411 protein-coding genes, 10 tRNA genes and 3 rRNA genes (2 of these 424 only partly in view) are annotated in these 461,373 nt (G+C 37.8%); 149 read left to right on the top strand and 275 right to left on the bottom strand.

The annotated features are described in order from the left end of the window. From H9I37_RS06510 to coaD, 5 genes are all read right to left on the bottom strand, one after another. On the bottom strand, nucleotides 1–821 hold the start of the coding sequence (locus H9I37_RS06510; RefSeq protein ID WP_187381643.1) for a CHASE2 domain-containing protein. It extends 2,086 nt beyond the left edge of the window; 821 of the gene's 2,907 nt are visible here — the first part of the coding sequence; the start codon lies at nucleotides 819–821; its stop codon lies beyond the left edge, outside the window. A gap of 20 nt (nucleotides 822–841) precedes the next feature. Next, the gene (gene rnc, locus H9I37_RS06515) at nucleotides 842–1,546 is read right to left on the bottom strand and encodes a ribonuclease III (RefSeq protein ID WP_187382541.1); all 705 of its coding nucleotides are present in this window, start codon (nucleotides 1,544–1,546) and stop codon (nucleotides 842–844) included. A gap of 66 nt (nucleotides 1,547–1,612) precedes the next feature. Further along, on the bottom strand, nucleotides 1,613–1,852 hold the full coding sequence (acpP, locus tag H9I37_RS06520) for an acyl carrier protein (RefSeq protein WP_187381644.1): 240 nt from the start codon (nucleotides 1,850–1,852) through the stop codon (nucleotides 1,613–1,615). 16 nt (nucleotides 1,853–1,868) lie between these two features. Further along, nucleotides 1,869–2,057, bottom strand: a complete 189-nt coding sequence (rpmF, locus tag H9I37_RS06525; RefSeq protein ID WP_187381645.1) for a 50S ribosomal protein L32 — start codon at nucleotides 2,055–2,057, stop codon at nucleotides 1,869–1,871. A gap of 146 nt (nucleotides 2,058–2,203) precedes the next feature. Then, nucleotides 2,204–2,683 (bottom strand): pantetheine-phosphate adenylyltransferase, encoded by a 480-nt coding sequence (gene coaD, locus H9I37_RS06530; RefSeq protein ID WP_187381646.1) that lies wholly within the window; start codon nucleotides 2,681–2,683, stop codon nucleotides 2,204–2,206. Between the two features lie 54 nt (nucleotides 2,684–2,737). Between coaD and H9I37_RS06535 the strand changes: the two genes are divergently transcribed. The 11 genes from H9I37_RS06535 to H9I37_RS06585 all read left to right on the top strand — a co-directional run bounded on the left by H9I37_RS06535 (nucleotide 2,738) and on the right by H9I37_RS06585 (nucleotide 13,020). Beyond that, nucleotides 2,738–3,358, top strand: a complete 621-nt coding sequence (locus H9I37_RS06535; protein WP_187381647.1) for a hypothetical protein — start codon at nucleotides 2,738–2,740, stop codon at nucleotides 3,356–3,358. Between the two features lie 69 nt (nucleotides 3,359–3,427). Next, nucleotides 3,428–4,213 carry a HEAT repeat domain-containing protein gene (locus H9I37_RS06540; protein WP_187381648.1) on the top strand — a complete coding sequence of 262 codons (786 nt, stop codon included), beginning with the start codon at nucleotides 3,428–3,430 and terminating at the stop codon, nucleotides 4,211–4,213. Between the two features lie 79 nt (nucleotides 4,214–4,292). Beyond that, on the top strand, nucleotides 4,293–4,883 hold the full coding sequence (locus H9I37_RS06545) for a Maf family protein (protein ID WP_187381649.1): 591 nt from the start codon (nucleotides 4,293–4,295) through the stop codon (nucleotides 4,881–4,883). A 131-nt stretch (nucleotides 4,884–5,014) separates the two neighbouring features. After that, nucleotides 5,015–5,881: a 30S ribosomal protein S2 gene (gene rpsB, locus H9I37_RS06550; protein WP_187381650.1), complete on the top strand. Its 867-nt coding sequence runs from the start codon at nucleotides 5,015–5,017 to the stop codon at nucleotides 5,879–5,881. A 2-nt stretch (nucleotides 5,882–5,883) separates the two neighbouring features. Then, nucleotides 5,884–6,717 carry a translation elongation factor Ts gene (tsf, locus tag H9I37_RS06555; RefSeq protein WP_187381651.1) on the top strand — a complete coding sequence of 278 codons (834 nt, stop codon included), beginning with the start codon at nucleotides 5,884–5,886 and terminating at the stop codon, nucleotides 6,715–6,717. Between the two features lie 72 nt (nucleotides 6,718–6,789). Further along, on the top strand, nucleotides 6,790–7,332 hold the full coding sequence (gene frr / locus H9I37_RS06560; protein ID WP_187381652.1) for a ribosome recycling factor: 543 nt from the start codon (nucleotides 6,790–6,792) through the stop codon (nucleotides 7,330–7,332). Between the two features lie 6 nt (nucleotides 7,333–7,338). Then, on the top strand, nucleotides 7,339–8,043 hold the full coding sequence (gene uppS / locus H9I37_RS06565) for a polyprenyl diphosphate synthase (protein WP_187381653.1): 705 nt from the start codon (nucleotides 7,339–7,341) through the stop codon (nucleotides 8,041–8,043). Nucleotides 8,044–8,070: 27 nt separating this feature from the next. Next, a complete protein-coding gene (locus H9I37_RS06570) occupies nucleotides 8,071–8,907 on the top strand; it encodes a phosphatidate cytidylyltransferase (protein WP_187381654.1) in 837 nt (278 codons plus the stop codon). An 8-nt stretch (nucleotides 8,908–8,915) separates the two neighbouring features. Continuing rightward, entirely contained in the window at nucleotides 8,916–10,004 is a 1,089-nt protein-coding gene (dxr, locus tag H9I37_RS06575) for a 1-deoxy-D-xylulose-5-phosphate reductoisomerase (protein WP_187381655.1), read from the top strand. Next, nucleotides 10,001–11,113, top strand: a complete 1,113-nt coding sequence (locus H9I37_RS06580; protein WP_187381656.1) for a M50 family metallopeptidase — start codon at nucleotides 10,001–10,003, stop codon at nucleotides 11,111–11,113. The genes dxr and H9I37_RS06580 overlap by 4 nt, the downstream gene beginning before the upstream one ends. After that, nucleotides 11,113–13,020: a WD40 repeat domain-containing protein gene (locus H9I37_RS06585; protein ID WP_187381657.1), complete on the top strand. Its 1,908-nt coding sequence runs from the start codon at nucleotides 11,113–11,115 to the stop codon at nucleotides 13,018–13,020. The genes H9I37_RS06580 and H9I37_RS06585 overlap by 1 nt, the downstream gene beginning before the upstream one ends. 20 nt (nucleotides 13,021–13,040) lie before the next feature. On the opposite strand, the gene H9I37_RS06590 is transcribed toward H9I37_RS06585, so the two are convergent. Then, nucleotides 13,041–14,531, bottom strand: coding sequence for a glycogen synthase (locus tag H9I37_RS06590; RefSeq protein WP_187381658.1), 1,491 nt, complete (start codon nucleotides 14,529–14,531; stop codon nucleotides 13,041–13,043). A 122-nt stretch (nucleotides 14,532–14,653) separates the two neighbouring features. After that, nucleotides 14,654–15,844 (bottom strand): pyridoxal phosphate-dependent aminotransferase, encoded by a 1,191-nt coding sequence (locus tag H9I37_RS06595; protein WP_187381659.1) that lies wholly within the window; start codon nucleotides 15,842–15,844, stop codon nucleotides 14,654–14,656. A gap of 147 nt (nucleotides 15,845–15,991) precedes the next feature. On the opposite strand from H9I37_RS06595, the gene H9I37_RS06600 reads away from it, so the two are divergent. Genes H9I37_RS06600 through H9I37_RS06625 form a run of 6 tightly spaced genes read left to right on the top strand, consistent with a single transcriptional unit; the run spans nucleotide 15,992 to nucleotide 22,989 of the window. Further along, on the top strand, nucleotides 15,992–16,717 hold the full coding sequence (locus tag H9I37_RS06600) for a DUF6675 family protein (RefSeq protein ID WP_187381660.1): 726 nt from the start codon (nucleotides 15,992–15,994) through the stop codon (nucleotides 16,715–16,717). 31 nt (nucleotides 16,718–16,748) lie between these two features. After that, the gene (gene rfbD / locus H9I37_RS06605; protein ID WP_187381661.1) at nucleotides 16,749–17,699 is read left to right on the top strand and encodes a dTDP-4-dehydrorhamnose reductase; all 951 of its coding nucleotides are present in this window, start codon (nucleotides 16,749–16,751) and stop codon (nucleotides 17,697–17,699) included. 55 nt (nucleotides 17,700–17,754) lie between these two features. After that, nucleotides 17,755–19,461, top strand: a complete 1,707-nt coding sequence (locus H9I37_RS06610; protein WP_187381662.1) for a capsule assembly Wzi family protein — start codon at nucleotides 17,755–17,757, stop codon at nucleotides 19,459–19,461. A gap of 23 nt (nucleotides 19,462–19,484) precedes the next feature. After that, nucleotides 19,485–20,936, top strand: a complete 1,452-nt coding sequence (locus H9I37_RS06615; protein ID WP_187381663.1) for a flippase — start codon at nucleotides 19,485–19,487, stop codon at nucleotides 20,934–20,936. 11 nt (nucleotides 20,937–20,947) lie between these two features. Continuing rightward, nucleotides 20,948–22,072, top strand: a complete 1,125-nt coding sequence (locus tag H9I37_RS06620; protein WP_187381664.1) for a rhamnan synthesis F family protein — start codon at nucleotides 20,948–20,950, stop codon at nucleotides 22,070–22,072. A gap of 17 nt (nucleotides 22,073–22,089) precedes the next feature. Continuing rightward, entirely contained in the window at nucleotides 22,090–22,989 is a 900-nt protein-coding gene (locus H9I37_RS06625) for a glycosyltransferase family 92 protein (RefSeq protein WP_187381665.1), read from the top strand. Here the strand turns inward: H9I37_RS06625 and H9I37_RS06630 are convergent. Further along, nucleotides 22,980–23,861: a glycosyltransferase gene (locus tag H9I37_RS06630; protein WP_187381666.1), complete on the bottom strand. Its 882-nt coding sequence runs from the start codon at nucleotides 23,859–23,861 to the stop codon at nucleotides 22,980–22,982. The genes H9I37_RS06625 and H9I37_RS06630 overlap by 10 nt on opposite strands. A 181-nt stretch (nucleotides 23,862–24,042) precedes the next feature. Here H9I37_RS06630 and H9I37_RS06635 point away from each other — a divergent pair, with 181 nt between their 5' ends. From H9I37_RS06635 to H9I37_RS06665, 7 genes are all read left to right on the top strand, one after another. Further along, a complete protein-coding gene (locus H9I37_RS06635; RefSeq protein ID WP_187381667.1) occupies nucleotides 24,043–24,183 on the top strand; it encodes a glycosyltransferase in 141 nt (46 codons plus the stop codon). Between the two features lie 119 nt (nucleotides 24,184–24,302). Then, the gene (locus H9I37_RS06640; RefSeq protein ID WP_187381668.1) at nucleotides 24,303–24,920 is read left to right on the top strand and encodes a glycosyltransferase family protein; all 618 of its coding nucleotides are present in this window, start codon (nucleotides 24,303–24,305) and stop codon (nucleotides 24,918–24,920) included. Nucleotides 24,921–24,925: 5 nt separating this feature from the next. Beyond that, nucleotides 24,926–25,738, top strand: coding sequence for a LicD family protein (locus tag H9I37_RS06645; RefSeq protein ID WP_187381669.1), 813 nt, complete (start codon nucleotides 24,926–24,928; stop codon nucleotides 25,736–25,738). Between the two features lie 4 nt (nucleotides 25,739–25,742). Continuing rightward, nucleotides 25,743–26,729 (top strand): glycosyltransferase family 8 protein, encoded by a 987-nt coding sequence (locus H9I37_RS06650; RefSeq protein ID WP_187381670.1) that lies wholly within the window; start codon nucleotides 25,743–25,745, stop codon nucleotides 26,727–26,729. Next, nucleotides 26,726–27,778, top strand: coding sequence for a glycosyltransferase family 4 protein (locus H9I37_RS06655; RefSeq protein ID WP_187381671.1), 1,053 nt, complete (start codon nucleotides 26,726–26,728; stop codon nucleotides 27,776–27,778). Before H9I37_RS06650 ends, H9I37_RS06655 begins: the two co-directional genes overlap by 4 nt. A gap of 93 nt (nucleotides 27,779–27,871) precedes the next feature. Continuing rightward, nucleotides 27,872–28,915 carry a glycosyltransferase family 4 protein gene (locus H9I37_RS06660; protein WP_187381672.1) on the top strand — a complete coding sequence of 348 codons (1,044 nt, stop codon included), beginning with the start codon at nucleotides 27,872–27,874 and terminating at the stop codon, nucleotides 28,913–28,915. Next, the gene (locus tag H9I37_RS06665; RefSeq protein ID WP_187381673.1) at nucleotides 28,912–30,006 is read left to right on the top strand and encodes a glycosyltransferase; all 1,095 of its coding nucleotides are present in this window, start codon (nucleotides 28,912–28,914) and stop codon (nucleotides 30,004–30,006) included. Before H9I37_RS06660 ends, H9I37_RS06665 begins: the two co-directional genes overlap by 4 nt. Here H9I37_RS06665 and H9I37_RS06670 read toward each other — a convergent pair. Then, on the bottom strand, nucleotides 30,003–31,910 hold the full coding sequence (locus tag H9I37_RS06670; protein WP_187381674.1) for a hypothetical protein: 1,908 nt from the start codon (nucleotides 31,908–31,910) through the stop codon (nucleotides 30,003–30,005). The two genes, H9I37_RS06665 and H9I37_RS06670, sit on opposite strands and share 4 nt — an antisense overlap. A gap of 23 nt (nucleotides 31,911–31,933) precedes the next feature. Next, nucleotides 31,934–33,619: a hypothetical protein gene (locus H9I37_RS06675; protein ID WP_187381675.1), complete on the bottom strand. Its 1,686-nt coding sequence runs from the start codon at nucleotides 33,617–33,619 to the stop codon at nucleotides 31,934–31,936. A gap of 93 nt (nucleotides 33,620–33,712) precedes the next feature. On the opposite strand from H9I37_RS06675, the gene wbaP reads away from it, so the two are divergent. Beyond that, on the top strand, nucleotides 33,713–35,176 hold the full coding sequence (gene wbaP / locus H9I37_RS06680; protein ID WP_187381676.1) for an undecaprenyl-phosphate galactose phosphotransferase WbaP: 1,464 nt from the start codon (nucleotides 33,713–33,715) through the stop codon (nucleotides 35,174–35,176). Between the two features lie 2 nt (nucleotides 35,177–35,178). Next, nucleotides 35,179–36,792 carry a hypothetical protein gene (locus H9I37_RS06685; protein ID WP_187381677.1) on the top strand — a complete coding sequence of 538 codons (1,614 nt, stop codon included), beginning with the start codon at nucleotides 35,179–35,181 and terminating at the stop codon, nucleotides 36,790–36,792. 7 nt (nucleotides 36,793–36,799) lie between these two features. Here H9I37_RS06685 and H9I37_RS06690 read toward each other — a convergent pair whose 3' ends face one another. The 32 genes from H9I37_RS06690 to lepB (H9I37_RS06845) all read right to left on the bottom strand — a co-directional run bounded on the left by H9I37_RS06690 (nucleotide 36,800) and on the right by lepB (H9I37_RS06845) (nucleotide 66,936). Beyond that, nucleotides 36,800–37,894 carry a tetratricopeptide repeat protein gene (locus tag H9I37_RS06690; protein ID WP_187381678.1) on the bottom strand — a complete coding sequence of 365 codons (1,095 nt, stop codon included), beginning with the start codon at nucleotides 37,892–37,894 and terminating at the stop codon, nucleotides 36,800–36,802. A gap of 25 nt (nucleotides 37,895–37,919) precedes the next feature. Next, nucleotides 37,920–39,005 carry a flavodoxin-dependent (E)-4-hydroxy-3-methylbut-2-enyl-diphosphate synthase gene (gene ispG / locus H9I37_RS06695; protein WP_187381679.1) on the bottom strand — a complete coding sequence of 362 codons (1,086 nt, stop codon included), beginning with the start codon at nucleotides 39,003–39,005 and terminating at the stop codon, nucleotides 37,920–37,922. 218 nt (nucleotides 39,006–39,223) lie between these two features. Then, nucleotides 39,224–39,652 (bottom strand): V-type ATP synthase subunit K, encoded by a 429-nt coding sequence (locus H9I37_RS06700; protein ID WP_187381680.1) that lies wholly within the window; start codon nucleotides 39,650–39,652, stop codon nucleotides 39,224–39,226. 65 nt (nucleotides 39,653–39,717) lie between these two features. After that, on the bottom strand, nucleotides 39,718–41,655 hold the full coding sequence (locus H9I37_RS06705; RefSeq protein ID WP_187381681.1) for a V-type ATP synthase subunit I: 1,938 nt from the start codon (nucleotides 41,653–41,655) through the stop codon (nucleotides 39,718–39,720). Then, entirely contained in the window at nucleotides 41,652–42,275 is a 624-nt protein-coding gene (locus H9I37_RS06710) for a V-type ATP synthase subunit D (RefSeq protein WP_187381682.1), read from the bottom strand. Before H9I37_RS06710 ends, H9I37_RS06705 begins: the two co-directional genes overlap by 4 nt. Before the next feature lie 60 nt (nucleotides 42,276–42,335). Further along, nucleotides 42,336–43,628 carry a V-type ATP synthase subunit B gene (locus H9I37_RS06715; protein WP_187382542.1) on the bottom strand — a complete coding sequence of 431 codons (1,293 nt, stop codon included), beginning with the start codon at nucleotides 43,626–43,628 and terminating at the stop codon, nucleotides 42,336–42,338. Continuing rightward, nucleotides 43,628–45,397, bottom strand: a complete 1,770-nt coding sequence (locus H9I37_RS06720; protein ID WP_187381683.1) for a V-type ATP synthase subunit A — start codon at nucleotides 45,395–45,397, stop codon at nucleotides 43,628–43,630. Before H9I37_RS06720 ends, H9I37_RS06715 begins: the two co-directional genes overlap by 1 nt. Next, on the bottom strand, nucleotides 45,397–45,939 hold the full coding sequence (locus tag H9I37_RS06725; RefSeq protein WP_187381684.1) for a DUF2764 family protein: 543 nt from the start codon (nucleotides 45,937–45,939) through the stop codon (nucleotides 45,397–45,399). The genes H9I37_RS06720 and H9I37_RS06725 overlap by 1 nt, the downstream gene beginning before the upstream one ends. After that, on the bottom strand, nucleotides 45,939–46,559 hold the full coding sequence (locus H9I37_RS06730) for a V-type ATP synthase subunit E (RefSeq protein WP_187381685.1): 621 nt from the start codon (nucleotides 46,557–46,559) through the stop codon (nucleotides 45,939–45,941). Before H9I37_RS06730 ends, H9I37_RS06725 begins: the two co-directional genes overlap by 1 nt. 103 nt (nucleotides 46,560–46,662) lie before the next feature. Then, nucleotides 46,663–47,730 carry an aldose epimerase family protein gene (locus H9I37_RS06735; RefSeq protein ID WP_187381686.1) on the bottom strand — a complete coding sequence of 356 codons (1,068 nt, stop codon included), beginning with the start codon at nucleotides 47,728–47,730 and terminating at the stop codon, nucleotides 46,663–46,665. 40 nt (nucleotides 47,731–47,770) lie between these two features. Beyond that, nucleotides 47,771–48,475 carry a hypothetical protein gene (locus H9I37_RS06740; RefSeq protein ID WP_187381687.1) on the bottom strand — a complete coding sequence of 235 codons (705 nt, stop codon included), beginning with the start codon at nucleotides 48,473–48,475 and terminating at the stop codon, nucleotides 47,771–47,773. A 3-nt stretch (nucleotides 48,476–48,478) separates the two neighbouring features. Beyond that, the gene (locus tag H9I37_RS06745; protein ID WP_187381688.1) at nucleotides 48,479–48,814 is read right to left on the bottom strand and encodes a hypothetical protein; all 336 of its coding nucleotides are present in this window, start codon (nucleotides 48,812–48,814) and stop codon (nucleotides 48,479–48,481) included. Then, nucleotides 48,795–50,762, bottom strand: coding sequence for a FapA family protein (locus tag H9I37_RS06750; protein ID WP_187381689.1), 1,968 nt, complete (start codon nucleotides 50,760–50,762; stop codon nucleotides 48,795–48,797). The genes H9I37_RS06745 and H9I37_RS06750 overlap by 20 nt, the downstream gene beginning before the upstream one ends. Nucleotides 50,763–50,780: 18 nt before the next feature. Next, complete coding sequence (gene whiG / locus H9I37_RS06755; protein WP_187381690.1) at nucleotides 50,781–51,563, bottom strand: RNA polymerase sigma factor WhiG; 783 nt, start codon at nucleotides 51,561–51,563, stop codon at nucleotides 50,781–50,783. 16 nt (nucleotides 51,564–51,579) lie between these two features. After that, nucleotides 51,580–51,975, bottom strand: coding sequence for a hypothetical protein (locus tag H9I37_RS06760; protein ID WP_187381691.1), 396 nt, complete (start codon nucleotides 51,973–51,975; stop codon nucleotides 51,580–51,582). Next, complete coding sequence (locus H9I37_RS06765; RefSeq protein WP_187381692.1) at nucleotides 51,969–52,118, bottom strand: hypothetical protein; 150 nt, start codon at nucleotides 52,116–52,118, stop codon at nucleotides 51,969–51,971. Before H9I37_RS06765 ends, H9I37_RS06760 begins: the two co-directional genes overlap by 7 nt. Nucleotides 52,119–52,401: 283 nt before the next feature. Further along, complete coding sequence (locus tag H9I37_RS06770; protein WP_187381693.1) at nucleotides 52,402–53,298, bottom strand: MinD/ParA family protein; 897 nt, start codon at nucleotides 53,296–53,298, stop codon at nucleotides 52,402–52,404. 2 nt (nucleotides 53,299–53,300) lie between these two features. Then, the gene (locus tag H9I37_RS06775) at nucleotides 53,301–54,530 is read right to left on the bottom strand and encodes a flagellar biosynthesis protein FlhF (protein WP_187381694.1); all 1,230 of its coding nucleotides are present in this window, start codon (nucleotides 54,528–54,530) and stop codon (nucleotides 53,301–53,303) included. Nucleotides 54,531–54,567: 37 nt separating this feature from the next. After that, complete coding sequence (locus H9I37_RS06780) at nucleotides 54,568–56,700, bottom strand: flagellar biosynthesis protein FlhA (RefSeq protein WP_187381695.1); 2,133 nt, start codon at nucleotides 56,698–56,700, stop codon at nucleotides 54,568–54,570. Nucleotides 56,701–56,718: 18 nt separating this feature from the next. After that, nucleotides 56,719–57,792 carry a flagellar biosynthesis protein FlhB gene (gene flhB, locus H9I37_RS06785; RefSeq protein ID WP_187381696.1) on the bottom strand — a complete coding sequence of 358 codons (1,074 nt, stop codon included), beginning with the start codon at nucleotides 57,790–57,792 and terminating at the stop codon, nucleotides 56,719–56,721. Continuing rightward, on the bottom strand, nucleotides 57,792–58,598 hold the full coding sequence (gene fliR / locus H9I37_RS06790) for a flagellar biosynthetic protein FliR (protein WP_187381697.1): 807 nt from the start codon (nucleotides 58,596–58,598) through the stop codon (nucleotides 57,792–57,794). Before fliR ends, flhB begins: the two co-directional genes overlap by 1 nt. Before the next feature lie 22 nt (nucleotides 58,599–58,620). After that, on the bottom strand, nucleotides 58,621–58,890 hold the full coding sequence (fliQ, locus tag H9I37_RS06795) for a flagellar biosynthesis protein FliQ (RefSeq protein ID WP_187381698.1): 270 nt from the start codon (nucleotides 58,888–58,890) through the stop codon (nucleotides 58,621–58,623). 10 nt (nucleotides 58,891–58,900) lie between these two features. Then, a complete protein-coding gene (gene fliP, locus H9I37_RS06800; RefSeq protein ID WP_187381699.1) occupies nucleotides 58,901–59,725 on the bottom strand; it encodes a flagellar type III secretion system pore protein FliP in 825 nt (274 codons plus the stop codon). 13 nt (nucleotides 59,726–59,738) lie between these two features. Next, nucleotides 59,739–60,383 (bottom strand): FliO/MopB family protein, encoded by a 645-nt coding sequence (locus tag H9I37_RS06805; RefSeq protein ID WP_187381700.1) that lies wholly within the window; start codon nucleotides 60,381–60,383, stop codon nucleotides 59,739–59,741. A 26-nt stretch (nucleotides 60,384–60,409) separates the two neighbouring features. After that, nucleotides 60,410–61,564, bottom strand: coding sequence for a flagellar motor switch protein FliN (fliN, locus tag H9I37_RS06810; RefSeq protein ID WP_187381701.1), 1,155 nt, complete (start codon nucleotides 61,562–61,564; stop codon nucleotides 60,410–60,412). Next, complete coding sequence (gene fliM / locus H9I37_RS06815) at nucleotides 61,557–62,594, bottom strand: flagellar motor switch protein FliM (protein ID WP_187381702.1); 1,038 nt, start codon at nucleotides 62,592–62,594, stop codon at nucleotides 61,557–61,559. The genes fliN and fliM overlap by 8 nt, the downstream gene beginning before the upstream one ends. 16 nt (nucleotides 62,595–62,610) lie before the next feature. Further along, complete coding sequence (locus tag H9I37_RS06820; RefSeq protein WP_187381703.1) at nucleotides 62,611–63,165, bottom strand: flagellar basal body-associated FliL family protein; 555 nt, start codon at nucleotides 63,163–63,165, stop codon at nucleotides 62,611–62,613. Between the two features lie 39 nt (nucleotides 63,166–63,204). Then, a complete protein-coding gene (gene motB, locus H9I37_RS06825; RefSeq protein WP_187381704.1) occupies nucleotides 63,205–63,936 on the bottom strand; it encodes a flagellar motor protein MotB in 732 nt (243 codons plus the stop codon). Between the two features lie 26 nt (nucleotides 63,937–63,962). Beyond that, entirely contained in the window at nucleotides 63,963–64,745 is a 783-nt protein-coding gene (locus H9I37_RS06830) for a motility protein A (protein WP_187381705.1), read from the bottom strand. Further along, on the bottom strand, nucleotides 64,745–64,945 hold the full coding sequence (locus H9I37_RS06835; protein WP_187381706.1) for a flagellar FlbD family protein: 201 nt from the start codon (nucleotides 64,943–64,945) through the stop codon (nucleotides 64,745–64,747). Before H9I37_RS06835 ends, H9I37_RS06830 begins: the two co-directional genes overlap by 1 nt. A gap of 93 nt (nucleotides 64,946–65,038) precedes the next feature. Next, nucleotides 65,039–66,229, bottom strand: a complete 1,191-nt coding sequence (hemW, locus tag H9I37_RS06840; protein WP_187381707.1) for a radical SAM family heme chaperone HemW — start codon at nucleotides 66,227–66,229, stop codon at nucleotides 65,039–65,041. Between the two features lie 8 nt (nucleotides 66,230–66,237). Continuing rightward, on the bottom strand, nucleotides 66,238–66,936 hold the full coding sequence (gene lepB / locus H9I37_RS06845; RefSeq protein ID WP_187381708.1) for a signal peptidase I: 699 nt from the start codon (nucleotides 66,934–66,936) through the stop codon (nucleotides 66,238–66,240). A 94-nt stretch (nucleotides 66,937–67,030) separates the two neighbouring features. Here lepB (H9I37_RS06845) and smpB point away from each other — a divergent pair, with 94 nt between their 5' ends. After that, nucleotides 67,031–67,492 carry an SsrA-binding protein SmpB gene (gene smpB / locus H9I37_RS06850; protein WP_187381709.1) on the top strand — a complete coding sequence of 154 codons (462 nt, stop codon included), beginning with the start codon at nucleotides 67,031–67,033 and terminating at the stop codon, nucleotides 67,490–67,492. Between the two features lie 24 nt (nucleotides 67,493–67,516). Beyond that, on the top strand, nucleotides 67,517–68,413 hold the full coding sequence (locus tag H9I37_RS06855; RefSeq protein ID WP_486389518.1) for a TP0183 family DNA metabolism protein: 897 nt from the start codon (nucleotides 67,517–67,519) through the stop codon (nucleotides 68,411–68,413). On the opposite strand, the gene H9I37_RS06860 is transcribed toward H9I37_RS06855, so the two are convergent. After that, a complete protein-coding gene (locus H9I37_RS06860) occupies nucleotides 68,410–68,907 on the bottom strand; it encodes a septum formation initiator family protein (protein ID WP_187381711.1) in 498 nt (165 codons plus the stop codon). The genes H9I37_RS06855 and H9I37_RS06860 overlap by 4 nt on opposite strands. Before the next feature lie 166 nt (nucleotides 68,908–69,073). Between H9I37_RS06860 and H9I37_RS06865 the strand changes: the two genes are divergently transcribed. Genes H9I37_RS06865 through H9I37_RS06885 form a run of 5 tightly spaced genes read left to right on the top strand, consistent with a single transcriptional unit; the run spans nucleotide 69,074 to nucleotide 76,690 of the window. After that, nucleotides 69,074–71,566 carry a midas domain-containing protein gene (locus H9I37_RS06865; protein ID WP_187381712.1) on the top strand — a complete coding sequence of 831 codons (2,493 nt, stop codon included), beginning with the start codon at nucleotides 69,074–69,076 and terminating at the stop codon, nucleotides 71,564–71,566. Continuing rightward, nucleotides 71,566–72,360 (top strand): hypothetical protein, encoded by a 795-nt coding sequence (locus tag H9I37_RS06870; protein ID WP_187381713.1) that lies wholly within the window; start codon nucleotides 71,566–71,568, stop codon nucleotides 72,358–72,360. Before H9I37_RS06865 ends, H9I37_RS06870 begins: the two co-directional genes overlap by 1 nt. A 2-nt stretch (nucleotides 72,361–72,362) precedes the next feature. Then, nucleotides 72,363–73,847 (top strand): 6-hydroxymethylpterin diphosphokinase MptE-like protein, encoded by a 1,485-nt coding sequence (locus H9I37_RS06875; protein WP_187381714.1) that lies wholly within the window; start codon nucleotides 72,363–72,365, stop codon nucleotides 73,845–73,847. Next, nucleotides 73,834–75,318 carry a 6-hydroxymethylpterin diphosphokinase MptE-like protein gene (locus H9I37_RS06880; RefSeq protein ID WP_187381715.1) on the top strand — a complete coding sequence of 495 codons (1,485 nt, stop codon included), beginning with the start codon at nucleotides 73,834–73,836 and terminating at the stop codon, nucleotides 75,316–75,318. Before H9I37_RS06875 ends, H9I37_RS06880 begins: the two co-directional genes overlap by 14 nt. Before the next feature lie 4 nt (nucleotides 75,319–75,322). Further along, the gene (locus H9I37_RS06885) at nucleotides 75,323–76,690 is read left to right on the top strand and encodes a GGDEF domain-containing protein (RefSeq protein ID WP_187381716.1); all 1,368 of its coding nucleotides are present in this window, start codon (nucleotides 75,323–75,325) and stop codon (nucleotides 76,688–76,690) included. On the opposite strand, the gene H9I37_RS06890 is transcribed toward H9I37_RS06885, so the two are convergent. The 5 genes from H9I37_RS06890 to H9I37_RS06910 form a co-directional block, all read right to left on the bottom strand. Beyond that, nucleotides 76,687–77,298 carry a tetratricopeptide repeat protein gene (locus tag H9I37_RS06890; protein ID WP_187381717.1) on the bottom strand — a complete coding sequence of 204 codons (612 nt, stop codon included), beginning with the start codon at nucleotides 77,296–77,298 and terminating at the stop codon, nucleotides 76,687–76,689. The two genes, H9I37_RS06885 and H9I37_RS06890, sit on opposite strands and share 4 nt — an antisense overlap. Then, nucleotides 77,285–78,319 (bottom strand): uracil phosphoribosyltransferase, encoded by a 1,035-nt coding sequence (locus H9I37_RS06895; protein WP_187381718.1) that lies wholly within the window; start codon nucleotides 78,317–78,319, stop codon nucleotides 77,285–77,287. The genes H9I37_RS06890 and H9I37_RS06895 overlap by 14 nt, the downstream gene beginning before the upstream one ends. A gap of 24 nt (nucleotides 78,320–78,343) precedes the next feature. Beyond that, the gene (locus H9I37_RS06900) at nucleotides 78,344–79,237 is read right to left on the bottom strand and encodes a hypothetical protein (protein WP_187381719.1); all 894 of its coding nucleotides are present in this window, start codon (nucleotides 79,235–79,237) and stop codon (nucleotides 78,344–78,346) included. Next, nucleotides 79,224–82,442: an isoleucine--tRNA ligase gene (gene ileS, locus H9I37_RS06905; RefSeq protein WP_187381720.1), complete on the bottom strand. Its 3,219-nt coding sequence runs from the start codon at nucleotides 82,440–82,442 to the stop codon at nucleotides 79,224–79,226. The genes H9I37_RS06900 and ileS overlap by 14 nt, the downstream gene beginning before the upstream one ends. A 141-nt stretch (nucleotides 82,443–82,583) precedes the next feature. Next, nucleotides 82,584–83,303, bottom strand: a complete 720-nt coding sequence (locus H9I37_RS06910) for a tetratricopeptide repeat protein (protein WP_187381721.1) — start codon at nucleotides 83,301–83,303, stop codon at nucleotides 82,584–82,586. 297 nt (nucleotides 83,304–83,600) lie between these two features. Between H9I37_RS06910 and H9I37_RS06915 the strand changes: the two genes are divergently transcribed. From H9I37_RS06915 to H9I37_RS06930, 4 genes are read left to right on the top strand one after another with little or no spacing between them, the layout of a single operon-like run. After that, entirely contained in the window at nucleotides 83,601–84,635 is a 1,035-nt protein-coding gene (locus H9I37_RS06915) for a glycosyltransferase family 8 protein (protein WP_187381722.1), read from the top strand. After that, complete coding sequence (locus H9I37_RS06920) at nucleotides 84,632–85,510, top strand: lysophospholipid acyltransferase family protein (RefSeq protein WP_187381723.1); 879 nt, start codon at nucleotides 84,632–84,634, stop codon at nucleotides 85,508–85,510. The genes H9I37_RS06915 and H9I37_RS06920 overlap by 4 nt, the downstream gene beginning before the upstream one ends. A gap of 29 nt (nucleotides 85,511–85,539) precedes the next feature. After that, nucleotides 85,540–86,319 (top strand): lysophospholipid acyltransferase family protein, encoded by a 780-nt coding sequence (locus tag H9I37_RS06925; protein ID WP_187381724.1) that lies wholly within the window; start codon nucleotides 85,540–85,542, stop codon nucleotides 86,317–86,319. Continuing rightward, entirely contained in the window at nucleotides 86,316–87,161 is an 846-nt protein-coding gene (locus tag H9I37_RS06930) for a glycosyltransferase (RefSeq protein ID WP_187381725.1), read from the top strand. Before H9I37_RS06925 ends, H9I37_RS06930 begins: the two co-directional genes overlap by 4 nt. Here the strand turns inward: H9I37_RS06930 and H9I37_RS06935 are convergent. The 6 genes from H9I37_RS06935 to H9I37_RS06960 form a co-directional block, all read right to left on the bottom strand. Then, a complete protein-coding gene (locus tag H9I37_RS06935; protein ID WP_187381726.1) occupies nucleotides 87,158–88,054 on the bottom strand; it encodes a hypothetical protein in 897 nt (298 codons plus the stop codon). The two genes, H9I37_RS06930 and H9I37_RS06935, sit on opposite strands and share 4 nt — an antisense overlap. A gap of 45 nt (nucleotides 88,055–88,099) precedes the next feature. Beyond that, entirely contained in the window at nucleotides 88,100–88,717 is a 618-nt protein-coding gene (locus H9I37_RS06940; protein WP_187381727.1) for a hypothetical protein, read from the bottom strand. Further along, entirely contained in the window at nucleotides 88,714–90,630 is a 1,917-nt protein-coding gene (gene ligA / locus H9I37_RS06945; RefSeq protein WP_187381728.1) for an NAD-dependent DNA ligase LigA, read from the bottom strand. The genes H9I37_RS06940 and ligA overlap by 4 nt, the downstream gene beginning before the upstream one ends. A gap of 67 nt (nucleotides 90,631–90,697) precedes the next feature. Further along, a complete protein-coding gene (gene trmB, locus H9I37_RS06950; RefSeq protein WP_187381729.1) occupies nucleotides 90,698–91,462 on the bottom strand; it encodes a tRNA (guanosine(46)-N7)-methyltransferase TrmB in 765 nt (254 codons plus the stop codon). 21 nt (nucleotides 91,463–91,483) lie between these two features. Continuing rightward, nucleotides 91,484–92,185, bottom strand: a complete 702-nt coding sequence (locus H9I37_RS06955; protein WP_187381730.1) for a hypothetical protein — start codon at nucleotides 92,183–92,185, stop codon at nucleotides 91,484–91,486. A gap of 4 nt (nucleotides 92,186–92,189) precedes the next feature. Continuing rightward, nucleotides 92,190–93,356, bottom strand: coding sequence for a DUF8084 family protein (locus H9I37_RS06960; protein WP_370586916.1), 1,167 nt, complete (start codon nucleotides 93,354–93,356; stop codon nucleotides 92,190–92,192). 88 nt (nucleotides 93,357–93,444) lie between these two features. Between H9I37_RS06960 and H9I37_RS06965 the strand changes: the two genes are divergently transcribed. From H9I37_RS06965 to priA, 5 genes are read left to right on the top strand one after another with little or no spacing between them, the layout of a single operon-like run. Further along, nucleotides 93,445–95,376 (top strand): hypothetical protein, encoded by a 1,932-nt coding sequence (locus H9I37_RS06965; RefSeq protein ID WP_187381731.1) that lies wholly within the window; start codon nucleotides 93,445–93,447, stop codon nucleotides 95,374–95,376. Next, complete coding sequence (dinB, locus tag H9I37_RS06970) at nucleotides 95,376–101,033, top strand: DNA polymerase IV (protein WP_187381732.1); 5,658 nt, start codon at nucleotides 95,376–95,378, stop codon at nucleotides 101,031–101,033. The genes H9I37_RS06965 and dinB overlap by 1 nt, the downstream gene beginning before the upstream one ends. 43 nt (nucleotides 101,034–101,076) lie before the next feature. Next, complete coding sequence (thiI, locus tag H9I37_RS06975) at nucleotides 101,077–102,252, top strand: tRNA uracil 4-sulfurtransferase ThiI (protein WP_187381733.1); 1,176 nt, start codon at nucleotides 101,077–101,079, stop codon at nucleotides 102,250–102,252. A gap of 15 nt (nucleotides 102,253–102,267) precedes the next feature. Further along, complete coding sequence (locus H9I37_RS06980) at nucleotides 102,268–102,993, top strand: uracil-DNA glycosylase (protein ID WP_187381734.1); 726 nt, start codon at nucleotides 102,268–102,270, stop codon at nucleotides 102,991–102,993. A gap of 53 nt (nucleotides 102,994–103,046) precedes the next feature. Further along, nucleotides 103,047–105,044, top strand: a complete 1,998-nt coding sequence (gene priA, locus H9I37_RS06985) for a replication restart helicase PriA (RefSeq protein ID WP_187381735.1) — start codon at nucleotides 103,047–103,049, stop codon at nucleotides 105,042–105,044. A gap of 10 nt (nucleotides 105,045–105,054) precedes the next feature. Here priA and trpS read toward each other — a convergent pair whose 3' ends face one another. Then, entirely contained in the window at nucleotides 105,055–106,155 is a 1,101-nt protein-coding gene (gene trpS / locus H9I37_RS06990; protein WP_187382544.1) for a tryptophan--tRNA ligase, read from the bottom strand. A 196-nt stretch (nucleotides 106,156–106,351) separates the two neighbouring features. On the opposite strand from trpS, the gene H9I37_RS06995 reads away from it, so the two are divergent. After that, on the top strand, nucleotides 106,352–106,852 hold the full coding sequence (locus H9I37_RS06995; protein ID WP_187381736.1) for a 3-isopropylmalate dehydratase small subunit: 501 nt from the start codon (nucleotides 106,352–106,354) through the stop codon (nucleotides 106,850–106,852). 95 nt (nucleotides 106,853–106,947) lie between these two features. On the opposite strand, the gene H9I37_RS07000 is transcribed toward H9I37_RS06995, so the two are convergent. From H9I37_RS07000 to rsxC, 7 genes are all read right to left on the bottom strand, one after another. Continuing rightward, a complete protein-coding gene (locus H9I37_RS07000; RefSeq protein WP_187381737.1) occupies nucleotides 106,948–108,375 on the bottom strand; it encodes an NCS2 family permease in 1,428 nt (475 codons plus the stop codon). A 67-nt stretch (nucleotides 108,376–108,442) separates the two neighbouring features. After that, nucleotides 108,443–109,240 carry an RnfABCDGE type electron transport complex subunit B gene (locus H9I37_RS07005; RefSeq protein ID WP_187381738.1) on the bottom strand — a complete coding sequence of 266 codons (798 nt, stop codon included), beginning with the start codon at nucleotides 109,238–109,240 and terminating at the stop codon, nucleotides 108,443–108,445. Between the two features lie 8 nt (nucleotides 109,241–109,248). Then, entirely contained in the window at nucleotides 109,249–109,827 is a 579-nt protein-coding gene (locus tag H9I37_RS07010) for an electron transport complex protein RnfA (protein WP_187382545.1), read from the bottom strand. A gap of 21 nt (nucleotides 109,828–109,848) precedes the next feature. Then, the gene (rsxE, locus tag H9I37_RS07015; protein WP_187381739.1) at nucleotides 109,849–110,469 is read right to left on the bottom strand and encodes an electron transport complex subunit RsxE; all 621 of its coding nucleotides are present in this window, start codon (nucleotides 110,467–110,469) and stop codon (nucleotides 109,849–109,851) included. Then, nucleotides 110,462–111,067 carry an RnfABCDGE type electron transport complex subunit G gene (locus H9I37_RS07020; protein WP_187381740.1) on the bottom strand — a complete coding sequence of 202 codons (606 nt, stop codon included), beginning with the start codon at nucleotides 111,065–111,067 and terminating at the stop codon, nucleotides 110,462–110,464. Before H9I37_RS07020 ends, rsxE begins: the two co-directional genes overlap by 8 nt. Further along, the gene (locus H9I37_RS07025; RefSeq protein WP_187381741.1) at nucleotides 111,064–112,044 is read right to left on the bottom strand and encodes an RnfABCDGE type electron transport complex subunit D; all 981 of its coding nucleotides are present in this window, start codon (nucleotides 112,042–112,044) and stop codon (nucleotides 111,064–111,066) included. Before H9I37_RS07025 ends, H9I37_RS07020 begins: the two co-directional genes overlap by 4 nt. Next, complete coding sequence (gene rsxC / locus H9I37_RS07030) at nucleotides 112,044–113,423, bottom strand: electron transport complex subunit RsxC (protein WP_187381742.1); 1,380 nt, start codon at nucleotides 113,421–113,423, stop codon at nucleotides 112,044–112,046. Before rsxC ends, H9I37_RS07025 begins: the two co-directional genes overlap by 1 nt. A gap of 95 nt (nucleotides 113,424–113,518) precedes the next feature. Here rsxC and H9I37_RS07035 point away from each other — a divergent pair, with 95 nt between their 5' ends. Next, nucleotides 113,519–114,529 (top strand): FAD:protein FMN transferase, encoded by a 1,011-nt coding sequence (locus tag H9I37_RS07035; protein ID WP_187381743.1) that lies wholly within the window; start codon nucleotides 113,519–113,521, stop codon nucleotides 114,527–114,529. A 418-nt stretch (nucleotides 114,530–114,947) separates the two neighbouring features. On the opposite strand, the gene H9I37_RS11515 is transcribed toward H9I37_RS07035, so the two are convergent. From H9I37_RS11515 to H9I37_RS07050, 3 genes are all read right to left on the bottom strand, one after another. After that, nucleotides 114,948–115,130, bottom strand: coding sequence for a type II toxin-antitoxin system RelE/ParE family toxin (locus H9I37_RS11515; RefSeq protein WP_255422514.1), 183 nt, complete (start codon nucleotides 115,128–115,130; stop codon nucleotides 114,948–114,950). Next, entirely contained in the window at nucleotides 115,130–115,393 is a 264-nt protein-coding gene (locus tag H9I37_RS07045; protein ID WP_187381744.1) for a type II toxin-antitoxin system Phd/YefM family antitoxin, read from the bottom strand. The genes H9I37_RS11515 and H9I37_RS07045 overlap by 1 nt, the downstream gene beginning before the upstream one ends. 782 nt (nucleotides 115,394–116,175) lie before the next feature. Beyond that, nucleotides 116,176–116,313 carry a hypothetical protein gene (locus H9I37_RS07050; RefSeq protein WP_187381745.1) on the bottom strand — a complete coding sequence of 46 codons (138 nt, stop codon included), beginning with the start codon at nucleotides 116,311–116,313 and terminating at the stop codon, nucleotides 116,176–116,178. A 262-nt stretch (nucleotides 116,314–116,575) separates the two neighbouring features. Here H9I37_RS07050 and H9I37_RS07055 point away from each other — a divergent pair, with 262 nt between their 5' ends. Next, nucleotides 116,576–116,812, top strand: a complete 237-nt coding sequence (locus H9I37_RS07055) for a DUF7675 family protein (RefSeq protein ID WP_187381746.1) — start codon at nucleotides 116,576–116,578, stop codon at nucleotides 116,810–116,812. Between the two features lie 434 nt (nucleotides 116,813–117,246). After that, entirely contained in the window at nucleotides 117,247–117,651 is a 405-nt protein-coding gene (locus H9I37_RS07060; protein WP_187381747.1) for a hypothetical protein, read from the top strand. Between the two features lie 44 nt (nucleotides 117,652–117,695). On the opposite strand, the gene H9I37_RS07065 is transcribed toward H9I37_RS07060, so the two are convergent. The 5 genes from H9I37_RS07065 to H9I37_RS07085 all read right to left on the bottom strand — a co-directional run bounded on the left by H9I37_RS07065 (nucleotide 117,696) and on the right by H9I37_RS07085 (nucleotide 123,629). Beyond that, nucleotides 117,696–118,205, bottom strand: coding sequence for a hypothetical protein (locus H9I37_RS07065; protein WP_187381748.1), 510 nt, complete (start codon nucleotides 118,203–118,205; stop codon nucleotides 117,696–117,698). Between the two features lie 40 nt (nucleotides 118,206–118,245). After that, a complete protein-coding gene (locus H9I37_RS07070) occupies nucleotides 118,246–121,590 on the bottom strand; it encodes a CHAT domain-containing protein (protein ID WP_187381749.1) in 3,345 nt (1,114 codons plus the stop codon). 16 nt (nucleotides 121,591–121,606) lie between these two features. Further along, nucleotides 121,607–122,308, bottom strand: coding sequence for a RipA family octameric membrane protein (locus H9I37_RS07075; RefSeq protein WP_187381750.1), 702 nt, complete (start codon nucleotides 122,306–122,308; stop codon nucleotides 121,607–121,609). A 76-nt stretch (nucleotides 122,309–122,384) separates the two neighbouring features. Continuing rightward, nucleotides 122,385–123,083 carry a hypothetical protein gene (locus H9I37_RS07080; protein WP_187381751.1) on the bottom strand — a complete coding sequence of 233 codons (699 nt, stop codon included), beginning with the start codon at nucleotides 123,081–123,083 and terminating at the stop codon, nucleotides 122,385–122,387. Nucleotides 123,084–123,140: 57 nt separating this feature from the next. Further along, nucleotides 123,141–123,629, bottom strand: a complete 489-nt coding sequence (locus H9I37_RS07085; RefSeq protein ID WP_187381752.1) for a hypothetical protein — start codon at nucleotides 123,627–123,629, stop codon at nucleotides 123,141–123,143. 374 nt (nucleotides 123,630–124,003) lie between these two features. Between H9I37_RS07085 and H9I37_RS07090 the strand changes: the two genes are divergently transcribed. Together H9I37_RS07090 and H9I37_RS07095 are read left to right on the top strand one after the other, a co-directional pair. Next, a complete protein-coding gene (locus tag H9I37_RS07090) occupies nucleotides 124,004–125,146 on the top strand; it encodes a ribonuclease III domain-containing protein (RefSeq protein ID WP_187381753.1) in 1,143 nt (380 codons plus the stop codon). Nucleotides 125,147–125,167: 21 nt separating this feature from the next. Further along, on the top strand, nucleotides 125,168–125,905 hold the full coding sequence (locus tag H9I37_RS07095) for an NYN domain-containing protein (protein WP_187381754.1): 738 nt from the start codon (nucleotides 125,168–125,170) through the stop codon (nucleotides 125,903–125,905). A gap of 82 nt (nucleotides 125,906–125,987) precedes the next feature. Here the strand turns inward: H9I37_RS07095 and H9I37_RS07100 are convergent, their stop codons facing one another. The 36 genes from H9I37_RS07100 to H9I37_RS07265 all read right to left on the bottom strand — a co-directional run bounded on the left by H9I37_RS07100 (nucleotide 125,988) and on the right by H9I37_RS07265 (nucleotide 154,848). After that, nucleotides 125,988–126,278 carry a hypothetical protein gene (locus H9I37_RS07100; protein WP_187381755.1) on the bottom strand — a complete coding sequence of 97 codons (291 nt, stop codon included), beginning with the start codon at nucleotides 126,276–126,278 and terminating at the stop codon, nucleotides 125,988–125,990. Further along, complete coding sequence (locus H9I37_RS07105) at nucleotides 126,275–127,711, bottom strand: DNA primase family protein (protein WP_187381756.1); 1,437 nt, start codon at nucleotides 127,709–127,711, stop codon at nucleotides 126,275–126,277. Before H9I37_RS07105 ends, H9I37_RS07100 begins: the two co-directional genes overlap by 4 nt. Then, entirely contained in the window at nucleotides 127,704–128,045 is a 342-nt protein-coding gene (locus H9I37_RS07110; protein ID WP_187381757.1) for a hypothetical protein, read from the bottom strand. The genes H9I37_RS07105 and H9I37_RS07110 overlap by 8 nt, the downstream gene beginning before the upstream one ends. Before the next feature lie 86 nt (nucleotides 128,046–128,131). Next, a complete protein-coding gene (locus H9I37_RS07115; RefSeq protein ID WP_187381758.1) occupies nucleotides 128,132–128,338 on the bottom strand; it encodes a hypothetical protein in 207 nt (68 codons plus the stop codon). Then, a complete protein-coding gene (locus tag H9I37_RS07120; protein ID WP_187381759.1) occupies nucleotides 128,335–129,633 on the bottom strand; it encodes a hypothetical protein in 1,299 nt (432 codons plus the stop codon). The genes H9I37_RS07115 and H9I37_RS07120 overlap by 4 nt, the downstream gene beginning before the upstream one ends. 1 nt (nucleotide 129,634) lies before the next feature. Beyond that, nucleotides 129,635–130,189 carry a hypothetical protein gene (locus H9I37_RS07125; protein WP_187381760.1) on the bottom strand — a complete coding sequence of 185 codons (555 nt, stop codon included), beginning with the start codon at nucleotides 130,187–130,189 and terminating at the stop codon, nucleotides 129,635–129,637. Nucleotides 130,190–130,280: 91 nt separating this feature from the next. Then, complete coding sequence (locus H9I37_RS07130; protein ID WP_187381761.1) at nucleotides 130,281–130,709, bottom strand: hypothetical protein; 429 nt, start codon at nucleotides 130,707–130,709, stop codon at nucleotides 130,281–130,283. A 122-nt stretch (nucleotides 130,710–130,831) separates the two neighbouring features. Continuing rightward, the gene (locus H9I37_RS07135) at nucleotides 130,832–131,041 is read right to left on the bottom strand and encodes a hypothetical protein (protein ID WP_187381762.1); all 210 of its coding nucleotides are present in this window, start codon (nucleotides 131,039–131,041) and stop codon (nucleotides 130,832–130,834) included. Next, a complete protein-coding gene (locus H9I37_RS07140) occupies nucleotides 131,038–131,613 on the bottom strand; it encodes a peptidoglycan endopeptidase (RefSeq protein WP_187381763.1) in 576 nt (191 codons plus the stop codon). Before H9I37_RS07140 ends, H9I37_RS07135 begins: the two co-directional genes overlap by 4 nt. Continuing rightward, nucleotides 131,613–131,930: a hypothetical protein gene (locus H9I37_RS07145; protein ID WP_187381764.1), complete on the bottom strand. Its 318-nt coding sequence runs from the start codon at nucleotides 131,928–131,930 to the stop codon at nucleotides 131,613–131,615. Before H9I37_RS07145 ends, H9I37_RS07140 begins: the two co-directional genes overlap by 1 nt. Before the next feature lie 96 nt (nucleotides 131,931–132,026). After that, nucleotides 132,027–133,529 (bottom strand): hypothetical protein, encoded by a 1,503-nt coding sequence (locus H9I37_RS07150; RefSeq protein WP_187381765.1) that lies wholly within the window; start codon nucleotides 133,527–133,529, stop codon nucleotides 132,027–132,029. Between the two features lie 66 nt (nucleotides 133,530–133,595). Further along, nucleotides 133,596–134,690: a hypothetical protein gene (locus tag H9I37_RS07155; RefSeq protein WP_222864186.1), complete on the bottom strand. Its 1,095-nt coding sequence runs from the start codon at nucleotides 134,688–134,690 to the stop codon at nucleotides 133,596–133,598. Nucleotides 134,691–134,876: 186 nt separating this feature from the next. After that, complete coding sequence (locus H9I37_RS07160) at nucleotides 134,877–135,356, bottom strand: hypothetical protein (protein ID WP_187381766.1); 480 nt, start codon at nucleotides 135,354–135,356, stop codon at nucleotides 134,877–134,879. Between the two features lie 3 nt (nucleotides 135,357–135,359). Then, nucleotides 135,360–137,837, bottom strand: a complete 2,478-nt coding sequence (locus tag H9I37_RS07165) for a UvrD-helicase domain-containing protein (RefSeq protein WP_187381767.1) — start codon at nucleotides 137,835–137,837, stop codon at nucleotides 135,360–135,362. A 173-nt stretch (nucleotides 137,838–138,010) separates the two neighbouring features. After that, entirely contained in the window at nucleotides 138,011–138,172 is a 162-nt protein-coding gene (locus H9I37_RS07170; RefSeq protein WP_187381768.1) for a hypothetical protein, read from the bottom strand. Nucleotides 138,173–138,184: 12 nt separating this feature from the next. After that, complete coding sequence (locus tag H9I37_RS07175; protein ID WP_187381769.1) at nucleotides 138,185–138,853, bottom strand: hypothetical protein; 669 nt, start codon at nucleotides 138,851–138,853, stop codon at nucleotides 138,185–138,187. Between the two features lie 361 nt (nucleotides 138,854–139,214). Further along, on the bottom strand, nucleotides 139,215–140,042 hold the full coding sequence (locus tag H9I37_RS07180) for a hypothetical protein (protein WP_187381770.1): 828 nt from the start codon (nucleotides 140,040–140,042) through the stop codon (nucleotides 139,215–139,217). Beyond that, entirely contained in the window at nucleotides 140,035–140,505 is a 471-nt protein-coding gene (locus H9I37_RS07185; protein WP_187381771.1) for a hypothetical protein, read from the bottom strand. The genes H9I37_RS07180 and H9I37_RS07185 overlap by 8 nt, the downstream gene beginning before the upstream one ends. Nucleotides 140,506–140,517: 12 nt before the next feature. After that, nucleotides 140,518–141,483, bottom strand: a complete 966-nt coding sequence (locus H9I37_RS07190) for a DNA cytosine methyltransferase (RefSeq protein WP_187381772.1) — start codon at nucleotides 141,481–141,483, stop codon at nucleotides 140,518–140,520. After that, nucleotides 141,471–142,877: a protein NO VEIN domain-containing protein gene (locus H9I37_RS07195; protein WP_187381773.1), complete on the bottom strand. Its 1,407-nt coding sequence runs from the start codon at nucleotides 142,875–142,877 to the stop codon at nucleotides 141,471–141,473. The genes H9I37_RS07190 and H9I37_RS07195 overlap by 13 nt, the downstream gene beginning before the upstream one ends. Before the next feature lie 7 nt (nucleotides 142,878–142,884). Beyond that, nucleotides 142,885–143,913, bottom strand: a complete 1,029-nt coding sequence (locus H9I37_RS07200) for a DNA cytosine methyltransferase (protein WP_187381774.1) — start codon at nucleotides 143,911–143,913, stop codon at nucleotides 142,885–142,887. A 199-nt stretch (nucleotides 143,914–144,112) separates the two neighbouring features. After that, nucleotides 144,113–144,286, bottom strand: coding sequence for a hypothetical protein (locus H9I37_RS07205; protein ID WP_187381775.1), 174 nt, complete (start codon nucleotides 144,284–144,286; stop codon nucleotides 144,113–144,115). Nucleotides 144,287–144,411: 125 nt separating this feature from the next. After that, on the bottom strand, nucleotides 144,412–144,825 hold the full coding sequence (locus H9I37_RS07210) for a hypothetical protein (RefSeq protein WP_187381776.1): 414 nt from the start codon (nucleotides 144,823–144,825) through the stop codon (nucleotides 144,412–144,414). After that, complete coding sequence (locus H9I37_RS07215; protein ID WP_222864187.1) at nucleotides 144,822–145,316, bottom strand: hypothetical protein; 495 nt, start codon at nucleotides 145,314–145,316, stop codon at nucleotides 144,822–144,824. Before H9I37_RS07215 ends, H9I37_RS07210 begins: the two co-directional genes overlap by 4 nt. Before the next feature lie 223 nt (nucleotides 145,317–145,539). Then, the gene (locus H9I37_RS11520; RefSeq protein WP_255422515.1) at nucleotides 145,540–145,764 is read right to left on the bottom strand and encodes a hypothetical protein; all 225 of its coding nucleotides are present in this window, start codon (nucleotides 145,762–145,764) and stop codon (nucleotides 145,540–145,542) included. Beyond that, the gene (locus H9I37_RS07220; protein ID WP_255422516.1) at nucleotides 145,764–146,465 is read right to left on the bottom strand and encodes a hypothetical protein; all 702 of its coding nucleotides are present in this window, start codon (nucleotides 146,463–146,465) and stop codon (nucleotides 145,764–145,766) included. The genes H9I37_RS11520 and H9I37_RS07220 overlap by 1 nt, the downstream gene beginning before the upstream one ends. Before the next feature lie 74 nt (nucleotides 146,466–146,539). Further along, nucleotides 146,540–146,968 carry an HK97 family phage prohead protease gene (locus H9I37_RS07225; protein WP_255422517.1) on the bottom strand — a complete coding sequence of 143 codons (429 nt, stop codon included), beginning with the start codon at nucleotides 146,966–146,968 and terminating at the stop codon, nucleotides 146,540–146,542. Beyond that, on the bottom strand, nucleotides 146,953–147,171 hold the full coding sequence (locus tag H9I37_RS11525) for a hypothetical protein (protein WP_255422518.1): 219 nt from the start codon (nucleotides 147,169–147,171) through the stop codon (nucleotides 146,953–146,955). The genes H9I37_RS07225 and H9I37_RS11525 overlap by 16 nt, the downstream gene beginning before the upstream one ends. Then, nucleotides 147,155–147,841: a helix-turn-helix transcriptional regulator gene (locus H9I37_RS07230; RefSeq protein ID WP_222864188.1), complete on the bottom strand. Its 687-nt coding sequence runs from the start codon at nucleotides 147,839–147,841 to the stop codon at nucleotides 147,155–147,157. Before H9I37_RS07230 ends, H9I37_RS11525 begins: the two co-directional genes overlap by 17 nt. Continuing rightward, nucleotides 147,810–148,955 (bottom strand): phage portal protein, encoded by a 1,146-nt coding sequence (locus H9I37_RS07235; protein WP_187381779.1) that lies wholly within the window; start codon nucleotides 148,953–148,955, stop codon nucleotides 147,810–147,812. The genes H9I37_RS07230 and H9I37_RS07235 overlap by 32 nt, the downstream gene beginning before the upstream one ends. Nucleotides 148,956–149,047: 92 nt before the next feature. Continuing rightward, entirely contained in the window at nucleotides 149,048–150,259 is a 1,212-nt protein-coding gene (locus H9I37_RS07240) for a phage terminase large subunit (protein WP_187381780.1), read from the bottom strand. Continuing rightward, a complete protein-coding gene (locus H9I37_RS07245; RefSeq protein WP_187381781.1) occupies nucleotides 150,259–150,798 on the bottom strand; it encodes a 5-formyltetrahydrofolate cyclo-ligase family protein in 540 nt (179 codons plus the stop codon). Before H9I37_RS07245 ends, H9I37_RS07240 begins: the two co-directional genes overlap by 1 nt. Nucleotides 150,799–151,085: 287 nt before the next feature. Continuing rightward, nucleotides 151,086–151,280 (bottom strand): helix-turn-helix domain-containing protein, encoded by a 195-nt coding sequence (locus tag H9I37_RS07250; protein ID WP_187381782.1) that lies wholly within the window; start codon nucleotides 151,278–151,280, stop codon nucleotides 151,086–151,088. Between the two features lie 162 nt (nucleotides 151,281–151,442). Then, on the bottom strand, nucleotides 151,443–152,954 hold the full coding sequence (locus H9I37_RS11640) for a tyrosine-type recombinase/integrase (protein WP_187381783.1): 1,512 nt from the start codon (nucleotides 152,952–152,954) through the stop codon (nucleotides 151,443–151,445). A gap of 248 nt (nucleotides 152,955–153,202) precedes the next feature. After that, nucleotides 153,203–153,275: transfer RNA gene (locus H9I37_RS07260), tRNA-Gly, on the bottom strand. Nucleotides 153,276–153,399: 124 nt separating this feature from the next. Then, on the bottom strand, nucleotides 153,400–154,848 hold the full coding sequence (locus H9I37_RS07265; protein ID WP_187382547.1) for a monomeric [FeFe] hydrogenase: 1,449 nt from the start codon (nucleotides 154,846–154,848) through the stop codon (nucleotides 153,400–153,402). Between the two features lie 94 nt (nucleotides 154,849–154,942). Between H9I37_RS07265 and H9I37_RS07270 the strand changes: the two genes are divergently transcribed. From H9I37_RS07270 to H9I37_RS07285, 4 genes are all read left to right on the top strand, one after another. Continuing rightward, a complete protein-coding gene (locus H9I37_RS07270; protein WP_187381784.1) occupies nucleotides 154,943–155,896 on the top strand; it encodes an AAA family ATPase in 954 nt (317 codons plus the stop codon). Between the two features lie 170 nt (nucleotides 155,897–156,066). After that, entirely contained in the window at nucleotides 156,067–157,008 is a 942-nt protein-coding gene (locus H9I37_RS07275) for a DUF58 domain-containing protein (RefSeq protein ID WP_187381785.1), read from the top strand. Then, entirely contained in the window at nucleotides 156,998–158,446 is a 1,449-nt protein-coding gene (locus H9I37_RS07280; protein WP_187381786.1) for a hypothetical protein, read from the top strand. Before H9I37_RS07275 ends, H9I37_RS07280 begins: the two co-directional genes overlap by 11 nt. Beyond that, the gene (locus H9I37_RS07285; protein ID WP_187381787.1) at nucleotides 158,443–159,759 is read left to right on the top strand and encodes an ATP-grasp domain-containing protein; all 1,317 of its coding nucleotides are present in this window, start codon (nucleotides 158,443–158,445) and stop codon (nucleotides 159,757–159,759) included. The genes H9I37_RS07280 and H9I37_RS07285 overlap by 4 nt, the downstream gene beginning before the upstream one ends. Here H9I37_RS07285 and H9I37_RS07290 read toward each other — a convergent pair. The 13 genes from H9I37_RS07290 to H9I37_RS07350 all read right to left on the bottom strand — a co-directional run bounded on the left by H9I37_RS07290 (nucleotide 159,713) and on the right by H9I37_RS07350 (nucleotide 173,651). Then, nucleotides 159,713–160,552 (bottom strand): DUF5718 family protein, encoded by an 840-nt coding sequence (locus tag H9I37_RS07290; RefSeq protein ID WP_187381788.1) that lies wholly within the window; start codon nucleotides 160,550–160,552, stop codon nucleotides 159,713–159,715. The genes H9I37_RS07285 and H9I37_RS07290 overlap by 47 nt on opposite strands. 18 nt (nucleotides 160,553–160,570) lie before the next feature. After that, a complete protein-coding gene (locus tag H9I37_RS07295) occupies nucleotides 160,571–161,863 on the bottom strand; it encodes a lipid II:glycine glycyltransferase FemX (RefSeq protein ID WP_187381789.1) in 1,293 nt (430 codons plus the stop codon). 66 nt (nucleotides 161,864–161,929) lie between these two features. Then, nucleotides 161,930–164,245: a methionine--tRNA ligase gene (gene metG, locus H9I37_RS07300; protein WP_187381790.1), complete on the bottom strand. Its 2,316-nt coding sequence runs from the start codon at nucleotides 164,243–164,245 to the stop codon at nucleotides 161,930–161,932. 82 nt (nucleotides 164,246–164,327) lie between these two features. Then, a complete protein-coding gene (truA, locus tag H9I37_RS07305; protein ID WP_187381791.1) occupies nucleotides 164,328–165,122 on the bottom strand; it encodes a tRNA pseudouridine(38-40) synthase TruA in 795 nt (264 codons plus the stop codon). Next, nucleotides 165,122–166,000 carry a DUF2225 domain-containing protein gene (locus tag H9I37_RS07310; RefSeq protein WP_187381792.1) on the bottom strand — a complete coding sequence of 293 codons (879 nt, stop codon included), beginning with the start codon at nucleotides 165,998–166,000 and terminating at the stop codon, nucleotides 165,122–165,124. Before H9I37_RS07310 ends, truA begins: the two co-directional genes overlap by 1 nt. After that, entirely contained in the window at nucleotides 165,997–166,374 is a 378-nt protein-coding gene (locus H9I37_RS07315) for a holo-ACP synthase (protein WP_187381793.1), read from the bottom strand. The genes H9I37_RS07310 and H9I37_RS07315 overlap by 4 nt, the downstream gene beginning before the upstream one ends. Nucleotides 166,375–166,380: 6 nt before the next feature. Beyond that, a complete protein-coding gene (locus H9I37_RS07320; RefSeq protein ID WP_187381794.1) occupies nucleotides 166,381–167,385 on the bottom strand; it encodes a CdaR family protein in 1,005 nt (334 codons plus the stop codon). Next, entirely contained in the window at nucleotides 167,360–168,178 is an 819-nt protein-coding gene (cdaA, locus tag H9I37_RS07325) for a diadenylate cyclase CdaA (protein WP_187381795.1), read from the bottom strand. Before cdaA ends, H9I37_RS07320 begins: the two co-directional genes overlap by 26 nt. Before the next feature lie 21 nt (nucleotides 168,179–168,199). Then, complete coding sequence (folP, locus tag H9I37_RS07330; RefSeq protein WP_187381796.1) at nucleotides 168,200–169,003, bottom strand: dihydropteroate synthase; 804 nt, start codon at nucleotides 169,001–169,003, stop codon at nucleotides 168,200–168,202. Then, complete coding sequence (gene dxs, locus H9I37_RS07335; RefSeq protein WP_486389522.1) at nucleotides 168,985–170,919, bottom strand: 1-deoxy-D-xylulose-5-phosphate synthase; 1,935 nt, start codon at nucleotides 170,917–170,919, stop codon at nucleotides 168,985–168,987. The genes folP and dxs overlap by 19 nt, the downstream gene beginning before the upstream one ends. A 216-nt stretch (nucleotides 170,920–171,135) precedes the next feature. After that, on the bottom strand, nucleotides 171,136–172,155 hold the full coding sequence (gene miaA / locus H9I37_RS07340; RefSeq protein ID WP_222864190.1) for a tRNA (adenosine(37)-N6)-dimethylallyltransferase MiaA: 1,020 nt from the start codon (nucleotides 172,153–172,155) through the stop codon (nucleotides 171,136–171,138). After that, nucleotides 172,139–172,336: a DNA-directed RNA polymerase subunit omega gene (locus H9I37_RS07345; protein WP_187381797.1), complete on the bottom strand. Its 198-nt coding sequence runs from the start codon at nucleotides 172,334–172,336 to the stop codon at nucleotides 172,139–172,141. The genes miaA (H9I37_RS07340) and H9I37_RS07345 overlap by 17 nt, the downstream gene beginning before the upstream one ends. Before the next feature lie 124 nt (nucleotides 172,337–172,460). Beyond that, on the bottom strand, nucleotides 172,461–173,651 hold the full coding sequence (locus tag H9I37_RS07350) for a serine hydrolase domain-containing protein (RefSeq protein WP_187381798.1): 1,191 nt from the start codon (nucleotides 173,649–173,651) through the stop codon (nucleotides 172,461–172,463). 65 nt (nucleotides 173,652–173,716) lie between these two features. Here H9I37_RS07350 and H9I37_RS07355 point away from each other — a divergent pair, with 65 nt between their 5' ends. The 10 genes from H9I37_RS07355 (at nucleotide 173,717) to H9I37_RS07400 (ending at nucleotide 190,186) form a co-directional block, all read left to right on the top strand. After that, nucleotides 173,717–176,749 (top strand): PD-(D/E)XK nuclease family protein, encoded by a 3,033-nt coding sequence (locus tag H9I37_RS07355; RefSeq protein ID WP_187381799.1) that lies wholly within the window; start codon nucleotides 173,717–173,719, stop codon nucleotides 176,747–176,749. Further along, nucleotides 176,746–180,222: a UvrD-helicase domain-containing protein gene (locus H9I37_RS07360; protein ID WP_187381800.1), complete on the top strand. Its 3,477-nt coding sequence runs from the start codon at nucleotides 176,746–176,748 to the stop codon at nucleotides 180,220–180,222. Before H9I37_RS07355 ends, H9I37_RS07360 begins: the two co-directional genes overlap by 4 nt. Before the next feature lie 64 nt (nucleotides 180,223–180,286). After that, nucleotides 180,287–181,885, top strand: coding sequence for a xylulokinase (locus H9I37_RS07365; protein ID WP_187381801.1), 1,599 nt, complete (start codon nucleotides 180,287–180,289; stop codon nucleotides 181,883–181,885). A gap of 124 nt (nucleotides 181,886–182,009) precedes the next feature. After that, nucleotides 182,010–182,738 (top strand): L-ribulose-5-phosphate 4-epimerase AraD, encoded by a 729-nt coding sequence (gene araD / locus H9I37_RS07370; protein WP_187381802.1) that lies wholly within the window; start codon nucleotides 182,010–182,012, stop codon nucleotides 182,736–182,738. A gap of 135 nt (nucleotides 182,739–182,873) precedes the next feature. After that, nucleotides 182,874–183,725 (top strand): NgoPII family restriction endonuclease, encoded by an 852-nt coding sequence (locus tag H9I37_RS07375; RefSeq protein WP_187381803.1) that lies wholly within the window; start codon nucleotides 182,874–182,876, stop codon nucleotides 183,723–183,725. 1 nt (nucleotide 183,726) lies between these two features. Next, nucleotides 183,727–184,770: a DNA cytosine methyltransferase gene (locus H9I37_RS07380; RefSeq protein WP_187381804.1), complete on the top strand. Its 1,044-nt coding sequence runs from the start codon at nucleotides 183,727–183,729 to the stop codon at nucleotides 184,768–184,770. 33 nt (nucleotides 184,771–184,803) lie between these two features. After that, nucleotides 184,804–185,580 (top strand): DNA repair protein RecO, encoded by a 777-nt coding sequence (recO, locus tag H9I37_RS07385; RefSeq protein ID WP_187381805.1) that lies wholly within the window; start codon nucleotides 184,804–184,806, stop codon nucleotides 185,578–185,580. Then, the gene (locus tag H9I37_RS07390; RefSeq protein ID WP_187381806.1) at nucleotides 185,577–186,929 is read left to right on the top strand and encodes a thymidine phosphorylase; all 1,353 of its coding nucleotides are present in this window, start codon (nucleotides 185,577–185,579) and stop codon (nucleotides 186,927–186,929) included. The genes recO and H9I37_RS07390 overlap by 4 nt, the downstream gene beginning before the upstream one ends. Before the next feature lie 46 nt (nucleotides 186,930–186,975). Continuing rightward, entirely contained in the window at nucleotides 186,976–189,132 is a 2,157-nt protein-coding gene (gene recJ / locus H9I37_RS07395; protein ID WP_187381807.1) for a single-stranded-DNA-specific exonuclease RecJ, read from the top strand. 70 nt (nucleotides 189,133–189,202) lie between these two features. Next, nucleotides 189,203–190,186 carry a M23 family metallopeptidase gene (locus H9I37_RS07400; RefSeq protein WP_187381808.1) on the top strand — a complete coding sequence of 328 codons (984 nt, stop codon included), beginning with the start codon at nucleotides 189,203–189,205 and terminating at the stop codon, nucleotides 190,184–190,186. On the opposite strand, the gene H9I37_RS07405 is transcribed toward H9I37_RS07400, so the two are convergent. The 3 genes from H9I37_RS07405 to H9I37_RS07415 are packed head-to-tail and all read right to left on the bottom strand — an operon-like array spanning nucleotide 190,165 to nucleotide 194,126. Continuing rightward, entirely contained in the window at nucleotides 190,165–192,243 is a 2,079-nt protein-coding gene (locus H9I37_RS07405) for a hypothetical protein (RefSeq protein ID WP_222864191.1), read from the bottom strand. The genes H9I37_RS07400 and H9I37_RS07405 overlap by 22 nt on opposite strands. Continuing rightward, nucleotides 192,243–192,923: a tetratricopeptide repeat protein gene (locus H9I37_RS07410; protein WP_187381809.1), complete on the bottom strand. Its 681-nt coding sequence runs from the start codon at nucleotides 192,921–192,923 to the stop codon at nucleotides 192,243–192,245. Before H9I37_RS07410 ends, H9I37_RS07405 begins: the two co-directional genes overlap by 1 nt. A 24-nt stretch (nucleotides 192,924–192,947) precedes the next feature. Next, nucleotides 192,948–194,126, bottom strand: coding sequence for a galactokinase (locus tag H9I37_RS07415; protein WP_187381810.1), 1,179 nt, complete (start codon nucleotides 194,124–194,126; stop codon nucleotides 192,948–192,950). A 74-nt stretch (nucleotides 194,127–194,200) separates the two neighbouring features. Here H9I37_RS07415 and lnt point away from each other — a divergent pair, with 74 nt between their 5' ends. From lnt to H9I37_RS07440, 5 genes are all read left to right on the top strand, one after another. Continuing rightward, a complete protein-coding gene (lnt, locus tag H9I37_RS07420) occupies nucleotides 194,201–196,012 on the top strand; it encodes an apolipoprotein N-acyltransferase (RefSeq protein ID WP_187381811.1) in 1,812 nt (603 codons plus the stop codon). Between the two features lie 126 nt (nucleotides 196,013–196,138). Next, a complete protein-coding gene (nrdR, locus tag H9I37_RS07425; RefSeq protein ID WP_187381812.1) occupies nucleotides 196,139–196,612 on the top strand; it encodes a transcriptional regulator NrdR in 474 nt (157 codons plus the stop codon). Then, nucleotides 196,605–198,722, top strand: coding sequence for a ribonucleoside triphosphate reductase (locus tag H9I37_RS07430; RefSeq protein ID WP_187381813.1), 2,118 nt, complete (start codon nucleotides 196,605–196,607; stop codon nucleotides 198,720–198,722). Before nrdR ends, H9I37_RS07430 begins: the two co-directional genes overlap by 8 nt. 136 nt (nucleotides 198,723–198,858) lie before the next feature. Next, nucleotides 198,859–199,395 (top strand): anaerobic ribonucleoside-triphosphate reductase, encoded by a 537-nt coding sequence (gene nrdD / locus H9I37_RS07435; RefSeq protein ID WP_187381814.1) that lies wholly within the window; start codon nucleotides 198,859–198,861, stop codon nucleotides 199,393–199,395. A gap of 1 nt (nucleotide 199,396) precedes the next feature. Further along, complete coding sequence (locus tag H9I37_RS07440) at nucleotides 199,397–200,146, top strand: radical SAM protein (RefSeq protein WP_187381815.1); 750 nt, start codon at nucleotides 199,397–199,399, stop codon at nucleotides 200,144–200,146. A gap of 18 nt (nucleotides 200,147–200,164) precedes the next feature. Here the strand turns inward: H9I37_RS07440 and H9I37_RS07445 are convergent, their stop codons facing one another. Then, nucleotides 200,165–201,151, bottom strand: a complete 987-nt coding sequence (locus H9I37_RS07445; protein ID WP_187381816.1) for a DHH family phosphoesterase — start codon at nucleotides 201,149–201,151, stop codon at nucleotides 200,165–200,167. Between the two features lie 71 nt (nucleotides 201,152–201,222). After that, entirely contained in the window at nucleotides 201,223–201,654 is a 432-nt protein-coding gene (locus tag H9I37_RS07450; RefSeq protein WP_187381817.1) for a hypothetical protein, read from the bottom strand. A gap of 134 nt (nucleotides 201,655–201,788) precedes the next feature. Between H9I37_RS07450 and H9I37_RS07455 the strand changes: the two genes are divergently transcribed. Beyond that, nucleotides 201,789–202,631: a hypothetical protein gene (locus tag H9I37_RS07455; protein ID WP_187381818.1), complete on the top strand. Its 843-nt coding sequence runs from the start codon at nucleotides 201,789–201,791 to the stop codon at nucleotides 202,629–202,631. A gap of 342 nt (nucleotides 202,632–202,973) precedes the next feature. On the opposite strand, the gene H9I37_RS07460 is transcribed toward H9I37_RS07455, so the two are convergent. Further along, a tRNA-Met gene (locus H9I37_RS07460) sits at nucleotides 202,974–203,046 on the bottom strand. Between the two features lie 106 nt (nucleotides 203,047–203,152). Between H9I37_RS07460 and H9I37_RS07465 the strand changes: the two genes are divergently transcribed. The 11 genes from H9I37_RS07465 to tsaB all read left to right on the top strand — a co-directional run bounded on the left by H9I37_RS07465 (nucleotide 203,153) and on the right by tsaB (nucleotide 212,739). Continuing rightward, complete coding sequence (locus tag H9I37_RS07465) at nucleotides 203,153–204,067, top strand: hypothetical protein (protein WP_187381819.1); 915 nt, start codon at nucleotides 203,153–203,155, stop codon at nucleotides 204,065–204,067. A gap of 35 nt (nucleotides 204,068–204,102) precedes the next feature. Beyond that, a complete protein-coding gene (locus H9I37_RS07470) occupies nucleotides 204,103–204,756 on the top strand; it encodes a non-canonical purine NTP pyrophosphatase (protein ID WP_187381820.1) in 654 nt (217 codons plus the stop codon). A gap of 211 nt (nucleotides 204,757–204,967) precedes the next feature. After that, nucleotides 204,968–205,828 carry a flagellin N-terminal helical domain-containing protein gene (locus tag H9I37_RS07475; RefSeq protein WP_187381821.1) on the top strand — a complete coding sequence of 287 codons (861 nt, stop codon included), beginning with the start codon at nucleotides 204,968–204,970 and terminating at the stop codon, nucleotides 205,826–205,828. A 350-nt stretch (nucleotides 205,829–206,178) separates the two neighbouring features. Beyond that, complete coding sequence (locus H9I37_RS07480; protein ID WP_187381822.1) at nucleotides 206,179–207,027, top strand: flagellin N-terminal helical domain-containing protein; 849 nt, start codon at nucleotides 206,179–206,181, stop codon at nucleotides 207,025–207,027. 114 nt (nucleotides 207,028–207,141) lie between these two features. Continuing rightward, nucleotides 207,142–207,531: a flagellar protein FlaG gene (locus H9I37_RS07485; RefSeq protein WP_187381823.1), complete on the top strand. Its 390-nt coding sequence runs from the start codon at nucleotides 207,142–207,144 to the stop codon at nucleotides 207,529–207,531. An 8-nt stretch (nucleotides 207,532–207,539) separates the two neighbouring features. After that, on the top strand, nucleotides 207,540–209,639 hold the full coding sequence (gene fliD, locus H9I37_RS07490; protein WP_187381824.1) for a flagellar filament capping protein FliD: 2,100 nt from the start codon (nucleotides 207,540–207,542) through the stop codon (nucleotides 209,637–209,639). 36 nt (nucleotides 209,640–209,675) lie between these two features. Next, nucleotides 209,676–210,269 carry a hypothetical protein gene (locus H9I37_RS07495; protein ID WP_187381825.1) on the top strand — a complete coding sequence of 198 codons (594 nt, stop codon included), beginning with the start codon at nucleotides 209,676–209,678 and terminating at the stop codon, nucleotides 210,267–210,269. A gap of 3 nt (nucleotides 210,270–210,272) precedes the next feature. Continuing rightward, nucleotides 210,273–211,376, top strand: coding sequence for a PilZ domain-containing protein (locus H9I37_RS07500; protein ID WP_187381826.1), 1,104 nt, complete (start codon nucleotides 210,273–210,275; stop codon nucleotides 211,374–211,376). Nucleotides 211,377–211,391: 15 nt separating this feature from the next. After that, nucleotides 211,392–211,655 (top strand): hypothetical protein, encoded by a 264-nt coding sequence (locus tag H9I37_RS07505; RefSeq protein ID WP_187381827.1) that lies wholly within the window; start codon nucleotides 211,392–211,394, stop codon nucleotides 211,653–211,655. Beyond that, a complete protein-coding gene (gene tsaE, locus H9I37_RS07510; RefSeq protein ID WP_187382551.1) occupies nucleotides 211,652–212,080 on the top strand; it encodes a tRNA (adenosine(37)-N6)-threonylcarbamoyltransferase complex ATPase subunit type 1 TsaE in 429 nt (142 codons plus the stop codon). Before H9I37_RS07505 ends, tsaE begins: the two co-directional genes overlap by 4 nt. Continuing rightward, nucleotides 212,077–212,739: a tRNA (adenosine(37)-N6)-threonylcarbamoyltransferase complex dimerization subunit type 1 TsaB gene (gene tsaB, locus H9I37_RS07515; protein WP_187381828.1), complete on the top strand. Its 663-nt coding sequence runs from the start codon at nucleotides 212,077–212,079 to the stop codon at nucleotides 212,737–212,739. Before tsaE ends, tsaB begins: the two co-directional genes overlap by 4 nt. Here tsaB and csrA read toward each other — a convergent pair. The 8 genes from csrA to H9I37_RS07555 form a co-directional block, all read right to left on the bottom strand. Further along, the gene (csrA, locus tag H9I37_RS07520; RefSeq protein ID WP_187381829.1) at nucleotides 212,729–212,974 is read right to left on the bottom strand and encodes a carbon storage regulator CsrA; all 246 of its coding nucleotides are present in this window, start codon (nucleotides 212,972–212,974) and stop codon (nucleotides 212,729–212,731) included. The two genes, tsaB and csrA, sit on opposite strands and share 11 nt — an antisense overlap. Next, the gene (locus tag H9I37_RS07525) at nucleotides 212,974–213,417 is read right to left on the bottom strand and encodes a flagellar assembly protein FliW (protein WP_187381830.1); all 444 of its coding nucleotides are present in this window, start codon (nucleotides 213,415–213,417) and stop codon (nucleotides 212,974–212,976) included. The genes csrA and H9I37_RS07525 overlap by 1 nt, the downstream gene beginning before the upstream one ends. Before the next feature lie 21 nt (nucleotides 213,418–213,438). After that, entirely contained in the window at nucleotides 213,439–214,683 is a 1,245-nt protein-coding gene (locus H9I37_RS07530; RefSeq protein WP_187381831.1) for a flagellar hook-associated protein 3, read from the bottom strand. A 10-nt stretch (nucleotides 214,684–214,693) separates the two neighbouring features. Next, on the bottom strand, nucleotides 214,694–216,568 hold the full coding sequence (flgK, locus tag H9I37_RS07535) for a flagellar hook-associated protein FlgK (RefSeq protein WP_187381832.1): 1,875 nt from the start codon (nucleotides 216,566–216,568) through the stop codon (nucleotides 214,694–214,696). A gap of 2 nt (nucleotides 216,569–216,570) precedes the next feature. After that, complete coding sequence (locus H9I37_RS07540; RefSeq protein WP_187381833.1) at nucleotides 216,571–217,008, bottom strand: hypothetical protein; 438 nt, start codon at nucleotides 217,006–217,008, stop codon at nucleotides 216,571–216,573. A gap of 155 nt (nucleotides 217,009–217,163) precedes the next feature. Continuing rightward, a tRNA-Arg gene (locus H9I37_RS07545) sits at nucleotides 217,164–217,239 on the bottom strand. 49 nt (nucleotides 217,240–217,288) lie between these two features. After that, nucleotides 217,289–217,360, bottom strand: a tRNA-His gene (locus tag H9I37_RS07550). A 45-nt stretch (nucleotides 217,361–217,405) separates the two neighbouring features. Further along, nucleotides 217,406–217,478: transfer RNA gene (locus H9I37_RS07555), tRNA-Lys, on the bottom strand. 221 nt (nucleotides 217,479–217,699) lie between these two features. On the opposite strand from H9I37_RS07555, the gene H9I37_RS07560 reads away from it, so the two are divergent. Beyond that, complete coding sequence (locus H9I37_RS07560; protein ID WP_187381834.1) at nucleotides 217,700–218,422, top strand: ABC transporter ATP-binding protein; 723 nt, start codon at nucleotides 217,700–217,702, stop codon at nucleotides 218,420–218,422. On the opposite strand, the gene H9I37_RS07565 is transcribed toward H9I37_RS07560, so the two are convergent. The 15 genes from H9I37_RS07565 to H9I37_RS07635 all read right to left on the bottom strand — a co-directional run bounded on the left by H9I37_RS07565 (nucleotide 218,419) and on the right by H9I37_RS07635 (nucleotide 236,345). Then, nucleotides 218,419–219,681 carry a hypothetical protein gene (locus tag H9I37_RS07565; RefSeq protein WP_187381835.1) on the bottom strand — a complete coding sequence of 421 codons (1,263 nt, stop codon included), beginning with the start codon at nucleotides 219,679–219,681 and terminating at the stop codon, nucleotides 218,419–218,421. The genes H9I37_RS07560 and H9I37_RS07565 overlap by 4 nt on opposite strands. 3 nt (nucleotides 219,682–219,684) lie before the next feature. Beyond that, complete coding sequence (locus H9I37_RS07570; RefSeq protein ID WP_187381836.1) at nucleotides 219,685–220,473, bottom strand: outer membrane lipoprotein-sorting protein; 789 nt, start codon at nucleotides 220,471–220,473, stop codon at nucleotides 219,685–219,687. 39 nt (nucleotides 220,474–220,512) lie between these two features. Then, a complete protein-coding gene (locus H9I37_RS07575; protein WP_187381837.1) occupies nucleotides 220,513–221,787 on the bottom strand; it encodes an ABC transporter permease in 1,275 nt (424 codons plus the stop codon). After that, complete coding sequence (locus H9I37_RS07580; protein WP_187381838.1) at nucleotides 221,784–223,316, bottom strand: ABC transporter permease; 1,533 nt, start codon at nucleotides 223,314–223,316, stop codon at nucleotides 221,784–221,786. The genes H9I37_RS07575 and H9I37_RS07580 overlap by 4 nt, the downstream gene beginning before the upstream one ends. Continuing rightward, nucleotides 223,231–224,115, bottom strand: coding sequence for a GumC domain-containing protein (locus tag H9I37_RS07585; protein ID WP_187381839.1), 885 nt, complete (start codon nucleotides 224,113–224,115; stop codon nucleotides 223,231–223,233). Before H9I37_RS07585 ends, H9I37_RS07580 begins: the two co-directional genes overlap by 86 nt. Nucleotides 224,116–224,177: 62 nt before the next feature. Next, nucleotides 224,178–224,834 carry a DUF6675 family protein gene (locus H9I37_RS07590; RefSeq protein ID WP_187381840.1) on the bottom strand — a complete coding sequence of 219 codons (657 nt, stop codon included), beginning with the start codon at nucleotides 224,832–224,834 and terminating at the stop codon, nucleotides 224,178–224,180. A gap of 4 nt (nucleotides 224,835–224,838) precedes the next feature. Continuing rightward, nucleotides 224,839–225,903 carry an MraY family glycosyltransferase gene (locus H9I37_RS07595; protein ID WP_187381841.1) on the bottom strand — a complete coding sequence of 355 codons (1,065 nt, stop codon included), beginning with the start codon at nucleotides 225,901–225,903 and terminating at the stop codon, nucleotides 224,839–224,841. A gap of 9 nt (nucleotides 225,904–225,912) precedes the next feature. Further along, on the bottom strand, nucleotides 225,913–226,941 hold the full coding sequence (locus H9I37_RS07600) for a mannose-1-phosphate guanylyltransferase/mannose-6-phosphate isomerase (protein ID WP_187381842.1): 1,029 nt from the start codon (nucleotides 226,939–226,941) through the stop codon (nucleotides 225,913–225,915). 69 nt (nucleotides 226,942–227,010) lie between these two features. Further along, on the bottom strand, nucleotides 227,011–228,519 hold the full coding sequence (gene malQ, locus H9I37_RS07605) for a 4-alpha-glucanotransferase (protein WP_187381843.1): 1,509 nt from the start codon (nucleotides 228,517–228,519) through the stop codon (nucleotides 227,011–227,013). Between the two features lie 12 nt (nucleotides 228,520–228,531). Then, nucleotides 228,532–229,536: a LacI family DNA-binding transcriptional regulator gene (locus tag H9I37_RS07610; protein ID WP_187381844.1), complete on the bottom strand. Its 1,005-nt coding sequence runs from the start codon at nucleotides 229,534–229,536 to the stop codon at nucleotides 228,532–228,534. Between the two features lie 70 nt (nucleotides 229,537–229,606). Beyond that, entirely contained in the window at nucleotides 229,607–230,452 is an 846-nt protein-coding gene (locus tag H9I37_RS07615) for a carbohydrate ABC transporter permease (RefSeq protein ID WP_222864192.1), read from the bottom strand. Continuing rightward, entirely contained in the window at nucleotides 230,452–231,318 is an 867-nt protein-coding gene (locus tag H9I37_RS07620) for a carbohydrate ABC transporter permease (protein WP_187381845.1), read from the bottom strand. Before H9I37_RS07620 ends, H9I37_RS07615 begins: the two co-directional genes overlap by 1 nt. Nucleotides 231,319–231,411: 93 nt before the next feature. Beyond that, a complete protein-coding gene (locus H9I37_RS07625; protein WP_187381846.1) occupies nucleotides 231,412–232,737 on the bottom strand; it encodes an ABC transporter substrate-binding protein in 1,326 nt (441 codons plus the stop codon). A 236-nt stretch (nucleotides 232,738–232,973) separates the two neighbouring features. After that, entirely contained in the window at nucleotides 232,974–234,626 is a 1,653-nt protein-coding gene (locus H9I37_RS07630; protein ID WP_187381847.1) for an ABC-F family ATP-binding cassette domain-containing protein, read from the bottom strand. A 21-nt stretch (nucleotides 234,627–234,647) separates the two neighbouring features. Continuing rightward, nucleotides 234,648–236,345 (bottom strand): DEAD/DEAH box helicase, encoded by a 1,698-nt coding sequence (locus tag H9I37_RS07635; RefSeq protein ID WP_187381848.1) that lies wholly within the window; start codon nucleotides 236,343–236,345, stop codon nucleotides 234,648–234,650. A 316-nt stretch (nucleotides 236,346–236,661) separates the two neighbouring features. Here H9I37_RS07635 and H9I37_RS07640 point away from each other — a divergent pair, with 316 nt between their 5' ends. Further along, entirely contained in the window at nucleotides 236,662–237,801 is a 1,140-nt protein-coding gene (locus tag H9I37_RS07640) for a class I SAM-dependent methyltransferase (protein ID WP_187381849.1), read from the top strand. Nucleotides 237,802–237,901: 100 nt separating this feature from the next. Here H9I37_RS07640 and rpmE read toward each other — a convergent pair whose 3' ends face one another. From rpmE to rbr, 4 genes are all read right to left on the bottom strand, one after another. Beyond that, nucleotides 237,902–238,114, bottom strand: a complete 213-nt coding sequence (gene rpmE, locus H9I37_RS07645; RefSeq protein WP_187381850.1) for a 50S ribosomal protein L31 — start codon at nucleotides 238,112–238,114, stop codon at nucleotides 237,902–237,904. A 230-nt stretch (nucleotides 238,115–238,344) separates the two neighbouring features. Continuing rightward, a tRNA-Phe gene (locus H9I37_RS07650) sits at nucleotides 238,345–238,417 on the bottom strand. Nucleotides 238,418–238,611: 194 nt separating this feature from the next. Further along, nucleotides 238,612–239,220: an HAD family hydrolase gene (locus tag H9I37_RS07655; protein ID WP_255422561.1), complete on the bottom strand. Its 609-nt coding sequence runs from the start codon at nucleotides 239,218–239,220 to the stop codon at nucleotides 238,612–238,614. A gap of 81 nt (nucleotides 239,221–239,301) precedes the next feature. Continuing rightward, complete coding sequence (rbr, locus tag H9I37_RS07660; protein ID WP_370586899.1) at nucleotides 239,302–239,862, bottom strand: rubrerythrin; 561 nt, start codon at nucleotides 239,860–239,862, stop codon at nucleotides 239,302–239,304. Between the two features lie 218 nt (nucleotides 239,863–240,080). Here rbr and H9I37_RS07665 point away from each other — a divergent pair, with 218 nt between their 5' ends. Next, complete coding sequence (locus tag H9I37_RS07665) at nucleotides 240,081–240,989, top strand: ankyrin repeat domain-containing protein (protein ID WP_187381852.1); 909 nt, start codon at nucleotides 240,081–240,083, stop codon at nucleotides 240,987–240,989. 138 nt (nucleotides 240,990–241,127) lie between these two features. Here the strand turns inward: H9I37_RS07665 and flgE are convergent, their stop codons facing one another. The 6 genes from flgE to H9I37_RS07695 form a co-directional block, all read right to left on the bottom strand. Continuing rightward, nucleotides 241,128–242,519, bottom strand: coding sequence for a flagellar hook protein FlgE (gene flgE / locus H9I37_RS07670; RefSeq protein ID WP_187381853.1), 1,392 nt, complete (start codon nucleotides 242,517–242,519; stop codon nucleotides 241,128–241,130). A 26-nt stretch (nucleotides 242,520–242,545) separates the two neighbouring features. Continuing rightward, the gene (gene flgD, locus H9I37_RS07675; RefSeq protein ID WP_370586900.1) at nucleotides 242,546–242,992 is read right to left on the bottom strand and encodes a flagellar hook assembly protein FlgD; all 447 of its coding nucleotides are present in this window, start codon (nucleotides 242,990–242,992) and stop codon (nucleotides 242,546–242,548) included. A 74-nt stretch (nucleotides 242,993–243,066) separates the two neighbouring features. Beyond that, complete coding sequence (locus tag H9I37_RS07680; RefSeq protein ID WP_187381855.1) at nucleotides 243,067–244,464, bottom strand: flagellar hook-length control protein FliK; 1,398 nt, start codon at nucleotides 244,462–244,464, stop codon at nucleotides 243,067–243,069. 45 nt (nucleotides 244,465–244,509) lie between these two features. Further along, nucleotides 244,510–245,139 carry a periplasmic-type flagellar collar protein FlbB gene (locus H9I37_RS07685; RefSeq protein ID WP_187381856.1) on the bottom strand — a complete coding sequence of 210 codons (630 nt, stop codon included), beginning with the start codon at nucleotides 245,137–245,139 and terminating at the stop codon, nucleotides 244,510–244,512. Between the two features lie 84 nt (nucleotides 245,140–245,223). Continuing rightward, nucleotides 245,224–246,513 carry a hexokinase family protein gene (locus H9I37_RS07690; RefSeq protein ID WP_187381857.1) on the bottom strand — a complete coding sequence of 430 codons (1,290 nt, stop codon included), beginning with the start codon at nucleotides 246,511–246,513 and terminating at the stop codon, nucleotides 245,224–245,226. A gap of 87 nt (nucleotides 246,514–246,600) precedes the next feature. After that, nucleotides 246,601–248,604 carry an ATP-dependent helicase gene (locus H9I37_RS07695; protein WP_187381858.1) on the bottom strand — a complete coding sequence of 668 codons (2,004 nt, stop codon included), beginning with the start codon at nucleotides 248,602–248,604 and terminating at the stop codon, nucleotides 246,601–246,603. A gap of 104 nt (nucleotides 248,605–248,708) precedes the next feature. Between H9I37_RS07695 and H9I37_RS07700 the strand changes: the two genes are divergently transcribed. The 10 genes from H9I37_RS07700 to H9I37_RS07745 all read left to right on the top strand — a co-directional run bounded on the left by H9I37_RS07700 (nucleotide 248,709) and on the right by H9I37_RS07745 (nucleotide 255,763). Beyond that, nucleotides 248,709–249,008, top strand: a complete 300-nt coding sequence (locus H9I37_RS07700) for a hypothetical protein (protein ID WP_187381859.1) — start codon at nucleotides 248,709–248,711, stop codon at nucleotides 249,006–249,008. 14 nt (nucleotides 249,009–249,022) lie between these two features. Next, entirely contained in the window at nucleotides 249,023–249,634 is a 612-nt protein-coding gene (locus tag H9I37_RS07705) for a hypothetical protein (RefSeq protein WP_187381860.1), read from the top strand. Between the two features lie 85 nt (nucleotides 249,635–249,719). After that, nucleotides 249,720–249,799: transfer RNA gene (locus tag H9I37_RS07710), tRNA-Leu, on the top strand. A gap of 21 nt (nucleotides 249,800–249,820) precedes the next feature. Next, a tRNA-Gly gene (locus H9I37_RS07715) sits at nucleotides 249,821–249,892 on the top strand. 34 nt (nucleotides 249,893–249,926) lie between these two features. After that, nucleotides 249,927–249,998 (top strand) — tRNA-Gly (locus tag H9I37_RS07720). An 84-nt stretch (nucleotides 249,999–250,082) separates the two neighbouring features. Beyond that, nucleotides 250,083–251,435, top strand: a complete 1,353-nt coding sequence (gene tig, locus H9I37_RS07725; protein ID WP_486389519.1) for a trigger factor — start codon at nucleotides 250,083–250,085, stop codon at nucleotides 251,433–251,435. 205 nt (nucleotides 251,436–251,640) lie between these two features. Then, on the top strand, nucleotides 251,641–252,240 hold the full coding sequence (locus tag H9I37_RS07730) for an ATP-dependent Clp protease proteolytic subunit (RefSeq protein WP_187381862.1): 600 nt from the start codon (nucleotides 251,641–251,643) through the stop codon (nucleotides 252,238–252,240). Between the two features lie 11 nt (nucleotides 252,241–252,251). Continuing rightward, a complete protein-coding gene (clpX, locus tag H9I37_RS07735; protein WP_187381864.1) occupies nucleotides 252,252–253,514 on the top strand; it encodes an ATP-dependent Clp protease ATP-binding subunit ClpX in 1,263 nt (420 codons plus the stop codon). Nucleotides 253,515–253,564: 50 nt separating this feature from the next. After that, nucleotides 253,565–254,647, top strand: a complete 1,083-nt coding sequence (locus H9I37_RS07740; protein ID WP_255422519.1) for a DEAD/DEAH box helicase — start codon at nucleotides 253,565–253,567, stop codon at nucleotides 254,645–254,647. A gap of 3 nt (nucleotides 254,648–254,650) precedes the next feature. Further along, the gene (locus H9I37_RS07745; RefSeq protein WP_187381868.1) at nucleotides 254,651–255,763 is read left to right on the top strand and encodes a glycosyltransferase family 4 protein; all 1,113 of its coding nucleotides are present in this window, start codon (nucleotides 254,651–254,653) and stop codon (nucleotides 255,761–255,763) included. Here the strand turns inward: H9I37_RS07745 and H9I37_RS07750 are convergent. Then, complete coding sequence (locus tag H9I37_RS07750) at nucleotides 255,732–256,610, bottom strand: helix-turn-helix domain-containing protein (protein ID WP_187381869.1); 879 nt, start codon at nucleotides 256,608–256,610, stop codon at nucleotides 255,732–255,734. The genes H9I37_RS07745 and H9I37_RS07750 overlap by 32 nt on opposite strands. 120 nt (nucleotides 256,611–256,730) lie before the next feature. On the opposite strand from H9I37_RS07750, the gene H9I37_RS07755 reads away from it, so the two are divergent. From H9I37_RS07755 to H9I37_RS07805, 11 genes are all read left to right on the top strand, one after another. Next, complete coding sequence (locus tag H9I37_RS07755; RefSeq protein ID WP_187381871.1) at nucleotides 256,731–258,557, top strand: glycoside hydrolase family 13 protein; 1,827 nt, start codon at nucleotides 256,731–256,733, stop codon at nucleotides 258,555–258,557. A gap of 123 nt (nucleotides 258,558–258,680) precedes the next feature. After that, nucleotides 258,681–259,868, top strand: a complete 1,188-nt coding sequence (locus tag H9I37_RS07760) for a sugar ABC transporter substrate-binding protein (RefSeq protein ID WP_187381873.1) — start codon at nucleotides 258,681–258,683, stop codon at nucleotides 259,866–259,868. Nucleotides 259,869–259,942: 74 nt separating this feature from the next. After that, nucleotides 259,943–261,286: a carbohydrate ABC transporter permease gene (locus tag H9I37_RS07765; RefSeq protein WP_370586901.1), complete on the top strand. Its 1,344-nt coding sequence runs from the start codon at nucleotides 259,943–259,945 to the stop codon at nucleotides 261,284–261,286. Then, on the top strand, nucleotides 261,286–262,134 hold the full coding sequence (locus tag H9I37_RS07770; protein WP_187381875.1) for a sugar ABC transporter permease: 849 nt from the start codon (nucleotides 261,286–261,288) through the stop codon (nucleotides 262,132–262,134). The genes H9I37_RS07765 and H9I37_RS07770 overlap by 1 nt, the downstream gene beginning before the upstream one ends. After that, a complete protein-coding gene (locus H9I37_RS07775) occupies nucleotides 262,121–263,725 on the top strand; it encodes an alpha-amylase family glycosyl hydrolase (protein ID WP_187381877.1) in 1,605 nt (534 codons plus the stop codon). The genes H9I37_RS07770 and H9I37_RS07775 overlap by 14 nt, the downstream gene beginning before the upstream one ends. A gap of 65 nt (nucleotides 263,726–263,790) precedes the next feature. Continuing rightward, a complete protein-coding gene (locus H9I37_RS07780; protein ID WP_187381878.1) occupies nucleotides 263,791–266,676 on the top strand; it encodes a chromosome segregation SMC family protein in 2,886 nt (961 codons plus the stop codon). A gap of 2 nt (nucleotides 266,677–266,678) precedes the next feature. Then, the gene (locus H9I37_RS07785; protein WP_187381880.1) at nucleotides 266,679–267,092 is read left to right on the top strand and encodes a hypothetical protein; all 414 of its coding nucleotides are present in this window, start codon (nucleotides 266,679–266,681) and stop codon (nucleotides 267,090–267,092) included. Next, a complete protein-coding gene (locus H9I37_RS07790; protein ID WP_187381882.1) occupies nucleotides 267,089–268,654 on the top strand; it encodes an outer membrane protein assembly factor BamD in 1,566 nt (521 codons plus the stop codon). Before H9I37_RS07785 ends, H9I37_RS07790 begins: the two co-directional genes overlap by 4 nt. Then, on the top strand, nucleotides 268,654–269,370 hold the full coding sequence (locus tag H9I37_RS07795) for an SIMPL domain-containing protein (RefSeq protein ID WP_187381884.1): 717 nt from the start codon (nucleotides 268,654–268,656) through the stop codon (nucleotides 269,368–269,370). Before H9I37_RS07790 ends, H9I37_RS07795 begins: the two co-directional genes overlap by 1 nt. A 22-nt stretch (nucleotides 269,371–269,392) precedes the next feature. Beyond that, the gene (gene serS / locus H9I37_RS07800; protein ID WP_187381886.1) at nucleotides 269,393–270,673 is read left to right on the top strand and encodes a serine--tRNA ligase; all 1,281 of its coding nucleotides are present in this window, start codon (nucleotides 269,393–269,395) and stop codon (nucleotides 270,671–270,673) included. Nucleotides 270,674–270,686: 13 nt separating this feature from the next. Beyond that, nucleotides 270,687–271,742 carry an AI-2E family transporter gene (locus H9I37_RS07805; protein ID WP_187381887.1) on the top strand — a complete coding sequence of 352 codons (1,056 nt, stop codon included), beginning with the start codon at nucleotides 270,687–270,689 and terminating at the stop codon, nucleotides 271,740–271,742. Between the two features lie 4 nt (nucleotides 271,743–271,746). On the opposite strand, the gene H9I37_RS07810 is transcribed toward H9I37_RS07805, so the two are convergent. From H9I37_RS07810 to hisS, 8 genes are all read right to left on the bottom strand, one after another. Continuing rightward, nucleotides 271,747–272,682 (bottom strand): hypothetical protein, encoded by a 936-nt coding sequence (locus H9I37_RS07810; protein ID WP_255422520.1) that lies wholly within the window; start codon nucleotides 272,680–272,682, stop codon nucleotides 271,747–271,749. Then, the gene (locus H9I37_RS07815; RefSeq protein ID WP_187381889.1) at nucleotides 272,663–273,397 is read right to left on the bottom strand and encodes a hypothetical protein; all 735 of its coding nucleotides are present in this window, start codon (nucleotides 273,395–273,397) and stop codon (nucleotides 272,663–272,665) included. Before H9I37_RS07815 ends, H9I37_RS07810 begins: the two co-directional genes overlap by 20 nt. A 148-nt stretch (nucleotides 273,398–273,545) precedes the next feature. Continuing rightward, the gene (truB, locus tag H9I37_RS07820; protein WP_187381891.1) at nucleotides 273,546–274,550 is read right to left on the bottom strand and encodes a tRNA pseudouridine(55) synthase TruB; all 1,005 of its coding nucleotides are present in this window, start codon (nucleotides 274,548–274,550) and stop codon (nucleotides 273,546–273,548) included. 78 nt (nucleotides 274,551–274,628) lie between these two features. After that, nucleotides 274,629–274,991: a 30S ribosome-binding factor RbfA gene (gene rbfA / locus H9I37_RS07825; protein WP_187381892.1), complete on the bottom strand. Its 363-nt coding sequence runs from the start codon at nucleotides 274,989–274,991 to the stop codon at nucleotides 274,629–274,631. Beyond that, nucleotides 274,991–277,690, bottom strand: coding sequence for a translation initiation factor IF-2 (gene infB / locus H9I37_RS07830; protein ID WP_187381894.1), 2,700 nt, complete (start codon nucleotides 277,688–277,690; stop codon nucleotides 274,991–274,993). Before infB ends, rbfA begins: the two co-directional genes overlap by 1 nt. 20 nt (nucleotides 277,691–277,710) lie before the next feature. After that, nucleotides 277,711–279,171, bottom strand: a complete 1,461-nt coding sequence (gene nusA, locus H9I37_RS07835) for a transcription termination factor NusA (RefSeq protein WP_187381896.1) — start codon at nucleotides 279,169–279,171, stop codon at nucleotides 277,711–277,713. A 23-nt stretch (nucleotides 279,172–279,194) separates the two neighbouring features. Further along, entirely contained in the window at nucleotides 279,195–279,659 is a 465-nt protein-coding gene (locus H9I37_RS07840) for an LSm family protein (RefSeq protein WP_187381897.1), read from the bottom strand. A gap of 153 nt (nucleotides 279,660–279,812) precedes the next feature. Then, on the bottom strand, nucleotides 279,813–281,057 hold the full coding sequence (gene hisS, locus H9I37_RS07845) for a histidine--tRNA ligase (RefSeq protein WP_187381899.1): 1,245 nt from the start codon (nucleotides 281,055–281,057) through the stop codon (nucleotides 279,813–279,815). A 140-nt stretch (nucleotides 281,058–281,197) separates the two neighbouring features. Here hisS and H9I37_RS07850 point away from each other — a divergent pair, with 140 nt between their 5' ends. Continuing rightward, nucleotides 281,198–281,986: a type III pantothenate kinase gene (locus H9I37_RS07850; protein WP_187381901.1), complete on the top strand. Its 789-nt coding sequence runs from the start codon at nucleotides 281,198–281,200 to the stop codon at nucleotides 281,984–281,986. A 13-nt stretch (nucleotides 281,987–281,999) separates the two neighbouring features. Here H9I37_RS07850 and H9I37_RS07855 read toward each other — a convergent pair whose 3' ends face one another. From H9I37_RS07855 to H9I37_RS07875, 5 genes are read right to left on the bottom strand one after another with little or no spacing between them, the layout of a single operon-like run. Continuing rightward, a complete protein-coding gene (locus H9I37_RS07855) occupies nucleotides 282,000–283,088 on the bottom strand; it encodes an N-acetylneuraminate synthase family protein (RefSeq protein WP_187381903.1) in 1,089 nt (362 codons plus the stop codon). 41 nt (nucleotides 283,089–283,129) lie between these two features. Then, complete coding sequence (locus H9I37_RS07860) at nucleotides 283,130–283,498, bottom strand: hypothetical protein (protein WP_187381905.1); 369 nt, start codon at nucleotides 283,496–283,498, stop codon at nucleotides 283,130–283,132. Continuing rightward, a complete protein-coding gene (locus H9I37_RS07865; protein ID WP_187381906.1) occupies nucleotides 283,495–283,896 on the bottom strand; it encodes a (deoxy)nucleoside triphosphate pyrophosphohydrolase in 402 nt (133 codons plus the stop codon). The genes H9I37_RS07860 and H9I37_RS07865 overlap by 4 nt, the downstream gene beginning before the upstream one ends. A 21-nt stretch (nucleotides 283,897–283,917) precedes the next feature. After that, entirely contained in the window at nucleotides 283,918–284,463 is a 546-nt protein-coding gene (locus H9I37_RS07870; RefSeq protein ID WP_187381908.1) for a hypothetical protein, read from the bottom strand. Nucleotides 284,464–284,475: 12 nt separating this feature from the next. Further along, on the bottom strand, nucleotides 284,476–285,693 hold the full coding sequence (locus H9I37_RS07875; RefSeq protein ID WP_187381910.1) for an LIC_12708 family protein: 1,218 nt from the start codon (nucleotides 285,691–285,693) through the stop codon (nucleotides 284,476–284,478). A gap of 419 nt (nucleotides 285,694–286,112) precedes the next feature. Here H9I37_RS07875 and secA point away from each other — a divergent pair, with 419 nt between their 5' ends. Continuing rightward, nucleotides 286,113–288,935, top strand: a complete 2,823-nt coding sequence (gene secA, locus H9I37_RS07880) for a preprotein translocase subunit SecA (RefSeq protein ID WP_187381911.1) — start codon at nucleotides 286,113–286,115, stop codon at nucleotides 288,933–288,935. A 102-nt stretch (nucleotides 288,936–289,037) separates the two neighbouring features. On the opposite strand, the gene lepB (H9I37_RS07885) is transcribed toward secA, so the two are convergent. Further along, entirely contained in the window at nucleotides 289,038–290,834 is a 1,797-nt protein-coding gene (lepB, locus tag H9I37_RS07885) for a signal peptidase I (protein WP_187381913.1), read from the bottom strand. After that, nucleotides 290,803–291,600 carry a TatD family hydrolase gene (locus tag H9I37_RS07890; RefSeq protein ID WP_187381915.1) on the bottom strand — a complete coding sequence of 266 codons (798 nt, stop codon included), beginning with the start codon at nucleotides 291,598–291,600 and terminating at the stop codon, nucleotides 290,803–290,805. The genes lepB (H9I37_RS07885) and H9I37_RS07890 overlap by 32 nt, the downstream gene beginning before the upstream one ends. Before the next feature lie 90 nt (nucleotides 291,601–291,690). On the opposite strand from H9I37_RS07890, the gene H9I37_RS07895 reads away from it, so the two are divergent. Next, nucleotides 291,691–291,909, top strand: coding sequence for a hypothetical protein (locus H9I37_RS07895; protein ID WP_187381917.1), 219 nt, complete (start codon nucleotides 291,691–291,693; stop codon nucleotides 291,907–291,909). Nucleotides 291,910–291,984: 75 nt separating this feature from the next. Here the strand turns inward: H9I37_RS07895 and miaA (H9I37_RS07900) are convergent, their stop codons facing one another. Together miaA (H9I37_RS07900) and H9I37_RS07905 are read right to left on the bottom strand one after the other, a co-directional pair. Next, nucleotides 291,985–292,935: a tRNA (adenosine(37)-N6)-dimethylallyltransferase MiaA gene (gene miaA, locus H9I37_RS07900; protein WP_187381919.1), complete on the bottom strand. Its 951-nt coding sequence runs from the start codon at nucleotides 292,933–292,935 to the stop codon at nucleotides 291,985–291,987. Continuing rightward, the gene (locus H9I37_RS07905) at nucleotides 292,925–294,214 is read right to left on the bottom strand and encodes a class I SAM-dependent rRNA methyltransferase (RefSeq protein ID WP_187381920.1); all 1,290 of its coding nucleotides are present in this window, start codon (nucleotides 294,212–294,214) and stop codon (nucleotides 292,925–292,927) included. The genes miaA (H9I37_RS07900) and H9I37_RS07905 overlap by 11 nt, the downstream gene beginning before the upstream one ends. 55 nt (nucleotides 294,215–294,269) lie before the next feature. Here H9I37_RS07905 and H9I37_RS07910 point away from each other — a divergent pair, with 55 nt between their 5' ends. Further along, nucleotides 294,270–294,908 carry an HAD family hydrolase gene (locus H9I37_RS07910; RefSeq protein ID WP_187381922.1) on the top strand — a complete coding sequence of 213 codons (639 nt, stop codon included), beginning with the start codon at nucleotides 294,270–294,272 and terminating at the stop codon, nucleotides 294,906–294,908. 17 nt (nucleotides 294,909–294,925) lie between these two features. On the opposite strand, the gene H9I37_RS07915 is transcribed toward H9I37_RS07910, so the two are convergent. After that, on the bottom strand, nucleotides 294,926–295,963 hold the full coding sequence (locus H9I37_RS07915) for a hypothetical protein (RefSeq protein WP_187381924.1): 1,038 nt from the start codon (nucleotides 295,961–295,963) through the stop codon (nucleotides 294,926–294,928). A gap of 192 nt (nucleotides 295,964–296,155) precedes the next feature. Here H9I37_RS07915 and H9I37_RS07920 point away from each other — a divergent pair, with 192 nt between their 5' ends. Continuing rightward, nucleotides 296,156–297,415 (top strand): cation:proton antiporter, encoded by a 1,260-nt coding sequence (locus tag H9I37_RS07920; RefSeq protein WP_187381925.1) that lies wholly within the window; start codon nucleotides 296,156–296,158, stop codon nucleotides 297,413–297,415. Nucleotides 297,416–297,482: 67 nt separating this feature from the next. On the opposite strand, the gene H9I37_RS07925 is transcribed toward H9I37_RS07920, so the two are convergent. The 4 genes from H9I37_RS07925 to H9I37_RS07940 all read right to left on the bottom strand — a co-directional run bounded on the left by H9I37_RS07925 (nucleotide 297,483) and on the right by H9I37_RS07940 (nucleotide 300,057). Continuing rightward, nucleotides 297,483–298,637 carry an FprA family A-type flavoprotein gene (locus H9I37_RS07925; RefSeq protein ID WP_222864193.1) on the bottom strand — a complete coding sequence of 385 codons (1,155 nt, stop codon included), beginning with the start codon at nucleotides 298,635–298,637 and terminating at the stop codon, nucleotides 297,483–297,485. Between the two features lie 218 nt (nucleotides 298,638–298,855). Beyond that, the gene (gene mntR / locus H9I37_RS07930; protein ID WP_370586902.1) at nucleotides 298,856–299,275 is read right to left on the bottom strand and encodes a manganese-binding transcriptional regulator MntR; all 420 of its coding nucleotides are present in this window, start codon (nucleotides 299,273–299,275) and stop codon (nucleotides 298,856–298,858) included. 346 nt (nucleotides 299,276–299,621) lie between these two features. Beyond that, nucleotides 299,622–299,894 carry an SDR family oxidoreductase gene (locus H9I37_RS07935; protein ID WP_187381927.1) on the bottom strand — a complete coding sequence of 91 codons (273 nt, stop codon included), beginning with the start codon at nucleotides 299,892–299,894 and terminating at the stop codon, nucleotides 299,622–299,624. Next, nucleotides 299,878–300,057, bottom strand: coding sequence for a hypothetical protein (locus H9I37_RS07940; protein WP_187381929.1), 180 nt, complete (start codon nucleotides 300,055–300,057; stop codon nucleotides 299,878–299,880). Before H9I37_RS07940 ends, H9I37_RS07935 begins: the two co-directional genes overlap by 17 nt. 175 nt (nucleotides 300,058–300,232) lie before the next feature. On the opposite strand from H9I37_RS07940, the gene H9I37_RS07945 reads away from it, so the two are divergent. From H9I37_RS07945 to H9I37_RS07960, 4 genes are all read left to right on the top strand, one after another. Further along, a complete protein-coding gene (locus H9I37_RS07945; RefSeq protein ID WP_187381930.1) occupies nucleotides 300,233–301,180 on the top strand; it encodes a metal ABC transporter substrate-binding protein in 948 nt (315 codons plus the stop codon). A 13-nt stretch (nucleotides 301,181–301,193) separates the two neighbouring features. Continuing rightward, nucleotides 301,194–302,084 carry a manganese/iron ABC transporter ATP-binding protein gene (locus H9I37_RS07950; protein ID WP_187381932.1) on the top strand — a complete coding sequence of 297 codons (891 nt, stop codon included), beginning with the start codon at nucleotides 301,194–301,196 and terminating at the stop codon, nucleotides 302,082–302,084. Between the two features lie 29 nt (nucleotides 302,085–302,113). After that, complete coding sequence (locus H9I37_RS07955) at nucleotides 302,114–302,989, top strand: metal ABC transporter permease (protein WP_187381934.1); 876 nt, start codon at nucleotides 302,114–302,116, stop codon at nucleotides 302,987–302,989. 344 nt (nucleotides 302,990–303,333) lie between these two features. Further along, nucleotides 303,334–304,209 (top strand): metal ABC transporter permease, encoded by an 876-nt coding sequence (locus H9I37_RS07960; RefSeq protein WP_187381936.1) that lies wholly within the window; start codon nucleotides 303,334–303,336, stop codon nucleotides 304,207–304,209. A gap of 424 nt (nucleotides 304,210–304,633) precedes the next feature. Here H9I37_RS07960 and H9I37_RS07965 read toward each other — a convergent pair whose 3' ends face one another. From H9I37_RS07965 to H9I37_RS07990, 6 genes are all read right to left on the bottom strand, one after another. Further along, the gene (locus H9I37_RS07965) at nucleotides 304,634–305,437 is read right to left on the bottom strand and encodes a formylglycine-generating enzyme family protein (RefSeq protein WP_187381938.1); all 804 of its coding nucleotides are present in this window, start codon (nucleotides 305,435–305,437) and stop codon (nucleotides 304,634–304,636) included. A 559-nt stretch (nucleotides 305,438–305,996) separates the two neighbouring features. Next, nucleotides 305,997–306,332, bottom strand: a complete 336-nt coding sequence (locus H9I37_RS07970; protein WP_187381940.1) for a type II toxin-antitoxin system RelE family toxin — start codon at nucleotides 306,330–306,332, stop codon at nucleotides 305,997–305,999. Then, the gene (locus H9I37_RS07975) at nucleotides 306,332–306,604 is read right to left on the bottom strand and encodes a type II toxin-antitoxin system Phd/YefM family antitoxin (protein ID WP_187381941.1); all 273 of its coding nucleotides are present in this window, start codon (nucleotides 306,602–306,604) and stop codon (nucleotides 306,332–306,334) included. The genes H9I37_RS07970 and H9I37_RS07975 overlap by 1 nt, the downstream gene beginning before the upstream one ends. Before the next feature lie 400 nt (nucleotides 306,605–307,004). After that, a 5S ribosomal RNA gene (gene rrf / locus H9I37_RS07980) occupies nucleotides 307,005–307,115 on the bottom strand. A gap of 91 nt (nucleotides 307,116–307,206) precedes the next feature. Then, nucleotides 307,207–310,128, bottom strand: a 23S ribosomal RNA gene (locus H9I37_RS07985). Nucleotides 310,129–310,404: 276 nt separating this feature from the next. Continuing rightward, nucleotides 310,405–311,950 (bottom strand): 16S ribosomal RNA (locus H9I37_RS07990). Together the 16S, 23S and 5S rRNA genes form the textbook arrangement of a ribosomal RNA operon. A 534-nt stretch (nucleotides 311,951–312,484) precedes the next feature. On the opposite strand from H9I37_RS07990, the gene H9I37_RS07995 reads away from it, so the two are divergent. Further along, the gene (locus H9I37_RS07995; protein WP_187381943.1) at nucleotides 312,485–313,072 is read left to right on the top strand and encodes a DJ-1 family glyoxalase III; all 588 of its coding nucleotides are present in this window, start codon (nucleotides 312,485–312,487) and stop codon (nucleotides 313,070–313,072) included. An 8-nt stretch (nucleotides 313,073–313,080) separates the two neighbouring features. Here the strand turns inward: H9I37_RS07995 and H9I37_RS08000 are convergent, their stop codons facing one another. From H9I37_RS08000 to H9I37_RS08010, 3 genes are read right to left on the bottom strand one after another with little or no spacing between them, the layout of a single operon-like run. Further along, nucleotides 313,081–313,398 (bottom strand): hypothetical protein, encoded by a 318-nt coding sequence (locus H9I37_RS08000; protein ID WP_187381945.1) that lies wholly within the window; start codon nucleotides 313,396–313,398, stop codon nucleotides 313,081–313,083. 46 nt (nucleotides 313,399–313,444) lie between these two features. Beyond that, nucleotides 313,445–318,163, bottom strand: coding sequence for a SpoIIE family protein phosphatase (locus H9I37_RS08005; protein ID WP_187381947.1), 4,719 nt, complete (start codon nucleotides 318,161–318,163; stop codon nucleotides 313,445–313,447). Nucleotides 318,164–318,168: 5 nt separating this feature from the next. Beyond that, the gene (locus H9I37_RS08010) at nucleotides 318,169–321,261 is read right to left on the bottom strand and encodes a hypothetical protein (RefSeq protein ID WP_187381948.1); all 3,093 of its coding nucleotides are present in this window, start codon (nucleotides 321,259–321,261) and stop codon (nucleotides 318,169–318,171) included. Between the two features lie 54 nt (nucleotides 321,262–321,315). On the opposite strand from H9I37_RS08010, the gene H9I37_RS08015 reads away from it, so the two are divergent. Beyond that, nucleotides 321,316–322,680, top strand: a complete 1,365-nt coding sequence (locus H9I37_RS08015) for a UPF0164 family protein (protein ID WP_255422521.1) — start codon at nucleotides 321,316–321,318, stop codon at nucleotides 322,678–322,680. Nucleotides 322,681–322,697: 17 nt separating this feature from the next. Here H9I37_RS08015 and H9I37_RS08020 read toward each other — a convergent pair whose 3' ends face one another. Together H9I37_RS08020 and H9I37_RS08025 are read right to left on the bottom strand one after the other, a co-directional pair. After that, entirely contained in the window at nucleotides 322,698–324,290 is a 1,593-nt protein-coding gene (locus H9I37_RS08020; protein ID WP_187381950.1) for a 1,4-alpha-glucan branching protein domain-containing protein, read from the bottom strand. 25 nt (nucleotides 324,291–324,315) lie between these two features. Next, the gene (locus H9I37_RS08025; protein ID WP_187381952.1) at nucleotides 324,316–324,981 is read right to left on the bottom strand and encodes a DUF4912 domain-containing protein; all 666 of its coding nucleotides are present in this window, start codon (nucleotides 324,979–324,981) and stop codon (nucleotides 324,316–324,318) included. A 389-nt stretch (nucleotides 324,982–325,370) separates the two neighbouring features. Here H9I37_RS08025 and H9I37_RS08030 point away from each other — a divergent pair, with 389 nt between their 5' ends. Next, complete coding sequence (locus H9I37_RS08030) at nucleotides 325,371–326,765, top strand: HD-GYP domain-containing protein (RefSeq protein WP_187381953.1); 1,395 nt, start codon at nucleotides 325,371–325,373, stop codon at nucleotides 326,763–326,765. A 118-nt stretch (nucleotides 326,766–326,883) separates the two neighbouring features. Here H9I37_RS08030 and H9I37_RS08035 read toward each other — a convergent pair whose 3' ends face one another. The 3 genes from H9I37_RS08035 to H9I37_RS08045 form a co-directional block, all read right to left on the bottom strand. Next, entirely contained in the window at nucleotides 326,884–327,645 is a 762-nt protein-coding gene (locus H9I37_RS08035) for an aldo/keto reductase (protein ID WP_187381955.1), read from the bottom strand. 14 nt (nucleotides 327,646–327,659) lie between these two features. Continuing rightward, the gene (locus tag H9I37_RS08040) at nucleotides 327,660–329,135 is read right to left on the bottom strand and encodes a glycine--tRNA ligase (protein ID WP_187381957.1); all 1,476 of its coding nucleotides are present in this window, start codon (nucleotides 329,133–329,135) and stop codon (nucleotides 327,660–327,662) included. 186 nt (nucleotides 329,136–329,321) lie between these two features. Further along, a complete protein-coding gene (locus H9I37_RS08045) occupies nucleotides 329,322–330,293 on the bottom strand; it encodes a tRNA-dihydrouridine synthase family protein (RefSeq protein ID WP_187381959.1) in 972 nt (323 codons plus the stop codon). An 81-nt stretch (nucleotides 330,294–330,374) separates the two neighbouring features. Between H9I37_RS08045 and H9I37_RS08050 the strand changes: the two genes are divergently transcribed. Both H9I37_RS08050 and sppA read left to right on the top strand, forming a co-directional pair. After that, the gene (locus H9I37_RS08050; protein ID WP_187381961.1) at nucleotides 330,375–331,115 is read left to right on the top strand and encodes a DUF975 family protein; all 741 of its coding nucleotides are present in this window, start codon (nucleotides 330,375–330,377) and stop codon (nucleotides 331,113–331,115) included. Continuing rightward, nucleotides 331,099–332,142 carry a signal peptide peptidase SppA gene (sppA, locus tag H9I37_RS08055; RefSeq protein ID WP_187381962.1) on the top strand — a complete coding sequence of 348 codons (1,044 nt, stop codon included), beginning with the start codon at nucleotides 331,099–331,101 and terminating at the stop codon, nucleotides 332,140–332,142. Before H9I37_RS08050 ends, sppA begins: the two co-directional genes overlap by 17 nt. Here the strand turns inward: sppA and H9I37_RS08060 are convergent. The 5 genes from H9I37_RS08060 to H9I37_RS08080 all read right to left on the bottom strand — a co-directional run bounded on the left by H9I37_RS08060 (nucleotide 332,136) and on the right by H9I37_RS08080 (nucleotide 343,683). After that, nucleotides 332,136–333,140 (bottom strand): methyltransferase domain-containing protein, encoded by a 1,005-nt coding sequence (locus H9I37_RS08060; RefSeq protein ID WP_187381964.1) that lies wholly within the window; start codon nucleotides 333,138–333,140, stop codon nucleotides 332,136–332,138. The genes sppA and H9I37_RS08060 overlap by 7 nt on opposite strands. Nucleotides 333,141–333,261: 121 nt before the next feature. Next, nucleotides 333,262–337,593 (bottom strand): right-handed parallel beta-helix repeat-containing protein, encoded by a 4,332-nt coding sequence (locus tag H9I37_RS08065; protein ID WP_187381966.1) that lies wholly within the window; start codon nucleotides 337,591–337,593, stop codon nucleotides 333,262–333,264. An 88-nt stretch (nucleotides 337,594–337,681) separates the two neighbouring features. After that, a complete protein-coding gene (locus H9I37_RS08070; protein ID WP_187381967.1) occupies nucleotides 337,682–338,905 on the bottom strand; it encodes a hypothetical protein in 1,224 nt (407 codons plus the stop codon). Next, on the bottom strand, nucleotides 338,895–341,813 hold the full coding sequence (locus tag H9I37_RS08075) for a FecR domain-containing protein (RefSeq protein ID WP_187381969.1): 2,919 nt from the start codon (nucleotides 341,811–341,813) through the stop codon (nucleotides 338,895–338,897). Before H9I37_RS08075 ends, H9I37_RS08070 begins: the two co-directional genes overlap by 11 nt. Next, a complete protein-coding gene (locus H9I37_RS08080) occupies nucleotides 341,779–343,683 on the bottom strand; it encodes an adenylate/guanylate cyclase domain-containing protein (RefSeq protein WP_187381971.1) in 1,905 nt (634 codons plus the stop codon). The genes H9I37_RS08075 and H9I37_RS08080 overlap by 35 nt, the downstream gene beginning before the upstream one ends. A 273-nt stretch (nucleotides 343,684–343,956) precedes the next feature. Between H9I37_RS08080 and infC the strand changes: the two genes are divergently transcribed. Genes infC through H9I37_RS08110 form a run of 6 tightly spaced genes read left to right on the top strand, consistent with a single transcriptional unit; the run spans nucleotide 343,957 to nucleotide 346,309 of the window. Next, complete coding sequence (gene infC, locus H9I37_RS08085) at nucleotides 343,957–344,496, top strand: translation initiation factor IF-3 (protein WP_187381972.1); 540 nt, start codon at nucleotides 343,957–343,959, stop codon at nucleotides 344,494–344,496. A 12-nt stretch (nucleotides 344,497–344,508) separates the two neighbouring features. Then, nucleotides 344,509–344,709, top strand: a complete 201-nt coding sequence (gene rpmI / locus H9I37_RS08090; protein WP_187381974.1) for a 50S ribosomal protein L35 — start codon at nucleotides 344,509–344,511, stop codon at nucleotides 344,707–344,709. Between the two features lie 12 nt (nucleotides 344,710–344,721). After that, nucleotides 344,722–345,081 (top strand): 50S ribosomal protein L20, encoded by a 360-nt coding sequence (gene rplT / locus H9I37_RS08095; protein WP_187381975.1) that lies wholly within the window; start codon nucleotides 344,722–344,724, stop codon nucleotides 345,079–345,081. 12 nt (nucleotides 345,082–345,093) lie between these two features. Then, on the top strand, nucleotides 345,094–345,531 hold the full coding sequence (locus H9I37_RS08100; protein WP_187381977.1) for a cell division protein ZapB: 438 nt from the start codon (nucleotides 345,094–345,096) through the stop codon (nucleotides 345,529–345,531). Next, entirely contained in the window at nucleotides 345,531–345,842 is a 312-nt protein-coding gene (gene zapA / locus H9I37_RS08105) for a cell division protein ZapA (protein WP_187381979.1), read from the top strand. The genes H9I37_RS08100 and zapA overlap by 1 nt, the downstream gene beginning before the upstream one ends. Continuing rightward, complete coding sequence (locus tag H9I37_RS08110; RefSeq protein WP_187381981.1) at nucleotides 345,839–346,309, top strand: DUF188 domain-containing protein; 471 nt, start codon at nucleotides 345,839–345,841, stop codon at nucleotides 346,307–346,309. Before zapA ends, H9I37_RS08110 begins: the two co-directional genes overlap by 4 nt. On the opposite strand, the gene H9I37_RS08115 is transcribed toward H9I37_RS08110, so the two are convergent. Genes H9I37_RS08115 through H9I37_RS08125 form a run of 3 tightly spaced genes read right to left on the bottom strand, consistent with a single transcriptional unit; the run spans nucleotide 346,271 to nucleotide 349,676 of the window. After that, entirely contained in the window at nucleotides 346,271–347,563 is a 1,293-nt protein-coding gene (locus H9I37_RS08115; protein WP_255422522.1) for an HD family phosphohydrolase, read from the bottom strand. The genes H9I37_RS08110 and H9I37_RS08115 overlap by 39 nt on opposite strands. A gap of 14 nt (nucleotides 347,564–347,577) precedes the next feature. Further along, a complete protein-coding gene (locus tag H9I37_RS08120) occupies nucleotides 347,578–348,432 on the bottom strand; it encodes an RsmB/NOP family class I SAM-dependent RNA methyltransferase (protein WP_187381982.1) in 855 nt (284 codons plus the stop codon). Then, nucleotides 348,429–349,676 (bottom strand): glycoside hydrolase family 3 protein, encoded by a 1,248-nt coding sequence (locus tag H9I37_RS08125; protein ID WP_187381984.1) that lies wholly within the window; start codon nucleotides 349,674–349,676, stop codon nucleotides 348,429–348,431. Before H9I37_RS08125 ends, H9I37_RS08120 begins: the two co-directional genes overlap by 4 nt. 93 nt (nucleotides 349,677–349,769) lie before the next feature. Here H9I37_RS08125 and H9I37_RS08130 point away from each other — a divergent pair, with 93 nt between their 5' ends. Both H9I37_RS08130 and H9I37_RS08135 read left to right on the top strand, forming a co-directional pair. After that, a complete protein-coding gene (locus tag H9I37_RS08130; protein WP_187381986.1) occupies nucleotides 349,770–350,633 on the top strand; it encodes an SDR family NAD(P)-dependent oxidoreductase in 864 nt (287 codons plus the stop codon). Between the two features lie 24 nt (nucleotides 350,634–350,657). Then, nucleotides 350,658–352,100 (top strand): nicotinate phosphoribosyltransferase, encoded by a 1,443-nt coding sequence (locus H9I37_RS08135; protein WP_187381988.1) that lies wholly within the window; start codon nucleotides 350,658–350,660, stop codon nucleotides 352,098–352,100. Nucleotides 352,101–352,165: 65 nt separating this feature from the next. Here H9I37_RS08135 and H9I37_RS08140 read toward each other — a convergent pair whose 3' ends face one another. The 3 genes from H9I37_RS08140 to H9I37_RS08150 all read right to left on the bottom strand — a co-directional run bounded on the left by H9I37_RS08140 (nucleotide 352,166) and on the right by H9I37_RS08150 (nucleotide 354,814). Next, nucleotides 352,166–352,885 carry a tRNA 2-thiocytidine biosynthesis TtcA family protein gene (locus tag H9I37_RS08140; RefSeq protein WP_187381990.1) on the bottom strand — a complete coding sequence of 240 codons (720 nt, stop codon included), beginning with the start codon at nucleotides 352,883–352,885 and terminating at the stop codon, nucleotides 352,166–352,168. 124 nt (nucleotides 352,886–353,009) lie between these two features. Continuing rightward, a complete protein-coding gene (locus H9I37_RS08145) occupies nucleotides 353,010–354,056 on the bottom strand; it encodes a GGGtGRT protein (RefSeq protein ID WP_187381991.1) in 1,047 nt (348 codons plus the stop codon). Between the two features lie 56 nt (nucleotides 354,057–354,112). Further along, nucleotides 354,113–354,814, bottom strand: coding sequence for an iron-sulfur cluster assembly scaffold protein (locus H9I37_RS08150; protein ID WP_187381993.1), 702 nt, complete (start codon nucleotides 354,812–354,814; stop codon nucleotides 354,113–354,115). Between the two features lie 322 nt (nucleotides 354,815–355,136). Here H9I37_RS08150 and H9I37_RS08155 point away from each other — a divergent pair, with 322 nt between their 5' ends. After that, the gene (locus H9I37_RS08155) at nucleotides 355,137–355,733 is read left to right on the top strand and encodes a DUF975 family protein (RefSeq protein ID WP_187381995.1); all 597 of its coding nucleotides are present in this window, start codon (nucleotides 355,137–355,139) and stop codon (nucleotides 355,731–355,733) included. A gap of 104 nt (nucleotides 355,734–355,837) precedes the next feature. On the opposite strand, the gene H9I37_RS08160 is transcribed toward H9I37_RS08155, so the two are convergent. From H9I37_RS08160 to H9I37_RS08190, 7 genes are all read right to left on the bottom strand, one after another. Beyond that, nucleotides 355,838–357,103, bottom strand: a complete 1,266-nt coding sequence (locus H9I37_RS08160) for an argininosuccinate synthase (protein WP_187381997.1) — start codon at nucleotides 357,101–357,103, stop codon at nucleotides 355,838–355,840. 123 nt (nucleotides 357,104–357,226) lie between these two features. Beyond that, entirely contained in the window at nucleotides 357,227–358,162 is a 936-nt protein-coding gene (locus H9I37_RS08165) for a phosphatase PAP2 family protein (RefSeq protein ID WP_187381999.1), read from the bottom strand. 2 nt (nucleotides 358,163–358,164) lie between these two features. After that, nucleotides 358,165–359,103, bottom strand: a complete 939-nt coding sequence (locus tag H9I37_RS08170; RefSeq protein ID WP_222864194.1) for an ABC transporter permease — start codon at nucleotides 359,101–359,103, stop codon at nucleotides 358,165–358,167. Continuing rightward, on the bottom strand, nucleotides 359,103–360,230 hold the full coding sequence (locus tag H9I37_RS08175) for an ABC transporter permease (protein WP_187382000.1): 1,128 nt from the start codon (nucleotides 360,228–360,230) through the stop codon (nucleotides 359,103–359,105). Before H9I37_RS08175 ends, H9I37_RS08170 begins: the two co-directional genes overlap by 1 nt. Continuing rightward, nucleotides 360,220–361,761 (bottom strand): ABC transporter ATP-binding protein, encoded by a 1,542-nt coding sequence (locus H9I37_RS08180; protein WP_187382002.1) that lies wholly within the window; start codon nucleotides 361,759–361,761, stop codon nucleotides 360,220–360,222. Before H9I37_RS08180 ends, H9I37_RS08175 begins: the two co-directional genes overlap by 11 nt. Before the next feature lie 159 nt (nucleotides 361,762–361,920). After that, nucleotides 361,921–363,069 (bottom strand): BMP family lipoprotein, encoded by a 1,149-nt coding sequence (locus H9I37_RS08185; RefSeq protein ID WP_187382004.1) that lies wholly within the window; start codon nucleotides 363,067–363,069, stop codon nucleotides 361,921–361,923. Nucleotides 363,070–363,134: 65 nt separating this feature from the next. Continuing rightward, nucleotides 363,135–365,366: a hydratase gene (locus tag H9I37_RS08190; protein ID WP_187382006.1), complete on the bottom strand. Its 2,232-nt coding sequence runs from the start codon at nucleotides 365,364–365,366 to the stop codon at nucleotides 363,135–363,137. A gap of 526 nt (nucleotides 365,367–365,892) precedes the next feature. Between H9I37_RS08190 and H9I37_RS08195 the strand changes: the two genes are divergently transcribed. Both H9I37_RS08195 and H9I37_RS08200 read left to right on the top strand, forming a co-directional pair. Then, nucleotides 365,893–367,092, top strand: coding sequence for an NADP-dependent isocitrate dehydrogenase (locus H9I37_RS08195; RefSeq protein WP_187382008.1), 1,200 nt, complete (start codon nucleotides 365,893–365,895; stop codon nucleotides 367,090–367,092). Nucleotides 367,093–367,157: 65 nt separating this feature from the next. Then, nucleotides 367,158–369,536 (top strand): hypothetical protein, encoded by a 2,379-nt coding sequence (locus tag H9I37_RS08200; protein WP_187382010.1) that lies wholly within the window; start codon nucleotides 367,158–367,160, stop codon nucleotides 369,534–369,536. A gap of 23 nt (nucleotides 369,537–369,559) precedes the next feature. Here the strand turns inward: H9I37_RS08200 and H9I37_RS08205 are convergent, their stop codons facing one another. Further along, a complete protein-coding gene (locus tag H9I37_RS08205) occupies nucleotides 369,560–370,405 on the bottom strand; it encodes a phosphoribosylaminoimidazolesuccinocarboxamide synthase (RefSeq protein WP_187382011.1) in 846 nt (281 codons plus the stop codon). Between the two features lie 102 nt (nucleotides 370,406–370,507). Next, nucleotides 370,508–371,362, bottom strand: a complete 855-nt coding sequence (gene murI / locus H9I37_RS08210) for a glutamate racemase (protein WP_187382013.1) — start codon at nucleotides 371,360–371,362, stop codon at nucleotides 370,508–370,510. A 232-nt stretch (nucleotides 371,363–371,594) separates the two neighbouring features. On the opposite strand from murI, the gene H9I37_RS08215 reads away from it, so the two are divergent. Together H9I37_RS08215 and H9I37_RS08220 are read left to right on the top strand one after the other, a co-directional pair. Beyond that, nucleotides 371,595–372,266 (top strand): pentapeptide repeat-containing protein, encoded by a 672-nt coding sequence (locus H9I37_RS08215; protein ID WP_187382015.1) that lies wholly within the window; start codon nucleotides 371,595–371,597, stop codon nucleotides 372,264–372,266. After that, the gene (locus H9I37_RS08220; RefSeq protein WP_187382016.1) at nucleotides 372,263–372,844 is read left to right on the top strand and encodes an MBL fold metallo-hydrolase; all 582 of its coding nucleotides are present in this window, start codon (nucleotides 372,263–372,265) and stop codon (nucleotides 372,842–372,844) included. Before H9I37_RS08215 ends, H9I37_RS08220 begins: the two co-directional genes overlap by 4 nt. On the opposite strand, the gene H9I37_RS08225 is transcribed toward H9I37_RS08220, so the two are convergent. The 6 genes from H9I37_RS08225 to H9I37_RS08250 all read right to left on the bottom strand — a co-directional run bounded on the left by H9I37_RS08225 (nucleotide 372,831) and on the right by H9I37_RS08250 (nucleotide 378,625). Beyond that, nucleotides 372,831–373,640, bottom strand: coding sequence for a type I phosphomannose isomerase catalytic subunit (locus tag H9I37_RS08225; RefSeq protein WP_187382018.1), 810 nt, complete (start codon nucleotides 373,638–373,640; stop codon nucleotides 372,831–372,833). The two genes, H9I37_RS08220 and H9I37_RS08225, sit on opposite strands and share 14 nt — an antisense overlap. Further along, entirely contained in the window at nucleotides 373,640–374,548 is a 909-nt protein-coding gene (locus H9I37_RS08230) for a nucleotidyltransferase family protein (protein WP_187382019.1), read from the bottom strand. Before H9I37_RS08230 ends, H9I37_RS08225 begins: the two co-directional genes overlap by 1 nt. A gap of 36 nt (nucleotides 374,549–374,584) precedes the next feature. Further along, nucleotides 374,585–375,289 (bottom strand): purine-nucleoside phosphorylase, encoded by a 705-nt coding sequence (gene deoD / locus H9I37_RS08235; RefSeq protein WP_187382021.1) that lies wholly within the window; start codon nucleotides 375,287–375,289, stop codon nucleotides 374,585–374,587. Between the two features lie 62 nt (nucleotides 375,290–375,351). Then, a complete protein-coding gene (locus H9I37_RS08240; RefSeq protein ID WP_255422524.1) occupies nucleotides 375,352–375,936 on the bottom strand; it encodes a chromate transporter in 585 nt (194 codons plus the stop codon). A gap of 16 nt (nucleotides 375,937–375,952) precedes the next feature. Beyond that, the gene (locus H9I37_RS08245; RefSeq protein ID WP_187382023.1) at nucleotides 375,953–376,522 is read right to left on the bottom strand and encodes a chromate transporter; all 570 of its coding nucleotides are present in this window, start codon (nucleotides 376,520–376,522) and stop codon (nucleotides 375,953–375,955) included. A 24-nt stretch (nucleotides 376,523–376,546) separates the two neighbouring features. Beyond that, nucleotides 376,547–378,625: a substrate-binding domain-containing protein gene (locus tag H9I37_RS08250; protein WP_187382025.1), complete on the bottom strand. Its 2,079-nt coding sequence runs from the start codon at nucleotides 378,623–378,625 to the stop codon at nucleotides 376,547–376,549. Between the two features lie 47 nt (nucleotides 378,626–378,672). Here H9I37_RS08250 and H9I37_RS08255 point away from each other — a divergent pair, with 47 nt between their 5' ends. After that, complete coding sequence (locus H9I37_RS08255; RefSeq protein ID WP_187382027.1) at nucleotides 378,673–379,323, top strand: response regulator transcription factor; 651 nt, start codon at nucleotides 378,673–378,675, stop codon at nucleotides 379,321–379,323. Nucleotides 379,324–379,339: 16 nt separating this feature from the next. Here the strand turns inward: H9I37_RS08255 and malQ (H9I37_RS08260) are convergent, their stop codons facing one another. The 5 genes from malQ (H9I37_RS08260) to H9I37_RS08280 form a co-directional block, all read right to left on the bottom strand. After that, entirely contained in the window at nucleotides 379,340–380,920 is a 1,581-nt protein-coding gene (malQ, locus tag H9I37_RS08260) for a 4-alpha-glucanotransferase (RefSeq protein WP_187382029.1), read from the bottom strand. A gap of 212 nt (nucleotides 380,921–381,132) precedes the next feature. Beyond that, nucleotides 381,133–381,567 carry a response regulator gene (locus H9I37_RS08265; protein ID WP_187382031.1) on the bottom strand — a complete coding sequence of 145 codons (435 nt, stop codon included), beginning with the start codon at nucleotides 381,565–381,567 and terminating at the stop codon, nucleotides 381,133–381,135. Nucleotides 381,568–381,587: 20 nt separating this feature from the next. Beyond that, nucleotides 381,588–382,070, bottom strand: coding sequence for a chemotaxis protein CheX (locus H9I37_RS08270; protein WP_187382033.1), 483 nt, complete (start codon nucleotides 382,068–382,070; stop codon nucleotides 381,588–381,590). An 18-nt stretch (nucleotides 382,071–382,088) separates the two neighbouring features. Continuing rightward, nucleotides 382,089–383,525: a CheR family methyltransferase gene (locus tag H9I37_RS08275; RefSeq protein WP_187382035.1), complete on the bottom strand. Its 1,437-nt coding sequence runs from the start codon at nucleotides 383,523–383,525 to the stop codon at nucleotides 382,089–382,091. Between the two features lie 8 nt (nucleotides 383,526–383,533). After that, nucleotides 383,534–385,984: a chemotaxis protein CheA gene (locus tag H9I37_RS08280; protein WP_187382037.1), complete on the bottom strand. Its 2,451-nt coding sequence runs from the start codon at nucleotides 385,982–385,984 to the stop codon at nucleotides 383,534–383,536. Between the two features lie 446 nt (nucleotides 385,985–386,430). On the opposite strand from H9I37_RS08280, the gene H9I37_RS08285 reads away from it, so the two are divergent. The 3 genes from H9I37_RS08285 (at nucleotide 386,431) to H9I37_RS08295 (ending at nucleotide 388,651) form a co-directional block, all read left to right on the top strand. Continuing rightward, nucleotides 386,431–386,601 carry a DUF362 domain-containing protein gene (locus tag H9I37_RS08285; protein ID WP_187382039.1) on the top strand — a complete coding sequence of 57 codons (171 nt, stop codon included), beginning with the start codon at nucleotides 386,431–386,433 and terminating at the stop codon, nucleotides 386,599–386,601. A 64-nt stretch (nucleotides 386,602–386,665) separates the two neighbouring features. Beyond that, nucleotides 386,666–387,640, top strand: coding sequence for a M23 family metallopeptidase (locus tag H9I37_RS08290; protein WP_187382041.1), 975 nt, complete (start codon nucleotides 386,666–386,668; stop codon nucleotides 387,638–387,640). A 12-nt stretch (nucleotides 387,641–387,652) separates the two neighbouring features. Further along, nucleotides 387,653–388,651 carry a hypothetical protein gene (locus tag H9I37_RS08295; protein WP_187382043.1) on the top strand — a complete coding sequence of 333 codons (999 nt, stop codon included), beginning with the start codon at nucleotides 387,653–387,655 and terminating at the stop codon, nucleotides 388,649–388,651. 225 nt (nucleotides 388,652–388,876) lie between these two features. On the opposite strand, the gene hslU is transcribed toward H9I37_RS08295, so the two are convergent. The 19 genes from hslU to mraZ form a co-directional block, all read right to left on the bottom strand. Further along, the gene (gene hslU, locus H9I37_RS08300; RefSeq protein WP_187382045.1) at nucleotides 388,877–390,436 is read right to left on the bottom strand and encodes an ATP-dependent protease ATPase subunit HslU; all 1,560 of its coding nucleotides are present in this window, start codon (nucleotides 390,434–390,436) and stop codon (nucleotides 388,877–388,879) included. 36 nt (nucleotides 390,437–390,472) lie between these two features. Next, nucleotides 390,473–391,012, bottom strand: coding sequence for an ATP-dependent protease subunit HslV (gene hslV, locus H9I37_RS08305; protein WP_187382047.1), 540 nt, complete (start codon nucleotides 391,010–391,012; stop codon nucleotides 390,473–390,475). Between the two features lie 135 nt (nucleotides 391,013–391,147). Further along, the gene (locus H9I37_RS08310; protein ID WP_187382049.1) at nucleotides 391,148–392,047 is read right to left on the bottom strand and encodes a tyrosine-type recombinase/integrase; all 900 of its coding nucleotides are present in this window, start codon (nucleotides 392,045–392,047) and stop codon (nucleotides 391,148–391,150) included. A 59-nt stretch (nucleotides 392,048–392,106) separates the two neighbouring features. Beyond that, a complete protein-coding gene (locus H9I37_RS08315; RefSeq protein WP_187382051.1) occupies nucleotides 392,107–392,469 on the bottom strand; it encodes a DUF1667 domain-containing protein in 363 nt (120 codons plus the stop codon). Beyond that, nucleotides 392,469–393,749, bottom strand: coding sequence for an NAD(P)/FAD-dependent oxidoreductase (locus H9I37_RS08320; RefSeq protein WP_187382053.1), 1,281 nt, complete (start codon nucleotides 393,747–393,749; stop codon nucleotides 392,469–392,471). Before H9I37_RS08320 ends, H9I37_RS08315 begins: the two co-directional genes overlap by 1 nt. Nucleotides 393,750–393,760: 11 nt before the next feature. After that, nucleotides 393,761–395,224, bottom strand: a complete 1,464-nt coding sequence (locus H9I37_RS08325) for an NAD(P)/FAD-dependent oxidoreductase (RefSeq protein ID WP_222864195.1) — start codon at nucleotides 395,222–395,224, stop codon at nucleotides 393,761–393,763. Beyond that, the gene (gene glpK, locus H9I37_RS08330; protein WP_187382055.1) at nucleotides 395,221–396,720 is read right to left on the bottom strand and encodes a glycerol kinase GlpK; all 1,500 of its coding nucleotides are present in this window, start codon (nucleotides 396,718–396,720) and stop codon (nucleotides 395,221–395,223) included. Before glpK ends, H9I37_RS08325 begins: the two co-directional genes overlap by 4 nt. Nucleotides 396,721–396,819: 99 nt before the next feature. Next, the gene (gene topA / locus H9I37_RS08335; protein WP_187382057.1) at nucleotides 396,820–398,967 is read right to left on the bottom strand and encodes a type I DNA topoisomerase; all 2,148 of its coding nucleotides are present in this window, start codon (nucleotides 398,965–398,967) and stop codon (nucleotides 396,820–396,822) included. Beyond that, nucleotides 398,968–400,056, bottom strand: a complete 1,089-nt coding sequence (dprA, locus tag H9I37_RS08340) for a DNA-processing protein DprA (RefSeq protein WP_187382059.1) — start codon at nucleotides 400,054–400,056, stop codon at nucleotides 398,968–398,970. It abuts the gene before it with no gap. After that, nucleotides 400,037–400,765, bottom strand: coding sequence for a tetratricopeptide repeat protein (locus H9I37_RS08345; protein WP_187382060.1), 729 nt, complete (start codon nucleotides 400,763–400,765; stop codon nucleotides 400,037–400,039). Before H9I37_RS08345 ends, dprA begins: the two co-directional genes overlap by 20 nt. 164 nt (nucleotides 400,766–400,929) lie before the next feature. Then, the gene (locus tag H9I37_RS08350; protein ID WP_187382063.1) at nucleotides 400,930–401,808 is read right to left on the bottom strand and encodes a tyrosine recombinase; all 879 of its coding nucleotides are present in this window, start codon (nucleotides 401,806–401,808) and stop codon (nucleotides 400,930–400,932) included. 38 nt (nucleotides 401,809–401,846) lie between these two features. Further along, on the bottom strand, nucleotides 401,847–403,220 hold the full coding sequence (ftsZ, locus tag H9I37_RS08355) for a cell division protein FtsZ (RefSeq protein WP_187382065.1): 1,374 nt from the start codon (nucleotides 403,218–403,220) through the stop codon (nucleotides 401,847–401,849). A 48-nt stretch (nucleotides 403,221–403,268) separates the two neighbouring features. Continuing rightward, nucleotides 403,269–404,543 (bottom strand): cell division protein FtsA, encoded by a 1,275-nt coding sequence (ftsA, locus tag H9I37_RS08360; RefSeq protein WP_187382067.1) that lies wholly within the window; start codon nucleotides 404,541–404,543, stop codon nucleotides 403,269–403,271. Nucleotides 404,544–404,548: 5 nt separating this feature from the next. Then, nucleotides 404,549–405,400: a cell division protein FtsQ/DivIB gene (locus H9I37_RS08365; protein WP_255422525.1), complete on the bottom strand. Its 852-nt coding sequence runs from the start codon at nucleotides 405,398–405,400 to the stop codon at nucleotides 404,549–404,551. 53 nt (nucleotides 405,401–405,453) lie between these two features. Next, nucleotides 405,454–406,641, bottom strand: a complete 1,188-nt coding sequence (locus H9I37_RS08370; RefSeq protein WP_187382069.1) for an FtsW/RodA/SpoVE family cell cycle protein — start codon at nucleotides 406,639–406,641, stop codon at nucleotides 405,454–405,456. A gap of 1 nt (nucleotide 406,642) precedes the next feature. Further along, nucleotides 406,643–408,103: a UDP-N-acetylmuramoyl-tripeptide--D-alanyl-D-alanine ligase gene (locus H9I37_RS08375; RefSeq protein WP_187382071.1), complete on the bottom strand. Its 1,461-nt coding sequence runs from the start codon at nucleotides 408,101–408,103 to the stop codon at nucleotides 406,643–406,645. 1 nt (nucleotide 408,104) lies between these two features. Further along, nucleotides 408,105–408,410: a cell division protein FtsL gene (gene ftsL / locus H9I37_RS08380; RefSeq protein WP_187382073.1), complete on the bottom strand. Its 306-nt coding sequence runs from the start codon at nucleotides 408,408–408,410 to the stop codon at nucleotides 408,105–408,107. Continuing rightward, nucleotides 408,410–409,396, bottom strand: a complete 987-nt coding sequence (rsmH, locus tag H9I37_RS08385) for a 16S rRNA (cytosine(1402)-N(4))-methyltransferase RsmH (RefSeq protein WP_187382075.1) — start codon at nucleotides 409,394–409,396, stop codon at nucleotides 408,410–408,412. The genes ftsL and rsmH overlap by 1 nt, the downstream gene beginning before the upstream one ends. Before the next feature lie 24 nt (nucleotides 409,397–409,420). After that, nucleotides 409,421–409,870: a division/cell wall cluster transcriptional repressor MraZ gene (gene mraZ, locus H9I37_RS08390; protein WP_187382077.1), complete on the bottom strand. Its 450-nt coding sequence runs from the start codon at nucleotides 409,868–409,870 to the stop codon at nucleotides 409,421–409,423. Between the two features lie 156 nt (nucleotides 409,871–410,026). On the opposite strand from mraZ, the gene H9I37_RS08395 reads away from it, so the two are divergent. Beyond that, nucleotides 410,027–410,686 carry a DUF8091 domain-containing protein gene (locus H9I37_RS08395; RefSeq protein ID WP_187382079.1) on the top strand — a complete coding sequence of 220 codons (660 nt, stop codon included), beginning with the start codon at nucleotides 410,027–410,029 and terminating at the stop codon, nucleotides 410,684–410,686. Between the two features lie 122 nt (nucleotides 410,687–410,808). On the opposite strand, the gene H9I37_RS08400 is transcribed toward H9I37_RS08395, so the two are convergent. Beyond that, nucleotides 410,809–411,531: a flagellar filament outer layer protein FlaA gene (locus H9I37_RS08400; protein WP_187382081.1), complete on the bottom strand. Its 723-nt coding sequence runs from the start codon at nucleotides 411,529–411,531 to the stop codon at nucleotides 410,809–410,811. Further along, entirely contained in the window at nucleotides 411,528–412,289 is a 762-nt protein-coding gene (locus tag H9I37_RS08405) for a flagellar filament outer layer protein FlaA (RefSeq protein WP_187382082.1), read from the bottom strand. Before H9I37_RS08405 ends, H9I37_RS08400 begins: the two co-directional genes overlap by 4 nt. A 246-nt stretch (nucleotides 412,290–412,535) precedes the next feature. Between H9I37_RS08405 and H9I37_RS08410 the strand changes: the two genes are divergently transcribed. After that, the gene (locus tag H9I37_RS08410; RefSeq protein ID WP_187382564.1) at nucleotides 412,536–413,534 is read left to right on the top strand and encodes a class II fructose-bisphosphate aldolase; all 999 of its coding nucleotides are present in this window, start codon (nucleotides 412,536–412,538) and stop codon (nucleotides 413,532–413,534) included. Between the two features lie 123 nt (nucleotides 413,535–413,657). Here the strand turns inward: H9I37_RS08410 and H9I37_RS08415 are convergent, their stop codons facing one another. Continuing rightward, nucleotides 413,658–414,326: a hypothetical protein gene (locus H9I37_RS08415; protein ID WP_187382084.1), complete on the bottom strand. Its 669-nt coding sequence runs from the start codon at nucleotides 414,324–414,326 to the stop codon at nucleotides 413,658–413,660. A gap of 157 nt (nucleotides 414,327–414,483) precedes the next feature. Here H9I37_RS08415 and argF point away from each other — a divergent pair, with 157 nt between their 5' ends. From argF to H9I37_RS08440, 5 genes are all read left to right on the top strand, one after another. Continuing rightward, a complete protein-coding gene (gene argF, locus H9I37_RS08420) occupies nucleotides 414,484–415,476 on the top strand; it encodes an ornithine carbamoyltransferase (RefSeq protein ID WP_187382086.1) in 993 nt (330 codons plus the stop codon). A gap of 34 nt (nucleotides 415,477–415,510) precedes the next feature. Then, nucleotides 415,511–415,780 (top strand): ACT domain-containing protein, encoded by a 270-nt coding sequence (locus tag H9I37_RS08425; protein WP_187382088.1) that lies wholly within the window; start codon nucleotides 415,511–415,513, stop codon nucleotides 415,778–415,780. A 107-nt stretch (nucleotides 415,781–415,887) separates the two neighbouring features. Continuing rightward, complete coding sequence (locus H9I37_RS08430; protein ID WP_187382090.1) at nucleotides 415,888–417,099, top strand: hypothetical protein; 1,212 nt, start codon at nucleotides 415,888–415,890, stop codon at nucleotides 417,097–417,099. A 108-nt stretch (nucleotides 417,100–417,207) separates the two neighbouring features. Beyond that, nucleotides 417,208–418,512, top strand: a complete 1,305-nt coding sequence (locus tag H9I37_RS08435) for an OFA family MFS transporter (RefSeq protein WP_187382092.1) — start codon at nucleotides 417,208–417,210, stop codon at nucleotides 418,510–418,512. A gap of 98 nt (nucleotides 418,513–418,610) precedes the next feature. Beyond that, nucleotides 418,611–418,886 carry a hypothetical protein gene (locus H9I37_RS08440; RefSeq protein ID WP_187382094.1) on the top strand — a complete coding sequence of 92 codons (276 nt, stop codon included), beginning with the start codon at nucleotides 418,611–418,613 and terminating at the stop codon, nucleotides 418,884–418,886. A 16-nt stretch (nucleotides 418,887–418,902) separates the two neighbouring features. On the opposite strand, the gene H9I37_RS08445 is transcribed toward H9I37_RS08440, so the two are convergent. From H9I37_RS08445 to H9I37_RS08465, 5 genes are read right to left on the bottom strand one after another with little or no spacing between them, the layout of a single operon-like run. Next, nucleotides 418,903–421,086 (bottom strand): polysaccharide deacetylase family protein, encoded by a 2,184-nt coding sequence (locus H9I37_RS08445; RefSeq protein WP_187382096.1) that lies wholly within the window; start codon nucleotides 421,084–421,086, stop codon nucleotides 418,903–418,905. Next, nucleotides 421,083–421,322: a hypothetical protein gene (locus tag H9I37_RS08450; protein ID WP_187382098.1), complete on the bottom strand. Its 240-nt coding sequence runs from the start codon at nucleotides 421,320–421,322 to the stop codon at nucleotides 421,083–421,085. Before H9I37_RS08450 ends, H9I37_RS08445 begins: the two co-directional genes overlap by 4 nt. 7 nt (nucleotides 421,323–421,329) lie before the next feature. Further along, nucleotides 421,330–422,553, bottom strand: a complete 1,224-nt coding sequence (locus H9I37_RS08455) for a peptidoglycan DD-metalloendopeptidase family protein (RefSeq protein ID WP_187382100.1) — start codon at nucleotides 422,551–422,553, stop codon at nucleotides 421,330–421,332. Nucleotides 422,554–422,585: 32 nt separating this feature from the next. After that, entirely contained in the window at nucleotides 422,586–424,199 is a 1,614-nt protein-coding gene (locus tag H9I37_RS08460; protein WP_187382102.1) for a motility associated factor glycosyltransferase family protein, read from the bottom strand. Next, nucleotides 424,180–426,087: a penicillin-binding protein gene (locus tag H9I37_RS08465; protein ID WP_370586903.1), complete on the bottom strand. Its 1,908-nt coding sequence runs from the start codon at nucleotides 426,085–426,087 to the stop codon at nucleotides 424,180–424,182. Before H9I37_RS08465 ends, H9I37_RS08460 begins: the two co-directional genes overlap by 20 nt. 77 nt (nucleotides 426,088–426,164) lie before the next feature. Between H9I37_RS08465 and H9I37_RS08470 the strand changes: the two genes are divergently transcribed. Further along, nucleotides 426,165–427,034, top strand: a complete 870-nt coding sequence (locus H9I37_RS08470; protein WP_187382104.1) for a deoxyribonuclease IV — start codon at nucleotides 426,165–426,167, stop codon at nucleotides 427,032–427,034. A 111-nt stretch (nucleotides 427,035–427,145) separates the two neighbouring features. On the opposite strand, the gene fabZ is transcribed toward H9I37_RS08470, so the two are convergent. From fabZ to H9I37_RS08485, 3 genes are read right to left on the bottom strand one after another with little or no spacing between them, the layout of a single operon-like run. Further along, nucleotides 427,146–427,577 (bottom strand): 3-hydroxyacyl-ACP dehydratase FabZ, encoded by a 432-nt coding sequence (fabZ, locus tag H9I37_RS08475; RefSeq protein ID WP_187382106.1) that lies wholly within the window; start codon nucleotides 427,575–427,577, stop codon nucleotides 427,146–427,148. Between the two features lie 2 nt (nucleotides 427,578–427,579). After that, nucleotides 427,580–428,836: a beta-ketoacyl-ACP synthase II gene (fabF, locus tag H9I37_RS08480; RefSeq protein WP_187382108.1), complete on the bottom strand. Its 1,257-nt coding sequence runs from the start codon at nucleotides 428,834–428,836 to the stop codon at nucleotides 427,580–427,582. 41 nt (nucleotides 428,837–428,877) lie between these two features. Beyond that, nucleotides 428,878–429,831, bottom strand: a complete 954-nt coding sequence (locus tag H9I37_RS08485; protein ID WP_187382110.1) for an ACP S-malonyltransferase — start codon at nucleotides 429,829–429,831, stop codon at nucleotides 428,878–428,880. Nucleotides 429,832–430,034: 203 nt separating this feature from the next. On the opposite strand from H9I37_RS08485, the gene sufC reads away from it, so the two are divergent. The 7 genes from sufC (at nucleotide 430,035) to H9I37_RS08520 (ending at nucleotide 436,399) form a co-directional block, all read left to right on the top strand. Further along, nucleotides 430,035–430,772, top strand: a complete 738-nt coding sequence (sufC, locus tag H9I37_RS08490) for a Fe-S cluster assembly ATPase SufC (RefSeq protein ID WP_187382113.1) — start codon at nucleotides 430,035–430,037, stop codon at nucleotides 430,770–430,772. Between the two features lie 48 nt (nucleotides 430,773–430,820). Then, complete coding sequence (gene sufB, locus H9I37_RS08495) at nucleotides 430,821–432,236, top strand: Fe-S cluster assembly protein SufB (protein WP_187382115.1); 1,416 nt, start codon at nucleotides 430,821–430,823, stop codon at nucleotides 432,234–432,236. 10 nt (nucleotides 432,237–432,246) lie between these two features. Beyond that, nucleotides 432,247–433,407, top strand: coding sequence for a SufB/SufD family protein (locus H9I37_RS08500; protein ID WP_187382117.1), 1,161 nt, complete (start codon nucleotides 432,247–432,249; stop codon nucleotides 433,405–433,407). Between the two features lie 35 nt (nucleotides 433,408–433,442). Beyond that, nucleotides 433,443–434,690: an aminotransferase class V-fold PLP-dependent enzyme gene (locus tag H9I37_RS08505; RefSeq protein WP_187382118.1), complete on the top strand. Its 1,248-nt coding sequence runs from the start codon at nucleotides 433,443–433,445 to the stop codon at nucleotides 434,688–434,690. A gap of 213 nt (nucleotides 434,691–434,903) precedes the next feature. After that, nucleotides 434,904–435,338, top strand: a complete 435-nt coding sequence (sufU, locus tag H9I37_RS08510) for a Fe-S cluster assembly sulfur transfer protein SufU (RefSeq protein WP_370586904.1) — start codon at nucleotides 434,904–434,906, stop codon at nucleotides 435,336–435,338. A 25-nt stretch (nucleotides 435,339–435,363) separates the two neighbouring features. Continuing rightward, nucleotides 435,364–435,437, top strand: a tRNA-Arg gene (locus tag H9I37_RS08515). Nucleotides 435,438–435,616: 179 nt separating this feature from the next. After that, the gene (locus H9I37_RS08520) at nucleotides 435,617–436,399 is read left to right on the top strand and encodes a hypothetical protein (RefSeq protein WP_187382120.1); all 783 of its coding nucleotides are present in this window, start codon (nucleotides 435,617–435,619) and stop codon (nucleotides 436,397–436,399) included. On the opposite strand, the gene H9I37_RS11650 is transcribed toward H9I37_RS08520, so the two are convergent. The 19 genes from H9I37_RS11650 to H9I37_RS08610 all read right to left on the bottom strand — a co-directional run. Further along, nucleotides 436,286–436,633 (bottom strand): DDE-type integrase/transposase/recombinase, encoded by a 348-nt coding sequence (locus tag H9I37_RS11650; RefSeq protein WP_370586905.1) that lies wholly within the window; start codon nucleotides 436,631–436,633, stop codon nucleotides 436,286–436,288. The two genes, H9I37_RS08520 and H9I37_RS11650, sit on opposite strands and share 114 nt — an antisense overlap. 35 nt (nucleotides 436,634–436,668) lie before the next feature. Next, a complete protein-coding gene (locus H9I37_RS11655) occupies nucleotides 436,669–436,857 on the bottom strand; it encodes a helix-turn-helix domain-containing protein (protein ID WP_187382567.1) in 189 nt (62 codons plus the stop codon). Beyond that, complete coding sequence (locus H9I37_RS08530; RefSeq protein ID WP_187380488.1) at nucleotides 436,815–437,156, bottom strand: hypothetical protein; 342 nt, start codon at nucleotides 437,154–437,156, stop codon at nucleotides 436,815–436,817. The genes H9I37_RS11655 and H9I37_RS08530 overlap by 43 nt, the downstream gene beginning before the upstream one ends. A 151-nt stretch (nucleotides 437,157–437,307) precedes the next feature. Then, the gene (locus H9I37_RS08535) at nucleotides 437,308–437,823 is read right to left on the bottom strand and encodes an NADase-type glycan-binding domain-containing protein (protein WP_187382122.1); all 516 of its coding nucleotides are present in this window, start codon (nucleotides 437,821–437,823) and stop codon (nucleotides 437,308–437,310) included. Nucleotides 437,824–437,982: 159 nt separating this feature from the next. Next, complete coding sequence (locus H9I37_RS08540; RefSeq protein ID WP_187382124.1) at nucleotides 437,983–438,405, bottom strand: hypothetical protein; 423 nt, start codon at nucleotides 438,403–438,405, stop codon at nucleotides 437,983–437,985. Continuing rightward, entirely contained in the window at nucleotides 438,402–438,908 is a 507-nt protein-coding gene (locus H9I37_RS08545; protein ID WP_187382126.1) for a hypothetical protein, read from the bottom strand. The genes H9I37_RS08540 and H9I37_RS08545 overlap by 4 nt, the downstream gene beginning before the upstream one ends. Then, nucleotides 438,905–440,008, bottom strand: coding sequence for an NADase-type glycan-binding domain-containing protein (locus H9I37_RS08550; protein ID WP_187382128.1), 1,104 nt, complete (start codon nucleotides 440,006–440,008; stop codon nucleotides 438,905–438,907). Before H9I37_RS08550 ends, H9I37_RS08545 begins: the two co-directional genes overlap by 4 nt. Further along, entirely contained in the window at nucleotides 440,005–441,639 is a 1,635-nt protein-coding gene (locus H9I37_RS08555; protein ID WP_187382130.1) for a hypothetical protein, read from the bottom strand. Before H9I37_RS08555 ends, H9I37_RS08550 begins: the two co-directional genes overlap by 4 nt. Nucleotides 441,640–441,660: 21 nt before the next feature. Next, the gene (locus H9I37_RS08560; protein WP_187382131.1) at nucleotides 441,661–442,185 is read right to left on the bottom strand and encodes an SH3 domain-containing protein; all 525 of its coding nucleotides are present in this window, start codon (nucleotides 442,183–442,185) and stop codon (nucleotides 441,661–441,663) included. An 11-nt stretch (nucleotides 442,186–442,196) separates the two neighbouring features. Further along, a complete protein-coding gene (locus H9I37_RS08565; RefSeq protein ID WP_187382133.1) occupies nucleotides 442,197–442,358 on the bottom strand; it encodes a hypothetical protein in 162 nt (53 codons plus the stop codon). A 2-nt stretch (nucleotides 442,359–442,360) separates the two neighbouring features. Then, nucleotides 442,361–444,871, bottom strand: coding sequence for a M23 family metallopeptidase (locus H9I37_RS08570; protein ID WP_187382135.1), 2,511 nt, complete (start codon nucleotides 444,869–444,871; stop codon nucleotides 442,361–442,363). A gap of 224 nt (nucleotides 444,872–445,095) precedes the next feature. Further along, complete coding sequence (locus H9I37_RS08575) at nucleotides 445,096–445,806, bottom strand: SH3 domain-containing protein (protein WP_187382137.1); 711 nt, start codon at nucleotides 445,804–445,806, stop codon at nucleotides 445,096–445,098. Between the two features lie 3 nt (nucleotides 445,807–445,809). Then, nucleotides 445,810–447,837: a hypothetical protein gene (locus H9I37_RS08580; protein ID WP_187382139.1), complete on the bottom strand. Its 2,028-nt coding sequence runs from the start codon at nucleotides 447,835–447,837 to the stop codon at nucleotides 445,810–445,812. A gap of 160 nt (nucleotides 447,838–447,997) precedes the next feature. Further along, nucleotides 447,998–448,513, bottom strand: coding sequence for an NADase-type glycan-binding domain-containing protein (locus H9I37_RS08585; protein WP_187382122.1), 516 nt, complete (start codon nucleotides 448,511–448,513; stop codon nucleotides 447,998–448,000). Nucleotides 448,514–448,672: 159 nt separating this feature from the next. Further along, on the bottom strand, nucleotides 448,673–449,095 hold the full coding sequence (locus H9I37_RS08590) for a hypothetical protein (protein ID WP_187382124.1): 423 nt from the start codon (nucleotides 449,093–449,095) through the stop codon (nucleotides 448,673–448,675). Next, nucleotides 449,092–457,926 (bottom strand): rhoptry family protein, encoded by an 8,835-nt coding sequence (locus H9I37_RS08595; RefSeq protein ID WP_187382141.1) that lies wholly within the window; start codon nucleotides 457,924–457,926, stop codon nucleotides 449,092–449,094. The genes H9I37_RS08590 and H9I37_RS08595 overlap by 4 nt, the downstream gene beginning before the upstream one ends. 353 nt (nucleotides 457,927–458,279) lie before the next feature. Then, nucleotides 458,280–459,326, bottom strand: coding sequence for an efflux RND transporter permease subunit (locus H9I37_RS08600; protein ID WP_187382143.1), 1,047 nt, complete (start codon nucleotides 459,324–459,326; stop codon nucleotides 458,280–458,282). Nucleotides 459,327–459,580: 254 nt separating this feature from the next. Next, nucleotides 459,581–461,143 (bottom strand): efflux RND transporter permease subunit, encoded by a 1,563-nt coding sequence (locus H9I37_RS08605; RefSeq protein WP_255422526.1) that lies wholly within the window; start codon nucleotides 461,141–461,143, stop codon nucleotides 459,581–459,583. Nucleotides 461,144–461,171: 28 nt separating this feature from the next. Beyond that, nucleotides 461,172–461,373: the 3' end of an efflux RND transporter permease subunit gene (locus H9I37_RS08610; protein WP_187382148.1), read on the bottom strand. Its footprint extends 2,747 nt past the window's final position; only the last 202 of its 2,949 coding nucleotides appear in the window; the start codon falls outside the window, past its right edge; it ends in the stop codon at nucleotides 461,172–461,174.

The raw sequence follows: 461,373 nt of genomic DNA on the forward strand, positions 1-461,373 counted from the left end.
CCGTCGGCATCTACTACAGAGTTTGTAAAATTTGAGCTGAATGCTCTTGTCATCAGTTTGTGGAGAGCCGGAGAAAATCCCGGTGCCTCTTCAGCCTCGCTTGCTGTGCTCTGATTCCCATATTTAATCAGATTTTTCTTGTCTGTTACGGAAGTTAAAAGCATACGTTTTTTTACGTAGTCAATGTCTTCCTGTGAAATCTGATACATTAAATCAGTGTGATTTACAGTCAGATACGCTTTGCCAAAAAATTGAAGAGCTTGTGCAAAATATTCATCATAATCACGTGCAATATTGTTTGAAATATAATCATTTAAATTTTTGAAAGTGGGAGTTATATATCCGTTTATTATTTCATCTTTTTGAGCGCGCAATTCAGATTTTGAATACACCCCTGATGTCGAAGCCTGAGAATACTGTCCTATCAATTTATTGACAGTATCTTCTGTATTTTCTATGCTGTTATAAATTTTTTCTTTAGCAGTCGGGTTGATTCCATCTTTTGAAGGAGAAATATATTCAATATCGAAAATCGCTGAATCGGCATTAAATTCTTTCATTCTCAAAAGAACATCACCGATAACATCACGCGTCCATGGCCACTCTCCTAATGCAACAATCGACTGATCATCTATTTCCATCAAAACGATTCTGTCATCAATTTCAGGAGCTTTCCTCTTTTTCAACATAGAATCGTAAAAACGATAGTCAAGCTTTTGAAAGAAATTAAAAAAACACATTAAGAAGAAAAGAATTAGGACAAATAATTTAATTAAAAAACTTACTAAAACATTTTTATTTTTTTTTATTTTATTTTTCATACCAAAATTATAACATTATACTATATAGAAGTAAAATCATATTTTTGTAGTGCGATTTGAGCGGCAAGCTGTTCCGCTTCTTTCTTTGTCTTTCCTTTTGCGGGACCAAAAGTTTTATCTCCGAGTTGAACCGAAACTTCGAAAGTCTGGTCATGGTCGGGACCTGTTTTTGAAATCAATTGATAGCGAGGTGTCTGCTTTGAATATTTTTGAAATCTTTCCTGAAGCTGGGTTTTAAAATCTTTTAGCCCATTAGAGACAGTTTTTTCAACTTCCGGAATTATAAACGAAAGCACATATTTTTCCGCAGCTTTATAGCCTTGGTCAAGATAATATGCGCCGATTATCGCTTCCATGCAGTCTGCAAGAATCGCAGGCTTCGTCTGCCCTCCACTCATCTGTTCCCCGTGACCCATCAGCAAAAGACTGTTTATATGCAAGCTCAGAGCAATTGGAGCTAGAGTTTTTTCTGATACAACTTGAGATTTTATTTTTGCAAGGTCGCCTTCCGGATTTTCAAGCGATTTATAAAGATACGATGCAGTCACCATTCCTAAGACGGAATCTCCTAAAAATTCGAGCCGTTCGTTGTTTTTTGCAGATTTTATTTCGTTTGTAAGGGAGCGATGATGAAAAGCTTGTTCAAGAAGTTCAATATTTTTAAACTTAATACCTACTGATTTGCAGAATTTGAGGAGTTTTGATTTTCGTTCGGCAGATATCATATCTTTTTTCAAAAAAAAAGCACAAGATTTAACTTGTGCTTTTTAATTTATTCTCTAAAAACTGACTTATTTGCTCTGTTCAGCTTTGATAAAGTCATAAGCATCACGAACTGTTTCAAATTCATTAGCTTTTTCATCAGGAATGCTTACTCCCAATTCTTCTTCGATAGCATATACCAATTCGTATGTATCGAGACTATCAGCTCCGAGATCATTTCTGAAAGAAGAATCAAGTGTAATTTTTCCTTCATCAATTTCCAATTTGTCAGCAATAAGCTTCTGGATTTTTTCAAACAATTCGTCCATCTTTTACTCCTAAGAATTAGCCTTTAGTTTCAGGTGTAATAACCTGGCGTCCACGGTAAAAACCGCATTTTGGACAAACATGATGAGACTGTACTAAGTTACCACAGTTGTTGCATTCAACAAGCTGCGGCGCTGTAAGTTTCATATTGATTGTCTGACGTCTTTTTGTAACGGCTTTTGATGTTTTACTTCTTGGTACTGCCATATATATAACCTCACTTAAATGTATCAAATATAACTGAAACTAAATATACAACAGTTCCAACCTGAATGTCAATCTATTATAACAAATTTTGTATCTTTGTCAAACAAAAATGTAAAATTTGTCATTTAAATATATTTTTTATTTAATCATTTTGAATATTTTTCCATCAGCGCCTTTTCTACTAACGGCGGAACCATCCTTGAAATATCACCGCCAAACTTAGCTAGCTCTTTTATCGATGATGACTTCACAATTGCAAATTTTTCTTTTGACTGGAGCAATACAGTTTCAATCTCAGGATTTAAATTCTGATTCATCAAGGCAAGCTCAAACTCGTATGCAAAATCATTAGACGACCTCACACCCCTTACAAGAACTTTTGCATTATTTTGCTTTGCATAATTCACTATAAGACCTGTATATGCGTGAACCGAAACGTTTTTTATTGAAGAAACGAGTTCTTTTAGCATTGAAACCCTTTCTTCTTGTGTAAACATATATTTTTTATCGGGATTGACAGAGACCACAACATCAACTTTTTCAAAAAGTTTTGCAGCACGGCTTATTATATCTAAATGTCCATTTGTAGGAGGATCAAATGACCCTGCAAAAACTGCTTTAATCATAACAAGAATTTATCTTATTTGACGAAAACGGGCAATAGATGTAAACTTCAATCTATGGAAAAATTCAAATTTGCAATAGCTGCTATTATTTTGGGAATTAGTTTGATTTCATGCGGGACGACACCTGCAAATGAAAAAAAATCAAAGACAGAAGCGCCGAACATCAAAACAACTGCGGAGCAAAAAAAATCGCAAAATTTTGACGATGAAGTTGAGCTTGTCAACGATGAAGTTGGAACTGATGATGAAGAGTACAAACGTTCTACAAAAGAGCTTTCTATGCAGGACACTGTAACAAAGAAAGAATTCAACGAAGACAAAACTGAAGTTTTAAGAATTATCGGCAAACTCCAAAAAATCATGGATGAAGAGAATGTTGAAGAATGGTTAAAATATATCGACCCTGCATCAAAAAGATATTATACAAATCCTGCAAACATCAGAGCGGCACAAAAAAAATTGCCTAACAAAGCAATTATCTTGAATGGAATTGGAGACTATTTTAAGTACGTTTTTATTCCTTCAAGAAAACGAAGCGAAGTAAAAGAAATCCGCTATATTTCTAAAACAAATATAAAAGCTGTAGATGTAAAAGAAAACGGAGGAATTATCGTTTATTATTACTTTGTCAAAATAAATAATAAATGGCTTGTTCAAATCCCTACTCTTAATTAGTTTTACATTGATTTTTTGAACCCGATATTTTATAATAGATTGAATTGTTGTATACAACGGAGGAACCTTATGTATATTTCTAAAAAAGTTTTGATTTCAACTTTTCTGATTTTATCATCAGTTTTTGTATTTGCTCAGGAACAAAAAGTTCAGAGTAAAAAAAATAGTGACAAAGAGGAAGAAACATCTGTAGAAAGCGAATATTTAACTGATGTTGATGGAGACATCATTATGACACTCGCAGAATCAGATGACTATGATAATAAACTCGTAGCTTTACAATATTTGCAAAGTGCTCTTGACGAAGGCAATACTTCCGATTCTGTTATTCAGGCGCTTGATAGGCTCGCAGGTGAAGGTATCACTTCGCAATCGAGAACAAAGGGAAGAGTTACAAACAATTTTCCTGAAATAAGACGTCAAGCTTGTTTATTGATGGCAAAAGTCCCTACTGAGCATACAAAGAACACTTTGATTTCAATTGCTGTCGCTGACAATGAACCGATGGTAATCGCTGCTGCTGTAAAATCTCTCGGACAGATTGGAATAAACAACAATGATGAAACTGTTGAAGCGATTGCTTTTGCTAACAGACGCAATCAAGTTTTAAATCCGACAAGTTCACTTGCCCTTGAAGTTTTGAATGCTTTTGAGGCACTTGCAAATTCAACAGAGAACAGAAAAACAATGATAGATTCGATTTCAAGAATTTCTGTTGATTACCATTATGTTACGCCTGTTCGCCAGAAAGCATACAAACTTTTGAAATCTATTTCATCAAATGGAAACGGCGATAAGAAAAAGAAATCTGAAAAAAAATCAAAATCTTCCGACTCTTCTGTCGTTGAAGAATAGATTAGATTCAAAATTATAATATTGTTTGATTCCCGTGAGTTAATCACGGGATTTTTTATGTAAATAATGGAAATATATTATGGAACCGATAATCCTCGCTTCTTCTTCACCTAGAAGGCAAGACATATTAAAAATGCTGAAAATCCCATTCAGGGTAATTATTCCAAACATAGACGAAACATTATCTACGGTAAAGGAGCCTGAACTCATACCAGAGGTTTTTGCGCGTGAAAAAATTTCTGCTGTGATACATTCTCTCCCCTCAGGTCAGGAGATTCCATGGATTTTGGGCGCAGACACTGTGATTGTCTTTGAAGGAAAAATTTTCGGAAAACCGCAATCTCATCAGCAGGCTATAGAGTATCTAAGTCAATTGCAAGGTAAAAAACATACTGTTGTAACTGCAATTGTTTTGTATAATGGCAGGGTTCGCGAAATTTCAAGCAGAATCTGTAAAACTGATATAACTTTTTCACCTATGTCTCAACAGGAAATAGAATGGTATGCAGAGACAGGAGAATGGCATGGAGCTGCCGGCGGATATCGTATTCAAAGTCTCGCATCGTGTTTTGTAAGCAAAATAGAAGGTTCATATTCTGGAGCAGTAGGATTGCCTGTTTTTGAACTTTATGATATATTGAAAGAACAAGGTTATTCTATTTTAGAATAGCTTTGAAAATCGGTTAAACAAAATCTGTGATTCTGCTTAACCGTAATCCTCCGGCCCGTATGGGTACGAGAAATAGAGTTTGGTGGTATATTCTATACGATTAAAAGAATTTACCCGTGAAGGAGTTACTCATGGCAGTAGTAACAATGAAAAACCTTTTGGAATCCGGAGTTCACTTCGGACATCAGGTAAGACGTTGGGATCCACGTATGAAGAAGTATATCTTCGCAGAACGCAATGGAATCCACATTATCGATTTGCAGAAAACAATTGCTGCAATCAAAGACGGCTATGATGAAGTACGCAGAGTTACTGCATCAGGCAAATCAGTTCTATTTGTAGGAACTAAAAAACAGGCACAGCAAGCTGTACAAAAAGAAGCTGAGCGCTGTGGAATGTATTACGTAAACAACCGCTGGCTTGGTGGTATGCTTACAAACTTCTCTACAATCAAAAAATCACTTCAACGCCTAAAAAAAATCGAAAAGATGGAAATTGACGGCACTTTTGAAAATCTTACAAAAAAAGAAGTAGCAGCTTTACTTAAAGAAAAAAGCAAGCTCGAAAAAAACCTTGGCGGTATAAAAGAAATGAAAGAGCTGCCGGGTGTTCTCTTTGTTATCGATACGCACAAAGAACAGCTCGCAGTTGCTGAAGCTCGCAGAATGGGTATTCCTATCATCGCCGTCGTTGATACAAACTGTAACCCAGAAGGAATCGACTTCCCTATTCCGGGCAACGATGACGCTATCCGCGCAATTTCACTGTTTACTTCAATTATCGCTAACGCTGTAATTGAATCTGACAATGAAGCAGGTCTCAAGATTCTCGAAAACTTGAACGATGAAGAAGAAGTTACAACGGATGCAGCAGTTAAGAATGAAGACGAAGAAATAGTAGACTATTCTAACTACCAGCCGACAGAAGTAAAAGAAGAAGATGTAGAAGCTGATGAAAAAGACAGCCTCGTCGATGAAGATAGGATTTATAAGGATTAATTATGGCAATTACAGCAGCTGACGTAAAGGCACTCAGAGAAAAAACAGGTGCCGGCATGATGGAATGCAAAAAAGCCCTTACAGAATGTAACGGTGACAGTGCAGAAGCAGAAAAATATCTTAAAGAAAAAGGACTTGCAGCAGTAGCAAAACGTTCAGAACGAGCAACAACAGAAGGTCGCTTGTTCATCCGTCAGGACGGAAACAAAATTTACGTTGTTGAACTGACATGCGAAACTGACTTTGTCGCTAAAAACGCAGATTTCATTGCACTTGGTGAAAAGATGCTCGATGTAATAATTGCAAAAGGTTACACATCAGTTTCTGACGAACTAAAAGCAATGATGGAAGACCTTGCAGTAAAAATTCGAGAGAACATGGCTGTTTCTAAAGTAGAAGTTATTGAAATCCCTGAGAATTCAGTTGGTTCATTCTACATTCACTCAGATAAAAAGACAGGTGCAGTTGTGGTGATTTCAGGTTCAACTTCTGATGCAGTAAAAACATTTGCGTATGATTGTTGTCTTCACATTGCAGCATTTACCCCGTCTTACATATCTAAAAAAGATGTTCCACAGTCTTACATTGATGAACAAAAAGAAATCTTCAAAGCACAGATGGATCAGGACGAAAAGATGGCTTCAAAACCTGAAAACGTGAAAGAAGGCATTTTGATTGGTAAAATCAACAAGCACCTTGCTGAAATCTGTTTTGAAGACCAGATGTTTGTAAAAGATGACAAAAAAACAGTTATTGCAAAGATTGCAGAAGTTGGAAAAGAAAACGGTGCAACTCTGAAATTTATAACTGCAAAACTTTTTGTGCTTGGGAAATAATTAAATACTGAAGCTGTCCGAAAATTTGTTTTTTGGACAGCTTTCTTAATTTATACAAATCAGGAGACCAATATGGCAGAAACTAACGAAGTACGCATGGAAAAAACAATCGCTTCATTAAAAGATTCATTCAATACAATCAGAACCGGACGTGCCAATGCTGCAATTTTTGATAAGGTACGTGTAGATTACTATGGCACAAAATCGCCTCTCAATCAGGTTGCTTCAATTGCAATTCCCGAAGCACGTTCTGTCATCATTACTCCGTTCGATAAATCTCTTATAGGTGAAATTGAAAAAGCTATTCAAGTTGCAGATCTTGGATTTAACCCGTCAAACGATGGAAAAGTAATCCGTATCGCAATTCCTCCTCTTACAGCAGATCGTCGTAAAGAACTAGTAAAACAGGCTAAGACAATTGCAGAAAACAGCCGAACAGCAATCCGCAACATCCGCCGAGACGGCAACGACGACCTTAAAAAACAGGAAAAATCTGGAGAGCTTACGGAAGATGGACTTAAGGCTGAAACTGATAAACTTCAAAAATTGACAGATAAATATATCGATGAGATCAACAAAATTTACGATGCAAAAGAAAAGGAAATATTAAACTGATTTTCTATGTCTATCGATAAACAAAATCTTCCGCTGCATGTCGCAATTACAATGGACGGCAACGGAAGATGGGCTCAAGCAAAGAATCTACCGCGAACTTCTGGTCACAACGAAGGTCTTCATGTTGCAAAACGAATTGTAAAAGCTTCATCAGACCTTGGTATAAAATTTTTGACTCTGTATGTTTTTTCTACAGAAAACTGGAAACGTGCCCAGCAGGAAGTCGGATTTCTCATGAATCTTATTCACTCACATCTGTGCGGTGAACTAAACTTTTACAAAAAAAATAAAATTAAAATCAACCATATCGGTGATTTTAAAGGGTTGCCGGAATCTGTTCAAAAAGATATAGCAAAAGCGATAGAGGATACTAAGGATTTTACAGGAATGACTGTAAACCTCGCAATAAACTACGGCGGCAGAAATGAGATTGTACGCGGAATAAAAAAAATCGTCGACAACAATATAAAATCGGAAAATATAGATGAAAAACTTGTCTCTCAGTATATGGATATGCCAGAGTCTCCAGATGTTGATCTTTTAATTCGCACCGGCGGAGAGAAACGATTGAGCAATTATCTGTTATGGCACATACCGTACGCTGAGCAAGTTTATACAGATACTTTGTGGCCTGATTATTCAAATGAAGAATTTTATTCAAATATAGAAATTTTCCAACACAGAAACAGACGGTTTGGTGCTGAAAAATAAACGATGAAATTCAAAAGGAATTGGTTTATGTCAAAAACATTGAAAAGATTATTAACATTTTTTATCGGTGTACCGTTGGTGCTCTCACTTGTATATGTTAATTTTATGTACCATCTGCCGTTGCAAATTGTCATTGGAATTTTTGCAGTTTTAGGTGCAAGTGAATTCCACGACATGCTTTCACAAAAATATAAATTGTTTTCAAAAGAAATAGTTTTGATTCTTGTTGCATTGCTTCCTTTTTCTTCATACATATTTACTTTGGCAGGTCTTTCTTTTGATGTTACACAATGGTTTTTTGTTTTTGAAATCATTTTTTTGATGGCTTTTGAATGTTTTTCTCAAAAATCGTTTGAACAATCATCTTCTAAAATCGCATTTTCACTTTTGATAGTTTTTTATACAGGATTTTTGCTTACATTCCTTTCGAGAATGGCATTGTTAGAAAATTCAAGATATGTGATTTCACTGTTCTTAGTTTATGTATTTATGTGTGATTCTTTTGCATGGTTTTTCGGTATTTTATTTGGTAAAGGAACGCGCGGAGTTGTCGCTGCAAGCCCGAACAAAAGCGTTGTAGGATTCGCAGGTGGAATCGTATGTGCTACAGGCTGTGGGTTATTGTTTAAAGTTTTTTTCCCATCAATCTTTGATGTACCGTATCTGAATCTCATCATTCTAGGAATTTTTACTTCTTTGGCTGGCATTTCTGGCGACCTTGTTGAATCTGTCTTCAAACGTTCGTGTGAAGTAAAAGACAGTGGAAATTTGATTCCGGGTCGCGGTGGAGTGCTCGATTCAATCGACTCGATTTTAGTTGCAGGACCGATTTTCTATATCGGTTATAATTTTTTGATAAAATAAACAGGATTATGAAAAAAGTTTTAGTTCTCGGCTGTACTGGTTCAATTGGAACAAATGCACTAAAAATAGCAGACAACATGCCTGAAGATTTTTCAGTATGTGGGCTTCAGGCTAATTTAAATGAAAAAAAACTCGCAGAATTGAGCAAAAAATACAATTGCCCTTCTCTGCTTACTTCAAAAGACAGCTCTCAAGCGGCATTCCAAAAACTTATAGAGCAGTCAAAACCTGACATAGTCGTAAATGGAATTGCAGGAAGCGCAGGCCTTCTTCCATCTAAAGTCACACTCCAAAATGGAATAGACCTTGCGTTGGCAAATAAAGAGACAATCGTCATGGCAGGTCTACTTATAAAAGAATTAGCGCAATCTAAAAATGCAAAAATTCTTCCTGTAGATTCAGAGCATTCTGCAATTTTTAATCTTGTTGAAAAGATTGGAAAAAAGAATATATCTAAAATAATAATCACGGCGAGCGGCGGCCCATTTAGAAATTACACAAAGCAGCAGCTTGAAAACGTCACACTTGAGCAGGCTCTAAATCACCCTACTTGGAAAATGGGTCCTAAGATTACTGTCGATTCATCTACGTTGGCAAATAAAGGGCTTGAAGTTATAGAAGCCGCCTTTTTGTTTGATGTAAACGCAGATCAAATTGAAGTCGTAGTTCATCCTCAAAGCTTGGTTCATTCTTTAGTCAGAGCGAACGACGGAATGCTTTATGCTCAGATTTCCGACCCTGATATGAAACATCCGATTTTCAGTGCGCTTACTTGGCCTGAAAATAAAAAAACATACCTGCCGCCTTTTGACCTTTTTGATAAGGAAATGACTTTTTTTAAGGCAAGGACAGATGATTTTCCTTTGCTTGATTATGCCTTTGAATGTGTAAAACTTAAAAACTGTTATCCTGTCGCTTTTAATGCGGCAAATGAAGTTGCAGTTCACGCATTTTTAGACGGAAAGATCAAATATACGAAGATTGCAAAAATTGTCAGAAGCGTGCTTGATAAAGACTGGAATATAAGGCTTGATTCTTTTGAGACTGTTTTTGAATTAGATAAAAAAGCGCGCAAAATTGCCACGGAGTTGATATGAAATGGATATTTGGCATAATTGGCTTGTGTTTTTTGATTTTATTTCATGAGCTGGGACATTTTCTTGCCGCAAAATTGTTTGGCGTAAAAGTTGAAACTTTTTCGATAGGTATGGGGCCAATTCTTCTTCATAAAAAAATCAGAGGGACAGATTACAGAATTTCTCTTTTTCCGATTGGCGGATATTGCGGAATGAAAGGTGAAAAAGATTTTCAAAAAGCGATAGAAGAAAAATTGCCATTCATTGACGGAGAGGCAGACTCTTTATATGGCGTTCATTCGATTAAGCGTGCTCTTATCGGTTTTGCAGGTCCTTTTTTTAACTTTTTTCTCGCATTTATCGCATACACCTTAATTGTAGGAATCGGATACACTTACTATACATATTCAAACAAGATAAAAATTACAGATGAAATTTCATGCAAAGTTGCAAAAAATGCGGGATTGATAACTGGCGACAAAATCATAAAAGTAAACGGGAAAAACACTGATGATTTTTCACACATAATCGAAAACATCGGTTCAAGACCTGATGAAGATATTGTAGTGACAGTTGACCGCGATGGACAGATTTTAGACTTTAAAATGCACACCCAAATCAATAAATCAGATGGGACAGGAAAGATTGGAGTTGTGGCAGATTCTTCTGAAGTTCTTGAAAAAAGTACCCCAAAATATGGATTTTTCGGAACTATCGGACATGGATTTTTAGATACATTAAATGCAGTGAAACTCACAATAAAAAGTATCGGGATTTTATTCAAAGGAGTCGATTTAAACAATGCAGTCAGCGGACCTGCTCGTGTGACAGACTTGCTCGGCTCTACAATTCAAGAAAGTTTTGCTTCAGGAAAAAAAGAAGGTTTTATCAGCATTTTGTATCTATTTTCAATGATAAGTATTTCTCTTTTTATCATGAATCTTTTGCCGATTCCTGTTTTAGACGGAAGTTTAATTCTTTTAGCGTTGATTGAATTTGTCACTCATAAAAAAATAAATCCTAAAATTCAATATTACATACAATTTGTAGGCCTCGCTGTCATCATTTTGTTATTTTTTATAGGATTGAAAGGCGATATCACATATTTTATAAACAGAGGTAAAAATTGATGAAAAAAATAATTTCTTTTGGAATTATCACAGCTTTATTTTTTTGTATTTATGCTCAGTCTCACATGTCTACACAATCGCATCAGCAGCAAGTAAATAAAATACTGCCAGTGACTGTTCGAAACAATGACGGTTCTTTTTACAGCGCCTCTGATGACGGTTTTGTAATAAAATGGTCGTTCGATAATCAAGGGGAACATTATCAGTTTTCCGATGTTGCAATAAAAATGTTGGCTGTTTCGCCTGATGGAAATGACATTGCGCTATATGAAACTGATGGCGGCTCTATCAATAAAGTGACAGTTTGGGATTTTAATACTTTTAACCGCAAATATCAAAAAAAGTTTTCAGATTCGATCACTTCACTTTCGTATTCCTCAAAAGGGACTTATCTGATTGTCGGAACAGCAACTGTAGATGGTGCTGTTTTTATCCGCACGAACGGCTGGAAAGTTGTAGATAAAATCAAGGGAAACACAGGGATTGTCAGTTATGTGACTACAAGTGAATCTGAAAAAAGTTGTGTTTTTTATTCTCCGTCTGGAACACTTTCGTTTTACAACATGCAAACTGGAATGCTAAAACAAAAACTCGGTATCGTAAACGGACTGAATCAAACTGTGATGTTTAATCAAAACAAATTGTTTGCAGGCGTAAAAGACAACTCGATTTATGTGACAGCAGCCGGAAAAACAATCTCTAAAATTTCAGCACAAAATCCTATAATTTTATCATCTTCTGCCGACTATAATCTTTATTATCTTGAAAACGATGGAAGAAGCAATTACGAAATTAAAATGCTTGAAAACTTGGACGAAGGTAAAGTTTCTAATCCTCGCACAGTAAAGACGATGAAAGGACCTAGAGGAAGTTCTGTCATCACGACTGCCTGTAAAGATGCCGTAAACGTGTATCTCGGCGGACGAGACGGCGCAATCTATAAAACAGAAGTTGAACCATCTTTTATATCTGAAACGTTAAATCCTATAACTGAAAATACATATTCAAAGATTTACGGAATGGCTCCTTCCGAAACTGATTTTTACTTTTTGACAGCATCTTCAATTTACCAGTCTTCGTATGATACTGGTGTTATAAACAAACTGTATACGACAAACGGTCAAAACAGAATTACAAAATATAAAGATGGAAATGTGATTCTATGGTCTAAATCAGATAAAATGCCGGTTATTCAACTTGACCTTGATAAAAAAACTTCAAAAACACTGTATACGCCTAAGAATAATGTTGAACAACTTCGTATTTGCACAGTTGACGGAGACGATTTTATTGTTGAAGTTGAAAGCAATGGTTCTGTCTATATGTATGACTTTCAGACAGAGTATATCAAAGAAGTTTATACAGGAACCGGAATTCAAGATGCAGTTTATATGAACGACAGACAAGTCTACGTTGCAAAATCAGCTTCGACAAATCCAAAGTCGCCGTTGCTGAGCGTAAATCCAGAAACGCTCGAAACAGTTCCTGTAAACATAAAAGGGAACGTTATCTATGCGTTGAGTGCAGACGAAAAAACAATTTACGGAATCAATGTAATTCAAGATGATTCTTCGTTGAACACTTATGTATTTTCTTATGAAACTTCAACAAAAAGGATTGTAAATATCCTTAAATTTCCAAATGAAGATTCTGAAGCGTTTACATATTTAAACGGAACTAACTTATTTACAAACATCGGACGAAATAAAGTCTACTGCTACAATTTGAATTCAAAGAAAAGATTTGCTTATAATCGCTCGGCTTCGATTCCGCAGAGCATCGTTCAAAACGGAAACAGAGTTGTCATTTTGAACAACAATGGAAGTATCTCATGGTGCGGACCAAACGACCAGAAACTGCTCGCCGATTGGTATCTTACAAAAGACGAGCAGTGGTATGAGTTCTAAATGCAAACTCGTGCATTTTTTTATTTCCAGTCAGCTGTATTTATACCGCAGCCTCGCCACAGTGCGTCGCTGTAAACAAGTACATAGTTTTTAGCGCTTTGCTCCCAGCTGAAGTTTTTTTGCATGCCTCGTTTTTGCATTTTTTCAATGTGTGCCTTTTTGTTGTAGTACGCATGGACAGCCCAACCGACAGTGTCATAAATCGCACCCGGAGTCAGGTTATCGAACAAAAATCCTGTTCCGTCTCCTGTTGATTCATTGTATTGCTCAATTGTATCTGCGAGCCCTCCTGTTCTGCGAGCTATCGGCAATGTTCCATACAGCATAGAATACATCTGATTTAGACCGCAAGGTTCGTAACGAGACGGCATCAAAAAGAAATCAGAACCGGCCTCAATGAGGTGACTAAGTCCTTCATCATAACCGATATACGCACGAAGATTAGGCAGATTTGATTGAAGTGTGTTTATTTCGTCTTCACACCATTTTTCACCGCTTCCAAGCACTGCAAATTGAATGTTCATATTTTTGCACATCGCATAGATGCTTCCGTAATTAGGTGCAAAAATTTCTGCAATACCTTTTTGGTCTGCAAGCCTTGTTATTATTCCGATTACAGGAACATCTTTATTTTCGGAAAGTCCCATTCTCTTTTGCAAAGCCTTTTTACAAAGAGCTTTGTTTGCGATGTTTTTATAATCAAAATTAGCAGGCAGAAGCTTATCTGTTTTTGGATTCCATACATCGAGGTCGCAACCGTTCAAAACTCCACGTACAACATTTGAACGAACTCTGAGCAATCCGTCAAGTCCAAATCCGCCTTCAACTGACTGGATTTCGTTTGCATAAGTCGGAGATACTGTTGTAATCATATCTGCTGACGAAATACCTGCTTGCAGCAAGTTGATAGAACCGTCTCTTTCAAAACCAGCTCCGTAATAAAGATCCCAACCGATTCCGAGAGCCGGATATGAATCTTTTGGATACCAGCCTTGATAACCTAAATTGTGGATTGTGAGGATAGATGCAGTGTGGGCAAAATATCCGTTTCGGCAAACGTGTTTTAACAGAACAGGAACAAGAGAACAAAACCAGTCGTGAGCATGCATTATATCTGGATACCAGCCAAGCATTCGGCATATTTGAAAAGCTCCGTGACACAACAATGCAGAGCGATAAGGATTGTCGTGAAAATCAGGTTCGGCTTTTGTGCCGTAAATACCATCTCGCCCGAACGCTCCTTCGTGGTCTATGAAGTAAACCGGAACTTTTGAATTTGGCAAAGTAGAGCTGTAAACTTTTACCCATGTTTCAACCTGCCCTGCTGCAACAGCGAGAGGCTCTTCAATAGCGCTGAGCTTGCTCCTGTCAATTTTATAATAACGAGGCATCACAACCCTTACATCATGCCCTTGTTTTTCTAGAGTTATCGCAAGTGCAGACACAGCGTCTGCAAGTCCGCCTGTTTTTGCAAACGGTACAATCTCTGAAGTCACCATTAAAATTTTCATTCTTACATCTCCTATTAAACACCGCGTTAGCGGCAGCGCATGGAGGCGCTGAATCAAAGTTTACACAGCGCAAACGCGCGAAGTAAACTTTCGTGATAAAAATTACAAGGAAGTAATTTTTATCACACTCCGTCTACAGCTTTTTTGAATGCCTGTTTACTGTTTAAAATTGTTGCTTCACTACAGCAATAAGCAAGACGAATCCAACCTTTTCCTGCAAAACCGATTCCCGGTGCACAAAGTATATTGTATTTTTTTAAATGATTTACGAACGCCATATCATCGTCGTTGAATTTTTGCGGAACTTTTACCCAAAGATAAAAAGCGCCATCAGGTTTGTTGTAACGAAGCCCTGCATAGTCCATCACTTCGCATATCTTTTCGCATCTTTTTTCGTAAGTCGAATAATCGCATTCTGCATCCCAAGATTTTGTTATAACTTTTTGAAAAAATGCAGGTGCGTTTACGAAGCCGAGTGTTCGTGTACAAAAAATTGCAGCGGCTATAAAATCTTTTGCTTCGGGGCATTCGGGGTTTACGCAGATATAACCGATTCGCTCTCCTGGAAGACTCAAGTTTTTTGCAAAGCTTGTCACGACAATCGAATATTTATATTTGTCAAAAACAGAAGCGACTTTTTTTCCGCCGTAAGTGATGGCACGGTAAGGTTCGTCACATATAAGATACGGATATCGCCCTGTTCTATCTCCGTGTTCCTGAAGCACTTCAACAAGCTGGCTTATTTCATAATCGGAATAGATACGACCTGTCGGATTGTTCGGAGAATTTATAAGAACGGCGGCAGTGTTGTCATTTATGAGGCTGTCGATAGCTTCGGCGTCTATTCCAAAATCATTTGAAGTTCGCACCCGCACAATTTCGCCGCCTGCATTGTGTATGTAATGATCATATTCTGCAAAGTATGGGCAAGGAACTATCACATCTTCACCTTCGTTTAAAAGCGCTTTAAAAGTGACGTTCAAAGCACCGGCAGCTCCTACAGACATAACGACGTTTGAAAAATCTACAGGAACTCCCTGTTCTTTCGAAGTTTTATCAGCCATTGCTTTGCGAGCTTCGATATAACCTGCATTTGGCATATACCCATGGCACAGATGAGTCTCTTCTTCACAAACCTTTTTTATCGCTTCTATCACTTTTGAAGGAGGGTCGATGTCAGGATTTCCGATGCTAAAATCAAAAACTTTATCTTCACCGTACTTTGCCTTAAGAGCAGAACCTTCTTCGAACATCTTGCGGATTACTCCGGCAGACGGGCTTTCCACTAATGCTTTAATTTTTTTAGCTATCATGATGGTGATTATAACATAAACTTCGGCCGGTTGCAAAAATAAATCACCGTCTCAAAGAAACAGATTGTATTATTATTTAAGGCTCAGCAGTCAGAAAATCTTTGTTTTGTTGAATATAACATCGATTTGCAATATAATCGTATGACAATGAAAAAACGATTGTTGTTGATTTTTCTTGAAGTCTGTTTAATTTCTCTTTCATGTTTTTCAAATCCTTTTAATGAAAAACTCTCAAAAGACGAAAAAAATCAGTTGGAAGCAGGTGAAATCGTAATTAAAAATATAAATTTTGAAAAAAATATATGCTTGAATAAAAATCTTTCGCCTGTTGCAGACTCTCTTTTATCGGAGATTCATAACTTAAATCCCAAATACCTTGCAGAAGTAATTCAGTATAAGCGATATAAAGGAAACGAAGATTTGCCTCAACGTCTTGAGGCGCTTTTAAACAATGTGGCCGATTATGCAGGAATTCCGTATTATTCAGTGCGAGCGGAAGCGTGGTATAACCTTTACGATTCTGCAACAATCACAGAAAAATACACGTCAGATGATAAAACTGTTATCAAAGCTGATATGCAAATGGAACCTTTCGGGACTGTCAATGAACACATCGAGATGACAAAATCTGAAGAAACAATTCTTTACATTGCGAAAAACACAAACAAACTCCGTTATCTTGATAAATTCGACTGTATCTGGCCGGAAAGAATGCGAATATGCATTTTGCTATTTAGAGATGGAGACAATTGGGTACTTTATGGAATCGGCGGCGTAAATGCTCCACGAATTCCATTTTTTACAGAGAGAATTCAAACATCTTTTATAAACAGAATCAGGGCTTTTTGTACGTTTATATTTAAGAAATTTTAATTGCCTTAAAAATTCTAGGGAGGAATTGAAAATGATTTGGTTAATTGGCTGTAAAGGAATGCTTGGTTCAGAAATTGCACGCCAGCTTGAAGAAAATAAATTACCATGGATCGGGACTGACAGAGAAGTTGATATAACAAATCCGCAGGCATTAGAGGCTTTTTCCAAGTCGGTTGAAACTGATTCATATTTTCCGTCAAATCTTTCATATAAAGAGAGAAAAATAAAATGGATTATAAACTGCTCCGCTTACACAAATGTCGATAAAGCCGAAGAAGATACAGAGCTTGCTTCAAAACTAAACGAAGACGGTCCTAGAAATATAGCGCGTGAAGCACGCAAAATCGGAGCTCGACTGATTCACATTTCAACAGATTATGTCTTCAACGGGGAAGGAAACAAGCCATATACAGAAGAGATGGAAAAAGACCCTCTCGGAGTTTATGGAAAAACAAAGGCGGCCGGTGAAGATGCTATCTGCAAAGAGATGAATCAATATTACATAATAAGGACAGCATGGCTATATGGCTTTGACGGTCGCAATTTTGTCTACACGATGACTAAGGCAATGAACAGCCGGGAATCTGTCAAAGTTGTAAACGACCAATTCGGGACTCCCACTTGTGCCGTAGATTTGGCAAACGTAATACTGAAACTCATTTTAAAATCAGATAACGCAAAATCTTTTTTTGGAAAAGACAGCGCTCCGTCTTACGGTATCTATCATTTTACTGATTCGGGACAGACAAGCTGGTTTGAATTTGCCACAGAAATCTATAAATTTGGACGCAAGACAGGACGCATAACAAATGTCTGTCAGGTAAACCCATGCACAACGCAAGAATTCGGCGCAAAAGTCGCTCGCCCGTCATATTCTGTCTTGAGCAAAGAAAAAATAATCAAAGCGATGAAGATAAAAATCCCAAGCTGGCAGCAAAGCCTTGAAAAATTTATGAAAAACGAAAGGTTTAATCCGCTATAAAAAAAGTCAGCAGTAAAAACGCCTTTATTACATGGATATAAAAAGGAATTTATAAATGAAAAAAATATCTTTTTTTACAAGTTTATTTGTCATTTCGGCATTGTGTTTCTCGCAAGAAGCGCTAAAGTCAGTCGAAGAAGAATATTACGATTTTCTTTCGCTTCAGGGAATCGTTGAGCGCCCTACACTCGGCTACAGAACTTTGAGCGACAGCCGATGGCAATTTTTACCTGTTGAAAAGATTACGGAAAATGAAGACGGAACATTTTCAAAAACTGTAATTCCCGGAAATCAAACAGACAAAAATTTTTGGAAAAACAACAATCTCGGCACAACACACATACTTTGGGAAAGCGAGTCGCAGGGAATAAACTGGTTTTCCAGCGGATTTTACCACGGAATAAAAGCTAAAGTTTTCGGACCCGAATGGTTTAATTCTTATAACACGGCAGCTCCTTATGGTCAAAACGACGGCGCATTATGGCAAGGAGTTGGGTATAACAGCTCTTTGACAGGCGGAATTCGAGTCGAGGCGTTTGGATTTGAAGGAACTTTTAAACCTGTTGTTACGTTTAGTCAGAATAAAGAATTTGAATTGATGCCATCTGCGTATGACAATAAGTACGCATATATTTGGGGATACGGCGGAAATAAAGGTATAGATCTCCCACAACGGTTTGGGGATAAATCATACTTTCAGTTTGACTGGGGCGATTCCGAAGTCAGATATACTTACCACAATTTTACTGTAGGGTTTGGAACTCAGTCTCCATGGCTCGGACCTGCATGGCTTAATCCTATGCTTGGAAGCAATAATGCGGGTACATATCCGAAACTTGACTTTGGCTTTAGGAAGACTGATATAATTGTTCCAAAACTCAGGTGGAATCTCGGCAAGTTTGAAACTAGAATCTGGATTGGGCAGCTTACAGAAAGCGATTATTTTGACAATGACGGCAAACTAGACAAAAACTTACTCAACGGGTTTAACTTTTCCTACTCACCTTCATTTATCAAAGGATTGACTGCCGGAATCACAAAAGTGTGTCTTACGCGCTGGGGAAACAACTTTTGGAGATACATTAATCCGTTTTACAGTTCAAATGACATAACAGGAATTGGAGAAGATCAAAAAGCTTCGGTTTATGTTGATTGGGTTTTCCAAGAGGCGGGATTTGAGTTTTTTGCGGAAATCGGAGTTGATGATTATACCCCTAACGGAATTAAAGGAATACTAAATTATCCTTATGACACGATGATTTATACGTTAGGGTTAAAAAAAGTATTTAATCATAAAAGCTCCCCGATAATCGCAAGCGAGTTGATTTTTGAATGGAATGCTATTGAAAAAAACATACACCGCGCATCAGGGATTTCATACTATTCATATTATTTTCATGCGCAAATAGGTCAAGGCTACACAAACAGAGGGCAGTTGTTGGGATGCGGTTTAGGTTCCACAAACAGTCAGTATGTTTCATATAAGATGTATTTTAAAAATTGTTCAGTGAGCTTGTTCTTGCATCATTACAATGTCGACAATGATTATGCATATCTTTTATGGAACAACAAAGGGTTATACTCTTATAAAGCAAATTTGGCATTTGGAATCAGCGGTGAATATTTTATCAAGCCGAATTTTTATGTAGCATATAAATTTGTTGATGACTTTATCCTTAATCCTCATTACAAAAATACCCTTGAGACATCAGAAAAACTAAACAATTTACATATAGAAATTAGTCTAAAATATTTATTTTAATTTTGTATAAGGTGTGTTTTTTTATGGGAATAAAATCTGTCAAAGTTAATGCAGTATTGAATTTTGTTCGTTCTATAATGTCTTTAATATTTCCTCTCATCAGTTTCCCATACGCATCTAAAATTTTGCACCCTGAAGGAATTGGAAAAGTAAATTTTGCTAATCAAACAGTATCTTTATTTTCTGTGATTGCAGGATTAGGGATTTATACATACGCTGTTCGAGAAGCTTCAAAAATTCGTGAAAACAAAGAAAAGCTCAATCAGTTTTGTTCCGAAGTGTTCACTTTAAACCTTCTTTCAACTCTTTTTGCATATTTAATTTTTTTTAGCGTTATATTTACAGTTCCTAAATACACTGAATATATTCCGTTGCTTTTAATCTCGTCTATAACAATGATTTTTTCGGTTTTAGGACTTGAATGGTTTTATAGCGCACAAGAAGATTTTTTATATATAACAATAAGGTCAATACTTTTCCAAATAATCGGTTTAATCTTGTTATTTGTTTTAGTAAGAGATGAAAATGATTTTTTACAGTATTGTTTTATAACTGTAATAACATATGTAGGTTCAAATTTTCTAAATTTCATTCATTCAAGAAAATTCATAAAAATCAGGATTGTGAATCCTAAAAAAATATTAAAACATTTTAAGCCGGTTTTTATTTTTTTTGGAATCGTCGTTGCCTCAAGCATTTACAATGTTTTAGACACAAACATGCTTGGTCTTTTTTCCAATGATACACAAGTTGGACTTTACACTGCCGGTACAAAAGTGATTCGCATAGCGATTTCTGCTTTGGCATCTGTCAGTGTTGTGATTGTACCTCGCCTTTCGTATATGTCTGAAAATTCGTCTAAATCGGAATTCGGTGAAATGTTTAAAAAATCTATAAACGTGATAGAATTTTTGTGTATCCCAGCCACTTTCGGTATTTTCATATTGAGCGAACCGATCATCTATATTTTATGCGGAATAGAATTTTTTGATTCAATCAATGTGAGCAGGATTATTTCACCGATTTTATTTTTTATCCTTACAGGAGGTGCTATCGGTGACCAAATTTTTATCCCTCTTCGCAAAGATAAATTGAACCTTTACCCTGTGATTGCGGGTGCTTTTATAAATATCATATTAAATTTTATCCTTATTCCTAAATTTGGAGCGGTAGGAGCTGCAATCGGAACAGTTTTTGCAGAATCAACTGTAAACATCATTAAATTGATTTTTGCGCGACCGTTTATAAAAGAATATCGTTGTTTTTCAGAAGAATGGAAATATATTTTATCTTCACTTATAATGGTCATATCTATTTACTTATTTTTTGTTGTTGTAAAAAATCAATTTATTCGTTTAATAGGCGGATTATTTATAGGTATTTTTGTATATTTTGCGATATGCTTTCTTTTAAAAACTAAAATTTTACTTTTATTAAATGATAGAATAATAAAACACACAAAGAATAAAAGATAAGGAGATGTTTTTTGTTTTTTATAAATATACTCAAAAAGAACGTAAAAAACTATTTACAAAATAAAAAACTCAAAAAATTGATTGCTATAATAAAAAAAAGCTCTTATTTTGATGAAGCCTTTTATAGAAAAACTTATAACATTCCAAAGAATGTCGATTGTGCAGAACATTATCTTACAAAAGGCTACTTATGCGGCTATAATCTCTCTCCTGAGTTTGATTCCATTAAATATGAAAATTATTATAAATTATTTTTTAAAAATAATGGAAATCCGCTGATTCGCTTTGAGCAGGATCATAAAAGCATTGAAGACAAACATGATATATCATTCCCAAGCAATTGCATAGAAATCGAAAGAAAATTTGCTTTGCAAAAACCAAAGCACAAGCGAGTTGCAATTTTTGCGAGTTTTTCAAATGACGGCAAAATCCACGATGATGTTATTTTTTATCTAAAAGGATTAAAAGAGATTGTCGATAACATTATTTTAATCGGCGACAACCCTGTTTTTGAAGACGAAATATCAAAAATACGAGATTTGGTTTATTTTTGTAAATTTATAAAACACAACGAATACGATTTTGGGTCATATAAAATCGGATATCGATTTTTAAAAGAAAACAATTTATTAAAAGATGTCGATGAACTGCTGTTTTGCAATGATTCTTGTATCGGACCGATTTTTCCTTTTTCGGAAGTGATAGAGCAAGCAAAGCCAATAAAGTGTGATTTTTGGGGATTGACTTCATCAACTACTATCTGTTTTCACATACAATCTTATTTTTTCGTATTGCGCAATTCAGTCATCAAATCAAATGTGATGGACAGCTTTTTTTCTTACGTAAAACCACAAGAGTCTCCCGAAAATATTATTTTTTATTACGAGATGAAGCTGACTCAATTTTTGGAATTCCACAATTTTGATGGATTTGCCGTTTATAAAAGATACGGCATACAAAATCTGCATGAAGATTATGAACTGATTTCTAACCCTTTGGAATTTATGCTCAATTATAGAATGCCTTTGGTCAAGAAAAAAGTTTTAGACAAAGATAGTGAATATGGAAAATCTGCAAAGTATATCAAAAAAACAAAAGATTATATAAAATCAATTCAGCCCAAGTTGATATATTAAATTATTATAGGAGTTCTATGAAAACACTTTATGAATCATTTATAGATTTTAGGTTCTTTCTTGAAAAAGTTTACTCATTTTTCTTTAGAAATGATAAAGAAAAAGATACTTACGAATACAACATTTCTTATGTATTGATATTTAAAAATGAAGTTGACTACATAAGAGAATGGATTGAATATCACAGATTGATTTCTGGACAAAATACTCATTTTTATCTTTATGATAATAAAAGTACAGATAATCCAAAATTTATTCTTCAAAAATATATTGACGATGGCATTGTAACGTATAAATATGTCAACGCAGAAACTTACCCACAAGTTCAAATTTATACAGATGCAATACTAAGATACAGATTTAAAACAAGATATATGGTTTTTATAGATGCCGATGAATTTATTGTACCTACAGATTCATCTTCAACACTTCAAGATATCATCGATAAACAATTCTCAAAAAAAAATGTTGGTGGAATATGTATAAATTGGCTTTGTTTCGGCTCTTCAGGAAGAATCTCAAAACCTGAAGGTTTAGTGATCGAATCGTACTTACAACGTTCGAAATTTGAATATGATGCAAATAAACATATAAAGACAATCGCAAATCCAAGAAAAGTTATGTGGTTTTCTTGTGCGCATAATCCAAAATATTACAAAAATAATCACAACATCAATGATGAAGATGAATTTGTGGATGATTTTTATAATTTAAACAGAACTTATAAGCTGTTGAGTCTACATCATTACGCATCAAAATCTTTAGAAGAATCTGAAAAAAGAGTTCAAAAAGGATTTGGGAAAAAATGGTATGGAAATAAAACAAATTCTAAGCATTCTCCTCACGATTTTAATGATGTCTTTGATGATTCGATCTTAAGATATGCGGAGGAAGTAAAAAAGAGGCTTCAGTTGTAATCTTTTAGGCTTTTTTTTGCATTTTTGTATATCTTCCAGTGATTTATGCATTTTATGCTGAAAATACACTCTTGAATTATCAGTTTCCGCAGATTTTTTTTATATTCAAAAAGTTTTGAGTAATTCGGGTAATATTTTTGTATAAATAAATTATTTCGCATTATATAAAACAATCTGAAATCCGAATGGTTGTTGATTTTGTAAAAAAAAGTTTTTTTATCATCGCCTAAACTGTGTTTAAAAACAATATTATCATTTATTATGATTAAATATCCGGCATCTCTGAGACGATAGCAAAATTCATGGTCTACTTCATCGATGAATAACCACTCGTTGAATTTTCCAACATTTTTCCATGCAGTTAAATTAATTATATTTGCGCTCGTAAGCACTCTTTCACACTGATGAATCGGCGAGAGTTTATTTTTAATTTTTAATGCTTTTTTTATAATTTGTTTTATTTTTTGCTTAATTATCTCAACTTTTGCTGTAGGTTTTAAGTTTGCATTTGCTGCAAAACTGACTATCTTATTGTTTTCGTTAAATGCGGATTCGACGTAATTCAGATAATTCGTCAAATTGACAGAATCCCATGAAGAATCCTGATCCATCGTCATTATCCAGTCAAAATTGTCATCGAGCGCTTTTTCGCACCCCTGATTCAATGCAGCAGCAATTCCTTTATTTTTCATATTTGGAATATAAATCGCATTATCGATTTTTTTTGCTAGAAAAGCGTTATCTGATTGTGAGTTGTCAATTATATAGACTGATTTAAAAAATTTTGAATATGTGAGTATATTTTTTATACATTCTGCTTCACCTACAGATTCAATTGGGTTATACCATATCACAGTACAAGCTATCTTCATTTTATTTATCACTCCAATTCTCACACACTATTAATTATCAATTTTGATATATTCTTTGAGAACGCTTTTTTACATAAAAACTATAACTATCATAACGATTTTGATGATGGTTTGAAAGTATAAGTTCAGCCTAATAAAATTACTGGAATAAAAAAAATATATATGCTAAAATTTTAATGAAATGATTTCTATAGCGATGACAACATTCAATGGAGAAAAATATCTTCGCAGTCAATTAGATTCAATATTAAATCAAACACATACCGATTTTGAACTTATAATTTGCGACGATTGTTCTACAGACTCAACAGTTTACATATAAACGAATATAAAGCTAAGATTCAAGAATAAAATTGTTTATAAATGAAACTAATCTTGGATTTAAATTTTGAAAAGCGATTTCTTTATGTAAAGGGGAATATATTGCTTGGATCAAGATGATTGCTGGACAAAAATCACCTTCAGCTTTTAGTTGAAAATATTAAAGATAGCTATTTAATATGCGGAAACAATCTTATAGTAAACGATGATGGTAAATCTACCGGAATTGATTTTTTTAATAGCAATAAATTTTCGCCTAAGATTTTTAAAACGAATAAAGATATATTAAAAAGAATTTTATTATGCGGAAATTGTTTTCAAGGTGCTTCAATGATGATGACAAAAGAATTTGCAGAGCGATTGTTACCTTTCCCAGAAAACATAGAATATCATGATTTATGGATGTCTTCATTAGCTTCTGCACAGAACAAGTTTTCTTATACGACAGAGATTGTAACTTTGTATCGGCAGCATTCTTTACAAGTAACTAGAAAAAGTATAAAAGCGGAACAGTTTTATATTTCGAGATTGGAATTGATTTCAAACTTAAAGAAAAATAATATTTATAAAGAAAACGCCAAAGAAATAGAAAATATAGAAAAATTTTTATTAAATCAAAACAATTTATCAGGTCGAGTAAAAAATACAGTTTACTTTTTTGAAAATTATAAGTACATTCACCCGTTAAAATATAAACATATATTCCATTATTTAAAATATTTATTAAAAGGACTATAGATAAAGTGAAAAAACTAAATAGCGATGAAATCAAAAAAATAGAAAATAATATCCTCTCCGTCTATGCCGATTTTTGTGAAAAAAATAATTTAAAATATTATCTCGCATACGGAACATTGCTTGGAGCTGCAAGACACAAAGGTTTTATTCCTTGGGACGATGATATAGACGTCATCATGCAGCGTCAAGATTATGATAAAATGCAACAGATATTAAAAGAAAAAGGCAACCACATCTCTCAAAATATTGTGTTAAAAACTCCTTACGATAAAGATTATGCATACCAGTACTGTAAAATCATAGATACGAATACTGTCGTGTATGAAAAGAATATAAAAAATAAGTTTAAGACATCTCTTTGGATCGACATATTTGTGTACGACAAAATTCCGGAAGATAAAAAAAATCAGAAAGCTTTCCAAAATAAATTGTACAAAATGAGAAAATATTACTTTTATTCAATAGAAAAAAAATACCAAGGTCACAGCGTTCCGGGCTTAATTAAATACAATCTAATTAAATTTTTTGTCACTCCAATATATTCTATAATCAATCAAAAAGTACGCATCGCAAAGCTCGCCGATAAATACGCAAACTCAGATTCAAACACATGGTTTTGTTCTTTGTTTTCAGAACCGAACACAAAATTTATCATGTCAAATGAATTTGAACAAACAAAAATACAATTTGAAGGCAAGGAATATACTACATTTAAAAACTATGATAAAGTTTTAAGAGACTATTATGGTGACTACATGCAGTTACCTGATGAAGATAAACGAATTTCACACGATATGGATGCGTATCTAAAAGAGTAAAAAGATGATCAATATAGCGATTTGTATAGACAATAGATTTGTGATGCAGGCGGGAGTTTTTATGACTTCTGTCTGCGTATCGAACACATGTAACGACATCACTTTTTATGTTGTAAGCGACTCTCTGTCAGATGATGACAAAGTAAAATTGACAGACACAGTTATAAAATACAACAAAAACATTGAGTTTGTGTCTCTCGATTTAAATAAACTAAAAGATTTCCCCGTTAGAAAAGGCGATCATATTTCTCTTGCTACATATTATAGACTCCTCTTGCCTGTTATCCTCCCTGAATCTGTAGATAAAGTGCTTTATGCAGACTGCGACATGCTCGTCGTAGATAATTTAAAAGATTTTTACGACACTGACATATCAAATTACTCAGTCGCTATGACCGCAGATATGTTTTATGATGATGACAAAATCACAACACGGCTTCTCTACGATGTAAAATATCATTACTTTAATGCCGGCATGCTCCTTATAAACCTCAAATGGTGGCGTAAAAATGATATTGCAAAAAAAGCAATTGCGTTTGTAGTAGAACATAAAGAATTATGTCTCGCGCACGATCAAGATGCGTTGAACGCTGTGCTTCATGGAACTATTTTACGAGCTCCATCAAGATATAACATTCAGCTTGATTTTTTGCGAAAAAATCCATCAAATATGATTATAAAAGATGACGATGTGTTAAAAGAATCTCTAAACTCCCCTCGTTCACCGTGTATAATTCACTTTACAGGTCCTTCAAAACCATGGCACACGCACAGTTTTAATCCGTATGATCCTCTTTGGGATTATTTTCAAGAACGGACGCAATGGAAGACTCTTCAAAAATCTGAAGAATACGTCGGATACATGAAGTTTAAAAAATACACAAAACTGATTCTTGGAAAACTTCACATAATGCCGGCGCTTATCACACGATATATAAGTGTTGATAGAGAAATATTGGAAATTAAAAATAAATTTAAGGGAATACAATGATAATTGTAAACGGCGCTTTTTTATGCAGAAATCTCACGGGAATTGAGAGATTTGCCTTTGAAATATGCAAAAATCTTGACAGCATTATTCCTAAAGATAAGATTGGAATCTACATTCCTGCAAATGCGAAAATCAAGCCAAAATATAAAAATATAAAATGTTTGTATTCAAAAAAAGAATGCAAAAGATTTCCATATTGGGATCATGTTATTTTTAGAAATTTTGTAAAAAAAAATCGTTTTATTCCTCTAAGTTTTTCAAATGTTGCTCCACTTTTTTGTCCAGGCATAGTTTTTATTCACGATATTTATGCAAAACTTTATCCTAAAGACTTTAGCTCTTTTAAAGATAAATTGATAAAAATTTATATGTGTATGATGTATTTTTATGCCGTAAAGTGTGCAAAACTTTTGCTTACCGTAAGCGAGTTCAGCAAGAAGCAGATTGCAAAAGCATATAAAATTCCTGAAGAAAAAATTTTTGTCATACCAAACGGATGGGAGCATTTTTCTGAAGTTGAAGAAGATTTTTCAATTTTTGAAAAGTTTCCTTTGTTGAAAGCAAGAGATTTTTATTTTACGCTTGGAAGCCTTTCAAAGCGTAAAAATCTTAAATGGATTGCAGATTATGCTGAAAAAAATCCGAAAGAGCTTTTTGCAATTTCAGGAAAAGCGATATCCGGTCTTGTACCACCTGAATTAAAAAAACTTCAAACATTGAAAAATGTCATACTTTTAGGATATGTCAGCGACGGGAATGTAAAAGCCCTCATGAAAAAATGCAAAGCGTTCATCTTCCCAAGTTATTACGAAGGATTTGGAATCCCTCCTCTCGAAGCTCTTTCTGTAGGGGCAAAGGCTGTTGTTTCAAATGCAGCATCTTTACCGGAAATCTATCAGGACTGTGCTTACTATATTTCGCCTGACAATACAGATGTAAACCTCGAAGAGCTTATTTCAAAAAATGTTGAAAATCCTTCAAAAATTTTAGAAAAGTACACTTATAAAAATGCGGCGCATCGGCTTTATCAGCTCTTGGAATTCGAGTGATTGTGCTTCCTACCGCGTTACATAAACTTGCCGTACGTAATAAAAACTATTATGATTTATTATAAAAACTTTAACAGGATATAAAATAATTTTATGAAACTTTTCATCGATTGCAGAATGATTAAAAGCGGAGGAATCGGTTCTTATCTGAAATCCCTTCTCCCGTTTTTTGTTGAAAATTATCAATGTACGTTACTCGGAGACGCAGACTTATTAAAAGAATACTTAAATTTTAAGTCTGTGAAAATAATCGACTGCAATATAAAAAGTTTTTCACTGAAAGAATTATTTTTTTTCCCAAAAGCGATTTTGGCTGAAATAAATAAATGCGATATCTATTACACTCCATACTGCAACATTCCGTGCAGGATAAAAATTCCAATCTATTCGACGATTCACGATGTAGTTTTTCTTGATGTGAAAGAACTTGCTGGAAAAATCGGGACAATTATCAGAAAGTGGTTTTATCAGCGTGCGATAAACAGATCAAAAGCCGTTTTTACAGTCTCTAATTTTTCTAAAGAGAGAATTGAACATCACTTAAAAACTTTGAACACTCCTGTCATCGTCACTTACAATGCAGTCCCACAATGGTTTTGTAAAAATGATAGCAAAATAGTTGCAAAATCTGATATGATTTTGTTTACAGGAAATATAAAAAAACACAAAGGGCTTGATATTCTCTTACATGCATTTCAAAAAGCATTATCAAAAGGATTAAATGCAAAACTTTTTATTGTCGGGAATGCAGAAAATTTTCGCACTGAAGACTCTTCTATCTTTGAAAAAATCAACGCAATGCCAAAAGATTCGGTTGAATTTACTGGCAGAATATCTGATGAAAAATTAAATCAATATTATTCCAAAGCAAAATTGCTTGTTCAACCGTCTTTATATGAAGGGTTTGGAATGCCTCCGATGGAAGCATTGAGTCTTGGGACAAATGTCGTACTGTCCGATATCCCCGTCTTCAAAGAAATCTATAAAGATTTTCCCGTAACTTATTTTAAGGCTGGCAATTCCGATGATTTATGTAAAAAAATCATAGAAAGCTTTAATAAGCCTTCTCCAAAAATAAAAAACAATCGATACTCTTTTGAAAAAACGTTTGAAATTATAAAAGGAGCTCTAAAATGAAAGTTGCAATTGTACATTACTGGCTCGTAACGATGCGCGGTGGTGAAAAAGTCCTTGAAGAACTCTGTAAAATTTATCCTGAAGCTGATATTTACACGAATGTCTATAACGAAAAAAATATTTCAGAGACGATAAAAAAACATAAAATATATACGACAAAAGTCAATAAATACCCTTTTGCAAAAAAATTATATCAAAAATATATGCCTTTTATGCCGAACGCTCTTATGGAGTTGGATTTAACTTCTTATGATTTAATTATTTCAAGTGAATCCGGCCCTGCAAAAGGAGTCTGCCCTAACCCAAACGCATTTCATCTGTGTTATTGCCATACCCCTATGCGTTATCTATGGGATATGTATCATCAATATTTTTCAAAATCAAACGCAATCGTAAAGTTTTTTATGAAAAAGATGATTCCGAGTTTGCGGCAGTGGGATGTTATGTCGAGCAATTTGGTAGATCATTTTGTTGCAAACTCTTCATTTGTCGCTTCCCGAATAAAGCGCTATTATAATCGAGAATCAGATGTCGTTTTTCCGCCTTGCAACATAAACAAATACATAAATAATCCTCGCAATCCAAAAGATTTTTACCTTTTTTTTGGACAACTAGTAGGATATAAACGTGCAGACATTGCGATTGAAGCCTGCATCAAAGCCGGACGAAAAATCGTAGTGATTGGAGATGGAAAATCAAAAGACGCTAGAAGATATGTCCGTTCAGGTCTCGTCGTTTTTACAGGACGAGTGAGCGATGAAAAAGTTGCCGAATTTTTAAGTCAGGCAAAAGCTCTTTTATTTCCGGGTATAGAAGACTTTGGAATTATTCCTGTAGAAGCAAACTCTGCCGGATGTCCTGTAATTGCATATCGTAAAGGCGGCGCAATAGATTCTATCAAAGAAAACGTCACCGGTTTATTTTTTGATGAACAGACAACAGACTCCTTAGTAGAATGTATTAAAAAATTCGAAGACAATGCAAAGCAGTTTTCAGATAGAGAATCATATACAAAACACGTCCGGCAGTTTGCTCCTGAAGAATTTATCTTCAAAATGAAAAAACTGCTCGATGAAAGAAAACGTATTTAGAATGAAAACTTTGCACCAATTGTAAGCACAGAGCCAAAAATCAACGGATATTCTTCCGTATTTACAGTTGAATATGGCGTATTAAAATTTGCGCCTTTCGACGCTCGTCCGCTTTTATCATAAGAATTATAATCGATCATTGTATAATAACTGACAATAAATCCTAGATTGCCGTACAGTTCAACAGGAACTTTTGATTTTGACAGATTTAACTTACCGCCAAAAGACAGCACGTGAATCCAGTTATAAGCGCCGTCGTGTAAAAAATATTTTTTCAAACTGTCGCGATTATACGGAGTCATCTCGGAATATAAAGAGCTTCCGGGAACTTGTTGAGAACCATAATCAGCTCCGTGTCGGATAAATTGATACGAAGCATTGAAATCAAAAATGCTGACAGGAGTCCAATCAAACTTAAGTAAAAATTCATCTGAATTCGGCGGAAGATAATATCCAAGACATTCGCCATTGTTTGTATAGTTTTCACTTATGTAATAAGGATACCACGGCGTGTAGTTGATCGCATGATGTGTATAACAATATGGCTCAATTTTTGTGTAACGGAATGAAATAGTCGCAAGAGCAAGTTTGGGAACAACATATTTTACGCCTGCTTGATAAGCAAACATGTCTCTTGAATCTGTGAACGGGTTATTATTTAAACCATTAATTTCGTCAATAAAGCAAGAAGTCCAAACTTCACCGATATTCGGTAATCTCAATTTTAGGTCTGCAAATAACGAGAGATTGTCACAGTCCCCTATATGGTTTTGATATTCAAGATAACTTGTAAGCGGAAAAATATACCCGATTTCAAAACGCTTCGGCCAGACTACAGTACCTCCGAAATCAGCATGAACATGTTTTGTATCTATTTCAATCATGTTTACAGAAAAAGCATTCTGCCACATCTGCGTGTCGTCATATTTTGAAGGATTTGATTTTGGTAAATAATTCTTGTTGATATAGTCCTGATTCGGATATTCAAGAATTCCTGTAACGCTTGTATATTTTATAAAAGAAAAAGGATTTGCTTGAAAGTCTACAGAGAAAAAAGGCTGTGCTTTTGAATTTAACACAAGAGAACTCCCCTCGTTCATTCCCGCAATCTCTCGTCTAAAGCGACCGCCTCCAACAATAATTTTTTCATCAAGAAATGACGTTCTCATCTCAGATTCAACACCGCCGCTTAAACCTGTTTTAAATGCCCAGCCTTCAAGACCTGATGCACTCATGTTTTCAAGATAGTACATCTGACCGTTCCATCTTTTAGAATATGAATACGGCAGATAAGCTGTGTTTAAATATTTTTTTATTGTTCTCTCTTGGCTTCCACTGCTTCCTGTATCATACCATGCGTAACCGCATAAATAATCATCTGAAAGATGAACCAAAGGCATCCTTGTCAAATCTGCGACAGCCTTAATCATGTAAGAAAAATTGTCTCCAATATCGCCTCTAAACCGAATCTGAAAAAGGTTGTCGAATCCCCACTGTAAGTAAGATTTTTTATTGTAAAGTCCACCTGAAGCTATTGTCTCATTAGATGAATCATATAAAAACAACACGTGAACTTTGCTGTCTTTTGAATTTTGAAATCTAAAATTGACAACGCTGTTTTTTTTGCCATCGTCAAGCATATTTTTGTTTTTATAATCATTTAAAAGCTGAATAAACTCTTGTGAAAAATCAACGCCGCTTTCAAGAATTTCATCGACTGCCTTAAGAATCATTTTTTTTGGATACGGTTTATTACCGGAAAGCGATAAAATCACACCTTTCAACTTTGCATAATCTAGGATGTTATATATTTCATTACCTAATTCTTCGGAAACATAATTTTGAGTAAATGCCGAGAAGAACATTGTCAGCAAAGTCAAAGTAGTTAAAATTATTTTTTTCATGGTTTTTCCCTTATTTCCCTTATTTAAAACAAATTGCATTCGACAGCTGCTGAAAGTTCAATTCCATGCTGAAAATTGCCTGGCAAGTTGTTGCAATTAAAAATAAAAGAATACACTGTCTGAGCCATAACACTTATATGTTTATTAAAAATGTATTTTCCTTTTAATGCGATCGTATTTGTGTATTCAATATCGCCTGTCATCCACATATTGCGGCTTTCTTTGACAGCGTTTTTTCTTTCTTCTTCGTTTTTTGCTTCGTTGTATTTAACCCATGGATAATAATGATATCTTCCATCGGCTTTACTTTTTTGGCTGAATAAGTATTGTGCAGAGTTTCTTCCGTGTAATGCGAGAAGATATGAGATTCCAGCTTCCCATTTTGCATGATTTTGATATTCGGCGCTGAGTTGGGCTGCAAATGTATCAGGACCGAGAGGAGAACCTATCCAAGTGTAAATTGGTCCACCGCGATGCATATCGTATCTTTCTTTGAGCAAAGACCAGTCGGGGCTCTGTTTTACGTATAGATACGGAGATGTATATAGTCCTTCAAAACCTATGCTCAAGTAGTTATCAAATAGTGGAATGTTGTATTTTATACCGATTTGCCCACCTAAACTGTCCGGCATGCAAAGAGCTTTGTCAGAACGATTTCCACCCGGATCGAGCATTTCATTTTGCGCATACATTCCATAAATTGTTAAATTTGATATAGGAGTATATTCAAAATTCATGCAAAAATATGCACAGAATTTCCCTTCACCGTAATGTTCATAATCGCCTTTAGGCATTTTGTTTCCATACTGCGTCCAAGAGCCGAAAGAATGCATCGCCATAAGCGGATTCAAATATCGCAGTTCAAAAGAATCGTTCAAAAGAGAGCCTTCAATAACTCCAATATAAAAGTTTTTGAAAGGTCTGACTCTCAGCTCGTGCAGATATAAATACTTATCGACATCGACTTGCGCCACATCGATAGAATATTTTACATAATCGGAATACAGATCAAGCTTAAAATATACGTCAGTTTCAAAAGTATCGTTGTATACGATGCTTCCTAATTTTGATTTTCCGATTTTAAGACCTTCTTTTCCGATAATAAAATTAAATCCCCAATTTTTAAAACTGTGCGCTATGCTTGAATATACAAACCGCGGTTGCATAAATTCAATCTCGCTGATTCCAAAAGGAATATTTGTAAGATTATTTTTTTCCTGCTGAGCATAATAATTTTTGCCTACGAAATAATCTGATTGAATTGTAACCCAGTTTGAAAACCCGATGATTGCAGGGAACGTAATTGCATTGTCGTTAAAAAAGTAATTGAAAGTCCAGTTTATTTGTGGATTTGATTTAAAGTAGAGTTCAGGAGAAGCAATTGCGTTGACAAAAAAGATTAAATCGCTGTTTTTCACAAAGTTTTTTTTGTTTTCTTCTTCAAAAAAAGATGTGCATTTGTCATAAAGGACTTTCCCTGAATCAGACAGATTTTCGTATTCGATTTTATCTAGGTAATATTTCATCTCAAAAATTGTCATAGGCTGTACATCTAAAAATTGTGTTAGCCCTGCTTCTGAAGAAATCGTATTTAAAGCATCATAAACCCAATGTCTGCTTTTTATCACTTGTGTGTTGTTTTGAGCTGAAAAAAACGAGTACGAAAATAAAAATAAAATTGAAATTGAAAGAAAAAATCTTTTCCGCATTTAAAAAAAATAACATTTTTTCCCATTTTTTACAATTGCAAAACTAAACATTCGCAGTTGTAAAAAAAATAATCTCATAGTAGAATTATGAAGATGTCGCTCGACGAGTTTACAAAATATTTACGAAAAAATTTTCCTCACAGAAGTTCTTTCATTTCGGGTTTTTCTTTATTTTTGGTTGACACTTTAATTCTCAGTTTGTGTTTTGTAATCGGTTTTTTTATAGCGAACCTCATTTCTCCTTCTCCTCTAAATTTCAAATCAGTAATAAACTATTTTATTTTTGTTCCGTTTATCTTGATTTTATATGGAGTTACAGGGCTTTATCCTGGAATTATGATTCCTCCAACTGAAGAAGTTCAAAAATTTACCGCATGCAATTTTTTCGGATTCACTGCAATTTTAATTGCACTTATTTTTTCTGATTATGTAGATATTGAAGAAGTAAAGAAATTTATTATTCGCGACAGCTATAACAGAGCCATAGCACTCGCATTTTTCTTTTCATTTTTCATCTCGATATTTCTCATGCCGGGAGTTCGCCAATTTTCAAAGATTCTATTCTCTCGTTACAAATGGTGGGGAGTTCCCTCGATCATCTACTGTACAGGAAACAGCGCTGATGAAGTTATAGACAGAATGATTGCGCACAAATCTTTAGGTTATCATCCCGCAGCAATAATTGATTCATCTGCAACAAAAAATGGAGAATACAAAGGGATTCCTGTTTTTCCGCCTTCTGATGATATCTTAAAGAGGATAAAGGCATATAACATAAAAACAGCAGTTATATGCAGCTATAAGGGAGAAATCAGAGAAATCATGTACTCTTACAGATATACGATTTCAGTTGCTCTCAATCAAAGCACATTTACGTCAACACAGCAGATAAAAGATATTGCAGGAATCATCGGTTTCTCTTCAATCCACAATTTGACTTTTAAATTTAATCTTTTAATCAAACGGCTTATGGATATCTGCATTATTGTCTTTTTCAGTCCAATATGGATTCCGGTTTTCATTATTCTTGCAATTATAACTAAACTCACTTCAAAAGGTCCTGTTTTCTACTGCCACAAACGAGTTGGAAAAAACGGAAAAAGCATCAGCTGTCTGAAATTCCGTTCAATGTGCATAAACTCGCAGGAAATACTCAAAGAGATTCTTGAAACAGATCCTGTCCGTCGTGCTGAATGGGAAAAAGACAGAAAATTTACAGATGATCCGCGCATAACAAAATGGGGCAAATTTTTAAGAAAGACAAGCCTTGATGAACTTCCACAGCTTTTGAATATCATTGCCGGACAGATGAGCCTTACAGGACCTCGTCCTGTGACTGAACCTGAACTTGTAAAATATGGCAGTTATAAAGATTATGTGCTTTCAGTTACGCCGGGACTGTCGGGGATGTGGCAGATTTCAGGACGGTCAGACACAAGTTACGAAGAGAGAATTGCGCTTGATTCTTACTATATCCAAAACTGGTCAATCTGGCTTGATATTTGGATTTTAATAAAAACTGTTTATGTAGTTCTGCTTGGCAAAGGTGCATACTGATAATGAAAAAAGTAATTTTTTGTCTGTGCCTGATTTTTAATTTTTTCTTTGCCTTTTCACAGCAGCCGGAAACTTCAGATTCATCATATCCGATAAATGAAACAGGATATAAAATTTCAGCTACAGAATACTCAATCACTGAATCAGGTTTTAAATTTCTTGGAAAAACTGGCAAAGCAGCACTTTTTAGAAATTATCCACTCGATAAAAAAAGAATCTTTAAAAACGAAGACGAGTTGTCTCAATATCTCGAAAAATATAAAAAAGAATTAATCAACTCAAGGCATTTTCAAAGCGTCGATATCTCATACGAATCAGTTATCGGTTCAAATAAATCAGCTTCACCTTCGGATAATTATGATAAAAACATTACAGATATAATTGTAAAAATAGCGTTGCATGATTCTCTCCATCTTCTTGCAATACCTTATGGAAAATATAACTCAAATTCAGGGCTTTCGTTTAAAATAAAAGTCAAAGATACTAACTTTTTGGGTACGATGAATCCGTTGAATGCTGAAATCGCTTTAAAGCACTCATCAAAAGGGCTTGAACCTGTTGCAGGGTTTTCTTATGATTTTCCATTTACAATCGGCAAAATTTCTGCTGCGTGGCTGAACAATTACGAAATTTCATATACGATTGGAAATAAAACTCCTGAATGGAATCTAAAAACAGGGGTAAAATTTCTTTTTCCTTACGAAAATATTTCTTTTGTATGCGAAGCGTATCAGTATTTTTTTAAAAATTACGATTATCAAAAATTTAATGATGATACATATTTTAAAGAAGAAGCAATTTTTTCGATGCCGATAATTCTCGCAAAATTTGAAAACCTTTCAAAACTGTATTATATACCGTATATTTCATTTGATTACAATTGGGATTTTGACGGAATTTCAAAAGGAAATTCGGATCTTTCAAGCCCTGCCGTCACAATCGGACAGAAAATATATTCCGCAAAAGTAAACTGGAATGATAATTTTCGAACTGGTTATGATATTGTTTTTAAAAACTCGTATACATACAACTTTCAAAGAAATGATTTTTCGCCTTATATCTCTTTAGAAGCAAAATTTTATGCGAATACACAGCTGTTCGATACTCCTGTCTTAAACATATATGGTTTTTCTCTTGATTTTTATGCATTTCATTATTTTTACAATTCGGGAAACACATACAGTTACGGTGAAAAAATCGGTCCACGTTTGCGAGGAATTCTTGACGAACAAAATGATATAAACTACGGAAACCTCACAGACCCAATGGCTCCAAAATATTCAACTTCTACAGCAGTCGTTGTAAATTTTGATTTTCCATTCCATCTTTTTACGACCGATTTTAAATATCAGCTCATCAACTTCAGCTGTCAGCTCTCTCCTTTTTTTGATGCTGCTTTGATTTATAACAGAGAGACAAGCGAAATGCTTTCTATAAAAGAAGGCTTATATGCAGCAGGGCTCGAAGTTCTTGTCTATCCGCTTAAATGGTCAAGTTACACAATTCGTGCAAGTATAGGTTTTGATATAAAAAAGATTTTAAAATCAGATGAAGATAAGTTATCAGCGCTTTTTCACAATAACGAAGTGTTCATCGGAATTGGACTTTTCTATTGATTTTGATTTAGTCTATTTGTGACATAATCAAAACTGCGTTTTTCTGCCAGTATTCATCAGGCATATACTGTACAAGAACTTTTAAAAGATTTCTCGAAAACTTTTTATATCCGGCTTTCTCTGCGTAGAGTGCAAAAATATTAAAACTTTGCCAGACTCCGTATTTATTGCCCCATTCAATTATGTCATTGTAAAATGATACTTCTTGAAAAAATGTTTCGAGGTCTTTGTAAGAATATTCTGAATTGCGAAACTGAAGGATTTCAATTGTCTTTGTCAGGCTTGTGATAACGCTCAACGAAGCAAAATCAATCGCTTTATCGAGGGCACCTTCATCATAGTAATATTTTGCAAGCTGATTGTAAGCGTCAATCGAATTGTAAGAATCAGCTCTGTAAAGATTAAAAAACTTTGCCATCGAATCGTCTTTTTCCGATTCCAAGACAAATCGCATCGCACTTTTCAAGGCTCTATCTTTAAAATTTTTATCTTCTGTCAAAATATTTAAAAGGCGGATTTCCATTTTTTCTTTATCATTTTTCAATCTGCTTATATCGGCGAGCATGTACAAAATTTCATATTTTTCGTCAGGAATATCAAGTACGGCAGAATTTTCAAGCGCCAGATTGTAATATTGTTCGGCAAAAGTGTATTCGCCTTCCAATTTGTAAATGTCCCCGATTATTTTGTGCGCTTCGGGGTAAACTTTTGACGCATTCATATAATCAAGAAGATTTTGCAAAGAGTTGTTAAAATAATCATTTCCTTTCTTTTTGAGATAGCTGTTTATAATGCTGATTGTCTCTTTTTCTTTGCGGCTTTCAAGAATTTTCAAAATTGATGATATGCTGTCTCCTGCCATTTGAACTTTTTTAGAAGAAAGGGATTTTTTCAACACATCGATCTGCTTTTCAATCTGCTGACTCCTGTATAAAATCGCGTTTTCTGAATATTTCAACGCTTTTCCATAGTCCTGTTCGTCAAACGCCTCAACAGCTTTGCGATACTCTTTTACGCTCTGGTCAACAGACTCTGTGCTGACCGCAAAAAAATTAAAACTCAATAAAAAAAACGTAAAAACAAAACTTGTGATTTTTCTCATATTATAAACATCCAAAATCTGATCGCTAAAAAGATTTTAATTCTTCTTCGAATACTTTATCGGCATCTTTTTCATCAATCGTTCGCACTATTTTGCCTTTTTTAAAAATAATTGCTTTACCGTTTCCGCCGGCAATTCCAATGTCGGCATGTTTACCTTCTCCAGGCCCGTTGACAACACAACCCATCACGGCAACTGAAATATCTTTATTCATGCACAAAAGTTTGTTTTGCCATCTGTTGATAAAACTGTGGACATCAAAACCAATTCGGCCGCAGCGCGGACAGCTAATAATTTTTACACCGCCTTTTCTTTTGCCACATTCTTTTAAAATGTTCAAACCAGCGATAACTTCATTTTCTGGGCTTGAAGAAAGGCTTACCCGAATCGTATCACCGATTCCTTGATTTAAAAGAGTCTGAAATGCCATCGTCGATTTTACGATTCCGCCGATAAGAGGACCTGCTTCTGTAACTCCAAGATGAAGCGGATTGTTGTATTTTTCAGCATAAAATTCGTTGCATTCAACAGTTTCAGTGACATCGCTAGATTTCATGCTGACGACATATTGATTAAAATTCAGCTTGTCAAACACTTCAGCTTCTCGTACAGCAGTTTCGCAAAGTCCTTGTGAGCGGCTCATATTCCCAAGCGCAATCTGTTCCTGTAAATCTTTGGGGAGGCTTCCTGAATTGATTCCAATCCGAATGGCAACTCCGTTTTCGCGGCAAGCCTCAACTACCTTTTTTGTATTTTCGAAAGAACCTATATTGCCGGGATTGATTCTAATTGCAGCAACGTTTCCTTTTAGGCATTCAATGGCAAGCCTATAGTCAAAATGGATATCTGCGACAAGCGGCATCGAAGTTCTTTCTGCAATGATGGAAAGAGATTTTGCACTTTCAATATCGGGAACGGCAAAACGGATTATATCACAGCCTAAAAGTTGCAAATCATTTATCTGTTTTAGTGTACTATCTAGTTTTTGTGTATCGGAAGAGATATCGTTGATCGGCTCTTTCCACATAGTCTGTAGAGAGATTGGAGAATCACCACCTATAGAAATTCGATTTGTAATCCCCTTGCCGCCTAAAAAAATCTTTATTGACATATATTGATAATATCACATGATTGAAAGATAAATCAATTGTACAAAAAAAATGGGGCTGTCTCAAAAGTCGATTACTTTCTCGACAGCCTGTCGAGTTTAAAATTAAGTCTTTATATTATAATGACTTAATTTTAAACGTCGCACATAAAATCAAGGAAGCTGTCCAAAAACTGAAGTTTTTGGACAGCCCCTTCGTGTTTTCATTTACGTGATTGTGACTATGCTATCATAGAGAATACCATAGCGAACAATGCTACAGATTCACAAAGACCAACGACCATGATGTACTGGGCAAAACCTTTTCCTGTGTCTCCAAGGGCATCAGAACCGGCAGCTCCGGCTTTTCCCTGTGCAATAGCAGAGAAACACATTGCAAGACCTGAAGCTAAACCAAGTCCAAGAGCCATACCCGGATTTTCGGCACCAAGAGTTTTCAATTTAATATTCATCAAAAGAAAACCGTAAATTGTCTGAGTCAGAGGAGCACCTGCAAATACAGTCAAAATGAAAGGAGCTGGTTTGTTATTAACATAGCAGCGTTTCCAAGCCCCGATTGCACCTTGACCGGCAATCCCAATACCAATTGCTGAACCTATTGCAGCAATACCCATACAAATAGCAGCTCCGAGCATACCAAAAAAATCCATATTTTACTCCTTGTAAACACCCACTTTTTGGGTGTACTTATTTCTTTATATTTTAAGTCTACGACTTATTTTTCACTAAACGGCTGGTATTTTTTCCCAGACCAAGATACACCTAAGTGCTGTGAGAATTCCAAAGTGTTCAAACGGACACCGTGTACAATTACAGACAAAAGGTTCAAAACCATGTTTAATCCATGACCAAATACAAGCAGGATGATTGCCAGTGCAAACATTGCGAGGTGTCCCAAAATCGGGCCTGCCAAAGTATTTACTGTGCTTGAAATCGCCGCACCTGCCAAACCTACGGCCCACAATCTGATGTAAGAAACGATATCAGAGAATACGTTTACTACTCCAAGCAAAACTGAAATGATGTTCTTCAAACTCGCAAGAATTGATTGAACCAAGCTTCCTTCATAATTTGAAAAAACAAAACTCAATGTAAATCCTACAGCGATTAACGAAATTGCAATCTTGCCAACCGGGACGTTTTCTATCGGTTCAGTCATCAAAAATACATCAGAATTGACGACCATTGAAAGAACAATCCAGAGCATACCGATAAGCTGCATAAGTGCACCGATATCTCCAAAAGCTTTTACCACGTGCTTTTCTGAAATATTTCGCTTTGTAGCCTTTACGTGGGCAATTGAAAGTTGGAGCAACGCAAGAGCAAAGCAGAAAATCTGCAAATTCTGATCTTTTGTCAATCCAACTCCTTCTTTTGTCACCCAGAAAGGAATCCACAGAGAATCTTCGTAAGCGCTTGAGACTAATGGTATCGAAAGATTTGTCAGCCATGAAGGTAACATTTTTGCAGGAATTCCAAACCATGTACAAGTGACAATGCCCCATATTACAGTTGCAATACCAAGCAAGAGCACTAGACCGAGCAAAGGGGATACAGGCTTTTTTGCCGCTTTATTTTTTAACATCAAAATAAAAGAGACAACTGTAACTAAAAGACCGTACCCGCCGTCACCGAAAATCATTCCAAAGAAAATCGTGAAGAATAACAAAAACCAGCCTGAAATATCAAATTCGTTGTATCCGGGAACAGTGCCGAGAAAATCGGTAAGAGGATAAACAAGGCTTACAAGTCTGTTGTTTTTAAGTTTTGTCGGAACTTCAGCATCATCTCTTTCAGCATCTTCCATTGCCAAAGCCCAGTGATTCTTTTTACATTCATTTTTGAAATTTTCGATATCGGCTTTTGGAACAAATCCGCCAAGCCAAGCGAGGTCGCTTTCTGTCCCTGCAGATTCGTGGCTGATTCCCGAATTAACATTCTCAAATTCAATATCCGATTGAAGCGCCTGTCTGAACTTCAAAATCGCATCGATATACTTTGCGTTTTCAGCATAGAAAGATTCAATTTTTTCAATTTCTGCTTTGTTGTTTTTTATATCTTCTTCCAAATCTGTTGTTGTCAGACGTGGCAAAGGAACTTCAAAAGCTTCTGGCAATAAATTTTCAGGACGCTCTTCTCCACCGTTTATAATGAGAAAACGAACTGTTTTCTTGTCATTATTTACAAGGATTGTGTGAATATTCGCATCAATCTGATGGTATTTATCAGTTGGAATTTCATACATTTTAAGCTGAATGCCTTTTTCTTTAAGGTATTTTATATCTTCAAGATTTACAGTACCCCATTTTGAAAAGCGGTCAAGTTCTGTTGTGTTTGCAGAAATTTCATCAAGAAGCTGCTTTTTTCTATCAGCTTTTGCAACAATTTCAGAGCATAGAGAAATAACTTTTTCATCGGATAAAGAAAGTTTTTGAGCTTTCGTATCTTTTGATTTTTTAGATTTATTGAATTCTCCTAAAATCGCTTCAGAAACATTTGTGTTGTTTGTATATTCTTTGAATGCTGAAAGTTTTTCGCTTGCACCCTCAATTTTTTCAAGATGAACTACACCGACTTTGCGCAATGCTTTTAGTGCATCCTCTTTTTCCTTGTTGAGAAGTACAATAGAGACTTTCATCATGTCTTCAATCATTGATCAGCCTCCTGTGCTTCATCGCTTTTAGCTTGCAATTTCTTTTTAGAGATTTTGCTTCTAACTACCGCAGCAACCTGTTCATCGCCGAGATAAACAGTGATTTTCTTTATATTCGCTTTTGTCTCAGGAATCTTTACTTTTTCGAACAAGTTTACACGCTGTGTAGTTGTTCTAAGTTCTTTAGCGAGCAGGCGAACTTGTTCATCAAGAACATCTGCTTCCAGATCTAAAGACAACGCTTTTTCCATTCGGTCTGCCGCCATATCGATCCAAAGAGGAGTTTCAAACAAATCGTAGTCTCCTCTTCCGAAATCGGCACCTTCATAAATCGGAATATTTACGCCGGCAATATTTCCGATGCTTTTTTTTATGTTTTTTACGGTGACCATGTCGGGTTTAAATGCTTCCCTTTCCCCAAATACTGCAATCCACTGGTCAAACTCTTTTTCAAGTTTAACTCTGGCTGCACGTACTTCTCTGGCTTTAGCGTCTATTGTGCGGATCTCTGTCTGAAGCTGCTGCTTTTTGAGCATAAGAGTCGGAAGGTATCGTTGAAACATTTTCAACGCATCTTTTTGTACCTTAAGCTCATTTTTTGTCAGCTTTATTTTTGCCATTTAAACATCCTTTTATATCCGCGAGTCTAAAAAACTCGTTACGATAAAATCAAAATGATTTTATTTTGGCCAATACTGTTCTATAAGAGAAGATTTTAATCCGGTTTCTTCCGAATCAAAACATTCTGCAAGAATTTTCCATCCTAGATCAAGAGCATCTTCGAGGGAGATATTCTTTGACAGATCCATCATATTGTTTTCGAATTTTTTACCGTAATTCAAAAGTTTTTCATCCCATCTGCTCATATTGAAACCCATTGATTTTTTTTCAAGGGTATCTTTATAAGAAGAATAAAGTCGAATCATACCGTCCATCAAAGCGCGGTGGTCAGGGCGTGTAGAACCGTTTACATTCTGCTTTAGACGAGACAAAGAACCGAACGGCTCAATACGTCCACCTTTAAGATAATACTGCCCTTCTGTGATGTAGCCTGTGTTGTCTGGGACTGGGTGTGTTACGTCATCACCAGGCATTGTCGTAACGGCGAGAATTGTTACAGAACCTGCGTCAGCAAAGTCTACTGCTTTTTCATAACGAGCGGCGAGCTGAGAATACAAGTCTCCAGGATATCCTCGGTTTGAAGGAACTTGTTCCTGCGTGATAGCGATTTCTTTCATAGAGTCGGCATAGTTTGTCATATCTGTGAGGAGCACAAGAACATCTTTTCCTTTAAGGGCAAACTGCTCAGCGACCGCAAGAGAAAGGTCTGGAATCTTTTGACATTCTACAGTTGGATCTGCGGCTGTATGCATAAACATTACAGTTTTTGAAAGAGCACCTCCATTCTCAAGTGTTTTCTTGAAATAAAGGTAATCGTCATATTTAAGTCCCATGCCGCCAAGAACGATTACGTCAACCTCTGCCTGCATAGCAATTCGAGCTAAAAGCTGGTTGTAAGGTTCTCCTGAGATAGAGAATATCGGAAGTTTTTGAGATACGACAAGAGTATTGAACATATCGATCATTGGAATACCTGTACGGATCATTCGGCGTGCCATGATACGTTTTGTAGGGTTTACAGAAGGTCCACCGATTGTTACAAGAGAATCTGCAAGAGCAGGTCCCTTGTCGCGAGGATGAGCAGACCCGTTGAAAATACGTCCAAGCAAATCATCAGAAAAAGAAACTTCCATCTGATGTCCAAGAAATTTAATGTGGTCACCGGTAGAAATACCGCGTCCTCCGGCAAAAACCTGCAAACTGACTACATCGCCGTCGATTTTGTTTACTTCGGCAAGAGATTTTCCAAAACGAGTCTCTATTTCGGCGAGTTCTCCGTATGCAACATTATCAGCTTTTACTGTAATTACACTACCAACGATGGATTCAATTTTACTGTATACTTTGTTCATCATTCACCATCCTTGAGCATTGCTGCAACTTCATCACGAATCTTGCCTTTTGCCGATTCATAATGAGTTTCAACTGCTTTTTCATTTTCTTTAAATTTATCAGACTTCCATTTAGAATAGTTCCAGTCTATAAATTTCTGACGCAACTGGTTGAAGAAGTTACGTGCTGTATCTTTATCAGAAAGTTCAAAATCGGAACCTAAAACTGTAAGAACTTTTGCAAAAGTATATTTTTGGCGTTCTACGCTAACTGCCGCATCTATCTCATCGAATGAGTTTTGCTGCATGTAAACTGCATCAAGAAATTCGCTCTTGAGATATACGATGTAATCTTGAGTTGTCGTACCGTCTTCTCCGATAACTTTCATCATCTGGTTGACTTCAACGCCGGAAAGGAATATATTGCGCGCATAAGAAACCCAGTTTTCAGGAAGCACTGATTTATATTTTGACCACGAGATGATTGGGTCGATTGCAGGATATTTACGTGCATCAGAGCGTTCCCGCGAAAGTCCGTGGAAAGCGCCGACAACTTTAAGCGTTGCTTGAGTTACTGGTTCTTCAAAGTTACCGCCGGCAGGAGATACTGTACCACCGATTGTTACAGAGCCTGTAGAACCGTCACGGAGTTTTACGATGCCGGCACGTTCATAGAACGCTGCGATATAAGATTCTAGGTAAGCAGGGAACGCTTCTTCTCCAGGTATCTCTTCAAGACGTCCTGACATTTCACGCAGAGCCTGCGCCCAGCGAGAAGTTGAGTCGGCAAGCAGCAATACATGCAACCCCATCTGACGATAATATTCAGCCAATGTAACTGACGTATAAACAGACGCTTCACGGGAGGCAACAGGCATAGATGATGTATTACAAATTATGATTGTACGTTCCATCAAGCTGCGTCCTGTTCTCGGGTCTTTAAGCTCAGGGAACTCTTTGATTGTCTCAACAACTTCACCGGCACGTTCACCGCAAGCCGCTATAATTACGATATCAACATCGGCATTTCGCGATGTTGTATGCTGAAGCACTGTTTTTCCGGCACCAAATGGACCTGGGATACAATATGTACCACCTTTGCAAACAGGATAGAATGTATCTATCAGACGAACTTGAGTTACCATCGGGTCAGTTGGAGCAAGCCTCTCTGCATAGCAGTCGACTGCACGTTTTACAGGCCATTTAAATGACATTTTTAGTTCATGTTCTTTGCCTTTTTCATCTGTCACAACTGCAACTGTATCTTTGATTGTATAGCTGCCTTCTTTTGACACTGATTTTACTGTATACATTCCAAGCAGATCAAAAGGAACTAAAATTTTATGTGTAAATGGACCTTCAGGTACGTGACCGATTGAATCTCCGCGGAGAACTTTATCTCCTTGTTTTACAGTTGGAGTCCATTCCCATTTTTTTTCTGATGAAAGAGGTTCTATATAAACGCCTCGTTCAAGGAAAAATCCAGCCTTCTCAGCGACGAGAGGAAGTGGGTTTTGTAAACCGTCAAATGTCTGACCGAGTAGTCCGGGGCCTAATTCTGCACAAAGAAGGTCACCTATTAATTCAACAGTATCACCGGTTTTAATTCCCTGTGTCATTTCGAAAATCTGCATCTGAGCTTTATTTCCGCGAATACGGATCACTTCACCTCTGAGCTTTTTTCCGTCTACGTTAACGTAGCCTACTTCATTCATAGAAACGCTGCCGTCAAATTCGATAGTGACCATGTTTCCGTTGATGCCGACTACTTTTGCTTTTGTATCCGTCATTATTTATCTCCATCCAAAATTGTATCGTAAATCTTATGATAAGATGTCTTTCCGTTTTCAACTTCAAACTTGCGCATACGCTCAATCAGCATAAGTCTTAAGCCATAAGCATATACCGAGTCAATGGAAAAAGCGTCCAAAGGGCGCAAATCATCAAGCAAGTTTAATCTATAATCGTAAAGAAACTGTTCCGCACTCAAAGGACTGTTCATTCCAACAGCGGTTCTTGCTGCTGAAATAATATCTGCTGTGCAACCCGAAGGCAACGGCAAACTGTCTTTTTTTAATTTTTGTGCACGAATTTGCGCAAGTGCAAATCGTAAGTTTCTTTCTTTTTCGTACCAAGTATCTAAAAAAGCAGAACCTGTAGCAACTCTTTTCCTAGGAGGAACGAGTGAGAGTGAATTAATAATAGCTTTTTCGCTGTCAGAAACAAAGCGGCACGCCAATTCACAAAAAGATTGTGTGTTCAAAGGCAATGCGGTTTTTCCTTCTGAAGATGAGATATTCGGTAACTGTGAAACCAAATAATAATAAGCCACTATTGAACGTCCTTTGCAGCGTTTTTGAGAAGTGCTGCAACTTTTGGGTTGAGATATGCGGCAAACATTTCTGCAAGGCTCTCCGCTGAATAATCATAGAAAGCCGCCCCATTTTTAACGCCGATTCTAAATCCTGCCGACAAAGTCTTATCAGGTTTAATTTCAAGACCTTTAGAAATCTCTGCTTTAAGAGATGCTGTGAGTGATTTTTCAAGCTCTTTAAGATCTTTTTCATTTAACAATACTGAAAGTTCGGAAGCATCTGCATTTTTTGACCATGCTTTTACTGTCTCGGGAACAAGTTTTTCAAGAACGGTTTTTGATTCAGCAGCTGTCGTTTCACTCAAAATTAAGCTATCAAGTTCTTTTATCAAAGAATCTTTAAATGAAAGAAGCATATTTCTTCCAGCCTGTGTAATGGCTTCTTCGCTGGCTTTCTCCATTCTTTCTGTTTCTGCTTTAGATTTTTTGACGATTTCAGAAGATTTTTCCTGAGCAGCGGCAATTATCGATTCAGCTTTTTTATTTGCCGATTCAATAATTTCAGCAGCTTTAGCTTCTGCAGCAGTGACACCATCTTTTTTGATCTTATCGATCAATTCCTGTAACTGTACATCCATTACTTTTTACCTCACAATTCATTTCGTTAACTTTTTTACAAATTATTTAATCATATATATAAAGAGCTTTTACACCTATTTATATTTTATATGTTATACAGATTTAATTTTTTATTGTAAAGGAATAAACTGTCTTTGCTTTCATTTTTTGTCCCGGTTTCAAAATACATATCGGAAATGTTTTTTGATTTGGGGAATCTGGGAAACATTGAGTTTCAAGACAAAAACCATCGTATTTATCATATATTCTGCCATTTTTACCGACAACGCCTTTGATGTAATTTCCTGAATAAAACTGACAGCCTTCCATGTTTGTAAAAACAGACATTTCGTGACCTGATTTTTCTTCTTTTACAACTGCAAAATGAACTAAATCCGAATCGTCGAGAGGAAGCCCACATTGTTCATTTTCAGGATTATACATCTCTGTGACATAGCAGTGGTCGTAGCCGACCCCAACATCTTTTATCTGCTTTCCGATTTTCTTTTCTTTAGTAAAGTCAAACGGAGTGCCTTCTACGTCGAGAAAATTTCCGGTCGGAATCAATTTTGAATTGACTTCAATATATTTAGTCGAATTCATCTGAAGAGAGTGCTGGCAAATGCTTCCTTTTCCGGCAAGGTTGAAATATGCATGGTTTGTGATATTTATAGGGGTAGCTTTGTCAGTCTCGGCGTTATATATACATGAAAAATTGTTGTTTTTATCAAGGAGATAAGTAACGGAAAGTTCTACATTTCCGGGAAAGCCCTGTTCTCCATCCGGCGACAACCTTGTAAATTTAACGCCGCAAGATTTTTCATCATCTATGATTTTTGCTTTCCACATCATTTTGTCGTATCCGTCAAAACCTCCATGAAGAGTATTTTGACCGTCATTTTTGTCGAGGTTATATTTTTCCCCATCCAAAGAAAACTCCGCTTTAGCGATGCGGTTTGCAAATCGTCCTACGATTGAACCGAAAAAGAAATGAGAATTTATGTATCCGTCCAATGTTGAATATCCGAGCAAAACGTCTGTTTTTGACCCATCTTTATTTTTAAGGATTATACTTGTGAGGATACAGCCATAATCAGTGCAGGAAAATGACATATCATCATTTTTTACAGTATAAAGGTTTACTTTAGTTCCATCAGACAGCATACCGAACTTCTGCTTTGTAACTTTCATTATATCTACCTCTCTAAATGCTAAAATCCAATAAAAAGCACTATTGTAACATGTCTATTATAAACTGAACTTCTGAAATTGAACAAGATAGTTCTGATGCAATATCTTCAATCTGCATGCCGGAATTAAAAAGTTTTTCAATTTTAGTGTTGAGAAAAGAAGGCGATTTTTGTTTATCTATCATTTTTTCATCGTATACTTTTGTGATGATAAGAGGCACTTCTTTATATGCGGCGCCATCTTTTGTAACTTTTGTCTCATCTTTTAAAACAGACGTTTCTTCCTGTTCAAAAAGCGATTGCTGTCCGTTTTCATCGATTTTTTTTGTCACAGAAAATGAATCATCAGGATTGATATAAGATTTGGAAAAAGATTGCTTTATCTGTCCGACAGGTTTTATGCCACCGAGCTTATCATTTTCAACATAGACAACCCTGTTGCTTTTTTTTGCGCCGAATTTTTCGGCTTCGGCAATCATCTCTCTAAGCCTTTGAGTCGCTTCGTGAAATTCTTTCATTTTTTTGTTTGCTTCGTTCATAAATTCTGAAGTGCGCCTTGTAGCTTCATTGATTAATTCAAGGTCGCGTTTTGTATTGTTGTTTACATCTATGATGATTTGATTCATCTTGTTTTTTGTTGTATCGATGATTGAATCTGTAGAAAACAATTTTTTGAAACGTACGAGAATTATCAGCATCAAAACAATGCTTATACATGAAAGAATTATCGCAATTACAGAAAGCATATTTTATCCTGTTATATCTATGACTGTGCCTAAGTTTGAATTGTCGCTTTTTAGTGGTCTATTTATAAAATCATCTGTTTGTTCTTGATTTTCCGGCTTTTTTCTTTTTTGTTGTTCAGTAAAATCGGTGGAATTTGAACCGTTTTGATTTATGGAATTTGCTTTAGCTTTTTCGTTTGAAGTTTCTTGAACTTTTTTATTTTCTTCAAGTTTTCGCTGAATATTGCTTTGCTGATGCATAGCTTCTGTAAGCTGAGTTTGCTGTGACGCAGATAACGTTTTTGCAACATTCTCTAGCTGCGAGTACATTGTCTGGAGGTCAATTGGTGATATAGCCATCTGTCTGCTCCTCAGTTAATGAAGGTGGCTCATAAGGACCACGTTTACTGAAACTCTTGTCATAGTAGAAAGTAACATTTTTAGTGTCGAGTTTAACTTCGTCTAAAACATCTCGAACATAAACTTTTACGCCGGCGTAAACATCGCCTTCAACTTTCACCTTGCCAACCGCTTTAAGTTCTCTAAGATGTGCTTGTATTGCATTTATTTCTTTTGTCATTTCTTCGAGGTCTGTACTTATGTGTTCGCAGTGCTCTTTCAATGATTTGAGTTTTTCTTCTTTTTCCTGAGGCAGTTTGCGGCGTACCTTTTTTTGTTGTTCAAGCGTCTGAATATCCAAGTCGCAGTTTTCATACTCTTTTGTCGCTTTTGCCTGCATATTCTGAAGTTCTTCAAGCCGCTTTTTTGCTCGTGGGTCAATTCCAACTTCGAGGATTGTCTCTGTACCGCCACCCGGAGAACCTAACTTGCGTGCACATATTTCCTCCGTAGCAAGAAGATGCCCACCTATGATTTGAGCTTTTTTACCGCGCAAAATGATATTTTTCATAGCCGTTACATTAGAGTTTACGATTGAATCATATACAATTACGTTTTCTTCAACTTCTACTGTTGTGTCGTTTATAAACTTTGCCCAAAGCGATTTGCCGGCTTTTATGTAGCCTTCACCTTTTCCAAATATGCCCTGACGGACAATCACGTTTCCTGTTGCCTCAAGGCGAGATTTATCTACAATGCCGTTGACTTCGATATTTGTTGCTTCAATCTTGTATCCTTCTTCGACATTTCCTTTTATTACAACTGTTCCGACAAATTTTATATCGCCAGTCTTAACGTTTACTGCATCAAGATATTTTACAGGGTCGACTGAAACTTTGCCGTTTACAAGCATGACTTCGCCGTCAATCTCGGCTTTGATTGTCAAACCGTCACGGTCAAGCCGCACATTATGACCGAGCTGAATCTGAATGTCTTTTCCATTTTTTGCTTCAAGATAGCGCCCGAACAAAGTCTTTCCGCCTTTACCGCGTTCAGCAGGTATTTTTTGAGCAAGAGGCTGGTCGGCTATAACGTTTTGAATCTGATTGAGTTCCTTATAGTTTATCTGACCGGTATCAGATATTTTTGCCTTGAGTTTCTTCGGATCAATTTCAAAGTTGTATGAAATATATGCGTCGCGTCCATCAACAGGCATTATAGCTTCGCAAACTTCATAAGGAGTATTGTAAACAGGATTATCGACAAATTCATTGACTTTTTCTTCATTGATGCACTGCTCTACAACGCCTTGAGAAATGATTACGCGTTTTATCATATCGAAAGATGCTTCCGAACCGCTCATAGCAGGTGGAGATACAATTATAGAGCCTTTGAGCTCGTCTTTTGAAACTTCGATTCCGATTACAACATCGCCAGCTGGAACGTGTTTATATGCGCCAATCTGCAAATAAGTATTGTCTGTTCCTTGCTTTACATATTTTTTAATTAAATCTTCATCAAAATCAAGAGTGTCAGGGCGTTTTACTTCAGCTATAACATCTTTTAGCTCTATCGGAAGTCCATTTCCAAGCGGAAGAATAACCTTAAGCATGATATCGGCTTTAAAATGTCTGATATAGAACATTCCATCGCGGTTAGTAACTTGCTTAACAGCAGTTTCGCTTTCTTCATCAAACAACCCTTCAGAAGCAAGTTTTGCAGTTCTCTTAACTGTTTTCGGATCTTGATAAACCACGATTTTCCAAGGTTTTTTGCCTATTCCAAAAAATCCGTCACTTCCCTTTTCTATAACTTCATAATGCAAATTTACAACTTTTGTATCTAGCTGGACAACTGCATCGGCGAGAGCTTCATCAATCGTGTCTGCATTGACTTCAACAGAATGCAGATTCTTGTCAACATCGAGTAAGTTTTTCATGTCTTCGCGAACTTTATCAAGATTTACCATGTTCAGTCCGTTTTATCATCAAATAATACCTTTTCGCAGGTTTGTAAGTTTTGCACGAAGCCTTAAGTTCGCTTTTGTATGCAATTGAGAAATACGCGATTCACTCACTTTAAGAACTTCACCAATTTCTTTAAAAGTCAAATCTTCATGATAGTAAAGTACAATCACTAATTTTTCTTTTTCCGGCAATTCACTGATAGCTTGTGCAATAACTTTACGAATCTCTTCACGTTCTGCAATTACATCAGGATTAAGGCTCGATGGAGACTCGATGTTGTTCCCGATCGACATATTGTCGTTATCATCACCCGCATACCAGACATCATTTAAAGAAAGAACGCTTGTTCCTGAAATTTTCATAATAGTTCTGTGATATTCATCTTCACTCATATTCAAAGAACTAGCGATTTCGCTATCTGTTGCAGTTCTGCCAAGCCTTGATTCTAGTGTCACGATTGCATCTTCAATCTCTCTCGATTTTTGACGAACAGAACGTGGAACCCAGTCGATCTGCCTCAACTCATCAAAAATTGCACCGCGGATACGAGTGACCGCATAAGTTTTAAATTTTACGTTTTTTGCTGTATCGTATTTATTTATGGCGTCAAGAAGTCCAAACTGTCCGTAGCCGACAAGGTCGTCAAATTCGACAGATGCCGGCAAACCGACTGCGACTTTTCCCGCTACATATTTCACAAGAGGCATGTATTGTCTGATAAATTTATCTCTCAGGGCAGGAGATTTTGTTTTTTTAAATTCTTCCCAAAGCTCATCTTCTTCTTTTTCATCATTAATTGGCATTTATTTAACCCTCTTATTATGAATTTTCATCTGCTAATATTGAACTTATCGCTTTTGCCATAAGTTCAGCATCTTTTACTTCCGGCTGTGCTTTAGAAGACGAACTTGATGAAAAATCAGACTTACCGATTATTTCGGAATTGCCTTCAAAACTTGATGGTTCACCTTCATTGCTTTCTGTAAATGCAAAATTTTCCATATCGGGAAGTGTATCCAAACCTATTCCTTCTCCGGAGCTTGCAACATTGACATTAGCGTCCGGTTCTGTTCCCGCTTCTTTTGGCGAAACAGCCTCTGTCCCTGAAACATTTTCTATATTTTCTTTTGCTCTCAAAGGAACAAATCCTGAATCACCACTTTCTGCTGATTTTTTTACACCAGTTGCATTGCCGATGTCAGAGTCATTTAGCATCTGGTGATTTTCGCCCACAACAAAGTGATTTTGACTTTCACTTCGCTCAAGCTCTTCATCTTCAATCGTGATATCAACGACATTCCCGGTTTTTGGAGAATCGGAAGCGGTTGACGTCGAAGTTGAATAATCAGAGGATTCACCAGAAGAATCCTCGCTTAAAAATTTTTTGAAAACAAAGTTTATCGCAAATCCAAGCAGCGCAAAACAAACGGCAAAAAAAAGCTTTAAGTAAGATTGATAAAAAGGAAGAATGTGAAGTTAGACCGAATACGAAGGACAAAATAAATCCGCATGATGCAAATATAATAATATTTTTGATACTTCGCATTTTTCCTCCCAATTTAAAAAATCGAATATATTATACTACAATATGTGAAAAATAACAGTTTAATTTAAATTTTTAATGAAACTATACATCACTGATTATTTTCCCTTTCTGCTTAAGAATTTTTTTAAGAAACTTGAAACTCCTTCATTGTATTCGGGCTCGTTTTTTTCAATTCTTCCGACGATATGTTTTAAATAAACTGACGGTTTTGAAGTTGGATTTACAATAATGAACGGTTTTTGCCTTATTACGGAAGCCATGACAAACGGATCTTCTGGAATGCAGCCGAGATATTCGATTTTATAGCCAAGGAACTGTCCGACAATTGTGATTATGCGCTCTGCAATTCGTTTACCTTCATCAGGCGAATGGACTCTGTTGACAATCAGTTTGATCGTAACTGTTCTGTCGACAATTTCTGTCGTGATGATTTTAATAATACCGTAAGCATCTGTGATCGCAGTCGGTTCTGGAGTCGTAATTACAAAGACTTCATCAGCGGCAGCAACAAACTGAAGAACGTTATTTGCAATACCTGCGCCTGTATCTATTATGATGATATCTGCATTTCCAAGCGTTGCAAACTGATTTGCAAAATATTCGAGTTCTTCAACACTCAAGTTTGCAATTTTTGAAAAACCGTTTGCTCCGGCGATGAATTTGATTCCAAATTCTGTGTCCATAATGATTTCTTTCATCGTCTTTTTTTTGTTGATTACGTGCATCAGGTTGTAATCGGGAACAATATTCAGAAGAACATTTACGTTTGCCATTCCGAGGTCGCCGTCGATCAAAATTACTTTTTTGCCAAGTTGAGCGTATGCAATAGCCATATTTACGGCTGTATTTGTTTTTCCAACACCACCTTTTCCACTTGTGATTGCGATTATTCGTGTATTATGTTCTTGTTTTTTTAAAGTTTTAGTCGAATCTTTATCTCCAGCTGGCTTGTCGCCAAACAATTCACTTAATCCTTCTGCCTGCTCTTCCATACTTATTCTCCAAATTTATCTTCTATGTGTATTCTATCTACCTTAAAGTTTTCAAGGCGAATTAAAAAATCAACTACATTTGATTTTTTTATATCTCGGGACGCAACTTGTCCGTGAGCAATATACGAGATTGATTTGTGCTTATCGTTTAAAACGCTTATTACGTTTCCAAACTGTCCGGATTCATCACATTTTGTAATTATAACAGATTTATAACCGAATGGTTCATAGTTCTGCATTATGTTTTGCAAATCTCGGTATTTTGTCGAAGCTGTGAAAGCAAGATAAATGTCAGGATTCATGCCCGGTACATCGAGCAAGAGTTTCATCTGAGCAATATGTGTAGCATCATTAGGGCTAAAACCGCTTGTATCTATAAAAATTGCATCTACGTTATTTTTATATTGGTCATAGAGCGTTTTTAAGTCTTCAGAGCGCTCAGCTTTGTACACAGGTGCACACATTCGTTCGCACCACCTTTCAAGCTGTTCCATAGCGCCAACGCGCATTGTATCTGTAGTTATAAAACAAATCTCAGGGCGTTTTCCGTCGTTATCAACAGCAAATTTTTTTACAAACTGAGCGGCAAGTTTTACAAGGGTTGTCGTTTTTCCGACTCCTGTAGGTCCTACAATGATAAAAACATGAGGAGGACGGTATACATATTCGTTTGCAATAGAGATAGTCTCTCCAATCCAGTCGACAACGCGCCTTTCAACAAGGTCAAAGTTTTCTAGGTCTTCGAGAGAAAACTCATTTCGTATTTTTTCTTCAATCATTTGGATGAATGAAAAAGAAAACTCATTTTGCTCAAGAAGTTCATCAATTTTTTTTATTGTTTGATGTTTATCGCTTGAGCCCAACGAAATATTTTTAAGTTGTTTGCTCAGCTCTTCTTTTAATTGAGCAATATTGTTGTTCATCTGATTCATCTGAGAGTTGATCAGCACTGAACTTTGATTTTGCAAAATTGCTGCCCGATTTTTTTCAAGAGTTTGTTTCTCTGCTTCTTCATCATACCGAAAATCAGAATTAAATGACTTTTGGTGATTTACGACATACGTTACAATGATGACCGGTTTGTGCTGCAAAAATAAAAATCCACATCGCTTTTCAGTAACATTTTTATCTGTTATTCTGTAACCGTTTTTGCCGTATCTTTTAAAGAGTTTTGTCCTAATCTCTTCAATTGATTCTCCATATTCTTTTAATTCTATGTCATCATAAGCCATAACGTCTTATTCCTCTTTGCCGCTTTTATAAACATTTTTACTGATCATCTGTAATTTCAGCAATCACTTCAACAGAAATATTATTTCCCGCTGCATATAGTTCCATATCCGATAGAACAACGACTCCCGGCTGTTCTCGTTCAATAGAGGCTCTTACAAGTTGCCTAACTTGACTTACACAAAGTATGATAGGCATATATCCCATCTGATTTATCTTGCTGAGAGAGCTGCTGACTGCGTTAATCCATCTGCGGCGATCTACAGGATCAAGAGCAACATAAGGTTTTGAACCGTCTGGCGGATTATACGCGTGTTCAAGAATCATCTCTGAAAGTTCTTCGGAAAGGCGCATAACACGGAGTTTTTTATCGTTTGGATCTGCATACTGCATACATATTTGCAAACCTAGAGCTTCACGAACTTTTGCAGTAAGTTCCCAGATATTGTGTGTTACGCCTGAATAATTTGCCATCGTCTCAAGAATTTTTACATAATTTCTGATTGAAACTTTTTCTTCCAAAAGATTTTTCAAAACTTGCTCGATTGTACCGTAAGATATTTTTGCAGTGTTCAACACTTCATCGACTAGCACAGAATTTCGCTGTTTTACAGTATCAAGGATAACCGAAACAGACTGACGATCGAGCAATTCGGCAGCGTGAGAACGGATGATTTCTGTAATATGAGTTGAGATGATTGTTGGCGGATCGACAACAATATAACCTGCGCTTTCAGCTTCGCTTCTGCGGCTTTCCGGTAACCAAATTGCATCCATGCCGAATGCAGGATCTTTTGTACGCTCTCCATCAAGCTGTTCAGTGACAGAGCCCGTATCCATACACATAAGATATCCTATGCGAACAGTTGCGTGCCCCGCTTCAATTCCTTCGATTTTGAAACTATAGTCGTTCGGTTCAAGGGTCATATTGTCCTGAATTCTGATTTTTGGAATATCAAGACCTATATCGTGACGTGCCTCTGTCCTAATCCTATAAATTCGTTCAAGAAGTTCTGCCCCTTTTTGTTTGTCTACAAGAGGAATCAGACCATATCCAATCTCGAGGGAAAGAGGATCTAGCATGACAATTCTCTCTGAATCGTTTGCTCCTGAGCCCTGAGCGCCGCTATTTTTCTGAGATGCTTCTCTTTCTGCCAACACTTGCTTCTGCTTGTCGCGAGTCATTTTATATCCGATAAATATCAGCAATCCGCCGACTGGAACCAAAAGAAATTGAGTGTTGCTTCTGAGAATAAATCCCGCAACTATTAAAACTGCACCGACAATTTCATAAAGGTGACCATCTGCTGTAAATTCGCTTTTCAGTTGTTTATCAAATGTTTCATCACCTTTCGTACCGGTTACAAGCAAACCTGTAGCAAAAGAAATAATCAATGAAGGAAGTTGAGATGTAAGGCCGTCTCCAATCGTGAGCGATGAATATGTAGACATCGCTTCGCTGATTCCCATCGATTTGTTTCCAAAAAAACTTGCAAGGGCAGTTCCCATCAAAATTCCACCGATAAGGTTTACAACAGTGATCACGATACCAGCTTTTACATTTCCGCTTACAAATTTTGAAGAACCGTCCATGTTTGAATAAAAATCTATATCTTTGCGGACGGCAATTTTCAGCTGTTCTGCCTGCGCTTCATCTATTGCGCCGGTGTTGAGTCTGTTGTCTATATCAAACAGTTTTTGGTTCATAGAGTCCAAACTGAATCGCGCAGCTACTTCCGATACACGTCCGGCCCCTTTTGTAACTACTAAAACCTGAACTACAATCAAAATAATAAAGATGATAAAGCCTACAAGCAGATTGTTTCCTGCAACAATGCTCGCAAAAGCCTGAACCATGTTGCTCTGACCTTGAAGAGTTCCGTTTACTATTTTTCCGGTCAAAATAAGCCTTGTCGAAGAAATATTGATTGCAAGGCTGAACAAAGTTTGAAGCAAGATAACGCGTGGAAACGTCTGAAAATCAGACGGACGCGGCAACTGAACAACTACCAGCAAAATGATTATAGAAAATGCAAGATTAAGAATCATGCTTAAGTCTACTAAAAATTTTGGAATCGGGATAAACAAAAGAAATACAGCAAGCACTACTGCAACCGGTACAATATTACTCTGTAAAAATTTTATAACTTTTCCACGACTTTCGTTTGCCATAAGTCCCCACCCAGCAATCTACGAATTTTGTTTTTTGAATTTATCTAATTGAGAATAAATTACAGCTATAGTTTTATAATATATTTGAGGTATTATATCACCAACTTCAACGTTTGTATATAAATCTCGTGCGACAGGTCTATTTTCTACAATTGGAATATCATTTTCCCGTGCAATTCTCTTTATTGTCTGAGCAAGATTATCTTCACCTTTTGCATTGACTACAGGCGGAGCATCTGCAATAGTCGGATCGTACTTTAAGGCGACAGCAAAATGTGTCGGGTTTGCGATTACAACATCTGATTCTGCAACAGCCTTTGGAATATTTTGCTGCAAAAGTGCTCTTTGCATCTGCTGAAGTTTGCTTTTTACCTCAGGGTCTCCTTCCATCTCTTTGTATTCTTCTTTCTGTTCCTGTTTTGTCATCTTCATTTCCTGCATAAAATCATGACGCTGGACAAAATAATCAGGGATAGAGATTGCAAGGAATATAATTGCGACTGTAATCATGATTTGGGCAGCCATCTTCGCAACTTTTCCAATAGCCATACCGATGTCACCGTTGTCGATTATATCGATTAGGACAAATATATCTTTGCGAATGCAGATGTACGCTACAAAAACTATTATTGCAACTTTTCCAAAAGACTTCGCAATATTAAACAAACCTTTTGCAGAAAAAATAGTTTTCTTGAGATATTCTCCGATATGAGGAATTATTTTGTTAAATTTTGGCTCAATCGGCTTTAAGCTGAAAATAAAGCCTTTTGTTTGAATGATATTTCCAGCAATTGCAGAAACAGCGCTGACTAGCCCGACAGGTAAAACACATTTTATAATGATTTCAAAAAAAATAGATATAAATGCAGGATTTTTGATTTCCGTAGTGCTGCATTGTGAAAAATAAAATCTGAAACTTGTTACGACTTCGCCCAAAATCCATTTTGACAGAAAAATTAAAGTGACAACGCATAAAAGCAAAATTAAGGCGCTGCTGACTTCCTGACTTTTTGCGACACGCCCCTCTTTTCTCGCTTTTTCAAGTTTATATTCTGACGGTTCCTCTGTTCTTCCTTCATCTTCGGCAGCCATTATTTAATTCCTCCCGAAATCTCTCGAAACAATTGTTCCAACTCGGAAAAGCCTTTATTAAAAGACCTGATAAAAAAGTCTATCAAACTCGGCATGAATATCGCAATCATAAAAAATGCGACTAAAATCATGACCGGAAAACCTTCCGACAAAAGATTCATCTGAGGTGCAGCTTTAGTCAAAAGTCCTGTGCACACCGTGATTAAAAACAAAGTTCCAATGACAGGAAGCGCAATCACAAGCGCATCTGCAAAAAGGCTCGACAGTCCTTTTACCATAAAACGTGCAATATGTTCGTTTGCAGTCGCAATGCTCAGTGCATTCAATGAAGAAAAACTCGTCACCAATCCTTTAAAAAACAATCTTTGGAACCAGTGCGTCTGCATAAAAACGAGCATCGCTACTAAGTTAAAAAACTGTCCCATCAAAGGGTTTTCAACTTGAGAAAGCGTATCATAAGAGCTTGCAGCCGAAAGCCCCATCTGAAATGCAACAAACTGACCGGCTGTACTGAAAGCTGCAAAGATGATAGAAATAAAAAAACCAATCAAAATGCCGATTAAAACTTCGCCGGCTAGAACAAGAACGTACTGCAGAGAAAAAACGCCGTCTTGATTTATAAATTGAGAATAAGAAGTCAATTCTATTCTTCCAAGTATAAAAAAAGCCATATAGCCTGCAAAAGCAACTTTTGCGATTCGAGAAGCTGAACGCATTGAAAACATAGGAAGCGTAAAAACCAAAGCCATGCATCTTGCAAGAATGAGAAGATAAAAAGGTGCATTTATCAAAATATTATCAAGCATCTATTACCTTTCCAATTTTCAGTTACTTTGCAAAATCAGGAATTCTTTTGAACAATTCAATTGTGTATTCACCGAGAGATGAAAACATCGTTCCTCCAAGCAAAGCAAGCACGATTAAAATTACAATCAATTTCGGCAAGAATGTCAGAGTCTGCTCCTGAATAGAAGTCGTAGCCTGAAAAATAGCAACAACCAAACCGACTATCAAAGCTAAGAGAAGAACCGGGAGCACAGCAGATATAACTTGAACAATTGCGCCTTGCATTAAGCTTGAAATTATACCTTTTGTCATTTTTTACCACCTATTTTATTACAGAAACAAACAATTGCTGAGTCAAAAGACCCCATCCGTCTACAAGCACAAATAAAACAAGCTTAAACGGCATAGAAATCTGGACAGGAGGAAGCATCATCATCCCCATAGACATCAAAATGCTCGCGACGACCATATCTATTATGATAAACGGAATGTACAATATGACACCGATTTTAAATGCAACTGTAAGTTCATGAAGGATATAAGCTGGAACGAGTATGTATGTTTTTACATCTGCAAGAGTATTAGGTTTGTCGAGCTTTGCCATGTTCATAAACATTTTTATATAACTCGTATCATCTGCCATCTGAGAATACATAAACATTCTAAGAGGAGATTCGGCTTCCTGATATGCTTGTTCAATTGTGATTTCATTGTTTGAAAGAGGTTTATACGCGTTGTCGTAAATTTTTGTAAAAGTCGGCCACATCGCAAAAAGAGTCATAAAAAAAGCGATGCCATTTAAAACGGAAGTCGGAGGCACTTGCTGCAACGAAAGCGCTCGTTTTATAAAATCCAACACGATTGAAAAGCGCAAAAAACACGTTACGAGAATTAAAATGCTTGGCGCAAGAGTTAATACTGTAAGAAGGAGCAAAAGCCTTATGCTGAATGCTGTCTGAGCCCCTGTCGTGGGATTTGTAACTTCTACAGAGATGTTTGGGACTAAAGGAGCACGTAAATTAGGGTTTACCTGCATCGTTCCTTGTGAAGAGCCATTTGGAAAATTGTTGTTTTGCGCAGAAAGTCCTTCAGAAAAGATAAAAAAAATGCTCAATATCAATAAAACTTTTCTCAATTTTCTTTTCATGTCATGTCCCTCATCAGATATTGTTTTCCGAAGAATTATCGATGCCTTCCCTTTGTGTCTTTGATAGAACATCTTCAACTTTTTTTTCAGAATCGCTGAATATGTTTTTTTGCTTATTTCCTTTGATAAGGAACATATCGAGGACTTCAGAAAAAGAAGTCGCTTTTTTGATGTTAGTTTTTTTGTCCGCAGTAAGATTCATTGCTTTTATCAATTCATCGTCATCAATTTCTCCGAGCATAGTAATGCTATCCTCTGTGACACCGATTAAATATGCTTTATCAATTAAAGTGATCACTTCTATAGTTTTTCCCGGAGCGATGTTGATATATGCTGCGCGGCGTAAATATTCATCATCAGTCTTTACGACGTTAGTTTTTTTCTTTACAAACCACAAAACGCCATATATAAGAGCGACGACTATTATCAATGCGACGATCATCCTCACAAAAGTAAGCACTGTTGAAGGTCTTTTGTTTTGAGTTGTCAAATTGTTGGAATCAGTCCCGGCTGCATCATCAAAATTCAATGAAATTTGAGATTCGGTCACAGACTGATTGTCCTGAGTTTTTTCAGATTGATTATTTTGCGAATAAATACAGAAAACTGAGGCAAAGAATAAAATCGTTGCCACAATTATTTTTTTTGATTTTCCCAATTTTTCCCACCCATTAAAAATCGGTTTTATTTTAAATCACTTACACGTTCCATCGGAGAAAGAATTTCTGTTACACGAACACCGAAGTTTTCATCGATAACAACAACTTCTCCTTTGGCAATCGGTTTATGATTTACAAGAATATCTACCGGTTCACCGGCAAGTTTATCAAGCTCAATGATTGTTCCTTCGCCCATCCCAAGAATATCTTTTATAGATTTCTTTGTACGACCGAGTTCTACAGTCATCTCCATCAGTACGTCCATGATCAAACTGATGTTACCTTGTTCGCCTGCATTCAAGCCTGCCTGTAGATTAGGAAACTGTAGCTGTTGAATATTCGGAACGTTCATTCCCATGTTCGGCATCTGCATCTGAGCCATTCCGCCCATATTAGGCATTTGCATTTGAGCCATACCACCCATCTGCTGCATGCCTGCCATGTTCATTCCCATATTTTGTGCTGGGTTTGAGGCTTGCGTTGCAGCCATTCCGTTCAAATCAATTGGGTTCAACGCTTCAGCTTCAGAAGCTCCTCCGCCTAGTGCCTTTGTAATGCCTTCAGCAGCGTCTCCGCCGATACATTCCCACAATGTATAAGCGTTTCCATCAAGAGTCAATGGATAGCTTGCAAGTACAAAATCACCTTGAGGCAGCATGATCATCGCTTTTGATTCGTTTAGAGTCTCCGGCGTTGCATAAGCGAGACCAGGCACCTTTCCTTTGCTCTCAATTTCCGTTATTTCAGAGCTGATATGCGTAGCAACGAATTCAGAAACGACAGACAAAACCATATCATCAACTTCTGTCGCTTCTTCAGAGCTCACAAGCTGGAAAATTTTTAATGCAAACTCAGGAGCCATAAGATACAAGTGTGCACCTTTGATTCCTTCGTTGTAATCTGCAACAACCCCGATTACGACTTCAGGCAATTTTGACAAAACTCTGTCTCGGTTTGTTTCTTCCACAACCGGAGATTCACATACAAAGTTTGAACTTGTAGTCTTATTGATATTTTCTTCAAGTTTTGGACGCAAATCATTTGCTAAGTTCTGAAGCGTTGTGATATCAAAATGATATGTCGGACCGTTTCCAACATGTCCTGATGAATTTAATCCGTCTATTGCAACACCTGAAAGCAAAGCATCGATTTCATCCTGTGAGATTGCACCATCACTCATACGTTTCGTCTCCTTCAACAGAAAGCTCTTCAAAATCGTCGGAATCAACGTTTTCTACTTTTCCTGTAATCTGTACTGCCATTTTTTTCCCGACAACACCCGGCTGGCAATAAAACTTTTTTTTGTTTCCAACACTTAGAGAAATCGGGTCTCCTATTTTTATATCTGAAAGACGTACTACATCGCCGACGCGTAATGAAAGTACATCCCTGATTGACAAATTAACTGTTCCGATTTCAGCGACCACGTCCATATCGACACTTGTGAGCTGCTGTTTGATTGTTCCCAAATATTGCGTAGTCGAACTTTTACGAACAGACGAAAACCAGAACTGTGATGAAAGTTTTGAAATGATAGGTTCAAGGACAAGATAAGGAATACAGAAGTTCATCATACCTTCTTCATCGCCGACTTTTGTTTCAAGCGTTACAAGCACGACCATTTCCGTAGGAGGTACAATCTGCGCAAATTGAGGATTTGTTTCAATCTGGGCAAATCGCGGTCTTAAATCGATTACGCTTGTCCAAGCTTCACGGATATTAGCTAGGATTCTGACAATGACAGTCTCCATTACTTCCTGCTCAATATCTGTAAGGTCACGGTTTTTATTTCCTGTTGTCGCCCCTCGTCCACCAAACAGGCGGTCAATCATACAAAAGGTGATTGCAGGGTCAATTTCCAAAACTGCGTTTCCTTTGAGCGGATCCATATTGATTACAGCCAAAGTTGTCGGAGTTGGGATTGAACGAATAAATTCTTCATACGTCAGCTGATCTACAGAGGCAACGTGGACATGAACAAGAGAACGAAGCTGCGCAGACAGTGACGTTGTCGTCGAACGCGCAAAAGTTTCGTGCATACTTGAGATGGTACGCAATTGCTCCTTAGAAAATTTATCAGGACGCTTAAAATCGTAGATTTTAATTTTTCGAGCACTGTTGACCGGTTTAAAATCATCAGCTTCCGATTCACCCGAACTGATAGCTGTGAGTAACTGGTCAATTTCGTCCTGCGAAAGAACTTCGTTCATGCTTTCTCACTCCAACCTAATTTTGCTCAATTACATCTTTCTGCTGGAATACAACATCACGGATACGAGAACTGCTCAAAATCTTGTCGTTTATGCCATTTTTGATTTCGTTTTCCAAAGCATCTTCGTTATTTGTATTGCGAAGCTCAGCTGCTGTTTTTCCACTGAAATATCGGCGCAAGAATGCTTTTAATTCTACAGTTCTCTGTGTGATTTCCGTAGACGTTGTCTTATCATCTTTTTTATAAGCGAGAGCTACATCAACCCTGACAGTTGCAGGGGGATCGTCACTTGTCGTAGTCTGTATAACACCAAGCGATGTATACCAGTCATAAATTTCTCGTTGACCTGAAACATATTCTTCAGATGCAGGGATTGCCGTTATTTGAGTAGAATTTTTGCTTGTAATTTTTACAGTCACTATTACAACTACAACAATTACAATAATTGCAGCAAGTCCTATAATTATCCATTTTAAAAGACCGGAAAAAAGTCCGCCTAATCCACCTTTTTTTGACGGTGCAGCACTAGCTCCGCCATCTTCAAGATTGATGTCATCATCGTCTGCCATTTCCCCTCCAGCAAATCAACAATAATAAATATTGTAACATTAAAAGTGTCCTTCGTCTAGAATTATAATATCCACACGCCTGTTATACGCCCTACCTTCAGGCGTATCGTTTGAAAACTTTGGTCTGGTGTCTGCATAACCGGCAACAGAAAAAACATTTTCCTTTACTCCATAATCGGCAAGATAATGAAGAACATTAACAGCTCTTGCAGCAGAAAGTTCCCAATTGCTAGGAAATTTTGACGATTCAGGTACAGGAATATTGTCTGTGTGCCCTTCTATACGGAATCTGCGCCCTTTTAATTCATCTGATTTAAAAAAATCTGCAAGTCTAAGCAAAGTTTCTCGAGTATCGTTTATGTTCAAATCAGCCTTTCCTTCATCAAAAAAATTATCAGAAAGAAGAGTGATTATAAGTCCGCGTTCATCACTTGTAATTGTAATTCTATTAGATTTTACATCGGGGGCAAAAAGGCTTACTGCTTTTTTCCTTGCAAGCCCTAGAGACCTTCCTTTTTCCATAGACGGAAGGGAGTTTATATTGTTGCCTAAATCAGAAAGTTGACCCGCAGACAACGACATGCCGCCGGAAGTAGTCTCTGTTTCTGTCATCTGCAAACTTTGAGTGATTGTCGCCATTTGAGTAACATCTACCTCAGAAGGATTGTACAGCATTACAAAGAAGCACAACATAAGGGTGATCATGTCACCGTATGTACCTTGCCAGGCCGTTGATGGTTTTTCAGGGGTTTTAGTAGTTTTTTTTCCCATTTTTTATTTAAACCTTAAATATAAAATTAATCTTTCAAAACATCAGCTTCAATTGCTTTTCTTGTAACAGGATCAAGATAAGTAAGAAGTTTTTGAGCCATAATTCGAGGGTTTTCTCCGGCTTGAATAGCAAGTACACCTTCTATGATCATTTCCTTTGTGCGCATTTCCATACTGTTGTGTGCAAGTAGTTTTGTAGAAAAAGGAGCGATTAACCAGTTTGCCATCATGGAACCGTACAGGGTTGTAATCAAAGCAACAGCCATGTTAGGACCAAGAGATGATTTATCTTCAAGGTTGCGAAGCATACCGATAAGACCTACTACAGTACCCATCATACCAAAACCGGGAGCAAATCCAGACCATGTATTTATGATACCGATCCATTCCATGTGACGAGCTTCAACTTGGTTCATTTCATTTTCCATTATTGAACGAATTATATTGCCGTCAGTTCCATCTACAACAAGGCGAAGACCCATTTTCATAAACGGATCTTCAAGGTCATCAAGTCCATCTTCCAAAGCAAGAATACCTTCTCGACGAGCTTTTTCAGAAAGAGCTTGCATATTTATTACAATATTTTTTTCACCGAAATCAGGAATTTTAAATGCACGCCCCATAACCTTGAACATTCCAAGAACTTTTTTTAACGGGCATGCAATGAACATAGCAAAGTATGAACCGCCAATTGTCATCGCCACAGAAGGAATATCGATAATCCCCCCCAAAGAACCACCAGAAGTGATAACTGAGATGCTAATCATGGCAGCACCACCCACAATACCAATAATCGAAGCTATATCCATTATAAGACCTCTTGTCGATCAACACCGATATTTTTTCGGTATTCAATAATTTTTTTTATTAAATCTTCTGGGGAATTTTTGACAATGATTTTACGACCCGACAACATCGTTAATGTTAAATCGGGAGTAGTTTCCATACTTTCAATCATGTGCGGGTTCACCCAATATTTTTTCCCATCTAACCGCATTACATCAATCATAGGATTTCCGATTTTTTAAAATTTTACACTATAATTATAATCGTATTTTTTTATATTTCAATTACATTTTTTAATAAGTAGTGCATTTTTTTATCATATTTCTTCAAGAAATGAATTTAAAAACAAAATTCCTTCAGAATTAAGGCGATAAACAACATCTTGATCAATGTTTAGCACATCGCATAAACCTTTTTTTTGCCATTTTTTTGCAGCACAGACAAAACTTTTCGGAAGATTTTGCCCAAAAATCTTTTTAAATTGAACTGATGATATCCCTGAAAGTTTTCTCATCCCCATCATAAAAAACTCAAAAATCGACGTCCGGATATCAATTGTTTCTACAGTCTCAAACTCCCGTTCTATATCATCTGTTTTGATAAAAGCATTTTCAGAAAAATTATTCCAAACATCTATATATTTTTTAAGATTTTTCGTGTTTGTCCATCGGACACCGCATCCATCTTCATTGTAAAAAGTACCTGTTGCCCCGCTTCCACATCCTATATAGCTTTGATGATTCCAATATTTCATGTTGTGTCTGCATTCAAAACCTTGTTTTGCAAAATTTGAAACTTCATATTGCTCATACCTTTTTTTTTCAAGGATTTTGCGCGAGTAAAGCCAAAGTTCATCTGAAAAATCAAAATCGTAATCAATTTTGCCTTCATCTAATGCACTACAAAACGGAGTATTTTTTTCAAAAGTAAGGGAATACATAGAGATGTGGTCAGGTGTATAATCGCACACAGTTTGAATCGTTTTTGTAAAAGTTTCAACAGTTTCAAATGGAAGCCCGCATATTAAATCGATTGAGATATTTTTTTTCCAGTTGTCTTTCAAAACGTTTAATGCATTTAAATTTGCGTTTGTGTCTGCCCTGCGAAAAACGTACTCAAGTGATTTTTCATTCATCGTTTGAATGCCACAAGAAATTCTGTTGATTCCGACTTTCGAGTATAAATCTAGCAAGTTTACATTTATATCGTCCGGATTTGTTTCTATAGTTACTTCGCTATCTGAAAGCGCCAAAGATTTATCTCTAAAAACTGAAAAAATTCTTATAAGTTGATTTTCTTTTAGCAAACTGGGAGTTCCGCCACCGATGTAGAGAGTATCAATGGAAGAAACATCGTATTTTTTTATGCGGTATTTTATTTCACTGCAAAGAGCGTCTACAAAATTGTCAGGGACGAGCGTTTTACCGCACCGAACACTGTAAAAATCGCAGTAACTGCATTTAGAAATACAATACGGAATATGAATATAAAAAGACGCTTTTTCCAATCTATTTTTTAATAAACCCTAAACTTATTAAATGGGAAATAGCACAGCAGTGCACGTGCAGCGATATCACTTTTCTTTACCATTCCCCACAAACGAGAATCGTCTGATGATTTTCTATTATCCGCTAACACAAAATATTCATCATCTGCCAATGTAACTTCTCCAAACGCTCCTTTTACTCCGATGTCGCTTTCCCAGTCTGAAGTTGCTGTAAAAAACGTCACATTATACGCTTTCTTTGTCGTCTCAAATTCTGTCAAAAAATGTTTTTCACCGGCAGGCTTAATATACAAAACATAGTCGCGCATATATATCGTATCTCCGGGAATTGCAACGATTCGCCGTAAATGAGATTTTGTTGACGGTTTTAAAGCGCTTTCATCTGGATTTATTTGTTGTCCTGTAAACAACTTCACAATTTTTATACAAAGGATGTGAAATTTACCGAATTTCAGATTGTTTCTTGGTTTCATCAAAACGACATCACCGCGATTCATAGATTTCATCGCAGGAGAAACCATAATAAAAGAATTAGAAGGAACGTCTGGAATCATTGAAACTGATTTTTGATTTACTGGATAGAAAAAAAATGAAAGGATAACGTTTATAAATATACAAAGAAAAATAAAAAACAATATCCACGAGCTGATTTTTCTCTGATTTTCTTTTTTTAATTGGTATGAAAACTGAACTAATTTCTGACTCACTTTTATTTTCCTGTATTTTCATAAAATATCATAAAGATTGCTTACTTTCAACTTATCTTGTAATCAATTAATGTATAGTTTATAATAATCGAGTATGTCGGACAGAAAAGTCATAGCAGAAAACAGAAAAGCCGGATTTGACTACTTTATTGAAGAGCGTTACGAATGCGGAATTGCTCTTGAAGGAACAGAAGTAAAATCCGTAAAAAACGGGAATATCTCGTTTCCCGATTCATTCGCCGAGATAATCAACGGAGAAGTCTGGGTAAAAAACTTTCACATTTCAGAATATTCTTTTTCTTCTGTTTTTAATCACAACCCTGACAGACCGAAAAAATTGCTTTTGCACAGAGAAGAGATAAAAAAATTGACACGAAAAGTCGAAGAAAAAGGCTACACTTTAATTCCGCTCAATTTTTATCTAAAAGATGGACTTGTAAAAATGACTCTAGGCGTTTGCAAAGGTAAAAAACAATTTGATAAAAAAGCTGCAATAAAAGACCGCGATGTTCAGCGCGAAATACAGCGAGAATTCTCGAATAGATTGCGAGGATGATTTTTATATAAGGTTTGGGTTTAGTTGAAAATAAATGTAAAATATTTTAAGACAGCTCTATTTTCACTTATATTTTTTTTGGGAAACTCTTTATTTGCTCAAACTTTTTATATCGACTATTACGGGATTGTCTCTGAAGATCTCGATTCAAATATGTCAAAAATGACAAGCGATCTGTACTTCACTCAACTTTCAGAAATCAACAATTTTTCAGTTTCCGATAAAAGAACCGCTTCAGTCCAATCTTCGCCACCTGATTTTTCATCTTTATCAAAAAGTGCCCTTTCATTTTATACAACAATAAAAAAAGATGCCAATTCTGAAAAATGGAATGCAATTTTTCATGTTATTGACAAAGCAAAAAATGAAGAACATTCACAAAACAAACAATATGATTCTTTTTATAAAATACTGATGGAACCAAAAAACACTCTTCAGGAAACTATAAGACTGTTAATCGAAAATAAAAGTGAAATAAAAACAGCATCGGCAAATGAAAATACAAAAGAAAAAAATCAGCCGGACAAAGACTTTTCAATAAAAATAAAAATTGACTCAACAGAAAACTTATCAGGAACGTGGAATTCAATAGACAGCAATATAAATAAAATTGTAATTTTGAGAGGCGGTCGCGGTTTTGTGATTTTCAAAAATGGAGCCTCAATGAATATCTCTGTGGAATTGAGCAACACAAACAACCAGAAAATAATCATCACACAAAAAGGTCGTTCAAACGCTTCTTTTTATCCAGAGCTTCCGCGCAATGTCGCTCTTGCAGCCGCAGTTTCCGCTCCTCCGATAACATGGACGCTCAACGTAATAGATTCGAACACTCTTATCGGAAATAAAAATTCGCTCGGTCCTGATGGGGATTCTTACAAAGAAACTTCGACAGATGACAAATGGATAAAGATAAATTAAATCTGCTGTAGATCGTAGATAGGGATTCCTGTCACTATCGGCTTTTTATTTTTAGAAGTTGTTATGTTTCCGCAATTGATGTCATAGAGAATAAAAATTACAAGTATACCAAAGAAAAAAAATATACCGATTATTTTGCAAGTTTTTTCAGAAATATATTCAGCTTCCTGATGGCGCAGCACAGTTCCAATGTCATATAACGTTGTCTGTGCAGGTTTTAATCCTTTCACTTTTACGAGTTTTTCGCCGTCGCTGACGTAATCAAGTTTACGAGCGTAAGCCGCAATCACAGCTTTGTCGTTTTGGAGAGCAGTCAATTCAAGTGCAAGTTCGCTATTTATATTTTGAATTTCAGAACAACGTATACTGATAAGTCTTTTCTGTTCTTCCATTTTTGAATAACAGCGAAAGCTGTTTTGCCCAAATAAAACAGAAAATAATACGTAAACTAAAACACTAAAAAATATAACAAACAAATATTTAGCGCGTTTCATAATATAAATTGATTATCGGCAACGATTTCTATTTTCTGAAAGAAAAAGTTATGTTATAATACGTATACTTTCTATTTAACAACACAGATAAGAATTTTATCTAAATTTTTAGAATATTTATTCCGATAATTTAAATGAATATTTTTATCTCAATGAGAGGAATTTTATGGGTAAATCTGACGATAATACAAATGAACTTGAAAGTTACGGTGTCTGGGTAAAAAACTCAACTGAAAATGACAAAATTTTTGACAACGAAGAAAATAAAACAGATGATTTGACTTTAGATGACGGAACTTTAGATTTACCGGACTTTGATGATTCTGACTTTTCGGATATGTTTAAAGATGATTCACAATTTTCGACAGAGACTAAAATAGATATTTTTGATACTGGCAGCACAACTCTCAGCACTGATGAACTTACAAATATAACAGAAAATGAAGATGTATCAGTTGAACAAGTTGAGACACCGCTAAAAGAACATGATGAAAAAATAGACGACAGCGATGTAGACGTAACCGATACAATTTCAGATTCATCTGAAGTTGAGTTAGATGATTTTGATACATATTTGGAAGACACCAACTCTTCTGATGAGCCGGTAGCAGAAGAAGCAGACGAAGAAGAAAACAAAGAAGAAGAAAGCGGGCACAAAACAGACTCGTTTGATTTAGACGAAGTCACAGAAACTACAGACTCAATTGACACTGCAGCAGAAGATACAGAAGAAGACAATGCAGAAGAAGACAATGCAGAAGAAGAGATTTCTCTTGACGACTTTATGGATGGAGGTTTTTCTGATGAATCTGTTGCCTCAGGAAACAATGGATATGAAGCTGGAAATGAGCCTGTCTCAACAGAGAGTGAAACCGAAGAACTTTCTCTTGACGACTTTATGGACGACGATTCATTTTCATCTGCACCTGATTCTCCTAAAGAAGACAATACAATTGAAGACGAACCTCCTCTTGATATGGACATATCGTTTGATGATTCGGAAGATGAAATAAAAACAGAAGACAGTATCATAGACGATGACTCTTATGAAAATATGGATACTGCCGATGACATCGAAAGCACAGAAAGTTCTGAACCCCAAGAAAGCTCTGCGACAGAAACAGAAGTTCCTTTTGATGATTTTGCAAACGAAACAGTAAATATGGAATCAGATGATGGTTCGACAGAAGAAATCGACCTTTCTGACTTCGGTATCGATGCAAATGCAGAAGAAATTCCGATTACACAAGATGTTGAAGCTTCTAAAGCAAAAGATAAAATTATCGATTATGACCTTTCTGTAGGAGATGAAGACACAGCTTCCGCCCCTGTTGTAAATGAAGTTAAACAAACAGACGAGCAGCCTTCAAAAACTGCTGAATCTGAAAAAACGACAAAAGTCGATAATTCGCTCCTTGAACAAATTGTTTCAGAACTTTCAAGCTTAAAAAATGAAATGAATGTTTTGAAGAAAAACATCGAAGACATAAAATCGGAAGAGCACGCATCAAAACAAGAATTTTCTGAAAAAGAAAACGATGACACATCTGAAGAAAAAAATGAAGGCGGTTTTTTCAGTTCCGATGATGAAGACGACACAATTGCGTTGTCAGGCGATGAATTGAACAATATTTTCAATACTGCGGATTTTGGTCCGGTTGAAGATGTCTCTACAGGAAAAACACCGAATGTTGAAGATAGCAATGAGGAGCCTCTCGCTGCAGAACCAGTCGGCGAAGATTCGGAAATTGACGATGACATTAAAGATCTCAACACAATTGATGAGCCTGTAATTGATGCAACAACAATTTCCGAAGACGAAAAATTCATTGACCAGACATCCGACGCAAATACAGAAATTGAAGATGCTCCTGTCTTTGATTCTGACGATTCCGATACACAAAATGATATAGATTTCAAATTTTCAGATGAAAATCTTGAAGAACCGGAAATCGATGAAACGACAGTAGAAAGCAACATAGAAGATTTTGAAGAAGACGCCGAAGATTTACCGAGTGAAATTTCAATTCAAAAAGATGATGACATGTTTGTCGAATCTAATTCTTCTGATTTTATGGATTCCGTAAAAGATAGTACAGAAACTTTTAATCAGGAAGAACAGACAGAGATAGTTGATACTGAAGACATTCCAGAGGCTCTTCCTGAAGATGCAGTTGAAGAAAATGCCGAAAGAACTGAAGAAAACGGCATTGATGACAGCGATAAAAAAGATGACGAAAACAGTTCGGATGACGACATCCCTACTGTAGACAAACTGCTCTCTTCCGACTCGGAGAAACGACCAAGTGAAGAGACTGTAACTGTTGACGAAGAACAAGCAGAACCTGTCATTGAAGAGACTTCGGTCGATATCCCTGAGAGCGACGATACGGAAGATGACTTTTTAGAAGTTGATAATCTTGATAACAACCTTACAGACAGCAATATCAATTTTCTTTCTGCAGAAAGAGCTTCAGATGAAAACGATTCATCTGAAGCAAAAGCCGACAATTCTGACCTTAAGCAGGATATAAAATCAGTTCTTCTTTACATGGATCAGTTGCTCGAAAATCTCCCTGAAGAAAAGATTATTGAATTTGCTAAATCAGATGAATTTGTAACTTACAAAAAATTGTTCAATGAATTAGGTTTGAACTAATGGGGTTGCTCACAAAGGCCAGTCTTCTTGAATTAGAAGACGGTCTTTCTTTTTTTGAACTGATTAGTAAACATTCTCTTAAAATCTGTGCCGTTTTTGACAAAGTTTGTGATAAATATTTTATATCTGACAGCATTGGTTTTGACTTCGATTCTATAATCTCTTCATTTTCAACTGTTGATTTTTGGAACGGCATCTGCCCAAAAACAGAAATGATATATAGTTTTTCTGCTGATGAAAATTCAATCTCCCCTTTTTTGCAATTTTTTTCTTTTGAAATCAAAGATGACATAACATCTGTTTCAGTCTATAAAAACAAATGCGACGACAAGATAATCGTCTGCTGCAACAAAAAACTCGATGATAAAATTATTTCCGACTTTCAGCAAACTTTAAAAAATAGTTCAAAAAATATTTTGCTTCCCCAAAAAAATCAACCAAATCATTCTTTTTTTATGTTTAAAATACACTTAAGCGAAGCTGTAAATAATTTTATAAATCAAAAATTTTCAAGCCATGACGATATCAAAACTCTAGCAAAGAAAGCGCTTGAAAATGAAATAAAAAACAGATTGAGTTGCTTTTTTGAAAAACCCGGAATCTCAGTCGAAAATAATAAAAACATTCTTGCAGTTTTTTCATTGCAGTCAGATTTTCCGTCAACCTTACTGATATCACACATTGTTGAAAACTACAAAGACGTATCAGCTACTTTGGCAAAATCATTAAAAATTGATTTTATCGGTAAAACAGATTCTTTTGATGAAGTTTCAGCTTTTCTAAAGGTGGAATAATTTTGGAAGTTTTATTTCAAAATGCAAAAAACGGCGAGAAGACAGCTTCAGTAAACGGACTGTTTATAAATTCATCATACAATCCATCAAAAGAAGCAGAGCGCTTTATAGAGCAGCTGCAAATATCTTGGATTCCGCTTATTTTTTTTATACTTGAACCAGGGATTCCATATATTTTGTCTTTTTTAAAAGAGAAATTTCCTTCTTCAAAGTTTTGTGTAATTCACTTTTCCAGCGATTTTAGCGATTACGATTTTCAATATGACTTTGTTCTCAACGCATTCGAATTTGATTTTGAAAAAAAACTTGTAAACTCATTCAGCGAAGAGCTGCTGCTCAGTTCATTTTTTTTAAACTGGGTTCCTTCTTCAAAAATATATTCAAAAATATGTGAAGAAACAAATATAATAATAAAAAAAACACTCGAACGCTCTAAAACTCTATTGATAACGCGCCAGTATTTTGAAAAAAAATGGCTCATAAACGCATGCAATTTTATCAGATATATAAAAAAACCGCTTTTTTTAAATTCAAAAATCGACAAAAACATATTGATAATTTCGTCTGGACCAAGCCTTTTTGATTCGATTGAATTGATAAAAAAATACCGTCAGATTTTTTACATCATCTGTCTTTCTTCTGCAATAACAGTTTGCCTTCACAACGATATTATTCCTGATTTGTGCCTTTCTACAGACGGAGGATATTGGGCTGGCGAACACCTGAAAAAATTAAACAAAAAAAATATTCCATTAGCACTGCCTTCAGAATCATTTTGCAAAAAGAATATACTGACCGGCAATAAAATTTTGCCGCTTGATTACGGAGATGGGCTTTCTTCAAAGCTGTTAGAAGATTCCGGCATTAAATTTGCAAAAGCCGAACGGAATGGGACAGTCAGCGGAACAGCACTTTGCTTTGCATTAGCAAACAGCGATAAAGATATCTTTTTTTGCGGACTCGATATGTCAAACCAAAAAGGGAGGCAACACTGCTATCCGAATGAAATCGAAGATAATAATTGTTTAACAGATAATTTTTTAATGTCTTTTGAACTGCGTTCTGTTCAAAGTGAATATTCAAAAGGAAGCCTAGACATATATAAATCGTGGTTTGAAAACTTTGATTTAAAAGGACGAAATGTATATCGAATCATCGAAGAAAAATATAAAAAAAACAGTCTTGGGCAGGTAAAAGACATAAACCGCTCCCAGTTTGAATATGCAGCAAAAGACATTTATTCAAAAAAAATAACGTCGGAAAATAAAGAAGTTTTGACGCATCAGAGCGCCGAAAAAGACTTCCCAAAAATAATAAAAAAAATCAATTTAATTTTTGATTCAAAAGAAACGATAAAACAGCTTTTTCCTCTCGACTACACTGTACTTCTTCATCAGCCTGATTCTGTAGAACTCAAGACGAAAATTGAAAAAGAAACAGCACAATTATCTGCGAAAATACGGAAAATATTCGATGAGTATATATAAATCTATAGAAACTGCAAAAAATGGAACTCAAATACCTGTTTTTCAAAGCGGAAAAACAATGGAATCAAGATATAATCCTGAAAGGGACGCAGAAAATATCTGCAAATCTCTAAACAAAAATTATAATTTTTTCTTGGTTACTGGAATCGGGAGCGGTATTTTAATAAAAAAACTTTCAGAATCATACCCGAATGCAAAAATCATCTGTTTTGAAATTTCAGAAGATGATGTATTTTTTCTAAAACAGCTTCCGGTTATAAAAAAATTATCCGAGAATAAAAATATTTTTTTTGAAAATCTTGCGTCTCTGCCACAGGCTATTCTTGACAATTATCTTCCGGCAAAATATGGAGAATTGAAAATAATAGAACAGAAAAACTGGCTTCAAGAAAATGCTACTTTTATTCCGCAAATTCAAAAAACAATAAACTGTGCAATCGGTCTCGTTTCGGCAGATTATTCTGTGCAGTCTCATTTTGGAAAAATATGGCAGACAAACATAATCAACAATTTAAAACTGATGTCAAAAATGTCGGAAGATGAAATAGCTAAAGTAAACAGTTTTTCTATCGATGAGAAAAAAACTGCTGCCATAGTCGCTGCAGGACCTTCTTTAGATAAAACAATTGCACAATTGAAAGATAACAATGAGCTTTTTATCATTTCCACAGATACTGCATATCAGACTTTGATTAAAAATGATATTCGCCCTGATGTAGTTATTTCTATTGACGGTCAGAGCGTTTCCTATAACCATTTTTGCACCTCAATCATTTCTTCTAAAACGATATTTGCATTTGACTTGTGCAGTAATTTTTCTGCCGCAAAATACATTTTTAATAAACACGGAAAAGTTTCATTTTTTATAAGCGGACACCCTTTGAGCTCTTTTGCTAATATCTTTTGCGGATCACAATTTCCATTCTTATTTTCTGGTTCGGGAACTGTGACTATTTCCGCAATAGATTTTGCCGTGAAATCAGGATTTAAGAATATAAAAATTTATGGAGCAGACTTCGCTTATTCAAAAGGTAAATCGTACGCAAAAGGAACGTATCTTGAAAAGCTAAACGATTTTTCGTCCGACAAAATAAAAACAAATGAATTCTATTACAGCAAGTTGATGTACAGGACAAAACTTGTGCAAAAAGACGGCATGACATCGACAGATATATTAAACGCTTACAAAACGTCGATGGAAAAATATCTTCTTGAGAGGAACATTTTATTTGAATTGAAGAACAACGTGTATAATCTGAAAAACAGTTTCTGTAAAAAAAATGATTGCGTTAAAAGTTTTAAGTTTAATTACAGCGACTTTATAGAACTGATAAAAAAAACTGCGCCAGAACAGCTAGAAACTCCACTGCTTCCTTACATCGCATGGCTAAGAAAAGGAATTGACAACAACGATTTTGCTGCATGGAAATTCTTAAATCTTGCATACTCTTCTATTGTCAGCTATAATTAAACACATGAAAAATCGATTTATCATTATTTACAGTGTGTTCGCTTCATTAATTTTTGTCTTTTCCATCTGTTTTTTCGGATATAATCTTTACAGCGAATATTCATTCAATCAAAACAGAGCTGAAAAAAAATATAAATACTTGGTTACAACTGTTGATAGAGCGTTTTCAAATCAAGAACAGACATCGGAACAGGCTTTGATTTCAATAAAAAAAATGATTGGAGATGGAGCTGATTTTTCATATATTGAGATTAGAGAAGATAATAATTCGATTCTCCTCTACCCGACCGGAACAAAAAAAAAAGAAACTGAATCAAAACTGACAAAACCTTTTCAGTCATTGATTAAAATCAACGATACATATTACAAAATCGCTGCAAATATCTATCTTATAAAACCATCATCTGTTTATTATTACGCGAGAACGTCGTTCCTCATCGTTTTAATCATCACAGTTATCACAATCATAATGATTGTTTACATCGGCATGACCGAATCAAAATCGGAATTTGAGAATGAAGAGGAAAAAAATGATCAGCTATCTGAAGAAAATAAATATGCGGATTCAGATGAAGATTATTTAAAAGATGATGAAAATGCAACTATCGATTTGAATGATGAACAGTCAATTTCAGATAAAAACGACGATATGCAAACAGAAGCGACAAGTGAAACTGCAATAGAAACGACAAAAGAGATAGATTGTTTAGAACAAAAACAGGAAGTTGACGAATCGCTTACAAAAACAGAAGATGTTCCGCAATTAAGCTCCGAAAAAACTCAGCAACAATCAGAAGAATATCAACAGCTCGATGAATCTCAACAAAAAGCGGAACTGCCATATGCAGAGGTTGAGCCGCTTGAAATTAAAGAAAACAATTCTCCTTCCGGTTTATTTGATCCTGAAACAGGAATCGGATGGGAATTGTATTTGATGACACGCCTCGATAACGAGATAGACAGGGCTATAGCATCTGAAATCGACCTATCTATCTTTGTTATAAAAATCTCTGGGGAAAATCACTCTACAGAAAAGTTTAAAAATGTTTGTAATTATCTTTCGATTCAGTTTCAGTTCAAAGATTTGATTTTTGAATACAAAGATGACTGTATTGTGTGCATAAAACTGAGCACAGATATAGAAGAGGCCTTGATTTTTGCAGATAAAATTTACGAAGATATTTCTGACATGATTGAAAAAGATAGATGCAACATCGGGATTTCGTCTCGTTCAATCAGGATTGTATCTGGTGAAAGGATTTTGCTTGAAGCAACACAAGCGCTTGAACATTCTTTAAGAGAAAAAGACTCTCCTGTAATTGCATTTAAAGTCGATTCTGAAAAATACAGGAAGTTTCTTGAACAAAATTAAGAAACAGGAGCCTGATTTTCAGTCTTCACTTCACCTTTTAGCTTCTTATAAGATTCCTCAAATCTTTCAATATTCTTGCTGTCTGCAAAATCTGTCTTGAGAGTTTCCATCAGTGAAATATAAAGCTCTTCATTTTTTTTAAAGTTTTTTTCATCAGCAAGAATAACCGCTATATAATTTTCAAGAAACTGCGAATTTTCCGGTTGTTCTTCTACAAGGAGCTTGTAAGATTCTTTTGCATTTTTATAATTGCCCTGCATTGAATAAATATATGCAATGCTTGCTTTTATTGAGGCATTTTTTGGGTCTCGTTTGAGCATTATCTTATACATAGGCAATGCGTCGTCCCATTTAGAAAGATATGAATAACATTTTGCAAGCTTATAAAAAGCTGTCCAATAAAGTTTTTTATTACGCATAGCTTTTTCATAATAATTAGATGCGTTGGAATAATCTTCAAGTTTAAAATAAGTGTCGCCTATGTTTATATATTCCGCATAGATGTTTTGAACTTTTGCATACTCCTGTCCAGGAACAGGAGTTGGGATACTCGCGCATGAAAAAAATACTGCAATTACGAGGACGGTTAATATATTAACCAAGTACAATCTTTTCAATTTCATAGAGCTGAGATTTGTATAAACCTGAAATATTGTGTCCGTAGTCTGCAATCAGCTGAATCATATTTCTTGGAGCATCTTGTGTGTCGCATCCGTTTAGACGATCTCCAGCATCTCCAAGTCCCGGCATTATGTACGCTTTTTCGTTCATCACAGGGTCCATCCAAAGTGTGTAGCAAGTACAGTTTTCAAGCGCTCTAGTTACGCGTATGCTTCCTTTCAAAGTTGAAATTGTATTAAAAAATGAAATAGATTTTGGTTTTACGCCCTGACTTTGAAGATATTTTACTACAGTGACGAGAGAGCCGCCTGTAGCGTTCATCGGGTCGGCAAAAATCAAATCTTTTCCGTCGAGTTGCTCGAGATTAAAAAACGACTTGTTCAAATCCATGATATATTCCATATTTGACTCATTTTTAGTATCGTTGCGTGAAATCTTGAACAAGGCAAATGGAGTTTGGTATTTGTGCGATGAATATGCCTGAATCTCCTTTGACATTATCATGCTCGGTAAAAGCGCTCCACGAAGCATAACGCACATCACGGAATTTTCAATTTTGTGGTCTATATCGGGAATTTTGTGGACAGCGTAGTTCTGAACAGGAAAACGAACTGGAGTTTTTACGAACATGTATCCTTTTTTGTCGCTGTGTTGATCAATATATGCCATTTTAAAAAGCATTTCGTATGCACGTTGACTGTAATACATAAATTCTTGATGATCTGTATTTTCATCTCGGAGTTTTGAAATCACTCGTGAACATTCTGCGTGAGCACTTTCTTCTGTTACAAAAGAAAATACTTTGATGTTTGGATGTTTTGCACAGATATTCTGCATTTCATGCCCGAGCTTGTCGTAGCCTTCAATAACCTTTTTTTTGTCGAGCGGCTCAAAGTATTTCATAGTTTCTTTGAACATAGCGTCAAGTTTGTGAAGATCTGCGCTGTCTTCCGCAGTCAAATAACCATCTAAGTCTTCAGCTTTAAGAATGATTTTGTTATCTGTCATATAATTCCCCTTTATATAATGATCTTATAATACAAGAACTTTGTAAAGTTGATTTTTATCTATTCTGATTCCGTTGATTTTTAAGACGTTGTTTCCAATAATCTCTTCCTGTGAATCAGTAAGACCGAAAGCAAGGATCAAGAGCCCTCTGCCGACTTTTAAAAACTTTTCATTTTTAAAATTAAATTCCAAGCTTAAAAGATATTGTGAATCAAAATTCGGGTCTGTAACAAAAAAACCTTTCACATCAAACAATTTTAGGTCGAGATTTGTACCCGTTAAAATCGTCAAAAAAGATTGAGGCTTGTTCGCAAAAAATCTTATTTCGTCTTCCGCAGATTTAAGATAATCGATCAGCTGCTCGTCCAATTCAGAATATATTTGATTTTCAGTATCTTCAGGCATTTTACAAAGCATATCGTAGCGGTCAATCATGTAATTTACATTCCTTCCAAGACACACAATTTTTGATTCTGGAAATGATATTGAAATCTTACTTTTGTAAACCGGATAAACAGACTGCGATTGCTCAGGAGCGTATTTTGAAACTTCCCAGCCGTTTTTTTCATTTAAGACTTTTGGAATATAATTAAGCGGAATCGAAGCATCTATAGCTGCTTGAAATTCCAAAACATTTCTCGAACGATTGATTCCGATATATGCTTTATCAATTCTTTGAGCGATTGCCTTTGCTTGTGATTCGGGAATTTTATCGATATTATTCTCGATAATTCTTTCAATCAAGTCTGAATCGGCTTTTTTTGGAATCGCAATATAAAATGCACTTCGATCATCGAGCAATTCAATTGCATCTACTTTTCTTCCTTGAGGAAGCGTTTTACAGCTTGTCGCACTCGCCACAATAACAAAAATAAGAGCGACGAGTATTATAAATAAATTAGATTTATGCTTTAGCAATTACAAAACTCCATTTTTTATCATCAGCTTCTACTTCTGTCGCATCGGACAAAGAGGAAGCCCATTTGATTGAACAAGCCAAAGTCTCATTAGAAATAAAACTTTCGAACATCATGTATGCCGACTTGAGGTCAGCATCTCCAGAAAGCTCAATCTTGATTCTGTCTGTAACGTTGTATCCATTTTCCTTACGCTTGTTCTGAATACCGCGAATCAAGTCGCGAATATAGCCTTCTTTTTTTAATTCATCTGTGACTTTAGTTTCGAGCCCGACTGTCAAAGTTCCATCGTTTATAACTTTCAAATCATCTTTTTCAAAACGTTCGACGATAACTTTTTCTGTATCTAAGTCAACTTTTGTTCCATCAACGTCGATCGAAAGAGGTTTTCCGTCGAGGATTGCAGCAATCTGATCGTTTGTCAAAGTCTGAATGACGGCGGCAGTCGCTTTCATTTTTTGCCCGAGCTCTTTCCCAAGAACTTTAAAATTTGCTTTTGCTTTGTATTCTACAAGTTCATCTTCACGGTCGTGGAATTCAACTTTTTTGACGTTCAACTCTTCACTGATTGTGTCCTGCATTTCAGCAAGAACTGCTTTTTCTTCAGGGTTACGAGTGACCAATGCGACAGAAGCGAGCGGCTGACGATTTTTTAAATTGAACTGATTGCGCAAACTGTGCCCCATTGAAACAGCTTTTTGTACAGTTGCCATCTTAAATTCAAGCCCTTCATTTTTCCAATTTTTATTCGAAGTCGGATAATCGCAAAGGTGAACAGATTCTTTGTCTTCAGGATTTTTTAGATTTTGGTACATCTCTTCAGTTATAAATGGAACAAATGGCGCCGAGACTTCTGAAAGAGTTTTCAAAGCTATATACAGTGATTCATAAGCTTCTGCTTTGTCGCTGTCATTTTCCGATTTCCAAAAACGACGGCGGCTTCTGCGGATATACCAGTTGTTGAGTTGATCTATAAACTTAACAATCGGGTCAATCGCTGCGGATAAATCATAATCGTCGAGCGCTTTTGTAACATCTTCGACTAAAGTTTGCGTAATAGATAAAAGCCATGCGTCAAGCGGATTTGAAGGCAAGTTGCTGTCGAACATGTGTCCGGTAGGCTTTGCGTTGTCGATATTAGCATAAGTTACAAAGAATGAATAAGAGTTCCACCATGGAATTATGATAGATTTTAAAACATCGCGAACACCGTCATCTGAATAACGAAGGTCATCTGCTTTTACTACAGCTGAGTGAATCAAAAACAGTCGTAGTGCATCTGCGCCGAATTTTTCGATTGCCTCAACAGGATCTGTGTAATTTCTCAAAGATTTAGACATCTTGCGACCGTCTGATGCAAGGACAAGTCCGTTTACAATACAGTTTTGGAAAGCAGGTTTGTCAAACAACAATGCTGCCAAAACTGTCAGCGTGTAAAACCAACCTCGAGTCTGGTCGAGACCTTCGGAGATAAAGTCCGCAGGAAAATGTGATTCAAAATATTCTTTATTTTCAAAAGGATAATGTTGTTGCGCGTAAGGCATGCTTCCCGATTCGAACCAGCAGTCAAAAACTTCAGGTATACGATGCATTGTGCCGCCACATTTTTTGCACTGAATTGTGATTTTATCTACGAACTGCTTGTGTAAATCATCAGGATACGTTCCGGACAAATCTGCAAGTTCCTGTCTGCTTCCTACACAAAGTACATTTTTACATTTAGGGTTGTCACATTTCCAAATCGGTATCGGATTACCCCAGTAACGATTGCGGCTAACAGCCCAGTCGCGGGAATTTGCAAGCCATTTTCCAAAGCGACCATCTTTTATATGTGAAGGTTGCCATTTAATCTTAGAGTTTGCACGCAAAAGTTCGTCGTGATGTTCTCCAACTTTTATAAACCACGAAGAGATTCCGCGGTAAATCAACGGTGAACCGCACCTCCAGCAATGTGGATAAGAGTGCATGTGCTGTTCTTTTTTTATCAATTTATTTTCTTTTTTAAGTCGATCCATTATGTCTTTATCACAATCTTTTACAAAGCGTCCTTCATAATCGGGAACTTCTTTCGTAAATTTACATTCTGCGTCAATCGGTTCAACTTCAGGAATTCCGGAACCTGTAAAAACTATGTGGTCGTCTTCACCGAAAGCAGGGGCAATGTGGACGATGCCGGTACCGTCTTCTGTAGAAACGTAGTCTGCATTTAATACACGGAAAGCTCCTTCGGTACATTTTTGTTTTGAATCACGCTCGCAAGTTGCAGCATCAGCATATTTTGCAAAATAAGGGAACAAAGGCTCATAACGAGCTCCAATAAAATCTTTACCTTTGTGACGGTAGATTATCTCGTAAGCCTCAGGGTCTTTGTAATAAGCCGAAAGACGAGCTTCTGCAAAAATATAATATTCGCCGGATTCCTTATCGCGGATTTTGACGTAATCGAGCTCAGGTCCCATACAAAGCCCCAAATTTGAAGGAAGCGTCCAAGGTGTTGTCGTCCATGCGATAAAATAAGTTTTACCGTTTGCCATATCAGGATCGTTTACACCAGCTGGAGCTTTAGTTATTTTAAATCTGACTGTAACAGTCATATCGTTTACATCTTTGTAACCTTGAGCAAGCTCGTGTGTAGAAAGGACTGTTGAGCAACGTGGGCAATACGGAAGAATATATTTTCCTTCATAGATAAGTTTTTTATCCCACAAAGCTTTTGCAATCCACCAGATTGATTCCATGTATTGTGGACTCATCGTTTTATAATCATTGTCAAAATCAACCCAACGCCCCATCCTTGTGATCGTTTTACGCCATTCAGCTGTATAACGAAGTACAGATGCCTTGCAAGCGTCGTTGAATTTATCTACGCCAAGCTCTTCAATCTCGTGCTTTGAGTTTATTCCAAGCTCTTTTTCAATTAGGTTTTCAACAGGAAGTCCATGGCAGTCCCAACCGAACCGGCGTTCGACTTTTTTGCCTTTCATTGTCTGATATCGTGGGATGATGTCTTTTATAGTAGATGGAATAAAATGCCCAAAGTGCGGAAGTCCGGTTGCAAACGGAGGTCCATCAAAAAATACAAAATCCTCTGCACCTTCACGTTGGCTGATAGACTTTTTGAAAATATCATTATCTTGCCAAAATTTTAATACACTTTCTTCCTGTTTTGAAAAATTAACTTTCGGATCAACCGGTTTAAAACTCATGCTTGCGTCCTTGTCATCATACTTAATATTTTGAATTATATGTAATTTACTGATAGTATCATTTTTTTTTTGTTTATTCTATAATCGTGCAAAAAGTTGAATGCGTAAAAATGAAACAGATTTTTCAAAAAATCGGATTTTCTAATAAGATTTTTCTACTCTGTTTTCATCTTTTGCCTTTTTTTTGCTGTAAGAAAAAAGAGAATATCCTTTATTGTTGTATTCTTGTATTTCATTCAAATATACACTTTTTGGAAACAACGCTTTTGCAGAGTCAAGATAATTTTGAGCATCTGATTTATCTTTATTTTCATATAAAAACTGCGATAAAAATATCAAAGCGTAAAATTTCTCAGCATTGTTTTTTGCAGCATTCAAACCTTTTTCAAAATAATGCAATGCTTTTTTTCCGCTTCCACCTGCAATCCCCGGAGCCCAAAAATACCACTGCCCGATATGTGTGAGACAGTAAGAATTTTCTGCGTCTAATTTCAAGCATTCTTCGTAAAACTCTTTTACCTTTGTCCCATATTTTATTGCACCGCTGACAGGACTGTAAGACATATAGCACGAAATCGTATCAGCTGTGATAACATAAAGCCATTCATTTACATTGCCATTGTTTTCTGAAATAAATTTGAAATTTTCATCCATTTGGGAAAGCAGAGCGTTTTGGAGATATTTGTCATTTTCTTTGTTTTCCCAAATATAATTGTATTTTTCCAAAAGATAAAATGAATCGATTATCAGCTTTTCCTGTTCGGAAAAATCGGTGTAAGCATTTTGAATGCGATATTTTTCAAGTTCTTCAGCTGCAAAGCTTTTGTCCTTGAACTGCGTCAATTCCACACGAAAATTCATAAAAGAATCTATATAGCTTTCAGCTTTTTCAGAGATGTTTTTGTTACAAAATAGATTAAAATTCAAAATAAAAATAAATAAACTTGATAAAAAAAAAGACTTAAAAAAACGAAAGTTGCTCATAGTGCGCTATTTTCGCATATTATAATTTTTTTTTCTATTATTTTAGATATAATTTTTTGATTTGCCAATGATTTTATTCTGTGCATTCCGAGTTGACTAAAGATTAGACTGCATTCCTACAGCATAGACATGCATATTGATTATTTTTATTTATTTAATTAATATAAAAAAAGCGTGAATAAAAAATTTTATAAACAAAAAATACCAGTCTGTTTTGCGACAGATGACAATTACACTCCATTTATTACAGTCGCTATTGCATCTCTGCTCGATAATTCCGATAAAGAAAATTTTTACAGAATTATTATTCTTACGACTGATTTAAGTCAAGAAAGTATAGCAAGTATTACAAAACTTCAAACTGAAAACTCTTCAATTGAATTTATTTCACTTTCAAATGAGCTTGGAAAAATTAAAACAATGTTTCATCTTCGTGATTATTATTCAATGGCAACTTATTTCAGATTTTTTATTCCAAACCTTTTTCCACAGTATGAAAAAGTCCTCTATCTTGACTGCGATATTGTTGTACTTTCCGATATCACAGAACTCTACAACACTGACATCAAAAAATATCTTGTTGCAGCAGCTCCTGAAGAAGTTATGACAACTTATGATGTCTTTGGGACTTACGTTGAAAAAGCACTTGATATCGACAGAAAAAAATATTTTAACGCCGGCATTCTTTTGCTGAATTGCAAAAAATTTAGAAAGGAAAAGATTGCCGAAAAATTTGTAGATTTACTCAACAGATATAGATTCCGTGTAACACAAGACGAAGATTATCTCAACGTTTTATGTAAAGACCGCGTAAAAATTGTTTCGCTCGGCTGGAATAAAACTGCATACAAAGCTGATGATTTTGATGATAAAGACATTAAAATTGTGCATTACAAAATAAACTGGCGACCATGGAAATACAAAAACGTTCTCTATGAAGAATATTTTTGGAAATATGCAAAAATGACTGATTATTATGACAGATTAATCAACATGAGGGATTCCAGAACTGCCGAAGATGAAAAGCAAGATCAAATTTTGATGGAAAATCTTTCAAAAATGGCGGAAGAAGATTCTGCTGACCCTAAAAATTACAAAAATACACAAGGAAAAACTGGATTTGTCTCTAATATTTTTGAAAAAATTAAAAAAATCAAAAGGATAAAAAAACTTATCAAAATAAAAGCGTATAAAATTAAACGAAGATGAACAAAAACGTAAATAATGTTGTTGAAAAAGACAAAGGAAGACTTGCCATCATCTCCCGTATTGAAGAATACGAAAAAAAAGGCTGGTTTTCAAAAGATGTAGAAGATGATCCTCCTACAATTTCTCTGACAGAGGATAAAGTCGATTATCTAAATGAAAATTTGATAAACAGATTGCTCGCAAAAGTTATAACTACTTATGCGTATCATTTTATTAAAAAGCTGCTAAAAACTAAGCAGATGATTATCAAGGAAGTTCGAGGAATTGAAAACTACGAAAAAATTGCCGATAAAGGAGCAGTTTTAACTTGCAATCATTTCAATCCGTTTGATAATTTTGCAATCCACATCACGCTAAAAAAATACTTAAAAAAACACCATGGAGAACTTTACAAAGTAATCCGCGAAGGTAATTTTACAAATTTTAAAGGGCTTTACGGGCTTTTCTTCAGGCACTGCTATACTTTGCCGTTGAGCAGCAATTTCAGCTGTATGAAAAAATTCATGGCTTCTGTAGACACGCTCCTTAAACGCGGTGAAAAAATCTTAGTTTATGCTGAACAGGGAATGTGGTGGAATTACAAAAAACCTCGCCCATTGACAAGCGGTGCGTTTAATTTTGCAGTAAGAAACGATGTGCCGATTTTACCTTGCTTTATCACGATGGAAGATTCAAATATAATAGGTGGAGACGGATTTCCTATCCAAGAATATACAATTCACTTTCTGAAGCCAATCTACCCAGACAATACGAAATCTTATAAAGAAAACGTCGCAGAGATGAATGAGAAAAATTACCAGATGTGGAAAGAAGTTTACGAAAAAACTTATGGGATCCCTCTCAAGTATTCTTGCGACGAGAATGAATCTAAATAATCCGAGTGAAAAAAAAGCTTTAAAAGCGTATGGGAAAACAGCAGATTATCTATTATTCAGATGAACTCAACGACGAATTTTCAAAAATAAAAATTACGCCAAAACAAATTGACGGAAATTGGGATTACGGCGGTGATTTAAAATGGTCAATCTTGAGTTTTTTCTGGTATAAAATGGTTTTTCGTCCAATCGCTCAGTTTATTTTTAAGTTTATACTTCACCATAAAATCGTAAACAGACAAGTGCTTAAGCCTTTTAAGCACAAAGCATATTTTATGTATGCAAATCACACAAATACTGCGTGCGATCCTTTTATTCCATCAATGGTGATGTTTCCATCTCACCCTTTTGTCATAATTCATCCAAATAACGTTTCCATGCCAGTTTTAGGACATATAATCCCATACCTTGGCGGTCTTCCATTGCCCGACAATCTTGAAGCTACAAAAAACTTTATCGACATAATCAAACTGCGCATTTCACAAAATCATCCTATTATGATTTATCCTGAAGCGCACATCTGGCCATATTACACAAAAATAAGACCTTTTTTAGATTTGTCTTTTAGATATCCTGTTCAGTACGATGCCCCGGTCTTTTGCTTTACTAACACTTATCAAAAACAAAAAATGTCTAAAAAGCCACACATTGTGACTTATGTCGACGGACCATTTTACGCTGATAAAACACTTTCTTCAAAAGAACAAAAAACTGATTTACGCAACAGAGTTTACGATGTAATGACAGAAAGAGCAAAAAACAATAATGTTGAAATTATAAAATATATCAAAGTTGAGAGGAAAAAATGATAAATTTACTTTTTGCCGGCAATTGCAAAGTTTTTGATGGGATTCTTTCATGTGCCATCTCTATTTTTAAAAGAACATCGACAAAAGAACCGTTTAATTTCTATATTTTAACGATGGACGTTCACCATATCCGTGAAGATTATACTCCGATTACAAACGAGCAGATTGAATTTTTAGAAAAAGTAGCAAAAACATACAATCCAGAAAATAAAGTTAAAAAAATCGATGTGACCGATTTATATGATAAAGAATTTGCAAACAGTCCGAACGAACAGTGTTATTGCTCTCCGTACACACTGCTCCGCCTTTTTGCCGATTTAATTCCTGAAATTCCTGAAAAGATTCTATATCTTGATGCAGACCTTTTGTTTGCGAGAGACATCACACTTTTATACAGTATCGATATCTCTGATTACGAATATGCGGCAGCCCCTGACCATTATGGGAAAATAATTTTGTTTTGGCAGAAAAAATTTATAAATGCAGGCGTAATTTTATTCAATATCGCAAAATGCAAAAAGACTGGACTATTTTCAAAATCACGCGGACTCATAAAAACGCGGAAGCTAACGTTTGCAGATGAAAGTGCAATAATCAGAAGCACGACGATGCAGAAAAAAATCTCGCAGCGTTTTAATGACCAGAAATTTTTATATAAAGGCACTGTCATCAGACATTTTTCAAAGCGACTTTTTTATACGCCTTATCCACATACTGAAAATATTAAGCAGTGGAATTACGCAAAGATGCTCGCAAAGTTCAAATACACTTGTTTTGAAGACATCATAACAGAATTTATTTATTACAGAGAATCTTTGGCGCGTGGAAAAAATCCGTTTTAATTTTTTGAATTTCGGCTGTTTACAATTTGAATCAACTCTTCGACTGTCGACTTATCTGCAAGTTTTACTAAATACGGTTCTTTATCTGTGATTAAAACAGAGCGGTCTTGATTAAAAATGTAGTTTTCATTAATAAAAACAGCCGGCTTTAAAACATTTCGAACTTTTTTGCTTTTTCCGGATACAGATGAATAAATTTTGTCACCTGATTTTATATGGCGGTCAACATAAAATGTTTTATCATCATAAGTTACTCCAACTTTTTCAGATGAATAATCCATATCTGTAAGCCAGTATCTTATATCAAAGATTTGAGAATCAATTGTAGAACTATTTGAGGAATCGCTTTGCCCTTCGGAAATAATATAAAGACAACAGATGTCGTTTTTTACGTTTTGTTCAGAAGCTAAAAAACCTTTTGAAAAAGAATTGCCACGGTAATAATTTTTGTCTGATGAATCTTGAATATAAAAATTTAAATACATTTTACCGTCTATCACAGCAACCGGAACATAATTTTTCTGATATTTTGAATAGTCAAGTTCAATCTCCCAGCAATCAGGCTGAAAATTTTCTTCATCTTTTGAAGGCGATTTTTTTAATTGAAAAATTTTATAGTGAACATGTTCAGGTGTTTTGTGCGTTGCGGAATTTCTTTTTCTTTCATATTGTTGGCTGTAAGATTCCGGTTCAGCAGCCCTGTCGATATACAAACCGTAAAACGCTTTCAAAAAAATCACAATTTCGTCTTCTTCAAAAAAAACAAAACGGTCTTTTCCTTCCCAAACACCGGACAATTCGGAAGGAAATACACTTTGCTCAGAAAACAGTCTTATATTGAAAAAAATAAGAATAAAAATTGCAAAGAAAATATTTTTAAAAATCAGTCGCATATAATATTTATCGTCATTTTGAGTTTTTTTTATATACACAACGGCTTATAATTCCGAAATTACAAACTCACCGTTCGATTTGCAACTTATTGAATAATACTTGTCCGGTTTGCAGCCTGACAAATCGACTGTGTAATTTGTCGTAAGACCGAAATTTATTGAAGGATATTTTTGAAGGGCAAAAACTGCGAGTCTGTATAATTTGCGTCTCTCGCCGAAAGTCGAATCATAACCTAAAAGCATGCACTGTCCATAATCATTGTAATACTTTTCAAGATAAGTACCTTTCCGCCGCTCTGCCCGCTCTTCTATTATTCTGTTTTTCCCGTAGATTCTGTATGGAAAAACATAAAACTTGCTGTTTATTTTTAACTGCGAAAATTCAACTGCAAGATAAGAGCCTCTCCACGAACGCTCAATTTCTGCAATCTCATTTCCTTTTGAATCTATGATTGCGAATTTCCCGCTGACGGTGTTGTTGTTTTCCATAGAAGAAGAACCGTATATGTTGATTCTCAAAAATTCCTGAGGAATATTCTCCGGCATAGTTGCAGAACTGTTTACACATAAAAGATACGCACAACAAGTATAAACTATGTAAGATAAAATAAAAACAATGAAAAGAGAAATCAATAAACTGACAAATGGATTTTTCTGCTTCATTTTGACATATTTATAAGTTCAAGGAATTGTTTTTCATCGATAACCGGAATTCCAAACTTTGCTGCTTTGATATTTTTCGAAGACCCGCTTGAAGTGTCGTTTGTAACAAGATAGCTCAAATCTTTAGTGACAGAAGATTTTATTGCTCCGCCTTCTTTTTTTACAAGCTGTTCAGCATCAGAACGTTTCATTGTAACAAGTTCGCCGGTAAAGCAAAAAGATTTTCCTAAGAGCTTCCCTTCACTTTCCGATTCAAGTATTATAGTGCCGTCTGAAACTAATTTTTTCATCTCGTCTGAATTTTCTGCAAGCCCTTCCACGATTATGCGCGCCATTATTTCACCAAACCCGTAAACGCGTGAAATCTCCTCTTGAGTTGCGTTCAACAATTTCGAAAGCGTATTAAAACCTGCGGCTACGAGTTTTTCGGCAGAAGTTTCCCCAACTCCTTCAATATCAAATGCACCGACAAAAACAGACAGTTTCATTTTTCTGTGAGACTGTATAGAATTGTATACTTTTTGTGCTCCTAAAGATTTTTTATCAGCTTCCATGCTCTCTTCATTCAAAAAATATGGAACTAAATCTTCAACCGTAAGTGAATAAATATCTGAAACGCACTTTAGACGTTTGTCGTTGAATAAAGAAGTTATCAAAGTTTCACCAAGGTCTCGTATATCGACAACCTGTTGATATTTTAAAAGCTGATGAAGGATGCGTTTTGGACATTGTTTGTTAGGACAGAAAAGTCTGCTTCCTTCATCTATGAGGCTAGAACCGCACGTCTCACAGTGATGAGGGAATTCAATATCCGATGTTTGAATATTTTTTTCTTCAACGACACTCTCGATTTTTGGAATTATTTCGCCGCGTTTTACGACAAGAACATGGCTTCCAATTTTTACACCGAGTTTACGCATAGTATCGGGATTTGAAAGGCTTGCTCTCTGAACTTTAGTCCCATTTAATTCAACTTCATCAAAGATTGCGACCGGTGTATAAGTTCCACCGCTTCGACTCCATTCAACTTGGCGCAAAGTAGAGACAGCTTCTTCAAGGCTGAATTTAAAAGCAATCTGACGGTCAGGTCTGTCGCGGCTTGCATCTTCAAGATTGATATTGCGTTCCTTTATAACAAGTCCATCTATATCGTATTCAATTGAAGTTTTTCGTTCTTCCATCACCTTTGCGCGATAAGCGATCACTCGCTCCTGTGAACGGCAAATCACAAGTTTTACTGCATTGAAACCGCAATCCATGAGCCATTTTATTTTTTCTTCTTCATTTGTAAAAAAGATTTTATCATCGGTTGAAAGTGCGTCATAAACAATCAGCTTTAGATACTCGCTACCTTGCCCATCTTTTCGTTTCATGATGCCGTTTGCAGCGTTCCGGCAGTTTGCCTTGTCCGGAAAATATTTTTTGTGAACTTCATGAGTCATGATGACTTCACCACGAATACCGCCTGTAAATGGGACAAGTTTTCCATCACGATAAACTGCGTGATTTACACCTGACATTTTTTTTGCATTCGCAGTTATGTCGTCTCCAATTGTCCCGTCGCCGCGAGTTACAGCGCAAACTAAATAGCCGTTCTGATACTGAAGCTCAAGAGAAGCTCCGTCTAGTTTATACTCAACAAGATATTGATCGTAATTATGTTTTTGTGCCCAAGCGATAAACTGTTCGGGATTCGCTGCCTTTTCCTGACTACCCATCGGCATTATATGTTTTACTTTTGGAAAATTGCCGGAATCTGCACCGACACGGTGGAGGATCTCGTTTTGAGGATCAAGTTCTTTCAGTTCATCCCACAGTTTATCAAATTCTGCATCAGAGATTTCTCCTTCGCCGTCGTAGTATGATTTTTGATATCTTGTGATCAATGATTTTAATTCTTCAACACGTGTCATTTTTTTATTAGGATAGACTGATTCACATTATTTTGTGTTTATCAGCCGATTCCCTGCCATCTATAAATTATTCCTTTTCAAAAAGTATTTCAGTGATTTTGCGGTCTGCCGCCAACCCTTTTCTCTCAAATTTTGTTTGCACTCTCCACGGCTGAGGTTCTGCAAAACCTTGATATTTGTTTTTCAGATGCGGAGTTGCATTCAACTCATTCAATGCAAATTCTGCATATTCTATTATATCTGTTACAAAATACAGATATCCGCCGGGAGCCAACTTTTGAGCAAAAATGTCAGTATGTGGGCGTTTCAAAAGTCTGCGTTTATGGTGACGTTTTTTTTGCCATGGATCTGGGAAAAATATGTGAAACCCGTTGACTGAGTTACAACCTATCATCACTTGTAAAACTTCGAGAGCATCGTGTTCTATGATATAAAGATTTTTTAATTCTCTTTTTTTTATTTCGGAAAGAACGCGACCTACTCCAGGGGTGTGAACTTCGATCCCAAGATAGTTTATATTTGGATTTGCCTGTGCGATAGCGACTGTTGCGTCTCCCATACCAAACCCGATTTCGATCACAATAGGATTTGTGTTTCCAAAAACATCTATAAAATTAAGTTTTTTATGTTCAAAAGGGATACACCATTGTGGTGAAAGTTCATTGTATGCTTTTTCTTGTGCTGTAGTCATGCGACCTGCACGCAACACATAAGTTTTGATTTCCCTTTTATATTCTATTGGGATTTCGCTATCTAAATTACTCGAGGGAACTGATTCTGGCGGATTGTCAGAGTCAGTTGTCTTTTCAATGTTTGTATCTATGTTCATCATTTTTCCTTGCTATATTCAATCTCAATCATCTGCAGGCTTAATTTCAGGCATAACTTTTATTTCCGGCATTATAAAAATAACATTGCTGTTTTTAGAGTTCCAAACATCTTTATAATAATCAGCGTCGACATAAGCATTTTTGATGCTGTTATCAGTTTGAAATTCCTCAGTTTTTTCACCGAAATATATCATCAGCTTTTCTTTATTGTATATGGCTATCTTTAGAATTCCGCCATTTTCTTTCATAATTTTTTCAATTTCAGTTGCTTTTATATCATAAAAACTTGTGTCATATTCAACTTCTATTGACGAAGAAACGTATTTTTCATCTGCATTGTAATAGGTGACTTCATATTTTCCAGTTGGAATAACTTCATTTTCCGGAGCTTTTAGGTTTGTATTTCCTGCCCATTGGGAGCCGCCATCAGATTCTAAAACCATTTCAATATTGTCAAAATCCCAGATAAAACCTGTCTCGAGAGATTTTATTTTAATGCGGGAAAAACGCCTGACATCGGATTTTGATTCCATAAAAATTGCAAGCCGAACATCGGGGGGGATATTTTCATTTTTGTAATCAAAGATGACAGAATAATCCGATTGCTCAAGTTCTGGAGCAACATTTGAGCAGCTTAAAAGAAAAAATTGAATAATGAGCAACGATACTGGTAGAAAAAATGATGCATGTATAAAAAACTTGATTTTTTTTATAAAACAATTCATAAAATCAGAAATTGAAATTCAAATTGATGACAGTTAAATCGCTTGCGGAGAATTGATTTACAAGAGATTCAAATTTTACGTTTACTTTTTTGCAGGCATCATCAAGATAAGAAAGATAGTATACACCAAGGTCTGTACCTTCCTGACCTTCCGGCAATTCACGATAAAAGTCAATCAATGATTTTTTATTTGTATTTGAAGATTTAGCCGATTCGATATTTTCCTTTACTTCTTGGAATTCATCGTCTTTGTTGTAAAGCGTTATCGAAAGTCGTCCCTGTTTACCGATAGAAGATGAACCTCCTCCGAGTTTCCATGAGACAAAAACAAGCTCGTGTTTTCGCTGCAACTCCTGAACAATCTTTGCACGAACTTCAGGATCAAAAATCAGAGAATCTATATCATCAATCCCGTGATACATGTTTCTCGCTTCTTTTCTGATATTTGTATTTTCATTGTTCAATGCGAGTTCCATGACCATTACGGATATATATTCGGCAACTTTTGATTTATCCATGTAAGAGCTTAAAAGATTACGAATCGCAACATGCATCTCTGCTGCACCTTCATTTTTTGCAAACAGAGTGATGATGTACCAGTTCATAAGACCAAGTCGATTCATAAACTTCTCTGACATAAGGATATAGATATTTTTTTCTTCTGATGAATAGTCTTTGTTTGTCATTATAGATTTCCAGATCGGGTCAAGAATCTGACGCCTTGTGTTTTGAATTATAGATTCTTTATTCATCAAGATTGTCCGAAGCTGACGCTCAGACATTTTTGTACGTTCATCGATGAGATGCGACGGATTAGCCCTGTTATGCTTTCGGACACAATTGCATTGAATCAATGCAGAATAGACATCGCGGTCAAATTGTTTGTAGAGCAACGAATAAACTATTACTTTAGAGAGATCCATAACTTCCTGCCGCGAAGAAACAAATTCGGACATGGAAATTTCAATTTTAGAAATGTAATCCAAAAGAATCATGTTCTGAATAGATTGCGGAGAAAATTTCTCCATAGATATTCCATATTCTTCTACATTATCTGCTAAGCGGAAACGTAAGAGTTTTTTGTTATGACTTATAAAATTGGATGCGCCGTCTTCTGTCAGTATGACTTTTAGAGGAAGCTCTAACATGAATTTTTTATCAGATCCCATAATTCCCACAAACAAAACTTTATCTAATTCATTTACGATTATACACGATAGGACTTGCATTGTAAACTATAAAAAATATAAACTGTCGATTATGGAAATCAAAAAGTTTTTATCGTTTATAATACTATTGATTTTGCTACTCTTCTCTCCTATTTATGCAGAAGGAATTGACCTCTGTAATTCCGTTTTTTCATATCTTCAAAAAGAAAATTTTAATCCGATAAAACAAAATCTTCTTTCAACAGGAGAGAATACTTTTCCATTCAACGTCGTTGTAAACATAGATTCAGAAGAAAAAGCATCGAAAAATCTTATCCTCGTATTTTTTCAGGAAGATGTTTTGGGCAATGAGAATGTTATTTCCGATTCAATCACAAAAATAAAAGATTCAAAATATCAGTTTAATATAAGCATTCTTTTTGCATACGGCGAAAAACAGATTTTTTCAAAACAAGGCATGATTTTTGGAACGCAAGTTTACCTTGACTCAATAAACACGAATGAAGATTTCTCTGCAATCATCATCGATTTGATGAACGAAGAAAATTCGGTGATAACAAAGAGCGATAAAATCACTTCACCTTCATGGCTTATTCAAAACTCGTACAATATATACACAGAACAAAACATCGACAATAAAATTCCAACGGTAGTTTTGAGCCAGCTTTCAAGTTTTAATTTTTTTGAGGATAAATGTCTTTCACGATTTTTTGACAAAGAGATTCCTGCAATTAAATTAAATCTTAAAGACAGCAAAGAAAATAAAGAGATTGCTTTGAATGTTGTTTCACAATCTGTAGAAAAATATTCACAAACGCCAGATAGAGTTTGGGATTTCCACTTTGTCATGATAAGGCTTTTCAGGCGATATTTTAAATTATCAGAGATAAACCTCCTCAGGATTATAATCGTAATTATTTTCTTTTGGGTATGTTTCATTTTTTTATTTTTTTTCGTAAACAGACATCTTCAAAAACGTGCGTGGAATACAATCAAAAATATCTGGTATCTTGTACCGGGAACTTTTTTTATAAGTATTTTTTCTTTCATTTTAGGAAAAGTTTTATATCAATTTTTCTTTTATAGCTCATCAGATATCGGGAAAATATTTACGTTGCTTTCTGTACAATTGGTAACAGTTTTTTTCTTTATCTCCGCTTTTTACGCTTTGATTTTACTGTTGAATTACAAATATGAAGAAAAGTCTATTGATTATCTGCTCGTATTCAGCTGTTTTATAAATCAGTCGTTGTTTATACTTTTTGATATTTCGCTCTGCCCGATTTTTATTGTTATATGTTTTTTTTCTATTCTTGCAATTACATTAAAGGATAACTTTATCCACATAGTTATCTTTGCTTTAATGATGTTGCCGTTCTATCCTTATATAAGCACTTTGTTCTCTGACTGCGATATTTCTCTGCTTTCCAGATATGTATTCAGCAGCAAAACTACGTTTATAATTCTTCCTCTTGTTTTTTATCCTTCAATGCTTATATATTTTAGAATTTTAACTTCCCTGAAAATCTATTTTAACAATACAAGAAAAACAGTGATATCTGTTTCCGTATTTTTTGTGATTTTTACAATATTTACTGTTTCTTTTTTGATTGTTCAGGCAAACACGTTCAGCGCAAAGCTAAAACCTCCTGTTCAAATCGCAATGAAAAATGATGCGAAAGATTTTATAATTCTTTCATACAGCGACAAACAGATTTTTGACGATACAATCAGAACTATTTTTATAAATCTAAAAGACGATGTTGAAATGTGTGAAGTTCAGATTAAGACAGACAGGAACAACCCGATTCTCTATACAGACAATGATTACACAATCGCTTCAAACGGCTTTGTTGCATTTACAATACCGAACAATCCTCCCAAAAACATGTCATTCAGCTACGGAACAACTAAGACACCATCTATAATTACAGTTTCTGTCATATACAAGTCTGGTGATTCTGAAAATCGAGAACAGAATTACAATCTCCAAAGCAAATCTATCACGACCGGAGCTTTTTGATGGCAGAAGTTGAGCATTGGTATTTGCATGTCGACCTCGACGCTTTTTTTGCTTCTGTTGAACAACTTGATCATCCGGAATATAGAGGTAAACCGCTGATTGTTGGCGGCAAACCGGAAGACAGGCGGAGTGTTGTTTCAACGGCGTCTTACGAGGCGAGAAAATACGGTGTTCATTCTGCGATGCCGACTTTTCAGGCTTACAAACTGTGTCCAAACGGGATATTTGTCCGTGTCAGGATGGAGCGCTATTCAGAGATGTCTTACAAAATCATGAATATCTTCCGCGATTATTCTCCTGATGTAAAACAGATATCTATAGATGAAGCTTTTATAGATTTGACAGGTACTGAAAAATTGTTCGGACCACCGGAGAAAACCGCAATCGACATAAAAACACGTGTAAAAAATGAGACAGGGCTGACAGTCTCCGTAGGTCTTGCGACAACAAAATATCTTGCAAAAATTGCATCAGGATTTTCGAAACCTGATGGATTTTATCACATTAAACGCGGAGATGAAAAAGCTTTTATTCTCAATCTTCCTCTGAACAAAGTTTGGGGGCTTGGGAAAAAATCTATTGAATTGATTCATTCAAAGGGAATGAGGACGACTCGTGATATATACGAAAAAGATTACACAATACTTGAGTTTTTATTCGGGAAAAATATGGCAACATTTTTGTACAATGTTGTGCGTGGGACTGAAACTTCATCTTTTGACAGGGAAACGAAAAATCACTCTATAAGTTCCGAAACTACTTTTCCTTACGACCTTACAGATGTCTATTTAATCGAGACGGAACTCCTTGAACTCTCACAAAGTGTTTTTTTCAGGCTGATGAAGCATGAATCGTACTCGCCAACAGCTTTTGTAAAAATACGCTATGACGATTTTTCGACATGCTCGATTCAAGAAACTTCTGACAGAAACATAATGACGCTCGATTCTTATTTTGAAATCGTAAAACGGCTGTTTGAAAAAAAATACCAGATTGGACGAGGAATCAGACTTCTTGGCGTCGGATTTGAAAACGTCGTAAAAGATTCAAAACCTGAGCAGCAGGAACTTTTTCCAAACAATGACGAAAAAAAACATAAAGTTGAACAGGCAATCTTAAACCTTTCAAAAAAGCATCCTGAAATCAAAATCAGAAAAGCAAGGACTTTTAAATGCTTCTTTTTGTGTTTTTTGATTGGAATATCAGGCGGATTGAAGAACAATTTACAGTCTGAAGATTTTAAGGCTGAAAAAAAAGTTCAGGAAAATGGAGCCGGTGCTGCACTTCCCGACACTTTTTATACTCCGCAAACTTTTAAAGAAGCACCCGACTCTCTTTTTAATTGGGCAATCGATGATAAAAATAACGTAGATTTTTTAGTGCACGGACATTGGAAAGGCGCATTTTTATACAGCATTGATTCTTCTTTCGGAGCCGGCACAAATTTTGTTATAGCTCCTTCATCCGCAGTTTTTAGACAAGATGTAGAACTCTACACATGGGCGATGTTGAACAATCGCTGGTATTTCGAATCGGATTTTGCAGATGAATTTACAAAAAATACGATTGCGATGGGATATATCGGAAACGGTCTTGTAAAGTCGTTTAGAGTTTCAAACAGAGGAATTACAATGCCTTCAGGTTATTCTTCCGAAATGTTCGGATATTCATTAAAAGGTGGAAATAATCAATCTCCGGGGATTTCTTTGAATATCGGCGGAACGGAAAACAGTTGGAAAGCAGATTTTTTAATCAGATACGATATGACATCGACTAAAAGCGCAACATTTTATGGGATGAACAGCGTTTCAGATACAAAGCTCTCGCCTGCTGATTTTTTGTATGGAAATGAATTTTATTTTCCAAAAGAGTCGGAACAAGCCGTTTTTGACATACTCGATGTCTATGTAGAAAATAAATCAGGGACGTACTCCGACAATTACGGTAAAAAATACAAAAAACTATCTTCCGGAGAATACGCTGTTTTAGCAAAAAAACAAAGGCTTTTTATCTCTGAAAGAGCCGGCGGCGGAAAAAGCAAAGGAAAGATTCCTCAGATTTTGCTGACTTTCAAAAATGACGCAAATGTCTCAAAAATTATTTCCGATTCGGGAAGCTATTCAGATAATTCAAGTTTTTTAGGAAAGATTCAAAAAGCGTTTGACAGCTCCGGGAAAAATTACAGATTAGATGATTTTTCGTGTACGCAATCGTGCCAAATTGAAGGAAAGACAGCGCTTGTGATTCAAAGTTCAAAAGGATTTTGCCCGTACATTTTTTCAAGTTCTTACGATTGCGGACTAAAATCTGAGGGAGACATCTTTGTAATTTCTTCAAAAAACGAAAAAAAGCTTAATAATTTTTCAGCAAGCGTCGGAGACGAATCATATACATCGATTTTTGAAGATTTATTTAATGAAAAGCACATGTATGCAAAAATTGTAAATGACGAATCTTTGGAGAGTCATCCTTTTGTAAGATATGCGCCGGAGATATATTTAAATCTGGCGGAAAGCTCTGACATAAAAATCGTCGTGCGAAAATATCAGCCTGTAAAAAATATTCAAATTGCCACTTCCGCAGTTCCAAATTCGGTTTCTGTTTACATAAACGGAACGCTTGTGGCAGGTTGTTCATTCAATCAAGAAACAGGCGTTGTAGAGCTGCCAGTCTCAGTTTCTGCAACAGATAAAATCTATATAACGTGGCAGGAAGATTCCTCAGATTTTTCAAGAGGAGCTTTGGCAACAGGGCTTGGGTTTAAGACATTTTTTACACCTTCTGTTTTGTTTGATGCTTCTTTTACTGCCAGATGGCCAATTTCTATAAACACAAAATATTCTTTACAAAATGACATGCATAAAGGTTTTGCGGCTTTTTCTTTTGGAATATCTTTTGAAAAAAAAGGAATTGCAGGGGAACTAAAAATTTCTGAAAAATCTTCCGTTTCTGTAAATCAAGAAAATACGACAAAAGGACTTATTGTAAATGCTCAAAAACAAAATGTTCCTCAAAAATATTATCCAAAAGGTTATAATTCATCTCAATCGCTCAGCTTTTCGTTAAAAAATTCAGGCGAAGAATCTTTTTTAGATATCAAGCTTCAAAACGGAGAGCTTTTGAAAAACAGTTCGGAAGTGGAAATCGAAATTACACCAAAAATTGAGTTCGGGACTGCGGTGGGAAAACTGAAAGTTTTTCTGATTGTTGGTGTCGATGCTGCTGACGAAAGTTTTACAGTTTCTGAAAAGCTGCCAAAATGGGAATTGTCAAGGTTAGGATTAAATCTCACAGAAAACAAACCTCAGACGCTCAAAATTACGCTTTCAGATAAAGAGCGCTCACTTTTGACAGGTGTTTATGATGCGCGCCTTATTGTGAAAACAGATGATGATTTTGACAGCACAATAGATAAAGCTGACGGAACAATTTCTTTTGTTTCCTATAAGCCGATTGTCCAAAACATTTTTACAGAGCACGACGAAAATATAAACGTAAGAGCAATTTCGAGATTATCCGAATTACAAATAAAAAAAACAATTGAAAAAAACTGTTCTACCCAAATAAACTGGAACATGGCAAGCTCTGTAAATAAAGAAGATTTAAGTCAAACAAAAATCAAAACAATTTCTTATTTTGAACAGCAAGATTTTTCATCGTATAAAACTGTCGAATTTAATTTTGCTTTAGAAGAGGCTTCTCCAGCGCTGACTTTTATACTTGATAATTATTCAGATGATTTTGAAGACAATTCTGAATATGCGCTTAAAGTTGAATTAAAATCGACAAAAAATCTCATAAAAAAAGACGGAGCGCTTACATATCATACGCTTCAAGTCAATCTAGATGACAGTGATGTTTTTGTTGACGGAACAAAACTCACTAAAGATGAATTTTCTCTAAAAATCAATCGCGATAAAGTTCCGTCTCGCCAGATAATTTTGATAGACACATTCTCTGACGGAAATTTGATTAAAAACGGCTCATTTTATATCGATAACCTTTTGTTCACAAATTCTAAAGTTTATTTTTTGGGGCAAAATTACGCATCTCTTGAATACAAAAAAGATGGAACTTTTGTAAAAACCGGCGATTTTGAAATTTTTAAAGACGCATATTTTGATGTAAACTCATATCAGACAGCAGGGACATTAAAACATGAGGAATTTCAGCTCAACTCAAATGTAAAATGTGGCATAACTGTGACCGGAATAAAAATTTCAGCAGATGCTTCTTTTAACAAGGCTGAACTTTCAAACGCAGGATATTACATCAAATCTGAAAACGAACGTTTTCGTTTTATGAAAGCCGGAGAGAGTTTTCGTTATCTGAAAAAAGAAAGTTTTTACAGCAAAAATGATGAAGTGAGTTTTGATTTTTCAAAATTGTCAATTCTCATTCCGTTAAAAATAGATTTTAAGTCGATTGCAGAAGATAACTCCATTACAAAAAAACAAAATACAGAAGGAATCATATCGTTAGATTTTAAAAATGATAGTCTTGGAATAAATTTTTTGTCAAAATTAAACGTCAATCAAAAGATAAAAAATGATAAGATTTTTGATTCTTTTTTAAAACTCAGCGGACTTCAGTTTTCTGCGGGTGAAAATACTGCAAATCATCGCGTGGTTGATTTTTCAACAACGATTTCTGGAGACTTCCCTTTTGCCCGGTTCAAACCTGTTTTGGAATACGGTTTAAATGGAACTTATAACTTTGCAAAAGAGGCTGCAATCAAAGATAATTCAAAGATTTATCTGAAATTGCCATTTTTGTTTGACTCTCAAAGTTTTGAATTTTCTATTCTAAGAAATGCCGGTGGAAAAACGGAAGTCAATCCCGGCGGTTCATATATTTTTGACGGAAATTGCGTTTTAAAAAAGCAAATTGAAAGAAAGGCGCTTTACGATTCTATTCCTTTTTTCGAACTATTTGATTTATCGTTGAAAGATAGAGTCTTTGCAGATTATTCAACAAAATATCAGTTTTTATATAAACGAAAAATATTCAATTCGTATGCAGACATTTTTGTTCCATCATCCGCATCGCTTTCTGTAATTAGAGATGTCAAAAATATTTCATCTTCATCAAGCACATATCAGTTTAAAATCGTGCTCTCAAATACATCTGTAAACAATTTCGGTTTGGACAGCATAAACAAAACATTTAAATGGTTTAAGCAGGATGAGTTGTTTTCGAGCATAACCGGAATTATAAAAATCCCGGAAGATAAAATTGAAAACACAACTTATCAGATAACAGTGTATTCGCAGCTTTTTTTGATGATTACAGATAAATCGAATCTTCTTTCTTCTTTTGATGCCGCTTTTGAAACAGATGGAAACTTTTCGAGTCACGCAACTTTAGTTTATAAAAGACCATCAAAATCGAATATAATATCTGCAATCGCAGCTTTATTTACAACGCAAGAACAGCAGAAAAATTTTAAAATCACCAGAAATGAAACGATGAATCTTGAAGCAAAAACTGTGTCATCACGCTTTAGCGGAAAACTTTCATATCTACATTCAACAGACTTGAGTTTTTTGGAATACTTTACAGTTTCGATTGGAATTGGAGGGAGTTACAATTATATTCAGGGGAAAGCACATCGGATTGGATTAGATTTTTCTATTGGGGCAAAAGCCGAGTTTTAATTGTTAATTGTAACATCTTGTTTTTTTATATATAATATAAAATATGACTTATTTAGCAAAAATCGGAGAACTCACTCTTAAAGGGTCAAATATCAAGGAATTTGAAAATCTTTTAAAACACAATGCTGCAAAATACATTGAAGGGCTTGGATGCAATATAACTTTGCGTGCCGGACGTCTTTACATCGACTGCGATGAGTCTGCTGCACAGAGAGTTGAGTTTATGCTCTCTCATCTGATTGGTATTACGGGATGGGCAAAAGCTGCTGTGTGCGAAAAAACTATTGAAGATATAAACCGCACTGTATTTGAAATCGCTAAAAAAGAAGCTGAACGCGGCTGCAAAACTTTTAAAATCGATGCACGTCGTTCAGATAAAAATTTTCCGCTCAATTCTTATCAGATTTGCTGTGAAGCGGCTGGAGATGTTGAAGCTATTATGAAAGTCGATGTTCACAAACCTGACACAATTTTGTATGTTGAAGTTCGTGAACGCGTATTTGTTTTTGCCGACTCAAATATCGGTTGCAGAGGGCTTCCTGTCGGGTCAAGCGGAAAAGGACTTTTGCTGCTCTCTGGCGGTCTTGATTCACCTGTCGCAGGTTACAGAATGCTCCGCCGCGGAATGAAGATTGAATGCTGCTATTTTCATTCTTATCCTTATACTTCAGAAGAAGCAAAACAAAAAGTAGTCGATTTGGCTCAAAAACTCGCATATTACGGAATTACGACATATCTAAACGTAATCCCGTTCACAGAAGTTCAGATGAGGATTAAAGAAAGAGCTCCAGACAGCTGGTCAACTTTGATGCTGCGAGTCTGCATGATGAAGCTTGCAAATCGTCTTGCGCGCAGATGCAACGCAAAATGCATAATCACTGGTGAAAGCGTCGGGCAGGTTGCAAGTCAGACGATTGAAAACATGACAGTTACAGAACATTTTGCAGAATTTCCCCTTCTCCGTCCGCTGTGCGGCATGGATAAAGAAGAGATAATAAGGGATTCATATTTTATCGGCACTTATGATATATCAATTTTACCATACGAAGACTGCTGTGTGCTTTTCAGCCCGCGCCATCCTGTTTTGCGTGCGACATCTGAAGAGGCAGAAAAAATATACAGCTCTCTCGAAGTTGAGCAATTGATAGATAAAGCTTACAAAGAACGCGAAATAATCAAACTCAGCGTATACTGCGCGCCAACAAAAAAAACTGTGTAGAATCGGGAAGACGCTATGAACGCTCAAGAAAAAAAGTTGATTTACAGTCTTCTCAAAACAGCAGATGCATTTTTATGTGGGTATACACGCAAAGAATTTCAAAATGAGATGATTTTTGAAGAAGACAAAATAAAAAATACTATCTGTGACAAAATTTTCTCTCCTACTGATGACACGACTTTAAGAGAACTTTCTGCAAAAATCATGAGATGCACACGATGCGGTCTAGCGCGTACACGAAACAACGTCGTACCCGGAGAAGGTGTACCAAATCCTGACGTCATTGTCATAGGAGAAGCTCCCGGATATGATGAAGATATGCAAGGACGTCCGTTTGTAGGAAAAGCAGGAATGCTTTTGGATAAAATGCTCGATGCAATTCAACTTGACAGAAAAACTAACTGTTTTATTGCAAATATCGTAAAATGCCGTCCTCCTGAAAACAGAAACCCTTTCCCGGATGAACAGTCTGTCTGTTTTTCTTTTCTTGAGGCTCAAATAAGCATACTGAAACCAAAAATGATCTTGTGCATGGGCAAGGTTGCAATTGAAAAACTGATCGAGCAAAAAATCTCAGTTACAGCTTCTCACGGACAGTTTTTTGATTATAAAGGAATCCCTGTCATGGTAACATATCACCCGAGTGCTTTGCTCAGAAATCAGGAGTTAAAAAGACCTGCATGGGAAGATTTAAAGAAATTCAAATCGAAATTAAGTGAAATGAAAGCAAATTCTGTGTAAAGTGAGATGAGTTTGGCGAATGAAAAAATATATCAAATATTAAAACAGTCGACATGAAATATTTAGAGATAATCCTTAACCTCCCAATCAATCAAGGGTTTACATATTCTTATGTTCCTCCTGAAAATGAAAAACCGGAATTTGTGCCGGAAATCGGCAAACGTGCAGAAATAATGTTCGGCAACAAAAGGACGGAAGGTTTTATCATAAACATTTTAGATAAGATTCCTAAAAATTGTCCTGTCGATGAATCAAAAATAAGACCGATAAAACGTGTTATAGATAAGGAACCTCTTTTCGGAACCGAATTGATAGAGATGGCAAAATGGATAAGCCATTATTATCTTTGTGCTTTCGGAGAAGCTATTTTTTCAATGCTCCCGAGTGGACGAAGAGAATCAAATGCAGGAGGATTTTCATTTGAAGATGAAATCACCTCCTCAACAAAAAACAATCTTTCAGACGAACAACAAAAAGCTGTCGATGATATTTTGAGTTCGCCTACATCATCTTCTTTGTTCCACTACATCTACGGAGGGACAGGAACTGGGAAAACAGAGGTTTTTCTTTCTCTTGCAGAAAAAATGCTCCAAAAAGGAAAAGGGATAATATATCTTGTGCCTGAAATCGGGCTGACAGGTCAAGTTATAAAAGTTGTTTCAGAAAGATTTGGAAACACGGCCGCAATCATTCATTCGGGGCTAACCCCTTCTCAAAGACTTTGTGAATGGCACAGAATTATGCACAAAGAAGCACGTGTTATAATCGGCACTCGTTCAGCGATTTTTGCGCCTGTTCCTGAGCTCGGACTTATAATAATAGATGAAGAACACGACGGCTCATATAAATCAGGGAACAACCCGCGATATCATGCACGCCAAGTTGCAATGCACAGATGTTCATCTCTCAAAATAAAACTTGTGATGGGAAGTGCGACTCCTTCTGTTGAAGCGTGGTATGGAATACAAAAAGGGACAATTTTACGCCACACACTTTCAAAACGGCTCGCAGGCGGAGAGCTGCCAAAAATTTCATGCATCGATTTGAATATTTATCAAAACGGCGGCTGTATTTCAAAGCCTCTTGAGCAGCAGATAAAAAAAACTCTCGACGAAAAACATCAAGTTATTTTATTTTTAAATCGCAGAGGTTTTACACATTTTTTTAGGTGCAATACTTGTGGCTATGAAATCGTCTGCAAAAACTGTTCAGTTCCTATGACGTATCACAAAAATGAAAACAAACTCAAATGTCATTACTGCGGATGGTCAATTCATCCTCCTTCTAGCTGCCCAAAATGCGGCTCAATTGATATCGGGACGAGCGGTTTCGGGACGGAATTTATAGAAGCGGAAACACGTTCAAAATTTCCAAATGCAAAAATTATCCGCATAGATACAGATACAGTAAAAAATAAAAAAGAACTTCTTGCATATTTAGATGATTTTAGAGATGGAAAATACGATATAATGCTTGGAACGCAGATGGTCGCAAAAGGGTTAAATTTTCCAAATCTTCAGCTTGTCGGCGTTATCATGGCGGATGCCGGACTTCACATGCCTGACTTTCGCGCAGGAGAGAGGACATTTTCGTTGATCACACAAGTTGCCGGACGAGCGGGACGTTATTTTCCTGACGGGAAAGTGATTGTCCAAACTTACAGCCCAACTCGTGAACCTGTTTTATACGCATGCACAAACAGAATCAGCGATTTTTACGATTACGAAATAAATCAGCGCGATATCTTAGACTTTCCACCTTTTACAAGGCTTTTGAGAATTGTTTTTAGAAGCTATAACAAAACAGCCGCAGAAGATACAGCGTATGATGCAGTTAAAATATTAAAGCAGAACGCACCAAAAGGAATGGAACTGATTGGACCTGCTCAATGTCCGATTGAAAAAATCAATTCGTCGTGGCGGTATCAGATTTTACTAAAAGGAACGTCAATTGTACCGTTGCAATCAGCCGCAAGAAAATTATTATTCGATTACAGACACGACAATAAAGTCTACATAGAATACGATGTTGACCCAGTCAGCCTGCTTTAGAAAATCAATATCATATGACCATATTCATTCGTTCGCGGACTTCTTCAAGAGTCTTTTGAGCGATCTCTCTTGCCTTTGCGGCGCCGTCTGTAAGAACTTTTCTTATATATTCAGGTTCTTTTTCAAGTTGAGCACGTTTTGTGCGAAGAGGACGGAGATTTTCATTCAACGCTTCAGTCAAAGTATTTTTGAGCATTCCCCCTCCACCGTCGCCGATTCTCTCTGCAATTTTTTCAGGAGATTCTCCGGTGCAAAGGGAAATCAAAGTCAAAAGATTTGCAACTTCCGGCCTGTTTACAGGATCATAAGTTATAAAACGTTCCTGATCGGTTTTTGCTTTTTTAATCACTTTTGCGGTTTCATCTTCTGTGGCGCAGAGCATGATTGTGTTATTTCGCGATTTAGACATTTTCTGAGAACCGTCAAGCCCCATAATCATAGGAGTTTTAGATAGCAAAACTTCAGGCAGCGGAAACACAGACTCTTTTCCGACGTCAGTGCAGAATTTTTTGTTAAAACGGTTTGCAATTGTGCGAGTCATTTCAATATGAGGAAGCTGGTCTTTACCTGCCGGAACAACATTACCTTTGCAAAAAAGAATATCTACAGCTTGATGAACAGGATACGTATACATTCCCGCATTGACATTTGTGAGCCCTGCCGACAGAATCTCTTCTTTTACAGTTGGGTTTCGGCTCAATTCCGCATTTGAAACCAATGTCAAAAAAGGAATCATAAGCTGGTTTGCTTCAGGCACATAACTGTGCGGATATATGATTACATCCTGTTTTTCAACGTCAATTCCGGCAGCAAGATAATCTATTACAAGTTGTTTTGTATTTTGACTGATTTTGTCAAATGCATCGTGGTCTGTCAGAACTTGATAATCTGCAATCAAAATCATAGTTGGAACGCCTAGTTTTGCAAGTCTTACACGATTTTGCAGTGAGCCAAAATAATGACCGATATGTAGACGACCTGTAGGACGGTCTCCTGTGAGAACTCTATATTTTTTAGGATTTTTGATCAAATCCTCTTCAAGTTTTTTGCTGCGTTCGATTGCGGCTTCATAACTTTTATTTATATCTGTGTACTGAATTTCGTCGCTCATAACTGTTCCTGTCATAAAAAGATGTTTCTTCAAATGATAACAGAAAAAGCCTCCAGTTACAACAATTTTTTGTTTTCCTGATTTTTTGTGCGACAAGATATTTTGAATATAACTTCAAGGTATTTTTATGTACACTTTTGAAGTAAAAGATGATATAATTTTCAATATCACTACAATTTAGGGAGTAATAATAAAAATGAAAACATTTGGCGGCTCTGTGCTGTTTCTGGATCGCTCAGATATAAACACTGACGAAATTATTGAAGCAAAATATTTGGAGGAACTTCCAAAACAGGAACTGGAAACTTACCTTTTTCAGAATCTTAAAATTGAAGGTTTTAACCCGGCAACTGATGTTGCAGGAGTAAAAGTTATAATCACACGTGAAAACTTTGGCTGCGGTTCTGAAAGAAAAAATGCTCCATGGGCGTTAGAAGTGAACGGCATCAATACAGTTGTTGCTCCCACTTTTGCTAAATCATTCAGACAAAATATGTTTGAAAATGGACTTATGGCAATTGAAATCGATAAAAAATCTATTGCAGATATGTTTCGCACATTTGCAGATAAAGAGACAGAATGTAAAATAGTATTAAATGACGACGGAACTGCAAAAGTAAAACTGATTGCAGGCTCTCTTTCTAAAAGCTATCAGTTCAATGTCGATGAAGCGGAAAAAGCTTTGTTCAATAAATAGAAATTAAATAAATTTTTCAAGCAGATTAAATAATAAAAAAAAGCGGTTCAAAGTTTTCTGAACCGCTTTTCTTATTTTCACCTATTTTATAAAACCTAAGCGACTAAAAAGAATTTTACCAAGAAAATCACAGAAAGAATAAATGTAAGGATAGATACATCTTTTGCTTTTCCTGTAAACAGTTTGATTACAGTATATGTGATCAAAGCAAGCCCAATTCCGTGTCCGATAGAACCTGAAACAGGCATTGCAAGAAGCATGATGAACACAGGTGCTGTCTGTGTAATATCATTAAAATCAATGTTTTTCAAACCGCTCAGCATTAAAATACCGACGTAAATTAACGCAGAAGAAGTTGCAGCAGCCGGAATGATTGCCGCGATTGGTGCAATAAACATACAAAGAAGGAAGATAATTCCCGTAGTCAAAGCAGTAAGACCTGTACGTCCACCAGCTTCAACACCAGATGCAGATTCAACGAATGTAGTCACTGTTGAAGTTCCTGTACATGCACCGGCAACTGTACCAACAGCGTCGGCAAATAAAGCTTCTTTCATGTTTGGCATGTTGCCATCTTTATCAAGCATATTAGCTTTTGAAGCAGTTCCGACCAAAGTTCCAATTGTATCAAACATATCTATGATACAGAAAGTAACAATCAAAGTGATGATTGTAAACCAACCGATCTGAGCTGCGCCTTTGAAGTTGATTTTGAACAATGTGTTTTCAGCCATGTCTTTAAACTGCGGAACCCAAGATGCGCTAGAAAGGCTTGCAAACGGATTTGTGTGGAAAAAAACAATCTCACCGACCCAGTAGATGATAGACGCAACGAGCATTCCAATAATTACACTTCCTTTTATTTTATAACGAGAAAGGATGATGATTGTGAACAAGCCCACAAACATTGTTATCACTGTCAAAACCATCATACTGTAGCCGGAACCCATTGAAATTTTTGCAAATCCGGCAGTCAAAGCTCCAAAGAAATCTCTCAAAACAAAGAACGGACCGCCTTTATCAGAATATATTCCGCAATTAGAACCAAGCCCGATATTCATAAGCATAAGACCAATTGCAGGTCCAATTCCAAGTCGAACGCCAAGTGGTATTGCATTTACAATTTTATCGCGGATATTCAAAACAGAAAGAAGAACAAAAATAATACCTTCAATAAGGATTATCACAAGACCAGTCTGAAATGATTCTGTATATGAAAGACCTGTAATCGACACAATCTGTGCTGTAACAAAGGCAAAAAAGCTATTTAAACCCATGCCAGGAGCCATTGCAAAAGGTTTGTTAGCAAGAAATGCCATTACAAACATACCGATTGCCGAAGCGATACATGTGGCAAGGAAAATACCGTTCCATAACCCCTTGCCACCATTCTGGCTAAAACCTGTAAGAAGATTTGGGTTTAAGGCAATGATATAAGCCATTGTCATAAAAGTTGTAAGACCGGCAACAATCTCTGTTTTTACAGTAGTCCCGTTCTCCTTAAGTTTGAAAAACTTTTCCATAAAATTTTCCTCCTTTTTTATGGATAACAATATTTAACATACCTATCTAATCAATTTACAGACTCAATTAGAGAAGTACTAAAACCTTGTCAACACAAGCTTTTACACATTCTCCGCAGCTTGTGCATTTTGAGTAGTCAATAATCGGAATACCGCTTGAAAGATCGATTGCATTTTCTGGACATTTTCGGACGCACATGCCGCACTTAAAACATCCGGCAGAACAATCTTTACGGATCTGAGGTTTGTTGTCTGAATAACATGAACAACGCGCAATTGCACCTTTAGTATCGGCGTCAATAAGCCTGAAAAGATTTTTTGGACACGCCTTTGCGCATTTTCCACATCCTGTACATTTAGATTTATCTACGACAGGAATACCGTCTTCACTCATGTGCAGCGCATCGAATGGGCAAACTTTTACACAGTCGGCAAGCCCAATACATCCAAAGGCACATTTTTTTGTACCATTCATGACAAGGTTCGCACCTTTACATGTCTGAAGTCCATGGTACTCACCTTTAGACAAAGCGCACTCTTTTGTGCCGTGGCAGGCAAGAAAAATGATTTTAGGTTTTACTTCCACACCGGCAGTTCCAAGTATTTTTGCGACTTTTTCTGCACATGAAGCACCGCCGGCAACACATCCACTTGCAGGAACATCACCTTTAACTACGGCGCGGGCAAAAGCGTCGCAACCTGCAAGCCCGCAGCCTCCGCAGTTAGCTCCCGACAAAACTTCACGAACTCTGTCAACTTTCGGGTCCGTATCTACGTGGAAAATCTTTTTAAAAAGACCGAGCAAGACTCCGAGAACAAAAGCGATTACGACTGCACAAATAATTGTATAAATTATTGTATTCATTTTGCTACCTATTTTATCAATCCCTTGAAGCCGAGAAATGCCAAGCTCAAAAGCGAGGCTGCAATAAATAAGACAGGAGTTCCTTTAAAACTCTGTGGAATCTTTGCGATTTTAATGCGGCTGCGGACACCGCTCATGATTACCATACTGATTAAAAATCCGAATGCTGAGCCAAATGCGTAAACAAGACTCTGCCCGTAATTGTAATTTTTATTTATACAATTGATAGTCACTCCGAGCACAGCACAGTTAGTCGTAATCAAAGCGAGATAAACGCCCATCGCACTGTACAGTCCCGGAACCATTTTTTTAAGGAAAAATTCGACGAGCTGCACTAAAGACGCAATCACTAAAATAAATAATAAGGTTTGAAGAAATTGAAGCCCAAGCGGAACCATAACAAAATAATAGATAGGCCACGTAACGGCTGTTGCAAGAATGATTACGAATGTCGTCGCAAGCCCCATTCCTGTCGCTTTTTCCGAATCGTTTGTCATTCCAATAAACGGACAGATTGCCAAATACTGAATGAATACGACGTTATCTATGATAGCAGATTTTATGAAAATCTTGAGTGTCTCGATCAATATGTCCATCAATCTGCCTCCTTATCTATTTTTTTTTGTTTTACGCGCGTTGTAAAATTGAACAGCAGCGCCAATCACACCGAAAACCAAAAAGCCGCCCGGAGCGCTGTTGAATAATCCGATTCTGTAAGATTCAGGGATAACTTCAATTTTAAGCGATGTGCCGGCGAGCAAAGTCCCCGCGCCCAAAAGTTCACGGAACAAAGAAATCGATACCATAACGATAGTGTAGCCTATTCCCATTCCAAGTGCATCTAAAATTGAATCTCCTATGCTGTTTTTAGACGCAAATGCTTCTACACGTCCCATGATGATACAGTTTACAACAATCAGCGGTAAAAAAACGCCAAGCGCATTGTAAAGAGAAGCTACATATGCCTGCAAAACAAGCTGAACAATTGTAGTAAAAGCCGCAATTATGATGATAAAAACAGGAAGACGAATCGCGGATGGAATAAGTTTTTTAAAAATACTGATGACAATTTCACTCATCATCAAAACGAACGTCATGCTGACTCCCATTCCAAGTCCGTTAAAAATGCTTGTTGTGACACCTAAAGAAGAGCAAAGTCCGATATTCAGAACAAGAAGAGGATTCTCCACAAGGAAACCTTTTGTAAAGATTTTAAATTTGTTACTCATAGTCGTGCTCCTTCATGTACTTTATCAAAGATTGAGTTCCTTCAGAAACCATATCTCCAAGCCCCTTGCTCGTGATTGTAGCGCCTGAAATTGCATCAAAATTCGAGCCATCTTTAAATCCATTTATTGCAGATTTTCCTGTGAACTGACCGTAAAAAGTTTTACCGCTTGGAAGTTTGAATGTCGAATCATTTGCTTTTAGACCAAAACCCGGAGAATCTGAAAGTTCAAGAACTTGCATTCCCGTGATTGTTCCGTTTGTGTCGATGCCGACTATTATTTTTCCCTTATCATAAGTTGGACCTGAAACTTGGGCAACACCGCCGATCACTTTTCCGTCTTTTTTGGCAAGATAAAAATCGCTTATTGTAATCGCATTTGTAGAAGCAGGTTCAAAATCGGAGATTTGTGCAAAACTGTCCGCACTTTCAAAAACTTGACGCATAGCTTCATTTGCTTTATCAATCTGATTCTGAGCGATTTTTGGAGCGGTAAAATTATTCACAACAGCAAGGACTGCGCACGAAACGACAGCATAACAGACCAGAATAAGCCCAAGTCTGAGCATTTCTCCTATGCCTGAATTTTTAAGGCTCATCTTGTTCCTCCTTTTTTTACAACTTTACCGTAACCGTATTTGCGCACTGTAAGGTTATTTAAAAATGGGGCAATTGAATTCATAATCAGAATGCTGAACATAACTCCTTCAGGATAGCCGCCGAATTTACGGATAAGAAAAGTTATTAAGCCGCATCCTGCTCCAAAGACAAGCCTGCCTGTTTTTGTAAGAGGCGTTGTTGCGTAGTCTGTCACCATAAAGCATGCCCCAAACGCAATTCCTCCTGTTAGAAGATTTTTTAATATTTCATCAAATGCAGAAATAATGCCGTTTGAAATTCCTGCAAAAAAAGCGCACACGATGACAGTAAAAACCATTCCAAAAGGTGCACGCCAGTCAATTATCCTGCACACCAAGAGAAAACAAAACGAAATGCAGATAAGCAAAACAGATGTCTCTCCGATACAGCCGGCTTTGTTTCCAAGAAAATATTGTAAATAATCTATTGAATCGACTGCACCAGATTTTAAACCGCTCAAAACTGTTGCTGATGAAATTGCATCTACAGCGCTAGCTGTGTGAGGGGCAAGCCATTTTGCTCCCATTGCAGAAGGAAAACTTATAAACATAACAGCGCGCCCGGTGAGAGCCGGATTAAATACGTTAGAACCGATTCCCCCAAAAACACCTTTCGCAAAAATCATAGCTACAGCGGAGCCGATAATCACTGTCCAAAAAGGAACTGATGGTGGGCAGACCAAAGCAAGCATAATCCCTGTTACGCATGCAGAGAGATTTCTTATTAAAATTTTTTGATGTGTTGCTCTTTGAAAAAGATATTCAAATAAAACACAGCTAACAACGCTGACAAAAATCGTAACCGCAGCACGCCAGCCAAAAAACACAATTCCTGCGACGCACTCTGGCAAAAGAGCAATAATAACGGCTGCCATTATGTATTGAGTTTTTAATTTAAAAGAAAAATGAGGACTAGAGGAAAGATGTAAATCGCCCATTATTTTGCCTCCTTCGATGATTCTTTTGCAGCTTTTGCAGCTTTCAGCCGTTCTTCCGCCATCTGCTGACGCACAACACCCTTGGCAAGTCGAACACGCTGGACAATATTTATATGTGCAGGGCAGACAAATGCACAGCATCCACATTCGATGCAGTCCATAAGCCCAAATCTTTTTGCTTTTTCATAATTTCCCAATTTAAGTTCCCGAATGATAAGCGCCGGTGCAAATCGCATAGCACATGTTGAAATACAGCGCCCACACGAAATACACTGCTCTTCTTCACCGACATAAGTTTCTTTTTCAGTCAGGAATGTAACACCGCTAGTTCCTTTTACGATTGGAAACGACATTGTAGACATCGCAAATCCCATCATAGGACCGCCGGAAATTATCTTTGCAATTTCGCCCTCTTTTAATGAGAAAAATTCAGGAGTAAGGTCGCTGACAAGAGTGCCGATCGGAACACGAAGGTTGCACGGCTTTACAACAGCATTTCCGGATATTGTAAGAGACCGGTCTATCAACGGCTTACCTTCCCTAAATGCTTCACTGATTGCGCAAACAGTCCCAACATTGCTGATTACACAACCGATATCGGCAGGGAGTTTTCCGCTTGGAATTTCACGATCAACAGCAGCTTTTACGATAAACTTTTCAGAACCTTGCGGATATTTTGTCTTTACAAGACAGACAGAAAGCCTATCCTGAAGTTTTCTATCCGATATTTCTTTTTCGAGAATCTGTTTGATATAGAGTTTATTGTCTTCAAGCACAACGATTCCTTTTGCAGTTTCATCTACAATTTGAAGAATTATCGCAAGACCATCTATCAGCTTTGAATGATTTTCCTGCATTGTGCGTTCATCGCAAGTTAAATAAGGTTCACATTCGGCAGCATTTACAAGGACATATTCGATTTTTTTATCATGTGGCGGATTCAGCTTTACATGAGCCGGAAAAGATGCGCCTCCCATGCCTACAATACCTGCATCGCGAATGCGCTTTATAGCCTCTTCTTTTGTACATTTAAAAGGGTCGAGGACAGGCATATATTCTGTTCTGCCATCATCATCTGATTCTATAATTATGCACAAAACCTCTGAGTTTCCCGTAACAACGCAATTTTGAATTTTCTTTACTTTTCCAGAGACTGAAGAATGAACAGGACAATTCATCAACTTGTCGCCATCAGCGATAATCTGACCACGTGCAACAAGATCCCCTATATTTACAAGCGGAGAATTTGGAGCGCCGCCCATAGTGACTGGGATCGTGACAGTTTTAGTCGACGGAAATGCGGAAACAATAGGACAAGAGTTGCTCATTTCTTTGTATTCTTTTGGATGAATGCCACCCTTAAAAGTACGAATTTTCATAAAAGGCATTATACATTTTTATATTGACATTGTAAATTAAAGATATGCAACGATATATTGTTAATATAAAGTTGATTTTGATATAATCGGTTTATATGAAAAAGACACTTTTTATAACTTTGAATATTTTGTTTTTTATGATGACTTCGTGTACAAAAAAATCGGAAACGTATTTTGAATCTATGAACACTTTTATGAAAGTTCAGGCATACGGAGAGAAAGCAAAAGAGGCAAATGCCGCTGCACAAAAATATATCGGAGAGCTTGAAAAACTCATTTCCGTCACTAAACCGGAAAGCGAAATCTATAAATTAAATAATTCAAAAACTTTTCCGGTAAAAATAAAAGTAGAAGCTCTCGATTTGATTAAAACGGCGCTTGATATGGCTGAAAAATCAGACGGAGCGTTCAACCCTTGCCTTTACCCAGTCTCTTCTGCATGGGGTTTTACAAAAAAGCAATACAGAATTCCGCCTGCACAAGAGATAGCTGAAAAACTTTTATTGTGCGATTGGAAAAAAGTCAGGATAGAAGCCTCAGATGTCTACATGGAACCCGGAATGGCTTTCGACCTCGGCGGAATTGGAAAAGGCTTTGCCGGTGATGAAGCCGCAAAAAAAATGCGGGAATTTGGAATAAAATCAGCGCTGCTTGATCTTGGCGGCAACATTCAGCTGATTGGCAAAAAACCGGATGGCAGCGACTGGACTATTGGAATAAAAAATCCATTTGACAAAAATTCATCTGTTGGAACATTAAAAGCAAACGATGTCGCAATTATAACTAGTGCCGGATATGAAAGATACTTTGAAGGTCCTGACGGACACAAATACATACATATTTTTGATGGGACAACAGGTTGTCCGGTTGAAAACGATTTAGTTTCAACGACAGCGATTGCAAAAAGCGGAACATACTGTGACGGGCTCTCAACTACACTTTATGTTTTGGGACTTGAAAAATCAATAGCATTCTGGAAAAGGAATCCTAATTTTGATTTTATAATTATAACAAAAGATAGACAGATTTATATAACGAAGAAAATTGCAAAAAAATTTACAATGAACGGAGATCTGAATGGTTTTGCAGTCTCGGTTGTGAAATAAAACTGCATAAAAAAAAGCTCGTCTGAGTGACGAGCTTTATAACAGCGGATGAAGGGAGTCGAACCCTCGTCATCAGCTTGGAAGTTTTAACGTATATTTTCAACGTCACTTAAAGACAATCAAAAATCTTGATAAGATATTTGTATTATATGATAAAATAAGGACTTATGCAACCGAATGTTTTTGAATATCGTTTAATATCGTATCGCTTTTATCAAATCAAATCCCAAATTCAAACATAATTTAAATCCCAAATCCTATCAGCCCTGAGGGCTGAGAAACAGAAAAAGGCATTATTTGCTAAAGAATTAGTTCTTCGTTACGTCTTGCTGGCTGAATTCGTCGAATTTCCATTACGTTATCAATCACAACATACCAGACAGTATAATTTCCAACATTTATTCTTCGGTATGGATGTTCACGTTTTTTGCCAGATTGCAAAGGATTCCGGACCATCTTCAAGACGCTGCATAATTGCCTGTTCAATTTTATCCAAAGTATTTTCAGCTGCAATCGGGTTTTTATATTCATTCAAAATAAAATTAATTGCATCAGCTAAATCCTGCTTCGCGATAGGAAGGTAGCGTAAAGTATAGTCCATTATCTTGCCCTTATCTGATTACGGATTGAAGAAAATACTTCCTCGTGAGTATAACGAGTCGGATCTGTTTTAGCCTGCATATCAGCTTCATCGAGCTTTGATTCAATGTTATCAGTAAGACGGTCATACAAATCAAGACTCATAACAACCATTGAGCCATAACCGTTTTTTGTAAGAAATACCGGAGCCTGTCGTTCAGCAACTAGAGTTTCGATTTCAGAGAATTTATTTCTTAAGTCAGATACAGGTCTTATTTGTGTCATAAAAGCACCTCACTTATCAGTTGGTTTTATTATCATAATTATATCATTATTTTATCATATCAGACAAGAACTAAATTTAATAAAAATTTAAAAGGCCTTCTTAAAAACCGTTCGCTCCAACCGTACTTCGTACCGTTTCCGCTCACTACATTTCTCCTAGTTCTACAAGTGCCATCTTCCAAAAAGGTAGCAAACAGACACTCCACGCATCTGCTTCACTTCGTTACGCAGTAGCGTTCCGCTTTGTGTCCTGCCTGTTTCCGCATGTGGGCCAATCATCGGGAAAGATACATTTCTCTTCATCCGCAAAAATTGAAGCTCCAGTAAACATTGGTCGTGGCGGATTGTATGGGTCATCCTTTTGCAAAAGCCGCCAAACGTATCCGAGTTCTACAAGTTGGTCCGTAACTGAAAAATGCATCGGGTGGGTGTCGCAACTTAAAACTGCGGTCAGTTCAGGCCCACGGCAGGGGGGAAGGGGGCAAACCTTTTGCTCAACATTGCAGTTGTCCCGCAGTTTTAAGATGCTCAGTCGGTTCTACAGTGGCGGCTTTTCGGGAACTTCTTTCGTATGGGAGAATTGCTTCAGTCGCACAGGCACCGCTAGTGCCTGCGCTCCATCAGCAAGGCGGCAACGTCCGTGTTGCCGCCTCTTACAGTGATACATTTATTCTCCACTCAGTAAACGTTTCTACAAGTGTTGCTCTGGTCGCGCGTCCGTGCGCTCCCACCGCTCAACGGGCCGATGAATCTTCCAGCTCCAGAAGCAGACTTGCCAAAAGTTATGGACGCTTCGCGCCCTTGAGTTTGAAGCAAGACTGCTTCTTCCGAGTTTCATCTTCCAAAATAAAAATCTCTCTTCCAGGTCCGCCTGCGGCGGACAACGTGATGATCTTCCACCCAAAAGCTTCATCTTCCATCTCCGCTCAGACATGCCTACAATCGAAGATCCGTTAAGAAAAATGCACCGCATTTTTTAGGCTCATCGAAAGAACGGCTCGAAACGATTTATCGTTTCGCTCAAAAGTTTGCGCCTGCTTCGCATACGCTTGAGTTTGAAAATGTGTAAGACCTGTGTTCAATCGGGAAGCGTTAAAAAAATTGCGAAAACAATTTTTAGCTTATCCGACTATCTTCGCTCCGTGTCTACCGATTTTCAGAAAACCGATGTATAATAAAACCATGAGTGATGAATACGAAGAAGGTATCAACGAATACAAGAACGGCCACGATTTTTACAAGAACTCAAAAGACGAGAAAATCTGGAAGGTCGAAAATCCAGGACAGGAAGGTCCATATCTTTTCAGCTTCGACCAGGAAACAATCTTCAACTTCTGGACCGATTACCCTGATAAGCTGACTCCTGAACAAATCGAAATTTTCAAAAAAGAAAATCCAACCATGGCCGCATTAAAATAAAAACTGCGGGGGGGGAGCGCGCACAGCGGTCTAAAATCTTTTCAAAAAAATTAATCTGCTGTCGTTTACTGTAAAGAGCACATATGCAGAGCATATGTGATTTTAAGATATATTACATATTACGTATAAAATTTATTTTAATTTCTTATGAAAACGCGCTCTAAGAGAACTTATATAAATATAAGCAATTCAACATAATTCAACGACATTGTACAAACACTAAAAGCACAAGAATCAAAGAGCGCATTGAAATTCAATTCAATTAAAACACGCTCTTTAGAGCACATATTCTGCTTTCTATCAGAACTCCTGTTCCGGCACCGCTTTACTCTCAGTGCGGATAAAAGGCGCCAGCCGCTCTTGGGGGCACGGGGGAAAAGAATAATGAAACATTTATAAAGGTATGTTATAATAAGAATTAGTGGAGTTTTAATATGAAAAAATTATTTAGTCTAATTATAGTTTTATTTTGTGTTCAGTTTTTAGTAACTGCACAGGAAGAACCAACATGTTTTAAAATAATAGAAAAAGAATCAAATACAATTTTTATTGGATTATCAAATAAGAAAGTCTGGACTGATCAAGAAGTCAGAAATATTTATGCTCAATATAAATTAGATAATATGGATGAAAAATCACGCATATGGGATAACAGTTTTACAGCCGAAGAGCTTGAGAAAGTATCTCAGACATTCCGTGATTCTTACGACTATTCTATTGCTTATGGCAGCTATATAGAAGATTGGCATGATTATGGTATTCTTGCTACCTTCTATCTTGGCAAAGATGAAAATGGAAAATATTTATTTAAGATTTTTGAAATAGGAACTGTTTTATAACTTCTTTTAGTCCTATAATGAAAATATAGGACTAAAAAACATTTCTAGTTTTTATTTAAATAATTTTTAAGAACGTAATCTCTGCCTTTTGCATTGTATCGTTCTGCAATTTCAAAAAATAATTTCAAATCTGAACAATCGTATTCAAGTCTTATAAATTGACTGCCTTGTTTAGTTGTCGAAACAGAATAGTCTAAATTTTTACAACATGGCGCAATATCACAAATATCTTTTATGTCAGCCAGATAAATCAAATTCATACTATAAGTCAGGAACGATTTTGTTGAATCTACTGCATCTGAATATTCACTTGGACTTGAAAACCATTTTGACCAGATGTAATAAACAGTTGGTAATGTTGAATCAAATGTCTGAACTTGAGTATTTTTGTTTTTATTATCAGACATTGTTATAAGCAATCTGCATCGGTTTCCATCACTATATTCTGTAATTTCAAATGTCTGTCCATAAACGCCACCATTGTAAATTTTCTTGGTAGTAGTAGTTTGTGCATACAATCCATTAATTGTTATTAAGAATAAAATTGTCAACATAACAATAATTTTATTTTTCATAAAAGTTCCTCCAAATATTTTATTCATAAAGAACAAATGCAGCCCAATAATATGGGTGGTTATAATCATCACTATTACGGAATTCATTTTTTACTTTACGATATGCCTCAGAGTACGACATTCCGCTTTTTACTTTTTTATACATTCTAGTCATGAATTCAGCTGTTGCTGCATCATCTACACTCCAAAGAGTTACTCCGACATTTTTAGAACCAGCTACCATAAATGCACGAGAAAGACCAACCATTCCTTCTCCTTTTTTTACTTCACCAAGACCTGTTTGGCAAGCAGAAAGACAAACCATTTGTGCATTAAGATTTAATGAAGATGCTTCTCCGATAGTTAAATAACCATCATCAGTCGAATCACTAATTTTTCCTGATACCTCAGAGAAAAGGACACTGGACATTTCACTTAAATCAGAATCATAATATCCATGACAAGCGAAATGTAAAATCGAATAATTTGCGAGACTTCCATTTTTTGACATTGATTTAAGATTTGCTTCACTTGCTATTTTCTGTGTTTCAACTTTAGCTTTTGTAAATGTACTTTTTTGAAGGGTTTCAATCTCAACAATTGTTCCTGGTAAATCACGCCAGTTTAATTTTTTCTGTTCATAGTATTTTGCAGATCCTTCATTTTTTATGAGTTCCTGTAAAGCTTCCGCAGAAAGTTTTGTTTGACTTTCTACAGTCGCAAAACTTCTATCAAAACCACGCTTCCCAGTTCCTCGTAATGTTTGGTTATGCTCCTCCTCTGATAATGATTTGTCATACCACGCTCCACCAAACAATAAAGTATCTTTATTAGATGTTTTTATTGAATCAGCAATCATACTGACAGAAATTGATGGAGATATCCCTATAGAGTATTTTTTTCCAAATTCTGGAGAGTCAGAATTTTCTCTAAGAATATCAAAAGGTAAAAATGATAAATTTCCGTCTGTTACGATTAATATATCTTTACAGCCTTTTAAATGTGGTAAAACAGGATTTATAAGTTTTTCATATAATTCGTTTCTTTGTTTTTCAAAAGTTACTTCTGATTTTATTGGTCTGTGTGTAATTGCATCCCTTAAGATATTAATTGTAGTATTATAATCGTATTTCGGATCAAGACAAACTGTAGTAATATTTTTATTTGTAGCAATTATACAATATGCAAAACTTTCATTATTTTCTGTTTCTGGTTCATAAAGAACATATTCAATTATTGCCCTGTTTTTTCCACACCATTTTTTTATCTCATTTGCTTTTGGAGGCTGTGGATTTCTTAATTGGGCATAAGCCGGTATTCTTTTACTAATTTTTTCATCAAGTTTAGAAAGTGATTTCTCTGATGTTGATAGATTTTTTTCCGCTTCAATTAATTTCTTAGAATCTCTTTCGTTTTTTGATATATTATTTTGTTTTTCAATCTCATTTCTTGAAATATCTATTTGTTGTATTAATTTTTTAATTTCATCACGTTCAGATTCTGAAACACCATCAAGATTAATAGCTCTCTCAAGACCAATTTGATCAAGGAAGCCTCTACTTCTAAGCATTTCAGAATATTCTAATGCTTTTTCTGGATTATTATTTCTTGTTTCAAAATCAACACCAAAATAATAAATATATAATGAATCTTTTAGTAATTGTGATTTTATAGAAGTCATATCTAATCTTGCACGTTCAATTGTATCAATTGCTAAAGCGATAGTTTCCCTAATGAAATCAATATTTGTATCAAATCCATCTGTACGTGAATTTTTTAAAATCGTAGTAAGTACAGAAATAATTTGATTGTAATTTGTACTAACTTTATATCCTTCATAGCAATTTCTAAAATTTTCAATTGCTTTTTTATAGTCATTAATAATGGCATAATGACATCCAAGCATATAATATTCTGTAGATGCTTTTGCGGATTTTTCTCCGCATTGGTTTATATAAACATTTAGAGCTGCTTTATATAAAGCTTCAGCATCTTCGTACTCTTGATAAATTTCATATATACCTGCAATTCTATCATATGCATCTGCAACATCTGTAGTTTCAACTCCGTATATGTCAATTAAAGTATTCATGCATTTACGAAAATACTCTAGAGCTAATAAATAATCACCTTTATTCTCGCAAGCATCGCCCATTCCTAGGTAACATCTTGCAACATCAGAATGTTTTTCTCCATAAAACTTTGTAAATATATCAGCAGCCTGAGTATACATTTTAAAAGCTGAATCATAATCACCTTGTGAAATATAAAGTCTTCCCAAAGCTTTATTTGTGGTAGCAATTCTTGGATGTACATTACCAAAGAGTTTTATGAATATAGAATTTGCTGCTTCATAATTAGCAATTGCCCGAGAATAGTCACCCATTCCTTGATATACTTGTCCAATATTTGAATATGCTACACCGGTGTTTTCAGTATTACCATATAGTTTTAAATTAATATCTAGAGCTTTTTTCCAATTATCAAGAGCTTTTGGATAATCTGATTTTGCATAATACAAGCAACCAAGTTGATTATATAAAATTGCATAATATGATGAATAAAAATTTGCATTAAGTTCAGTTAATATTTTATCAGCATATTCAAATAAATCTAATGCATCATCGAACATTTGGTAGTCTGAATAAATTGAAGCAAGATTTATTATTGTATTTGCGACATCATAATCAAATTCACCAGATATTTTTTTTCTGATTTCTAATGATTTTGAATAATTATAAAAAGCATCTTCATATTTTCCTGCATAATAATTTTCTACACCGATATTAAAATAACATGCTGCTGTTTTTAAGTTATCCTCTGAATATGTTTTCTTATAAATATTCAAAGCTTTATTGTAATAATTTATTGCTGTTAAATGGTCTCCTTTTGCGCCATATACCATTCCTATATCGCTATAACAAGTTGCAACTTCTTTATAGTTTTCGCCAAAGAGTGAAATTATAATATCAAGAGATTTATTATAATAATTTAATGCATTTTCAAAATCAGAGTAATCATAATAAATATTTCCAATAAAAATTAAAGTATTTGCTTCGCTTTCTTTATCACCATTTGTAGAACTGTAAAATTTTAAAGCTTTATTAAGCCATGTTAAAGCTTGTTGATAATCAACTTTATTGTAATATGTTAATCCTGTAAAAAAATAAACATCGTTAGTATAAATATGGTTTTTACCATATACTTTTTCATAAATAGGAATTGCTTTAAGATAATAATTTAGAGCATTGTTATAATCCTGATTGTTAAAATATTCATTTCCTTTTGAATAAAGCGAATAAGCTTCATCAGATGTTTGTGTAAAAGTAGAAAAATTGAAAATTAAAAGAATTATAAGGCCAGTAAATAGTTTCTTTAATTTCATTTTTAATTCCTTAATTTTATAAAAGTTGAATCATATTTAATTCGTCATCTTCATTTTCAGATAATTCAATATCAGAATTTCCATTAGAAAAGAAAATTAGAAATAATGTGAATATACAAATAACAGCAATAGGTAATAAAACTAAAATAGGTTTTTCTTGTTTACCTAAAATAAGCCATAAAATAGTACCTACACACCCACCAAAAGAACAAATCAAAATGGTAAAACTTGCCCACATATTTATTTTCGTAACAGAAAAATCAAATTCTTTTGTCGGATTTAATCTACTTCCAGTTTTTTTGGGATTTAAATAGACATCGTATAATGGTCCTATTTCAGTTTTTTCAAGTAACGAAACATGTACTTCCCAATTCTTTTGCCAAAACTTTGAACCTTTATTAACCATATGCCATGCAACAGAAAAGAAAAAGCCTAATCCTGATAAAATTGAAATTACAGGAGCAAAAAAAGAATAGTTATTATTTTCAACATATTTACATAAAATTGCAAATAAAGCAGTGTATATAATTGTTATGAATGCCCAAAAGAATCCTGTTCGTCTCCAATATAAATCAATTTCGAATTTTCTGATTTCTTGAGCTTCTTTTAATGCTGTAAAACGAGATCTTTCATTTTGATTGTTTAGATTTTCAGGAAACAATTCTAAATATTTTTCATTTTGTGTAATACTTTTAGCTTTTCTTTTTTGTTTACTCATAATTTGTAATTCCTAGTAAAAAATAATAAAGCCTTGTAATTAAATTACAAGGCTAATTCGTCAGATTTTGATTTTATTAGTTTGTATAAAGTTCAAAATAAGACATATATCTAGAGTTGTTTTTTACAACTATATGGAAGTTACCATCCCATCTAGGAACGAAACTACACCATGCACTTGTGCTATATGAAGTATCTTTATCTATAAGATTCCAATTTGAATCATAAATATACAAATCAAGGTCACAACCATCTAAAGAATAAACATCAACTTCTGCATATCGACCTGCAACAAAGCCTACGTTGTAATATGAAACTTTACTGTTTCCATATACATAAGAATAATCATATTTTGGTCCACCAAATGCACCGCGTGTAGCAGATGATTTTACAAGTTTTTCAACAGTTTTTGCATATGCAAGTAAAGTTTTATCTTTGCCGGCTAATTTTTTTCCATCTTCTAAAAGTTGTTCTGCAGTATACTGTTTCTTTTCAGAAGCGCTTTCCTTATAACCAGATTCATCCTGAGAAGCTTTTGTTGTCATTTCTTGAGTTGGAATTTGCGCTAAGATTTCAGCTGCACAAAGTAATGATGAAGCTGATCCATTTTTGTAACCGTAATCTGCTAACTGGAAGGCTGTCTGTATAGAAGCCATTTCTTCTGATACAGGTGTTTTAAGTTCTTCTTTTGCTTCAATTTCTGGCTGATTTGCGGCCTGTGCAAATACAGATGTTGCAATTAAAGCACTTGCGAAAATAACCATTAGTTTTTTCATTTTTTCTTTTATTCTCCTTGGATTTATTTTATAAAAAGATTTATAAAAATCAATTTATTACTTAATTAATGGAATAATGTTTGTCCAATAATTATCTTTGCTTTTATCATAATTATTTATAACAACATAAGGTGCTGCTGGGTTACGAGTGATTAAAGCAACGCTAACATCGCATCCACGCTGTTTCATTAATGCCTTTACAGATGAAGCTAAATCATTATTTGGGTTCACGGTTCTCATGTGATCAAAATCTATTACATAGCCCATTGATTCAATCCAGGTAGGTACATATTTATCAATTATTGAATTACCATAACCATCGTGGTATGTGTAAGTATCATAAAGCCAATAATGAATTTTACCATGTCCTTCAATATAAGCCCATCCATCCTGTTCTTTGTAAGATTCTGCTACATTATAAAACCATTTTCCATTAAGTGTTACACCAGAATCCCAATGCCATCCTCCACTTTCTATTGGAGGTTCTTCAGCAAAAAGAATAATTGAAATAAATATAAGAGGAAGAAAAAGTAATTTTTTTTTCATAACCTCACTCCTAGTTGTAAAATCATTTTTCAGTTTCTGTCTAATTTTTTTTAATATTTTGTTATTAACAATTATAAACCTTTTTAGCTTTAAAATACAGTAAATTACTAATTTTTTATATTGTGCTTTTCTTCTATTGACAACAGCCTTTATTCAAGCTATCTTGAATTAAAGGCACTTCATTTGACACAGTGATTTAGAATTAACCTAAATGAATTGCTTCCCTTTTCGAGGGGAATCAGTCCAACTTATTTTAGTTTTAATGAATCTGTATTGAAAGTTCGTGTTTGATTTACCTTAAATATTTTACATTATTTATTTAACATCAATTATGAACACTCGAAGTGTCTTCAAAAATCTATTTGGAGGCATTCATGAATTTTAGTGAACAACAATCAATTATCAATTCTCAAAGAGAAATCGAAGAAAAAATCGGTTACAGTTTCGGGACAAACCGTCGTTTATTAGTACAGGCCTTTACAAGAAAATCTTTTGCCGAAGAAAATGAAGGAATCGAGGATAACGAAGTTCTTGAATTTTACGGAGATCAGCTTGTAAACACCATTATGACAAAATGGATGTTTGACTCATTCAGCCAATACTCTGGCAGTTTTCAAAATGATTATTATTATTCTAAAAAAAATGAAGCTGAACTTTCTGAAATACGTGCCAGTTATATTAATAAATCTGCGTTGGCGCATTGTATAAGAATTCTTCAGCTAGAGTATTTTCTTCTGCTTGGCAAAGGTGATATAAAAAAAGAAATCTGGAATAATGATAAAGTTCTTTGCGATTTATTCGAAGCAATCATTGGTGCTATTGCTGTGCATTCAGCCACCCGTACATCAAATGGCTATAAATGGAATTATGATATTATAGAAAAGTCCTGTAAGAAAATGTGGGATATGTTAGATATCAAAGAAGACTATGTTGAAGAACTTGAATGTTTATGTGAAGAAATGGATATAGACTATCCAAAATATATTCCTCAACCAGTTTATCTTACCCCATCAGGACAAGAGTATCGTTGTAAAATTGAACTTTATAATGATGACGGAAATTGTTTTAAAAGTTTAGAAGCTTCCGGAAATTCAAAAGTAGTTGCACAATTAAATGCAGCACAAGCTGCAATAAACTATCTTGTAGGAAGTCAAATTAAAACTGAGCTTCAAAATGCAACTCCCGAAAATGCACTTGAATTATTAAATGTTCTTTTTTTAAGAAAACAAATTGCGAAACCAGAATTTAATTTTCCTTCTTGTAAAAATGAAGATGGTAATCAGGTCTGGACTTGTGAATGTTATATTACAACATTTGAAAATCTTCCAGGCTATAAAGAACATGGTATCGATACTGGTTATACAAAACAGGAAGCAAAACAAAATGCCGCCTATGATTTAATTTGCTGGTACTTAGATAAACCAAATGAAAATCGTATATGGATTTGTCCGGTATGTGGTGCTGAAAATTCATATGATACAAGAATATGTACAACTTGTTACGAAGGCGAAAACTAAAAAAAATATAAGGATAAAAATATGGAAAATGAATTAGGAAAAATTGCATTATTAATTGATGCAGATAATTTTAAACAAATAAATAAAATAAAACCTGCCATTCTTGAAATTTCTAAGTATGGCAAAATTTCATTAAAACGTGCTTATGCTAATTGGACAAAAGATCAGTTCAGTAATTGGGGCGAGGTACTTCGTAATTTTGCAATTAAGCCTATTCATCAAATTGATTATGTATCTGGAAAAAATGCAACAGATATGGCACTTACAATAGACGCAATGGATTTTCTATATAACTCAGATTACGATGTTTTTGTAATTGTTTCAGGTGACAGTGATTTTACTCCACTTGCAATTAAATTAAAGGAATCCGGTAAAACCGTAATTGGAATTAGTGCAAAAGGTAATACTTCAGAAGCGTTTGTCTCATCTTGTGATAATTTTATTTATACAGAAAATCTTGAAAATGAAACACAAGAAACTTCAACCCCAGAAGATGATAAAGAAGTCACGAAGAAAGATAAAAATCTTGAATTACAGGATTTAATCAAAAAAGCTTATGACAGTAAGAATGATGAAGAATATGTAAATGTTTCTATTGCCGGTTCTTATATAAAACGTGTAAAACCAGATTTTGATATTAGGAATTATGGTGTAAAAAAACTTACTGACTATTTGAAAAAATATCCTAAGCTTTATGATGTCAAAAATAGAAAATCTGGTAATAAATTAATATTTACTTATAAAATTAAAGAATCCTAATTTAGCAAGTAAAAAAAGCTTCCAAACTCTCTCCGATTTGCCAGGGGGTAAGATCTTCGCTATCGGGGAGAGCCTTTTGCAGTTACTTATATTTTTTTGTCACACGTTTAATATAAGGCTTATCGCTCAAGTTAGGTTTTGGCTTAGATAAATAATTTTGCCGATTTCTTTCTCGAATCGGTAAATTATGTTCTCTTTCTTTTTTGCTTTCATATATCCTTCTAATAAATCTCCCACAGTTAGGACATTTATAAAAGCCGTCCTTTTTATCTTTCAAGAAGTTTTGAAATATATCCTGCTTCTTACAAAATCCACAATGTAATAAACAATCTTTTAATTCACCTGGTAATAAAGAATAATTTCTACCTTTCATTTTACAATACCTCGCCATTCCACTTTCACACTCAGCCCCAGCCAAAACCGCTGTCCGTTAGTGCTCAACCTCTTAAAGCCTTTCTCGCTCATCCGTAAGCCCAGCCACTTTTGCGACATAACCCGCTCATTGTTTTTATTGCACCACTTGATATAAGTCTCATACAAAATCTTAGTATGAAGCCGCCAGCTCAAAGATCCGTCAATTTCAAGACAGTCATTTACAAAAGTTCCTACCGCATCCATATCCATTCTATATTCCTCATTAGCCTTGCTAACCGCATCCGCATCTCCAAGACCTTCTTTTTTCCACATCGCATATCCCTGGATAAGCCAGTTCAAAATTCCGGCATTTTCTGCAATCAGCTTTTCAGTAAGATTTTTATCCCTCTGTTCCGGCGGAATCGTTACATCAAAAGGAATCATTTTAATACGTCGCCAGATACCGTTATCAGCTCCGCGGATTTTCGGCTTATGGTTAGTCGCCATAAAAATCTTAAAGGTCGGCTTAAAAGAAAAATACTCTCCGTACAAAAAGCGCGCCGTCAAAGAATCTTCTCCCGTAACACTTTTAATCAGGCTTTCACTCATCGGGATTCCCTGTTCAATCTCGCTGGTAGTAACAAGCCTTGAACCCTTAAGACGTGCCAGGTCGTTACTCTGTTCCTTATTCTTTTTGATAAAGGTTTCAATACCAGTGCTGCAGCCGTAGTCACCAAAAAGCTCAAGCAGCACATTTAAAAAGGTTGATTTACCATTAGCACCAGTTCCAAACAAAATAAAAAGACACTGTTCGCTGACATCACCGCTCAAAGCATAGCCGCAGGCTTTTTGAATAAAACGAATCAGTTGCATATCCTTAGCAAAAATCTGCATCAAAAAAGTTTTCCAAGTCGGACAGTCCGCCGCCTTGTCATAAATAAAATTGCTCTTCTTTGTAATAAGATGCTTGATGTTCGGCTCTTTAGCTTTTCCGGTTTTAAGATTCAGCGTCAGCCCCTCAACATTAAAAAGATAGTTATCCGTATCAAACTCTTTTTCAATTGTCTTGATTTCCGGCCGCATTTTCAAAAGCCCCACAATTGCCTGTATCTTTCTGAAGCTTTCACTTTTAATAAGATGCTTTTCAAAATCTTGCTTCAAAATCGGGTCTGGAATATAACGCTGAATTCTGTACATCTGGTGAATGAAGATCGGAATACGTTCCTGCACAAAGCCTCGGTAATCAATCTCCCAGTTGGTCCCATTCCACACAAGAAACTTATCCCAGGTAATACAGTAGCGGATTTTATCCTGATAAGCCCGAAGAAAATAAAGCGTATTCGTCAAATCCGTAAACTGCATTTCACCGCTTACGTATTTGTTAGCCTTCATCTCAAGTCCAATCTGTTCGAGGACAGCTCTTTCATTTTTAGAAAATTCAGTTTCATTCATTGATATATCCGTTCGCTTTCAAAAGCCTGTAAAACAAAATCAGCTTATACTGCAGCTGCTCATATCCATCTATCAAATTATTTGAAGTAATAGTCTTAAGAATTTCTGTAAGCTTTTCTTGAATCAAAATCAGTGCCCTGGGATTATCCGCAAAACGCTCAAAGTCCCACCAGGCCACAAACTTATCAGCTTCCTCATTCTGCTTCACATCAGGAAAACACTTAAACTTTTTATAAATCGTAACATCATCCCGAATCGAAACAAAAAAATCTTTTGCATCTGCCCTTATATCAAAAGGAACATAATTTTGAGGAACCTGAAAACGCCGCTTCATTTTGCCCCCGGTTCGTGTACAAATATTTCTCGAGATCTTCCGCAGGCTGTCCTGTCATCATCAAAAACAACCTCTGGCCAGAAGGTTCACCAGCCACTTTTATCAATATCATTTTCATCCACCACGTCATAAAAGATGATTCCTTTTTCCTCATCCTTCACAACTGCGGGAAAGCTCACTACATTTCCATCAGGCTTTCGCGCCCAGATCAAAACAGTTTCATAACCAGAAAGGTCGCATTTAGTATCAATAAGAATTCTTAATTTTGATTTCGCTCTGAAAATCCATTTCATATACGACACTCCAATTCAATTTCATATGCAATCGGACAGAACAAAGTCACCACATTATTTGCTTCTCTGATTTTTCCTCTGAGCCAATCCCATAAGCTCATAACAGTTTCAACCGCTCTAAAAAATAATCGTGAAGCAAAAGGTAAAGCCGCCAGCTGTACTTCATCAATATTATTTCGGAAGACAACTTGTTTTCTTATAACCTCAGTCTCTATTTCAGGTTCAAGCTCCAAAAGTCTTTTCCAGGTCAAAGTTTTACCAATCGAATCTGCAGAAACTAAAACATCATTACTATTTCTAAAAAGCAGTCTCTGATAATCTTTCAAAGCTATAGGCTCAAAGGCATCATTAAACTGACGTGTCATAGAATGATTTCTACTAAAAAGAGTAGTCATACTTTTTCTTTCAGACAAAAGCCTAGTAAAATACATCCGCTTTGCAAAACTGTCAGAAATTCCAATTCCATGGTTTCCGGCATTTCTTATATGCAGCTGATGTTTTTCTGCAGTTCCAGTTATAGCTTTAATTTCACTAAGAAGCTTTTTCAAAACTGATTTTCTGTTTACTGCAGAACTCACATTTATGACAGCCTGTTCGTTTATAGCGTAATTAAAATTATCTGGCGTAACATCATGAAAAGTTATATAGAAGCTCGGGTAATCGTTTATCTGTCGCCTGCTTACATAACAGTCTTCAAGATATCCTCCGGTTAAAACATCATAAACATCATCATCTTCAAACTCTGAATAATCCCACAGAATGTCGTAAGGTGTTACTGGTATTCCGCTACTAACTGAATTATCCCAGACAAAAACAGGAATTGGAGAATAAATACCAAAGTAAAGTGGATTTTCATATGTTTGCCAATTTTCTGTATATCTTCCCCAGATATATTCATCAAAATGAAGCGTTACATGAATCCATCCCGAATCGCGGCCAACCAGAGAAATCTTGTTGTAATCATAATTAATCATTCCCCACCATTTACCAACTGGTCCATAGCGTGGATCATCGTTGCTGGATGCAATAAAAGGCAAGATGTAAAAATATTCAGGGTCATAACAATAATTCCAGAAATCCGAAGTAGTCGGTTTTCGATAGTAATAATAAAACTCTATCGCAAGTTCTCCGTCATCCCTCTGGTCATAGGGTGGAAAAAACTCATAAACAAAAATGTAGTCTTCTTCATAAAACTCTACATCCGCAGTTTTTCCGCCAAGACCTTGTTTCCAGATATAATTGCTTTTAAGATAATTAGTTCCTATATGCTGATTACCCGCTATGGTGGTTCCCATATTAAGCTCCGCTTACAGTAATCTGCCAGTCAATCTGAAGGCTGTCTGCAGAAGGCACGTTTACACTTGGAGTAATTTGAGCATAAGCCAGGCACTTTGCTGCAGAAGTATTTCCGTTCATCAAAGCAACTTCGTTAATTCCGTTTGCGTTCAAGTCCCCTGCAGCAAAGCTTGTACAGTAAAGAACAACATTCTGTCCGGAAGAACCAAAAGCAGCTTGAGTTTTTGGATAAGTAGAATCAAGTTTTTTGAAAGAGCCTGTCGGAGTGTTTACACCGGTATTGTTCTTTGGTGTACTTCCGGTCCAGCCGGTTCCAACACGCATATAACCGTTTGTAGCATCCACTTTATCCTGAGTCGGATTACTAATCAAAAGATCCGCAATCATTCCGTCACCCTGATTAGTGATAGTGTTGTGATGACGGAAAATCATCGGTCGTTCTTTAAGCTTAAAAAGATTACGCCAAAATCCATTCTTAAAATACTTTACATGACCGTTACAGTCTCTAACCATAACAGTAACCAAGCCTCTAACTTTTCCTTTACTTGAAATCATTTACATACTCCCTGCCTACAATCGAAGAGCCGTTAAAAAAAATGCACCGCATTTTTTAGGCTCATCGAAAGAACGGCTCGAAATAACTGTGTTATTTCGTAATCAAACCGAACACCAGAGACGTAACAATCACGCCGCCAGTACCACCAATCAAAGCTCCATAAAAAAACTGATTCTGTTTTTTCTGAACTTCCGCCTTCAATTTTTTATTTTCAATCTCAAGATTTATCTTCGCCGCTTCCAGCTGGTCAGCCCTCTCTTTTTCAAAAGCCAGCTCACCACCAACTTCCAGTAAAGCAGCCTTAACTGACTCCTGAGCCGTTCTTTCAATTTCCTCTTCTGCAATTTCCATAACTTCCTCAATCGTCAGTTCTGCAGCAACGTCTTCTGAATCTTTCTTTTCCGTCGCTGATTGTGTCGCAGACTGAGCCATAAGATTCTGCAAGAGTCCGAGCATCAGCACGCTCAATACGAGCAACCGCTTCCTCCCGTTTTGTTGCAGCACGTTTATTAATCTCATCAATATCTTCCTTCCCGGTGGTTGAGTAGTCCGAAGGACGTATCGAAACCACCTGTTTTTCTCTCACAAAGAGAACTGCAAATATCGCCGCAAACACAGCCCCTAGCCAAATGAATATCTTTTTAATCACTTCCAAGGCTTTCTTCACTCGTTACCTTCCTTTGACACTTAAACTTCTGAATCTCTCTTCCCGCAATTACAGTAAGAGCCACCGTCAGCCATTCAGCGCCCCCAAGTACACCACAGCGAAGAAGCACAGTCGCAACAATAAAAATCACAAACTTCACGCTAAGAAGCTTTTCAACAAGTCTAGTAAATCTAAATCCAATCATCCGCATGCTCCGTCAATTGCATTACGAATCTGCTCAAACTGGTAATCAGCTCCAAACAAATCCACATTGTCATCACTTGCTTTCTGCAAAGCTTCCCGGTCCAGCCCGCGCACAATGATTCTGTAATCATTGGCGTTGTACCAGGGCTTCATATCGCTCAAGCTTCTAAGCTCTGAATAAGGCTCCACACAGTTAAGCACAACATCCCGGCCACAAAGACCGGCTACATGGCAAATCTCATTTTCCTTGTACAGTCTTGATCCAAGCTTTCTGTCATAAAGCGTCATAAAGAAAGCCGCCTGAATATCATCCTTGTCCGGATTCTTCTTCGTAAAATATTTCTTAAACAAAGCATCCGCCGTAACACGAATAGCGCAGCCGGTTGCAAGCAGCAAAGCAAGACAAACCGAGCCCGAACAGTCTGAGCTGATCAGATTTTCCTTTCCGCTTTCATAACGCAAAAATTGCATCCGTCCAAGAAAATATCTGTAGCGTTCAGCTTCTGTCAGTCCTTCAACAATTTCCTTTTCAGCTTCAAGCATCAGTCTCATTCTTAAATTTTGATTATCCATCACATCCCCCGAACAACCAGCGTTATTACTGTAACCGCCACATTAAAGCAGCTTATAACACAGGCAATAATCGCCGTAGTTCTTCCAGCTTTACCGCTGTCATTTTTAATATGTTCTTCAAGTCGTCTTGCCGTCGCACAAACATTCGGATTAAACTGGCAGTCCGTAGACCTAGAATCCAGAGAATCAATCTTTATTTCCACAGTTCTTTTGGACTCTTTCATTTCAGATCTGAATCCGCTCAACTCAACCTTTAGCCCGTTGATAGAATCAATCAGACTTTTTGTTTCACTTTCATTTAATTCTTCTTTTCCCACATGTCCTCCTGTGTAAGGCCGCCGGTCAGAGCGGTCGGTGTTCAATAGCAAAGCGTTAAAAAAAATTGCGAGCCAGCAATTTTTTAGCTTTATCACTTACACTCGTGTCACCCATATCTCAGAAGAGAAAGCCTCTTCCTTCTTGTATCTAAAAGTCAGCTCTTCAATTCTCACTTTTCTAAAGCCGTTCTGCGCATTAAGCCTTATATCCATAAAAGCCCCAACGCGGGCATGGATAAGCGGAACAAAGGTTGTAAGGTAATAAGCCCCTTTACAGTTCACACATTCAGACAAGAAATCTTTTGCACGTCTCTGGCAGAAAGGCTCTCCCTCAAATAAATCATCAGACAAAAACTTTGAAGTAATGTTTTTTACAATCTGCCCGTGACTGGCAATCTCGTTATCATCCTTAACAAATACGCTGTAGTTAGTTTCAGAAATAATTGCACGTCCAGTAATCGAAGCCTTACGAAGTCCAATAAGTTTTCCGTCACGGCCCAGCTGCACAATCGCTCTGTCTTTATAAGTCGTAGTGTCGTACTGAATCACAACAGGCTTGTCCTCACCGGTAACTTCCATTGCCTCTAAGAAGTCCTGCTCACTGTCTATCGAATCCGCATAAACAACGTTGCGAGTTTTTCCTTCATCATTCTTTGCAGTGTAAATAGCCTGGTAATCGTTATCAGAAATAATCTTCCGGCTGCCATCCGTAAAAGGATAATAAGGTTTCATATCCTCGTCATACCAAACAGGCGCATCAGAATAAGTCCAGAGCTCCTGGCGTTCCATCTGAACATAGCGTGTATACTTTAAGCGAACATTATTTGCATATTTATCTCTGTTATTAAAAAAGCGGTAATGAGTAATCTCACATTCATTAAGACTAAAGCAGCTTTCATCGCTGTACTCATTCTGTAAGTCATAAGGGCTTTCAATAAAGCTCAAGGTCAAATCCTTACCACATTCCACAACAGCGTTATAAGCCTTAGCCAGGGAACAAAGCTCCTTCCAGGCAGAACCTGCAACAACAACATAAGGAATATCAAAGCCAAGAGTTCCGCAGTTAATTTCATTAGCACCAATTCCACCGTGGGCCGCAATAATATGAACCAAAGAATTTTCCGGATGCAGTCTGTCACAAACTACCGAGTGCACAACCACCTGGGCATCGGTCCAGTTTCTCTGAAGCTTTGTATCATCAAGCTTTTTAGAAAGGTCAATAAGCTTTACTCTGCAGGTTTTATTTGAATAGCCGGTCTCCTGAATCTGAAAGCCGTCATCATCCACAAACATATGAAAGCGAAAGAAGGTATTAGTCCGCTCGCCAAAGCAATACCAGATCTGAACACCAAGCCCTGGTGTAAGCTCTTCATTATTTTCTAAATTAAAAGAATTATGAGAGTTATCAAGTAAAAGCTCACCAAGATTTACAATTCCGCCGTCCTCGCTTTTGTAAGAAGTCATCACACATTCAAGAATGTCAGAATCCCGGATGTAAACATCACCGCCGGCAAACTCAAAAACTATGCGGACAAAGGGACGTTCTTGTGTATTTCTGATTGCGTTCTCAACCTCAGGCGGAACTGCATAAAACTTCATACACAGAGTGTAACCCCAAAGTGCGTTTGCAAAGTGCCAATTAGTGATTGCATTTTGACAACGCTCTTAAAGCACAATCTGCAGCATTTCTTTTTCGTTTCTTACATTAAAAACAAGAGGCCCGGTAATTCTAAAGCTTTGGTTACAAAGCACAGTATCAGCGCAGTTGATATCAACCATTTCACCCTCAGGTTCAAGGTCATATAAATCAAGACTCACGCCATCTCTCAGGTCCAGCACCAGACTAAGCTTTTCTATTTTTGATTTGTAAGGATAATGCTCATCACTAAGCGGAAAGTAAAGCTTAATTTTATAAGAAGAAGTTTCAGCGTATTCGCCGGTAAGCTCAAAGCGGTACACCAGAGGAAGAGTTTTTAAGTCAGCAGTAACCGTGTGCCCGTCAAAAAAATATGTCCGCCGTCTTTCCCACAAAATAGAAGGAGTTACCACCGGCCAGCTTTCAGTCCAGGCATCGTCTCCGCTCAAATCAAAACGCAGCTTAAAAGCCTCGCCGTTATCTCCGCGAAGCTCAAAGCCTTTAATCAAAACGTTTTTGTAGATGACTTTTTTAAAGCCCCGGTCAGCATATAAATCAAAGGAGCTTTCATTATAAAAAAGCAGAAGGAACAAAGCCTTTGTGCACAGGTATTCAAGCCGTGTAACAAAACACCCCTGAATCAACTTTCCTGTCTCAATGCGCTTAAGCCTGTTCCTTCTTCCTATGCAAGATGGCAGCGTATAGCCTTTAGACGTTAATCTTACAGTTTCCTCGCTGTATGGTAATGGAATAAATTCATTGTCTTTTAATACCGTCAGTGTGCACTTTCTGCCTTGTATCTTCATACAAAAAGTGTAGCACCAGACTACAATTGCAAAGTGCCAATTTATGATGGCATTTTGCAAACGGTTATGATAGTGATGATTTATTTTCAATTTTAATCTTTTTTTTCTTTCTTCTTTTTCTTTTTCAGTTTCTGCTTTCATATTTTGTGATCCAACTAAAAAGAAAGGTTTCCAATTATCAGGATGTTTTCTTTCCTTCCATAATTCATTTAATTCATCACGGGTTGCAAAAAGTTCAGTTAGATAAAATACGGCATAATAATTGTTGTAATTAGGATTATTTGTATATCCTTTTTCATCTGTATCGATTTGTTCCATACATTCCACTAATTTTTCTTTGCTATCAGCAAATTTTAATTCAATTAAGGAATTACATTGTGGTACAAATATATCAGGTATATATGACTTAAATTTTTTTATATATTGCCCTTTTGGATTTTTTTGAATTGTAGGAAAAGTAATTCTAATTATTTTAACTAATGGATCGTAAAAATTTTTTTCTTTTTAAATTATTTCATCTTTTAAGGCAAATTCAGCATTTCTTAAAATACGCTCTAAAATCTCTATTTCTTTATTTTTAGAATTTTCATTCTTCGGAATATAAAAATCATACATAGAGTAAAAAAAAGTTCTTATATCACTAATAAGAGCAGGGACATCAATATCATACTCGTCTATATATTCAGTATCTCTTATTTTATCATGAGAAAACATTTTCTCTTTGAAATCATTATTGAATGTGTTTAATAAACCTTCTAATTTTTCCGAATCTAAAAAATATAAAATTTTATAAAATAAATTCTTAAATCTCCAATCAAGATTAAAATCAATATCCTGAAAATAAAGATTTTTACTTATTACATCATCATAGTCTTCTGGGTTTCCATATATTTCATAATATTTTTCATCATTCATTAATTGGTCATTTTGAATTTTTTCAATTTCTTTAAGGATTAGCTCATAGTTTGTTTGTTTGTCATTCATTTTTTATTCCTTATATCCCATTATTTTATAATAATCTGTTTTCCATATTTTCTTATTACAACCTTTGTTGTCACTTGTATAATTTGTACAAGCCAAGAAATAGTTATTTGATTTACCAGATTTTGCAATTAAATATCCGTCACAATCAGGACACTTCATAATTGCCAATTTTCCAGCATCAAGTTTATTTGTCATAAAATCACAGATTTCCGGTTCATTAGTACAAATCCAAAGATGAAGTCCATAAGCCTCTTTATACTTATGTTGTAGTGGATATCCACAAATCGGACATGATTTCTTGAATTTATTCTGATCAGAAACTTCTTCGTTCCATTCACCTTTTAGGACAACATTCTTATAATCATTTTTAATTTCAAGTAAAAATTCAGAAGGGTTCTGTTCCGGAGCAATAAAATAAACTCTGTTTTTTGTTCTTGTCATTGCAACATAAAACAGACGTCTTTCTTCCGCAGCATCAATTGTATTATCACGCTTAATTACATAATTCAAAACTGGATCATCTTCGATTTTTGAAGGGAAACCGTAAGTTTCATTTTTACCATTTATAACGATAACATTATCATATCCAAGACCTTTAGATGCATGAGCTGTCATAAAGATAATATTCAACTTTGGGTATTTTAGGCATTTTACTTTACTACTATCTTTGTATTCAAAAAGTCCTGAACGTTCCAGATTCTTACCATCAAAGCCGAATCGGCCTAGTAACAAAATAGAAGAAGATTTCTTTTCAGCTTGTTTGTCATATTCTAGTATTTGTTCAATAGCTATTTCAACTGCTTTCGCCTGATTGTATATTGCTCCACTTCTTGCAGAAGAACCCTTTTCTTTTAGTTTAGAATCATAAGTATAAATAATAACAGGATCAGTTATTGTTTTTGGGGATTTCAAAGACTTTCGAATCTGAGATGAATTCTTCTGAATAAAGTTACCGGCAATATCAATTACTTCCTGTGAGTTACGATAAGTTTTTGTAATCGAAAGTAATTCTGCATATCCCATTATTTCAGAGAACTTTGTAAATAATGTTATATCAGAACCACTAAAAGCATAAATAGATTGCCAATCATCACCTACAGCAATAATTTTTGCATTTGAATTAGTATGTAATGCTTCAACCAAATTGAATCGCTGTCTAGAAATATCCTGATATTCATCAACAATAATATATTTAAATTTAATCTGACTTCTTACAGCTTCTGATTCTTTTAATAAAATTGCAGATTTATTAATCATGTCAGAAAAATCAATAGCATTGTGTTTATTCAAATAACGTTCATATTCAAGATAACATTCTTTACATATACGAAGAAATAGTTTAGTTCTTACGTTGTTTGCAGATAACTGCCATTCATCAAATTGTTGAACTGTATATCCATTAGTCTTAAAATTCCCAATGAATCTATCAACAAGATTTATAAGCTTTCTGACATATCGGCTACCATCCTGGTCAGAAATCTTTTTCATAACTTCTTTATTATCTTTTGGAGTTAATATAAAGCCATCATCTTCAAGCTTTTCTCTTAAATGTTCTGTTAGTTCTCGTCCATCATTATATTTTGAACAAGTACAAATTAAGGTGGTCCCATGCTGCTTATGAAGAGCAACTTTATCTTTCATAGCTTTCTGATATTTCTCTAATTCTTCTTTTGAATATCTGTTACTATAGCCATCTTGAGTTACACCAAAGTGTTCAATATATGCTTCTTTATCACCCTGCTTAATAATAAAATCAGGTGTGTAAGGCTTTATAGAACCTTCAATACTAAATTTATATTTTGGTTCATATTCATATTCAATATTATTCAGATACAAAAAGTTTGCAATTTGAACTTCTTCATTTGAACGTAATTGTTCATTTTGAATTGTTACATATTTTTTATCACCAGATGGAATAATTTTCTTTTCATATTCCCCAAGTTCACTTCGTAAAGTTGTAAATGAAGATGATGCTATCTTATTAAACAAGATGGCTTTATCAACTATTTCGTCAGCAGGTGCATCACAATAAGAAGCAAAAAAAGTTACAAGATCATCTACAAGCTTTTCATTTGTAAGTACAGATTCATTAAAGTAATCTTCAAGAATAAAATATAATTTTTCATTCTGAACTATATTTAGTTTTTCATCATTCTGTTTATGAAGAATTGCATTTCCAGATGCATGAAATGTTGTTATAGGACAATCAATATGAAGTTGATTTTTGATCTTGTCACGTAATTCTTCTACAGCTTTATTTGTAAATGAAACTACTAAAATCTCTTCTGGCTTTATATTCAGCTTTTCAACAAGACACTTTACTTTAGCAGCAACTGTTGTTGTCTTTCCTGCACCTGCACCAGCAATTACAAGACAGTAATCTTCATCAGTAAGAACTACTTTTCTCTGGTCATCATCAAGTTTAATAACTGGATCAATTTCTTTAAGAATATTATCAAGATATTCTTTTTCAGAAACCATTTTATTATTAATGAAATCTTGATTATGTTGATTTACTAAATCACTGATTGCAGAGACATCATTAATGGTTTTCTGAACCTTTGCCGGATTTAATTTATTTTGTTTACAATAGTTATCTAAGAGTCTGTCTGTTGAAAGTTGTTTTAAATAATCAATATCTTTTGAATATTGTGCTAAATTATAGAACTTCTTGGAATATATGAATCTGAATCTAATAAGTCTTTTATGAAAGATTCCAATTTGATAGCAAAACTTGTATTTTCAAGTCCATTTGTTTGAGTCTCATCATTTGCTACCAAATAAATTCCTGAAGAAAGCCATTGTCTATTACTCAATTATATCATTTTCTATTGATTTTTTGTAGATTTACATTTTAATTTTTTCTGTACTATCGAAGGTCTTAGCTTTTCAATTAATTCTTTTTTGACATGCTCAGCTTTTTTATAAATAATATCTTCAATAAGATCTTCTTTACTACCATTAAAATTACGAGGAACATGGAAATATGTCTTTATATCTTCCATTGAAATATCAGAAAAATCTGTTTGATTGTCCTGAATGTAGGTTCTAATACGTTTTCTGACTTTTAAACTCTGTTTTGCCGAAGTTAAAATTTTTTTTGTGGGAAATGTTAATAATGAAACAACAAGAGTTGTATATAAAGCTGTTACAGCATTTTCAACTAACCACTCAATTAAATTAAAATCTCCTCCTTTTCCACCTGTATATGGTAATTCTTCTTGGAGTTTTTCCATTTTTAATATTAATCTTTTTTCTTTTTTATATTTAAACGGTAAATGGTTAATTAAATATTCTCTATCAAAAGAATATGTTTGATAGACCTCATCCATACTTATTCCAAGGTTCTTTATAGACAGAGAGTTCAGAATAGTTTTTATTTGCTTTGATATGTATATGTAAAAACCGTTACTAATATCTTCACAACAATATACCTCGTTGTATGAAAAATAAAATGGACATTTTGTTGGTTCTGTATATTCTATATTTAAAATCAAAATTCTGAAATTTATAATTATTTCGTTTTAAAAGCCTATTAAGTAAGAGTCCATAAAAATTAGACAAATCATCGCGTTTCCATTCATCTTCGTTATTAAAATCCCAAGACAATCCAATACCATCAAAAATTATATTTTGTATTGGTATTTCAATAGAGAAGTTTTTCTTACAATTCTTACATGTTATCAGGTTGTTCTGTATCATACCATTTGTTCCTTCGCTTCAGGTTTTATTCATTTTTTATTTCAAAGTAAGTAATTGTTTTATCAAATAAAGCATCATCAAAACTCGTTAAACTAAAACACTAATTTGATCTTTCTCATAAAAATTATAATCAATATCCATTTTGTTTATATCTTTTTACTTTTCTTCGAGAGTTTTTGCCACACCATTTACAATAGTCTCATGAACAAAAACAATTTGCCCTTTTTTATTCTTATAAAAATCACTGCTTAATCGTTTGAAATATCCACGACGGAAGTGTGGAATAACAACACCGGCTGCAGCTTTTTCAGTAACATCAACAACTTTTTCTGATGTATTTAAATAATGATTGTTTTCAGTTTTTACATCATGAGGAGCACCATCTACAAGACAATCAGGAAAACAGTAAATGTATGAAAGCAGATTAATAGCAAGCTTTGTAATCTCATTCATTTCTTGGTCTGTATAGACGATAGATTTTTTATCTTCAATTTCATTACTTGAAATATGGTATTGCTCCATTCCATGATTTACGAAAATACGTAGTTCGTTTGAAATGTCATAAAGAGAATAAGCAAAAACATAGCCCTGTGACTTTTTAGGAATGTGAAGACAGATTCCAAAGTTTATTCCAGTTGTGAGATTTTCAAGTTTGTCATCATTGTTAAGAACTACACTACAGCCATTGTCTTTAATGTAAGTTTTTATTCCTTCCAGGTCTCTTATTTCTGCAGCCTTAAAGAAGTCCATAAGGTTTTCATCTTTTAAGTAAATATGAGTGAGCTCATGATTCAGATCCCGTAAGAAAAGCTGGCAGCAGGTAGCGTCATCCATTGAAGATACAAAATTTGAAATAAACCACTGTCGGAACATTTCAGGTGTTTCAGAATTAGGCTTTCCGTCCGGAGAATTTTCTCTACAGAACTTTCTGTAAGCATCATAAAAGAGACCAAATGTTTTGTCGTACTGTATATGTTTACTCATTTTTCTTAATTATTTCTTTTTCAATTAATTCGATAAGAGAGTTAAGGCAATTTGCATAATCTTGCAGATATGAACTATCAGCTTTTTCATCAAGATTCGGAATGATTATATTTATATAAGCTAATTTTGCTATATCATATAATTCATGCATTTTTGAAATAATTTTTTTAGGACAATATAAAGCTGCTCTTGTCTCAAAACATAACAATAATGATTTTTTTTCTAACCATTTATTTGAAAGCTCTATATAAAAATCTTGTTCAGATTTTCCCTTGATTGAAGTTGTAGTATCAATAGAAATCTTAGATAATAATTCATCATAAAATTCATTTTTACGAATTTCAAAATCTTTTTTTTCTTGCTTAAAATTCATTAATTGAACAACGATAGTAGTTATTACAGAAATAAAACTACCAATCATTATACCTATAATATTTTCAAAAAAAGAAGAATTAAAATCCATAATCTATTCCGTTCATACTGTTAAAAAATTCTTTACAGTATTAGCAACATACCAAATCATTACTGGAGGTATGGCATTCCCCAAAGCTCTATATTGTGCTGATTCACTACCAACTAATTCAAATTTCTCAGGAAAAGATTGTATTCTTGCAACCTCTCTAGGAGTGAATCTTCTGTATCTATTTTCAAACATTAAAACAGGATCTGTGCTATTAAGAGAAACTTTTGCCAGATGTGCACCTACAGTATTGCATGGTTTTTCAATATCCTGTGCACGGCCTTTATTCATTTTTTCTCTTTTTTTCATCATACCTTCTACAGCTCTATCGGAAAAATAATATTTTTCATCAACAGTATTTTCGATTACTTTCTTTAGAGGTTCAAACAAATCCTCATCAGTAATTACCTGATTTGGAAATATAAAATCAATTTTTAAATCTTTTCTAAAGCCAACAATAATTACACGTTCTCTTTTCTGCGGTACTCCATAATTGGCTGAATTTAAAACCACATGTTTTACATCATAACCACTATTTTTGAACTCTTCCATAATAAGAGGAAATGCGCTTTTCTGATTGGCTGTTAGAAGACCTTTTACATTCTCTGCAATAAAACATTTTGGTTGTTTATCTTTTAGTATTCTACACATTTCAAAGAAAAGCTTACCACGGTCATCTTTTACACCAAGCCTTTTCGGATTTTGTGCAATAATTGAAAATGACTGACATGGAAAACCACCAGTCAAAATATCAAAATCAGGAAGTTCATTGGAGTTAATTTGTCTTATATCACGGTTATCCGGTTTAATACCAAAGTTCTCTTCAAAGATTCTGCAAGCATTATCATCAATATCATTTGCATAAACAATTTCCATGTTATTAGATGCATAATGCTTTCCGAGAAAATCAAAATTTCCGAGTAGTCCAACATCTGTACCACCGCAACCACAAAAAAGTGAAGCAACTTTTAATTTTTCCATATCATTAACTCCGTTTTTTCAGCAACTTCTTCTTTGAAACTAATCTCAGCTCCATCTGTAATTCTCATTTCAAGTTTATCCTGTTTATATAACTGAACTGGATTTTGTAGTATATAAATTACTTTTTGACTTCGGTTAATCATCAGACGATATACGAAATATCTGTCATTTAATGTTTGAGCGGAATCCCATTCATTTCTAGTAAGATGGAATCCGAAGAATTTCAAAGGCTTGTTACTAATGGTAGTCTTAACTTCAATGTAACGTTTTCGCTGATCTTCTTCTACACTTTGAATGTCATAACCAACTGCGAGTGCAGTAGGTATTTTCTTGATAAGATGAATCAAATCTTCTCTGCCAAGGTTTACAAGTCTTACTTTTTCATGACCGATTACAAGGTTCTCACCAAGGTCGCCAATATCTTTTGTTGAACCAACACCTTCAAGAATTTCTTTAATCTTATCATCAACTGCAGTCTTATAAAGATCTTCTTCCTCATCAGATTCTTCAGTAAAGTATGAAGTAAGATCCGTCTTAAAGAGTTCTGCATGAAGTTCTTTATTTACGTATGTAAACCAGTCAGTTTCAATTTCAGCTAAATCTGGTATATTAACTGGCTTTCCATAAAATCTATCATAACCATCAAAATAATTGATATCGTTGATGAAAACCATAATAGATTCCAGTTCTGTATGGTTCAAATAGAAATATCCATGACGTTCATCCAAAAGATTTGCATGTACCATGTAATCAAGAATATCTCCGGCGTATCTTGTAATATCTCCGCCATGTTCATATTCAACTTTATTCTTTCTGTTTGTAAGTATTAAATCAGCAACTTCGTTTACATCGCGATAATCGCGAGTAACTCTTAAATCATTAAAAATACAATGTGTAGCTTCTTCCTTTGTAATTCCGAGAGGCTTTCCATTTTTCAGTTCTGCTTCATAAAGCATTTTAAGAATATAATGAGCTGGCTTAAATTTTATTCCTGCATCGATAAATTCTTTGATTCTGTCAGATTTAAGATGTCCACCTGGATATTGAAACTTAAACAGATAAAACTTAAAGAACTGTACTAAATCTTGTTCCTTATCAAGGAAATAGGCTATTTCTCCAGTTTCAGTTTTTTGAGTATTTCTATCTTCAATGTAGAATCCAAATAATGCTGCAATTTCTGTACGCCAGTTATTAATTGTTTTTTCAGTTTTACCTGCATTTTCAGGATAGAGCTGAATCATAGTATTTAATTTATCTTTGTATTCATTAAGCGGTAATACTTTGAGTGTTGAACAACAATGAGCCATATAGAAAAGTACATTTTCGACATCATCTTTAAAACGAGGTCTTACGTGATGAATCCTAAAATAATATTCTACTGGTACTTTATACATTAAGACTCTACTTAATTGTTTTTGCTATTGCTTCAGCCATTAAAGGAGGTACTGCATTTCCAACCTGCTTATACTGGCTTGTTTTTGTTCCAAGAAAAATAAAATCATCTGGGAATGATTGTATTCTAGCACTTTCTCTAACAGTAGGAATACGGTTCCATTTATAATGGAAATGGTGTCTATGCCCTGTATCTATTGTAAAGCTTGGCTTTTGACTATTCAAACGTGTCCAAGCAATATGAACTTTTCTTGTCTGCTGTAATTCTTGTGGCAAGTTTTTATAATTTCCACCATCTGGAACTAAAGCGATAATTTCTTTAGTTCTTTCACTATGTTCTGTAATCTGATGATTATAAACTTTATTGGAATTACAACGCATTAATTTTTGATAATCACAATTTGGAGCTACAGGATAAGATGTTCCATCTTCTAATGAGTTTTCTGGCAAATCAGAAAGAGCTTCTGAAGATGTAATCAATTTTTCGACTGTCCTTTCAGGGAATTTAAATTCATACCCATTCTTAAAACCTACGAATACAGCACGTTTTCTATTTTGTGGTGTTCCATAATTGCTTGCAGTCAAAACTTGATAAACAACTTTATAACCTAAATCAGAGAAATCCTTAACAATTGAATCTCTAACAATTCCGCCACCAATAGAAAGTATGTTAGGAACATTTTCCATCATAAATGCTTTTGGTTTGTAGTATTCAACAAAACGAACAAAGTTTTTATAAAGCTTATTTCGAACATCATCTACAATGCGTTTTCCAGCAACAGAGAAGCCCTGACAAGGTGGACCACCTATAATTAAATCAACAGATTTTCCATTTAATTCTTTTTCAATCTCGCTTGGTTCAAGAGTAGATAAGTCGGCACAAATACCTTTTGAATTTTTATGATTATAGTTAAATGTTGTAATTGCATCTTGCCAAGCATCAATTCCAACGAGTACATTAATACCAGCTTTTTCAAAACCTAGAGATAATCCGCCACATCCGCAGAATAGGTCTATGCAATTAAGCACATTTTCCACTTTATTTTCCCCACCACTTGAGTGATATTTTTAAGATATTATATCACTGCTACAGTGCCAAATAACGACACTATATTTTTCATTTTTTGAATTCTTTAATAACTTATCAATTATACATCAAAAAAGTGAAAAAATCATCATTTTTTTTCATTATGTAGAAAATTAAAAATCTCCAGTCCAAATGTAAGTATCATAATTATTAAGCCAGAACAGTAACTCTTTCTTTAATTGCTTTCATCTGTTTTTCGGTAAGATTAAACAATTCTTTTACACGTGACTCTGCCATTTCTCCGCTTTCAAGAATCTTTGCAGCCATTTCAAGTCTTTTTTCGAGTCTTTCTTCTTTAGCCATTTGTTCCATAATTCTGCACATATGCTTAACCCCCTTTTCGTTTTCTGTCCATTCTTACCATAACCTATAATAGCTTTAATTATCCCATCTCGCAAGTTATCTACATTGTGAGCCCCTGATTTTAAAGGGACATTTAAAAGGACATTTTACCATTCCACATGCACCAGCAGTTCAAACTTCCTCTGCGTCAGCTTTGGCACTTCAAAGTTCAGCCAGTATTCAAAGTCATCTTCATGCAGCATCTGGCAGATTATCTGCTGGTAACAGATAGTCTTTTCATATGCTGGAATATCATCCTTTTCATAGAAAAACTCAAAGTTGAACTTATAGTTTATGGTATCTATGATTCTGTGTTTTTTACCTTGTTCTTTTTCAATAAAGGTTAAGGCGAAATAAGGAAACTTTTCTATACCAGGATTCATACACTGGTTAGTAAACTGTTTTAATTCAAACTTAAATAAGTCTGAGTTTTCCTTATTCCACTGAGTAATATATTCCGGAAGCTTATTTAAAAGCAGCTCTTCAAGTCTTTCATACATTGTCAAAAAGTCTCTCATCACCAGGTCTTCCTTCTGTAAATATCAAGTGTATTTTGTATGTCTTTTGGGATTTCAAAAGAACAGTCGTCTTCCTGATTCTGCTGCTTTATAAACTCTTTCTTCTTAAGCAAAAAGAGCTTTATTATTGCTTCCTTCAAATCTGCCGGCATTGTAGCTTGTAAAAAGCCTGCATTGTAATTTAAGAATAAGACGTGGCCTTCAAGCTTTGTGTCCAGCAAAAATATTGTCCTGCCGTCTATTACACAATGGGGCACTCTCAGCTTGGTGTTCATATCAATTATGTTCACCATTTCTGTTATGTTGTCTTGATTTGTATACACCTTGCAGTCTCTCACGGTCTGAAGCTCATTATAATTATGATCTTCCAGCGGATAGCCAAGTATTTTTTCTATGTAGAAAATAGTAGACGTATATAAGAGCTCATCTATTTCAAGCTCTGTATCTTTTAATTCAAGGATTTTCTGGAGTTCTTCAAAAGGGAAAGGATTCATATCTACTCCTGGAAAAGCGAGGCTCACGAAAGTATAACCTTCGTTCAGTCAAATACAATGTGTGTAAGGCCGCTGGTGGCCGGTGTTAAATCGGAAAGCGTAAAAAAATTGCGAAAGCAATTTTTAGCTTGTCCGCCTTGATTACTTTAGCAAGTAAAAAAAGCTTCCAAACTCTCTCCGATTTTACCAAGTCTTTTGCCTGAACCTCGCTTTTTGTTATAACTTATTCTTCTGTAGTTTTAAGAAGAACCATATTCTTCTTAGGTCTAGTAACAAGGAAGCCGTCACGCTTACGGAAGCGCATAAAGAGCTCGCCGTATTCCAGGCCTTCGGTTGTTTCATCAAAGCGCTTGATTTCGATTCCCTTGCGGTTACCGTGGATGATTCTTTTTGGATTCATAAAGATGGCAATTACCTTGTCGGCTTCTAGGTCGGCAAGCTGCGGCATCAGTCTTGATTCCACAATGTCATAACCATCAATGCGTGTACGAGTAGGCATGTTTGATTTTTTGTAGCATCGATTTTCTGGCCGTATGAAGTAAGCCACTTCAATTCAATTCCGCCACGGTCACGCTCTGGGATAAAGATTGAAGGTCCGTTCATTGGGCGATGGGTTACGAGATTCATCATTACAGACTGCTTTGCAGCTTCCTGCATGATTGTCTCTTCGTAAATCGGATTGATAAGATACTGGTCATTATTTGCCAGGTTTCCGATTGGCTCCCCGAGAACGGCTTTCTGTGGTACAAAGCCCTTTCCGGTTTCCCAGGTAAAGTCTTTTGGATTGTTCCACTTCTCTGCCCTGATGTTTGGACGGAATTTCAACTGGCCCAAAGTTTCGTGGTCTTTGTTCCATGCGGCAACAAGACCTTTACCAACGTTGTAGCAAACGTCGCGGTAAGTCAAAGGCTTCATTTCTGAATCAGTCTTTTTAAGAAGGTTACGAAGCTCCTTAACTGATTCTCTGATTCCTTCAAGCTCTGTTGTAGAGGCAGTCTGCTGACTGTCTGCCATTTTCAAAATTCCGTCAATGAGATCTTCTGTCTCATTAAAGTATTTTGAAATCTGTTCCGGTGTTGCAGCTTCAGTTGGCACCAAGCTTTTCATATTGCTAAGTTTCTGCTGCAAAGATACAATTACTTCGTTCAAGGTATCCTCCAAGTTGGTCTTGAATACAGGGCTGCTTCCATGTTCCAATTGCAAGCAGTCCTGCTTTATTTCATTTATGCACGAGCTTTCAAGCCCGAACAAACCTTTTCAAAAAACGAAAGCTCTTCCTCCTGAATTACTTCCGTAATCTCAAGTCTCTTCTGCGGTACGTGAAGGGCAAAGGGATTTGCCGGCACACTGCAGATAGAAAATTCCAAAAGCTCCTGCTTTCTGTAAATCAAATCACAGTCGCGGTCCTTGGCTTCCAGAAACTCAAGCTCATCAACTCTAAAGCCCACCGAGCCGCAGCGTAACACTCCGGCCTTTACACGCTCTCCAATGCTCCAGCCAAATTCATCAAAATCCTTTGCATTAAAAAGAATGTCGCCTTCAAGCGTTTTGTAAGCTGTCACATTCTGGACAATTCCAATAGGCGGAATCGAATAGTCGTGACTCCAGAGCACCACAGGATTAGAAAGATAGTTTTTTAATCCCAGCCGCATGGATCAACTTTCTCAAAGTCGCGGTCCGTATCAAAGGTACTCATTACCCAGTGAAAAGAATCCTTCTGCACATCCACAGCCTTGAATACTTCTACCTGGGCACTAACTTTTCCAGAGCTCGTATTCTCTTTAAGGAACTTCAAGAAAAAATTTCTGTCTTTTCCAAAGTCCTTATTTTCAACGCCGTCAATCTTGACTACCATTCCAGCCTCCCATATTTCTATCAAGCATCTGTCTGTAAACCTCTGCATAATCTGCAGGATTTTGATAACCAATCTTTAATCTCAGGTAGTGGATGTAAGAGCAGACCGAGCTGTCAGTAACGTTCATCTCGTAGGCAATTTCTTTAACAGTCTTTCCCTTGGCAAGAGCAACCGCAACATCAAACTCAGTGTCAGTTAGCTCGCCGACAGCCCGGGTTAGATGCAGACCGTTTTTAATGTCATCAAGAACAGTCTGAGGGTAAGCAGAGTTTCCGCTGAAGATTTTCTGCAGAGCAGGCAGCAGAGTATCGCTTGTTTCTGCATTACAGATAAAGCCCGAAGCTCCAAGCTTATGAACTCTAAGCCCAAAGAAATCCGAGCAGCTTTCTCCAGTCTCAAAAAAGACAAAACGCAGCTTGTCATTTATTCCCTTAAGACTGGTCATCTTTTCCTGAATACAAAGGTCTAAGAAAAACTTTTCAACCAGAATCACACAGTCACTGTCAGAGCCAAGATGATACTTAAAGTCATCATCCTTCAAGACATCAAAGGTCTGCACCTGCGGAAGCTTCTGCTTTAAGAATTCTTTTACAGTTCCCTTAACCACATAATTAGAAGTAGCAAAAAACAATTTCATATTAGTTTTTGTCCCCACAATTTTTATTGTCATCAGAATCAAAAGCCGAAATTGTATTGGGCTTCCACCAGCTGTCGCCCCAGGGCTTTTCCTTTTGTCCCCGTGCTCTCAAAACATCATTAATTGTTTTAAGTCCGGCATTGATTTCTGCAATATCCCGGTTGCTCTGGGCATCCTCAGATTCCTGCAGTTCCGGGATATTGTTAAGGTTGAATTCCCCGGTCTGTAAAAGATTGAACCGGCGAAAGAACTGAACTTCCAGAATCTGCTCAAAGTTCTTGAGCAGTGGAATAAGCGTAAAGTTCCAGAACGCCCGATGCTGGGAATCTGTATCGGTGCCGCTCAATGAACTTTTGGAATCCTGAATATTGGCAACTCTAGGCGGGATGCCGAATTTCGCAAGAAGTGTATACAGGTTCCACTTCTTCATATCGTAAAGCTTCAGAACGTCGGGGCTGAACGTAAGAGGCTGGTATTCTGTACCTTTACCCAGTACAGCCACACGATTTTTCATGCCGTGGCCGTATTTTGAGTCCCATGTACGAGCAAGTAATTCTGCTTCTGTCTCTATGAGAATCTGGTCTGTTTTTAAAAGCCCCTTAGGAACCCCACCTTCTTTTAAAAGTCCTGAATTCTGCTTGGCGGCGAGCAAATCTTGTTCGACTTCAAGACCCAAGCTTACCAGCGGACTTACTCCGCGGTATTCATTCCACGGATTCCAGTCCTTAAAGTGAATTATTTCATCAGGAAGAATTATGAGAGGCTTGCCTGTAGCTCCATCTGTATAAACCCACTTGGTAATCTTTCCGCCTTCAACAACGTGCTGCATATTCCGCGGATTTAAGATGTAAATCTCCGAAGGAATGCCGCAGCAGTAGTCCTCGCCGAACCACCAGAAAGCCTCTCCGTTGAGGCTCCACCAGGCGCAGGTTTGCTTCCAAATATCAAACCTGCATATGCTTTTATTCGGGTACATAAAGAGCTTAGCCAGTTTTGAATCACTTTCTGTCTTGCCGTTTTTCTTAATTTCAAATTCAGCACGCGCTACGTTACGAGTCAAAATATCAATACATGCCGATACCCAGGCGTGCTGTAAATAAGGATCCGTGCAGGTCTTTTTATCTCTCACCGAAAAGTCATCTGCCACAGTTTCATTATTTATCTCAGAAAAGCTTCGTAACTTTTTTTTCTTGCTGGTTCCTCTTTTTAAAAAGTCCCATATAAATTATCGGTATTACCTCAACCTAAAACGACCCCGGATGTCGCTGCGCTGAAAATCGCATAATGCATAGCGTCCATGTAGTGGTCATTAACTTTTACAATCTGATTATTCTCATCACGCGAATAATCCCATATTTCACCAAGAACACCGGTGCAGTCTTTACAAACAAAAAACTGTCCGCGTTCAATCTTTGCAATTATGTAATCAATCCCTGCATCCACAGAGTTATTAGCTTTCACACCTCCAGGCACTTCCTGAATTCTTTCACCCCCGGCCGGGTCACAGTAGGTAACAAAGCAGTCATCATACCAGTTCTTAGCCTGCTGCTGCTCAACAGAAGTTTTAGTCGTAATATTAAAGCCGCCAAAATCAGCGACAACATAAACAGTCTCTCCAACCCAGCCAACCTTAACCGCCGCAATATGAAGCACAAAATCCTGACCGCCTATAAAGCGGTCAAACTCTTCCGGCAGCTGGTCCCGAGTCAGGATCATTGACTCTTCAAACTTTTCATAAACAGAGCCCTCAGGCTTTACCCAAAGACCATCACGGAATCGGGCCCGCTGTTTTTCCGGCATGTTATCCAGAATGTCGCTGATGTAATCTTCATCAAGGTTTTCAGCGTTATCCATCGGGTTTAAAACTTCCGAAGCATAAAGCTCCGGCTTGTTTAATTTCTCATCAGTCCTCGGTTCAATCTTTCGAATGAACACCTTGTAAGCCCAGTGCATAGGGCTGCACGGGTTACAGTCATAAAAAAACTTATTCTTACAGCCTTCAACCTTCATCGCCAGTCGCGAATAGGCAGTAGTAATTGCAGAATAAGAAATCTGGCTCACTTCGTTAAAGTAAATAGTCACATACTCGTGTCCAAGAATGCGGTCTACCTGTTCCTTATCCCCAAGTCCGCCAATCCAAATCTCAGAGCCGTTCCAAAGCGTTATAAGTCCGTCGTGTACATTAGCCTTGTAGTTGGAAGCTCCAATTGTCTTATTAAGCCAGGGAAGAAAAGTCTCATGCAAAACAGAGCTTCTTGCATCCTTTGCACGAAAGCGGCAGATTAAATGTCTGCTTCCCGGGTAACGGCAGGCACGAAAAATAATGGCCATAACAAGCACCGTAGTTTTTCCCGAACGCGAACCGCCAAAAAGCAGAACATGCTTCGCAGAAGAACTAAGCAGCTTCAAGGCCTTTTTCTGAACAGCCGTCGGCTTAAACAGCTCTCTCATTACAAATCCTTAAAAGAATCTGCAAAAGTAATAGCCAGTTCCCCCTGAACAGGCTTTGAGCTTTCCTTGTCCGCTCCGGTAATGAACGAATCAAGCTTTGCAGAACGTTCAAGCAAATCCATAGCACCGTCTGCATCAAGCTTTTCCGGGTCCAGAGTCTTAAGTCTTTTTCCAACAAGCTCGTCAAACCCGTTCAGCATTTCCATCTGGCGTCTTTTGCGTTCAACACGTTCCGCCAGTAATTCTCTTTCAGTCTCCTTTTCAATATAGGCATCATATTCTGCAGCACGCTCATTCCAGTGATAGAGCCTTGCATAACGAGCCCAGGAGCCGTACTTCTTCGGCTCAATTCCGTGCATCTCCATACAGGCCTTAATGCTACGCTTATAGCCCATGGCACGAAAAAGACAGAAAGCCTTAAAAGCCTTGGGAGACTCATCGATTAATTTTTTCTCCCAGGACTTTTCTGGCTCTGCCACTTTTGAATTAAGTTCACTGTTTAAGTTTGCGGATGTCGAAACAGTGTCCTTATCTCCCACCTGAACACCTCCTTTTGCCTGAATGGTGGTAAAGCTAAAAATTGCTGTCGCAATTTTCTTAACGCTTTGCTATTTATCACCGCCCGCCAGCGGGCTTACTCATTATTTCCTAACGACGTAGCGGTTCACGCTTCGTCTTGTAATATGCTCGCAAAAGCTTTTTTCAAGCTTCACAGGGCATCCGTCATTCAACGTTATCCTGACGATAATCTCGCCATACTTTTCTTCCGCGGCAATACGCCTGCAGTAGTCATTCGATTCTTCAAGAATCTTAGAAAGAGGTACATTCATGCTTCCACCTCACAAACCTGATTTCCAAGCCAGGAAAATAAATCCGACTTTCTGAAAATCAAACGACGCCCAAGCTTCACATGCGGAATCTTTTTCTCCCTGCAGAGCTTGTACATAAAAGTCCGGCTAAAGCCCAGATACTCACAAGCCTGCTTAAACGAAAGTAAATCCAAGTTTTTTTCTTCTGCCATTTCTTTCACTCCTTTTTTTGAGATGAATAAAAACAAAAAAAGCCACAGCAGAACTTAATCTGCTATGGCTCTATCTTAAATCTAAACCCCGTTTGCAAAGTGCCAATTAGTGCTTACATTTTGCCCACGCTATAAAACAATCCGTTTGCATTTTGAAAACAACTAGGCCGTAAGATACTTTTCCCAGGCACTCGAAATAACTGTACGCATATTTTCAAACTTCTCCTGAGTCTCATGATCAGAGTAGTGGTCCGTCATAGTAAAGGATTTATGGCCCATAATCTGCATTACAAGCTCTTTATCAGCCTTCTGCTTCAACATCGTACAGCAGAAGTGACGCAGACTGTGTAATACAATGTTTCTCTCCTTACGAACCAACTCGCTGACTCCAATCTCTTCCAGGGCTTTATAAAAACAGTCGCCGTAATAGCCCGGAGTAATCGGCATTTTATGATTCTTTACAGACCAGAAGACATAACTCAAATCGCCATACTCAGGATTCCGTCTAGCCTGGTTCATAAGCTGTAAGGCAATAGAATGCTCAATCGGTAAATCCCGAACCTCTTTGTTTTTCGTAGTCTTCAAGCCGTCCATCTCGCTAAAGCTGTGGCGAACATGAAGCATATCTCCAACAACATCAATATCGCAGACACGAATCCCGCTGATTTCACCGGCACGTAAGCCGTAGAATGCCGCAACCTTAAAGGCAAGCTTTGCAGTATTGTTTTCCAAGTTCAGAGCAAGCAGCCTTCGAATCTCAGTCTCAGTCGGAATATCGCGCTCATCCGCATCCACCTTAAAGCGCTCAACACTTGCAACCGGATTCACAGTAATTTTCTGCTGCTTAGCAAGCCAGTTCAAACAGCGGTTTACACAGTTTATATTTTTATTAATCGTCTCACTTGCAAGCTCTTTTACGTCATGAAGATAAAACAAAAAGTCATCCAGCTCCGGAACCGTCAAATCCTCGATGCACATATCATCGCCAAAATAAGGCCTCCAGTAATTACGTACAAAAGCCTTCATGCAAAAGGCATACTTTTTCGAAAGCGAATGTCCGCGGTCCAGCTGCCTTTTAATAAACACAGAAGTATCATAATCCCAAAAGCTCTCAAGGTTAGCACAGAGAAGATGCTTGCCGTCAGGAGTCAAACCAATGCTTGACACAAAACTTGCGCAATCTTTAAGAGCCGGTTTTTCGTTCTTCACAAGCTTCATTTTTCCGTCAGCGGACTTTTTAATCACAATAACTTTTTTTGGCTTAGGACTTTCAGAAGGAGTAGGAGCCGAAGCCTGCACAGGAGAAGAAACAGGAGCAAGAGCCTCAACCACAGGTTTTCCAAGCTCCAAAGTCTTTTGAGAAAGGACAGGAGAATCAAAACCAAACTTCTCAGAAAGCATAGCAACAACAGTCTTTGCGTCACTTTCAGAAAGCCGGTCTACAAAGCTTTTCAAGGAAGTCGGAACAAGAATAGAATCGTCGGATTTTAATTTACGGGAATTAGCGTGGGCAGCAGGCTTACCGTTCTTAAGCCATTCGTTTGCAATAACCGCAGCTTCAAGCTTGTCTTTCGTGCCCGTACTCTTTCCGTAATCGCGGATACCAGTTACAGGGTCAATAAAATAGGCCTTGTAATAACCAGAGCTAGTCTTACCAAGATAAAACTGACGCACAAAAACCTCCTGTGGCCTCGAATATCCACAAGCCGGCATTTTTTCTCAAATTGGTTTATCAAATCCGTTATCAATTTTTTTATCAAATTCAATCCCAAATTCACCAAAAATGCCGTTACGTTCATGCGCCTAGCCCAGCAAGGTAGGACACATTCAAATACAAATTATGTTTTCCTTACGCGCTAAATCCTTATAACATAAGCATTTAGGCATAAAAAAAAGCTCGTCTGAGTGACGAGCTTTATAACAGCGGATGAAGGGAGTCGAACCCTCGTCATCAGCTTGGAAGGCTGAGATAATAAGCCGTTATATGACATCCGCAAGTTATAAATAAATATATATTTTTTGATAAAAACAGTCAATATTTTTTGAAATTTTTATCGCGCTGAATACGGTTTTATCGGATTTCTTTATCAGATATTGCGTAATCGATGTTTTAATTTTTTTATTCTTTTACGTATTTATCTAGCTGCATATTTGCGATATTTATTTTAGATATTACGCAAGGCCCTGCGATACACCCACCGCAGCAAGACATGACTTCAACAAGGTTTCCGTCGTTTTCGCCGGCTTTGACTCTGCCAGCCTCTATGTCGCCGTAATGCCTAAGCTTGTTCATTCCAGCAATATCAAGTCCGTTGATTACATCTTGTTTTATAATAGAATCGTCTGCCAAGCGCAGGCGAACTGCATCTGCAACGCCGCCTGTTCTCGCAAAATTGCGGGCGCTCGATGTCGGTTTTTCAGTTTTTTCAACTGATGTGAGTTTTGTCAAATCTATATCTTTTGCAGAAAAAAATGCTGTAAGTTCTTCAGCCGTTATGACATAGTCAACATTTTCATCGTCAAAACCTTCCCGCCTTTTTGCAAGGCATGGTCCGATGAAGACAGTTATACAGTCGGGATATTTTTTCTTTGCCAATTCTGCAGCGTAATGCATAGGGCTTCTTGTCTCTGAAACGCAGGGATCCAAATCTGGTACATGGATGTGGACGGCACGAACATACGCTGAGCAACAAGACGTTGTCATGAGTTTTTCTCCGCGTTTCATTCGTTCCGCAAATTCCTTGGCTTCTTTGTCTGCTGTGATATCGGCGCCCACGGCAACTTCCATTATATTTGAAAAACCAGCCATCAAAAATCCTGCCTCAAGAAGTCCGGAGCTTACACGGAATTGCGACGCTATAGAAGGTGCATACAAAGCGACAACATTCTCTCCGTTCATGATGTGTTTGATAACATCTACAAGCTGGCTTTTATCCATCATAGCTCCGAACGGGCATTCTTGCATGCACTTTCCGCAGTAGATGCATTTATGAAAATCTATAACTTCATGACCGTCTTCACCTTTTGAAATTGCACCGACAGGGCACGCCGCCTCGCAAGGAACTGTAATCCTTATGATTGCGTGATAAGGGCAGTTTTGTTCACACAAACCGCAATGAGTGCATTTATCTGCATCTATATGGGCGTGATGAACAATGTGAATTGCCTTTTTAGGACAGTTGACCATACAAGGGCGTGCAAAACATCCTTGGCATGCATTTGTCACCATAAAGTTTTGTTTAACACAACCGTTGCACGCTTCATGCAAAACTGTGATCATTGGCCATGTAGGTTTTTCGCGTTTTAAGGCTTCTGATGCATATTCGTCAAGGTCGTTCAAATCGTTGTAATTTTCAACAGAAATACCCATTTTAGCAAGAATCCTCATCCGCAAAAGTTCACGGTCATGAGGGATACAACAACCGATTGGAGTCGATCTTGCAGGTCTCATCAAAGTCGGAATCTTATTGATTTCACGGCTGTCGAGTTTTCCTTCAAGCTGTAATTTTGCAAGCCTTACTAATAATTCACGTTTTACATTGTTTGCGTTGTTATTGATATTCATAATTTAAATATATCAGATATCATTTAAATATTTAACTATCAGTTTATAAGAAAATTTTTATTAAATCATAATAAATTCATGATATAATCATGGTGTTATGACTAAAATTCAAGAGACTTCAAAAAAAATTAGAGATGAAGTGTGCAAAGTTTTTAAAGGTGATGATGACACCGTACATAAAATCCTTGCATGTTTTTTTTCCGGCGGTCACGTACTTCTTGAGGATGTTCCTGGAACAGGAAAGACTGTCCTTGCAAAAGCGATTGCAAAAGCTTCAGGGCTTTCGTTTTCTCGCATTCAGTGCACGCCTGATTTAATGCCTTCTGATATAACAGGGAGTTCCGTATGGATTCCTTCTGAAAATAAATTTGAATTTCGGGCAGGTCCAGTTCAGTCATCTGTTCTTCTCGTAGATGAATTAAACCGCGCAACTCCGCGAACACAATCAGCCCTGCTCGAATGCATGGCCGAAGGTCAGATAAGCGTTGACGGAGAAAAACACGTTCTGCCTAAACCGTTTTTTGTAATCTGCACAGAAAATCCTGTTGAATCCGAAGGGACTTTTCCACTTCCTGAAGCTCAAAAAGATCGCTTTATGATGTGCGTTTCTATGGGATATCCGACAGAAGCAGACGAAGCAGAGATAATCACAGCACAAAAATGTCTTACTCATCCTGTTGAAAATATCAACGCAGTCGTATCAAAAGACGACATTATTTCATGCATGGAAGAAGCTGTAGATATCCACGTAGATGAAGCAGTTCTAAAATATTTAATCGATTTAACTCGTGAAACACGGAAAGATTCAAGGATTGCAGCAGGTGTTAGCCCGCGAGGTTCTGTAGCTCTTTACAAAGCGTGTCAGGCATACGCCGCAATCAAAGGCAGAGGATTTGTCACTCCTGAAGACATAAAGCACCTTGCAAAATATGTGTTCCGCAAGCGCCTTATTTTGACAACTGATTCGATTTTAAAGAGTTTCAGCGTAGACAATATGATATCTGAATTGATTGAACGCGTGCCGCTGCCTGATTTCAAAGCACATATATAAAACTTCAATTGAGAATGAGATTGATGAAAAACAGTTTGAAAACTTCATCGATAGTTTACATCACCGCAGCCTTATGTTTCCTAGCATTCCTTTTTTGTCCATTCAGAATTTTACAATTTATTCTGCTTTCAATTTTAGGAATATTGCTGCTATCTTTTTTTTACGCGCTGATGTTGTATAAAAAAATTAAAATCGAAAGAAACGTCTCGGAAGTAAAACTTTCATGCGGTGAAACTGCCGAAATCACTTTTACGATTAAAAATTTTTCAAGGTTGACGGCGCATCTGTGTTATTTTTTTGATGAAATACCATACGTTTATGTTTTTGAAGATGCCAATCAAATAATTACAAGTTTGAAAGGCAGAGAATTAAAATACGTAACTTATAAGATAAAAGCACGAGAAAGAGGCATATATCACGCAGGGCCTGTGAAAGTCAAAACTGGAGATCCTCTAGGATTGTTTCAAATCGATATGGAAGTTCCTGCCGACTTAAAAATTGTTGTACGTCCGGCGCGCATTAAACTTACAACAGAGACTCAGCCTGGTTTTCCGCAGGGAAATCTAAAAATCAACAATCCCGTTTACGAAGATGTCACAATGCGCCGCTCGATTCGCGAATACAAAAACGGCGATGAACAAAAACGAATCAATTGGCGTGCAAGCGCAAAGTTTGGCACACTTTTTACAAATCAGTTTGAAAACTCCTACAACTCACCTTTTTTTATCTTTCTAAATATTGCAAAAGAAGATTACGAACTTCATTCTAGAAATTACAACATCGAAAAAGCTATTGAAATTGCAGCGAGCATAGCGGAAAAAGCAATTTTCTACAGACAAAGATGTGGGTTTTCCGCATTTGCAGAAGGTTATCCGTTTTTGCGACCGACTCCCAACAGTGCACTGACAATTCTTGACATTTTGTCTGTGATAAAACCAATAGACGGAAAATGCGGATACGATCCATACATGAAATTTAAAAATCAGCTTCCGGCAGGAACACTTTTTTTTGAAATCGGACCAAAAGAAGTTGAAGAATATTTTCTAAAGCTTGCAGCAGACAAACATATAAATACAAAAAATATCGGGGCATTGAAGAAAAATGGAAAATAGATTTACACATTTTGTTGAAAGTTTTTTGAATTTTTCTATTGCGACTTCTTTTATTATGTCAATTTTAATTGCGATTTTAATGCAGACGCAAAATGACAATGAATGCTCCAAAATATTGATTGACTGGTTCACTTTTTTGATAACTTTTGTTTCTGGTTTGCTTTATACCGTTGTCCTAGCGATTTTTTCAGATGAAAAAACTAAAATCGGATCTCACATACGCTTCATGTTTATTTACCTTATTTTCATCTGCCTTTTATGCTTTTTGATTGGAAAGCACAATCTTTTGTATATTTTAATTCCGACCGCAATCGCCCACTACATCTTGGAAGCAGTGATGAATGAAGTGTATGTATATCACAGAGAGTTTACAGATTCATTTGATGGGAAAACCGGAAAAGACTTAAAAACTCATCTTTATCACAACAATATCCCTGCAATCGATTTTGCTGCAAAACTGAAATCGATTCAGCTGTTTGAATCTGTAATCGCTGTTTTGATGTTGATATTGATTATTGCATTAAAAAATATCAACAACAGTTTACTGCCCTCTTTTGCTTTTTGTGCATTGTTTTTTTATTTTTGCATTTTCTGTACATTTTATCTTTTCGGATATTACAAAAATCAGTCATATTACGCTTTTCTTGGATTTGATAAAATAATTGAAGATAAGAAAAAAAATTTTAAAGCAATCATGTTGATTTTTTTTATTTCTGTCGGATTCGGTTTTGTTGCTTCTTCAAATAAAGCTTTAATAAAAGTCGAATTTCATGAACCAGTTTTTGAATTAAGGCAAGAGCAGCATGTTGAGATGAAAAAACCGAATTTTATTCAATTTGATTTTGAATCGCTTCCGATTCCTGATACGACAAAAAATCACAAAGATTATTCGTGGCTTTTTTCAATAATTTTTCAAATTATAAAATGGACTGTAATCGGAGTTTTAGTTATTCTTTTAATCGTATTTATGTTTAAGCCGTTTTTCAGCGATGAATGGAAAAAATATTGGGCGGAAAACAAATTGTTTGATTTTATAAAAAAAACAGTTTTAAAAATAAAAGATTTTTTTCATTATCTGTTCAAAAAAAACTCTGATAAAAAACAGTGCATAAAAGTAGATGAAAAAAGATTTCAGAAAGAAATCAAAGATTTTATAAAAAAGACAGCCCGCTCAAAGGAAAAAACAACAGAGCTCGACAGGCTGACAAAATTGTTTATAAAACTTATCGAATACGGAGCTTCAAACGGAATTGAATACAAAAAAAATCTTGCTCCGGCAGAATATACAGCACTTTTTAACAATTGCGATGCTGATATTGCCGGAAGCGTTTTTGAAAAAGCATTGTATGACAAAAATCTTTTAACAAACGATGAAGAAAAATTATTCCGTCAGTGTGTCAAAAAAACGATTGCAACAAAAATACAGGAAACTAAATGAAAATCATTTTTTACAGCACAAATTCAAACCAGTCAGATTCCTCTCTTTTTAAAATTGACGTTTTACAAAAAAATGATGATTTTTTTTTGCAATTCAAACAAAAGTATCATAAGCATGATTTTATATGCGTTACCCAAGAACCAAAAATGTTTATGCCTGAAACATTGTCTGTCATTGTCCCCAAATCTTGCGATTATAAAGAGTTTGCAAAGCGCATAATCGACTTAAAACCTGATATCGCAATCGCAATGACTTTTTGGGTAAATCCTTATGACTGGCTCACGATAAATGATGCCCTTGTCGGAGAATTGTTGGCTTCTGCAGAAATTAAAACTTTTTGTCACTGCGTTGAAACAGGCTTGATTTGTTTTGACAAATACAGAACGCGCCATGCTCTTGAAAAAGTTGCAATCGATATTCCTCGCGGCATTTTTGTAGATCACGATATGTATTTTTGCGCCGGAAGCCACAAGGAAGTTGTTCACAATGTTTATAGGGAAAGCGTATTTTCGCAGATGAAAAAATTGCGCCTTCCAATCGTCATAAAAGATACATCAGGGCTCAGCTCATACGGGATGACAGTCGTAAACACTTACGGTGAATTTGCAAATTATCTTAATTCAAAGCGGAACAATTCAAACAGAATTGCAGAAGAATTTATCAAGGGACAGCAATTCGGCGTTGAAATTTACGGAATTCCAGGAAATTATACTGTTATGCCGATGTTTTTATTCAGTGTAAATCAATATGGAATAACGAGTCCAAAGCAAAGCGTAAAATTCGGTCCATTTTGCGTGCCGAAAAAGCTCAAAGAAATGCTTCTAAAAATCGCCACCACTCTTGACTTTTCAGGCTGCGCCCAGATTGACCTTGTTTTCGGCGAAGATGGAAAATGGTATGTGATAGAGATAAATCCACGTCTGAGCGGGATGAGTTACACATATTCGGTTTTGCTCAATAAATCAATTTTTGAAATGCTTTATCTAAGCTGCGTAGAAAATGAAAAAATCGATTTTACAAAATCAAAATGGTTTTCAGAAGATGGAAAACTGCCAAAAATCATCAATTTAAAACTTCCCTTAATCGAAACAAACGCAATGCAAAAAATCATAAAAATTAAAGGTATAAAATTTTTGAATCAGACGAACGATTTAGCTGCGAAACAAGAGAGGGAAAAAGGTTTTTGTGAATGCATTATATCCGGCAAAGATAACGAAGAATTGCTGGAAACAGTACAAAAACTCCGCATTATTTTTCCGGAAGATTCTATAGTACAACTTGCTGAATCAATGCTGAAACACGCTCGTCATTGATTTTTCCCGATTTTACGAGAGAAATTATCCGCTCTTGTGTATATTCATCTTCGGGATACAAGATAATTGCCGCAACATCCCCGTTTTGAAGAAAGTTATTTTTTCCCCACTGCGTATAGCGAGTTGCCCCGATTGAAACCATAATTTTTTTTGGATGTTCGCAATCTAAAAGATATTTATGAATTTCTTCCGCAGGACCTTCGTCTTTCTGATTGTTGAATTTATCAAGCATCCATTCAGTGAGCTTATCGTATATATAGCTATAGTCGCGGACTGCACTGTCTTCACCGTAAATATGGACATCGTTGTTTCGTATTAAAAAACTTGAGATTCTATATTTGTTCAAAACTCCTTGAGAAGTAAAATTGTCGAGAGGAATCAATCTTTCTGCGAACCCTTTTGAAGCTTCACCCCAATTTTTTTTTACACTGATTTTAGGAGCATTTTCCCTGCGGATTGAACAGTCATTTGAAGCTCCGAACAGAGTCGGCGTGAGCTCGATAAGTTTGTTATTTTCCCATCTCGCATCGAAAATCAGAGCACATTCCGGCTCTATCTGGACTTTTTTCTCTCCTTTAGGAAAAATTATCTTTGTAGTATGAAATGGAAAAATGCTCAAAAAAGACGGTGCAGTTTTTGAGTTTGGAATGTAAGTCGGAAAAATCGCTTTCGGTGCATTTTGCTCTGATTTTATATTTACAAAGTCGGAAGCCTCTCCCGCCTGTTCAAGATGTCCTGTAAAATTTCCCGCAATGCCGAAAGATGGAATTGTTTTTGTGTAAAGTATATTCATTTTTCCTCACAGATTGTGCTATCTGCCTTTCAATTTTTTTATAATTTTTTTAAACCAGAACGCACGCAGATTTTCCATCAAACTGTAAAAAATGTAATAAATTTTTAAAGAAACGTCCCAACTTCCTGTGCGGTGAATATTTTTCCCACCAAAATTTGCTTTGAACATATAAAGCCCATGCATCGGATGATTTTCATCTTTTCCTTCCGGCGGGATTCCGTACATGTCGTAGTATTTTGAACCGTATGCTTTTGCATCTTTTATAGCTGTCCACTGCAAAAAGTGGTTTGGCATCAAGTTTCGTTTTGAGTTGCTGCTTGCTCCATAAAGGTAAACAGCTTCATCGTGGCTGAACAAAGTCATAATGCCGGCAATTGCATCGCCGTCGTGCTCTGCGATATATAAGCTGATTAAAGGGACGTCTTTTCCGCTGTTAATCCGTTCCGCAGAAAATTTAATCAAATCAAGATAATAAGATTTTGCATGGCAGGAATTTCCATCTCGTGCGTTTGTTTCCTTAGTCAACTGATAAAATTTATCAATTTTCTGAGTGATTTCAGGATCATCGCCGAAATAACGCTTAATCAAAACTCCTTTTTTTTCACTCAGACGAATGTTGTAACGCCATTTTGAGTGCATTCGAGAGAAAATTTCTTCTTCAGTGCAACACAAATCTACAAGAGTTGAATCGGGCGGCTGAATATCGACTTTGCTTTTTTTTAGGTGCAGTCTGTCTGCAAAGGCGACCATTTTTATTCCATAATTAAAAAAATCACGGTCGTCAGGCTCTCTAAAAGATACATCAGGGTCAAAACGAATCACAATTGTGTTTTTTGGAAGAAGAGGTTTTAGAGAATATGCAATCTCTGTCAAAAAATGCGCAAACTCAATAGACTGAGTTTCGGGTGTCACGATATTTTCGCTGATTACAGAAATGTCTTCCGTTTCAGAATCTTTTTCTTCAAATGTTTTGTCTATTATTTCTTCCGGGGTGCATTCGTACAAAAGCTTTGGAAAAAGCGGAATATACGCTATCGAAAACATTCCTCGTGCAAAATTTCTATTTAATACGGCGACTTCATATCTTTTTTTGGTGCAAAGTTTGCCCGAATTTGCCGATTTTTTTTCGTTGCACTCGCAGTTTTGATTTTCGTCTTCTGCAAAAATATCAGGCAAATATGCAGATATTTCAAAACGTCTGTATGACCAACCGTGACGTGATTTAAAATCACACCAGAAAGGTGTCTGCAAAAACGAGCCGTCGTTCTGATGTTTTGTATCGTCAATCAGTTTTGCTTCAATGTTAAACATTTGCACATATTAGCATATATATTTTTTTTAGTCTTTACCTATGACAGCTGATGACAGCTGCAAAAATTATCCTATTTCAGAGTTTAACGCTTTTGATGTTGTGATTGCTTTTCCATCTGCGACAAGTTTCTTACCTGCAATCTCTACAAAACCGTTGACTGCATTGATTGAGACAGCAAAAAACTGCTCTGCATTGATTTCCGCCTTTTTTGTTTCTTGGTTTGTCCCTTCAATTACAACTTTTGTTCCCGGTTTTGCCCAACTTGCGTCAAGAACTTCAACACAATCTTTTCCTTCGGAATCTTTATAGTCACCAGCGAGAAGCATTCCTCGACTTTCAACTCCACGCATAGTTCTAGGAGCGAGATTTGAAACGATTATGACATGCTTTCCGAGAAGTTCAGATTCTTTGAGATACATTCGAAGACCAGACTGAATTGTACGTGGAATTCCACTGCCGTCGTCGAGAGTTTCTATGTAGAGTTTTTCAGCTTCAGGATTCGGTTTTACATCCACGATTTTTGCGACTGTCAGCTCTATCGCAGAATTGAAAAACGCTTCCTGCTGTTCGACAGGCAATACTACTGGTTTGCTTTTATCAGTTTTTTTCTCTTTCTTTTCGGTTTTAGAGTTATCGTTTCCGCGTTCATTTTGCTTACCGCTAAACTTTTCGCGGAATGAAAGCATAGTTTTTTGATCCATCGGCTTAAAGTAGATTTCAGTTGCGCCGACTTTTTCAAGCCCTTCCATCACGCCGATGTCTGCCCAATTGTAGCCAGGTTTTGAATCAGTTCCAACTTTAGTTTCTGCAATTGTTTTTCCAAAATACGACATTATTTTTTGCGTATATTGCGGCATGTAAGGGTTCATCATGATCATCAAATCTTTTATAACATAACACAAATTGTAGATAAGAGATTCTGCGAGCTCAGGATTTTCTGTGCGCGCTTTCCAAGGCTCTGTAGCTTGAAATTTTTTGTTGCATATATCGGCAATCTCAAACATCGTGTGGAATGCATCTTTCAAATCTGCCCATTCAAGATAATCAGTCGCTTTTTTTTCAAGCTCCAAAATTTTTGACCAAAGTTTTTTATCAACAGGAGCATTAGGAATAATTCCGTCGTAATATTTGTTTACAAAAAGAAGAGTTCGGTTTACAAGGTTTCCAAGATTGCCTATCAATTCCGAATTGAGTTTTTCCATAAAGTCTTTCCATGTAAACTGAAAATCTTGTTTTTCCGGTCTGTTATAGAAAATATAAAAACGCCATGCATCGGAAGGGATGCCGGTTTCAATGGCGTCTGTTCCGAAAACTCCTATTCCACGACTTTTAGAAAATTTTCCGCTTTCATAATTTAAATATTCTGTTGAAGACATGTGGTGAAGTTTTGTCCAGTTGTGAGGAGAGCCGAGCAGCGTTGACGGGAAAATCACTGTATGAAATGGAATATTGTCTTTTCCGATAAATTGAAAAAGCTCAACTTTTCCTTTTTGTTTTGCCTGCTCTGATTCTGAAGGCAGCCACCACGATTTCCAATCGTAAGACTGTTTCCCTTCTTTTGAAAGTTCATCAGCAAGCTGCTTTGTAATAGAGATGTACCCGATTGGGGCATTAAACCAAACATAAAAAACTTTATCTTCATAGCCAGATTTTGGAACAGGAATACCCCATTTTAAGTCTCGTGTAATTGCGCGTTCGTTTAGACCGTCTCGAATCCAAGCTTTTGTTATGTTGATAGCGTTGTCAGACCAGCGCCCCTCTTTTGAAGCATCGACCATCCACGAGTCAAGTTTTTTACTCAATGATGGAAGGTCTATATATAGATGTTTTGTCTCTTTTACGATTGGGGTTGAACCACACGTATGGCATTTTGGATCTTTTAATTCGATTGGGTCAAGCAACGAACCGCAGTTATCGCACTGGTCTCCGCGAGCCCCTGAACTTCCGCATTTCGGGCAAATTCCATCGACATAGCGGTCTGCAAGAAACATGTTGCAGTGTGGGCAAAAAAGCTGCTTGTTGACGTGCTCTTTTATCAATCCTGCATCATCTAGATCTTTAAACAAAGACTGAGTGATTTCAGTACACTGTTTGTTAGAAGTTCGACCGAATTTATCAAAATTGATGTGAAACCAGTCATAGATTTTGATGTGCTCTGCATAATAATAATCGCATAGTTCTCTGGGAGTTTTGTTTTCTTCAATCGCTTTAGTTTCTGTAGCAGTTCCGTATTCATCTGTTCCGCAGATATAAAGAGTGTCGTAGCCTCGGTTTCGGCAAAAACGCGCAAAAACATCACCTGAAAGCATCTGGATCAAATTTCCCAGATGCGGAATATTATTTACATAAGGTAATGCGGAGGTAATCAGTCGTCTGTTCATTTATTTTCCCCAAAAAATATTTTGTATGATAATCGAGATATTTTAACGTTTTTTTTGGGGTTATACAATGTTGCGCAAAAAATCAGACATGCTTTCTAACGCCATCAAACTTAACTTTATATAAAAACAAACCTGTTGGAGGCGCTGTGACTCCTGCCTTTGTACGATCTTTTGCAGCAAGGAGTTTTTCCATCGTATCATCTTTTGCACAAGTTTTATCAAGTGTTATCAATGTTCCTGTCAGCGTCCTTACCATTTTCCACAAAAATGCATTTGCTTCAATCTGAAAAACTAGAATATCATTTCCCCATATATCTTTTTGAATAAAAAAAGCCGCATCGTCTATGTAGCGAAAAGTTGAAACAGAATCATCTCCTTTTGCCGCAAACGATGAGCAGTCTAATTCTCCCCTCAAGCATTTGCAGTATCTGTTTAATCTTTCCACATTCGGCTCGTAATTTTTTACAAACCAGCTATATCTTAAATTATTTGCAGAAACAGAGCATCCGAACGATATAAAATATCTGTAAACACGGCTTGTAGCAGATTTCCTTGCGCTAAAATCTTGCGGAACTTCTTTTGAATCGATAATCCTTACGTCTTTTGGTAAAAATCCGTTTATTGCGCGCAGATAATTTTCTGCGGGGATTGTATCAATCGGAGTATAAAAATTTGCTGCCTGACCTAGTGCATGAACCCCGCTGTCTGTGCGTCCTGAACCGTAAAGCTGAATCTTTTGTTTGTGGATTTTTTCCAATGCAGTTTCGACTTCGCTCTGAACAGTCCGTTCTGCCTGCCCACCTAAAACATCATCTTGACGCTGCCAGCCGCAAAAATCAGTTCCATCATAAGAGATTGTCAATAAAATATTACGCATCAGAAGTTATCATCATTTACAAGCTTAGACAGATTATCGTACAAATCGCGTGCGTGTTCCAAAAGCGGTCCCGGTTTATTTTTTGATGATTTACCAAGTCCAAAAATGCGGGCGATTGCAGTTTTTGACTCTGAAAGCTTTTTTAACCTAAGCTGAATATCGTTTGTCTGCCCATACTTGTATTCAAGAAGCCCACACAAATATATAACGCCGTCCCAACCGTAATTTTTATCTATATCCGGTCCCATATTTGGAAGAGTTGAGCTTTTTTCCAGACGTTTTTCTTCATTTATGACTGCCTGTTGATAAAAAAACAGCGCTTTGCTGTAAAACATCTTCGAAACTATATCGTAGTTGTGCCCAGAGCATCGTTCATTTATGTCTTGTGTAAGCCATGCAAGCCTAAGTGAGAGGATTGCTTTTTTCATCGTCGGAAGAGCATAAGCACCCATATCATCATACGTCATCAATGCCAAATAATACATCGCCGTACCATCGTATAATGTCCTTTCGTGTTTAAGATTGAAATAAGGAAAAATCTCTTCACATGCACATTTTCGTTTATCAGAATGTTCGTATAGTTTATCGCCATCTTCAGGAGCTATTTTTTCTGTAAAATCGTTCCAAAAAAATGCGGAATAGCAATTAGGGCAAACGCCAATTTCATAAATAAGAGGATAGACGCGGCCATATTTTGCTGACGGTTCAAAAATACGATGAAGCTCTTCTGTAAGACCACCGGCAATCATGCGTCCGTTACCGCTTCGCATTATCTCACGTTCAAAATGTTTTTGGCAGATTGGACAACTGCATTTTTCTTTTGACCAGTAAGATATTGGAAGTTTTTTCTTTTCGACATTTTTAGATTGTCCCATCATTCCCCCTTTTCTATTACAACAAATGCAAGTGCATATTCTTTTTCGTGACTGAGAGAAACGTGAACTCTACATTCCCCGCACCTTTCTTTCAACAGATTTATAGCAGATTTTTGAAAATTCAAAAAAGGCTTTCCGTTTTCGTCTTTCGTTATGTATACATCCTTTAGCTCAAAACCTGAAAGTCCCGTTCCAAGAGCTTTTGAAAAAGCTTCTTTAGCTGCAAACCTCACAGCGAGATGTTGACACATTGCAAAAATATTTTTCCCTTTTGAAACTTCCCTTTCATTAAAGAATCTGTCAATCATCTGCGGATTTTTTACCCATTTTTCAAAACGCTTGACTTCTGCAATATCACTTCCAATTCCGTAAATCATCAGATGCTAACTCTCCTGCTGTTCTTTAGTACTGAGTTCCGATGTATCAGACTGGCGCTCATTTTCAGCTTTTTTGACAACTTTTACGCTTATATAGTCATGCGACTTGTTTTTGATTTCAATATCAGATGGAATATTATATTTTAAATGAATCTCGTAAGTTCCCGGCTCTTTTATATCTGAAAAATTTGCTTGAACCGAATTTTTCAGAAGAATAAACTTTTCAAGCTCAATCATTTTTCCAAAAAGCGTAAAACTGACTTTTGGAACTTGACCGTCAACCATTAAGCCATCAGGGATATTGAGCAACTCAACTGAAACGTCTTCAAACGTATGCTCGTCCTGTACTTGGCTGATTGAAACTTCAGCTTTATAAGGACCGGAATCTCCAATTGAAACAAACTTTGAAGGATTTTGAAATCCTACTTCGGTAGAAAAATTTGTTTCTGCATTTGAGACATTTATCCGTTGCGTATAAATTTCGTTCAAAGAATTGACAATTGATTCCGGACCTGTGATGAGAGCAGTTGAAGGCGTCATCAAAACACTGTCTACCTGATAGCCGTGTGCGGCAGCCCCTACGATTGACGGTGCAATGTTTACATACTTCGATTCAACTTTTTCAACATCGAGTTCTATATTTTCCTGACGAAGTTTTATTTCTAGGATATCGAACTGCAATAATTTTTCCGAAATCTCAATTTTTACAGGAACGGTATATGTTCCTTTTTTCACTATATTGTTTAAATTTATAGTTGCGGTGATATCGTTTTTCTGAATGCTCATTATTTCATTTTCACCGGCTTTTACAACTACAGATACAGATGATGGAACATCGCCGACAGGCATCACAATTCCTTCATTTTGGATTTTTAGAGGAACTACAAAAATCTTTTTTTCTACAAGAGATGCCTGATGGAAAATGTAAATAAAAATCGCTATCACTAGGCAGATGACTTTTGCTGGCCATTCATTGCGGAGTTTGTCAATTATTCGTGTTTTCATGCTCATCGACAGTATCCTCCAGAGTTTTTTCTGCTGATGTTATTTCAAGCAAATTTTCTAAAACTTTACGAACTTCAGAAACGGAAAGGTCATAGTTCAGTTTTGAGTCATACGCAAGGCTGAGCGCCCCTGTCTCTTCTGATACAACTAAAACGACTGCATCGGAAACTTCTGAAAGACCAAGCGCCGCCCGGTGACGTGTACCAAAAGTCTTTTTAATGGAATAGTTATCGCTTGTCGGTAAAAAACATCCGGCAGCGATCAACTTTCCTCCCTGAATAAAGCATGCCCCGTCGTGTAGCGATGTGTCTTTACCAAAAATCGTCATCAAAAGGCTTGAAGACAAATCTGCATTTAATATTGTTCCTGTCTGGATGATGTTTTCAAGCTGGGTGTGGCGCGTAAAAACAGCAAGCATGCCTCGTCGTTGTTTAGAAAGCATTTCGGCAGCTATCAAAACGGCATCTACATAAGTATGCTTTGAACGGCTTCCAAAAGCAAACCATCCATTCTGCCCTATCCTGATGAATAATTTACGAATTTCCGGCTGAAAAATAAGGGCAAACGCAATCACAAGACCAGGAGCGATGATATTCAAGAGCCAAAGCAACGTCCTTAAATCAAGAATAACTGCAATTCCATAAGCAACACCAACGATGACAAACGCTTTAAGCATCTGGACACCGTTTGTCTTTGAAATAAAATCGTATGCCTTAAACAAAATAAAAGTCAAAACTGCAATATCAAGGACAGGTCTGACAAAGTCATATAGATAAAGAATCCTATCGAAACCTAACATACCAACTATTGTATTATAAAATTAAAGATATTTCATCACTTTTAACGTATCAATTGCTTCAGAAACATCGTGAACGCGGATTATTTTTGCACCTTTTTGGACCGAAATCATATCTGCAGCCAACGTTCCTGCAAGCCTTTTATCGGCTGTCTTTCCTGTCATCTCTCCGATGCAGCGTTTTCTGGAAAGCGCCATTAAAATCGTATATCGTCCATCACAGATTTTGTCTGTATTTTTTATGAGAGCTATAGATTCTTGGTTTGTTTTATAAAAACCGATTCCCGGATCTACTATGATTTTTTCTTTTGAAATTCCGTGAGATATACAATATTCGGCACGTTGATTTAAAAAGTTATTTACAGTTTTCACCCCACCGGGACCGTTGTGCATTAAAACAACAGTGACACCGCTTTTTGCAACAAACTCTACACATTCGTCATTTACTGAGCAGTCTTGCCCACATGTTTTCCCTGACAATGACATAACATCATTCCAGATATCTGCTCCTTCTGAAAAAGCAGCAGCAAAAACTTCCAGTTTTGTAGTATCGACTGATATTGGGATATCTGACTGTTTCCTTATCTCACGAATAATCGGGATTATCCTTTTTATCTCTTCATCGGCAGAGATAGGAGTAAACCCTGGTCTCGTTGATTCGCCGCCAATATCTATGATATCAGCTTCTTGGTTAATAAGGTCAAATGCACGTTCTACGCCGCCGCGGCTTTGTTCAAAAAAAGAATCCGGCGTTGCGTTCACAATTCCCATAACAAGGGCAGCTCTGTCTGTCTTTACTGTTTTTTTTCCTAACTCAATCTGGAACATTCTTTAATCGCCTTTTGTATATATTCATGAGAAAGCCCCGTCATTTCAAGAACTTCTTCACGACTTCCATGATTAAAAAATTTGTCATCAAAACCAAGAACTTTCGTGTTTGTCATTCCGTTTTTAGCGAGCAATCCTTTTAAATGCTCTCCTATGCCACCGATTTTTACTCCATCTTCAACAAAAACAACACCATCATATTTTTTTGCAATTTCAATAAAATATGTTTCGTCAAAAGGCTTTATAAATCGGAGCATGTATATATCAGCATAACCACCATCGAGCATCACAGCGCGCACAGCTTTTTGAACTTCTGAATACATGCCGCCTGTTGCGACAACAAGTATTTTTGATTTCCGACCTTCAAGTTCGGCATCACTTATATTTTCGATTACAAATTCGCTGCAAGGAATGAAAATCCCTCGTCCAAGTTCAATAGGCTGACTAAACTGAGGGATTTCTGTAGGGCATGAAAGTTTTGGATAGCGGATGATAACGGAAGAACCGTCATTTATTGCCCAATCAAGGCACAGCTTCATATCTTCGGCGCTGCTGACAGTCAGAAACTGAATTTCAGGTACAGGTCTAAAAAGCGCAATATCGTAAATACCTTGATGTGTAACGCCATCTCCCGGAACTGCACCTGCACGGTCAAGCATAAAAACTGCATGGAGCTTTTGAAGAGCGATATCGTGGATAATTTGGTCAACCGCACGCTGCATAAAAGTAGAATAAATGCAAACAACAGGGATTTTTCCGCCTTTAGAAAGCCCTGCAGCAAAGGTGACTGCATGCTCTTCTGCAATTCCAACATCAAAAAATCTATCCGGAAATTTGTGTGAAAATTGATAAAGCCCCGTCCCTTTTGCCATCGCAGCTGTGACTGTCACAATCTCTTTGTTCATTAAACCTTGCTGACAAATCAGATTGCTGAAATTTTCTGTAAAACTTGTAGTGTCAAATTTTTCTACAGCTCCGTCGCTTATCTGAAAAGGCCCGATTCCGTGAAATAATTCGGGATTGTTTTCTGCGGGACTATATCCTTTTCCTTTTTTTGTGACTATATGGACGACGACAGGTCTGTGAAGTTTTACAACTTGTCTAAAAACCTTTTCGAGTTCTGCCGCATTATGACCATCGAGAGGTCCAACGTATTCAAATCCCAAATCTACAAAAACATTATTTGTCAGAAAAAGACCTTTGATTGCTCTCTTAAACCGAAATATGATTTTTTCAAACGCACGTCCGATATATGGAATTTTATCTATCAGCTTGTCAGCTTTATATCTGAAAGTCTGATATCCTGCTGTCATTGTAAGGCGGCTTAAATAACGAGAAACAGAGCCGGTATTGTGGTCTATAGACATTTGATTATCGTTCAAAACTATTATCAAATTTTTAGAAAGTTGACCTGCATGTTCAAGACCTTCGAAAGCCATTCCGCCTGTCAAAGCACCGTCTCCGATAACCGCAATCACTTTGCCCTTATCTCCGTTTAATTCACGTGCTGTCAAAAGCCCGAGAGCTGATGAAATTGATGTCGATGAATGCCCGTTTATAAAAAAATCGTGGACACTTTCATCTTTATTTGTAAAACCAGAAAGTCCGTTTTTTTGACGAAGTGTAAAAAAGTCTGAATAACGCCCCGTAAGAAGTTTATGAGTATAGCATTGATGACTGACATCCCAGATAATCGCATCTTTAGGACTGTTGAAAACTCTGTGAAGAGCGATTGTCAGTTCAACAACACCAAGATTGCTCGCAAGGTGACCACCGTTTTTTCCGACTACCTCTATGATAGTTTTTCGGATTTCGGCAGCAAGTTGTTTTATATCTTTATGAGAAAGTTTTTTTAGATCATCCGGGGAATGAATTTTGCTAAGTAAAATAATTTTTCTCCTAGCACTGTCGGTTATATTTTATTTAAAATTCAGACAAAGCCGACAATGATATTTCAGTTTAAAAAAAAGACCGCACAAAACTTTTGTTTGCACGGTCTGTTGACACATAGTTTTGGCATAAAAACTATTTGTTCTTATGTCGATTACGTCTAAGAATCTTCTTTCGCTTATGTGTCGCCATCTTCTGGCGCTTTCTTTTCTTTCCACAAGGCATGAGGTGGCACTCCTACTTTATAAAGTCTTTGTATTATCGCAAAATTTATTTTTAAAGTCAATAGTCAGCATATTGATTTTGTCATAGTCAATTTCCGCTTCTCCGGAACTAGAATTTCTAAATTCTACGGAAATGCTGCCGGGAATATGGCGGATGTAAGTATATTGTTTTTTTGCGTACTTGCAGCTGTGATGCTTTATGCTCTCTTTTATTTTTTCAATTGATTCAAAATCACATGCGGCAGGGATATCTCCATTTTCAAACCATTCGCTGTAACCAATTGCTTTCATTCCAGGAGAGTCTTTTTTATATCCTTTTGCAACAAGTGAACGAACTTCTTTTTCAAGCCCCTGTTCAAACATAACATCTACTCGTTTTTTGATTCTTTGGTACAAAACATCACGGTTTGGCTCAATCACTAAAAATAAAAAATTGTATTTATCGCGAAGTTTTTGTTCGCGTTTGTAACTTGTCCTGTTCTTTCCTGAAAGATAATATACTTCGAGCGCTCGACAAATTCTGTAAGCGTCTTTTACGTGAATCTGAGCAGCACTTTCAGGGTCAATAGTTTTTAATTCGTCATAAAGCTTTTGATTTCCTTCTTTTTCAATTCTGTCTTTGAGCTTTTTACGAAGGATTTCATCGCTTACTGGGGTTTGTGCAACGCCGTACAAAAAGTTACGAATATAAAATCCAGTTCCGCCGCAAACTACAGGAATTTTCCCACGTCTGTAGATATCTACGCAAAGTTTATCCGCATCATCTACAAAAAGAGAAACATTGTATTGCATGTCTGGAGATAAAATATCTATAAGATGATGAGGAATTTCACGGCAAAAATCGGCATCAGGTTTTGCGGTTCCGATATTCATGTCTTTGTAAACAGCCTGAGAATCAGCACTGATGATTTCTGCATTTAAAATAAAATGACTGCCTGATTTAGAAAACAATTCTTTAGTCAAGGCAGTCTTTCCGGACGCAGTCGGCGCAAAAATCACAATAACCGGAATTTTCACATCGTTAGTCTTTTTGTTCAATGCGATAAGTTACTTTTTTTGTAAAAAGTTGTCTTGCAGCGATACAGACAACTTTATCGTGGTTTGCAGCAATTTCAGGATCTTGAACTTTAGCCATCTGATATGCGCGAATGCTTGCCGCAACTGTAATTTCATAAATATTATCGTTGAATTCAACTAATTGTTCCAAAGGAAATACCATATAATATACCTCTACCTTAATTGCTTCATCTTAACGACAAGGATAAATAGTGTCAATTATCATGTTCTGTCCGGTACATTCTGCCATTCCACACTCAATCTGCAATCGTCGACTCGGCTTACAATCAGAGTGAAGTGTAAACTATATCTTTTACCTTGCGTGCAGTTGCAGTAAGTCCGCTATCAGGTCTCTGCATTGTCAAAACAAGGCAAAGTTTATTTTTAAGGTCGATTGATACAAAAGCGCCAAGCCATCCGTCCCAACCGAATTCGCCGAATTCTGTGATTGTCTTACATTTTCCGGGTTCAAAGGCGATGCGCATAAAATTGCAGTAAGTGTATCCGCTCAAATGTTCCATCTTTTGATTAAATTTTTGCTGGATGTCATCTCTAAGCCTTGCAGACGCAATATACTCAACAGTCTGTTTTTTAAGAATCCTGCGTCCGTTAAATTCGCCGCCATCAGCGAGCATGCAGGCAAACTTCATATAGTCGTCGATTGTGGAACAGAGTCCGGCACCGCCGCTTTCAAATGAAGGTTTATGATCCATCCTATATTGAATGCCCAAATTGCATGAAGAAAAATGTTCAAGCGTCTTTGCCCAATATGCTTTTGCGAGACGATGTTGTTTTTCATTAGGAACGTAAAACGATGTATCATTCATTCCAAGCGGTTCAAAAATTCGCTTTTGCAGAAATTTGCTCAACTTCATTCCGCTGATTTTTTCTATCACAGCTCCCATGATATCTGCAGAAAATCCATAATTAAAATTTGTACCTGGCTCAAAACTGACTGGAATCTTTGAGAGGCGACTGGCAACTTGCTGAGTTGTTATTTTGAATAAGCCTTCGCTATCTTTGTTTAATTCTGCAATCAAATCCGATGTGAGGTGTTCCCCGAGCGTGCAATCTTTATTCCAAGCCCCATAAGTATAACCGCTAGTCATATTCATCAAATCCTGAATCAAGATGTTGCGGCATGCCATGCGAGCTTTTCCGTCACGCCCTTTGTCTGTACAAACATGAAGATTTTCAAATTCAGGAAGATAATATGAAAGTTCTTCTCCAAGGTCTAATTTACCTTCTTCAAGCAAGCTCAAAGCAGCGACGCTTACAATAGGTTTTGTCATCGAATAAAGGCGGACAATTGTATCTCTTGCGTATTTTTTACCGTTTTCGATATCTGCCATACCTGATTCAAAGTACCCTTGCTCAAATCCATCTTTGTAGACAAGAGCGTTTACTCCTGCAAGGCGCTTTTCTCTTACAGAATTATCTAGAACATTCTGTATATTTTTCAAGTTGTTGTAATTCATATAACTGATTATAAACTCTTATCTTCGATTTTGCCATTTGATGTTTTCTGATATATATTAATTGTATGAAAAGTGTTTCTTTACCTTCGAATCAAATTGGACAAATCATCTCTAAAAATATATCTGATTTGGACACGGTTTTTGTTTTTCCAACCGACACTGTCCTAAACAGCTGGATTGACTGGGCACTCACAAACATAGAAAAAACAGGAGTTGAAGCGATTTCGCTGGAGCAGTTTATTGCATGGGATAATTTTAAGAGCATCTATTTGAAAGCAGAACGAAATAATTTTACGGCAATTCCGTCTATTTTGCGAAAGATGTTTGCGTATGACATTATCGCGCGCAATGCAGAAAAACCGCAAAACGAACGCCTTCGGTCAGTTATAAACAGTGAAGATAAATATGCTGAAAATGCGGACTCTTTTGCCGGTTGGCTCTGCAAAAATCTTCCGGCACTGGACTTTTGGAATAAAAGGCTTATATCAAATAAAATTGATTACGGTGAACTTGATTTTGAAGATAAAGATTATCTGTATATCTACGAAGAGTATAAAAAGTTTTTACATGACAACAACATGTTCGAACCTTCTTGGATTGAAGATGTTAAGCTCTCAGACAAATCTAAAAAGTTTTTATTGTTTTACCCGGAACTTTTGGAAGATATTCAAGATTATAAAGATATTTTCAGCGACTGCGATAACATAACTTTGTACACTTTGCCGAAAGATATTCCTTCTCCGCTTTCTTACGAATATCCGGACTCAAGAAAAGAACTGCGCCACACAATTCTTCGTATAATAGACATAGCGCAGTCTGGAAAAGCCGACTGGTCTGAAATTGCGCTCAACATTCCTGATTTAGAAACTTACCGTCCATATATCGAGCGAGAATTTTCTATTTATGAAGTTCCTTATGTTATAAAAGCAGGTTCTCCGCTTACAAAAAACTGTGCCGGACGCATTTTCAGAGAAATATACAATTGCTTTTCGGAAAATTTCACATTCGACAGTGTGAGGACACTTTTGCTAGACCATTGCGTCCCGTGGAAAGAAGAATATCAGTCGCTTAGAGAAAACTTGATCCGTGAAGGAAAAAACATGCGGTGTATATGTTCTCCTGAGGAAAAAGATATCTGGCATGTCGCTTTCGGTTCAAAGATAGCAAGGCTCGAAATCGCATTAAAAAATGAAAATGATAATCAACTAAAAAATCAGTTACAGACCGAAATTGAATATTATAAAAACATGCAGAATTTTTACGGGCACATAAAAGCTTCCGTAGAGAGTTTTTTTGATTCAAAGGCAAACACATTTGAAAATATTCTTCGCGCATGGATGAGTTTTAAAACTCAATTTCTAAAATCTGACGAGGAGTTTTCAGATGAATCAAACAACATATTGAGCCGGTGCATAAAAGAACTTGAAGAAATCATTGAAATTGAAAAAAAATATAACGCCTGCAATCTAAAAATTTCTTCTCCGTTTAATTTTTATCTTGAGCTTCTTGATGAAAAAACTTATACACCTCAAACAAAAAAAACAGGTGTGAACATTTTTAAATATAAACTTACAGCCGCCGCTTATTTTAAGTATCAGTTTGTGATAGATGCTTCTCAAAAAAATCTTGAAGTTCCATACAAACGCCTTACATTTCTAAATTCTACAAAACGAAAAAAACTAAAGCTGACAGACGATGATAAAATTTTATCGGCAGACGAATCATTTATAAAACTATACGCAAAAGACACACAAACTTGTGACAGAAATTTTGTTCACTTTTCATCAGCGACTGAAACTTTTTCAGGATTCTCTATTCCACACAGCGCGCTCTCATCTGTAAATCTCAGCAAAACAGATATTTCAAAGATAAAAGATTTGGCAAACCTCGACGAAAACGATTATGTTTTAGAAGAATACGACATTATTTCATCTGATAAAGAACGAAAAATAAAACTTACAGAAGGTCAAAAAAGAAGTTTTCAAAGCTGGATAGATGCCCAAAAAGATTCAGACACTGAGACGGAGACGGCACAAACTGCCAGTTATGCAGATATCGAAAAATGTTCTGAAAAACTCAAACAGCTTATAAAACTAAGACACGACAAAGACACAGGACTTTTGAGGGTTTCTGCACGCGGCGACCTTGAGCAATTTTTCCCTTGTCCACGACATTGGCTTTTCAAGTCTGTTTTAAAATTGCGTGAAGATACTTTAGACACAAACCTTATGCAAAATTATGATATCGGAAATCTCAATCACACGATTATGGAAATGTTCATGAAAAAATATGAAAAAAAACAACTTCCTTTTTTTTGTGAAAGCGATTCAAAATTCTATGAAATTCCGACAGTTGAAGATTCCAACACCATAAACGCCCAGCCAGTTGACTGCACGACCGAAATCAAAAATCTTATTTATCACGAGATCACCCCGAAAGCTATAAAAGCAAAATCAGATTTTAGAGACAGCCCTCTCGCAATCATAACGCTTGAATCGCAAAAAGACAGCATAAGTTCTGTTATAGAAAATTTTCTTTGTAAACTTCTTTTGCCAACTCCAAAAGGCATTGGAAACTGCACCGTAAAAGCTGTCGAAGATTCCTTTTATGCAAATAAAAATGATTTTATATATTACGGAAAAATCGACTGCGTTCTTCAGTCACCTGAAAAAAAGTTTGTGATAATTGACTACAAAAATACAGCTGCTTCAATACCTACAAAAAAAAGTCTTTTACCCGATGAAAATGGAATACTAAATGATTTTCAGATGCCGCTGTATTATCAATTGATAACCGATGATAACAAAAACGAAGTCGAAGCGTGTATTTTTTATGCAATAAAAACAGGAGATTCTCGTGCAATGGAATCATATCCGACAGAAACGCTAGACCAATACGCACAGACATTTGTCAAAAAAGTAAAAACCGAAGATTTAATTCCTCTTCATTCGGGTATTTTACAGGACAGGCTAAACGTAAAACCTTATGAAAACTGCATAAAATGTTCATACAACACAATCTGCCGGACAACTTTTACAACCGGCAAAAAAGACATAAAGAAAAGCACCGGAAATATCGACTCGGGAGATGTAAAATGAATGATGATTTTTTAAACTTACTTGACCGAAAACTCGACGATAACCAGATTGCAGCGCTCCGCACAACTAAAAATGCTGTGATTGCAGCCGGAGCAGGTTCCGGAAAAACTCAAGTGCTTGCATCAAGGTTTGCGTGGCTTATAATCACAGGACAGGCAAAAGCAGACCAGATTTTGACTCTTACGTTTACAAATAAAGCCGCTGCCGAAATGTACCAAAGGATTTATCACACTATTAAAAAATTTGCAGAACACGAAGTGTGTGAAATTCTTTCGGAACATCAAAAAAAACTCGCTCAGGACGCACTCAAAGATTTTTCATCAGCACATATTCAAACTCTTGACTCGTACTGCACATCAATAGTCCGTCAATGCGCAAATCGTTATGGAATAAAACCGGATTTTTCAATCGGAACAGGAGATGGACAGCGAAGCGTAAAAAACAGCGCTTTTAAATTCATCCTTCAAAATCTCAGCAACAAAGCGGTGGTGACTTTTGCTTCACCCGGAAAAATTCAAGATTTTGCAGAAAACACTTTTGCATCTATCATACTTGATTTTACAAGCCTTGCGACAGAGCCGTGCTATTTTGTAAGAAAGTTTGAAGTTCAAAAACAAGAGATTGTCGAAGCATGGAACAAAATCATAAAAGGAAAGGAAAACGGCTCAATTTATTCATTTATTGACACGATAAAAGAAAATCTTGCGGCTTCAGATAAAAAAAATGATGAGGCAAAAGCCTTGTATGTAAAATCAATTGAAAAAATAATTGAAGAAGCAGAAGAGATTGTCTGCGATAAAGACATCACAAAAGATGACATTGAATCTTCATCATTAGAAAAAAGATTAGATTTTCTCAAAACATTGTTTGACGATATTTTGTCAGCGACTAAGATGACTGGAAAAATAATCGATGTAAGCACAGTCGTCACAAAGCTAAAAAATGAGATTCCGACTTACAAATCAATAATCTCATTTGTAAATCAGTACGATGCGCTCTTGGCATTCAACAAACTTCTCGACGATTTTCTTGAGCAAACAAACAGAGCAAAAAGGATTTCGGGAAATCTTTCATTTAAAGACGTAACAGACCTCGCACTAAAAATTCTGCTTGAAAACGAAGATATACGCAATCAGGAAAAGTCTGCATACAAAAAAATAATGATAGATGAATTCCAAGACAACAACGGAAAAAACAGAGACCTCCTTTATGTTCTTGCATTAAAAAACGGCGAATTTGAGCAAAACGGAAAATGCATAATAGATGTTCCCGAAAATACGACTCTTCACGACTTATTAAAAGACAGCCGCGAAGAAGAAAAATTATTTTTCGTTGGTGATGAAAAGCAGTCGATATATAAATTCCGCGGAGCAGATGTCTCTGTATTCAACGAACTTACAAAAGACGATGAAAATGAAATTGTTTCAATGACATACAATTACCGCTCCGACGCTGTGCTCGTAAAATCATTCAACACGATTTTTAAAAATGGAAATTTCATATTTGAAAACTATGCAGAGACACATTCTAAAATTGATTACGAAGCTTATTACGAAAAAAACGCCGCAAAAAATGGAAAATCTCTTCCTGAGATAACTGCCCAAAATGTCCCTGTTCACACATGTATTTTTGATTCTGATACGGAAACAGACGTCGCTTCAAAAGATCAAATCGCATATTTTATAGCAAAAAAAATCGCTGAAATTGCAGGAGAAAAGAAAAACTGGAGCGATTTTGCAATCCTCGATAAGTCTCGCACAGATCGTGCAATAATCACAAAATACCTCGACATGTTTAAAATTCCATACGAAGTCGACATGTTCAAAAATATTTTTTCTGACGGAGTTGTAAATGATTTTTACAATTTTATGAGAATCTGCGTCTATCCGTCCGATATGAAATCGTTTGCATCATATTTTTGTTCACCTTTTTGTGGACTTACAGAGAATTCTGCACAGACAATTCTTTCTTACATGAATGACCTTGATTTTGATATCACAGATTTTGAAAAACTTAAACTTCTTGAAAAAGAACTTTCCAAATCGGAATTTATAAAACTTGAGTCTGCCATAAACTTTTACAAAGAGAACAAACCGCTCGCCCTTCAGCAAAAAATCACTACGACGGTTTCTTATCTCTGGAACGAAAAAGGTTATAAATATGAGACTATGCTAAGCGAAAAACATAGATTATGTGCGGGGCATTTTGATTTTCTTTTTGAGCTTTCACGACAGGCAGATGAAAACGGGAAAAACATTTCATGGTTTATTGACCAGCTTGACAACTTAAAAAACACTTTTGGTTCAGATGATTCGGATTTGGATGCAGGCGACATTTCTTACCCTTACGAACACGAGCAGGCAGTTCATCTGATGACGATTCACAAAAGCAAAGGGCTTGAATTTGATCACGTATTCGTTTATGGATGCGTCAACGTTAAGCTGAAAAAAGAAAATTCCGATTGTTTTTTTGATGAAAAAGCCGGCGTTTCTATAAAACCTGAAAACGGAAATGGAAACTGGTTTTTTATCAGGCAAAAAGATTTAGCAGTAAAAAAAGAGATTGCGGAGTTTCGCAGATTGATTTACGTCGCAATCACACGTGCAAAAAAAGATATCTATATTGTCGGAAGCTCAAAACTAGATGTTAAATCAAAAGCAAAATGCAAGCTCATTGAAGATTTAATTCTTGGATATTATCAGCCTGATAAAGAATACGATTTTAATCATGAAGCCGGCTTTGACTTTTATAAAATCCCTCCTGTTGAATACAAAACCCTTGTGCACACAAGAGAAAAATCGACAGATGAACTGAGAAAATCGATAATCGCAACAAAAAAAGACAAATATGCGTCATCCGATACAATTAAATACGTCTCAAACAATATTGCACGAAAAACCCCGAGTTCACTTGAACCGGAATTTGTAGAAAGCAAGATGGCAGACGCAGATTCAGGCGAAAAATACGATTCGGCTTCAGATGTGTTAAAAAAATCTGTCTTTACAGCAGCTGATTTTGGTACACTTGCCCACTCATATCTGGAGATGCAGGCAAAGGGAATAAAAGCAGAAGACTATGAACCCGACTCAAAACTTTTAAAAAATCTTTCAGAATCGCAAGTCGAAAAAGCAAAAGCTGACTGCATAAGATTTTGTCATGAATTTGAGCAATGCGAGCTCGGGCTTAAGGTTGAAAATGCAAAAAAGAAAAAATTGTTTATCCGTGCGGAATGGGCTTTTAGAATGTTTTACAAAGATGCAATTTTTACAGGCTCAATCGACTTGATTTTTGAAAACGACGACAATTCTTATACTATTGTCGACTACAAATCAGACAATCAGATAGATGAATCAAAATATGAAGAACAACAAAAAGCATATCGCTACGCAGCATCAAAAATCTTAAAAACAGATGAGGCAAAAATAAGTAATTATCTGTATTTCCTCAAACATAAGAAAATTGTAAAATTATAAAAAGGCGACTATAATATTTTGAATATGTTTTAGTAAAATGATTTGAAAATCTAAGGGAAATGCCATGGAAAATAAGAGTTTAATTGAAAGTGGAAATGCTGTATTGGGAATTGAGTTCGGTTCAACACGTATCAAGGCTGTACTTATCAATGAAAAATATGAACCGATTGCAAACGGCTCTTACACGTGGGAAAACACTCTCGAAAACGGAATCTGGACTTACCCGCTCTCTCAGATTGAACAAGGTTTGCAGTCTTGTTACGCAGCTCTTAAAGCCGACGTTCAAAAAAAATTTGGCATAAAACTTACAAAATTCCGCTGCGGAGGAATAAGTGCCATGATGCACGGGTATCTGGCATTTGATGAACATGAAAACCTTCTTGTTCCTTTCAGAACATGGCGAAACACAATCACAGGCGAAGCGTCAAAAAAGCTTTCAGATTTATTTAATTTTCCTGTTCCCGAGCGATGGTCGATTTCACATTTTTATCAGGCAATTTTGAACAAAGAAAATCACGTTTCTAAAATCGCAAACATTTATACGCTTTCTGCATATATTCATTATAAGTTGACCGGAGAAAAAGTCATAGGAGCGGGAGATGCAAGCGGTATGTTCCCAATTCTCTGCAAAGACGGAAAAGCCGTTTACAATCCCGAAATGACAGCAAAATACGAAATGATTCCTGAAGTAAAATCATTTGGTTTTAAAATTGAAAAAATATTTCCTAAAGTGCTGATATCAGGAGAAAAGGCAGGAACGCTTACAAAAAACGGTGCAAAATTTCTAGATCCGACTGGGGAGCTTACAGACGGAATTCCATTTTGTCCGCCAGAAGGAGATGCGGGGACAGGGATGGTCGCTACTAACAGCGTTGCAGATGGCACCGGAAATATTTCTGCCGGAACTTCAATATTCAGCATGATAGTTTTGGAAAAACCACTAAAAAATGTTTATCCCGGCATCATAGATATTGTTACAACGCCAGATGGAAAACACGTTGCAATGGTTCACGCAAACAACTGTACAGGCGAACACAACTACTGGATAAATCTTTTTAAAGAAGCTGCAGATACGCTTGGAATCGGAGACGGAGTTGGAACAGGAGAATATTTTGATAAACTGATTATGAAATCTCTGGATGCTGACAAAGATTGCGGCGGACTGCTCGCATATAACTATTTGAGCGGAGAATCTATCACAAATTTTAATTCAGGGCGTCCGCTTTTTGTGCGTTCGGAAAATGCTAAGTTTACAATTGCAAACTTTATGAGAGTTCAGATGTTTACATCTTTGGGGGCATTGAGGGTAGGTATGAACATCCTCTATGATACCGAAAAAGTGACAGTAAAAAGCATGACAGGAACAGGCGGTTATTTTAAGACTGAAGCCGGACTCAAGTACATGGCTGCGGCAATGAAAACAAACGTCAGCGCTATGGAAACTGCAGGCGAAGGAGGTCCGTGGGGAATTGCGCTTCTTGCATCATTTTGCCCGGGTTGCAATGGCAAAAACCTTACCGACTTCCTTGAAAAAGATGTATTTTCTTCATGCAAAAAAACTACATCAGTTCCCGAAAAAGATTTGGAAGAATCATTCAATATTTTCTTTGAGCGCTACATGAAAGGTCTTGAAATAGAAAGAGCAGCAATTGAAAATCTATAATTTAAATTTATAAGCGATGTGGAACGCTGTTAAAAACAATGCCATTTTGGTCGTTGAAACAGCGCTTCCGATACTGTGTCCGGCACTGCGGCTGAGAGATTTTTGTGAGAAAGGAGAAAAACAGATGACATACGAAACATTGCGTTTAGAGGCTTACGAAGCAAATATGAAAATTCAAGAAAATCATCTTGCACTTTACACATGGGGAAACGTTTCTGCATTTGATAAGCAAAAAGGAGTTTTTGCAATCAAGCCATCCGGAGTGCCTTATCCGGAACTTACACCAGAATCAATTGTCATAATCGACTTAAACGGCAAAAAAGTCGACGGAAGCATGAACCCATCTTCAGATACTCCGACTCATGCGGTTTTGTACCGGGAATTTGCTGTAAAACAAGGTGCTGATATCGGAGGAATAATACACACTCACTCAACTTGTGCCGTAAGCTGGGCGCAGGCTGTAAAATCGGTTCCTCTTTTTGGAACAACACACGCTGACCATATTCAAAAAGCGATTCCATGCACACCATACCTTTCAAAAGAGGCTGTTGAACGCGATTATGAAAAGGAAACAGGACTTCTAATTGTAAAACACTTTGAGGAGCTTAAGTTGAATCCAAATGAAATCAACATGGTTTTGTGCGGCGGTCACGGACCTTTTGCATGGGGGAAAACTGCAGAAAAAGCTGTTTACAACGGAACAGTTCTCGAAGAAATCTGTAAGATGGCGATAAACACGCTTTCAATAAATCCAAACGCTACTCCACTCCCCGACTACATCGTAAATAAACATTACATGCGTAAACACGGCCCGAACGCATATTACGGTCAGAAAAAATCAGGCTCACGCTGATTTCATAGATTACGCAGAGCTTACTTATTGATATTGATAGACAATCGGTTATAATGAAAAATGTTCAGCAGAGAGAATTGCTTTTTTCAGAAAAATTATATTATAGATTATTAAAAAAGTAATTGAGGGGTTTGTATGAATAATATTATTTCAGCAATTATAAATTTGGTAGAAAACCCTAAAATAGAATTAATTAGAAAAGGCAGCAGCCATAATCGTGCAAATAATATGGGCGAAGCCTTGGAAGAGTACATTAAAGACTTATTTGCAAATACAGTAGATATAGAAGATGAACAGGTAAGAAATGCTGCAATTTCAACAACCTTCTCTTACTTGGGTAATCAAAATAATCCGCCCGACAGTATGCTTCATGGTGGAGATGCTATTGAGGTAAAGAAAATCGAAAGTAAAAACTCTGCCTTGGCTTTAAATAGTAGTTATCCAAAAGCAAAACTATTTGCCGTTAGTCCGATGATAAAAAAAGAGTGTCGAGAATGCGAAAATTGGACTGTAAAAGATATGATTTATGCAGTTGGAGTAGTAAATGACAACAATCTTGAATCTTTGGCGTTTGTTTACGGGGAAGATTATTGCGCCAACAAAGAAACTTATGAAAATGTAAAAAATACAATAAAAACAGGTGTGGAAGCTATTCCCAATGTAGAATTTGCTGAAAGTAAAGAATTAGGGCATGTAAATCGCGTAGACCCTCTTGGAATCACATACTTAAGAATCCGTGGTATGTGGGGAATTGAAAATCCATTCACTGTATTTAAATATGTATATTCTAGGAATCCCCAAAATAAATTCAATTTCATGTGTATAATAAACACAGATAAATTCAATTCTTTTGAGAACACTCCAGATTTATATGCTCTAATGAAGGAAAATAAAAAGTTTGAAATTCAAGATATTCATATAAAAAATCCAAATAATCCTGCTCAACTTAAAGAAGCTAAACTCATCACTTTTGAAATCGAGGCATAGTATGAAAGTAATTAGTCTTTTTAGTGGTTGCGGTGGTCTTGATTTAGGTTTTGAAAAAGCTGGTTTTGAAATTCCGATTGCAAATGAATTTGATGAAACTATTTGGGAAACTTTTAGAGCAAACCATCCCAAAACAAAACTGATAGAAGGCGACATAAGAAATATAAAAGAATCGGATTTTCCTGATGAAATTGATGGAATTATCGGAGGACCGCCTTGTCAGTCTTGGTCAGAAGCCGGTGCTTTGCGTGGAATAAATGATGCCCGTGGAAAATTATTTTATGAATACATACGAATTCTCAAAGATAAAAAGCCTAAATTTTTTCTAGCGGAAAATGTAAGTGGAATGCTTGCAAACAGGCACGCAGAAGCTGTACAGAATATTTTGAAAATGTTCAAAGAATGTGGTTACAATGTTTCGCTTACTTTGGTAAATGCAAAAGATTATGGCGTTGCTCAGGAAAGAAAAAGGGTTTTCTACATTGGTTTTCGGGACGATCTAAATATCAATTTTACTTTCCCGAGAGGCTCGACAGAAAAAGATGAAAATAAAATTACTCTAAAAGATATAATTTGGGATCTAAAAGATACAGCTGTGCCGACTTTAGCTCGCAATAAGCATAATCCCGAAGCAGTAAATAATAATGAATATTTTACAGGTACCTACTCACCTATTTTTATGAGTCGTAACCGTGTAAAACAATGGAACGAACAAGCCTTTACTGTACAAGCTTCCGGTCGTCAATGCCAACTTCATCCACAAGCACCAAAAATGGAAAAAGTAGGCTTAAATAAATGTCAATTTGTTCTGGGAAAAGAAAACTTGTATCGGAGAATGACTGTAAGAGAAGTCGCTAGAATTCAAGGTTTCCCGGATAGTTTTAAATTTGTTTACACGGATACAGATAATGCATATAAGATGATAGGGAATGCTGTTCCCGTAAATTTGGCTTATGAAATTGCTTGTGGGATAAAACTCGCTTTAGAGAATCAAATGCAAGATTTTTCGGTAACAGCAGATAAACAAAGTTTGTTTGCGGTATAAGCCACTTTTCCCAATTATCCACGTGATTCGCTTATGACTCGATCAAATCAAACGCCTGCATTGATACTTTCTCTAAGACCGCTTGGTGAAAACAATACTTCGGTAACGTTTATTACTCCGAATGACGGGGTGCGCTATGCAACGCTTTACGGCGGTCCTAAAAGCAAATTGCGCTCTCTTGTAGCACAGTGGAACAGCGGAATAATTTGGCTTTACAACACGCCTGAAAAAAATCAGACAAAGATAACAGACTTCGAGGTTCAAAACTATCACGACTCGTTTGGCAAAAATATTTTTAAAATGTATGCGGCATCTTTAGCTTCAGAGCTTGCGATAAAGACACGCTGCGCAGGCAGTAACGAACAGTGTTTTAAGATTTTAAACGGATTTTTAGATGGAATGGAACTCTGCAACGAAGAGCAAAGCCGAATGGGGTTGCTCAGGTTTTTATGGAGATACCTTGAACTGCTTGGAATCCAGCCTCCAATTCACGCATGCAGCGAGTGCGGCAAAACTTTTCTCGATTCTAAATTTGCACCATATTCGGTTTCATATTATAATAGTATGGAAAACAGTTTTATATGTCATGATTGCAGTTCAATTGCTGCTGAAAATCCGGCTGTAATTCCAATAAGCACCGAAGCTGTAAAATACCTCTCTGCGGTTACAGTACTTACTCCTTCAGAGTCTAGACGGCTACCGCTTGATAAAACTTGTTATGAACAGATAAAACAAATCGTATTTTTTTTAATCGAGAACAGCATCGATCAAAAGCTGAATTCTATTGAAACCGGGATGGGAATACTATGAGAGCCACAGATATAATCATCAAAAAACGAGGGACTTTTGTTACAGACAAAGATGGAAATCGTAAACTAGTCGGGGCACAGCCGAATACAAAAGAAGAAATCAAATTTATGATAAAAGGCTGCACAGACGGCTCAATCCCAGATTATCAGATTTCGGCATGGCTCATGGCGATTTTCTTCAACGGAATGACTTTTGAAGAGACAGGATATTTAACAGACGAAATGCTTCATTCAGGCGACGTCCTGAACTTTCATGAAAACGGAGCTAACAAAGACATCATTTATGTAGACAAACATTCAACTGGCGGTGTTGGAGATAAAATATCTCTTCCACTTGCTGCAATCGTCGCCGCGTGCAGACTTCACGATCCGATGATGAGCGGTCGGGCGCTCGGTCACACGGGAGGAACTTTAGATAAACTCGACTCAATCGAGGGTTTTAGAACGGCTTTGCCATCAGAAACATTTATCAAGATGGTAAACGAGATCGGTTACTCGATGATTGGACAGACCGAAAAAATTGCTCCGGCAGATAAAAAATTATATGCGCTTCGTGACGTCACCGGCACTGTTGAATCAGTTCCTCTGATCACTGCGAGCATCCTTTCAAAAAAAATTGCAGAAGGTTCAGACGGACTTGTCTTCGACGTAAAATATGGAAACGGTGCTTTTATGAAATCTACATCGGACGCCGAAATTCTTGCATCATTTCTTGTCAACACTTCTAAAGCGATGGGCAAAAAAGCTTCAGCGTTGATAACAAACATGAACACACCTCTTGGAAATAAAATCGGCAATTTTTTAGAGATTGAAGAAACAATAGAATGCCTAGAAGGAAAAGGCCCTGAAGATGTGATGACTTTGACTTATGCTCTTGGTGCTGAAATGCTTGTCATGGCAGGACTTGCCCCAGATACAGACAAAGCGGTTGCGATGTGCAAAGATGCAGTGCAATCAGGAAATGCACTAAAAAAATTCCTTGAAAACACAGCCGCTCAAGGTGGGGACACAAAAAAACTCTTAGATGAAGTTGGAAAACGCCGCTCACAATTTAAGACAGAACTCTACGCATCAAAAGATGGATACATCTCAATTGAAGCGTTCAAATGCGGAATGGCTGGAGTAATACTTGGAGTTGGCAGAAGCAAAACAACAGATCCTGTTTGTGCCGATGCCGGAATTATTCTAAATGCCCGGACAGGTGACTTTGTTCACTCGGGTGACTTGATTATGGAAATATTTGGAAAAAATACAGAATGTCTTGAACCTGCAAAACAGCTGCTGGAATCAGCTGTAACATACACAGACTCAAAACCTGAAAGTAATCCACTGATTTTCAAAAAAATTTAAATATCACAAGACAAAAACTTCATTGTGATGAAAAACGGACAAACACTTGAACGACAAAAAATGGATTAAAAAAGCTGTTTCAAAGCAACAAATTGATTTTCTTTGCAGCAGATTCAACATATCACAATTGCTGGCGTCTATCTTAGTTCGCCGCAACAAAACTGAAGGAAATCAGATTCTTTATTATCTGGAAAATGATTTAAGATTTCAGCACAGCCCATTCTGCTTCAGTTCTATGGAAGATGCAGTTGAGCGTATTCTTCAGGCAAAAGAAGAAGGCGAAAAAGTTCTGATTTTTGGTGACAGCGACGTCGATGGAGTTACGAGCACAGCTATACTCTACGATTATCTTTCAAAACTCGGAATTGACGTACAGTGGCGGCTTCCTTCTGCAGATGATGCGTACGGTCTTTCATTAGAAGCTGTAGACGATTTTGCAAAACAGGAAGGAACTCTCATAATCACTGTAGACTGCGGTATATCCAACTATATAGAGATAAACCATGCAAACGAACTCGGAATTGATGTGATTGTGACAGATCATCACAATCCGCCGGAACAACTGCCGTCTGCGATAGTCATCGTAGATCCTAAAACACAAGATTCAGGCTACCCTTTCCACGATATATCAGGCGCTGCGGTCGCATACAAATTAGTTTCCGCACTCCGTTTTGCTCAAACAGATTTTTACAATGCCGAAATATGCCTTTTAGAAGTCTCCGCTAATGAAAAAGAAAAATGCTTTGATGTAGACTGCATAAAAATTCGCAATCTTGTAAAAATCAAAGAACTTCATGAAAAGATTTTTTTAGGACAGACTTCTATTTACGACTTAAAACTTCCATATTTTTTGCAAGGTCAGCTGATTTACGTCTGGGATTCAAAAAAAACAATTTCGCTCCTTAAAGATATTTTTGGAAATGGAATTGAGTTCAATCTGTACGACCTTCGCGCAGAAGTTTCAAATGTGATTCCTTCACTTAAAAACAAGACAACAAAACAGCTTAAAAACCTTTCACAGATTGCAAAATACATTGCTGAAAGCAATTCTATCATCGAAAGCCTGTATAATCTTTACGTCACTTACTGCAAAAAAATCGTTTCTTCAAAAAACACAGATCAGTTGTCAGATGAAAAAAAAGATCTACAGCTTGTCGCTCTTGCTGCCCTTGCAGACATTATGCCTATGCAAGATGAAAACAGAATATTTGTTAGAAACGGCATCGAATCTATAAAAAAAGACCGTCCACGTCCGGGTCTTGCGGAACTTTTTAATGCCTTAAACATAATGCCTCCTCACATCACTTCGACAGACCTTTCATGGTCGGTGATTCCCGCTTTAAATGCGGCTGGGCGTCTTGGGCAGTCTGATTTAGCTCTAAAACTTTTGATATCTAAAGATGCAAAAGAGCGCGAAAACCTTGCCGCTACAATATGCAATCTAAATGAACAACGGAAAAATCTCGTAGCACAATCATTTTTCAAAATTCATGATTCGGCAAGAGAGAGCTTGAAATCTTACAGCAACAAATTGTGCGTTTCTGTAGACGATTCAATAAATAAAGGAGTGACCGGAATTGTAGCTGCACGGCTTATGGGTGAGTTTGGAGTTCCTTCCATCGTAATCACTTATTCGAATGACAACGACGTTTGCACGGGCTCAATGCGCAGTTGCCGCGGCCTTATTGCGACAAAATTTCTAGACAGCCTTGGTGATTTTTTTATAAATCACGGAGGTCACGATTTTGCGGCAGGGTTCAGCTTGCACAAAGACAAACTCGATTTATTCATGAAGAAATCGCAGGAACAGATACGCGCAATCATGCTTGAAGAAGAACAGGCAAACATCGAAGTCGATGCGGAAATCCCTCCGTCATTCCTTAACCCTGAAGTCTTTGACCTTATAGATATTTTTGAACCTTACGGTTCTGAAAATCGTGAACTTCTCCTTATAACAAAAGGAATTTTAGTAAGCGACGCAATGACAGTAGGAAAAAGAGAACCGCAGCATCTCAAATTGATGTTCGATACCGGAAAGTTTAAAATTCCTGCAATGTATTGGGGACAGGGCGAAAGACTCAGAAAAGATATATCAGTTGAAAAAAAATATGATATCATTTACAACATAAGTCGAAATTATTTTAACGGGATTGTGACAAATCAGATAATTATAAAAGACTTGACTGTATCGGAATCTAATTAACTTCCCTGTAAAAAAAATAAAAATTTAGCAGGGAATGTCGGGGAACGTACAAAAGTTTTTCGGAGTAAAAATGAAAAAAATTATATTTGTAACATTATGTATTTTTAAGTTCTGCCTTTTGTTTGCAGCAAATGCAAAATATCAATCGGAAGAATTCAACTTAAATGTCAATTATAACGACCAACTTGTTCCAGGTGACGCTGTTTTTGTCAGGATGGCGATTTCAACACCAAAATCACACAAAAGGTCAAAGTCAGATAACGAGCACAAGGCGAGCCTTCAACTTTTGAATGAAAAAAAAATCGTTGAACAGGCACCGTTTTATCAAATCGGAAAAACAAAAAAAGCTAATTATATAGAAATGTTGTGCGGAATCCCGCTTTCATGGTGGCTTAAAGATGACAACTACAGCTTAAAAATCACATTTCAGACTGTAGGAAAAGAAATAAAAGAATTTACACTGCCGGTGACATTTACTTTAAGACAGTTTCCAGAAGAGGTCATCTATCTTGATGCAAAGAATTCTGCAATTAAGACAAACTCATCTCCCGAACGCGCTGCTCAAATTGAAAAGTTAAACGCAATTCTTTTTACTACGATGCCGCAAGATATTTATTCTCTAAAAGCGTTCAAGGAACCTGGAGAAAACTTAAGATACACCGCAAATGCGGGCGATAGGAGAACATATTCTTACTCAAACGGGAAATCGTCTACAAGCATTCACTACGGGAATGACTACGGAATGCCTGTTGGAACTACAGTAAGGTCATGTGCCGAAGGGCGCATTGTTATGGCAGAAAACAGAATTTCAACAGGCTGGAGTATAGTCATCGAACATCTTCCAGGCCTTTACAGTCTTTACTACCATTTGAACGAAGTGAATGTAAAAGAAGGAGAAATGGTAAATCAGGGAGAAGCAATCGGAAAATCCGGGGCGACAGGGCTTGCCACAGGTCCTCATCTCCACTGGGAAGTTCGTTTGAATGGACAGGCAATAAGACCAGAATTTTTCTTAAATGATTTTACTTTCGATTATTTAAGCGGAGCAAAATAACCGGTTTCATCTCTACCGCTTCTGTTTAATAGATATACTTCAGACTCAAGCGGCAAATAATTTGTGCCAAAATTAGTCTGCAATGCTGATTTATAAGAAAGTTGATAGATTCCCTGAGGAAGTTCAATTATATCTTTTACTACATCTCCCAAACCTTGCGGTCTGAAAATGTAATATTCGTCTCCAAAAGTATTTTCAACAACATAAGAGAGTTCCTGATTAATTGCGCCTTGTGTCAATTTCACAACAGAAAATGCAATTGAATTGTTGCACATGTATGCTGTCAGCTCTGAAAGATTATATTTATCAAAAGTCAACGTGTTGTCTCCGCCTGAAGTGATCATGACGATTGCACGCTTTTTTGACGCATTTATCAAATCATTTGAGGCAAGACGGATCGCCAAGTCGGCAGAAACCTTTTTAGATTCAGGAGATTTTAGCGCTGAAATTTTAAAATCGCCGATATTATCGGGTTTACCAGAATATTCTGTAACCGGAACAGAGCTAGCTGAAACAACACGCAATACACCGCGGTTTTTCATTGAAGACGCAATTTCTTTAACTGCCGATTGAATTTCTTCTGTAAACAACGAAGATTCTGAAGAACGGTCAATTACAATTGTTATATCGGCTTCCGTATTGTTAGAAGCAGCTCCAAGCATCTTCATGTTGTTTACAGGACGATGATTTTCAGTCAAGAAAAAGTTTTCTTCCTGAAGCCCTACGACCGGCTGACGATGTCTGTTTTCTACACGAAGTTCAACAGTGACCTCAGGAAATTTAGAAGCATCTATCTGTTCAATCTGAACAAACAGACCGCCTACAAGTTCCTGCATTTTTGACATAACGTATACTTCATTAGAGGTAAAATCAGATACAATTACATTTCCGTTTACATCTCCGCTTGCAGAAGTAACTCGTGAAGGAGCATTTCCTGTGCGAACATATTCAAATAAAGCACCTGTCTCTGTATCTACAGAAACAACCTTGTTTGAATCACAAATGATGAGGCTTCCGTTCCAAAATCTAATTGCCTCCGGTTTTTTGAAAGTCTTGGGTTCTACTAAAGAGCGTATATAGTTTCCGGCTCTGTCAAACTGATATATTGAACCAGTATGATCGTCTGCCACAAAAACATCATCGTTGACTACTGCAATTCCTGTTGGTCCTTTTAAACCTTCAAAATCACCTTGCCGCCCACCAAAAAAGAAAATCGGTTCGCCATTTTTATCAAAAACGTCAACGCGGCGGTTTCCATAATCAGTTACATAAATTCTCTCGAGATAGTCTTGTGCAAGATATAGAGGTCCGACCATCTGACCGTTCCCCCTACCTTTTGAGCCAATATATTTTTCATATTGTCCTTTTTCATTTAGCAAAGAAAGTCTGTCACCTGCATTTTCGCTTACAAGGAGTTTCCCGTCGTGAAGTCTTATGATATCGCTTGGTCTATCAAAACCGTTTATCGGCCCCGTAATCCTATCTATGACTTTTCCGTTCTGATTTATCAGCAACAGTTGATTCGTATTGTAAGATGCAATCCACATCGTGCCATCATAATTCGGTTGAACAGAAACAGGTCCACTGAAAATCAAATTGCCTTTAAATTCGCCGGAAAAAGAGCCTGCTTCAGACAGTCGCATCAGTTTATCTTTTGAATCACCAGTGACACGTCTTTCCCTTACAATTTCAATTTTGTTTTCAAGCAGGATTCCACCGTATCCGTTACTGCTGACAGTTTTCCAATAAGATAAAGCGGAACCTTCGAGACCGGCTCTATAATATGATTTTCCTAGCCATTCTAAAATTAAATTATCATTCGGAAGATATGCAAGCGCTTTTTCAAACTGCATTATAGATTCGCTGAAAGCACCTTTGTAATAAGCCTGAACACCTCGTCTGAATTCTTCAGATGCTAAACCTTCGTTTCCATTGCGGATTCTGTCTTCCGGAACTCTCATTCCGGCATCGGCTGTCGTCTGCTGAGCAAAAGAAAAAATTACAGAAAAAACAACGGCAAGAACAGATGTTATGCATTTTTTTATATTTTTTTTCATCAGTGTTTTGCCTCAAGCATTACGGTTTTTATATGGTTTGCGATTTCGATGCTGTCTGTATCAATTTGTTCAGCCTGCTGAAGATACTGCAACGCATCATTGTACAATCCGAGTTTGTAATAAACCCAACCTAGAGAATCAAGGCATGCTGCCGATTTTGGTGCAACTTTTACAGCCTGTTTGCAAAGTGAAAGAGCTCGTGTCAAATCTTTTTCTTCACAAGCGAGGACATAACCAAGCCCATTCAAAGACGAAATATTGTCAGGATCTGTTTTAAGGGACTTTTCGTAATAGCTCAGGCACTTATCAGTGTCTTTTTGCTCCCATGCAACAAAAGCGATCGCAGCATAGACAGACGCAGTCATATAACCTGTTTCAAGAAGTTTATTCAACTCAAAGTCCGCAAGTCGTTTTCGCCCCGAAATTGCATAGATAACTGCCAACAGAAAACGGCACTGCAAAACTCTTTCAAGCTGCGCCCCAGATGTGACGACTTGTTCTAAAAACATAAGCGCATCATCATATTTTTCAAGTTTTGCATAACAAAGTCCAAGATAATAAGCGATTTCAACTTTATCAGCTTCAGAGTCAGATGGGAGACTTAAAAAAAAAGCCAAGGAATTTGCATAATCTTTCATTGAATACATTCTGATTCCCGGCTCTAAAATGTTGTTTTGCATTGTCATATTATACTCTTTATTTTATTAGCGGACAATACTAACTCCATCTGATGATTCAACTTGATAAACAGCAGGATGAAAACCAAAGATTTTTTCAAATTCAGATATTTTAGAATTAAAATTGTCGACATCACTTTCGCGTACAATCGCATAGAGGCATCGTCCAAAACCTTTTCCTGTAATCCTTCCGCAAGTGACAGGATTTCGAATAAAGTCAAGGTTTGGTTCAAGCTCATTTACACGCTTTAAAATCCAATCGATTTCAGGGCAGGAGATGTTGAACATATCCCGCATTGTTTCATGGCTGTGGTTTACAGAACGCGCAAACTTAAAAAAATCTCCTTTTTCTATGCCTTCTCTAGCTTCAAGGACATCGTGGTGCTCATATAAAACAGAAAGAAGTTTTCGGCGAACACCTTCGCTTACAACTGCGAGTTCTTCATTTATGTCTGTAACATCATCGATGTACTGCCAGCCACCGTATATATTCGACTTATGTTCACGGAGGTCACCGAGCAAAAGCGCATATTGCGGTTCGTGTAAAGATTCTTCGTCCCAAATGTTGATTCTTGGAACTTTCGTATCTACAAGAAAAACTTTTTTGTCTTCAAAGTTAAAAGGAATGTAATCCCATTTATTTTTAGAAAAATCTGTTATGATTAAACTGCCTTTTCTGGAAAAAAGAGCAGCAAAGTTATCAGAAATAAAATTGTTGACTTTGAGAAAACGTCTGTTGCCGCGTTCAATGACTTGAAGAAGTTCCATATCGGAACAGTTAAGATTGTAAAGATTTTTTATTGCAACAGCTGAAGCGGCTTTTATAGCAGTTGTTATACCAAAGCCGGCAGAAGGCAGTATTTCGCTGTAAACAGTGATGTTCATTCCGCCAATCGTAAAACCGCCTGATGTAAAACCGTAAGCGACAGCTTTTAATGCATTAGCCCATTTATCTTCTTTTTTTAATTTTAAAGATGTCAAACTTGATTTTTTTCTTTCATTAACTTGCTGAAAATAAAACTTTAATGATGAATCGTCACGTTTAGTAATTGCTATATATACAGGAAGATTGATTGCCATTGACATTGTCTTGTCCTTAAAGAAACAAGAATGCTCCCCGATAAGATGGAACCTTCCAGGCGCTTTAACTACAATTTCAGGCTTTTCTCCATATTCCAATTCATGCATATCATTTACTGCTTTCAATTGGATCCCCCCATTTTTCCCTTTTTTTACCTTGAACTTTTTCAAAGATAGTATATATTTTAAATAATAAACTAATGAACACGATTTTACAAGTTTTTTTTTATTCCATTTTCTCGAGCATAATTCTCTCCGCTGCAATTCCAAATGAAATCTCTTTATTTGGAAACCCGATATTGACGCTGATCGCCTTTGTTCCGCTGTATCTGGCATATACAAAAATTAAAACATATAGGCACGCATTTTTTCTTTTTTTCGTGCAGACTTTAATAACCCATCTTATTTCAAGTTTCTGGCTCGGATATTTCAAGGACTTTGCGATTTTTACGTTGGGGGCATCAGCGATTGGAACAGCATGCATCGGAGGCTTTACAGGATTTTTTTTATATCTGCCTTATTCAACTTCAAAATCGCATGATAAACTAAACAACAATTCATTTTATCAAAAAATCTTTGAAACTCCTGCTTTTAAGATAATTTATTTTAGTGCTGTCTATGTAGCATACGAATGGGTTAAATCTTCAGGATTTTTGGGATATCCATGGGGAACAGTTTCATCGGCACTTTTCAGATGGCATGTGATAACACAGCTCGCATCGATAACAGGAACTTACGGCATCACTTTTATTGTCGTAATGTTTAATGCAATTGCAGCTGAATATTTTATTTCATATTTTGAAAACGCAACTGCCTGCTACAAAAAAGGTATTCATATTACAGCAAAGCTTTATCTTGTTTTAATCGCATGCGTAATCGTTCACGGAGTATTTCAATATTATCTTCCGCGCCATCCTGTAAAAACGCTGAACACTGTTTTAGTACAGCAAAACAGCGACCCGTGGAAAACCCCGACAGACAACGAATCAATACGAGTTTCGGAAAAACTTTCAAATAACGGAATTGAAGAATTCGAACGGCAGAACAAAAAAGCAGAGCTTGTCGTGTGGAGCGAAGGCGTTTTAAAACATTCCTTTCCATCAGCATCATTTCATTACACAATAGCGCCGAGTGAAAGCCCTCTTAGAAATTTTATAGCCGATAAAGATGTCCCATTTTTGATTGGCGGTGTTTTCGCCCGCAAAAATGATCCCGAAAAAACAGGACTTCCTGAAACACAGTATTTTAATGCCGCAATCATGTTTGACAAAGACGGAGAATACCGCGGAACTTACAATAAAAATCACCTTGTACCGTTTGCAGAAGCACTGCCATTTATTGAGATTCCCGCAGTTCATGATTTTTTGAAAAAAACAATCGGCATTTCGGCAGGCTGGGCTCCTGGAGATCAGTACGTTTTCTTTGACGTTCCATGTTCGACAACAAAATATTACATGCTTCCTGCTGTAAAAAATATAGACTTAAACAAAAAAATCGAAGAACAGCAAATTGAAGAGATTGATAGACCGACTGTAAAAATCACTGCTCCTATTTGTTTTGACGATGCATTTACTGACATAATGAGGCCGCTTTTTTTAAATGGGGCAGAACTTTTTGTAAATATCACAGACGATTCATGGTCACTGATGAAGTCAAGTGAAATACAGCATTTTGTCGTTGCATCTTACCGCGCAATTGAATACCGCACAACTTTAGTCAGATGTGCAAATGCAGGCTATTCGGTTGTAGTCACTCCTGATGGAAAAGTTATAGACGATCTTCCTCTTTTTGAAGAAGTCTCAGGGACTTTTACAGTTCCTATTTATAAAAGGGTCATGACAACTTACGCAAGATTTGGAAACTGGTTTGCATATCTATGTGTCATTATTGTTCTTTTTCATGCCTTATACACATATCTTACATTTTCCGAATACGATTACATTAAATCGGAAAGAAAGTCAGGCAAAAAGTCAAAAAAACATCGTAAAAAAAATCAAAAAAAAGAGCACTAAAGATGTTTTAAAATAAATTCCGTTTTTTTTGAAAATTCCCTTGTTGAAACTATATTTAGTGGTATAGTATTTATCATACGTTATTAAACGCTAGAAAAAAGATAAAAAAAGGCGGAAAGTAAAAAAATGCGTTGTCCATATTGCGGCAAATTAGACGACAAAGTTCTGGAATCAAGGACGATGGTAAACGGAGAGAGTATCAGACGTCGTCGTGAATGCCTTTCGTGCGGTTATCGTTTTACAAGCTATGAAAGAATAGATGAGAAACCGTTCATGGTCATAAAACGCGACGGTCGCCGTCAGCCTTTTGACAGAATTAAACTCGAGAAGGGGATCGAACGTGCTCTCGAAAAACGCCCAGTCTCTACAAGTATGGTCGAACAGATTTCAAACGATATCGAAGACCTTGCAATAAAAAATGGTCGTGAAACTCGCGAAATTTCAACGACAGAACTCGGTGAACTTGTACTCGAAAAACTTTACGCTATCGACAAAGTCGCTTACATCCGTTTTGCATCGGTTTATCGCCATTTTGAAAATCTTGATGAATTTATTACAGAAGTAAAAAATATTGAACAGAGGGGAAAAAACAATGAGTGATCAGTCTATTTTTCCGGAATGGAGAAGTTTTCTGGGGAACAGTTCGGATTCGGAAACAAAAGGTTTTATAAAATCTGTTGTAAAAAGATCCGGAGAGATTGCAGACTATGACCGACTTAAAATTGAATCAGCAATTTGCAAAGCAATCGAGGCAGTAGAACATCAAAAAGATCCTGACAGAGCTAGCGCCTTAACAGATAAAGTTGAAGAAAAACTTCGCCTTCAGCTTGCCGGAAGCAGAGCGCATTCAATTCCTGCAATCGAAGAGATTCAGGATATAGTTGAAACAGTTCTCATCGAAGAAAAACAAGTAGCTGTTGCAAAAGCATACATCCTTTACCGCGCACGACACGAAGCTGTCCGAGATGCAAAAAATCTGATGATCGATATAAACAAAACTATGGACGGATATCTTGGTCAAAGCGACTGGCGTGTGAATGAAAATGCAAACGTAAATTTTTCACTCGGTGGGCTTATTCTTCATAACTCCGGCACTATCACTGCAAATTATTGGCTAAACAATATTTACTCAAAAGAAGTTGCTGAAGCACACAAAACAGCTGCTTTCCACATTCATGACCTTTCTATGTTCAGCGGCTACTGTGCAGGCTGGTCTCTTCGTCAGCTTATTGTAGAAGGACTCGGCGGAGTCCCTGATAAGATAACTTCAACGCCGGCTGCGCATCTTTCTACGCTTGTAAACCAAATTGTAAACTTTTTAGGAATAATGCAAAACGAATGGGCCGGAGCACAAGCATTCTCTTCATTTGATACATATTTGGCTCCTTTTATCCGTGCAGATAACCTGACAGAAAAACAAGTCAGACAGTGCATTCAAAGCTATATTTACGGTGTCAACACTCCAAGCAGATGGGGTTCTCAAGCACCATTTACAAATATCACTCTTGACTGGATTTGCCCCGACGATTTGAAAAATAAAAAAGCAATTGTAGGCGGCAAAGAACAGTCTTACACATACGGAGATTGTCAAAAAGAGATGGACATTTTAAACAAAGTGTTTATAGAGCTGATGATTGAAGGAGATGCAGAAGGGCGCGGATTTGCCTACCCTATTCCAACATACAACATCACGCGTGACTTTGACTGGACATCTGACAATGCAAAACTTCTTTTTACGATGACGGCTCAGTACGGAACACCGAACTTCCAGAATTTTGTGAACTCCGATTTGAATCCGAACGATGTGCGTTCGATGTGCTGCCGCCTCCAGTTGGACAAACGTGAACTTCGCCGCAGAGGCGGCGGACTGTTCGGTGCAGACGAATTTACAGGCTCTCTAGGCGTAGTTACGATAAACATGCCCCAAATTGGATATCTCGCTAAAAACGAAACGGAATTTTACCGCAGGCTAGATTATCTTATGGATTTGGCAAAAGAAAGCCTTTGTACAAAACGAAAAGTTATTCAAAAACTGTATGACGGTGGATTGTTCCCATATACGCGCAGATATCTAAAGACTCTTGTAAATCACTTCAACACGATAGGTCTGTGCGGCATGAACGAATGTTGTCTTAATTTTCTCGGTTCTGAAATCTCAACGCCAAAAGGTAAAGCTTTTGCAGAAAAAGTCCTTCAGCACATGCGTGAAAGGATGCAGGACTATCAGGAGCAGACAGGAGACCTTTTCAATCTTGAAGCAACCCCTGCAGAATCTACATCATATCGTCTTGCACGCCACGACAAACAGCAGTTCCCTGATATAATCACAAGCGGAAAAGAAGAGCCGTTTTACACAAACTCTTCTCAACTTCCTGTTGATTACACCGCAGATGTTTTTGAGGCGCTCGACCATCAGGAATCGCTACAGACTAAATACACAGGCGGAACGATGTTTCATGTATACATGGGTGAATCTCTCAAAGACTGGAAAAGCTGTGCAGAGCTTGTAAAAACTATTTCCGACAAGTACAGAATTCCTTTTTTCACAATTTCGCCGACATATTCAATTTGCCAGATTCACGGGTACATTGCGGGACAGCAGTTTGAATGTCCAAAATGTAAAATTGAAAAAGAAAAGGCGTTGAAAGAAAAACTCAAAGTTCTTGAAGCCGAAAAAGAAAAAATTCTTGCGGAACAAGCAAAAATGTAATCAACGGAAAAACATCTCAATGTCATTAAAGATTTTGATGTCCGTTGCCGAAAATTCTAGTGTCATTCAGATTGACAATACAGTGCGTCTACTCTATATTTAGTGTAGGTATAAAAAAAAGGGAGGAAGTAAAAATATGGAAAAGAGAACTCTTGCGCAAGTTGAACAGGAAATCGCAGAGACAAAAGCTGCATTGAACGATGTGCACGGCACAGAGACAGAAGTTTACGCTCGCATCGTCGGATATTACCGTGCTGTAAAACATTGGAACAACGGTAAAAAAGATGAGTTTTACCAGAGAAAAATGTTTACGCTTGAAGATAGCAAAGCATATGATATCACAGAAGCAGACAAAGAATGTGCATGCAGCGCGCCTAAAAAATTGTCTAAACCGGGAAAAATACTTTCCGATATGGAAAACGTATCATACGAAATGTACACTCGAAAAACATGCCCTAATTGCCCTCAAGTAAAAGATTTTATGTCCCACGTTGATTTAAAAGGTCGCGATATAGACGTAGATACAAAAGAAGGGCTTTCAGAAGCTGCAAAAAAAGGTATTTTTGCTTCTCCAACTGTAATTTTTTACAATAAAGACGGGGTTGAAACAGCTCGTTGTCACAATGTCGAAGAACTTGAATTAGTATTCAACAAAGTAGCTGCAATCGCATAAGATGGCACAACTTTCATTAAACGAACCTGCTGGAGTTCTGGTAAAAACAACTTGCGTTGATTATCCGGGACGAGTAGCAGGTTCTTTTTTTCTACGTGGATGTAACCTTCTCTGTCCTTACTGCTATAACAGAGGCTTAGTTTTAAACGAAGAACCTCCGGAACAATTAAATACTGTTCAAGAGCTGTTTGATCACCTAAAAAAAAGACAAGGAATTCTTTCAGGGGTCGTAATAAGCGGCGGAGAACCACTAATAAATCATTACACACCGCTGATAATAAAAGAAGCAAAGCTGCTCGGCTATAAAGTAAAACTCGACACAAACGGAACTTTTCCCGATAAACTGCGCACATTTCTTGACGACAAAGAACTCCGTCCTGACTTTATAGCGCTCGACATAAAGACAAGCCCAAAAAGATACGCAACCACAATGTGCCCAAAATTTTCAAGTTATTATGGAAATGAAAATTATTTTGAAAAAGTATTGGAACAGTCTGCCGCTTTAGTTGCAAAACTTCCATCAGACTGTAGAGAATGGCGTACTGTTTTAGTCCCTTTTCTTGTCACTAAAGAAGATATAAAAAATATGGCAGAACTGCTTCCAAAAGATGCGAGCTGGCAGTTCACACAGTTCCAAAACGGCAACTGCATAGACTCGTCATACAATAACATATCGCCATACACAGATAGAGAGCTAAAAGAATTGGTAGATTACGCAAAAACGTTTATTCCAAACTCGGAATTACGGTGATATTCGACTATCAATAACTTACATAATCCTTGCAAACTCTTTGACAACCTGAGGTATAAGAGTTTCAATACGACCGTCACACGTCATGCCGCTGGCATTTTTATGCCCTCCACCTCCAAATTTTGCAGCGACTACAGAGACATCGATTTTATCTTGAGAACGAAATCCTCCTGTACAAGTTGTAGCAGTATCTTGCCTAAGAAAAACGACAGCTTCGACACCTTCAACAGAAAGCAAAAGCTGATAAAGCGAATCGGAATCCCGCCCGTTAAGACCGTATTTTTTTGTATCTTCCATCGTTTCATAAGTTAGGACAAGGCGACCATCTAAATATCGTTCCGCTTTGCTGAGCAATGTCCCGAGCAGCTTTCGCGTTGAATACGGCTTTCCTGAATTTATTTCGCGGTAAACGACTTTGGGATTTGCACCGTCGGCAATAAGGCGTGACGCTGCCATAAAAACAGAAGCGGAGTCCGATTCCAAAAATCTGAAAAATCCGGTATCTGTGCAGAGCCCGAAAAATAAAATCTTTGCAAGTTCGGCAGGGACATCTCCTACAAGCTTTTCATAAAACTGCTGGATTAAATAAGCACATGCAGGGGCTTGCGGTAAAATACATCCTTGTGAATTTTCAGGCAATTCTCCAGTTTTGTGATGGTCAATTATAAATGTGTCAAAACCGTTCAAATCGCCATCAATTTCACCGAGCCTTGAGACTTCACTACAGTCAACAATAATAAAACCTGTTGCAGCGCGTTCGGAAACATCTTGAAAAACAATCTCCGAAGAAAATTTTTCCTGCCATGGAGCAACTTCATTTCGCTTAAAAGGACCTGCTGATAAAAGTTGATATTTTTTCCCAAAATTGTCGAGAATCGCAGCAACACCAAGAGATGAAGCAATGCAGTCTCCATCAGGTTCCTTATGTCCTGCAATAAAAAAAAATTCATATTTATTGATGAATGACTTAAAGCTGTCTATATGTTCTTGAGTAATTTCCATCATATAAAATTCCTTTAAAATAAAAAAAAGAGGATTGCTAAAACACAATCCTCTTTAATTATATCAGTTTGCTTCTACAATTCCAACTCTTCAAGAGCATCTTTATCTGTTCCCTCAAGCTGCTTTCCGCTATCTACAACACCCCAAATGCGTTTCGATTTATCCATCGGAATCGAAAGGACAACTCTTTTAAATTTGTTGTCATCTTTTATAACAGTCATATAGGCGCCGTTTACACCTTGAATATTTCTTAATTTTAGCTTTCTCGGTTCTTTTTCGCTGCCTTTTATCCATTTTTTCGGAATCACAACATTGCCAACTCCGGTTTTATTCTTCTGGTAAATAACTACGTAACCGTCTTTGGCTTCAAGAATTTTTACAATCGGAACATTTACGTATGACATCGATGTCCATTTTTTTTCATTTTTTGTTCTAGTCTGTGCTTCAGCAAAAGCAAAACTTACAAACACAGAGGCAATCGCCAGACTCATCAAAAACTTCTTCATAAAAGAACTCCTCATACGAAAGATTATAAACCGATTATTTTTTTTTAACAACAGTTTTATTTCAATTTATATGTAACTAAATCAATATTTCTGATATTATATTTAATAATGATAAAATAAAAGGAAAAATCAAAATGAATAAAATCTTTTTTAAAACGATGATTGCTACGGCGGTCTTTACATTTTCATTATTATCTTGTGCAACAAAAAATCAAACAAAAGTTTCTTCCGATGTTTATAACGATTCGAGAGATGATTCTAAAACACAGACCGAGATTTCGGATAAAACACCTGTAACAAAGACTGATAAAAAGCAGACAAATTTAAATAAAAAAAACAATGAAAAATCATTTATCGAAGATTTGTTTACTTTTGGAAACAAAGGAAACTATATTTATGGTCCTGAATCATCGATAAATGCACTTGGAGCACTTGGCGGAATCGTTCAAAAAAAATCAATTTTTACGATAAGTGCAAAAAACAATGATGCCGGTTTTGGAAGTCAATACATGGCTGCCTACTATATTATTCTGATGAATTATGATGCTCGAAAAAAATTTATCAACGCATACGACAATTATCTAAAAGACTTTGAAAATAAAAAACTCAACAGAAAAGACAGCAAAACATTCAAAGCATACGGAAACATAAACTTTCATGCTGACTGGGGAACAATAAGTTCTTCTACGCCTAACCATGGAGACACAAAAGGTTATTTAGGCTATGAATTTGTAAAAGGCTCTCCTTACTTTCTTCTCTCAAGTTACCCTTTCCACAATGACCACTATGACCTTATAGGCGAAGCAACTTCAAAAGAATCGTTGAGGCTTAAATATTATTTTACAAAGGCTCAGGCAAAAGCTTTAGTCGATTTTCTTGCGGAAGACAATATCAAACAGTATATCGATCAAGAAAATTCATATTTGTTAAACGCCGAATCTGATGATTATTATTCAGAATCAAGTACGCAAGAATAAAAAATAATACAAAAAAAAGACACCGAATAATTATTTAGAATAATTATTTAGGTTAAAAAAAACATTAACAAAAAGCGCCGATTTGTTACAAATATTAACAGATCGGCGTTTTTGTAACATGTCTGTTAACAAATTCTAATATACTAATATTTTTGGAAAAAATTACAATTATTTTAATTCTTTCAAAATCTTATAAAAAGCAAACAAACTTTTCCTTCCACTTATAAAAAGCAAATCAGTTTTTTTCCCTCAAAAAAAACTTGATGGCGATTATTTCAGAAAAAAAAGAGTAAACAATATAAAAAAAAAGCGGAATTTCGTATAAAAATTCCGCTTTTTAAGTAGCGACTAATAGGATTGAACTATTGACATCACGGATATGAGCCGTGTGCTCTACCAACTGAGCTAAGTCGCCTTAAGATGTTTTTCAAAATATCATTTTCAGTAATTTATGTCAAGCGAATAATATTTTTTTTCACGCTTGGCATAAAATTTGCTGGATATTATACCATGGAGGAAATATGAAAAATTTCGATTTAAATTGTATTCCTTTACAGATTAAAAAAGGAATTATCACTAGAAAACAAGCGGTTCATAGTATTGCGACTTTTTTGTTAGACAACTACAGAATTTTCGGGCTTCAAAAATACGATGAAGATTTCAGAGGAGATTTGATTCTTTCTTTTTTAGAAAAAGGAGAGCACTTATTTGAACTGTTTAATCCAGAGTATGGGGAGTTTTTTACTTTTCTGTATTGTTTTATCATCAGCCTTTCTCAGACAAAAATGAAAACTTTGGCACGTAAGACAATAAATGAAAAATGTATCTTAGCCGAAGCTATAAAAGATCTTAAAGAAAAAGAAAACCTCTACAACTCGATTTGTTATCAGACATTTGAAACAGGAAAGACACCGTTTAGAGCTTGTTCTATGAATGCAAAAGAATTGAGAGATGCTTTTGCTGCAAATACAAGAAGTAAACAAGATAAAAAGATTCTTGTGCTTGCTTTGAAATCTTCGTTTTATATAACAGATGAACAGATAAAAAAAATATGCTCGCTTTATAAAATGAACAGAGAACTTTTATACCAGATGATTCAATATTGCAAGGCTTCGATAGACGACAAAAAGGTAAAGCATGAAAAAGCACTTCAAAGACGTAATTCGGAATATTTCCTAAAAAACAAATGTTACTGCGATCTTGAACGTCTAAAATCTAAAGAAGACGAATCGGTTTATTATATTCAGGAAGAAAAAATAAAGCGGAAACAAAATAAACACAACAAAAATTTAGATTTACTGAATGAAAATTTTAAAAACGGTTATTTAAGTTTGCGTCCGACGACAAAAACCGTTGCAGACATACTCGGTATTTGTGAACGGCAGGTAAATTACTACATAAGTTGTGCAAGGAGAAATTTAGAAACAAACAAATAATTGTTGTAAATCGCTATTTACTGTATATTGTTTTCATGAAGATTTATTTAGCTACAGGAAACAAAAATAAAAAACGTGAGATGTGTGAACTTTTACCGGAACACACAATTTTGATCCCATCTGATGAAGGTATAGATTTTGCACCTGAAGAAACAGGAACAACTTTTTACGAAAACAGTCTTATCAAAGCGCAGAATTTATATGAAATTGTTCACTGCCCCGTTATTGCAGACGATTCGGGTATATGTGTAGACGCTTTGGGTGGAGCGCCTGGCATATATTCTTCACGTTACGCAGGTCCGGACTTTATGCACGGAAAACCGGACGGACAAAAGATTTCGCAGGAAGAACAAAATATTTTCTTAATCAAACAAGTAAACGACGCAATTAAAAGTGGAAACATTCCAAAAGGTGAGTATCTAAACGGAAAATACTCATGTCACTACACTTGTGCAATGGTCATGTATTGCGGAGCGGACAGACTTTACGTTGCTCAAGAAACATTTGAAGGCACCATAATAGACGATATAAAAAAACAGGCAGGAAGCGGCGGATTTGGCTACGATCCTATAGTTTTTTTGCCGGAACTCGGAAAAACAGTCGCTGAAATTTCAGCAGAAGAAAAAAACAGAATCTCGCACCGTGGAAAAGCCGTCAGAGCGCTAAAACGAATTATAAACATCGTCTAATTTTTTACAAAATAATAAAAAAAATATTAAAGTTATTTACTGACATTGCCGATAATTCAACTAGAAATGTTATGACTGTTTCGACTTCGTAGAAGCAACAATCAAGCAGTTCTTGCAAAAATGTGTAGATGTAGCCTTGTAACAACATTTACGCATTTTTGCTTATTTCAGAAGAAAGGATTCTTCTGTTTACATTCCAAGGAGGAATACAATGGTTATCAACCACAACATGTCGGCAATGTTTGCTAATCGTCAACTCGGCGTGACAGGAACATCTTTATCAAAAGATATGGAAAAACTGTCATCTGGTATGAGAATCAATCGCGCAGGCGATGATGCATCCGGACTTGCAGTATCTGAAAAGATGCGTTCACAAATTCGAGGTTTGAACAAAGCTTCAGAAAACGCACAGAACGGTATCAGTTTCATTCAGACAACTGAAGGTTATCTCCAGGAAACTACAGACATCATGCAGCGTATCCGCGAGCTTGCAGTACAGGCTTCAAACGGAATCTACAGCGATGAAGATCGTATGCAGATTCAGGTAGAAATCTCTGCCCTTGTATCAGAAGTAGACCGTGTTGCAAGTTCTGCTCAATTCAACGGTATGAACATGCTCACAGGTCGTTTCGCACAGCCAACAGGAGAAAATGTTGTAACTGCTTCTATGTGGTTCCATATCGGAGCAAACATGGATCAGCGTATGCAGATCTACATTGGAACAATGTCTGCAGCAGCACTCGGTGTTCGCGAAATCGGAACTGAAGATAAAATAACACTTGCTACACCGGAAGATGCCAACCGTGCTATCGGAATAGTAGATGAAGCTTTGAAAAAGATCAACAAACAGAGAGCAGACCTCGGTGCTTATCAGAACCGAATGGAACTCACTGTAAAAGGTCTTGATGTTGGAGCTGAAAATCTCCAAGCTTCTGAATCTCGCATCCGTGATGCTGATATGGCTTCACAGATGGTAGAATTCACAAAGAATTCTGTATTGTTACAAGCAGGAACAGCAATGCTGGCTCAGGCTAACTCACAATCTCAGAATGTACTTTCTTTACTCAGATAGTAAATTATGATTAGAATTTGTGGTCAGGGAAATTCAAAAACTTCCCCACCACAAATCTAATTATAATCACGGTGTTTTTTTTTCTTTTTCTACGCAAAATTTATTCCCTAAAACATCGTAAACATGCTATATTATTAGTGTAATTACGCTTTTTCAGAAGCGCATAGTTCTTTGACATGATGTTTCCATGATGGCTGTAGGTGACAGCAAGAACAGTCGGTTTTTATAAGACTGACTATTCCTGCTGTAATAGGTCTGAAACTAAATTAGAGGCGCAATACTAATTTAGCCTTCACCTGCAGGACAAGAAGCATGAGGCTTTTTGTTTAAGTAAACATGGAGGCATAACTATGATTATTAATCACAATATGAGCTCGCTCTATGCTGATCGTGTATTGAACATCTCTAATGATTCAATCATGAAGAACATGGAAAAGCTCTCTTCTGGTGAACGCATCAACCGCGCCGGAGACGATGCATCAGGACTTGCTGTATCTGAAAAGATGCGCAGCCAAATCCGAGGATTGAACCAGGCAGCTAAGAACATTCAGAATGGTGTTTCTTTCATTCAGACAACAGAAGGTTATTTGACTGAAACAACAGACATTCTTCAGCGTGTTCGAGAACTCGCTGTTCAGTCTGCAAACGGAATCTACAGCGATGAAGATCGTATGCAGATCCAGGTTGAAGTTTCTCAACTCGTTTCTGAAGTTGACCGAATTGCATCACAGGCACAATTCAATGGTATGAATATGCTTACAGGACGCTTTGCTCAGGCAGGCGATGCAGTAATGCAGTTCCACATTGGTGCAAATGTTGACCAGAACGCACGTGTATTCATCGGTACTATGACTGCAACAGCTCTCGGACTCAAGGGAGCACAAGGTGGCGATGAACAGATTTCTATTTCATCTCCTGATGAAGCAAACATGACTCTTGCCGCTGTAGATGCTGCATTGAAAAATGTAACAAAACAGAGAGCAGATCTTGGTGCTTATCAGAATAGATTTGAATTGGCTGCAAAAGGCGTAAACATTGCTGCTGAAAATACTCAGGCTGCAGAATCACGTATCAGAGATACTGATATGGCTGCAGAAATGGTACAGTTCACAAAGAACAGCATTCTCACACAAGCTGGAACTGCAATGCTCGCTCAGGCTAACTCACAGTCTCAGACAGTATTGTCTTTGTTGAAATAGATCATAAATTAAAAATAAATTAAAGAGATTTCTGGATGTCATCTTTTTAATTAGATGGAATGGAAGGGGTATGCGCCTCCCTTCCCTTTCATTCTCTTTTTAAGGAGGAGAACTATGAATACAATTAATTCAACGGTTCATGTGGCAATGGATGGCCAGTCTCTTTACAATAAAATTAACAGCAATAATGCAGGTGTTTCTACATCCGCATCACAACAGATAACTGCAAAATCCATAACACCCACAGGAGCCCAAGTAGCACAAAATATTGAGCAGAATATAGCCGAAATAAAGGCAGATGCCCAGGCATTGCAAAGAATGTCAGAAATTGTGCCTAGCAACAAACTTCAGTTCAGTATAAATAAAGAACTCGGAAGCGTAATAGTTTCAATAATAGATGCATCAACTAACCAAGTTGTAAAACAAATTCCATCAGAGGATATGCAAAAATTAAAGTTACGAATTCGTAAAGTGATCGGCAACTTATTTGATGAGCTAAGATAAGACAAAAAATGGCTGGAATAAATATACCGGGTGTAACAAATCAGTATAATACGAACGAAACTGTCGAAAAACTGATGAAAATCGAACGTATCCCGCTCACAAGGGAGCAGAATGCGCTTGAATCATTAAAAACTGAAAAGGACGCCTGGCGAGACCTCAACTCGAAACTTTCCTCATTAAGAGACAACTCAAAAACTCTCTACTCTTTTGAAAATCCATTTAACAACAAAATAACTTCCTCAACAGAAGAATATGCTATAACAGCAGATGCAAATCGCTCTGCATCTATTCAATCTTTCAAAATTGATGTTATTCAGCCTGCAACTCCAGACAGATTCTTAAGCAGTGAATTGGACTCTGATTACAAAGTACAAGAAGGAACTTTTACTTTTAAAGCCGGAGAAAAGCAGCTTAGTTTCAAATGGAAAGGCGGTTCCTTAAAAGATTTTGCAAACGCAATCAACAAACGTGGAAACAACATAATAAAAGCATCTATCATAGGTGCGAGCGAAGGAAAAAAAACGCTTTTGATTGAAGCAGTCAAGACAGGAAAAGAAAACAGGCTCATCTTTGAAGACGATGCATATAAAATGGCATTCGATATAAAGATGATAGATAAAATAAAATCGAAGGCTGTTGAATTTGCAGACGAACAAAAACAGATACTTCCTGTCAACAAAATCGAATACGAAGAGCCTTCTTACATGCCAAAGCTGTCGCTCACAAATATAAAGTTTAACGAAGAAGATAAGACAGTAAGAGTTGAGCCTCGCGGAGCATATCAGGTAAAAATCCCTGAAAAAATCCTCTCCGATTCAAACATTCATATTCAGTTTTCAATCACGCCCGAAAATACGGAAGATATAACTTCCGGTATAAATGAAAAACTTATGCAGCCGGAGCTGCCCTCTGCCGGAAATGCGGAATTTGAAGGGATTATCGTAAACAACAGCCTATCTGACGTAAACATGAATCTTCCGCCTGTTCCGCCTGAACCGCTTTCTCCTGTCACAGAAAACCAAATTGTTTTTGCGGTGATGGAAGACGGTACAGAAAAACCTGTCGAAGTTAAAGATTTATTTTCGATAAAAGAAAATGATTCAGAAACCTCAAATTTAAATAATTCAAAATATGTTGATATAAATCTTTCCGAATATAAAGGCATAAAATCAATTGCAATCAGAAATACAAACACGGGAACAGCTTTTACGATTTCAGATTTCTCTGCATTAAACCCTGTTCAAGATTTAGGATATGGACCTGTCAATCCTGTTTCTGTAGCAGATGACGCAATAATAAAATACGAAGGAATTACAATCAGCCGCTCTTCAAACAAGATTGATGATGTAGTTCCCGAAATAACTTTGAATCTTCACGACAAGACAGAAAAAACCGCAACTATTTCTGTAAAGCCGGATAAGGAGTCTTCAAAAAATACAATAATCGAGTTTGTCGGGAAATACAATCAGGCAATTGCAGAATTAAATATACTGTCACAAAAGAAACCGGAAATCATTCAGGAATTAAATTACCTTACAAAAGAAGAACAGGAACAAGAAGAAAAAAAGCTAGGAATTTTTCAGTCTGATTTTTCGCTCACAAATATAAAATCGAACATGGCGTCTATTATTTCGCAAAATTATGTTTTTTCAGATACTGCAAAAATCACGATGCTCTCTCAGATTGGGATTGCGACTAATGCCGGCGGATTTAGCGGAGGATATTCCCAGAGCAAACTGCGCGGTTACCTTGAAATAGATGAAAAAAAACTCGATGCAGCGCTCGATTCAAATATGGACGACATTCGCCAGTTATTCGGATACGATACTGACGGAGATCTAATCATCGATTCCGGAATTGCATACAGACTGGACAAACAGATTTCTGCATACACTCAGACAGGCGGAATCCTTTCATTGAAAACGTCTACTCTCGATTCTAAAATTAAAAGTTCGGAACAAAAAATCTCAAAACTTGAAACACAGATGAACAACAAGGAAGCGCAGCTGCGGAGCAAATATAGCCAGATGGAAGGCTCGTTGAACAGCCTTGAAGCACAGCAAAATACAATCAGCAATTTTACAAAACAACAAAACAATAAACAATAAAAAAAGGCTCAGAAAACCTGACACAGGAGCATGATTATGATAGATTTTTTTATAAACGGACAGAAAATAGATGTTCAAATTGAAGATGAGCAGACAATTGGTGATGTTTTGAGCTCTTTTGAAAAAACTTGCGAAGAAAATCAAGCGGCTGTTATCGGCATCGCAGTAGATGGCAAAACAATTACTGCGGAAACTTTTGATGACGAAGCTCTCAAACCTCTCTCAAAAAACATGAAATTCGAATTTTCAGTTGTGACAAAATCAGATATTCAAATGTCACTTACAAAACTTTCAGAACTTTTTGCTAATTTGGCAGGGCAAATGGAGAGCGTTCCATCTGCTCTGCAATCAGGGAAAAATAAAGAAGTCAGCGAATCTATCAAAAATGTCGCAGACAGCATCGATCAATTTTGCCATGTAGCGGCTCTCGCTTCCCTCTTTCCGGAAACTTTTAAAATCATCAATATAGACGGTGTTTCTTTTAAAGACTTTTTTGCAGATTTTTCTCCAATTCTAAAAGATTTTGAAGACGCTCTGAAAAATAATGACACAGTTATGATTGGAGACCTTTCAGAATACGAAATATGCCCTCGTCTTCAGGCAATTTCAAAAGCACTTGAAAAGAGGTAGCTTATGTTCTTATTGTACGTAGATGTGAGCGGTTCTCCAATTACCGCTCGTCAAAATGCTCCAATTTTTACAATCATCTTTTTTGTGATTATTGTCTCTCTTATTTTAGGTTTGATATACTTTATAAACCTGCGTTTGAGAGCGTATCACCATTCTGAAAAATATCTTGAAAAAGAAAGAAAGCGCAAGACAAAACTAAAAGATATAATTAATTTTGCAAAAATTAACAACCTAAAACAAACCGACATAGATATTCTTTGGGATATATGCAAAATAACCGACTGTTCGAATATATTATACTATTTTCACAGCAATGCCGAAGTCAGAAAACTTTTTAAAGATACATATATAAAGGCAAAGGAAAAAAATATCTTTTCCGACCAAAAAGTGAGCGATTTTTTTAAATGTCTTTTTAAGATTGAACGGATTGTTGCACAGATAAAAAAAATATCGACTACGCGCCAGATACCGGAGCAATCAGTTGTGTTTATTATTTCACCAGAAGGAGAGCTTTATCCGCTCACTGTAATAAAAAATGTAAAAGATGGGATAACAGTAGAATTTCCGGCTTTTATGTACAATTCCCCTGATAAACCTAAAATCTTGCAACAGACAAAATTCAATTTTAAGACATACGACAAACTTTCATACAATTTTGTTTCAAGAATTATAAGATACGAAGTAAATCCTGAGAAAAATACATTTTACATGATTTTTGGTCATACGGATCAGCTTACTTGCCTTACACAACGCAATTATAAGCGAAGTTTTACTGATCAGGAATGCATTTTTATGCCTGCAAAACAAAATCCAAATCACGGAAAAAAAGGACAGCCTGATTATATTTTTTCCGACAAAAAAGTCAAAGGCAAACTGACAAATTTTTCTGCCGGAGGTTGCTGCATTCAGACAAATCTCCCATTAAAAGAAAACCAGCAGATTGGAGTAGAACTTCCGCAGTCGGGGGTTACTGAAACAATCGTATGCAATGTAATAAAGACTCGCAAGCTTACAAACGGAATGTTCGCTATCCATATTCAATTTATACATATATCTATTCAGACTAAAAATAAGATTTTTACTCTTGTTTACAAATTTGAATTGTAGTATCATTCTTAGACTATGAAAGTAGTAGAACTACAGAATATAATGCGAGAAGAAGGACATATTTTTTACTTACGCAAATATACTTGTGATGCAGTTTTAGAATTGCCGACAAGCGAATGCACTGTAAAAATTTCATTTAGTATTGAAACAAGTCCTTTTGGTCAAAAGAAAATAGAAGTTATTTTTCCGCAACAAATCAATTACCCTCTTTTGCCGGTAAAAAAAGCGCTGATAGAATTTATTTTAAAAGAAGAAGAAGAAGGCAGGTTACCTTGCTGACGTTTACAACTAAAACTCCCGAAGAGACAATCGCACTTGGGGAACGAATCGGTGCAAAATTAAAAAAAGGCGACGTCATCGCTATGCAGGGAACGCTTGCTGCAGGAAAAACTACAATCACAAAAGGAATAGCAAAAGCGCTCGGAATCAAAGATATTATAACGAGCCCAACATTCTGCTTGATAAGTGAATATTATGGAAAAATGTCTCTTTACCACATGGACGTTTATCGCCTTGAAGGTGGTGATGATTTTGTAAATCTCGGCACAGATGACATGATTTACAGCGATGGAGTTAGCATAATAGAATGGTCAGAAAAAATCATCGACGAGCTTCCGGAAAAAACAATCATCTTAAAAATTACACCTAATGAAGATGGAACCCGAACTGTTGAAATCGATAATTGGAATAATGGGGAAATATGAATATTTTAGCTTTGGATTGTGCAGTGAGTCGTTTTGGACTTGCAGTAAAGGCAGGAGATAAAGAAATCGCAGGAGTTTACGATATAGGTATGAGACAATCAGAACTTCTCGTTCCGGCAATTGATGAATTGCTTTCAAAAGCCGGGATAAAGGCTTCTGAGCTCGACTGCACTACGATGACAATCGGACCTGGAAGTTTTACAGGGCTTCGCCTTGTGATATCAGCCTTAAAAGCGATAGAATTGGCTTATGACGTGCCTGTATACGGCGTATCTTCGCTTGAAGCATATTCTTATGAATACAAAAACTTTGGATTGCCGGTGCTCTCTTGCATCGACGCAAACAAAGGTAGATTTTATGCAAGCATTAAAAATGGTTCAAAAATAATTTTGGAAGACGGCGACTGGGAAACCGATAGGATATGTGAAAGTATTAAAGATTTTTTAAAAGTGATTTTGTGCGGACCTGATGCAAAAAAACTTGCAGGAATCATAAGACAAACGAACAAAGATATTGAAATTGCAGTTCCTGAAGTTCACTCGTTGTATACTGACGCATTGATTAAGATAATAGAAAATAAAGAAGCTCGCCAACTAAAAGATTATGACGGACCTGTTTATCTAAGAGCAAGCGAAGCTGAAATAAAACTCAACGCTTAAACAGATTGCTCAAAGCGCTGACAGCACTGATTGCATTTTGGTTATCATTTTCTTCAACGACGGCAGCCTTGTTTTCTGACTGAATCGCATCAAAAACTTCCTGACGAAAAACTTTTAGGCTTTTTGGTGCTTCAACGCCGATTTTTACTTGGTCGCCATGCACATCAATCAATGTAATAGTTATATTATCACCGATTTTTATTTTTTCATCGATTTTCCTAGAAAGGATAAGCATCAACGGTCTCCTTTCTTGCTGAGAGCTTTTACGATATCAACTTTTGTTGACCAGCGGTTATCATTTATGATTGCCTGCATGCATTTTCTGTTTTTTTTGTTTATCACAAGAGGTCCTTGAAAATTTGCCGTGATTGGAGAACCGTCGTGCGGAATTGTCACAATTGTCATTATGATGATGTCTTCAGGTTTTGTAATGCCAATTTTAACGAGCAGCTCATCATCAATATCTGTTTCATAATAAGAACAGATAAGGAACGGATCTACAATCAAAAATGCAAGGTCAGGTTCTTCACATGACTGAAGCCAAAGAAATGGTTCATAATCGGAATCTACGATTGCGTATTTTGTATATTTTTCAAATCCAAAAAGACCTTCGGGTATATCGATAAGCTGTTCAGAAGTTACAGTGATTTTACCACGGGCTTTTGTAACAAGTTCCATATAATTCCTCTGTGATTATTTTTATTTCATGAAGTTCAGCAAAGTTGAAGAATACATTTTGGCAGCCTGACTCAATGTTGCCTGATTTGTATAATCGAGCATCTTCAAATCGGTGATAGCTTTAGTAAAGTCAAGGTCTCCTTCGCGGCTTGCTTGTTGAGTTACGTCAATGGCGAGTTTGCTGTTGCGTGTCGCATTGAGCTGAGCTCTTTCGTATTCTGCACCGCTTTTTGCAAGCCTGGAAACAAGGCTGTCTATTCCTAAATCAAGAGCCCCTAGAACTCGTCCTCCAATGCTGTCTTGGTCACCGGCAAGCAAAGCGTTGCGGAATGCTATGACAGTGTCGAACATACTTCCACCGCTTACACGAGTTCCTGTTCCAAGATTATATGGCGGCAACTGAGATGAATCTTTTACTATTCCCAGTTCCTGCAATGCGCTTCCCTCTATGTCCTGAAGCCACAGCTGACGAGCATCTGTAGTAGTAAAGTTCAATGCGTTTCTGACAGGGTCTATGGACGCTTTTACAGCAGCCCCACTGTCGTTGATTTTTGCGGCAACTGCATAAACATTGTCACCTTGCTTGATTTGAATTTTTACGTTATCTACAGAAATCACTTGATCGCGACTCGCCTGCCAAGAAGAAGCATCGCGTGCACCAAAAACAGACTGATTTTCTGCCCAGAAAGCCTTTACGCCCGCATTGTCGTTTTCAAGATATTTTCCCTCATCAACTTCAACCAGATTTATATCGATATTGCCGTTATACTTTACATTTTGAATCAATGGAATACCGCTGCCTTCTACATTTCCCATCTCAACATCAAACGCAGTTGCTTTTGTGTTTGTTCCAGCAAAAATTGAATTTCCGTCTGCGCTGACTGCGTTTGCATTCTGAACTAAAGCTTTCAAAAGCTCGTCAACTTCTGAAGCCATGTTTTTCAAATCTTCTTTTGTATAGACGCCGTTTGCACCTGTAACTGCCATCTCTCTGACTCTCTGCATAATCTGAAGAGAATCGTTCATGTATCCTTCACGAACTGTGAACTGGTCGCTCAAAGTCAGCGCATTTTTTTCAAACTGATTTACACGCCCAAGATAAGACTGATATCGAACAAGGTGACCGGCTGCGATTGGATCATCGCGGAGACGTTGAATTTTGTGCTGAGAACCGATCTGATTGTTTGCACGGTTTAAACGCTCTTCCTGCAAACGAAGATTGCTCTGTGTATTGTTATTGTTCATCTGACTAGAAATTCTCTGCATAAGTCACTCCTTAGACGCCTAATCTGTTAATTATAGTATCGACAAGACTGTCCCAGACTGTTATGAATTTAGCGGCAGCATTGTAACCGTGTTGAAATTTCATGATTTCCGCAAGTTCTTCATCGATATTTACTCCGCTGATTGAATCTCGCAAGTTTCTAAGGTCATCCATAATTGCATTTTGACTTAAGAGATTTGTTTCAGCTTGCTCACCTTTTAATCCGACATTTGTAACCGAGTCGGCAAAATAATCATCAAAAGTCTTCATGCCGCCAACCATAACGCTCGAATTGCGAATTGCAGCGATTTCAACTGCGGCACGTCCATCACCTGTCGGAGCCCTACCAGCGGCATCCATATATCCGGCAGCTACGCTCATCACATCGTTGCGTATTACCTGGTTTACTTCGATATAAGCAGAAGGATTAAAAACCGGAGCTACAGCAAACTGAGCTCCGCCCACAAGAGCGTTGACAGCATCAGCCTGATTAAAATCATACGCCCCTTCTTCCCCTCTTGCAGCGAGAACTCCTGAATATCCTGCAAGGAAATATCCAGAATCTTCAATGTGACGGATGACAAAGTCGGGATTTTCCGTACTCTGCGCCGTTGTAGATTTTAATACAAGGTGATTGTTTTTATCGAGATACGCTTTTACTTCGCTTGTAGAATTGTTGATGCGTGCGATGACAGTTTCCACAGTGTCTGTATGAAAATAAGGAACTTGAACATTGCCATCAGTTCCATTAAATGTCATGACGCCTTCTATTCCGACTTGCTGCTGAAGTTCAAGTTCATTCGTGCCGCTGATACGGAACACAAAAGAAGTGTCGAGCTCTCCATCTCCATTGCGATCAAAATTACCGTTAGTATTTTCAACAAATGGATGTTGCGTAAAAAAGTTTAACCCGGTGACTTTGTTAGCGCCGACAGCATTGCGGTGAACATCGTTTACAAGGTCGGCAAAATTCATTGTCATAGTGTTCAATGATTGAATCTCGTTTCTGATATCGACATCGCGAAGCTCTACAAGAGCTCCAAGTGTTCCGCCGGAAAAAACAGCGTCGTTTCCTGTATCTGCCCAGATAAGTTTTTCATATCCGGAATTGTCGTTGCGCAACTTAAATCCTATTTCCCGAGAAATGCTGCCTTGCACAAGTATTTTTCCATCTACATGGACCATAAATTCATCGTTATCTCGTTGGTCAGTTGTGACATTTATGAGTTTTGACAACTTATCTACAAGCAGGTCACGGCGGTCAAGCAAATCATTCGGATTGTCTCCCATTGCACGCGTGCGAACAATCTCCGAATTGATTGCCGCAATTTGTTTTGTATAACTATTGACCTGTTTTACAGTTGAATATATGTCGCCGTTTATGAGATCGCCAACGCCTTGAAGGCTTTCCCATCGCTGTTTGATTGATTCTGTAAGGGTATCTGCTCTAGTTACAACAGCCTGACGAGCAGCTTTACTTTCAGGATTGATTGAAAGTTCCTGCCAGCTTTCCCAAAATTTGTCCATATTTGTGCGAACAGAAATATCATCAGGTTCATTGTAAATCTGTTCGATCATCGTGTAATATTTTGAACGTGTATCCCAGTAAGATTCCTGATTCGCCTGAGCGATTATGCGTTTGTCAAGGAGTTCATCACGGATGCGCTCTATTGATTTTACATCAACACCCTGCCCAATCAAGCCCGGTCGTTCAAGACGTTCAAGGTCTGGTTTGTAAAGAGGGTCAAACTCTTTTATTTGTACACGCTGACGGCTGTAGCCCTCTGTGTTTGCATTTGAAATGTTATGTCCCGCAGTTGTAATCGCATCTGTATTAGCCATGATGCTGCGTTTGCCAAGTTCAATACCGGAAAAAGTCGATCCCATAATTAACCTCTCACATCTACCAAAACACTCGCTGTCTGTCGCTGAGTGATTGTGCCATTTTTTGTATAATTTTTATTGCGAGTCTGAGGAAGAGCTTCTTCGATAACTGTTGAAATAAACTCGCGTGTTACATTTACATAGTTTGAAATAACCTGATTTTCAACTTTGCATTTTAAGAGTTTTGAGCGAAGGCGATTGAGGCGCTCAAAATACGGTTTTATCTGCTCCATTTTTAGTTTTTCTTGAATCTGATCGCGGCGGACATCAAAACGTTTAAAAGAGTCGGAAATCTGATTTACTTCAGAAATCAAATCGAAGAGAGACTGCCAGTTTTTTTCAGTTATAGTTTTGCGCAAGACAGTCTGCCTTTCTGTAAGCCTGTCCAAAAGGTTTTCCTCGTGTGCAAGCACATCAGCATATTCTTTAATTATTTCGTCCATATATTGCCTCTGGTTTTTACTTGATTTCGCCATCTCTCTACTTTATCAATTATATTTTCGGACGATTAAAAATTTAGTTTAGAAAAAACATAAAATGTTTTAAATAAAAAAAGGCTGCCTCAAAAGCTTGTACCTTTGAGACAGCCTAAAAAAAATTGCGTCTGACACGATTCGAACGTGCTACCCTCAGATTCGAAGTCTGATGCTCTATCCAGATGAGCTACAGGCGCAAATGCATAATGCAAAAAAAATGGTGCAAAGAATTTTCTCTACACCATCGGGTGCCTAGTCGGGATTGAACCGACGACAACCAGATCCACAATCTGGCGCTCTACCACTGAACTATAGGCACCGTAATTAAAAAAAAGCTCCTTGTAAAATTTGCAAGAAGCATTCCTGAGCCATGCAAGGATCGAACTTGCGACCCACAGATTAAGAGTCTGTTGCTCTACCAGCTGAGCTAATGGCCCTAAGTCTTAGCAACTTTGCGTTATTCAATATATATTAAATAAAAAAATTGTTCAAGGACTTTTTTCACTTTATCGTGTTTTAACATGTTTAAGAAAGAGCAGTGAATTTGCGAACTCCAGAACATTCTCAGCTGTTTATACATACTCACCTGTTTGAGCATCTTTAAAAAAAAATAGACGAGGGGCTATAATGGTTTTATGATTTTTTATATAATAGAGTTATGGCTATAGTTGAGCTCAACAATGTAAGTAAAATTTATCAGATGGGAAAAATCGCTGTAAAAGCAGTCGATAACGCATCATTTAAAATTGAAAAAGGTGATTTTTGCGCAATATCAGGACCTTCAGGCTCTGGAAAATCGACGCTTTTAAATATTATAGGACTGACAGACCTACCTTCTTCCGGGCAGGTGATTTTAAACGGAATCGATATATACAAAGGAATCTCTCTTTCTAAAACAAAACGGATTCCTCTTTCAATTGATTCAAAACTCACCGATTACAGGAGAGCGCTTTTAGGATTTATATTCCAGACTTTCAACTTGATTCCCGTCTTAAATGTGTACGAAAATATCGAGATACCGCTTCACCTTGGGTCATCTCCTGTGACAGCTTCTATGAATAAAAAAGAGCAGACTGAATGGATTGACTTTTTAATTGAAACAACAGGGCTTACAAACTGGAAAAAACATAAGCCAAGTGAACTGAGCGGTGGTCAGCGTCAACGTGTTGCGATTGCAAGAGCTCTGGTGACAAAATGCCCTATCATTCTCGCCGATGAACCTACTGCTAACTTAGATTCAAAAAACGGAGATCAGATTCTTGAACTTATGCATAAATTAAACATGGAATTGAAGACAACTTTTATTTTTTCAACGCACGATCAAAAAATAGTCAGCATGGCTAACCACGTAATAAAAATCAGCGATGGGAAAATTATTTAGAATATTGAATATCCAAGCGAAATTGAAATCGATGTCGACAAAATAAAAACAGGCATCGTGTAAGCGCTTCCGTAACCGATTGCAACTTTGTTTGACAATTCCGCATAAGGCAATATTCCTGCTATTATAAAGTTTACTCCGCCATATCCGTGTTTTTCTGTAACACTATGATGCCATATCGCCCCAACTTTCATATTTTTATCTCTGCCGAGCCTCTTCAATCCGCCTTCAAACGCCAGCCTGTGCTGATATATGTTTGCAGTGCTTTTTGGATTATACTCGCACTGATATTCAATATTAAAACCGATATTCGGATCAAAGCTGTCCCATAATCTGTACAATCCGCATGTAGCAACAATGTCGTTATAACCTTTTCGATTTCTGAGGTTTGAAAAATCTGCAAAATCGGCGATTGCCTGCCCATAAAAATCAAACCCGAGAATTGTTTTCTTAACCTGCCCTCCTACGATTGGAGAAGAGTTCACAGGATAAGATTTGGGTTTTTCAGGCGAAAAGAGAGTTCCAGGAATTTTTGCAAACAACTGAAAACTCGTGTGAAGCATTGTCCATTCAACAGAAGCATACATCCTTATATTTTGTAAGTTATACGAAGTCAAAGAATCTAACGAAGTGACAAACGTCAAATTTGCATAAGTCCATGGAATCATAATTTTCAGCTTAATCGCGCTATCAGAAGCGACTATATCTGAAAGCATCTGCCCCGTTGGAAAAAAAACTCCGTAAACCTTGCCTGTAGTATAATAACTCGAATTATTGAAAATTCTGGTGTAAGACCATGAAAGCCCTACAGTTCCGACTGTCAAATAAACTTTATTCAGCAAAAGATAATCAAAATACAAAGATGAAGGACGGAACATATTTCCGCCGAGCGTCTGGTCAAAATTTGCGTGGAATGCAAAAATAGGGCTCGGCTGTACTGTGAAATTTATAGCATTTTTCAGACTTGCACCAAGTCCAAATTTATTGCTTTCAACTTTCGGATCAGAAGAATGTTGATACCTATCTAAAAAACTTATAGAAGCATCGATATTCCCGTTTAGATGAACCCATTCGTTTATTCTGCAAAACAAAGATTTTGAATTTTCAGATTCATGTTCTTCAACAACAGCATGCTCTATATCTTTTGACTGTTCAAAAAGAGAATCGATATCATCATCTGCATTTTCTTGCGAAAAACATAGACTGAAAACAGACGAAAACGCTGCAACGATAAAAAAAAGTTTTTTAATATCTTTCATAATTTATTTCCGGCTCATCATTTCTAGGTATGGTTTTGTGTAAACAGTATCTTCAACTTTTTCAAAAGCCGCATTCTTGATTGTGATTTGCGTTTTTTCATACTGAACCTTTCCACTGATTTTTTTACCTTTAAGGTTGTCTTGAATCAACATTGATACGGGAATTGAATATTTTCCTGTAGATGAATTGACAGTTTGATAAGACGGAATTGCAGTTGTCCGAAGTTTTTGACCGCTCAACGAGTAATCTTCTTTTTTTCGTGCAAGCCCGTCATCTTTTGTAACCCAGAGTTTTAGCATTGGGTAATCGACTGAATTATCTTTTGCTTTTAGCGTAAACAAAACGCAGTCGAGTTTTCCGAGAGCAACCTCCTCAAAACTTTCAATATCATAGCTTGAGTAATATTTTTGAGGTGCAAAATCAGAATTATTTGCATTTGTGTTTTGAAATTTGTCTTTAGCGCTTGTAAAAGTAAAACGCCTGTCGGCAGGGTCAAAGAACCAGATGTTGTCGTCAAACTGAAGATATCCTTTGCCTTTTTCTCTTTGCGGACCTGTGATTAAAATTGTCCACGCTTTTTTTGAATCGCGGCGGTACATTATTGCTTCAGTTACGTTCTGCCCTTCTCCGGGTTTTGTCTGGACGACTGTATAATTGCCTTTAAAATCAGTATCGTAAAACGAAGAACTCTCTTCAGCCGATTTTAAGAGTTTGCCAGCTTCCGCTTCTGAAATTGCAAAAAGAAACGAAGAAAAAAGCAATGCAACTGCGCTGATAATTATTTTTTTCATTCTATTAATCTCCTAATCTCCTGAATATTTATTACGATTTTATTCTGTCACGGCTAGGGCTTCGCAAGGTGTTACTCTTACAGTATTCCGAACTGCAAACAAAACTGCGGCAAGCGTAGTTACAACAATAAATGAGGAAACAGCTAAAAATGATTTTATGTTAATGATTCCGTGCAGGTGGCCGTTTACAAGGAAGATGTCAAATGCGGGAATAAACGAAAAGCTGAACAAGCTTATTGCAAAACTTATTAGAATCGAAAAAATAAAACCTGCGATACATCCTGCTATCACTAAAATCATTGTTTCTGTAAGAAGCATTGAATAAATTTTAAACCGTCTCATTCCGATCGCTTTATAGATTCCGATTTCGTTTATGCGTTTCATTGCAATTACGCGGAATGTGCTGCTTATTCCTGCCACGATGATGATGACAAGCATAACAATCACAAAAGCAACTATGATTTTCATCGCATCTATGACAACTTTTAAATCTTGAAGGTTAGCGCTCAGTTTAACAAGTGCGTACGGCTGATTTTGTGAATATAAAATTCCTGAATTAAAATATTCTTTTTTGTCTTCGACAGTTTTGTACATGTTGAACTGCGCAGAAAGTGCGTTCCGATATTTTTCGATATATTTATCGTCAAACCCGTCTTTAAAAGAAATGCAGATTCTGTTGCAGAAGTTTGATGGATATCCCCAAGCATTTTTTAATACGTCGATATCCATATACGATGTATACATTCCAAACAAACTCGAATCACGAAAAATTCCTTTTACAATTAGAGGAACAGTGTTTATCTGGTACGAAGCTGTGCGCAGCATAAATGTTATTTCATCGCCGGCATGACATCCGAGCATCTGGGCAATCGGTTCGGAAAGAATTACCCCGTTAGTCCCCTTTATTTCTTTTGCGCTGCCTTCCGTATAGTTAAAACGGGCAAACAAATCTTTTTCCGTGTCAAAATCAACACCTTTGATTATGCGCTGACGAACGCCGGAACCTTCATAATAAAGCGCAGCGTATTCCGCATTTAAATCATAGCGAGGGCTTATGACAGTTTGGCTTGGGAAATATTTTTTTAATTCCTCTACGTTTGAAACAGGCTGGTCAACACCCCAACCGCCTAAAAACTGCAAATCCCCGCCATAATAGAGTTTTGCTTTATCCTCAAGCGCCCTCAGCATTCCATCGACTGTGTAAATGCAAAAAAGAGAAATTCCTGTTCCAAAAAGGCAGACCAGAAAAAGTGAAAGATATTGTTTTTTCCGATATACGATGGAACGAAATCCCATCTTAAAAGAATCTTTCATTTTGCCCCCTGAATTGCAGTTACAGGACTGACTTTCAACGCTTCTATTACAGGATAAATCCAGCCGAGAATTCCGAGAAACAAAATCAAAATGACGAGTTTTATAAAATTTTCACCTGTTATTTCAACAAAAAGCGCATCGGAGCCAAAGAGCTGAATTAAAAATGAATTACTGAACACAATGTGCGCTTTATTTATATAATGAATCACAATCTTACCTGCAAATATGCCGGCAACGCCACCGCTCGCAGAAAGAATAAAAGTTTCAATCATGCATAAAGCCGATATAAAACGCTTTTTTGCACCTACCGCACGTAAAGTCCCGATTTCGCGTGTTCTGTCGAGGATGTTTACAACAAGAGTGTTGTTGACAATTATAAAACCAGCTGCCAAAACTATGACAATTCCTGCATTGAATATTATCCTCATCCAGTAAAGATATAGTGCAGTGCTTCCTGCGGCGTGACGCCAGTCACTTGCAGATACAGCCCAACCTTTTTGTTTGAAAATCTTGTTTAATTTTCGAATAAAACGCTTTGTGTGTGTTTCAGGATTCAACCTAATTATTATGTTATTCCAAGTTGTAGATTCTTGTGACGCATTAACTTCATAATTTTTTTCCGCATTTGAGACTTGAGGAGTATCTTCTGAAAAAACACCTTCAACATCTTGTGAATCGGAAAATAAATCGTCAATATCGCCGTCTTCTGTTATGAGATTTTTGTCTTCTTCGGAAATGTCAATCTGTTCTGCGTCGTACACTTCATTCATATCTAAAAGTGAACGGACTGTAAAAGGATCTGCAATGACAATTCTTCCAAACAACTGATTGTAATTTTGATATTTAAAAATGACAACGACTTTTGCTGCACGAATTCTATAATTTGGACCATCAGCCGCGATAAACTGAATTGTGTCTCCAACTCCAACCCCGAGTTTTGAAGCAACTTCGGAGCATACCATAGCACCGCGTTCTCCGTCTTTGTAAGGCTCTCCGCTGACAATAGAAATTGATTTCATCAAGTCAATGTATTCGGTACCTTTTACGCCAAAGACGTAAAAGCCATTTCTGTTTGCGCCGTCTGCACGTTCGACCATGCAAGCACCGGCTACCTGAGCTGTAAAACCAGAAACTTCTTTAAGAGAAGATAATGTGTCTATGATTTTGGTGTATGGGACTAAAGACGGAATTTCAGTCAACTCTCCGGTGACCGGTGTTTCGTCTCCAAAAAGGCTCTGCTGGATATCAGATTTTGGGCGGATATAACAGTCACCTGTAAAACTTGCAACATAATTAGTCTGAACGCCGTTTTCTGTACTGTCAAAAACAGCATTAGCAATACAAAAAAGAGCGATTGCAAATGCTACAAAAAGAATTATGACATACGAACTTTTTCGAGAAAAAACACTGCGAAATGCAAGCTTAAAAAGCAAAATAAAACCTTTATTTTTTAGAAAGTTTGCCAGAATTCCATGCGTCAGCAATCTTTGAACTTGCCTCTGAATCAGCCTTAATATTTTTGATTGCATTCAACACAAATGCTATGAATATAAAAATAAGCAACGCTGCAAAGAATACGATAGCTAGAGTTTTTAATCGTCCAAGAGGTTCTAAAACAATAAATGGAATTGGCATTAGATAAATAAATGAAGTAAAACTTACCAAAAACTGCTCTATTTTTGTATCTAACTCCTGCATTCTTTGAATAGATGAGCGGTCTGTATTGTCATTGAGAAAACTTTCAGTTTTTCTAAGAGAATCGAGGTTGGTCTTTTTAAACTCTTTAACCAAAGGAAGCAAGGAGTCTTCAAGCTGTTTTTCTGTTTTTGAGACCATGTCGGTTATCAATTGGTCGCAAATATCTTTATTTTCCTGTGGAACTTTTACATAAATTTCAATTGCATTCCCAAGTGGTGAAATATTTATAGTAATGTTTTTATTTTGAAGTCTCAGAATAAAAGAATTATATTGATAATCTGTCAATTTATAAGCGTCTCTATCAAATGCGGGAAAAACTTTGTGTTCTTCCGCCAAAAACTGAGGACGATTTAAATAATAGCCTGCAAGTTTAGAGACCTCTTGAGGAAACAAACTTGACACAGTTTTATCTATTGAATTAATTGACAATGTATATGTTATGTTTAATTCATGAACATTGCTCGGTTTTTGTACGATTGGTAAAACAAATAATTTAACAACTGCAAGCAAAGTCACCGCAGCAGTTCCAATACAAATCAATTTTCTGTATCTGATAAGTACAGCAAAAAGGTCAATCAAACTGATTTCATCATCATTTTTTTCTGTAATAGTTTTATCTTTGTCTTCCATAAGAGGCATATTATCACACGCACAAAAAAAAATCTATCAGTTATTGCAAGCTCAATTAAGTTTTAATTTTCTAAATGTTTTCCGGTAGTATACATTCTTATAAACCAGTTGTTTATGCCGTGAAGCCTTGCCCAGAATGCATTTATTATATACCGCCTAAAAAAAACAGGCAATTTAAATGAAGTTTGCACAGCCAAATACATAACAACAGAAGAACCTTTATCTACTGTCATGATGAAAATTGTAAATTCGCCGGGTTTTATTGCACGAAATAAAAAATTTTCGAGTTTTTTGTTTAGCACGGCAGTACATGTGCAGATATTGTCATGCTGATAAAATTCCGTATCAAAATAAAGCTTCCCGAATGTTTTATCTTTTACATAAAGCATATTTTTATTTTTGTTATATTTTGATTCTGTAAATATAGGTTTTCTTACTTTGTGAACTATATTGTAATAATCAACGCCGCCGCCCATTGTATCTATTTTATTCTGAAGAATTTCATCACACGAAAAATAATTTGATTTTGGAAGCTCAACGACAGATTGATAGCAGTAATTTATTTTATGTAGCTTTTCTAGATTGTATTTGTAAAAGTCTGATAAACATGTTTGGGGTATCAAAGAATAATCAGCTTCCATTGAATCAAAATAAACTTGCGCGTAGAGCGAATTGAGCAACAAAAAGGCGACTATCAAAGAGAGAAATATTTTTTTCATCGGACTATTTTGTAAGATCAGGAACAGGAACTCCAAGCTGATTGTGTTTCTTTAGCACATTCCAATGGATAAAATGGAGCATACTGAATGCAAGTGTTACAAACATCAATGCGAGAATCAAAATCACAGTGCCGAATTTTTCAGGCATAAACATTGAGAGTGCTGCCGAAATACATATTCCACATTGAATTAAAGCAATGACAACTAACGTGCCTTTTATTGAAAGCCCCAGATTCAAAAGTTTGTGATGAAGATGGAGCCTGTCTGGAGCCATTACTGAACGATGGTCTCGAATGCGGCGCCATATTGTCGCAATTGTATCAAACACTGGAATCGATGACAAAAGAAAAACTAGCAAAAATTTATTGAATTCTATTTTTTCTATGTTTATGCTCAAAGGAGTAACCGCAATCATAAAGCCAAGAAACTGGCTTCCACAGTCGCCCATAAATATTTTTGCAGGCGGCATATTGAAAACTAAAAATCCTAAAATCGCTGTGGCAAGAAAAATACAGATAAAACCGTTCATATCGCTCATCACTACACATGTTATTCCAATTGTCATAAAAACAGACAACGATAAAAAGCCGCAAAGAGAATCTAGCCCGTCTATTAAATTATATGCATTTATTAAGCCGAGACACCATCCGAACGTAAGAAGATAGCTGAACCACAACGGCAACTTCCATCCGCAAATCGATTCAAATCTAAAGCCATTTAACACGACAATTGTCACTGCGATTATCTGTACACAAAGTTTTATAACTGCACGAATATCTAAAAAATCGTCTAAAATGCAAAAAAAGAAAATTATAGAGCCTGAGACGATGAGAGGAACGCTGTGTTTTACAGGAATTCCTTTGAAAACTAAACTGTAAACGACAAGCGCTGCAAAAAAAGACAATACAAACGCAACTCCGCCGAGTCTTGGAATGTTTCCTGTGTGAATTTTTCTAGCATTTGTAGAATCATAAAAACTGTATTTTTTACAGAAGATAATCACAACTTTTGTCAAAAAAAGAGATATCAAAAATGCCACTGCGGCGATGATAATTGGAATAATATACATATAAAACCTCTAGAGATTTTTAATCTCTTCTGCTGCTTTTTTTACATCTTGAACTTTGTCTTTTGCAGCGACTAAAATCGTATTTTCCGATTCAACAATGACAATGTCTCTAAGCCCAATCACCGCGATTGGCTTTTTTACCGAGTGAACGTATGAGTTTTTAGTATCAAGCATCAGTGCCTTCCCTTTTAATACGTTTCCATGTTCATCTTTTTTGTTTATATCCCACAACGCTGCCCACGAGCCGACATCGCTCCAGCCGGCATCGAGTTTTACAACTTTGCCTTTTTTTGTGTGCTCCATCACAGCGTAGTCAATTGAATTTCCTTTAATTTTTTCAAAACTTTTTTTATCAAGCCGTATAAAATCATTTTCAACTACAGCGTTTTCATAAGACTGTTTAGAAAGCATCTCCATCTCCGGTTCAAATTTTTCAAGCTCTGAAAGGAACGTTGAAGCTTTAAAAACAAACATCCCACTGTTCCAAGAATATTGACCGCTTGCGATGTATTCTTCGGCTTTTTCAAGGCAAGGTTTTTCTACAAACTTTTCAAGGTTGTCGTTCCCTTTTATATATCCGTACCCTGTAGAAGGAAAAGTTGGGACAATTCCAAACGTTACGAGGTAGCCTTCTAAAGCTTTTTCTGCAGCGATTTTTATAGCTGCCTGAAATTTCTCTTCATCAGCTATCACGTGGTCGCTTGGAAAAACTGCAACGATTGCGTTTTTATCTTCATTGAGAGCAGCACAACATGCGGCAGCAATTGCAGGTGCTGTATTTTTTGCGACAGGTTCAAGCAAAATCTTAGGCTTTTTATCGCTGACTTCCGAGAGTTGCTCAGCGACTAAAAACCTGTGGTTTTCATTGCAGGAGATTATAGGAGCAGAGCACTCTACCCCTTTTAATCGGAGTAAAGTGTTCTGAATCATTGTGAAATTGTTTGTAAGTTTTAAAAACTGTTTTGGAATTTCTGATGTTGAAAGCGGCCACAGGCGAGAGCCGCTGCCACCACTTAAAATTACAGGTGTTATACGCATATATTTTGTATTTTAATAATTTTCACTGCGTTAGTCATCATAATTTACATCAGATATTTATCAGTTGTTTTACTGACAGATTTTTTCATTTTTGCGTCCATAAATCTTTGTATATTTTCCCAAAAACTCAACGATGTCATCACTGAACTGATCTGATGTTGCGCGCCATTTCCAGTTTTCGCCGACTGTTGAAGGAGTGTTCATTCTTCCTTCCTTTCCGCAACCGATTAAATCCTGCATTGTCAAGATGCATGTGTTTGCAACGCTAGAAATCCCTGAGAGCATCATTTCTTCTCTGACTTTTGACTTATCTGTAATTCTGTAATAATCCATTGCAGCCTGAACAAATTGTTCTTTTTCCTGTTCAACCCACTGATTGATTGTGCAGTTATCGTGAGTTCCTGTATAAACTACGCAGTTTTTCGGAAATTCATAAGGGATATATCCGTTTTTGTCATTTGCATCAAAAGCAAATTGAAGGACTTTCATTCCCGGGAAACCTGTATCTTTTAAAAGCTGACGCACGGTGTCTGTCACATAGCCAAGATCTTCTGCAATGATAGGAAGTTCACCAAAACTGTCTTTAAGCTCTTTGAACAAATCCATTCCCGGACCTTTTTTCCATTCCCCGATTTTGGCATCTATTGAACCGTATTTTACAGAGTAGAAAGTGTCGAATCCGCGGAAATGATCGATTCTTAAAATATCGTAAATTTTCAGACTAGATGTAATTCTCTGCTTCCACCATTTAAAACCTGTTTTTTTACAGTAATCCCAGCGGTAGACAGGATTTCCCCAAAGCTGACCTCCCAAAGCGTAAGCGTCAGGTGGACAACCGGCAACTTCAATAGGAATGTGATTTTCATCAAGCATAAAAATCTCAGGATTAGTCCAAACATCAGCGCTGTCGGCAGCAACATAAATCGGAATATCACCGATTATGCTGATTCCTTTTTTATTTGCATAATCTTTTAGAGAAAACCACTGTTTGAAAAACAGATATTGAAGAATTTTATAATATTCTATTCTGTCTGAACATTTTTTTGTCCACTTTTCTACGGCAGAACTTTCATGCAAAAGAATATCTTTTTCCCAATTGATAAAAGATGACCCGTTGTGTTCGTCTTTTATTGCCATAAATAGCGCATAATCTTGAAGCCAGAAATCATTTTTTTTACAAAATTCGTGATAGTCGGCTGGAATATTTTTTTCAAAATTCTTCTGAATCAATTTAAAAATCTTGTGGCGCTCAACGTAAAGAATTCCGTAATCAACTTTTTTTTCGGATTCACACCATTTTACATTTTTGTAATCTTGAGCGGAAATTAAACCGTCTTTTTCAAGAAGCTCAAAATCTATAAAATACGGATTTCCTGCAAAAGTCGAAAAACTCTGATATGGAGAGTCTCCATAACTCGTAGGACAGATTGGAAGAATTTGCCAATATGTTTGTCCGCTTTTTACAAGAAAGTCTACAAATGCAAAAGCATGCTTTCCCATTGTTCCAATACCGGTTTCACCCGGCAAAGACGAAATGTGCATTAAAACACCGTTAGAGCGTTTATCTAATAAAGACATAAAAACACCTTATCAATTTATTTTTTTTACGCTTTCACCTTTTATAAACTCAAATGGAATGATTTTATGACAAGGATTAGCGTTTTTTTCTATACAATCGAGCAAAACAGAAAGCCCTTCTCTTGCAAGTTCATCAGCGTTTTGCCGAATTGTCGTAATTCTTGGACAAAAATAATTGGCCAGCGAGATTCCGTCAAATCCTATGATAGAAAATCTTTCTGGCACAGAATAATTCATGTCTCTAAGTTGCCTGCAGGCGCCAATAGCCATCGCATCTGACATTGTAAATATTGCAGTAATATCAGGATTCCTTTTTATAAGATTTTTTACAGCCGCTTCACCACCTTCAAAGGAATATTTGGAAGGCTCATACGACTTTTCAAAATCAAAACTGAGATTAGCTTCATCCATCGCTTTGAGGAATCCTTCATAACGGATAGTAGAAAGGCCTGTATCAAGTGCACCGCCAATCACTCCAATATTTTTATGTCCGTTTTCAATCAAATGCTTTGCAGAAAAATAAGAAGCCTCAAAGTTGTCGATGCTTACGCTTGAAACATATTTACTGTCTAAAGTGTGAGCTTGATTTGAAATAAGGACACTAGGTTCGTGAACCCTTTCAAAATCATCGGCAAGTTTGTCCGGGCTTCCACCTAAAAAAATTATGCCAAGAGGTTTCTGCTCACAAGCAATGCGAGTGGCATTTAATCCTTCATCATCGTTTTCATCAAGGACTACGACGCTTGCAGTATATGGAAGCGGTTCTAGCATTTTTTGAATTCTTTCCAAAAGGCTAGTCAAAAGAATACTTGAGGTTCCTTTTACAATAATCACAAGATTGTTTCGTTCCTGAGATTTCAGCAGTTTAGCATTTGTGTTCAAAAAAAATCCATACTTTTCAACAACAGCCATAACCTTTTGACGCGTTTTATCACTGACATCAGGATGATTATTAAGAACTCTCGAAACTGTACCAATGGCACAATCACATTCTTTTGCAATATCTTTTATTGTCATACCACTTTCCTAAATAAAATCAATGAACCGTCCAAAAATTAAATTTTTAGACAGAACATTGTTGCAAACATTATCCTTTTACAGCTCCGGCAATTACACCTTTTATAATGTACTTTTGTGAACCCATGTAAAATGCAATGATAGGAATAACTGACAAAACCAGCATTGCCATGAATCCGCCGTAATCTGTAGAACCGTAAGCACCCTGCATTGCAATTTGAATTGCAACAGGAACTGTCTTGTGGTCAGAACCAAGTACAAGATAAGGAAGAAGGAAGTCGTTCCAAACCCACATTGCATTCAAAACCGCAACAGTAATTGAAGTAGGCTTTAACATCGGAAAAACAATCAGGAAAAATCTCTGAATAGGATTACATCCATCAATTTTTGCAGCTTCCTCTATTTCTAGCGGGAGTCCTTTGACAAAACCTGAAAACATAAATACTGAGAGCCCAGCTCCAAAACCAAGGTATACAAGAACTACTCCAAAAATATTTGAAAAATAAATTGAAGTTACAACAAAAGTCATCGTGTACATCACCATCTGGAATGGTACAATCATACTGAATACAAATATGTAATACAATAGTTTTGTAACTTTGTCTTTTACGCGCACAATGTACCATGCAGTCATCGATGAGCATAAGACAATCAAAACAACTGAAAATATACTTACAAAGACAGAGCGAAAGAACGCTAATAAAAATCCTGAAGTAGTAAGCCCATTTAGATAGTTTTCAAAACCGACGAACATGTCGCCGCTAGGCCATGCAAATGGTTGAATAGACACGTAAAATCTTGCCTTAAATGAATTCATAAAAACAAGAATGACTGGAAAAACGAAAACACAAGTTAAAATAATCAAAATTCCGAGTGTAATAAAATTATTTACAGCTCTTTTTTCTCTCATCAGCATTATTGTTCAATCTCCTTTCTACCTGTAGCACGCAACTGAATAAACGCAATTAAAGCTACGATGATAAAGAAAATTACGGCTTTAGCCTGAGCTACACCGTGCCAATTTGCATTTCTATTGTAAAATGTCTGATAAATATTCAAAGCCAACATCTCAGTTGTTTTTTCCGGAGCTCCTGCTGTAAGAGCAAGGTTCTGGTCAAACATCTTAAATGAGTTAGACAATGTCAAAAATGTACAGATTGTGATAGCTGGCATTACCATTGGAATCTTTACATGAAATAAAATTCTGAAACCGGATGCGCCATCAATCTGTGCAGCCTCAAGCAAATCTTCCGGAACATTCTGAAGACCGGCGATGTATATAACCATCATATAACCTATATGCTGCCAGTTTGTAAGGATGACAAGTCCCCAAAAACCGTATTCTGTTTTAAAAGAAATATCTGCACCAAAATAACGAAGTAAAACACCGTTCAAAAGAAGATTCCAGATATATCCTAATACGATACCTCCGATAAGGTTTGGCATAAAAAATATTGATCTGAAAAAATTTGTTCCTTTTATTCCTTTTGTGAGCATCAATGCCAGAGCAAAAGCAAATACATTTACGGTAATAATTGAAACAACTGTGAATATCGAAGTAAATTCAAGAGCATGTAAGAACTCGTTATCAACAGTAAACGCCTTAATATAATTCTTAAAGCCTACAAATGATGTAATATCCGTAACTGTAGTAAATTTAGTAAAAGACAATCCAATACCCATAAAAAAAGGAACTACAAAAAACAGAGTAAAGCAAATCAATGTAGGTAAAACAAATATTGGAAAATATCTTCGTATAGAATTTCTACCCTTATTTTTCATCTTTTCCTCCAACAAGATTTTTTTTGATTATAAAAAGAGCGGATTTAAGATTTTATAAATCCGCTCTGTGATAAACATCTCTAATAGCTAAAATTAGTCAGCCATTGCACTTTCTGTAGCCCAGTCAGAAACTACCTGTGCTTTTACTTCGTCCCAAGATTTAGAACCCTGAGCGTAGCGGAGCAATGAAGCACCAAAGTTGTCTTTGAATCTTCTGCTAGGGAACAATGTGAAGTTCCATGCAACAGATGTTATGCCAGGCATATCCATCCATCGGAGGATTTCTTTTGCCAATGGATCTGTAGGTTTTTCATTGTCAGCAAATGTATCAAATGGAGCGATGAATCTGAGTTTGTTCAATACATAGTCTTTACCCGTCTTTGAAGAGTACAACCAATAGATAAAGTCAGCAGTTGCTTTCTGGTCTTCTTTAGAAGCTTTTGAGTTGATACTGAAGAAGTTTTCTGTTCCAATACAAAGTCCCTGATTTTCTTCACCTGCAACACCTGTGTAGATTGGGAGATATTTTACGTTTTCAGCTTTTACTTTGTTTCCTGAAACACCTGCAATCTGTCCCCAAGCCCAGTTTCCGTTCTGTACCATAGCACATTCTTCAAGAGCAAATTCAGCCATAGAGTTTTCAACAGTTTTTACACCTGTGTTTTTAGCAGGAATAACTGAATCGTTCAAATAAAGGTCAAAAATGTTCTGATATTCCTTTGCGTACTGGAATGTGATTTTCTTTGTTGCGTCGGAAGAAAGATCAATTTTGTTGTTTTTGAATTCATAGTAGATAGGAAGGTTTGCAAGGTGAGTCTGCCATCGCCAGTTATCTCCTGCTTTCAGTGATGTAGAAGCGAAGACACCTTTGATTTTAAGAGCTGAAGCGTTTCTCTGCATATCATCAGCAACTTCTTTGAGTGCGGCAAAGTTCTTTACTTCGTCCATAGATTTATATTTTGTTGCTTTGTTTGGAAGAGCAAAATATCTGTCTGTAATTGCTTTGTTGTAAATGATACCATATCCTTCAACTACATAAGGAATACCATAAACTTTTCCCTTGTTAGTTATAGCAAGAGATTTATCTGTAAGGTGTTTGTAGAGTTCTGTCTTTGAAAGATCTGCACAGTAGTTCTTCCAGTTAGCATATCCACGTGGTCCATTGATCTGGAACAATGTTGGAGCCTGCGATTTGATAGACATTTTCGCAGAGAGTGTAGATTCGTACTGGTTATTTGCTGCGGTTTCAATAATAATTTTTACGCCAGTTTCTTTTTCATAATCAGCTGCCAATTCCTGGTATACATCTGCAACTTCCGGCTTTCCGTTCAAAAAGCGAACCTGCCCCTTTTTTGCTGCCCCGAACATTGATGCAGCAGCAGCCAACAACATTGTTGTTGCCAAAATAATTTTTTTCATTTTTTCCTCCTGTGAAAAAAAATTTTTAAATATTTTTGTAATAGATTTGAAACGTTACCGAAAACGTTTCAAACCATTTATAGGTTATCACCGGATATTCGAGCTGTCAATTTTTTTTTAGATATTTTCGTTTTTTTTATGCAGAAAAAAAATTCTGTAAAAAAAAAGACCTGGCATAAAAAATGTACGGGTCTTTTACATTGGGTAAGAAAAAAAAATCAAAAGTAAGATAATTTTTACACTCTATATTTGATTCGTTTTCCGGTTCCTTCATAGAGTTTCTGGCGCTGTTCCGTAATTGTATTATCGCTGATATAGTCGTCGAACGACATCATACGGTCAATAACACCGTTCGGGGTGATCTCAACAATACGGTTTGCAATAGACTGAATAAACTCGTGGTCGTGAGAAGAGAACAAAAGAACTCCAGTGAACGCTATCAAGCCTTCGTTCAAAGACTGAATCGCTTCAAGGTCGAGATGGTTTGTAGGGTCGTCCATTGTGATGCAGTTTGCCCCGCTGAGCATCAATTTAGAGAGCATACATCTGACTTTTTCGCCACCGGAGAGAACTTTTACTTTTTTCAAAGATTCATCGCCGCTAAAAAGCATTCTTCCGAGAAACCCGCGAACATAAGAATCATCCTGTTCTTTTGAATATTGTTTGAGCCATTCAGTGATATTCAAATCATTGTTGAAATTTTCGTTGTTATCGCGAGGAAGATAAGATTGACTTGTCGTTGTTCCCCAGAAAAACTCACCGCTTGCCGGTTTTATTTTTCCATTTATGATGTCGAACAAGGCTGTGATTGAATTGTGTTCAATACCAACAAAAGCAACTTTATCTGTTCTGTTGATTTTTAGATTGAAATCTTTTAGCAAAACATTGCCGTCCTGATCAGTATAATTCAAATTTTTAATTTCCAAGACGTTGTTTCCGATTTCCCGATCAGTCTTAAATGCCACATAAGGAAATTTTCGTGTTGAAACAGGAATATCTTCAAGAGAATCTGCCAATTTATCGTAGATTTTTTTACGAGAAGTAGCCTGCTTTGCTTTAGAAGCATTTGATGAGAATCTCAAGATGAATTCGCGAAGATCTTTCATTTTATCTTCTGTTTTCTTCTGCTGGTCATGAGCTTGGCGCTGCATAACCTGGGTCATCTGATACCAGAAATCGTAGTTACCGCTGAACTGAGTGATTTTACCAAAATCGATATCACATATATATGTACAAACTGTGTTCAAGAAGTGGCGGTCGTGGGAAACAACTATCACAGTGTTTTCAAAATCCAAAAGGAAGTTTTCGAGCCATGTGATTGATTCAATATCAAGACCGTTTGTAGGTTCGTCTAAAAGCAATGCATCAGGATTGCCGTAAATCGCCTGAGCAAGCAAAACACGAACCTTCTGACTTTCATCTAGTTCTCCCATCATCTTATCGTGAAACTGCTCTTCAAGACCCAATCCTGAGAGCATCTGCTCAATCTGATTTTCTGCTTCGTACCCGCCAAGCTCTCCGAATTCAGCTTCAAGTTCCGCAGATTTGATTCCGTCTTCTTCAGTAAAATCAGCCTTAGCGTAGATTTCGTCGCGAGCTTTAGAAACTTCATAAAGTTTTGGAAACCCCATCATGACAGTATCTTTTACAGAATACTGGTCAAAAGCAAAGTGGTCTTGTTTTAAAACAGCCATGCGTTCGCCGGGAGTCATAAATATTTCACCGGAATCTTTTTCAAGTTCCCCTGAAAGCAGTTTTAAAAACGTAGACTTTCCTGCCCCGTTTGCACCTGTGATGCCGTAACAGTTGCCTTTATTGAATTTTAGATTTACATCTTTAAAAAGCGGTTTCTCACCAAAAGAAACGCTGACATTGCTTACTGTAATCAATTATATTTCCTCAATTATTTTTTATTTTCCAAAAATAGATTTTATCTTTTGGAATAATGACATCTTCTTTTCAGGAGATTTTTTGTTATCATTATAAGATTTTTTATAGTTTTTCTTATAATCGGCTTTTTTGTATGTTGATTTTTTATAATCACCTTTTTTGTAAACACTTTTTTTATATTCACCGTTGATGTTTTTCTTGTTTTTGTCGAAAGACTTTTTGTTACCGTTTTTGTTGCCGGCGCTTTTATCAGCAGGAGCAGAATATACTTCTTTGTAAAGCTTCATGCGCTCTTCATAAGAAAGTCCTTCGAGTTTTGCAGGATCGATGTATGGCTTGCGTTCTCTTTTACGCTCATCTTTGCTCTGATTTTTTTTGAAATCTTTGCGGTCGCCTTTTTTGAAATCTTTTTTCCCGTCTTTGCTATATGATTTACGTTCGCCCACTCGCCCACGCTCACTTCGCCTGTTGTGAAAGTCACCGTTTTTACCTTTTTTGTATCCGTCTCGGTTGTCATTTTCATCATCGTCGTGCCAGTTTTCTGTTTTGATATAGACACCGGCAGATTTATCTTCTTCCATCTGGTCTGAATAAGCTACAGTTGCAGGAATTTGCATTTCTATATAGCGCTCGATAGCTGGAAGATTGTATACATTTTGTTCCGAACAGAATGTATATGCTTTGCCTGATTTTCCGGCGCGTGCCGTTCTTCCAATACGGTGGACATAGTTTTCAGCTTCTACAGGCAGGTCATAGTTGATAACCATAGCAAGGTCGTCTATGTCGATTCCGCGAGCGGCAACATCAGTTGCAATCAGAGTTTTGATTTCGCCAGCTTTAAAAGATTTTAAGATTTGGAGGCGTTTTGACTGTGGCAAATCTCCAATTAAAAAATCACACTTTATATCATTGAGCTGAAGCCTTTTTGCAACAACTTCACAAGTGCGTTTTGTGTTACAGAAGATGATTGCGCTTTCAGGAGTCTCGTGTTTAAGAATTCCAAGCAAAAGTTTCATTTTATCATCGCTCGAAACGTGCAACAGTTCCTGTTGAATTTCACTCACGGTGATGTTTTCAGATTCGATTGTGATTTCTATCGGGTCGCGAGTGTATTCCCATGCAAGGTTTTTCACATACGAATTGAGCGTTGCGGAAAAAAGCATCGTCTGGCGCTCTTCCGCAGCAGGAAGGCATTTTAAAATTTGACGAAGGTCGGCGTAAAATCCCATATCAAACATGCGGTCTGCTTCATCTATAACGCAAAATTTTGTATCTGCAAGAGAGAGATTGGCGCTTTCGTTCAGGTCTATAACGCGGCCTGGAGTTCCGATGACTATATCAACGCCTTTTTTGAGGTTTGCGATCTGTTTTTCATAACCTACTCCACCATAAACGGAAAAAACTTTCAGACCGCTTGTTCCTACAAGGACTTTTGCTTCTTCTTCTATCTGGACTGCGAGTTCGCGAGTTGGTGCCAAAATCAAACATTTTTTTCCCTTGTTTTCTTGTTTGAGCATTTCTTCGATTACGGCTGTAAGATAAGCACAAGTTTTACCTGTTCCAGTCTGCGACTGAACATACAAATCCGGTCCCTTTGAACCGGCAGTCGATTTTGAAGCTTTGATCACTTGTTCTTGAACCGGCGTACAACTAACATAACCGGCAGCTTCAATTCCTTTCAAAAGTCTTTCATCAAGACCTAATTCATTAAAATCCATAATGATTCCTTTACGAAACTGTAAAAAAAGCAACAAACTTTTGAAACAGTCTCAATCAATATTATTTACAATTATTTACACAGTGCACACAGGCTCCGAGATAATTTTCATTCATATTCAGTACACCTTTCGCATATAGTGCAAAATTATACAGTTTTTTTACAGTTGGGGGAAGCCAGATGATTTTGTAGGTGGCACGATAGATGATTTTGTCGGGCATATTTTTGTTTATAAAACAATAATTTGTAGACAATGAACCAAAAGGAATCTTGTTCACAGTTAAACATATTGCGATAATACATTATACTTTTTCAATATGGAAAATAAATCTGTAAACAAAACGGAATATCAGTCGCAGCTATTTTCAAACAGACTAAAGAAAAAATACAAAGAAATTCGAAAATGGGCAAGAAAAAATAGGATTTCATGTTATCGCCTTTATGACCGCGATATCCCAGAAATTCCTTTAAGCCTTGATCTGTATGAGTTTTTACCGAATGATGTTACAAATCCTATTGAAACGGCAAAATTTCTAGCTGAACAAAATGCAAAAATTGCTGCAAACGACTTGTCTATAGAATCGGATATAAAGGAACGCACTTATGCAATTCTTTACCTTTATGAACGCCCTTATAAAAAAACTGATGAAGAAGAAGAGGTGTGGCTCAAAACGATGGCACAATCAGCTTCAAATGTTTTAGGAATTCCAGAAAATCACATCATTAAAAAATTTCGCAAACACCAGAAAGGTAAAAATCAGTATGAAAAACAAAGCGATAAAGAAAAATCTGTTGAATCGGTAATTCCATACAGTTTGACACAAGAATGCGGGCAACTTTTTAAGATTGATTTAACATCATATTTGGACACAGGACTTTTTTTTGATCATCGTCCTCTTAGAAATATTTTGAGAGACACTTGCAGCAACAAAAGCGTATTAAATCTTTTTTGCTATACAGGAAGTTTTTCTGTTTACGCTGCTCAAGGAAATGCAAAATCTGTGGAATCTGTTGACTTGTCGAACACTTATCTTTCATGGGCAAAAGAAAATATGAAACTCAACGGATTTGATGATAAAAAATACATTTTTACACGGGCAGACTGCATCTATTTTTTGCAAGAAAAGGCTGTTGCAGAAAAGAACCTCATCACCAAATCTTACGATATAATCGTGCTTGATCCGCCGACATTCAGCAACAGCAAAAATACGCCGAATGTGCTTGATATAAATAAACAATGGCAGCAGCTTGTAAAAGATTGCTTAAATATCTTAAATCCAGGTGGCGTTCTCTACTTTTCAACAAACAGCGAACGATTGAAATTCGACGCAAGTCTAATTCCGCCAAAGACAGTTTCCGGAGCATATTTCAAAGTTGAAGATATCACAACCAAAACAATTCCGACAGATTTTACAGGCAGCAAGCCGCACCGCTGCTGGAAATTTACCTTAGCCTAGTTAAACAAAAAAAAGGAACCGACATCTTTGAAGTTCAATAACTTCCGTAGCAGTTCCTTTTGCAACGAGATTTGCACCGCAAACTCATTTGATTTGATTTTTAGTTCTCAGAACCTTTTATACCATAACGCTTGTTAAAGCGATCGATACGACCTGCAGTATCAACAAGCTTCTGCTTTCCTGTATAGAACGGGTGACATGCAGAACAAATTTCAACGTGGATATTTTCAACTGTTGAACGTGTTTCAATCACATTGCCGCAAGCGCAAGTAATTTTTGTAAGTTTGTAATCTGGGTGGATTCCCTTTCTCATAATTATAACTCCTGTTTCTTGCCCGATATTACGCCCGGCCGCCACTAGCCCGCTGCACAAAAGGTGCATTGCGTCTATCATTCCGCTACCGTCAACAAAAAAATAAATAATACCACAAGATAATATTGTGTAAATATATAATATTTGCAGATTATGTGCAATATGGTAAAGATAAATTGTCAAATGTGTCAAAAATAAAAAAAGCTCCTGAACAAATCAGAAGCTTTTCATGCCACAGGTTGGAATCGAACCAACGACATACGGATTTTCAGTCCGGCGCTCTACCAACTGAGCTACTGCGGCGTGTGATGTCAAATATATAAAAAAAGGAGATTTGTGTCAACATGTTAAATCTATTTTTTTTATATTCCGTGATTTTATTTTAAATTCGTTTTGTTCCGGGTTCTGGTCAGAAAATTTTTGATTTTGTTCAAGTTCTCTTAAGTCTTTTGTGGTAAGGTTCGGGCTCGAGGTCAGATTCAGGTTCGGTGTCTGATTTATCTCAACATTTCCGATAATAGCTTTTTTGCTTTTTGGAAATCTGTGAACACAAATCCCGAAAATCCGAGTTTTTTCGCAGCCTCGATGTTTTCTGCCCTATCGTCTATGAATACACATTCTTTTGCATTCAATTTGTACTTTTTGAGCAACGCATTGTAAATTTCAGGGTTCGGTTTTAGAACTTTTACTTTGCCGCTTACAACTTTTCCGTCAATGTAGGGAGCAAACGTAAACTCATTTTCCCAGTGATAATCGAACATCCAATCGGGATAATTTGTCAAAAGATAAATATTGTAACCGCTTTCTTTCAATTCTTTTAGCCAATTTTTTGCATAGTCAAAAGTTTTTACGGCTTTTAACAATTCTTTTTCAAAAAAAAGTTTTGCATCTTTTCGATATTCTGATGGCAATTCGCTGAGCATTTTTTCAATAACTTCGTTTTTATCAATAACACCGCGATCTAATTCACTCCAATATTTACTGTATGCTGTGTATTGTGCGATTGTTTGAACTTCATCTTCAGGAAGCTCCATATCTTGCAAAACCTTTTCAGGAATAAATTCTACCAAAACTGAACCAATATCAAAGACAATGTTTTTTATCATCAAAATCCTATAAATATAAAATCATAAAAAAAAACCGGCAAAGCACATAACTTCTGCCAGTTTTTATACTACAAACTGATATTATCCCCACGAAAGGTTCAAATCATAATTATCGTCATGAACTTCGAAGTAAACATTTTTTTGCTCACAAGTCGGACAGAAATCAGGTTCATTAGGACCAACGATTATGTTACCGCAAACTCGGCATTCCCAAACTTTGACTGTTCCCTCTTTTGCCTGTTTTGCAACTTCGCCATCATTTAACAGCCTTCGGTAGCGCTCCTCGTGGTGTTTTTCAATCTTTGCAACAGCACGGAATTTTGCAGCGAGTTCTGTAAATCCTTCATTTTCAGCATCTTTTGCAAAACCTTCGTACATATCTGTCCATTCATAGTTTTCACCATCAGCAGCCGACGTAAGGTTTTCGTGCGTATTTCCGATTCCTTCGAGTTCTGTAAGCCACATTTTTGCATGTTCACGCTCATTGTTTGCAGTTGCTTCAAAAATTTTTGCAATCTGCTCAAAACCTTCGCTTTTTGCTACTGCCGAAAAGTAAGTATATTTGTTTCTAGCTTGACTTTCACCTGCAAATGCTGCCTGCAAGTTTTTTTCTGTTTTAGTTCCTGAATATTTGCTCATCATAAAACTCCATAATTTTTAAAACAGATTATATGCCAATTACAATGTTTAAGCAAGTTTTACAAATTGTTGACAGGTTTTAAAAAGTTGTCAACAATTTATAAAAGTTCTTGACAATTTTAAAAAGTTATCGTCAGCTTTAAAAAAAAATAACATATTTTCAAATAAAATATTTTAATTCTTGTAATATCAAGCATTTAATCATATAATGACCGGAAGATATGAAATGGCTTTTAATTACTGACGATGACAACCTATTTTGCACTGTAAACAAGACTCTTACAAAAGCTGATAAAAAAAATCTATGTCTTGCTTCAGATTTTGAAATTGAAAATTTACAAAATCATAAGGCAACTTATAAATTTATCACAGCGTGTTTTATATATTCGAAAAATGAATCAAATTTTTCGCCGAAAACTATAGCAGTGCTTGCCAGCATTTGCGGTTGTTTAAATGCTCAGCGTATCCCTGTCATAACTAATCTTTCAATAATCAACGACAATGAACTTCTTGAAAAAGATTTTCTCAAAAAAATTAACAATGAAGCCGAATTGATTAATTCGATTTCTAAAAATCACAAACATTTTATCGAAGAAGCCAAAAAGCGCATTGCAAAAAATGAACTTTTCAACAGAGGAATTCCTTTTACAGCAGATTGCTTTGGAACTTACATCGCAAAAAATAAAATTGAAATTGTCAACGAATTTCTTCAAGCTGGAATGGACGTCAATTCTCGAGATGATTTTGGCACTCCAATGTTAAATATTGCATGCCGCAACGACAATTTTGAGTTTGTTAAAATGCTTTTAGACCTCGGTGCTGATTTAAACGCGATATCTGAAGACCGCGGATACACAGCCGTTATGGATGCAGTCTGGCGTGGAAATGAAAAAATTACAAAATATCTGATTTCTAAAGGTGCGGATTTAAACACGATCAACAAAGAAGGTCAATGCAACCTTGTTCTTGCGGTCGGGGCAAATCGTGAATCGCTTGTAAAATTGCTTACAGAAAACGGAGCCGACCCTGATGTAAAAGATACGATGGGTATGAGCGCTTATAACTATGCTGTTTTATTTAAAAAGCAAAAACTTATAGACATTTTGCAGAGATACCACAAAGAAGCATAAAAAATATCATTTATCTCATACACACGTAAAATAAAACAAAAAAACTTGCATAAAAACTTCAAACAAAAAAAAGCCCTTGCTAACGACTATCGTTCACAAGGGCTTAGTAAATTCTGCTTAAGTTATCGCTTCAAGATATTATCGCTTTAAGCTCAAAACAGTTTCAAGCAATGTGTCTGCTGTTTGGATTGTCTTTGCGTTAGACTGGAATCCACGCTGCGTTACAATCATATCTGTCATCTGTTCAGACAAATCAACGTTTGACATTTCCAATGCACCTGCCATCAAAGTGCCTTTTCCGCCTACTCCTGATTCGCCGATTCGCGCCATCCCTGAGTTATTAGATTCTATATAAGTGTTATCACCAGCTTTTTCAAGACCGCGGTCGTTTGCAAATGTTGCAAGTGCAATCTGACCGATTGTGCGGTTTGTGCCGTTTGTATAAACGCCGGTGATAGTTCCGCTTGAGTCAATCTTAAAGTTATCGAGATAACCCATCGTGTAACCGTCTTGATAGAAAGCCTTTGTTGTAGACTTTGAAGCAGACTGTGTGATTGTATCTTTAAAAGAACCGATTGTTCCCAAGTTGATATTCAATGTCTGGCGGTAAGGATTTCCTTCGGCATCTGCATTTGAATCAGCTACGGCAAAAGAAGTCTGGATTACAATTTGCCCTTCAGGATTTGAATTATAACCGGCTGTATCTGAAACAGATTGAAGAGCACCGTAGTTGTCAAAACTTACGAGGAATGTGTTTCCAACTCCGTCTGTTGTGTTCAAGCCGACTCGTGTTTGTGTATAATCGGCATTGTCAGGATCAATTTGGACTGTTGCTTCCCACTGATTCGGGTTTCCATTTACACGTCTAAATGAAACAGAAAGGAGATGCTCGTTTCCAAAACTGTCATAAATCTTCTGTTCAGTTCCCCAAGTTCCTTTTGCAACATCATCAGCGCTTGCCCCATCCAGAATTTCCGGCGTGTTTTTGTTCAAGTTACACGCAAAATTGACGTTAGTTGTCTCTTTTGCAGGATCTTTCGCCCCTGTCGGAATAATCAAATCTTCAGGAGTTGCCGCAGTTTTTACAATCATCTGACCGTTGATATCTTCTGCCATCCAACCTTGAACCCGCATACCGTTAGCAGGATTGACGAGAGTTCCGTCGCGGTCAAGTCCGAACGAACCGTTTCTCGTGTAAAAAGACTCTTCGCCGCTTTTCATAAGGAAAAATCCGTTGCCCTGAATAGCGATGTCTGTTGAAACTCCTGTTGACTGCAAGTTACCTTGAGTAAAGATATTGTCGATTGAAGCGACTGTCATTCCAAGACCGACTTCCTTAGGATTTACCCCACCAAGTTCATCTGTAGGTTTTGCGGCGCCGCTCATCTGCTGGCTAATCATATCCTGAAAGTTTACGCGCCCACGTTTAAAACCGTTTGTGTTTACGTTAGAAATGTTGTTGCCAATTACGTCCATTCTTGTCTGGTGATTCTGCAATCCCGAAACGCCAGAATAAAGTGATCTCATCATATGCTTACTTTCCTTCCTTCCACCGATTAGTCTGCGTATACCGCATTAATTTTATCCATTCCATAATACATACCGTTTACAAGTACCTGTGGACTTTCCCCGCGAATCGCCCCTTCCACAATACCTGTAACCGTAGTATCTCCAATATTCAATTCTACAGTTTTGCCTAAAGTTGAGACAGCTTCAGAGCTGCCGATATAAGCAGCCATCTTGCTAAAAGATGAACTCATATTTGTAATCTGTTCCAAAGAGCTGAACTGAGCCATTTGCGATATAAACTCAGTGTTCTCCATCGGATTTGTCGGATCTTGGTTTGAAAGCTGAGTGATAAGCAGTTTCAAAAAATCATCTTTTCCTAATTCATGAGAAGTTTTTCTTCCTTCATTTACAAGTGTTTTGTTGTAAGTATTCACCTGATTTTCAACAGCTAACTTTTCACTTGCATTCATCTGTGTGTTCAGAAGTTCCATCATTTCTCCTTTACCTTTGTAAACCACGCCTGCTTATTAACTCCGCAGTTTTGCCTTACCGTTTTTATAATCGGTATTTAAGCAATAATATTTACTGAATAATTTGAAATATCTTCAATATTCATCAATATATTTTCAAGTTCTCCGCTCAAAATGTTTCCCGAATTTCCATAAACTTGTTTTGCAATATAATCTGTTCCGTCATTTTGACTTGCAAACCCACCATTTTGACTAAACGAGTTGTTATTATTATAAGAAACATCAAAATTTGCAGAGTCAAAACCGCTTTTTAAGAACGCTTCGCGCAGAGTTTCCGAGTTGTCTTTAAAAACCTGCAAAGCTTCTTTGCTCGCGACAGTTATATGTCCGCTCAAATTTTTTCCATCCAATGAAAGGTGAATTTTTACATTGCCGAGGTCATCTGGATGAAGAATTAAATTGATTGTTCCCTGATTGTTGTCTTTTAAGATGAGGTTTCCTGCCTTTACAAATTCCGGTGCACTGCTTTGAATCTGATTGTTGAGCATTGCTTGAAAATTTGAACCATCGCTTGCCGCACTCTGATTATTTAACGAAAGAACATTCTGCTCAACTTTTTGATTCAATTCCATCGTAAAAGTCGCTGTGCTTTCGCCTGACAATTTCGGTTCGCCTACTTTTAGATTTTGCTTTTTGCCGTAATCAGCAGCATTTATTTTTTCAGAACGAAGATCTTGAACTGTTATTTTGCCGTCTTTGTCCAAAGCAAATTCTTTTTTGCTTTTCTTTACATCTTCAGAAAAATAAAATTCTTTATGCTCTTTAGAGTATGATTTGAGCTTATCATCAAGAATCTCAAGATTTTCTGCTGTGCCGCTGATTTTTGCAGAAACTGAAAGGTCTTCGTCTTTGTCATCAGTCTCTTTTATTGTTTCATCTTTTTTTGCATATTTTGCGCTGTTTACAGCAGCATTATTATTGAGATTTTCTGCGTTTTTTAGATTCTCGATTTGCTTTTCAAAATCGTCTTTTTCAAACTGATCAATTTTTGATTTTGAGAAATCTTTTTTAGACAGTTTTTTTAATTTTGAATCTTTTTCAGCTGATTTTTCCGATTTTTCAACAGCGTCTTCCGCTTTTTTTTCATCTTTTTGACCGCTAACAGTCTTTGAGTCTTTTTCTGATTTTTCTACATTATTTGCATTTGCGCCGTTTTCATCATTTTTAGATTCAACATTTTCCGTCTTTTTGTTTTTATCTTCAAAAGGTTTTTCTGCACAAACTTCGTCAGAATTAGTTTTCTGATTTTGCTCAGGACTTTCAGACTTTGCAGTTTCTAGCGCATTGTCATTTTGCAGCGATGTCATAATTTGTGCAAACGACAAACTTTGAGAACCGTTCAGAGAATCTTGAGTTATATTAGATATCTGAGGGGGTCGTAACTGTACTACATTTTGAGAACATGCGACAACATCTGCGATTGCTTGATATGACATACAGCAAATCTCCTTTTAAACATTGCAGATTTGCTGATCTGATGGTTAATCTAAAGAGTCCGGCTTACTGAGCATCTTCCGCTGTATTGTCGCAGCCCGGTCAGATGGCATTAAGGAAAGCCAGTATGCTCCTAAAGATGAAGTGCCTTCAGCAGTTGCGATCTCTTCAACTTTGCGAAGTACATCTATCACAATTTGATCATCCATTGCAATAAGAATATTTACCGCAGCCTGTGGCTTCATACCATTCAGATTTCTTGCAATCTGTTCAATGTTTATATTCTTATCATCGTATTTTTTTACTTGCAGGTTAAATGTTTTTTCGCGTTCTTCCTGATTTTTTTCGCGTTCAGTTAGTTCTGCCGTCACTTTTTCATTTTGTTTTTCGGCAGATTCAATGTCTTGCTGGCGTTTATCGAGTTCTTCTTTAAAAATATCAAGAGATTCTCTTTGTTTTATCAACCGGTCTTCATCGAGATTTGCTGTAAGAGGTTTTGACTGAGTTGCGGTCGTACTTGTCTGAGGATCTTTTTTTAGGACTTTATAGACAGGAGAAAAAACCGACTTCACATGAATCACGCCAAGCCTGTCAAACCACAAAAGTCCACCTATAATCAATATAAGAATGACAAGTAAAAGCACAAAAGACTTTCCTAAAGACTTTTTAAAAGACATATTTTCCCCTCAACAATGTTCTGAAGTTTATTTATGAAAAACAAAATAGACTGCAAAACATCGCTAGATCTTAACATATAAAAGTTAATCTATCAAACCGGAGATTGCAGCACCAAGTGTAATATCGTTGTCACATGATACAATTTTCCAGTAAATACCATTTTGGCGAGTAAGAACTTCATCAAGATAAGCGCTTACACGAGCTTTAACCATATAAGTCTTATGAAAAGTTGTTCCGTCACATAAAATGCATATAGGTTTTGTTGAAGTTTTTCCTGCTCCTGTCTGAATTGCACAAGCTGTGAGAATCGCAGCAGAATAACGCGCAGCACGCTCAACTATTGCGTCGAGAATCTGGAAAATTTTGTCTGCATCTTCATCTGTTCCTGTCGTAGATACAAGTTTTCCAAGTGCACAATCAGTGTTGTATGGCGCATGAAGAAATTTATCCATTTCAATCAATGTGAGCACATCAAGTTTTTCAATCGCTTTGCAAACTTCTCCGCTGAAAATTCCGTCTTTTGCGGCAGCTTGCAATGCATACCACGAAACAGCTCCTATATATGCTCCGGAGCACAATTTCTCAATATAGAATGCGTTCGGATTTACTGTCGTATTTGCAAATGCAATATCAAAATCTGACCGGTTTACGCTCAGGAACTTGCCGCTTTCGCAAACTACAATCTGTCTGTTTATTTTGCAGCTGCCGCAGTCCGGCTGAATGTACGCAGCGTTCATACCGGTTCCAAGAATAAATCCGATATATGAAGAATAGCGGTCACCTGAAGATGCACAAGCAGCTCCGGCGAGAAGAGCAGCAACTGTATCGTTACAAAGAGTGATTCGTTTAATTGTATTCCATCCGCGACCAGCCAAAGCTTCTTTTAAGCACTTTCCGACTTCGCACCCTACAACTTCAGGCGCTTTTACTTCTTTTGAAAATCCGAGCAAAACGCCATCGCCGTTTTCTTTGATTTCCATCGGATACGAAAAGCAAAAACCGATTCTATCTGATTTATTTTTAAGATGTTCAAGATTGTCTGCAATCTGTTTAAAAAATTCTTTGCGTGAAAGCTCTTTTTCAACTCCAGGCATGCGTGTTTTTTCCATTTCAGAAATAACAGCCCCACCGTTTTCATCAAAATCTACAAGGCACGAGCGAAAATTTGTTCCCCCTGCATCGATCACTATTACAGAATTGTTTTTTGCCTGATTTTTTGGCGGATTACAGAAAGTGCGGATCATATCCTGATTTGCCTTTTCCAAGCGAAGACCTTTTCGCATATCATCTAAAATTGCTTGAGCAACAGATAAAACATCGACGTGGTTTACAAAATTATGACGTGATAAAAATGAACTTACAGTAGTATTCATAGTATTTTCCTGTTTTTTTATTTTTTTCAATTATATATTGAATTGCTAGAAAGTTCAAATATTTTAAAATCCAACGCATTTTTGATTCTATTTTTGAGATTTTAACTTAGTCAAAAAATCGTTGAACATCGCACCAGTTTCTTCCTCTGTCAGCTGTTTTGGCTCGTGGTATTCTACAAGATTTGAAGGAATTTCATCGAGGAAACGACTAGGTTCGCATTCCCTCACGACCTGCATGTGACGGCGCTTTCGACATGCACTTATCAAAAGCTTATCTCTTGCGCGTGTGATTGCTACATAAAACAGCCGACGCTCTTCTTCTACATTTCCCTGATTTTCTTCGACAGAACGAGCATGAGGAATTATCCCTTCTTCTGCGCCCGCAATGAAAACTACAGGAAACTCAAGCCCTTTTGAAGCATGAATTGTCATAAGGTTTACTTTGCCTTTATCGTTTTCATCATCGCCATTGTCGCGACTCATCAAAGTGATTCTATTTAGATAATTGAACAAATTCGGATTTGAATTATCCGGATCATTTTCCCAAACTTCCATAGAAGTCAACAGGCTTTCGATGTTCATCAATTTAAATCTGACTGCTTTTTCACTTTTTGCATATTCTGTCAAAAGATGGTCTTTGTAATTTATGTCTTCTATAAGTTGACGGACTTTATTTGCAAGCCCGCGACCGCTCAAAAATCTCTGACGGTGCGTTTCAATAATATCTACGAAGTTTTGCAGATCTTCTTTTAATATATCGGTTGCGACAGACTCTTTTGCTCTGACAACAGAATCGATTGCGCTCCAAAGCGTACATTTATATTTTTCCGCCTCATCGTTCAAAATTTTAATTGCAGCGCGCCCGATTCCACGCCGCGGGCAGTTTATGATTCGGAGCAGATTTATGTCGTCGTCGTGATTAGAAATTATGCGAAGGTAACTTACAATATCCTTGATTTCTTTTCGTTCGAAAAACGAAGTTCCGCCGCTGATTGTATATGGTATATTGTTTTGCAAAAATGATTCTTCCAGAAAACGGCTCTGAGTGTTTGCCCGCATCAAGACACCAAAATCGTCATATTTCCTTTTATCTTCAGCTGCGATTCCTAAGATGCTCTCGGCAATAAAGTCAGCTTCGTCAGTTTCGTTTTCAGGCATAAATATTTCTATCGGTTTTCCGCCGCCGTTCCCACTCCAAAGTTTTTTGTCTTTGCGATTTGTATTGTGAGAAATCACTCCATTTGCCGCTTCGAGGATTGTCTCTGTAGAACGGTAATTTTGTTCAAGGCGTATTTCCGTCACGGGAAAATCTTTTTCGAAGTTGATGATATTCTGATAATCTGCTCCGCGCCAGCTGTAAATGCTCTGGTCATCATCTCCAACTACAGCAACGTTTTTATCTGCGAGAAGATGCATCAATTCGTACTGCTGATGGCTTGTGTCCTGAAACTCATCTACCATTATATACTTGTAACGCTCACGGTATTTTTTTAGAACTTCGGGGTTTTCCTTAAATAATTTTATTGGAAGGACAATCAGATCATCAAAATCTACTGCGTTATAAAGTTTAAGACCTTCTTGATAGCTTTCATAAAGAGGACGGTACATGTCGTTTGCAGTTTCCCAATTTTTTCGTCCGGTTTTTATATTCGAAATAAGATTTCCAATCGTATATATATCCATCGAATCGACTGAATATTTCAACTCGCGACCGCATTCTTTTATAAGCGAAACGCGGTCAGTTTCATCATAAATAGAAAAATTTTCGCGGTAACCGAGTTTTTCAATGTCTGAACGAAGAACTTTCACTCCAAATGCATGAAAAGTTGAAACTGTAAGATTTTGAAGTTTGCGTTTTGTCAAATCTTTTATTCTATCTGACATTTCTTTTGCGGCTTTGTTTGTAAAAGTCAAGGCGAGAATCTGGCTCTGAGGAATTCCCTTATCGAGCATGTGTGCAATTCTAAAAGTAATCACACGAGTTTTTCCGCTGCCGGCCCCTGCGATAATTAAAATTGCACCGTCTGTTGTTGTGACAGCGCGGTATTGCTCAGGGTTCAGATCTTCTTTAAGGGTTTCCAAATCTAACATTGAAAAAAAATATAGCACAAAAAGTATTTTTTTTCTATTTTTATTTCCTAAAAACGAACAACGGGGTTTATATTATAGTAGAAATAAAAAAAATCGGAGGAGATATGGAAGATGACTTAGAGATATTTACTTTTGCAAGCGACATAATCACAACTTACAAATATCTTGTTTTTGAAAAAAAAGAGTTTATAATTTCAAAGCGATTGTTAAAATCCGGGACAGGAATTGAAACTCATCTCGCGCGGAATGAAAAACGGACGGCTTATAAAATGGCAGTCGAAACCGAATTCTGGCTCAAATTTTTAGAGATTAAAGAAATTTGTGAAGCTAAATTGATTTCGGGTCTGAATAAAAAACTCAGAAGTATAATAAACGGTTTCTATCAAGAAACTTTGACTTTTTAACAGGAAAAATCAGTATGAAAAAACTTTTATCTATTTTTATAATTTTTTTTGCCGCTTCGTTTTTGTTTTGTGAAATCAACATTTCCAGATATACAATTACAAAGTCGAAAAAGGAATACGATGTTACATATTTAAAAACAAAAGATATGAAAATTATCAAAACGCAGTCGCAGGAGTCTGAAGATGATGTTCACACGACGCAAGCCTTTTCGATTTCACACAAGGGAACAGAAGGTAAATTAAAATATACGCTTTTTACAGACAATGGAGGAGACCCAGATAAGCTTGATTTTGATTTTTATGTCATGGTTATAACTACGGCATATAATGCGACAGGTGAAGACATCGGCATTGAAAAATTTTCCAGGTTTAGGGACGAAGATGTAAAAAAGGAATTCAATGGAGATTTCGGTTGCACGACATTTTTGCAAAATCCAAAGTCGAACTATGCGGAAGGATATAAATATATGATAATTGAATTTTTCTGCCAAAAAGAAAAAGGTCTTTTAATGCGTTCGTTTTTGTTCAATGACTTAGCTTTTGTCGGCATAAACAATGACGGCACACAAAATGCCGATTGTGCGATGAATGCAAATTATCGTACTTTCAAGTTCATTGATAAATAGCAGGCAAAAAAGACTGTTCACAGTATTGACTAAAATCCGCAAAAACTATATTCTGTTCCAACATAGTTTACGAATGCTAAGTCGAGCGAGAGTGGTGAAATTGGCATACACGCTAGACTTAGGATCTAGTGCTTCGGCGTGAGGGTTCAAGTCCCTCCTCTCGCACTTAAACAAGTTGCAGTTTTTGCGGAAATAGCTCAGTGGTAGAGCGCCACCTTGCCAAGGTGGATGTCGCGGGTCCGACTCCCGTTTTCCGCTCTTCAAGCATGGAGTTTGCTCGAATTTACAATATGCGGAAATAGCTCAGTGGTAGAGCGCCACCTTGCCAAGGTGGATGTCGCGGGTCCGACTCCCGTTTTCCGCTTGAATCTTACAATAGAGACGCAACATCTTGTGTCTCTATTTTTTTTATTAAGTCATGCAAACCGCATTGACACAGGAGACTCAATTGAAACTTACAAAAGAATTCAAAAATCTTGAAAAATCGGCTGTAGAGCTTACAGTAACAATTGCTAAAAAAGATGTTGAAGAAGCATACAAGTCAACGCTTTCAAACTACACAAAAAACGCACAGATTCCGGGATTCCGCAAAGGTCACGTTCCGGCAAATGTTCTTGAAAAAAAATACGGTGAAGCGATTAAAGCCGACACTCTCGGTTCGCTGATTGATAAATCATTCGATGAAATATTCCAGAATGAAACTGAAAATCGCCCTCTTCCTTATGCACAGCCGGCAATGGAAAAGGCTCCTGAATTCGACATCACAAAAGATCTGACATATACAGTAAAGTATGATGTTTTCCCGAAAGTTTCTGTAAAAGATTTTTCAGGCATTGCGGTAAAAGAAACTCAGTGTGAAATAACAGATGCAGATTTAGCGGAAGAAATCAAAGGACTTCAGGAAAGAAATGCAATGGTTATCGAAAAAAAAGATGGAACTGTTGCTAAAGACGACATCGTCACAATCAATTACAAAGAACTAGATGACGAAGGAAAGACAATCGCTGGAACAGAACGCGAAGATTTTGTATTTACAGTTGGAACCGGCGAAAACATCTATAAAATCGATGATGAAATAATCGGTATGAAAAAAGATGAAACTAAAGAAATCACAAAAAAATATAAAAAAGACGATTCGGATCCTGAACTTGCAGGAAAAACGAAGAAAATCAGCGTAACTGTAAAAGCTGTAAAAATTCGTGATCTTCCAAAACTCGATGATGATTTTGCTCAGGATGTCGATGAAAAATACAAAACTCTCGCAGATATGAAAGCTGACATTAAAAAGAATATGGAACTTGCAGTTAGCCGCCGTATCAGAGAACTCAAAAATAATTATCTTCTTGAACAGCTCGTTGAAAAAAATAAATTTGACATTCCTTCTTCAATGCTCGCAACAGAACTCGACGGCAGATGGAGAATGATGGCACAGCAGTTTCAGACAACACCTGACCAGCTTGAAAAACTTATTCTTTCATCAGGTCAGACAAAAGAAGATTTGATGAAAGATTGGGCAGCAGATAGCGAAAAAATGCTTAAATCACGCATCATCGTTGATTCTTTGATCCGTGACCGCAACATCAGCGTAACTCCTGAAGATATTGAAGCAAAATACGCACAGATTGCAGCTGACGGAAACATGACTGTAGAAGAAGTTAAAAAGCACTACGAAGATGCTCGTGCAAAAGAGTATCTTATCGATGACGCTAAAGAAAATAAACTTTACGATGAAATCTACAAAGAGATTAAAGTTTCAAAAGGCGATAAAAAATCATTTAAAGAACTCTTTGAAAACAAATAAAAAAGACGCTCCAAAACTTGATTTTTTTTGACTTAAAGCTTTTTAGATATAAACTTTATTGATAAATCCTTCAGCATGAGTTTAATATTTGTCATTATTCTGCTGAAGGGTTTTTATTTTAAATTTATTACTATTCACTTGCCAAAAAATTTATTATATTAATAACGATAAACAAAAATATCATTAGCTTCTTAGAGGATTTTTTATGAACGAAAATATGAACAACAATATCCCAAACATCTGGGAAAAAACAGGTAATGGGGAACGTGGATACGATCTTTTCTCCAGACTTCTTAAAGACAGAATCATTTTCATTGACGGAGAAATAAACGATTATACCGCTGACCTTGCTGTTGCTCAAATTCTCTTTCTCGAATCGGAAAATCCTGAGAAAGATATCAGCATTTACATCAACTCTCCTGGAGGCAGCGTAACTGCCGGTTTGGCTATTTACGATACGATGAAATATGTAAAATGCGATATTCAGACTATCTGCATGGGTCAGGCTGCTTCTATGGCTGCGATTTTACTTGCAGGTGGCACAAAAGGAAAACGATATGCACTTCCTTCAAGCCGGGTTATGATTCATCAACCTCGCGGCGGAGTTGAAGGACAGGAAAGCGACATCAGCATTCTTGCAAAAGAAATCATCCGCTTAAAGAAACTTTCCATTGAATATCTTGCAAGCGACACAGGCAAGACAGTTAAAAAAATTGCAGAAGATATTGAGCGTGATTATTATATGTCTTCAAAAGAAGCAATGGAATACGGCATTGTAGACCACGTTATGCCAAAAAGAAAATAACGGAGTAAGAAATGAAAAGATTTGGATCAAATGACGCATACTGTTTTTTTTGTGGCAGCACTGCCGGTAAAGACCGTAGGCTGATAACTGGACCTAGTGGCAACACTTTTATATGTGACAAATGTGTTGCAATCTGCGAAGGAATTCTAGAACAGCAAGAAGCAGACCTTATGCCGATTGAATTAAAAGACGTTCCAACTCCTCACGAGTTTAAAGAATATCTCGACAGTTATGTGGTTGGTCAGAATGATGCAAAAAAAACACTCTCTGTAGCTGTTTACAACCATTACAAACGGATGTCAGTCAGCGTTGCTCAACAGGCAGCTGACGATGCGGTAAAAATCGAAAAATCAAATGTCCTTTTGATTGGTCCTACAGGTTCCGGAAAGACTCTCTTAGCTCGCACACTTGCTCAGCGTCTTAAAGTTCCTTTTGCAATTGCAGATGCGACAACTTTGACAGAAGCCGGTTACGTCGGCGAAGATGTTGAAAATGTTCTTCTAAAGCTGATAAATGCGGCAGACGGCAACATCGAAGCAGCACAGAGAGGAATCATTTTTATTGATGAAATTGATAAGATTGCGCGAAAGAGCGAAAACACTTCTATCACTCGCGACGTAAGCGGCGAAGGCGTTCAGCAGGCTCTCCTCAAAATTATCGAAGGAACAGTTGCAAGCGTTCCTCCGCAGGGCGGACGGAAACATCCTAATCAGGAAATGCTTCAAATTGATACGACAAATATTTTGTTCATACTCGGAGGGGCTTTTGTAGGTCTCGACAAGATTATTGAGCAGCGAGTTTCGTCACATGCGATGGGATTTGGCTCAGATATAGGACAGATGAGCGAAGAAGACAGGATGAACCTTCTAAATCAGTGCACTCCTGACGACCTTGTAAAATTCGGCATTATTCCAGAGCTCATAGGTCGTATGCCTATCACATGTGCCCTGAAAGAGCTTACGAGAGACGACCTTGTTTTAGTTTTGACAGAACCGAAAAACGCAATTACAAAACAGTTCCAAGCATCGTTTAGCATAGACAATGTGGAATTGATTTTTGAACAGGACGCTATCAACGAGATTGCAGACGAAGCTATCAGGCAGAAAACAGGAGCAAGAGGTTTGCGGAGTATCGTAGAAAAGATGCTTCTTGATGTCATGTTTGAAATTCCTGAAATAAAAGGTAAAAAGCGATTTACAGTTACAAAGGACGTTGTAAAAGGAAAAACTACAAATTTAAGTGAGTTGATTCAAGAACTTCCAGATGCTAGTTGATGAATATTTTTGCGCAGTTATCGGATAACATAAAAACTTCGCTGTCTAAAATGGGAATTACAGAACCGACTCCTGTGCAGTCGGAGGTAATTCCTCGTATCCTTGATGGAGAAAATGTAATCTTTCAATCAGAGACAGGAACCGGCAAAACTTTTGCGTATCTTTTGCCCCTCGTTCAAAGGCTTGGAGATGTCGCTGACCATCAGAAAGTCAGAATTATAATTGTTGCCCCTACTTTTGAACTTGCTTCGCAGATAAACGCAGCATGTAAATCAATCTCGGCTTATAAATGCGCGCTCTTAATCGGAGGAGCGCAAATAAAACGGCAGATTGAAGTTCTTAAAGAAAAACCTGAAATCATAATTGGAACTGCGGCGAGGCTCGTTGAACTTATCCGCCTAAAAAAACTAAAGGTAGACGGCATAAAGGCGATTGTTTTTGATGAAACAGACCGTCTTGTAAAAAAAGAAGCGTTTGAAAACACATCGAATTTACGAAATCTCATGCCTGCCGGAACTCAGGTTATTGCATGTTCCGCTACAATCAGCAAGCCTGCAAAGATTTTTTTTGCCGATGCGCAAAACGTAGTGATGCCGGCCGAAGACATTTTGAAAAAGAGAATAACTCATTGGGCAATATACGCAGAATCACGCGATAAAATCGAAACACTGCGAAAATTCTTAGCAGCCGAAAATCCAAAAAAGTCTCTGATTTTTACAAGCCGTGCCGACCAAGCTGAAAATATCTACAATAAATTGACTTATAAAAAAATTGAATGTCTATGTCTCCACGCAAAATCAGAAAAATTGGAACGAAAAGCTGCAATCGACCGTTTTAGAAGCGGAAAATGCGAAATTCTTATCACAAGCGATCTTGCTGCCCGCGGTCTTGATATTCCGAACATTACGCATATAATTCAGATGGATCTTCCTGACGACGAAGATTTTTTTGTCCACAGGAGCGGAAGGACGGCTCGCGCCGGAAAAACCGGAATAAATGTAGTTATTGGAGATCGTTACGAAATGCAACACTTTGCTGCTCTTGAAAAAAAACTTGGAATAGTTGTTTATCCAAAAGAAATCAGAAATAAAAAAATTATAGCTCCTTTAGCTGAAGAAATTTCCGAGGAATGATATATGAAAATTGCAATTGATACGTTTGGATGCGAAAATGGTCGCTCCGGATTTGGTTCTTATATTCTCAATTTTATTTCTAATTTGCCTTCTCTTGAAAATAAAAAAATTGAGTTTGAACTTTTTGGAAACGAAGAAGACCGTTACACTTACACAAGCGGTAAAGAGATTTCATATCAATCTGTAAAAATACTCTCAAATTTAAAACATCTGCGAATCTGGCACATATTTCACATGAGAAGTTTTGCAAAAAAAAATAAATACGATGTTGTGTTGTTTCCAGCTGCACACAAAGTTCTCCCATCTTCATTTCGCGGCTACAAAGGTGTGGTAATTTTAAACAGCATTCTTTCTTCCGATATAAAAGGACAAAGCTGGATTTATAGACATCAGCTTAAAAAAGGTCTTAGGCACGCTTACAAAATTATTGCAGCGAGCGAATACATCAAAAAAGATTTGATAAAGCTTGGTGCCCGCAAAGAAAAAATCACAGTAATCCACAATGGAATTGACCACAAACTGTTTTATCCTGTTCTTCACCTTGCGGACGATATAATAGATATCAAACCATTTGCAATTAAACGGCCGTATTTTGTTTACAGCTCAACGCTCTCAGGCCCTGAAAAAAAACACATTGAGCTAATCCACGCTTTTGAACTTTTCAAGAAAAATACGGGATTCCCTCACAGGCTCGTTATTACTGGAAACGAAGGTTTATATTCAGAAAAGATCCACAAAGTTGCTTTTGATTCTGCCTATGCAAGCGACATTTTTTTAACAGGTTTTTTCCCACACGAAAGCGTCGCAAAGCTTTTTGCAGGTGCAGAAGCGTGCGTGTTTCCATCAGTAAACGAAGGTGTGGGGCTTCCGATTCTCGAAGCGATGGCAAGCGGCATCCCTGTTTTGTGTTCGGATAAAGGCGCTCTAAAAGAAATCGGTGGCACCGCTCCACTTTATTTTGATTCGGACAATATTGACCAAATTGCCTCATGCATGCGGCAGATTGTTGAAGATAAAGATTTGCGCGAAAAGATGATTTTTGACGGAACAGTATGGTCGGCAGAATTTAATTGGGAAAAAACAGTTATGAAGACGATTTCTCTTTTTCAAGCATAGCTCTGTACTTAAAAGGTGTCATTTCTTTGTATCTTTTAAATAGCTTGATAAAATAACTTATATCATTAAAGCCGCACCCGTATGCAATATTTTCAATAGAATCGTTTGTGTCGTGAAGCATCTCTGCTGCCCTCTTTATTCTGTATTGATTTAGATATTCAAATGGAGTGTATTTCGTCACTTTGTGAAACAACCTGCAAAAATATTTTGGAGAAAAACCTGCCGCATCTGCCATTTCACCAAGAGAAATGTCTGTATTGTACTTTTGCTTTATCAGATTCAACACGCATTTTAGCCATATAAGTTTTTTAGAATTGCCAAAGTCTTCACGTCTGTTTTCAGTGTATAAATTTTGTGAAATAACTTCACCAAGCAACTCAAATATAAAACCGAGTGTATAGAATTCATAGCAAAAACGAGCTTCTCTAACTTCATGCAAGATTTTTAATGAAAGTTCATGGAGATTTTTATTTGAACTGTTGAACACCACTGCGACATTGCTTACGCCTTCAATCAGCTTGCTTACAATCTCTTCCGTAGCTGAATGTTTTACGACCAACATGTCAGGGTTAAAAACAACAGATTCATAACGACAATTGCTTTTGATATCTCCATCCCCGTGAAGAACTCCGCTAGATAAAAAACAAACATCATCTACTTTAAGCGTTATGACTTTGTCTGACACGAACATATAATATTCGCCTTCGAGCACGTGAATCAGTTCAAAATCTACATGCCAGTGAAGCGGCAAATTCCAAGTAGACTCTTCTGTATTGCATTTATAATATTCAATCGGAAAAAGGACAGTTCCTCTAGAACGGTTTTCCTGTTTATACGAGTTTATCATTTTTAATTCCTTTTTCTTATCAAAAAGTAACTTTTATCATACTATTGCATAATTATATCTCTAGCGTCCACACAAAATCAAGAATAAAATATTTTATATAATTCATTTATTGGAGTATTTATGTTAAATATAGCAGCAATAGAGCATCATGCTTTTGATAATTATTGTTATCCGCTCAATGAAAACGAACTTTCTATAAGCATAAGAACCGGAAAAGATGTAAAAAAAATCTATCTTTTGTGGGGAGATCCGTTTGACAGGGAAAAAGCAAACGACGGAAGTAATTTTCATTGGATTTACAAAACAATTGAAATTACGGAAAAGAAAGAACTGCAATATCACTATTTATGGAATATCGTTGTTGAGCCGGCTTTTAAGCGTTGCATGTATCTTTTTAAGATATGCGGCGATAAATTGGAAAATTCCGATGAAGTTGAGTCATACATCTACGGAGAAAGCGGCATTCGCACTGAAAAAGAATACAAGAAAAATCCTGAAGAATTCTATCAATTCATTTTTCCGTGGATGAATAAAACCGACATTTGTAATCCGCCGAAGTGGCCTTCGAAAACTGTCTGGTATCAGATTTATCCGGCTCGTTTTAGACGCGGCAAACTCAACAACGAACCTGGTGACATTTTGCCATGGGGAAGATCCGACACAAAAGTGAGAAATGAGATGAAATTCGGAGGAAATCTCCCAGGAATTACCGAAAAACTTGAATATCTTGAAGAACTCGGAATCACGGGAATCTATCTGAACCCTATCAATATTTCAAAAACTGAGCATAAATACGACACAATTGACTATTTTGAAATTGATCCTGCATTCGGAACTAAGGAAGACATGAAAATGCTTGTAGAAAAAGCTCACAAACACGGTATTAAAATCATGTTAGATGGCGTTTTCAATCATTCAGGATGGCTTTTTTTTGCATGGCAGGACGTTCTTAAAAATCGCCAAAATTCAAAATATGCAGACTGGTATATGGTAAATGACTGGGATTTTCTTCCAAAACCGGCAGAATGGTCAGGTTCCGGCAAGTTTTTTGCATTTGCATTCTGCGATTACATGCCAAAATTAAATACAAACAATCCGGAAGTAAGAAAATATATAATTGACGTGTGTGAATATTGGGTAAAAGAATATGACATCGATGCGTTGCGCCTTGATGTTGCAAACGAAATCTGCCATACATTCAATAAAGAATTAAAAATAGCGATGCGTGCCTTAAAAGATGATTTTTATATTATCGGGGAGATTTGGCACAACTCTCTTCCGTGGCTTCGCTATGATGAATTTGATTCGATCATGAATTATCCTCTTGAAAATGCTATTTACGAATTTGGGCTAGATAAAACACGTACTTCAAAAGATTTTGAATTCAATGTAAACAGATGTCTCACCGCTTATTTTGCACAGACAGAACGTGTCCTTTTCAACTTGATGGACAGCCACGATACGATGCGCCTTGTCACAAAAACAGGAAATAAAGATTTGTCTTACCAGATGCTCGCACTGCTGTTTGGAATGCCGGGTTCGCCGTGTATTTATTATGGAACAGAAGTCATGCTCGAGGGAGGAATAGATCCTGATTGCCGCCGTTGTATGCCTTGGAAAGAAATTGAGGAAGGTAAATACACTGAAGAAATAAATATTATGAAAGATATTATTAAACTTCGCAAACAGCATGATCAGTTTTGTTCTATGAAGATAGAATTCTGCTACTATAAAGAACTCGAAAACGACGCGAAAAATAGGGTTTTATGTATAAAAAGAACTTCCGAAACTTCAGGTAAATCTGTGATGATGATATTCAACTTTGACACCAAATCGTTTAATTTGGTGAATATCGGCATTGCTGACAAAAAGGTTCTTTTCAGCAGAAATTACGGTGATAATGAATTAAATCCTTATGGCATAGTGATTTACGAATTAAATGATTAAATTTTATAAAAAAAAATTATCACAAAATATGACAATAGTTACAATTATGCTGTAAATTTTGACATACAGAAATTTTAGATAAATAATAAGGTCAGTAATAAAAAAAATAAGGAGTTATTTTTTATGAAAAAACACACAGGCATTATGGCAGTTGCCATGATTTGTTTAGCAGCAGTTGGCTTTACTTCTTGCAGCAAGAAGAAAGTTACTTTAAAGGTTTGGGAATCTAATGGTCCAGAGCGTGAATTCATGGAATGGGCTGCTGGAGAGTACACAAAGACTCATAAGAACATTGATATTGTTTATGAACCTGTTGGAGCAACAGATGCTCGTACGAAGATTGAACTTGACGGACCTGCCGGTGTTGGTGCTGATGTTTTTGTATCACCTCATGACCACATTGGAGCGCTTGTTGCTGGTGGACACGTTCTTCCGGTAACAGACAAGAGTTTTATCAACGACTTTGTTGACGCAGGAAGGGTTGCTTCTACTTATCAGGGACAGCTTTACGGCTACCCGCTTGCTATAGAAACATACGCTTTGTTCTACAACAAAGATATCATCAATAACCCACCAAAAACTTGGGATGAAGTTGTTGAATATGCTAAAACTTACAATGATAAGTCACAGAATAAATACGCACTTCTTTGGGGTGTTGGTAACGCTTACTTCTCATATATGTTCTTTAGCGCATACGGAGTACAGCTCTTTGGACCAAACGGTGATGATGTTAAACAGCACAACATCAACAGCCCGGAAACTATCAAAGGTCTTAAATATTTCCAGAGCTTGAGAAAACTTATTCTCGATGTTCCTGCAGCAGACGTTTCAGACGATTTCTGTAACTCTTCATTCATCGAAGGAAAAGCTCCAATGCTTATCACAGGACCTTGGAAGATTTCCGACTTCAACAAAGCCGGATTAAACTACGGTATTACAACAGTTCCTGGATTTGAAAAAGGCGGAAAACCTGCAACAACATTCTCAGGAATACGTGTTGCATTCGTAAGCGCATACACAGAACATGAAGCAGAAGCTAAAGATTTTGCTAAGTTCCTTATGTCAAAAGCTTGTCTTGAAAAGCGTTTTGAAATTACAAAACAGATCCCTCCAAGAAAAGACATCAAAATAGATGATCCTTTGAGCAATGGAATTCTTGCACAGGCAGCATACGCATTCCCAATGCCAACAATTTCACAGATGGGTACATACTGGGCAACAATGAACAGTGCTTATGCTGGAATCTGGGACGGCGACAACGTAGAACAGGATCTCAACAGTGCAGCAGCAGCTATGGAAGCAGCTAAATAACGAATAACGAGCAACACACTTGCCACCATCGGGGTTATACACAGCCCCGATGGTTTCTCTTTAAGGAGCTACCTGTGGAAAATTTAATAAAAAAAACTAAGGCCGCATCTATTATCTATATGGGGCTTGGACATGTCCTTTTTTTAAAACAGTACATACGCGGATTCTTATTGATGGCATTCGAAGCCATCATGATCTTATGCTGCACACCGGTTTTTGGCAGCGTAATACCGAAAAAAATTTACGGTCTTATAACTTTAGGTTCACCGAAACCTGCCGGAACGCCGATTAAAAACCTCGATCACTCAATTTTTATGATGATCGAAGGGCTTTTTATTTTAATCCTTATCGCTATCTTTGTTGTGACTTACATAATAAGTGTGAAGTCGGCACAAAAAGATATGCAGGAAATTATTAAGAAAGATAAATATCCTACTTTTAAGGAAATTAGAAATAAACTTGCAACACGTTCTTTCCCTGTTATCAGCATCACTCCATCAATTTTAATGATTGCGATTTTCACGCTTATACCATTGTTGTTCAGTGCGTTGATAGCATTTACAAATTATTCTTCACCTGATCATATTCCGCCTAAAAGCCTTGTAGACTGGGTAGGTTTTGCCAATTTCAAGACTATGTTCAACTCAAGGCTTGGCGGTGATTGGACAAGAGCATTCGGAAGCGTTGCTCTTTGGACAGTAATATGGGCTGTATTCTCTACATTTACTTGTTTTTTTGTCGGATTTTTGTTTGCCGTTATTTTAAGAGATAACAGAATCAAAATCCCACAACTATACAGAACAGTTTTTATCCTCCCTTATGCAATTCCGCAAATGCTCTCACTTTTTGTTTGGGCAAACCTTTTAAACGGAACATTCGGACCGATAAACAGAACCCTTCAGTTTTTCCATATAATTTCAAGAGGTATTCCATGGCTTTCTGATCCGACAATGGCAAAAGTCACTTTGATTCTTGTAAATATCTGGATTGGGTTCCCATACAGTATGATTCTTACAACGAGTTCTATGACTGCAATTCCTCAGGCTCAATATGAAGCGGCAGAAATTGACGGTGCAAGCAAATGGCAGCAGTTCTGTCACATCACACTTCCTCTTGTAATGTATCAGCTTAAGCCGGCTTTGATAATGCAGTTTGCAGGAAACATAAACAACTTCGGTGCTGTTTTCTTCCTAACAGGAGGCGGTCCGAACATGATGCTCAACGGTCAGAATGTTACAATTTCAACTCAAGCAGGCTCAACAGACCTCTTGATTTCTTGGATTTACAAACTGACAATGAACACACCAAACCAGTACAACCTAGCATCTGTACTCTCAATTCTCGTATTTGTTGTTCTTGTTCCATTTGCACTTTACAACTTTACACACACAAAATCGTTTAAGGATGGTGAATTATAATGACAGCAAAATTTAGAAGATCATCTGCAATCGCTCCGATTTTTTTAACTATTATTCTGATAATTCAAGTTATTTTGATTCTCTACCCAATTGCTTTTACTATCAGTTCTTCGTTGACAGAATCGAACTCTCTTGCATCTACGAGCATTGTACCTTTTGGAAATAAGGTATCTTTATTCCAGTATAAAAGATTGTTTACAAGTACAAACTACTTTCACTGGTATATGAATACACTTATCATTGCGGCATCGAATTCTGTAATCACGGTAATTGTATGCAGCTTGTGCGGATACATTTTCAGCCGTTTCTGGTTCCCTATGAAAAAACCGATCATGGCTTCTATGATTATCCTTCAGATGTTCCCGAGCTTTATTGGAATGATCGCAACATATGTAATCTTGTGGAAGCTAAACGCATTGGACACATTGTGGGGATTAGTTCTTGTTTATTCGGCAGGAAGTATCCCGTTCAACTCATGGTTGATGAAAGGATATTTTGACTCAATTCCTCACGATATTTCAGAAGCTGCTTATATCGACGGAGCAACTCCGCTTGCAGCTTTCTTAAAAGTTGTAATTCCTGCTGCTCGTCCACAGGTAATTTTCCTTGCTTTGACAAGCTTTACAGGACCTTGGATGGACTTTATCTTCCCTCGCCTTGTGCTCAGAAGTGATGCTAAAAAAACACTCGCGGTCGGACTTTATGAAATGATAAATGGTCGTGCGTCAGATCAATATACAATGTTTGCGGCAGGAGCGCTACTCGTAGCAATTCCATTTACAATTTTATTTATCGTAGGACAAAGATCTTTGCTATTGTCATTGGCAGGAACCGGTGGAAAAGAATAAATCTAAAAGCAGATTTTTTGTAAAAAATGTTGCAGTTGCAGTAGTTTTATTTACTGTAACTGTAGCATTTTTATTCTCAGGATGCACAAAAAGTCAAAACTCAAACACAAAGAATTCTCAATCGTTTGGAATCACACCTTCAGAGGGTGTTTATTACAGCCTTTTTGTGCGTTCGTTTTCGGACAGCGACAATGACGGAACCGGTGATTTTAACGGGATTACTGATAAGTTAGATTATCTGCATTCTCTAGGAATCACCGGTATCTGGTTGCTGCCGATTTTCCCTTCTCATTCGTATCACGGATATGATGTAGATGATTACTACTCTGTAAACCCTGATTACGGAACGATGGAAGATTTTGAAAATCTTATTTTGCAATGCAATAAACGCAAAATAAACGTGATGATTGACATAACGTTCAATCACTCGTCTAAGTATAACGACTGGTTTATAAAATCAAAAGATTCAAACGATCCTCACAGAACATGGTATCACTGGATAAATACGCCAAACAACACAAAAGTTTGGGGGCATAAACTTTGGAACGAAGATTCAAGCCACCCCGGAAATTACTATGCCGGCGAATTTGATTCTGGAATGCCAGATTACAATCTGGAAAATACTGAATTGAGAGCAGAATTAAAAAAAGTATTAAAATTCTGGCTCGATAAAGGTGTCTCAGGTTTTAGATTTGATGCAGCCGGTCACATTTACGATAAGATCAAAATGCCGGAAGGCTTTGTCGGTTCTACCGAAAAAAGTGCGGAATTCTGGAAAGAGATCACAAATTATTTGAAATCTACACGCTCAGACCAATACAGCGTTGCAGAAGTCTGGAGCTCAACACACATACGAGCTCTATCGCTCGCAGGTTTAGATTCGGTTTTTCATTTTGACCTCGGCGACAATTACATAATCAATTCAATTAAAAACAATTCAGCAGGCAACAACAACTATGCTCATATAGTTCAAAACGATTTTTTATCATACGAAAAATATAATCAAAATTTTATAGATGCTCCGTTTTTGACAAACCACGATCAGGCACGCGTGGCAGGTTTGTTGCGCAGCGACACGGCAAATCTAAAGCTTGCAGCAGGAATGTACATTTTAGGACAGGGCGTTCCTTTTGTTTATTACGGCGAAGAAATCGGAATGATGAGCGGCGCAAACGATGAATCAAAACGAACGCCTATGCTTTGGGGCGACAAGGGAGAAACAACTTGGGCGTCACAGGCAGACTGTATCTACAATAAAAAAACAATTCCTGTAAAAGTTCAAAATAAAGATAAAAATTCGCTTTTGAATTATTACCGCAAACTGATAAATTTCAGAAACAGCCATCAGGCTTTTTTAAAAGGAAAATTTTCACCGCTCGATACAAAAAATGAAAAAATCAGTTCTTGGACGATGGAATATTCAGAAAACGTATCTGAAAAAGCGTATGTTTATCACAACCTTTCGGAAGAAGAAACTGTGATATCTGTTCCTGAAAATCTTAAAATAGTATTTTCAACTTATGAAAAAAAGACAAAACTAAAAGAAAACAAACTTACAGTTCCTGCAAAATGTTCGGTTGTTTTATTGTAATGACATACCGTCGAAAATTCGTTATACTGTGAAGACTATACACTGGCGAGTTTTAGGAGAAAACTTTGTTTTTAAAAAGTCTTGATATATACGGATTTAAATCTTTTGCTGACAAAACCCATATTGATTTTGCGGAAGGAATTACAGCGCTTCTTGGTCCAAACGGTTGTGGAAAAAGCAATGTTGTGGACGCTATAAAATGGGTACTTGCCGAAAGAAATTCAAAGAATTTACGTGCAGAAAAGATGGAAGACGTCATTTTTAACGGTACAGAACGTCGCCCTGCCCTAAACACTGCCGAAGTAACTTTGACAATTGCAAATGACACGGGTTTGCTACCTCTCGATGAAGAAGAGATTGCTATCACTCGCCGCCTGTATCGTTCAGGAGACCAGGAATATTTTATAAACAGACGCCCGGCAGGACCGACAGAGATTCGCCGCCTTTTTTTAGACACAGGAATCGGAAAAGCAGCTTACTCTGTGATGGAACAGGGAAAGATAGACCAGATTCTTTCAAGCAAACCGGAAGACCGCCGGTATCTTTTTGAAGAAGCGGCAGGAATAAGCCGTTCAAAAGCTGAGGTTGCAGAAGCAGAACGTGAACTCGAAAGAACGCGTCAGAATATGGTTCAGATTGAAATTGCAATGGGCGAGATAAAACGCCAGTACGATTCTTTAAAAGTCCAATCTGAAAAAACGATAAAATATCGAAAATATAAAGAAGAAATATACAATTACGAACTCGATTTAACACTTATCAGGTTGAAAAACTTTGTTACAGATAAAGCTCGCCGCGAAGAAGAGCTGAATATTGTTCGGGAAAAACGCGACAATGTGCGCAAGGAAATTGATGACATAAGCAATACTATTTCCGAGAATATGGACAAAGTCAAGGCTATGCAAGAGGATTTGTACAATAAACAGGCAGACCTTCTTGCAATCGGGAAGGAAAAAAACGGAAAGCTTGAGCTTATCAAACAGCAAAATGAACAAGCTATGCACATCAAAGAAAAGCTCAACAACCTTGAAAATCGAAAAAAAGCTATTGAAGAGAGAATCGACAATATTCAAGATGATATCGACGAACAAAACGCAAGCCTTCATGTAAAGACAAAACAGCTAAATGACATAAAAAGCAATATTGAATCGTTTGAAAAAAATATTGAAGCAAGCGGCTCTCAGATTACAGACAACGACAGAAAATCAGATTCTTTGCAACAGAAAATCGGGGAATTTGAAACACATCGTCATCAGCTTCAAAGTCAGTTAGCAGCTATTACGGAAGATATTGTCAGTCTCCTCGATCAAAAATTAAAAGATGATGGGTTTAGTGAGAGCGCGATGCGCATCGCAAAAGAAGAGCTCAACACTGCTCTTGGAAAACTCAAAATCTATCTTGATGGTCGAAAAAATATTTTTAATGACTATGCTGCACAAGACCATTCTTTTGACAACTTAAAAAAATCTGTAAAAGAAGCCGGAGAATATTTTGAAGAAGCAATGGTTCAGCTTGCCGGAGTGGAAAAAGCTCTTGAAAAGTATCAAAACGCTTCCCCTGCTTTTATCACTGAGTTTCTTTCGCCTGAAGGTATCATGACAAAGAAGCGAAAAATAGACAAACAGATAAGTGAAAATGTTTCAGAAGTCGAAAATATAAACAATCAGATAAAAGAACTGAATGCAAAAAACACGGAGCTGAACAAAAAGATCAACGAATATAAAGACACTCTTCAAAAGCTCAAACTCAATGAAATTCAAATGGCAGAGCAGATAAACGGAAGTCAAGAACAGATTAAGGTTTTGGACAGGCAGATTGCAAATGAACGCTCGAACTTGCACGATGTGGAAGATGAACTTTTTGGCGAGACAAAACGCGCTGATGAACTAAAAGAGCAGATAAATGATTATCAGAATGAGCTTGCCGAAATTGAATATCGCGGTAAAAAACTCGCAGAGGAGATGAACAATCTCGACGAAGAGATTGCAAAGGCAAACAAAAGCGTTTCCGGAAAAAACTCTACTCTCAATAAAAAACGCGAAGAGCAGAATAAATATCAGGATCAATACGAAAACCTGACTCTCGCTTTGAACTCGGCAGATAACGATATCCGCAACGTAAAACTAAACTTTCAGGAACAATATTCACGAGACTTGATGGAATTTGAGGAGAGGATGTATAAAATTACAACTCCTGCCGCAGAAATCCGCGAGAAACTCGCCACCGCAAAAAAGGATTTTTCTGCATTGGGAAGCGTCAATCTCATGGCTCCTGAAGAATTTACAGAAGTAAAAGACCGCTACGAACGCCAGAAATCAAACTATGAAGATACTCAAAAATCTTTGGAAAATCTAACACGCGTGAGTGAAGAGATAAAATCCAAGTCTGCCGAGATGTTCCTTGAAACATACAACCAGATTAAAAAGAATTTCCACAACATGTTCCGCAGACTTTTCAATGGCGGCCGTGCAGAATTAAAACTCGAAAATCCGACAGATATACTGACATCCGGTATCGATATTTACGCTCAGCCGCCTGGAAAAAAACTTGAAAATATAGCATTGCTCTCCGGCGGTGAAAAAACAATGACGGCTGTTGCGCTTTTGTTTGCTACATATCAAGTGCGCCCTAGCCCATTCTGTCTCCTAGACGAGATCGATGCGGCTCTCGATGATAAAAACGTATCAAGTTTTGTGACGGCACTCGAAAGCTTTGCAAGCGTCAGCCAGTATATAATCATCACACATAACAAAAAAACTGTGATGGGAGCTTCAACTATGCTCGGTATTACGATGGAAGAATCCGGCGTTAGTAAAATTATTGCGCTTCGTCTCGAAGATACTGTAAAACGCAGGATTGAGACCGATCCTTATCAAAACGACTTTGAAGAAGAAGAAGTTCCTGATGAAGAAGGCGTAGTTTTGCCGCCGCGTCCTCCAAAACGACAATAAAGATGGAAAAATTAAAAGAGATTCTGGAACAGACATATCATTTTCTCGAAGAAAAACTTGAACCGGTTACTGAAAAAGTTTTGGAACTGCATGAAAAAAATAGAAAAACTTTTTATGTGATTTGCGGTTTGGTAACAATTATGCTCGTCTGCCTGATTCTTTTGATAGCGATAGCCGTAAAAGGCAAAAAGAAAACAGTGGAAGTCTATGGAGAAAAACTCGAACTTACAGAACCATTAAAAGTTCCTGATGGGTCTGAACTTCCGCATGACTACACTGTAAACCGTACTACAAAAAAAAGCTGGACAGAAGAAGAAGCAAAAGAATGGTTTACTGTCCCATCTGAGGAAGATGTTGAAACGCTTTCAAAGTCAAATGACAACATGGTAAATGAAATTATAGGAGCGGCTCCGTGAAAAGATATTTTGTTTTATTTTTGTCTGTGATTTTTTTATTTTTAGTATCTTGTGCCACAAAAAAAATAGACGTTCCTGCTGATAAAGTTGCGCCAATTGCGCCAGTTGAAAACTCGGTGCAATCTGAAGGAATCGATAAAAAAAATCGGGAGATTTTGAATCAGGCTGAAAATCAGGAAAATCTTCAACAAAAAGAAGAAACAAGAGATTCAGAGCATTCATCTTTTGAAAACCCATCTCCAATTGACGAACCTGAAATTACAACTATGGTTCTTCCTGAAAATCAATATGAAAATAAATTTGAAGAATCTGTTGAAAGTGAAATCGTCGCTGATGAAGAGCCGCCTCAATTGAAGCAGGAAAATAAGGCTGTTGGCAATGATGATGCCGATGATGATGCTGATGCCGATGATGATGATAAAAACGGTATATATGCAAATGAAAACAGTTTTGTTGATGGGAAAAACGGCATGGCTGAAAAAACTGACAGTTCCGTTGATAAACAAAACAGCACTTTTGATGACGAACAAAAATCCGATGATGAAGTTATAGACGTTGATTCCGACAAAACTGTTGTAGTCGGTGATGAAGACGAGAATGTTGATAATGAACAAAAAAATCAGGCAGATAGTGGAAAAAAACAGAATATTGTTCCGAGCAGAAAAATCACTGTAAAAAAAATGGAGTACGTAGATGTATCTTATCCGGGTACAGGTTGGATTTACATGGGGCTTACAGACGGTTCAAAAGCTCTTTCATATTTTGGTCGGAAACTCGGAACAAAAAATACTGATTTTACGCTTCAGGCGCGGGAAGCCGGAAATTACATCATACACTTTTACCGCAACGACGCTTTGACAAAAACTTATCTTGACGACTATGTTGAAGTAGAAATCATGAACGAAAAAGGTGACAGCAAAATTCATAAAAAAGTTCCGGAATATAAACAGCCTGTTCCGAATGTCGTTATTGAGAAAAAAACATCAGTCGCTTCGACCGCTAAAGAAAATACTGAAATGCAAAACAAAAACTCCTCTGCTCAACAAAAAACCGAGAGTGAAAAAAATGAAACTAAACTTGATAAATCTCAAAATCAAACTTTGAGAACAGTTCAAAAAAGCGGTCAGAACGCACAGACAGTAGCCGAAGCAGCTGGAACAAAGAACATAGATGAAACTGCTGTGACAGCAAATGTTGAAACTACAGAAACAAAAGACAATGTTACCGCTTTGTCAAATGAAACTGCGGCAAAAAATAACGAAGATTCTGACAGTGAAAATTCAGACATTCTTTTAAAAACTGCTGAAACGCAATATAATGAAAAACAATACATTCAGGCAAACGAAACTTTAAAAAAGTTTTTTGAATTTGCAACGGAAGACAGAGACAAGGGATTGTATCTGCAAGGACAGATTTTGGAAGCAAAATCGGCTATACAAAACATAAAAGCTGCAATTCAAGCATATACTACGCTTACAAAAAATTATCAGTCTAGTAAATACTGGAATGATGCAAATAAGCGGATTATATATTTAAAAAGATTTTATCTGGAGGTTAGATAATGAAAAAATATTTTTGTTCTATTGTTTTTAGTGTGCTTATAATTGGACTTTTTTCGTCATGTTTATTGAGAAATTCTTATGAATCAAAGAATGATAAGCACTATATTACAGTTTCCGGCTCTGGAAAAGTTTCTGTTGAACCTGATTTGATATCGATGAACTTTGTTGTAAGAACTGTAGATTGGAACGTAAATCGCGCAGTTGAAAAAAATGCGGCAAATACTGCCAACGTGCTGTCCGCACTGAAAAATGCAGGTGTTGCAGACGACGATGTTTCAACAGATGACTACAGAATCAGTCAGGACAACTTAAACAACTATCCCGGACAGTACACCGTGTCAAACACAATCAATGTCATTATTCGCAATATTTCTATTGCCGGAACAGTCATAGACGCTGCTGTAAGACAAAACACAGGAGCAAATGGAATTACTTCTTTCCAATATTTGGCATCAGATTCATCGAGTGCAATTCGTCACGCTCGAACACTTGCAATTCAGGATGCTCAAGATGCGGCTTCATTGCTAGCCGGTGCAAGCGGCTGCAAAGTCGGTGCAGTTGCAGATATCAGAGAAGACTACACTACAACATCTTCAGGAAACGATATGATGCTTATGGCAAAAGCTGTCGGCGAAGCCTCTTCACCTACTTCAATAAAACAGGGAAAAATCACAATAACATCAAACGTCACAATTAAATATATTCTTGAGAACTAATTGACAATGGAGAAAATGTAATATGTTAGATTATAAATATATAAAGGACAATCTGGCAGCGGTAAAAGAAAATATCGTAAACAGAAATATGCACGCTGATGCAGATAAAGTTGTTGAACTGTACGACAAATCTACTGCATTGACAACAAAATTGCAGGGGCTTCAGAAAAATCGAAACGAAAATGCACAAGCTATGAAACAGAAGCTTGACAATGATAAGCGTCAAGAACTTATTGCAATTGGAAAGCAGATTAAAGAAGAAATAGCTGAAGTAGAAAAAGAGCAAAAAGAGACAGCGTTTGCCCTTGAAGAAGCGGCTCGTCAGATTCCAAACATGGTTCATCCGAAGGCTCCTATCGGAAAACTCGACACGGAGAATCTTGAAGTCAAAAAGTTTGGTACTCCACGCAAGTTTGATTTTGAACCAAAAGATCACGTTGAGCTCGGCGAATCACTCGATATAATTGACTTCGACCGCGGAACTAAAGTTTCGGGACCAAAGTTTTATTATCTAAAAAATGAAGCAGTTTTTCTTGAACAAGCTTTGATTATGTACGCATTGAACACTTTGCGCAAACATAATTTCAATATGTTCATCACTCCTGATGTCGCAAAAGAAGATATTTTGAAAGGAATCGGGTTTAATCCTCGAGGAAACGAATCTAACGTATACTCAATTGAAGATGAAGGAACTTGTCTTGTCGCAACTGCTGAAATAACACTCGGCGGGTACCATCAAGATGAAATTTTAGACAAAGCTAGCCTCCCGCGTTTTTATGGAGGGCTTTCACACTGTTTTCGCCGAGAAGCCGGTGCTGCAGGTCAGTTTTCTAAAGGGCTGTATCGCGTACATCAGTTTGATAAAGTTGAGATGTTTGCATATTCTACTCCGGAACAGTCCGATGAAATTCATGAAAAACTTCGCCTAATCGAAGAGGAAATTTTTACAGGGCTTGGTCTTCCGTTCCACGTAGTCGACACATGTACAGGTGACCTCGGTGCCCCTGCTTATCGTAAGTGGGATTTGGAAGCTTGGATGCCGGGACGCAACGGTGGAGAATACGGAGAAGTAACATCAACTTCAAACTGTACAGATTATCAAGCAAGAAGATTGAACATAAAATACAAAGACGATGATGGGAAAAACAAATACGTTCACACGTTAAATGGAACTGCAATCGCAGCAGGACGCGCAATGCTTGCAATCCTTGAAAATTACCAGAATGCGGACGGCTCTGTATCAATCCCGGAAGTGCTTATTCCGTACTGCGGTTTTGATAAAATTTTACCAAAGAAAAAATAAAAGACAGCTCGATATGGAAAATAATTCAAGCAACAGGATATTTTATATTCTCTTATTTTTTGCGGTAATCCTTGCAGGTATTTTATGCAAAGTGATGTCATCTGTTTTTATTCCGACAGTGTTGTCTTTTATGCTCTCATTCGTATTGCTGCCGGTCATTAAAAAACTGAATGTAAAGACTGGGATACCTTGGGTTATCAGTTCATTGATAATCGTTTTGATGTTTTTGATTTTTATTTTTGCGTTGACTTCAATTTTGGTTACGAGTTTGACGGGAATTGTCTCGGAGCTCCCAAAATATCAGTCAAGATTTACTTCAATTTATAAAATCATCGCTGACAAATTTGGTTTTGAGATTGACACTTCTATCAGCCTTTTTGAAAATCTGTGGAAATCTCTCAAAGTTCGGGAATTTGCGCAAAAAACAGCGGTGGCGCTATCTTCAGGTGTGATTTCTTTCAGCAAAACGATGTTTATCATATCAATTACAACCGCGTTTATCTTGATTGAAATGCGTCTTACAAAAAGAAAAATATATTACGCTTTTAAAAAGAATCGAGAACAGATTTCACGTATTTCACATCAGATTATAACTCAGACAGTGCATTACATTTCAATAAAATTCTTTATTTCGCTTGCGACAGGTATTCTCGTATTTTTACTGACACTTTTGATAGGGCTCGATTTCCCTGTAGTCTGGGGATTTTTTGCTTTTATAATGAATTTTATTCCGATATTCGGTTCGACTTTTTCTGTTGGGCTTACATCGATCTTTGCGCTTATTCAATTTTATCCATCATGGGGAAAATCGCTGATTGTATTTGTAGTTATGACAATTTTCAATACGACTCTGGGAAACATTCTAGAGCCTAGAATTGAAGGTAAAAATCTTGGAATCTCGCCTGTCGCAATTTTGATAAGTCTTTCAATCTGGGGCTATATCTGGGGATTTATCGGAATGTTGATTGCTGTCCCGCTCACGGTGATCATTAAAATTATCTGCGAAAACATAGAATATCTGCATTCTGTTGCAATCATTTTGGGCGGAGATCCGAAACGCATAACTTAGATTTTCAGTTGAACAATCTGCTCGTAGCTTTTTCGTATATAAAACGTAAATCTTCTTCCTGCATTGTCGTATAACGCAAATCTACGCAAGAAGAAGCCCCATCTGCGCTTCGATATATTTTATTTACAATGCAAGTGACATAAATATCACGCGTAAGAATAGGTCCGCCTTTTATGGAAAAAGAAAGTTTTACACCGTATTCTTCAAATGGGAAAAAAGTACACTGTTCAGAATCCATCCCAAGTACAAATCTCTCATGGTCGACAAACAAAACCGGGATCGGTCGAATTCTATCCTGCATAGCTTCCATTTGTTTTACATGCTTTTCTGTAAGATATTTGCAGATTGGAATAAGCTGAATCCCGTTTCCTGCATTTTTTTCTTTTTTTGCCTGCTCGACAAAAGTTTCAAGAAGTTCTTTTGCTTTTTTTTGATTTTCTAAAGGAATAATCTTCCATGCAGGCCGAACAAAAAGCTCTATATCTTCGCAGGGAATACATTTTATCTCAAGCTCTTTTCGTGTATTGCATTCAAAATAAATATCAGCTGAAAAATCATATTTTTTCTCTTCGATGATATCTGCTATACGCTCAATCTCATCAGGGATGGAAATCGAAAGCCCTTCTTTTGATTCTGTAACTTTTGAAATAAAATACAAACCGACGCGGTTAAAATAAAACTCAACCTTTACTGTTTTGTCTGCAAAATTTTGAACCGACTGAGGCGGATTTTCAAGGAGAATCTTGCCGTCTTTTTTTACACGCATGTGTTCGGCTTTTATCGCAATCGGAAAAATCTGAGAAGTTAGAGAATGGATAGTTTCATCATCAACATGCTGCTTTTCGACAGGAGTCAGAGTAACAGGGACATTCCCATCTATCAAATATTGAAGAACAAGTTCCCTTTCAATCCCGGACAAACTATTTTTTATCATGCTCATGTTTTTTCCACCTGTCTATTGTGATTTGACAAATTGAATTCTGATTATCAAAGTATAATGTCACATCGACAACGCCCTGACTGCAATAAAAACGAACAGGGACAATTGTGATATCATCTCCGTTGAATGGCTCTCCTAAAACCCATTTTGAAAAAAGAGTTTCATTTTTGTTTTTTTCTACTTCTTTTTTTTCCGCTGATTTTTCTATTGGGAATGGTTTTTGAAAATTAGATTCCCAACTCTGCTCAATTTCTTTAACAAAAAAAACATAATTAAAAATGTATTTATTGTTAAAAAATAATTCAGGACCGCTGTAAATATTTTTTGACAAAGCTTTGCAAAATTCATCAACTTTTTGTTTTAGTGGAGTTTTGAATTGCCTTGTGTCGAGACTTCCAAAATCTTCATATTCGGGGTAAACAGAGTCCGAAGCATTGTTGTTGATGATTTTCAATATTTCTCTAGCGTATGCGACATCAGAAGCAATCTTTTCTTTGTCTGTTGAAATATTTTTTGAAAGTCTTTCACCTTCAATCTCTTTTGTCCAAGTTACATCGTGTTCCCTATTTTTTATCAGCTCTTTTAAAGTGTTATTTTCCACATATTCAAGTTTGGAATTCGGAGAATTTTTGCAGGAAATCAAAAAAAACATCGATAATAATGATATAACAAAAGCGGAAACAAAAACTGTAGATTTCGATGAAGATTTTTTCATTTTATCACGGTAACTCTCCATATTTATTGATTGCTATATTTTAACATAATTTTTATACTGCGTCATCAATCACTGTGTTGATTTTTATAGTTTATATTTGATCGAGAAAAGCTTCTGCCTGAGTCAACGCTGCATTTTGTACAATAAGTTAATTCAACACAAACTTATATTCAATTCTGCCGTCAGCATTATTAAATATCAATCCTGAGAATTTTCCGTCAGGAGAAAAAACGGCACTTGATGTCTCTTTTTTTAGTGAATGCAAATCTGTATCAAACATTTTTGAGTGAAGTTTTTTTCCATGCTTGAAATCTTCGAAACTTTTATCGCAGGCTAATTTCACAACATTGAAGCCACACAGCATGCATGTTTCAGTGTCTAAAGTTATAAGTCTGTTTTTTATCTCTTGCTGAAGTTTTGAATTTCTTTCTACTTTTGGCTCGCTTTTTTGCTCATTATTGCTCTGTAAAATTACATTTTCGATTGTAAACTGTTTTAATAAATCGTAGCCTGCAGCTTTTTCTATATTAAAATTGCCGATTTTCGTTCTGTACAAACCTACAAGATGTGCGGCTGAACCGCAATGTTCGCCGATATCTCGCGCAAGACTTCTGATATAAGTTCCTTTAGAAACACAAAAATCGACAAGAGCGTATTCTACAAACCCTTTTTCATTCAATTTAGTCTCTTTTATTTCGGCAGAGAAGACATTTATCTTTCGTGCAGGAATATCTGCAATGCCTCCGCTGCGCGTGATATCGCTGGCACGTTTTCCATCGACGTGGATGGCGCTGAATACAGGTGGTTTTTGCATAACTGTTCCTGTCCACGCTTTTACAGCCTTTTCAAGAGCCTGAAGATTCGGCAAAGGAGCCGTTTTTATCGTTTTCCCTGTGTATTCAAGAGTATCTGTCTCAACACCAAACTTGATGACGGCACTATAAGTCTTGTCAAACTGTGTTATATTTCCCGCAAGTTTTGTGAGCTTGCCTGTGCACACAACTAGAAGCCCTTGTGCAAAACTGTCTAAAGTTCCTGTGTGTCCAACTTTATTTGTGTTGAGCGCATGCTTTACGTCATATAAAGCTGAAAAAGATGTGAGACCGGGCGTTTTCGCAAGGAGCACAATTCCATCGCAGTCTTGATTTTCCATTTTAGTTCCTCGTAAAAAAAATCCCCGTGCTGCAAAAAAAACAATGCACGGGAATTTTCTTATGCGGTTAAACAAAATTTATTTGTTTTCAGAAGTTTTTTCAAGTTCGTTGAGTTTTTGCACCATATCAAAGCCTTCTTTCATGCCTGCATCAACTACGAACTGGAGTTTCGGAAACTGACGGATTCTGAGCTTTTTTGCGATTTCTCGCTGAATAAAACCGGCTGCAGCCTGTAATCCGTCAACACCTTTTTTAAGCTGGGCATCTGTCAAAAAAGTTGAGACAAAAACCTTCGCATAGCTTAAATCTGAAGTGACTTCGACTCTGTTTATGCAAAGGAATGTAGATACCCTCGGATCTTTCACTTCTTCGCGGAGTATCAACTGTGATATTTCATCTCGAAGCTGGTCGTTGAGCCTCTGAAGTCTATACTGCCCCATCACTCAGCTCCTTCTGAACCGGTTGCTGTGACATTTTTCTTTGCGGCTTCAGCCTGCTCCTGTGCAATTGTTTTTCCGAGTTTTTTTGCCACCTCGACAACTTCAAACACTTCAAATTTATCGCCGACTTGGATATCCTGCCAGTTTTCAAGCCCGATACCACATTCGTAACCTGTGCTGACTTCTTTTGCATCATCTTTAAAGCGTTTGAGAGAAGAAATTTTTCCTGTAAACAGTACAATTCCATCTCGAACGAGATTTACGCTAGCCGAGCGCCGTACAATACCTTCTGAGACAGAACAACCGGCGATAACACCGATTTTTGGAACTTTGAATGTATTTCGAACTTCGACCTGACCGATAACATCTTCTTTAGTGTCAGGCTGGAGCATTCCTTCCATTGCCTGGTTGATTTCTTCAACACATTTATAGATGATGTTGTATTTTCTGATTTCAACTTGTTCCTGCTCTGCCAGAGCTTTTGCTTTTGGAGTAGGACGGACGTTGAATCCGATGATAATTGCGTTTGAGTCGGCAGCAGCCAAAGTGACATCTGATTCATTGATAGCACCGGCGCTTGAATGTATGACAGAAAGTCTTATCTCGCGAGTCGATAGTTTTTCAAGAGAAGATTTAAGAGCTTCTGCAGAACCCTGTAAATCGGCTTTGATGATAACTTTGAGTTCACGAACTTCACTATCGGCAATATCGCTGTAAAGAGATTCAAGCGTTGTCTTTTTAACAGCTTTTGCAGCCTCAAAGCGCTTAAGTTCCTGACGCTTAGAAGAGATTGCCCTTGCGTCTTTTTCAGATTCAGTAACTTGGAATGGGTCACCTGCGTTCGGCATTTCTTCAAGACCGAGAACTTCGATTGGAGTTGATGGACCTGCTTCAGAAATCCTGTTGCCGCGGTCATCAAACATAGCCCTAACACGTCCTGAATATATACCTGCGACAAACGGATCTCCTTGATGTAAAATTCCACGCAGTATTATGACAGAAGCAACAACACCTCGTCCTTGGTCAACTCGAGATTCAAGGATTCTTCCTTCGGCACGGCAATCATAGTTTGCAGTAAGTTCAAGCATCTCTGCCTGAAGAAGGATTGCATCAAGCAAATCGTCAATACCTGTTTTTTTCAAAGCGGAGATATGCACATATTGTGTCTCTCCACCCCATTCTTCAGGAGTAAGACCGAGTTCCGAAAGCTGAGTCTTGACTCTATCAGGATTAGCCTCCGGTTTATCAACTTTGTTTACCGCAACGATAATTGGAACTTTCGCATCTTTTGCATGAGAAATTGCTTCTAGCGTCTGAGGCATAACTCCGTCATCGGCTGCGACAACAAGAACGACTATGTCAGTAACTTGAGCTCCTCGTGCACGCATCATTGTAAATGCTTCGTGACCAGGCGTGTCAAGGAATGTGATTTTACCTTTTGGAGTTGAAACCGAATAAGCGCCTATAGATTGAGTGATTCCTCCGGCTTCTCCTTCCGCAACATGTGCGTGGCGAATAGCATCGAGAGTTTTTGTCTTACCGTGGTCAACGTGTCCCATTACAGTTACGATTGGAGGACGAGCTTTGAGTTCAGCATTTTCGTCTGTTTCGCTTTCAATAACTGTTTCATCATAAAGACTTACGATATGAACTTCGCAACCGTATTCGGAAGCAAGCAACGTAGCTGTATCAGCATCGATCGACTGGGTAATTGTAACCATCATACCCATTCCCATCAGTTTTCCAATAACTTCGCTGGCTTTAAGATTCATCTTTCGTGCCAAATCAGATACGGAAATCGACTCCATGATATCTATTGATTTTGGCACAACCATAGCAGGGGTTTCCGACTTTTTCTTTGTTTCAAAAAGCGTATCATCGTACTGTTCTGCATCTTTGCGATTGTAAATCTGTTTTTTGCCTTTAAATGCTTTTTTTGCGGGCTGACGTGACTGGTCAACTTGAGGAACAGGAGCACCTGTCCTTCCGCCCATTCCTGAACGAGGGGTTCTAAATCCGCCTGACTGACCGTTTGAATTGCGATTAAATCCACCGCCTTGATTGTTGCGATTGAATCCACCTTGTCCGCCGCTTCTGTCGCTGTTGAATCCGCTTCCGTTTTCGCGTTCACGGTTTTGATAACTTCTGCGAGCTTGAGCGCCGTTGAATCCGCTTCCGCCGTCGCGGTTGAATACGCCGCTTCTGTCACGATAGCCGCCTTCTCGGCTGAATCCGCTTCCATGATTGTTGTTGCGGTCGCGATTAAAACCGTTTTTAGGTTTGTCAGAAAGGTTTCCGGCTTTTACATTTGGTCTGGCAGAATTAAGTTCAAAAGTCCTTGAACGTCCTCCTGCCGCTCTGTTGCCGCCTGCAGGACGAGATTCCGTTTTTACAGGACTTCCTGACTGTGATTGATTTTTTTTCTGCGCGATCGACTCAGTTTGTTCATTTGAATATCCCTGAGCTTGTTTTAAATTTTCTTCGGCACCTTCAGATTTCTTTACAACAACATGAGATTTTTGTGCGTTTGAATTCGCCTGAGTCTGAGGCTGTGTATTTGTCTGAGGACTTGAGTTCTTCTTTTTGACTACAACAACTTTCTTCTTTTCAGAAGAGACAGACGTTGAAGCGGCAGATGTACTATCTTGCTGTTTTTTGTGAACTACAAATCCGGGCTTATTTTTATTTTCTTCAGCCATAAATTATTCCTATACCTTCCTTATTCCTCATCTGTGAATTCAAACTCAACGCCACATTTTGGACAATGAGTCATATCGAGAGTAATCTTTGCACCACATTCAGGACAGAAGTATTCTTCATCTTCTTCTGCATGTTGCGGTTCTGAATTTTCTTCAGTTTCTTCTACGAACTCAACGTTTTCATTTATAAGCTCATTGAGTTTATCGAGAGCTTCTTTTGAAACTCCTTCGACATTGATTGTTCCGTTGTCATATGCGTCGATAAAGTCTTCAATCTGCTCAATTCCATTTGCTTTGAGGAGCTCTGCAACAGAAACATCGACTCCCGGAAGTTCTGCAATTGTTGTAATTTCTTCAACTTCAGGATGATTTGACTGTTCGTCGGTAAACAGATTGCGTGCATTTTGAACTGTGTTGAATGCCGAAAGGTCGATATCGGCAGCTTGTTCAACTGTTTTGACATCGATGTTCCAGTCGCAAAGTCTGTTTGCCAGACGCACGTTCTGCCCTTGTCGTCCGATTGCGAGCGAGAGCTGTGATTCTTCAACGATTGCCAACGCTTCTTTCTTTTCGGCATCTGTGATGACAACACGCTCAACTTGAGCCGGTGAAAGAGCATTTTTGATAAATACGACAGGATCAGAATCCCATTTTAGAACATCTATTTTTTCGTTCAAAAGTTCTCGAATGACGTTTTGAATGCGAACACCTTTGAGCCCGACACAAGCTCCAACAGGGTCAACTTCTTCGCGTTTTGAATAAACAGCTATCTTAGTTCTGTAACCTGCATCGCGAACGATTTTATGAATTTCAACAGTGCCGTCAGCGATTTCAGGAACTTCTTTTTCAAGGATTGAACTTACAAGTTTTGGATCACTTCTTGACAGAATAAGCTGAATTCCTGAGTTTGTTGGTTTTACATCGACGATGAGTGCTTTAATTCTGTCTCCTTTCTCATAAAATTCAAGTTTAGACTGATATTTTACAGGAAGAACGCCTTCTACTCGACCTGCGTTTCCAAGGTCAACATATATGTTTCCGTTTCTTTCTCGCTGATGATAACCGATGATGATTTCGCCTTTTTTATCGTTGTATTCGTTCATCAACGAATTTTTTAAAGTCTCATTCAGCCCCTGGTGAACTTGCTGTTTTCCGCTTGAAACCGCAGAACGATCAAAACTTTTTGGGTCTTCGAGAATATCTATCTCGTCGCCTTCTTCAACGTCATCCCCGGCTAGTTTTTTTGCTTCTTCAAGTTCAATTTCTCTTACAGGATCATATACTCCGTCAATCACAACTTTGCGTGAATAAATAGAAACATCGGACATATCGTCGTTAAATTTTACGATTGCGTTCGAATCATCTCCATAAGTGCGTTTGTAAGCAGCCTTAAGTGCTTTTTCAATTGTCTGTCTAACCGATTCTTCCGAATAACCTTTTTCTGAAATCAGCTGACGGATTGCTTCTGCCATTTCTGACATCTTAATTACCTCGCTATTATTTGCTATTTGCTGTAAATAAATTTTGCTTTTGCTATATTTTCATAAAGAACAGTGAAAGTCTCACCGCCCTCTTTTTCCATTGTCACTGATTTGTCATCAGCAGAAACAACTTTTCCGCCGTTCCAATCATTTATAGTTTTGTCCCACACCCTGATGTTATATCCCGTGAAAACAGTAAATTCAGCTGCATTTTTAAGATTGTGCTCAATTCCGGGAGAAGTGAGTTCCATTGAAGTTTCTTCGGTTCCGAGTAATGCTTCAAGACGCGGAAGAAGAACTCTGTGGACTTTTGCACAATCGCTTACCCCAAGGTTTACGGCAGGATCCGGTGAAGAAATCATCGCAGAAATCTTTGTGATTGTCTTTGCCGGAATGATTTTCAATTCGACGAGCCTGTACCCCATGCCTTCGACAAGTGCAGCACATTCACTGTAATATTTAATATCTTTAAATGATGTAAAATCCATTAATAAAACCTTCTGTACCTTGTTACGCAAAAAATCTGCATAACAAAAAAGACCCGTGTGCAACACGAGTCTTTTTAACTTAATATTAAACTGACAACTATAATATATAAAAATATAGTAGGATTGTCAATATTTTTAATATTTTTGATACATTTAATCGTTTTTGTTTATAAAAAGCTTTCCTTCTTTAAATTGTGCAAAAATTTTGTATCCCTGTTTTTCAAGCATGTCAAACTGAGGTCCTGGCTTTTTTGCCTTTCTGATTATCGAAACTATGTATGATTTTCTAAGTTTTTCAGCTTCTTTCATGACATCTGCAAACGGAACAGAATTTTCATATAGAAGCGCACATTTTTCTCTTTCATCAGGGATTTTAAATCCCGAATCTATCAAAATACTGCATATTCTTTCAAAACCGATTGAAAAACCTACTGCCGGAATCTGCTGACCGAGAAATTTTCCAATCATGTTGTCGTAACGTCCGCCGCCTCCAACAGCTCCTGCAAATTTTGGACTCCCTATTTCAAACACGACACCTGTGTAATATCCTTGCCCCCGAACCAAGTTCGGACAATAAGCAATTTTATATTTTTTTTCAGCGACAGTTTCTACAGTTTTGATTATGTATTTCAAGTCGTCTGCGATTGAAACGTCTGCACATCTTGAGGATACATCTTCCAATGTGATTTCTTTTCCGTTCGAAATGAATGAAACAAGAGTCTTTACAGCATCGCTTGGAAGTTGTTTTTCATTTAGTTCCTTTTCGATTCCCTCCGCCCCTATCTTGTCGAGTTTATCGAACGTGATACACACAGAATCAAGAGTTTCAAAAGGAAATCCCATATTTTCCAGCATGCTGCGCAAAATACGCCTGTCATTGATATTTATCACAAAATCGTCAAATCCGATGTTCAAAAGGGCTCGAGATGTTACATCTATCAATTCGACTTCTGCGTTTGGTGACTTATCACCCAAGATATCGATATCGCACTGGACAAATTCTCGGCTCCTACCTTTCTGCGGGCGTTCCGCACGAAATACGCGATCTGTCTGAATAACCTTGAATGGAAACTGAAGTTCATTTTTGTTTGCAGCATAAAAACGAGAAAGCGGCAAAGTCAAATCATAGCGAAGTCCCATATCAGAAAGTTCTTTTGAATCATTTGACAAAAGAGCCGCATCGAGTTTTTCACCTCGTTTCAAAACCTTAAATATAAGATTTAAGTTGTCTCCACCATCAGATTTATCAAGATTTTCCGAATCTTCGAGCATCGGCGTTGAAATGCGTTCAAATCCATTAGCGCGGTATGTTTCGAGGATTTTTCCCTGAACGTAATCGCGGAGCTTTTGTTCGTCAGGTAAAATATCTTTCATTCCTTTTAGTGCATTGATTTTCATCTGTATTGATTCCCGAGTTTTGTTTAATTATAATGTTGATATATTAACGAATATTATTTTATTTTACAATAAAGGTTGTTTTCACAGAAGGCTTGTTCAAGTTCGCATACATGACAAAGATTTTGGAGATGGAGATATAGATGATTCTGATTTTTGATATTGGAAACACAAATATAAAAACTGCTGTTTTTGACGGCGACAAACTTCTTTACACATGGCGCATCTCTACTGATTTGAAGCGCACCGGTGACGAATATTTTTCGCTTCTCCGCCCTCTGATGCGTGATGTTGAAATCGACTTTTCAGCGATTGAAGATGTTGTTTTAAGCACCGTAGTCCCCGCTCTGATAGGTCCTTTTGTAATCGTTGCACAACATTTTTCAGGGAAAAAACCTATTATAATCGGACCAGACGTTTACGCAAAGCTTTCCGTTCATGTTCCGGAAACAGCCGTCCATGAAATTGGAGCAGATTTGTACTGCGACGCTTTTGAAGCGTGGAATCGATATAAAAGTCCATGCATCATCACAGATTTTGGAACAGCACTTTCTTTTACGGCAGTTGATGATAAAGGAAATATTGCCGGTGTCGCAATTGCTCCTGGTATAAGGACAGCGTTCAACTCACTTTTTTCTAACACGGCTCAGATTCCTGCAATTCCTTTAGATATTCCGCCGACAAGCCTTGGGAAAAACACTGTGATTTCCGTTCAAAGTGGAATTGTGCTCGGATACAAAGGTCTTGTAGAAGGTCTTTTAAAACAGATGAAAACAGATCTCGAAAAAGAAACAGGATGCAAACAGTCAGATATCAAAGTGATTGCAACGGGAGGTCTAAACAGCATGCTCGCCCCAATCACAGACGTCTTCGACTACATAGACAAAGATTTAACTTTACGCGGAATGCTTAGAATTGCAAAATCAATTTAAACTATAATCAAAGTTATTTTGCAATCAAGTCTGAAAAAAGCACACCGGCTCCTGACTCGACGTCTTTTGCCAAGACAGCTCCGATGATTGTATCGTAGAATTCAGGCGAAATACCGGGCGTCAAAACTTTTTCTGTTCTTAAAATTGCAACATCTTTTTCAGTTATTTTTTCGCCTTTTTTCATATCGTGCATAAAATGAAGACTCCTGTTTGTACGACCGTAATTTGCAGCCTCAGCAGGAGCAAGTTTTTTTATCCCGGAACCTAACGCCGCCATCACCTTTTGAAGCCCGAACTGCTCAGCCAACTGCCTGATTGCACGCTTAAAACCGTCATCATGTCCATAGTGACGGACAACGGCTTGTGTCTGACCGACTGCGTGAACCATAAGCGCAAACTGCTCCGGTTCAAGGGCAACAGGGTCATCTAAACCAGACGTTTTTCTGCTCAAAGTGATGTGCTTTTCGATCAACGTCCCTCCGCACAAAACGCATAGAGTCGGGACAAGAATAGGGTCGAGGCTGTGGTCGCTGACTCCGCATTCAACTCCAAATATATTTTTGAGATTCGTTATCAATTTCAGATTGTATTCTTCTTCAGGAGCGGGATAACTTGTAATGCAGTGCAAAAGAGAGACATTGTCAGTTCCTGTAATCTCGAGCGCTTTTTCGATGTCTGAGAGTTTAGAAACTCCGCTCGAAATTATCACAGGGATTTTTGTACCGCGCAGAACTTCAAGCATCTTGTAGTGGTTTAATTCAGGTGAAGCGATTTTCACATAGTCGGGGTTTATTGCAAGAAGATTTTCCATGCTTCTGACTCCGAACGGCGAACAGCAGAACTTGCATCCTTTTGAGTGAACGTAGTCGAGCATCTGTTTATAAAAGGCACAATCGCATTCAAGCTGGCGGAATCTGTCGTAAAGAAGGATGTTTCCTGTCGGAAGATTTACAAAACCTGTTTTCGGATGAAGGATTTCATCTGCATACACCCACTGAAATTTGATAGTATTAGCCCCGGAATCTGCAGCGGCATCTACAAGCCGACACGCTTTTTCGATTGAACCTTCATGCGAAGTCCCGATTTCTGCAATTATATTCATATTTTTTTCCACTCTGAAAATAAAATTTTCCGATTTATGAGCTATTCTTTTTCAAGAAGTTTTTCAGATATATTTTTTGCTTTCAGACGGTTGCTGTAAACCGACAGACAGCTTTCGGAAAGCCAGCCATCATTAAAATAAAACCATTTTTCACCGCTTGAATCTATAGATTTTCCATTTATCTTAAGTATATCGCCTTTCCGACAGTGACCGGTTACTTCAGCCTGCCAGTGTGCAGTCGCTTTAAAAGCTGAATAAGGCTCCGTCACTACAGCCCATTCGATATCGGGAGCGAGGGCAAGCGGTTCGGAATTGTCAAAAACGATTGTTTCAGAATCTTTTTTAGAACAGGAAACTGCCAAAAGAAAAATAACAAAAAACAACAATACAAAAAAAATATTTCTTTTCATTTTGAAACCCACTCTTTTACACATTTATAAACCGATAAGTCAGAATCGACAAAATCAAGCGATGGGATTTCATCAATGTCTGCCCAACGGTAATCTGTATGTTCTGTCAAAGTAAATCTTTTTTTATCTCCCTGATGAGGAAAAGTAACTTCAAAAACATCTAATGTGCATCGCTTTCCATGGTGTTCGAATGTGCTTTGAGTTATATGACTGCCGACGATGATATCTACACCGAATTCTTCTTTCATCTCACGGAAAATTGCAGTTGAAAAATCTTCATCATCTTCTATTTTGCCGCCTGGAAACTCCCAGCGACCACCCATGTCACCGCCAGCTTGTCGTTTTGCGATAAAGACCTTTCCGTCTCTATAATCTATACATGCTACTGAACGACTCATATCACCTCTAAAATTACAAACCTAACGTTTAACCTTTGCCGAAACTTCCTTTTCTTTGCCGTCCGAAAAAAGGCTGACATCGACTCTAATTATATCATAATCGGTAAATTTTTCTCTGATATATTTTTCACCTTCATCGTAAATCAAAGACGATTCCCTTTTATCGCTGATTTGCCCGCTGTTATCTACCATATTTATGACGGCATCGACTTTGACAGGAGAAGTGTCCTTAACTTTTGGGTTTCGGGTAAATTTCAACGTGACGTAAATCTTTTCATCATAAGAAAACGCCGAAAGTTCATAATTTATCCCGTTCAGCGTGGCATATGCGCGAGTTTTATTCAGACCGGAATATCCCCAGACAGCCCCGACAAAGATTATCAGCGCAAATGTGATATATCTGTTTTGCTTTGTGAAAAATACTTTTAAGCCTCGCACCGGTTTGTTTTTCCCTTCATAAAAATCTTTTACAATTTGAGGTGCGTTTTCGAGCCGCTCCTGACGGTTGTAATAATATTTTAAAGGTTTTTTATCATCGGGAACAAACTCTTCAACATCATCAAACATAGTCACGCCTGTTTACTTTGCTCTTCGCACATCAATAAGTTTATCGGTTCTGTACCACACTACGCGGGCACTGTCTTTTTCAATATAAAGAGCGGTTATAATTCCGTCTTTTGAAAGAGACATTTTATCGTAAATTATATTTGAGTTATCTGTCTTAAACTGACGGCGTAAAATTCGCTGAGTCTCGCTTTGAATCATTTCAATATTAAAACCTTGTTCGGTTTTTAAGATAAAGAATTTCCAGCCGTCTTTTGTAACGCCAAGGAAATCGTAAGGAATTTTATACGTAAGTTTGCTGTAATCAGATACGACAGATTCTTCATACGGAGGGACAGAAACAGGTTCTTCATATATTCCGGTTTCTACGTTTATAGGATAAAGATAAGTTTGAACGTAATTTATGCCGGACTTCACTTTTGAATCTTGATCGATGTAAGTCGAGTAATAATCGACCATGACGTATAATTTATAATTTTCCGGGTCAGGAATTACATTTTGAACAGTCAAATGGATGTCTCCTTCTTCCGAATCTCTAATCGATGGAACATCTTTTGTAACGACAGGAATCATATATTTTAAAAATCCATCAGTCGCAAACCAATAAACTATCGCACCGTCTGTAGAAGTGCATACAACAACGAGTTCATCTTTTGATGTTGTATAGATGTTTTTTATGTACGGAAAAGGAGTTCCTCCCGGTCCCTGCTGACCAAGATATTCGGGAGAAGAACCGTTGCGGACAATTTTCAAGATTGTTTGAATGTAAAGCATTTTGCCGTCTTCACTCTGCTCCTGACGGTCACGCGGGATTGTACATACAGTGTAAATATTTTTATTTGAATCTATGGCGAGCATTCCCGGATAATCAAAAGGATATGAAATTTCGTAATGGATGCTCTTTGCGTCTTTTTTAGAGTTTTTGAGCAGATTGGCTGTTTCGGAATCTTCATTATAAAAAAGAGTCAATATATCGCCGTAAGAATTCAATTCCATCAGCTTTTTAGCCTCCCCACTGATTATGTAAAAAAAACCATCTTGCATGGCAATTCCAAAGCGGACATCTCCGATATTGTTCAAATCGGTGACGCTGAGCTGCTCTTCAAATTTACCGTAGGGAATTTTAAATAATTCATCTTCATTGATTGACTGAACTGCCTCAGTCTTAAAAAAACATGATGAAAATAAAAAAGGAATAATAAAAATGAATATATACTTGTGATTTTTTTGCATGCGCTTATTATATAATTAATTATATTAAAAATAAAGAGTTCAGAAAATTATAACCGGCTTTATCAGTGGGGTCAAAGTGTAACTGAAAATCTCCTGTTTTTTTGTATAAATCTTCATAATATATAATCCGGTTTACTTTTTTACATTCAGCCATTCCACTCAAAATGTTTTCATACAGTTCTTCCAGATTCCAGCAAAGATGACCGTCACGTTCCTGAAAAATTGCCGGAAGAGAAATTTTTCGGAAAAGACTTAAAAAAATCTATAGTGATCAGAAAGCATCCAAATTTTACGCCTGTATTTATGCATTCCCACTTGCCATTTTAATCATTTTTTTACTTGTCGGAATAATGATTATTATAGTAAATTTTTTATATATTCATTATAATTTTGTCATTATATTTATTTAAGGAACAACTATGTTTATTGATAAAGTTCTTACCGCAATTTTCGGTACACAAAATGATCGTGACTTGAAAGCCCTTTTACCGATTCTTGCTGCTGTAAACGCAAAAGAAGAATGGGCAAAATCTCTTAAACCGGAAGAATTCCCGGCACAAACTAAGAAATTTAGAGAGCGCCTTGAAAATGGAGAGACTCTTGATGATATTTTGCCGGAAGCATTCGCACTTGTTCGAGAAGCTTCATGGCGTGTGATAGGCGAACGTCCGTTCGATGTCCAGATTATGGGTGGGATAAATCTTCATCAGGGACGAATTACGGAAATGAAAACTGGTGAAGGTAAAACTCTCGTCGCAGTAGCTCCTGCTTATTTGAATGCGCTTACAGGAAAAGGTGTCCACATAGTTACTGTCAACGATTACCTTGCAAAGCGCGACGCCGATTCCCGTCGACCGATTTTTTCATATCTTGGGTTAACTGTAGGTTCTATCCTTTCAGATATGGATAACGAGGCTCGCAAAATAAGCTATGAATGCGATGTCACTTACGGTACAAACAACGAATTCGGCTTTGACTACCTCCGCGACAACATGAAAGTCGACCTTAAAGATAAAGTTCAAAGAGGGTTCAATTACTGTATTGTAGACGAAATCGACTCTATCTTAATCGATGAAGCGCGAACGCCTCTTATCATTTCGGGAGCCGGAGAAGACGATACATACAAATATCACGAAGTTGATAAATATGTCGGCGAACTTACAGAAGTTCCAAAAGATCCGAAAACCGGTGAATATCCTGACGAAACATTCCTCACTCCTGAAGAACGCGCAGCAATTCCCGGCGACTATACGCTCGATGAAAAGTCAAAACGCATTTCTTTTACAGACAAAGGTATGCTCCACATCAATGAGATACTTCACAAGCACAATTTGATAACAGGCGCACTTGAAGATGAAGAAAACTTTGAATTTACACACTACTTTACTCAGGCTTTGCGGGCGCATCTTCTTTTTCACAACGACGTAGATTACCTTGTGCGTGACGGCAAAGTTGAAATTATCGATGAATTTACAGGTCGTGTTCTTGAAGGGCGGCGTTATTCTGACGGTCTTCATCAGGCTATTGAGGCAAAAGAGCACATCAAGATTGCGCAGCGCAACAGGACGATGGCGACTATCACGTTCCAGAACTTTTTCCGCATGTATGAAAAACTTTCAGGTATGACAGGTACTGCCGCTACAGAAGCAGTTGAGTTCAATAAGATTTATGAACTCGAAGTTGTCGCAATTCCGACAAACGTTCCAGTTGCCCGCATTGACGAAAATGATGAAGTTTATCTGAACGAAGAAGATAAGTGGGAAGCGATTTCCAACGAAATTAAAGCAGCTCATGAAAAAGGTCAACCTGTCTTGGTCGGCACAGTTTCTGTTGAAAAATCTGAACACCTTTCAAATCTTTTGACACGAAAGGGAATCAGGCACGAAGTTTTGAACGCAAAAAATCACGCGCGAGAAGCTATGATTATCGCTGAAGCAGGTGCAAAAGGCGCTGTAACAATTGCGACTAACATGGCTGGTCGTGGTACAGATATTAAACTCGGAGGCAACCCTGAATTCCGCGCAGGAAAACGAGCAGGAACAGGAGCTACGGAAGAACAATACAGAGCAGCTCTTGCAATTGAAAAAGAAAACTGGAAAAAAGATTATGAAGAAGTCAGAAATCTCGGAGGTCTTTATGTAATCGGTACTGAGCGCCATGAATCTCGTCGTATAGATAACCAGCTGCGTGGACGTTCTGGTAGGCAAGGTGACCCTGGACGCTCTAAATTCTATATCTCAATGGATGATGATTTGATGCGGTTGTTCGGTGGGGAACGAATGAAGAACATAATGAGCCGAATCGGAATGAAACCCGGCGAACCGATTGACCACCCATGGTTGAACAAAGGTATTGAAAAAGCCCAACAGAAAGTAGAAGACCGCAACTTTGAAATTCGTAAGCACTTGCTTGACTACGATGATGTTTTGAATGAGCAGAGAACTGTGATTTACAACCAGAGAGATTCAATCCTTGCTGATGAAAATCTTTCAGCACGAGTGATGAGCAATGCCAAAGAAGACATTGAAGCGATTTTTGAAGATTTTGAGTACGAGCAAAAACACAATAAAAATTCAAATGCGCCACTTGTTGCATTGAATGAAAAAATAAGAGATACCTTTGGACTTCAACTCCCAGCGGAAAGTCTAAACAAAGAAGCACTAATTGCTGCCCTTCAAAACGATTTGACAGAAAAAGAAATGCTCGCCGGTAAAGAGAATTTAAATATGTTTATCCGTTACCAGTATGTTCAGATCATTGACAGAAAGTGGCTTGACCAGCTTGAAACGTTGGAAGGATTGCGAGAAGCAGTTGCTCTGCGTTCATACGGTTCTAAAAATCCTCTTACAGAATACAAAATAGATGGCTTTAATATCTTTGATGAAATGCTCGACACAATTAGAGACACTGTCATGTCACGTGTGTTTAAAGTCCGCATACAACTGTCACCGGAAGCAGCAGAACAACGGCGAAGAATGGCAGAAGCTCAAAATCAGGGGATAAATGCCCGGCACAATGAGGCGCAGTCAATCAGCGAACAAGTTGCACAGAATGCTGCACAGCGCAGCGTACAGTCTTCATTCAACGGAGCTATGGCACACAGGCAGGCAGTGAACAGCGCTATGAACCAGCGTTCGCAAGGTGATAATATCACAGTCAGACGGACAATGCCAAAAGTCGGACGTAACGACCCTTGCCCATGCGGAAGCGGCAAAAAGTACAAAAATTGTCACGGAAGATAATTTTTTGCATATTATCAAAAGATAATAGATAAATAAAAAATCCCAAGGTGTTGACCTCGGGATTTTTTTGTCTCAAGGTGAAAGAATTCCGCTTTTCCTACTCTACACTTTCCCGAATCTGTTAAGCGGCCAGAATCTGAATATCGGTTTACCGATTATATATTTTTTGTTGATAAACTGCGGTTCCATCATAGAGTAATAAGAAACAGACTGTGGATCATCTTTTGTCAGGGCTTCTTCTATCTTTTCGTACCTGTGACGCAAATCTAGTGAATTGAATCTGTTGTCGCCTATCATAAAGTAACAGTTGTCGGGAATATACTGAGGATTTCCATCGTTGTCATTTGCAGGGAAGACCGGCATATTCCTTTCGTCCAGCAGCTGTTGAATATACCAGTTTAAAATGTCAGCTTTTTCATATAATTGATAAAGCTCGCTGTCAGACTGCCACGATACCGATGCTGAACTGTTCAAAAATAATTCCGAATATCTCACGACGAGCTTGCCGAATGTGATTTTTGTCATGACATTTAATCTATAGTTTGCTTCTGAATAATAATCGCGCGCATTGTCTTTTGAATAAATCCACGAAGTCATAAAACTCGAAAACCACTCAACTCCGCCTTTTTTGCTCAACAAGTCTGTTGAAATCTGCTGAACATTTTTAAAAAGATTGTATTCAAACAAAGAAGGCTGCTCAAAACCGTCGATTAAGTTGCCGGTAAAAGCAAGTTTTTTAAATTTGCGTACAATTTCTTTAGCCTGAAACGCAGCCAAATTCAAATCGTAATTTCGGCGCTCTTCTTCAAAATCAAGCATTTTTTGATAGTTTTCCGAAGCTGATTTTACAACTTCTTTTGTATTTGCACGGACTGTCTGTTTCCTATCTCGCCAAATTGGACTTACACTGGAAAAAGGATAATACTGAATTTTTTCTCTTATAGACGCATCTACCGAACTCAAATCCCAAGTCGCAAATTTATTGTCATAATCTACAGGTTTCCACTCATCGCTTTCTATTGTGCGCCTGTAAAGTTTGCCGTCCTGCATTACAAGCTGCTCTCCCGGCTCTCCTGCGATTCGCTTTACAAGAGGATCTGCTTTTAATTCACCGTCGGCATCTTTGTTGAGATTTACTGTCATCAGCGTAAGCATATTTACAAGCTGTGATGTAACTGTCTTCACTTCTTCTTTTCTGTCATGGCTGTAATGAGGATTTCTAATGACAATTGTGTCTCCGCGTTTGTATTTTCTAAAATCAGGCAAACCTACATCTGTCAGAGGAAACTTTGGACCGCAGTCAATTTTTGAAACAAAAACATGATCCTTAATCAAAAAAGTAGGCACCATCGACTCTGACGGGATGCTGTACAGCTGAACAAGAAAAATCTGGAATATGAGAACTGTAAAAACAGCCCAAACTGCGGCATCGACCCAGTCGGCTATCTCAAAAATAATCTTTTCTATCCCGTGAAGTTTCTTTTTTTTAGGCGGAATTGCCCAACCTTTTATAACTTCTTTGTTTTTATCTGCATAAAGACATTTAGGCGAAAAATACGAAAGAACCCAGATGATAAACCATAAAACTACTGTTACAACATCATACCAAAAAGCAGTTCCGGTTTTTCCTGCACGCCTCAAAATAAAGGTGATTAAATGCACGTATGGCAAATATTCTGTAAATTTTATTGCAGCGTAGATATGAGAACCGTCAGTTTTTAAAATTATCAGATAAAAAACAAGATAGACTGTTGCAGCGGTAAAACATCCTGATATAGGAAAAGCAAGAAGAGAAATATCTGCGTGAAAGCTTAGCTCTAAAATAGAAAGCAAAGCTGCCATAGAAAGATTGATAATTGATATGATTTTAAACCGATTGAATTCTTTTGTTGATGTCATAGAATAGATTATAATGATTTTTCATCTTATAAGCAAACTCAAAAAAATCTTCTTTTTTGCCGCGAAGTTCCCATGCGGCGTTGTAAACTTTTTTGATATCCGATGGTTTTGTCAGAGTCTCACCTTTTAATGTCTGAAACGGGGCGTCTGTTTCCATAAAAAGATTTCCCAGCGGCAACTCTTTTACGCATAAAATCACTTTTTTATTGTTGTTCAACATCTGTTTCCCAAAACTAAAACCGCATTTGATTCCGCGCTTTACAAGGCTGAACGCTTCTACATCGCTTCCCATAAAAGAATGGAACAGCACAAACGGCAATTTTTTTAGCTCTGAAGCATATTCAAACAATTTTTCATTCGCTTTACGACAGTGAACGACAAGAGGAATTTTGTATTGTTTTGCAAGGGCTAACTGAATGTTCCACATTTTCTCTTGAAGAGCGGCAGCATTTTTGTATTCAGATGTAAAATAGTCAAAACCTGCTTCACCGATTGCGTCGAGCTTATTGTTTTCCAACAGCGATTCCAAGAAATCTGCATTTTGGGCAATCTGTATTTCGTCAAATTCAACACTGCTCTGAGGATGAAGCCCGAAAGCCTGAAAAACCTTTTGAGATGTCTGAGACTGAATATTCCATTCTGAAATGGAATGAGCACAGGAAAGACCTGCCCATTTAAAATCAGGCATCATCAAATCATTATCTTTACAGACAGCATAATGAAAATGTGCGTCAAAATATAAAATATTTTCATTTTTTTCTAACATAATTTTAATTATAACCGAAAATAAAAGTAATGTGGCTATCCTGGCATTGATGATAACACAAAACATTTTTTATTATGGGAGTAAAAGAAAATGAAATCATACACACTAAAAAGCATTGGTAAAAACACAGATTACATGACAATCATCAGAGAAATGGAAGACGGATTCGTCGTTAAAATCGTTCGTGATATGGACGGCTATGAAGATATTAAAACAGATTATATTTCAAAAGAACTTTTCGACAGCTGTATTCGCACCGGCTATCTGACAGAAATCACAGAAACAGTAAAAATGGCAGTAAATGCCTAAAGCATAAAGATTGTACCTGTCGAAGCTTCAAACGCAAAAAGTCTCAACAGGTGCAGTCATGCCGCATTCAGCACTTTATTTTTTAACAAACAGGCGGTCTGCAAAAGCTGTTTCAATAAGTTTTTCAGCTTCTTTTATTCTACATTCTTTAGAATACGGCGCAAGCCAGTTTATTTTTACACCTTTTTTTTCCATCATTCTAAACCACGTTTCCTGACGCTTTGCAAACTGCCTTATAGCTATAAAAAGCTGATTAAACAAATCATCAATTGATTCGATTTTTCCCTGCAAAAACAAAGCGCAATATCTGTATTCAAGACCTAATTTTTCCAAGCGTACCCATTCAATTCCACTGTCGTGAATTTGCTGAACCTCTTCTATCATTCCGTTATCGATGCGCTGACGCAGTCTGCTAGAAATATTTTCCCACAACTGAGATCTAGGTAAAGTCGTTCCAATTATCAGAGGATTTATCTGCGGGCGTTCTATGCTTGTTGAAACTTCACCATTTCGTTTTGCTTCAATAATTTCGAGCGCTTTTACAACTCTTTTTTTTTCTTTTAAGTCTGACATAACGTGGAGATTCGGCTGTTCTTTTAAAAGACGAGCGGCTAATTCTTCAAGAGGCGTTGCCATAAGTTTTTCATGAAGTTCTTTATTTTCAGGCAAAATCACAAGCTGATAGTCGCGGATGACAGCATCGAGATACATCCCGGTTCCGCCGGTGATGACAGGAAGTTTACCGCGAGATGTGATGTCTTTAAAAGCTCTGTAAAAATCCTGCTGATAATTGTAGACGGTGTATTCATCAGGCAAATCTATGATATCGATAAGATGATAAGGAATTGCTCTTCCACCTACAACATAATCTTCAAGGTCTTTTCCCGAGCCTATGTCAAGATGACGGTAAGTTTGCCTCGAATCAGCCGAGATTATCTCGCCATTGAACTTATCAGCGATAGCAACTCCAATAGAAGTCTTTCCGACTGCCGTTGGACCTAGTACAACAACACAGTTATATGACACGGCATACCACGCATTTTAAATATTCAGATTTTGGATAACCAAGCAGAACAGGATGGTCTGGACCGGCACCGCGCTTTTCGAGAATCTGGATGCGTTTGTGACTGTCCATCGCTGCATGCATAATCATATCGCAAAACATGTGGCTTTCCATAAAATAAGAGCATGAACATGTGACAAGAATTCCGTTTTCATTTAGCAAACGCATTGCGCGGAGATTTATCTCCTTGTAGCCTCCGTACGCTTTTTCAATCATCTTCGCAGATTTTGTAAATGCCGGTGGGTCAAGGATTATGACATCAAACTTTTCTCCGTCGGCTTCATATTTTTTAAGCAAATCAAAAACATCAGCACAGACAGCGGTCATAACTTTTTCCGCACGATTGATTTTGATATTTTTGTTTACCATTTCGACAGCTTCCTGAGAAATATCGACAGAGATTACTTTTTTAGCACCGGCTTTCACTGCGTTCAGACCAAATGCACCGGTGTGAGTAAAGGTATCGAGGACAATTTTATCTTTGCAGAACAAAGCGGCTGCCTCCCGATTGAATTTTTGGTCAAGAAAATAACCTGTTTTTTGACCGTTGGCAATATCTACGCATAGCTTGATTCCATTTTCAATTATCGTGAGCTTTGTATCTAAGTCAGAATTTTCGGCTGACGCATTTCCGCCATCATCTATCCAGCCGGAAGTTTGAGCAAGCCCCTCTTTATCGCGGACAGATGCATCACTTCTTTCGTAAATTCCACAAGGATTACAAACTTTCACGAGTGCGGAAATCAATTCGGAACGGAAAACTTCACAAGAAAGTGAAAGAAATTGAACAACAAGATAGACCCTGTTTTCTTCATTGCAAAAACGTTCGCAGATAAATCCGGGAATAAAGTCGGCTTCAGCAAAAATCAAACGATACGAATCGTAATCTCTATAATAATTACAGCGCAAACTGTAAGCATTTTTGACACGTTTTTCCCAATATCTACCGGAATCTTCCAAAATCTTGTCAGCATGTTCACTTCCAATCAATCTGACTGTAATCTTAGACTTCCGATTTATGATACCAGTTCCAAGAAATCCGCCGGCTTTTGTATAAACCTCTACGGCAGAACCGTCAGACACAGTGCATTCAGGCAGATTTTCATTTTTCCATTCAGAGTGTTCATCGTCCCTGTGTTTTATGTGTGAAATTTCGTTGTCAAATACCCACGGATAGCCCTGCTGAATTTCTTTTTCTTCTTTTTGTTTTAGAAAAACTCTCGGAAAATTATTTGTGCTCATATACAGGCATTATATCAAACTTGATTATTCATCACAATTATACCATAATCGAATTATGTTGTTCATTTTTGACATGGGTGGCGTTGTAACAAACACTTTTCAGATTGATTCTCTCTACAATAGATTGAAACTCTCCGAAGCCGGTTTTGACTTTGTTTGCAAGATGCATGATAAAGATATTTGGGAACAGCTTACAATCGGTAAGCTCTCAACTGATTCTTTTTGGACAGAATTTAATCGGCGGATTGAATGCTTGCAGCATGAAAAAGGCATCGAAAAAAAAGCGTTTCATGGATTTGATACAAAACTGATTCAAAAAGCGGACTGCGACTTGTTCAGATTGTTTTTTCATCCTGTTGAAAACAGAGCGACCGTAGAACTTATCAAAAATCTCAAAAAAAACAACAGAGTTGTCTGCGGAACAAACACAATTCAAAGCCATTGGGAAAATCACACCGAACGCGGAGATTATTCTTATTTTCATCAAACTTATGCGTCAAATAAAATTGGAGCCGCAAAACCAGACACGCACTTTTTTGAGCTGATACTCGAAGCCGAATGTTATAGGGCCGAAGATGCGTTTTTCACAGATGACCGTCAGGAAAACTGTAATGCGGCAGCTTCAATCGGAATAAATGCAGAGCATTTTACGACGGCGGAAGATCTGACCCAAAAGTGGAGCAAATATTTTTAATAGTGACGTAAATATTTTTAATTAGCGTTTGCGCTTTTTGTCTGGCTTTTTAGCACTTCTGCCTGACGAATCTCGTATCTTATGTCGGATAACCCTTTTGAAATTCTCGAATCAGATGGAAATTTTTCTTGAACATCAATAAGTTCGCTTTCGGCGCGTTCGAGGTTTCCAAGAGCCTGTTGAATCATTGCAGCGTTGTATCCGGCTTCTGCAAGTTTATATTTATCATAAATATCGCGGAACTGCCTGTACCCATCTTCTAGGTTCCCATCATCGACTGTGTCGTTTGCAATTTTCATCAGTTCTTTTAACATTTTGATTTTTGATTTTGTAGAAAGAAGTTTTATAGATTTTGTGACAGTGTAAGGTTGAACCTCTCGGAGAATTTTTTTACTTAAAGAATATAAATCAGAGTCGAGCATATAGAATGCGGAAGGTAAATTCGTTCTGTCAGTGTATTCCGCCGTTTCTGCAGAATAACTTACATTTCTGTATGCAATGATGTGATCTGTTTTGCTGTCGATAACTTGATATCTTATATCGATTCTCGCCTGACGCTTCCATCTTGTTTCTATTTCATAAACGGCAGGGTGACCATCTTGGGCATCTCTAAATTTTACTTTTACTTTTCTAAAACTGTCATCAATGTCAAAATATGTTACTTCACCTGTGAGATAGACATCGGCAGGATTTTGAGTGTTGTTTTTTAATGCTCGAGAAACTGCATCTGAGTTTACAAGCTTGATATAGGAAGAAGAGCTTAGCCCGCTTTCTAGCTGTGATTGCAGATATTCTAGGCAACGCCGTTCATCGGGATCCGCTCCATCAAAAATTCTGAACATTGAATATAAAATAAATTCCGAAGTCGAGAATGCTCTGTTTGTAATAAAAAACTGACTCGGCTTAAAAGGAAGAACAGCAATTGTTTTTGCCCCGTTCAAGTTCAACTCTGCAGGTCTTACAACTTTTACATCAATAGAAGTTGCACAAGACGATAAAAGAAAAGTGCACAAAAGAGATAGACAAAACAAACATTTGCAAATTTTTTGCGACATAAAATACCTCGTTTTGGATTGTTTTTACATGTTTTTGCAATTATAAAATATAAAATTATTGTTTTCAATAAAAAGCCACTCAGATCTTCCGTCTGCTCATTGAATAAAGCGACTGGTGTTTTTCGAATTTACACGTTATTGAATAAGGCGGCAATTTTCGATATAATTTAAAAAAAGTCAGAGGTATATCAAATGAATTCTAACATTTCAAACACCGAGATAATTCTTCACATTTTGCTTTCAGTCGGAATTATCGTCATAGCAGCTAAATATTTTGGAACTTTAGCTAAAAAACTCGGCGTTCCACAAGTTGCAGGGATGATTTTGGCAGGGTTGCTGCTGCGCTTTATTCCATGGTTCAAAAATTTTGGTTCACCTGATTCAAATATCATCTACAATGAAACAAACAAGTTTATTCAGTATATGGCGGAAATCGGCGTCATCCTTATCATGTTTTCTGCAGGGCTTGGGACAAACCTTAAATCGCTTGCAAAATCGGGATTCAAAGCGACAATAGTAGCGGCGTGCGGAGTTATTGCTCCACTTGTCATAGGAACTATTGTTGCACTTTGTTTCTGGGGTTTTGATGGTTTTGGAACACACAGATTTTTCGAAGCCGTTTTCATCGGAACAATTTTAACTGCGACATCGGTGAGCATTTCTGTTGCGGTTCTCAAAGAACTTGGAAAAATCAAATCAGATGTTGGACAGACAATCATAAGTGCTGCAATCATCGATGATGTATTTGGCATAATCGTTTTGACAATTGTGCTTGGAGTCAGCACGGGACGCGGCGGGTATCTTGGAATCATATTAAAAACTGTAGCGTTTTTTATATGTGCAATTTTTGTAGGAATCATAACATATAGATTTTTCAGCTGGTACGATAAACGGCATCCTCGCACACACCGAATTCCCATTTACGCACTCGGAGTTGCCTTGATTTTTGCTTATGCGGCTGAAAAATTTTTTGGAATTGCAGATATCACAGGTGCATATATCGCAGGGATTGTCTTTTGTAACTTGACAGATGCATCTTACATGGAATCAAAAATCGACATAAATTCTTATATGTTTTTCAGCCCGATTTTCTTTGCAAGTATCGGATTAAAAACCGACCTTTCAGATATGAATATTGCAATGCTCTGGTTCTCAATCGCATTTGTCGTTGCAGGATGTGTTTCTAAAATCATCGGATGCGGCGGTTCTGCAAAACTCTTAGGCTATAATTGGAAAGAATCTTTGCAAGTAGGGCTTGGAATGATGGTTCGCGGCGAAGTTGCATTGATTGTAGCAACAAAAGGACTTTCTGTTGGACTTGTAGAATCAACATATTTTACGCCGGTTATATTGCTTATCATAGTATCTTCGATGCTTGTCCCAATTTTACTGAAAAAAGCGTTTGCAGAAAAAAACACTCCACCAGCAACGCCTATATCGCCAGCAGAGTAAAATACAAAAACGGAGCGCGGATTTATCCGCACCCTATTTTAATTTTAACGCAAAATTATTTGAAAAACTATTTTAGAGCATTTGCAAGCTGATCAAGTTTTTCTAAACAAGCATCGTTCAAAGCGCCTTTCACAGTGACAACAGGCTCGATGATGTTCAAATCTTTACATCCGCAAAACTTTTCTTTTATCAATCTTGCTGCAGCAGGCGCCCAAGAGCCGTTTTCAACAAAGGCAATATTTGTGTTGGAAAATCCATGCTCAGCAAGGCGCATAACAAAATCATTCATAAAAGGATATATGCCGGTGTTGTAAGTCGTCGTCGCAAAAACAACATTTTTATAAGTAAAAGCTGCATCAATAGCGTAAGAAAAATCAGTCTCAGCAAGATTTATAACTTTTACATCTTTACCACAGGAACGAAGTTTTTCGGCAAGAATATTTACCGCTTCCTCAGTGTGCCCATAAACAGAAGTATAGGCAATAAAAACTCCATCATTTTCAGGCTGATAGTTAGCCCATCTCTTATATTCCTCAAAATAATGAGACAAGTCTCCAGTGAGGACAGGACCGTGAAGAGAGCATATAGTTTTAATCTCAAAAGCGGAAAGTTTTTCAAGAACTTTTAAAACAGACGAGCCAAACTTGCCCACAATTCCGTAATAATAACGTCGCGCCTCATCATCCCATCCTCGCTGCTCAACGTCGTTAGCGCCAAAAGTACCAAAAGCGTCGGCGCTGAACAAAACCTTTTCGCATTCATCGTAAGACATTATGACTTCTGGCCAATGAACCATCGGAGCCGTGATAAAATGAAGATTATGCTTACCAAGCAAAAGAGAGTCTCCGTCTTTTACAACAACAGCGCGCTCAGAATAATCCTCTTTAAAATACGACTTAAGAATAGTCAGAGCTACAGCGCTCAAAACAACCTTGGTACAAGTATATTTATTCAAAAATCTTGCTATATTTGCAGAATGATCAGGCTCCATGTGATGCACAACCAGGTAGTCAGGATTGCGACCTTTCAAAACATTTTCAACATTTTCGAGCCATTGATCACCAAAATTGCGGTCAACAGAGTCAGTGACAGCAACCTTTTCGTCAAGAATCACATAAGAATTATAAGCCATTCCAAAAGGAACAGGATACTGCCCCTCAAAAAGTTTAATTTTATGGTCGTTTACACCAACATAAATAACATCATCAGAAAACTTAATCATGTCCGCGATAATACAATTAAAATAAAAATGTTTCAAGACGAGTCAAATTTAAAAAATCGCAGCGCAAACAATCACCAATCGGCGTTCCGCGGTTCGCTAACGCTCAGCCTCTTCCCTCGCTCGCCTGCGTCTCGCTCAGTCCAGTGGCCGTCTTCGCCGCCCATCCACGCCGGGCGCAAACTTGCTCTAGCGCACGGCAAACAAGGTTGTCACAGGCTTTAATGCTCGGCGATAAAATTTTTCATGCACTCAAGAGTTTCAGAACTGACGTGATGCTCCAAGCCTTCTGAATCAATTACGGCCGTTTTTTCGCTCACTCCAATTTTTAATAAAAAGCGTTGGACAATTTTGTGCCGATTTGCGCACGTTCGAGCCAAAGAGTAGCCTGCCTCTGTAAGAACGATTGGTTTTCTGGCTTCGTTTTCTATAAAACCGTTTGCAGTCAAGCGCTGTAAAACCTGAATGACAGATACGTGGCTCACACCAAAGTACCTAGCAAGATCCATTACACGGCACTCACCGTTTTCTGTTATTATTTTTGAGATAACTTCTGTGTAGTCTTCTAGGATTTCCATCGCGTGATCAGCGCGAGTCCGAGAAAAAGCGACCGACGCTTCCGTTTTTTTTTCCGACATCATGGGCTCTCTTCTCACAGATCAATGCGCGAAATTCGGTGAGGCTGTAATATTCGACCGTATCAATAATCATCGCGCTTTTTGTGAACACGGTCAGAGATAAAAGTTTTAATCGTATTTATCCCATTGTATAGTTTTTTCTGTCGACGTTTCAAGTACAAAAAATAGCCTGTCTGTAAGGCACATTTTTTTAACGATAGGCTTTCTTGCACAGAAACATTTTTTAAATATTTTTGAATGCTCCTCTTAGAATACGCATACATAAGATTTGGGAATAGGCGATTTATGTGATATATAATGTTCGCCATAAAACAAGGAATAATCAAAGAGCGCTTTTTTGCAACGCCTTTCATAATGCATCTGGCGACTGAACTAGTGAAACTGATATTCCATGCAGAACAAGTTCCGCACACAACACTTGCGCAAATTCAGCAGGAGACGTGCTCTCAAATTCTTTACAAACAGCAATTCCTGCACAGTTGAACAACAAGTCAATTTTACCAAACTGCCTCTCACAAAAATCGGTAAAACTGGCAATCGATTTTTCATCGCACACGTCAAGCTCATGCGCGCTTATACCACCAGCATATAACATCAATTCGGCTTCAATTTTTTTGAGCAAATCTTTCCATCGAACTCCTATGACGACCTTGAATCCTTTTTTTTAAACACTCTTGCGCAATAGCATTTTCTATACCGCTTGAACCGCCGGTAATCACAGCAACAGTTGAATCCATGGGAGTTATAAAATAACCGACAATAAAAAACAGCTCAATATAAATCATTTAAAACACAGAGATTTTTCATTTAACTATTGACAAAAATCCGTAGTTTATACTACATTTGTAATGCAAAAGATGTAGTAAATACTACAGATTTTGATACAAAAACCTCAAAAAAATATGATAAAAACGGCGTCTAAAACAGAACAGTCTATTTTTGTTCATATCAGGAGTTTATATGAAAAAAAACATACAATTTACAGCAGCCTCGATCGCTGCAGCGGCAGTGTTGTGCGCAGTAGTTTTTTCTGGATGCGCAAAAAAAAGCGCGACGGTTAGCGAACATGATTCAGAACGTCCAAAGCGAGTTGTAACTACGTTTACAATTTTACAGGATATGGCGCAGAATATAGCAGGAGATAAGATTCTCGTCGAATCTATTACAAAACCCGGAGCGGAAATTCACGAATACGAACCTACACCACTAGACGTCGTAAAGGCTCAGTCGGCAGATTTGGTTTTGCGCAATGGATTTGGCCTTGAGCGCTGGTTTGAAAAATTTATGGGGAGCGTTAAAAACGTGCCGAGCGCAACTCTTAGCGACGGCATAGAACCTCTTGGAATTGGAGAAGGACCGTACAACGGCATGCCAAATCCTCACTCGTGGATGTCGCCTAAAAACGCCCTTGTGTATGTCGAAAATATCCGAAAAGCCTTTGTCGCTTTGGATCCGGACAACGCCGAAACCTTTAACGCAAACGCGGCGTCCTACAGCGAAAGCATTAAAAAAATCGACGCCTTTTTGGCCGACAAGCTTTCGGAAATTCCCGAAGAGCAGCGTTGGCTTGTAACATGCGAAGGCGCTTTTTCGTACCTTATCCGCGACTGCAATATGAAGGAATTGTACCTGTGGCCGGTAAACGCCGACGAGGAAGGAACTCCACAGCAAATTCAAAAAGTTGTAGACACTATCCGCAAAAATCACATTCCTGTCGCTTTTTCTGAAAGTACGATCAGCGATAAGCCCCAGCTGCAAGTGTGTAAAGAAACAGGAGCGAGTTACGGCGGTGTTTTGTATGTAGACTCATTGACATACGAAGACGGAGATGCGCCGACGTATTTAAAGATGCTCGAATACAATGCAAACACGATTGTAAAAGGCTTTCAAGGCAGTTTGTCAAGATAACACGAGGCAGAATATGGATATAGATACGAAAATTCCAGTTGAAATTGAGGTACAAAATGTAAGCGTCGCATACAATAACGGCCACGTCGCGCTGTACGACACATCTTTTCATCTAAAAAAGGGAACGATTACGGCTCTCGTCGGCGTAAACGGCAGCGGAAAATCTACGCTTTTCAAAACAATCATGGGCTTTATTAAACCTATGAACGGCTCTGTAACGATCTGTGGCAAACCTGTACGCCAGGCTCAAAAACAGCACCTGCTTGCTTACGTTCCGCAATCTGAAGAAGTTGACTGGTCTTTCCCGGTCAGCGTGTGGGACGTCGTTATGATGGGGCGCTACGGCTACATGAATTTTTTGCGCATACCGAATAGGGAAGACAAAGAAATTGTTGAGCGCAGCCTTGAGAGAGTTCAAATGCTCGACTTTAAAGACAGGCAAATTGGGGAGCTTTCTGGCGGACAAAAAAAGAGGGTTTTTCTCGCTCGCGCTTTGGCACAACAGGGAAAAATAATCTTGCTCGATGAGCCATTTACCGGTGTCGACGTTAAAACCGAAACTGCGATTATCGCTCTTTTGAGAGAACTTAAAAACGATGGACACTTGATTTTTGTCTCAACGCACGATTTGGGTTCGGTGCCAGAATTCTGCGATCACGTTGTGATTATAAAAAAAACGGTGCTCGCTTCGGGACCGACAGAAACGACATTTACGGCCGACAACCTTATAAAGGCCTTTGGTGGCGCTTTGCGTACCATTAAGCTCGATCACACCGACAATCCAGAAGAAAGCACTCACGAGTTTAGAGTGTTTACCGACGATGAAGGTGCTTTGGTAACAAAGGGCGAAGGCAAGCCCTATAGAAGTGGCGTAAGAAATACCGAAGCTGCTTTGCACAAATGATGTGACAAAAAAAATGCGGAGAAATACAGATGATTTCAAATTTATTGATTCCATTTCAGTATGAATATATGGTAAAGGCTATTCTTGTCAGCGGTTTTATAGGCGGAGTGTGCGCCCTGCTTTCGTGCTTTGTAGTGCTAAAAGGTTGGTCTTTGCTCGGAGATGCGCTGTCGCACGCGGTAGTTCCAGGCGTTGCGGTCGCGTACATAGTCGGCATACCATTTTCGGTCGGAGCGTTTATAAGCGGTATGTTCGCCACCCTTGCGATGGGTTTTATAAAAAAGCGGACGAGAATCCGAGAAGACGCCGTCATCGGCATAGTTTATACGACATTTTTTGCGCTTGGAGTTTTGCTAATTTCGCTTTTTCCAAGCAACATAACTCTTTCTACAATAGTTATGGGAAACATCCTCGGCATAGCAGACAGAGACATAGTTCAAACTCTTATAATAGCAGGAAGCGGTTTGACAATTATTCTGCTTAAATGGAAAGATTTGCGCCTCTTTTCGTTCGACCCTGCGCAAGCGCGCTCTATAGGACTCAACACGAGTGCGTTGTACCTTTTGTTGCTCACACTGCTTGCAGTTACAGCGATCGCTGCGCTGCAAACTGTCGGCAGCATTTTGGTTGTCGCGATGCTTGTAACGCCTGGGGCGGCGGCATATCTGCTTACAAATAAATTTTCTTTGATGATGTGCCTCTCGTCGATTATAGGTTTGGTCACTTCCGCACTGGGCGCATATATCAGTTATTTTTTGAACGGCTCGGCAGGCGGATGCATAGTTACACTACAGTTTTTGCTTTTTTTAGCCGTTTTGTTTTTTGCGCCACATCATGGAATACTAGCCGCAAAATTGAACGCTGTAAAATCCCTAAAAGATTTTTTTGCGAAAAGGACAATCTAAGGCTAAAAATCTATTGCGGCAGAGTCTACTTGTAGATCCACTACTCGCCTGCGAGCTTACAACGGCAAGGGATTGGAGGGGCGGCGTAGACGTCGACCGCAGGAGCGTAGCGACGAGGACGATGAAGCGATAGCGGAACCCCGAAAAGCCCGACGGTTTTGCTTTTGCAAAAACCGTGCCGCCTAAAAAAAAATTGATACGATTAAGATTGTTGGAATGTGTGATAAAAATTACTTCCGTGTAATTTTCATCACGAAAGTTTACTTCGCGAGTTGCGCTGTGTAAACTTTGATACAGCACATCCGTGCGCTGCCGCTAAAGCGGTGTTTTTATGGGAGAATACAATGTTTTTGGAAAGACTTATTGAGCCGTTTATGTACGGTTTTATGGTAAAGGCGCTTGTGATTGCGGCGCTTGTCGGTTGCGTGTGCGCGGTGATTTCGTGCTACCTTATTTTGAAGGGATGGGCGCTCATGGGGGATGCGATTTCGCATGCTGTGTTGCCGGGAATAGTAGTAGCATACCTAGTTCATATCCCTCTTGGTTTAGGAGCTTTTATTGCAGGCTTACTCAACGCTGCAACCACAGGCTGGATAAAAGAGCGAAGCCGAATCAGAGAAGACTCTGTGATGGGCGCAGTGTTTACAGGCATGATGGCGTTGGGACTAATACTCGTCACAAAGGTGCGCTCAAACATTCATTTTATGCACATTTTATTCGGAAGCCTTTTGGGAATTGAAAAGGAAGATATGATGCAGGCGGTCGTATGCTCGCTTATAACGCTTGTTTTAGTGATTGCCAAGAGAAAGGACATCTTGTTGTATCTGTTCGATCAAAATCACGCAAAAGCGATTGGACTTGATATAACGTTCATACATTATCTTTTTCTCGCCCTCACCGCACTGACGATTGTCGCTTCGCTGCAGGCGGTGGGAATTTTACTGACAGTCGCTATGCTGATTATCCCTGGCTGTATCGCCTATCTTTTAACGGACAGGCTTAACCGCATGCTTTGTATTTCCGCGCTGTCGGCCATGCTCAGTGCGCTGATTGGAACTTATGTGAGTTACTTTTTGAATGGAGCGACCGGTGCGTGCATCATTTTGACCGAAGCGATGTTTTTTGTTTTGGCGATGATTTTTGCACCAAAGTACGGCATGCTTTCATACCGAAAATTACGGAAGGCTAACTTGCAAATTCACGGAAAACAGCACTTATAGCTCTACATTTGCTTTTTATAGAAAATAAACTTTTTACACAGCAAGCAAAAAAAATAAAAAAACACAGCGCAAACAGTCACCAACCGGCGTTGCGCGGTTCGCTAACGCTCAGCCCCTTCCCTCGCTCGCCTGCATCTCGCTCGGTCCAGTGGCCATCTTCGCCGCCGCTCCATGCCGGGCGCAGAATTTATTTTAGCGCACGGCAAACAAGGTTGTCATATATGAGGGAAGCGGAGTGAAACGTAAATCAATTTTCGTGTCACACACCTTATCTATTGCAGTTTTGCCAAAGACAAAACTGCAAGCTGGTGGTAGACCAGTTATACCTTGAAATCCCCGTTACACCGCCAGCCGGTTACTGAGCGGCTTTGCCCTTCCGCAGGATGCGGAGGTTTTAATAATTTCCTTGCAGAACTAGCCGACGCTAGTTGGCGGAGCGAACAACGCGAAAGCCAATGACGTTGATGCGGTAGTACGGGTAGGTGTAGTACCGGTAAGCAACCTCAGCGAAGTTGGCGTAGCCATACCAAAAACCGCCACGAAAACAGCGGAGCGGACCCGAAGCCGAGCCTGAGGCAGGAGTGGAGTTCGTTATGAGTCCGTACCAGTCCCATCCCCATTCCCACACGTTACCGCTCATGTCGTAAAGTCCGTAGCCGTTCTTTTTCTTCGTCTTAACGTCCCTCGTTCCTGTATCGTGCGTGTTCGATGTATACCATGCGACATCATCGATGTTGTCGCTTCCGGCGTAGGTGGTGTGGTCATTTCCGCCCCGGGCAGCCCACTCCCATTCCGCTTCTGTCGGAAGACGGTAGCCGTCGGCATCAAAGTCGCACACTGCGGCGTTCCATGTAGCGTCGTTTGAACTTGGGACAGCGCCCCAGTCATCAGGGTTTGTAGAGCCGCTAATCTTGTAGCATGGGGTGTAATTTCTTTTTAGCGAAAGCTTGTTGCAGTACACTATCGCGTCATACCAATTGATTCCGTTTACAGGGTTGTTGCCTGCATCATCTCCTGTAAGATTGTTGCCATCCTTGTCATAAGCGTCCGCTGTACTCGGGTCGCTTCCGATTACCTTCTTGTACTCAGCCCTTGTCACCTCGTGGTCGCTCATAAAAAAGGGTTTTATCTCCAAAGAGCGGCCGCTCACAAACACACTTGAGGACGGATTCCAGAATTCCGTCCCTGTGATTGAGATGCCGGGAATTAGTAAGAAGCCATCATCCATTCGCGGAGATCCGGGCATTGTTGACACTACGGTAGCAGGCTTTGGCGGCTCTCGTTTATCTTGAGTCTGCCCGGGCATGCTAGGGCAGCCTGTAATCCAAACTATTGCGATGGCTGTAGCCACCGCAAGTATTCCAATTTTTCTTAAACAACTTCTCATATGTTCCTCCTAGGTAAGTTAGTTTTATGTTAAACCGCAAGTTTACGCACAACTTGTTGGCTTTGAAAACCTTTTAAAAACAAAAAAAACCGGCGTACCGCGAACGCATTTTTTTTACGCTCGGACACGACGGTCTTTTCCTATTATATAAAAATTTTTAAAGAAAGGCTGTTCTGTTCTGTTCTGTTCTGTTCAAGATTGTATCTCTCCTAAAATTCTTGTCAACAGTTTTGTTTCAGTGATTCCATAATAACACAATTGTTCGGGTTTTGCAAATTGTTGTCCGTCGCAAATACATTCAGGCACGGGAATCAATTTGCGTGTGTAAAAAGTGGTTGTTTTTGCTGATTTGGTTTTTCTGCAGTGTGGGCGTTGAAAACGGGGTCAGGCAGTTATTTTATCAATTTTTTCTGTCGTCTACATCTTTATAGGCTTCCATGTTTTCTCTTTTCCCAATGCCCCAAACCTCGATGATTTCTACTTTTTCCGGAGTCAAAAGTCGGTAAACAATACGGACGCTTTTACCACAAGCATAAAGTTTATAAAAACCTGTTAAATCCATATTCGCTTTATTGCCCAACGGAAAACCAAGAAACGGATTTTTGTCAAGTTTTGCAAGCTTCTTATCAACTTCAATCTTTATACTACCATCCAGTTTTTTATATTCCTCGGCTGCTTCCGGAATCAATCGGATTTTTTCAAATTCATCCTCGTGGAATTCCCGTTTTTTAGCCATTATTTATTCCTAAGAGATGACAAACTCACAGACTTTGAAGCATCATAACGGCTCATTCTTTTTTGAACCTCCGAAAAAATTTCTTTGTGTTCTTCAAGTTCTTCCAATTCGGAAAGTTTCTCGTAACGGTCAAATGGAATCATAACGGCTTCCATGATATTGTTTTTCATAATGAAAACAGGCTGATGGTCTTCGGAAATCTTTCTGACAGTCTGTGTGAGCGTTTTCTGCAACTGTGTAATCGGCATAATTTGAGAAGTTTCTACTAACATATTACCACCCCCCCTTTTGAGTATATAATAATACATATTTTTATATGTAGTCAAGTTCAGGAATTTTGAAAAACCGTGGGTTGTTTTGGCAGCTTGGACTTTTCTGCAGGGTGGGGTTGGGGAATGGTGTCAGGCAGTTATTTTTTTTGTTTTTGACGCTCGTAAACTCGCTAAAACTCGCGCAGAAGAGCTATCCGGGTTCGGCTTCTACTAACCTACGCTTACGCTACCAAGTTTTTGGCGCTCGTAAACTCGCTAAAACTCGCGCAGAAGAGCTATTCGGGTTCGGCGTAGCCTCACGACGCGCGGCTTTGCCTCGCTCACAAAAGTTTGACTGCTCTTCAGCTATAGACAAAACAACACAGTCATTTTTTTGGAAAATCAGAGTTAAATAAAAAAAAGCCGGCAACTATCTACTTTCCCGCTAAAGAGCAGTATCATCGACGTAAGAGAGCTTGACTTCCGTGTTCGGGATGGGAACGGGTATTGCCTCTCCACTATGGTCACCGGCATTTATAAACAAAATAAAAAACTAAGTGTAAGTCTGTTCTAGGACAGAGCACACGGAACGGAAAAAACTTTAAGTAAAAGGAAATGAAAATATGGTCAAGCCTCACGACTTATTAGTAATGCTCGGCTGAACGCCTCACAGCGCTTACACCTGCATCCTATCAACCTGGTAGTCTCCCAGGAGTCTTAAGGAGGGTTGAACCCTCAGGGAAGTATAATCTTGAGGTGGGCTTCCCACTTAGATGCTTTCAGCGGTTATCCCTTCCGAACTTAGATACCCAGCACTTACCCTTGGCAGGATAACTGGTAAACCAGAGGTTCGTCCGCTTCGGTCCTCTCGTACTAAAAGCAGCTCCTCTCAAACTTCCAACGCCCGTAACAGATAGGGACCGAACTGTCTCGCGACGTTCTGAACCCAGCTCACGTACCATTTTAATTGGCGAACAGCCAAACCCTTGGGACGTGCGCGAGCGCCGTGATATGGTGAGAGGAGATCGGGGAGCCAGACATGACCGTCGATGTGAAGTCTTGGGGAAAAACAGCCTGTTATCCGCGGAGAACCTTTTAGCCGTTAGGTGATGGCCTTTCCACTCAGCACCATCAGATCACTAAGACCTACTTTCGTACCTGATCGATATGTCTATCTCTCAGTCAAGCCTCCTTGTGCCTTTACACTCGTACGATGATTTCCAACCACCGCGAGGAGACCTTCGCGCACCTCCGTTACTCTTTTGGAGGCGACCGCCCCAGTCAAACCGCCTGCCTAACATTGTCCCGCAACCTGCTTCAAGGTCACGGTTAGAAATCCCATTCATCAAGGCTGGTATTTCACCGGCGGCTCCACGCAACCTGACGGCCACGCTTCTCTGCCTCCCAGCTATCCTACACATGATGAATAGAATCCCAATATTAAGTTACGGTGAAGGTTCACGGGGTCTTTCCGTCTAATTACGGGTATCCGGCTTCTTTACCGGAATATAAATTTCACCGAGTCTCGCGTTGAGACAGTGCCCAGAATCGTTACACCATTCGTGCGGGTCGGAACTTACCCGACAAGGAATTTCGCTACCTTAGGACCGTTATAGTTACGGCCGCCGTTTGCTGGGGCTTCGATTCAATGCTTCTCCTTACGGATAACATCTCCTCTTAACCTTCCAGTACCGGGCAGGTGTCACCACCTATACGTCCCATTGCTGGTTCGCAGATGGCTGTGTTTTTGATAAACAGTCGCCTGGGCCTGCTTTGTGTCACTCCCTGTATTTCTAAAGGGAGCCGCACTTCTTCCGAAGTTACGTGCGCATTTTGCCGAGTTCCTTAACGCGAGTTCGCTCGAGCGCCTTAGATTACTCATCCTACCTACCTGTGTCGGTTTCCGGTACGGTTTACTAAGCCTTACTTAGGAACTATTTCTCGTCACCATGATTACGTCCGCTTCAGTCCCACTTTCTGGTTCCTCGCTGTCACAGCTCATCTTGGTTCTTCTTTTAACCAGAACCTCATAAACTCGCTGCTTTGACCGGGACTACCGTCGCCCGGCCGGATTTCACCTCATGCGTCATTCCATCAAAACTCAATAAGTACTGGATTATAAACCAGTTTCCCATCGGCTACGACTTTCGTCCTCGTCTTAGGGGCCGACTTACCCAGGGCAGATTGCCTTTACCCTGGAAACCTTAGGTTTTCGGCGAGCGGGGATCGCACCCGCTTTTTCGTTACTTATGCCTGCATTCTCTCTTGAATCTCCTCCAGAACCCCTCACAGGTATTCCTTCGTCAGTTAATTCAATGCTCCCCTACCACTCATAACTTCTGTCATGAATCCGGAATTTCGGTTTTATGCTTAGCCCCGTTACATTGTCTGCGCAAAAATGCTCGACCAGTGAGCTGTTACGCACTCTTTTAAGGAATGGCTGCTTCTAAGCCAACCTCCTGGCTGTCTGTGCATCTTCACTTCATTTAACACTTAGCATAAATTTGGGACCTTAATTGCCGGTTTGGGCTGTTTCCCTTTCGACTACGAACCTTGGCGCACGCAGTCTCACTCCCATAAGCTGGTTACCGGCATTCAGAGTTTGATTGAAATCGGAAAGATTTAACTCCCCCTTTTCCATCCAGTGCTTTACCTCCGGTAACTTTTTATGAGGCTGTCCCTAAAGGCATTTCGGGGAGAGCCAGCTATTTCCAGGTTTGTTTAGCCTTTCACTCCTAGTCACAAGTCATCACTACCTTTTTTAACAGATTACTGTTCGGTCCTCCACAGGGTTTTACCCCTGCTTCAACCTGCTCATGACTAGATCACCTTGGCTTCGGGTCTGCGTCATGCAACTTATCGCCCTTTTCAGACTCGCTTTCGCTTCGGATCCAAAACTTCTATTTCTTATCCTCGCTGCATAACGCAACTCGCAGGTTTATTCTACAAAAGACACGCCACTACCCTTGCGGGCTGTGACATCTTGTCAGTTTATGGTTTCAGGTTCTATTTCACTCCCCTTACAGGGGTTCTTTTCGCCTTTCCCTCACGGTACTTGTTCACTATCGGTAGCTGTCTAGTATTTAGCCTTGGATCGTGGTCGACCCGGATTCTGACAGGGTTTCACGTGCCCCGCCATACTCAGGATTCTGCTAGGAGTCAGTTTGTTTCGGATACGAGGCTTTCACTCTCTTTGACGCTCCTTCCCAGAAGCTTCTCCTACAGACTGATTTACTGCCTACTCCATATCGCAGTCCTACAACCCCGCTTTACGCGGTTTGGGCTCTTCCCTCTTCGCTCACCGCTACTGGGGGAATCTCTTTTGATTTCTGTTCCCGAGTTACTTAGATGGTTCACTTCACTCAGTTTGACTTCTCTATCCTATATATTCAGATATCGAGATGGTGTATTTCACCGGATTACTCCATTCGGAAATCCGGGGGTTTGCGGATATGTGCTCCTAACCCCGGCTTATCGCAGCTTATCACGTCCTTCTTCGTCTTACAGCTCCTAGGCATCCACCATAAACCTATATTCGCTTGACCATATTTTCATTTCCTTTCATTCCACTCTTTCGCAGCTCAAGGGCTTTTTATTCAAGCTTCCCTTTCCTCTGCTCGCAGACTGAAAAGTCCTTCTTCTGATAACGCAAGTCTTTCCATGCGTCATCTTCCGTTCCTTCCTTAGCAATTTCAAAAAACATCGTCCAGTTTTTCTGAACTAAAACAGCCCTTTCAGGCTGCTATTTTCGGTCTTCGACAGACCAGAGAAAGAAACAATTGACACTGCTTTGTACACCAAAGCCTATTCCTTTTTCTTAAAAAGGAGGTGATCCAGCCGCACCTTCCGGTACGACTACCTTGTTACGACTTCACCCCCCTCACAAATCCTACCTTCGACAGCGTCCTCCTTGCGGTTAGACTGCCGGCTTCGGGTAGAATCTACTCGGATGGTGTGACGGGCGGTGTGTACAAGGCCCGGGAACGTATTCACCGCACCGTGCTGATGTGCGATTACTAGCGATTCCAACTTCATGGAGTCGAGTTTCAGACTCCAATCCGGACTACGAGAGGTTTTCTGCGTTTTGCTCCGCATCGCTGCTTCGCTTCACTCTGTATCTCCCATTGTAGCACGTGTGTAGCCCTGGACATAAGGGCCATGATGACTTGACGTCATCCCCGCCTTCCTCCGGTTTGTCACCGGCAGTTCCGCCAGAGTCCTCACCTTTACGTGTTAGTAACTGGCAGCAGGGGTTGCGCTCGTTGCGGGACTTAACCCAACACCTCACGGCACGAGCTGACGACAGCCATGCAGCACCTGTTCACAGGCGCATTGCTGCGCTTACATATCTCTATATAATTCCTGTGTATGTCAAACCCAGGTAAGGTTCCTCGCGTACCATCGAATTAAACCACATGCTCCACCGCTTGTGCGGGCCCCCGTCAATTCCTTTGAGTTTCACCCTTGCGGGCATACTCCCCAGGCGGTGCACTTATCGCGTTTGCTTCGACACCCGGTCTGTCGACCAGACATCTAGTGCACATAGTTGACTGTGCGGACTACCAGGGTCTCTAATCCTGTTTGCTCCCCGCACCTTCGCACCTCAGCGTCAGTCATCTGCTGGTAACCTGCCTTCGCCATTGGTATTCTTCCAGATATCTACAGATTTCACCCCTACACCTGGAATTCTGATTGCCCCTCAGTGACTCTAGTTTTGCAGTTCTCAATGCTATTCCGGAGTTAAGCCCCGGTATTTCACACCAAGCTTGCAATTCCGCCTGCATGCCCTTTACGCCCAATAATTCCGAACAACGCTCGCAACTTACGTGTTACCGCGGCTGCTGGCACGTAATTAGCCGTTGCTTATTCATGACCTACTGTCACCATACGGCGTTTCTCTCACCATACTTATTCTTCAGTCATAAAAGGATTTTACAATCTTCCGACCTTCATCATCCACGCGGCGTCGCTCCGTCAGACTTTCGTCCATTGCGGAATATTCTTAGCTGCTGCCTCCCGTAGGAGTCTGGGCCGTATCTCAGTCCCAATGTGCCCGTTCACCCTCTTAGGCCGGGTAGCTATCATCGCCTTGGTGGGCCGTTACCTCACCAACTAGCTAATAGCTCGCGAGCCGTTCCTTCGGCGGAACAAATGTTCCTTTCCTGACCTGCCTCTGACACAGGCCACCTTATCCGGTATTATCTGCTATTTCTAGCAGCTATCCCCGTCCAAAGGGTACGTCACCCACGCGTTACTCACCAGTCCGCCATTCTAGGATCAGTGCAAGCACCAATCTTGCCATTCGACTTGCATGCTTAAGACGCGCCGCCAGCGTTCGTTCTGAGCCAGGATCAAACTCTCCATGATTATTTCTAAGTCCCGAAGGACTAAGATTTTCCACAAATCGTTCAATCACAGCTTTATTTTTGCTGAAATTGATTTTCAATTCTTAATTCGTGAACCGAATTAAGCGGTATGTTTTTTATTCAATTGAAACACTTAAAACAAATTATATGTCAATTGTTTCCTTCCCTGAACTGTCAAAGAATCTTTTGGATTTTCGTCCAAATCTCAGGCTTTTATTGTAAAACCTGCGAAAAAATATCATTTTACTGCTATTTTGTGCCGCCCAAAAGATGTGGTTTTGTGACGGTGAAAATGAATATACATCTGAATTAAAAAAGTGTCAACATAATTTTTAATTTATTTTTCTTTTTTTTCTACTTTTTTTCCCTTTTTTTTGTGCGCAGAAGAGGCTCACAAAAGAGAATTTCAACGCTCAGAGAGGCAAGAGGTACGGGTGGACGGGGAAGTTTTTTTTGTATGCAGCCTCGTGGAAAAACTTTGCTTGGATATGTCTTTTTTATAATTTTTTTAGTATATTTTATTTGAGGTGATTTTATGAAAACTGCTGCTATTTTTTTTGCTGATGGATTTGAAGACATCGAGGCTCTTTCTCCTGTCGATTATCTTAGGCGTGCCGGAGTTGATGTTACTACTGTCGCTGTTCCGTCCAAATCGATGAATGACAAGCATATTGTAACTAGCTCTCACAATGTTCGGATGATTATGGATATGACGCTTGAAGAATATCTTGAACGGTTTGGAGATAATATTCCAGACTGCGTTGTATGTCCCGGAGGTTCTGTCGGTGCTGACAATCTTGCTGATTGCAAACAGCTTCTTATCCATCTTGAGAATGCATGGCGTGAAGATAAAATTGTTGCTGCAATCTGCGCTGCTCCTGCTGTCGTTCTTGGAAAAACATTTATTCCTGAAGGGAAAAAATGGACTTGCTACCCCGGAATGCAGTCTGCATCTAATCCATCTTATGTCAAAAATTATTCAAATAAGGTTTTTATAACTGATGGAAATCTTGTAACCGCGCGAGGTCCCGGCGCTGCTGAAGAATTTTCAATGGAACTCGTAAAGATTCTTGCCGGAGATGAAGTCTACAAAAAGATTCATTCCGGCAGCCAGCAGCGATAGAAGCTCAATTATAATTCTTTTTCTTTCTCTTTGATTTGTGCTGAGAGATTTTTTATCTCTTTTTGAATGCCGTTCAAAATGTTTATATCGTCTTGGTTTTCAAACTGTATTTTTGCACCTTGCAGCATCATTTGAGAGATTTTTAACCCCAGCTCTTCATATTTACAGTTGCGTTTTGATTCTATCTTTTTAATTTCGATTTTTACAACGCTTTTGTCTGTAAAATCCTGGACTTTATTCCCAGCTTTTTCAAAAGTTTCTTTAGAGACTTTCGAGACTTTTGAAAACATCTCTTTCATTTTTTTTCCAATTCCTTCCGAATCCATCTTTGCCTCCTTAGTTTTATGCTTTTTATTTTTATAAATTTTTAACTTACAACAGTTTGATTGCTAAAAGTGTCAGGTCATCTGACTGTTCATCTTCAAGCATGTTATCGTAGTCTATGTAGTTTGAACTATTTTCTGCATCTTTTGATTTATGCGCAGCATAATAGTCATATTTATTAAAATACCTTGAGAGGAATTCGTCAATCTTTTTATCAATTTTTATATAATCTGTCGGCAATGTTGACGGAGATTTGTAAAGCCGGAAGACTTTTTCAAGCGATGCGAGTGCAAGTATCGCTTCACTGACAGTTCCTTCGCATTTTGAAAAATCGAATTCAAGTGTTTCGCCTGCAAGTGGGTTGTCGAGTTTTGTAAGAGTATATTTTCTTTTGTTGTAAACAGCTTCAATTATTTTTTGAACGCGTTCTGCACCAAACTCCTCTTTTAAATCTTCGAATTTATGCTCTATCTCTTCCTGACGTGTATCAGGGTTTATCTTTTTAATTCCTACATCTTGCTTACGCACAGAGTAATCGCTCTCTCTGATACGTCGTGCAGACTCTTCAATTCCGTCTGTGTAAAGAAACAAAATATCTCCATGGTTCAAGACAGTTTTTTCTACTTTAAAACCGCCCCGTAGTGAAACTAAATCGGAAGTGAATACTCCGGCAGTCGGTGCAGATGAAAGCGTAACAAGCTTCATTTTTTGTGTTGCAGAATCGTAGATGTGGACGAGGTTGTCGCCGGCATTGCACATGTAAAGCTCCCCTGTTTTTACATTCAACATGCAGACTATAAGCGTTGCGAACTTTCCTTTTAAGCCGAGTTCTTCAATAAAGTCGTTTATCTGCTCGACAAGCTTGTTTAGAGAAGTACCTTTTTTTTCATAAGTCCAGTTGTTAAAATAGCGGCGGAAGATTGTTGCAACGACAGTCATGATGATTGCGGCAGGAATTCCATGCCCTGAAGCATCGCACTTTATTATGCAGTACCATTTATCATCAAGTTTTTTATAGTCAAAGTAGTCGCCGGAAACTCCAGACTCACCTTCATAGTAGCCAAAACACTGTATATTGTTATCTTGATATTCGGCAGTTGTCTTTTTATTGTTTGCATCGCTGTCACTCAACGGAAGAAATGCTTTTTGAACAGCTTTTCCATCCATAGCGAGTTTTTCTTCTTCGGCATTTGCGACAAGTTCGTGGGTCATGTTGTTGACAGCATCTCCGAGTCGCCCCACTTCGTCTTTTGACTTTATGTCGACGTCTTTTCCTTTTAGCGCAATTTTATTTTTTGTCTGACCAATCATGATTACGTGACGCTCAAGTTTTTTTATAGGTTTTACAATCAATGACGCAAACAAAAAAGAACCGAAAATACCAAATGCAACTGCAAAAACTGCGATTATAATCGAAAAGTAAACGATTCTTTTTGTTTCGGCGTTCAAACTGTCGATCAGCGTTTGTGTTGAAAGCTTGAGATAAATCAAACCGTGAACGTAGTTTCCTGTAGTTCCCTTTCTGTATATGACAGGTCTATAAAAGAAATATTCCGTATTTGAACGGTCAAGGTTTTTAGTGTCAAAATGAGGATAAGACCCCGATGCATTTTTTGAATATTCTGAAAGTTTTTCGTCCATCTGATTGCGGAGCTTAGCCGCAATATCGGAGATGCGTTCTGCTTCTTGCGTATCTCTTTGGCGAGAAGATGCATAAAGTGTTGCTGCCTGAGAGTCAAGTTCTTCAATCTTATCCGAAAGTTCTTTTACTCCGGCAGCAATTTCTTTATCTAATTGAGGCATCTTTGAAGTGATTTCCGTAAATACATGTTCATCTGATTCAAGCTCTCCGTAGCCGTAACCTGCCTTTGAAGGATTGAGTTTTGAATCCGGATCGTTAGTTGCCCAGATGTAATCTATTTTTTCCGCACTTGTAGAGTTTTGCTTTTGTCCTAAAATTGTCACATAACTGACTTCCGGCATCGCCTCTTTTTGACCGGGAAGCGCCGAAAGTTCAAGAATCTGGTTTGCAGGGAAAAAGTTTTTTACTCCTGAATGAAGGCTTTCCAAAAGTACATCAGTTCTGTTTTCAAGCCCGGCAGCCATTGTCTGTTCCTGAAGTCTTACAACTTTATAACCGTTTTGAATAGAAACAGACAAAACTACGACGATAATCAGCGAGAAAGTAAAAGCTATCAGCTTCTTCTTGAGGCTAGGCAAACGTTTTGTTTTTTTTGTTGATTCTGACAATGGCATAAAGGCTCCTTTTATGAGGGAATTTATTTGAATCTGCGTTATACGCTTCTCATGAACACTTCCCAAAATTGCAACAAATATGAAAATCACTGTTATTGCACACAACGACAATATTATTAAAGCAAGTAAAAGATTTAATGCTAGTTTGTATTTGTATATTGAAAACACAGGTGTTAAAGTCGATTGCTTTACGTACTCTGATTCGATTTTTACTGTGCCGTTTTGACCGATTCGCAATATTCTGCCTGAAGTATATAATCCGCGGTCTGTGTGTAAAAGAATTATTCTGTATATTCCCTGCTCTAAACTTTCTCCGATGTTCACATTTGAAATGCATGTATCTGACTGAACTTTGTAGTTTTCATTTTGCTTTTTTAAAACAAGATCGTATGGAGTGCTTCCATCGCGGTCAATGTATATTTCGCTGACTGTCCCGTCATAAGTAAAGCCACCGCCGTTTATTGTGAGGATTGTTTCTCCAATTTTTTCTTTTTGCGTTACATCTGTGATATATGTTGAAGGTTTAAATTTATTTAATATATACACGAGTTTTGATGGTTCGCTGACGTTTCCAACTTCATCTATCGCAGAAACAGAAAGCACATATATTCCGTTCGGGCTATTGTAATAGCGGTTTGTAAAAGTATTTTGAGTTTCGATTTTCTGCTGAAAACTGTGCGGTTTAAGTTGCTTTTGTTCATATTTAGAAAGTAAATCATCTATTATTTTTTCAACTTGGTCTTTTTCCATTTTCAGCGGATTATTTTTGGAAACTTGAATAGATTTTGGGATTGAACCTAAGTAGTCGATTTTATAAAAATAACTTGATGTATCCAAAGCATGAGATTTTTGCCAGTGAAGATTGTAGTTATTCGAGTTTAAAAATCCGTATTCATCTACATTTTCTATATCAAAGGTCGGAGCATCCGGTGGCGTAAGGTCAAGATGATAACTTATGCTCGCCGGTTCTGACCAGTTACCTGCATAATCTACAATGCGGGCAGTAAGCACGTACTTTCCGTCTTGTGATGCTTTTAATTTTATCTTGTTTTCTTTTGTAAAGTGCTCAATCTGTTCAGGAGGCACAGAATCAGCCGGCGTTAAACCGTCTTGATTTTGTAGTGCCCACGTATAAGAATAGCCTGCAATATTCGAAGAATCTTCAGGAAAATTTATCTTTATCTCTACATCTTTAGCGCGTGAAGATTTTCCTTTTTTATAAGAAAGAGGCGTAAATGTCGGTGGCAAACAAGTTTTATCGGGTGAAAGAATTGCAATCGAGTTTTTCACAATTTTACCGTTTGTTTTTTGCTGCCAGACATAAGAAAGCACTGATTTTTCATCGCTTTCATGAGTTACAAGCGGATACGCAAACATATTCGCATTGTTGTTTTCTACAAGTCCTGTCTCGCTCCAGTAGTTGCCATTTTTTTTTGCCATGTATATAGATTCACGACCGCGCCGCGTGTCAAACCACGTCAAATAAAGTGAATCTTTATATTCAAAAAAAATCGGGCGGCTAGCGCTTCCTTTTGACGAAATTTCTTCGGCCGTTCCATTTTTAATTCCATTCAAATCAAGCTCTGCAAGCCAAATTGCCGAATTCTGATAATACGCTCGCTCCCACGCAATATAGACATGCCCTTTATGATTGAACAAAAACGCACGCTGATTCTGGTATGAATGAAACTCTCTTGTTGAACTTGGAGGAAGAGACTTTTTATCTGTGATTAAAAAAGCCTGCGTCCATTCACTTGCCCTTCCTCGCTCGTCTACACGACGTGTAGTCATATATAATTGATACGAAAGTCTGTTTGTATCAGCAGAAGTATACTGAATTTGGAATACGACTATATCGTAATCATCTGTGCTTACCATAACAGGAATAAAAGGATTTCTATAATCTTTGGCAGGCTGAAACTGCTCAAATCTGCTCCATTTTTTCCCATCATCTGATTCTGATGTATAAATTGTAAACGAGTTTTCCTCACCGACAGACGTGAACATCTTAAAGTTTTCTGCTGATGTTTTATAAACACGAGGGGCAATCATGATCGATGAGTCCGAAGATTTCATTTTACTTTCTGAAAACGAAACGCCGCCATCTGTCGAAGTATATACCGAAATACTTGAAAGCCCTGTTGAAGCTGCAACAACAATCGTATCTCGATTATTTACGGCAGCTGTGTAGATATCTGGCACTTCTCCGCCGGAATAATCAAACGGACCTGCAAATCTTCTGTTTTCTGTGTAATTTTCGAGGGAATAGTAAGCACGACAAGAAAGATAAATCTGACTATTTTTTGCGTCGATTTCTTCCCAAAAAAGATATGTTTTTTCTTTTCCTAAAACAGTCACCGGGAATCGCGAATCTGTAACAGTGATTGTCGCCGGACGCTCCCAGTAAAAATCTTCGGCAGGCACATCCATAGCGTGCAAAAACAAAATCAAGAGAATAAAAAATAGCTTTGTAAAAAAATGTTTTGTGATTTTTGTTCCGCTGTTTTCCATGTATTTTAACTTCGAGCCTCAATCTTGTTTTTTAATTCTTTTATTTTTTGCGAGCCTGCATTCTGAGATTTTTTCAAAAGCTGTTCAACAATTGCGTTTGCTCCCATTATATTATTGTTCTGAAGACGTTGAATTGCAAGCTGGTAAAGTCGCTCATCTTCTATAGAGAGTACAGTCGATGTGTTTCCGCCGATTTTTGTAATGATTTTATCTTTTAACTTTATTGCAGTTTCATCATATGGCAAAAGCACAATAGCTTTGTCGATTTTTGTAAGCGCATCTTCAAGTTTTTTTCTGTTGTTTCCCGCAGAATCAAAAATAGCCTGTGATTCACGCAAAAGTTTTTGAGCTTTGCTTATGCTGCTGTTATCTACAGGTTTTTGGCGGATTCCAATCTCAATTTCAATTTTATATATAAGTTCTTTAAGTCCCTTATATCCAGGCTCAAGCTGATAGTAATCGAGAAGATTTGCGTATCCTTCCCTGCGGGTTTCAGTGTTTTTGCACATATTTTCTGCAATTTTGATTTTTTGAGAAAGCTCTGAGCGGAATTTTTCAGGATCTTTTAACTTGTTGATTTTCAACGTCAAAATTGACGCTTCTTGATTAAGAGGATAAACGTACTGAAGTTTTTGAACGCTCTCCAATGCAAGGTCTAAATCAGCATAACCGCCGGCTTTATCTCCTGAAGTGATTTTTCTGCTTCCTTCGTCAAAATATTTATTAGCCATGCTCAAAAGTTGAGACATTTCAGGATATTGCGGTGCCGAAGGCAAAATTTCTCGTCCGCTCTGCATTGAAAGAGCCGTGTTTATAAAATTCAAAAGATATCTTATCTCTTCATCTTCTACTAAGTTTGTGACAGCCCACCTCTGTTTTGCCTGAGTCAAAAGCTTTTCCGCATCTTCAAACCTGCCGTTGAAATAAGCATCTTTTGCCTGTGTTTTTAGAATTCTGACTTCATGCACTACGATTTCATTTTCAGCTTTTGCAATTCGTTCGCCCAACGACAAAAGAACTCGGTCTACATAATTGCGCAACTTTTCGTCTTCCTGATTTTCAAGAGATTCGTCGTATTTATAAACGGCAGCCTGAAGCTTTTTGCGCGCTTCGTCAAAATTATTGTTTTTGAGGGCTGTTTCAGCTTCATTGTAGCGGATATCAGCTTCATTTTTTGCAAGCTGCGCCGCATTAAATTTTGCACGAGCAAGTGAAGCCTGTTTTTCTGAATCATTTTTAAGCGAAGCCAGTTTTTCTTTTTGACCATCAAGATATTTTTTTGCATCAAAGATGATTTTTATGACTTTGTCTTCACTCGTCAATTGTTCGTTGCTGTTAAACTTTGTATCAATTTCTTTTTCAAACGTATCGATTTTCTTTATCGCTTGTTCAACTTGCTGTTGAGTATACCCTGCTATTTTTATTGCAAGGTCAGGATAACTGTACCTGATTTCAAAATTCGTCTCTGAGTTTGTATCAAACTTATTTTGATAAGCAACTGATTTTGAAGCGTCGTTGCTGATTTCAGAATATATGTTGCCTGGCATTTTTGTAAAAAAACCTTCACGATATTTATCCGCACTTTCATAATATTCATAGACAGCATCGTAAAGTTTATCAGAGTTGTTTTTATAGTTTTCTGTTATCTCACTCCAGAGTTCGCTCAAGAAAGCTGCGACATTCTCAAAAAGTGTATCGAGATTTTTTGTATACAGCTCAGAAAGCCCGTTCCATTCAGTTCTTCCAAGCAAAAGATAAGGAGCTGCCCAATCATAAGATTCAATCAACAAGTTTTTCTTTACTCCGACAGACTTGCCAATAGCAGCAGCATAATTAAACAGCTTGTCCATAAGAGCAGAATTGGAAGCTACGTCTTTTTGACTTTTAATTTTTGCAATAAATGATTTTTCTTCTCCTTCGATAACTGAAACATTTTTTGCAACTTCCGATATTTCAACCGCACGCAAAGAGATATTTTTTACATAATCTGCAACTGCATAATATTCGCTGAATTTGTTTTCGAGCTTGTACTTGTCATCTCTATCTGAAAGTTTGTATAAATCTAAAACTTTTGTCTGCAAATCAGAGTATTTACCGACATTTTTTGCAAAAGCATCATCAATCGACACTTCATATAATTCATACTGTTTTTTTAGAGCTTCAAAAACTGCATCATTCATTTTTTTTTCCGAATCATTCCAAAAGCAATCAATAGCACCTAAAATCCCGGAATTTTCAATTGAATCAACACCTAAAGTCAGTCGAAACAAAAACGGCATATACGATGCATCTGTCAGATTTTTGTCGAGCGTTTTCATTTTCTCGTAAATCAGTTGGAAGCTTATACCGTCGTCTATAAGCTGATTGCGAAGTTTGCCGTAAGCATTAAAATATTTTCGAACGTCATCAAACTTATGAACCGCATTGTCATACTGCTCGGAGCTTACTGCTTTTATAAAATCGTTTACCGCATTGTTTATTTTTGGCAAAAAGTTTTTATCTTCAAATGCCTTTATGTGAACATCTAAGTTTGAAATACAGTTATTTGCTTCAGAAACTATCTCTGCGTTGTTTTCCCATTTTTCATAAAAATCGTCACAATAAAGCCAAAACCCGCTCTTTGCAGTTTTTACGGCAGCCAAATATTCCCCGCTTTCAGATTGCTTCGCAGTTTGATTTTGAATTTCAAGAAACTGCGCCCTAAAATAGTTAAATTCCGCAGATTTTTTCAAGTCAGCAATAAACTGCAAATTCTGGTCGGAAGGATATTTTTCAAATTTTTCGAGCTGGGCAGTGATTTCGTATATTTCTTTGCTGTTTCCCGGATCAGTCTGAATCAACTTTATCAATCTCTCAGCAAGAATTGAATATTGTTTTTTTGCATTCATTATGCGTTTTATTCTTGCCTGTGCGTTATCAAAATTTTCAGGGTTATGTTTTATATAAATATGCAAAAGCTTTAGAGCGTCGTCGTATTGTGTTTTTTTGATTAAATTATCGATTTCAAAAAGAGACACATCGGCATTATCCTGAGCATACGTGCAGAAATTTAAAAATGAGAACAAAAAAATCAAGCAAAAAAGAATTTTCTTTTTCATCGTTATTATTATATTTTATTTTCGGTAAATTAGATATTATACTTATTGAAAAGAATGAAAATTCCGAAAAGAAAATTAGATATTATGAAATGCCGCCATGTTTTTAAAATCTCAATCGCTCTCTTTTTTTTATCAGTGATATGCCCGAATTTCATAAAAAGCTATTCAACCCTTCATTCTCAGTCATATTCGGAAATCCAATCAAAGCTTTCTGATTTTTTTAATTCTTTTTCAGATTCGAACGAAGGAACTACGACTTTTCGTTCCATGCTGATTCCGTTTGGAGGAAGAACAGAGAGCCTTGGAAACGCTTATGTTGGGCTTTGCGATGATATAAATTATCTGAATTACAATCCGGCTGCCGGATGTGTTCAAAAAGAAACTCAAGCAGCCATTTTCCATAACTCGTGGATTGCAGATTCAAAGCTCGAAACTCTCGCTTTTACAACAAGGTCAAAAAAAATCACTCACCTAAGTTTTGGCTCATATATAACGTGCTTTTATGTGCCTTTTTCTGAATACAATAATTTTGGTGACAGAGTTGCGACAAATTATTATTCAGAAACGACTGCGGCGTTCAATGCTTCTTACAATTTTCTTGCAGGATATGATTTTAAAGGAGCTGCGCTTGGCGGAACCGCAAAAACATCATGGCGAGGGATGCCGAACTACACTGATGACAACACAAACGGAATTATAAAAGGTTCGGGGCTTGAACAGAGCGCTCTTGCCTTTGCTTTTGATTTTGGAGCTTTATTCCAATTCAACTTTTTAAAATATTATTCTTCGAGAGAACCGAATGTCCGCATAGGTTTTTCTGTAAAAAACATCGGTGTTTCCGTAACAGGATTTGGAAATAAATTAAAAATTGACGATCCGCTCCCATCTTATGTTTCCGGTGGAATGTCACTAAAATTTATAAAACCTGTCACGTTGACGTTTGAAGTTCAGCAACCTTTTGTGTTAGCTTCGAGCTCTTACCTTCTGCCGTATTTTAATTTCGGAGTTTCAGTTCAATTTACAAATTTTATTCAGTGGCTTGCAGGTTTTTCACTGCAAGGCTCAAATCCGAGGTTTAGCACAGGATTTGAATTTGAAGTGGCAAAAATAAGGTTTAATTTTAATTACACTCTTGATTTGACGACTTCGTTTGCACCACTAAACAGAATCGGGCTTTCTGTAAAAATCATGTTCGGTGATAAAGGCAGAAGTATAATTCAAAAACAGATAGATGACTATTTCCAGATGGGGCTTGAATTATATTTGCAGTCAAAATGGGAAGAATCAATTGAAATTTGGGAAAAATGTCTGGAGCTCGACAAGAGGTTTGACCCTGCAAAACAAGCGATTCAAACAGCAAAATATCAAATAGATATGATGCAGATGATAAAAGACAGCCTCATGATAGACCGGTCGTGATTTTTCAGCTGTAACTTTTATTTCTTTCTGGAAAAAATTCTGTAGTTCATCCATAAAAATACAGAATCTTTCATTTCAATTTTAGTCAACCATTCTGTGCTGACAGTGTTTGACCCTAGTGAATCGAATACTGTGGTGAACGCTGTTATCGATTCTCTGAAGCGCCTTTCGGCAAATTCAGGGAGTTCATCTTTATCGATCATGTCTGCCAGATTTGAACTTTGAGCAAGCAAAAGCTCTTTCGCACCAAGATTCAAAAGCCTTGTTTTTAGCCCTGTATCGTTAGGAAACCTGTCTGCTAGGTCTACCATTCTTTCACAAGCTTTTTTAATATAACGCGCCATCCAGCAATTTTTGCTTGAAAGAAGATTTTCACCATAGCCTTCTCCGATTCCCGCAGAATAATACGGTTCAATTTTTTCGAGATTGTACTGATCCTCACAAAGATTGCAGCATGTGTCAACTTCAACATCAGTTTTTTCAAAAGCCCTGAAAATATTTTCAAGCCATAAGATGCATTCGTGCCATTGTCTGCTCATTTTTGAAACATCAAACGTGCATATTTCCGCAACAAATTTCTGATTCGGCAAAAGTTCTGCAGCTTTATTTAAAGTTTCTTTTCTGTTTGCAACAAAAGCTTCAGCGTCTTTTTCAACTTGTTTTAGAGCTTCGTTTTTGTCATAAACCGATTTTGATTCGTCTTTGAACCATCTGTTCCAATATTTAAAACCTGTGGAATATCTTGAACTGCCGCTTTCAATAAAAGGAGCAAGTTCTTCGATTGGAAGATCGTATCCAATGTCTCTGTTCTGATTTCTGTAATTGACCGAATAAAGATAGCCGTAATAGCCGTAGAGCTCTTCATCAACTTTGTTGTCGCGACAAAATACAACAAGAGAATTTTCCGTTCTTGATGGATAGAAGATTCCGGTTTCTGGGATTTTTTCTGCAAACAAAATGCTTCGTGCGTCGAGAATTGTATATGTATAGCCGTAAGCGCGAATTAATTTTTCAACACCAGGAGCATACCCAAAATCAGGAAGCCAAAAACCTTCGGGAGCAACCCCAAAATACTGCCTGTATGCATAAAGCCCACATTCAATTTGCGCCGAAAGGACTTCTTTCATATCGATATAATGCGGCATAAAAATTTCAGTTCCGCATGTTCCGAGAATCTCTATCGTTCCGTTTTTCATGTGTTTTGAAAAGACTTCAATAAGATTTTTTTGATATTTTTTTTCAAAATCTTGTTTCAATTCTTCATTTTCATAAATCTCGGATTTGATTATCTGTGTGATTTTTGAATCGTTTTTATTTCGTTCAAGTTCGCTCAGACCAAGTTCATTTTTTTTATTAAGCCAGTCGATATAAAGCGTTTGAATAGAATCGTCGGAAAGCAAGTTACACAAAACAGGAGGAAGGACAACAGCGAATCTGCACGGAATTTTCGCCAGATTGAGTTTATCTATCATCCTGAGCATTGGAATATATACATCGGAGATAGACTCAAAAAGATTGTTCAAAACAGCCGCATTCTTTTTGACATCTTCGCCGGTGTGTCGGATAAACTCCTGATTTGCTTTTATAACGATACAAACTTTTTTCTGCATTTTTTTATCCTGCTGCACTGCAATTTCATGAAAACGAATGCCTGTGATTTTTATACTGCTCAGTCAAAATCAATTTCATTCCTGACAGTTCAACAACCGGAGAAAAATGAACATCGCGACCAGGCTGCAAATCATTGACTAAAGAAGAACCATGTGGAATTGTAACTACAGGTGAAAATGCGAGGATTTCTTTTGTTCCTGCACACTCACAGATAAGATCAACTTTTAAAAATTTTTTGCCTTTTGGAATAAGAACATACTGTTCCTGACTGTCTGTAACTGTCTGCACTTCAAAATCATCGATAACCGACATACTTTTTGAATCTGACAATGAACATATCCTCAATTTTAGAGAGCTGCCAACCGATTTTTTAATTTTTGTAGAATCGTTTTCACTGATGTTCCAGAAAACAAACAACCATGCTGGATTTCGCAAAATACATGAAATTTGAGTTTCGTTGTAGTTGCCGATGAAAACTACAGTGTTTTCACTGCTTCCATCATGTGAAATCTTCATTTCTTCAGTATTGCTATTGCTGCCTGACTCTTCAACAAGCTCAAGGAGTTCGGCGATAAGAAAACGCCTGTCCAAATCATCAGGAACGTCTACACCATATTTATCTGCAAGGTTCACCAAGTCAGAAAAAATAAGTGTTTCAAGATATGCACGATTAATTGATTCTCCACTCATATCTACAACATAATCTAAAAAAAATAACTAAAAGTCAATATTGAAATAATAAAAAAAAATTAAATATTTTTCATCATATTTCACAAAAATGCTAAAGTCCTACCATACTCACTACCGATAATAAAAGTGTTGATGATATTTTTCGGGTGGGAAAGACATCCAGACATCTGAAAATTAGAGTCCGTTTTACTAAAATGTTTACTTAAAAAAAAGTTGAAAAGTGTGTGAGACTTTTCAACTTTTTTTTTTGCTTTAAAATCATGTTTTGCAAAGATTATAAACATCAAAGATTATAAACATTTGTTTTTTTGCAATTTTATAGATATCTCTAACATTTGCTCTAAATTTTTACTATAAAATGCCGATAAGTAATAAAGGTTATTTTAAAGATGGTTACGGTTACAACTGCATCACTAAAAAAAGACATGACTTTCTCCGGCGATCTGTTCATAGATAACACATTTTTGCTTTTGCCAAAAACGGCAGAAGTAAATGATGACATGATCAAAGCATTAAACACATGGGGATTTGAAAACCTTTTGTGTGAAGGTTCTTTGAGTCTTGGCGGTGATATTGGTATTGAAGGTTCTACCGATGACGATTTTTCAGAACAGGCTTCAAAAGAAAAAATCAATTTAAATGTCAAAAAAATCATTGAAGATTCAAAGCACTCTGCAACATACAACAACGACATAGACAGAATGAATATGGTCAGAGAAGTTTATAATGAATACATGAATTACATTGAATCTGTGTTCACTCATTTTGTCACCCACAAAGAAATAAACCAGAACGAACTTTCGGAAACTGTTCAGGATTTGGTAATTTTCATCAAGGAACACAAAAGATACATCCTCCGGATAAACCCGACTCTTGACGCAAATAAAAAAAACTTCCTTGTTCTTCACTCGATGAGATGTACAGTTGTTGCACTTGCGATAGGGCTTCAACTTCATCTTCCTCTGTCAAAGATGATTGACCTTGGGGTTACATGCATTATTCACGAAATAGGAATGCTCCGCCTTCCTCCTCAACTTTATATGACTCCAAAGAGGCTTACGGCAAATGAGAGAGCACAAGTTTCAAAACACACTCTTTTTGGATATACAATAACAAAAGATTTGAACTTTCCTCTTTCAATTCAACTTGGCGTTCTTGAACATCACGAAAATGAAAACGGGACAGGATATCCTCGTCACATAACGGGCGATAAAATCACTTCGATTGCAAAAATCATCTCCGTCGCATGTTCATACGAGGCAATATCTTCACCGCGCAGCTACAAAGACGAACGCTCAACGTTTGAAGCTCTTCTTGAAATGCTCCAAAACAAAGAAAAAAAATACGACGATGCGATAATAAAAGCGTTGCTCTATACTGTTTCGCTCTACCCTATCGGAACTTATGTATATCTTTCCGATAAAAAAGTTGCGGAAGTTGTAGATTCAACTCCCGGCGACCCTCGATGTCCGTATGTTCAATATCTTACAGAAAGAGATGAACATGGTGCTCAAAAAGTTATACAGACTGGCGCAAAATCGGGAATTACGGTTTTACGTATTTTGACAAAACAGGAACAGCAAGATGCTATGAGAATTATTGCAGAAAAAAACAAGGCGATTTCCCCGGCAGCTGTGACGGCTGTATCGCAAACAGGAACATCGCAAACAGGAACAGATATAACGCAAACAGAAAAACTTGCACAGCAGAGTGTCAAAAAGTCTCAGACAGAAAATCAATCTGTAAGCGAGCTTGAAGAGATAGACATAAACACATTTAATTGATTTTTTTGATAAAAAGTCGCCCGGAAACTGAATTGAAAGTGCCGTCCGAAATTGCCGCACGTAAATCAAATTGAAAACCGGGCGTTGCGCTCTTTTAAAGCTTTAGCATGCAAAACCTTTAATTAAAAAACATCCTTATTCGCTCTACATCTTCGTGGAATTTTTCGTCGATTACAGGCGGATGTTCGTTAAAGTATAAAATCTGATCCATTTGCGCCGATGTCATAACACCCCAGATAGGAATCACATTTTCAAACTGATGTAAAAATCCGAAAGCGAGCGGAATATTTTCAACAAGTCCGCCGCATAGCGGTTGCATCGCAATAAATCCCACATCGTGTTCTTCACACAGCTTTACAAGTTCAATAGTTTCCTCTGAAGAAATCATACTGAACGGAAACTGAATAGTTTCGTAAAGGTCAGATTCGACTGCATTTTTAGCAGTTTCAAAATTTGTTGTCACAATGCCAAAGTGCTTTATTTTTCCATCTTCTTTAAACTTCCGAAGAGTCGAATAGATTTTATCAGCTCCATCGGGGCGCGGGAGAAAAACCTCTGTTTCAAGCTGATAAAGATCTACGTAATCGCAGTGGAGCGTCATCAGGCTTGTCTCTAAATCTTTACAGATTTCTTCAGATGTTTTGGAAGAAGTTGTTGTAGAAAGGAATACGTTGCGTCTGATGTCATAGAGGGCGTCGCCGAGCAGTTTTTCGCTCTCGGGAGATTTGCGAGAAGTGTCAAAAAAATTTATTCCCGAATCATAAGCTTTGCGGACAATCAGACCGGCGTCTTCATCGCTGCCGGCTTCTGTGAGCCTCATTGCGCCGAACGCTACTCGCGAAACCAATAAATTTGTCTTTCCTAAACGTACGTATTCCATCTATGCATAAAACCTTATCTGTCAGTTCTCACAACATGTTTGTAGTTTTTGATTGCTTTTTGAATAAATGGAATCAAATCATCAAGTGCAACCCGTTCCTGTTCCATAGAGTCGCGGTATCGAACAGTGACAGTATTGTACAATTCATTGTCTTTTGTCTGTTGAATTGTGTCGTAGTCTACAGTTACGCAGAACGGTGTTCCAACTTCGTCCTGGCGGCGGTAACGCTTTCCTACAGTTCCAGAAGTGTCGTAGTCGGTTACAAAATCTTCTTTAAGCAGATGTTGAATTTCTTTTGCTTTTTCGGCAAGCCCATCTTTTTTCATCAGAGGGAGAACTGCGACTGTTATTGGGGCAAGACGAGGGTCAAGATGAAGAACTGTGCGATAATCTTCGTTTCCATCTGTCCCGACATTCTGTTCTTCGTAAGCTTCGCACAAAAACATAAGGAAGTTTCTGTTCAAACCGGCAGAAGTCTCAATCACGTAAGGAATATATTTTTTATTTCCATCCTCTTGGTCGATATAAGACATGTCCTTTTTTGAATACGCTTGATGTTGAGAAAGATCAAAGTCCGTTCTAGAGTGAATTCCTTCTATCTCTTCAAAACCGATTGGGTAATTGTAAGTGATATCGTAAGCGTCTTTAGCGTAATGAGCAAGCTTGTCGTGGTGATGCCACTTGAGCTGTTTTTCAGGAATTCCGTATTTTAGATAGAACTGCCATCTGTCTTTTCTCCAGCGTTCAAAACTCTCATCTTCTGTTCCAGGCTTACAAAAATATTCCATCTCCATCTGCTCAAATTCACAAGTGCGGAAAATAAAATTCTTAAAGATGATTTCGTTGCGGAACGATTTTCCAACCTGCGCAACTCCAAAAGGAACTTTCATCCTGTTTGACTGAACAATATTTTTAAAATCTGTGAAAATACCTTGACACGTTTCCGGACGAAGGTAAATAAGGTGAGTATCGTCGGCGATTGGTCCCTGATAAGTTTTGAACATCAGGTTGAACTCGCGCACTGCCGTATATTTTCTATTTTTTGAACCGCAGACAGGACAGTTGATGTTAGCATTTATAAACACTGACATTTCGTCGTGAGTCATTGTATCAACAGGTTTTTCCAAAGTCACTTCAGGATGCGACTGAACAAAATCTTCGATCAGTTTATCTGCACGATGGCGGGCGTTGCATTCAATACAGTCGACCATAGGATCCGAAAAATGGTCAACGTGTCCGGAAGCTTTCCATGTAGTGTGATGCTGAAAAATAGCCGAATCAAGTCCGACAACATCATCGTGAAGCTGTGTCATGTAGTGCCACCACTCGTTTTGAATGTTTCGTTTAAATTCAACGCCGAGCGGACCGTAATCCCAAGCCCCTGCCTGTCCGCCATAAATTTCCGAAGCTTGGTAAACAAAACCGCGTCTTTTACACAAACTTATGATTTTTTCTAAAGTACATGCGTGTGTATCTGAATTATTTGCCATTTTTTTTACTCCTAACGCAAAGCGTGTCCGCCGTAGACTGATGACGGATTCGTGCCTGTTGATTTCAATTTATTCATTGAGATTAACATAAAAACTGCTTGTATGCAAACAAAAGATTTCTATAAACAAAACAGCGAACGGGCGGGAAACAAAAGCGACGGGAGGGAAACAAAACCTCATCGCACATTATGGGACTTTTTTATAGCGCTCCTCAGGGCATTTTTCAAAAAACGCATTTAACCGATTGCGCAAATCATGATTATCTTTTGCATTTAAAAACGACGTTTTTGCAAAATGAGAAAACATAAAATTATCGCTGTAATAAGCAAAAAATCTCTGCAATCGTGTTTTCCAAAATTCGACAGGCTGATATTTTTCAATATCGCTTATGTAGTCAAGCCCAATTTGGAGCATATCTACATTAAAAGAATCTCCACCGCTAACTTCTCGGAAAATCCAAGGACGCACAACAGCCGCCCTCGAAATCATAATTCCGCTGACATCGGGAGCTTCAAAAAGCGCTTTTTCCATGCTCGCTCTGTCTTTTACGTTTCCATTTAGATAAATTTCAACTCCGCTTCCTTTGTATCTTTCGCAAAGCTTTTGGCAGTAAAAATAGCGCGCATGTCTTGTCAATTTTTCTTTTTTTGTGCGAGGGTGAAGCGTAATCAGCTGAACATTGTTTTTGACAAGCATGTCTGTAAACTCAAAAAACTTTTGCTCAGTAAAATTGTCGTCGCCGAGCCTCAGTTTTACGCTGAATCTTTTTTTACAGTCGGACTTCATCACCTCTGCGACAGCCTTTATCATCTCCTGCGTTTCTTCAAGAGGCTTGAGCATCCAGCCGATTCCAGCTCCATATCGGTAAATATCGGGAGCGGAACATCCCATATTTATGTCAATGCCGATTCCGGGAAGTTTTATGATTTTTTTTGCAGCTTCATACATCTGCTCCGCCGTCCTGCCGGTGAGCTGCCAGACGATTTTTTGCGGGACGGGAGACGGGTCAATATAGTATTTTTCGAACGGTCCGCCTGTCAAAAGAGTGCCCGCATTTATCATCTCCGAAAAATATTCGTCGCAGCCGCCAAATTTTTCAAGAAGAATACGAAAAGCCGGATGCGAAATAGTTGCCATCGGTCCGCAGATTAATTTCATAAAATATATATATCATAAAATGATTGAAATATCATTGCTTTCGCATTAAAATACGGTTATCACAAACAAGAGAGGTTTTTAATGTTTGAACGAAAAAAATACAAGAACTTTGCGGTGCGCCAGCTGAAAGGAAGATGGACAGTTGTTGTTTTGATGACATTGCTTATTGAGATTGTAATGTTTATTTTCGAAATTCCAAATTTTTACAGAATGTTTAACAAAGAGAGTTTTCAAATTCTCATGGAATATACAAGTTTTGATGTAAACGAATTTTATACTTTATACAGCGATGCGACTTCGACTACATGGGCATCGACGCTTATAAGGCTGATTGTCTCATCAATTTTTACAATGGCTGCAATCGGGGTGTACTTAAAAATGTCTCACTCTCCTGAAAAACTGTCTCTAAAAGCGTTTTTTGAAGGATTGAACAACTGGTGGCGTGCAATTTTGACAGGTGTATGGCGGTTTTTGTGGGTTTTTCTCTGGTCGCTTTTGTTCATAATTCCCGGAATCGTAAAATCGCTCGCATATTCTCAGATGTTTTATTTGGTAAACGAATTCAAAGATATGTCTGTCACACGCTCGATGAAAATAAGCAAAATCATAACAAACGGGCACAAAGGCGATTTATTTGTGATGCACTTAAGTTTTATAGGATGGGGAATTCTCGCTACGCTTTCATTCGGAATCGGTTATTTTTGGCTTGTGCCGTATATGAACATGTCTTTTGTGAATGCATACCATTCAATGCTAAAAGAAGCGCTCGATATGGGAAAACTGAAACCTGAGGATTTGCAGACAAATGAGCAAAAAATTTAGAAAAGGCTTTATAACTTTCATCGCGATTTTAATTTTGCTGATAGTTTATATCGCTTTAGACATTTTTCATCCTGTTGACTTTCCAATATTCAAATTCAACAGAAGCAGGATATGGAACAATTCAAACACGACAAATGAATACAACGCTTCACAAAATTTTGACAGAAAAGAAGCAAGCGCTTACAGAAGAGGATCGATTGCGGCTTTATATATAGAAGGAACAATCGGAGTTAAAAATATAGATTATGACCAAGATTGGCTTCTTGAAACGATCGATTATCTGAAAAACGATAAAAAAAATGTGGCACTTGCAGTCTATATAAATTCGCCGGGAGGTGCTGTTTATCAGTCAGATGAAGTTTACATGGCGCTTCAAGACTATAAAACAAGTGGGAAACCGATTTTTGTATATCAAGGACCAATAGCGGCTTCCGGCGGATATTATATTTCATGCGCCGCAGATAAAATCTACGCCAACAGAAACACTTTGACAGGCAGCATCGGCGTGTTGATGGGAACATCTTACGACCTCACAGGATTGTTTGAAAAACTTGGGATAAAATCTACGACAGTACACTCCGGCAGCAATAAAAACATGATGAACTACAATGAGCCTTTTTCCGATGAACAGAAGAAAATCATGCAATCGATGTGCGACGAATGCTACGAACAGTTTGTGTCGATAGTAGCAAACAGCAGAAGCATAAAGTATGAAACTGCAAAAAAACTTTCGGATGGTCGCTTGTACTCGGCAAAGCAGGCGCTGGAAAACGGTTTGATTGACAAAATCGATTCGTGGGAAAATATGCTAGTCGATATGGCTGAAGACGAGCTTTCAAAGCCGGGCATCAAAGTTGTAACTTACAAATACGAAAGAAGACGAAAAAGGCTTATAGACTACATGGTTGAAAAAGCAAATGATTACACAACAGCAAAAACGGCGGCAGCTCTAGGGCTTCCTGAACGGGTTATAAAGGATATGAATCGACAAAAGATGATTCCTATGTACGTGGCTCCATGTTATTGATTATAAAATCCGATTTTATAAACTCCTGCCTTTTTCCCGTTTACAAGAGTGTGAAGGCTTTTTACAATTTTTAAACCGGAATCGGTAACAGCTTTTTCCAGTTCTTCTTTTCTCGCTGAAAGCACGACAACAGTTCCGTTTTCGGCGAGCACTCTTTTAAAACTCTCAAACATTTTGTCATAAAATCCAACGACATCGCCGATATCTTCGTAAAAACCCCACGGCGGATCTGTGATGATAATGTTTACAGATTTATCTTTTATGTGGTTTAGCGAAAATGCGTCAGAGACTCTTATATTGATGTTTTGCGCGTTTTTGAACTGTTTTTTCTCGCCGACAAAATCAATCTTTTTTTTATCAATGTCGCTGATAAAAAGCTTTGAAAAACGGAAATGTTTTACAAGTTGAATTGGAATAGAGCCGAATCCGCAAAAAGGGTCAAGAACGACATCGCCGTCATTTACTCCCGTAAAACAGCAGAGCAAATAAGCGATTTCCGGACGAAGCTCTCCTTTGTTCAGATTTTTTTCGGTGAATTCACGTTTTGAAATAAGCTGCCCGCAAAACGCAAATCCTTCACGTCGAATGCTGTACCATACTTCTGTAGAAGGCGAAACGCGGTCTAGAAAGAGCTTTGAATTGCGGGTGACAGTCTCCTCTGCGCGGCGGGCGATATTCTTGTCGACTTTTGCAAACTGATTTTCTTTGACAAACCGAACACGAAAAGTTCCGCGGCTTATCATATAATTTTTATTTTCGGCACCGACAACTCCCACTAACGAAGGAAAATTCAACCCGTTGCCTTTTACAGTCTTGATGACAAAAAAAGTGTTGTTAAAGTACAATATTTTCTCTAAATCGCGAGAATTTCCTGAATAAGAATAATGCACAAGTCCGTCAAAAACATCGATGATTTTACAGCCTTTAAGACGCGCAGGCAAGTCAGAAGATACGACATCTTGAAAGCCCGTTATAAAAGAAGAAACAAATTCTGCCATGTCTGCAATTCTAGTGATTTACAAAATATTAGTACAGATAAACAGCAAAATAAAACAAAGCGATACGGATTACTCTTCGTATTCAAATGAAATCAAAGCATACTGTCTGCTGCCGTCAAGGTTAAGGCTGAGTAGTTGTCAACTTGCCGTTGGAGCCGACGTACAATTGCGGTGTACTAACCAGCGTTACCTTAAATTTCTTGTAGTTCTGCGCTGTTCCGCTTATTATATCGCGGTCAAGCACCTGCGTGCCAGAACGGTACTTTTCCGGCGTAATGCGTGCGACGAAAGCGGCGCCGGTCAAAGCGCCTTTAATATCAATCATCGTGCCGTCCTTCAAATACACATCGTTTTTGCCGGGCGTGTCTTCATCGCTGCCGGTTGAAGGCACAATACGAGTACTTCCTTCTATCTCAAGTTCTCCTGTAGACACGTATACTGCGCCGCCGCTGCCCGTTCCTGCATTGCCGTTTTCAAGCGTAATATTTTTCAATGTCAAAGGACTTTGCAAATTAAATATGCGGCACTTATTGTCTGCATCGATAACGGCAGAAGAGCCGCCATCTATCGTGAGTACTTTTCTCACAATAATTTCGCCGCTGTCATCGCCGGAAGTTGCTTTAAATATCCCGTTTAGGATCAAGGTTCCGCCGTTGGAAGGCAGGCTTTCTATGGTTTCTTTGAGCGCTTTCCAGTCTCCTGTAGTACCTGAGGCTGTAAGATTAGCACTTGTCCTTTCAAGCGCCAATCTATCGTTATTCACATTTCCGCCAAGACTTTTAGTCAAGTTCCAGCTTCCTTTGGATGCCGGTATATTCGTTAAATGAAAGAGATTGTCTTTCCAGCCTATACCTTCGCCCTTGATCAAATTCTTCTTGTTTTGTTTTATATAGTTTTCGGGTTCAATATTGATGTGAGATGAGTCTGATAAACCGGTAGATGTTGCCGAAACAAAAGCGCTTTCTACAATATTGCTAGGAAGCCTAAGAGAAAAGCCCAAACAGATAGTGTTTGAGTTTGGATCGCTTGTTCCTATCTTCACATCACCTTTGAGCGTAAGGGTCGGCGTTTTATTGACTGTTTTAGAAACATACACGGCAGAACCCTTGCCGTTGTTTACGGTGTTGTCTTGCATCTTTACACCGTCGAGGGTACAAGATGCGCCTCCGGCAACGAAAATGCCGCCGCCATCATCTTGCGCTTCGTTTTGTCTTACATGGCAGTAAAGTATCTCAGCGCTACCGCTACTGTCCGTTATATAAATACCGCCGCCTTTCTTCGCCTTATTCTGCTCGACAATACAATTGTTTTCCATATAAAGCGAACCACTTTTTATGAGGAATGCGCCGCCGTTTTGAGAACTGTTATTCGAAATCTTTGTACCGCCGCTTATCGTACAAACTCCAGAAGTTCCGATATATAAGCCGCCTCCGCCTACATTGGTCGAGCTACCGGAACACATATTGTGATCGATCAAAGTCAGTGTTGCGTTCTTCGGACCGATGGTACATTTTCCCCCTATAATACATATACCCCCACCTGTCGTAGCTTCGTTATAACTTATATCCGTACCCAAAATCGTACAGTTTTCAGAGTCGGTCGTCTTATCGTAGCTGTATATTGCCCCACCGTATGACGTAGCTTCGTTCGGGTTACCGCTTGCGCCTATGTGACAAAGGGACAAACTGAGCGAGCCTTCGTTATAGATTGCGCCTCCGTTTCTCGCTTTGCAGCCATAGATGAACGTATTTGTTATATTCGCCTTACCGCCTTCTTTAATAAGGATTGCACCGCCTTTCCACGTACCTGCATTGCCGTTTTCCAGCTGAATACCGTCAAGAGTCAATTCTCCGCCGTTCTCTACGGTAAAGATGCGGTGAGGCGTTGGAGGACGATCGGTGCCGTTGCTGTTTGCGTTGAGTATGGGAGTTGAAGTTCCGCCCTTTTTTATGGAAATATTTTTTCTTACGGTAATCACACCGCTGTTTCCGGGAGCGCTTGTCGCTTTTATCGTACCCTGTATAATGAATTTATCGCCGTTTTCCACGCTCTCCGCCTCAATCGCCTCTTTCAGAGTCTTCCACGCGTTAGGATCGGTTCCGTCTACTGTTATCGGAACATTAGCTTTTAGTACAAGCGTATTATTGCTGTTATATATGAGCTTCCACGGAACCGTCGAAAGCGGCGATATGATAGTTTGATCTGTTATTTTAAACCTGCCTGCATACTCCGCCAGACTTACGCCGGAAGCGGCGTTTACGGCTGCAACGCCTGCCGTATAATCTTCGGGCGTTATCTTTGCGACGGTGTGCATACCGGTAAGAGGCGCCGTTACGGTCAGCTTTGCGTTTTTGGACGAGTCATACGGCGGATCTTCGTTCTTTTTCAAGTACACGTCGTTGTTTTCGTCTATCTTCGCATCGCCTGCTATATTGAACGTGCCGCCGCTTTGTACATAGATGCCCCCGCCTTTGCCACCCGGCGCAGTGTTACCGGAGATCACGCAGCCTGATCCGACGGTAAGGCTTCCGCCTTCTCTGATATATACCGCACCGCCCAGTATAGGTGCTGCGGTGACAGTACAATTTGTAATATCAGTATCGGTCATTTCTACAGAAGAACCGTTATCGCTTATATAGATACCGCCGCCGTAACCTCCGTCATCATTTTTAGCATTTTGCAGCGTTACATTTTTAAGAATGAGCTTTCCGTTAAATTCTACATTAAATACGCTGCATAAATTTGAAGCATCGAGTATCGAAGAAGTTTTGTTATCTCCTATGACGGTAACCGTTCTGCCCGGATAATCACCCGAATCCTTTTTCCCGCTGACATCTATAGTGCTGTTGTTTACTACAGATGAACCGTCGGGATGTGGAGGATAGCCGATGCTTTCCGCCTTTAATATTCCGCTTATCTTGACGGTGCCTGCCCCGCCTAAGGGGATTTTCTCTATGGCGGCGCCGAGCATATACCACACCGGCAAATTGTTAACCGTTTTTAGTTCCCTTCGTACTTTATAGTACAGAGTGCGCGTTGCACTGTCGTCAAAACCTTCGCCCTTTGCCTGAATGGTAACTTTGTACACTGTCTCACCGCCAGCCTCCGTCGGAGAAGGAAGAGTAACGACAGCGCTTTGTCCCGCCATAAATGATGCAGTACCGGATATAGAAGCGCCTGACACAAGCTCCGCGCTTCCCGTTACGGTAACCCCTGCAGGATAATCTGTTGCCTCATTCTTTTTTATCATCAGTTTTACAGCCTCTCCGTATGCGCTGTAAACCGGAATTGCGTTAGTCGCGGTCGAACCGTTATTAGCACCGCTGCCGTTTAAATCGTTGGAATTTACTTTTGCTGCAGTACCAGATGAAACAATGCTGCTTCCTTCCGTATACACGCCGAAAACGGCTACATTGTCTATATCAGGATGAGCGAATACTTTAGGAGTCGGAAGCGCGCGCTTACCAATAGTCTGTTCCGACAAAGCGGAATAGAGTTTCCCATCAAAAAGCCGAATGCCGTATTTTGCCGTAGCGCCGCCGACTTCAATGTCGGTTTTAAGATAGAGCGTCCACGAAGCGGAAGGAACATTATCAGGCTGTAGGCTGCTTAAAAAAGCTGCAGCTTCCGTAGAAGATAAAGGAGCTACGTCGTCTTTCGCTATAAAGGCAATATTAGAGGGATTCGATATATCAAAGTCGGTATACCCAGAGTTGAGTGTGATAGGATAAGAAATTTCTGCGCCGTCATTTTTACTCACGCACACGCTTTTGATGTCGCCGTACAGAGGAACACCTGAAATCACGTTTTCGCCCGGCATATAGTCTACCTTAAAACACAAAACGTAATAGCGCTTGCCAAGAGAATCGGCTGTTGCCGTTTTAAAAAGCGCTATGTGAAAATCGTCAGAAACTTCGACGGGCGCAGGGTTCGGAGGCGGTGTGTTCGCTTCCAGATTGAACTTATATGTTTGATTGAATTTTCTGCCGTCGGTGCTGTAAAGTTTAATTGCAGCCCCTATGTTTGCACTGCTCCATTCGTAACGCTTTAAAAACGCCTCTTTATACGTGAGCTTTAAACTATCTTGAGCGCTTTGCTCAAGCGTATAATCAGTGCCGTATACGGGCGGATTTGTTTTGGAACTATCGTGTACATCGCTTCCGAACGTTACGATATCAGTCGGCGCTCCTAAAGAATCCGGCATTATAAACGAAAACTTTTTTGGATTGCGAACTGTGAGAGTAAGCTCTACATCACTTGCTGACGGCACGCACTGAAAGCCCTCATCGCTCGGCTGTACCGCAGATGCCGCTCTAAAACCGGTGATGATTGGTTCCGATGCCCAATAAGAAAAATCTTCTTCTATGTCCGAAAACAGCGCTTTGCAAGCGGTTATAGTCAACAATGCCGCTATAAAAGCGACGCCAATAAAGACCGTATTGATTTTACGCATAACAGGACTCCTTTTCTTATTCGAACAAATCTACTACCAATACAAACCTTACGCCTATGCTCACTGCAAGCACATTTTAGCGTATCCTTTAAAACATCCATCCGACCGAAACTTCGGGCTGAATTATATACTTAGGCATACCTTTTCTGAACACAATAAAATGCTCTGCGCCAAGTTCTACATACATTTTTTTAAATACATTTAACAGCTGAAGCGATGTTCCCAAACTGATACCGGGGCCCCAATACCAATACGTTGGACTTTGTACACCGCCGGAATCTTCAAACACAAATCTGCTGTTTATTAAGAAGGCGGCACCACCACCAGCGTGTATGTCGAGGTTTAAGCGGTGTTTTATAATCGGATATATGTACACAGCGTTGAGCTGAGCTGTCATAAATGTTCCGTGCAGCGTGTAATATTCTTGTTTTGAGTCCATCATCGCGGCAGAATAAGTCACGTTAAATCCAAAGCAGCCGTAAGTTCTTTTTATAGGCAGGAGTGAAAAGCGAAACATACCGCATAATGGAGCAACGTTGCGGTCATAATACGTTTTAAAAACACTTTGTCCCACAAAACCTGTAAATGTATAACCGACCGACATATATGCGTCGACAGGCTTTTGAAATCTGAAAGTTACGGTTTTGCTCTTGTCAGTCAAGCCGCTTATATCGCTAACGATAAAGGTATATTCTCCGGGATTGAATTTATTCAAGTTTAATTCAAATTGGGCTTTTTTCCCGTTTTTGGAAAGTTCAACCGGCTCAAGAGGAACAGGAGAGCTGCCCTGTTTGCTCAGTGAAAATACGGTGCGTTGCAAAAAGTTTGCGCCTAAAGCAGCAAAGATGCCGTCAAAAAATTCATCCATGTATATGACTTGCGGCGACACTGATTCGACTTTTGGCTGATGTGCAATCAAAATTTCAAAATTACGGAACGCACTCGCTGCTTCAGCTTGCTCTAGCAAGTTGATGACAGTTATTTTGTAACGATAATTTCCCGGCGGCAACGACACATCTGTAAAGTTTTCTTTCATCTTTTTTTTATCAATTTGATGCCAGTTACCTTTTTCATCCTGTTGTTCAAGCTCGAACTCGTAGCAAAGAATATTGTCAACAGACTGCCACGAAAGCCTCTGGTAGAAAACAGAGCCGCCTTCACCCTCTTCGATAAAACAGTGCGTCGTTTCGCTATTTTTCTCTCGCGCTGATTTTGACGCACCGTTGGAAGCCTGTGCATGAGCTTTTACAGACGGCGAGAACACAAAAACGACAAAAATACATAATGCAGAAAAAAGTCGCCTATCGTCCATAAAGCACTCCCGCATCATCTGTTTCTATCTTTCTTGTTTGCGGCAAATCTATGACAAAGTAGCGCACAGAAGCGTTTCCCTCTTGGAACAAGATTCCGTTATTCAAACGCCGTTGAGCGCGTATATCTACATAGAATGTTCCTCGCGATAATTTTGCAAGTTCTGTAAATACAAATGAGCAATCGTCTGGATTTCCTCCAACAGAAACTTCATTTGCCGCTATTTCGCGTTCAAAAATCTTTTGCTTTTTTGCGCTGTACAGTTTGATTAAATAATGCGTTGCCTCAGCGTTCCTTTTCCAGCGGAACACGATATTGCGGTTTGTCTTGAAAAAGTTTGCGTCAAACGTTTGGTTTTCTGCAGGGAAAGAAACGGTAATTTTTTTAAGAGGCGGAATCGGTAAAACTGTAAAAGTTCCGTCCTTCAAAGACGAAATGTCAAATCCATCTTCTGTTTCGGCGGTAACGCGCCATCGGTATGTTCCTGCATCAAGAGGTGGAAGTTTCTCTGTATAAGCAGGATTCGATTTTGAAATTATGCTGCCTTTTTTACCGACTTTTTCGAGTACGAGACGTGTTTTTACCGGTTTTGCAACAGAGCTCCATTCAAGGTTGCCTGGATTGAGCGCTGCATCTACTCCCGATATACTTGCACCGCGCACAGGAGACAAGAGTTCTACCGGACGCAAGTGATTTAAGTTGAAAGTTTTGTTAGCGGCATAGCTGTAGCGTCTGCTCGATGTAACAGTTGCTGCGGCAAAAGCCTGCACGTGTATGACATACTGCCCCTCGCTTATAGACTGCAAAGGCATTTTTACTTCTGTGCTTGTAATATACAAATTTTCATAAAGAGGAACAGAATCCATGCCGGGTTCTGTGATTTTCACCTGATAATAATCGGCGAGAGGAACAGCCGTCCACGCAAATGTCGTTTTTACATCAGGGCGGACAATGACAGAATCGTCTACTCCTATAAGTTCGGGACGAGGGAGCGCAGAAGCTATTGTCAGCTTTTTTGTCGGCGTATGAAAAGTTTCGTCTTCGTTTTTAAGCACAACGCGCCAATAATAGTCACCTCTGTCTAGCATAATACCTTCAATACCGGAACCTTGCGCTTTTATGTCGATAGCAGGAGATGAAAAATCAGGCGTTGCAGACACTTGGAAGCGCTGTTCACCCTGCAAATTAGTTTTCCACGTAAAGCGTGTATCGAGACACAGAGTGTCGGCCAACACGTAGCTTTCAGGAGGGAAAAGCGAACGAAGAATAACTTCGCTGTCGCGCGTTTTTACAAAAGAAGCCGCACTTGAAGTTAAGCGTTCGCCGTTTTTATCTAGCCCTTCGACAGCCCAATAATAAGTGCCGTTAGGAAGTTCCTTTGCGGCGTTTTTCAGTTCATAATAATTGATGTCTGAAGAGCGCTCCAAAACAGGATTGTTCATATCTTCTGTTTTTGAAACACGCAGGATGTATTTTTTTACTTCGTTTACGTTTTTCCAAGAAAATGTTACGCTTTTACCTTCTGCCGTATCGGCGATTTTTCCGGGCGCAAGCTGTTCGATTGGAGCAAAGTTTTTTTGTTTTTCTATGTAAAAAACAGATATAGGAGTCGGTGTTCTGTTCGCTGCGTCTTCGCTAGCATATATCGGCGTAAGTCTCCAGTACCATGTTCCATCACTTGGAAGAACAAGCGAAATCGATTCACTTCTCACCTGCTTCGCAACTGCATTTTTCATATCCGGATTTGAAGCCGCTTCGAGAAGATATGAAGAACAAACTTCGTTTCCTTTCCACAAAAAGCGCACAACAGGAATGACTTCTTTATATGCATAACGCCTGTCGGGAGCCGGCTCAAGGAGCACAGGCGGAGTTGCCGCCAACACTGTAAATTTTCCTGAATCTGAAGAAACGTCTTTCGGTCCTTTTTCGGCGGAGTACAGTCTCCAATAAACGGTACCGGAACCCTCATCGACAGTCAGTTCTTTTAAGCCGGTAACAGACACTCTGCGCACATTCTGCGAAAAATCGCGGCTGCGGGACGTTTCAAAAATCATCTCGCTGTTGTCGGCAAAAGTGCTGTACCATTTAAACGGAACAGAGACAGCTTTACGTTCGGCGCTTTTGTTCAGTATTTTCGTTCCTGTAGCAGGACTTATAACCGAAACAAAGCGCCTTATCGCACCTTCGTTTTCCGTTTTTCTGTCAGAGGTCATTTCACCCTCATAACCAAAAGTTTCTGTATTCACGACAGTCCCTTCGGTTAATATTTCTCCTTGCGTTGAATAATTTGAACCTGCTGCACCGGCGTTTGTAGAACCGTCATCAATTTTGCTTAGTTCAGCCGTTCCTTTTTCGACGCTCAAACGCAATACGTCGATTGATGAATCGGAATCATGTTCTGCTTCAAGTTTTTGCATGTGCAAAACGGAATCTTTTTCTATATTGACAGACGCATTGTTCGAGTGCACGGTCATAGCCGCTCCTGTCGTCTGTACCGAAATCTTTCCTTCGGCAACCTGCACGTCAGTTTCGTCTTTTTGCTCCGGCTTAAATATTTGAATCATAGTGTTAGCGCCGACGTTTATGACGTTTTGATCGGGAAAGTTGATAGTCGCTTCCGATAAAGGCGCTGTGCGGATAATGTCTCCGTTATACACAGGCGAATATTGCACTGGTCTATCCCACACGGAACGGTCGAGAAATTTTCGCTGTACGCTTTTATATTTATACGAAACTGTTGCAACAGGAATTTTATCGCTGCGCTCAAGAGTTTTGTTCACATCGCGATAAAACAACAGCGCTGTAAATAAAACTGCGGCGAGAGAAAACACAACGACAGCGATATCCTGCAATACGCTTATCGCGCTCGGAGAATCAGGATTGTATTTTGTATTTCTTTTCGTCTTCATTGAGATTTACCTTTGCAAAATCGGGAGTTGGGATTCCGAGTGCTGTCCTTATTTGACTGAGAGATTTTGGTCCTTTCGCACCTGCACAAGGGATGTCGTCTTCGGCAGGCATATTGATGACAGCATACATTTTCAGCGGTTTTTCTTTACCTTTTACGGTGACAGACGGCATTTCTTCAACAAGAACATGCTCGCTCACCAGATTGTACGTATACTCGGTGATAAGGATGTCTGTTCCCATCGGCTTGTTCAAAGCTTCCGTACGAGAAGCAAGGTTTACAGCGTCCCCGATAACAGTGTATTCCATTCGTTTTTCCGAACCGATTTGACCTGCGACTACAGGTCCCGAATTGATACCGCATCCTATGCGGATTATCGGTTTTTTGTCTCCGCCGCGCCCACGATTGAAAGCAAGAAGAGCTGCCCTCATGCGCAAAGCCGCACGGATGCAGTTGAGAGCATCTTCTTTCGGACTTCCGGACGAAGTCGGCGCTCCCCATACGCACATAATAGCATCTCCGATAAATTTATCGACAACACCGTGCGTCATGTTCACGCATTCTACCATCGCCGTCATATATTCGTTCAAAAATTCAACGACTTCCGACGGCTCAAGTTTTTCTGAAATTGCGGTAAACGAGCGGATGTCTGAAAAGAAAATCGTAGTTTCCTTAGTTTCACCGCCTAGCGCAAGTTCTCCGCGCGCTGCAAGCTCCGCAATCTCTTTATTGATAAAGCGTCCGAACGAATCTTTAAGTCTTTCACGTTCGGCAAGCCCTTTACCCATTTTCACAAAGCTCGATGTCAAAAAACCAAGCTCGTCTTTTGTCTTTGGCTTTAAATCAAGTTCGTATTCGCCATGCTCTATTTGTCCTGCGGCATGCGCAAGTGTTTTTACAGGCTTACTTATCGATTTTGAGAAGAACCATATAAACACAACAGAAAGGAACAACACGATAACACTCAAATATACATTGCGCCGCGTCGTATCGGTGACAGGCTCCAAAAGAGCTTCTGCATCCGCTGTCGTTAAAACAGCGAGTTCCCCGAAAGCAAGGCGACGGTATGTACCAAAATATTTTTTACCGTTGTCGTCTGTCACAAGAAGCTGGCGGTTTGTGTCGCCGTTTTCGCGCATCTGTACGAACAGCGAAAAATTGCTGACGTTTGCGCCGTTTTTTACCAAGTTGAAGTCGGGATGGATGAGTACATCTCCGTCATCGTTGACCAAATATGTCGTTTGCAGTGTCCCTGCTCCAAAACTGTCTGCTAATTTTTCGGCAGAAAAAAATACTGCCAACCCTTGATTTAACCCACGTTCAGTGTATGGATAGCACAGCACGAGCATCGGGCTTTCGACCACCGGAGAAGCGTTCAACACGTTCATAACGCCGCGCTCTGTTTCACGGATTTTATCACGCTCACGAGATAAAAAAGTATCTATAAGAGAAGGATCTAATTCATTCGATATAAAAAATGCAGAACTTAAAAGTTTGCGCTCCAAACCGTCTGGTCTGTTCGAATCGGTCACTAAAACAGCTGCAACCGAAGGATTGCGCTCAAAGTAAAAATCAGCTGCCTGTTTTGCAAAAGAGCTTCCGCTTTCCGTCCTGTTTAAAATATCCAAGAGCAAAAAAGCGTTTGCACGCAAAGAAGACAAATCTTTTTCTGCCAATCCTGCAGCTTGTGCGTTTACAGTGCGGTTATTTTCCTCAGCACTGATCCTAACATCCTTGCTTCCAAACCAAGTAACCAAAAGTGTAATAATTCCGAGCGATAGAATCGTCAACACCGAAATAATAAGAACGAGTTTTACTCCAATTGAGAGCTTTACGTATTTCCGAATATCATCTTTTTCCGCTTCTTTCATGGCTTAATCATATAATATGTTTATCAGAAATGCAATTATTTACTATATATAATGATACTAAAAAATATAATAATACTAAAAACAGAATTTACATAAGAAATATGCAGAATTTTGTATATATTCCTAACACATCACAAGCTATTTTTATTATCAACGCTATCTTTCAACAATCTTCAAGTTATTTTATCTAGACACTGAAGACAAAATAAACTATATTATGTAGATACACGCTATATGTTTAAAAATGTGTTTTATCAAACACTAGGAGGATAATTGGCATACGTGAATACAAACAGCAACAATAAGGGACAGCGTATAAACGAGATGATTCGAGTTCGCGAAGTCCGGCTTATTGATGACGAGGGAAATCAGTTGGGCATAGTTTCTACACCGGAAGCCCTCAAAATGGCAAAAGACAAGGATTTAGATCTTGTTGAAGTTTCACCGAATGCTAACCCACCGGTTTGTAAAATACTTGATTATGGCAAGTACAGATTCGAACAGGAAAAGAAGCTCCGAGATTCCAAGAAGAATCAGAAAGTACTTAAGTTGAAAGAAATCCGAATGCAACCGAAAATCGGAACAGGAGATCTTGACACAAAAGCCAAACATATTCAGGAATTTCTTGACGAAGGCGATAAGGTCAAAGTTACAATCCGTTTCCGCGGACGTGAACTTGCCCACACCGAACTTGGTTATGACGTTCTCAATGAGGTTTTAAAGCGACTTACCTCGGCGTACAACATCGAAAAGCCTGCCGCAATGGACGGAAGAAACATGTCGATGACAATCTCAGCAAAAGCCGCAAAATAAGGGGTTAAAAAAATGCCTAAAATGAAGACAAAAAAGTCAGCTGCCAAGAGATATTCTCTCACCGGCACCGGCAAAGTAAAGCACAAGAAACAGAATCTTCGTCATATTTTGACAAAGCGTTCACCAAAAAGAAAGAGACAGCTTCGTGAAACAGGTTATGTTGCAGCAGCTGATGCAAAAAAAATCAGAAAGCAGATGCTTCCATACGGTTGATGAGGTGAATAAATGTCAAGAGCAGTAGACGGAACAAAAAGAAAGAATCGCCGCAATAAAATTTTAAAACTCGCTAAAGGGTTCCGCGGTGACAGAAAATCAAATTACAAGCCAGCTAAAGACGCTGTAACAAAAGCCCTCGATCACGCTTATGTTGATCGCCATGACAAGAAACATGAATTCCGCTCATTGTGGATTGCTCGTATCAATGCGGCAGTTCGCGATGAAGGAATAACATATTCTCAGTTTATAAATGGAATTACAAAAGCGGGTATTAAATTGAACCGAAAGGCTCTATCTAATATGGCTATTGAAGATCCTGCGGCATTCAAGGCAGTTGTTGAAGCTGCAAAAAAAGCTGTAAAAGCTTAAGGAATCTGATATATGATTTCGCTCGATCAGGTAAAACTTCTTGAACAAAAGGTAGAAAGTGCTGTTGCAAAAATACAACAGTTACAGGCAGAAAACGATGCTCTGCGCACGAAAGTTACAGAGCTCACAAATGCGGTTTCAGCCAAATCGGAGCAACTTTCGTCTTTTGAGTCAGAACAAGACCAGATCGAGTCGGGAATCAAAAAAGCGCTTGACCGTTTGAGTTCAATTGAAAACACAGTTCTAAAAACTGCATTCTCAATTGATAAAAACAGCCAAGCCGCTTCAAAACCTGCCTCACAACAAACATCAACAATCGTTACATACAACAATCCTGCAATGCAAACTATAGATGATTTTGACGATCAAGCTGACTTTGACAGCCATAGTGAAAACGGATCTGCTTCGGAAGAAGACAGTCAGGACGGACTTGGATTCGACATTTTCTGATGGGAAAATTAAAGATTAAAATGCTTGGTTCTTCGTTCACTATTCAAGCGAATGAAGACGACGAATATCTTGAAAAACTACTCGGTTATTACAAGCGCATAACAGACGACGTAAAAAAAATAGATTCAGAACAAACTCCAATGCAAATCGCAATTCTCTCAGGGATAATGCTCTGCGATGAGCTTTATAAAGAAAAACAGAAAAAAGTTGCAATGGAAAAAGAAATTTCACCGGTGCAAAACAATTCCGATACAAAGGAAATTGAGCGGCGCACACTTGAGATGATTTCAAAAATCGATAAAGTATTATGATGCCCACAATATGGATAGATGCAGATTCCTGCCCTACTCTTGTGAGAAATCACTGTGTAAAAATGGCTGGAAAACTAGATCTAAAAATTGTTTTTGTAGCAAACAAACATATCAAATCAACAGAAAAATCAGATTTCAAAATGGTAATATGCAGTGATGAAAAAGATGCTGCCGATGACTATATTTTTGCAAATGTTCAAAAATATGATTTAGTTATCACGCGAGATATTTTATTTGCAGAACGGCTTGTGGAAAAAGGAATCTGTGCGATAAACGACAGAGGAACTGTTTTTACAAAAGATAATATAAAAGAACTTGTTTCCCAAAGAAATTACGATTTACAGCTCGCACAAATCGGATTAGTCAAGCATTACAACGAAGGATATGACAAAAAAAAGTTTGCATTGTTCGCAAATTCTTTTGATAAATCAATCTTCCGCCTCATCAGGGAAAGCAAGCTGAATTGAACAAATTCTGCTGCGAACTTGCAAGAATGCTTTTACGACTTCAGGATCAAACTGAGTTCCTGAGTTTTTTTCAATTTCATTGAACGAATCTTCTATTGTCCAAGACTCTTTATAACACCGTTTATGGCTCAAAGCATCAAATACGTCTGCAACGGCAACAATGCGCGCACAAAGAGGAATTTCGGCACCGGAAATCGGTTCAGATTCAGGGACAACACCATCTTTTATACTAAATTGTGAAAGCTCAATTTTTCCCGGATAGCCTGAAGGTCCTCCATCCCACCTGTCATGATGATGAAGAGCTACCTGCAGAGACATTTCGTCAAGCATCGAGTCAGGCGGATTAAAAAGCTGAGCGCCGATGACTGTGTGTCCCTTCATAATATTGCGTTCTTCATCAGTAAAACGAGGAAAAGTTTTTTTGAGAATCATGTCGGATATGCCGATTTTTCCGATATCGTGAAATTTTGCAGCAATTTTCAGATTATCACGATATCGGTGTATTTCTTCTTGAGGGACATTGTGATTAAATGCCCAACGGTCATAAATTTCAAGAGAATAAAAAGAAACACGCTCAACATGAGGATATGTCTCTTTTGGATCACGAAATTCTGCCATTTTTAGCATGCGTTTTATCATATCGGAAGTAAGATATGCATGCTGTAAGGCCTGGACTGCACTTGATGCAAAGTGAGAAATCAAAAGTTCAGCTTCTTTATCAAAAGAAATTAAATTTCCTTTTTTGTCTTTTGCGTTTATAATCTGAAGCACACCAAGCAGTTTGCCATTCGCCATCTTCAGAGGCAAAGTGTACATTGATTTTGTTCTGTAACCTGTTGTAATATCAGAATTTTTATTGAATTTATATGGCTTAGAGGCGTGAATTCTGTAACAATCCTTTATGTTTACAGGAAGCCCTTTAAGCGCAACATAACCACAAATCTGTTGCTCATTTATCGGAAAAGAAAAGCACGTATATGGGAGCTTTTCTCCTGGCGACAATTTCTTCAGGCTTGTATCATTTTGCCCGTATTTAATTTTAAGGTTATTACCTTCTACAACATAAATTGAACCGGCATCTGCATTTACAATCTTTCTTGTCTCAGTAAGAATGCGTTCAAGGAGAACATCGATATCTTGAATTTCTCCAAGTTGACGTTCAATTTTGATAATGCGTTGTAATTTATCACCGCGTTTTTTTATATTCATAGCTGTATCTATTATTGCATTATTTAAAAAAAAATCAATAAGCATACATAGATTTCAATTTATTTAACTTTTTTATGTATCAGTGAAAAATAAATTGGACCGGCACCGACGGCAACATCAGGCATTACAATATATCCATACTGAGTTTTTTCAAACGGAGGAAGTTTTATTTCTTTGCAGAATTGCCTGATTTCATTGATGTCTGGAGATGGGGCAATAATTTCAAATGATTCCGAGTTTTTATTAAATTTTTTATACAATCGCTCAATCATTCCGTCGTTTTCCTGCGGGCACAAAGCACATGTTGAATACAAAAGATATCCGTCATGTTTTAAAAGCCTAAATGCAGATGATAAGAGTGCCCATTGCTCTGTTGTAACTGTTTTTATTCGTGAAAGAGACCACAATTTCAGATATTTTTGGCTTTCAATTACGTGGCGCTCAGAGGAACACGGCGCATCGAGCAATATTCTGTCAAAGCATTGAGTCTGACGCGTACACCATTTTGCACCGTCGCTGCATGAAGTTGTAATTCTCTCAGAAATTTCATCAGGGAGGCATGTCTTGACAACGACAGAAAGCCTGTGTTTTCGCTCGGGAGAACGTTCGTTTGAAGAGAGTTTAGCGTTTTTTGGCATTCGCGATGCAATCACGACTGTTTTTCCTCCCGGTGCAGCGCATAAATCTAAAATGTCTTCGGAATTATCTAACGGCAAACACAATGCAGCGAGCACGCTTGCAGAATCAAGAAAATAGGGACTCTGACTTCCAGGAACGTTATATTCAACAGCCTGATTTTCTCCGGCAAAAGCCTCTTTGATTTTTTCCCATCGCTTCCCAAAAAGGCTACGATAATACTGCTCAAATCCTTCCGCCCCTGAGAGTTTTTCATAATTATTCATATTTTTTTTCATAGAATATCTCCGACATCTATCAAACCTGCGATATCTATCAAACCTGCATTGATTTTATATTTTATGATTCTGAGCGCCGATTTTTCAATTTTTTCTGCAAACAGCAAATCTGTCTTAGCCTTTCTGTACAAAACCGAAGCTTGTTTTCCAAAACGTTTTTCGCTAGTCATTATGCAGTCGATTCCTGCCTCGATCGCCATAATGCAAGCTTTTTCAGGGGGATATCCATTTTTTGCAAGCGCATCCATAAAAATATCGTCAGAAAAAATTATCCCTTCATAACAGCATCTGTTGCGCAAAATATCAGTGACCCAAACAGATGAAAGGCACGCAGGCACACGGCTGTCAACCGCTGATGTTCTTGCATGCGACATTAAAATCGCGCAAGGATTATATTTCAAAATCTCAAAAAATGGGGCTGTCAATTCATCGAGCTTTTCTTGTGTGAGTTTTATCTCCGGTAAACCTGTATGAGGGTCTGTGTTTGCATTTCCTGGAAAATGCTTTATGACAGTTGCGATTCCGTTGTATTCATATCCGTTTACACAGGCGAGAGCGTATTTGTTTACAGTTTCGACATCTCCAAAGCTTCGTTCTCCAAGAAATTCTCGGTTGTCGTCAGTGCACGGTTCAATCACAGGAGCAAGATTCATATTAAATCCAAGCTCAGCCATCTCTTCTGCCTGTTTTGAGTAAAGGATATACGCCTGTTCAACAGTATATTTTTCTGCAACTTCATGATTTGACGGCAACTGACTGTTCAATTTCTTTAGGCGATTCACAAATCCGCCTTCCTGATCGACTGCAAGATAAGGCTGAATAGCGTTATTTTTGTCGCAGTAGTCGCGAACAGATTTTATGTATTTTTTCATTGAATCACGGTCGTCTGCAATATTGTAAAAAAAAAATATATAACCGCCGGCGATAAGCGGAGAATCATCATCAGAATTATTGATTGCCCCGACAGTCTCGTATGAGCGGAACGCTCTATTCCCTTCAAGATTTTCTATAAAAAGCTGCGAAATCTTTTGTTCAAGAGTCAAAGACGCCACAAACTCTGATATTTTTTTTTCATTTTCCGATTTTATATTTTCGATATAATTGTTTAATTCTGAAAGATATTCACGGCGTTTTTTTTCTTTCCAAGCATGCTGAGCTTTACACGATGAAAAATATGATAAAAAGACAAACGATACGAAAAAGATAATAGCGAATGATAAAAAAAGATTTTTTTTTAATTTCATGACATCGACATTATAAAGATTTCGAAGCCTTTTTGAAAGTGACTATCTTTGTTATTTGCTGAACACAGGCTTTTATACTATAATAAAAACGATATGAAAAAAATTGCAATAATTACTGGGGCGAGTTCAGGGCTTGGAAAAGAATTTTCAGAACAAGTCAGCAAAAAGTACGATTTTGACGAAATCTGGATAATCGCCCGCCGCAAAGACAAACTAAAAGAAATCGCAACAAAACTCAACGATGGAAAGCATTTTAAAGTTGTTCATCCTGTCACAATGGATATATCAGGAAAAGAAGGTGTCCAAAGATTTAAACAATATCTTGACTCTAAAGACGCCGAGCTGCGAAAAGTTGAAAGCGGAATCGAAATCTCGCTTTTGATAAACAACGCCGGTTTTGGGACATACGGACCTTTTGCAGAAACTTCTGTAGAGCGTCAGATGGAAATGATTGAATTAAACTGTACAACAGTAACGGGAATTTGCGGAGTCGCACTTCCGTACCTTAAAAGAAATTCTGTCATCATAAATACCGCATCTCTTGCAGCATTTTTGCCGCTTGGAAATTTTGCTGTTTATGGAGCGACAAAAGCTTACGTTTTAAGTTTTTCTGTAGCACTTTCGGCAGAACTTCGCGATAAAGGAATAAAAGTTTGTGCGCTTTGTCCGGGTTCTGTGAGCACTGAATTTGCAGATGTCGCATCTAATGGAGCTAGAAAAGAAGTAAAAGGCGGAATAAAACCTGAAAAAGTTGTTGCACAATGCCTAAAACGGGCATATAAAGGAAAAGTGACAGCCCTCTACAGGCAAAAATGGAGAGTCATAGCTTTTATGAGCAGATTTATCGGCAGATTTTTGTGCGCTTCTTACACTTACAAATACAATAAGCGGCCGCGAAATCCCGACGACGATATGAAAAAGAATGATGGGGAAGTTTCTATCTCGGACTTCATGTGAAAATAGATTAAAAAGGAGTACAATATGATTGAAAGTGCGCTTTTCACTGACTTTTATGAACTTACGATGGCTCAAGGCTATTGGAAAGAAAAAATGAATCAAGAAGTCGTTTTTGACATGTTCTTCCGCAAAAATCCGTTTAACGGTGGATTTTCTATTCTTGCAGGGAACGAAACGCTGATTGACACAATCATGAATTTTCACTTCAGCAAAGATGATATTAGATATCTGGCTGAACAAAAAATATTTGAGCAGGGATTTCTTGATTATTTAATTGACTTTCGTTTTACAGGGGACATTTACTCGATGGACGAAGGAACTGTGATTTTTCCACAGGAACCGCTTTTGCGAATTCATGCAAATCTCATTGAAGCACAGATTCTTGAAGGACTCATATTAAATCACATAAATTTCCAAAGCCTCATCGCGACAAAAACAGCGCGAATCTGGCTGGCAAGCAAAAAAGCGCCAATCATGGAATTTGGACTGCGGCGTGCACAAGGACCAGACGGGGCAATGAGTGCAACACGGGCTTCGTATATCGGCGGCGCTGCAGGAACCTCAAATACTCTTGCCGGAAAAGAATTCGGTATAAAAGTGATGGGAACAATGGCTCACTCATGGATAATGTCTCACAGTTCTGAACTTGAAGCATTCCGAGAGTACGCAAAGATATATCCGACTAATTCGGTATTTTTAATCGATACTTACGACACTTTGAAATCGGGAATAAAAAATGCGATAATCGCCGGCGGGGAACTTGTTGAAAAAGGTTACAATTTTGGTGTTCGGCTTGATTCGGGAGACATCTCCTATCTTTCAAACGAAGTCCGAAAAGAACTCGACAACGCAGGGTATCCGCAAGCAAAAATAAGCGTTTCAAATGAACTGACTGAAGAGATAATCACGACTTTGGTGATGGAAGGTGCTCCTATCGACAGTTGGGGCGTCGGCACTCACATGGTGACAGGAGGAAACGAATCTTCGTTCACAGGCGTATACAAACTTGCTGCACGGCATGACAAGTCAACCGATACAATGATACCTGCAATGAAATTTAGCGACAACCCTGCAAAGACAACGAATCCGGGTATTAAAAACGTGTACCGTTTATATGATGAACAAGGAATGGCATGTGCAGATATCCTTGCACTAGAGAATGAGACAGTTGAAAGCGGTAAAGAATATCACTTTTATCATCCGATGGTTGATTACAGGCAGTTTTCATGCAAAGCTGCAAAAGTTGAATCGTTGCTGAAAAAACGAATTGAAAAAGGTGCAAGAGTTCAGCCTCGTATTCCAGATGCAGAGCAATTAAAAATCAGCCGCAAAAATATGCAAAACGGACTTGAAGCATTTGATGAATCATATAAAAGAATCTTAAATCCGCATGTTTATAAAGTTTCTTTGACCGAAAAGTTAAAAGACCTTAAAAAAGATTTTATTGAAAAAAATATAAACAGATAGAGTAAACATTTTATCTTCATTGTCATTTAAGTGCAATTTCGTTGCCATTTCATGCGGAATATTTTTTATGGTAAATACTGAGGGACAACGTTTTTCAGTGCATTTAGCATCATATATTTTTTTGAATTGCTGCCTTCAGTCAACTGTTCCAAAAGCTTTCTTGCATTTTTGCGTGCAGAATTATCTTGATAATCGCATGTGCATGTGTACCTTGAATATCCTCGTTCAACGGCGTGTTTTATCAACTTTTCTTCACACACATATATCAGTGGGCGGATAATTGTAACCGGAAAATTATCGTACTTGAGGCAAGGTGGCATAGTAGAGATTTCACCTTTACCTAACATGTTCATCAAAAATGTTTCGAGCATATCATCAAGGTGATGACCGAGCGCAATCTTATTGAAGCCGTGTTGAATTGCATAATTAAGCAGCTCTGTTCTCCTCTGAGTCGAACACCACCAGCAGCTCATCTTTTGGTCACTCTTTACTCTCTCTAAAATATTTACATCTAAGACTTCGTACGGCACGTCCCACTTTTTGATTAAACTGTAAATCTCTTTCGGAAATGGGGGAGCAAAATCGCTGTGGATGTGAAGCGCTTTGTATTCAAAATTGAAGTCTGGACGTTTTACTCTGTTTGAAAAATACTCAAGCAGTGCGGTAGAATCTTTACCGCCGCTTACTCCGACCAAAATACGGTCGTTTTTTTCAATCATCTTGTAATCGAATATCGCTTTATCGATTAAACTTGAAAGTCTCGTTTCTTTCTTTTCTTTATTCATATTTTGTCGGTTGATCGACTTTGCAAACAATTTAGATATAACTCTGCTGAACAAAAAATATACCCCGGATTCAGATTTTTGCTCAAAACCCGGGGATATAAACTATTTAAGATTCATTCACATGTTATTTTTTCAAGCCTTCTGCAACAGCAACTGCACAGGCAACAGTACATCCTACCATAGGGTTATTACCCATTCCCATAAATCCCATCATTTCGACGTGAGCTGGGACTGATGAAGAACCTGCGAACTGTGCATCAGAGTGCATTCGTCCGAGTGTATCTGTAAACCCATAAGATGCCGGCCCTGCAGCCATGTTGTCAGGGTGAAGCGTACGACCGGTTCCACCGCCGGAAGCTACAGAGAAATAGTTCTTATCTTCAAGAAGTCTTTCTTTCTTGTAAGTGCCGGCAACAGGGTGTTGGAAACGTGTCGGGTTTGTTGAGTTACCAGTGATAGAAACATCTACATCTTCGTGCCACATGATTGCAACACCTTCGCGAACGTCATCTGCACCGTAACATTTTACAATGAGTCTGTCGGGATTGTTTCCGTATGGAACTTCTTTTACAACTTTAAGTGCTCTGTCCCTTCCTTCCCCGTTGAAATAGTCAAACTGTGTCTGAACGTACGTAAATCCGTTGATGCGAGAAATAATCTGAGCAGCGTCTTTTCCAAGACCGTTCAAGATAACTCGAAGTTTGTTCTTGCGTACTTTGTTTGCGTTTGCAGCAATTTTGATAGCGCCTTCGGCAGCCGCAAAAGATTCGTGTCCAGCCAAAAAAGCAAAGCACTGTGTCTCTTCGGAAAGAAGACGAGCACCTAGATTTCCGTGACCGATTCCAACTTTGCGGTCATCAGCTACAGAGCCGGGCAGACAAAATGCTTGAAGTCCTTTTCCGATGTTAGCAGCAGCCTCAGAACCGGTTTTATCTCCCGATTTCTGAGCTTCTTTAATTGCAATTGCCGAACCTAATACATAAGCCCATTTTGCATCTTCAAAACAAATCTGTTGTGTCGACTGACAAATTTCATACGGATTGAATCCCATAGATTTACAAAGCTCAAGGGCTTCATTCAATCCTTTTTCTCCTTCAGAGAAACCATATTCTTTTAGAGCCTTATTAACTTGTGGAATGCGGCCCTCAAAATCTTCAAATAATGTTGCCATTGATTTTACCTCTTATTAAACTTAACGCTGTGATGCGGTTTGAAAAATCTAGAAACTTACTCTTTACGAGGGTCGATAAGTTTTACCATACCCTGATCTTCTGTTACACGACCGTAATGAGTGCGCGCACCCTTGATAGCTTCTTCAGCAGGTTTTCCGGCTTTCAGAGCGTCCATCAATTTACCGAAGTTGATGCAGTTGTAACCTATGATTTGACCTTCTTTGTCGATTGCACAAGTTTCTACATAACCTTCTGTCATCTCTAGGTAGCGAGGGCCTGTTTTGCGCGTAGCAAACATTGTTCCAACTTGTGAGCGGAGATTTTTTCCAAGGTCTTCCAAAGACGCACCAACTTTAAGTCCGTCTTTAGAGTAAGCAGACTGTGAACGTCCGTATACAATCTGGAGGAACAGTTCTCGCATTGCTGTGTTGATAGCATCACAAACCAAGTCTGTATTCAAAGCTTCGAGCAATGTTTTTCCGATAAGAATCTCGGAAGCCATAGCAGCCGAGTGTGTCATACCGGAACAACCGATTGTTTCAACAAGTGCTTCTTCAATTATACCTTTCTTTATATTTAAAGAAAGTTTGCAAGCTCCCTGTTGTGGTGCACACCAGCCGATACCGTGAGTGAAGCCTGATACGTCTTCAATCTTCTTTACCTGAACCCATTCGCCTTCTTCGGGGATAGGTGCAGGTCCATGATATGCGCCTTTAGCTAAAGGACACATATGTTCCACTTCTGCAGTGTATGTCATATTATGCTCCTATAAATTACCGTGTAATTAGCCTGTCTAACAACACAGCATTATTTAAAATTGACTTTATTATACTATCATTATCAGAGGTGCGTTTCAAGATTATCAAAAAGTTGTTGACAGATTATCAAAATTATCGAGATTATGGAATGTGTACAAAAACATGACAAAAAATATGCCGCAAAGACGAGGAAACGTAAACAAGAAACATGAGCGGATTGACAAAGCAAAAAAAAAAGCATAAAAAAAATAATATAATATTACGCAAAATTGCATCAGTTGAGCCTGCAATCATATTAAAAAAATAATCGGAGGTATTATTATGATTATTGACAGAATTGAATTAAAGACGGCGGCAAAAAAGCAAATCTCGGGCAACATTCTAACCTACTTCGGGTTGGGAATTATTTTCGGACTTATACTGTCGGTTGCATCTTTTACATTTTTAGGAGAACTGCTACTGATAGGGCCATTGTATCTGGGTGAAACTTTATTTATGCTTGAAGTTGTGCGAAAAGGTAAAGGACAGCTCGAAACAGGTTTTATGGGTTTCAAACAGTTCGGTACATCATTTGTAGCGTCGTTTTTGACAGGAATTTTTGTTTTCCTGTGGAGTTTATTGTTTGTAATCCCGGGAATCATAGCCTCACTTAAGTATTCAATGACTTATTACATCATCGCAGATGAGCCTGAACTGAGCGGATACGAGGCTATGAAAAAATCAAAAAAGATGATGGATGGACACAAAAGTGAATTATTCGTTCTTCTTTTGAGCTTCTTTTGGTGGTACCTCCTTTGCTTTGTAACATGCGGAATTGCCGCAATATATGTAGGTCCTTATATCAAAGCGACGGTGACAAACTTCTACGAAAAGATAAAAAACACCGGTTTCGAACAACAAAAACTTCTGACCGAATAAGATTTATTTGAGGTTTGCTACATTTTTTTATGAAACGCAAAATCTTATGCCGCTGCAAAAGTGATTATTTTATGAGAAGAAAAACGGCGTTTTTACAGCGAAATTTACTCTGTCGGTCTTTTTTTGAGGTTTTTGCTTGAAGCTATCGCCTGCCCTTCTCCGACCTGCTGTTCCATCATAGCGCGAACTTTTATCGGAAGTCCTGCAAGAGTGATGAACCCTTGTGCGTCTTTGTGGTCATACAGTTCGCCGGTTGTAAACGATGCGATTGATTCGTTGTACAATGAATATTTAGAAGCGGCTCCGGCTCCTCTAATTGCCCCTTTAACAACTTTAACTTTTGACCAGCCTGTCACATTTTCTTCTGCTTTATCTACAAAAGCCATGCACGAATCCATCAGCGTTGTAAACCATTTTCCTTCGTAAATTAAATCAGCCATTTTTAGTGAGATGTGCTGTTTGAAGTGGTATGTATCTTTATCAAGGCAGATATGGTCCATCATCCTGTGTGCGTAGTAAAGAATTGAGCCACCGGGAGTTTCGTAAACGCCGCGAGATTTCATTCCTACAAATCTGTTTTCGCATATATCTGCAAGTCCAACGCCGTTGCGTCCGCCTATTTTGTTCAGTTCTTGCAAAAGCTCTAGCGAATCCATCTTTTTTCCATTTAGCCCGACAGGAATGCCTTTTTCCCAATCAATTGTAACGTACTCGCCTTTTTCAGATGCTTCTTCAGGAACAACTGTATTCTGCAACATGTGTTTGTAGTTAGGCTCATTTTCTGTTTTTTCAAGCTCAAGCCCTTCGTGTGAAAGATGCCAGATATTTTCATCGCGTGAGTAAGACTGGTCTTTTTTCATCGGAACTTCAAGTCCGCGGTCTTCAAGAAACTTTATTTCAGCTTCACGGCTGTCCATATTCCACTTATCATCACGCCAAGCTGCGATCACTTTGATATCTGGAGCAAACGCTTTTATTGCAAATTCAAAACGAACCTGATCATTTCCTTTTCCCGTAGCACCATGGCATATTGCGACAGCTTTTTCCTGACGCGCGTATTCGACGAGGATTTTTCCGATTAAAGGGCGAGCAGTAGAAGTTCCCAAAAGATATTCATCTTCGTAGACTGCATTTGCCTTCAACGCAGGCCATACATATTCTTCAATATATTCCTGTTTTGCATCGACGACGTAACAAGCAGCCGCTCCTGTTTTTAAAGCGCGAGATTTTATCGCTTCCCAATCGTCTCCCTGTCCGACATCTATGCAAACTGCAATTACATCATAATCATAGTTTTCTTTAAGCCATGGAATAATTACAGTTGTATCAAGTCCACCCGAATACGCAAGAATTACTTTATCTTTTGACATATAAAACTCCTAAAATGTATAAATATACAATAAATATACATTTTTATGTAAAAATATGCAATAAGATATCAAAGACATATCAAACATCTCTGAACAAAAAATGATGTATTGACCAGATAAATCTTATCTTTTATGTTTTTTGCAATGTTCAAAACAAAAAGGATATCCGAACATGATCATAAAAAAAATAATAAAATATTTTATAAGGTGAGATATGTGCGCCCCGAAAAAATTTAGAACAAACGGAAGACAAGCGTAAAGAAAAGCAAAAATAACTACACCGACAGCCCCACGAATGATTTTTTCTTTTACGCTGACTCCTTCCAATTCAAACTTTACAAAATGACGTTCAAGATACCATCCGATCAAAGTTCCGCAGGAAATTCCACACGCAGTATAACAGTCTGTCAGCATTTTATACGGATCTACAAGAATCTGACCTGAAGGAGAATAGTCAATAGGATATTTTTTTACATTAAGAAAAACAAGAATTGCAATAGAAATAACAACTCCTGCCGACATGACTGCAAAATCGATTTTTGGATGTTTTTCAATCACCAATTTGAATAAATTCACAACGCACAGCGAAACGGCAGCGATGCACACGGCGACAACGACATCCTGCAATGTGTGGGCACCAAGCCAGTTGCGTGAAAAAGCAGTCAGCAATATTAAAAATGACATAAGTACGACAATCAATTTGTTATTTTTTTTCCAGACACTTATTCCTCCGTACAAAGATGCAGCCATCACTGTGTGACCGCTCGGAAATGAATATCCTGTTGCAGTTTTTTCTGCAAGCGGGTCTACGTGAAGTCTCGCATCTTTTATCCAAGGTCTGTAAACACAAGCGATGTTTTTTACAGTCTGATTAAAAGAATAAGCAAATGAATAACTGAGCAAAATCTCTTTTCCTGCCTTTTTATCAATGCACCAGTAGATGAGAGCGACAAAAACTATCAAGAGTTTTGTGAGATATTCAGAGATGAATACAAAAATGTAATTGACAAACTCAGGGAGATTGCTCTTGAGCGTCTGAAGTGCGTATAAATAATCCATAATCAACGTTGACATTTATCGTAAGGGATACCTTCTGCTTTAGGTGCCTTAGATTTTTTAGAGGTAAATGCAAGCACAATCAAAGAGATTATATATGGAAGCATCTTATAAAATTCACCTGAAACAAGATTTACAAGCACATCGTAGCCCATATATGCATCTGCAATAGCACGGAAAAAGCCAAAAAACAGCGCCGACAATGCGATTCTGACAGGGTTCCATTGTCCGAAAATCATTACAGCGAGCGCAAGGAATCCGGCTCCTGCAACGCCGTATATAAAATCCCACTGAGAGTTTGCCGCCGTAATGTATATAATTCCACCTATACCGCCTAAAAATCCTGAAATGAATACACCGCAGTAACGCATTTTGAGTACATCTATCCCTGCGCTCGCAGCAGCTTGAGGATGCTCGCCGCAAGCCATAAGGCGCATTCCAAAACGTGTTCTTTTCAAAATTAAAACAGAAATTGCAAGGATAATCACAGTCAGAACCATGTACCAGTTCAATTCAATGCTTCCGATTTTGAAAAGGAAAACCCTTCTGTTTTGAATGTAATCGAGAATTGCAGAGACGTTATCGCCACCTGAGTTTGCCGAATTGTACGATTTTACAATTACAGTTGCAGCAGCTGTTGCGAGCATGTTCATTGCAGTACCGACGAGAGTCTGGTCAGCTTTAAACTTTATTGCAGCGACAGCGAGCAAGACTGAAAGCAAAATACCAAAAATTGCACTTGCCAAAAGCGTGAGAACGATAATCAACACAGGGTTAGTTCCTGACGGCAGAGCAAACAAAACAAAAGCACCGCCGAGCGCCCCGAACACCATGATACCTTCAAGACCGATGTTTATTATACCGCTTCGTTCGGAAAACATTCCGCCTAGAGCGACAAGTATTAAAACAGAAGCATAAATCAATGTATATTGAATGATCAGCATTATTTAGCCTCCTTTTCAGCATTCGCATTTATATCATCTTTATTTTTGTTGAACTTTGAAAGGATATCTTTGATGAACAAGACGAACGCACAGGCGTAAATGATAATCGAAGAGATCAAATCAGCAATCTGAGGGTTGAAGTAACGCATGTCGATAAAACTTCCACCGAGCGTGATGTGCTGAATAAAAAATCCTGCAAAAATCGAACCGATTGGGTTTAATCCGCCAAGAAATGCGACTGCAATGCCGTTGAACCCCATTCCCGGTACTGAAGAAGATGTCTTCCACTGTTGAATATCTGTTAGGTAATAAAAAGCTGAGGCGAGCCCCGCTAAAGCGCCAGCAATTGCCATAGTGAGAATGATATTCAATTTTTCTTTCATTCCTGCATATTTTGCAGCATTTTTGTTGTATCCTGTCGCTTTTAGCTCATAACCGAATGTTGTCTTATCAAGAACGATATTTATCAAAATTGCTATTATGATTGTAAGAGGAATTGCGATTGTAACGTATTCATTGTCATGGAACAATTTTGAAAGCCCTAAAGAAGGAATCAAACTTTGAGGCGAAATGTTTTTTATCTGGTAACTCTCGGAAAGCGTGAAATTCATGACATTTTCGTGATGCATCATAATATTTACGATATATAAGCTTATCCAGTTCATCATGATACATGCGATAACTTCGTTGACGCTGCAAAAAGCTTTAAAACATCCGACTATTGCACCCCAGCCGGCGGAAGCTAGCATAGCGATGATTGCACAAAGCCACCATGGCAAATGAAGTCCGAGCGCACAGTACAACGAAACACCGATTGCAAGACAATACTGCCCGCCGACACCGATGTTGAACAAACCTGCTTTATATGCAAACAAAACGGAAAGCGCGCATAAAACCATTGGAACTGATTTTGCAAGCGTACTGCCAAAATAATAAAGCCGCTGATGCGGTTTTCTAAAATACATAAAATTCTTGAGGATTGTCTGCATCGCTTTTGTTGCGTTCGGCGCACTGATAACCAAAAGGATTATATAACCGATTAAAATACCAATCACAGCACAGAGCACAGCGGCGGCTATAGCTTTAAAACTTTCGGACTGTATAATTTTTTTAAACTTATTTGTCATTTCTTTTTGCTCCTGCCATATAAAGCCCAAGTTCCTGAACATTTGTCTTTTTAGGATCAAGTTCTCCAACAATTTCGCCCTCGTACATGACGAGAATTCTGTCGCTTAGTTGCATAACTTCATCAAGCTCGTAAGAGACAAGAAGAACAGCGACTCCTCTGTCACGGTCGGCAATAATCTGCTCGTGAATATATTCTACAGCACCAACATCGAGCCCTCTTCCCGGTTGAACGGCGATTAAAAGTTTATGAGACCTGTCCATCTCTCGAGCAATTATCGCCTTTTGCTGGTTTCCGCCTGACATAGAACGAGCAATCGTCTTACTTCCATTTCCGCTGCGAACATCAAATTTTTCAATCAGCATATCTGAATATTTTTCAACGTCCGGCTTTTTTATAAATCCGAGCTTTTCAAATTTCGGCTGCCAGTAACGCTGGAGCACCATATTTTCATCAAGATGATAGTCGAGGACGAGCCCGTGTTTATGGCGGTCTTCGGGAATGTGGCTCATTCCGTTGCGATTTTTTTCACAAACGGTTTTCTTAGTGATATCAATATCGCCGAGCATAATCTTCGTATGAAATTTATCAGGTTCATAGAGCTTTTCAAGACCAGTCAACCCTTGAATAAATTCAGACTGACCGTTTCCGTCAATGCCGGCAATGCTTACGATTTCTCCAGCCCGAACATCAAAACTCACATTTTTTACAGCAAGATTGTCGTGGATACGGCTTGCGACGTTCATATTTTTTATTGAAAGGACTACTTTTCCCGGTTTTGCATCAGTTTTTTCAATGTTAAACTCAATATCGCGACCAACCATCATACGGCACAACTCTTCTTTTGTAGTATCTGCGACATTTACAGTGCCTATGCACTTCCCTTTTCTGAGAACTGTTACACGGTCGCATGTTGCCATGATTTCGTTTAATTTATGTGTAATAAAGAGAATCGATTTTCCTTCAGCTGCAAGATTTTTCATAATCTGAAGCAGCTCTGTTATTTCCTGAGGCGTGAGGACAGCAGTCGGTTCATCAAAAATAAGGATATCGTTATCGCGGTAAAGCATCTTTAAAATTTCAACACGCTGCTGCATTCCAACTGTGATATCGCTGATTTTTGAATCGGGAGATACGGCAAGCCCATATTTTTTACTAAGTTCAATGATTTTCCGGCGAGCGGCTTTGCGGTCAACAAGTCCGTGCTTCATCGGTTCTGCACCGAGAATAATATTATCGATAACAGAAAACACTTCAACAAGCTTAAAATGCTGATGAACCATACCGATGTGAAGTGCTGTTGCATCATTTGGATTGTTGATTTTTACAACTTTTCCATCTTTTTTTATTTCACCTTCTTCGGGCTGATAAAGACCAAAGAGCACACTCATCAAAGTTGATTTTCCAGCGCCATTTTCACCAAGCAGAGAGTGTATTTCGCCTTTTTTAAGCTGCAAGGTAATATCATCATTAGCAATAATTCCAGGAAATCGCTTAGTGATGTGGGTCATTTCGATTACATAATCACTCATATTTCTCCATTATAGAATGATATAGAAACATTCAGCAAGAAAAAAATGTTAAAAAAAAATATCACACGGATTACGGATTGACCAATGCAAATGTGCATCCGTGTGATATGACTGTCTCTAAAAATTACAAAGCAAGCGAATAGTCTTTAGCTATGTAATTTATTTGATATTAGGATAGATGTTCAACGCAATTGAATGTGCAGGAACATTAGCGATATCGTTAGATATTGCAATTTTTCCTGAGAACACATCTTTTACAAGTGACTTGTACTGATTTACAGTGAAGTTCTTCATTGCCCATGTAGCAACAGGAAGTTCAACGAAGTTTGCTGCCAAATCTGTTCCTGAAACAAGGCCGAGACTTGAAACTTTTCCAGCGTATTCATCACCAAACTTTCCGTCAGCAATACTCTTAAGAGAAGCTTTTACAGTAGCACCGAGACCTTTCATTGCAGATGTTACACACATTCCCTCGCCATATTTGTTGATAAGGGCTGTCTGGTCAACGTCAACCCCGATTACTTTACCGTTAGTTTTAGCAGCTGCTTCACAAGCAGATGTCCAAATTCCACCACCGCAAGCGAATACAACTTCAACGCCGCGCTGCTGATACCAACCGTCCATAGCAGCTGTGATTGTCTGGTCGCCGTAGAATTGACCACCGTATACATATTCAACAGTTACTTTGTCAGAAATACCCATTTCGGCAGCAGCTTTTTCACATCCTTGAACAAAACCATAACCAAAGCGGATTACAGCAGGAACAGACATACCTCCCAAAAATCCAAGATGTCTGTATCCTTCTTTTACAGCTGCATAACCTGCAAAGAATCCTGGAATCTCTTCTGCATAAACAGCACAAAATGCATTTTTAGGAAGTTTCCAGTTAGATTTTCCGTTAGCTTCGGCAGCAGATGTAAGGTCAAATTCGCTTACATCGAGACCGATGAAATAAACATCGCTGTTGTCGTCAACAGTCTTTACGATTGCTTCAGAAAAAGCAAATCCCGGCAATACAAGTACATTGTATCCGTCCTGAATTGCGGCATTGATTGATGAAACACGAGCTTCTGTAGAGTCTCCAGACGGTTTGTAATACTTAAAGTCCAGTTTTTCTGACTGGGCATATTCCTTACATGCCTGATATGTTGTCTGGTTGAATGATTGGTCAGTGATATCTCCATAATCAGTTACCATTGCAACTTTCATTGTTGCTTTTTCTCCAGCACCATTTGCCTTCTTTGAGCAAGATACAAAAGATACAGCTGCGATAGCTGCAACACAAATTGTTAATACAAATCTCTTCATATTAAATATCTCCTTTTAATTTTTATTATACCCCAATCTATGAGTTTCCGCCACTTTAAAATAATTTAGCCCCTATAAAAGTTTATCAAACAGCCGGCAAGGATGATTTTTCGCTCATCATCTGTGAGTTCTCCTGTCGATAACTCAAATTCATTTACTTTTCCGCTCATCGTGACTGCATATACCTTTATAGAGGAAAGTTTTTCTTCTATCATTTTTTTTACATCAGGGATAAATATGTAGTCCCCTTTTGAAAATGGAATGTTTTTATCTCCGCCTTTGTAAACAAAAGGGAGCATTCCCCAGTTTATAAGATTTGAACGATATCGCTTTGTAGCATATTCGTTTGCGATGTTGGCAGAAGCTCCGAGCACTCGCTGACAAGAAGCAGCTTGTTCACGTGCAGAACCATCTCCGGGTTTTACGGCAAAAATTGTAGAGCCGACAGAGGCTTTTGAAATACGACCTTTCATATCGGCTTTTGCAGCATCGAATGCGTCAGAGACAAATTTAATCTCTTTTTTTACATCATCAGATAGATCGCGGACTGCTTTTGCCAGAACGACGTATTGCGGGTCTTTGCGGCTCAGCGTAAATTCTGCAAGACCGAGAGGATTTGAACGGAACGAAGAAGTTTCGCCTGACGGAATCAGTTCATCTGTTGTCGTCACAGGGTCGTGAATTTCACTCACAACTTTTACAAGCAGATCTTGTGAAAGCGGCTGCATTTTTGGCCAGTCTTTGATATTCGGTCCAAACTGGATTTCGACTTCAGGATGAGCAATGCCTTTTGAATCGTAAACGCGTTTTTCATAAATCGCTTTATCAAAAAAGTATTTTTTTCCACTGAATTCTGTATCGTATTCTGTACCGGCAGTGAGAAATCCTTTATTTGCAGCTGTTGCAGCGATTGAGCGGGCATCCATAAGAGCGACAGAAGAAATCTGACCGTTTTGAATCTTTGAGCCTTCTCTGTTAGGAAAGTTTCGCGTTGAATGGCGAATTGAAAGTGCTCCGTTAGCAGGAGTATCGCCAGCTCCAAAACAAGGTCCACAGAACGCTGTTTTTACAATCGCACCGGCATCTACAAGAGCACTGAACGCTCCGTTTTCCATAAGTGCCTTGTAAATCGGCATAGACGAAGGATATACATCGAGGAGGAATTTTCCGTTTCCTGTATCTTTTCCTTTTAGGATGTCGGCAGCCGCACATATATTTTCGTATCCGCCGCCAGCGCAACCTGCGATGATTCCTTGGTCTACGTAAAGTTTACCGTTGATAACTTTATCTTTAAGGGAAAAGTGAACTTTGTCGCCAAATGAGATTTTTGCGCGTTTTTCAGTTTCTTCAAGAAGCTCTATAAGGTTGTTGTTCAGTTCGTCGATTGTGTAAGCACAACTCGGATGGAACGGTAGCGCAATCATCGGGCGTATCTCACTCAAATCCAGTTCGATTGCTCCGTCGTAGTAAGCACCATCTGAAGGATTTATTTCGGAATAATCGTTTTCGCGTCCATGAACGGCATAAAACTCGCGAATTTTTTCGTCTGTAGTCCATATTGAAGAAAGGCAAGTCGTTTCTGTAGTCATCACATCGACGCCTATGCGAAAATCAGCAGAAAGTTTTTTGACTCCCGGACCGATGAATTCCATCACTTTGTTTTTGACATAACCGTTGGAAAAAACTGCTTTTATAATTGCAAGTGCAACATCCTGTGGGCCGACTCCTGCGACAGGTTCCCCTGTAAGATATACAGCTATGACACCTGGCATATCTACATCGTAAGTTTTTCCAAGAAGCTGTTTTGCAAGTTCTCCACCACCTTCACCTATTGCCATAGTGCCAAGCGCGCCATAACGCGTATGTGAATCAGAGCCTAGTATCATGTCGCCGCATTTTGCAAGCATTTCACGGGCAAACTGATGAATTACAGCCAGATGAGGAGGAACATAAATTCCACCGTATTTTTGCGCACACGTTAGGCCGAACATGTGGTCGTCATCATTTATTGTCCCACCGACAGCGCAGAGAGAGTTGTGGCAGTTTGTGAGAACGTAAGGGAGAGGGAATTTTTCCAGTCCAGAAGCGCGGGCAGTCTGAATTATGCCGACATAAGTGATATCGTGTGACGTGATTTTATCAAACTTGATTTTTAGTTTTGCGTCGTCACCGCTTGTGTTGTGTTTCTGAAGAATTGAATAAGCCATTGTCTTTTTTGAGCCGTCAGCGGCTGAACAATTGGCAGATTCATATAATTTTCCGTTTACAAGGTAAGCACCCTTTTCCCAAAGTTTCATTTTTTTACTCCAATTAAAAACTCCGCGTTAGCGGCAGTGCACGGAGGCACTGAATCAAAGTTTACACAGCGCAACGCGCTAAGTAAACTTTCGTGGTAAAAATTACAAGGATGTAATTTTTACCACACCTCCAATTAAAAACTCCGCGTTAGCGGCAGTGCACGGAGGCACTGAATCAAAGTTTACACAGCGCAACGCGTTAAGTAAACTTTCGTGGTAAAAATTACAAGGATGTAATTTTTACCACACCTCCCATTAAAAACTCCGTGTTAGCGGCAGCGCACGGAGGCGCTGTATCAGAGTTTACGTAGCGCGACGCGCAAGGTAAACTTTCGTGACAAAAATTACACGGAAGTAATTTTTATCACACATCCGTAATTTGTAGATTTTCAAATATTATCACATTGTGTTGTTTCAAACAATTATGGCTTTGATTTTATGATAAACAAATGACACCATCTCACAGCCGTTTGCTCTACACCGTCGTATTGTTATACAAAACTAAAATCACTATAATTTACATATTATGGCAAAAATCCAGATGAAAAACGCTATCGCGGAACTCGATGGTGACGAAATGACTCGTGTTTTATGGAAGGTTATCAAAGAAGAACTTCTTTTACCTTATGTCGATTTGAAAACAGAATATTACGATTTAGGTCTTAAGAGCCGAGATGATTCTGATGACAAAATCACTTACGAAGCTGCTGAAGCAATCAAACGTCTTCATGTCGGCGTAAAATGCGCTACAATCACTTCCAACCAAGCGCGAGTTGAAGAATATCACCTGAAAAAACTCACGCCTTCACCAAACGGAATTATACGAGCGGAGCTCGACGGAACTGTATTCCGAGAACCGATTTTTGTAAACAATGTGCACGGAACAGTTTCATGCTGGAAAAAGCCGATTGTGCTCGGACGCCACGCATACGGAGATGTCTATAAAAATTGCGAAATAAAATGCCCGACAGCCGGAAAAGCTGAACTTGTTTTTACAGGCACAGACGGAAAAGAAATCCGTAAAACTATCATGGATATGAAAGGACCGGGTATTATTCAAGGAATTCACAATTTGGACGAATCTATCGAAAATTTTGCGAAGTGCTGTTTTACATACGCTGCCAACAAAAAACTTTGTGTCTGGTTCGGAGCAAAAGATACGATTTCAAAAATATACGACGGAAATTTTAAAGAAATTTTCCAACGAGTATTTGATCAGGATTTCAAAAAACAATTCGACGATGCAGGAATTGAATATTTTTACACTTTGATAGACGATGCTGTTGCGCGCGTGATGCGGTCTGAAGGCGGATTTATGTGGGCGACTAAAAACTACGACGGAGATGTTATGTCAGATATGATCGCATCTGCGTGCGGTTCACTTGCGATGATGACGTCAGTTTTAGTCAGCCCTGACGGAAATTTTGAATACGAAGCGAGTCACGGAACAGTCCAAAAACACTATTACCGCTATCTCAAAGGTGAAAAAACATCAACAAACCCTGTAGCCACAATATTTGCATGGACAGGGGCGCTTGCAAAACGCGGTGAACTCGATGAAAATAAAGAACTTGTTGATTTTGCAAAATGCCTTGAAAAAGCTACACTTCAAACAATCGAAGAAGGTTACATGACTGGTGATATAGCTCGGATTGCAAGTCCAAAAGCAAAAAAAATCCTCAATTCATGGGAATACATCGCAGCGATAAAAGAACGCATACGTTGACTTTTATCATAACCTGCCGTAAACTTATCAGTGAGAATCAAATAAATGTTAGGTGGGATTAGAACATGACAAGAAACTATTTTAAAATATTTTTAATTGTTTTATCTATCCTCACATTATTAAACTGCTCAAATGCCGTAACAAACTCTCAATACGAGAACCAAGTTACAGGTTTCGATGTAACAACAGACACAAAACAAATCATAAAATTCAAAACTAAAGATGCAAAAGCGCTTGCCGTTACAGAACTTACGTCTGAAAACCAAAATAACATAATAAAAATCCGCGAAAACGGCACAACAGATTCTTTTATGGAAGTTCCTTCGGATTTGATTTTGTCTCCAATCTGCGAAATTGCAAAATCTCACTCGGAATCTTCAGGCGTAACTTATATTCTTTTTAACGAAACAGTTTCCGTTCCTTCTTCCGTTGAATATTCATATAAAGACGAAAAAGGCAACGTTTTGACAGCAGGCGTTCCTGAAAACTTCAAAATCGGGCAACTTTTGTGCGTTTTTGAAGACGGCACGTACGACGACGTTTTGTATGACAGCAAAAACAACAGCTGGAAAGATATAGACATTAAAGCCGATGGCAAAAACAATTTGGTGTTTGACAAACTTGGACACGTCTACTTTACAGTTATCAATTCAGGCAATTCTAACATGATTTACAAATACAGCCCTTTTGAAAAATCAATCGCAAAAATTACGCCTGCCATAAATGGTACGATTTACACAGATATAGATGTGAGCGATGACGGAAAATGGCTTTTTGCGACAACAAACACAGAAAAAAACTTTGAGACATCTAATGTTTTGCGTGCCATCAAGCTTTCAAACCGAGAAAATTATTCTACACTTTTTGAGATAAACGATAAGCTTTCATGGGCGTACTGCAATCTTCTAAACTGCATTTACTGTATTTCAGACGGAGCACTGTATCAGTATCCTTGTGAAAACGGCGCATTCAATCAGTCAGCTAAAAAAGAAATAATCAACGGAAACTTAAAAACTTTTGATTATAAAGATGCTCTATTTTCCCAGACAGGCTCAGAAGTAAAATACACTTTACTCGATGCAAACACAATCGATTTTTTCTATTATTTTAGCAACTCAAAAGCTGATAGCGTAAACACAAAAAACTTAACTGCATATCTTTTTGATAAAGCGTGGTTGTCGTTAAAAAAGACAGATTTACAGAAAGTAAAGAGAACTTACATAAATGAAGAAGGCAAAAAATACGATGCAGAATATTATCCCAACCTTTCTGAACGCTACGACATTCGTTTTGATGCTTTTAAAAATGTAAAAGGATTTGAAGAGCTAGCTGAAAAAACAAAAGATCTTAAAAATGAAGATGTGATAAACGCTTTGCTCAAAAATAATCTTTTAAAAATATTTGCAGAGCTTCTAGGAAGCGAACGCTACTCGAAAAAAACTGATTTTGAATCAAATCATTATTACGAAAACAACTTTTTTGCAGATGTTCTTTACAAAAAAGGCACATATAAAAAAATCACTCTTGATGAATTTTCTATTACAAAAAATAAGTTTTTTTCTACGCCTGGACTTGAGCAATCAGATATTTTCAACAAAGAAAAATCAGATAAAAAGATAATGACATGGAAAGCGGAATTGACTAAAAAAGAAAACGGTATTATCACTGTCGATCCTGAAAAAGTTTTAAAAACTCTCGCATCATACTGCTCTACTCCGGATATTGATTTTAGCCTAAAGGCATTCAAAGGCATTCCTGAATATTCAGAGCTTTACACAGAGCTTTCAAATGAAGATGCAGTTTTGTTCCTTGATTCATCAGAAAAAATCAGTTCCTTTTGCAATTTCATGGACAAAACATCTGATGATCTGAACAAAAACAGCAATATTCTCTCGCTGACGTGTTTTAAGAAAAATACAACTGAACCTGCTTACGTTTACAATAAACTTACATCGACAATCAACTGGAGAAAGGTATCTGACTTAAAATCTTTTAGGAAACGCCTTTATGCTGTTGAAAAAAAAGACAGTCCTTCTTCTCTTCTGTCAAAAAACTCTCAAAAGCTGATTGAAGTTTTTGATGAAAACGGAGAGCTTTCGTGCAAATATGTTGAATCAGTCAAAAACTTCGACATAGATTCTGCAATATTTTCCGATAATGGTTTTTATTTTGAATCATCAATTTCAAAAGGCTCAGATTCGCTTTCTTCACATGGACAGCAGTTAAAGTTCTACGATGTGCAGACAGATTCAGTCATGGAGCTTTTCAAAAACGTCGCTGCAAAAAATAATCTTGAAATTGTTTCTTTTTCGGAAAACAGAAATACCGTCTATTACAGCGGTCTCAACGGACACGAGGTAATAAACGGTAAAATCAATACACAATCACTCGATGCGCGTATTTTCAACATCAACAAAAAACTTGTGAAGATTGTTGTTTTATAAAAAGATTTCCATCACAATTTATTTTATTTATGGCACAGTTTTTTCTGACATTCCTTGTAAATTTCGCTTGTTTTAGCGACGATATCAGATGGAATAGCTTTGATTGATTTTTCACCGGCAAGATTATTTTCTTTGAGCCAATCGCGGATAAACTGTTTATCGTAGCTTGCAGGGCTTGTTCCGGTCTTATATTTAGACAAATCCCAAAAACGAGAGCTATCAGGTGTCAAAACTTCGTCACCAAGTACGAGGTCTCCGTTTTCATCAAGCCCAAATTCAAATTTTGTATCTGCAATGATTATTCCATTTTTGTATGCGTGTTCGTAGCATTTTTTGTAAATTGCCAAAGCAGTCTGCTCAATTTTATTTCCAAGTTCAAGTCCGATATCGTTTTTCATATAGTCGATCGTAACGTTGATGTCGTGACCTTCGGAAGCTTTTGTAGATGGAGTTACGATAGGCTCAGAAAGCTTTTCTGCTTGCTGATATGTTTTATCGAAACTGTGACCCAAAAACGGTTCACCTTTTTTATACGCTTCGTACATAGAACCGAACATATAACCTCGCACAATCACTTCGTACGGGATCATCTTAAGTTTTTGAACGAGGATTGTGCGTCCTTCGTATTCCGGTTTTTGAAATTCTTTTGGCATATCTTTTAAGTCGGAAGAGAGCATGTGATTTTTTACAATATCTTTAGTGTAATCAAACCAAAAATTTGAAAGTGCGTTCAACACCTTTCCCTTGTCTGTAATCATAGTCGGAAGAATAACATCAAACGCAGAAATTCTGTCTGTCGTCACAATAACCATGCGACCGTCTTCGAGATCATAAACTTCACGCACTTTACCAGAAATAATTTTTTTCATAAAAAACCACCTTATTTATTTTAAAGCACAAAAGCGCTTCTTTTTCACTTTAATAATCGATTAAACTAACGCAAGTGATTCCACAAGCTATTCAATCTCCAATTATTCGAGCAAACCGCGAAAAATCATTCCGTATTTGGAACAAATTACATCGTACTCTTCTCTGTCTTTTTTTTCAGAAAAACCGGTGATATATAAGGAGGGAGAAGTCTCTCCCTGGCTCGCACTTCGTTGCTCACCACCCTCTCTAGCGGGAGTGCCCACAACGCCCCTGTCATCATTAACAACACTAAGCGCTCTTCTAGCAACACCCTCTCTAGAATCAACGACAGCAATCTCATCTCCACAAACTTTTTGAATGATATCCGAAATATTCAAAAAATGGGTACAGCCTAAGACAATGACATCACAACCTTCATTTTTAAAAAAATCGACCGCAGGTTTTACAGCGCTCTCGATATCTTTTTTTTGAGCTGTAAAAGATTTATGTTCAATAAAAGAAATCAGTTTTGGGTCACCCCTAAGAATAAGCCTGCAGTCAGAAGCAAACTGTTCTTTAAGCTCCCGATTTAGAGGACTTTTTATAGTTGAATTAGTCGCCAAAAGCCCGATGCATCTTTTTTTTGAAATTTTACCTGCAAGTTTGATCGCCGGTACAGTCCCTACAAAAAGTGTATCAGGATAAGTTTTTCTGAGTACAGAAAGTGCATTTACAGAAATAGTGTTGCAAGCAACAACGATCGCTCGCGGATTAAACTTTTTTATGATTTGTCCGGCAATCGAAACAGCGCAACTTATCACTTGTTCTAAAGGTTTTTCGCCGTATGGGAAGTTTGAAGTGTCCCCTACATAAACACATGAGGAAGAAGGAAAAAGTTCTCTTAGTTTTGCAAGGTACGGGATACCGCCGGTGCCTGAATCAAGAAAAACAAAATCAACTCCGTAATTTACAGACACAATCCGCCTCCAAAAAGAGCATTGAATGAATCTTTGCGGCAACAACGCAACTTCCCCTACCTAGTTGACATTCTGCAATCATGTGAATTTCAGATATTTCAATTTGTTTGTGACAGTTCCGACAAAACATACATTAATATACAATTTTACATGCAATTTCTCAACTATGACAGTTTATATTGATTGCACAAATCTCATTGAAAAAACTAACTTTTCAAACTATAATTCAACTATGTTTACACAGAACAAATGTCTTGTTCACTATTGCCGGAATCTTGCGCTCTCCACAATCGATGAAAATGGAGAAATCTCGGACGATAAAAATTACTGTCTCGAACACATTCCGGATCCGGGCAAAGTGAAAGAGGATATTTACAACTATATCAGAACTCATGAAAAAATTATCGGACTGAATGCTTGCGGTTTAATTTTTTCTGATATCGATTTTACAAATAAAAAATTTTATGGATGCAATTTTACAAACTGCACTTTTGTGAACATAACTTCGCACAATGCGGTGATGAGGCTGTGCATTTTTGACTTTGCAATTTTCAAAGAATGCAACATGATCAAGAGCAACACACTTTTCAGTTCTTTTTCCGGTGCAACGTTTACGCACACTCTTTTTACTTCAAGCGAGATAATCCAAGACAATTTCAACGGGATAAAATCATATCAATCATCTTTTGACGATTCGGATCTCTTCAATTCGAGATTTATCAACGCTGACCTAGTAAACACATCTTTTAAAAATTGCAACTTAAAAAGAACGCTGTTTTACGGCATAAAAAAAGAAAATGTATCTTTCAAAATGTCTAACACCCGCGAGGCTCTTTTTAATTCTTCAGGAAGTGCAATCACTCTTGAGTTTGGCAATTCTATTGTTGATGGAGAAATTCAATGAAAGTGTACTTTCACCTAAATCTCAACGGCTTTTCAAATTGCTATATCGTGGTAAATGAAGAAATAAACGAAGCAATCATAATCGACCCGGGAGAGGTAAACGAAACGATAATTTCTAGGATCGAAGAAAACCATCTCAAACTTGCGGCTGTTTTAATCACGCACAATCACGGCTCTCATGTTGACGGATTAAAAACATTGCGCAAAATATATTCACCAAAAATTCTCGCTGCCGATTGGGAAGTTGCAGGAAATGACACGACAGTGCTCTCCGGCGACGGAAAAATCAGAATTGCGAAAATGATTGTGCGATATATGTCTTTGCCGGGACATACATCTGATTCTGTCGTTTATGAAATAGGAAATTTGATGTTTACAGGAGATGTTTTAAGTGCGGGGGAAATCGGCTCTACAAATTCAAGTTACTCTGAATATATTTTAAAATTAAATATAGAAAAGAAAATATTTTCTCAACAAGACAACTTAATTTTGATGCCGGGTCACGGACCTCCGACAACGCTTGGGGCAGTCAGAGCTCTTACATCAAATTTTAATCCGATGTCAATCAGCTTGCAGTGATTTTCATTATGCTCGCTTTACCTTCAACAGTGATTTTTTCGCCGGGCAGAACGGCGTAGATATCTTCCGGCGAGAGCTGTTTACCAGCTTTTTCATCGGAAGTTCTTATAACTGCTTTTTCGCAAGAGATGACAAAAAGCAGTTGCACAGCAGCAGGGAAATCTCCTTCAGGGGCTAACATGCTCCAGCCACCGTTTACATCAATCTTTTTTAAACTGAAGTATTTGCAGTTAAATTCTCCTGCAAACTGTGAGACGGGAGTCATCTTTTCGCATTTTATAACTGCGAGAGCTTTTTCAAGATGAACTTCACGTCCACGTCCCCAATCATAAATTCTGTAAGTCAAATCGCATGACTGTTGAACTTCAAGAAGTCTGAGCCCGGAACAGATAGCGTGTACAGTACCGGCAGGAATATATATAAAATCACCTTTTTTTACATTGACAAATTCCAGATATTGTTCAAGTTTATTCTCACTGATCGCTTTTGCAAGCACTTCTTTTGAAAAACCATTTTTAATTCCATATACGATTTTTGAATTTTCTTCAGCATCGAGAACATACCAACATTCGGTCTTTCCGCGATTCCCTGCTCCTTCAAGTTTTACAGCGCAGTCATCATCAGGGTGAACTTGAATAGAAAGCTTATCATTTGCCTGAATAACTTTTACCAGCAGAGGATAATCTCCTCTACAAATTTCTTTAAAGTCATCTTGACATGCTATTTGATGCGTAGACGCCAGCCAAAGTTCATATCCCCAGATTTTTTCCAATTTTACTGCGTTCAATTTAAGCATTATTTTTCCCAAAGTTTTTCAGGATAATAACCTGTATGAATTTTTTTAGAGATTTCATCTTTTACAATCAGGCGGTCTTGTGGGTACGTCATCCCAAACCAAGTCTCTTCCGATGTGAAAAATTTGATAATTCCTTCGTTGTGTGAAATAATATCGCTTGCGGCAACAGGAAGAAGAGCTTCTGCTTTTTGCGAAGTCGAATTGGTTTTTATAAAGTTTTCCCAGTAAGCATGAAATTCGTCGAACGCTTTGAGGCTGAATCCAAAAAAGTTCATGCTGACCCACTCTTTTCCGGTAAACTGATTTTTTACTCCATCAACTTCAGAGATAATTTTATCGTCTTCGTAATAAATCTTAAGATTTTCAACAATGCTCTTCAGTTTTCCATCTTCTACAGTGCATACGCCGCGGCTTACTGACCCACTGCGGCTCATCGTATTTCCGAGAACGTAGCCGACCATCGCATGTTCGCGGCTCATCAAATCGATTGAAGATAAGTGTTTCCCAAGTACTTCAAACGCTTGTCGCCCATAGTAGTCATCTGAATTAATCACCGCAAAAGGAGTTTTGATTGCTTTTTCTGCACATAGCACTGCATGAGCTGTACCCCAAGGTTTTTCGCGTCCTGCAGAATCTTTTATCTGCTCGGCGGTCAAAAGAGACTCATGCTGCTGAAAAACATATTCGGCATCAAAATTCCTTGAAACCCTGTCAAAAAGTCGTTCACGAAATGCCTGTTCAATATCTTTACGGATGATAAACACGACTTTTCCAAAACCACTCCTCATTGCATCATAAGTCGCAAAATCAAGAAGACATTCATCGTTGAGCCCAACTGCATCTATCTGTTTTACACCACCGTAACGGCTTCCCATCCCTGCCGCAAGAACTAGCAATGTCGGTTTCATTTTTTAATCTCCCAAATATATAAAAATCATATAAAACTATAAACTTGTCATAGTCTCAAGCGCTAGCTTCATCATGTCTTTAAAAGTAGTCTGGCGTTCTTCGGCAGTTGTAGCCTCTCCAGTTATGATGTGGTCGCTTACAGTGAGAATTGCGAGTGCGTTCCGTTTAAATTCGGCGGCAAGCGTATACAATTCGGCTGCTTCCATTTCAATGCCGGCAGCACCGTATTTTTTCCAAAGCTTCCAATTTTCGTTCGCATCATAAAAACGGTCGCTCGAAACACAAGGTGCGACAACTGTCTTTAAACCGAGTTCATTGGCTTTGTTATATGCAGCATTTAGAAGTTTAAAAGAAGGAACAGGACTGTAATGCATAAGTCCAAACCTTTGACTCTGGAGCGAAGAATCTGTACAGGCACCATTTGCAAGAATTATGTCGCGGAGTTTTACATCTTCGCTGATTGAACCACAAGTTCCGATTCTTACAGCATTTTGAACTCCATAAAATTGAAAAAGTTCCTGAACATAGATAGAAAGAGACGGCTGCCCCATTCCAGTTCCCTGCACAGAAATACGTTTTCCATTGTATGTACCGGTAAATCCGTACATTCCACGAACTTCATTGTAGCATTTAGCATCTTTCAAAAAGTTCTCAGCGATAAATTTTGCACGCAACGGATCACCAGGAAGCAAAACAGTCTGTGCGATTGCTCCTTCAGGAGCGTTAATATGTGTACTCATAGGCTTAATTATATTCTAGTTTTGTAAATTTTGAAAGGGTGAGTATTGAATTAAAATCCATCTTACAAAAATACAATCCCGAAAGCAGCACCTAAAATAATTATAAATATCGGATGAAGTTTAAACTTGAACAATAAAATTACAAAAAGCTCGTACGCTGCGACGCTTTTCCATTCAAACAGATTTTTCCATGTATCGAGTTTTGCTAAATCTACGAAAGCTGTTGGAATGTTGATTAAGGTGAATGTGATTACCTGAACGACAGGAACGAGCACGAGGCCTGTTGTGATCGGGCGCAAAAACTCGAGCGTACATTTTACAAAAGGATTTGAATTAAAAGATTTTAAGAACTTCGCAATTATCAAAATGATGATTATAGAAGGGGCAACTTGGAACAGCGTGACGATGATTCCGCCGGGCACACCGTAAAGATGATAACCGATATATGTCGCCATATTTACTCCCAAAGGTCCCGGTGTGCTTTCGGAAATTGCGACCATGTTGTAAAACTGTTCCTGTGTGATAAGTCCATTAGCGACGATTGCCTGCTGCATCAATGTAATTGCAACAACACCTCCGCCGATTGTAAAAAGCCCTATGTTGAAAAATGTGATTCCAAGTTTTAGCAATCCGAGTATTTCCATCATCTATTCCTTATCTTCCTTATCTGATTTTTTTCATTTTTTTTTGATTTATAAAAGCGATTATGCAGCCGATGACAAGTGATCCGATGATGATCCAGTACGACTGAACTTTCAGAAAATAAATTAAACTGAATGAAACAAGCATATAGAGGACGTGCCATATATTTTTGATTGTCTTTTTAGCAAATTTGTAAATCACTGAAGTCAGCAAAGCGGCAACCGCAACGTTTACGCCTCTCAAAGCTCTTTGAACAACAGGAAATTCGTCAACAGAATCAATCAGATTGGCAAGAATCATTATTATCAAAAGTGAAGGAGAAATTACGCCAAGTGTCCCGATAATTCCACCAATGATTCCCATGCGCTTATATCCTACAAAAGTCGAAACATTTACGGCGATTATTCCCGGCGTGCTTTGCCCAATCGCATAGTAATCTATCAAATCTTCTTCTGTAATCCAATTGCGCTTATCTACAAGTTCACGCTGCATCATAGGCATCATCGCTAGTCCGCCGCCAAAAGTAAATGCACCGATTTTTACAAATGCAATGTAAATATCTAAAAGTTCTCTTAATTTTCCTTTTGCCATATTTCCGCCTTATTTTTTTTCATCTTATTTATTTTTTGCCCGCCATGAAATCAAGACACAAGTTCCAAAAGGCTTATTTTGATTTATAAAAAATTTCGCGCCAATTTGATTTGCTCTGTATTCCATAGAGTTGAGCCCGAGCCCTTTTCTTCCTTCATTGCTATTATTTACAAAACCAATTCCATCGTCAATTATGCTGACTGAGATTTTTTTATCTTCGGAAAAAACGCTGACTGTCACATTTTTTGCTTTGGAATGCTTCATCACGTTGTGCAACGCTTCTTGGATAATCCTGAATGTATTTAGCTTTTCGATTTTGCTGAATTTAACATCTTTGTGCACAGCCCATCTGTAATCGCATTTAATTCCTGACTGATTTTCAAAAGTATTGCAGAGGTTGCTGAGCGCATAGTTTATTCCAAGGCTTTCAAGCTCTACAGGATAAGAGTTATGAGCATACTGACGCGCACGCGAAAGTGTTTCACCAATCAGTTCCGCAAGTTCAATCATCTGACTTTTTTCAACAGCAGAATCCTGATTTGAATAACTTCTGCAAAGCATAGAAATTCCTGCAAGCCGCTGACAAATATCGTCGTGAAGGTCGTTGCTGAACCGCTGACGCTCGATTTCGGAGATTTTCAGAACTTCCGCTTCAACTTTCATACGCTTTGTATTCGCTTCCACAAGTTCTTTCGTCCGTTTATTGACTTCCTTTTCAAGCTCTTCAGAACGTTTTTTTCTTTCTTCCGAAACTGTTATTCTGTTTAAACAATGTGAGATGTTTATCGCAATTGAGCTCAAATAAGGCAGCACTTTTTCATCCGCATCATAAAGAGAGCAACCAATCAATTCGTTTCCGACAGAAAGATATTTAACAATAAAAGACTGATTTGATTTTTTTTCACTGCCTATATATTTTCGATAAAATTGTCCAAGCGACATCTTTATCTCCCTGTCAAATTCGTAACATTCAACTCCATTTTTGCGAACGTAAAGCGGGTCTACGAGAATGCTTTTGTGATTTTCAGTAATTTTTTTCTTTTTTCCGTTTGAAAAACGAAGCATACAAAAGTTATTTACATTGAATTGCTCCATGTTGTTACGAAGCACATATTTTAATCCGCCGAGAGTCTCTTCGCAGTTTATCTCCTGCCCGACATGGCTCACCATCCTTAGCATAGTCTCTGAAAAAAAGCAATTAGATTGCATCTTAAGAAACTGATCTTCTTTCGAATAAAAATCATCATCTTCGCAGCAACCACAGGAACGCCTGTAAACAATGCGAGAACCGATATATTTTTCATCTTCAACATGTCTACATTCAATCATCTGTTTTAAAAGCTCAACAGATTTTTGCCCTATTTCATCGAGCGGCTGATGGATTGTCGTGAGAGGTGGGATTTCAAAACGCGCCTGAGGAATATCGTCGAATCCGGTCACAGCGCATTCTTGAATATTCTTATCATTTCTGTTCATCTTAAAATATTTATAGACGCCGAGCGCCATGTTATCATTCGCACAAACGACAACATCGGGAGACTCTTTTTTTTCATTCATGTATTGTTCCATCACCTGAATTGCAGAAACTGCTGTAAAATTCCCCTCTTTGCAGACATAAGTCAAATCAGGAAAACTTGATTTGTGCGACTCAATCGCTTTCTTAAAAACGGCTTGTCGATTGATTGCGTCAGGATGTTTTTTTGCACCGTTGATAAACAAAAACTTTTTGTATTTGTGTTCTAAGACAAGATGGTCTACAAGTTTTTTCATAGAATCATCGGTTTTGATAAGAAGAGACGGAACACCTTTGACTTTTTGACCGACGGAAACGACCGGGATGTCGCCCCAAATTTTCTCCAAGTCAGATTTTTTTACAATGTTTGAATTATCGACAATTACAGATGTAAGAATGATAATTCCGTCAATGTCAAAAACCTCTTTTCTGGGAAAGCGAGTGATCAACTTGTCTTCAGCCAGTGCATTGTATTCCAGTTGAAAGCAGATAAGTTCGATTCCAAACTCAGCTGCACGTTTGATAACTCCCTTATAAACAGAAATTTGATATTCCTCATCGAGAAGATTTAATACTAATCCAATTCTCATATATAAATATTATACATTTAAATTAAATTCTGTGGTATTGTAATGATATGAGTTATAAAGTAATTATTATCGATGATCATCCTCTTTTTAGTCGTGGACTTGCTCAACTTATTGAAACACAACGCGAATACAATGTTATCGGAATTGCAAAAGACAGAAACGAAGCATTGACCTTTTTAAACAACGAAACTCCCGATCTTTCAATTGTAGATTTAAATCTTGGGCAGGAAGACGGTCTTGAGCTTATAAAAGATATCGTCGTTATTCACCCAAAATCTAACATTCTCGTCATCTCCATGCACGATGAACGTTTTTATGCAGAGCGAGCGTTAAAAGCTGGCGCAAAAGGCTATATCATGAAAGAGGAAGCCGAGTCCCATGTTATCGATGCAATAAAAACTGTGACTAAAGGCGAAATCTACCTCAGTGACAACGAAAGAAACAGATTAAAAGAAATTTCTGAAGATGTAAAAAGCGGGTTAGAACACCCTGATGCGATTTCAACTCTATCTGATCGCCAACTCCAGATATTCACATTGATAGGAAAAGGGCTCGGCACTGTAGAAATCGCAAAAAAATTAAATTTGAGCATCAAGACAATCGATACCCATAAAGAAAATATTAAGGCGAAACTACACTGTTCGTCATCTGCCGAATTACGACAGATGGCGATTGAGTGGACAAACAAAGCTGTTTAGAAAGCTGTTTTCTGCTTTACAGATTTCTTCCGTAGAGTTCCGAAAAGAAAGTAAGCATTTTTGCGTCGCTTGACTTAAAGTCTTTTTTATCCATCCTCCAAGTCCAGTTGCTGCCTGTTGTTGCAGGAGTATTCATCTTTCCTTCGTTACCGATTCCAAGAATATCTTGCATAGGGATAACTGCATAAACCGCATTGGAAGATATTACCGATTTTATAATTTCTTTTCTAAGCGCCCCTGATTTTACAAGGCTTTTTGCTTTTTCTAAAGAAAGTTCTTTGCCTTCAATGTACTGGGCAACAAGCAAAAGTTCTTGCTCATTTAGATTTTCTAGCCAGCCTTGCATTGTGTCATTGTCATGTGTGCCTGTATAGACAACGCATTTTGAAGAATCATACATGTGTGGCAAAAAGCAGTTTACCATTCCGTTTTCGCGAGCTTCATCTGCGCTAAAGCCGAACTGGAAAACTTTCATTCCAGGCAATCCTGCGTTGTCTCGCAGCTCACGAACTTCATCTGTTATTACTCCGAGATCTTCTGCTATAAACGGCATGTCTCCAAGTTTCTTTTTTATAGTTTTAAATAAATCGTCGCCAGGGCATTTTACCCATTTTCCATTTTTTGCAGTTTTTGCATCTGCAGGGACAGACCAATAAGCTTCAAATCCGCGGAAATGGTCGATTCTAAGGACATCGACAAGTTCAAATGCACGGCGAATTCGTTTTATCCACCATGAATAGCCAGATGTTTTCATTTTATCCCAGTCGTACAGAGGATTCCCCCACAGTTGCCCATCAGCACAAAAATAGTCAGGAGGAACACCCGAAACGCAAACAGGTCGTCCATCTTTGTCGAGTTGGAAAAATTCCTGATTCGCCCAAACATCAGCACTGTCAGGAGCGACAAAGATTGGAATATCTCCTATCAGTTTGATTCCTGAATCATTTGCATACGATTTTAACTCTTTCCACTGAACATCAAAGAAAAATTGAATGATTTTAAATATTTCAATATCGTCCTTGTGAGATTTTTTCCATTCGGCAACTGCATCTTTTTCACAGCGTGCAAGAGAAGTCGGCCAAAATCTGTTCCACATTGAAGATTCAGGTTTTTCTTCTTCTGCTTTTTTGTCATAGACAGACTTTATGCTCATAAAGACAGCATACATATCTAGCCAAGCTGATTCTTTACAGAATAATTTGTACTTTTCTTTATCTTCAGCCGATGCATTTTCAACAAAATAAATTGCACATTTTTTTAAAACAGGCATCTTCCACCACACGACTGCACCAAAATCTATTTTGCCTGTCTTTTTTATATATTCAGGTGGCGCTATCTCTTTTTTATCTGCCCAGCCTTTTAATGCAAGCTGCTCCAAATCTATAATCAAAGGGTTTCCTGCAAAAGTTGAAAAAGATGCATAAGGAGAATCTCCATATCCGGTCGGACCTAATGGGAGAATCTGCCACAAAGACTGATCAGCTTCGCAAAGCCAATCGATAAATTTAAATGCTTGCTCACCAAGCGTTCCAATTCCAGGAGTGTCCGGCAATGAAGTAGGATGCAACAATATTCCGCTTCGTCTTTTAAAATCCATAAAAACCTCGATGGGGCAGCCTCAATTTTTATAACAAACCCCATTAAACTTTATCACACTATTTTATTTTTTTCCATTTAATAATTCTTCATTGTATAATACAGGTGTGAGACTATTCATCTATACTTTGCAGATTTGTAAATATAAAATTTAAATAAAAAAAAGCTGCCACAAATGATTTTGGGCAGCTTTTAAATAACAAAATTACAACACTACTGCAAAACTTTAGCGATGCGTTCAAGAACCTTTTTGCGGTCAAGAGGCTTTACGATATAGCTTTTTGCTCCTGCCATCAAAGATTTTTTTACAAGCTCTTCTTTACCGAGCGCCGAAACCATTACAACTTTTGCATTTTTATCAAAAGCCATAATCTGTTCAAGAGCCGAAATACCGTCGAGTTTTGGCATAGTGATATCCATTGTAACTAGATCCACATTTGGGCAAAGTTCTTTGTATTTATCAACACCTTCTTTTCCATCAGCAGCTGTAGCAACTACCTCGTACCCTTCGCTAGAAAGAATCTGACCGAGCTGTTTTGCAACGAACATTGAATCATCTACAACCAATACTCTGAAAGAAGTGCCGTCGTCTTTTCGTCCCTCAGGCGGACGTTCATTGATTGTTGGATAATCTTGTGTAGTTTTCATTTTTTACTCCTTTAGAATAATTAGTTACGTTCTCTTATAGAAACGTTTACTTCAATTTTACCACAGTCAGAAATAAGTGGAACTATCAATGCTTCAACACTGTCGTTTGTGCCACCGAGTGCAGCAATTTCCATCTTCTGACCAACAAATAAAGCTGGTGGAGTCAAATCAAATCTGAATCCAAGCTCATGTAATTTTGTTACAGCCTGAGCCGTAATAAGGTTTGCAAGTTCACTTATTGTAGCTTTTGCTAAATCATCAAATTCCGGTAAAGACTCACCGTTCATTGCCGACGCTATATTCAAAGCAGTTTCCATAGTCATATCAAAAAGAACACGACCCTCAACATCACCTGCAAGACCGACCAATGCAGCTACACCCATAACAGGCATTGCAGTCGATTTCAAATACAAATCACCGCGTTTTACTTCTGCACCACCAAGAACTTCTTGCAGTACACGAAATGAAGTTTCAACAAACGGGTTAATATACTCTACTCGCATTTTAATCTCCTAATATCTTTAATCCCTGCTGTACGCAACAAGCGTACCAACGGTTTTTTCACCAAAATTAAACGATGCCGGCATTGCTTCATTTTCACCGATAATCGCTACGGCATTTCCTTTCATCTTTTCCAGAAAGTCAGCGACAACAACTTCCTGAGAAGATTCGTCCATCAAAGAAAGTATATCTCGAGCAAATATAACATCGACCATTGGCAATGCATTTGTGTTTTTACAGTCATGATATTCAAACATTATACTGTCTTTTATTTCTTGATTAAAAGTATACTCACCATTTGCCTTTTTTGTCAAATATGGACTGTACCAATCAGATACAAGACTAGACGGAACGCTGAGAAGCCCTGCATTTGAAACGTTGAGCAAATCGATATCCTGTGCATAAATTCTTATTTTTGCATCCGGATAACGTTTTTTCAAAATGCACGCAAGGGAATATGTTTCCATTCCTTTACCGCAGCCCGGATTCCATACGACAATTTGCTTCGCTGAATTGTCAGGAAAAAGTTTCTCGACACTTTCTGCGTATTCTTTTGACCACCATTTTTCACTAAAAGCTGACCAAAACGGTTTTAAAAATTCATCTGCATCTGCGGCATTCTGAATCTGAGCTTTATCTTTACCACGAGATTTTTCCCATTCCGAGTACCTGTGATTGACCCATGATTCATTTACAGACGTCACATTGAAATTTTTATAAGAAAGAAGAGATTCCTTTATAAACTTAAGGTTTATATTTTCAGCCTGTTCAGGTTCCGTCTTTGTGATTCCTGCAATAAGTTGTGCAGGAGTTTTTTCAGTTCCTGCGGCAGCCCCCCCCGTCGCACTTGCATTTACAGCAGTTGGAGTGCCAGCGGATGGCTTAGCTGTGATCACTTTGTGAGCCTGTGGATAAGAAAGAGCTGTTTTATTATTCTCGAAAGTATCTTTTGAAGAAAAAATTCTTGTGATGTCCAGTAAAATATAAAGTCTGTTATTGCTTTCAACAACACCGTCGATATATTTAATGCTGATATCGCCGAACAAAGGATGTGGCGGTTGAATTGTACTCTTCTGAACTCCGATTACTTTATCGATTTTATCTACAACAACCCCAAACTTTTGATCATCAACAGAAAGGATAAGCATATTCTCAAGCTTATTGCCCTCTCGCGGCGGAACTTCAATATTAAAGAAAAGTCTAAGGTCAAGAATTGGAATGATTTCTCCACGAAGATTATATACACCAAGTACAAAAGGCAAAGTATTTGGAACGTAAGTAAAATGCCCTGCTTTTGCAATCTCTTTTACATGCATGATATCGATAGAATAATCTTTATCTGCAAGCGAGAATGTCACCATTTTAAAATCTATTACTGTTGCCGTTTCTGTTTTATCTTGCGCCTGTGCTGCCTGAACAGCAGTGGTCGTAACTACGGTTTCATTTTCTGTACTCATAAGAACCTCTACTCTTCATATTCAGCCTGCTGTTGCGCAAGCAATTCCTGTTTAACACCAAGCTCAAGAAGCTGGCTTACATCAATAATCAAAGATACAGAACCATCTCCAAGTATTGAAGCACCTGCGATTCCTGGAGAACTTGTAAATTTGTCTTTCAGCGGTTTGATTACAACGTCTTCTTCTCCAATCAGAGCATCCACCATAACACCGATTTTCTTTTCTTGAGAACCGACTATTACGATGTAACACTGGTCAGATTGATTCGATTCTTTAATGCCGAACAAACGCGAAAGTCTCAAAACGCTGATAACTTCATTGCGGACATTCATAATCTCGTAGTTGTCTATATGATTTATCTCCGAAATATCGATACACTGACTTTCAATAACGTTCGCAATAGGGATTGAATAAACCTCTCTTCCAACTCTAACAAGCAATCCCTGAATGATGGCGAGAGTGAGTGGCAATTTAATTACAAAAGATGTTCCTTTATTTTTTGCCGAGTTTATGGAAATCGTTCCTTTGAGGTTGTTGATCATTGTTTTTACAACGTCAAGACCAACACCTCTTCCTGAGATGTTTGTAATTTTATCAGATGTAGAGAATCCCGGAAGCATTATAAGGTTGAACGCGTCTTGGTCTGTAAGAACTTTATCAGGATGAATAAGACCTTTTTCGATTGCTTTTTGTTTGACCTTTTCAACATCAATTCCAGCCCCATCGTCTTTTACTTCTATTACAATCATGTTGCCTTCATTAGATGCTCTTAGTAGAACCGTGCCTGTCTCAGGTTTACCGGCTGCTACACGCTCTTCAGGTGTTTCAATTCCATGATCTACAGAGTTTCGGACGCAGTGCATGATAGGATCAAGCAAATCTTCAACAACAGATTTATCGAGTTCCGTATCTTCTCCCTCAATTACAAGGTCGATTTTTTTGTTCAAGTTGCGCTGCAAATCGCGTACGACACGTGGGAATCTGCTGAAAATCTGATTGATTGGAACCATTCGGATCTTCATTACACCTTCCTGCAAGTCTCCTGCGATTGTGCCAAGGTTTTGCGTATACGAACGGAATTTTCCTGAAATTCCTTTTGCTTCCGATTCGTATTCATCAAATATGCTGCTCAAGCCTCCGTATTCGTTAATAATATTTTTTCTTACTTCGGTTGGAGATGCTCCGCCTTTTACCTGCTCAAAATATTCAGGAAGCCTATCAAACAAGTTGTGCAATTTTTCTTTGAACTCAATTTCTATAGACTGGAAATGAGAAAGTCCGTTTGCGTTTTGCATAGCGAGCTGGTTGAAAGAAGCTTTGTTGATAACAGCTTCCGACACGAGGTTCAAAAGGTTATCGATACGGCGAGAATCAACCCTAAGGATTGAACTTTGCTGTGCGTGCGTAGCGGCATCTTTTTTAACTTCAGTTTTTTTATCATCGGCATTATTGCCCTCAGATGTTGGAGTTTCAGAGGATTCCGTTTTAGTTGCGCTATCAGTCGTTGCATTTGCCTGAACATTTGAAGCATTTTCAACAGGAGCGCTGGCGGCTGAAGTACTCGGAGTCGGAGCTGCATTTGCAGAAGCCGCTTGATTTGACTCTGCTGAAGCAACAGATTTGTCGTTTTTTGTTCCTGTCGTATAGTCTTCTAGCAAGTGAGCATCAGTGACAAGCGTTACATCGCTTAAAAATGAAGCATCTTCAAGTTGCTCCGTATTCGATTCTGTTGCGATGTAATAAAAAACAGTCTCGTAGAACTGATCTTCATAAAGTGCGTCAAAATCGGGAACTGTTTTTAGAACGTTTCCTACTGCTTTTAACGCAGCGAATACTTGAATGCCACCGACTGTGTTCATTGGGTTATTTTCATCAAATTTTACAGCGACGCACCAGAGTTTCTGATTGCCGGAACACGTATTTTTAAGTTCATTGAAATCATCTTCAGTGATTTCGGGAAGAACAATTCCCTGCTGTGCCGGAGCCGGAGCAGGAGATGCCTGAACACTCGGTTTTGCAGGAGTCGGAGTTTGAGGTTTTGTAGCAGTTTTTTTGCCTTCTTTTTGAGGGATATATGCATGAAGTTTGTTTTCAATTCCTTCGATATTTTCCGAATAAACGCTGCCGTTTTGCCTTGCTTCGAGCATTGCTTTAATTACGTCGATCGATGTAAGGAGGATATCGACAACATCTTCATCAACTTTAAGTCTGTCTGAACGTATTTCATCAAGTACATCTTCGACTTTGTGAGTAAAATGTGAGAGTTCCATCATTTCAACAGTAGCTGAACCGCCTTTGAGGGTATGCGCAGCGCGAAATATCTCGTCTATAGCTTCATGATTTGTAGGATCATTTTCAATTACGAGAATATTGCTTTCAAGCTGTTCAACCTGCTGCTCTGCTTCTGCGAAGAAGTCTTTTAATAACTCTTCGTTATTTGGATCAAGATAATCACTCATATAAAACCATTATATACCGAAAACCACAGATATCAAGGGGAATTTTATAATCCATATAGTTTACATTTATTCAACAAAAACAAGAATAAGAACTCATTGTTTGAATTTTGCTGTAATTCCCGCTATCTATGCTGCCGACGCTGACAAACTTTAAATTCCGCCCGCATCGGCATCAATCATTGTAAGAGCTGTTCTTTCAGATTAATTCCAAAAAAAGCCATTACACCCATTTTCGACAGTTATTCGCATAAGCTTGGATGCTACACCGATGACTAGCATGAAGAAAATCTATATAGTTCTTTTTGGATTTGCGAAAACTGTCGAACATTTTATAGCTGCTGCATGCATTATACTTAATTAAAATAAATATTCAAATATTTATTGCGATTTTTCCCATTGATGTATGATTTATCTTAGAATTCTTAAAAATAAAAATAGGAGCGATTATGGCATTTAGAATTACAGAAGATTGCGTAAACTGCGGAGCTTGCGAACCGGATTGTCCTGTTGGAGCAATTGCAGAAAAAAGTGATGCTCGCGTTATCGATGCAGAAAAATGCATCAGTTGCGGAGCATGTGCTAGCGTATGTCCTTCAGAAGCAATTGTAGAAGAATAATTTGTTTTTAACAAAGCAAAAAGGGCCTTCTATATTTTAGATGGCTCTTTTTTTTTATTGAATTATGAAAAGAATAAGAGTCGTAGTCAGTTTGTTTATTATGTTTGCATTTATCCCTTTGTTTTCACAGCAAAACAACGATGCAAAATTAGGCTCAATTAAAAATCCTATCATAATCGAAATTGATAAACTGCCACAAATTGACTCTCTCTCTCCTTCCCGCTCAAATACAATTTTTAGAGAATATCAAAATATAATTGAAAGCAACAGCAAAGCGATAAGCAGCGGCAGACAGCCGGAAATTTTATTTTTTAAATATAAAAATACGGAAAATTTTACATTTCAAGGTCTTGCAGCTCGCTGTTGCATAAATCAAGAAACGCTTGCAACTTTGAACAGAATAGAAAACGCACAAGATGATATAAAAAACAGGACACTGATTCTTCCGTGCACAAATGGGATATTTGTCGCTGTTGATAAAGGTATAAATTCTATTGAAGTGTTGCTGCAAAAAAATTATTCAACAGAAAACTTAACAAAAGGGGGATTGTATTATACAATCGATGGAGTGGAGTTTGTTTTTTTACAAAAAGTACGCTTTTCGCCGACTGAAAGAGCATATTTTCTTGATTCTGCACTTTGCCTGCCGATTTCAAGTGATTCTTACTGGGTTTCGTCAGAATTTGGAAAAAGGAGAAGTCCATTTTCAGGGCAGATAAAAAACCACAACGGAATTGATCTTGCAGCCGCTGAAGGAACTCCTGTTTACGCAATCAAAGATGGGGCTGTATATTCTGTAGTTTCCGATAATCCAGAATTCGGAAATTATATTATCTTGAGCCACGATGCCGGAAAAATGACAAGTGTATATGCACATCTTTCAAAGGTGGTTGTTGAACAGTACCAAAATGTAAAAAAAGGTCAAACTATCGGGTATGTAGGACATACGGGAATGGCAACTGGGTCTCATCTTCATTTTGAAATACGCAAAGGAGGAAAGGCAGAAGACCCGGCGCTTCGGTTGAATCTAAAAAAATAATTAACGAAGATTATGAAAAAAAATATATATTATAAAAAATTTATCTTTTCACTTTTATTTATTGCAGGACTTTTTTGTGCAGATATCAATGCTGAATCGTTTCGCGTAAGCAAAGTTCATGCTGTGACCGTAAAGCAAGAAATCTCTTTTGAAGAAATTGTAAAACTTGGTATCAACGATTCTCTCGCTATAACGCTGCCTGATGACCAAACATTTATTGACGGACTTGAACTTAAGTTTTCAATTCCTGAGACAGTCGCATATTGGATCGACTCCGTCGCATGTTCTGTTTACGCAAATATAAAACCTACTCCAACTCCATATCAAATCGATTATTCGGGAACTAAAACTTATGTAAACACGTTGCCTGGAAAACTTTCGTGGGTTTTGCAGATTCCGCTTAAAAAAGACAACAAAATTCGCTCAAACAATTATACGACAAAGGTTGATACAGTAGTTGTCCCTGTAGATAATGTTGTTTTTGTAAGACTTCAGCAGGTAATGAAAGGAATCCCAGAAGAAACTATGAATGCGATTATTCCGATTTCTGTAAAACCGATTCTTTCTAACAAGGGGAGGCTCAACCTCACAATCAAATCTCCTGATAAAAAAATTGCACCTCACACAGTTTTTATAGACGACAATATTGTCAACCTCTCTTCAGACAACACAATTCTCCTTGAAACAGGAATTCACAATATTTCGATAATTTCGGAATTATACAGAAATGAAGTGAGAACTGTAAGAATTGACCAAGCAAAGACAACTCCGCTTATCGTCAACATGAAGAGCATTGAACCGACGCTGCTGATAACTGTCCCTGAAGGAGCTTTGGTCATGCTTGACGACGAAAAATGTTCAACACTCGGCACGGAATTTGTGATTAGCGAAGGAGAACATAAAATTAAATTTGCAATCGGAAGTTATGAAATAATAAAAACAATTTCGGCAATCAAAGGCAAAACTTACAAAGCGACTTTCTCTTTAGATTTAGACATAGCAGAAGAATAATTCTGATTTTTTTACAACTTTTAACATTATTTTAAGATTTTACAAATAAAATTAAAGATTTTAAGTATAAAAGTCGATATTATATATATCGGGTACATTTTTCCCCTCCCACCCAATGTACCCGATTGCCTGATGGGCATGGCTCGGAACATTCCGAGCCTTTTTTTATGAGCTTTTGAGTTTATATTTCACATGTTGATTTACATAAAAAAAAGCAATGAGTCGCTAAAGTATATAACGAGACAAATCCTGACTTTGAACGATGTCGAAAAGTTTGCTGTCTACATACGCTGCGTCAATTTTTATAGTTTCACCTTTATGCTCATCTGCATCAAAGTTGATGTCTGCTAGAACTTTTTCCATAATTGTGTGAAGACGACGTGCCCCGATATTTTCCGTAGTGCTATTTACTTTTTCTGCAATAACACTCATCCTGTCGATTGCTTCATCTGTGATATCAAGTTTCACACCTTCTGTTTCAAGCAAAGATGTATACTGCATTATGAGGCTGTTTTTAGGTTCTTTTAAGATGCGCTTAAAATCGTCTTTATTTAGCGATTCGAGTTCTACGCGAAGCGGGAAACGCCCTTGAAGTTCAGGAATCAAATCGCTTGGAGCTGCAACGCTGAAAGCTCCTGCCGCAATAAAAAGAATGTGAGTTGTATCAACAACACCCCATTTTGTGTTCACGTTGCTTCCTTCGACTATTGGTAGGATATCTCGCTGAACCCCTTCGCGGCTGACATCTTGCCCATGACTTTCTCCATGAACTGCAATTTTGTCAATTTCATCAATAAAAATAATTCCGCTCTGTTCAACGCGTTTTTTTGCTTCGTCGGAAACTTTGTCAAAATCAACCATGCTTTCAAGAACTTCTTCTGTAAGAATCTTGCGGGCTTCTTTTACGGTTAATGAACGCTTTTTGTTGCGGCCACCTGCCCCATTCATCATATCCATAATTCCTTGAATGCTGTTCTGAAGGTCATCAAAACTTCCGCCGGCGATGATTTCCATATTAGTCATCTTTGGAGCATGGCGGACCAATACATCAACTTCACGCTCTTCAAGTTTACCTTCGCGGAGCATTTGTCTAAACTTTTCACGAGTGTGATTTTCCTGTTCTTTCTCTGAAGCTCGCTCAGAAGTTTCATTTTTTGCAGAATCTTCATCTGCTTTTTGTTGAGCGGCAGCGGCTTCGTTTGCCTGATTAAATTTTTCAAGCCCGTTTTTAATCTTTTCGGTAGCTTTATTCAAGTCGATTGCAATTTCATTAGGGTTCTGTTGGTTAAAAAATCCAAACGGAATTGGAGCAGGATTTACAGAATCAGCACTCTCCCCTTCTTTCACTTTTTCATTTGTTCCGGGAAGCAGCAAATCTAGAAGTTTTTCTTCAACAATGCTGACAGATTTTTCTCGGAGTTTATCTTCCATTTCAGCCTTGACATCGTTGAAGCCTACAGCCATAAGGTCTCGAATCATGCTTTCTACATCGCGGCCGACATAACCTACTTCTGTATATTTTGTAGCCTCAACTTTCAAAAAAGGAGCACCGCAAAGTTTTGCGAGGCGGCGTGCAATCTCTGTCTTACCACAACCTGTAGGTCCAATCATCAAAATATTTTTTGGAGCAACTTCGTCGCGAATATCTTCAGAGAGTTTTAGTCGTCTAAAACGGTTTCTCAAAGCGACTGCAACTGCTCGTTTTGCCGTATTTTGTCCTATGATATAGTTATCGAGTTTTTCAACTATTTTTTTAGGTGTCAATTCAGTCTTTTCTTCTGCCATAATATTTCCTCTATTATCATTATCAAACTGTTGCGATTAAAGTTCTTCAATTGTGATATTTTCATTTGTATAAATGCAGATTCTGCCTGCAATATGAAGAGAACGTTCTGCAATCTCACGTGCACTTAAATCTGAAGAGTCAAGGTAAGCTAAAGCTGCTGAATATGCATAGTTACCGCCTGAACCTATCGCAATTGCATCGCTTTCCGGTTCAATTACATTTCCGTCTCCGCTGATCAATAAAATTTTGTCTTTATCAGCGACGAGGAGCATTGCCTCAAGTTTTTGAAGGCTGCGCTCTGTTCTCCAGAGTTTTGCAAGTTCTACGGCAGAACGCATGATGTCTCCATTATACTCTTTTACTTTAGTCTCAAAGCGATCAAGTAGTGTAAAAGCGTCGGCAACAGAACCCGCAAACCCTGTGAGAATCTTTCCATCATAAATCTTTCTAACTTTTCTTGAGTTGCCTTTGCAGACAGTTTCGCCTAGTGTACACTGTCCGTCTCCTGCCATGGCAACTTTTCCGTTACGTTTAACTGCAAGAATTGTTGTACTTCTAATTTTTGTATTACTCATATATAAACTCCAATTCAGTGATTAAATGCAAAATTATGTTTAAAATATAATATCATTGAATGAAGAAAGACAAGTACTTTGTTTTCAGTATACGTTCAGCCTGAAAGAAATTATTTTTTTTCCGCACAAATTTTGTCAGCCGTGAGGATGTGCGAGTTTGTATATCTCAATAAGTTTTTCTGTAGTGACGTGTGTATAACGCTGTGTCGTGCTTATGTTTGAATGCCCAAGCATTTCTTGAACTAATCGCACATCAGCGCCATTTGAAATCATTGTCGTCGCAAACGTATGGCGAAATGCATGTGGGTTCATGTGATTGTTTGTCCCTTCAGCACCTGAATATCTGCTTAAAATATAACGAAGTCCACCGGCCGTAAGAGGAAGCCCTTTTTGATTTATAAAAAGCCGTTTCTCCGGTTCTAAAATATGATTTGTCTGAAGAACTCTGGTGCGGTCTTTCATGTATTCCGCAAGCGCTTTGCGAGACTCTTCAGCAAAAAAAACGCGCCTCTGCTTATCACCTTTTCCGGTGACAATTGCAGCTCTTCCACCGTCAATAAAATCATCTATGTTCAGGTTTATCAATTCGCTGACACGGCAGCCTGAAGAATAAAGCATTGTAAAAATCGCGTGATCACGGGTTTTCCAAAGAAGCTCATGATTTACAGGTTGATTGCACAAATTATGAACCTCTGCTTGTGTCATAAATTTTGGCACACGCTTAGAAATTTTTACTGTTTTTAATGTTACAGAAGGATTTTTTTCCAAATATCCAAGTTTGCGAGCGTATGAAAACATAGTTCTTACGGCAGCAATAAATCTATTGATTGTCGCTGATGATTTTTTTTGTTTTGAAAGCTGACCTACGCACAAAAAAAGATTTTCACTGGTAACCGTTTTTATATCTAGATCCGGAGTCAAAAATTCTTGAAGATATTTTAAATCGTTGTCGTAAGCGATCAATGTGTTTTTTGAAAGCCCTCGTACGGCAGACAGATATAATAAAAATTCTTCTGTTATTTCGCGTAAAGTCATATTTATTTATCGGCACACAATCGGCAAATGAAAACTCAATAAACTTTATTTTGATAAAATTAAATTAAATCGGAGCAGGCAATTATGTTGACACCTGTTCCCAATATATCGTGGATAATTATTTCTCCGCGCTTTACAGGAGCTTTGCAGCTTGCCCGACGAATAACTTCCATGCACTGCATCAACATTTTTTTTGGCACTTCTCCAGCTGACTTTACAGGAACCACAGGCAATTCTCCGCCTTCGACTGCGACTGTTGTAGTGAGCGTTCTTGTAGGATTCATGATTTCTTTTGCAGCGTATTCAGCTCCGCGAGGGCAGCCGTTGTCTTTTACAAGAACAACTTTTCCATCCTCAAGTTCCGCTTCCATGTTGCAGCCCATCGGGCAGATGATACAAGTCATATTGATTTTTTCTGACATTATTCTGATACCTCCTGAGGAAGCTCTATCGAAACAGTAAGATTGTCTTTTACATCTAAAAGTTGTTCCGGTGTCAGCTCAACAACCTGCATTTCGCCCGGTCGCACTACCTTTTTTTTCATCGACTTAATTTTTTTACCGTTGCTTGAAACTTCGATGTAGACATCTTTATAAACATCTGTGCTGCGAAACATTATGGAAATATTTTCATCGCTTTCTGTAGATTCAATATGCTGAGGCACTGTATAGCGAACACGGTTTCCCGGACGCAGCGTTACGTGCCGTCCGTTGTCTTTTATTTTATTCTGGACATATCTTGAAGCGTTTTTGCCGGCTCTTATGCTCTCCTTAGTTACAAAATCTACAAGGTCATGGACATGAACTGTGTTGCCGCATGCAAATATTCCCGATACGGAAGTCTGCATGTGTTCGTTTACAATCGGCCCTGATGTAGAGGAATCTATTGAAACTCCACATCCTGTAGAAATTTCATTTTCAGGAATCAATCCTACAGACAAAAGCAGTGTATCGCATTCGATATATTCTTCAGTGTCTATGATAGGTTTTCGGTCAGCATCAACTGCGGCAACAGAAACTCCTTCAAGGCGGTCTTTCCCGTGAATTTTTGTGATTGTGTGGCTGAACTTAAGCGGAATGTTGAAATTTTCGACGCACTGAACAATGTTGCGGCGCAATCCTGAGCTAAACGGCATGACTTCACATATCAGTTTTACTTCCGCACCTTCAAGCGTCAGCCGCCTTGCCATTATCAGACCTATGTCCCCAGAACCAAGTATTACAACTTTTTTACCTGGCAAATAACCATCTATATTTACAAAACGCTGGGCAGCACCTGCGGTAAAAATTCCTGAAGGACGAGTGCCCGGAATAATCAAAGCGCCTCTAGTTCTTTCGCGGCAGCCCATCGAAAGCACAATCGCTTTAGCTTGAATGTTGAGCAGACCGTCCAAAGTATTGATAGCAGTTACTGAGTGCGTTCCATCTTCATTGTTTGCTACTTCCAAAACCATTGTGTCTGTTTTGTATTCAATTCCGAGAGCAGCGATTTCATCAGAAAACTTTGCCGCATATTCAGGGCCTGTCAATTCCTCGCCAAAATAATGAAGTCCAAAGCCATTGTGAATGCATTGAAGCAAAATACCTCCGATTCGTCTGTCCCGTTCCAAAATCAAAATTGAATCTGTCCCATCTTTTTTTGCAGCGATTGCGGCAGCCATTCCCGCAGGGCCTCCACCTATAACTACAATGTCGTACTTCATTCTGCCACCGCCTATCTCGTCTTAGAGTTCAAGATATATGAACAACCGCCGCTTTTTGTAACGCTCGTCATCGGGATTTTTCGTTCGCGGCTGATGATTTCTGTAATGCGCGGAGAACAAAATCCGCCCTGACATCGTCCCATACCGCCTCTTGTGCGCCTTTTTACACCGTCAAGGTCACAAGCGCCGACTGGAGAATTGATTGCTGCGACAATTTCGGCTTCTGTGATTGATTCGCAGCGGCAGATTATTCTTCCGTATAAATGATTTTCTTTGATAAGCTGAGCTTTGCGTTCGTTTGATGCATGCTTAAATGATTCAATTCCAATTCTCTCTTCAATAAAATTCTTATTTAAGGAAAATTTTACTTTCATTGCATTGCTTACAAGTTCCGCAACATACACCCCGATTGCAGGCGCAGCTGTCAGACCCGGTGAACATATTCCTCCGACGTTTATAAAACGCTCAATAACTTTGTCTTCTTCTATTATAAAATCGTTTACAGCAGTTCCATCCTGATTGTATGCAATTGCACGCACTCCCGCAAACGAATTGATAACGTTGCGACGAGGAATGCCAGGTATCGTTTTTTCAGATTTTAAAAATACCTGATGTTGACCTTCCGCAGTCGTCTCGGTTGCAGCCTTGTCGTCACAATCTTGCGCAGTCGGTCCCGAAAGAATGTTTCCATCGACTGTCGGTGTGATGAGGACGCCTTTACCCATTTTGCTTGGCGGTTGGAACAATGTATGGCGTGCAAGGTTTTCACATTTATTGTCGAGAAGGTAATATTCGCCTCGTCTAGGTTTTATGACGTATTTGCGAGCGCCTGCCATCTCGCTGATTTTATCTGCATATAGCCCTGCGGCGTTTACGACACATTTTGAAGTTATGTCGCATTGCCCTGTATGAATTACAAAATCTTTGTTCTTATTGTCGGGAACAGATATTGAATGAACTTCGTGCTCTAAAAACAATTTTACACCGTTTATGACAGCGTTTTCTGCAATCGCCCAAGCCGCCTGATACGGGCTCACAATTCCTGCAGACTCGCACAACAACGCACCGACAGCGTCCTGAGAGATATTCGGTTCAAGCTGATGCAGCTCTTTTGAATCTATTATTTTCATCTTTTTTACGCCGTTTTTTACTCCACGGTCATAAAGATTTTTTATCTGCTCCATATCTTCGTCGCAAAAACATATTACAAGAGAGCCGTTGTTTTTGTAATCAAAGTGGAGTTTTTCGGAAAGGTCAGGATACATCGAACAGCCTTGAACATTTAATTTAGCCATCAGAGTGTCAGGCTTTGCATCAAAACCGCCGTGCACAATTCCGGAATTTGCTTTAGAAGTTCCGGTTGAAACGTCATCAGATTTTTCTATCATGCAGATGTTCAACTTATATTTTGATAGTTCTCGGGCAATACAAGCGCCTGTGATTCCGGCGCCGATTATCGCTACATCATATATCATTTTTGCAAATTCTCCCAATTCTTTGCACGCTCTACAGCTTTTTTCCAACCTCTGTAAAGTTCATCACGGCGCGCAGCCGTCATTTTAGGTTTAAACAACCGCTCGGTCTCTCTTCGGCAAAGTATATCTTCTTTGCTTTTCCAAAATCCGGTCGCAAGTCCTGCCAAAAACGCAGCTCCAAGTGCAGTTGTCTCTACGTTTTTTGGTCTACAAACATCCGTATTTAAAATATCAGCTTGAAACTGCATCATGATGTCGCTGACGCTTGCACCGCCGTCAACATTCAATGTATTAATCTGAGTTCCAGAGTCTAAAACCATAGTGTCAAGAACATCTCGAACTTCGTACGCAATTCCTTCAAGAGCGGCTCTACAGATATGCGCTTTTTTTACACCGCGCGTAAGCCCGACGATAGTCCCTCTTGCATACATATCCCAATAAGGCGTTCCAAGCCCGACAAAGGCAGGAACAAGGTAACACCCGTTTGAATCCGGGACAGATTCTGCAAGTTTATCGATTTCAGGCGCTGATGAAATGAGCTGAACTTCATCTCGAAGCCATTTTATCACAGCACCACCTATGAAGACACTTCCTTCCAATGCGTATTCAATTTTGCCGTTCATTCCAAGCGCAATTGTCGTAAGAAGATGTTTAGAAGCTACAGGTTTGTCGCCTGTGTTCATGAGCATAAAACAGCCTGTACCGTAAGTGTTTTTTGCATCGCCCTTATTAAAACAGCCTTGCCCAAAGAGAGCTGACTGCTGGTCTCCAATTGCAGATGCGATAGGAACTGAAAATCCACATATTTCGGGGTCTGTATTGCAGTAAATTTTAGAAGAGTCGCAAACTTTAGGAAGGAGGCAGCGCGGAATATTCAAAAGCTTCAAAAGCTCGTCATCCCAATCGAGGGTGTAAATATTAAAAAGCATTGTCCGGCTTGCGTTCGTATAGTCTGTGACATGGGCTTTGCCGCCGCTCAACTTCCATATCAGCCATGTGTCTATTGTACCGGCGAGAAGTTCACCGCGTTCAGCCCTTTCTCGAACTGATGGAATATTGTCGAGTATCCATTTTATTTTTGTGCCGGAAAAATATGCATCTATCAAAAGTCCCGTTTTTTGACGAACCATATCAGTGTAGCCTTGACTTATCAATTGCTCACAGTAGTCTGATGTACGCCTGCACTGCCATACTATAGCATTGTAAACAGCTCGTCCTGTTTTCTTATCCCAGATTACGACTGTTTCTCTCTGATTCGTGATTCCAATCGCAGCGATTTCTTCATGTCTAATTTCATTTTCGATTATGAGGCTTTGCAAAGTTTTTAGCTGACTTTTGATGATAACTTCAGGGTCGTGTTCTACCCAGCCTGGATGAGGATAAATCTGTTCGAATTCACGTTGCTTAGACCCAAGCGGTTTTTCATCTTTGTCATAAAGAACAGCTCTGCACGAAGTTGTCCCTTCATCGAGCGAAATAATATACTTTTTAGACATAAAATATCCCCTAACGTTTTAGAATGAGAGTAGAACTATCAACAGTCTAACACGCTTCGGGGATTTTGCAAGAAAAATTAAATCATCTTTTCACAAGCTTTACTCTTCGCTTTCATCATGAGCAATTGTTTCTTCTTTTTCAGCTGAGTGCAAGTAATCGCAGTCAGGGTTGATGCACGATTTATATGCACCATTTTTTTTGTCATATTTTTCAACAAGGAACCAACCGCACTTTGGACAATATTGGTCTATCGGTTTGAAATGTGAAATAAATGTACAAGTCGGATAATTTGTGCAGCCGTAGAATGATTTTCCGCGTCCTTTTGTCTTGCGTTCAACAATTTCACCGTTACAACCTTTGCATGGACATTTAGCAAGCGGAATCGATTTTGTATTGTGGCATTCCGGGAATCCTGAGCATGCAAGGAAAAATCCAAAACGTCCGAGTTTTTTTATCATCGGTTTTCCGCACAGCTCGCAAACTTTGTCAGTTTTCTCATCTAAAAATCCTTTGATGCTTTCCTGGTGTTCCATGACATCGTCAACACGATTTTTAAAAGGCTCGTAAAATTCTTTGATGATGTTATTCCAGACAAGTTGACCTTCTTCAACTTTATCAAGATCGTTTTCAACTTGTGCCGTAAATTCTTCGTTGATGACAGATGGAAAACTTTCTACTAGAATCTTGTTTATCATTTTTCCAAGCTGAGTTGGGACGAGCTGTTTGTTTGAGCGAGTTACATAATAACGGTCGAGCAAAACAGAAATAATCGTAGCATAAGTTGACGGACGACCTATTCCTTTTTCTTCAAGCATTCTTACAATCGAAGCATCAGTATATCGTGCAGGTCCTTGTGTAAAATGCTGCTCAGGATGAAAATTATCTACATTGAGTTCTTCGCCTTCTTTGACAGCTGGAAGTGAACTTGATTTTTCTTCTTTTGACGAAAGGACTTTTATTACATGGTAGAAACCTTTTTCAGAAATCTTGCTTGAAGCAACACGGAACAAAGCATCTCCCGCTTCAATTTCGAGCGACGTAGTCAGCATTTTTGCGTTGTTCATCTGAGAAGAGATAAAACGTTCCCAAATAATCGAGTAAAGGCGGAATTGGTCGTGGTTTAAATATTCTTTGATAGATTCCGGCGTGTAACTTGCGTAAGTCGGGCGAATACCTTCGTGAGCATCTTGTGCAGCTTTTCCTACAGAATAGTGGATTGCCTCATTCGGTAAATCACCGGGATAATTTTTTGAAATCCAGTCGCGGACATCAGCTAACGCAGTTTCTGAAATACGAACGGAATCTGTACGCATATAAGTGATAAGTCCGACGTGATTTGCACCAATCTGAATACCTTCATAAAGCTGCTGTGCAATCTGCATTGTCTTGCGCGAAGTAAAACCGAGCCTGTTCGCAGCAGCCTGCTGAAGTTTTGAAGTTGTAAAAGGCGGTTTTGGACGAACTGTTTTTTCAGTTTTTTTGATTGAAGTAACTTTGCAAGGAGAATTTTTTATCTTCTCCACAATTTCTTTTACATCATCTTCTGATTTAAGTTCAGGCGCCTCTCCTTTATATTTTACAAGCTGAGCCGTAAAAGAGGATTTTCCTTTTGTAAAATCTGCGTCGAGTGACCAATATTCTTCCGGCAGAAAATTTTCGACTTCCTGCTCACGTTCACATATCAGCCTCAAGGCAACAGACTGTACGCGCCCTGCCGAAAGTCCGTTTTTAACTTTTACCCAAAGCAGCGGACTCAAATTATAACCTACAAGGCGGTCAAGAACCCTTCTGGCTTTTTGCGCATTGACTTTAGATTCAACAATTTCGCCGGGATGCTTTACGGCTTCTGTGATTGCCGCAGGAGTTATTTCATTGAATACTATTCTGCTTATAGGTGCAGAAGTTTTTTCTTTCAGAGCGTTGTTCAAATGCCATGCAATTGCCTCTCCTTCACGGTCGTTATCCGATGCAAGAAGGACAGCGTCTGACTTTTTCGCTTCCTTTTGTAATTCCTTCAAAAGTTTTGCTTTTCCACGAACTGTGATGTATTCAGGCTGGAATCCGTTCTCTATATCTATAGCCATTCGAGATTTCGGCAAATCTATAAGGTGACCTACAGAGGCGAGAACTACATAGCCCGGTCCAAGATATTTTTCAATTGTGTGAGCTTTTGTCGGAGACTCTACGATCACAAGAATCTGAGACTTTTTTTCTTTAGCCTTCTTAACATTTTTCTTTACTGCCATTTATTTTTCCTCAAAAAAACTTTGCTGTATATATTCGACAATCTGATTATTCCGTTTCCCGGGTATTTCTGTCAACGCTTTACAATAATCTTTATAGTCTTCAACAACAAAAGCACCTGACAAAAGATATTTTTCCGGCGTGTTTCCCATTTTATACTTGCTGACTTTTCCTTCACAAAATTTTTTTTCAAGCTCCTCTTTAGAAGAAACCGCAATTTGTTTTGCAAAATCACAAAAAGTCGACTTATGAAACATCACATCACGATTGTAATCTGTTGCAAAATCAGCAGTAATGAGCGCTCCGCTCCCGGCGGGAGCTTCAACAACGACAGTGGCTGGAGAAAGCCCCGCTATAAGCCTGTTGCGTGCGACAAAGTGCCATTTCGCAGTCACGGTGCCAGGTTCATACTCACTTATAAGGCAACCGCCTGTCTGAATTATCTGACCTGCCATTTTCCGATGATTAGCAGGAACAATGTCGTCAATAGCGCTCGGCAAAACTGCGATCGTGTGTCCAATCTGACCGCAATCATCGTCGTTTGCATCCGCATCAAAATATGCATCGATTGCCCCCTGATGTGCCCAGCCGTCCGCTCCATTTGCAAGTCCGCTTACAACGTTGCATCCGTCTTTGACGGCATCGTATGCAAAATCGTGCGCAGATTTTTTCCCGGTTGGTGAAAGCCGTCTTGTTCCAACAACAGAAACGCTGCGTTCAGTAAGGATATCTATATCTCCTCGGCAAAACAAAAGGAATGGAGGATCTTCAATCTGTCTTAGCAATTCCGGATATTTTTCATCAGAGTGATCGACAACTTTTATGCCCATCGTTTTACAGCGAAAGGCTGCGAGCTGTGCTTCATGCAGATTTTTTTCACCGTTCCAACAGACAGTTTTCTTTTGACTATTGCCCGTAGCTTGAAATATTTCTTCTATAGACATTAATGCAAGGGCGCGAGGGCTGTCAAGTTTTTTTTGTAAAATTTTCTTATCATCAAACGAAAGAAAAGTGATTCGTCCTAACGACAAGTTCAAAAGAAGCTTTTCGCTGTCGAGTTTTTCTTGTAAATTAGTTTTGGTAAGCTGCATCGAGTACTGTTTTTTTATTCTCCTCTGCGGTTGCTTTTGTCTTTGCAGATTTTGTCGTAGCGATAATCTTGTCATACATATCAGCTGCTTTATCGAATTCGTAGTTTGAATAGTATGCGCGTGCTAAAACAAACATCGCATCAAGATTTTTAGTATCAATTGTCAGTGCTTTTTCAAGATAAGGGATTGCCTTTTGCGGTTCTTCAAGTTCAAATACATAAAGTACACCAAGTCCGTATAATGCGCGAACGTACCTTTCTTCAATCGTGATTGCGCGTAAATACGCTGATTCGGCAAGTTTCAGATAATTATATCTTTGTTCGGTCGAGCCTGTTCCGCCAAAATCTAGCGCTGTGTGCGACATGTAGCCTGCACAAACTCCTACATAATAATAAAGATTTTGGTTATCAGGATAATATTTCAGAGCTTCCTGAAAGCATTTCAAAGCTTCGCCGTACATTTTTGTATCAAGGTAGCGTGTACCTAGAATTTTATACCATATTCCGATCTGACTCTGGGCAAGCTGAGTATCTGCCACCCTTTTTTGATATTTTTCAATTGCATATTTTAGTTCTTCAACAGTAGTCGGATTGGAAACCCCTTCTTCAATTTTTTGCTGGCGGATAATCGATTTATTTGAAACTCCACAAGAACACAAAGCGATCGCTAAAAAAGTTCCGCCGATAATTGAACATAATTTTCTCTTCATTTCCAAGCCTCCTGCTGATTGTAAAAAAAACTGTCCACCCGCCTGTCTAGCATAAGGTGTTTTTGGACGTTTTTGCATATTCATTTTTTTATTTTAAAAAGGAAAACCTTTTTTGTCGTTTTTTTTATCATCTTTTTGTCGCTTTTTGTCGTCTTTTTAGCTTTTTACTTAAAATATTTTCCATGGGCACTTTCGAGCTGGTTATCAGTTACATGAGTGTATATCGTAGTTGTACTCAAATCGCTGTGACCAAGCAGTTCCTGTACCGAACGAAGATCTGCTCCGCCGGAAAGCAGATGCGTTGCAAACGAGTGGCGCAACGTGTGAACTTTTGCACTTATTCCACTCATCTTTTCCAATTCCTTAAAACGCTTCCAAACACCTTTTCTGGAAATCGCTTTACCTTTATAATTTACAAATAACTCGGGAACATTTCTACCTCGAGTCAACTTCGGGCGCACTTCATCTATATAAATTACAATCTTTTCATACGCCCTTTGCCCAAACGGAACAATTCTCTCCTTATCGCCTTTTCCGTGAACAAGGATAAAACGCTCCTCAAGATGAACGTTTGCTATAAGCAAAGTGCAGGCTTCGCTTATCCGCAATCCGCATGAATAAATAAGTTCGAACAATGCATCATCACGCTTACCGCTGAGCGTTTTTACATCGATTGAATCGAGCAATGCCTCAATCTGTTCAACTGTAAGAACTTTCGGCAAGTGACGGCTCGCTTTTGGCTTTTCCAGCAAAAGCGCATGATTTTCTTCCCACATTTTTTTGCGCACAAGAAAATCCCCGAGAGCGCGGATTCCCGAGATATCTTTTGCAATTGTCAATTCAGATGCACCATCGGTCTGTCTCTTAATAAAATAATAAAATAAATTCTGAACGGAAACATCTTTTAACTTAATTTTTTCAGTTGAAAGCCAGTTCAAAAACTCTTCTGCTGAAATTTTATAAGTCACTGCCGTCTGTTCAGAATCTCTCTTTACTAAAATTAAATCCGTATAAAACTGATTTAAAAAATTTTCTATTGTCATCCGATATCATCTGAAATTTTTATGTCTGATAAAAATTTTCAGTCTCGCAAATTTATCGTGCTGCCAAAGTCCGGTTTTGAAATGTTGTTCCATACAGGAGGCTTTGTCAAATCGTTTTCATCAGGAACAAAGTCTGCCGGAGGCGCAAAAGATTTGAGCGTTGGTGTCATCGCAGGGCTTTTCTCGTTGTTCAATATTCCGAGTTTTTCTTTTCCATCTTTGTTTTCTGAATAACTTTTGCGTGAAACAAATTCTCCGCCTAAAGAAGCTGCTGATGGCAAACCTGATTTTCCGTTCAAAATGCTGTCCAATTCAGAAGTGCTTACGACATTGTCGGGACGTGGTCTAGCAGGTTCTGATTTTTTTTCTGTCATCAAATAGCTTTCGTCTTCTTCGCCGGCGCTTCTTTCAAAACCTGTAGCAATTACTGTTACGCTGATTTTGTCACCGAGTTCAGGTTGTGTAACTTGACCCCAGAACATGTTGTAATTTGGATCAGCGGAAGCTGTGACAATCTTGCATATTTCGCCGACTTCGGAAAGTTTAATTTCTTCAGATGCACATATATTGATAAGAAGATTTTTTGCGCCATCGATTTTTGAATTTTCGAGCATCGGATTGTGAATTGCGTCGTATGCAGCATCTGTCGCACGGTTTTCACCTTCGCCTACTCCAATACCAAATATTGCGTTTCCCTGTCCTGACATCGCATTGTGAACATCAGCAAAGTCGGTGTTTACATCGCCGGGATTTACGATTATGTTTGAAATACCTTCGACGCCTTGACAAAGGACTTCATCAGCTTTTTTAAACGATTCTTTTACAGTGAGATTTTTGTCGATATGTTTAAAAAGCTGCTCATTCGGAATAACGATCAGAGAGTCTACTTGCTCGTGAAGCTTTACAAGCCCCTCTTTTGCCTGACGCATACGAACATTTCCTTCAAAAATAAAAGGAGTTGTAACGACAGCAACTGTCAGACAGCCTAGCTCCTTTGCAATCCGTGCGACTACAGGAGCGGAACCTGTTCCTGTTCCTCCTCCCATTCCGGCTGTTATAAACACCATGTCTGCACCGCGAAGGACATTTGTTATAAGTTCCTTATCTTCTTCGGCAGCCTGTTGTCCAACTTCAGGTTTTCCTCCGGCTCCAAGACCTTTTGTAACTTTCTGTCCAATCGGAAGTTTTGTTTTTGCATTTGAACGGCTGAGCGCCTGTAGGTCTGTATTTAAAACAATAAATTCAACGTTGCTTAAATCGCGAGAAATCATTCTGTTGACAGCGTTTGAGCCTCCGCCGCCACAACCTACAACTTTGATTACAGTCGGACAACTGCAAAAATCAGATTGTTCCTGCGGCTGAACAATTTCAAAATCAGATTCATCTTTTACAATCGAAATACCAAGTCCCATAAATCCTCCCATCATGCTTTCCCAAGCATCCCCTTTTTTTATATATAATTAAAAAAACGATTTAAATATTTTCTTTAATTTGCTTTCACCGCTCTTCCGTTTTTCGGGTTTTGAACTATGCACTTTACCGTGCTTGCGATTATCTTTGCTCTGCGCGAGCGATTTATTTGCAAGCACAAGTCCTATCACAGTTGCATAATCAGGTCTGCGGTAATCTTTTTCAACTCCGCCAAGGTCTTCAGGAATTCCAATTCTGACAGATGAAGTTTGAAAAACTGACTGCGCAAGATCTAAAACACCTTGCATCATCGCTCCTCCACCAGTAAGGATGATATTTCCTGTAAGCTGACTGATCGGTTCGTTCGTATTTCTGATGATTGCAGATTTCACCATAGTAAAAATCTGTTCCATGCGCGCTTGAATAATCTGGCAAAGTTGAGACTGCATTATAATATCAGGGTCACGACCGCCGACTCCGGGCACGACAATCTGCATATCGTTTTCAGGTGTTATATCGGGGAGCCAACAACAGCCATGCTGGACTTTTATCAGCTCTGCATTTGAATTAGAGATTCCCGTCACAATCTGTATATCGTTAGTTACAAGATTTCCGCCAACCGGAATAGATGCCGTCGCCACAGGAGCGCCTTTGTATAAAAGGAGAGCATCTGTCGTGCCGGCTCCGAGGTCAACCAAAATCGAACCAAGTTCCATCTCATCTTGATGGCAGACTGACTGAGTTTGCGCCAGAGTCTTCAGCCACACAGCGTCCAGGTTATAATCTGCACGCTGAATACAGGAGCGGATAATTTGAATAATTGTTTTTGCCGCCGTGACAATATGAACTTTTGCTTCAAGGCGAATTCCAATTCGATGTATTGGGTCTTGAATGCCACCTACACCATCTACAATATATTCTTGAGGGATTACATGAAGCTTTTCACGGTCATCAGGAACTTTTATCGCTGTAGAATATTGAATAACACGCTCTACATCAGCTCGAGAAACTTCTTTGTCGGATTTGTTTGACCCAGTGACAGGGACAGTTCCGCGTGAATTTTGGCTTTCAATCTGTGAACCGCCGATTGCAGTTACAACAGACTCAACTGTCGTCCCAGCGTTCTGCTCAGCAGCATCGATAGCTTCTTTTATTGCATTTTTTGCATCTTCAATGTTTACGATTACGCCGTTTCTAAGCCCTGCTGATTTTCGTGATGCAGTGCCTGCAATTTGAACATTTCCGGTTTCAGGGTCAACTTCTCCTATTGCAACTCTAATTTCACTGGTTCCTATGTCAAGACCAACAATTTTTCCGTCTGCCATTTTTTTTAATCTAACCCCTTAGTGACGTATGAAACTGAACCATAACGCAAATCAACTTCAGACACGTCAGTTCCAATCTGGTTTACAATATCCAATACTACCATCATATACTTTAATGCGTCTTCATTCAATGCACGGTCGGTAATAACTTTTACGCGGGCTTGAGACGGAATAAGAGCTAACTCATAGTTACCATACTCTTTTGGAAGTACACATATCTCTGAAATACTTGCAAAATAATTTTGTGGAAGCGCTGCAATTTTTGAAATTTGATCGATAAGCGGTCGATATTTACCTGGTATTCTCATTCCCTGAGCCATATATTCAACTGGAAGTCCTGAAATGATCGGAACTGTCGCTGAATCGAACACTGAATCTTCTTTTGCAGGAAAAAGAACACCGTTTTTGTCAATCTGGACTGCAGATGTAAAACCATCGACGCGGACAAATGTCACTGCGACTGGTTTTCGTTCTTCAATATTTATAAGAATTTTATCAGGAAAGCGCTTTTCTACAATGACATTTTCAATTCCGGCTTCGGAAGAGAGAATTGCCGCTGCCATTTCAACATCGAAATCAAACCAATTGGCACTGTTCATCGGCAAAAGTTTTGCAGCGATTTCTGCCGGTGAATAATTTTTTTGCCCGAAAACGGTAACTTTAGGACTCGCAAAGGCGGGCATTATGTATTTGTATACGACTAATTCCCCTAACAAAAGAAAACAGAGCACGCAGAATAAAACTTTAATAAAGCTGATTTTTTTGTTTGCTTTTTCATCTGTCTCTGTCATCACAATATCTGCAGGGCTGACAAAATAGTCGTCATTAAGCAAATCATCATCAACTAATAAACTCATATCACTCATTTTTTCATTTCCGCCTTTTATATAAAACAGGTTTCTTCAATAAGTTATAAATATGTAAGTGAGTCAATATAAATTTCGTCACGTCCTGTATTTTTTTCACTTATTTTTTCACACCGCGAAGTATTCAAAATAAATCCGCACATCGCAAGCGTCACAATGATTGAAGAGCCGCCCAATGAAAAAAACGGAAGATTGATTCCCGTCGCAGGGAGCAACCCACCTACTACCATTGTATTGACAAGCGACTGCAACACTATGATTGAAACGCAGCCGAACGCAGAATATGCAGAAAACCTCTCTGGGCAACGAAGAGCAGTTTTGTAACCGCGCCACGCAAAAAATGAAAGCATTGCAAAGTAAGCTATCACGCCGGCAAATCCCATCGCTTCAGACCATCCTGCAAAAATGTAATCTGCCTGAACTTCAGGAATACTGTTTATTCTCGAAAGACCGACTCCAATTCCGCTTCCCCACAACCCGCCTGCACTGATTGCACGTTTTGCAGCAATTGCTTGATAATTTATGCCTGAAGCAAAGTCATCTGGTCTTATCCAACCTATCACGCGTTGAATGCGGAACGACTCTAAAACTACCATCAAGGAGATAGCAGGCAATGCGATAATCCCGAACGGTAAAATCCACAAAAGTTTTTGTCCAGTTACAAAAAACATCAAAATTCCAATCAGCGTTACAAAAACACCGGTAGAAAAATCTTTTTGTGCAAAGACAACGCAGACGCATATACAGAGTCCGAGTACGCTCTGAAAGACGGTTTTGTTTTCAGGATTTTCAATTTTTTCCTGTTTGTCAAAATAATTGGCGAGAAACAATATAAGGCTGAATTTTATCAATTCCGATGGTTGAAAAGTGAACCCGCCCGGCATTTTTAGCCATCGCCGAGCTCCATTTCTTGTGATTGCGAGCGGAGATATAAAAGTCATAAGGCAGAGGATGATAGAGACGATGACAATCACTGCGATCATCTTTCTTATTATTCTTATGTCAGTAAATATAAATCCAAAAAATAATATAAACCCGATAAGCGAAGAAATCAGCTGGCGTTTTACAAAATAAAGAGAATCATTAAATTGCCTTAAACCGTAATTCTGCGTACACACGAAAAGCGTAAATATCCCGAATCCCCACAAAAGGAGAACGGAAGCCATCATCCACATATCTATTTTGTTGTAATTTTCTGACGGTCTATTTGCGTAAAACGTAAACTGTTCCATATTATTCAGCCTCCTTTTGCAGAATTGGGACAAGTTTTTCCAATTCCATGCTGTGAGAACCTTTGAGCAAAATCACATCGCCGTCTTTTGCAATTTTACAGATTTTATCTGCAATTTCGCTAAATGTTTTTTCGTTAGAACATTCAAACAAAAGAGCATTGTCTTTATTATCAAGAATTTCATAAGTAGCTTTCATTTCCGTGCCTACTAAAAACACAAAATCAGGGTGAACTTCATTCAGTTTCCTACCGACATTTTCGTGCATCGTTTTTGAAGAGTTTCCTAGTTCTTTCATATCTGCAAGGACAAAAATTTTTTTGCCGACTTTTTTTAGCTCATCACAAAAGTCAATCGCCATAGACATTGAGTCGAAATTCGCATTGTAGCAGTCTTCAATGACAGAGACTTTTTTGCCGTTTTTAAGTTCAACGAGCTTTATTTCCATCCGCCCTGAAACTGCAGCAAAATTTTCAAGACCACGTTTAATTTCCTGTGCTGTTATGCCGAGCTTCTTCGCACACGCAATCACTCCGAGAGAGTTTATGTAATTGTACTCGCCGGGAATAGGAAGCAGAATTTCAATCCCATCGACTGTAAATAAATTTCCGTACAAACCTTTATCTTCAAGAAAACAAACTCCGTTTTTTTCTTCCCAAACTCCACGTCCGAATTTTATGACTTCGCCTTTTACATCAGATGTGCAAAAATCCGCAAACTCATCTGACGCATTTACAAAAGCCGCACCGTTTTTTTGAATATAATCAAATGATTTTCGTTTCTCTGCCGCAATTTTTTCACGGCTTCCAAGGATGCCTATGTGTGCAGTGCCGATGTTCGTTATTATCCCAAATTCTGATTTTAGAATTTTTGAGATTTCGCCGATTTCATTTTCACGGTTCATGCCCATCTCAAATATTCCAATTTTTTCTTTGCCACTCCAGCGGAACACCGAAAGAGGGAGCCCTGTTTCTGAATTAAAATTGCCTTTTGTGTAAGCGACATTTTTTGCACCAAAATGTTCTTTGCAGACAGAAACAAGCATTTCCTTAGTTGTAGTTTTTCCGTTTGACCCTGTGATGCTGACACGAATCATGTTTTTAAAACGATTACAGACATAGCACTCTGCCGCATCTTGCAGGGCATGCAACGTGTTTTTTACACGGACAAAAAAAGTCTTTGGATATTTTCGTGCAAACTCTTCGTATTTTTGAAAGTTTTTTTCGTATTCAGATTCATTCAACAAGATGACAGAGGCATCTTTTTCGAGGACTTCAGGGATGTACTTGTGACCGTCCTGAAATTCTCCGACAAGCGGGACAAACATGCAAAAAGTTTTCGGTTTTACATTGCGGCTGTCAGTCTCAACAGTCAAAAAAAACACATCATCTTTTTTTTGTGCACCGACGGGCTTTCCATTCACCGCCGTCAACAACTGCCGTGCTGTCAACAAAGAACTTTCCATTTTATTTTTTCTCCCCTGTCATCTCAACACGTACGATGTCTTCAGTTTCTGCTTTGTGCATTCCGAGTTCTTCGACTGCAATTTTTTCGATTCTGTCCGAACTTGAAAGAACGGCGATATCGCTCACAAGCCTTTTATTTTCCTCAATTAATTTTTCCTGCTTTCGCTCGAGTTCTACGATTTCGCGAGTCAATTCCGAATAACGCCTAGCTTGAGCGGCATAAAGGCACAGAACAAAAGGAATCGCAAGGACGCAAAGACAAAAGAGAAATTTGACAATAAGATATTTAAAAGCACCTTTTTTCATCAGTAACCGACAACTCCCTCAAGATGAAATTCAGTAGCGTTCCTGAGTTTTCTTACAACTCTAAATTTTGCACTTCTGGAAGGAGAATTTGTTTTTATTTCCTCTTGCGAAGGAACGACAGGTTTACGCGTGATGATTTGGGCGCATTGCTTTCCACCGCAACGGCAAACTGCAATTTCCGGTGGACAAACGCACTGCTTTCCAAGATTTCTAAAATAATTTTTTACAATTCTATCTTCAAGCGAGTGAAACGTGATCACACCCATCTTTCCGCCACAATTCAAATCGTTAAAAGCGTTGTGAAGCGCCTCAGGAAGACGTTTTAATTCGCTGTTTACAGCAATTCGAAGCGCCTGAAACGCTCTTGTCGCAGGATGGATATTCCCGTATCTGTAATGTACAGGCACGGCGTCCCAGATAATATTGGCGAGAGCTTTTGACGATTCTATTTTTCCGTTACGGCGGGCTTCGACAATCGCCTTCGCAATGCGACGGCTGAATTTTTCTTCACCATAGAGATAAATCAAATCGGCAAGTTTTTCTTCAGAAAGTTCATTGACCAAATCTTGCGCAGATGATTCGGAAGAGGAATCCAGCCGCATATCGAGTTTTTCATCGTGACGAAAACTAAAACCGCGCTCTGACTTTTCATAATGAAAAACTGAAATTCCAAGGTCAAAAAGGATGATGTCGGGTTTTTTATATTCAGGAGGATAGCTTTTATAGAAGTCGTTAAACCAGCCATTGTAAAAAATAACTCTTCCGTCAAATTCCGAAAGCCTTTCTTTTGCGCGAGCTTGAATCACTTTGTCGGCGTCAAGTCCGATAACAAGAAGTCCCGGATATTTTTTGAGAAAATTATATGTATGACCGCCTTCTCCGAGTGTAGAATCAATCATAACCGCATTTTTTTCATACGGTTCACCTACAGGAGAAAGATAAGTTAAACACTCATTTAACAAAACCGGAGTGTGTACGATTTCCACTTTTTTCCACCCATTTTAATTTAATCAAAAATTTATATCATTAAATTCTTCTGCTGCATCGCGGAATGATTCCTCTGTTGCATCCAGGTATTCTTTATAAGTCTGTGAATCCCATAATTCCATGTATTTTGCAATTCCAAGGACAGTGCAATCTTTTGAAAGATTTGCATATTCGCGCAGACTCTGAGGGATAGAAAGGCGACCGTTTTTATCAAATTCAACTGGCTGTGCAGGAGCAATAAAATGCCTTGCAACATTAAGGCTTCTGCTCTTCATCATAGAAGCATTACTCATAAGTTTCATCTGAAAAGACTCCCATTCTTCTGTGGTAAAAAGCCATAAACAGCGGTCTAAGCCTTTAGTGACCATAAGTACATTCTGATTTACGGCAGTTCTCAATTTCGCAGGGAATGAGACTCTGCCCTTATCATCGATTGTATTATTGTATTCACCAGTCAACAAGCTAAACCCCATTTATTACCACTTATTACCACTTTTTCCCACTTACGACCATTTTATACTAAAAAACGCTAAAGTCAACACGTTTTTTTACCGATATTGATAAAAATTTTTATACTTTATTCTATTTTATGCATACGCACAAATACTATACTTTTTAAAAGTGATTTTATGAGATTTTCTACACTAAATGAAAGTAAACTTCACAAAACGTTAAAAAAAATATACTCAGAAATATATGACGGAAAAACAGAAGTTGAGCTTTACGGATATATTTACGATATTGTCACTGAAAACAAAAATATAATTGAGATTCAGACGAAAAATCTTGCAAAACTCTTGCCAAAAATTCTCGATACGATCGAAAAAGGACATAATATAAAAATTGTCCATCCGATTGTTATAAAAAAATCGATTGAAATGCATTCTTCAGATGGGACAATAATCTCAATACGGAAAAGCCCAAAAACAGGGGCAATTTATGATATTTTTTGGGAGCTCACAGGAATTTATTCAGTTTTGCTGAACAAACATTTTTCGCTCGAAATTGTCGAAATAGATATGATTGAAGAGCGGATTATGACAGAGAAACCTGTCCAATCAAAGAATGGAAAAAGACGTTTTAAGAAAGACTGGATAAAATCGGATAAAAGACTCGACAAAATCATCGACACGAGACGTTTTGATGAAAAAAAAAGATTTTTTAGATTTACTGCCGAAAAACTTGCCACAGGAATTTTGCGCAAAGGATATAAAAAACAAACTCAAGGAAAGCAAATTGTCATCAAGAATCTTAAACAACGCAAACCTTATCATCTGGGTTTTCAATAAAATGGAATTGATTGAATATACAACTACAAAAAATAGATTCCGTTATTGCAAATTGCGTTAATAAAAAAAAGGACGTTTTTCAACGTCCTTGATTTTGCATTTTTTCGCTTGTGTAAACTATATTACCAGTTGTCAACCATGTCGTCTTCGTCGTGATTCTCCATATCATAGAGGTCTGTCACAGCACGGAGATCATCGAGGTACATGTAGAATGTTCCACGAGCTTTTACAGGGTTACAATCAACTCTGAATCCCAAAATCTTGAGACCAGGTCTGTCTCCAAAGTAAGCGCTGCTCTGAACAATTCCATTTTTTCCATCAGGACTTGGAGGAACTACACATATAAGTTTTTTCCAACCTGTAAATCCAAGGTCACCCATGTACAATTCAAAGTTATGTCCAAAATAGTCTTGAACGAGTACGTAAAGGTCATGATCCTGATTGCGTCCGCAAACCCAAACAGAAATAGTTTTTGTTGTTCCTTCAATTGCAATCGGACGTCCAGAAGTGATTGTGAACGAATTTTTTCCTCGTCTAAAGAAGTCAACGCGTACGCCAAATACTTGTGTATCTTCGCTTTCTTTTCCTTCATCTTCAGGAAGAGCTTCTTTCATTGCAGGAGAACCCTGAAAGAGACGACCTGCAATTGTACCATCGTCGGAAGAGATATGAACATTCCATGAACCTTCACGTTCGAATTTATCGACAGAAACTTCACGCAATGCTGATTCAGCTGAATCTGCACCCACGTTTTCCGGATTCGGTTCTTGTAAACTTGAATTCTGTGCAAAAATAATTCCAGCAGCTAATACTGCAAGAACGCCTAACGCTAATAACTTTTTCATTTTCCAGCCTCCTCAGACTTTGAAGAACCTTCGCCGTCACCAAAATCAACATCCTGAAGTTCATAACCGTCATAAATGAATGAAAGTGAGTTAGAAGTGTATTTTATCTGATCAAAGAAAATTACAAAGTTATCTACATATTCTTCAGAATCAGTGCGAACTCGGAATCCGACAAATGTCATATCAGCCGGACCTGAACGCAAGTGTGAATGCTGCTGTAACCAACCAGGAACATTTACAATTATGTTTTTCCATCCGGTAAAAGCAAGAGAACCTGCAGGAAGAACATGAACAACACCTACGGCATCTCTTACCATAACTTCAAGATAGTAATTATAGTTTGACCCCCAAACCCAAAAATCGAGGGAAGAAACATTTCCCACAAATGGGATTTCAAATGCTTTATCATCTTTTGTAGGGTAAACTTCAAACCAGTTATCGCCTTTGCGTTTAAACGCTGTTTTTACGCCAAAAGTTTTAAACTCTTTATCAGTACCTTTATAGAGCAGTTTAATGGAATTAGGTACACCTTCATAGTAGCCGGTTTTTGGATATCCATCAGCTATAAAACGGCTTGACTGAACAGCCCAGTCCCAACTGTAAGTCTGTCCACGATACAAATAATTCTGCGAACCTACAGAATCAAAATCATCCAATACGAATGTCTCACGACTCTTTGAATTAGGCTGTGCAAACACAGGCAACCCCACAACAAACAGACATGCAAGACTAACAAGAACCTTAAGTCCCCTTTTCATGCAAAACTCCTTGAACTTTTATCATTCCGATAAAAAGATTTATACTCTTTAAATGTCGGTATAATCAGTCAAAATAATTACTCTTACCAATTATATTTGCTATATAAATCTTTGTCAAACACAAAAAACTGCAATCTTCTATCTACAATTGATATCTTTTAATTGAAAAAAAAATCATTATAGCCTATTATATTACTATAATACTTCGGACAGAAATGCCCGGCTATAAGGAAGTTTTTAATGGCTATTATTTCTTACAAAGATCTCGGCCTTGTAAACACGAGAGATATGTTTGCAAAGGCAATGAAAGGCGGATATGCAATTCCAGCATATAACTTCAACAATATGGAACAGATGCAGGCCATAATTAAAGCCTGTGTTGAAACAAAATCACCTGTAATCTTGCAGGTTTCTAAGGGAGCTCGAGCTTACGCTGACAAATACATTTTGCGCAACATGGCTCGCGGTGCTGTAGAGTACGCTCATGAACTCGGATGCGATATCCCTATAGTTCTTCACCTTGACCACGGTCCAAATTTTGAAGTTGCTAAAGACTGCATCGACAATGGATTCTCATCTGTAATGATCGACGGTTCTGCTCTCTCTTACGATGAAAACATTAAATTGACAAGGCAGGTTGTTGAATACGCTCATGCGCACGATGTTACAGTAGAAGCTGAACTCGGCGTACTCGGCGGTGTAGAAGAAGATGTTTCTGCAGAATCTTCAAAATACACAAAACCTGAAGAAGTAATCGATTTTACTCAGAAGACAGGATGTGATTCTCTTGCAATTTCTATCGGGACATCACACGGTCGCTGTAAGTTCACTCCTGAACAGTGTACGCGCCGTCCTGACGGAACTCTTGTTCCTCCACCACTCGCATTCGATATTCTTGCTGAAATTGAAAAAAAACTCCCAGGATTCCCAATCGTATTGCACGGAGCTTCTTCAGTTCCACAGAACTACGTTGCAGAAATCGAAAAATACGGCGGAAAGATTCCAAACTCTATCGGTATTCCGGAAGAACAGCTCCGCAAAGCTGCAAAATCGGCTGTATGTAAAATCAACGTTGACTCAGACGGACGGCTTGCAATGACTGCAGCAATCCGTAAACATCTCGTTGAACATCCTGAAGATTTTGACCCACGCCAGTATCTCTCAGATGCTCGTGACGAACTCGTAAAGATGTATTCTGAAAAGAACAAGAATGTATTCGGTTCTGCAGGACACGCTCTCGACTAGTAAGTAGCGCCTTTATGAATTGATTCAGGCAAAAAAAAAGATGTCGAAATGTCAACAAACATTTCGGCATCTTTTTTTTAACTAGCTGTTTTTTTATTTTACAGTTTTCACTTTATACAGCTATTATTTTACAGTTTTACATATCGAAAAACTTTTTATAAACGATTTTATAAAAATATATACGACAGCGACAACAATATAAACGCAACTGCACACAACAACAACAAAAGAACTGACATCGATTATGTGCATCGCCTCTATCAACGACGGAATACACAGGTTGAGCAAAATCGCTGCAGCGCTGAGCACAACAAGCGGATCTTTTATTGTTTTTGTTGATTGATATTTTTTGATAAAGACTTTCAGAAAAAATGAAATATAGATAATCATCATTGCAAAAAGAGCCGGTTTTATAAACAAGCCGAAGAAATCATAAATTCCGTCTTCCGCTGTTGCGATAATATCGTATGGAAGAAATGCTGAATAAAATGAAAACATAAGTGGAACAAATGAATCCCTCTTGAATTCTATATCATCTTTAGAAATCAAAAAAAATAGACTGTAAACTACAGTTACAGGGAAAAAACTCTGCCGAAAAATCAAATAGACTGCATTGCTCAAATACGAATACGGAACGACTCTGTGTGAATAGACAAAAAACATTTTGATAAAACACAAAATAACAGAAGTCATAAAACCTGTAAAAATGACAGGCACAACTTTTGAGTTTCTATAGCTCAAGCAAAAACCGGCGAGCATCAACGGAAACAATAAAAATGTAAAAGCTAACATAACAGTTAAGATACAATTTAGCAGAGGATTAATCAACTGATTGATAAAGTTTGGAACACTTGGAGCTGATTGGGACGTTTGAATTATTTTGCATGTTTGAACAAGCATAAGTAAAATGATAAAATATCGGAATAAGTAATGTTACACGAGGTTACTCATGGATTTAACTGGCAGAAATTTTCTTACACTAAAGGATTTTACTTCTAAAGAAATAATCGGGTTGCTTGATTTGGCAGACGACTTAAAAAAGAAAAAAAAGAAAGGAATCCCTGTAGATATTCACCGCGGGAAAAATATTGCCCTTATCTTTGAAAAGACAAGTACCAGAACGAGGTGTGCTTTTGAAGTTGCCGCACATGACCTTGGAATAAGCACAACTTATCTTGCAGAAGGCAGCCAAATCGGTAAAAAAGAAAGCATTGCCGATACGGCACGTGTTCTGGGGCGCATGTTTGATGGAATCGAATACCGCGGATATCAGCAAAGCCTCATCGAAAAACTTGCAAAATATTCAGGAGTTGTTGTTTGGAACGGTCTTACAAATGAATATCATCCAACACAGATGCTTGCGGACATGATGACAATCCGTGAACGTTTTGGAAAACTCAAAGGGCGTAAACTAGTTTACTTTGGAGACGCGCGTTACAATATAGGAAATTCACTTTGCATAGCATGTTCAAAGCTCGGGTTGAACCTCACTCTTTGTGCGCCCTCAAAATATCTTCCTGAAAAAAAATTAATTGATGAATGCCTTAAGTGGTGTGATGACAGCGAAGGTTCTATAACTCTCGAGGAAGATGTATCAAAAGCGGCAAAAGATGCAGATATACTTTATACTGATGTGTGGGTTTCCATGGGTGAACCTGATGAAGTTTGGACTGAACGCATAAAAGATTTAAAACCTTATCAAATAAACAAAGAAGTCATGGCAAAAGCAAAGCCAGATGCAATCTTTATGCACGATTTACCTTCGTTTCATGACTTAAATACAAAGATTGGCAAGGAAATTGGAGAAAAGTTCGGTCTTGAAGCGATGGAAGTTACAGATGATGTTTTTGAAAGCAAACAGTCAGCAGTGTTTGACGAAGCAGAAAACAGAATGCATACGATAAAAGCAGTAATTGCAGCAACACTTGGAAATAATTTTTAATTTTGTGATATAACAAAAAAAAGGCAGGTAAATTATGAACGCAATAATCACAGTCGTAGGATCTGACAAAGTTGGGATAATAGCAAAAGTCAGCGAGTTTTTGAGCGAAAACAACATAAACATCAAAGACATAACACAGACAATCCTTTCAGGAAACTTTGTTATGATAATGATGATAGAACTTGATAATGCGAACATTTCTATCGATGAACTGAGGACGGCGATGAACAAAAAAGCCGAAGAGATGGGCGTTGAAATCAACATAATGAACGAAAAAGTTTTTAGCTCAATGCATAGAGTCTGATACAAGTTTTGTGAAGCAAAACTTGTCCCGGTGGTTAAAAAGCGACAAATAAAAAAAACTGTTCCAATGTCGTTTTTCTGCCGATAATGAAACAGGAGTTTTATATTATGATTAAAAAACATCTTTCATGTATGGCGATTGCATTTTTCCTGTTTATATCCGGCGCTTTCGGTGCAACATTTTTCAGCGGTTATGCAGGCGGTAAATTAAATTACATCGCAAACCCTGATGTAAAAGAATACGACCCGGAACTTAAACTCCAAGCTTTTTTTGCAGGACAATTCAATTTTTCGCAAAACTTTTGGAGTCACATCGAATTTTCTGTAGATACGCAAGACTTTTTAAATCAATCGCTTTTCCATGCAACTCCTTCGATGTTTCAAGTTGATGAAATTTCTTTTATTTTTCGCGGAAATCTGTATGAAGCATCAAATTATTTCAGTTTGTTTATGGGAACATACGATCCTGTAGGGTCAGATGTATTTCTTCAAAGATATTTTACGATAAAACCAATCAGTTCAAAAATTACGGAAAGTTATCTAGGGCTTGCAGGCTCAATTCTCTATCCTCATTTTGGTGTCGGCATTTCAAATGTTTTGAGATTTCATCCTGCACCAATTGCTCTTGGTGGATACGTCTACATCAATCACGAAGATGTAAAAAATTACGTGTTGAACACCGACTTGCGTTTTGCAAATGTGTTAAGATATTTCACATTTGACTTTGCAGCCGGAGTTGGAATTCCTCTGGAAAACAAATACAAAGGAAATGATGTAATAGTTGCAATTGAAAAAATCTATTGGCATGCAGGAACGACAATACTTCTCGGCAATAATTACACACAATCTCTGTTCCTTCAAGCTGGCATTTACAATGCATCATTTGTGCCACAAGGAAATTCAATTATCTCGCCTGATGATTTTTACATTCTGCTTGAGCCTAGATTTCTCTTCGACGCACTTCGAGTAAACATCAGTATATTCTGTCTTCCGAAAGACACTGTAAAAAAACTACTTTTAGTCGATGACACTCTTGGAGCAAATCTGAACATTTATTTGGATTCGTTTGTCATCGGTTCGCAGCCGTTCACAATCGGCGCACACGCAGGATTTTCTTTAATCGATAAAACATTTTTGGATCTAAAAGAACCTCAAAAATTATTGAACAGCGAATATAACATAAACATAACTCCTTATATTTATACAAATTTCCTTTCAGGAGAAATTCACATTCAATCAAAGATTCGGCTGATGGATTTTATAAATGGAGATAAAACAAAAGCTTTTTCAATAGATTTAGGATACAGAACAAAATTCTAAAAACTGTAGGCTTTTACAACCTATTATCTGATAAATAATTATATTGCAATATCAATGTTTTATGATACAATTTCCCTTAATGCTATTTTAAATGAAGGGAAATTAATTATGAAAAACATTCAAAACAAATGGATTCGCGGTGCAATTCCTGCTCTTCTCCTCCACTGCAGTATTGGAACTGTATACTGCTGGTCAATTTTCAGTCAGGAAATTGCAAACCACATAGGCTTTTCAAAAGGAGCTGTAGAATGGGCTTTCAGCTTTGCAATTTTTTTCCTCGGAATTTCGGCTGCATTTTTAGGTAAACTTGTAGAAAAAAATATCCATAAATCTTCGCTTATTGCCTCTATCACATTTGCGCTTGGCATGACGGGAACCGGATTTTTTATATGGTACGGCGGCATACATCAAAAAAGTGTTATTTCACTTGCCGGAATTTATGTTTGCTATGGATTTATAATGGGCATAGGTCTTGGAACAGGTTATCTTTCTCCGGTAAAAACTCTTATGCTGTGGTTTCAAGATAGGAAAGGTCTCGCGACAGGTCTTGCAGTGGCAGGTTTTGGAGCTGCAAAAGCAATAGCATCTCCAGTAATGCAGGAGATGCTCGAAAACATGGGACCGACAGGAATATACAAAATGTTTTATATTCTTGCAGGCGTTTATTTTGTGATGATGCTTGTAGGACACTTTATGCTTGCAAAACCTTCACATTGGGTAGAACCTCAAAATAAATCTAAGGATGAGGGAATGATTGCTGCGATTAAGTCACAACCAGTATCATCGTACATCGGCATTTGGCTTATGTTCTATATAAACATAACTTGTGGTCTTGCAATTATTTCACAAGAAAAAATGATCATAAAATGCGTAGGGCTTGGAGCTTATGCAGGACTTATCTCTACAATTTCCGCATTGTTCAATGCAGGTGGTCGGCTTGGATTTTCTGCATGGGCTGACAAGATGAAAGACCGCAACACTATCTATAAATTGATTTTTTCACTCTCAATTGTTTCAACTTTTATTGTTCTATTCACGCAAGGAATTTCAAAAGGAGCAGGAAACTCAATCCTCATCGCATTTGTTATGATTCTTATTTTCATTGTAAACGCAGGATATGGTGGAGGATTCTCAAACATCCCAACACTTCTATCTGACCATTATGGGATGGGAAACATATCTGCAATCCACGGAATTACGCTTTCTGCGTGGGCTTTTGCAGGTCTGACTGGAAACCAGATGGCATCCTATATAGTAAGAAAAACAGGCTCATTTATTGAAGTACACGGAGTTCAGGCAAACCCTACAGGTTATCAGCACGTGTTACTTGTCACTGCAATTTTATATGCAGTTGCAATTTGTTTATGTTTTTTCTTCATAAAACCAATCAAAAAATCGAATGAAACCGAATAAAAACTCAACAAAAACCAGTTGACTATAAGCAATATCTGTTTTACATTTCTATTGGTTGAGAAGTTTTAGTAGAAACGTGAAAAAAAACCGAGGTTTTTATGTCTGCAAATTCAGAATTTGAAGAAATGACTATGTCTTTTTCTTATGATGATGATTTCGATGATTACGAAGACGATGATTTTGGCGAAGATTTGGACGACGATTTTGATGATTACGAAGACGATGATAAGGCATTAGATGAATTTGATGACGATGCAGATCTTTATTACGATGACGTTTTCAAAGAAGAAGATGATGTAGACGAACCTTACGACGACGTTGAAGAAGAAGACGGCTATGGAACTTACCGTAGCCGTTTTGACGACGAAGAATAATATAGTCTTAAAATAATTATAAGTCTGTCAAATCTACTAGCTCATAACCTGAATCTATCAGAACACTGATAAGCACGTCCAGATAGTTGTAAAGCGGTTTTGAATGATGCTCTCCGGAAAATCCACCTGTCACAGGAATGATTCCGCCGTTTGTTTTCTTTAAAGCACTTACATATCTGCTTATTATTGCCTCAGGATTTTGCCCTATTGAAGTAAATTCAAGCGGTTCACAACTTACATAGACATAATTGTATCCTGCATTGTTTCCATATTTTATTATTTTCGGAGTAACTTCATAATACGGTGCATGCCAGTAAAGGCTGAGTTCCTTTTTTGTGCAGGCGTAAAATTCGTCTTCATTGCGAGCAAGCCCGCTGCGTACAAAATCTTCGTTTATAACAAAACTGTTGTCTGTCAAATCTGTTGTGCTAAAAAACATCGAAGAGCAGTTGTAACCGTTCGCTGCAATCTGTCTAGTTTCATAAGGATATCTTCTGATAAATTCTCCATTTACAGAAAAATTACCACGGACGTTGTATTTTTTTAAGGCAGATAAGATTTTTGGAAGTCCATCAGCGTTATCATACAGGTCGAACACGAGCGCAACTTTCCCAGGACCGGCAGTTTTCCTTGTACTTTCTTTGAAAAAAGGAATTGTCACTGCACGCTTGCTCAAATAACGCGTATACAATGCGTTTTCATATTTTTTATTTTCTGTAGCGCCAATGAACACGCGGTATTTGCCATTCTGTTTTTTTTGCTGAAATGCGCCGCTTGTATTTTCAGCTGACCACGTCCCTGATTCAGTATTATACTTATAGAATTTTTTGTTTCCTGCATCTGCCAAAATTGAATAATCCAAATCATTCCAATAACCTGTCTCTGCAGAAGAAATAGTAATTATCTCTGCACTGTCAGTGACGATGTTCCATCGGCGGATAGTTTTTTCACCACCTACATAAAGCAAAGTATCATCTACCCAAAGAGCAGATGTAACTTTTTCACCGGAAAGTTCAGCGATGCGTTTCCATGTATTTATATCATAAACATAAACTTTTTCGCCTGCAAAAAGCGCGATTTTTGTATTGTTTGGTGAGATAAAAGGTTTGCCTGAATCTGTGATTTCAAGGACATGCTGCGGAGCTGAACCGATTTTAAAAACGGAAGCTTTTTCAGCACTTCCATCATAGGGAAGTTTTTCTTGCCACAAAATCGGGCTGCCGGAGTTATCCCAGAAAACATAAGAAGCGGCGAGCGACGCAGAAGATTCTATATATGGACGCGAATAGACAACATCCATGTAATCGTATGAAGCGTTCTGCACAGCAAGGTAAGTGAACAACCGCCCGTTTTGAGTGATTACAACTCTGCTGACATCATGATTTGAAGAAACTTTATCTGTCTGGCTGTTGAACTGAAACGGAAGTCTTCCCATCGGAGTTCCGCGCCCTATGATTCCTGAATAAAGTCCAAGCGTATACAATTCTTTTGCATTTATCTTATACAAAATATAATCATCTACGTAAGCAAGATATTTAGCGCTTGCCCAGTAAAGAGAATTTATTGTGCCGCGTCCGATTTTTCTGTATTTTTCATCGATTTCAACACCGCGAAGAACAGCATCCGGATTGCAAAAATAAACAGTATTATCTTTTTCGTAAACTAAAATATTGCTATTCGGCGACCATTTTAAGGGGAGATTTTCGTATGTGTTCAAAACATTTTCTGCAATTATTTTGCGACGGCTTTTATCGGAATTTTCAAGTACAAGATTTCCTGAATACAGAGAAGTTTTATCGATATAGCAAAGATACTTTCCGTCGGGGCTTATGGAATAAGGGACAACCGAAAGCGTATTTTCAGGAAGCTCTGAAAAAGTTTCGATCCAGTTTAATATTCCTTTACGAGATTCATATCTTGCGATTCCATATCGGTTTCTAATCTGAAGGGTGTCTCCTCCATTTAAAAGTTCCATCTGTTCGGGATAGCACGTTATCACTTGTGGAGTTTTTTCGGGCTGCCCATCTTTCAGCTTTGCAAAAAAAAGCGATTTATATTGATTTGTGCCTGCCGCATCGTTTTTTACTGTAAAAATGACTTCATCGTTTAAGTTCAAATCCGGATTTTCAAAAGAAATTAAGGCATTTGCAGAAAAAACGAGCAAACTCGAAACTAAAATAAATGCTGATATTTTTTTCATCTATGCATCTCCACGCTTAAAACAAGTACAGAAAGTTCTTCTTCAAGGTTATCGAGCTGTTCTGACATTTGTTTTATTTGATTTGATTGTCTTTCGACAATCTTTGACTTATATTCCGCATATCTGAGCTGTTCAGCATGCTGCTTTTCTTCTTCAATACAAGAATATCCACACCAAGGGCAGTAATGAAACTCACTGTTTATCAATTTTCCGCATCCGCCGCAAATACTCATCATATTTTCCTTATTTCAAAACTGTCATAGGATTTATAAGTTGACCTTTTTTATAAACAGTAAAATGAAGATGAGGGCCTGTTGAATAACCGGTTGAACCTACAAGACCTATCCTAGTTCCCTGACTGACCCACTGCCCTTTCACAGCGATGATTTTTGACAAGTGAGCGTACAATGTCTGATACCCGTTTCCATGGTCGATGATGACGTAATTTCCATATACGCGGCTCACTCCCGTCGTTATAACTTTTCCGCTCATCGCTGCAAGAACAGGAGTGCCAGACGGACACGCCATATCGACTCCTGTATGAAAAGATCTTACATTTGCAATCGGATCTATACGCCAGCCATAAGGAGAAGTCCATCGGAACTTTGATGCGACAGGAAGTTTAAAAATATCACCCATCGCATTTTTCAGTGCGCTCTGATCCATTCCAACGCCCGGCAAAAATAACTGCTGACCTTTTACAAGAATTTCAGATGAAATTTCATTAACATCGAGAAGGTCGCTTAATTTTATTTTGTACCTTGAAGCGATCGAATTCAGTGAATCTCCATTTTTTACAGTGTAGATGATTCCATCGATTGAAGGAATCTTCAACCGTTGTCCGGCAGCCAGTTGACGCACGTTTACAATATCGTTTACAGAAATCAAAGTTGAAATATTTGTAAGCCCGAATTTTATCGCAATGCCGCCGATTGTGTCGCCTCTGAGAACTTTATAATTTTGATAAGAGACAGGCTGAGTAAATTTTTGTGCGGCAGAAGTGATATCGGAGTCGTTTATTTTTCCTGATTCATCGTAATCAACAATTCCTTCAAGTGCAAAAGATGACATAAGTTTATTCAGGTTTTCGATATCGAGAGAATCGCCACTTTCAAGAGTCAGAGGCCCTGTATAATTTTTCTGATTGCTAACAAACAAAAAACCGCCTGTAAAAAACAAAAAGGTAGCGGCTGCTGCAATCAAAGAAAACAATATCGATTTTGAGTTAGAAAAAATAAATTCCTCTGCAGCTGAAACAGCCGAACCTACAGCTTTCAGACAATTTTTTAGAGAAAAAGGACGTTTTATTTTCTGTGCCTTGAAAATTTTTAATTCGGTTGAGTAGTCAGGCGATACAATCGACACAGATTTTGTACGTTCTCTTTTTGGAATACGCTCAAAAACCGGCAAACTAAATCCGACCTTTCTGCCCGGAGCATTGCCTTGCACATAACTTATTATTTCCATGCTTAAAATATCGGAAATATTTTAATCGCTGTTTAGAAATATTCTCTCAAAAAGGGAAACAAACTCAAAAAATCAGATGAAGGAAAATTGTTTTTCATTCGCACAAGTTCTTCACGCTCGGCGGTGCTCAACACAGATCGAATTTCAAAAACTTTTTCCATAAAATTTTCTTTTTGAACAGTGATTTCAGGGTAAGCTAGCAGCTCACTGAGTTGTGCGCTTTGAATGCCGGTTATTTTTAAACTTTGAGTACAAAGCGTATAAGTTTTTGTTTTCGGACAGGATGCAAGCCTCGATTCAAACCACCACGCAAACATTTTCATTCTGCTGTCTGTCAAAACGCTGTTATTTTCGTAATCAAAGCCGTATATTCCGTTTGCATTAAAAATCGACTCCGCCGTATATTTGTCGGCAGCTGTAATTCTGTCAGAAACTGTGTGATAAGTTTGTTCGGCAGAGCTTCCTTTTATGTGAGTCTGATTTCCGGGAAACGCAAAATCAAGCCCCGCGATAAAAACTTTTTCAGCACCGCAAAAATTAGCAAAATTCCATGCAGAAGATGATACAGAACCGCCAGCTCCAAGGTCTCCTTGCAGGAGATTGAAGTGATTTTCAAAATACTGTCCAACAGGAAACTGAGAAGAACACAAAAGGATTTTTCCGCAGTCAAAACGAAACACTGAAGGATATGCAGAAATTTCAGTAATCAGGACGCTTTTTGGAGAATGAAGAGCTGAGATGTGACGATATGCCCAAAATTGCGGGTCGGTAAGTATTATAAAATCAGGCTGGACACCTTCTCTTAAAAGCACGTGCAACGAAGTTTCCACTGTTATAATTATGCAGCGTTTTTTTATCTCCTTAAGATGCGGAGCAACATGCTCAAGAGTCGGACCGGCTCCTGCAATAAAAAAAGGAAGCGAATTGCCATAGTAGCTTTTATCTTCAATTATTTTTGAAATTCCGGAAATTGCGCCGCACTCTGCAATCCGATTGAGATTTTCGAGGCTGTTTCGACACCATCTTTTTCCAAACTTTTTAAGTGTCGCAGCATTTATTTCGTTTTTGCGCTGATTTCGCTTTATGATTTTTTTTACAGTATCAAAATAACTCGCCGCATGAGCCTGAAACGCCGGAATATCAAAAAAATATGAATCGGAAACGCCAGACTTTTCTATGTTTATAGTTTTGTTATCTTCAATAAGATGTAAAACAGATTCTGCCGGCGCACCGACAGCAATCACAAGATTTTGCAGTTTAAACACAGGTGACCAGTCAAGAAGTTTTAAAGCGGCAAAAAAACGAGCTGTGTCCGGTTCTATTAAAACAAGTTTCCGGTTTTTTGCAGATTTAGCCCACGCTACTACATGATAGCCGAGCCCGAACCCATAAAAAACCGTACATGACTTTTCAAAAGCGTCAGGAATACATGCAGCCAAAACAGCTTCCCGTTCAGGATTGTACGCACTGTGCAGATGAAGTCCTGAAGATATCTCTGTAGCAGTCAGCTGACCGTTTCTTGCAGTTGTAATATTCCAGAAAGCGGCGGGCTGTATATCATTTTCGTTTATCTGACCGAGCATTTTTGAAAGTTCCGGGAACTTTTTTTGAAACAGCGAATAATTTTTATTCCAGATTGAGTTCAATTACCATATTCTCCGTAAGAGGCGTCCCGGGCTTTGGATTTTGACTTGTAACCCAGCCGCTGCCATTTATGTTCAACTTTATATCTGAACGGTCTATGAGAGGAAGCAATTCTTTTTTTGATTTCCCTAAAAAGTTCGGAACAGTTTTTCCTATTTTTATAGCTTTTGAAGAATTGATAGTAATCTTCCCATCGTGCTCAAGAGAAGCGGCATCTCCACGGCTCATTCCAAGATGGTCGATTATTACAGAAGCTGCTTCACCGATAACAGGAGCAACGATTCTGCCTCCATAAGTTTCCCCTTTCGCTTTTTCAACAACAATATACAAAACTATCTGAGGGTCATCGACAGGAAAAATTGCAATACAGCTAGAAAGAAAATCAGTATCGCTGTACCCGCCGTGCTCTTTATCAGCCATCTGAGCAGTTCCTGTTTTGACCCCTATATCTACATCGCGAAGATTTGCACGAGAACCTGTTCCACTTTTTGCAGTTGTTTCCATGCAGCTCAAAACATATCGTGCGGTATCCTTTGAAAAAACTCTGCTTCTATATTGCGGTTGATGGTCATAAAAAACAGAACCGTCTTTGTTTGTAATTTTTTTGATAAATGTAAGCTGAACAGGAACACCTCCGTTTCCGATTGCTGTAGACGCTTCTACCATTTGGAGAGCCGAAACGCTTATCTCCTGCCCGATTGCGATAGTAGGTTTTGAGCGCGCAGACCATGTGCTGCCTGAAGGATCTTTTACAATGCCTGTTGTCTCTCCGGGAAGTTCGACGCCGGTTTTGCTTCCAAAACCAAGCTGACGGATCCTTGCAATAAATCGATATTCATCGATTCTGTCACTTATCTGCCCGATAGTGTCATTGCATGAAAAACGAAGTCCATCTTTTGCAGTACAATAACCGTGATGTCCAAGGCATTTTATACGAACAGTTTCGCTGCCGGGAATGCGATGTTCATACATCCCGTTGCAATAAAAACGGTCATTTTGGGAAATTCCGTGCTCATCGTAAACAATGCCAACCGTAAAAATCTTAAACACGGAACCCGGTTCGTAAGCAGTCATCGCAGGCAAATCTATCTTTGCATTCGCCGGCGCAATTCCATATTCATTTAAATCTGCCGACGGAAGGCTTATATATGAAAGAATCTCTCCTGTCCGACAATCGGCGGCGACAAGCATCATGCATTCAGCCTGAGTTTTTTCCATAGTATCCTGAGCGATCTGTTCAAGTTTGTACTGAAGAGTTGCATCTATTGTGAGATAGACGTTCCGACCTTGAGGATGTTCTTGAGACGCTTCATTTCTGTCAATCTTATCAATCTCCGGCTGAAGTATAGACTGTTGAGAAAATTCAATTCCGGCGAGTCCTTTTCCATCATCTCCCATATAACCGATGAGCTGCGAAGCGAGTTTGTGATTCGGATAATTTCTTCCGGGAATCTTTTCATAACTTACAAAATTATAACCTTTTGAATCTGTCATTTTTTTTATAGATTCATAATAAGTCTGTTCAACTTTTTTCTTAAGATAAACAAAAGAGCGCGACGAGTTCAGCAATTTTATGACATCGCCTTCTTCCATATCGAGAAGAGGAGCGATATCTTTGGCAAACTGAAGCTTTAATTTTTCATTGTCTCGAATATTTTTTATTGAAACGCCGATGTGGTAAAAATTTGTCTGAACAGCGAGCGGAAATCCTGAGCGGTCGACAATTGAACCGCGCTCAACTGTAGGTTTATTTTGCGAAACAGGTGCGACAGGCTGAACGGCAAGTTTTCCGTAAACAACAAAAAGCGCTATTAAAGCGATTCCACAGCAAGCGAAAAAAAATATTATGCGTTTTTGTCTGAAAAAATTATTCAATTTAATCAATTCCACCCATTACAAATATACAGTCAAATCGCTAAAATATCTACTATCAGAGATTTTAAGAGATGTTCTTGCTGGAGGCAGATATGCACATAGGTTATCACGAATCTACATCTAACGGATTTTTGGCGCTCGGGGAAGAAGCTGTCAGCGTCGGCGGCGATACATTTGCTTTTTTTACAAGAAATCCGCGCGGCGGAAAGGCAAAAGAAATAGAAAAAGATGACGCTGATAAACTCGTCGCATTCATGAAAAAACACAATTTTGCTCCTCCTGTTGCACATGCCCCGTACACAATGAATCCGTGTTCTGCCGATGAAGGTCTGCGTCAATATGCTTACGAAATGATGGTAGATGATTTTGCACGGCTCGAATATACACCTGGCAGTTTGTACAATTTTCATCCCGGTTCACACACAGGACAAGGCTCTGATGTCGGAATCGATTTGACATCTTCAATGATTGCAAATGTATTCAATACAGTTATCGGTAGGTCCGGAACCGAAAAAAAAGCTTGTTCTACGACACTTTTGATTGAAACGATGGCAGGCAAAGGTTCTGAAATCGGGCGCACATTTGAGGAAGTAAAACAGCTAATAGAGCTGACAGAAGAAAAATATGGAGAATCGCTTGCCGATAAGCTTGGCGTTTGCATGGACACGTGCCATATTTGGGACGGCGGCTACGACATCGTTCACAATTTAGACGATGTCATCGCAAAGTTCGATAAAGTTATCGGGTTAGGACGCCTTCACGCAATCCATCTAAATGATAGCATGAACGATTTAGGCTCACATAAAGACAGACACGAAAAAATCGGTAAAGGTTATATAGGGCTTGAAGCGCTTGTGAGAGTTACAAAGCATCCGGCTCTAAAAGATTTGCCGTTTATCCTAGAAACGCCGAATCAACACGAAGGATACAAAGCCGAAATTGAGCTTTTGAAAAACAGTTAAAATTAAACGCCCGAAAATTAAAGTTTCATACAAGAATTGTACGCTCCAACTTTCGGGCATTTTTATTTACACAAAAAATAAACGCAAAAAATCAAATTGCAGCAAAACAAATTATTTTGCAGAACCTACAAGGCACATCCACTCTGCTTCGGCACACAATGAATCGCCAACGTACAGCTTGCCGCATTGTTTTATCATCTTTGGACTGTTCCGCAAAAACTCAATTTCCATTCGAGCTTTATCGCCAGGACGAACTTGATTTCTGAACTTTACTTTGTCCATAGTCGCAAAGAAAAACAATCCGTCAGAGGGAACAATGTTCAGATAGCGGAGAGCCGCTCCACCAGCCTGAGCCATCGTTTCACAGAGAATTACTCCGGGAACAACAGGATATTCCGGGAAGTGCCCTTTAAAGAAAAATTCATTTTCCGTAAAAGTATGCTCGCAGACACAGCCTTTTTCGTCAGCGGAGATTATTTCATCTACGAATAAAAAAGGCTCGCGGTGCGGCAGCAGTGATTTTATATCAGTTGTAAGTCCCATGATTAGTCCTTAACCTTTTTAACGATGATTGCACCGTTGTGACCGCCAAATCCGAATGTTGCAGACATTGCAGCATCTATATTCATCTCAATACCTTTATTTGGAACGTAGTCTAGGTCACAGCCGCCTTCTACATCCTGTTCATCGAGGTTTTTTGTGCATGGAACAAAACTGTCTTCTATTGCTTTAACACAAATCATAGCTTCGATGGCACCTGTAGCACCAAGACAATGTCCGTGCATAGATTTTGTAGAAGAAATCTTGAGTTTGCGTGCGTTTTCTTCCCCAAATGCGATTTTAATCATGTGAGTTTCAGATGAGTCGTTTTTGTGCGTAGATGTTCCGTGAGCATTGTAATACTGAATCTCAGATGGATTCATTCCCGCATCTTTCATAGCACGTATCATACATTTTGAACCGCAAATTCCGTCCGGGTTTGGAGCTGTGAGGTGGAAACCGTCACAAGAAGCACCATAACCTGCAACTTCAGCGTAAATCTTTGCGCCGCGAGCTTTAGCGTGTTCATATTCTTCGAACATCATGATACAAGATCCTTCTCCCATCACAAAACCATTGCGGTTCTTATCAAACGGGCGGGAAGCTTTTGTCGGATCGTCATCAAAGCCTGTTGAAAGTGCGTGCAATACCTCAAAAGCAACAATACCAAATTGACAGATTGTAGCTTCTGCGCCACCTGTCAAACAGCAGTCGAGGCGTCCAGAGCGAACCATATCGAATGCATCTCCCATGGCATCTGTACCGGAAGCGCAAGCAGTAGCGACAGACTGAACAGGTCCGTGGCAGCCAAAGTTTATAGCGATGTTTCCACCAACTTCGTTTGGAATAAGCTGTGGAATAGCCATAGGATTTGTTTTTACAAATCCCATTTTCTGTAGAGAAAGCACAGAAGATTCCGTAATTTCAAGACCGCCGATTCCAACACCAAGTATTATTCCGGTTTCGTCGAGAACTTCTGAATTTCCGAGCAATCCTGCATCTTCGAGGCACATCTTTGCAGCAGCAACGCCAAACTGAGTAAAGCGAGCCATTTTCCTTGCGTCTTTAGAATCCATATAAAGAGATGGATCAAAGTTCTTTACTTCAGCAGCGTAGTGAACTTTGTTGATTGAAGAATCAAACTGTGTGATTGGGGCAATTCCACTTTTTGCAGCTTTAATTCCTGCCCATGTATCTTCTACAGTATTTCCAAGAGGAGTAACCGCTCCCATTCCAGTGATAACAACACGTCTGTTTGCCATAATTAAGTTTCCTTCTCTAATTTAATTTTACAGGATTTATCCTAGTAATTTGCAAGTGTTTCAGCAGAGTTTACAGAAACACATTTTATTTCTTCGCCATATCCTGATTTTGCCCAAAGACCGGACAAAACAGAACCAACTCCCGGCTCAATCAATTCCCATTCATTGTCTTTATCGTCAGCTATCAAATCGTTTAGGACTTTTTCTTCATCTGTCCAGCGAACAGGATTTGTGAGATGGAGAACAGCATTTTTCTTGATTTCGGCAGCATCTTTTGCCTGTTTTCCTGTGACGTTGCTAAAAAGTATTTTATCTGGATTGTTGAAAGTAAAGTCGGCAAGTGCTTTTTCAAAATTGTCAGCAGCTTCCTGCATAAGCGGAGAATGGAACGGTCCCGCAACTGCAAGACGAAGAGCACGGCGAGCACCAGCTTCTTTAGCTTTTGCTTCCAATTCCGTAAGAGCGTCAGCTGTGCCTGAAACTACAGTCTGAACCGGCGAGTTTAAGTTAGCTGGATAAGCATCTTTTATATCTTTTGTAATGGCTGTGACCTGCTCTGGAGAAAGCCCTATGACAGCAGTCATTCCGGGTGCGTGACCTTCATTCTCTTTTGCAATTTTTTCACAAGTTGCCTGCATAATCTGACCGCGCTTACGAACAACTTTGATCACATCTTCAAAACTAAGAACACCGGCTGCATAAAGTGCAGGAAATTCGCCAAGGCTGAATCCCATCACTGCAGACGGTTTAATCCCTTTTGATTCAAGAACTTTTATTACAGCCAAAGATGCAGTTGTAATCGCTAACTGACTGTTATCGCTGCGGCTCAAAACAGCAGCATCGCTTTCCCAGAGAAGTTCAGCCATATTTACGCCAGTGATTTTTGAAACTTCATCTACAACTTTGCGCGCTTCAGGGTAAGCGTCACAAATATCTTTAATCATTCCGGGAACCTGAGCACCCTGCCCCGGAAATAAAAATGCATATTTTTTCATAATCAACACCAACCTTAATATTAAAAATATCTTTATTACAAAATGACAAATTTCATCTATTCTGTCAAGTACAGAAAAATATCCGTAAGATTCGATTTTCAAGTCAGGTACAGCAAAAAAGTAAAAATATATAACCTATCATTTTAATAGATAAAACTCTGAATTTAATTGTAAACATTCTTTTTTTTTAGTATATTTTAACCATGCTTTTAGAAACTAAAAAACTCAGTGCAGGTCTTGAAGATGGCACACAGATTCTCAGCGACCTCGATATTCGGATTGGAAATGACGAAATTCATGTTTTAATGGGACCAAACGGAGCGGGAAAATCTTCGCTCGGAAACACATTGATGGGAAACCCAATTTATCATGTAACTAGCGGAAATATCTTTTTTAAAAATCAAGATATCACTGATTTGAGTACAGATAAACGCGCAAAACTCGGAATGTTTATGTCTTTCCAAAATCCTCTCGAAGTTCCGGGAATTTCCCTCGAAACGTTTATCCGTTCCGCAATTCAACAGAGGACAGGAGAGCATGTAAAACTCTTTCAGTTTCAAAAAGAACTAAAAGCTTGCATGGAACTACTAAATATTGACTTTGATTATGCAAAGCGCGATTTAAATGTAGGTTTTTCCGGCGGAGAAAGAAAAAAAAGCGAAATATTGCAGCTGCTCATGCTAAAACCTGATTTTGCAATTCTAGATGAAACTGATTCGGGGCTCGACGTTGATGCGGTTCACGTAGTTTCAAAAGGTATTGAAGAATATCAGAAAACTGTAGGCGGTTCTCTTTTGATTATCACTCACAATGCTAAAATTCTTGAATCTTTGAAGGTCAATCATACGCATGTCATTGTCAAAGGACACATTGTTCACTCAGACGACGGTTCATTGGTAGAAGAGATCAACAAAAATGGATTTGAGAAATATATTAAATAAGCCGGATTTCATACTGCGGAATTTATGATATTTATTGAGGAATAGCTGATGGCAGAAGAAAAAACAATTGTAGCTGATATAAACAACGATTTTTATGATTTCCGTTACGAAGAAGATGAAGAGAATTTTTACAGGATTGAAAGTGGGCTAAATCCAGAAATTGTTAAAAGAATCAGCGATGAAAAAGAAGATCCTCAGTGGATGCGGGAATTTAGGCTAAACTCGCTTCAAATATACAATCAGCTGCATGTTCCAAACTGGGGTCCATCTATTGAAGGACTCGATATTGCAAACATTTCAACTTATGTCCGCCCAAAAACTAAAATGAGCGGCAGTTGGGAAGATGTTCCACAAGATATCAAAGACTCATTTGAAAAACTCGGAATTCCTGAGGCAGAGCGAAAATCTCTTGCAGGCGTCGGTGCACAGTATGATTCGGAACTTGTCTATCACAATGTTCAGGAAGAAGTCGCAAAGCAGGGCGTCGTTTACATGGGCTTTGAAGAGGCATTGAAAAGCAAAGAATGGGGCTCAATGGTTCAGGAATATTTTATGACTTTGATAACTCCAAAAGACCACAAGTTTGCAGCCCTTCACGGCGCCGTATGGTCAGGAGGCTCTTTCGTTTATGTCCCAAAAGGTGTGCATTTGAGCTTTCCTCTTCAGTCTTATTTCCGTTTAAATGCAAAGGGAGCAGGTCAGTTTGAGCACACGTTGATAATTGTAGACGAAGGCGCTGACCTTCACTTTATTGAAGGCTGTTCCGCTCCAAAATATAACGAAGCAAATTTACATGCAGGAGCTGTAGAGCTTTTTGTAAAGAAAAATGCCCATCTGAGATATTCTACAATCGAAAACTGGTCAAAAAATATGTACAACCTCAACACAAAACGCGCAAAAGTTGAGGAAGGCGGTGCTGTCGAATGGATTTCAGGCTCATTCGGCTCGCACATATCTTATCTTTACCCCGAAAGCGACCTAGTAGGGCGAAATGCGCGTTCGGAATTCACAGGAATTACATTTGCAGGCGGCGGACAGTGTTTGGACACGGGCGCAAAAATGGTTCACCTTGCTCCCGATACGACAAGCTTGATCACAACTAAATCGATTTCAAAAGGTGGCGGAGAAAGTTTTTATCGGTCTGCCGTCTACATCGGAAAAGAAGCAACAGGAAGCAAAGCGAGCGTTTCATGCCAGTCGTTGATGCTTGACAGCGAAAGCCGTTCAGACACAATCCCTGCAATGGAGATTTTGAACGACGACTGCGATGTCGGACATGAAGCCAAAATCGGAAGAATAAGCAGCGAAGCGATTTTTTATCTGATGAGTCGCGGTATCCCGGAAGATGAGGCGAGGAGTATGATTGTAAGCGGGTTCGCAAATCCTGTCAGCAAAGAGCTTCCGCTCGAATATGCAGTTGAGATGAATAATCTTATTCGTCTAGAGATGAAAGGCACAATGTAAGAGAACGACGATGAAAGAAACATTTAAAATAAACAAAATCCCTTCTATCACGTGGAACTGGCTAAAGATAAATCATGACGAAGTGACTATCGACACAAAATTCGTTCACAAAAATGCAGTTTATGACAATTTGCCGGAGGGGTTCACGATTGGCAAAAACAATACAAAAATTGATTTTGATAATATAAACGGCGGGCTTTTCGCAAAGCACAATCTCAAAACGCCGGATAAACGGGCTGAAAATTATGAAAAACAGAAAGAAAATCGTAAAAATAATTGCGAATCAATTTCAGAGCAAAATCATCCGCTCGCAAAAATCATAGCGCAAGCAGCTTTTGATGCACAAATAATCACCGTAAACGGAACTCCTTCTAAACCTCTAGTGCTTTACATTTCAAACGGATCCGAATCTAACGTAATTTCAAATCAATTTATTTATGTAAAAGAAAACTCGGAATGCACTGTTATATTTGTTTACGAAAATAACGAAAAACTTGCGGCCGAAAGCTCTCTTACGATTCAGACAAAAATCTACGTCGAAAAAAATGCAAAAGTTCACGTTGTAAAAGTTCAACTTTATCCTGAAAATACGCTTCTGTTAGATGACACAGGCTATGTCGCAATGGAAAATTCTGATGTAAAATTTACACAGATTGAGCTCGGAGGCGGACATTCTTCTTCGGGGCTCTACGTAAGTCTGCAAGGCTATAAATCTTCCTTTACATCTGATGTCGCTTATATATGCAAAAATAGACAGATTCTCGACATGAACCACATCGTCATTCATAAAAACAAAAAAACTAAATGTAAAATGAATGTAAACGGCTCATTAAAAGATGAAGCTTCTAAAACGTACCGTGGAACAATTGAATTAAAAAAAGGCTGCGCAGGTTCAGTCGGCTACGAAATGGAAGAAACGCTGCTGCTCTCTCCAAAGACCGCAAATAAATCAATTCCGGTCATCCTTTGCGATGAGGAAGATGTTGAAGGTGAACACGGTTCAACAATCGGTCGCCTTTCATCCGATATTCTTTTCTATATGCAGACACGCGGAATAAGTGCAAAAGAAGCAGAAAAAATAATGTCAGTTGCAAAAGTTCAAGCAGTGGCAGATAAAATTCCGGATGAAAATATAAAACAAAAGATTTTAAACTTTATCGAAAACAAATAATCTTAATTTTGTCTTACAACCGGGAAGGAATGTTAATGATGGTAAACAAGTATAGAAAAGATTTTCCTTTTTTTAAGGCGATAGATGAACATATTTCAAAAGAAAACAACGGACTAATCTATTTTGACACAGCCGCAACAGCACAGCGTCCATATCTCGTGCTAGATTCAATGAGCCATTTTTACGCAACTGCGAATGCAAATCCGCTGCGTGGACTCTACAGCCTTTCAGAAAGGGCAACAAACGCTTATGAAGATGCAAGGGCAACAGTTGCAAAATTTATAAATGCAAAACGTCTTGAAGAGATAATTTTTACTCGCAACACGACCGAAAGTTTAAACCTTGTGGCATACAGTTGGGGTCTTTATCATCTTAAATCCGGTGATGAAGTTTGCATTTCAATCATGGAACATCATTCAAACATCCTTCCGTGGCAGATAATTTGCCGCCAGACAGGAGCTAAACTTGTTTTTATGGAGTGCGATAAAAAAACAGGTGTAATAAGTGAAGACGAGTACAGAGCTAAAATCACAGGCAAAACAAAAATCGTAAGCATAGTTCACGTAAGCAATGTGCTTGGAATAACAAATCCTGTAAAGAAAATCGGAGAAGTTGCACATAAAGTCGGTGCAGTTTTCATCGTTGACGGAGCACAATCTACACCTCACATAAAAGTCGATGTTCAAGATATCGGAGCTGATTTTTTAGCTATGAGCGGTCATAAACTCTGTGGGCCAATGGGAATCGGTGCGCTTTACGGACGTTATGATTTACTGGAAGAAATGCCTCCATTTATGACAGGCGGAGAGATGATTGAATACGTCACACGAGATTCTGCGACTTGGGCTGAAGTTCCTCATAAATTTGAAGCCGGAACGGTAAGCGCCGGAGATGCAGTTGGAATGGCTGCCGCAGTCCGTTATCTGCAATCAGTCGGATTGGACAATATTGAAAAGCGAGATAAAGAACTTACAGAGCGTCTGATGGACGGGCTGAAAAAAATCCCGCATTTAAACTTTGTAGGAAGCGATGATCCACACAAACGAAGCGGAATCGTGACTTTTACAGTTGACGGAGTCCATCCTCACGACATCGCTACACTTTTGAGCGATGAACACATTGCAATCCGAGCAGGACACCATTGCGCTCAACCGCTGCAACAGTATCTTGGGATAAATGCAAGTGCACGTGCAAGCCTGTATTTCTACAACACAGAAGAAGAAGTCGACATTTTCATAGATAAGATATCACAGGTGCGCAAATGGAGCGGTTATAAAGACTGATTTGCAGTTTCAAGTTGTGTTAAGATTGACACCCTCTTTAAACAACATGAGTATGCTGACTGATTTGCTGATTTGTTGGCCATCATTCTGATTGTCTGCATCCGCTGATTACTCACGCTGATTGACGCAGACAAAAAATAAACTATAATTAAATACGATTTATAAATTTCTACGATGGCTGCGTAACTTATAAAACGAACAATGCAAGGAAATATGATGGACACTAAAGAACTATACAGAGAAATATTAAACGAGCATAACATCAATCCGACCCACAAAAAGGAACTCGATTCTCCAACTTTTTGCCTCGAAGGCGTAAATCCTAGCTGCGGAGATCAAATCACACTCCAGATGACACTCGGCTCAGACGGAAAAATCAAAGATGCGAGTTTTACAGGAAGCGGCTGTGCAATAAGTCAGGCATCTGTAGATATGATGGCAGACCTTGTTATCGGCAAAACTAAGGAAGAAGCTCTCGCACTCGCTGATATTTTTGACAGAATGATAAAAGGTTCCGTCACAGAAACAGAACTAGAACAGCTAGACGAAGCTGCCGCACTGCAAGATGTTTCCCACATGCCAGCTCGCGTAAAATGCGCAATGCTCGGTTGGCGAACGATGAAAGAAATGCTATTGAAACAAAAATAGATTTATGCTATATTGTTATCCACTTGGTGCTTTAGCTCAGCTGGATAGAGCAGCTGCCTTCTAAGCAGCAGGTCGACAGTTCGATTCTGCCAAGCATCATACCACATAACTTTATGTATTACAATAAATTACAACACATGACAAATGATAAAAATATGTCATTTGAAGCGGAAATTTAAAAGTGGTACACAAAGTGGTACATAAATTTAAATACGCCCACCGGTAAATTGGGAAGCATTGGAGTTATAACCTGATAATAAAAATTAGGGGTTACGCCTATGCAGAAATTGCCATTCTCTCTCACAGCGCGAGGCAACTCGCCATTTTACTATGTTCGTTTCCGCAACGAGCAGACAGGCGGTTTCCTTTCTTGGGTTTCCACAAAAGAAAAGAATTACAGCAGAGCGCTCCGCAAGGCATGGGACATGTACAACGCCATGCAGTCGGGGCGCGAGCTTGAGAAACTCTCATTCTATGACACAATCAGAAAATCAGACTACACAAAAGAGGATGTAGAGAAATTCCTTGAGGATTTCCAGCGAAAAGGGTTTGTCACAAGCTTTGTAATGAAAGACGAGGGTTTTCTGAACACCCCGGCGCTTCAGTGGCTTGTTGATTTCTGGAATCCTGAAAAGTCCGTATACCTGCGCGAAAAGCAACGCAAGGGACAAAGCGTCCATAAAAAGCACACCGAAAATTCCGCTGCCTTTATTACAAACCACTGGGCAGAAATCATCGGGGAAAAGACACTGGGAGAGATCAACCGCAAGGTAATACAAGAGCAGTTTGACCGGCTGGACGGCATGCAGCTCAACGGAAACACAAAAAACCATGTTCTGAGAGCGGTGCTTACTCCGCTCAAATGGGCGTTCAACAATGAGCTTCTTCCCCGTGATGTCTCAAAAGGCTGGGTTATGTATAAAGCACAGTACAAGAAGCGTGCGATTTTAACAATGGAAATGGCTAGAAGTGTTTTCACACAGACTGTTTATTGTATCAACAGCAAGTTCTGTATCAGCATGATTAGACATCCTGAACGCCAGAATCTCTTTGTTGAATAAATCCATTACTGCGCTAAGGAATAACCATCCATTTTTTATTTTGAAGTATGAGATATCTGTCACAAGCTTCTGCAACGGTTTATCTGCAGAAAACTCCCTGTTAAGGATATTCTTAGGCAGATTGGCATCATTCTCCTTCAAAGTCTGATAATATCCCTTAGGAAACCGTCTTACACGGTTCTCTACATGAATCCCATACAGATTTGATACCCTCAAAATCCTTTTGTGATTCATTTTTATGCCAAACTGGAGTTTCAGGTAATGAGCTTTTACCTTAGCTCAGCGTAGCGTAATTGTTTTTCAGGCAGCATTTTTATTATCTCTAGTGTTTCAAGGTCTTTGTCATTTTTCCTTGTGTTATCTTTCTGATAATAAAATGTTGCTCGGCTTATGCCTGTAATCTTACAAAGAACGCTTATTTTGTATCCTTTTTTATGTAATTCTTTGATTGTTTCGATTGCTGTTTTTTTTTACTTTCTGGAAACCTTATTGCTTCGAGTTTCTTTGCATAAGCTTTCCAGTATTCAGCTTCTGTTTTGTAGTATTCAATATCCTTCTGTTCATCATCGATGATTATCTCGTTTCTGGTTTCCACAGGCAATCCTCTGCCGGTTCTTTGTTGCAAAACCCAATACCTTACGGTATCTCGCTGCAGTCCATATTTGGCTGCTAGAGTTCTGTAACCGACAACTCCTGCCTTGTATTCTGCCAAAACCTTTACTCTCAAGTCAATTGGATAAGGAATTGTAACTCCCATTTTCTAACCTCCAAAAAGTGTCTAATTTTTTGGGGTCAGTTCATTCGTTGCTCGCTACCCCTTCCAACGGGGGCAATGAAGTTTTCAGATGTTTGTACTATTGCAGTCCTTTTCAATTTGTCTTAGTCCGCCCCCGTAACGCCCCCATAGTTTACTGTAGGATTATTCCACTTTTTCCCATTGCTTTTATAAAATCTGGCAAAGGCTCAGTTTTATCATAACGCCAGTCATAAACACCTTCTTTAATAGTATTAAGGATTCTTGCTGACATTTCCTCATAACTTGGCAAATTTGGATTTGTTACCAGTATTGAAGAAATGCAGGTGTCGTCATATTTACTGCCTTTATACACATCCTTTATTGTCATTCTGATCTTGTCTGTCTTTGCTGGCAGTTTTATAACGGTATATCTTACAATGTCATCAAGTTCGTACTCCTGTGCGAATTTTGGATTTTCACTTTCTATTAGTACAGTTTTTACCCTGCTGTTCTTTTCATACAAATCCATGCGTGTAAAGTCTACAAAGCCGTTCAGTATCTGCATTTCATCAGACTTCCACTTGAACTCCATATCCAGATATTCGCCTATGCCATAACCCTTTACACCTTCTACCCATGGAGGGGTTATTGAGTCGTAAAGAGTTTTATCATAGTCATCTGTATCCATATAATAAATTTTTTCAAGAATATTATTCGCCAAATACTCTACAAAACCGTTCCTAGTATTTTCCGATAAAGAAGATGACGCTTTGATTGATTTTATACCAGCATCATAAATTGCAACTCTGTGAGTCTCTCTACATGATTCTATATAGGTTTTATCGGATTATTTTTTGTATTCTTTCCACATTTTATAATCAAAACTTTTCCTATCATCAATATCACGAAACATTTCGTTTGGCATATCTACTCCATATTTTGGTCTAACAATAATGGGAATTATTATACCTTTTCCTTCTATGTAGTATTCATCTATATTAGATTCTTTTTTCCTCGAAAGAGAATTTTTTACAAAGTAACCTTGAACTTCTTTTTCCACATCATACGAATACTGAAGAAGAAGCCCCTCTTTTTCAAAAACTTCCCTTTTACCAGCTGTAATAATAGCAAATTGTTTTTCACTTAAATAATATAAAATCAGTCCTTTATCATAAATATTTGTAAAATAAGTTATATCTATATTAATTTTTTCAGAAAATAGCATTGCCTCCATAAAAAAAACACTAAAAATTAAGATAATTTTCTTCATGGTCTCAACTTTCCTTTTAAATGAATATTAAACTGGTAACCATTGTAAATACGAAGTTCTCTATATCGTTCTAGTTGCTTATTAAAGTAGTACGCACCTGTGCCAATACTTTGTTTACTATTCCAATTTCCAACATTTTTATCACTCATAGGTCCAAAGCAGTTTTCAGACCCAGCATTTTGACTCATAGAATGATATAAAGTAGATTTTGCTCCAGGTCTATCTTTGCCTGTCATATCAAGAGTACGCCCTTCCATAGTTACAGCACCATTAAACACTCCAACTTGGTCTACTCCATATGCATTTTTTCTCCATGGGTTGGAATTAACTAAATACATCTTAAAATATTCAGAAACAATGGTCTGTCTAGGATTATTTATATTATCAATACTGGTAAATGCATTTTCAAAATTTTCATTTGCTATGTATGTACCTGTAAAAACATCTTTCATCCAAAATTTGACATCAGTGTTATCACGGTCTTCATAAATAATCTTAGTCATTTTTCCGAAACATCCCTTATAAACCTTTGCAATGCCATTGCTTCATAGTGTGATGATTTATCATAGCCGTCAATTAAGGCATTTAAAATATTTTCTTTCATTTCTTCGTAGTTTGGAACATTTGGATTTGTTACAAGAATCGAAGAAAGACATGTATCCCTATATTTTGTGCCTGGGTATACATCTTTAATAGTCATACGGATTTTATCTGTTTTTTGTGGAAGATTTATTACCGTGTATTTTACAAGGTCTTCAAGTTGATATTCTTCCAAAAACTTCGGGCTTTCGCTTTCGATAAGTACGGTTTTTACTCTGCTGTTCTTTTCATACAAATCCATCCGGGTAAAGTCTACAAATCCATTTAAAATCTGCAGTTCATCTGATAGCCACTTGAATTCAATATCAAGATATTCTCCGATTCCATAGTCATCCTTGCCTTCTACCCAGGGAGGAGTGATTGAATCATATTGGATAAAATCATAATCTTGCCCTGGCCGGTAATAAATCTTTTCTAATATATTATTTGCCGAATAGGTTACTCTTCCTTTTCTTGTATTTTCAGACATACACGAACTAGCAAAAATATTTTTTATACCAGAATCATATATTTTCACACAATTCATTTGCAATTCCATATCGATTGCATCATATTGTTCAATTTCCTTAAACTGCTTCCATTTTTTTAAACTAAAAGATGCTATATCATTTGCATTCTCCCACATCTCATAAGGAATCCATATTGGAACAATATCCTCAGGTGTAACTATAATTTCCATAATTACACCTTTTCCAGGTACATAATATCTATATTTTTTTTTCCCATGATTCAAATAAGAATATTTATCTCTCAAAAAATGGTCATGAGTTTCTAAATGTATGCTTACACATTCTCTTTCAATTCTTAATCCTGAAAGTATTTCCGAATCTTTTTTATGACCCTTTAATATACCATATTGATTATTTGTTAAAATTCTTACAGTCAACCATTCTGAGTCAGAGTAATTTATAAAGTCACTTGTATCTAAGTAAAAATTCTCCGAATAAGTTTTTAATAATACAAGAAGAAAAAATAGACTTAGGATAAATATCTTTCTAATCATTTTAATCTCCCCTTTAAATGTACATTAAACTGATAACCATTATAAATTCCAAGTTTCTTATATAGATCTAATTGTGTTTGAAAATAATAGGCACCTGTTCCCTTATTTTCTTTTTTAGAATAACCTCCCATCTGAAAATCACTCATTGTACCAAAGCATCCTTCCATTGTTCCGAATTGATCTGTTGGATGATACAAAAATCGTTTGAAATCAGTACCGTCAAAACCTTGTATATCAATTGTATTACCTGCAGCCGTTTGTGCATTAGAAAAAAGACCTACTGTATCTACTCCATATTTTCTCGAATCATAATCAATTAACCTCATATTGAAATACTCAGAAACAATTGAATTCTTATGGTTCACATTATCAATACTGGTAAATGCATTGTCAAATGTCTGTCGGGCAATATCCTTCCCTGTAAACACATCTTTCATCCAAAATGTAGCCGATGTATTATCACGGTCTTCATAAGCAACATTTTTTCTATCTTTATATCCGCCTTTTCCGTCATCATACACACTGAATGCATTATCTTCTCGGGTAAAATCCAGTCCCGCCGTAAAGAATACATACTTTCCTGTATCCACTTCCCTATAGACTCCAAGACTGTCATTTTGTTCCAAACCAGGAATGGTTAGATTTCCACCACTCCATTTTGATGTTGATGAATCCCAGTTGGCGCCATTTTTTGTCAATAAATACTCAGTTATCAATTTTTCTTTATTGTTTTCAAATATTGACTTATATTCAGAAGAAGGAATTTTATCAATATCAAGTCCTGTCACACTTTTAATTACTTCATCGGGTATTTGTCCCAAACTGTCTATTGTTCCACCTAACATTTTTTGAACATTTTCAATACCAATGGCATTTAATAATGCAAGGGATTTGGAACCCGTAAAATCAGATCCTTCAATTTTTTCTGGTATATAGTCACCTTTTTCATCGACGATTTCTCTTGAAAAATAATAATTTCCATCATCTTCAATAGAGCCGTCAAGCTTAAATAACCAATAATCCGCAGAATAATCATAATTATCACCTACATATTTTCCGAATGCGCCCCAGTCACCGGTTGCGAGCGCATAGTCAAAGGCCGTCATGTCGTTTTTCAGGTTTATGTCTGTATTTATAAAACCGGTCATCATGTCCTTGTACATGCTGTCGCCCTGCATTCGTTTTGCAAGGGCTGTGTGTCCCAGAACAGCTTCCTCAGTCTCGTTGAACTGACTCTGAGCATCTCCTACAACTCCATCCCTATATGATTCATGTCCTAGTGTTATTCCCATTGCAAGCTTCTCTTCTCGTGTCATGTTTTCTTTGTAGCTGTTCAGGTATACCGTTCGCCTTCCGTTTTCTGCTACGGTCTGCGCCTTGCAGTCTCCATTGCCGCGCTTTAGTTCCGTTCTGTCTTTTAGTATATCTTCCAGCTGGGCAAGCTGTTTTTCATCTCCAAAGCCGTACTGGGTACGGTGCGCTGTTGCCGCATTGGCTATATTGCTCCGGTTTGCGGCTCGCATTATCTGCAGATTCTTGTTCAATGTCTTTATGCCCTGCAGTGACGAGGTTACTGTTCCAAAACTCAGGTCTGTGCCGCCTGTATACTTCTTATAGATATTTTCAATCAATATATATTTGAACAAATTAACCTATTCCTCATAGATAAGATTATTTTCCATAACAGTCCAATTTTCCGACAAAGACAAAAAGGGAATATAACCTTCTTTATCTTCGTACTCCACTTTTAGCCAAATATCATTTTTTGACTTTTCCGTACAACATACATCGATTATATTGAAAATATTCTCTGGAATTAATTCCATTATTATTTCAGAATCCAAAGATTTTGATTTTCTTAAAAATGTTTTTTCTTTTACAAAAAAATTTGACTCAAATTTATTTACAGACCCTATTGTATCTTCTGCTATAAAAATTGGATCAATACCATAGACTTCTACAATCCAAGATGCTGTATTTGATATTTTTTCTTTATCTATTCTTGCTTTATATTTAAGAAACATTCTTTTTTCTTCAGCAGAAGTTTCTTCCGCCCCTATCCAAATCTCTATAAAATCTATCTCTATAAAATTATCTTCAAAATTAATATTATCAAAATTTAAATAATATCCAGCTGAACTAAAACCTAAAGTAATTTTATTTGGATATTCAAACAATAATTCTCCGACTAAAAAATCTTCATCACCCTAAGACAGATATATAGAGAGTCATAAGATATGTTATACTTATCAAAAAAACAAGTTTGCAGATTTGGATTTTTTTTTACAACTTGAGCGTAAAAATAAGATGCAAACAAAAACATAGAAACAAAAAAAATATTTTTTTTCATTATTATCTCCTATTATGCCAATACTGATAATTTTTTCTGTACTCCCAATGCAAATGAGAATTCGTAGAATTACCTGTGTTACCAACATTTCCAATCTGAGTACCGGCTGGAATATAAGTTCTCCATAAATTACTTGAAGTTGTATAATTTGAAAGATTTTTCAGTTTTGCAGTTGCAATAGAATTTTCTTGCAAATGACCATAATAAGTAGTATTTCTATTACCAAAAAGTCTTACTTCATATCCTGTGTTTTTATTCAATGGCAAATTTTTATTTACAGAATTTGAGTATAAATAACTATCAATATTCGTATAAACTATATCACCTTGTTTTCCATACGTAGCTAAATCAATTGCAAAGCCACGAGGATTTCCCCAACCATGATTAGCATACGTCCCATTTTTATAATGATAAGTTGATTTTGTGGAAATTCCTATTGTTTCACTATCAATAGGATTTAAAATTCCTCCAGAACCGAAAGCATTATAAATATAGTTGTCATCACAAAATGCATTTGTATTAATTATTCTTTCAATTTCTCTAAAAGCACTTTTAGAATCTGAAGAATTATACTGTTTATTTAATTTATCATTAAAATAATTAATCATATAACTATCATATTTCTTTGCATAATCATAAAATTCGAACAATAAATTAAGCTGCAATAGCTGATCATTAGTAATTAATCCATTTTCAAATGCATAGTCTGATTTGTACATAGATACAGCAGTCTCCATACTACCGCCAAAATCAGACCAGACTCTATCAGCATAGTTAACCTGAAAATCATATGCAGCCTTAAACGAATCCGATGTTTTTATACTAGAGTTTTCTGGCTTTCCAATCCATGCTTTCTTGTCTGCATCCCAAACATAATCGTTATGCAATTTTGAACTGGCTTCCTCTACAGAAATACCAAGCATTTTCGCCAAAGAATCTGTATATCCCCCACTGCCTTCATAATGTTTTAATAGAAGACCGTTTTCATCGTACAAATCTTTAGAGCCATCAAAAACTATATTTCCATCACTTAATACCCGCCAATAATCCGCAGAATAATCATAATTATTTCCCACATATTTTCCAAATGCGCCCCAGTCACCGGTTGCGAGCGCATAGTCAAAGGCCGTCATGTCGTTTTTCAGGTTTACGTCTGTATTTATAAGACCAGTCATCATGTCCTTGTACATGCTGTCGCCCTGCATTCGTTTTGCAAGGGCTGTGTGTCCAAGCACTGCTTCCGCAGTCTCGTTGAACTGACTCTGAGCATCTCCTACAACTCCATCCCTATATGATTCATGTCCTAGTGTTATTCCCATTGCAAGCTTCTCTTCACGTGTCATGTTTTCTTTGTATTTATTTAGATAGACTGTACGCTGACCGTTTTCCATAACAGTCTGGGCATCGCCCTTTCCATCGCCTGCCTTTATCGCGGCTTTACCGTTCAATATATCATCAAGCTGCTGCATTTGTTTTTCATCGCCGAAGCCGTACTGCATACGTAACGCTGTGGCTGCATTTTCCATATTATTTGCTTTAGCAGCTTTTTTTATCTTTGAGTTCATATTCAGATTATTAATTCCTGCAAGTGCTGTTTTCAGATTTCCCATGCTTACATCCGTTCCGCCGGTTCCTATTCTACTGGAAAAACCTTTTTTGCCTCCCAAAGTTACTTCCAACAATCCACTGCTTGCTCCTGCTCCAAAATCAGATATATTAAGGACATTAAATGTCGCCTCTCCCGTTAATCCGTATGTAACTGCGGTACTTGCAAGACTTCCGATTGTTGAATTTAAATTTGAAATACTTCCTATCTGGCTTGAGTTGAATCCGTCCAGTTTGCTGTGCTCAAGTCTTGTTATCTTTTTGCCGCCTTCACCAAGAACATTTTCATATCGTGCGCCGACTACAGCCTCGCTCAGGCTATTCGTCACAAGGCTTCCTGCAGTGCTTGAGATACAGCCTTTCCAGGTGTCAAAGCTCTTCATACTGGCAGAAAATTTGTCCCAATCTCCTCCACTTTGTATTGCATTTACCGTTACTGTGCTGGTTACACTCGTTGCAGCACTTACTCCAGTCTTTGCTACCACTCCTCCTATCCCACTTAATCCCGAAACTGCAGCTCCTGCTCCCGCTCCCAACACACTTATCGCACTTGTTGCCGCACTCGTTGCAAGCTGCTTTCCTATCTCTTCAGGACTTTTATATTCTCCTGCTAAATCAAGTAAGGCAAAAAGACATTCATTTGTAAATGTTATCGCTGCTCCTATAGCTGCTACCGCCATCGCTCCCAGAACTGCTGATGAACCTACTGTAAACGGACTTGCTACTGCTCCTACTATTGCCGCCGCCGCTGCTGCCGCTACACAGGCTACTGTACGAATGCTTGGAGGTTCAAAGCCAAGGAAATCTCCAGACCAGAGTTTCTGATCCCAGCCGGGCTTAGCAAGTTCTGAAATTCCCTTGCCTTTCTGGACTTCATTCCATGCAAAATTGAGCATTATTGAGCCCATTTGGCCGGAACCGTCAAACTCTGTATTGTCGCTGAGTGAATCTGACGGATCTACATCTTTTATTAAAGTACCGCCTTCTCCAACCCAGATATCAAACTCGCCTTTTTGTCTATCGTTTTCTTCCCATTGTGCAAAACACCTTTCTTATCTTATCAGCTGTTTACACTTTGAACCAGTCTCCTTTTGTGTTCTATTTTACAGGCGCATTATACCCGAAAAAAATGTTAATTTTCGATACTTTCCAGGATTTTTTCTTTATCTGAATACCCGAGATTTTCATCTTCAAAGAAAATTCTTACATAGTATCCGTAAATCCAGCCATATTGATTTTCACTAATTTTTACTTTATACCATGGATTTTTTTCACCATCGATTTTTTCATCAAAGGTTTTCCTTTGCTCGTATAAAGTTACTTCGTCTCTCTTCTTCAGCGTACCAATTTTCTTTCCCTCCAAAGATGGTTCATCACGGACATTTAAATCATCGATTATAATTGCTTGACACGTTATCGGATAGGTTTGTGAGGTATCAATTGAAACTCTTGTAAAATGATTCCAAGAATTCTTAGCCTTCATTAAATCTTCAACAGAAACATTTACTTTTAATCGTTCTGGAAATGACCACCTAAAATAACTTCTATTCTCATCAAAAAAATTCTGAGCGAAACATCTTGTATAATAGATTTCTAGATAATCACCTTTAATAAGATAATCAGGATTAATAATTATTGAAAATGTTCCATTTCCAGAACTTGACACATGACCTTTGTCAAAATGAATTACACCTGCTAAATTATCTGATTTTTCATTAAATCTTAATCCAATTGTTATAGTTTCATTTAGCAGAAAATCTTGGATATTCACTCCATTTGCAATTACTTTCCCATTAAAAAAAATACAAACAATAAGAAAAATCAAAATATTATTTTTTTTCATACTCTACCTCAATCTTGTATTTTGAAAATGTAGATGAATATTAGTAGTTAGTGTTCCGGAATTACCAACATTGCCAATCTGATAATTACTTGGAACAGGGAAACTCCATATCCCTGCATTACGCCCGTACGAATTCAAACTATTAATTGTGTTATATGCGTTTGAACTTCCTAACAGATGTTTATAATCGGTCTTCAAATTATTTGTATAAAGTGAAATATAATTACCACCTCCATTTGTATAACCATACGAATTATCGATTAAAAATGAACTGTTAAAAACTGAAACAACAGGATGATTATTGGAATTTGTACCTAAATCAACTGCAGTTCCATTTATTGAAGTAGAATGCATAGCCCCTTCTGGTATTCCCAAATATTCAAGACCTGCTTCATAAAAAGCTTTTGTTGTTATATATGAATATCCCACAACAGGACTTATTGTTCCATCTTTAAGATACTCATAGAGAATATTATTATTACTTTGCCAGCCAGTCTGATTATATATGTTTTCATAAATTTCTTTGGTAATATTATTACTACCCACATTTCCAAATTTTTGTATAGAATCATCATAAGCTTCGGCAAAAATATAAAGACCACTCATCATTGTTGAAATTATTTGAGAAGAAGCCAGTGTTTCTCCCATTAAACTATTAAAATGATAATCTTGTAATGCTGAAACCATATTTCCATTATATTTATCCAATACTTTATCCGCATAATTCACCTGAAAATCATAACTTGCCTTAAATTTTTCTGATGTTTGAATTTCGTTTTTATCTGTCACTTTCCGACCATTTGCACCTACAAAATAACCGGCTTGTCCGTTTTCACCTTTTACAAAATGATCATATCCTGCGTTTACAATCAATGAATTGGCTGCTTCCTGCGTTATTCCAAGATGTTCTGCCAAAGCTTCTGTATAACTTGTTTTATCTGTATGATGTAATAAACTTCCATTTTCATCAAAAAGATCAAACTGTCCGTCCCAGCCAATATTTCCATTTTCCAAGACCTTCCAATAATCAGCCGAATAATCATAATTATCCAATACATAGTCTCCAAAGGCTTTTATATCCCCTGTCTTCTTGAAATCTTCAAAGTAAGACAAATCTTTCTGTAAATCTGTAGTAAATAGTGATTTATCTGCGATAATGCCTTTCATTATTTTCTCATAATTTTTATCTTTTTGAACTTTATCTGCCATCACTGTGTGTCCAAAAACCGCTCCTACAGTTTCATTTATCTGTTCACTCTGTGTTCCTACAACTCCATCCCTATATGATTCATGTCCTAGTGTTATTCCCATTGCAAGCTTCTCTTCACGTGTCATGTTTTCTTTATATTTATTTAGATAGACTGTACGCTGACCATTTTCCATAACAGTTTGTGCATCGCCCTTTCCATCGCCTGCCTTTATCGCGGCTTTACCGTTCAATATATCATCAAGCTGCTGCATTTGCTTTTCATCTCCAAAACCGTACTGCATGCGTAACGCTGTGGCTGCATTTTCCATATTATTTGCTTTAGCAGCTTTTTTTATCTTTGAGTTCATATTCAGATTATTAATTCCTGCAAGTGCTGTTTTCAGATTTCCCATGCTTACATCCGTTCCGCCGGTTCCTATTCTACTGGAAAAACCTTTTTTGCCTCCCAAAGCTACTTCCAACAATCCACTGCTTGCACCTGCTCCAAAATCAGATATATTAAGGACATTAAACGTCGCCTCTCCCGTTAATCCGTATGTAACTGCGGTACTTGCAAGACTCCCTATAGTTGAATTGAAGCTTGAGATACTTCCTATCTGGCTTGAGTTGAAGCCGTCCAGTTTGCTGTGCTCAAGTCTTGTTATCTTTTTGCCGCCTTCACCAAGAACATTTTCATACCGTGCGCCGACTACAGCCTCGTTCAGGCTATTCGTTACAAGGCTTCCTGCAGTACTAGAGATACAGCCTTTCCAAGTGTCAAAGCTCTTCATGCTGGCAGAAAATGAATCCCAATCTCCTCCACTTTGTATTGCATTTACCAATCCATAATGCAAGTTGAAGAAAGAGGGGAAAAGCCTTCCCCTCGCTCGCACTTCGTTGCTCGCTACCCCTTCCAACGGGGGCAATGAAGTTTTCAGATGTTTGTACTATTGCAGTCCTTTTCAATTTGTCTTAGTCCGCCCCCGTAACGCCCCCCATAGTTTACTGTAGGATTATTCCACTTTTTCCCATTGCTTTTATAAAATCTGGCAAAGGCTCAGTTTTATCATAACGCCAGTCATAAACACCTTCTTTAATAGTATTAAGGATTCTTGCTGACATTTCCTCATAACTTGGCAAATTTGGATTTGTTACCAGTATTGAAGAAATGCAGGTGTCGTCATATTTACTGCCTTTATACACATCCTTTATTGTCATTCTGATCTTGTCTGTCTTTGCTGGCAGTTTTATAACGGTATATCTTACAATGTCATCAAGTTCGTACTCCTGTGCGAATTTTGGATTTTCACTTTCTATTAGTACAGTTTTTACCCTGCTGTTCTTTTCATACAAATCCATGCGTGTAAAGTCTACAAATCCGTTCAGTATCTGCATTTCATCAGACTTCCACTTGAACTCCATATCCAGATATTCGCCTATGCCATAACCCTTTACACCTTCTACCCAGGGAGGGGTTATTGAGTCGTAAAGAGTTTTATCATAGTCATCTGTATCCATATAATAAATTTTTTCAAGAATATTATTCGCCAAATACTCTACAAAACCGTTCCTAGTATTTTCCGATAAAGAAGATGACGCTTTGATTGATTTTATACCAGCATCATAAATTGCAACTCTGTGAGTCTCTCTACATGATTCTATATAGGTTTTATCGGATTATTTTTTGTATTCTTTCCACATTTTATAATCAAAACTTTTCCTATCATCAATATCACGAAACATTTCGTTTGGCATATCTACTCCATATTTTGGTCTAACAATAATGGGAATTATTATACCTTTTCCTTCTATGTAGTATTCATCTATATTAGATTCTTTTTTCCTCGAAAGAGAATTTTTTACAAAGTAACCTTGAACTTCTTTTTCCACATCATACGAATACTGAAGAAGAAGCCCCTCTTTTTCAAAAACTTCCCTTTTACCAGCTGTAATAATAGCAAATTGTTTTTCACTTAAATAATATAAAATCAGTCCTTTATCATAAATATTTGTAAAATAAGTTATATCTATATTAATTTTTTCAGAAAATAGCATTGCCTCCATAAAAAAAACACTAAAAATTAAGATAATTTTCTTCATGGTCTCAACTTTCCTTTTAAATGAATATTAAACTGGTAACCATTGTAAATACGAAGTTCTCTATATCGTTCTAGTTGCTTATTAAAGTAGTACGCACCTGTGCCAATACTTTGTTTACTATTCCAATTTCCAACATTTTTATCACTCATAGGTCCAAAGCAGTTTTCAGACCCAGCATTTTGACTCATAGAATGATATAAAGTAGATTTTGCTCCAGGTCTATCTTTGCCTGTCATATCAAGAGTACGCCCTTCCATAGTTACAGCACCATTAAACACTCCAACTTGGTCTACTCCATATGCATTTTTTCTCCATGGGTTGGAATTAACTAAATACATCTTAAAATATTCAGAAACAATGGTCTGTCTAGGATTATTTGTATTATCAATACTGGTAAATGCATTGTCAAATGTCTGTCGGGCAATATCCTTCCCTGTAAACACATCTTTCATCAAAAATGTAGCCGATTTATTATCACGGTCTTCAAAAGCAACTTTTTTTTTATCTTTATACCCGCCTTTCCCGTCATCATACACACTAAATGCATTATCTTCGCGGATAAAACCCAGTCCCGCCGTAAAGAATACATACTTTCCTGTATCCACTTCCCTATAAACTCCAAGACTGTCATTTTGTTCCAAACCAGGAATGGTTAGATTTCCACCACTCCATTTTGATGTTGATGAATCCCAGTTGGCGCCATTTTTTGTCAATAAATACTCAGCTATCAATTTTTCTTTATTGTTTTCAAATATTGACTTATGTTCAGAAGAAGGAATTTTATCAATATCAAGTCCTGTCACACTTTTAATTACTTCATCGGGTATTTGTCCCAAACTGTCTATTGTTCCACCTAACATTTTTTGAACATTTTCAATACCAATGGCATTTAATAATGCAAGGGATTTGGAACCCGTAAAATCAGATCCTTCAATTTTTTCTGGTATATAGTCACCTTTTTCATCGACGATTTCTCTTGAAAAATAATAATTTCCATCATCTTCAATAGAGCCGTCAAGCTTAAATAACCAATAATCCGCAGAATAATCATAATTATCACCTACATATTTTCCAAATGCGCCCCAGTCACCGGTTGCGAGCGCATAGTCAAAGGCCGTCATGTCGTTTTTCAGGTTTACGTCTGTATTTATAAGACCAGTCATCATGTCCTTGTACATGCTGTCGCCCTGCATTCGTTTTGCAAGGGCTGTGTGTCCCAGAACAGCTTCCGCAGTCTCGTTGAACTGACTCTGAGCATCTCCTACAACTCCATCCCTATATGCCTCGTGTCCTAGTGTTATTCCCATTGCAAGCTTCTCTTCACGTGTCATGTTTTCTTTATATTTATTTAGATAAACTGTACGCTGACCATTTTCCATAACAGTTTGTGCATCTCCATTACCGGTACCGGCTTTCAAACCTGATTTTCCATTGAGAATATCATCCAGTTGTTTCAACTGCTTCTCATCTCCAAAACCGTACTGCATACGTAACGCTGTGGCTGCATTTTCCATATTATTATTGGCTGCTGCTTTCTTAATCTTTTCGTTCATCTTAAGGTTATTGATTCCTGCCAGTGCAGTCATTAAACTACCTCTGCTTACATCTGCTCCGCCGGTTCCTATTCTACTGGAAAAACCTTTTTTGCCTCCCAAAGTTACTTCCAACAATCCACTGCTTGCTCCTGCTCCAAAATCAGATATATTAAGGACATTAAATGTCGCCTCTCCCGTTAATCCGTATGTAACTGCGGTACTTGCAAGACTTCCGATTGTTGAATTTAAATTTGAAATACTTCCTATCTGGCTTGAGTTGAATCCGTCCAGTTTGCTGTGCTCAAGTCTTGTTATCTTTTTGCCGCCTTCACCAAGAACATTTTCATATCGTGCGCCGACTACAGCCTCGCTCAGGCTATTCGTCACAAGGCTTCCTGCAGTGCTTGAGATACAGCCTTTCCAGGTGTCAAAGCTCTTCATACTGGCAGAAAATTTGTCCCAATCTCCTCCACTTTGTATTGCATTTACCGTTACTGTGCTGGTTACACTCGTTGCAGCACTTACTCCAGTCTTTGCTACCACTCCTCCTATCCCACTTAATCCCGAAACTGCAGCTCCTGCTCCCGCTCCCAACACACTTATCGCACTTGTTGCCGCACTCGTTGCAAGCTGCTTTCCTATCTCTTCAGGACTTTTATATTCTCCTGCTAAATCAAGTAAGGCAAAAAGACATTCATTTGTAAATGTTATCGCTGCTCCTATAGCTGCTACCGCCATCGCTCCCAGAACTGCTGATGAACCTACTGTAAACGGACTTGCTACTGCTCCTACTATTGCCGCCGCCGCTGCTGCCGCTACACAGGCTACTGTACGAATGCTTGGAGGTTCAAAGCCAAGGAAATCTCCAGACCAGAGTTTCTGATCCCAGCCGGGCTTAGCAAGTTCTGAAATTCCCTTGCCTTTCTGGACTTCATTCCATGCAAAATTGAGCATTATTGAGCCCATTTGGCCGGAACCGTCAAACTCTGTATTGTCGCTGAGTGAATCTGACGGATCTACATCTTTTATTAAAGTACCGCCTTCTCCAACCCAGATATCAAACTCGCCTTTTTGTCTATTGTCTCCTTCACCTTTTCCAAAAATCTGGATACGCCACTGTTCAAGATCACTTTCATCTTGAGCCATTGCCAATGCAAGCGATGCGCCTTCAAGGTTTCCTAATAAAGCAGTACTGATTGACACCTCTGGAATTGCAGTTTTAAACCACTGGAAACTGTTTACACGCTGAGTCTCGTGTTTTGTTCCCATCAAACTTGAGTCAACTGTTACAGTTCGTGAACTTCCATTTTTAGTCCACTGATATCCGGCACCTAAAACAAGCTCTTTTACATAATCTTCATAATATTTATTATAATTATCTACCATTTTGTAGCTCTGTTCAATATTAGCTTCAATGTTTTCTACAGCATGTGCAGCTGCAAGTTTGGAAGCTGTCGCTTCCATCTTTGATGTTATTTCTGCAGAAATATTTTGAGAAACCAAGAGTCCGGCAATCGAATCTGCGGCATCACTTGTATTCATAGCGGAAAGGCCATGTATCTTGTCAAGTCTTGTTCCTACCTCTGCCATATGGCTTTCAAGGTTTGCAAGGTTTGTACTGCCAAGAAGCTCACTTACATAATAATCTGTATCAAATGAGACTCCATTCATTTTTTCAAGTGTAATATTTCTTGCCTTTTCCAATGACTTACTTGCCAACTCTGCAGTCTTTTCCTCTGTAAATGATGTCTGATTAGCGGCTTCGACATACATTGTTGTAATCCATTCCTGTTTATCATTCAGAAAGTCATCATAGTTGTTCTGCCACTCTTCTGTATTTTTCTGATATGCTTTTAAGAAATCTCTCTTCCATGTATTATACACTGCATTTAATTTTTCTTCTGCCTTACACCATTCAACTCTTGATGCATCTCTTATATCATATATTTGATTTAAGACATTGTTATTTTGTGTTACAAAAGAATTCTTACCATAATTAAGTTCATTTTTATATTCTTCTAGTTTAGCATTCTTTCTATTTTCAAGAACATCAGAATAATTTACATACCAGTTGTTCAGCATTTCTGATATATATATTTCTGCCGCTCTATTTTCATTTGTAAAGATTTTTGAGTTGCCATTTACATAAGATTCAAACAAAGTAGACAATGATTCAGTACGCCTACTTGAATTAAATGTATTAGCGCCCCAGGTCTTGTCTGCCAATGTTTTCAGATAATCTCTGTCTGCTGTAACTGTCAATGAATTAAATAATTGCTCATAGGCTTCTGAAGCTGCATTTCGTTCTGTAACGGTAAGTGTGAGGTCAGAAGCTTTTATTGCAAGTTCTCTCAATTTTTCTTTACTTTCTTTTGAAATCGCAATTCCTTTATTTACTTCTGCTTCATAAAGTTTTGAATAATTATACTGACTGCTGAACAATGTATTCTGCTCATTTTCCAGCAACGTTTTTGCCTGAGCTGCCTCGCTCTGGAATGCAACTACAGCAGCTTTCATTGCCTCAACTACATTTTTATACTCTGCATCATCATTTATCTTGCCAAGAATAGTATCTATATCAACCTTAGCTTTTACATCATCTGAAAGAATAGCACGAATTGTCTTCTTCAGCTGGCTGCCTTTCACATTTTCGTCTGTTGGAGTATCTGAACCAGTTGAAATCTTGTAGAAATTCTTTTTAGCGTTATTCATTGTTTCTTTTGAAGAAGTTATACCATTTACGCTGTTTTCAAATTCTTTGTAGTGGCTATCATAAATTGACGAAACTCCAGTTTTTGCATTTTTCATTGTATCAGATGCTTCTTCTGCCCATCGTCCTTCTGCATCAAGTCCTCTGAATAATCCCCACAAAAACCATTTTGAGAACCAGTGATCAGCTTTTATACCATCAAGCCAACTTTCTACTCTTCCATATGCATATTCTTTTACTGTATTTGTTTCGAGTTTCTCAATATTTGATGAATATTTTCCAGAAATATTTCTGAAAAGAATACATTTTGCAATATCTGTTGAACTTACAGAATTGTAACAAGTGCTTAAATATGACACTACAGCATTCTTAAATGTTTCGCCTACATTATTGCCATGCTGTTTGCTATATCCATTTACATAAAAATCGGCCAGATTCACACCATCAGCTAATACTGCAAAAACATCTTCATTAGAATCATTCTCAACGAACCCCTTATTAGAGACTACGAAATATTCGTAATAAACTGCAGCCGCAATTACCTGCTTAAAATATGATGGATTATCCTTCATACTATTAAACCACTGCTCTGCTTCTATTTCACAAGCAGTCTTTGGAATTGTTCCAAGGGTAACAGTTTTTCCGTTTGAATTTTCGTATTTCTTATTATAAAAACAGTCTGAAGCTTTTGTTTCTGCATTTCTATTAAGTTCATAAGAAACACTGATATTATTCTTACTGTCTACTGTAACTACAGTTTTTACACCTTTAGCACAACTATTATCCTTTGCAGAACCTATCAAAGACATCCTTGCATTCTCTACATTCTGTTCTGCGCGCTGCAATTGAGCATACGCTTCCTGTGCTTTTTCTGCAACTTCATAACTTATTACATAAGCTTCATAATAAAGCTTGTCTTTATCCTTGAAGTCTTTGATTAAAGCAGTGTCCGATTCTTCGGTCTTCTTTGTTTTAACCTCATTGAGAATATCTAATGAAAGTTTCGCTCTATTGTAAGAATACTGTACACTGCTTAATTTTTCTTTAGGTGTAATGTAGTCAGAGCCGGCTGTGTCTCCGATGTTTTCAAGATAGATACTCTCAGCCCAGTCATAAACTGCCTCTGCGGCTCTTAGTTTTTTTCGTGCTTCTAATACATCTCTATAAAATCCATTTACTTTTTCTATCTGATTATTATAGGCATTGCCCACATTTTTCAGGTTAGTAACTGCAGTCTCATAACCTTTCCGCATTGCTTGATATTCAAATTCTTTTGATGCGATTTCATCTATCTTCTGCTGAGCTTGCTGCTTTATCTGGTTTTTAGAAAGAGTATATTTTGAGTAAATCTCTGCGTATTCGCTAAGTGAGGATTCTAGTTTTGCAAGAGTCTCTAAATTCTGGTTATATGATGTATAGTCAATTGTTTTATTCTTCGCATTTTCAATTGCTGTTAATTCTGAACTAAAGAATTTTCTCTCATTTGCAACTTTTGCGTCAAGTTCTGCCTGATGGGTAGTCTTCCAGTTATTTACTGTCTGCGCATATTTTGTTTTTTCATCATCACTTAAATGCTCAGATGCGCAGAACTGTGTATTCTTAATTTTCTCATACCAGTTGTCAATCTCACTTGAATGGCTTACAGTGTATTTTAAGAAAACCAAAGTCCAGTAAGTTTTGGTATAGTCATCAGCTTCATCTTCCGAAAGCGTTTGTACATCAGTTCCATTTATTATTGTTGTAAGGTTTTCAATTTTTGATTTTACTTCTGCATCGTTATAACTGCTACTTATTCTATATCTGAAAGCTTCGCTATATAAATATGCATTAATATACTTTGTAAGCGCGGATTCTGCTGTTTTTGTTGTTTTTATTTCTTCATTTGTCTTTTTATACAAATCACATATATAATCTATTACTTCAGTATAGCCAGACTCGGCTTTTTTCGTATTATTATTCAATTCAGATGCAATTTCACTTCTAGTTTGTTCATAAATGTTTTTTCTATATGCACAATTATTCAGACGGCCTTCTTCATCCAGCCCATCATTTTTAGATATTAATTTTGCTCTTAAATCTTTTGAGTTCTTTCTATCAGCTACAAGAAGATTATAAGAATACTGTAATTCCGCATCTTCAAAAATATAATTTTTTGAAAGTAATAGTTTTAATTTCTCATCATCATTTAATATAGTTACAGTATTTTCTGAATCTGCTAAAGCATTTTCTATTGTTTCAATTAATTCTTTATTACTGTCTTCTTTTATTTTTAGAATGCTAATTACATCTTGTACATAAGAATTAAAATCATTGCTGTATGATATTGTAGAATAAGTATTCTTGGCGTTTCCCTGAGCTGCACTTACTTTTATTTCTTCACAATTTTTAAGATAGTCAAAATCTGCTTTCAGAATATTTACATAATGCTCAACACAATAAGCCTTATATTCAATTGAATATTCACTCTTTGAAAGAATCGTATCAAGCTCAGAAGCTTTATTTCTGATATCTGTAACAACGTTATCATTTTGTCCATAAGTAGCGCCAAGTTCAGCCAATAACACATTAATGGTCATGTAATAGCCATTTGTTTCAGTTGTGATTGCATCTCTAACAGCCGAAAGATAACTAATTATTGTATTTTCAGAATTAATATAATCAGCCTGCTTTGATATTAAATCATCATATTCCTGTAGAACACTATTTGAATATCCTACAAAACTCATTTCCTTTTCAGCGTCCCTCAACTGTTCTAGGACTTTTTCGTAATCATCGATAGATTTTTTTATCTGCTGTGTTACTGTCTTTATATTTACACCCTGGTCGATTGCCTGTAATGCCTCATATTCCTTTGTCAGTTTTTCTATTTCGCTTCGTTTTGCACTAAGCTGTTCATTTATTGTATTTAACTCTGCAGCCCTTTCCGAAATGGTATTATTTAAACCGCCTAGTTTTCCACTCTCTGTAGTATATGTGTTGAAAGCATCTTCGTATGCTTTTTCTGCCTGCTCTTTATCTGTTTTTGTTTTTGCCGCGGTGTCTCTACTTGCATCTGTTGTTTTTGCGTACTGTTCAACTTTCTGATTTACATACAATTCTTCTTCCCAGTATTGTACTAATTTTTCTGCTTCGCTTATTTCTATTTCAAGTTCTGACTTGAATAAAACTTTATCTCTATCACCTGTAAAATTATAAATATCTTTCAGTGTATTTTTTATCTGTTTCTTGTAATAAACTATCTGATCTATCCACTCTGCGCAGGTCTTCAAGGCTTTCAGCCTCTTTACTAATTCATCACTGCCCTGAATTGTTTCTGCTAATTTTATTAATGTATCAAGATTACTTAAATCGGAATTTAAAGGATTATTTGGTTCATTAAAACTATTTTTATTATCGTTTATTAATTTATTTAATGAATATTCTGTAGGATTGGTAAAAAAACTAAATATTGTGTTGTTCTTTGGCATCCAGCTATTCACTATAGCTGCTAGGTCATTTTTTAACTGCTTTGATTTTTCTTCGGTAAATGTTTCTACATTAAAATCGTAGGATATTCCATTTACTCTGGTTATGTTATCCTCTGTCTTCCAATATGAATATAGCCCATTATAATTTGTACTCCATACTCCATACCAACTCTCAATTCCTTCTTTTGCCATAACTAAAGCAGATCGTAAACTGTTATATAAAGTTATCTGGCTTTCAGCAATTTGCAGCATTCTTGTTTTTTCACTGGCAAGTGCTGCGTTATATGAATTATACATTTTAATTATTGTATTTTCATAATCGATATTTTTCTGTTCAATTTCTTTTTGAGTTTTCTTTATTCTTTCATTTATGCCCTCTTCCCATTCTATTCTCTTTTGTCTCAATTCCGCATATGCTTCCGCCCACTTCTGTTCGCTTTCCTGGAATGTTATAGAGGCCTCTTTTTCCCATTCTTGACGACTTTTTAAAAATTCAGTTTCCGCATCTTCCCAAACTGCTAGGCCTTTATTAAATACTGTTTTAAAATTCTCAAGCAAATCTGAAACTTCCACATCATCAACACTTTCTCTTTTCAAAGATTTTTCAAGACTTGTAAAAAGAGTTTCCATTGCGGCATCAGAGACTGTTAATGCGTCATCTGCAAGTTCTTTTGCAATTACTTTAGCAGCATCTGCTGATTTTTCTGCTTTAATCGATTCTTTGTCTTCTAGGAATCTAGCAACAAGATTACTTCCTTCGCTTCTTGAGAGCTGAATGCTTTCTGTTCTTAAAGCAGTACGGTTGTTTATTGCTACATTGTTATAAACATTTTCAACGTCTGCACTGTAAATTCCTTTTTCAAGGAGGCGCTGTTTAATTTCTGGTAACTGATTTAAGTTTTCTGTATCAAGTTTTTTGAGGTAGCTGTTTATTATATTCTCAGACTCTTCATACCATGATATCTGAAGTTGGCTTGACTCATTCAAAGAATACCCTCTGGTATCAAATTCTGCCCTAGATTCTTTTAACTTGTTTGCCAACTCATTATTTACTTTTGCAGACGAGGCTCTATTTACTTTATCACAAAGCCACTTAACATAACTTTTGTTCTTTTCCATTTCAAGATATAACTGGGCTTCATTTTTCTGCTTAAGGTATTCTTCATAGTCGTTTTCTTTTAAATATGTATTTTCACTTTCCCAATAAAGCAGGGCCTCATGTAAACCTGTCTCCGCCTTTTTCTCCCAATCAGATTCTTCATATTCTAATTCCGCCTTGTCAAGGTAATAATCTAACCGATTTTTACTTTCATCAAATGCGTGTGTAATTGCTTGGGCTGGTAATAGACCGGTTAGATATACCAGTACTAAAATTACTGATATGAATCTGTAAAATCTTTCACGAATTCTATTTCGTAATTTTTTTTCACACTAACCCCACTTTATTAAAATACTGATTTATATTGAAGGAATTATAATCCCTTATTGTTTTTTTTGTCAAATTCAAAAATCGGATATAAGAAAATACTATTAATAAAAGAGTTTAAAATTCCAAATATCATAAAAAATGCTATAGCTTTAGAAAAGCTATCTTTTCCTAAAATATATAATGGAATTGAACTTATAATTGTTGTTAGCGAAGTAACAATTATACTCTTTATCTTATTACGTACCTTAAACAAAACATTTTTAAAATGCTTCTGATATATATATTGCATTGTTAATACTATTCCAGATAAAATAATTATTCCTATAATACCTCCAAGCTCCAAGGGGCTTCTAAATATCATTTTTATTGCAAGAGGAAGAACTATAGAAACAGGAATAATTGAAATTATCTTTATTGCTTTTATAAAATTTTCTGTCAGAAATACCATCAAAATATAAACAGCGATAATACTTAGTAAAAGAATAGTAAACATTAACTTATAGTTTCCTGACAATTTGTTTATTTCATAACTAAAAGAAAAACCATAACCTTTATCAAGATTTAATATATTTAATAATTGCTCTATCTGCTCTCTTGCCCTATCTGTACTTAATCCAGATGTTTCAACTGTAAAATATGCTGCTCTGCGTCCATTTTTTCTATATATTTTGCTAACACCAGAAGTTTTTGTAATTTCACCAAGAGACTTCACGTTTACACTTCCGTTTGAAACTGGAACAAATAAATTTTTTATACGTTCAATTTCAAGATGCTTTACATTTTTACCAACTACCCTTATATCATATTCTTTTCCATCTTGAATCCATTTATCAGCTACTGGTCCAAACAATAACCATCTAAGTGTTCCAGATAAACTTTGAATTGTGAGTTGATTTTTTGCCAACACAGTTTTATCCGGAGTAAATTCATAATAACTCTCATCCTTCTTAAAATTTAATACAACTTTTCCAATATTTTTTTCACTTAATATTTTTGCAGCTTGTTTTGCATATTCCCGACATTTTAAACTATCATCTCCAAAACATGATATTTCAAACGTATTGTGTTTCTTTTGAAACTTCTGTTTCACTTCTGGTACATAATAGTAACCTTCTGTAATATAAGTATTTAGTGAATCCAAAAATAATAACACATCATCTCTTTTATATTTATCATAATATCCAATTTCTAATTCTACACTCCCTTTTTTGGCTTCTGTTCGAACAAATTTAATGTAATTACTGTTTTTAATTTGTGTAATAAGAAGTTCAATATCCTTGTCTATATATTTATTTGCTACATCAGGTTCATAATCAATTGAACAATATACAACGTTCGAATCAGTTACAATGATAAACTTTTACCAGAAAAAATAAAAATAACAATAGGTGTTATAGCAAAAGTAAATATAAAACTTTCAATATTTTCTTTATTAACAGCACCTAATACAATTCTATATGTAATCCGGATATATTTTCTTTCAATATAATTTTTAATAAATTTTTGTTTTTTATATTTTTCATTCGAATAAATAAATGCAGGGAAAAATACAATAACAAGTATCAAGGAAATTGATACCATATAAATAATTGCTAAGGCTATATTCTTCACCCCGGAAACAATATTATCTAAAAATATAAGAGGAATTAGAACAATAATAGAGGTTAACGAAGCTGATATAATCGAAGGAATAAGAGCAGATAAATTTTTCAAAAACATTTCTTTTGAAGAACTCTTTTCGCATATTTCAGAAATTACTAAAGCTGGATCAACTATTAAACCCAATGCAATACACAAACCTGATATAGTATATTGATTTACAGATAAAGATGTAATTTTTAATAATCCTATTGTCCATATAATACTTACTGGCAATAATAATAAAATAAGAAATGTAGTACGTTTTCTTGTAAAAAATAAAGGCAGAATTAAAACAATGCAAATGAAACTTTCCAGTAAAGATATTAGGACATCTTTTATCAAATTCTGCTGAATTTCACCATTATCATATAAGATATTATATTGATATCCTGTAAATTCATATTGTTCCAAAATCTTTTTACATTCTTTTGAAATATAAATGCTATTACCATCTGATGCTGATTTTATAGATATTGAAACACAATCAGTTCCATTTAATCTAACAATCTCATCTTCTGTTTTTGCTTTAAAATCTATATCTGCTAAATATCCTAAAGTTGTATATCCATCAGCAACTTTCACAGGTAATTGCTTTATTTCATCCAAAGTTTTTATTTTTGTATTAAATGATATTTGATCCTCACTATTTCCATATCTAATTTTTGTACCTGAATATATGCTATTTCCATCTTGTATTATTGTTGCAAAACCTGATGGATTTTGTAAAGCTGCTGCAGATTTTTCCGGATCAAATTCAACCAGAATCTCTTTCTGAGAACCACCAGTAATTAATACCTCAGATACACCTTTTACAGCTTCTAGTTTTTTCTTTAGATTTAATTCTATCCAATCTCTTAATGAATCTTTCTGTGTATCTGCTGGAAAAGCAATACAAATTATACTTTTTGAATTTGAATCAGAAGAATAAATTCTTGGTTTTTGGACATCTGAAGGAAGATTATTATATAAATTATCCACTATGTTTCTTATTGCTAAATAAATATTTTTTACATTTTCTTTTTTTGAACAATATAATGTTGTAGTAGATTTGCTATATTGAATATCAGATTTATATTCCAATATGCCGTTTATTAAAATTAACTTTTCTTCTAATGGTATTGTAATTAACTTCTCCATCTTTGAAGCATCAATTCCAAAATAATTAAATTCAATGCTATAAATATTATATTTAGATTCTTTTGTTTCACCAATTTCAATTCTAGCCCCAGTGCATAGTATGATCGAAATAATGAGGAAAATAAACAACGCAAATACAGTGAATTATATAATCTATTCATTTTTTTTTTAATCTTTTAGAAAACTTAAATAAAATAGGTGGTATACAATATAGAACAACAAAATATGACAATATAAGTCCACCAATTATTGCTATTGCCATTGAACTTTGTGAATTTTTATGTAATGGATCAATTGAAAATGGAATAATTGCACAAATTGTTGTTAAGGTTGTAATTGTAATTGGTTGTAATTTTTTC

The organism is Treponema sp. Marseille-Q3903, from assembly GCF_014334335.1.
In the GTDB taxonomy this organism is placed as follows: domain Bacteria; phylum Spirochaetota; class Spirochaetia; order Treponematales; family Treponemataceae; genus Treponema_D.

What these genes read in the sequence shown, in the direction of transcription:
- rnc (WP_187382541.1), bottom strand. Translation starts at nt 1,546, where the DNA reads ATGATATCTGCCGAACGAAAATCAAAACTCCTCAAATTCTGCAAATCA.
- acpP (WP_187381644.1), bottom strand. Translation starts at nt 1,852, where the DNA reads ATGGACGAATTGTTTGAAAAAATCCAGAAGCTTATTGCTGACAAATTG.
- rpmF (WP_187381645.1), bottom strand. Translation starts at nt 2,057, where the DNA reads ATGGCAGTACCAAGAAGTAAAACATCAAAAGCCGTTACAAAAAGACGT.
- coaD (WP_187381646.1), bottom strand. Translation starts at nt 2,683, where the DNA reads ATGATTAAAGCAGTTTTTGCAGGGTCATTTGATCCTCCTACAAATGGA.
- H9I37_RS06535 (WP_187381647.1), top strand. Translation starts at nt 2,738, where the DNA reads ATGGAAAAATTCAAATTTGCAATAGCTGCTATTATTTTGGGAATTAGT.
- H9I37_RS06540 (WP_187381648.1), top strand. Translation starts at nt 3,428, where the DNA reads ATGTATATTTCTAAAAAAGTTTTGATTTCAACTTTTCTGATTTTATCA.
- H9I37_RS06545 (WP_187381649.1), top strand. Translation starts at nt 4,293, where the DNA reads ATGGAACCGATAATCCTCGCTTCTTCTTCACCTAGAAGGCAAGACATA.
- rpsB (WP_187381650.1), top strand. Translation starts at nt 5,015, where the DNA reads ATGGCAGTAGTAACAATGAAAAACCTTTTGGAATCCGGAGTTCACTTC.
- tsf (WP_187381651.1), top strand. Translation starts at nt 5,884, where the DNA reads ATGGCAATTACAGCAGCTGACGTAAAGGCACTCAGAGAAAAAACAGGT.
- frr (WP_187381652.1), top strand. Translation starts at nt 6,790, where the DNA reads ATGGCAGAAACTAACGAAGTACGCATGGAAAAAACAATCGCTTCATTA.
- uppS (WP_187381653.1), top strand. Translation starts at nt 7,339, where the DNA reads ATGTCTATCGATAAACAAAATCTTCCGCTGCATGTCGCAATTACAATG.
- H9I37_RS06570 (WP_187381654.1), top strand. Translation starts at nt 8,071, where the DNA reads ATGTCAAAAACATTGAAAAGATTATTAACATTTTTTATCGGTGTACCG.
- dxr (WP_187381655.1), top strand. Translation starts at nt 8,916, where the DNA reads ATGAAAAAAGTTTTAGTTCTCGGCTGTACTGGTTCAATTGGAACAAAT.
- H9I37_RS06580 (WP_187381656.1), top strand. Translation starts at nt 10,001, where the DNA reads ATGAAATGGATATTTGGCATAATTGGCTTGTGTTTTTTGATTTTATTT.
- H9I37_RS06585 (WP_187381657.1), top strand. Translation starts at nt 11,113, where the DNA reads ATGAAAAAAATAATTTCTTTTGGAATTATCACAGCTTTATTTTTTTGT.
- H9I37_RS06590 (WP_187381658.1), bottom strand. Translation starts at nt 14,531, where the DNA reads ATGAAAATTTTAATGGTGACTTCAGAGATTGTACCGTTTGCAAAAACA.
- H9I37_RS06595 (WP_187381659.1), bottom strand. Translation starts at nt 15,844, where the DNA reads ATGATAGCTAAAAAAATTAAAGCATTAGTGGAAAGCCCGTCTGCCGGA.
- H9I37_RS06600 (WP_187381660.1), top strand. Translation starts at nt 15,992, where the DNA reads ATGAAAAAACGATTGTTGTTGATTTTTCTTGAAGTCTGTTTAATTTCT.
- rfbD (WP_187381661.1), top strand. Translation starts at nt 16,749, where the DNA reads ATGATTTGGTTAATTGGCTGTAAAGGAATGCTTGGTTCAGAAATTGCA.
- H9I37_RS06610 (WP_187381662.1), top strand. Translation starts at nt 17,755, where the DNA reads ATGAAAAAAATATCTTTTTTTACAAGTTTATTTGTCATTTCGGCATTG.
- H9I37_RS06615 (WP_187381663.1), top strand. Translation starts at nt 19,485, where the DNA reads ATGGGAATAAAATCTGTCAAAGTTAATGCAGTATTGAATTTTGTTCGT.
- H9I37_RS06625 (WP_187381665.1), top strand. Translation starts at nt 22,090, where the DNA reads ATGAAAACACTTTATGAATCATTTATAGATTTTAGGTTCTTTCTTGAA.
- H9I37_RS06630 (WP_187381666.1), bottom strand. Translation starts at nt 23,861, where the DNA reads ATGAAGATAGCTTGTACTGTGATATGGTATAACCCAATTGAATCTGTA.
- H9I37_RS06635 (WP_187381667.1), top strand. Translation starts at nt 24,043, where the DNA reads ATGATTTCTATAGCGATGACAACATTCAATGGAGAAAAATATCTTCGC.
- H9I37_RS06650 (WP_187381670.1), top strand. Translation starts at nt 25,743, where the DNA reads ATGATCAATATAGCGATTTGTATAGACAATAGATTTGTGATGCAGGCG.
- H9I37_RS06655 (WP_187381671.1), top strand. Translation starts at nt 26,726, where the DNA reads ATGATAATTGTAAACGGCGCTTTTTTATGCAGAAATCTCACGGGAATT.
- H9I37_RS06660 (WP_187381672.1), top strand. Translation starts at nt 27,872, where the DNA reads ATGAAACTTTTCATCGATTGCAGAATGATTAAAAGCGGAGGAATCGGT.
- H9I37_RS06665 (WP_187381673.1), top strand. Translation starts at nt 28,912, where the DNA reads ATGAAAGTTGCAATTGTACATTACTGGCTCGTAACGATGCGCGGTGGT.
- H9I37_RS06670 (WP_187381674.1), bottom strand. Translation starts at nt 31,910, where the DNA reads ATGAAAAAAATAATTTTAACTACTTTGACTTTGCTGACAATGTTCTTC.
- H9I37_RS06675 (WP_187381675.1), bottom strand. Translation starts at nt 33,619, where the DNA reads ATGCGGAAAAGATTTTTTCTTTCAATTTCAATTTTATTTTTATTTTCG.
- wbaP (WP_187381676.1), top strand. Translation starts at nt 33,713, where the DNA reads ATGTCGCTCGACGAGTTTACAAAATATTTACGAAAAAATTTTCCTCAC.
- H9I37_RS06685 (WP_187381677.1), top strand. Translation starts at nt 35,179, where the DNA reads ATGAAAAAAGTAATTTTTTGTCTGTGCCTGATTTTTAATTTTTTCTTT.
- H9I37_RS06690 (WP_187381678.1), bottom strand. Translation starts at nt 37,894, where the DNA reads ATGAGAAAAATCACAAGTTTTGTTTTTACGTTTTTTTTATTGAGTTTT.
- ispG (WP_187381679.1), bottom strand. Translation starts at nt 39,005, where the DNA reads ATGTCAATAAAGATTTTTTTAGGCGGCAAGGGGATTACAAATCGAATT.
- H9I37_RS06700 (WP_187381680.1), bottom strand. Translation starts at nt 39,652, where the DNA reads ATGGATTTTTTTGGTATGCTCGGAGCTGCTATTTGTATGGGTATTGCT.
- H9I37_RS06705 (WP_187381681.1), bottom strand. Translation starts at nt 41,655, where the DNA reads ATGATTGAAGACATGATGAAAGTCTCTATTGTACTTCTCAACAAGGAA.
- H9I37_RS06710 (WP_187381682.1), bottom strand. Translation starts at nt 42,275, where the DNA reads ATGGCAAAAATAAAGCTGACAAAAAATGAGCTTAAGGTACAAAAAGAT.
- H9I37_RS06715 (WP_187382542.1), bottom strand. Translation starts at nt 43,628, where the DNA reads ATGAACAAAGTATACAGTAAAATTGAATCCATCGTTGGTAGTGTAATT.
- H9I37_RS06720 (WP_187381683.1), bottom strand. Translation starts at nt 45,397, where the DNA reads ATGACGGATACAAAAGCAAAAGTAGTCGGCATCAACGGAAACATGGTC.
- H9I37_RS06730 (WP_187381685.1), bottom strand. Translation starts at nt 46,559, where the DNA reads ATGGATGTACAGTTACAGGAATTGATCGATAAGATCAAAAAAGATGGT.
- H9I37_RS06735 (WP_187381686.1), bottom strand. Translation starts at nt 47,730, where the DNA reads ATGAAAGTTACAAAGCAGAAGTTCGGTATGCTGTCTGATGGAACTAAA.
- H9I37_RS06740 (WP_187381687.1), bottom strand. Translation starts at nt 48,475, where the DNA reads ATGCTTTCTGTAATTGCGATAATTCTTTCATGTATAAGCATTGTTTTG.
- H9I37_RS06745 (WP_187381688.1), bottom strand. Translation starts at nt 48,814, where the DNA reads ATGGCTATATCACCAATTGACCTCCAGACAATGTACTCGCAGCTAGAG.
- H9I37_RS06750 (WP_187381689.1), bottom strand. Translation starts at nt 50,762, where the DNA reads ATGGTAAATCTTGATAAAGTTCGCGAAGACATGAAAAACTTACTCGAT.
- whiG (WP_187381690.1), bottom strand. Translation starts at nt 51,563, where the DNA reads ATGCCAATTAATGATGAAAAAGAAGAAGATGAGCTTTGGGAAGAATTT.
- H9I37_RS06760 (WP_187381691.1), bottom strand. Translation starts at nt 51,975, where the DNA reads ATGCTAAATGACTCTGACATCGGCAATGCAACTGGTGTAAAAAAATCA.
- H9I37_RS06770 (WP_187381693.1), bottom strand. Translation starts at nt 53,298, where the DNA reads ATGGAAGAGCAGGCAGAAGGATTAAGTGAATTGTTTGGCGACAAGCCA.
- H9I37_RS06775 (WP_187381694.1), bottom strand. Translation starts at nt 54,530, where the DNA reads ATGGCTTATGATGACATAGAATTAAAAGAATATGGAGAATCAATTGAA.
- H9I37_RS06780 (WP_187381695.1), bottom strand. Translation starts at nt 56,700, where the DNA reads ATGGCAAACGAAAGTCGTGGAAAAGTTATAAAATTTTTACAGAGTAAT.
- flhB (WP_187381696.1), bottom strand. Translation starts at nt 57,792, where the DNA reads ATGGCTGCCGAAGATGAAGGAAGAACAGAGGAACCGTCAGAATATAAA.
- fliR (WP_187381697.1), bottom strand. Translation starts at nt 58,598, where the DNA reads ATGCTTGATAATATTTTGATAAATGCACCTTTTTATCTTCTCATTCTT.
- fliQ (WP_187381698.1), bottom strand. Translation starts at nt 58,890, where the DNA reads ATGACAAAAGGTATAATTTCAAGCTTAATGCAAGGCGCAATTGTTCAA.
- fliP (WP_187381699.1), bottom strand. Translation starts at nt 59,725, where the DNA reads ATGAAAAGAAAATTGAGAAAAGTTTTATTGATATTGAGCATTTTTTTT.
- fliN (WP_187381701.1), bottom strand. Translation starts at nt 61,564, where the DNA reads ATGAGTGATGGTGCAATCTCACAGGATGAAATCGATGCTTTGCTTTCA.
- fliM (WP_187381702.1), bottom strand. Translation starts at nt 62,594, where the DNA reads ATGAACGAAGTTCTTTCGCAGGACGAAATTGACCAGTTACTCACAGCT.
- H9I37_RS06820 (WP_187381703.1), bottom strand. Translation starts at nt 63,165, where the DNA reads ATGGCAGACGATGATGACATCAATCTTGAAGATGGCGGAGCTAGTGCT.
- motB (WP_187381704.1), bottom strand. Translation starts at nt 63,936, where the DNA reads ATGGGAAAAAAAACTACTAAAACCCCTGAAAAACCATCAACGGCCTGG.
- H9I37_RS06830 (WP_187381705.1), bottom strand. Translation starts at nt 64,745, where the DNA reads ATGGATATAGCTTCGATTATTGGTATTGTGGGTGGTGCTGCCATGATT.
- H9I37_RS06835 (WP_187381706.1), bottom strand. Translation starts at nt 64,945, where the DNA reads ATGATTGATGTAATGCGGTTAGATGGGAAAAAATATTGGGTGAACCCG.
- smpB (WP_187381709.1), top strand. Translation starts at nt 67,031, where the DNA reads ATGTCGGACAGAAAAGTCATAGCAGAAAACAGAAAAGCCGGATTTGAC.
- H9I37_RS06860 (WP_187381711.1), bottom strand. Translation starts at nt 68,907, where the DNA reads ATGAAACGCGCTAAATATTTGTTTGTTATATTTTTTAGTGTTTTAGTT.
- H9I37_RS06865 (WP_187381712.1), top strand. Translation starts at nt 69,074, where the DNA reads ATGGGTAAATCTGACGATAATACAAATGAACTTGAAAGTTACGGTGTC.
- H9I37_RS06870 (WP_187381713.1), top strand. Translation starts at nt 71,566, where the DNA reads ATGGGGTTGCTCACAAAGGCCAGTCTTCTTGAATTAGAAGACGGTCTT.
- H9I37_RS06880 (WP_187381715.1), top strand. Translation starts at nt 73,834, where the DNA reads ATGAGTATATATAAATCTATAGAAACTGCAAAAAATGGAACTCAAATA.
- H9I37_RS06885 (WP_187381716.1), top strand. Translation starts at nt 75,323, where the DNA reads ATGAAAAATCGATTTATCATTATTTACAGTGTGTTCGCTTCATTAATT.
- H9I37_RS06895 (WP_187381718.1), bottom strand. Translation starts at nt 78,319, where the DNA reads ATGACAGATAACAAAATCATTCTTAAAGCTGAAGACTTAGATGGTTAT.
- ileS (WP_187381720.1), bottom strand. Translation starts at nt 82,442, where the DNA reads ATGAGTTTTAAACCGGTTGATCCGAAAGTTAATTTTTCAAAACAGGAA.
- H9I37_RS06910 (WP_187381721.1), bottom strand. Translation starts at nt 83,303, where the DNA reads ATGAATTTTCGTGTGGAATTGACGCAGTTCAAGGACAAAAGCTTTGCA.
- H9I37_RS06920 (WP_187381723.1), top strand. Translation starts at nt 84,632, where the DNA reads ATGAACAAAAACGTAAATAATGTTGTTGAAAAAGACAAAGGAAGACTT.
- H9I37_RS06925 (WP_187381724.1), top strand. Translation starts at nt 85,540, where the DNA reads ATGGGAAAACAGCAGATTATCTATTATTCAGATGAACTCAACGACGAA.
- H9I37_RS06930 (WP_187381725.1), top strand. Translation starts at nt 86,316, where the DNA reads ATGATAAATTTACTTTTTGCCGGCAATTGCAAAGTTTTTGATGGGATT.
- H9I37_RS06935 (WP_187381726.1), bottom strand. Translation starts at nt 88,054, where the DNA reads ATGCGACTGATTTTTAAAAATATTTTCTTTGCAATTTTTATTCTTATT.
- H9I37_RS06940 (WP_187381727.1), bottom strand. Translation starts at nt 88,717, where the DNA reads ATGAAGCAGAAAAATCCATTTGTCAGTTTATTGATTTCTCTTTTCATT.
- ligA (WP_187381728.1), bottom strand. Translation starts at nt 90,630, where the DNA reads ATGACACGTGTTGAAGAATTAAAATCATTGATCACAAGATATCAAAAA.
- trmB (WP_187381729.1), bottom strand. Translation starts at nt 91,462, where the DNA reads ATGATGAACATAGATACAAACATTGAAAAGACAACTGACTCTGACAAT.
- H9I37_RS06955 (WP_187381730.1), bottom strand. Translation starts at nt 92,185, where the DNA reads ATGAATTGTTTTATAAAAAAAATCAAGTTTTTTATACATGCATCATTT.
- H9I37_RS06965 (WP_187381731.1), top strand. Translation starts at nt 93,445, where the DNA reads ATGGAAATCAAAAAGTTTTTATCGTTTATAATACTATTGATTTTGCTA.
- dinB (WP_187381732.1), top strand. Translation starts at nt 95,376, where the DNA reads ATGGCAGAAGTTGAGCATTGGTATTTGCATGTCGACCTCGACGCTTTT.
- thiI (WP_187381733.1), top strand. Translation starts at nt 101,077, where the DNA reads ATGACTTATTTAGCAAAAATCGGAGAACTCACTCTTAAAGGGTCAAAT.
- H9I37_RS06980 (WP_187381734.1), top strand. Translation starts at nt 102,268, where the DNA reads ATGAACGCTCAAGAAAAAAAGTTGATTTACAGTCTTCTCAAAACAGCA.
- priA (WP_187381735.1), top strand. Translation starts at nt 103,047, where the DNA reads ATGAAATATTTAGAGATAATCCTTAACCTCCCAATCAATCAAGGGTTT.
- trpS (WP_187382544.1), bottom strand. Translation starts at nt 106,155, where the DNA reads ATGAGCGACGAAATTCAGTACACAGATATAAATAAAAGTTATGAAGCC.
- H9I37_RS06995 (WP_187381736.1), top strand. Translation starts at nt 106,352, where the DNA reads ATGAAAACATTTGGCGGCTCTGTGCTGTTTCTGGATCGCTCAGATATA.
- H9I37_RS07000 (WP_187381737.1), bottom strand. Translation starts at nt 108,375, where the DNA reads ATGGAAAAGTTTTTCAAACTTAAGGAGAACGGGACTACTGTAAAAACA.
- H9I37_RS07005 (WP_187381738.1), bottom strand. Translation starts at nt 109,240, where the DNA reads ATGAATACAATAATTTATACAATTATTTGTGCAGTCGTAATCGCTTTT.
- rsxE (WP_187381739.1), bottom strand. Translation starts at nt 110,469, where the DNA reads ATGAGTAACAAATTTAAAATCTTTACAAAAGGTTTCCTTGTGGAGAAT.
- H9I37_RS07020 (WP_187381740.1), bottom strand. Translation starts at nt 111,067, where the DNA reads ATGAGCCTTAAAAATTCAGGCATAGGAGAAATGCTCAGACTTGGGCTT.
- H9I37_RS07025 (WP_187381741.1), bottom strand. Translation starts at nt 112,044, where the DNA reads ATGGGCGATTTACATCTTTCCTCTAGTCCTCATTTTTCTTTTAAATTA.
- rsxC (WP_187381742.1), bottom strand. Translation starts at nt 113,423, where the DNA reads ATGAAAATTCGTACTTTTAAGGGTGGCATTCATCCAAAAGAATACAAA.
- H9I37_RS07035 (WP_187381743.1), top strand. Translation starts at nt 113,519, where the DNA reads ATGAAAAAGACACTTTTTATAACTTTGAATATTTTGTTTTTTATGATG.
- H9I37_RS11515 (WP_255422514.1), bottom strand. Translation starts at nt 115,130, where the DNA reads ATGGACTATACTTTACGCTACCTTCCTATCGCGAAGCAGGATTTAGCT.
- H9I37_RS07045 (WP_187381744.1), bottom strand. Translation starts at nt 115,393, where the DNA reads ATGACACAAATAAGACCTGTATCTGACTTAAGAAATAAATTCTCTGAA.
- H9I37_RS07050 (WP_187381745.1), bottom strand. Translation starts at nt 116,313, where the DNA reads ATGGAAGATGAAGCTTTTGGGTGGAAGATCATCACGTTGTCCGCCGCA.
- H9I37_RS07055 (WP_187381746.1), top strand. Translation starts at nt 116,576, where the DNA reads ATGAGTGATGAATACGAAGAAGGTATCAACGAATACAAGAACGGCCAC.
- H9I37_RS07060 (WP_187381747.1), top strand. Translation starts at nt 117,247, where the DNA reads ATGAAAAAATTATTTAGTCTAATTATAGTTTTATTTTGTGTTCAGTTT.
- H9I37_RS07065 (WP_187381748.1), bottom strand. Translation starts at nt 118,205, where the DNA reads ATGTTGACAATTTTATTCTTAATAACAATTAATGGATTGTATGCACAA.
- H9I37_RS07070 (WP_187381749.1), bottom strand. Translation starts at nt 121,590, where the DNA reads ATGAAATTAAAGAAACTATTTACTGGCCTTATAATTCTTTTAATTTTC.
- H9I37_RS07075 (WP_187381750.1), bottom strand. Translation starts at nt 122,308, where the DNA reads ATGAGTAAACAAAAAAGAAAAGCTAAAAGTATTACACAAAATGAAAAA.
- H9I37_RS07080 (WP_187381751.1), bottom strand. Translation starts at nt 123,083, where the DNA reads ATGAAAAAACTAATGGTTATTTTCGCAAGTGCTTTAATTGCAACATCT.
- H9I37_RS07085 (WP_187381752.1), bottom strand. Translation starts at nt 123,629, where the DNA reads ATGAAAAAAAAATTACTTTTTCTTCCTCTTATATTTATTTCAATTATT.
- H9I37_RS07090 (WP_187381753.1), top strand. Translation starts at nt 124,004, where the DNA reads ATGAATTTTAGTGAACAACAATCAATTATCAATTCTCAAAGAGAAATC.
- H9I37_RS07095 (WP_187381754.1), top strand. Translation starts at nt 125,168, where the DNA reads ATGGAAAATGAATTAGGAAAAATTGCATTATTAATTGATGCAGATAAT.
- H9I37_RS07100 (WP_187381755.1), bottom strand. Translation starts at nt 126,278, where the DNA reads ATGAAAGGTAGAAATTATTCTTTATTACCAGGTGAATTAAAAGATTGT.
- H9I37_RS07105 (WP_187381756.1), bottom strand. Translation starts at nt 127,711, where the DNA reads ATGAATGAAACTGAATTTTCTAAAAATGAAAGAGCTGTCCTCGAACAG.
- H9I37_RS07110 (WP_187381757.1), bottom strand. Translation starts at nt 128,045, where the DNA reads ATGAAGCGGCGTTTTCAGGTTCCTCAAAATTATGTTCCTTTTGATATA.
- H9I37_RS07115 (WP_187381758.1), bottom strand. Translation starts at nt 128,338, where the DNA reads ATGAAATGGATTTTCAGAGCGAAATCAAAATTAAGAATTCTTATTGAT.
- H9I37_RS07120 (WP_187381759.1), bottom strand. Translation starts at nt 129,633, where the DNA reads ATGGGAACCACCATAGCGGGTAATCAGCATATAGGAACTAATTATCTT.
- H9I37_RS07125 (WP_187381760.1), bottom strand. Translation starts at nt 130,189, where the DNA reads ATGATTTCAAGTAAAGGAAAAGTTAGAGGCTTGGTTACTGTTATGGTT.
- H9I37_RS07130 (WP_187381761.1), bottom strand. Translation starts at nt 130,709, where the DNA reads ATGAGATTAATAAACGTGCTGCAACAAAACGGGAGGAAGCGGTTGCTC.
- H9I37_RS07135 (WP_187381762.1), bottom strand. Translation starts at nt 131,041, where the DNA reads ATGATTGGATTTAGATTTACTAGACTTGTTGAAAAGCTTCTTAGCGTG.
- H9I37_RS07140 (WP_187381763.1), bottom strand. Translation starts at nt 131,613, where the DNA reads ATGGATAATCAAAATTTAAGAATGAGACTGATGCTTGAAGCTGAAAAG.
- H9I37_RS07150 (WP_187381765.1), bottom strand. Translation starts at nt 133,529, where the DNA reads ATGAAGTTTTATGCAGTTCCGCCTGAGGTTGAGAACGCAATCAGAAAT.
- H9I37_RS07155 (WP_222864186.1), bottom strand. Translation starts at nt 134,690, where the DNA reads ATGGAACAAATCGATACAGATGAAAAAGGATATACAAATAATCCTAAT.
- H9I37_RS07160 (WP_187381766.1), bottom strand. Translation starts at nt 135,356, where the DNA reads ATGAATGACAAACAAACAAACTATGAGCTAATCCTTAAAGAAATTGAA.
- H9I37_RS07165 (WP_187381767.1), bottom strand. Translation starts at nt 137,837, where the DNA reads ATGGTTTCTGAAAAAGAATATCTTGATAATATTCTTAAAGAAATTGAT.
- H9I37_RS07180 (WP_187381770.1), bottom strand. Translation starts at nt 140,042, where the DNA reads ATGAGTAAACATATACAGTACGACAAAACATTTGGTCTCTTTTATGAT.
- H9I37_RS07185 (WP_187381771.1), bottom strand. Translation starts at nt 140,505, where the DNA reads ATGGATTTTAATTCTTCTTTTTTTGAAAATATTATAGGTATAATGATT.
- H9I37_RS07190 (WP_187381772.1), bottom strand. Translation starts at nt 141,483, where the DNA reads ATGGAAAAATTAAAAGTTGCTTCACTTTTTTGTGGTTGCGGTGGTACA.
- H9I37_RS07195 (WP_187381773.1), bottom strand. Translation starts at nt 142,877, where the DNA reads ATGTATAAAGTACCAGTAGAATATTATTTTAGGATTCATCACGTAAGA.
- H9I37_RS07205 (WP_187381775.1), bottom strand. Translation starts at nt 144,286, where the DNA reads ATGTGCAGAATTATGGAACAAATGGCTAAAGAAGAAAGACTCGAAAAA.
- H9I37_RS07215 (WP_222864187.1), bottom strand. Translation starts at nt 145,316, where the DNA reads ATGAATCCTTTCCCTTTTGAAGAACTCCAGAAAATCCTTGAATTAAAA.
- H9I37_RS11520 (WP_255422515.1), bottom strand. Translation starts at nt 145,764, where the DNA reads ATGCCGCAGCTTGCCGACCTAGAAGCCGACAAGGTAATTGCCATCTTT.
- H9I37_RS07225 (WP_255422517.1), bottom strand. Translation starts at nt 146,968, where the DNA reads ATGCGGCTGGGATTAAAAAACTATCTTTCTAATCCTGTGGTGCTCTGG.
- H9I37_RS11525 (WP_255422518.1), bottom strand. Translation starts at nt 147,171, where the DNA reads ATGGTAGTCAAGATTGACGGCGTTGAAAATAAGGACTTTGGAAAAGAC.
- H9I37_RS07230 (WP_222864188.1), bottom strand. Translation starts at nt 147,841, where the DNA reads ATGACAATAAAAATTGTGGGGACAAAAACTAATATGAAATTGTTTTTT.
- H9I37_RS07240 (WP_187381780.1), bottom strand. Translation starts at nt 150,259, where the DNA reads ATGAGAGAGCTGTTTAAGCCGACGGCTGTTCAGAAAAAGGCCTTGAAG.
- H9I37_RS07250 (WP_187381782.1), bottom strand. Translation starts at nt 151,280, where the DNA reads ATGGCAGAAGAAAAAAACTTGGATTTACTTTCGTTTAAGCAGGCTTGT.
- H9I37_RS07270 (WP_187381784.1), top strand. Translation starts at nt 154,943, where the DNA reads ATGACTAAAATTCAAGAGACTTCAAAAAAAATTAGAGATGAAGTGTGC.
- H9I37_RS07275 (WP_187381785.1), top strand. Translation starts at nt 156,067, where the DNA reads ATGTTGTATAAAAAAATTAAAATCGAAAGAAACGTCTCGGAAGTAAAA.
- H9I37_RS07280 (WP_187381786.1), top strand. Translation starts at nt 156,998, where the DNA reads ATGGAAAATAGATTTACACATTTTGTTGAAAGTTTTTTGAATTTTTCT.
- H9I37_RS07285 (WP_187381787.1), top strand. Translation starts at nt 158,443, where the DNA reads ATGAAAATCATTTTTTACAGCACAAATTCAAACCAGTCAGATTCCTCT.
- H9I37_RS07290 (WP_187381788.1), bottom strand. Translation starts at nt 160,552, where the DNA reads ATGAATATACTTTACACAAAAACAATTCCATCTTTCGGCATTGCGGGA.
- H9I37_RS07295 (WP_187381789.1), bottom strand. Translation starts at nt 161,863, where the DNA reads ATGTTTAACATTGAAGCAAAACTGATTGACGATACAAAACATCAGAAC.
- metG (WP_187381790.1), bottom strand. Translation starts at nt 164,245, where the DNA reads ATGAACAGACGACTGATTACCTCCGCATTACCTTATGTAAATAATATT.
- truA (WP_187381791.1), bottom strand. Translation starts at nt 165,122, where the DNA reads ATGCGTAATATTTTATTGACAATCTCTTATGATGGAACTGATTTTTGC.
- H9I37_RS07310 (WP_187381792.1), bottom strand. Translation starts at nt 166,000, where the DNA reads ATGATGGGACAATCTAAAAATGTCGAAAAGAAAAAACTTCCAATATCT.
- H9I37_RS07315 (WP_187381793.1), bottom strand. Translation starts at nt 166,374, where the DNA reads ATGATTTACGGAATTGGAAGTGATATTGCAGAAGTCAAGCGTTTTGAA.
- H9I37_RS07320 (WP_187381794.1), bottom strand. Translation starts at nt 167,385, where the DNA reads ATGAGCATGAAAACACGAATAATTGACAAACTCCGCAATGAATGGCCA.
- cdaA (WP_187381795.1), bottom strand. Translation starts at nt 168,178, where the DNA reads ATGTTAGGTTTCGATAGGATTCTTTATCTATATGACTTTGTCAGACCT.
- folP (WP_187381796.1), bottom strand. Translation starts at nt 169,003, where the DNA reads ATGTTCCAGATTGAGTTAGGAAAAAAAACAGTAAAGACAGACAGAGCT.
- H9I37_RS07345 (WP_187381797.1), bottom strand. Translation starts at nt 172,336, where the DNA reads ATGGTATTTCCTTTGGAACAATTAGTTGAATTCAACGATAATATTTAT.
- H9I37_RS07350 (WP_187381798.1), bottom strand. Translation starts at nt 173,651, where the DNA reads ATGAATTACAACAACTTGAAAAATATACAGAATGTTCTAGATAATTCT.
- H9I37_RS07355 (WP_187381799.1), top strand. Translation starts at nt 173,717, where the DNA reads ATGAAAAGTGTTTCTTTACCTTCGAATCAAATTGGACAAATCATCTCT.
- H9I37_RS07360 (WP_187381800.1), top strand. Translation starts at nt 176,746, where the DNA reads ATGAATGATGATTTTTTAAACTTACTTGACCGAAAACTCGACGATAAC.
- H9I37_RS07365 (WP_187381801.1), top strand. Translation starts at nt 180,287, where the DNA reads ATGGAAAATAAGAGTTTAATTGAAAGTGGAAATGCTGTATTGGGAATT.
- araD (WP_187381802.1), top strand. Translation starts at nt 182,010, where the DNA reads ATGACATACGAAACATTGCGTTTAGAGGCTTACGAAGCAAATATGAAA.
- H9I37_RS07375 (WP_187381803.1), top strand. Translation starts at nt 182,874, where the DNA reads ATGAATAATATTATTTCAGCAATTATAAATTTGGTAGAAAACCCTAAA.
- H9I37_RS07380 (WP_187381804.1), top strand. Translation starts at nt 183,727, where the DNA reads ATGAAAGTAATTAGTCTTTTTAGTGGTTGCGGTGGTCTTGATTTAGGT.
- recO (WP_187381805.1), top strand. Translation starts at nt 184,804, where the DNA reads ATGACTCGATCAAATCAAACGCCTGCATTGATACTTTCTCTAAGACCG.
- H9I37_RS07390 (WP_187381806.1), top strand. Translation starts at nt 185,577, where the DNA reads ATGAGAGCCACAGATATAATCATCAAAAAACGAGGGACTTTTGTTACA.
- H9I37_RS07400 (WP_187381808.1), top strand. Translation starts at nt 189,203, where the DNA reads ATGAAAAAAATTATATTTGTAACATTATGTATTTTTAAGTTCTGCCTT.
- H9I37_RS07405 (WP_222864191.1), bottom strand. Translation starts at nt 192,243, where the DNA reads ATGAAAAAAAATATAAAAAAATGCATAACATCTGTTCTTGCCGTTGTT.
- H9I37_RS07410 (WP_187381809.1), bottom strand. Translation starts at nt 192,923, where the DNA reads ATGCAAAACAACATTTTAGAGCCGGGAATCAGAATGTATTCAATGAAA.
- lnt (WP_187381811.1), top strand. Translation starts at nt 194,201, where the DNA reads ATGAACACGATTTTACAAGTTTTTTTTTATTCCATTTTCTCGAGCATA.
- nrdR (WP_187381812.1), top strand. Translation starts at nt 196,139, where the DNA reads ATGCGTTGTCCATATTGCGGCAAATTAGACGACAAAGTTCTGGAATCA.
- H9I37_RS07430 (WP_187381813.1), top strand. Translation starts at nt 196,605, where the DNA reads ATGAGTGATCAGTCTATTTTTCCGGAATGGAGAAGTTTTCTGGGGAAC.
- nrdD (WP_187381814.1), top strand. Translation starts at nt 198,859, where the DNA reads ATGGAAAAGAGAACTCTTGCGCAAGTTGAACAGGAAATCGCAGAGACA.
- H9I37_RS07440 (WP_187381815.1), top strand. Translation starts at nt 199,397, where the DNA reads ATGGCACAACTTTCATTAAACGAACCTGCTGGAGTTCTGGTAAAAACA.
- H9I37_RS07445 (WP_187381816.1), bottom strand. Translation starts at nt 201,151, where the DNA reads ATGATGGAAATTACTCAAGAACATATAGACAGCTTTAAGTCATTCATC.
- H9I37_RS07450 (WP_187381817.1), bottom strand. Translation starts at nt 201,654, where the DNA reads ATGAAGAAGTTTTTGATGAGTCTGGCGATTGCCTCTGTGTTTGTAAGT.
- H9I37_RS07455 (WP_187381818.1), top strand. Translation starts at nt 201,789, where the DNA reads ATGAATAAAATCTTTTTTAAAACGATGATTGCTACGGCGGTCTTTACA.
- H9I37_RS07465 (WP_187381819.1), top strand. Translation starts at nt 203,153, where the DNA reads ATGAAAAATTTCGATTTAAATTGTATTCCTTTACAGATTAAAAAAGGA.
- H9I37_RS07470 (WP_187381820.1), top strand. Translation starts at nt 204,103, where the DNA reads ATGAAGATTTATTTAGCTACAGGAAACAAAAATAAAAAACGTGAGATG.
- H9I37_RS07475 (WP_187381821.1), top strand. Translation starts at nt 204,968, where the DNA reads ATGGTTATCAACCACAACATGTCGGCAATGTTTGCTAATCGTCAACTC.
- H9I37_RS07480 (WP_187381822.1), top strand. Translation starts at nt 206,179, where the DNA reads ATGATTATTAATCACAATATGAGCTCGCTCTATGCTGATCGTGTATTG.
- H9I37_RS07485 (WP_187381823.1), top strand. Translation starts at nt 207,142, where the DNA reads ATGAATACAATTAATTCAACGGTTCATGTGGCAATGGATGGCCAGTCT.
- fliD (WP_187381824.1), top strand. Translation starts at nt 207,540, where the DNA reads ATGGCTGGAATAAATATACCGGGTGTAACAAATCAGTATAATACGAAC.
- H9I37_RS07495 (WP_187381825.1), top strand. Translation starts at nt 209,676, where the DNA reads ATGATAGATTTTTTTATAAACGGACAGAAAATAGATGTTCAAATTGAA.
- H9I37_RS07500 (WP_187381826.1), top strand. Translation starts at nt 210,273, where the DNA reads ATGTTCTTATTGTACGTAGATGTGAGCGGTTCTCCAATTACCGCTCGT.
- H9I37_RS07505 (WP_187381827.1), top strand. Translation starts at nt 211,392, where the DNA reads ATGAAAGTAGTAGAACTACAGAATATAATGCGAGAAGAAGGACATATT.
- tsaB (WP_187381828.1), top strand. Translation starts at nt 212,077, where the DNA reads ATGAATATTTTAGCTTTGGATTGTGCAGTGAGTCGTTTTGGACTTGCA.
- csrA (WP_187381829.1), bottom strand. Translation starts at nt 212,974, where the DNA reads ATGCTTATCCTTTCTAGGAAAATCGATGAAAAAATAAAAATCGGTGAT.
- H9I37_RS07525 (WP_187381830.1), bottom strand. Translation starts at nt 213,417, where the DNA reads ATGGAACTTGTTACAAAAGCCCGTGGTAAAATCACTGTAACTTCTGAA.
- H9I37_RS07530 (WP_187381831.1), bottom strand. Translation starts at nt 214,683, where the DNA reads ATGCAGAGAATTTCTAGTCAGATGAACAATAACAATACACAGAGCAAT.
- flgK (WP_187381832.1), bottom strand. Translation starts at nt 216,568, where the DNA reads ATGGGATCGACTTTTTCCGGTATTGAACTTGGCAAACGCAGCATCATG.
- H9I37_RS07540 (WP_187381833.1), bottom strand. Translation starts at nt 217,008, where the DNA reads ATGGACGAAATAATTAAAGAATATGCTGATGTGCTTGCACACGAGGAA.
- H9I37_RS07560 (WP_187381834.1), top strand. Translation starts at nt 217,700, where the DNA reads ATGGCTATAGTTGAGCTCAACAATGTAAGTAAAATTTATCAGATGGGA.
- H9I37_RS07565 (WP_187381835.1), bottom strand. Translation starts at nt 219,681, where the DNA reads ATGAAAGATATTAAAAAACTTTTTTTTATCGTTGCAGCGTTTTCGTCT.
- H9I37_RS07570 (WP_187381836.1), bottom strand. Translation starts at nt 220,473, where the DNA reads ATGAAAAAAATAATTATCAGCGCAGTTGCATTGCTTTTTTCTTCGTTT.
- H9I37_RS07575 (WP_187381837.1), bottom strand. Translation starts at nt 221,787, where the DNA reads ATGAAAGATTCTTTTAAGATGGGATTTCGTTCCATCGTATATCGGAAA.
- H9I37_RS07580 (WP_187381838.1), bottom strand. Translation starts at nt 223,316, where the DNA reads ATGCAATCAAAAATATTAAGGCTGATTCAGAGGCAAGTTCAAAGATTG.
- H9I37_RS07585 (WP_187381839.1), bottom strand. Translation starts at nt 224,115, where the DNA reads ATGGAAGACAAAGATAAAACTATTACAGAAAAAAATGATGATGAAATC.
- H9I37_RS07590 (WP_187381840.1), bottom strand. Translation starts at nt 224,834, where the DNA reads ATGAAAAAAATATTTCTCTCTTTGATAGTCGCCTTTTTGTTGCTCAAT.
- H9I37_RS07595 (WP_187381841.1), bottom strand. Translation starts at nt 225,903, where the DNA reads ATGTATATTATTCCAATTATCATCGCCGCAGTGGCATTTTTGATATCT.
- H9I37_RS07600 (WP_187381842.1), bottom strand. Translation starts at nt 226,941, where the DNA reads ATGCGTATAACACCTGTAATTTTAAGTGGTGGCAGCGGCTCTCGCCTG.
- malQ (WP_187381843.1), bottom strand. Translation starts at nt 228,519, where the DNA reads ATGTCTTTATTAGATAAACGCTCTAACGGTGTTTTAATGCACATTTCG.
- H9I37_RS07610 (WP_187381844.1), bottom strand. Translation starts at nt 229,536, where the DNA reads ATGACAATAAAAGATATTGCAAAAGAATGTGATTGTGCCATTGGTACA.
- H9I37_RS07615 (WP_222864192.1), bottom strand. Translation starts at nt 230,452, where the DNA reads ATGCTGATGAGAGAAAAAAGAGCTGTAAATAATTTTATTACACTCGGA.
- H9I37_RS07620 (WP_187381845.1), bottom strand. Translation starts at nt 231,318, where the DNA reads ATGAAAAATAAGGGTAGAAATTCTATACGAAGATATTTTCCAATATTT.
- H9I37_RS07625 (WP_187381846.1), bottom strand. Translation starts at nt 232,737, where the DNA reads ATGAAAAAAATTATTTTGGCAACAACAATGTTGTTGGCTGCTGCTGCA.
- H9I37_RS07635 (WP_187381848.1), bottom strand. Translation starts at nt 236,345, where the DNA reads ATGGATTTTAATGAATTAGGTCTTGATGAAAGACTTTTGAAAGGAATT.
- H9I37_RS07640 (WP_187381849.1), top strand. Translation starts at nt 236,662, where the DNA reads ATGGAAAATAAATCTGTAAACAAAACGGAATATCAGTCGCAGCTATTT.
- rpmE (WP_187381850.1), bottom strand. Translation starts at nt 238,114, where the DNA reads ATGAGAAAGGGAATCCACCCAGATTACAAACTTACAAAAATTACTTGC.
- H9I37_RS07655 (WP_255422561.1), bottom strand. Translation starts at nt 239,220, where the DNA reads ATGATAAAAAACATTGTCTTTGATATTGGTTCAGTTTTGGTAGAATTT.
- rbr (WP_370586899.1), bottom strand. Translation starts at nt 239,862, where the DNA reads ATGATGAGCAAATATTCAGGAACTAAAACAGAAAAAAACTTGCAGGCA.
- H9I37_RS07665 (WP_187381852.1), top strand. Translation starts at nt 240,081, where the DNA reads ATGAAATGGCTTTTAATTACTGACGATGACAACCTATTTTGCACTGTA.
- flgE (WP_187381853.1), bottom strand. Translation starts at nt 242,519, where the DNA reads ATGATGAGATCACTTTATTCTGGCGTTTCGGGATTGCAGAATCACCAG.
- flgD (WP_370586900.1), bottom strand. Translation starts at nt 242,992, where the DNA reads ATGATGGAACTTCTGAACACACAGATGAATGCAAGTGAAAAGTTAGCT.
- H9I37_RS07680 (WP_187381855.1), bottom strand. Translation starts at nt 244,464, where the DNA reads ATGTCATATCAAGCAATCGCAGATGTTGTCGCATGTTCTCAAAATGTA.
- H9I37_RS07685 (WP_187381856.1), bottom strand. Translation starts at nt 245,139, where the DNA reads ATGTCTTTTAAAAAGTCTTTAGGAAAGTCTTTTGTGCTTTTACTTGTC.
- H9I37_RS07690 (WP_187381857.1), bottom strand. Translation starts at nt 246,513, where the DNA reads ATGAATACTACTGTAAGTTCATTTTTATCACGTCATAATTTTGTAAAC.
- H9I37_RS07695 (WP_187381858.1), bottom strand. Translation starts at nt 248,604, where the DNA reads ATGTTAGATTTGGAAACCCTTAAAGAAGATCTGAACCCTGAGCAATAC.
- H9I37_RS07700 (WP_187381859.1), top strand. Translation starts at nt 248,709, where the DNA reads ATGGAAGATGACTTAGAGATATTTACTTTTGCAAGCGACATAATCACA.
- H9I37_RS07705 (WP_187381860.1), top strand. Translation starts at nt 249,023, where the DNA reads ATGAAAAAACTTTTATCTATTTTTATAATTTTTTTTGCCGCTTCGTTT.
- H9I37_RS07730 (WP_187381862.1), top strand. Translation starts at nt 251,641, where the DNA reads ATGAACGAAAATATGAACAACAATATCCCAAACATCTGGGAAAAAACA.
- clpX (WP_187381864.1), top strand. Translation starts at nt 252,252, where the DNA reads ATGAAAAGATTTGGATCAAATGACGCATACTGTTTTTTTTGTGGCAGC.
- H9I37_RS07740 (WP_255422519.1), top strand. Translation starts at nt 253,565, where the DNA reads ATGGGAATTACAGAACCGACTCCTGTGCAGTCGGAGGTAATTCCTCGT.
- H9I37_RS07745 (WP_187381868.1), top strand. Translation starts at nt 254,651, where the DNA reads ATGAAAATTGCAATTGATACGTTTGGATGCGAAAATGGTCGCTCCGGA.
- H9I37_RS07750 (WP_187381869.1), bottom strand. Translation starts at nt 256,610, where the DNA reads ATGATAAACTCGTATAAACAGGAAAACCGTTCTAGAGGAACTGTCCTT.
- H9I37_RS07755 (WP_187381871.1), top strand. Translation starts at nt 256,731, where the DNA reads ATGTTAAATATAGCAGCAATAGAGCATCATGCTTTTGATAATTATTGT.
- H9I37_RS07760 (WP_187381873.1), top strand. Translation starts at nt 258,681, where the DNA reads ATGAAAAAACACACAGGCATTATGGCAGTTGCCATGATTTGTTTAGCA.
- H9I37_RS07770 (WP_187381875.1), top strand. Translation starts at nt 261,286, where the DNA reads ATGACAGCAAAATTTAGAAGATCATCTGCAATCGCTCCGATTTTTTTA.
- H9I37_RS07785 (WP_187381880.1), top strand. Translation starts at nt 266,679, where the DNA reads ATGGAAAAATTAAAAGAGATTCTGGAACAGACATATCATTTTCTCGAA.
- H9I37_RS07795 (WP_187381884.1), top strand. Translation starts at nt 268,654, where the DNA reads ATGAAAAAATATTTTTGTTCTATTGTTTTTAGTGTGCTTATAATTGGA.
- serS (WP_187381886.1), top strand. Translation starts at nt 269,393, where the DNA reads ATGTTAGATTATAAATATATAAAGGACAATCTGGCAGCGGTAAAAGAA.
- H9I37_RS07805 (WP_187381887.1), top strand. Translation starts at nt 270,687, where the DNA reads ATGGAAAATAATTCAAGCAACAGGATATTTTATATTCTCTTATTTTTT.
- H9I37_RS07810 (WP_255422520.1), bottom strand. Translation starts at nt 272,682, where the DNA reads ATGAGCATGATAAAAAATAGTTTGTCCGGGATTGAAAGGGAACTTGTT.
- H9I37_RS07815 (WP_187381889.1), bottom strand. Translation starts at nt 273,397, where the DNA reads ATGAAAAAATCTTCATCGAAATCTACAGTTTTTGTTTCCGCTTTTGTT.
- truB (WP_187381891.1), bottom strand. Translation starts at nt 274,550, where the DNA reads ATGGAAAATCAAGACTGCGATGGAATTGTGCTCCTTGCGAAAACGCCC.
- rbfA (WP_187381892.1), bottom strand. Translation starts at nt 274,991, where the DNA reads ATGGGGCAGTATAGACTTCAGAGGCTCAACGACCAGCTTCGAGATGAA.
- infB (WP_187381894.1), bottom strand. Translation starts at nt 277,690, where the DNA reads ATGGCTGAAGAAAATAAAAATAAGCCCGGATTTGTAGTTCACAAAAAA.
- nusA (WP_187381896.1), bottom strand. Translation starts at nt 279,171, where the DNA reads ATGTCAGAAATGGCAGAAGCAATCCGTCAGCTGATTTCAGAAAAAGGT.
- H9I37_RS07840 (WP_187381897.1), bottom strand. Translation starts at nt 279,659, where the DNA reads ATGGATTTTACATCATTTAAAGATATTAAATATTACAGTGAATGTGCT.
- hisS (WP_187381899.1), bottom strand. Translation starts at nt 281,057, where the DNA reads ATGAAAATCAATGCACTAAAAGGAATGAAAGATATTTTACCTGACGAA.
- H9I37_RS07850 (WP_187381901.1), top strand. Translation starts at nt 281,198, where the DNA reads ATGATTCTGATTTTTGATATTGGAAACACAAATATAAAAACTGCTGTT.
- H9I37_RS07855 (WP_187381903.1), bottom strand. Translation starts at nt 283,088, where the DNA reads ATGAATATAATTGCAGAAATCGGGACTTCGCATGAAGGTTCAATCGAA.
- H9I37_RS07860 (WP_187381905.1), bottom strand. Translation starts at nt 283,498, where the DNA reads ATGAAAAGAAATATTTTTTTTGTATTGTTGTTTTTTGTTATTTTTCTT.
- H9I37_RS07865 (WP_187381906.1), bottom strand. Translation starts at nt 283,896, where the DNA reads ATGAGTCGTTCAGTAGCATGTATAGATTATAGAGACGGAAAGGTCTTT.
- H9I37_RS07870 (WP_187381908.1), bottom strand. Translation starts at nt 284,463, where the DNA reads ATGTTTGATGATGTTGAAGAGTTTGTTCCCGATGATAAAAAACCTTTA.
- H9I37_RS07875 (WP_187381910.1), bottom strand. Translation starts at nt 285,693, where the DNA reads ATGCAAAAAAATCACAAGTATATATTCATTTTTATTATTCCTTTTTTA.
- secA (WP_187381911.1), top strand. Translation starts at nt 286,113, where the DNA reads ATGTTTATTGATAAAGTTCTTACCGCAATTTTCGGTACACAAAATGAT.
- lepB (WP_187381913.1), bottom strand. Translation starts at nt 290,834, where the DNA reads ATGACATCAACAAAAGAATTCAATCGGTTTAAAATCATATCAATTATC.
- H9I37_RS07890 (WP_187381915.1), bottom strand. Translation starts at nt 291,600, where the DNA reads ATGTTAGAAAAAAATGAAAATATTTTATATTTTGACGCACATTTTCAT.
- H9I37_RS07895 (WP_187381917.1), top strand. Translation starts at nt 291,691, where the DNA reads ATGAAATCATACACACTAAAAAGCATTGGTAAAAACACAGATTACATG.
- H9I37_RS07905 (WP_187381920.1), bottom strand. Translation starts at nt 294,214, where the DNA reads ATGAGCACAAATAATTTTCCGAGAGTTTTTCTAAAACAAAAAGAAGAA.
- H9I37_RS07910 (WP_187381922.1), top strand. Translation starts at nt 294,270, where the DNA reads ATGTTGTTCATTTTTGACATGGGTGGCGTTGTAACAAACACTTTTCAG.
- H9I37_RS07915 (WP_187381924.1), bottom strand. Translation starts at nt 295,963, where the DNA reads ATGTCGCAAAAAATTTGCAAATGTTTGTTTTGTCTATCTCTTTTGTGC.
- H9I37_RS07920 (WP_187381925.1), top strand. Translation starts at nt 296,156, where the DNA reads ATGAATTCTAACATTTCAAACACCGAGATAATTCTTCACATTTTGCTT.
- H9I37_RS07925 (WP_222864193.1), bottom strand. Translation starts at nt 298,637, where the DNA reads ATGATTAAGTTTTCTGATGATGTTATTTATGTTGGTGTAAACGACCAT.
- mntR (WP_370586902.1), bottom strand. Translation starts at nt 299,275, where the DNA reads ATGATGTCGGAAAAAAAAACGGAAGCGTCGGTCGCTTTTTCTCGGACT.
- H9I37_RS07940 (WP_187381929.1), bottom strand. Translation starts at nt 300,057, where the DNA reads ATGATTTATATTGAGCTGTTTTTTATTGTCGGTTATTTTATAACTCCC.
- H9I37_RS07945 (WP_187381930.1), top strand. Translation starts at nt 300,233, where the DNA reads ATGAAAAAAAACATACAATTTACAGCAGCCTCGATCGCTGCAGCGGCA.
- H9I37_RS07950 (WP_187381932.1), top strand. Translation starts at nt 301,194, where the DNA reads ATGGATATAGATACGAAAATTCCAGTTGAAATTGAGGTACAAAATGTA.
- H9I37_RS07955 (WP_187381934.1), top strand. Translation starts at nt 302,114, where the DNA reads ATGATTTCAAATTTATTGATTCCATTTCAGTATGAATATATGGTAAAG.
- H9I37_RS07960 (WP_187381936.1), top strand. Translation starts at nt 303,334, where the DNA reads ATGTTTTTGGAAAGACTTATTGAGCCGTTTATGTACGGTTTTATGGTA.
- H9I37_RS07965 (WP_187381938.1), bottom strand. Translation starts at nt 305,437, where the DNA reads ATGGATGATGGCTTCTTACTAATTCCCGGCATCTCAATCACAGGGACG.
- H9I37_RS07970 (WP_187381940.1), bottom strand. Translation starts at nt 306,332, where the DNA reads ATGGCTAAAAAACGGGAATTCCACGAGGATGAATTTGAAAAAATCCGA.
- H9I37_RS07975 (WP_187381941.1), bottom strand. Translation starts at nt 306,604, where the DNA reads ATGTTAGTAGAAACTTCTCAAATTATGCCGATTACACAGTTGCAGAAA.
- H9I37_RS07995 (WP_187381943.1), top strand. Translation starts at nt 312,485, where the DNA reads ATGAAAACTGCTGCTATTTTTTTTGCTGATGGATTTGAAGACATCGAG.
- H9I37_RS08000 (WP_187381945.1), bottom strand. Translation starts at nt 313,398, where the DNA reads ATGGATTCGGAAGGAATTGGAAAAAAAATGAAAGAGATGTTTTCAAAA.
- H9I37_RS08005 (WP_187381947.1), bottom strand. Translation starts at nt 318,163, where the DNA reads ATGGAAAACAGCGGAACAAAAATCACAAAACATTTTTTTACAAAGCTA.
- H9I37_RS08010 (WP_187381948.1), bottom strand. Translation starts at nt 321,261, where the DNA reads ATGAAAAAGAAAATTCTTTTTTGCTTGATTTTTTTGTTCTCATTTTTA.
- H9I37_RS08015 (WP_255422521.1), top strand. Translation starts at nt 321,316, where the DNA reads ATGAAAATTCCGAAAAGAAAATTAGATATTATGAAATGCCGCCATGTT.
- H9I37_RS08020 (WP_187381950.1), bottom strand. Translation starts at nt 324,290, where the DNA reads ATGCAGAAAAAAGTTTGTATCGTTATAAAAGCAAATCAGGAGTTTATC.
- H9I37_RS08025 (WP_187381952.1), bottom strand. Translation starts at nt 324,981, where the DNA reads ATGAGTGGAGAATCAATTAATCGTGCATATCTTGAAACACTTATTTTT.
- H9I37_RS08030 (WP_187381953.1), top strand. Translation starts at nt 325,371, where the DNA reads ATGGTTACGGTTACAACTGCATCACTAAAAAAAGACATGACTTTCTCC.
- H9I37_RS08035 (WP_187381955.1), bottom strand. Translation starts at nt 327,645, where the DNA reads ATGGAATACGTACGTTTAGGAAAGACAAATTTATTGGTTTCGCGAGTA.
- H9I37_RS08040 (WP_187381957.1), bottom strand. Translation starts at nt 329,135, where the DNA reads ATGGCAAATAATTCAGATACACACGCATGTACTTTAGAAAAAATCATA.
- H9I37_RS08045 (WP_187381959.1), bottom strand. Translation starts at nt 330,293, where the DNA reads ATGAAATTAATCTGCGGACCGATGGCAACTATTTCGCATCCGGCTTTT.
- H9I37_RS08050 (WP_187381961.1), top strand. Translation starts at nt 330,375, where the DNA reads ATGTTTGAACGAAAAAAATACAAGAACTTTGCGGTGCGCCAGCTGAAA.
- sppA (WP_187381962.1), top strand. Translation starts at nt 331,099, where the DNA reads ATGAGCAAAAAATTTAGAAAAGGCTTTATAACTTTCATCGCGATTTTA.
- H9I37_RS08060 (WP_187381964.1), bottom strand. Translation starts at nt 333,140, where the DNA reads ATGGCAGAATTTGTTTCTTCTTTTATAACGGGCTTTCAAGATGTCGTA.
- H9I37_RS08065 (WP_187381966.1), bottom strand. Translation starts at nt 337,593, where the DNA reads ATGCGTAAAATCAATACGGTCTTTATTGGCGTCGCTTTTATAGCGGCA.
- H9I37_RS08070 (WP_187381967.1), bottom strand. Translation starts at nt 338,905, where the DNA reads ATGGACGATAGGCGACTTTTTTCTGCATTATGTATTTTTGTCGTTTTT.
- H9I37_RS08075 (WP_187381969.1), bottom strand. Translation starts at nt 341,813, where the DNA reads ATGAAGACGAAAAGAAATACAAAATACAATCCTGATTCTCCGAGCGCG.
- H9I37_RS08080 (WP_187381971.1), bottom strand. Translation starts at nt 343,683, where the DNA reads ATGAAAGAAGCGGAAAAAGATGATATTCGGAAATACGTAAAGCTCTCA.
- rpmI (WP_187381974.1), top strand. Translation starts at nt 344,509, where the DNA reads ATGCCTAAAATGAAGACAAAAAAGTCAGCTGCCAAGAGATATTCTCTC.
- rplT (WP_187381975.1), top strand. Translation starts at nt 344,722, where the DNA reads ATGTCAAGAGCAGTAGACGGAACAAAAAGAAAGAATCGCCGCAATAAA.
- H9I37_RS08100 (WP_187381977.1), top strand. Translation starts at nt 345,094, where the DNA reads ATGATTTCGCTCGATCAGGTAAAACTTCTTGAACAAAAGGTAGAAAGT.
- zapA (WP_187381979.1), top strand. Translation starts at nt 345,531, where the DNA reads ATGGGAAAATTAAAGATTAAAATGCTTGGTTCTTCGTTCACTATTCAA.
- H9I37_RS08110 (WP_187381981.1), top strand. Translation starts at nt 345,839, where the DNA reads ATGATGCCCACAATATGGATAGATGCAGATTCCTGCCCTACTCTTGTG.
- H9I37_RS08115 (WP_255422522.1), bottom strand. Translation starts at nt 347,563, where the DNA reads ATGCTTATTGATTTTTTTTTAAATAATGCAATAATAGATACAGCTATG.
- H9I37_RS08120 (WP_187381982.1), bottom strand. Translation starts at nt 348,432, where the DNA reads ATGAAAAAAAATATGAATAATTATGAAAAACTCTCAGGGGCGGAAGGA.
- H9I37_RS08125 (WP_187381984.1), bottom strand. Translation starts at nt 349,676, where the DNA reads ATGAAATTAAAAAAAAATCTTTTTTTATCATTCGCTATTATCTTTTTC.
- H9I37_RS08130 (WP_187381986.1), top strand. Translation starts at nt 349,770, where the DNA reads ATGAAAAAAATTGCAATAATTACTGGGGCGAGTTCAGGGCTTGGAAAA.
- H9I37_RS08135 (WP_187381988.1), top strand. Translation starts at nt 350,658, where the DNA reads ATGATTGAAAGTGCGCTTTTCACTGACTTTTATGAACTTACGATGGCT.
- H9I37_RS08140 (WP_187381990.1), bottom strand. Translation starts at nt 352,885, where the DNA reads ATGAATAAAGAAAAGAAAGAAACGAGACTTTCAAGTTTAATCGATAAA.
- H9I37_RS08145 (WP_187381991.1), bottom strand. Translation starts at nt 354,056, where the DNA reads ATGGCAACATTATTTGAAGATTTTGAGGGCCGCATTCCACAAGTTAAT.
- H9I37_RS08150 (WP_187381993.1), bottom strand. Translation starts at nt 354,814, where the DNA reads ATGACATACACTGCAGAAGTGGAACATATGTGTCCTTTAGCTAAAGGC.
- H9I37_RS08155 (WP_187381995.1), top strand. Translation starts at nt 355,137, where the DNA reads ATGATTATTGACAGAATTGAATTAAAGACGGCGGCAAAAAAGCAAATC.
- H9I37_RS08160 (WP_187381997.1), bottom strand. Translation starts at nt 357,103, where the DNA reads ATGTCAAAAGATAAAGTAATTCTTGCGTATTCGGGTGGACTTGATACA.
- H9I37_RS08165 (WP_187381999.1), bottom strand. Translation starts at nt 358,162, where the DNA reads ATGGATTATTTATACGCACTTCAGACGCTCAAGAGCAATCTCCCTGAG.
- H9I37_RS08170 (WP_222864194.1), bottom strand. Translation starts at nt 359,103, where the DNA reads ATGCTGATCATTCAATATACATTGATTTATGCTTCTGTTTTAATACTT.
- H9I37_RS08175 (WP_187382000.1), bottom strand. Translation starts at nt 360,230, where the DNA reads ATGACAAATAAGTTTAAAAAAATTATACAGTCCGAAAGTTTTAAAGCT.
- H9I37_RS08180 (WP_187382002.1), bottom strand. Translation starts at nt 361,761, where the DNA reads ATGAGTGATTATGTAATCGAAATGACCCACATCACTAAGCGATTTCCT.
- H9I37_RS08185 (WP_187382004.1), bottom strand. Translation starts at nt 363,069, where the DNA reads ATGAAGAGATTTGTATTAACAATTTGTGTTGCAGCTATCGCAGCTGTA.
- H9I37_RS08190 (WP_187382006.1), bottom strand. Translation starts at nt 365,366, where the DNA reads ATGAAACTTTGGGAAAAGGGTGCTTACCTTGTAAACGGAAAATTATAT.
- H9I37_RS08195 (WP_187382008.1), top strand. Translation starts at nt 365,893, where the DNA reads ATGGCAAAAATCCAGATGAAAAACGCTATCGCGGAACTCGATGGTGAC.
- H9I37_RS08200 (WP_187382010.1), top strand. Translation starts at nt 367,158, where the DNA reads ATGACAAGAAACTATTTTAAAATATTTTTAATTGTTTTATCTATCCTC.
- H9I37_RS08205 (WP_187382011.1), bottom strand. Translation starts at nt 370,405, where the DNA reads ATGAAAAAAATTATTTCTGGTAAAGTGCGTGAAGTTTATGATCTCGAA.
- H9I37_RS08215 (WP_187382015.1), top strand. Translation starts at nt 371,595, where the DNA reads ATGTTTACACAGAACAAATGTCTTGTTCACTATTGCCGGAATCTTGCG.
- H9I37_RS08220 (WP_187382016.1), top strand. Translation starts at nt 372,263, where the DNA reads ATGAAAGTGTACTTTCACCTAAATCTCAACGGCTTTTCAAATTGCTAT.
- H9I37_RS08225 (WP_187382018.1), bottom strand. Translation starts at nt 373,640, where the DNA reads ATGCTTAAATTGAACGCAGTAAAATTGGAAAAAATCTGGGGATATGAA.
- H9I37_RS08230 (WP_187382019.1), bottom strand. Translation starts at nt 374,548, where the DNA reads ATGAAACCGACATTGCTAGTTCTTGCGGCAGGGATGGGAAGCCGTTAC.
- deoD (WP_187382021.1), bottom strand. Translation starts at nt 375,289, where the DNA reads ATGAGTACACATATTAACGCTCCTGAAGGAGCAATCGCACAGACTGTT.
- H9I37_RS08240 (WP_255422524.1), bottom strand. Translation starts at nt 375,936, where the DNA reads ATGATGGAAATACTCGGATTGCTAAAACTTGGAATCACATTTTTCAAC.
- H9I37_RS08245 (WP_187382023.1), bottom strand. Translation starts at nt 376,522, where the DNA reads ATGGCAAAAGGAAAATTAAGAGAACTTTTAGATATTTACATTGCATTT.
- H9I37_RS08250 (WP_187382025.1), bottom strand. Translation starts at nt 378,625, where the DNA reads ATGAGAATTGGATTAGTATTAAATCTTCTCGATGAGGAATATCAAATT.
- H9I37_RS08255 (WP_187382027.1), top strand. Translation starts at nt 378,673, where the DNA reads ATGAGTTATAAAGTAATTATTATCGATGATCATCCTCTTTTTAGTCGT.
- malQ (WP_187382029.1), bottom strand. Translation starts at nt 380,920, where the DNA reads ATGGATTTTAAAAGACGAAGCGGAATATTGTTGCATCCTACTTCATTG.
- H9I37_RS08265 (WP_187382031.1), bottom strand. Translation starts at nt 381,567, where the DNA reads ATGAAAACTACACAAGATTATCCAACAATCAATGAACGTCCGCCTGAG.
- H9I37_RS08270 (WP_187382033.1), bottom strand. Translation starts at nt 382,070, where the DNA reads ATGCGAGTAGAGTATATTAACCCGTTTGTTGAAACTTCATTTCGTGTA.
- H9I37_RS08275 (WP_187382035.1), bottom strand. Translation starts at nt 383,525, where the DNA reads ATGAGTACAGAAAATGAAACCGTAGTTACGACCACTGCTGTTCAGGCA.
- H9I37_RS08280 (WP_187382037.1), bottom strand. Translation starts at nt 385,984, where the DNA reads ATGAGTGATTATCTTGATCCAAATAACGAAGAGTTATTAAAAGACTTC.
- H9I37_RS08285 (WP_187382039.1), top strand. Translation starts at nt 386,431, where the DNA reads ATGGCATTTAGAATTACAGAAGATTGCGTAAACTGCGGAGCTTGCGAA.
- H9I37_RS08290 (WP_187382041.1), top strand. Translation starts at nt 386,666, where the DNA reads ATGAAAAGAATAAGAGTCGTAGTCAGTTTGTTTATTATGTTTGCATTT.
- H9I37_RS08295 (WP_187382043.1), top strand. Translation starts at nt 387,653, where the DNA reads ATGAAAAAAAATATATATTATAAAAAATTTATCTTTTCACTTTTATTT.
- hslU (WP_187382045.1), bottom strand. Translation starts at nt 390,436, where the DNA reads ATGGCAGAAGAAAAGACTGAATTGACACCTAAAAAAATAGTTGAAAAA.
- hslV (WP_187382047.1), bottom strand. Translation starts at nt 391,012, where the DNA reads ATGAGTAATACAAAAATTAGAAGTACAACAATTCTTGCAGTTAAACGT.
- H9I37_RS08310 (WP_187382049.1), bottom strand. Translation starts at nt 392,047, where the DNA reads ATGACTTTACGCGAAATAACAGAAGAATTTTTATTATATCTGTCTGCC.
- H9I37_RS08315 (WP_187382051.1), bottom strand. Translation starts at nt 392,469, where the DNA reads ATGTCAGAAAAAATCAATATGACTTGTATCATCTGCCCGATGGGCTGC.
- H9I37_RS08320 (WP_187382053.1), bottom strand. Translation starts at nt 393,749, where the DNA reads ATGAAGTACGACATTGTAGTTATAGGTGGAGGCCCTGCGGGAATGGCT.
- H9I37_RS08325 (WP_222864195.1), bottom strand. Translation starts at nt 395,224, where the DNA reads ATGATATATGATGTAGCGATAATCGGCGCCGGAATCACAGGCGCTTGT.
- glpK (WP_187382055.1), bottom strand. Translation starts at nt 396,720, where the DNA reads ATGTCTAAAAAGTATATTATTTCGCTCGATGAAGGGACAACTTCGTGC.
- topA (WP_187382057.1), bottom strand. Translation starts at nt 398,967, where the DNA reads ATGGCAGTAAAGAAAAATGTTAAGAAGGCTAAAGAAAAAAAGTCTCAG.
- dprA (WP_187382059.1), bottom strand. Translation starts at nt 400,056, where the DNA reads ATGCAGCTTACCAAAACTAATTTACAAGAAAAACTCGACAGCGAAAAG.
- H9I37_RS08345 (WP_187382060.1), bottom strand. Translation starts at nt 400,765, where the DNA reads ATGAAGAGAAAATTATGTTCAATTATCGGCGGAACTTTTTTAGCGATC.
- H9I37_RS08350 (WP_187382063.1), bottom strand. Translation starts at nt 401,808, where the DNA reads ATGACAATAGAAAATTTTTTAAATCAGTTTTATACGGATTTAATTTTA.
- ftsZ (WP_187382065.1), bottom strand. Translation starts at nt 403,220, where the DNA reads ATGGGACTTGGTATTTCGATTGTAAAAGATGAATCTGATTTTGAAATT.
- ftsA (WP_187382067.1), bottom strand. Translation starts at nt 404,543, where the DNA reads ATGGCAGACGGAAAAATTGTTGGTCTTGACATAGGAACCAGTGAAATT.
- H9I37_RS08365 (WP_255422525.1), bottom strand. Translation starts at nt 405,400, where the DNA reads ATGAGTTTATTAGTTGATGATGATTTGCTTAATGACGACTATTTTGTC.
- H9I37_RS08370 (WP_187382069.1), bottom strand. Translation starts at nt 406,641, where the DNA reads ATGGAACAGTTTACGTTTTACGCAAATAGACCGTCAGAAAATTACAAC.
- H9I37_RS08375 (WP_187382071.1), bottom strand. Translation starts at nt 408,103, where the DNA reads ATGGAAAGTTCTTTGTTGACAGCACGGCAGTTGTTGACGGCGGTGAAT.
- ftsL (WP_187382073.1), bottom strand. Translation starts at nt 408,410, where the DNA reads ATGAAAAAAGGTGCTTTTAAATATCTTATTGTCAAATTTCTCTTTTGT.
- mraZ (WP_187382077.1), bottom strand. Translation starts at nt 409,870, where the DNA reads ATGGGGTTTAGCTTGTTGACTGGTGAATACAATAATACAATCGATGAT.
- H9I37_RS08395 (WP_187382079.1), top strand. Translation starts at nt 410,027, where the DNA reads ATGAGATTTTCTACACTAAATGAAAGTAAACTTCACAAAACGTTAAAA.
- H9I37_RS08400 (WP_187382081.1), bottom strand. Translation starts at nt 411,531, where the DNA reads ATGAAAAAGTTATTAGCGTTAGGCGTTCTTGCAGTATTAGCTGCTGGA.
- H9I37_RS08405 (WP_187382082.1), bottom strand. Translation starts at nt 412,289, where the DNA reads ATGAAAAGGGGACTTAAGGTTCTTGTTAGTCTTGCATGTCTGTTTGTT.
- H9I37_RS08415 (WP_187382084.1), bottom strand. Translation starts at nt 414,326, where the DNA reads ATGTTAGCTTTTACATTTTTATTGTTTCCGTTGATGCTCGCCGGTTTT.
- argF (WP_187382086.1), top strand. Translation starts at nt 414,484, where the DNA reads ATGGATTTAACTGGCAGAAATTTTCTTACACTAAAGGATTTTACTTCT.
- H9I37_RS08425 (WP_187382088.1), top strand. Translation starts at nt 415,511, where the DNA reads ATGAACGCAATAATCACAGTCGTAGGATCTGACAAAGTTGGGATAATA.
- H9I37_RS08430 (WP_187382090.1), top strand. Translation starts at nt 415,888, where the DNA reads ATGATTAAAAAACATCTTTCATGTATGGCGATTGCATTTTTCCTGTTT.
- H9I37_RS08435 (WP_187382092.1), top strand. Translation starts at nt 417,208, where the DNA reads ATGAAAAACATTCAAAACAAATGGATTCGCGGTGCAATTCCTGCTCTT.
- H9I37_RS08440 (WP_187382094.1), top strand. Translation starts at nt 418,611, where the DNA reads ATGTCTGCAAATTCAGAATTTGAAGAAATGACTATGTCTTTTTCTTAT.
- H9I37_RS08445 (WP_187382096.1), bottom strand. Translation starts at nt 421,086, where the DNA reads ATGAAAAAAATATCAGCATTTATTTTAGTTTCGAGTTTGCTCGTTTTT.
- H9I37_RS08450 (WP_187382098.1), bottom strand. Translation starts at nt 421,322, where the DNA reads ATGATGAGTATTTGCGGCGGATGCGGAAAATTGATAAACAGTGAGTTT.
- H9I37_RS08455 (WP_187382100.1), bottom strand. Translation starts at nt 422,553, where the DNA reads ATGGAAATAATAAGTTATGTGCAAGGCAATGCTCCGGGCAGAAAGGTC.
- H9I37_RS08470 (WP_187382104.1), top strand. Translation starts at nt 426,165, where the DNA reads ATGCACATAGGTTATCACGAATCTACATCTAACGGATTTTTGGCGCTC.
- fabZ (WP_187382106.1), bottom strand. Translation starts at nt 427,577, where the DNA reads ATGGGACTTACAACTGATATAAAATCACTGCTGCCGCACCGCGAGCCT.
- fabF (WP_187382108.1), bottom strand. Translation starts at nt 428,836, where the DNA reads ATGGCAAACAGACGTGTTGTTATCACTGGAATGGGAGCGGTTACTCCT.
- H9I37_RS08485 (WP_187382110.1), bottom strand. Translation starts at nt 429,831, where the DNA reads ATGAAAAAATATGCATTTTTATTTCCGGGGCAGGGTGCTCAGGTTCCC.
- sufC (WP_187382113.1), top strand. Translation starts at nt 430,035, where the DNA reads ATGCTTTTAGAAACTAAAAAACTCAGTGCAGGTCTTGAAGATGGCACA.
- sufB (WP_187382115.1), top strand. Translation starts at nt 430,821, where the DNA reads ATGGCAGAAGAAAAAACAATTGTAGCTGATATAAACAACGATTTTTAT.
- H9I37_RS08500 (WP_187382117.1), top strand. Translation starts at nt 432,247, where the DNA reads ATGAAAGAAACATTTAAAATAAACAAAATCCCTTCTATCACGTGGAAC.
- H9I37_RS08505 (WP_187382118.1), top strand. Translation starts at nt 433,443, where the DNA reads ATGATGGTAAACAAGTATAGAAAAGATTTTCCTTTTTTTAAGGCGATA.
- sufU (WP_370586904.1), top strand. Translation starts at nt 434,904, where the DNA reads ATGATGGACACTAAAGAACTATACAGAGAAATATTAAACGAGCATAAC.
- H9I37_RS08520 (WP_187382120.1), top strand. Translation starts at nt 435,617, where the DNA reads ATGCAGAAATTGCCATTCTCTCTCACAGCGCGAGGCAACTCGCCATTT.
- H9I37_RS11650 (WP_370586905.1), bottom strand. Translation starts at nt 436,633, where the DNA reads ATGAATCACAAAAGGATTTTGAGGGTATCAAATCTGTATGGGATTCAT.
- H9I37_RS08530 (WP_187380488.1), bottom strand. Translation starts at nt 437,156, where the DNA reads ATGGGAGTTACAATTCCTTATCCAATTGACTTGAGAGTAAAGGTTTTG.
- H9I37_RS08535 (WP_187382122.1), bottom strand. Translation starts at nt 437,823, where the DNA reads ATGGATACAGATGACTATGATAAAACTCTTTACGACTCAATAACCCCT.
- H9I37_RS08540 (WP_187382124.1), bottom strand. Translation starts at nt 438,405, where the DNA reads ATGAAGAAAATTATCTTAATTTTTAGTGTTTTTTTTATGGAGGCAATG.
- H9I37_RS08545 (WP_187382126.1), bottom strand. Translation starts at nt 438,908, where the DNA reads ATGACTAAGATTATTTATGAAGACCGTGATAACACTGATGTCAAATTT.
- H9I37_RS08550 (WP_187382128.1), bottom strand. Translation starts at nt 440,008, where the DNA reads ATGATTAGAAAGATATTTATCCTAAGTCTATTTTTTCTTCTTGTATTA.
- H9I37_RS08565 (WP_187382133.1), bottom strand. Translation starts at nt 442,358, where the DNA reads ATGAAAAAAAATATTTTTTTTGTTTCTATGTTTTTGTTTGCATCTTAT.
- H9I37_RS08570 (WP_187382135.1), bottom strand. Translation starts at nt 444,871, where the DNA reads ATGGGCTCAATAATGCTCAATTTTGCATGGAATGAAGTCCAGAAAGGC.
- H9I37_RS08575 (WP_187382137.1), bottom strand. Translation starts at nt 445,806, where the DNA reads ATGAAAAAAAATAATATTTTGATTTTTCTTATTGTTTGTATTTTTTTT.
- H9I37_RS08585 (WP_187382122.1), bottom strand. Translation starts at nt 448,513, where the DNA reads ATGGATACAGATGACTATGATAAAACTCTTTACGACTCAATAACCCCT.
- H9I37_RS08590 (WP_187382124.1), bottom strand. Translation starts at nt 449,095, where the DNA reads ATGAAGAAAATTATCTTAATTTTTAGTGTTTTTTTTATGGAGGCAATG.
- H9I37_RS08595 (WP_187382141.1), bottom strand. Translation starts at nt 457,926, where the DNA reads ATGGAAAAGAACAAAAGTTATGTTAAGTGGCTTTGTGATAAAGTAAAT.